Origin of the sequence: Synechococcus sp. LTW-R (assembly GCF_014217875.1) — a bacterium.
GTDB lineage: Bacteria > Cyanobacteriota > Cyanobacteriia > PCC-6307 > Cyanobiaceae > Vulcanococcus.
Genome location: NZ_CP059060.1, coordinates 1411716 through 1864519 on the forward strand (window position 1 = coordinate 1411716; position 452804 = coordinate 1864519).

At 59.5% G+C, this 452804-nt stretch carries 450 protein-coding genes, 11 tRNA genes, 1 other RNA gene, 3 pseudogenes and 1 riboswitch (2 of these 466 cut by a window edge); of the genes and pseudogenes, 199 read left to right on the top strand and 266 right to left on the bottom strand.

The window, feature by feature from the left end; translation table 11 throughout:
• The 13 genes from rplE to rplC all read right to left on the bottom strand — a co-directional run.
• Positions 1 to 424, bottom strand: partial view of a 50S ribosomal protein L5 gene (gene rplE / locus H0O22_RS08045; protein ID WP_010314952.1) — the 5' portion only. Its footprint begins 116 nt before the window's first position; 424 of the gene's 540 nt are visible here — the first part of the coding sequence; it begins with the start codon at positions 422 to 424; its stop codon lies off the left edge, out of view.
• Between the two features lie 64 nt (positions 425 to 488).
• Complete coding sequence (rplX, locus tag H0O22_RS08050; protein ID WP_185186181.1) at positions 489 to 845, bottom strand: 50S ribosomal protein L24; 357 nt, start codon at positions 843 to 845, stop codon at positions 489 to 491.
• Position 846: 1 nt separating this feature from the next.
• A complete protein-coding gene (gene rplN / locus H0O22_RS08055) occupies positions 847 to 1212 on the bottom strand; it encodes a 50S ribosomal protein L14 (RefSeq protein WP_010314948.1) in 366 nt (121 codons plus the stop codon).
• Positions 1213 to 1224: 12 nt separating this feature from the next.
• Positions 1225 to 1476, bottom strand: a complete 252-nt coding sequence (rpsQ, locus tag H0O22_RS08060) for a 30S ribosomal protein S17 (protein WP_185186182.1) — start codon at positions 1474 to 1476, stop codon at positions 1225 to 1227.
• A gap of 17 nt (positions 1477 to 1493) precedes the next feature.
• Complete coding sequence (gene rpmC, locus H0O22_RS08065) at positions 1494 to 1703, bottom strand: 50S ribosomal protein L29 (RefSeq protein WP_010314946.1); 210 nt, start codon at positions 1701 to 1703, stop codon at positions 1494 to 1496.
• A 2-nt stretch (positions 1704 to 1705) separates the two neighbouring features.
• Entirely contained in the window at positions 1706 to 2170 is a 465-nt protein-coding gene (gene rplP, locus H0O22_RS08070) for a 50S ribosomal protein L16 (protein WP_185186183.1), read from the bottom strand.
• Positions 2171 to 2186: 16 nt separating this feature from the next.
• Positions 2187 to 2915 carry a 30S ribosomal protein S3 gene (gene rpsC, locus H0O22_RS08075; RefSeq protein WP_185186184.1) on the bottom strand — a complete coding sequence of 243 codons (729 nt, stop codon included), beginning with the start codon at positions 2913 to 2915 and terminating at the stop codon, positions 2187 to 2189.
• 19 nt (positions 2916 to 2934) lie between these two features.
• Entirely contained in the window at positions 2935 to 3288 is a 354-nt protein-coding gene (gene rplV / locus H0O22_RS08080; protein ID WP_185186185.1) for a 50S ribosomal protein L22, read from the bottom strand.
• Between the two features lie 4 nt (positions 3289 to 3292).
• Positions 3293 to 3568 carry a 30S ribosomal protein S19 gene (gene rpsS / locus H0O22_RS08085; RefSeq protein WP_010311665.1) on the bottom strand — a complete coding sequence of 92 codons (276 nt, stop codon included), beginning with the start codon at positions 3566 to 3568 and terminating at the stop codon, positions 3293 to 3295.
• 35 nt (positions 3569 to 3603) lie between these two features.
• Positions 3604 to 4467: a 50S ribosomal protein L2 gene (rplB, locus tag H0O22_RS08090; protein ID WP_185186186.1), complete on the bottom strand. Its 864-nt coding sequence runs from the start codon at positions 4465 to 4467 to the stop codon at positions 3604 to 3606.
• 15 nt (positions 4468 to 4482) lie between these two features.
• Entirely contained in the window at positions 4483 to 4785 is a 303-nt protein-coding gene (locus tag H0O22_RS08095; RefSeq protein ID WP_185186187.1) for a 50S ribosomal protein L23, read from the bottom strand.
• Complete coding sequence (gene rplD, locus H0O22_RS08100; protein WP_185186188.1) at positions 4778 to 5413, bottom strand: 50S ribosomal protein L4; 636 nt, start codon at positions 5411 to 5413, stop codon at positions 4778 to 4780. The genes H0O22_RS08095 and rplD overlap by 8 nt, the downstream gene beginning before the upstream one ends.
• 11 nt (positions 5414 to 5424) lie before the next feature.
• Complete coding sequence (gene rplC / locus H0O22_RS08105) at positions 5425 to 6072, bottom strand: 50S ribosomal protein L3 (RefSeq protein ID WP_185186189.1); 648 nt, start codon at positions 6070 to 6072, stop codon at positions 5425 to 5427.
• 391 nt (positions 6073 to 6463) lie between these two features.
• On the opposite strand from rplC, the gene H0O22_RS08110 reads away from it, so the two are divergent.
• The 6 genes from H0O22_RS08110 (at position 6464) to recA (ending at position 11865) form a co-directional block, all read left to right on the top strand.
• Positions 6464 to 6931, top strand: a complete 468-nt coding sequence (locus H0O22_RS08110; RefSeq protein WP_185186190.1) for an NAD(P)H-quinone oxidoreductase subunit N — start codon at positions 6464 to 6466, stop codon at positions 6929 to 6931.
• Positions 6928 to 7944, top strand: coding sequence for an LdpA C-terminal domain-containing domain (locus tag H0O22_RS08115; protein ID WP_185186191.1), 1017 nt, complete (start codon positions 6928 to 6930; stop codon positions 7942 to 7944). The genes H0O22_RS08110 and H0O22_RS08115 overlap by 4 nt, the downstream gene beginning before the upstream one ends.
• Before the next feature lie 16 nt (positions 7945 to 7960).
• On the top strand, positions 7961 to 9631 hold the full coding sequence (locus tag H0O22_RS08120; protein ID WP_185186192.1) for an AAA family ATPase: 1671 nt from the start codon (positions 7961 to 7963) through the stop codon (positions 9629 to 9631).
• A 109-nt stretch (positions 9632 to 9740) separates the two neighbouring features.
• Positions 9741 to 9812: transfer RNA gene (locus tag H0O22_RS08125), tRNA-Gln, on the top strand.
• A gap of 39 nt (positions 9813 to 9851) precedes the next feature.
• A complete protein-coding gene (locus tag H0O22_RS08130; protein ID WP_185186193.1) occupies positions 9852 to 10601 on the top strand; it encodes an HAD family hydrolase in 750 nt (249 codons plus the stop codon).
• A gap of 151 nt (positions 10602 to 10752) precedes the next feature.
• Complete coding sequence (gene recA, locus H0O22_RS08135) at positions 10753 to 11865, top strand: recombinase RecA (protein WP_185186194.1); 1113 nt, start codon at positions 10753 to 10755, stop codon at positions 11863 to 11865.
• An 80-nt stretch (positions 11866 to 11945) separates the two neighbouring features.
• Here the strand turns inward: recA and H0O22_RS08140 are convergent, their stop codons facing one another.
• The 3 genes from H0O22_RS08140 to H0O22_RS08150 all read right to left on the bottom strand — a co-directional run bounded on the left by H0O22_RS08140 (position 11946) and on the right by H0O22_RS08150 (position 14095).
• Positions 11946 to 12290, bottom strand: a complete 345-nt coding sequence (locus H0O22_RS08140) for a DUF1815 family protein (RefSeq protein WP_185186195.1) — start codon at positions 12288 to 12290, stop codon at positions 11946 to 11948.
• A gap of 79 nt (positions 12291 to 12369) precedes the next feature.
• The gene (locus H0O22_RS08145; RefSeq protein WP_185186196.1) at positions 12370 to 12612 is read right to left on the bottom strand and encodes a DUF2839 domain-containing protein; all 243 of its coding nucleotides are present in this window, start codon (positions 12610 to 12612) and stop codon (positions 12370 to 12372) included.
• A gap of 46 nt (positions 12613 to 12658) precedes the next feature.
• Entirely contained in the window at positions 12659 to 14095 is a 1437-nt protein-coding gene (locus tag H0O22_RS08150; protein ID WP_185186197.1) for a helicase, read from the bottom strand.
• Positions 14096 to 14136: 41 nt separating this feature from the next.
• On the opposite strand from H0O22_RS08150, the gene H0O22_RS08155 reads away from it, so the two are divergent.
• Positions 14137 to 14997, top strand: coding sequence for a prephenate/arogenate dehydrogenase (locus H0O22_RS08155; protein WP_185186198.1), 861 nt, complete (start codon positions 14137 to 14139; stop codon positions 14995 to 14997).
• Here H0O22_RS08155 and crtD read toward each other — a convergent pair.
• Positions 14994 to 16496 (bottom strand): C-3',4' desaturase CrtD, encoded by a 1503-nt coding sequence (gene crtD, locus H0O22_RS08160; RefSeq protein WP_185186199.1) that lies wholly within the window; start codon positions 16494 to 16496, stop codon positions 14994 to 14996. The genes H0O22_RS08155 and crtD overlap by 4 nt on opposite strands.
• Positions 16497 to 16533: 37 nt before the next feature.
• On the opposite strand from crtD, the gene H0O22_RS08165 reads away from it, so the two are divergent.
• Positions 16534 to 17439 carry a fructosamine kinase family protein gene (locus H0O22_RS08165; protein WP_255439228.1) on the top strand — a complete coding sequence of 302 codons (906 nt, stop codon included), beginning with the start codon at positions 16534 to 16536 and terminating at the stop codon, positions 17437 to 17439.
• 31 nt (positions 17440 to 17470) lie between these two features.
• Here H0O22_RS08165 and H0O22_RS08170 read toward each other — a convergent pair whose 3' ends face one another.
• Positions 17471 to 17836, bottom strand: coding sequence for a CAAD domain-containing protein (locus H0O22_RS08170; RefSeq protein WP_185186201.1), 366 nt, complete (start codon positions 17834 to 17836; stop codon positions 17471 to 17473).
• 95 nt (positions 17837 to 17931) lie between these two features.
• Between H0O22_RS08170 and H0O22_RS08175 the strand changes: the two genes are divergently transcribed.
• Positions 17932 to 18354, top strand: a complete 423-nt coding sequence (locus tag H0O22_RS08175) for a M67 family metallopeptidase (protein ID WP_255439229.1) — start codon at positions 17932 to 17934, stop codon at positions 18352 to 18354.
• A 25-nt stretch (positions 18355 to 18379) separates the two neighbouring features.
• Positions 18380 to 19552, top strand: coding sequence for a molybdopterin-synthase adenylyltransferase MoeB (gene moeB / locus H0O22_RS08180; protein ID WP_185186203.1), 1173 nt, complete (start codon positions 18380 to 18382; stop codon positions 19550 to 19552).
• Positions 19553 to 19601: 49 nt separating this feature from the next.
• Here the strand turns inward: moeB and H0O22_RS08185 are convergent, their stop codons facing one another.
• Positions 19602 to 20801 carry a cob(I)yrinic acid a,c-diamide adenosyltransferase gene (locus H0O22_RS08185; RefSeq protein ID WP_185186204.1) on the bottom strand — a complete coding sequence of 400 codons (1200 nt, stop codon included), beginning with the start codon at positions 20799 to 20801 and terminating at the stop codon, positions 19602 to 19604.
• Between the two features lie 56 nt (positions 20802 to 20857).
• Between H0O22_RS08185 and larE the strand changes: the two genes are divergently transcribed.
• On the top strand, positions 20858 to 21697 hold the full coding sequence (gene larE, locus H0O22_RS08190) for an ATP-dependent sacrificial sulfur transferase LarE (RefSeq protein WP_370521514.1): 840 nt from the start codon (positions 20858 to 20860) through the stop codon (positions 21695 to 21697).
• Here larE and H0O22_RS08195 read toward each other — a convergent pair.
• From H0O22_RS08195 to recF, 3 genes are all read right to left on the bottom strand, one after another.
• Positions 21687 to 21956: a Rho termination factor N-terminal domain-containing protein gene (locus H0O22_RS08195; protein ID WP_185186205.1), complete on the bottom strand. Its 270-nt coding sequence runs from the start codon at positions 21954 to 21956 to the stop codon at positions 21687 to 21689. The two genes, larE and H0O22_RS08195, sit on opposite strands and share 11 nt — an antisense overlap.
• A gap of 112 nt (positions 21957 to 22068) precedes the next feature.
• Entirely contained in the window at positions 22069 to 22545 is a 477-nt protein-coding gene (gene speD, locus H0O22_RS08200) for an adenosylmethionine decarboxylase (protein WP_185186206.1), read from the bottom strand.
• A 26-nt stretch (positions 22546 to 22571) separates the two neighbouring features.
• Positions 22572 to 23660: a DNA replication/repair protein RecF gene (gene recF / locus H0O22_RS08205; protein ID WP_255439574.1), complete on the bottom strand. Its 1089-nt coding sequence runs from the start codon at positions 23658 to 23660 to the stop codon at positions 22572 to 22574.
• A gap of 119 nt (positions 23661 to 23779) precedes the next feature.
• On the opposite strand from recF, the gene H0O22_RS08210 reads away from it, so the two are divergent.
• Positions 23780 to 23853 (top strand) — tRNA-Arg (locus H0O22_RS08210).
• A gap of 58 nt (positions 23854 to 23911) precedes the next feature.
• Here H0O22_RS08210 and H0O22_RS08215 read toward each other — a convergent pair.
• From H0O22_RS08215 to H0O22_RS08250, 8 genes are all read right to left on the bottom strand, one after another.
• Positions 23912 to 24379: an N-acetyltransferase gene (locus tag H0O22_RS08215; RefSeq protein WP_185186207.1), complete on the bottom strand. Its 468-nt coding sequence runs from the start codon at positions 24377 to 24379 to the stop codon at positions 23912 to 23914.
• A gap of 12 nt (positions 24380 to 24391) precedes the next feature.
• Positions 24392 to 27418: a phosphoenolpyruvate carboxylase gene (ppc, locus tag H0O22_RS08220; protein ID WP_185186208.1), complete on the bottom strand. Its 3027-nt coding sequence runs from the start codon at positions 27416 to 27418 to the stop codon at positions 24392 to 24394.
• On the bottom strand, positions 27415 to 28572 hold the full coding sequence (gene gshA, locus H0O22_RS08225) for a glutamate--cysteine ligase (RefSeq protein ID WP_185186209.1): 1158 nt from the start codon (positions 28570 to 28572) through the stop codon (positions 27415 to 27417). Before gshA ends, ppc begins: the two co-directional genes overlap by 4 nt.
• Positions 28569 to 30089, bottom strand: a complete 1521-nt coding sequence (locus tag H0O22_RS08230) for an anthranilate synthase component I family protein (protein WP_185186210.1) — start codon at positions 30087 to 30089, stop codon at positions 28569 to 28571. Before H0O22_RS08230 ends, gshA begins: the two co-directional genes overlap by 4 nt.
• 97 nt (positions 30090 to 30186) lie before the next feature.
• Positions 30187 to 30609, bottom strand: a complete 423-nt coding sequence (locus tag H0O22_RS08235; protein ID WP_185186211.1) for a photosystem I reaction center subunit II PsaD — start codon at positions 30607 to 30609, stop codon at positions 30187 to 30189.
• A 119-nt stretch (positions 30610 to 30728) separates the two neighbouring features.
• Positions 30729 to 32081 (bottom strand): HAMP domain-containing histidine kinase, encoded by a 1353-nt coding sequence (locus H0O22_RS08240; protein ID WP_185186212.1) that lies wholly within the window; start codon positions 32079 to 32081, stop codon positions 30729 to 30731.
• Entirely contained in the window at positions 32081 to 33370 is a 1290-nt protein-coding gene (gene rodA, locus H0O22_RS08245; protein ID WP_185186213.1) for a rod shape-determining protein RodA, read from the bottom strand. Before rodA ends, H0O22_RS08240 begins: the two co-directional genes overlap by 1 nt.
• Positions 33370 to 34470, bottom strand: coding sequence for an Mrp/NBP35 family ATP-binding protein (locus tag H0O22_RS08250; protein ID WP_185186214.1), 1101 nt, complete (start codon positions 34468 to 34470; stop codon positions 33370 to 33372). Before H0O22_RS08250 ends, rodA begins: the two co-directional genes overlap by 1 nt.
• Before the next feature lie 284 nt (positions 34471 to 34754).
• Between H0O22_RS08250 and hemF the strand changes: the two genes are divergently transcribed.
• Entirely contained in the window at positions 34755 to 35732 is a 978-nt protein-coding gene (gene hemF, locus H0O22_RS08255) for an oxygen-dependent coproporphyrinogen oxidase (protein WP_370521515.1), read from the top strand.
• Here the strand turns inward: hemF and H0O22_RS08260 are convergent.
• The 3 genes from H0O22_RS08260 to H0O22_RS08270 are packed head-to-tail and all read right to left on the bottom strand — an operon-like array spanning position 35691 to position 37472.
• Positions 35691 to 36512: a dehydrogenase gene (locus H0O22_RS08260; protein WP_185186216.1), complete on the bottom strand. Its 822-nt coding sequence runs from the start codon at positions 36510 to 36512 to the stop codon at positions 35691 to 35693. The genes hemF and H0O22_RS08260 overlap by 42 nt on opposite strands.
• Before the next feature lie 14 nt (positions 36513 to 36526).
• A complete protein-coding gene (locus tag H0O22_RS08265) occupies positions 36527 to 37081 on the bottom strand; it encodes a cofactor assembly of complex C subunit B (protein WP_185186217.1) in 555 nt (184 codons plus the stop codon).
• A complete protein-coding gene (locus H0O22_RS08270; protein ID WP_185186218.1) occupies positions 36978 to 37472 on the bottom strand; it encodes a Pex protein in 495 nt (164 codons plus the stop codon). Before H0O22_RS08270 ends, H0O22_RS08265 begins: the two co-directional genes overlap by 104 nt.
• A 123-nt stretch (positions 37473 to 37595) precedes the next feature.
• Between H0O22_RS08270 and H0O22_RS08275 the strand changes: the two genes are divergently transcribed.
• The gene (locus H0O22_RS08275) at positions 37596 to 38273 is read left to right on the top strand and encodes a ribonuclease D (RefSeq protein ID WP_185186219.1); all 678 of its coding nucleotides are present in this window, start codon (positions 37596 to 37598) and stop codon (positions 38271 to 38273) included.
• Positions 38274 to 38282: 9 nt separating this feature from the next.
• Here the strand turns inward: H0O22_RS08275 and H0O22_RS08280 are convergent, their stop codons facing one another.
• Positions 38283 to 38540 (bottom strand): hypothetical protein, encoded by a 258-nt coding sequence (locus H0O22_RS08280; RefSeq protein ID WP_185186220.1) that lies wholly within the window; start codon positions 38538 to 38540, stop codon positions 38283 to 38285.
• Between the two features lie 35 nt (positions 38541 to 38575).
• Positions 38576 to 39826 (bottom strand): lipid-A-disaccharide synthase-related protein, encoded by a 1251-nt coding sequence (locus H0O22_RS08285; RefSeq protein ID WP_185186221.1) that lies wholly within the window; start codon positions 39824 to 39826, stop codon positions 38576 to 38578.
• Between the two features lie 43 nt (positions 39827 to 39869).
• Between H0O22_RS08285 and H0O22_RS08290 the strand changes: the two genes are divergently transcribed.
• Positions 39870 to 39940: transfer RNA gene (locus tag H0O22_RS08290), tRNA-Cys, on the top strand.
• Positions 39941 to 39970: 30 nt separating this feature from the next.
• On the opposite strand, the gene H0O22_RS08295 is transcribed toward H0O22_RS08290, so the two are convergent.
• The gene (locus H0O22_RS08295; RefSeq protein ID WP_185186222.1) at positions 39971 to 40468 is read right to left on the bottom strand and encodes a hypothetical protein; all 498 of its coding nucleotides are present in this window, start codon (positions 40466 to 40468) and stop codon (positions 39971 to 39973) included.
• Positions 40465 to 40638, bottom strand: a complete 174-nt coding sequence (locus tag H0O22_RS08300; protein WP_185186223.1) for a hypothetical protein — start codon at positions 40636 to 40638, stop codon at positions 40465 to 40467. The genes H0O22_RS08295 and H0O22_RS08300 overlap by 4 nt, the downstream gene beginning before the upstream one ends.
• 25 nt (positions 40639 to 40663) lie before the next feature.
• On the opposite strand from H0O22_RS08300, the gene H0O22_RS08305 reads away from it, so the two are divergent.
• The gene (locus H0O22_RS08305; protein WP_185186224.1) at positions 40664 to 41644 is read left to right on the top strand and encodes an aldo/keto reductase; all 981 of its coding nucleotides are present in this window, start codon (positions 40664 to 40666) and stop codon (positions 41642 to 41644) included.
• Between the two features lie 3 nt (positions 41645 to 41647).
• On the opposite strand, the gene H0O22_RS08310 is transcribed toward H0O22_RS08305, so the two are convergent.
• Together H0O22_RS08310 and purM are read right to left on the bottom strand one after the other, a co-directional pair.
• The gene (locus H0O22_RS08310; RefSeq protein ID WP_185186225.1) at positions 41648 to 42349 is read right to left on the bottom strand and encodes a 2-hydroxyacyl-CoA dehydratase; all 702 of its coding nucleotides are present in this window, start codon (positions 42347 to 42349) and stop codon (positions 41648 to 41650) included.
• Between the two features lie 175 nt (positions 42350 to 42524).
• A complete protein-coding gene (gene purM, locus H0O22_RS08315) occupies positions 42525 to 43559 on the bottom strand; it encodes a phosphoribosylformylglycinamidine cyclo-ligase (RefSeq protein ID WP_185186226.1) in 1035 nt (344 codons plus the stop codon).
• Between the two features lie 387 nt (positions 43560 to 43946).
• Here purM and H0O22_RS08320 point away from each other — a divergent pair, with 387 nt between their 5' ends.
• Both H0O22_RS08320 and H0O22_RS08325 read left to right on the top strand, forming a co-directional pair.
• Positions 43947 to 44465 carry a septal ring lytic transglycosylase RlpA family protein gene (locus H0O22_RS08320; protein ID WP_185186227.1) on the top strand — a complete coding sequence of 173 codons (519 nt, stop codon included), beginning with the start codon at positions 43947 to 43949 and terminating at the stop codon, positions 44463 to 44465.
• 16 nt (positions 44466 to 44481) lie between these two features.
• Positions 44482 to 46038 (top strand): bifunctional pantoate--beta-alanine ligase/(d)CMP kinase, encoded by a 1557-nt coding sequence (locus tag H0O22_RS08325; protein ID WP_185186228.1) that lies wholly within the window; start codon positions 44482 to 44484, stop codon positions 46036 to 46038.
• Here the strand turns inward: H0O22_RS08325 and H0O22_RS08330 are convergent.
• The 5 genes from H0O22_RS08330 to H0O22_RS08350 form a co-directional block, all read right to left on the bottom strand.
• Positions 46035 to 46514 carry a low molecular weight protein-tyrosine-phosphatase gene (locus H0O22_RS08330; RefSeq protein ID WP_185186229.1) on the bottom strand — a complete coding sequence of 160 codons (480 nt, stop codon included), beginning with the start codon at positions 46512 to 46514 and terminating at the stop codon, positions 46035 to 46037. The two genes, H0O22_RS08325 and H0O22_RS08330, sit on opposite strands and share 4 nt — an antisense overlap.
• Positions 46511 to 47071 carry a HEAT repeat domain-containing protein gene (locus tag H0O22_RS08335; RefSeq protein ID WP_185186230.1) on the bottom strand — a complete coding sequence of 187 codons (561 nt, stop codon included), beginning with the start codon at positions 47069 to 47071 and terminating at the stop codon, positions 46511 to 46513. The genes H0O22_RS08330 and H0O22_RS08335 overlap by 4 nt, the downstream gene beginning before the upstream one ends.
• 65 nt (positions 47072 to 47136) lie before the next feature.
• Entirely contained in the window at positions 47137 to 47991 is an 855-nt protein-coding gene (locus H0O22_RS08340; protein WP_185186231.1) for a HEAT repeat domain-containing protein, read from the bottom strand.
• Between the two features lie 13 nt (positions 47992 to 48004).
• On the bottom strand, positions 48005 to 48493 hold the full coding sequence (cpcA, locus tag H0O22_RS08345) for a phycocyanin subunit alpha (RefSeq protein ID WP_185186232.1): 489 nt from the start codon (positions 48491 to 48493) through the stop codon (positions 48005 to 48007).
• Positions 48494 to 48532: 39 nt separating this feature from the next.
• Positions 48533 to 49051, bottom strand: coding sequence for a phycocyanin subunit beta (locus tag H0O22_RS08350; protein ID WP_185186233.1), 519 nt, complete (start codon positions 49049 to 49051; stop codon positions 48533 to 48535).
• A 265-nt stretch (positions 49052 to 49316) separates the two neighbouring features.
• On the opposite strand from H0O22_RS08350, the gene hemH reads away from it, so the two are divergent.
• Positions 49317 to 50492 (top strand): ferrochelatase, encoded by a 1176-nt coding sequence (hemH, locus tag H0O22_RS08355; protein WP_185186234.1) that lies wholly within the window; start codon positions 49317 to 49319, stop codon positions 50490 to 50492.
• Here the strand turns inward: hemH and H0O22_RS08360 are convergent.
• The 4 genes from H0O22_RS08360 to H0O22_RS08375 are packed head-to-tail and all read right to left on the bottom strand — an operon-like array spanning position 50489 to position 52822.
• A complete protein-coding gene (locus H0O22_RS08360) occupies positions 50489 to 51286 on the bottom strand; it encodes a phycoerythrobilin:ferredoxin oxidoreductase (protein WP_185186235.1) in 798 nt (265 codons plus the stop codon). The genes hemH and H0O22_RS08360 overlap by 4 nt on opposite strands.
• A gap of 5 nt (positions 51287 to 51291) precedes the next feature.
• A complete protein-coding gene (locus H0O22_RS08365; protein ID WP_185186236.1) occupies positions 51292 to 51993 on the bottom strand; it encodes a 15,16-dihydrobiliverdin:ferredoxin oxidoreductase in 702 nt (233 codons plus the stop codon).
• Positions 51986 to 52603, bottom strand: a complete 618-nt coding sequence (locus H0O22_RS08370) for a phycobiliprotein lyase (RefSeq protein ID WP_255439233.1) — start codon at positions 52601 to 52603, stop codon at positions 51986 to 51988. Before H0O22_RS08370 ends, H0O22_RS08365 begins: the two co-directional genes overlap by 8 nt.
• Before the next feature lie 3 nt (positions 52604 to 52606).
• Positions 52607 to 52822, bottom strand: a complete 216-nt coding sequence (locus H0O22_RS08375; protein WP_185186237.1) for a hypothetical protein — start codon at positions 52820 to 52822, stop codon at positions 52607 to 52609.
• A gap of 369 nt (positions 52823 to 53191) precedes the next feature.
• On the opposite strand from H0O22_RS08375, the gene cpeB reads away from it, so the two are divergent.
• From cpeB to H0O22_RS08390, 3 genes are all read left to right on the top strand, one after another.
• Positions 53192 to 53746 carry a class 1 C-phycoerythrin subunit beta gene (cpeB, locus tag H0O22_RS08380; protein ID WP_185186238.1) on the top strand — a complete coding sequence of 185 codons (555 nt, stop codon included), beginning with the start codon at positions 53192 to 53194 and terminating at the stop codon, positions 53744 to 53746.
• Between the two features lie 56 nt (positions 53747 to 53802).
• Complete coding sequence (cpeA, locus tag H0O22_RS08385) at positions 53803 to 54297, top strand: class 1 C-phycoerythrin subunit alpha (protein WP_011932400.1); 495 nt, start codon at positions 53803 to 53805, stop codon at positions 54295 to 54297.
• 172 nt (positions 54298 to 54469) lie between these two features.
• A complete protein-coding gene (locus H0O22_RS08390) occupies positions 54470 to 55087 on the top strand; it encodes a HEAT repeat domain-containing protein (protein WP_185186239.1) in 618 nt (205 codons plus the stop codon).
• A 111-nt stretch (positions 55088 to 55198) separates the two neighbouring features.
• Here H0O22_RS08390 and H0O22_RS08395 read toward each other — a convergent pair whose 3' ends face one another.
• The gene (locus tag H0O22_RS08395) at positions 55199 to 56083 is read right to left on the bottom strand and encodes a HEAT repeat domain-containing protein (protein WP_255439235.1); all 885 of its coding nucleotides are present in this window, start codon (positions 56081 to 56083) and stop codon (positions 55199 to 55201) included.
• Between the two features lie 82 nt (positions 56084 to 56165).
• On the opposite strand from H0O22_RS08395, the gene H0O22_RS08400 reads away from it, so the two are divergent.
• Positions 56166 to 56600, top strand: coding sequence for a DUF2656 family protein (locus H0O22_RS08400; RefSeq protein WP_185186241.1), 435 nt, complete (start codon positions 56166 to 56168; stop codon positions 56598 to 56600).
• 424 nt (positions 56601 to 57024) lie between these two features.
• Entirely contained in the window at positions 57025 to 58323 is a 1299-nt protein-coding gene (locus H0O22_RS08405; protein ID WP_185186242.1) for a HEAT repeat domain-containing protein, read from the top strand.
• Between the two features lie 68 nt (positions 58324 to 58391).
• On the opposite strand, the gene mpeA is transcribed toward H0O22_RS08405, so the two are convergent.
• The 3 genes from mpeA to H0O22_RS08420 all read right to left on the bottom strand — a co-directional run bounded on the left by mpeA (position 58392) and on the right by H0O22_RS08420 (position 60774).
• The gene (gene mpeA / locus H0O22_RS08410; RefSeq protein WP_043695066.1) at positions 58392 to 58889 is read right to left on the bottom strand and encodes a class 2 C-phycoerythrin subunit alpha; all 498 of its coding nucleotides are present in this window, start codon (positions 58887 to 58889) and stop codon (positions 58392 to 58394) included.
• 39 nt (positions 58890 to 58928) lie between these two features.
• A complete protein-coding gene (locus H0O22_RS08415; protein ID WP_185186243.1) occupies positions 58929 to 59474 on the bottom strand; it encodes a bleomycin hydrolase in 546 nt (181 codons plus the stop codon).
• A 139-nt stretch (positions 59475 to 59613) separates the two neighbouring features.
• A complete protein-coding gene (locus H0O22_RS08420; RefSeq protein ID WP_370521421.1) occupies positions 59614 to 60774 on the bottom strand; it encodes a HEAT repeat domain-containing protein in 1161 nt (386 codons plus the stop codon).
• Positions 60775 to 60882: 108 nt separating this feature from the next.
• On the opposite strand from H0O22_RS08420, the gene H0O22_RS08425 reads away from it, so the two are divergent.
• Together H0O22_RS08425 and H0O22_RS08430 are read left to right on the top strand one after the other, a co-directional pair.
• Complete coding sequence (locus H0O22_RS08425) at positions 60883 to 61188, top strand: hypothetical protein (RefSeq protein ID WP_185186245.1); 306 nt, start codon at positions 60883 to 60885, stop codon at positions 61186 to 61188.
• A 2-nt stretch (positions 61189 to 61190) separates the two neighbouring features.
• The gene (locus H0O22_RS08430) at positions 61191 to 61778 is read left to right on the top strand and encodes a Nif11-like leader peptide family natural product precursor (RefSeq protein ID WP_185186246.1); all 588 of its coding nucleotides are present in this window, start codon (positions 61191 to 61193) and stop codon (positions 61776 to 61778) included.
• A 5-nt stretch (positions 61779 to 61783) separates the two neighbouring features.
• On the opposite strand, the gene H0O22_RS08435 is transcribed toward H0O22_RS08430, so the two are convergent.
• The 12 genes from H0O22_RS08435 to H0O22_RS08490 form a co-directional block, all read right to left on the bottom strand.
• Positions 61784 to 62092, bottom strand: coding sequence for a CpeR family transcriptional regulator (locus H0O22_RS08435; protein WP_185186247.1), 309 nt, complete (start codon positions 62090 to 62092; stop codon positions 61784 to 61786).
• A 28-nt stretch (positions 62093 to 62120) separates the two neighbouring features.
• Positions 62121 to 62735, bottom strand: coding sequence for a chromophore lyase CpcT/CpeT (locus H0O22_RS08440; protein WP_115132302.1), 615 nt, complete (start codon positions 62733 to 62735; stop codon positions 62121 to 62123).
• Positions 62736 to 62745: 10 nt separating this feature from the next.
• Positions 62746 to 63282, bottom strand: a complete 537-nt coding sequence (locus H0O22_RS08445; RefSeq protein ID WP_185186248.1) for a phycobiliprotein lyase — start codon at positions 63280 to 63282, stop codon at positions 62746 to 62748.
• Positions 63279 to 63449: a hypothetical protein gene (locus H0O22_RS08450; RefSeq protein ID WP_185186249.1), complete on the bottom strand. Its 171-nt coding sequence runs from the start codon at positions 63447 to 63449 to the stop codon at positions 63279 to 63281. Before H0O22_RS08450 ends, H0O22_RS08445 begins: the two co-directional genes overlap by 4 nt.
• 120 nt (positions 63450 to 63569) lie before the next feature.
• On the bottom strand, positions 63570 to 64301 hold the full coding sequence (locus H0O22_RS08455) for a phycobilisome rod-core linker polypeptide (RefSeq protein WP_185186250.1): 732 nt from the start codon (positions 64299 to 64301) through the stop codon (positions 63570 to 63572).
• A gap of 98 nt (positions 64302 to 64399) precedes the next feature.
• Positions 64400 to 66040 (bottom strand): phycobilisome rod-core linker polypeptide, encoded by a 1641-nt coding sequence (locus tag H0O22_RS08460; protein ID WP_185186251.1) that lies wholly within the window; start codon positions 66038 to 66040, stop codon positions 64400 to 64402.
• A 115-nt stretch (positions 66041 to 66155) separates the two neighbouring features.
• A complete protein-coding gene (locus H0O22_RS08465) occupies positions 66156 to 67040 on the bottom strand; it encodes a phycobilisome linker polypeptide (protein ID WP_185186252.1) in 885 nt (294 codons plus the stop codon).
• Between the two features lie 112 nt (positions 67041 to 67152).
• Positions 67153 to 67824, bottom strand: coding sequence for a pentapeptide repeat-containing protein (locus tag H0O22_RS08470; protein ID WP_185186253.1), 672 nt, complete (start codon positions 67822 to 67824; stop codon positions 67153 to 67155).
• A 45-nt stretch (positions 67825 to 67869) separates the two neighbouring features.
• On the bottom strand, positions 67870 to 68601 hold the full coding sequence (locus H0O22_RS08475; protein ID WP_185186254.1) for a phycobilisome rod-core linker polypeptide: 732 nt from the start codon (positions 68599 to 68601) through the stop codon (positions 67870 to 67872).
• Between the two features lie 61 nt (positions 68602 to 68662).
• Complete coding sequence (locus tag H0O22_RS08480) at positions 68663 to 69250, bottom strand: phycobilisome polypeptide (RefSeq protein WP_185186255.1); 588 nt, start codon at positions 69248 to 69250, stop codon at positions 68663 to 68665.
• Positions 69217 to 69636 (bottom strand): hypothetical protein, encoded by a 420-nt coding sequence (locus H0O22_RS08485; protein WP_185186256.1) that lies wholly within the window; start codon positions 69634 to 69636, stop codon positions 69217 to 69219. Before H0O22_RS08485 ends, H0O22_RS08480 begins: the two co-directional genes overlap by 34 nt.
• 28 nt (positions 69637 to 69664) lie before the next feature.
• Positions 69665 to 70255 (bottom strand): chromophore lyase CpcT/CpeT, encoded by a 591-nt coding sequence (locus tag H0O22_RS08490; RefSeq protein WP_255439237.1) that lies wholly within the window; start codon positions 70253 to 70255, stop codon positions 69665 to 69667.
• 153 nt (positions 70256 to 70408) lie between these two features.
• Here H0O22_RS08490 and H0O22_RS08495 point away from each other — a divergent pair, with 153 nt between their 5' ends.
• On the top strand, positions 70409 to 70801 hold the full coding sequence (locus tag H0O22_RS08495) for a hypothetical protein (protein WP_185186257.1): 393 nt from the start codon (positions 70409 to 70411) through the stop codon (positions 70799 to 70801).
• A 32-nt stretch (positions 70802 to 70833) separates the two neighbouring features.
• Here the strand turns inward: H0O22_RS08495 and H0O22_RS08500 are convergent, their stop codons facing one another.
• The 10 genes from H0O22_RS08500 to psbB form a co-directional block, all read right to left on the bottom strand.
• Positions 70834 to 71070 (bottom strand): hypothetical protein, encoded by a 237-nt coding sequence (locus H0O22_RS08500; RefSeq protein ID WP_185186258.1) that lies wholly within the window; start codon positions 71068 to 71070, stop codon positions 70834 to 70836.
• 39 nt (positions 71071 to 71109) lie between these two features.
• Positions 71110 to 71182, bottom strand: a tRNA-Phe gene (locus H0O22_RS08505).
• A gap of 69 nt (positions 71183 to 71251) precedes the next feature.
• A complete protein-coding gene (locus H0O22_RS08510; protein WP_185186259.1) occupies positions 71252 to 71521 on the bottom strand; it encodes a DUF2470 domain-containing protein in 270 nt (89 codons plus the stop codon).
• Positions 71522 to 71676: 155 nt separating this feature from the next.
• Positions 71677 to 72936: an FGGY-family carbohydrate kinase gene (locus H0O22_RS08515; RefSeq protein WP_185186260.1), complete on the bottom strand. Its 1260-nt coding sequence runs from the start codon at positions 72934 to 72936 to the stop codon at positions 71677 to 71679.
• Positions 72933 to 74168, bottom strand: coding sequence for a methionine adenosyltransferase (gene metK / locus H0O22_RS08520; protein ID WP_185186261.1), 1236 nt, complete (start codon positions 74166 to 74168; stop codon positions 72933 to 72935). Before metK ends, H0O22_RS08515 begins: the two co-directional genes overlap by 4 nt.
• A gap of 16 nt (positions 74169 to 74184) precedes the next feature.
• Positions 74185 to 74982 (bottom strand): HAD family hydrolase, encoded by a 798-nt coding sequence (locus tag H0O22_RS08525; RefSeq protein ID WP_185186262.1) that lies wholly within the window; start codon positions 74980 to 74982, stop codon positions 74185 to 74187.
• Positions 74983 to 74991: 9 nt separating this feature from the next.
• Entirely contained in the window at positions 74992 to 76056 is a 1065-nt protein-coding gene (locus H0O22_RS08530; protein ID WP_185186263.1) for a 30S ribosomal protein S1, read from the bottom strand.
• Positions 76057 to 76160: 104 nt separating this feature from the next.
• On the bottom strand, positions 76161 to 76652 hold the full coding sequence (gene nrdR, locus H0O22_RS08535) for a transcriptional regulator NrdR (RefSeq protein WP_185186264.1): 492 nt from the start codon (positions 76650 to 76652) through the stop codon (positions 76161 to 76163).
• A 250-nt stretch (positions 76653 to 76902) separates the two neighbouring features.
• Positions 76903 to 76998 carry a photosystem II reaction center protein T gene (locus H0O22_RS08540; protein ID WP_010314684.1) on the bottom strand — a complete coding sequence of 32 codons (96 nt, stop codon included), beginning with the start codon at positions 76996 to 76998 and terminating at the stop codon, positions 76903 to 76905.
• A gap of 18 nt (positions 76999 to 77016) precedes the next feature.
• Positions 77017 to 78576 (bottom strand): photosystem II chlorophyll-binding protein CP47, encoded by a 1560-nt coding sequence (psbB, locus tag H0O22_RS08545; protein ID WP_185186265.1) that lies wholly within the window; start codon positions 78574 to 78576, stop codon positions 77017 to 77019.
• Between the two features lie 277 nt (positions 78577 to 78853).
• Between psbB and H0O22_RS08550 the strand changes: the two genes are divergently transcribed.
• Both H0O22_RS08550 and psbM read left to right on the top strand, forming a co-directional pair.
• Complete coding sequence (locus H0O22_RS08550) at positions 78854 to 79312, top strand: 2Fe-2S iron-sulfur cluster-binding protein (protein ID WP_185186266.1); 459 nt, start codon at positions 78854 to 78856, stop codon at positions 79310 to 79312.
• A gap of 48 nt (positions 79313 to 79360) precedes the next feature.
• Entirely contained in the window at positions 79361 to 79465 is a 105-nt protein-coding gene (psbM, locus tag H0O22_RS08555) for a photosystem II reaction center protein PsbM (RefSeq protein WP_010314676.1), read from the top strand.
• Positions 79466 to 79635: 170 nt separating this feature from the next.
• On the opposite strand, the gene H0O22_RS08560 is transcribed toward psbM, so the two are convergent.
• Entirely contained in the window at positions 79636 to 80484 is an 849-nt protein-coding gene (locus H0O22_RS08560) for a universal stress protein (RefSeq protein WP_185186267.1), read from the bottom strand.
• A 66-nt stretch (positions 80485 to 80550) separates the two neighbouring features.
• Between H0O22_RS08560 and H0O22_RS08565 the strand changes: the two genes are divergently transcribed.
• Positions 80551 to 81021: an acyl-CoA thioesterase gene (locus tag H0O22_RS08565; protein WP_255439238.1), complete on the top strand. Its 471-nt coding sequence runs from the start codon at positions 80551 to 80553 to the stop codon at positions 81019 to 81021.
• Between the two features lie 100 nt (positions 81022 to 81121).
• Here H0O22_RS08565 and H0O22_RS08570 read toward each other — a convergent pair whose 3' ends face one another.
• The 4 genes from H0O22_RS08570 to H0O22_RS08585 all read right to left on the bottom strand — a co-directional run bounded on the left by H0O22_RS08570 (position 81122) and on the right by H0O22_RS08585 (position 83725).
• The gene (locus tag H0O22_RS08570; RefSeq protein ID WP_370521422.1) at positions 81122 to 81445 is read right to left on the bottom strand and encodes a DUF2656 family protein; all 324 of its coding nucleotides are present in this window, start codon (positions 81443 to 81445) and stop codon (positions 81122 to 81124) included.
• A gap of 402 nt (positions 81446 to 81847) precedes the next feature.
• On the bottom strand, positions 81848 to 82081 hold the full coding sequence (locus H0O22_RS08575) for a hypothetical protein (protein ID WP_185186269.1): 234 nt from the start codon (positions 82079 to 82081) through the stop codon (positions 81848 to 81850).
• Between the two features lie 17 nt (positions 82082 to 82098).
• On the bottom strand, positions 82099 to 82752 hold the full coding sequence (locus H0O22_RS08580; protein WP_255439239.1) for a TVP38/TMEM64 family protein: 654 nt from the start codon (positions 82750 to 82752) through the stop codon (positions 82099 to 82101).
• A gap of 745 nt (positions 82753 to 83497) precedes the next feature.
• Complete coding sequence (locus H0O22_RS08585; protein WP_185186270.1) at positions 83498 to 83725, bottom strand: hypothetical protein; 228 nt, start codon at positions 83723 to 83725, stop codon at positions 83498 to 83500.
• A gap of 616 nt (positions 83726 to 84341) precedes the next feature.
• Between H0O22_RS08585 and H0O22_RS08590 the strand changes: the two genes are divergently transcribed.
• The 5 genes from H0O22_RS08590 (at position 84342) to H0O22_RS08610 (ending at position 87842) form a co-directional block, all read left to right on the top strand.
• Positions 84342 to 84548 (top strand): hypothetical protein, encoded by a 207-nt coding sequence (locus H0O22_RS08590; RefSeq protein WP_255439240.1) that lies wholly within the window; start codon positions 84342 to 84344, stop codon positions 84546 to 84548.
• A gap of 249 nt (positions 84549 to 84797) precedes the next feature.
• The gene (locus H0O22_RS08595) at positions 84798 to 85733 is read left to right on the top strand and encodes an NAD-dependent epimerase/dehydratase family protein (RefSeq protein ID WP_255439241.1); all 936 of its coding nucleotides are present in this window, start codon (positions 84798 to 84800) and stop codon (positions 85731 to 85733) included.
• 451 nt (positions 85734 to 86184) lie between these two features.
• The gene (gene prmC, locus H0O22_RS08600) at positions 86185 to 87081 is read left to right on the top strand and encodes a peptide chain release factor N(5)-glutamine methyltransferase (RefSeq protein WP_185186271.1); all 897 of its coding nucleotides are present in this window, start codon (positions 86185 to 86187) and stop codon (positions 87079 to 87081) included.
• Between the two features lie 2 nt (positions 87082 to 87083).
• Entirely contained in the window at positions 87084 to 87671 is a 588-nt protein-coding gene (locus H0O22_RS08605; RefSeq protein WP_185186272.1) for an L-threonylcarbamoyladenylate synthase, read from the top strand.
• Positions 87672 to 87677: 6 nt separating this feature from the next.
• Complete coding sequence (locus tag H0O22_RS08610; RefSeq protein WP_185186273.1) at positions 87678 to 87842, top strand: hypothetical protein; 165 nt, start codon at positions 87678 to 87680, stop codon at positions 87840 to 87842.
• Between the two features lie 106 nt (positions 87843 to 87948).
• Here H0O22_RS08610 and psaB read toward each other — a convergent pair whose 3' ends face one another.
• Both psaB and psaA read right to left on the bottom strand, forming a co-directional pair.
• Positions 87949 to 90159 (bottom strand): photosystem I core protein PsaB, encoded by a 2211-nt coding sequence (psaB, locus tag H0O22_RS08615; protein ID WP_185186274.1) that lies wholly within the window; start codon positions 90157 to 90159, stop codon positions 87949 to 87951.
• A 19-nt stretch (positions 90160 to 90178) separates the two neighbouring features.
• Complete coding sequence (gene psaA / locus H0O22_RS08620; RefSeq protein WP_185186275.1) at positions 90179 to 92482, bottom strand: photosystem I core protein PsaA; 2304 nt, start codon at positions 92480 to 92482, stop codon at positions 90179 to 90181.
• Between the two features lie 657 nt (positions 92483 to 93139).
• Here psaA and H0O22_RS08625 point away from each other — a divergent pair.
• Both H0O22_RS08625 and cobJ read left to right on the top strand, forming a co-directional pair.
• A complete protein-coding gene (locus H0O22_RS08625; protein WP_185186276.1) occupies positions 93140 to 94279 on the top strand; it encodes a hypothetical protein in 1140 nt (379 codons plus the stop codon).
• Positions 94279 to 96060 carry a precorrin-3B C(17)-methyltransferase gene (gene cobJ, locus H0O22_RS08630; RefSeq protein ID WP_185186277.1) on the top strand — a complete coding sequence of 594 codons (1782 nt, stop codon included), beginning with the start codon at positions 94279 to 94281 and terminating at the stop codon, positions 96058 to 96060. The genes H0O22_RS08625 and cobJ overlap by 1 nt, the downstream gene beginning before the upstream one ends.
• A 3-nt stretch (positions 96061 to 96063) precedes the next feature.
• Here cobJ and H0O22_RS08635 read toward each other — a convergent pair.
• Positions 96064 to 96137 (bottom strand) — tRNA-Pro (locus tag H0O22_RS08635).
• A gap of 83 nt (positions 96138 to 96220) precedes the next feature.
• On the opposite strand from H0O22_RS08635, the gene lipA reads away from it, so the two are divergent.
• A complete protein-coding gene (gene lipA / locus H0O22_RS08640) occupies positions 96221 to 97090 on the top strand; it encodes a lipoyl synthase (RefSeq protein ID WP_185186278.1) in 870 nt (289 codons plus the stop codon).
• Here lipA and H0O22_RS08645 read toward each other — a convergent pair.
• Positions 97087 to 97272: a hypothetical protein gene (locus H0O22_RS08645; protein WP_185186279.1), complete on the bottom strand. Its 186-nt coding sequence runs from the start codon at positions 97270 to 97272 to the stop codon at positions 97087 to 97089. The genes lipA and H0O22_RS08645 overlap by 4 nt on opposite strands.
• A gap of 134 nt (positions 97273 to 97406) precedes the next feature.
• Complete coding sequence (gene gltB, locus H0O22_RS08650) at positions 97407 to 101990, bottom strand: glutamate synthase large subunit (RefSeq protein WP_185186280.1); 4584 nt, start codon at positions 101988 to 101990, stop codon at positions 97407 to 97409.
• 223 nt (positions 101991 to 102213) lie between these two features.
• Here gltB and H0O22_RS08655 point away from each other — a divergent pair, with 223 nt between their 5' ends.
• The 9 genes from H0O22_RS08655 (at position 102214) to H0O22_RS08695 (ending at position 111051) form a co-directional block, all read left to right on the top strand.
• Positions 102214 to 103968, top strand: a complete 1755-nt coding sequence (locus H0O22_RS08655) for a phosphodiester glycosidase family protein (RefSeq protein ID WP_185186281.1) — start codon at positions 102214 to 102216, stop codon at positions 103966 to 103968.
• Positions 103969 to 103999: 31 nt separating this feature from the next.
• On the top strand, positions 104000 to 104368 hold the full coding sequence (locus H0O22_RS08660) for an AIR synthase (RefSeq protein ID WP_185186282.1): 369 nt from the start codon (positions 104000 to 104002) through the stop codon (positions 104366 to 104368).
• 69 nt (positions 104369 to 104437) lie between these two features.
• Positions 104438 to 104812 (top strand): 30S ribosomal protein S12, encoded by a 375-nt coding sequence (gene rpsL / locus H0O22_RS08665; protein WP_010314630.1) that lies wholly within the window; start codon positions 104438 to 104440, stop codon positions 104810 to 104812.
• Between the two features lie 42 nt (positions 104813 to 104854).
• Positions 104855 to 105325 carry a 30S ribosomal protein S7 gene (rpsG, locus tag H0O22_RS08670; protein ID WP_010314628.1) on the top strand — a complete coding sequence of 157 codons (471 nt, stop codon included), beginning with the start codon at positions 104855 to 104857 and terminating at the stop codon, positions 105323 to 105325.
• A 110-nt stretch (positions 105326 to 105435) separates the two neighbouring features.
• Positions 105436 to 107511, top strand: a complete 2076-nt coding sequence (gene fusA, locus H0O22_RS08675) for an elongation factor G (protein WP_185186283.1) — start codon at positions 105436 to 105438, stop codon at positions 107509 to 107511.
• Positions 107512 to 107550: 39 nt separating this feature from the next.
• Positions 107551 to 108750 (top strand): elongation factor Tu, encoded by a 1200-nt coding sequence (gene tuf, locus H0O22_RS08680; RefSeq protein ID WP_185186284.1) that lies wholly within the window; start codon positions 107551 to 107553, stop codon positions 108748 to 108750.
• Positions 108751 to 108945: 195 nt separating this feature from the next.
• Positions 108946 to 109266, top strand: coding sequence for a 30S ribosomal protein S10 (gene rpsJ / locus H0O22_RS08685; protein WP_006910513.1), 321 nt, complete (start codon positions 108946 to 108948; stop codon positions 109264 to 109266).
• Positions 109267 to 109391: 125 nt separating this feature from the next.
• Complete coding sequence (locus tag H0O22_RS08690; RefSeq protein ID WP_185186285.1) at positions 109392 to 110063, top strand: LON peptidase substrate-binding domain-containing protein; 672 nt, start codon at positions 109392 to 109394, stop codon at positions 110061 to 110063.
• Between the two features lie 52 nt (positions 110064 to 110115).
• Entirely contained in the window at positions 110116 to 111051 is a 936-nt protein-coding gene (locus H0O22_RS08695) for a methyltransferase domain-containing protein (RefSeq protein WP_185188379.1), read from the top strand.
• Here H0O22_RS08695 and pheA read toward each other — a convergent pair.
• Positions 111048 to 111872, bottom strand: a complete 825-nt coding sequence (pheA, locus tag H0O22_RS08700) for a prephenate dehydratase (RefSeq protein ID WP_185186286.1) — start codon at positions 111870 to 111872, stop codon at positions 111048 to 111050. The genes H0O22_RS08695 and pheA overlap by 4 nt on opposite strands.
• Positions 111873 to 111924: 52 nt before the next feature.
• On the opposite strand from pheA, the gene H0O22_RS08705 reads away from it, so the two are divergent.
• A complete protein-coding gene (locus H0O22_RS08705; protein ID WP_185186287.1) occupies positions 111925 to 112464 on the top strand; it encodes a DUF1997 domain-containing protein in 540 nt (179 codons plus the stop codon).
• Here H0O22_RS08705 and H0O22_RS08710 read toward each other — a convergent pair.
• Positions 112461 to 113036 carry a ribonuclease HII gene (locus tag H0O22_RS08710; protein ID WP_185186288.1) on the bottom strand — a complete coding sequence of 192 codons (576 nt, stop codon included), beginning with the start codon at positions 113034 to 113036 and terminating at the stop codon, positions 112461 to 112463. The genes H0O22_RS08705 and H0O22_RS08710 overlap by 4 nt on opposite strands.
• A gap of 608 nt (positions 113037 to 113644) precedes the next feature.
• Here H0O22_RS08710 and H0O22_RS13445 point away from each other — a divergent pair.
• Complete coding sequence (locus H0O22_RS13445) at positions 113645 to 114028, top strand: hypothetical protein (RefSeq protein ID WP_370521516.1); 384 nt, start codon at positions 113645 to 113647, stop codon at positions 114026 to 114028.
• On the opposite strand, the pseudogene H0O22_RS13450 reads toward H0O22_RS13445, so the two are convergent.
• Positions 113957 to 115102, bottom strand: a pseudogene (locus H0O22_RS13450) (Rne/Rng family ribonuclease); the annotation flags it as partial. The gene H0O22_RS13445 and the pseudogene H0O22_RS13450 sit on opposite strands and share 72 nt — an antisense overlap.
• Positions 115103 to 115508: 406 nt before the next feature.
• A complete protein-coding gene (locus H0O22_RS08720) occupies positions 115509 to 118172 on the bottom strand; it encodes a TIGR03960 family B12-binding radical SAM protein (RefSeq protein WP_185186290.1) in 2664 nt (887 codons plus the stop codon).
• Positions 118173 to 118282: 110 nt separating this feature from the next.
• Between H0O22_RS08720 and H0O22_RS08725 the strand changes: the two genes are divergently transcribed.
• From H0O22_RS08725 to H0O22_RS08735, 3 genes are read left to right on the top strand one after another with little or no spacing between them, the layout of a single operon-like run.
• Positions 118283 to 119533: an LL-diaminopimelate aminotransferase gene (locus tag H0O22_RS08725; protein ID WP_185186291.1), complete on the top strand. Its 1251-nt coding sequence runs from the start codon at positions 118283 to 118285 to the stop codon at positions 119531 to 119533.
• A gap of 45 nt (positions 119534 to 119578) precedes the next feature.
• A complete protein-coding gene (gene clpS / locus H0O22_RS08730) occupies positions 119579 to 119899 on the top strand; it encodes an ATP-dependent Clp protease adapter ClpS (protein ID WP_185186292.1) in 321 nt (106 codons plus the stop codon).
• A complete protein-coding gene (locus H0O22_RS08735; protein WP_185186293.1) occupies positions 119899 to 120714 on the top strand; it encodes a CPBP family intramembrane glutamic endopeptidase in 816 nt (271 codons plus the stop codon). Before clpS ends, H0O22_RS08735 begins: the two co-directional genes overlap by 1 nt.
• 1 nt (position 120715) lies before the next feature.
• On the opposite strand, the gene H0O22_RS08740 is transcribed toward H0O22_RS08735, so the two are convergent.
• Positions 120716 to 122272: a photosystem II high light acclimation radical SAM protein gene (locus H0O22_RS08740; RefSeq protein ID WP_255439244.1), complete on the bottom strand. Its 1557-nt coding sequence runs from the start codon at positions 122270 to 122272 to the stop codon at positions 120716 to 120718.
• Positions 122273 to 122330: 58 nt separating this feature from the next.
• A complete protein-coding gene (cofG, locus tag H0O22_RS08745; protein WP_185186295.1) occupies positions 122331 to 123302 on the bottom strand; it encodes a 7,8-didemethyl-8-hydroxy-5-deazariboflavin synthase subunit CofG in 972 nt (323 codons plus the stop codon).
• 189 nt (positions 123303 to 123491) lie between these two features.
• Here cofG and psbA point away from each other — a divergent pair, with 189 nt between their 5' ends.
• The gene (psbA, locus tag H0O22_RS08750; RefSeq protein WP_185186296.1) at positions 123492 to 124571 is read left to right on the top strand and encodes a photosystem II q(b) protein; all 1080 of its coding nucleotides are present in this window, start codon (positions 123492 to 123494) and stop codon (positions 124569 to 124571) included.
• 116 nt (positions 124572 to 124687) lie between these two features.
• Complete coding sequence (locus H0O22_RS08755) at positions 124688 to 124915, top strand: hypothetical protein (RefSeq protein ID WP_185186297.1); 228 nt, start codon at positions 124688 to 124690, stop codon at positions 124913 to 124915.
• On the opposite strand, the gene nth is transcribed toward H0O22_RS08755, so the two are convergent.
• A complete protein-coding gene (nth, locus tag H0O22_RS08760) occupies positions 124912 to 125565 on the bottom strand; it encodes an endonuclease III (RefSeq protein ID WP_185188380.1) in 654 nt (217 codons plus the stop codon). The genes H0O22_RS08755 and nth overlap by 4 nt on opposite strands.
• Positions 125566 to 125624: 59 nt before the next feature.
• Here nth and aroC point away from each other — a divergent pair, with 59 nt between their 5' ends.
• Entirely contained in the window at positions 125625 to 126713 is a 1089-nt protein-coding gene (gene aroC / locus H0O22_RS08765) for a chorismate synthase (protein ID WP_185186298.1), read from the top strand.
• A 7-nt stretch (positions 126714 to 126720) separates the two neighbouring features.
• Here the strand turns inward: aroC and H0O22_RS08770 are convergent, their stop codons facing one another.
• From H0O22_RS08770 to psbO, 5 genes are all read right to left on the bottom strand, one after another.
• On the bottom strand, positions 126721 to 127359 hold the full coding sequence (locus H0O22_RS08770) for a hypothetical protein (protein WP_185186299.1): 639 nt from the start codon (positions 127357 to 127359) through the stop codon (positions 126721 to 126723).
• Positions 127360 to 127398: 39 nt separating this feature from the next.
• The gene (locus H0O22_RS08775) at positions 127399 to 128100 is read right to left on the bottom strand and encodes a bifunctional 4-hydroxy-2-oxoglutarate aldolase/2-dehydro-3-deoxy-phosphogluconate aldolase (protein ID WP_185186300.1); all 702 of its coding nucleotides are present in this window, start codon (positions 128098 to 128100) and stop codon (positions 127399 to 127401) included.
• A complete protein-coding gene (gene ftsH3 / locus H0O22_RS08780) occupies positions 128072 to 129916 on the bottom strand; it encodes an ATP-dependent zinc metalloprotease FtsH3 (protein WP_185186301.1) in 1845 nt (614 codons plus the stop codon). Before ftsH3 ends, H0O22_RS08775 begins: the two co-directional genes overlap by 29 nt.
• Positions 129917 to 129965: 49 nt before the next feature.
• Positions 129966 to 131135, bottom strand: a complete 1170-nt coding sequence (sat, locus tag H0O22_RS08785; protein WP_185186302.1) for a sulfate adenylyltransferase — start codon at positions 131133 to 131135, stop codon at positions 129966 to 129968.
• Positions 131136 to 131247: 112 nt separating this feature from the next.
• Positions 131248 to 132069, bottom strand: a complete 822-nt coding sequence (gene psbO, locus H0O22_RS08790) for a photosystem II manganese-stabilizing polypeptide (RefSeq protein ID WP_185186303.1) — start codon at positions 132067 to 132069, stop codon at positions 131248 to 131250.
• Between the two features lie 142 nt (positions 132070 to 132211).
• Here psbO and H0O22_RS08795 point away from each other — a divergent pair, with 142 nt between their 5' ends.
• On the top strand, positions 132212 to 132550 hold the full coding sequence (locus H0O22_RS08795) for a hypothetical protein (RefSeq protein WP_185186304.1): 339 nt from the start codon (positions 132212 to 132214) through the stop codon (positions 132548 to 132550).
• Here the strand turns inward: H0O22_RS08795 and coaBC are convergent.
• Positions 132533 to 133786 carry a bifunctional phosphopantothenoylcysteine decarboxylase/phosphopantothenate--cysteine ligase CoaBC gene (coaBC, locus tag H0O22_RS08800; protein WP_185186305.1) on the bottom strand — a complete coding sequence of 418 codons (1254 nt, stop codon included), beginning with the start codon at positions 133784 to 133786 and terminating at the stop codon, positions 132533 to 132535. The genes H0O22_RS08795 and coaBC overlap by 18 nt on opposite strands.
• Positions 133776 to 133991: a DUF2555 domain-containing protein gene (locus H0O22_RS08805; protein WP_185186306.1), complete on the bottom strand. Its 216-nt coding sequence runs from the start codon at positions 133989 to 133991 to the stop codon at positions 133776 to 133778. Before H0O22_RS08805 ends, coaBC begins: the two co-directional genes overlap by 11 nt.
• A gap of 54 nt (positions 133992 to 134045) precedes the next feature.
• Between H0O22_RS08805 and H0O22_RS08810 the strand changes: the two genes are divergently transcribed.
• From H0O22_RS08810 to H0O22_RS08825, 4 genes are all read left to right on the top strand, one after another.
• Positions 134046 to 134118, top strand: a tRNA-Ala gene (locus tag H0O22_RS08810).
• Between the two features lie 32 nt (positions 134119 to 134150).
• Positions 134151 to 134312, top strand: coding sequence for a PCP reductase family protein (locus tag H0O22_RS08815; protein WP_185186307.1), 162 nt, complete (start codon positions 134151 to 134153; stop codon positions 134310 to 134312).
• A gap of 103 nt (positions 134313 to 134415) precedes the next feature.
• Positions 134416 to 134616, top strand: coding sequence for a hypothetical protein (locus H0O22_RS08820; protein ID WP_185186308.1), 201 nt, complete (start codon positions 134416 to 134418; stop codon positions 134614 to 134616).
• Between the two features lie 193 nt (positions 134617 to 134809).
• Positions 134810 to 135052 carry a DUF565 domain-containing protein gene (locus H0O22_RS08825; protein WP_370521423.1) on the top strand — a complete coding sequence of 81 codons (243 nt, stop codon included), beginning with the start codon at positions 134810 to 134812 and terminating at the stop codon, positions 135050 to 135052.
• Between the two features lies 1 nt (position 135053).
• On the opposite strand, the gene H0O22_RS08830 is transcribed toward H0O22_RS08825, so the two are convergent.
• Complete coding sequence (locus H0O22_RS08830; RefSeq protein WP_185186309.1) at positions 135054 to 136055, bottom strand: aspartate carbamoyltransferase catalytic subunit; 1002 nt, start codon at positions 136053 to 136055, stop codon at positions 135054 to 135056.
• 26 nt (positions 136056 to 136081) lie between these two features.
• On the bottom strand, positions 136082 to 136708 hold the full coding sequence (locus tag H0O22_RS08835; protein ID WP_185186310.1) for a DNA-3-methyladenine glycosylase: 627 nt from the start codon (positions 136706 to 136708) through the stop codon (positions 136082 to 136084).
• A gap of 94 nt (positions 136709 to 136802) precedes the next feature.
• On the opposite strand from H0O22_RS08835, the gene H0O22_RS08840 reads away from it, so the two are divergent.
• Positions 136803 to 136940: a hypothetical protein gene (locus tag H0O22_RS08840; RefSeq protein ID WP_185186311.1), complete on the top strand. Its 138-nt coding sequence runs from the start codon at positions 136803 to 136805 to the stop codon at positions 136938 to 136940.
• A gap of 6 nt (positions 136941 to 136946) precedes the next feature.
• Here the strand turns inward: H0O22_RS08840 and H0O22_RS08845 are convergent, their stop codons facing one another.
• On the bottom strand, positions 136947 to 137246 hold the full coding sequence (locus tag H0O22_RS08845; protein ID WP_185186312.1) for a DUF6679 family protein: 300 nt from the start codon (positions 137244 to 137246) through the stop codon (positions 136947 to 136949).
• Positions 137247 to 137305: 59 nt separating this feature from the next.
• Between H0O22_RS08845 and H0O22_RS08850 the strand changes: the two genes are divergently transcribed.
• Together H0O22_RS08850 and gatC are read left to right on the top strand one after the other, a co-directional pair.
• The gene (locus H0O22_RS08850; protein WP_185186313.1) at positions 137306 to 138082 is read left to right on the top strand and encodes a creatininase family protein; all 777 of its coding nucleotides are present in this window, start codon (positions 137306 to 137308) and stop codon (positions 138080 to 138082) included.
• A gap of 9 nt (positions 138083 to 138091) precedes the next feature.
• The gene (gene gatC, locus H0O22_RS08855) at positions 138092 to 138385 is read left to right on the top strand and encodes an Asp-tRNA(Asn)/Glu-tRNA(Gln) amidotransferase subunit GatC (protein ID WP_185186314.1); all 294 of its coding nucleotides are present in this window, start codon (positions 138092 to 138094) and stop codon (positions 138383 to 138385) included.
• A gap of 43 nt (positions 138386 to 138428) precedes the next feature.
• Here the strand turns inward: gatC and crtR are convergent, their stop codons facing one another.
• Both crtR and H0O22_RS08865 read right to left on the bottom strand, forming a co-directional pair.
• Complete coding sequence (gene crtR, locus H0O22_RS08860; protein ID WP_185186315.1) at positions 138429 to 139454, bottom strand: beta-carotene hydroxylase; 1026 nt, start codon at positions 139452 to 139454, stop codon at positions 138429 to 138431.
• Positions 139455 to 139501: 47 nt separating this feature from the next.
• A tRNA-Leu gene (locus H0O22_RS08865) sits at positions 139502 to 139583 on the bottom strand.
• A 51-nt stretch (positions 139584 to 139634) separates the two neighbouring features.
• Here H0O22_RS08865 and H0O22_RS08870 point away from each other — a divergent pair.
• Positions 139635 to 140282 carry a Ycf66 family protein gene (locus tag H0O22_RS08870; protein WP_185186316.1) on the top strand — a complete coding sequence of 216 codons (648 nt, stop codon included), beginning with the start codon at positions 139635 to 139637 and terminating at the stop codon, positions 140280 to 140282.
• Positions 140283 to 140396: 114 nt separating this feature from the next.
• Complete coding sequence (gene ileS / locus H0O22_RS08875) at positions 140397 to 143261, top strand: isoleucine--tRNA ligase (RefSeq protein WP_255439575.1); 2865 nt, start codon at positions 140397 to 140399, stop codon at positions 143259 to 143261.
• Here the strand turns inward: ileS and H0O22_RS08880 are convergent.
• Complete coding sequence (locus H0O22_RS08880) at positions 143258 to 143572, bottom strand: hypothetical protein (protein WP_185186318.1); 315 nt, start codon at positions 143570 to 143572, stop codon at positions 143258 to 143260. The genes ileS and H0O22_RS08880 overlap by 4 nt on opposite strands.
• Positions 143573 to 143575: 3 nt before the next feature.
• Positions 143576 to 144193, bottom strand: a complete 618-nt coding sequence (locus H0O22_RS08885; RefSeq protein ID WP_185186319.1) for a DUF3177 family protein — start codon at positions 144191 to 144193, stop codon at positions 143576 to 143578.
• Positions 144194 to 144263: 70 nt separating this feature from the next.
• On the opposite strand from H0O22_RS08885, the gene H0O22_RS08890 reads away from it, so the two are divergent.
• Genes H0O22_RS08890 through H0O22_RS08905 form a run of 4 tightly spaced genes read left to right on the top strand, consistent with a single transcriptional unit; the run spans position 144264 to position 148526 of the window.
• Positions 144264 to 145538 (top strand): FIST N-terminal domain-containing protein, encoded by a 1275-nt coding sequence (locus H0O22_RS08890; protein WP_185186320.1) that lies wholly within the window; start codon positions 144264 to 144266, stop codon positions 145536 to 145538.
• Positions 145539 to 145547: 9 nt separating this feature from the next.
• On the top strand, positions 145548 to 146258 hold the full coding sequence (trmB, locus tag H0O22_RS08895) for a tRNA (guanosine(46)-N7)-methyltransferase TrmB (RefSeq protein ID WP_185188382.1): 711 nt from the start codon (positions 145548 to 145550) through the stop codon (positions 146256 to 146258).
• Positions 146255 to 147574, top strand: coding sequence for an IctB family putative bicarbonate transporter (locus H0O22_RS08900; protein ID WP_185186321.1), 1320 nt, complete (start codon positions 146255 to 146257; stop codon positions 147572 to 147574). Before trmB ends, H0O22_RS08900 begins: the two co-directional genes overlap by 4 nt.
• Entirely contained in the window at positions 147567 to 148526 is a 960-nt protein-coding gene (locus H0O22_RS08905) for an N-acetylglucosamine kinase (protein WP_185186322.1), read from the top strand. The genes H0O22_RS08900 and H0O22_RS08905 overlap by 8 nt, the downstream gene beginning before the upstream one ends.
• Here H0O22_RS08905 and glmM read toward each other — a convergent pair.
• Positions 148505 to 149896: a phosphoglucosamine mutase gene (gene glmM, locus H0O22_RS08910; protein ID WP_370521517.1), complete on the bottom strand. Its 1392-nt coding sequence runs from the start codon at positions 149894 to 149896 to the stop codon at positions 148505 to 148507. The two genes, H0O22_RS08905 and glmM, sit on opposite strands and share 22 nt — an antisense overlap.
• 82 nt (positions 149897 to 149978) lie before the next feature.
• Between glmM and H0O22_RS08915 the strand changes: the two genes are divergently transcribed.
• Entirely contained in the window at positions 149979 to 151994 is a 2016-nt protein-coding gene (locus H0O22_RS08915) for a lytic transglycosylase domain-containing protein (protein ID WP_185186324.1), read from the top strand.
• Positions 151995 to 152003: 9 nt separating this feature from the next.
• Here H0O22_RS08915 and H0O22_RS08920 read toward each other — a convergent pair whose 3' ends face one another.
• On the bottom strand, positions 152004 to 152531 hold the full coding sequence (locus tag H0O22_RS08920) for a hypothetical protein (protein WP_185186325.1): 528 nt from the start codon (positions 152529 to 152531) through the stop codon (positions 152004 to 152006).
• Complete coding sequence (locus H0O22_RS08925; RefSeq protein WP_185186326.1) at positions 152531 to 152959, bottom strand: NIL domain-containing protein; 429 nt, start codon at positions 152957 to 152959, stop codon at positions 152531 to 152533. The genes H0O22_RS08920 and H0O22_RS08925 overlap by 1 nt, the downstream gene beginning before the upstream one ends.
• A gap of 84 nt (positions 152960 to 153043) precedes the next feature.
• Between H0O22_RS08925 and H0O22_RS08930 the strand changes: the two genes are divergently transcribed.
• From H0O22_RS08930 to H0O22_RS08940, 3 genes are all read left to right on the top strand, one after another.
• The gene (locus H0O22_RS08930; protein ID WP_255439246.1) at positions 153044 to 153583 is read left to right on the top strand and encodes a thioredoxin domain-containing protein; all 540 of its coding nucleotides are present in this window, start codon (positions 153044 to 153046) and stop codon (positions 153581 to 153583) included.
• A gap of 54 nt (positions 153584 to 153637) precedes the next feature.
• Positions 153638 to 154360, top strand: a complete 723-nt coding sequence (gene thyX / locus H0O22_RS08935; RefSeq protein WP_185186328.1) for an FAD-dependent thymidylate synthase — start codon at positions 153638 to 153640, stop codon at positions 154358 to 154360.
• A 362-nt stretch (positions 154361 to 154722) separates the two neighbouring features.
• On the top strand, positions 154723 to 155475 hold the full coding sequence (locus tag H0O22_RS08940; RefSeq protein ID WP_185186329.1) for a hypothetical protein: 753 nt from the start codon (positions 154723 to 154725) through the stop codon (positions 155473 to 155475).
• Between the two features lie 611 nt (positions 155476 to 156086).
• Here H0O22_RS08940 and dcd read toward each other — a convergent pair.
• A complete protein-coding gene (dcd, locus tag H0O22_RS08945) occupies positions 156087 to 156680 on the bottom strand; it encodes a dCTP deaminase (RefSeq protein ID WP_185186330.1) in 594 nt (197 codons plus the stop codon).
• Positions 156680 to 157270 (bottom strand): cob(I)yrinic acid a,c-diamide adenosyltransferase, encoded by a 591-nt coding sequence (locus H0O22_RS08950; protein ID WP_255439248.1) that lies wholly within the window; start codon positions 157268 to 157270, stop codon positions 156680 to 156682. The genes dcd and H0O22_RS08950 overlap by 1 nt, the downstream gene beginning before the upstream one ends.
• A 102-nt stretch (positions 157271 to 157372) precedes the next feature.
• Here H0O22_RS08950 and rph point away from each other — a divergent pair, with 102 nt between their 5' ends.
• The 4 genes from rph to H0O22_RS08970 all read left to right on the top strand — a co-directional run bounded on the left by rph (position 157373) and on the right by H0O22_RS08970 (position 160613).
• Positions 157373 to 158107 (top strand): ribonuclease PH, encoded by a 735-nt coding sequence (gene rph / locus H0O22_RS08955; protein ID WP_185186332.1) that lies wholly within the window; start codon positions 157373 to 157375, stop codon positions 158105 to 158107.
• A gap of 65 nt (positions 158108 to 158172) precedes the next feature.
• On the top strand, positions 158173 to 158913 hold the full coding sequence (ntcA, locus tag H0O22_RS08960) for a global nitrogen regulator NtcA (RefSeq protein WP_185186333.1): 741 nt from the start codon (positions 158173 to 158175) through the stop codon (positions 158911 to 158913).
• 75 nt (positions 158914 to 158988) lie between these two features.
• On the top strand, positions 158989 to 160167 hold the full coding sequence (locus H0O22_RS08965) for a DUF3084 domain-containing protein (protein ID WP_185186334.1): 1179 nt from the start codon (positions 158989 to 158991) through the stop codon (positions 160165 to 160167).
• Positions 160164 to 160613, top strand: coding sequence for a resolvase (locus H0O22_RS08970; protein WP_185186335.1), 450 nt, complete (start codon positions 160164 to 160166; stop codon positions 160611 to 160613). Before H0O22_RS08965 ends, H0O22_RS08970 begins: the two co-directional genes overlap by 4 nt.
• Here the strand turns inward: H0O22_RS08970 and H0O22_RS08975 are convergent.
• The 4 genes from H0O22_RS08975 to psbH are packed head-to-tail and all read right to left on the bottom strand — an operon-like array spanning position 160591 to position 161942.
• Positions 160591 to 160848, bottom strand: a complete 258-nt coding sequence (locus H0O22_RS08975; protein ID WP_185186336.1) for a DUF3146 family protein — start codon at positions 160846 to 160848, stop codon at positions 160591 to 160593. The two genes, H0O22_RS08970 and H0O22_RS08975, sit on opposite strands and share 23 nt — an antisense overlap.
• Positions 160849 to 160854: 6 nt before the next feature.
• Positions 160855 to 161487, bottom strand: a complete 633-nt coding sequence (pth, locus tag H0O22_RS08980) for an aminoacyl-tRNA hydrolase (RefSeq protein WP_185186337.1) — start codon at positions 161485 to 161487, stop codon at positions 160855 to 160857.
• Positions 161488 to 161494: 7 nt separating this feature from the next.
• A complete protein-coding gene (locus H0O22_RS08985; protein WP_185186338.1) occupies positions 161495 to 161737 on the bottom strand; it encodes a TatA/E family twin arginine-targeting protein translocase in 243 nt (80 codons plus the stop codon).
• Positions 161738 to 161741: 4 nt separating this feature from the next.
• Positions 161742 to 161942, bottom strand: coding sequence for a photosystem II reaction center phosphoprotein PsbH (gene psbH, locus H0O22_RS08990; RefSeq protein ID WP_010314489.1), 201 nt, complete (start codon positions 161940 to 161942; stop codon positions 161742 to 161744).
• 86 nt (positions 161943 to 162028) lie between these two features.
• On the opposite strand from psbH, the gene psbN reads away from it, so the two are divergent.
• Complete coding sequence (psbN, locus tag H0O22_RS08995) at positions 162029 to 162169, top strand: photosystem II reaction center protein PsbN (protein ID WP_010314488.1); 141 nt, start codon at positions 162029 to 162031, stop codon at positions 162167 to 162169.
• Here the strand turns inward: psbN and H0O22_RS09000 are convergent.
• Positions 162166 to 165156: an alpha-mannosidase gene (locus H0O22_RS09000; RefSeq protein ID WP_185186339.1), complete on the bottom strand. Its 2991-nt coding sequence runs from the start codon at positions 165154 to 165156 to the stop codon at positions 162166 to 162168. The two genes, psbN and H0O22_RS09000, sit on opposite strands and share 4 nt — an antisense overlap.
• A 100-nt stretch (positions 165157 to 165256) precedes the next feature.
• Here H0O22_RS09000 and H0O22_RS09005 point away from each other — a divergent pair, with 100 nt between their 5' ends.
• Together H0O22_RS09005 and H0O22_RS09010 are read left to right on the top strand one after the other, a co-directional pair.
• The gene (locus tag H0O22_RS09005; RefSeq protein WP_010312075.1) at positions 165257 to 165376 is read left to right on the top strand and encodes a photosystem II reaction center protein I; all 120 of its coding nucleotides are present in this window, start codon (positions 165257 to 165259) and stop codon (positions 165374 to 165376) included.
• Positions 165377 to 165471: 95 nt separating this feature from the next.
• Positions 165472 to 168738, top strand: a complete 3267-nt coding sequence (locus H0O22_RS09010) for a DUF3769 domain-containing protein (protein ID WP_185186340.1) — start codon at positions 165472 to 165474, stop codon at positions 168736 to 168738.
• On the opposite strand, the gene H0O22_RS09015 is transcribed toward H0O22_RS09010, so the two are convergent.
• From H0O22_RS09015 to H0O22_RS09045, 7 genes are all read right to left on the bottom strand, one after another.
• Positions 168732 to 169235: a pentapeptide repeat-containing protein gene (locus tag H0O22_RS09015; RefSeq protein ID WP_185186341.1), complete on the bottom strand. Its 504-nt coding sequence runs from the start codon at positions 169233 to 169235 to the stop codon at positions 168732 to 168734. The two genes, H0O22_RS09010 and H0O22_RS09015, sit on opposite strands and share 7 nt — an antisense overlap.
• A gap of 54 nt (positions 169236 to 169289) precedes the next feature.
• Positions 169290 to 169913, bottom strand: coding sequence for a 3-isopropylmalate dehydratase small subunit (locus H0O22_RS09020; RefSeq protein WP_185186342.1), 624 nt, complete (start codon positions 169911 to 169913; stop codon positions 169290 to 169292).
• Positions 169914 to 169938: 25 nt separating this feature from the next.
• On the bottom strand, positions 169939 to 171348 hold the full coding sequence (gene leuC, locus H0O22_RS09025) for a 3-isopropylmalate dehydratase large subunit (RefSeq protein ID WP_185186343.1): 1410 nt from the start codon (positions 171346 to 171348) through the stop codon (positions 169939 to 169941).
• A gap of 32 nt (positions 171349 to 171380) precedes the next feature.
• Positions 171381 to 172622, bottom strand: a complete 1242-nt coding sequence (locus tag H0O22_RS09030; protein ID WP_185186344.1) for a competence/damage-inducible protein A — start codon at positions 172620 to 172622, stop codon at positions 171381 to 171383.
• A complete protein-coding gene (locus tag H0O22_RS09035; RefSeq protein WP_185186345.1) occupies positions 172612 to 173709 on the bottom strand; it encodes a glycosyltransferase family 4 protein in 1098 nt (365 codons plus the stop codon). Before H0O22_RS09035 ends, H0O22_RS09030 begins: the two co-directional genes overlap by 11 nt.
• Before the next feature lie 130 nt (positions 173710 to 173839).
• Entirely contained in the window at positions 173840 to 175129 is a 1290-nt protein-coding gene (gene glyA, locus H0O22_RS09040; RefSeq protein WP_221625481.1) for a serine hydroxymethyltransferase, read from the bottom strand.
• Between the two features lie 107 nt (positions 175130 to 175236).
• Positions 175237 to 175310, bottom strand: a tRNA-Arg gene (locus tag H0O22_RS09045).
• Positions 175311 to 175393: 83 nt separating this feature from the next.
• On the opposite strand from H0O22_RS09045, the gene H0O22_RS09050 reads away from it, so the two are divergent.
• From H0O22_RS09050 to H0O22_RS09060, 3 genes are read left to right on the top strand one after another with little or no spacing between them, the layout of a single operon-like run.
• Complete coding sequence (locus H0O22_RS09050; protein WP_185186346.1) at positions 175394 to 175633, top strand: hypothetical protein; 240 nt, start codon at positions 175394 to 175396, stop codon at positions 175631 to 175633.
• Between the two features lie 23 nt (positions 175634 to 175656).
• Positions 175657 to 175944, top strand: a complete 288-nt coding sequence (locus H0O22_RS09055) for a DUF3181 family protein (protein ID WP_185186347.1) — start codon at positions 175657 to 175659, stop codon at positions 175942 to 175944.
• Positions 175945 to 175969: 25 nt separating this feature from the next.
• Positions 175970 to 176224 (top strand): hypothetical protein, encoded by a 255-nt coding sequence (locus H0O22_RS09060; protein ID WP_010314477.1) that lies wholly within the window; start codon positions 175970 to 175972, stop codon positions 176222 to 176224.
• On the opposite strand, the gene murJ is transcribed toward H0O22_RS09060, so the two are convergent.
• The gene (gene murJ, locus H0O22_RS09065) at positions 176221 to 177843 is read right to left on the bottom strand and encodes a murein biosynthesis integral membrane protein MurJ (protein ID WP_185186348.1); all 1623 of its coding nucleotides are present in this window, start codon (positions 177841 to 177843) and stop codon (positions 176221 to 176223) included. The two genes, H0O22_RS09060 and murJ, sit on opposite strands and share 4 nt — an antisense overlap.
• A 45-nt stretch (positions 177844 to 177888) precedes the next feature.
• On the opposite strand from murJ, the gene sfsA reads away from it, so the two are divergent.
• From sfsA to H0O22_RS09080, 3 genes are all read left to right on the top strand, one after another.
• Positions 177889 to 178671, top strand: coding sequence for a DNA/RNA nuclease SfsA (sfsA, locus tag H0O22_RS09070; protein WP_185186349.1), 783 nt, complete (start codon positions 177889 to 177891; stop codon positions 178669 to 178671).
• 25 nt (positions 178672 to 178696) lie between these two features.
• Positions 178697 to 179917, top strand: coding sequence for a 4-hydroxy-3-methylbut-2-enyl diphosphate reductase (locus tag H0O22_RS09075; RefSeq protein WP_185186350.1), 1221 nt, complete (start codon positions 178697 to 178699; stop codon positions 179915 to 179917).
• Between the two features lie 95 nt (positions 179918 to 180012).
• Entirely contained in the window at positions 180013 to 180651 is a 639-nt protein-coding gene (locus H0O22_RS09080) for a DUF1997 domain-containing protein (protein ID WP_185186351.1), read from the top strand.
• Here H0O22_RS09080 and H0O22_RS09085 read toward each other — a convergent pair whose 3' ends face one another.
• Together H0O22_RS09085 and purH are read right to left on the bottom strand one after the other, a co-directional pair.
• Entirely contained in the window at positions 180652 to 181116 is a 465-nt protein-coding gene (locus H0O22_RS09085) for a DUF4079 domain-containing protein (RefSeq protein ID WP_185186352.1), read from the bottom strand.
• Between the two features lie 38 nt (positions 181117 to 181154).
• The gene (gene purH / locus H0O22_RS09090) at positions 181155 to 182714 is read right to left on the bottom strand and encodes a bifunctional phosphoribosylaminoimidazolecarboxamide formyltransferase/IMP cyclohydrolase (protein ID WP_185186353.1); all 1560 of its coding nucleotides are present in this window, start codon (positions 182712 to 182714) and stop codon (positions 181155 to 181157) included.
• 59 nt (positions 182715 to 182773) lie between these two features.
• Between purH and H0O22_RS09095 the strand changes: the two genes are divergently transcribed.
• Positions 182774 to 183376 carry an alpha/beta hydrolase gene (locus H0O22_RS09095; RefSeq protein WP_185186354.1) on the top strand — a complete coding sequence of 201 codons (603 nt, stop codon included), beginning with the start codon at positions 182774 to 182776 and terminating at the stop codon, positions 183374 to 183376.
• Positions 183377 to 183442: 66 nt separating this feature from the next.
• Here the strand turns inward: H0O22_RS09095 and H0O22_RS09100 are convergent, their stop codons facing one another.
• A complete protein-coding gene (locus tag H0O22_RS09100) occupies positions 183443 to 183814 on the bottom strand; it encodes a DUF3155 domain-containing protein (RefSeq protein WP_185186355.1) in 372 nt (123 codons plus the stop codon).
• Between the two features lie 316 nt (positions 183815 to 184130).
• Between H0O22_RS09100 and H0O22_RS09105 the strand changes: the two genes are divergently transcribed.
• Positions 184131 to 185267, top strand: coding sequence for a sensor histidine kinase KdpD (locus H0O22_RS09105; RefSeq protein WP_185186356.1), 1137 nt, complete (start codon positions 184131 to 184133; stop codon positions 185265 to 185267).
• Here the strand turns inward: H0O22_RS09105 and H0O22_RS09110 are convergent.
• Positions 185218 to 185964: an adenosylcobinamide-GDP ribazoletransferase gene (locus H0O22_RS09110; protein ID WP_185186357.1), complete on the bottom strand. Its 747-nt coding sequence runs from the start codon at positions 185962 to 185964 to the stop codon at positions 185218 to 185220. The two genes, H0O22_RS09105 and H0O22_RS09110, sit on opposite strands and share 50 nt — an antisense overlap.
• Before the next feature lie 44 nt (positions 185965 to 186008).
• Here H0O22_RS09110 and tgt point away from each other — a divergent pair, with 44 nt between their 5' ends.
• Positions 186009 to 187130: a tRNA guanosine(34) transglycosylase Tgt gene (gene tgt, locus H0O22_RS09115; RefSeq protein WP_255439252.1), complete on the top strand. Its 1122-nt coding sequence runs from the start codon at positions 186009 to 186011 to the stop codon at positions 187128 to 187130.
• A 30-nt stretch (positions 187131 to 187160) separates the two neighbouring features.
• Positions 187161 to 187304 carry a photosystem II reaction center protein K gene (locus H0O22_RS09120; protein ID WP_010314460.1) on the top strand — a complete coding sequence of 48 codons (144 nt, stop codon included), beginning with the start codon at positions 187161 to 187163 and terminating at the stop codon, positions 187302 to 187304.
• A 68-nt stretch (positions 187305 to 187372) separates the two neighbouring features.
• Here the strand turns inward: H0O22_RS09120 and H0O22_RS09125 are convergent, their stop codons facing one another.
• Positions 187373 to 188119, bottom strand: coding sequence for a WecB/TagA/CpsF family glycosyltransferase (locus tag H0O22_RS09125; RefSeq protein ID WP_185186359.1), 747 nt, complete (start codon positions 188117 to 188119; stop codon positions 187373 to 187375).
• A gap of 63 nt (positions 188120 to 188182) precedes the next feature.
• Here H0O22_RS09125 and H0O22_RS09130 point away from each other — a divergent pair, with 63 nt between their 5' ends.
• The 8 genes from H0O22_RS09130 (at position 188183) to rffA (ending at position 197959) form a co-directional block, all read left to right on the top strand.
• On the top strand, positions 188183 to 191380 hold the full coding sequence (locus H0O22_RS09130) for a glycoside hydrolase family 15 protein (RefSeq protein WP_185186360.1): 3198 nt from the start codon (positions 188183 to 188185) through the stop codon (positions 191378 to 191380).
• 2 nt (positions 191381 to 191382) lie between these two features.
• Entirely contained in the window at positions 191383 to 192396 is a 1014-nt protein-coding gene (locus tag H0O22_RS09135; RefSeq protein ID WP_185186361.1) for a glycosyltransferase, read from the top strand.
• Positions 192389 to 193177 carry a GNAT family N-acetyltransferase gene (locus tag H0O22_RS09140; protein ID WP_185186362.1) on the top strand — a complete coding sequence of 263 codons (789 nt, stop codon included), beginning with the start codon at positions 192389 to 192391 and terminating at the stop codon, positions 193175 to 193177. Before H0O22_RS09135 ends, H0O22_RS09140 begins: the two co-directional genes overlap by 8 nt.
• Before the next feature lie 48 nt (positions 193178 to 193225).
• Positions 193226 to 193639: an EamA family transporter gene (locus tag H0O22_RS09145; RefSeq protein WP_185186363.1), complete on the top strand. Its 414-nt coding sequence runs from the start codon at positions 193226 to 193228 to the stop codon at positions 193637 to 193639.
• A gap of 168 nt (positions 193640 to 193807) precedes the next feature.
• The gene (locus tag H0O22_RS13455) at positions 193808 to 194122 is read left to right on the top strand and encodes a hypothetical protein (RefSeq protein ID WP_370521518.1); all 315 of its coding nucleotides are present in this window, start codon (positions 193808 to 193810) and stop codon (positions 194120 to 194122) included.
• Position 194123: 1 nt separating this feature from the next.
• On the top strand, positions 194124 to 195569 hold the full coding sequence (locus tag H0O22_RS09155) for a GMC oxidoreductase (protein WP_185186365.1): 1446 nt from the start codon (positions 194124 to 194126) through the stop codon (positions 195567 to 195569).
• Between the two features lie 6 nt (positions 195570 to 195575).
• Complete coding sequence (locus H0O22_RS09160) at positions 195576 to 196823, top strand: DegT/DnrJ/EryC1/StrS family aminotransferase (protein WP_255439253.1); 1248 nt, start codon at positions 195576 to 195578, stop codon at positions 196821 to 196823.
• Positions 196823 to 197959 (top strand): dTDP-4-amino-4,6-dideoxygalactose transaminase, encoded by a 1137-nt coding sequence (gene rffA, locus H0O22_RS09165; RefSeq protein WP_185186367.1) that lies wholly within the window; start codon positions 196823 to 196825, stop codon positions 197957 to 197959. Before H0O22_RS09160 ends, rffA begins: the two co-directional genes overlap by 1 nt.
• Here the strand turns inward: rffA and H0O22_RS09170 are convergent.
• The 4 genes from H0O22_RS09170 to H0O22_RS09185 all read right to left on the bottom strand — a co-directional run bounded on the left by H0O22_RS09170 (position 197956) and on the right by H0O22_RS09185 (position 201955).
• Complete coding sequence (locus H0O22_RS09170) at positions 197956 to 199257, bottom strand: hypothetical protein (protein WP_185186368.1); 1302 nt, start codon at positions 199255 to 199257, stop codon at positions 197956 to 197958. The genes rffA and H0O22_RS09170 overlap by 4 nt on opposite strands.
• 304 nt (positions 199258 to 199561) lie before the next feature.
• Positions 199562 to 200554, bottom strand: coding sequence for a Gfo/Idh/MocA family protein (locus tag H0O22_RS09175; RefSeq protein ID WP_185186369.1), 993 nt, complete (start codon positions 200552 to 200554; stop codon positions 199562 to 199564).
• A 34-nt stretch (positions 200555 to 200588) separates the two neighbouring features.
• A complete protein-coding gene (locus tag H0O22_RS09180) occupies positions 200589 to 201872 on the bottom strand; it encodes a hemolysin family protein (RefSeq protein WP_185186370.1) in 1284 nt (427 codons plus the stop codon).
• 10 nt (positions 201873 to 201882) lie between these two features.
• Positions 201883 to 201955, bottom strand: a tRNA-Ile gene (locus tag H0O22_RS09185).
• A gap of 91 nt (positions 201956 to 202046) precedes the next feature.
• On the opposite strand from H0O22_RS09185, the gene H0O22_RS13460 reads away from it, so the two are divergent.
• The 3 genes from H0O22_RS13460 to H0O22_RS09200 all read left to right on the top strand — a co-directional run bounded on the left by H0O22_RS13460 (position 202047) and on the right by H0O22_RS09200 (position 203965).
• A complete protein-coding gene (locus H0O22_RS13460; RefSeq protein ID WP_185186371.1) occupies positions 202047 to 202448 on the top strand; it encodes a hypothetical protein in 402 nt (133 codons plus the stop codon).
• Positions 202449 to 202523: 75 nt separating this feature from the next.
• A complete protein-coding gene (pyrE, locus tag H0O22_RS09195; RefSeq protein ID WP_185186372.1) occupies positions 202524 to 203108 on the top strand; it encodes an orotate phosphoribosyltransferase in 585 nt (194 codons plus the stop codon).
• The gene (locus H0O22_RS09200; protein WP_185186373.1) at positions 203105 to 203965 is read left to right on the top strand and encodes a folate-binding protein YgfZ; all 861 of its coding nucleotides are present in this window, start codon (positions 203105 to 203107) and stop codon (positions 203963 to 203965) included. The genes pyrE and H0O22_RS09200 overlap by 4 nt, the downstream gene beginning before the upstream one ends.
• Here the strand turns inward: H0O22_RS09200 and H0O22_RS09205 are convergent.
• On the bottom strand, positions 203962 to 205419 hold the full coding sequence (locus tag H0O22_RS09205) for a TM0106 family RecB-like putative nuclease (protein ID WP_185186374.1): 1458 nt from the start codon (positions 205417 to 205419) through the stop codon (positions 203962 to 203964). The two genes, H0O22_RS09200 and H0O22_RS09205, sit on opposite strands and share 4 nt — an antisense overlap.
• A 100-nt stretch (positions 205420 to 205519) precedes the next feature.
• Here H0O22_RS09205 and H0O22_RS09210 point away from each other — a divergent pair, with 100 nt between their 5' ends.
• Both H0O22_RS09210 and rdgB read left to right on the top strand, forming a co-directional pair.
• Positions 205520 to 206986 carry a phosphoglucomutase/phosphomannomutase family protein gene (locus H0O22_RS09210; protein ID WP_185186375.1) on the top strand — a complete coding sequence of 489 codons (1467 nt, stop codon included), beginning with the start codon at positions 205520 to 205522 and terminating at the stop codon, positions 206984 to 206986.
• Entirely contained in the window at positions 206986 to 207573 is a 588-nt protein-coding gene (gene rdgB, locus H0O22_RS09215) for an RdgB/HAM1 family non-canonical purine NTP pyrophosphatase (RefSeq protein WP_185186376.1), read from the top strand. Before H0O22_RS09210 ends, rdgB begins: the two co-directional genes overlap by 1 nt.
• 9 nt (positions 207574 to 207582) lie before the next feature.
• Here rdgB and H0O22_RS09220 read toward each other — a convergent pair whose 3' ends face one another.
• From H0O22_RS09220 to H0O22_RS09235, 4 genes are read right to left on the bottom strand one after another with little or no spacing between them, the layout of a single operon-like run.
• A complete protein-coding gene (locus tag H0O22_RS09220) occupies positions 207583 to 208698 on the bottom strand; it encodes a 3-dehydroquinate synthase (protein WP_185186377.1) in 1116 nt (371 codons plus the stop codon).
• A 2-nt stretch (positions 208699 to 208700) separates the two neighbouring features.
• The gene (gene kdsB / locus H0O22_RS09225) at positions 208701 to 209447 is read right to left on the bottom strand and encodes a 3-deoxy-manno-octulosonate cytidylyltransferase (protein WP_185186378.1); all 747 of its coding nucleotides are present in this window, start codon (positions 209445 to 209447) and stop codon (positions 208701 to 208703) included.
• Positions 209447 to 210202 (bottom strand): SDR family NAD(P)-dependent oxidoreductase, encoded by a 756-nt coding sequence (locus H0O22_RS09230; protein ID WP_185186379.1) that lies wholly within the window; start codon positions 210200 to 210202, stop codon positions 209447 to 209449. Before H0O22_RS09230 ends, kdsB (H0O22_RS09225) begins: the two co-directional genes overlap by 1 nt.
• 42 nt (positions 210203 to 210244) lie before the next feature.
• Positions 210245 to 212206 carry a hypothetical protein gene (locus H0O22_RS09235; RefSeq protein WP_185186380.1) on the bottom strand — a complete coding sequence of 654 codons (1962 nt, stop codon included), beginning with the start codon at positions 212204 to 212206 and terminating at the stop codon, positions 210245 to 210247.
• Positions 212207 to 212384: 178 nt separating this feature from the next.
• Between H0O22_RS09235 and H0O22_RS09240 the strand changes: the two genes are divergently transcribed.
• Positions 212385 to 213071, top strand: coding sequence for an FkbM family methyltransferase (locus H0O22_RS09240; RefSeq protein WP_185186381.1), 687 nt, complete (start codon positions 212385 to 212387; stop codon positions 213069 to 213071).
• On the opposite strand, the gene H0O22_RS09245 is transcribed toward H0O22_RS09240, so the two are convergent.
• The 6 genes from H0O22_RS09245 to H0O22_RS09270 all read right to left on the bottom strand — a co-directional run bounded on the left by H0O22_RS09245 (position 213072) and on the right by H0O22_RS09270 (position 218815).
• Complete coding sequence (locus H0O22_RS09245; RefSeq protein WP_185186382.1) at positions 213072 to 213905, bottom strand: hypothetical protein; 834 nt, start codon at positions 213903 to 213905, stop codon at positions 213072 to 213074.
• Positions 213887 to 214777, bottom strand: a complete 891-nt coding sequence (locus H0O22_RS09250; RefSeq protein ID WP_185186383.1) for a hypothetical protein — start codon at positions 214775 to 214777, stop codon at positions 213887 to 213889. Before H0O22_RS09250 ends, H0O22_RS09245 begins: the two co-directional genes overlap by 19 nt.
• A 66-nt stretch (positions 214778 to 214843) precedes the next feature.
• Positions 214844 to 215545 (bottom strand): SIMPL domain-containing protein, encoded by a 702-nt coding sequence (locus H0O22_RS09255; protein WP_185186384.1) that lies wholly within the window; start codon positions 215543 to 215545, stop codon positions 214844 to 214846.
• A gap of 93 nt (positions 215546 to 215638) precedes the next feature.
• Positions 215639 to 215935, bottom strand: a complete 297-nt coding sequence (locus H0O22_RS09260; protein ID WP_185186385.1) for a YciI family protein — start codon at positions 215933 to 215935, stop codon at positions 215639 to 215641.
• Positions 215935 to 217377, bottom strand: coding sequence for a carotenoid oxygenase family protein (locus H0O22_RS09265; RefSeq protein ID WP_185186386.1), 1443 nt, complete (start codon positions 217375 to 217377; stop codon positions 215935 to 215937). The genes H0O22_RS09260 and H0O22_RS09265 overlap by 1 nt, the downstream gene beginning before the upstream one ends.
• 64 nt (positions 217378 to 217441) lie before the next feature.
• The gene (locus tag H0O22_RS09270) at positions 217442 to 218815 is read right to left on the bottom strand and encodes a hypothetical protein (RefSeq protein WP_185186387.1); all 1374 of its coding nucleotides are present in this window, start codon (positions 218813 to 218815) and stop codon (positions 217442 to 217444) included.
• Between the two features lie 70 nt (positions 218816 to 218885).
• On the opposite strand from H0O22_RS09270, the gene H0O22_RS09275 reads away from it, so the two are divergent.
• A complete protein-coding gene (locus tag H0O22_RS09275) occupies positions 218886 to 220205 on the top strand; it encodes a hypothetical protein (protein WP_185186388.1) in 1320 nt (439 codons plus the stop codon).
• On the opposite strand, the gene hisB is transcribed toward H0O22_RS09275, so the two are convergent.
• Positions 220195 to 220809, bottom strand: a complete 615-nt coding sequence (gene hisB, locus H0O22_RS09280) for an imidazoleglycerol-phosphate dehydratase HisB (protein ID WP_185186389.1) — start codon at positions 220807 to 220809, stop codon at positions 220195 to 220197. The two genes, H0O22_RS09275 and hisB, sit on opposite strands and share 11 nt — an antisense overlap.
• 24 nt (positions 220810 to 220833) lie before the next feature.
• Positions 220834 to 221613: an enoyl-ACP reductase FabI gene (fabI, locus tag H0O22_RS09285; protein ID WP_185186390.1), complete on the bottom strand. Its 780-nt coding sequence runs from the start codon at positions 221611 to 221613 to the stop codon at positions 220834 to 220836.
• An 89-nt stretch (positions 221614 to 221702) separates the two neighbouring features.
• Here fabI and H0O22_RS09290 point away from each other — a divergent pair, with 89 nt between their 5' ends.
• On the top strand, positions 221703 to 222635 hold the full coding sequence (locus H0O22_RS09290; protein ID WP_255439254.1) for an FAD-binding domain-containing protein: 933 nt from the start codon (positions 221703 to 221705) through the stop codon (positions 222633 to 222635).
• On the top strand, positions 222632 to 223105 hold the full coding sequence (locus H0O22_RS09295; protein WP_185186391.1) for a hypothetical protein: 474 nt from the start codon (positions 222632 to 222634) through the stop codon (positions 223103 to 223105). Before H0O22_RS09290 ends, H0O22_RS09295 begins: the two co-directional genes overlap by 4 nt.
• Here the strand turns inward: H0O22_RS09295 and H0O22_RS09300 are convergent.
• Positions 223102 to 223587: a hypothetical protein gene (locus tag H0O22_RS09300; RefSeq protein WP_185186392.1), complete on the bottom strand. Its 486-nt coding sequence runs from the start codon at positions 223585 to 223587 to the stop codon at positions 223102 to 223104. The genes H0O22_RS09295 and H0O22_RS09300 overlap by 4 nt on opposite strands.
• A gap of 42 nt (positions 223588 to 223629) precedes the next feature.
• Between H0O22_RS09300 and H0O22_RS09305 the strand changes: the two genes are divergently transcribed.
• Entirely contained in the window at positions 223630 to 224187 is a 558-nt protein-coding gene (locus H0O22_RS09305; protein ID WP_185186393.1) for a thioredoxin family protein, read from the top strand.
• A gap of 38 nt (positions 224188 to 224225) precedes the next feature.
• Complete coding sequence (locus H0O22_RS09310; protein WP_185186394.1) at positions 224226 to 225449, top strand: DegT/DnrJ/EryC1/StrS aminotransferase family protein; 1224 nt, start codon at positions 224226 to 224228, stop codon at positions 225447 to 225449.
• Between the two features lie 329 nt (positions 225450 to 225778).
• Here the strand turns inward: H0O22_RS09310 and H0O22_RS09315 are convergent, their stop codons facing one another.
• The 5 genes from H0O22_RS09315 to H0O22_RS09335 all read right to left on the bottom strand — a co-directional run bounded on the left by H0O22_RS09315 (position 225779) and on the right by H0O22_RS09335 (position 232450).
• Positions 225779 to 226549, bottom strand: coding sequence for a hypothetical protein (locus tag H0O22_RS09315; RefSeq protein ID WP_185186395.1), 771 nt, complete (start codon positions 226547 to 226549; stop codon positions 225779 to 225781).
• 908 nt (positions 226550 to 227457) lie between these two features.
• Positions 227458 to 228903, bottom strand: coding sequence for an FAD-binding domain-containing protein (locus tag H0O22_RS09320; protein WP_185186396.1), 1446 nt, complete (start codon positions 228901 to 228903; stop codon positions 227458 to 227460).
• A 44-nt stretch (positions 228904 to 228947) separates the two neighbouring features.
• The gene (locus tag H0O22_RS09325) at positions 228948 to 229541 is read right to left on the bottom strand and encodes an acylneuraminate cytidylyltransferase family protein (RefSeq protein WP_255439255.1); all 594 of its coding nucleotides are present in this window, start codon (positions 229539 to 229541) and stop codon (positions 228948 to 228950) included.
• Positions 229542 to 229634: 93 nt separating this feature from the next.
• Positions 229635 to 230564 carry an NAD-dependent epimerase/dehydratase family protein gene (locus H0O22_RS09330; protein ID WP_185186398.1) on the bottom strand — a complete coding sequence of 310 codons (930 nt, stop codon included), beginning with the start codon at positions 230562 to 230564 and terminating at the stop codon, positions 229635 to 229637.
• Complete coding sequence (locus tag H0O22_RS09335; protein WP_185186399.1) at positions 230564 to 232450, bottom strand: N-acetylneuraminate synthase family protein; 1887 nt, start codon at positions 232448 to 232450, stop codon at positions 230564 to 230566. Before H0O22_RS09335 ends, H0O22_RS09330 begins: the two co-directional genes overlap by 1 nt.
• 84 nt (positions 232451 to 232534) lie before the next feature.
• Between H0O22_RS09335 and H0O22_RS09340 the strand changes: the two genes are divergently transcribed.
• Positions 232535 to 233353, top strand: a complete 819-nt coding sequence (locus H0O22_RS09340; RefSeq protein WP_185186400.1) for a methyltransferase domain-containing protein — start codon at positions 232535 to 232537, stop codon at positions 233351 to 233353.
• On the opposite strand, the gene H0O22_RS09345 is transcribed toward H0O22_RS09340, so the two are convergent.
• The 3 genes from H0O22_RS09345 to folK are packed head-to-tail and all read right to left on the bottom strand — an operon-like array spanning position 233335 to position 235807.
• Positions 233335 to 234612 carry an LA_1612 family putative O-antigen biosynthesis protein gene (locus H0O22_RS09345; protein ID WP_185186401.1) on the bottom strand — a complete coding sequence of 426 codons (1278 nt, stop codon included), beginning with the start codon at positions 234610 to 234612 and terminating at the stop codon, positions 233335 to 233337. The genes H0O22_RS09340 and H0O22_RS09345 overlap by 19 nt on opposite strands.
• Positions 234613 to 234629: 17 nt before the next feature.
• Positions 234630 to 235193: an NUDIX domain-containing protein gene (locus tag H0O22_RS09350; RefSeq protein WP_185186402.1), complete on the bottom strand. Its 564-nt coding sequence runs from the start codon at positions 235191 to 235193 to the stop codon at positions 234630 to 234632.
• A 44-nt stretch (positions 235194 to 235237) separates the two neighbouring features.
• Positions 235238 to 235807 (bottom strand): 2-amino-4-hydroxy-6-hydroxymethyldihydropteridine diphosphokinase, encoded by a 570-nt coding sequence (gene folK / locus H0O22_RS09355; RefSeq protein ID WP_185186403.1) that lies wholly within the window; start codon positions 235805 to 235807, stop codon positions 235238 to 235240.
• Between folK and bchD the strand changes: the two genes are divergently transcribed.
• Positions 235806 to 237887, top strand: coding sequence for a magnesium chelatase ATPase subunit D (bchD, locus tag H0O22_RS09360; RefSeq protein ID WP_185186404.1), 2082 nt, complete (start codon positions 235806 to 235808; stop codon positions 237885 to 237887). The genes folK and bchD overlap by 2 nt on opposite strands.
• Here bchD and H0O22_RS09365 read toward each other — a convergent pair whose 3' ends face one another.
• Both H0O22_RS09365 and H0O22_RS09370 read right to left on the bottom strand, forming a co-directional pair.
• Entirely contained in the window at positions 237888 to 238775 is an 888-nt protein-coding gene (locus tag H0O22_RS09365; protein ID WP_185186405.1) for an MlaD family protein, read from the bottom strand.
• 5 nt (positions 238776 to 238780) lie between these two features.
• On the bottom strand, positions 238781 to 239590 hold the full coding sequence (locus H0O22_RS09370) for an ABC transporter ATP-binding protein (protein WP_185188385.1): 810 nt from the start codon (positions 239588 to 239590) through the stop codon (positions 238781 to 238783).
• A 28-nt stretch (positions 239591 to 239618) separates the two neighbouring features.
• On the opposite strand from H0O22_RS09370, the gene yvcK reads away from it, so the two are divergent.
• Positions 239619 to 241046 carry a gluconeogenesis factor YvcK family protein gene (gene yvcK / locus H0O22_RS09375; RefSeq protein ID WP_185186406.1) on the top strand — a complete coding sequence of 476 codons (1428 nt, stop codon included), beginning with the start codon at positions 239619 to 239621 and terminating at the stop codon, positions 241044 to 241046.
• On the opposite strand, the gene H0O22_RS09380 is transcribed toward yvcK, so the two are convergent.
• From H0O22_RS09380 to ndhC, 3 genes are read right to left on the bottom strand one after another with little or no spacing between them, the layout of a single operon-like run.
• Entirely contained in the window at positions 241040 to 241588 is a 549-nt protein-coding gene (locus tag H0O22_RS09380) for an NAD(P)H-quinone oxidoreductase subunit J (protein WP_185186407.1), read from the bottom strand. The two genes, yvcK and H0O22_RS09380, sit on opposite strands and share 7 nt — an antisense overlap.
• Positions 241589 to 241593: 5 nt before the next feature.
• Positions 241594 to 242316 carry an NADH-quinone oxidoreductase subunit NuoB gene (gene nuoB, locus H0O22_RS09385; RefSeq protein WP_185188386.1) on the bottom strand — a complete coding sequence of 241 codons (723 nt, stop codon included), beginning with the start codon at positions 242314 to 242316 and terminating at the stop codon, positions 241594 to 241596.
• A 33-nt stretch (positions 242317 to 242349) separates the two neighbouring features.
• Positions 242350 to 242712: a photosynthetic/respiratory NAD(P)H-quinone oxidoreductase subunit C gene (ndhC, locus tag H0O22_RS09390; RefSeq protein WP_185188387.1), complete on the bottom strand. Its 363-nt coding sequence runs from the start codon at positions 242710 to 242712 to the stop codon at positions 242350 to 242352.
• Between the two features lie 188 nt (positions 242713 to 242900).
• On the opposite strand from ndhC, the gene H0O22_RS09395 reads away from it, so the two are divergent.
• The 16 genes from H0O22_RS09395 to H0O22_RS09470 all read left to right on the top strand — a co-directional run bounded on the left by H0O22_RS09395 (position 242901) and on the right by H0O22_RS09470 (position 255866).
• Positions 242901 to 243302, top strand: coding sequence for a rubredoxin (locus H0O22_RS09395; RefSeq protein ID WP_185186408.1), 402 nt, complete (start codon positions 242901 to 242903; stop codon positions 243300 to 243302).
• A gap of 9 nt (positions 243303 to 243311) precedes the next feature.
• Complete coding sequence (locus H0O22_RS09400; protein ID WP_185186409.1) at positions 243312 to 244295, top strand: photosynthesis system II assembly factor Ycf48; 984 nt, start codon at positions 243312 to 243314, stop codon at positions 244293 to 244295.
• A gap of 88 nt (positions 244296 to 244383) precedes the next feature.
• Complete coding sequence (gene psbE, locus H0O22_RS09405; RefSeq protein WP_185186410.1) at positions 244384 to 244632, top strand: cytochrome b559 subunit alpha; 249 nt, start codon at positions 244384 to 244386, stop codon at positions 244630 to 244632.
• Positions 244633 to 244635: 3 nt separating this feature from the next.
• Positions 244636 to 244773, top strand: coding sequence for a cytochrome b559 subunit beta (gene psbF, locus H0O22_RS09410; protein WP_010314382.1), 138 nt, complete (start codon positions 244636 to 244638; stop codon positions 244771 to 244773).
• Between the two features lie 11 nt (positions 244774 to 244784).
• Entirely contained in the window at positions 244785 to 244904 is a 120-nt protein-coding gene (locus tag H0O22_RS09415) for a photosystem II reaction center protein L (RefSeq protein ID WP_185186411.1), read from the top strand.
• A gap of 15 nt (positions 244905 to 244919) precedes the next feature.
• Positions 244920 to 245120 carry a photosystem II reaction center protein J gene (locus H0O22_RS09420; protein ID WP_185186412.1) on the top strand — a complete coding sequence of 67 codons (201 nt, stop codon included), beginning with the start codon at positions 244920 to 244922 and terminating at the stop codon, positions 245118 to 245120.
• A 532-nt stretch (positions 245121 to 245652) separates the two neighbouring features.
• Positions 245653 to 246996 (top strand): sugar transferase, encoded by a 1344-nt coding sequence (locus H0O22_RS09425; RefSeq protein ID WP_185186413.1) that lies wholly within the window; start codon positions 245653 to 245655, stop codon positions 246994 to 246996.
• Positions 246997 to 247001: 5 nt separating this feature from the next.
• A complete protein-coding gene (locus tag H0O22_RS09430; RefSeq protein WP_185186414.1) occupies positions 247002 to 247934 on the top strand; it encodes a hypothetical protein in 933 nt (310 codons plus the stop codon).
• 33 nt (positions 247935 to 247967) lie between these two features.
• Positions 247968 to 249386, top strand: a complete 1419-nt coding sequence (locus tag H0O22_RS09435; protein WP_185186415.1) for a hypothetical protein — start codon at positions 247968 to 247970, stop codon at positions 249384 to 249386.
• A gap of 3 nt (positions 249387 to 249389) precedes the next feature.
• The gene (locus H0O22_RS09440; RefSeq protein ID WP_185186416.1) at positions 249390 to 250484 is read left to right on the top strand and encodes a glycosyltransferase; all 1095 of its coding nucleotides are present in this window, start codon (positions 249390 to 249392) and stop codon (positions 250482 to 250484) included.
• Positions 250484 to 251683, top strand: a complete 1200-nt coding sequence (locus H0O22_RS09445; RefSeq protein ID WP_185186417.1) for a glycosyltransferase family 4 protein — start codon at positions 250484 to 250486, stop codon at positions 251681 to 251683. The genes H0O22_RS09440 and H0O22_RS09445 overlap by 1 nt, the downstream gene beginning before the upstream one ends.
• Positions 251684 to 251730: 47 nt before the next feature.
• Positions 251731 to 252798 carry a CDP-glucose 4,6-dehydratase gene (rfbG, locus tag H0O22_RS09450; RefSeq protein ID WP_185186418.1) on the top strand — a complete coding sequence of 356 codons (1068 nt, stop codon included), beginning with the start codon at positions 251731 to 251733 and terminating at the stop codon, positions 252796 to 252798.
• 1 nt (position 252799) lies between these two features.
• Complete coding sequence (locus H0O22_RS09455) at positions 252800 to 253258, top strand: hypothetical protein (RefSeq protein WP_185186419.1); 459 nt, start codon at positions 252800 to 252802, stop codon at positions 253256 to 253258.
• Complete coding sequence (gene rfbF, locus H0O22_RS09460) at positions 253249 to 254019, top strand: glucose-1-phosphate cytidylyltransferase (protein ID WP_185186420.1); 771 nt, start codon at positions 253249 to 253251, stop codon at positions 254017 to 254019. Before H0O22_RS09455 ends, rfbF begins: the two co-directional genes overlap by 10 nt.
• Positions 254020 to 254026: 7 nt before the next feature.
• Positions 254027 to 254959 carry an NAD(P)-dependent oxidoreductase gene (locus H0O22_RS09465; RefSeq protein ID WP_185186421.1) on the top strand — a complete coding sequence of 311 codons (933 nt, stop codon included), beginning with the start codon at positions 254027 to 254029 and terminating at the stop codon, positions 254957 to 254959.
• A gap of 25 nt (positions 254960 to 254984) precedes the next feature.
• Positions 254985 to 255866, top strand: coding sequence for a glycosyltransferase (locus H0O22_RS09470; protein WP_255439578.1), 882 nt, complete (start codon positions 254985 to 254987; stop codon positions 255864 to 255866).
• Here the strand turns inward: H0O22_RS09470 and H0O22_RS09475 are convergent.
• From H0O22_RS09475 to H0O22_RS09585, 23 genes are all read right to left on the bottom strand, one after another.
• Positions 255859 to 257184, bottom strand: coding sequence for an MBL fold metallo-hydrolase (locus tag H0O22_RS09475; RefSeq protein ID WP_185186423.1), 1326 nt, complete (start codon positions 257182 to 257184; stop codon positions 255859 to 255861). The genes H0O22_RS09470 and H0O22_RS09475 overlap by 8 nt on opposite strands.
• A 55-nt stretch (positions 257185 to 257239) precedes the next feature.
• Positions 257240 to 258457: a glycosyltransferase family 4 protein gene (locus H0O22_RS09480; protein ID WP_185186424.1), complete on the bottom strand. Its 1218-nt coding sequence runs from the start codon at positions 258455 to 258457 to the stop codon at positions 257240 to 257242.
• The gene (locus H0O22_RS09485) at positions 258454 to 259281 is read right to left on the bottom strand and encodes a glycosyltransferase family 2 protein (RefSeq protein ID WP_185186425.1); all 828 of its coding nucleotides are present in this window, start codon (positions 259279 to 259281) and stop codon (positions 258454 to 258456) included. Before H0O22_RS09485 ends, H0O22_RS09480 begins: the two co-directional genes overlap by 4 nt.
• A complete protein-coding gene (locus H0O22_RS09490; RefSeq protein WP_185186426.1) occupies positions 259274 to 260434 on the bottom strand; it encodes a glycosyltransferase in 1161 nt (386 codons plus the stop codon). The genes H0O22_RS09485 and H0O22_RS09490 overlap by 8 nt, the downstream gene beginning before the upstream one ends.
• Entirely contained in the window at positions 260434 to 261138 is a 705-nt protein-coding gene (locus H0O22_RS09495; RefSeq protein WP_185186427.1) for a hypothetical protein, read from the bottom strand. The genes H0O22_RS09490 and H0O22_RS09495 overlap by 1 nt, the downstream gene beginning before the upstream one ends.
• 728 nt (positions 261139 to 261866) lie before the next feature.
• Positions 261867 to 262862, bottom strand: coding sequence for a glycosyltransferase family 1 protein (locus H0O22_RS09500; protein WP_185186428.1), 996 nt, complete (start codon positions 262860 to 262862; stop codon positions 261867 to 261869).
• Positions 262862 to 263824 carry a glycosyltransferase family A protein gene (locus H0O22_RS09505; RefSeq protein WP_185186429.1) on the bottom strand — a complete coding sequence of 321 codons (963 nt, stop codon included), beginning with the start codon at positions 263822 to 263824 and terminating at the stop codon, positions 262862 to 262864. The genes H0O22_RS09500 and H0O22_RS09505 overlap by 1 nt, the downstream gene beginning before the upstream one ends.
• 5 nt (positions 263825 to 263829) lie before the next feature.
• Positions 263830 to 264852, bottom strand: coding sequence for a DUF563 domain-containing protein (locus tag H0O22_RS09510; protein ID WP_185186430.1), 1023 nt, complete (start codon positions 264850 to 264852; stop codon positions 263830 to 263832).
• Between the two features lie 74 nt (positions 264853 to 264926).
• Entirely contained in the window at positions 264927 to 266420 is a 1494-nt protein-coding gene (locus tag H0O22_RS09515; RefSeq protein ID WP_185186431.1) for a hypothetical protein, read from the bottom strand.
• A gap of 35 nt (positions 266421 to 266455) precedes the next feature.
• A complete protein-coding gene (locus H0O22_RS09520) occupies positions 266456 to 268066 on the bottom strand; it encodes a hypothetical protein (protein WP_185186432.1) in 1611 nt (536 codons plus the stop codon).
• On the bottom strand, positions 268063 to 269019 hold the full coding sequence (locus H0O22_RS09525) for a UDP-glucuronic acid decarboxylase family protein (RefSeq protein ID WP_185186433.1): 957 nt from the start codon (positions 269017 to 269019) through the stop codon (positions 268063 to 268065). Before H0O22_RS09525 ends, H0O22_RS09520 begins: the two co-directional genes overlap by 4 nt.
• A gap of 18 nt (positions 269020 to 269037) precedes the next feature.
• Positions 269038 to 270036, bottom strand: a complete 999-nt coding sequence (locus H0O22_RS09530) for a GDP-L-fucose synthase (RefSeq protein ID WP_185186434.1) — start codon at positions 270034 to 270036, stop codon at positions 269038 to 269040.
• Positions 270036 to 271208 carry a GDP-mannose 4,6-dehydratase gene (gene gmd / locus H0O22_RS09535; RefSeq protein ID WP_185186435.1) on the bottom strand — a complete coding sequence of 391 codons (1173 nt, stop codon included), beginning with the start codon at positions 271206 to 271208 and terminating at the stop codon, positions 270036 to 270038. The genes H0O22_RS09530 and gmd overlap by 1 nt, the downstream gene beginning before the upstream one ends.
• Positions 271198 to 272466: a hypothetical protein gene (locus H0O22_RS09540; protein ID WP_185186436.1), complete on the bottom strand. Its 1269-nt coding sequence runs from the start codon at positions 272464 to 272466 to the stop codon at positions 271198 to 271200. The genes gmd and H0O22_RS09540 overlap by 11 nt, the downstream gene beginning before the upstream one ends.
• Positions 272463 to 273524: a glycosyltransferase 61 family protein gene (locus H0O22_RS09545; protein ID WP_185186437.1), complete on the bottom strand. Its 1062-nt coding sequence runs from the start codon at positions 273522 to 273524 to the stop codon at positions 272463 to 272465. The genes H0O22_RS09540 and H0O22_RS09545 overlap by 4 nt, the downstream gene beginning before the upstream one ends.
• Positions 273525 to 273592: 68 nt before the next feature.
• Positions 273593 to 274516: a hypothetical protein gene (locus tag H0O22_RS09550; RefSeq protein ID WP_185186438.1), complete on the bottom strand. Its 924-nt coding sequence runs from the start codon at positions 274514 to 274516 to the stop codon at positions 273593 to 273595.
• 8 nt (positions 274517 to 274524) lie between these two features.
• Positions 274525 to 276168, bottom strand: coding sequence for a hypothetical protein (locus tag H0O22_RS09555; protein WP_185186439.1), 1644 nt, complete (start codon positions 276166 to 276168; stop codon positions 274525 to 274527).
• Between the two features lie 4 nt (positions 276169 to 276172).
• Positions 276173 to 277435, bottom strand: a complete 1263-nt coding sequence (locus H0O22_RS09560; RefSeq protein WP_185186440.1) for a hypothetical protein — start codon at positions 277433 to 277435, stop codon at positions 276173 to 276175.
• Entirely contained in the window at positions 277432 to 278838 is a 1407-nt protein-coding gene (locus H0O22_RS09565; RefSeq protein ID WP_185186441.1) for a DUF2079 domain-containing protein, read from the bottom strand. Before H0O22_RS09565 ends, H0O22_RS09560 begins: the two co-directional genes overlap by 4 nt.
• Entirely contained in the window at positions 278835 to 279902 is a 1068-nt protein-coding gene (locus tag H0O22_RS09570) for a glycosyltransferase family 4 protein (protein ID WP_185186442.1), read from the bottom strand. Before H0O22_RS09570 ends, H0O22_RS09565 begins: the two co-directional genes overlap by 4 nt.
• A complete protein-coding gene (locus tag H0O22_RS09575; RefSeq protein ID WP_185186443.1) occupies positions 279899 to 281134 on the bottom strand; it encodes a glycosyltransferase in 1236 nt (411 codons plus the stop codon). The genes H0O22_RS09570 and H0O22_RS09575 overlap by 4 nt, the downstream gene beginning before the upstream one ends.
• Entirely contained in the window at positions 281134 to 282051 is a 918-nt protein-coding gene (locus H0O22_RS09580) for a glycosyltransferase family 2 protein (RefSeq protein ID WP_185186444.1), read from the bottom strand. Before H0O22_RS09580 ends, H0O22_RS09575 begins: the two co-directional genes overlap by 1 nt.
• Positions 282048 to 284450, bottom strand: coding sequence for a glycosyltransferase family 4 protein (locus H0O22_RS09585; RefSeq protein WP_185186445.1), 2403 nt, complete (start codon positions 284448 to 284450; stop codon positions 282048 to 282050). Before H0O22_RS09585 ends, H0O22_RS09580 begins: the two co-directional genes overlap by 4 nt.
• A 33-nt stretch (positions 284451 to 284483) precedes the next feature.
• Between H0O22_RS09585 and H0O22_RS09590 the strand changes: the two genes are divergently transcribed.
• Together H0O22_RS09590 and H0O22_RS09595 are read left to right on the top strand one after the other, a co-directional pair.
• Positions 284484 to 286163, top strand: coding sequence for a hypothetical protein (locus tag H0O22_RS09590; RefSeq protein ID WP_185186446.1), 1680 nt, complete (start codon positions 284484 to 284486; stop codon positions 286161 to 286163).
• Positions 286153 to 287118 (top strand): glycosyltransferase family 2 protein, encoded by a 966-nt coding sequence (locus H0O22_RS09595; protein WP_185186447.1) that lies wholly within the window; start codon positions 286153 to 286155, stop codon positions 287116 to 287118. Before H0O22_RS09590 ends, H0O22_RS09595 begins: the two co-directional genes overlap by 11 nt.
• 35 nt (positions 287119 to 287153) lie before the next feature.
• Here the strand turns inward: H0O22_RS09595 and H0O22_RS09600 are convergent, their stop codons facing one another.
• Positions 287154 to 288596, bottom strand: coding sequence for a DUF2079 domain-containing protein (locus H0O22_RS09600; protein ID WP_185186448.1), 1443 nt, complete (start codon positions 288594 to 288596; stop codon positions 287154 to 287156).
• 1221 nt (positions 288597 to 289817) lie between these two features.
• On the opposite strand from H0O22_RS09600, the gene H0O22_RS09605 reads away from it, so the two are divergent.
• Positions 289818 to 290426 (top strand): hypothetical protein, encoded by a 609-nt coding sequence (locus tag H0O22_RS09605; protein ID WP_185186449.1) that lies wholly within the window; start codon positions 289818 to 289820, stop codon positions 290424 to 290426.
• On the opposite strand, the gene H0O22_RS09610 is transcribed toward H0O22_RS09605, so the two are convergent.
• Genes H0O22_RS09610 through hisS form a run of 3 tightly spaced genes read right to left on the bottom strand, consistent with a single transcriptional unit; the run spans position 290395 to position 293508 of the window.
• A complete protein-coding gene (locus H0O22_RS09610; protein WP_185186450.1) occupies positions 290395 to 291459 on the bottom strand; it encodes a glycosyltransferase family 1 protein in 1065 nt (354 codons plus the stop codon). The two genes, H0O22_RS09605 and H0O22_RS09610, sit on opposite strands and share 32 nt — an antisense overlap.
• A 4-nt stretch (positions 291460 to 291463) precedes the next feature.
• Positions 291464 to 292234, bottom strand: coding sequence for a glycosyltransferase (locus tag H0O22_RS09615; RefSeq protein ID WP_255439259.1), 771 nt, complete (start codon positions 292232 to 292234; stop codon positions 291464 to 291466).
• 5 nt (positions 292235 to 292239) lie between these two features.
• A complete protein-coding gene (hisS, locus tag H0O22_RS09620; RefSeq protein ID WP_185186452.1) occupies positions 292240 to 293508 on the bottom strand; it encodes a histidine--tRNA ligase in 1269 nt (422 codons plus the stop codon).
• Between the two features lie 115 nt (positions 293509 to 293623).
• Between hisS and H0O22_RS09625 the strand changes: the two genes are divergently transcribed.
• Together H0O22_RS09625 and galE are read left to right on the top strand one after the other, a co-directional pair.
• On the top strand, positions 293624 to 294784 hold the full coding sequence (locus tag H0O22_RS09625) for an SGNH/GDSL hydrolase family protein (protein WP_185186453.1): 1161 nt from the start codon (positions 293624 to 293626) through the stop codon (positions 294782 to 294784).
• A gap of 30 nt (positions 294785 to 294814) precedes the next feature.
• On the top strand, positions 294815 to 295855 hold the full coding sequence (gene galE, locus H0O22_RS09630) for a UDP-glucose 4-epimerase GalE (protein ID WP_185186454.1): 1041 nt from the start codon (positions 294815 to 294817) through the stop codon (positions 295853 to 295855).
• Here the strand turns inward: galE and H0O22_RS09635 are convergent.
• The 6 genes from H0O22_RS09635 to H0O22_RS09660 form a co-directional block, all read right to left on the bottom strand.
• Positions 295840 to 297078 carry a CCA tRNA nucleotidyltransferase gene (locus H0O22_RS09635; RefSeq protein ID WP_185186455.1) on the bottom strand — a complete coding sequence of 413 codons (1239 nt, stop codon included), beginning with the start codon at positions 297076 to 297078 and terminating at the stop codon, positions 295840 to 295842. The two genes, galE and H0O22_RS09635, sit on opposite strands and share 16 nt — an antisense overlap.
• 11 nt (positions 297079 to 297089) lie before the next feature.
• Entirely contained in the window at positions 297090 to 299468 is a 2379-nt protein-coding gene (locus H0O22_RS09640; protein WP_185186456.1) for a UvrD-helicase domain-containing protein, read from the bottom strand.
• Positions 299465 to 301288 (bottom strand): ABC transporter ATP-binding protein, encoded by a 1824-nt coding sequence (locus H0O22_RS09645; protein ID WP_185186457.1) that lies wholly within the window; start codon positions 301286 to 301288, stop codon positions 299465 to 299467. The genes H0O22_RS09640 and H0O22_RS09645 overlap by 4 nt, the downstream gene beginning before the upstream one ends.
• Before the next feature lie 29 nt (positions 301289 to 301317).
• Positions 301318 to 302355 carry a glycosyltransferase gene (locus H0O22_RS09650; RefSeq protein ID WP_185186458.1) on the bottom strand — a complete coding sequence of 346 codons (1038 nt, stop codon included), beginning with the start codon at positions 302353 to 302355 and terminating at the stop codon, positions 301318 to 301320.
• A 10-nt stretch (positions 302356 to 302365) separates the two neighbouring features.
• Positions 302366 to 303079 carry a heme oxygenase (biliverdin-producing) gene (locus tag H0O22_RS09655; protein ID WP_185186459.1) on the bottom strand — a complete coding sequence of 238 codons (714 nt, stop codon included), beginning with the start codon at positions 303077 to 303079 and terminating at the stop codon, positions 302366 to 302368.
• 91 nt (positions 303080 to 303170) lie between these two features.
• On the bottom strand, positions 303171 to 303614 hold the full coding sequence (locus tag H0O22_RS09660) for a hypothetical protein (protein ID WP_185186460.1): 444 nt from the start codon (positions 303612 to 303614) through the stop codon (positions 303171 to 303173).
• A gap of 68 nt (positions 303615 to 303682) precedes the next feature.
• Here H0O22_RS09660 and H0O22_RS09665 point away from each other — a divergent pair, with 68 nt between their 5' ends.
• On the top strand, positions 303683 to 305113 hold the full coding sequence (locus tag H0O22_RS09665) for an NADP-dependent isocitrate dehydrogenase (protein WP_185186461.1): 1431 nt from the start codon (positions 303683 to 303685) through the stop codon (positions 305111 to 305113).
• A gap of 60 nt (positions 305114 to 305173) precedes the next feature.
• On the opposite strand, the gene H0O22_RS09670 is transcribed toward H0O22_RS09665, so the two are convergent.
• The 3 genes from H0O22_RS09670 to H0O22_RS09680 are packed head-to-tail and all read right to left on the bottom strand — an operon-like array spanning position 305174 to position 307579.
• Positions 305174 to 305335 (bottom strand): DUF5989 family protein, encoded by a 162-nt coding sequence (locus tag H0O22_RS09670; protein ID WP_185186462.1) that lies wholly within the window; start codon positions 305333 to 305335, stop codon positions 305174 to 305176.
• 7 nt (positions 305336 to 305342) lie between these two features.
• On the bottom strand, positions 305343 to 305741 hold the full coding sequence (locus tag H0O22_RS09675) for an SxtJ family membrane protein (protein WP_185186463.1): 399 nt from the start codon (positions 305739 to 305741) through the stop codon (positions 305343 to 305345).
• Positions 305742 to 305743: 2 nt separating this feature from the next.
• On the bottom strand, positions 305744 to 307579 hold the full coding sequence (locus tag H0O22_RS09680; RefSeq protein WP_185186464.1) for a carbamoyltransferase: 1836 nt from the start codon (positions 307577 to 307579) through the stop codon (positions 305744 to 305746).
• A gap of 78 nt (positions 307580 to 307657) precedes the next feature.
• Between H0O22_RS09680 and H0O22_RS09685 the strand changes: the two genes are divergently transcribed.
• Positions 307658 to 308956, top strand: a complete 1299-nt coding sequence (locus H0O22_RS09685; protein ID WP_185186465.1) for a (Fe-S)-binding protein — start codon at positions 307658 to 307660, stop codon at positions 308954 to 308956.
• Here H0O22_RS09685 and H0O22_RS09690 read toward each other — a convergent pair.
• Positions 308928 to 310124, bottom strand: coding sequence for a glycosyltransferase family 4 protein (locus tag H0O22_RS09690; RefSeq protein WP_185186466.1), 1197 nt, complete (start codon positions 310122 to 310124; stop codon positions 308928 to 308930). The two genes, H0O22_RS09685 and H0O22_RS09690, sit on opposite strands and share 29 nt — an antisense overlap.
• Positions 310115 to 311383 carry a sugar transferase gene (locus H0O22_RS09695; protein ID WP_185186467.1) on the bottom strand — a complete coding sequence of 423 codons (1269 nt, stop codon included), beginning with the start codon at positions 311381 to 311383 and terminating at the stop codon, positions 310115 to 310117. Before H0O22_RS09695 ends, H0O22_RS09690 begins: the two co-directional genes overlap by 10 nt.
• Before the next feature lie 110 nt (positions 311384 to 311493).
• On the opposite strand from H0O22_RS09695, the gene H0O22_RS09700 reads away from it, so the two are divergent.
• Positions 311494 to 312801: an APC family permease gene (locus H0O22_RS09700; protein WP_185186468.1), complete on the top strand. Its 1308-nt coding sequence runs from the start codon at positions 311494 to 311496 to the stop codon at positions 312799 to 312801.
• On the opposite strand, the gene H0O22_RS09705 is transcribed toward H0O22_RS09700, so the two are convergent.
• The gene (locus H0O22_RS09705; protein WP_185186469.1) at positions 312785 to 314128 is read right to left on the bottom strand and encodes a four-carbon acid sugar kinase family protein; all 1344 of its coding nucleotides are present in this window, start codon (positions 314126 to 314128) and stop codon (positions 312785 to 312787) included. The genes H0O22_RS09700 and H0O22_RS09705 overlap by 17 nt on opposite strands.
• A gap of 14 nt (positions 314129 to 314142) precedes the next feature.
• On the opposite strand from H0O22_RS09705, the gene H0O22_RS09710 reads away from it, so the two are divergent.
• On the top strand, positions 314143 to 315288 hold the full coding sequence (locus H0O22_RS09710; protein ID WP_185186470.1) for an FAD-binding oxidoreductase: 1146 nt from the start codon (positions 314143 to 314145) through the stop codon (positions 315286 to 315288).
• Here H0O22_RS09710 and H0O22_RS09715 read toward each other — a convergent pair.
• The 6 genes from H0O22_RS09715 to H0O22_RS09740 all read right to left on the bottom strand — a co-directional run bounded on the left by H0O22_RS09715 (position 315274) and on the right by H0O22_RS09740 (position 321014).
• The gene (locus H0O22_RS09715) at positions 315274 to 316104 is read right to left on the bottom strand and encodes a galactose mutarotase (RefSeq protein ID WP_185186471.1); all 831 of its coding nucleotides are present in this window, start codon (positions 316102 to 316104) and stop codon (positions 315274 to 315276) included. The genes H0O22_RS09710 and H0O22_RS09715 overlap by 15 nt on opposite strands.
• A gap of 65 nt (positions 316105 to 316169) precedes the next feature.
• Positions 316170 to 317315, bottom strand: a complete 1146-nt coding sequence (locus H0O22_RS09720) for a hypothetical protein (protein ID WP_185186472.1) — start codon at positions 317313 to 317315, stop codon at positions 316170 to 316172.
• A 2-nt stretch (positions 317316 to 317317) separates the two neighbouring features.
• Complete coding sequence (locus H0O22_RS09725; RefSeq protein WP_185186473.1) at positions 317318 to 318997, bottom strand: hypothetical protein; 1680 nt, start codon at positions 318995 to 318997, stop codon at positions 317318 to 317320.
• A gap of 4 nt (positions 318998 to 319001) precedes the next feature.
• Positions 319002 to 319745 (bottom strand): glycosyltransferase family 2 protein, encoded by a 744-nt coding sequence (locus tag H0O22_RS09730; protein ID WP_255439261.1) that lies wholly within the window; start codon positions 319743 to 319745, stop codon positions 319002 to 319004.
• Between the two features lie 12 nt (positions 319746 to 319757).
• Complete coding sequence (locus H0O22_RS09735) at positions 319758 to 320129, bottom strand: GtrA family protein (RefSeq protein WP_185186474.1); 372 nt, start codon at positions 320127 to 320129, stop codon at positions 319758 to 319760.
• Between the two features lie 9 nt (positions 320130 to 320138).
• Positions 320139 to 321014, bottom strand: coding sequence for an alpha/beta fold hydrolase (locus tag H0O22_RS09740; RefSeq protein WP_185186475.1), 876 nt, complete (start codon positions 321012 to 321014; stop codon positions 320139 to 320141).
• 57 nt (positions 321015 to 321071) lie between these two features.
• Here H0O22_RS09740 and H0O22_RS09745 point away from each other — a divergent pair, with 57 nt between their 5' ends.
• Positions 321072 to 321353, top strand: a complete 282-nt coding sequence (locus H0O22_RS09745) for a hypothetical protein (protein WP_255439263.1) — start codon at positions 321072 to 321074, stop codon at positions 321351 to 321353.
• Here H0O22_RS09745 and H0O22_RS09750 read toward each other — a convergent pair.
• From H0O22_RS09750 to H0O22_RS09780, 7 genes are all read right to left on the bottom strand, one after another.
• Complete coding sequence (locus H0O22_RS09750; protein WP_185186476.1) at positions 321350 to 321808, bottom strand: RNA-binding protein; 459 nt, start codon at positions 321806 to 321808, stop codon at positions 321350 to 321352. The two genes, H0O22_RS09745 and H0O22_RS09750, sit on opposite strands and share 4 nt — an antisense overlap.
• Positions 321809 to 321883: 75 nt before the next feature.
• Positions 321884 to 323278: an argininosuccinate lyase gene (gene argH, locus H0O22_RS09755; protein ID WP_185186477.1), complete on the bottom strand. Its 1395-nt coding sequence runs from the start codon at positions 323276 to 323278 to the stop codon at positions 321884 to 321886.
• A 24-nt stretch (positions 323279 to 323302) separates the two neighbouring features.
• Positions 323303 to 324703, bottom strand: coding sequence for a PP2C family protein-serine/threonine phosphatase (locus tag H0O22_RS09760; protein WP_370521441.1), 1401 nt, complete (start codon positions 324701 to 324703; stop codon positions 323303 to 323305).
• A 30-nt stretch (positions 324704 to 324733) separates the two neighbouring features.
• Positions 324734 to 326230 (bottom strand): signal recognition particle-docking protein FtsY, encoded by a 1497-nt coding sequence (ftsY, locus tag H0O22_RS09765; protein ID WP_185186479.1) that lies wholly within the window; start codon positions 326228 to 326230, stop codon positions 324734 to 324736.
• Between the two features lie 8 nt (positions 326231 to 326238).
• Positions 326239 to 326865 (bottom strand): transcription antitermination factor NusB, encoded by a 627-nt coding sequence (nusB, locus tag H0O22_RS09770; protein ID WP_185186480.1) that lies wholly within the window; start codon positions 326863 to 326865, stop codon positions 326239 to 326241.
• Positions 326865 to 327614, bottom strand: coding sequence for a DUF502 domain-containing protein (locus H0O22_RS09775; RefSeq protein WP_010314136.1), 750 nt, complete (start codon positions 327612 to 327614; stop codon positions 326865 to 326867). Before H0O22_RS09775 ends, nusB begins: the two co-directional genes overlap by 1 nt.
• A 68-nt stretch (positions 327615 to 327682) precedes the next feature.
• Positions 327683 to 328333 (bottom strand): HpsJ family protein, encoded by a 651-nt coding sequence (locus H0O22_RS09780; RefSeq protein WP_255439266.1) that lies wholly within the window; start codon positions 328331 to 328333, stop codon positions 327683 to 327685.
• Positions 328334 to 328350: 17 nt separating this feature from the next.
• On the opposite strand from H0O22_RS09780, the gene queG reads away from it, so the two are divergent.
• Genes queG through H0O22_RS09795 form a run of 3 tightly spaced genes read left to right on the top strand, consistent with a single transcriptional unit; the run spans position 328351 to position 332746 of the window.
• Positions 328351 to 329319: a tRNA epoxyqueuosine(34) reductase QueG gene (gene queG / locus H0O22_RS09785; protein WP_185186481.1), complete on the top strand. Its 969-nt coding sequence runs from the start codon at positions 328351 to 328353 to the stop codon at positions 329317 to 329319.
• 21 nt (positions 329320 to 329340) lie between these two features.
• Complete coding sequence (locus H0O22_RS09790) at positions 329341 to 330228, top strand: tetratricopeptide repeat protein (RefSeq protein ID WP_185186482.1); 888 nt, start codon at positions 329341 to 329343, stop codon at positions 330226 to 330228.
• Positions 330229 to 330253: 25 nt separating this feature from the next.
• Positions 330254 to 332746, top strand: a complete 2493-nt coding sequence (locus H0O22_RS09795; protein ID WP_185186483.1) for a DNA topoisomerase (ATP-hydrolyzing) subunit A — start codon at positions 330254 to 330256, stop codon at positions 332744 to 332746.
• Positions 332747 to 332788: 42 nt separating this feature from the next.
• On the opposite strand, the gene H0O22_RS09800 is transcribed toward H0O22_RS09795, so the two are convergent.
• From H0O22_RS09800 to recN, 15 genes are all read right to left on the bottom strand, one after another.
• Positions 332789 to 333760, bottom strand: coding sequence for a nucleotidyltransferase family protein (locus tag H0O22_RS09800; RefSeq protein WP_255439267.1), 972 nt, complete (start codon positions 333758 to 333760; stop codon positions 332789 to 332791).
• A 74-nt stretch (positions 333761 to 333834) separates the two neighbouring features.
• Positions 333835 to 335271, bottom strand: coding sequence for an imidazole glycerol phosphate synthase subunit HisH (hisH, locus tag H0O22_RS09805; RefSeq protein WP_185186485.1), 1437 nt, complete (start codon positions 335269 to 335271; stop codon positions 333835 to 333837).
• A gap of 1 nt (position 335272) precedes the next feature.
• Positions 335273 to 336637, bottom strand: coding sequence for an N-acetyl sugar amidotransferase (locus tag H0O22_RS09810; protein WP_185186486.1), 1365 nt, complete (start codon positions 336635 to 336637; stop codon positions 335273 to 335275).
• 27 nt (positions 336638 to 336664) lie between these two features.
• On the bottom strand, positions 336665 to 337816 hold the full coding sequence (neuC, locus tag H0O22_RS09815) for a UDP-N-acetylglucosamine 2-epimerase (protein ID WP_185186487.1): 1152 nt from the start codon (positions 337814 to 337816) through the stop codon (positions 336665 to 336667).
• Entirely contained in the window at positions 337797 to 338807 is a 1011-nt protein-coding gene (neuB, locus tag H0O22_RS09820; protein ID WP_185186488.1) for an N-acetylneuraminate synthase, read from the bottom strand. Before neuB ends, neuC begins: the two co-directional genes overlap by 20 nt.
• Positions 338792 to 339385, bottom strand: coding sequence for a NeuD/PglB/VioB family sugar acetyltransferase (locus H0O22_RS09825; protein WP_185186489.1), 594 nt, complete (start codon positions 339383 to 339385; stop codon positions 338792 to 338794). Before H0O22_RS09825 ends, neuB begins: the two co-directional genes overlap by 16 nt.
• Entirely contained in the window at positions 339382 to 340578 is a 1197-nt protein-coding gene (locus H0O22_RS09830) for a LegC family aminotransferase (protein ID WP_185186490.1), read from the bottom strand. Before H0O22_RS09830 ends, H0O22_RS09825 begins: the two co-directional genes overlap by 4 nt.
• Entirely contained in the window at positions 340575 to 341573 is a 999-nt protein-coding gene (locus H0O22_RS09835; RefSeq protein WP_185186491.1) for an NAD-dependent 4,6-dehydratase LegB, read from the bottom strand. Before H0O22_RS09835 ends, H0O22_RS09830 begins: the two co-directional genes overlap by 4 nt.
• The gene (locus tag H0O22_RS09840) at positions 341574 to 342275 is read right to left on the bottom strand and encodes an acylneuraminate cytidylyltransferase family protein (protein WP_185186492.1); all 702 of its coding nucleotides are present in this window, start codon (positions 342273 to 342275) and stop codon (positions 341574 to 341576) included. It lies immediately after the preceding gene.
• Entirely contained in the window at positions 342263 to 343261 is a 999-nt protein-coding gene (locus H0O22_RS09845; protein ID WP_185186493.1) for a Gfo/Idh/MocA family protein, read from the bottom strand. The genes H0O22_RS09840 and H0O22_RS09845 overlap by 13 nt, the downstream gene beginning before the upstream one ends.
• 23 nt (positions 343262 to 343284) lie before the next feature.
• Entirely contained in the window at positions 343285 to 343974 is a 690-nt protein-coding gene (locus H0O22_RS09850; RefSeq protein WP_255439268.1) for a HisA/HisF-related TIM barrel protein, read from the bottom strand.
• Between the two features lie 98 nt (positions 343975 to 344072).
• Positions 344073 to 344726, bottom strand: coding sequence for an imidazole glycerol phosphate synthase subunit HisH (gene hisH / locus H0O22_RS09855; protein WP_185186495.1), 654 nt, complete (start codon positions 344724 to 344726; stop codon positions 344073 to 344075).
• Positions 344727 to 344740: 14 nt separating this feature from the next.
• Positions 344741 to 345493 carry an SDR family oxidoreductase gene (locus tag H0O22_RS09860; RefSeq protein ID WP_255439269.1) on the bottom strand — a complete coding sequence of 251 codons (753 nt, stop codon included), beginning with the start codon at positions 345491 to 345493 and terminating at the stop codon, positions 344741 to 344743.
• Between the two features lie 68 nt (positions 345494 to 345561).
• On the bottom strand, positions 345562 to 348531 hold the full coding sequence (uvrA, locus tag H0O22_RS09865) for an excinuclease ABC subunit UvrA (protein WP_185186497.1): 2970 nt from the start codon (positions 348529 to 348531) through the stop codon (positions 345562 to 345564).
• A 26-nt stretch (positions 348532 to 348557) separates the two neighbouring features.
• The gene (recN, locus tag H0O22_RS09870) at positions 348558 to 350231 is read right to left on the bottom strand and encodes a DNA repair protein RecN (RefSeq protein WP_185186498.1); all 1674 of its coding nucleotides are present in this window, start codon (positions 350229 to 350231) and stop codon (positions 348558 to 348560) included.
• Between the two features lie 58 nt (positions 350232 to 350289).
• Between recN and H0O22_RS09875 the strand changes: the two genes are divergently transcribed.
• The 7 genes from H0O22_RS09875 (at position 350290) to purF (ending at position 360288) form a co-directional block, all read left to right on the top strand.
• Positions 350290 to 352272 carry an AarF/ABC1/UbiB kinase family protein gene (locus H0O22_RS09875; protein ID WP_255439271.1) on the top strand — a complete coding sequence of 661 codons (1983 nt, stop codon included), beginning with the start codon at positions 350290 to 350292 and terminating at the stop codon, positions 352270 to 352272.
• A 25-nt stretch (positions 352273 to 352297) separates the two neighbouring features.
• On the top strand, positions 352298 to 352870 hold the full coding sequence (locus H0O22_RS09880; protein ID WP_185186499.1) for an alpha/beta hydrolase: 573 nt from the start codon (positions 352298 to 352300) through the stop codon (positions 352868 to 352870).
• 79 nt (positions 352871 to 352949) lie between these two features.
• Positions 352950 to 354008, top strand: a complete 1059-nt coding sequence (thrC, locus tag H0O22_RS09885) for a threonine synthase (protein WP_185188392.1) — start codon at positions 352950 to 352952, stop codon at positions 354006 to 354008.
• Positions 354009 to 354445: 437 nt separating this feature from the next.
• The gene (gene dnaN, locus H0O22_RS09890) at positions 354446 to 355576 is read left to right on the top strand and encodes a DNA polymerase III subunit beta (protein ID WP_185186500.1); all 1131 of its coding nucleotides are present in this window, start codon (positions 354446 to 354448) and stop codon (positions 355574 to 355576) included.
• Positions 355573 to 356331 carry an RNA methyltransferase gene (locus H0O22_RS09895; RefSeq protein ID WP_185186501.1) on the top strand — a complete coding sequence of 253 codons (759 nt, stop codon included), beginning with the start codon at positions 355573 to 355575 and terminating at the stop codon, positions 356329 to 356331. Before dnaN ends, H0O22_RS09895 begins: the two co-directional genes overlap by 4 nt.
• A 49-nt stretch (positions 356332 to 356380) precedes the next feature.
• A complete protein-coding gene (gene purL / locus H0O22_RS09900) occupies positions 356381 to 358720 on the top strand; it encodes a phosphoribosylformylglycinamidine synthase subunit PurL (RefSeq protein ID WP_185186502.1) in 2340 nt (779 codons plus the stop codon).
• Positions 358721 to 358731: 11 nt separating this feature from the next.
• Positions 358732 to 360288: an amidophosphoribosyltransferase gene (gene purF / locus H0O22_RS09905; RefSeq protein WP_255439272.1), complete on the top strand. Its 1557-nt coding sequence runs from the start codon at positions 358732 to 358734 to the stop codon at positions 360286 to 360288.
• A gap of 312 nt (positions 360289 to 360600) precedes the next feature.
• Here the strand turns inward: purF and H0O22_RS09910 are convergent, their stop codons facing one another.
• The 3 genes from H0O22_RS09910 to H0O22_RS09920 all read right to left on the bottom strand — a co-directional run bounded on the left by H0O22_RS09910 (position 360601) and on the right by H0O22_RS09920 (position 364746).
• Positions 360601 to 361494: a hypothetical protein gene (locus H0O22_RS09910; protein WP_185186504.1), complete on the bottom strand. Its 894-nt coding sequence runs from the start codon at positions 361492 to 361494 to the stop codon at positions 360601 to 360603.
• A gap of 255 nt (positions 361495 to 361749) precedes the next feature.
• Positions 361750 to 362814: an N-acetyl sugar amidotransferase gene (locus H0O22_RS09915; protein WP_221625482.1), complete on the bottom strand. Its 1065-nt coding sequence runs from the start codon at positions 362812 to 362814 to the stop codon at positions 361750 to 361752.
• 105 nt (positions 362815 to 362919) lie between these two features.
• The gene (locus H0O22_RS09920; protein WP_185186505.1) at positions 362920 to 364746 is read right to left on the bottom strand and encodes an aspartate kinase; all 1827 of its coding nucleotides are present in this window, start codon (positions 364744 to 364746) and stop codon (positions 362920 to 362922) included.
• Between the two features lie 3502 nt (positions 364747 to 368248).
• Between H0O22_RS09920 and H0O22_RS09925 the strand changes: the two genes are divergently transcribed.
• The gene (locus H0O22_RS09925; protein WP_185186506.1) at positions 368249 to 369445 is read left to right on the top strand and encodes a hypothetical protein; all 1197 of its coding nucleotides are present in this window, start codon (positions 368249 to 368251) and stop codon (positions 369443 to 369445) included.
• 509 nt (positions 369446 to 369954) lie between these two features.
• Here the strand turns inward: H0O22_RS09925 and H0O22_RS09930 are convergent.
• The 3 genes from H0O22_RS09930 to H0O22_RS09940 are packed head-to-tail and all read right to left on the bottom strand — an operon-like array spanning position 369955 to position 371779.
• Positions 369955 to 370095, bottom strand: coding sequence for a hypothetical protein (locus tag H0O22_RS09930; protein ID WP_185188458.1), 141 nt, complete (start codon positions 370093 to 370095; stop codon positions 369955 to 369957).
• Positions 370096 to 370127: 32 nt separating this feature from the next.
• Positions 370128 to 371108: a DNA polymerase III subunit delta gene (gene holA / locus H0O22_RS09935; protein ID WP_185186507.1), complete on the bottom strand. Its 981-nt coding sequence runs from the start codon at positions 371106 to 371108 to the stop codon at positions 370128 to 370130.
• Positions 371093 to 371779 (bottom strand): PIN domain-containing protein, encoded by a 687-nt coding sequence (locus H0O22_RS09940; protein WP_255439273.1) that lies wholly within the window; start codon positions 371777 to 371779, stop codon positions 371093 to 371095. Before H0O22_RS09940 ends, holA begins: the two co-directional genes overlap by 16 nt.
• A gap of 67 nt (positions 371780 to 371846) precedes the next feature.
• Between H0O22_RS09940 and H0O22_RS09945 the strand changes: the two genes are divergently transcribed.
• The gene (locus H0O22_RS09945; RefSeq protein ID WP_255439274.1) at positions 371847 to 372482 is read left to right on the top strand and encodes a precorrin-8X methylmutase; all 636 of its coding nucleotides are present in this window, start codon (positions 371847 to 371849) and stop codon (positions 372480 to 372482) included.
• Here H0O22_RS09945 and mutS read toward each other — a convergent pair.
• A complete protein-coding gene (gene mutS / locus H0O22_RS09950) occupies positions 372464 to 375190 on the bottom strand; it encodes a DNA mismatch repair protein MutS (RefSeq protein ID WP_370521519.1) in 2727 nt (908 codons plus the stop codon). The genes H0O22_RS09945 and mutS overlap by 19 nt on opposite strands.
• Before the next feature lie 125 nt (positions 375191 to 375315).
• Between mutS and psbZ the strand changes: the two genes are divergently transcribed.
• On the top strand, positions 375316 to 375504 hold the full coding sequence (gene psbZ, locus H0O22_RS09955) for a photosystem II reaction center protein PsbZ (RefSeq protein WP_010314175.1): 189 nt from the start codon (positions 375316 to 375318) through the stop codon (positions 375502 to 375504).
• A gap of 43 nt (positions 375505 to 375547) precedes the next feature.
• Positions 375548 to 376030: a 6,7-dimethyl-8-ribityllumazine synthase gene (gene ribH / locus H0O22_RS09960; RefSeq protein WP_185186511.1), complete on the top strand. Its 483-nt coding sequence runs from the start codon at positions 375548 to 375550 to the stop codon at positions 376028 to 376030.
• Here ribH and H0O22_RS09965 read toward each other — a convergent pair.
• On the bottom strand, positions 376027 to 376482 hold the full coding sequence (locus H0O22_RS09965; RefSeq protein WP_185186512.1) for a GNAT family N-acetyltransferase: 456 nt from the start codon (positions 376480 to 376482) through the stop codon (positions 376027 to 376029). The two genes, ribH and H0O22_RS09965, sit on opposite strands and share 4 nt — an antisense overlap.
• Before the next feature lie 29 nt (positions 376483 to 376511).
• Between H0O22_RS09965 and rfbA the strand changes: the two genes are divergently transcribed.
• Genes rfbA through secA form a run of 5 tightly spaced genes read left to right on the top strand, consistent with a single transcriptional unit; the run spans position 376512 to position 382875 of the window.
• Positions 376512 to 377402, top strand: a complete 891-nt coding sequence (gene rfbA, locus H0O22_RS09970) for a glucose-1-phosphate thymidylyltransferase RfbA (RefSeq protein WP_185186513.1) — start codon at positions 376512 to 376514, stop codon at positions 377400 to 377402.
• Entirely contained in the window at positions 377392 to 377982 is a 591-nt protein-coding gene (rfbC, locus tag H0O22_RS09975) for a dTDP-4-dehydrorhamnose 3,5-epimerase (protein WP_185186514.1), read from the top strand. The genes rfbA and rfbC overlap by 11 nt, the downstream gene beginning before the upstream one ends.
• Positions 377979 to 378863, top strand: coding sequence for a dTDP-4-dehydrorhamnose reductase (gene rfbD / locus H0O22_RS09980; RefSeq protein ID WP_185186515.1), 885 nt, complete (start codon positions 377979 to 377981; stop codon positions 378861 to 378863). Before rfbC ends, rfbD begins: the two co-directional genes overlap by 4 nt.
• Entirely contained in the window at positions 378863 to 379969 is a 1107-nt protein-coding gene (gene rfbB, locus H0O22_RS09985; protein ID WP_185186516.1) for a dTDP-glucose 4,6-dehydratase, read from the top strand. Before rfbD ends, rfbB begins: the two co-directional genes overlap by 1 nt.
• Positions 379970 to 379998: 29 nt before the next feature.
• The gene (gene secA / locus H0O22_RS09990) at positions 379999 to 382875 is read left to right on the top strand and encodes a preprotein translocase subunit SecA (protein ID WP_185186517.1); all 2877 of its coding nucleotides are present in this window, start codon (positions 379999 to 380001) and stop codon (positions 382873 to 382875) included.
• Here secA and cysE read toward each other — a convergent pair whose 3' ends face one another.
• A complete protein-coding gene (gene cysE / locus H0O22_RS09995) occupies positions 382876 to 383625 on the bottom strand; it encodes a serine O-acetyltransferase (RefSeq protein ID WP_255439276.1) in 750 nt (249 codons plus the stop codon).
• 84 nt (positions 383626 to 383709) lie between these two features.
• Here cysE and H0O22_RS10000 point away from each other — a divergent pair.
• Positions 383710 to 383781 (top strand) — tRNA-Gly (locus H0O22_RS10000).
• A 62-nt stretch (positions 383782 to 383843) separates the two neighbouring features.
• On the opposite strand, the gene H0O22_RS10005 is transcribed toward H0O22_RS10000, so the two are convergent.
• Positions 383844 to 384833, bottom strand: coding sequence for a GntR family transcriptional regulator (locus tag H0O22_RS10005; RefSeq protein ID WP_185186519.1), 990 nt, complete (start codon positions 384831 to 384833; stop codon positions 383844 to 383846).
• Positions 384834 to 384912: 79 nt separating this feature from the next.
• Between H0O22_RS10005 and H0O22_RS10010 the strand changes: the two genes are divergently transcribed.
• Positions 384913 to 385689, top strand: coding sequence for a dienelactone hydrolase family protein (locus tag H0O22_RS10010; RefSeq protein ID WP_255439278.1), 777 nt, complete (start codon positions 384913 to 384915; stop codon positions 385687 to 385689).
• Here the strand turns inward: H0O22_RS10010 and infC are convergent.
• On the bottom strand, positions 385686 to 386327 hold the full coding sequence (gene infC, locus H0O22_RS10015; protein ID WP_185186520.1) for a translation initiation factor IF-3: 642 nt from the start codon (positions 386325 to 386327) through the stop codon (positions 385686 to 385688). The two genes, H0O22_RS10010 and infC, sit on opposite strands and share 4 nt — an antisense overlap.
• Positions 386328 to 386369: 42 nt before the next feature.
• Positions 386370 to 387284 (bottom strand): tRNA (adenosine(37)-N6)-dimethylallyltransferase MiaA, encoded by a 915-nt coding sequence (miaA, locus tag H0O22_RS10020; RefSeq protein WP_185186521.1) that lies wholly within the window; start codon positions 387282 to 387284, stop codon positions 386370 to 386372.
• Between the two features lie 184 nt (positions 387285 to 387468).
• Here miaA and gyrB point away from each other — a divergent pair, with 184 nt between their 5' ends.
• From gyrB to H0O22_RS10040, 4 genes are read left to right on the top strand one after another with little or no spacing between them, the layout of a single operon-like run.
• Positions 387469 to 389430, top strand: coding sequence for a DNA topoisomerase (ATP-hydrolyzing) subunit B (gyrB, locus tag H0O22_RS10025; RefSeq protein WP_185186522.1), 1962 nt, complete (start codon positions 387469 to 387471; stop codon positions 389428 to 389430).
• Positions 389430 to 389741: an SH3 domain-containing protein gene (locus H0O22_RS10030; RefSeq protein WP_185186523.1), complete on the top strand. Its 312-nt coding sequence runs from the start codon at positions 389430 to 389432 to the stop codon at positions 389739 to 389741. The genes gyrB and H0O22_RS10030 overlap by 1 nt, the downstream gene beginning before the upstream one ends.
• Before the next feature lie 5 nt (positions 389742 to 389746).
• Positions 389747 to 390109, top strand: a complete 363-nt coding sequence (crcB, locus tag H0O22_RS10035; RefSeq protein WP_185186524.1) for a fluoride efflux transporter CrcB — start codon at positions 389747 to 389749, stop codon at positions 390107 to 390109.
• A complete protein-coding gene (locus H0O22_RS10040) occupies positions 390102 to 390497 on the top strand; it encodes a CrcB family protein (protein WP_185186525.1) in 396 nt (131 codons plus the stop codon). Before crcB ends, H0O22_RS10040 begins: the two co-directional genes overlap by 8 nt.
• Here H0O22_RS10040 and H0O22_RS10045 read toward each other — a convergent pair.
• Complete coding sequence (locus H0O22_RS10045) at positions 390494 to 390961, bottom strand: glutathione peroxidase (protein ID WP_185186526.1); 468 nt, start codon at positions 390959 to 390961, stop codon at positions 390494 to 390496. The two genes, H0O22_RS10040 and H0O22_RS10045, sit on opposite strands and share 4 nt — an antisense overlap.
• Before the next feature lie 72 nt (positions 390962 to 391033).
• Between H0O22_RS10045 and mgtE the strand changes: the two genes are divergently transcribed.
• From mgtE to H0O22_RS10070, 5 genes are all read left to right on the top strand, one after another.
• Positions 391034 to 392419, top strand: a complete 1386-nt coding sequence (gene mgtE, locus H0O22_RS10050) for a magnesium transporter (protein WP_185186527.1) — start codon at positions 391034 to 391036, stop codon at positions 392417 to 392419.
• A gap of 83 nt (positions 392420 to 392502) precedes the next feature.
• Positions 392503 to 393513 carry an RpoD/SigA family RNA polymerase sigma factor gene (locus H0O22_RS10055; protein ID WP_304623030.1) on the top strand — a complete coding sequence of 337 codons (1011 nt, stop codon included), beginning with the start codon at positions 392503 to 392505 and terminating at the stop codon, positions 393511 to 393513.
• A 34-nt stretch (positions 393514 to 393547) separates the two neighbouring features.
• Positions 393548 to 395317: an ABC transporter ATP-binding protein gene (locus H0O22_RS10060; protein ID WP_221625483.1), complete on the top strand. Its 1770-nt coding sequence runs from the start codon at positions 393548 to 393550 to the stop codon at positions 395315 to 395317.
• Between the two features lie 14 nt (positions 395318 to 395331).
• Positions 395332 to 396468 carry an A/G-specific adenine glycosylase gene (gene mutY, locus H0O22_RS10065; RefSeq protein WP_185186529.1) on the top strand — a complete coding sequence of 379 codons (1137 nt, stop codon included), beginning with the start codon at positions 395332 to 395334 and terminating at the stop codon, positions 396466 to 396468.
• A 3-nt stretch (positions 396469 to 396471) separates the two neighbouring features.
• Complete coding sequence (locus H0O22_RS10070; RefSeq protein ID WP_185186530.1) at positions 396472 to 397461, top strand: carbohydrate kinase; 990 nt, start codon at positions 396472 to 396474, stop codon at positions 397459 to 397461.
• Here H0O22_RS10070 and tsaE read toward each other — a convergent pair.
• The gene (tsaE, locus tag H0O22_RS10075; RefSeq protein ID WP_185186531.1) at positions 397458 to 397910 is read right to left on the bottom strand and encodes a tRNA (adenosine(37)-N6)-threonylcarbamoyltransferase complex ATPase subunit type 1 TsaE; all 453 of its coding nucleotides are present in this window, start codon (positions 397908 to 397910) and stop codon (positions 397458 to 397460) included. The two genes, H0O22_RS10070 and tsaE, sit on opposite strands and share 4 nt — an antisense overlap.
• 124 nt (positions 397911 to 398034) lie before the next feature.
• Between tsaE and ahcY the strand changes: the two genes are divergently transcribed.
• Entirely contained in the window at positions 398035 to 399462 is a 1428-nt protein-coding gene (gene ahcY / locus H0O22_RS10080; RefSeq protein WP_185186532.1) for an adenosylhomocysteinase, read from the top strand.
• A gap of 89 nt (positions 399463 to 399551) precedes the next feature.
• Here the strand turns inward: ahcY and H0O22_RS10085 are convergent, their stop codons facing one another.
• Positions 399552 to 399941: a single-stranded DNA-binding protein gene (locus tag H0O22_RS10085; protein ID WP_185186533.1), complete on the bottom strand. Its 390-nt coding sequence runs from the start codon at positions 399939 to 399941 to the stop codon at positions 399552 to 399554.
• A gap of 182 nt (positions 399942 to 400123) precedes the next feature.
• Here H0O22_RS10085 and H0O22_RS10090 point away from each other — a divergent pair, with 182 nt between their 5' ends.
• The 7 genes from H0O22_RS10090 (at position 400124) to H0O22_RS10120 (ending at position 406499) form a co-directional block, all read left to right on the top strand.
• Positions 400124 to 401170: a rod shape-determining protein gene (locus H0O22_RS10090; protein ID WP_185186534.1), complete on the top strand. Its 1047-nt coding sequence runs from the start codon at positions 400124 to 400126 to the stop codon at positions 401168 to 401170.
• 5 nt (positions 401171 to 401175) lie between these two features.
• Positions 401176 to 401913, top strand: coding sequence for a rod shape-determining protein MreC (gene mreC, locus H0O22_RS10095; protein ID WP_185186535.1), 738 nt, complete (start codon positions 401176 to 401178; stop codon positions 401911 to 401913).
• Between the two features lie 2 nt (positions 401914 to 401915).
• Positions 401916 to 402413 (top strand): rod shape-determining protein MreD, encoded by a 498-nt coding sequence (gene mreD, locus H0O22_RS10100; protein ID WP_185186536.1) that lies wholly within the window; start codon positions 401916 to 401918, stop codon positions 402411 to 402413.
• Complete coding sequence (locus H0O22_RS10105) at positions 402410 to 403732, top strand: sugar ABC transporter substrate-binding protein (protein ID WP_185186537.1); 1323 nt, start codon at positions 402410 to 402412, stop codon at positions 403730 to 403732. The genes mreD and H0O22_RS10105 overlap by 4 nt, the downstream gene beginning before the upstream one ends.
• Before the next feature lie 114 nt (positions 403733 to 403846).
• Complete coding sequence (gene rpaB / locus H0O22_RS10110; RefSeq protein WP_370521442.1) at positions 403847 to 404653, top strand: response regulator transcription factor RpaB; 807 nt, start codon at positions 403847 to 403849, stop codon at positions 404651 to 404653.
• Between the two features lie 37 nt (positions 404654 to 404690).
• The gene (gene lysS / locus H0O22_RS10115) at positions 404691 to 406190 is read left to right on the top strand and encodes a lysine--tRNA ligase (protein ID WP_185186538.1); all 1500 of its coding nucleotides are present in this window, start codon (positions 404691 to 404693) and stop codon (positions 406188 to 406190) included.
• Between the two features lie 45 nt (positions 406191 to 406235).
• Positions 406236 to 406499, top strand: a complete 264-nt coding sequence (locus H0O22_RS10120) for a hypothetical protein (protein WP_010314125.1) — start codon at positions 406236 to 406238, stop codon at positions 406497 to 406499.
• Positions 406500 to 406528: 29 nt separating this feature from the next.
• Here the strand turns inward: H0O22_RS10120 and H0O22_RS10125 are convergent, their stop codons facing one another.
• Genes H0O22_RS10125 through egtB form a run of 5 tightly spaced genes read right to left on the bottom strand, consistent with a single transcriptional unit; the run spans position 406529 to position 410129 of the window.
• Positions 406529 to 407329, bottom strand: a complete 801-nt coding sequence (locus tag H0O22_RS10125; RefSeq protein WP_185186539.1) for a YdcF family protein — start codon at positions 407327 to 407329, stop codon at positions 406529 to 406531.
• The gene (locus tag H0O22_RS10130) at positions 407329 to 407730 is read right to left on the bottom strand and encodes a hypothetical protein (protein WP_185186540.1); all 402 of its coding nucleotides are present in this window, start codon (positions 407728 to 407730) and stop codon (positions 407329 to 407331) included. The genes H0O22_RS10125 and H0O22_RS10130 overlap by 1 nt, the downstream gene beginning before the upstream one ends.
• Positions 407727 to 407954, bottom strand: a complete 228-nt coding sequence (locus tag H0O22_RS10135; RefSeq protein WP_185186541.1) for a hercynine metabolism small protein — start codon at positions 407952 to 407954, stop codon at positions 407727 to 407729. Before H0O22_RS10135 ends, H0O22_RS10130 begins: the two co-directional genes overlap by 4 nt.
• Before the next feature lie 19 nt (positions 407955 to 407973).
• A complete protein-coding gene (gene egtD / locus H0O22_RS10140) occupies positions 407974 to 408951 on the bottom strand; it encodes an L-histidine N(alpha)-methyltransferase (RefSeq protein ID WP_185186542.1) in 978 nt (325 codons plus the stop codon).
• Positions 408948 to 410129, bottom strand: coding sequence for an ergothioneine biosynthesis protein EgtB (gene egtB, locus H0O22_RS10145; protein ID WP_185186543.1), 1182 nt, complete (start codon positions 410127 to 410129; stop codon positions 408948 to 408950). The genes egtD and egtB overlap by 4 nt, the downstream gene beginning before the upstream one ends.
• 84 nt (positions 410130 to 410213) lie before the next feature.
• On the opposite strand from egtB, the gene H0O22_RS10150 reads away from it, so the two are divergent.
• Together H0O22_RS10150 and H0O22_RS10155 are read left to right on the top strand one after the other, a co-directional pair.
• Entirely contained in the window at positions 410214 to 411215 is a 1002-nt protein-coding gene (locus H0O22_RS10150; RefSeq protein WP_185186544.1) for a cysteine synthase A, read from the top strand.
• A gap of 9 nt (positions 411216 to 411224) precedes the next feature.
• The gene (locus tag H0O22_RS10155) at positions 411225 to 412823 is read left to right on the top strand and encodes a serine/threonine protein kinase (protein WP_255439283.1); all 1599 of its coding nucleotides are present in this window, start codon (positions 411225 to 411227) and stop codon (positions 412821 to 412823) included.
• Here the strand turns inward: H0O22_RS10155 and smpB are convergent.
• A complete protein-coding gene (gene smpB / locus H0O22_RS10160; protein WP_185186546.1) occupies positions 412817 to 413314 on the bottom strand; it encodes an SsrA-binding protein SmpB in 498 nt (165 codons plus the stop codon). The genes H0O22_RS10155 and smpB overlap by 7 nt on opposite strands.
• A 78-nt stretch (positions 413315 to 413392) precedes the next feature.
• Between smpB and ruvB the strand changes: the two genes are divergently transcribed.
• Genes ruvB through H0O22_RS10195 form a run of 7 tightly spaced genes read left to right on the top strand, consistent with a single transcriptional unit; the run spans position 413393 to position 418709 of the window.
• Complete coding sequence (gene ruvB / locus H0O22_RS10165; protein WP_185186547.1) at positions 413393 to 414433, top strand: Holliday junction branch migration DNA helicase RuvB; 1041 nt, start codon at positions 413393 to 413395, stop codon at positions 414431 to 414433.
• The gene (locus tag H0O22_RS10170; RefSeq protein ID WP_185186548.1) at positions 414430 to 415167 is read left to right on the top strand and encodes a tetratricopeptide repeat protein; all 738 of its coding nucleotides are present in this window, start codon (positions 414430 to 414432) and stop codon (positions 415165 to 415167) included. Before ruvB ends, H0O22_RS10170 begins: the two co-directional genes overlap by 4 nt.
• Positions 415167 to 416357, top strand: coding sequence for an amidohydrolase (locus H0O22_RS10175; protein WP_185186549.1), 1191 nt, complete (start codon positions 415167 to 415169; stop codon positions 416355 to 416357). The genes H0O22_RS10170 and H0O22_RS10175 overlap by 1 nt, the downstream gene beginning before the upstream one ends.
• A complete protein-coding gene (locus H0O22_RS10180) occupies positions 416354 to 416569 on the top strand; it encodes a DUF3188 domain-containing protein (protein ID WP_185186550.1) in 216 nt (71 codons plus the stop codon). Before H0O22_RS10175 ends, H0O22_RS10180 begins: the two co-directional genes overlap by 4 nt.
• Positions 416570 to 416584: 15 nt before the next feature.
• Positions 416585 to 417157, top strand: a complete 573-nt coding sequence (locus H0O22_RS10185) for a HEAT repeat domain-containing protein (RefSeq protein WP_185186551.1) — start codon at positions 416585 to 416587, stop codon at positions 417155 to 417157.
• Positions 417158 to 417168: 11 nt separating this feature from the next.
• Positions 417169 to 418155, top strand: coding sequence for an SIS domain-containing protein (locus H0O22_RS10190; RefSeq protein WP_185186552.1), 987 nt, complete (start codon positions 417169 to 417171; stop codon positions 418153 to 418155).
• Positions 418155 to 418709, top strand: a complete 555-nt coding sequence (locus H0O22_RS10195) for an HAD family hydrolase (RefSeq protein WP_185186553.1) — start codon at positions 418155 to 418157, stop codon at positions 418707 to 418709. Before H0O22_RS10190 ends, H0O22_RS10195 begins: the two co-directional genes overlap by 1 nt.
• A gap of 6 nt (positions 418710 to 418715) precedes the next feature.
• Here H0O22_RS10195 and kdsB (H0O22_RS10200) read toward each other — a convergent pair whose 3' ends face one another.
• From kdsB (H0O22_RS10200) to H0O22_RS10210, 3 genes are read right to left on the bottom strand one after another with little or no spacing between them, the layout of a single operon-like run.
• Positions 418716 to 419486: a 3-deoxy-manno-octulosonate cytidylyltransferase gene (kdsB, locus tag H0O22_RS10200; protein ID WP_185186554.1), complete on the bottom strand. Its 771-nt coding sequence runs from the start codon at positions 419484 to 419486 to the stop codon at positions 418716 to 418718.
• Positions 419486 to 420184: a hypothetical protein gene (locus tag H0O22_RS10205; RefSeq protein WP_185186555.1), complete on the bottom strand. Its 699-nt coding sequence runs from the start codon at positions 420182 to 420184 to the stop codon at positions 419486 to 419488. The genes kdsB (H0O22_RS10200) and H0O22_RS10205 overlap by 1 nt, the downstream gene beginning before the upstream one ends.
• A 9-nt stretch (positions 420185 to 420193) precedes the next feature.
• The gene (locus tag H0O22_RS10210; RefSeq protein ID WP_185186556.1) at positions 420194 to 420673 is read right to left on the bottom strand and encodes an HIT family protein; all 480 of its coding nucleotides are present in this window, start codon (positions 420671 to 420673) and stop codon (positions 420194 to 420196) included.
• A 17-nt stretch (positions 420674 to 420690) separates the two neighbouring features.
• Between H0O22_RS10210 and kdsA the strand changes: the two genes are divergently transcribed.
• Positions 420691 to 421500: a 3-deoxy-8-phosphooctulonate synthase gene (kdsA, locus tag H0O22_RS10215; protein ID WP_185186557.1), complete on the top strand. Its 810-nt coding sequence runs from the start codon at positions 420691 to 420693 to the stop codon at positions 421498 to 421500.
• A gap of 31 nt (positions 421501 to 421531) precedes the next feature.
• Positions 421532 to 421629, top strand: a riboswitch (TPP riboswitch).
• Positions 421630 to 421661: 32 nt separating this feature from the next.
• Positions 421662 to 423047: a phosphomethylpyrimidine synthase ThiC gene (gene thiC / locus H0O22_RS10220; RefSeq protein ID WP_185186558.1), complete on the top strand. Its 1386-nt coding sequence runs from the start codon at positions 421662 to 421664 to the stop codon at positions 423045 to 423047.
• Between the two features lie 376 nt (positions 423048 to 423423).
• On the opposite strand, the gene H0O22_RS10225 is transcribed toward thiC, so the two are convergent.
• The 3 genes and pseudogenes from H0O22_RS10225 to H0O22_RS13465 form a co-directional block, all read right to left on the bottom strand.
• Positions 423424 to 424551 (bottom strand): DegT/DnrJ/EryC1/StrS aminotransferase family protein, encoded by a 1128-nt coding sequence (locus tag H0O22_RS10225; RefSeq protein WP_221625484.1) that lies wholly within the window; start codon positions 424549 to 424551, stop codon positions 423424 to 423426.
• Complete coding sequence (locus H0O22_RS10230; protein WP_185186559.1) at positions 424541 to 425728, bottom strand: class I SAM-dependent methyltransferase; 1188 nt, start codon at positions 425726 to 425728, stop codon at positions 424541 to 424543. The genes H0O22_RS10225 and H0O22_RS10230 overlap by 11 nt, the downstream gene beginning before the upstream one ends.
• Positions 425729 to 425987: 259 nt before the next feature.
• Positions 425988 to 426095, bottom strand: a pseudogene (locus H0O22_RS13465) (hypothetical protein); the annotation flags it as partial.
• 397 nt (positions 426096 to 426492) lie between these two features.
• Between H0O22_RS13465 and H0O22_RS10240 the strand changes: the two are divergent.
• The 3 genes from H0O22_RS10240 (at position 426493) to H0O22_RS10250 (ending at position 429477) form a co-directional block, all read left to right on the top strand.
• Entirely contained in the window at positions 426493 to 427812 is a 1320-nt protein-coding gene (locus H0O22_RS10240) for a hypothetical protein (RefSeq protein WP_185186561.1), read from the top strand.
• Positions 427812 to 428582 (top strand): hypothetical protein, encoded by a 771-nt coding sequence (locus H0O22_RS10245; protein WP_185186562.1) that lies wholly within the window; start codon positions 427812 to 427814, stop codon positions 428580 to 428582. The genes H0O22_RS10240 and H0O22_RS10245 overlap by 1 nt, the downstream gene beginning before the upstream one ends.
• Positions 428583 to 428853: 271 nt before the next feature.
• Positions 428854 to 429477 (top strand): hypothetical protein, encoded by a 624-nt coding sequence (locus H0O22_RS10250; protein WP_185186563.1) that lies wholly within the window; start codon positions 428854 to 428856, stop codon positions 429475 to 429477.
• A 752-nt stretch (positions 429478 to 430229) separates the two neighbouring features.
• Here H0O22_RS10250 and tkt read toward each other — a convergent pair.
• From tkt to acpP, 3 genes are read right to left on the bottom strand one after another with little or no spacing between them, the layout of a single operon-like run.
• On the bottom strand, positions 430230 to 432233 hold the full coding sequence (tkt, locus tag H0O22_RS10255) for a transketolase (RefSeq protein WP_185186564.1): 2004 nt from the start codon (positions 432231 to 432233) through the stop codon (positions 430230 to 430232).
• A 44-nt stretch (positions 432234 to 432277) separates the two neighbouring features.
• The gene (fabF, locus tag H0O22_RS10260; RefSeq protein ID WP_185186565.1) at positions 432278 to 433525 is read right to left on the bottom strand and encodes a beta-ketoacyl-ACP synthase II; all 1248 of its coding nucleotides are present in this window, start codon (positions 433523 to 433525) and stop codon (positions 432278 to 432280) included.
• 11 nt (positions 433526 to 433536) lie between these two features.
• On the bottom strand, positions 433537 to 433779 hold the full coding sequence (acpP, locus tag H0O22_RS10265; protein ID WP_010312348.1) for an acyl carrier protein: 243 nt from the start codon (positions 433777 to 433779) through the stop codon (positions 433537 to 433539).
• 136 nt (positions 433780 to 433915) lie between these two features.
• Here acpP and psaC point away from each other — a divergent pair, with 136 nt between their 5' ends.
• Complete coding sequence (gene psaC / locus H0O22_RS10270; RefSeq protein WP_006850103.1) at positions 433916 to 434161, top strand: photosystem I iron-sulfur center protein PsaC; 246 nt, start codon at positions 433916 to 433918, stop codon at positions 434159 to 434161.
• A gap of 60 nt (positions 434162 to 434221) precedes the next feature.
• Positions 434222 to 436114 (top strand): glutamine--fructose-6-phosphate transaminase (isomerizing), encoded by a 1893-nt coding sequence (glmS, locus tag H0O22_RS10275; protein ID WP_185188398.1) that lies wholly within the window; start codon positions 434222 to 434224, stop codon positions 436112 to 436114.
• Positions 436115 to 436119: 5 nt separating this feature from the next.
• On the opposite strand, the gene H0O22_RS10280 is transcribed toward glmS, so the two are convergent.
• Both H0O22_RS10280 and rimM read right to left on the bottom strand, forming a co-directional pair.
• On the bottom strand, positions 436120 to 437550 hold the full coding sequence (locus tag H0O22_RS10280) for a mannose-1-phosphate guanylyltransferase/mannose-6-phosphate isomerase (protein ID WP_185186566.1): 1431 nt from the start codon (positions 437548 to 437550) through the stop codon (positions 436120 to 436122).
• Positions 437551 to 437619: 69 nt separating this feature from the next.
• On the bottom strand, positions 437620 to 438201 hold the full coding sequence (gene rimM / locus H0O22_RS10285; protein WP_185186567.1) for a ribosome maturation factor RimM: 582 nt from the start codon (positions 438199 to 438201) through the stop codon (positions 437620 to 437622).
• A gap of 54 nt (positions 438202 to 438255) precedes the next feature.
• Here rimM and H0O22_RS10290 point away from each other — a divergent pair, with 54 nt between their 5' ends.
• The gene (locus H0O22_RS10290; protein ID WP_185186568.1) at positions 438256 to 438438 is read left to right on the top strand and encodes an NAD(P)H dehydrogenase subunit NdhS; all 183 of its coding nucleotides are present in this window, start codon (positions 438256 to 438258) and stop codon (positions 438436 to 438438) included.
• On the opposite strand, the gene rnc is transcribed toward H0O22_RS10290, so the two are convergent.
• Both rnc and rnpB read right to left on the bottom strand, forming a co-directional pair.
• A complete protein-coding gene (rnc, locus tag H0O22_RS10295; RefSeq protein ID WP_185186569.1) occupies positions 438416 to 439126 on the bottom strand; it encodes a ribonuclease III in 711 nt (236 codons plus the stop codon). The genes H0O22_RS10290 and rnc overlap by 23 nt on opposite strands.
• A 2-nt stretch (positions 439127 to 439128) precedes the next feature.
• Positions 439129 to 439526, bottom strand: an RNA gene (gene rnpB, locus H0O22_RS10300) — RNase P RNA component class A.
• 22 nt (positions 439527 to 439548) lie between these two features.
• Here rnpB and H0O22_RS10305 point away from each other — a divergent pair.
• The 3 genes from H0O22_RS10305 to H0O22_RS10315 all read left to right on the top strand — a co-directional run bounded on the left by H0O22_RS10305 (position 439549) and on the right by H0O22_RS10315 (position 440564).
• Positions 439549 to 439622, top strand: a tRNA-Arg gene (locus tag H0O22_RS10305).
• Between the two features lie 92 nt (positions 439623 to 439714).
• Positions 439715 to 440029: a hypothetical protein gene (locus H0O22_RS10310; RefSeq protein ID WP_185186570.1), complete on the top strand. Its 315-nt coding sequence runs from the start codon at positions 439715 to 439717 to the stop codon at positions 440027 to 440029.
• 76 nt (positions 440030 to 440105) lie between these two features.
• Positions 440106 to 440564, top strand: a complete 459-nt coding sequence (locus tag H0O22_RS10315) for a hypothetical protein (protein WP_185186571.1) — start codon at positions 440106 to 440108, stop codon at positions 440562 to 440564.
• On the opposite strand, the gene H0O22_RS10320 is transcribed toward H0O22_RS10315, so the two are convergent.
• From H0O22_RS10320 to H0O22_RS10330, 3 genes and pseudogenes are all read right to left on the bottom strand, one after another.
• A complete protein-coding gene (locus tag H0O22_RS10320; RefSeq protein WP_185186572.1) occupies positions 440521 to 441543 on the bottom strand; it encodes an acetate/propionate family kinase in 1023 nt (340 codons plus the stop codon). The two genes, H0O22_RS10315 and H0O22_RS10320, sit on opposite strands and share 44 nt — an antisense overlap.
• Positions 441544 to 441558: 15 nt before the next feature.
• Positions 441559 to 444084: a glycogen/starch/alpha-glucan phosphorylase gene (locus H0O22_RS10325; protein ID WP_185186573.1), complete on the bottom strand. Its 2526-nt coding sequence runs from the start codon at positions 444082 to 444084 to the stop codon at positions 441559 to 441561.
• Positions 444084 to 446503, bottom strand: a pseudogene (locus H0O22_RS10330) (phosphoketolase). The gene H0O22_RS10325 and the pseudogene H0O22_RS10330 overlap by 1 nt, the downstream one beginning before the upstream one ends.
• Before the next feature lie 95 nt (positions 446504 to 446598).
• On the opposite strand from H0O22_RS10330, the gene H0O22_RS10335 reads away from it, so the two are divergent.
• Positions 446599 to 447936 (top strand): cation:proton antiporter, encoded by a 1338-nt coding sequence (locus tag H0O22_RS10335; RefSeq protein WP_185186574.1) that lies wholly within the window; start codon positions 446599 to 446601, stop codon positions 447934 to 447936.
• The gene (locus tag H0O22_RS10340) at positions 447896 to 448447 is read left to right on the top strand and encodes an isoprenylcysteine carboxylmethyltransferase family protein (RefSeq protein WP_185186575.1); all 552 of its coding nucleotides are present in this window, start codon (positions 447896 to 447898) and stop codon (positions 448445 to 448447) included. The genes H0O22_RS10335 and H0O22_RS10340 overlap by 41 nt, the downstream gene beginning before the upstream one ends.
• Before the next feature lies 1 nt (position 448448).
• Here H0O22_RS10340 and dusA read toward each other — a convergent pair whose 3' ends face one another.
• Positions 448449 to 449447: a tRNA dihydrouridine(20/20a) synthase DusA gene (gene dusA, locus H0O22_RS10345; protein WP_185186576.1), complete on the bottom strand. Its 999-nt coding sequence runs from the start codon at positions 449445 to 449447 to the stop codon at positions 448449 to 448451.
• Between the two features lie 25 nt (positions 449448 to 449472).
• Between dusA and H0O22_RS10350 the strand changes: the two genes are divergently transcribed.
• Positions 449473 to 450720, top strand: a complete 1248-nt coding sequence (locus H0O22_RS10350) for an NAD(P)/FAD-dependent oxidoreductase (protein WP_185186577.1) — start codon at positions 449473 to 449475, stop codon at positions 450718 to 450720.
• On the opposite strand, the gene H0O22_RS10355 is transcribed toward H0O22_RS10350, so the two are convergent.
• Positions 450713 to 451948, bottom strand: coding sequence for a type II secretion system F family protein (locus H0O22_RS10355; RefSeq protein WP_185186578.1), 1236 nt, complete (start codon positions 451946 to 451948; stop codon positions 450713 to 450715). The genes H0O22_RS10350 and H0O22_RS10355 overlap by 8 nt on opposite strands.
• Positions 451948 to 452804 carry the 3' portion of a type IV pilus twitching motility protein PilT gene (locus H0O22_RS10360; RefSeq protein ID WP_185186579.1) on the bottom strand. It continues 205 nt past the right edge of the window, so 857 of the gene's 1062 nt are visible here — the last part of the coding sequence; its start codon lies off the right edge, out of view; its stop codon occupies positions 451948 to 451950. Before H0O22_RS10360 ends, H0O22_RS10355 begins: the two co-directional genes overlap by 1 nt.

Below are 452804 nucleotides of genomic sequence, written 5' to 3' on the forward strand. Positions count from 1 at the left end.
ACGAGATCTCGGGAAAAATGATCTGCTCCTTCACCCCGAGGGTGTAGTTGCCACGACCGTCAAAGCTCTTCTCGCTCACACCGCGGAAGTCGCGGATGCGGGGCAGAGCCAGGTTGATGAGACGCTCGAGGAACGCATACATGCGGTCACCACGGAGGGTGACGGCCACGCCAATCGGCATGCCCTGACGGATCTTGAAGCCAGCGATGGCCTTCTTGGCGCGGGTCACAACCACCTTTTGACCGGTGATGGTGGCCAGCTCCTCAATGGAGGCCTCGAGGGCCTTGGCATTGGCGGCGGCTTCGCCGAGGCCCCGGTTGACGGTGACTTTCACCACCTTGGGGACTTCGTGGATGTTCGAGAGACTGAGATCCTTAAGCAACTTGGGCTGGATCTTCTCCCGATAGTTCTGTTTAAGGGACATGACGGGGAAAGGAGATGCGCTTCTGGTCTTGGTCAGAAGGCGGACAAGGTCGATGTAAGTGAGATCAGTCGAGGATCTCGCCGGTTTTCTTGAGGCGGCGCTTCTTGGTGCCGTCCTTCTCCACCACGGTCTCCACGCGGCTGGCCACCTTTTTGTCGGTGGAATACAGCATCACGTTGGAGGCGTGCAGGGAGGCTTCTTCGGTGACGATGCGACCGGTTTCGCCTTCCTGGGTGGGCTTCATGTGGCGGGTGCGGAGGTTAATACCCTGCACGACCACACGGTTCTCATAGGGAAAGGTGCGCAGGACCTCACCGGTCTTGCCCTTGTCCTTACCGCTGATCACCTGAACGGTGTCGCCCTTCTTGATGCGCATCTTGGTGCGCACCTGAACTTGGGCTTTAGGGGTGGCAGTCGCCATCTCAGATCACCTCCGGAGCGAGGGACACGATCTTGGTGAAATTGCGGTCACGCAGTTCGCGAGCCACAGGACCGAAGACGCGGGTGCCCTTGGGGTTGTTGTCAGTGCCGAGGATCACGGCAGCGTTGTCGTCAAAACGGATCGAGTTGCCGTTGACGCGACGCATGGTGGCTTTGGTGCGAACCACCACAGCCTTGACCACGTCGGACTTTTTCACGCCCATGTTGGGCATGGCGTCCTTGACGGCGGCCACGATCACGTCGCCCACGTGGGCGTAGCGACGGTTGGTGCCCAGCACGCGGATGCACTGGATGCGCTTGGCGCCGCTGTTGTCAGCGACGTTGAGGAAGGTTTCCTGTTGGATCATCGGGAGCTCTCCTCAGCTGGCGCTGCTGTTGTTCAGCACCTCGGCCACGGACCAACGCTTGGTGCGGCTGAGGGGGCGGGTTTCGGTGATGCGGACGCGGTCACCCACCTTGCAGGTGTTGGCCTCATCGTGCGCCTTGTAGCGCTTGGTGCGGCTCACCGTCTTTTGATAGATGGGGTGGGGGAAGCGGTTTTCCACCGCCACCACCACGGTTTTATCCATCTTGTCGCTGACGACGGTGCCGACCCTTTCCTTGGTTGCCATAACGGTTACTTAGGGGATCAGGAAGCGGCGGAGCTCTTGCGCTCCGTTTGCACCGTCAGCAGCTGGGCCAGCTTGATGCGGGCGGCCTTGAAGCGGTGCGGGTTCTCGAGACGGCGGGTGGCCTGCTCGAAACGAAGGGTGAACAGTTCGCGACGGGTGTCGTCGATCTGCGTGGTGATGTCGCCGTCGGAAAGCTTGCGCACCTCGGCGATGTCGGGACGTGCCATGGTCAGGACTCCACGGTGGTGGCGGCCGCGGCGGCAGCCTGGGCAGCTTCCTGATCCGCCAGGGTCAGGAACTTGGTCTTCACGGGCAGCTTGTACTGCGCCAGGCGCATGGCCTCTTTGGCGATCTCGGGGGTGATGTCGGCACCGCCCATCTCAAAGAGGATGCGGCCGGGCTTGATCACAGCCACCCAGAACTCCGGATTGCCCTTACCGGAACCCATACGGGTTTCAGCGGGGCGCATGGTCACCGGCTTGTCGGGGAAGATCCGGATCCAGATCTTTCCGCCCCGCTTGACGTAGCGGGTCATGGCACGGCGGCTGGCCTCAATCTGACGGGAGGTGATCCACCCGCACTCTTGGGCCTGCAGAGCGAACTCACCGAAGGCGATGGTGTTGCCACGGGTGGCGACACCGCGCATGCGGCCGCGCTGCTGCTTACGGAATTTGACGCGTCTTGGACTCAGCATGGTTCAGGCCTCCTGATCACTCTTCGTTCGAACGGTCTTCGAACTGTTGGGGCCGACGGCTAGCGCGGCGCTTCGGACTTGCACCCACGGGCACTTTGTCCTGGCTGCCGGGAAGCACTTCGCCTTTGAAGACCCAAACCTTGATGCCCAGCACCCCGTAGGTAGTGGTGGCCACTTTGGTTGCGTAGTCGATGTCGGCGCGGAGGGTGTGCAGGGGCACCCGACCTTCACGGCTCCACTCGGTACGGGCAATTTCTGCACCGTTGAGGCGGCCGCTGACCTGAAGCTTCATGCCCAGGACACCGGCGCGCTGAGCGCGCTGGATGGCCATACGCATGACGCGACGGAAAGCAACGCGCTTCTCGAGCTGTTGAGCGATGTACTCAGCCAGCAGGAAAGCGTCCGCGTCAACGCGCTCTACTTCAACCACGTTGATCCGCACCTGACGGGCGGAGTCACCGATGGTCTTCTGGATGCCGCTGCGCAGCTCTTCGATACCGCTGCCCTGGCGGCCGACGAGAACGCCGGGGCGGGCAGTTTTGAGTTCAACCTCGAGCTGATCGGCCTTACGGGCGATCACAACGTCGCTGATGCCAGCGGCGCCGTACTTCTTGTGGATGAACTTACGGATCTGATCGTCTTCCTTCAGGAGAGACGGATAGGTCTTGCTGGGGGCGTACCAGCGGGACCGGTGTTCCTGGGTGATCCCCAGGCGCAAGCCGGTTGGATGGATCTTGTGTCCCATCGATCGGTGTCCTCGGGGGTCAGGCGGCAGGAGCCACAGCAATGCTGATGTGGCAGGTCTTTTTCTGGATCGCGTAGGCGCGACCCTGGGCACGGGGGCGATAGCGCTTCATCACCGGACCCATGTCCGCCGTGGCGGAGGAGATCACGAGGGAAGCGGGATCGAGACCCAGGTTGTGCTCGGCGTTGGCTACGGCGCTGCGCAGGACCTTGGTGATCGGACCCGTGGAGCGGTAGGGCATGAACTCGAGCATGATCAGCGCGTCGCGATAGCTGCGACCGCGGATCTGATCGAGAACCCGGCGAACCTTGGACACGGAGCCGCGGATGTAGCGGCCGTGTGCCTGAGCTGTCGTGGATGAGGTGTTTGCCATGTCCTCAGCGGCCTCCTTTCTTGTCCTTGATGTGGCCGCGGAAGTTGCGCGTCGGCGCAAATTCCCCCAGCTTGTGGCCCACCATCTGCTCAGTCACATAGACGGGCACATGGGCCTTGCCGTTGTGAACGGCAATGGTGTGGCCGATCATCATCGGCAGGATCGTGGAAGCACGTGACCAGGTCTTGATCACGGACTTGTCGTCGGCGGCGTTCTGCTTCTCAACCTTGCGCAGAAGGCTGTCGGCAATGAACGGACCTTTTTTGAGTGAACGTCCCATAGCGGTTTAAACGAACAGCAAAGCGGTGAGGTTGATCAGGAATCGCGTCCGCCACGGCTCCGCTTGGAGGTGCGGCGACGTTTCCGGAGCACAAACCGATTGCTGGGTTTGTTCCGCTTGCGGGTCTTGAGGCCCAGAGCAGGCTTGCCCCAAGGGGTGACAGGGCCAGAACGGCCGATCGGAGCGCGGCCCTCGCCACCACCGTGGGGGTGATCGCAGGGGTTCATCACGCTGCCTCGGACCTGAGGGCGACGACCCAGCCAGCGGCGACGGCCGGCCTTACCGAGGCTGGTGTTACGAACCTCGGAGTTGCCCACTTCGCCGATGGTGGCGTAGCACTCACGGCGCACCAGGCGCACCTCGGTGGAGGGCAGCTTGAGGGCGACGTAGTCACCTTCTTTGGCCATCACCTGGGCGCTGGCACCAGCGGTACGAACCATCTGGCCGCCGCGACCGGCGTAGAGCTCAACGCAGTGAACGCTGGAGCCCAGGGGGATCGCCGAGAGGGGCAGGGCGTTGCCGGTCTCGATCGGGGCATCGGGTCCGGAAACCACGGTGGAGCCCACGGTCACGCCAGCCGGAGCCAGGATGTAGCGCTTCTCGCCATCGGCGTAGAAGAGCAAGGCCAGGCGGGCGTTGCGGTGGGGGTCGTAGTGGATCGCTGCCACCTTCGCGACCACGCCGTGCTTGTTGCGGCGGAAGTCAACGAGGCGATAGAGGCGCTTGTGGCCACCGCCGCGATGGCGGCAGGTGATCACACCACGGTTGTTGCGACCTTTGCGTTGGTGCTTGGCCACCACCAGGCCCCGTTCACGACCGCGACCGGTGACTTCAGCGAAATCGCTGGCGACACGGGTACGGGTGCCGGGGGTGATGGGGCGGTACTTACGGATTCCCATAGTTCTTCAGACCCCTCAGGCTTCAGGGAACAGCTGGATGGCATTGCCATCGGCAAGGCGAACCACAGCCTTCTTCACCTGGGCACGCTTGCCGGCGAATCGGCCCACGCGGCGGGCGCGGCGAGGGGGGTTCATGGTGCTCACACCAACGACTTTGACGTCGAACAGTTGCTCAACGGCAGCCTTGATGTCGGGCTTAGCGGCCCGATGGTCCACCTCGAAGGTGTACTGATTGAGCTCGATGGCGCGGGTGGCCTTCTCAGTAATCAGGGGCCGACGGATCACATCCGCCAGGCGACCTTGAAAGCGTTCAGTCATCGCCGTAGACCTCCTGAATCTTCGCGAGTGCTTCCTCGCTCACCACCAAGGAATTGGCGTGGAGCAGGTCGAACACGTTGAGCTGATCAGCGGCGATCAGCTTCACCTTTTCGAGGTTGCGCACGGAGCGGCGCACCACCTCGCTGGGGGCATCCAGCACCACCAGCACCTTGGAGCCATCGGCGATACCGAAGCGGCTCAGGGCAGCGGTGATTTCTTTGGTCTTCGGGGTTTCGAGACCCGAAGCAAAGCCCTTCACCACGGTGATATCAGCGGCGCGGCTCATCAGCGCAGTGCGCAGAGCCAGACGACGCTCCTTGCGGTTCATCGCAATGGTGTAGCTGCGGGGCTTGGGCCCGAACACCACACCACCACCGGGACGCAGGGGAGTCCGGATCGAACCCTGACGGGCGCGACCGGTGCCCTTCTGCTTGTAGGGCTTGCGGCCACCGCCGGCCACCTCAGCGCGGGTGAGGGTGCTGGCCGTGCCCTGACGGACATTGGCGAGCTGACGCACCACAGCGCGGTGCACCAGATCGTTAGCGGAGCTTTCCTTAGCGACTTTCAGGTCAAGGCTGGCCTTGCCGGCCTCTTTGCCTTGCCAGTCGCGAACAACACAGTTAGCCATCTCTGTCCTCCTCAGTTCGCGGCTTTGGCGCCCACCCGCTTAGCGGGGAGGATGTTCAGCAGGGCACCGGGCTTGCCGGGAACCGAGCCTTTCACCACGAGCAGGTTGCGCTCAGCATCCACTTTGAGGATGGTGAGACCGCGGGTGGTGATCTGCTTGCCGCCGTAGCGACCAGCCATGCGCTTGCCGGGGTACACGCGGCCGGGGGTCGTACCGGCGCCGGTGGAACCAGGCTCGCGGTGGTTCTTCGAACCGTGGGTCATGGGGCCGCGGCTGAAGCCGTGGCGCTTCTGGTAACCAGCGAAACCACGACCAATGGTGTCGCCGCTCACATCGACCTTCTGGCCCGCCTCAAAGGCGGCCACGGTGACGGCACCACCAAGTTCCAGACCGTCGACGGTATCGACGCGGTATTCCTTGAGGTGGCGCAGCAGCTCGTCGCCCGACTTAGCCAGGTGGCCCTTGGCGGGCTTGCTGACGAGCTTGTCGCGGATATCACCGAAGCCCAGCTGAACGGCGGTGTAGCCGTCGGTGCTGTCGGTTTTGAGTTGGGTAATGCGGCAAGGACCTGCCTCGATCACGGTGACCGGGATGGCCCTGCCTTCGTCGTCGAAGAACTGGGACATGCCCAGTTTCTTCCCAAGAATGCCGATGGACATAAGGAGGGAGATACGCCAGCTGGACCACCACTCGCGGGGAGCGGCGTTACTGAATCGAGTGACGCAAGTAACCGATTGAGCTGAAATTTCCGGCTAAACCGGAACTGCAGTGGACCAATGCGGCGGAGCTAGCGACTCGAATCAGTGGGGGCTGGGACTTGCTCAGAAGAAGGAGCCAGAGGCGACTTCGAGGTTGAGCAGTATCCCGGCGACTCATAAGAGCCACACGGGCCCGGGAAGGCCGCCACCACTGGCGACCTTGTGCATTGCCCTGGAGGCCCGGCTAGCGGACGGGCACAGTTGCAATTGCACAAGCGAACACCATACCTCAGCGCTTAACACCCTTCCCCTGCGATCAGCTGCCAGACTTCCCGAAGCGCTGATCCGCCCCATGCCCCTCCTGCTCACCGGCCGCGGTTTCCGCCAGGAGCTGGAGCGGGCGGGTGCCCTCGCGTTGTATGCCCCGTTAGAAGGTGGCGCCGAAACCCGCTTGCTCCGCCGGATGCGGGCCGCCGGCTACCGCGCCCAGCTGACCTCCGCCCGTGGCCTCGGAGATCCCGAAGCCTTCCTGCTCCAGTCCCACGGCGTCCGTCCGCCCCACCTTGGACACCAAAGCGTCGGTCGCGGCGCAGCCGTTGGCGAGGTGCAGATGGCGACCCCGCAGCTGGGTCACCTCTTTGAGGGAACGGTCCCGGTCCTGCTCTGGCTCCTGGAGGGCCAGGTCCTCTCCACCGGCGAACTCCAGGCCCTGATCAACCTGACCGAACGGGAACCCCGGCTGAAGATCGTGGTCGAGATGGGCGGCGCCCGTGCCCTGCGCTGGCAGCCCCTGAGCTCTGTTCTGACCGCAGCCGCTTGAGCCCAAACGCGGCCCTTCAAAGCGGCCGCTGGGTCAAGTTGATTTGCGGAGCTGGCAACCAGGACCTGGTGTCCATTGAAGACCTCTGCGCGCTCTACACCGCGGCAGGGGTCCACTGCATTGACATTGCCGCCGACACCGGCGTGGCGGAGGCCGCAAGGCGCGGGATGAACTGGGCCCTCGCCCGGGGAGCCCAGCGGCCCTGGCTGATGGTCAGCCTTAGCGACGGGGCAGACCCCCACTTCCGCAAGGCGAGCTTTGACCCCAGCCGTTGTCCCAGCGATTGCCCCAGGCCCTGTCAAAAGGTCTGCCCGGCCTTAGCCATTGAGGACCACGGTGGCGTCCTGACCGAGCGCTGCTACGGCTGTGGCCGCTGCCTGCCCGCTTGCCCCTTGGGACTGATTGAGGACCACCAACAGTGGCTCGATGCCGAAGCGGTCCCGGAACTGCTGCGGACCATCGCCCCTGATGCGGTGGAGCTCCACACCCAAGCGGGCCGGCAAACGGCCTTTGAAGCGCGGCTTAACCAGCTCAAGACCAGCGGCATTCCGCTGCAGCGCGTTGCGGTCAGCTGCGGGCTCGAGCGGGGCGCCGGCAGCGAGCAGGCCCCAGCCCTCAGCCCGCAGGAGCTCGCCGCAGAACTCTGGCTTCGCTTTTACGCCCTGCGCCGGGCGGGCTACCGGCCGCTCTGGCAGATCGATGGCCGGCCCATGAGCGGTGATGTCGGAGCGGGAACGGCTCGCTCCGCCGTGAAGTTGCTGGAGGCGATCACCCCCTGGGCGCCGCCAGGCCCGCTGCAACTGGCGGGAGGAACCAACGCCAAAACCATTGCGCTGCTGCCGCCCCACGCCCGAGCCGCTGGGGTGGCGTTTGGCGGCATGGCCCGCAGCCTGCTGCAACCCTGGCTGCAGGACGCGGAGGAGCGCGGCCAACCGCTCCGGGAGATCCCGGCCCTCGAAGCGGTCGCCAGCCGGAGCGTGAGGGCTTTAATCCAACCCTGGCTCGAGCGCTAATCGCTAGAACGCCCCCATGGCTTCAAGCCCGCAACGCATCACCGACGACCTCGATCGACTGCTCGAGGTCCTTCCCGAGGCGGTCCGAGGGGCCCTGGCTCCGGCGGAGGCCCGCGACCAGCTGCTCGAGGTCGTGCTGGATCTGGGCCGGATCCCCGAGGCCCGCTACCCGGGACGCGCCGTCGCCCTCGGGGAAGCCCCCATGGAACGCAGTGACCTGGCCGCCGTTGTCGCCCAACTCAGCTCCTTTGGAGGCGACAACCGCGCTGGGATTGAGCGGACCCTGCACCGCATCAGCGCCATTCGCAACCGCAGCGGCGATGTCGTTGGACTGACCTGCCGGGTCGGGCGGGCGGTCTTCGGCACCGTGGCCATGGTGCGCGACCTGATGGATTGCGGTCAGTCCCTCCTGCTGATGGGACGCCCAGGGGTCGGCAAGACGACCGCCCTGCGCGAAATCGCCCGTGTTCTCGCGGATGAGCTGGAGAAACGGGTCGTGGTGATCGACACCAGCAACGAGATCGCTGGGGATGGGGACATCCCGCACCCCGCGATCGGACGGGCGCGACGGATGCAGGTGACCCGGCCTGAGCTGCAGCACCAGGTGATGATCGAGGCCGTCGAAAACCACATGCCCGAGGTCATCGTCATCGATGAGATCGGGACCGAACTGGAGGCCCAGGCAGCGCGCACCATTGCCGAGCGGGGCGTGATGTTGGTGGCGACCGCCCACGGCAATGAGCTAGCCAATCTGGTCAAGAACCCTACCCTCAGCGACCTGGTGGGCGGCATCGAGTCGGTCACCCTGGGCGATGAGGAAGCCCGCCGCCGCCGCACCCAAAAGACCGTTCTTGAACGGGCCGCGGAACCGACCTTCCCCCTGGCCGTGGAAATGCACAGCCGCGACCGCTGGCTGGTGCACCGCGATGTCGCCCGCACGGTGGATCTACTGCTGCGGGGTCAACTGCCGCGTCCCCAGGTCCGGCAACTCGATGCCGAGGGGCGACTGCAGCTCAGCGAACCGGTGGCGCACGCCAGCAGCAGCCCCAAACCACCACCACTGCGGCGCCTGCAGGACGCCTCAGTGGTTTCCAGTGGGGTCTCCAGCCAGCCGCCCCTCGCCCGGCGCCCCCTGCCGGACCCGGAGGCAAGCAAAACACCCAAGGCAGCGGTCCCAGAACAACCCCTGCATCTCTTCAACGCGGGGCTCAGCGAGCCCTTGATCGAGCAGGCGATCCGCGGCCGACGCCTGCCTGTGCAACTCGTGGAGGAAGTCGAGGAAGCCGATGTGGTTCTGGCCGCTAGGCAACAGCTGGGGCACCGCCCTGAGCTGCGCCGGCGCGCCCAGGACGCGGGCCTGCCAATCCTCGTGATCAAAGCCGACACCCTTCCGCAGATTCAGCGCGGACTGGAGCGCTTGCTGCAGCGCCGTGACGATCGCCCGGGGGGCGGCGCCGCAACGGAACCCGCACCCGGGAGTAGCCACAGGGACGACGCCTTCGAAGCCCTCGAAGAATGCCGGCTGGCCGTTGAACAGGTCGTCCTCCCCCAGGGGCAACCGGTGGAATTGCTGCCCCGAACGGAAGCCATCCGAAAGATGCAAGCGGAACTGGCGGCCCGCTACCAACTGACTTCAGCGGAGTTCGGCAGCGGCAGCCAGCAGCGCCTCAGGCTGTTCCCGCGCTGAGCCAGAGGGCCGAGATGGCCCAGCGAGATTGACGAAGGTCGACCCGTTGTGGGTAACTATCTGAGTGCTCCTGACACCACCAGTTCCTGGGGGTTCTCAAGCAGCGCGTTGGGCCGTCGCCAAGTGGTAAGGCAGCGGGTTTTGGTCCCGCCATTCCTAGGTTCGAATCCTAGCGGCCCAGTTTTAAAGATCCAAGCCACTGCAAGGGCTTTGGAGCGTCATGAGCCTCCAACCACTGCTGGTTTTTGATTTTGACGGCGTCCTCGTGGACGGGATGCGCGAGTACTGGTGTTGCGCTCGCCGGGCCGCGCTCTTCCTGGCCCCCAGCTGTCAGCTGCCGGAGCTGGCCCCGGACGCGTTTGCCGCGCTGCGGCCGCTGATTCACAAGGGTTGGGAGATGGTCCTCGTGGCCCTCGAACTCTCCCGAAGCGACCTGGATGTCGCGCACTACCTCAGCAACTACGACGGCCACACGCAAGCCGCGCGCGAGCGCTGGGGCTTTTCCCCAGACCAACTGCAAAGCGCCCTCGAGGACCTGCGCAGCGACGCCATCCAAGCGGACCCCGCGGCTTGGCGAGCCCTGCACAGCCCCTATCCAGGCATCCCCGAGCGCCTGCGCGCCCTCGAGGCCGAAGGCAGCCCCTGGCTGGTGCTGACCACCAAAGGCGGAGCCTTTGCCCGTGAGCTCCTCAGCGGCTACGGCCTACAGCCCCAGGCGGTCTACGGCCACGAGCACGGCAGCAAGCCAGAGGTCCTACTGCGGCTCAAGGAACAAGGACGCCCCCTCTGGTTCGTCGAAGACCGCAGGATCACCCTGGAAACCGTTCGCCTGACCCCGGGCCTGGACGCGGTGCGCTGCTTCCTCGTCTCCTGGGGCTACCTGGGCCCCCAAGACCGGCAGGAGCTGCCGAACGGCATCCAACTGCTGGAGCCGACGCAGTTCCAGCAGCCCTTGGCGGACTGGCCCTGACCCGCTAGGGTACGCCTGTACTACCAGTCAGGGTTCGCTCCGGTGAAACACCTGGCGCCTGGGGTGGCACTTCTTTCTTAGAGGTCGCCCAGGATGGCTCCACCGAACTGGCCCACCCGCTGCGCGGCCGCTCCTTCAACCCTTTCGCAATATGCCTGCCGACGACAAGAGCACCAGCGCCTCCAGCCCTGAGCGGGACAAGGCCCTTGGCCTGGTGCTGAACCAAATCGAGCGCAACTTTGGCAAGGGCTCGATCATGCGCCTGGGGGATGCCTCGCGCATGCGGATCGAGACCACCCCCACCGGCGCCCTCACCCTCGACCTCGCCCTCGGCGGCGGCTATCCCAAAGGACGGGTCGTTGAGGTCTACGGCCCGGAGAGCTCGGGCAAAACAACCCTCACCCTGCACGCCATTGCCGAAGTGCAGCGCCGCGGCGGCGTGGCGGCCTTCGTCGACGCTGAGCACGCCCTGGACCCGGTCTATGCCGCGGCCCTTGGGGTCGACATCGAAAACCTGCTGGTCTCCCAGCCGGACACCGGCGAGATGGCCCTGGAAATCGTCGACCAACTGGTGCGCTCCGCCGCCGTTGACATCGTCGTGGTGGACTCCGTGGCCGCCCTCACCCCTCGCTCAGAAATCGAGGGCGAAATGGGCGACCTCGCCGTCGGCAGCCAGGCCCGCCTGATGAGCCAGGCAATGCGCAAGATCACCGGCAACATCGGCAAGTCCGGTTGCACCGTGATCTTCTTGAACCAGTTGCGTCAAAAGATTGGCGTGACCTACGGCAACCCCGAAACCACCACCGGTGGTAACGCCCTGAAGTTCTACGCCTCCGTGCGCCTGGACATCCGACGCATTCAGACCCTCAAGCGCGGCACCGAAGAATTCGGCATTCGCGCGAAGGTGAAGGTGGCCAAGAACAAGGTGGCTCCGCCCTTCCGCATTGCCGAATTCGACATCCTGTTTGGCCGCGGAATCAGCACAGTTGGCTGCCTTCTGGACCTCGCCGAAGAACACGGCGTCGTCGTACGCAAAGGCGCTTGGTACAGCTACGAGGGCGACAACATCGGCCAAGGCCGCGACAACACGATCACCTGGCTCGAGCAAAACAGCACCGAAAAAGAAGCGATCGAGGTGAAGGTGCGCCAGAAACTCAGCGAGACCACCGACTCGCTGAAGCCCGTCGCCACTGCAGCCGCCAAGTTGGCCGCCTCCGGCAGCGCCAGCAGCAGCAAAGAGCAGGCCCTGCCTGCCGCCAGCTGAGCCGCTGCAGGCACAAGAAAGCCCCAGGGTGGATCACCCGGGGGCTTTTTGCTGGAAACGCTTCGAGATCCTGAGCGGAATCAGGAGACCTGAACTTCGGCTGCCGCTGCAGGCTGGGCCAGAGCGCGGAGATTCGCACTCAGGCGCTCGAGCTCTTGGATGGCTTCGGCTCCCTCCAACTTGACCAGCTCGTGGCCATTGCGGGACTCGACCCAGCTGATCCCGAAGTCCGAGACCAAAAAGCGGACCATGTGCTGATCGCCAAGGCTGGCGACAAACGAAGCGCCCTGACCGTCTTGGCCGTCACCGCAGACATAACAAGTGGCGGCGATTCCTTGGCGCTGCAGGCCATCGGCAAGAGCGCGCAGGCTCATCACCAGGTCTTCAACAACCGATCGGTACTGCTCAGCCAGACGAGCGAACATGACCGCTCCAATTAACGATTTGAACGATCCTAATCTTTTCTTCAGATTTGCGCGAACGAAAGAGTTCGCCTCCTGACAATTAGCCGTCGGCCAGCGTCCACCAGCCCAGGGCAGGACCCAAAAAGCGCACGGTCAACCAAAACACCACCAAGGCACCGATACCAATCCAGGCACCGCGCGTGGTGACCGAGACGAATTGCTCACCTTGACGCTGGGTCAGGGGCAGCCAAGGGGCAATGCGGGGCGAGGTGTCCTTGGCCTTTTGGGCCTTCTTCTCCCGGGGGGGCAGGCCCTGTTCCGAGCGACGCTTGGCCTCTCCCATTGCTGCTGTGCTGCGCGGCGGGGCCAGGCTACGGGCACTGGGCCCATTAGGGGTTGGGCAACAAACGGGTGAGCGCCACCCAGGGCTCCAGGGCCTCGAGCACCTGACGGCCCCAACCGCGCCGCTTCAAGCGCCCATCCAGCACCGCCAAGCGACCGCCGTTGCGGCGCAGACCCGCGATCGAGCGCTGCAGACGTCCAAGGGCTTCCGGCAACAGCAGTTCCCGGAACCAATCGCGGCCCTCCAGCCTGAGCGCCGCAACCCGCGCCGCCGTGAGTGGATCCTCCAGGCTGGAGATGGGCAGGGTGGCCGCCACCAACTGACAGGGCAGGGGCAGCCGCTGTTGATGCTCCAGCCACCAGCTCCAGCTGCAGCAGATCACGCCATTGGCCTCAGGCGCGGTGAGCTCATGGCCCACCCGACTACCGAATTCAGCCGCCAAGGCGCTGGTCAGCCCCAGCCTCAGGCCCTCGTCATCCAGCAACACCACGGTGAGGCCGGCCTGGCCCAAGACCAAGCGGCGGCACTGATCCAGCAGGTGACTGGGGTAGTGGGGGGCGTTCGGCAGCGCCTGCCCCTGGGGCGCAAAGAGGGGCAGGGGATCCAGCAGGGGCGGATCCGCCAGGCTCACCTCCACCTGGGGCGTGAAGCCAAGCCCAGGGGAGGCGGGCTGCGGCCAAGGGCCCACCACCACCACGCCGCGACCACTCAAGAGCCCTGTCATCACCGCGCAGGGATCCAGGGGCTGGCGATGCAGGGTCCACTGCAGCAGCGTTGGGTTGACCGACGCCCAACTCGTCCAGTCCGCTCCTGCGGTCTTCAGCCAGTCGGGCCAGGGCTCGGGGAGTGGGGCTAACACCCCCAGCAGCTGCCGCAGGGGCGCCTCGTCCTCTGGGGTGATGGGCACCCGTTGCTGGGGGCCGCACGGACGCGCCAGCACCCGGCGACTGAGTCGCTCATGCAGCTGCAACAAACTGGAGGCGGCCGCGGGGAGGCTTCGGCGCAATTGCTCCCAGTGGCCGGTGTCGATCACCACCTCCAGGGCCTGGCGCAGCAGCGGTTGCAGCAGCTCCCCCTCCGGGACGACTAACTGGCGGCCCTCCAAGTGCCCGCTCTGCCAGGCCGCCACCAAGGCGTCATGTTGCAGCAACCACAGGGGCGCGGCCCCGGGAGCCGTGGCCCCTTCCCAGCAGGGCAGGTTCAAGCCGACGGCCTGCAGCCGCGGCAATTCCACCGTCAACAAGCGCTGGCGCAGGGCGGGGCTGACGACCAGCGCCACGGGGCTGTTGTGCAAGGCCAAGGGCACCAAAAGGCCCAGCAGCCAGCTGGGGTCACTGCCGGGGGCCAGACGCACCAAGGTCTGGTCCGAGCGGCGCAAGCTGCGGGCCACCAGCCGGCTCAGGGTCAGGTGGTGGGGCCAGCGGGTTTCCCCCTCCTGACGGAGGAGCGCCTTGAGCTGTTGGTGGGCCTTGGCTTCCAACATCCGCGAATCGTAGGAAGCTGGGACGAGACACCTGTTCAGCGATGACAACCCACTGGCGCGAGCGACCCATCGGGATCGTGGGCCTGGGGTTGATCGGCGGATCCCTGGGGCTTGATCTGCAGGCCGAGGGCCTCGAGGTGCGAGCCCTGGTACATCGCGCCCGCACGGCCGAACGGGCGCGGGAACGGGGGCTGGCCCAGCGGATCGAGACCGACCCGGCCGTGCTCGAGGACTGCGGCCTCGTGATCCTGGCCCTGCCCCTCGATCGCCTGCTGGATCCGGACCCCGCCCTGGTGGCGGCCTTGCCTGCGAACGCCGTGATCACCGATGTGGGCTCGGTCAAACAGCCCATCCAGGAGCGCTGGGACAAGCTCCACCGGCGTTTCCTGCCCAGCCATCCGATGGCAGGCACCGCCCAAGCCGGCGTCGAAGCCGGGCTCAGCGGCCTCTTTCAGGGCCGCCCTTGGGTCGCCACCCCCACGGCGGGGACCGATTCAGACGCCCTGGCCTCGGTCCGGGCCTTAGCTGAAGCCGTCGGCGCCCACTGGCTGGAATGCCCAGCCGCGGCCCATGACCAGGCCGTCGCCCTGATCTCCCACATGCCCGTTCTCGTCAGTGCTGCCCTGCTGAAAAGCGCCGATCAGGGGGGCAGCGCGGTTCAGGCCGAGAGCCTCGTGCGGGCCCTGGCCTCCAGTGGCTTTGCCGACACGAGCCGCATCGGCGGCGGCAACCCGGAACTGGGCACCTTGATGGCCCGCACCAACCGCAGCGCCGTCCTCGCGGCCCTGGAGCAGTACCAACGGCAACTGGGAGCGCTGCAAGGCCTGGTGGTGGAGGAGCAGTGGGAGGCCCTGCATCAGCAACTGAGCCGCTGCCAAGCCCTGCGGCCTGAATTCCTCTAGGCCTTCAGATCCAAGGAGCGCCCATGGCTTTGCAGGAGCTGCCGGCAGGCCATGAGGGCCGAGAGGCTCACCCCCGCGGTGCCCTCACCCGGATAGATCGCATCACCACAGAGCCAGAGTCCGCTGAGGGGGCTGCGGCTGGCCAACCCAAAGGGACCAAAGCGGCTGGGGTGCTGCCCCAAACCACCCACAAAACCAAAGGGCCGCCCCGTCCAACCGGCAAAACCGCGCGGCGTCGCCAATTCGGCGTGGCGGTAGTGCTCGGGCTTCAGTCCCAAGAACGCCTCGAGCGCCGCCTGAATCCCAGCCAGCGCCTGCTGCTTGCGCTGCTGGTACTCCGGCTCCGGCAAGCCGAACCAGGGCTTGGCAGGGGTAAAGACACTGGCGATCACGGTCGCCTGACCGGCCGGGGCCCGTCCATCGCCCTCGGCGCTGAAGGAGAGGAAGACGCTGCCGGGGTCCTGCCAATCCAACTGGGCATGCAGGCCGAGGGCCGGCGACAGCCGCTCGCGATTCACCGCGGCATAGAGCACCAACGCCCCGGAGGGGTCCGGGAAGCTGGCGATGCGCCGGCCATAGGCCGCCGGCAGCGCCTCTCCCAGGAGCTCGGGCAGGGTCTGGGGCGGCAGCGCACAGACGACATCGTTCGCCTGGAGGGCAAAAGACTTCTGGGCCGGCCCCTCGCCGCTGAGCTGCCAGCCGCTGGCCCCTGGACGCATCGCACTGACGCGGTGGCGCAGACGCAAACGACCGCCCTTGGCCGCGAGCACCTGCTCGAGGGCCGTGCAGAGCTGCTGCATCGACCCGTGGAGATGCCAAAGCCCCAGCGGTTCCTGGGCCATGGCCAACACCGTGGCCCCGTAGAGCGCCGCCGTGCGATCAGCCGGCTCTTGGGAATAGAGGCGCAGCTGGAGATCAAGAAAGCGACGCAGGCGCTGGTCCGCGCCGCAACCGGTCAGGACCAGCAGGTCCGCCACCGTTGCGGTCGTGAACAGGCCACTGGCCAAGGTGCCGGCCCCCATCGCCCCCAGCAGCTGGCGCAGATCCCAGAGGGTGCGCGGCGGCAGCACCGGATCCTTGGCCGCAAAGGTCCAATTGCTGCGGTGCAGCAGAGCGCAGAGGGCCCAGAAGCGTTCGCTTCCGGGGAATTGGCGTTGGCGCTCCAGACGCCAAGACTCGGGATCCCGCCAGAGCTGAACCGGGGCTTCAGCGGCGCGGAGCTGGACGCTGCAGCCGGGATCAAGGGGTGTGGCCGCGGGGAGCGGGGCACCGAAATGGGCCATCAGGCGCTGATGAATGCCCCCCGGTTCAAAGCCCGCGACCTGGGTCGCCCCGACATCAAAGGTGTAGGGACCGCGGCGAAAGGTTCCCGCGCAGCCCCCGGTCTGGCTGTGGGCTTCCAGCAAGTCCACCTGCAGACCCTCAGCGGCCAACAGGGCGCCTGCGGTCAGGCCCGCGATGCCTCCCCCAACCACTGCGACATCACAGGATTTGACCATCGCGGCATGCTGGCAGCGCCCCTGCCTCCACCGCGTCGTGTCCAGCCCGCAGGCCTTCTCCGACTGGATCGAGGCCACCACGGGAGCGCGCCTGCTCAGCCGCTCGGCGGTCGGCGGTGGCTGCATCCACAGCGCCTGGCGATTGACCCTGGCCAATGGCCAAACGCTCTTCGCCAAAACCAACCGCGCTGCACTCCTGCCGGTGCTCGAGGCCGAAGCCCAGGGTCTCGAGGCCCTGGCGCAGGCCGTTGAGCTGGGCGGTTCAAGGCTTGCCATTCCGCAGCCCTCCGGCCTGGGCCTCGCGGGGCCCGAGGCCGTTCTGCTGCTGAATTGGCTGGAACTCGGGACCCCGACCGATTCAGCCCAAGCCTGGGGGGCCCTTGGAGCGGGACTGGCCCGGATGCACCGCGGCAGCCTGCAGGGCCATGACGGACGCTTCGGCTGGGAGCGCGACAACTTCATCGGCTCCGGTCCCCAGACCAACCGCTGGGGGGAGAGCTGGGGACACTTTTTTGCCGAAGAACGCCTTGGAGCTCAACTGCGCTGGGCGGCAGCGTCGGGCAAGACGCTCGATGGAGCCGAAGAGCTGCTGGAGCGGGTCCCGCTTTGGCTGGCGGAGCACCACGCTGAGCCGGCCCTGGTCCACGGCGACCTGTGGAGCGGCAATGCCGCCCTGCTACAGGCCGGCGGGGGCAGCATCTTTGACCCCGCCGTCTACCGCGGAGACAGGGAGGTGGATCTCGCGATGGCGCAGCTCTTTGGCGGATTCCCCCGCAGCTTCTTCGCCGGCTACGAGCAGGAATGGCCCTTAGAGGCAGGCCACCGGCGGCGGGTCGAGCTCTACAACCTGTATCACCTGCTCAACCACGCCAACCTCTTTGGCGGGGGCTACTGGCAGCAAAGTGCCGCCAGCATCACCGCGCTGCTGCGCGAGTGGCACTGACGGCACCGAGAAGAGCTGAACCCAACTGAATTCAGCCGAGGTATTCCTTGCGCAGACCCTGGACCTTGTTGATCACGGCGGTGCGCTTGTCGCTGGTGGTCAGGTTCTTCCAGCTCCACTGACCGACCACAACCAAACCCAGCAGTTCCAGCAGACCAGGAACAACCGGCAGCAGGTTGATGGTGTCCAGAACGCCCTTGATCAGCACCTGGGCCACGATGACGATCACCAGGACACCGACGCCCTTGCCGATGCGGCCCATCTGGTTCCAGTCCACCTTGTCGAGGGTCTCGTTGACCTTGCCCAGGACTTCGGTGTAGCGCTCGGTGAAGTTGGCGGCGGCCTCTTCTGCAGTGGGTGTCACCGATTCCTTCAGATCGTTGCTCTCGTCGGTCATCAGGATGGGCTTGGATTAAAACCTCGACACAAGGTATCCGGGTGACTACCCAAGCGCCAGACCAGTTGCGCGTTGATGGTCATTGCCTGATCGTTTTGGAGCGCACTCTGCAGGCGGCGTTTCCAGAGGAGGGATGCGCGCTGTTGCTGGGGCAAACCAGGGGTACAACCTTGGAGCTGCATCGGGTTTGGCCCTGCTGCAACAGCTGGGAGCCCGCCCAGGAACGGGATCACCGCTTCCAGCTCGACCCAAGGGAGCAACTGCTGGCGCAACGCTGGGCCAGGGAGAAAGAACTGCAGGTGATCGGCGCCGCCCATGGCCACCCCAGCAGCCCCGCCATCCCGTCGGCCACTGACCTGGAGCTCTGTTTCGGACCCACGTTGATGCTCATTCGCTCCGGCCTGGAGCAGAACCCTTGGCGGGCCTGGTGGATCGAAGGCGAGGAGGGTCCGAGCGAACCCCGCGAATTGCCTTTGCGGCAGGGGCTGGCCGCAGGGGACCAGCGTTTGGGAAAGTAGGGAGCTGGAAAGCGATCAGCACTCCATGCTTCCCCTTGACACCACCGGCATCGAGCTGAGCCCCGATGAGGTGGCCCGTTTTGCGCGCCACCTGATCCTGCCGGAAGTGGGCATGGAGGGCCAAAAGCGGCTCAAAGCCTCTTCCGTGCTCTGCGTTGGCACCGGCGGCCTGGGTTCTCCTCTGCTGCTGTACCTGGCCGCAGCCGGCGTTGGCCGCATCGGCATCGTCGACTTCGACGTGGTCGATCACTCCAACCTGCAGCGCCAGGTGATCCACGGCACCAGCTGGGTCGGCAAACCCAAGATCGAATCGGCCAAGGCGCGGATTCTCGAGATCAACCCCCACTGCCAGGTGGATCTCTACGAGACGGCGCTCAGCAGCGAGAACGCCCTCGACATTGTTCGGCCCTATGACATCGTCTGCGACGGGACCGACAACTTCCCCACCCGCTACCTGGTGAACGACGCCTGCGTGCTGCTGGGCAAACCGAACGTCTACGGCTCGATCTTCCGCTTTGAAGGCCAGGCCACGGTCTTCAACCTGGATGCCGAGAGCCCCAACTACCGCGACCTCTTCCCCGAGCCCCCGCCGCCGGGCATGGTCCCCTCCTGCGCCGAAGGCGGCGTGGTGGGCGTTCTGCCCGGAATCATCGGCGTGATCCAAGCCACCGAAGCGGTGAAGATCATCACCGGCATCGGCACCACCCTCAGCGGCCGACTGCTGCTGTTTGATGCCCTTGGCATGAAGTTCCGGGAGCTCAAGCTGCGCCCCAACCCCGAGCGCCCGGTGATCGAGAAGCTGATCGACTACCAGGAGTTCTGTGGTGTGGGCGGCACCGCCCCGGGCCAAGAGGAAGCCGGCTCCGTCGAGAGCATCAGCGTCAGCGAACTGAAGACCCTGCTGGATGGGGACACCTCCGGCCTGGTGCTGATCGACGTTCGCAACCCCCCCGAAGCCGAGATCGCTGTCATCCCCGGCGCCGAGTTGATTCCCCTCGATCAAATCGAGAACGGCACCGCCGTGGACCGCGTCAAGGAACTGGCCAAGGGCAAGCAGCTCTACGTCCACTGCAAACTGGGCGGCCGCAGCGCGAAGGCCCTGATCGCCCTGAAGCGCCATGGCGTCGAGGGCATCAACGTGGCCGGCGGCATTGATGCCTGGAGCCAAGAGGTGGACAGCTCCGTCCCCCGCTACTGATCCCAAGGCCTGAGCCCGGGGCAACCCGGGCTTTTTTCATGGCTAGCGCTCAGTAATCGACGCCGCGCTTGAGGTCCACGCCCCGCTCGGCGTAGTGCTTGTGGCAGACCATCTCGGAGTGGACGCTGGCCAAATCAAAGTACGCCGGGGGGTGCTTGCAGCGCCCGGTCAGGATCACCTCGGTTTCGGCCGGCTTGCGCAGCAAGGTCTGCACGATCGGCTCTACCGGAATCAGCTCGAGATCCACGGTGGGGTTGATCTCATCGAGGATCACCGTTTTGTAGAGGCCGCTGGAGATCGCCGCGCGGGCAATTTCCCAGGCCCGCTCCGCTTCGACGTAATCAATCGGCTGCTGCTGGCCGCGCCAGACGATCGCATCACGGCCGGAGCGCAGGTGATCGACCAGATGCGGATAGCTCTCACGCAGGGCCGCAATGGCGGCGTCCTCCGTGTAGCCATTACCCCCCTTCAGCCACTGCAGGATCAAGACCCGATGACTCTTGTCCTGGGAGATGCCGCGGCCAATGGCCTGTAGGGCCTTGCCCAGGGCACTGGTGGATTTGCCTTTGCCTTCACCGGTGTAGACCTCGACTCCCTCGAGGCCCGCCAAGACGGGCTCACCGGTTTGCTCCTCGAGCTCCGGGGTGTCGGGGCGGCGGTGGGCGCGCATCTCCGAATGGAGATCCGCGATCTGGACCAGCGGGCGCGGGGCGCCGCGGCCGGTGACGATCACCTCCATGCCCGCGGGCTTGGAGGAGAGGGTGCGGACCACTTCCTCGGTGTCCAGCAGGCCGAGGTCGAGCACGGGGTTGAGCTCGTCGAGCACCACCACCGAATAGAGCTCGCTGGCGATCGCCCCCTTGGCGATGGTCCAGCCCCGCTGGGCCTCCTGGACATCGACGCGGGTGACCTCATCGACACCGAAAAATTCGCCGCGCCCGGTGCGCACCTGATCGATCAGGTGGGGGAAACCCTGCTGCAGGGCTTCGATCGCGGCGTCTTCGTCATAGGCGCGGCCGGGACCCTTTAAAAAGCGCAGCAACAGGACACGGGTTTGCTTCTGCTCGCAGATCCCCAGACCGATCGTGCGCAGGACGACACCCAGGGCCGCCTGACTTTTGCCCTTGCCTTCGCCGTCATAGACGTGCACTTGGCCGCGGCTGCGCTCACTTCCATCGGCGGCAGTCCGGATCCCAATGCCGCGCCCGGTGCTGCGGGTGGAGCTGGCAGAGGTTGCCTGCGGAGCCATCGACGCGCCTCTTACCGTTGGATCCTAACGAGAGTGATTTGAAGCCAGGGCACCCGATCGTGGAACGACTGGAGCCTCCCTTGGCGGAGGCCCTGGAGGCCCTGCGGCAGCGCATCGGATCGCTCCCGGCGGCCATCGTGGCCTACTCCGGCGGAGTCGACAGCGCCCTGGTGGCCGCCATCGCAGCTGAACAACTGGGGGATCGGGCCCTGGCGGTCACCGGGATCTCACCGGCCCTGGCTCACCATCTGCGCGCAGAAGCCCAGCAACAGGCGGCCTGGATGGGAATCGAGCAACAGGAGCTGGCCACCGCGGAACTGAACGATCCGGCCTACAGCAGCAACCCCGACAACCGATGCTACGCCTGCAAGCGCGAACTCCACAGCGTGATCGCGGAGCTGGTGGAACAACTCAGCGAACCCTGGCGCTCCGCCACCGTCCTCGATGGCGTCAACCGCGATGACCTCGGCGACCATCGCCCCGGCATCGACGCGGCCCGGGAACGGGGGGTCTGCTCACCGCTCGCGGAACTCCAGATCGACAAGGCGGGGGTGCGGGCGCTCTCGCGGGCCCTGGGCTTCCCCTGGTGGGACAAGCCCGCCCAACCCTGCCTGGCCTCGCGCTTTCCCTACGGCGAGGGGATCAACGCGGAGCGACTCCAGCGGGTCGGCGCCGCCGAGGCCTGGCTGCGGCAGCGGGGATTTCAAGAGCTGCGGGTGCGCAGCCAAGGGGAAACGGCCCGCATCGAGGTGCCCCCGTCGGCCCTGCACCGCCTGGTGGAAGAACCCACCCGCAGCGCCGTCGTCGAGGCTCTGCTGGCCCTGGGCTTCAGTGCCGTCAGCCTGGATCTCGAGGGGTTGGTGAGCGGAAAGCTCAACCGGGCCCTCAAGCGCTGAGCAACTGATCGATCAGCTCCGCCTTACGCAGGCGGCTGACGCCAGAGAGCCCGCGGGCACGGGCAAGTTGCTGCAATTGCACCACGGTTTGCCCCTCCAAATCCATCCGGGGAGACGGGGGGCGATGGGCCCGGATCGGCTCCGCGGGAGCGGCGATGGCCTGATCAGCCGCCGCCGGAACCCGGGAGGCCAGGGCCAACAGCGCCAAGCTGCCGCCGGTGAGCAGAGCCGCCTCAACGGCGAAGGTGATCTCCTGCATGGGGGAGAGCTCAAGATTGGCGGCATTACAGCCAATCCACCCCGGGCGCGCCAGCAACGCCTTGCCATCTAAAAAGCCCTCCACCAGGGGAGGGCTGAAGATCCTGTGGCGATCAGGCCGCGACCAGGTCCGGTTCGCGCTCGGTATCGGCCACGGCGGCAGGGGTTTCGCGGCGGAAGCTCTTGAGCTTGTAGTTGCCGGCATTGAGCTCTTCGCTGAGCACGATGCAGGCCCGCTCGGGCATGGTGTGGTCACCGCAGGTGAACACGTCCACGGCGGCGTAGCCGGATTCCGGCCACGTGTGGATGGAGATATGGGATTCGGCCAGAAGGGCCAGCCCCGTCACACCCTGGGGTTGGAAGTGGTGGGTGATCAGATTGAGCAGGGTCGCGCCAGCACGCTTCGCAGCGGTGGTGAGGGCGTTCCTGATGAAAGCTTCGTCGTCGAGCTTGTCAGCGTCGCAGTTGTAGAGCTCGAGAATGCAGTGTTTACCCACCATGTCGGTGGCACTGGGTGCTTGGGGGCTAGCGGAGAAGGTCTCAGCTCCAGTCCATCCCGGGTTGGGGTGGAGACAGGCTGCTTGGCTCATCAACGTGAGGCAAAGAGTTCAAGACTTTACCGGCCAGAGAGCACCGCTCCGGCCTCAACGGTGACCACCTGAGAACCCTGATGCCAGCCGCCGTTGAAGGCGCCCAGATGGGTTGCACTCACCAGGCACTGATGGCCTTCGCCCACCGCCTCCAGCAGGAGCTGCTGCCGGCCTGGATCCAGCTCCGCCAGCACGTCATCGAGCAGTAGCAAGGGGGGCTCGCCCCAGAGCTGCTGCACCAGCTCGAGCTCAGCCATCTTCAGCGCCAGCACCAACGTGCGCTGCTGTCCCGCTGATCCGTAGCGCCGGGCGGGCTGCCCCCCGAGCTCCATCGCCACCTCATCCCGATGGGGACCGACGCTGCACTGCCCCAGGCGCAACTCCTGGGGACGCTGCTGGAGCAACTGCTCAGCCAAGGCATCCCGCCACGGCGCCTCCGCCTCCTCCCCCTCCAGTTGACTGCCCGGGCAATAGCGCAGGCCAAGGAGCTCCCGGCCATCGCTGAGGCGGTGCTGCCAGGCCTGGGCCAGGGGTTCCAGGCGCCGCAGGGCCCGCAGCCGCCGGCGGTGCAAGCGGGTTCCAATCAGGGCCATCTGCTGATCAAACGCATCCAGCAGTCCCTCGAGCTGAGCCTGGGGGAAGCGCCGCCGCAGCAGTTGGGAGCGCTGACGCAGCAGCCGGCCGTAGCGGCTGAGCAGCTCGGCATAGACCGGCTCGAGTTGCAAAACAACCCGATCGAGCCATTGCCGGCGCAGGGCCGGCTCACCGCGCACCAACTCCAGGTCCAATGCACTGAAGCCGACGCAGCGCAGGGGGCCGATTAACTCGTGCTGACGCTCCAGCACCTTGCCGTTGCGGCGGGCCTGCCGTCCCCCTTGACGGCGCAATTCCAGCTCCAAGCGATCACCGCCGCTGCATTCGGCGGCAATCAAGCCCTGACGCTCCCCCTGGCGAATCAGATCTCGGTCGCTGCTGCAGCGATGGGAGCGCAGACTGCCCAGCAGCTCCACCGCCTCCAGCAGGTTGGATTTTCCCTCCCCATTGCGCCCAATCACGAGCAGCCGCGGAGCCTCCAGGGTCAGGCTCAGCGCTCCGTAATTACGGAACTGACGCAGCTCCAGGCGATGCAGCCGAATGGGTCTCTGGGGCCGTCTGACCAGTAAGGTAAGGCGGTGACGGTGGTCTGCTGCCTGCACACGCCCCATCTGAGCAACTGAACTTGCTCAGACCCCAGGGGCATGTAGCTCAGTTGGATAGAGCATCAGATTCCGGTTCTGAGGGTCGGGGGTTCGAGTCCCTCCATGCTCGTGATCAGGTCAAAGGCCCGTCACTGAATCACCCCGCCGCGGCGGGGTTTTTTGTTGCCCTACAGGCGGAGACCCATGGCGCGAATGCCGCCGGGGTCGACGACGAATCCGTTTTGCTTGAGGGCGTCGAGGGCCACGCTCGGGGCCGCCACCGAAATGCTGCAACCAGGCAATTCCCGGCGCAGGCGTCCCATAGCGGCATGGACGATCACCAGCAAAACCTTGGCCTGGGCTGGATCCGCCGGGTCCGCTGAGAGGTCCCAGAGATTGGCGTTCAAGGCGAGGTCACTGGTGGCCCGCACAAACCCGACCAACACTCCATTGGGGTTGCGCACGCTGAACTGCCAGTTGCTGCAGGCCAAGGCTTGCTCGAGCCGCGCCTCCAAACGCTGGGGGTCGCCGCACTGCACGAGCAGTCGGTTGAGCTCCGCCCCACTGGGGGATTGCAACCCATCAAGGCTGTAGCCCTCCGGCAAGGCCGGAGGCTGGGGCTGCGAGCGGAATGGAACCAGAAGCGAGTCGAGCACGGCAGCCGTGCCTCAACCGGTGTTGCGCATGCCGGCGGCAATGCCGTTGATGGTCAGCAGGGCCCCGCGCAGCAGCTCACTGCGGCTGTAGGTCCGGCCGTCGCCGCGGGCCGCCTCTTCACTCATGGGTGGCTGGCGGTTCTGGTCCCGCAGGCGACGCAGCAAGGCCACCTGGAGGAAGCCCAGCGGAATGATCGTGCGGTTGCGCAGCTCCACCGAGAGCTGCAGGGCCGGGTCACCATCCAGCAGGCGCTCGTGGCCGGTGATGGCCAGCACCAGGTCTCGGGTCAGCACGAACTCGCGGGCAATCACCGCAAAGATCTCTTCAAACGCCTCCCGGGATTCCGGGCGGCCCAGGGACTGGACGTAGTGGTGCGCCAGATCCAGGTCCACCTTGGAGAGGGTCATCTCCACCTTGGAGATCAGCATCCGGAAGAAGGGCCAGCGCTGATAGAGCTGCTGGAACAACTCCATCTGATCGGGGTCTTCGCTGAGCTCCTCCTGCAGAGCCGTGCCCACCCCGAACCAACTGGGGAGCAGGAAGCGGCTCTGGGTCCAGCCGAACACCCATGGGATGGCCCTCAGGCTGGAGAGATCCTTCGCACCGCTCTTGCGGCGGGCCGGACGGCTGGAGATCTGCAATTTGCTGATCTCTTCAATCGGCGTGCACTGTTGGAAGAAGCCGACCAGGTCGGGGTTCTCGTGCACCAGCGAGCGGTAGTGGGTGCGGGAGCGTGCCGCCAGACGCACCATCAGCTCGTTCCAGTCCGGCGTGTCATCCACATGGCTGGTGACCAGGCTGTTCTGGATCACCGCCGTGGTGACCGTCTCCAGGTTGTAGAGCGCCAGCTCCGGCAGGGAATACTTGGAGGCCAAGACCTCCCCTTGCTCGGTGATCTTGATGCGGCCGTTCAAGGTGCCGCTGGGTTGGGCCAGGATCGCCTGATAGGCCGGGCCGCCGCCCCGTCCCACGGAACCGCCGCGGCCGTGGAAGAGGCGCAAGCAGACGTCATGGCGGCTGGCCAGCTGCTGCAGGGCGATTTGGGCCTGGTGGATCTCCCAGTTGCTCGAAAGGAAGCCGGAGTCCTTGTTGCTGTCGGAGTAGCCGAGCATCAACTCCTGCAGGGGCCGGCCGTTGGGGCTGGAGCTCGACAGGAGCTGGCGGTAGAAGTCTTCACTGAACAGCCGCTCCATCACGGCCGGAGCGGCCTTGAGATCCTCCACCGTCTCGAATAGGGGGATCACCAACAGGTCGGAGCGCTGGGCGGTGGGGTCCACCAGGCCGGCCTCCTTGGCCAGCAGCAGCACCTCCAGAAGGTCCGACACCGTGTGACTCATCGAGATCACGTAGGTGCGGCAAATGCGGGAACCGAATTCCTGCTGCAGCCGTTTGACGACGCGGAGCACGTCGAAGGTTTCCGCCGTCAGCGGACTCCAACTCACAGCCGCCGGGATCAGCGGCCGGCGGGTCTGGAGCTCGGACATCAACCAGCTGATCCGCTGCTCCTCATCCATCTCCCCGTAGGGGGTCGGCATTTGGAGATAGCGGGTCAGCTCATCGAGGGCATCGCTATGGCGTGTGCTCTCTTGGCGAATGTCGAGGCTGGCCAGGCAGAACGCGAAGGTGTGCACCTGGGCGATCAAGTTGTCCAGCGGCTCACAGCTCAGGCCGGTGCCCTGGAGGCTCTCGTTGATCAGCTCGAGATCGGTGCGGAACTCGTCCACGGTTCCGTAGTGCAGCTCCGGAGCCGGGGGAGCCGGCATGGCGCCCTGGTTCCCGAAGTCGGGCTGGGCCGGGCGCGGTTCATGGGGGGCATCCCATCCGGCAGCTGCCTGCTGCTCGTTGCGGGCCAACGTCAGCCGCAGCCGCTCAATGACGTAGCTGATCTTGAGGCGATAGGGCTCGAGCCGGTAGCGGGCCGCCCGCTCTTCGTAGACCTCCGGGAAGCGGAGGCGGTCCATCTCGAGGGATTCGAGCAAGGGAGCACTGACCTGGCTCCACTGCATCGAAATGCTCAGCTGATCGCGGAGGTCTTCCACCGCCGCCAGGTAGCGATCCAGCATCAGCTGGCGCTGGTAGGAGGCCGTCCGCCAAGTGATATCAGGAGTGACCGAGGGGTTGCCGTCCCGGTCGGATCCCACCCAGGAGCCGAAGGTGCAGAAGGCGTCGCTCGGGGGCAGGACATCGGGGTAGTTAGAGCCCAGGGCCGTGCGAATCCTCTGGCGCAGCTGGGGCATCGCCTCAAACAACACCTGCTGGAAGTAGTGCAGGGCGTAATCCACCTCGTCGAGGACCGACGGCTTGAACTGGTGCAGTTCGTCCGTGCGCCACCAGAGGCGGATTTCTTCCTCGAGTTGCTGGCGCAGGTTGTCGCGCTCCTCCGGGTGCAGCAGCTGACTCTTCTGCAGCTGCTGAATCAGCGAGGCCACCCGCCGTTGCTTGTGGCGGACAGTGTGGCGAACAATCTCCGTGGGGTGGGCCGTGAACACCAGACGGATGTCGAGCTCCTGCAGGAGCTGCTCGATTTGAGCCGGCGGCACCCCGAGGCCGCGCAGGCGGGTGAACAGCTCCCGGAAGGTCGCGGGTGCGGTCTGGCTCGCCAGGGGCGGCACAAAGGGATCGCTGAGCTCTTCAGCGTGGTGGGCCCGCAGGCTGGCCAGATAGCTGTCTTCCTCGATGTGCTGCTCGAGGATGTTGACCAGCTGGAAATAGAGGGAGAAGGAGCGGGCAGCGGCAATCGCCTCCGAGAGATCCATGTCTCGGATCAGCTGGACGATCCCCTCGGTCGCCGCCTCAGATGCCTGATCAGGAGCCCCGCCGTCGATGCGGTTGCTCAGTTCTTTCATCCGCAGCAAGCGTTCCGCCTGGGGGGCGGGACATTCACTGCGCAGCACCGTCTGCCAGAGGTCTTCAACCAGCTCCAATCGATCGCCCAGCAGGCGCGTGACCCGAGGCTCAGCCGCAGGAGCAGAGGCTTCAGTTGCGGCGAGGGTGGGCCCCATAGAGGCGGTTTCGGCAGCGGTGCGGTCCATGATCATCCCAAAGTGCCTGTTTGGGGGCTAGTGCTGAGGGCAGCAAGACGGCCTTCCAGCTGCTCCAGATCCGCCGCGGCCGAGGCAATCAGCTCCGCCACGGACGCACCTTGCCCATGGGCCGCGAGCCATTGCATCGCCTGGTTGCCCTGGGCCAGGACCGGCTGCAGCGGCGCCAGCAGGTCCACGAGCTCCAGCTCACGGGCGAGGGGCTGCATGGCCTCGAGCTCGGCCGCGATCCAAGCGCGAGCTGTGATCGGCGCACCATCGCGCCAATGGCGCAATTCAGCGCCCAAGCTGCTGCGGGCCGCGGCCTGGTCATTGGCATCCGCCAACGCGGCCAACGCCTCAGGATCCAGTCGACTGGCCAGGAGTGGATCCAGCGCAGAGGGATCCCGCAGGAGCTGGTGAATGCGCAGCTCCACGAAGGCCGTCAGGGCCAGCAGCAACTGGGGATCCGCCACCAAGTCACAGATGCGGATCTCAAGGCGGTTGAGGTCATAGGGGCGCCGCTCACCGTTGGGGCGCACCGACGTCCAGAGATGACGCACGTTTTGCATCGTGCCCAGCTCGAGCTGCTGCTCCACCCACTGGATGTAGTGCTCGTGGTTGAGGAACAGGGGCACCTGCTCCGGGGTGAGCGGGAATTGGAGCCAACGCTGGGAGTGGGCACCGGTGACTTGCCCATCCACAAAGGGAGAACAGGCGCTCAAGGCCAAGAGCAAGGCCGCCTCACAGCGCACCAGGCGACAGGCCGCAAACAGCTGATCCGGATCCGTGAGCCCCAAATTGATATGCACACTCGCCGTGACGACCCGGGTGCCGTAGGTGGACTCGATATAGGCGTGGTACGGGTTCTCAGGGTTCGAGCGCTCGAAGCGCTGGCTATCCCCCGTGCTCAAGGTGCTGCCCGGCAGCAGGGTGAGGCCGCGCTGGGCCAACCAGGGCCTGAGGCGACGGCGGGGCTCCAGGAGCAAGTCCAACTGGGTGGCGTAGCTGGCCGCCGGTGGGGTGATGTATTCGAGATTGCGGCAATCCGGCTCGGTGACGAAGCCCTCGAGGGCCGCGGCCACCTCAGCGGAACAGCCCACAACGGTTCCGTCGGGACGGCCCGTATAGAGCTCCACCTCAAAGCCCTTGAGCAACAGGGGGGCGCTCATGCCAGGCAGGCCAGGGCCTTCAGCATGCCCCGGGCCTTGTTGAGGGTCTCTTGAAACTCCGAGGCCGGCACCGAATCGGCCACCAGGCCCGCACCGGCCTGGACCTGAACGCGCCAGCGACCATCCCCATCGGGCAGGACCACCATCGTTCGGATCGTGATCGCCGTATTCAAGGCACCGCTGAGATCCATCGCGCCATAGACCCCCGAGTAGGGGCCCCGGGCATCGGGCTCCAAGGCATGGATCAGCTGCATCGCCCGGATCTTCGGTGCGCCACTGACCGTGCCCGCCGGGAAGGAGGCCATCAACAGGTCCCAGACATCCCGTTCTGGATCGAGCAAGCCATCCACTTCACTAACGATGTGCATGACGTGGGAGTAGCGCTCAATGACCATCAGCTCGCTGACGCTGACGCTGCCCGGAACGCAAACGCGGCCCAGGTCATTCCGACCGAGGTCCACCAGCATCACGTGCTCGGCCCGCTCCTTCGGGTCCGCCAACAGGTCCTTCTCCAAGGCCAGGTCTTCGGCTTCGTTGCTGCCCCGGGGCCGGGTGCCCGCAATCGGCCGCAGGGAAGCCTTGACCCGGCCGCTGCCATCGGCCATGGGCTCGGCCTTGACCATCACCTCGGGACTCGAGCCAATCAGGTACCAGCCTCCGAAGTTGAAGAAGGCCATGTACGGAGAGGGATTGACCATCCGCAGGCTCCGGTAGAGCTCAAACGGCTCGCGCTCGACCGGCGTCTCGAGGCGTTGGCTGATGACCAACTGGAAGACATCACCGGCGGCGATGTGCTCCTTGGCCGTGAGCACGGCCGCTTCAAATTCATCGCGGCTGCGGTTGCTGGTGGTGGGGAGATCCACCGCCGCGTCATCCCGCCAATCCAGGGGGGTCACCCCAGCGGGCAGGGGCTGATGCATGCGCTGCTCCAGCGCGTCCAGGCGAGCGACCGCGGCGTCGTAGGCAGCGGTGGCATCGGGCTCATCCTGGAGATTGACGTAGGCCACCGCCGTGAGCTGGCGCTTGACCTGATCGAAGGCCAAGAGGCTGTCGGCGAGCATCCAGCAGCCGTCCGGAGGCCCGTCTGGATCCGTCGGGTGAATCGGAACGCTGGGCTCAATCCAGCGGATCAGCTCGTAGCCCCAGAAACCAAACAGTTGCCCCAAGGGGGGAAGCCCGGGCACCGGGGGGGCGTCGTAGGCCGCCAGGGTGTCCCGCAGCAGATCAAAGGGATTGCCACTGAGGGCGCTGCTGCGCCCATCACGCCAGCGCTGCTCCGCGGACTCACCGCGCACGCTCAGGGTCCAGAGCGGATCGCTGACCACAAAACTCCAGCGGCCAATTCGCTCGCCGCCTTCCACCGACTCGAGCAGAACGCCATGGTCGCTGCCGGCGCCCACCTTCAGCCAGGTGGTCAGGGGCGTCTCGAGATCCGCCGGCCAAGTGCGCCAGATCGGGATGTAGTTGCTGCCCGCCTTGGCCTGGGCCAGAACAGTCGCGCGATCAGGGGAGGGCATCACTACGACGACGGGCGAGCAAAAAAAACGGGGCCTTCGCCCCGCCTTTATAGAGGTTGAAGCACCGCCCGATGACTGGAGCAGTGCAGGTCCTAAATCAGGAATCGAAGGTGTTCTTGCCGGTGAACTTGATGCTGGCGGGGTTGCCGTTCTGGCCGATGCGGCGGGCGTTGTGGCCCACCATCTGACGACCCTCGTTCACTTTCTCGGGGAACACACCATCTTTGGGGTGCAGGAACTCGGTGTCGCCACCGGGGAAGATCCGGTAGATCTTGTAGTCCTCGATCCGGGGCTTGAACTTGGTGCGCAGCTGAGTACCGAGGGCCAGGCACTGCTCCTTGCGAGCGAAGTACATGAGGTTCTCGCCCTCGTTCATGTGAGCAGCACCACCGGTGGGCAGCTCAAAGACCTGCTCTTTGGCGCTGGTCCAGGTGATGGCGTACTTCTCTTCGGTCTCAGCGGCGTTGAGCAGACCGCCGGTGCTGCCGATGTACTTCGGGAGTTGACCGCTCAATGTCATGGCTGTTCCGGAGGGGGTGTCGGCAGACCGCAGACCGTTTCAAGCGGAAGCTAGCACCGTGTTTTGGGGGTAACTGGAGCTGCAGCTCCTCTCTTCACACCCGTCAACATTGGCCCCGATCAGGCGACGGGGAAAAACACCGTGAGGTCATTGCCCGAGCGTTCCGCCAGGCGTCCTCCGAGGCTGTGGAACAGGCGCTGGGTGGCCTGCCGGCTCAGCTGCAGGCTGCCGGTTCCTGGGTTCCAACTGAGCACCGGGCCCACCCGCTCCTGCAGCTCGGGCCCCTCCTCACTGGACGCCAAGGCGGCCGCACTTAGACGCAGCTTCAGGCGGGCACCGGCGGGCTGAAGGCTGAGCTGGACGACCGCTCCGGCGGGCAGGCCGCGGCTGAAGCGATCCATGAGTCCCCCCAACACGGTCTCCAGGCGCGCCGGGTCAGAGAGTACCGGCGGGAGGTCGGGCGTCAGCTGGAGCTCCAAGGTCAGGCTGCGGCGCTGGAGCTGCTGCTGCCAGCCGGCTTCTAACTGACCGAGCAGCTGGCTGAGGTCGGTGCGGGCCAAGGCGTGGCCGGGGGCGTCCCTGGCCGGCTCCCGTTGCAACTCCGCCGCCAGGAAAATCAAGCCAAAGCGATCGATCTGCTCGCTGCATTCCCCATCGATTTGGTGCAGCCGTTTGCGCACCAGATCCGTGAGGTCACTGCGCCGCAACAGGGAGCGAATCAGGGTGCGAATCGTGGCGAGGGGGGTGCGGACCTCATGGGTCAAGGCCTCCAGCAGCGCCAACTCACTACTCGGGCTCGGACTGCTCTCGCTGGCACTGCTGCGATGCACCAACGGCTGCAGGGTCAGGCTGGGGGCCATCGCCGCGACCCGTTCGGCCAAGCGGGGCCAAAAGAGCTGCGCCAGTTGCTCATCGTTCTGCAGCCCCCCCAGGGCCTGGATCGCCGCTCGTAGGGCCTGGCCCTGCTGGGGATCGCTGTGTTGCAGGCGTTCATCCAGCAGCGTGAGTGCCGCCGAGAGGGTGGGGGGATCAAAGCGAACCACCAACTGCCGCTGCTTGGGGGAGCCCACCAAGGCCATCGCCATTTGCAGCTTCGGGGTAATCAGCACCAACAGGGGATCGGTGCCGTCGCTGTCCTCAAGGGCCAAGCGCTGAAAGCCACCACTGACGGAGGGCGGGGCCGCCGCGGCCGGCAAAAGGGGGGAACTGTTCTGGAGCAGGTCCTTGAGTTCGGGGGGAGCCCAGACCCAACCTTGAAACTGCTGCAGCAGCGAGGGTTCATAAAGGGCCGGCAGGGGAGAGGCCAACCAGACACCCGGCTGCGTCCCAAGGGGCAACAGAAAGTCCTCCTGCAAGGTGGCCAAGGCCGCCCACCACTGCCGCCGCACGCTGTCTTCATCGCAGCGACCGGTTGGCATCTGATGGGCCAACTGGCGCCGCAGCGCTTCAAAACTGCAGCCCAGCGCCCCCATCAGCGGCGTGGTTTAGCCGGTTGCTTGATGCCCCGAGCTACCGAGGCACAGAGGCCGAGGCCAATGAAATTCACCAACATCGCCGAGCGGCCGTAACTCAACCAGGGCAAGGGGATCCCCGTGATCGGCCCCAAGCCGATGGTCATGTTGATATTGACCACCACCTGGAACATCACCATCGCCCCCACGCCGATCACGACCAGGGACTCCACATCCGTGCGCGCCTGGCCGGCGATCTTCAGCAACCGCCAGATCCAGGCGACAAAGCCGAGCACCACCAGAGCGGAGCCGAGGAATCCGGTCTCTTCCCCCAGGGCACTGAAGATGAAGTCGGTGTGCTGCTCAGGGATGAAGCGCAACAGGGTCAGATGGCCCTGCAGCAAACCCGTGCCGAACCAACCGCCTGAGCCAATGCCGACGGTGCTCTGCAGCAGGTGATAGCCACCCCCCAGGGGGTCCTTATTGGGATCCAGGAAGAGGGTCAGACGGTCCCGCTGGTGGGGCTGGAGAAAGTTGTTCCACAGCCAGGGGGTGCCCACCGCAAACAGACCCTGGATGGCCAGCACCGCGAGGGGAGCCAGGCGCTTCCAGGGCAGCGAGCGCGCCGCGATCACGGCCATGGCCGGTATCCAAAGCAGCAGCAGCCAAGGGAAGACCCCAGCCAAAACCGACGTCACCACCGGAGAGATCAACAGGACCACCCAGGCCCCGGGCATCCCCGACCAGAACATCATCACGAGCAGGACCGCGCCAAACACCAAAGAGGTGCCCAGGTCGGGCTGGATCAAGACCAGGAACCAGGGAATGCTGATGGTCGCGACCGGACGCACCAGATCCACAGGGCGCTCCACGGGATGGCGGGCGAGAACCTGCGCCAACAGCAAGATCGCGGCGATCTTGGCGAATTCAGAGGGCTGGACATTGAAGCCAGCGATGTTGATCCAGCTCTGGGCGCCCAAGGCACTCACACCAATCAGGCGCACCGCGATCAAGCTGGCGACCATGGCCCCATAGATCGGCCAGGTCCAGCGGGTGATGCGCTCCACCGGAACCTTGGCGAGCAGCAGGGCGATGACCAAACCAACGGCGGCCGTCACCCAGTGCTGGTACCAATCGGCGTAACCGGCCTGGCGCTGGGTACTGGCAATCAGAAAGCCCGCGACGAAAATCATCGCCAGGGGGATCCACCAGAGGATCTTGTCGACGCCTGCAAACAAGCGGCGACGGCGTCCATCCCGTTTGAAGAGCAGGCCTCCGCGGCGGCGATCCCAGAAGCCCGAGAGCGCCATCAGCGAGCGGTGACCGGGAGACGGGACGCCAGTGCGGCAAAGGCGGCGGCCGTGGCCGACTCCGGTGCACTCACGGTCACCGGACGTCCCCCATCTCCGCCTTGCACCACCGCCAATTCCATCGGGAGCTGAGCCAACAGGGGCACGCCGCTCTCGTCAGCAAGGCAATGGCCACCACCGGAGCCAAAGAGCTCGTAGCGCTTCTCGGGTGCATCCGGCGGGATGAAGGCCGTCATGTTCTCCACGACACCCAGCACGGGCACACCGAGCTGCTGGAACATCGCCAAGCCGCGCCGCGCGTCCTGCAGGGAGACCATCTGGGGCGTCGTCACGATGATCACGCCAGCCATGGGGACCGCCTGGGCCAGGCTGAGCTGGGCATCGCCGGTGCCAGGCGGCAGGTCAACCACGAGCACATCCCGCTCGCCCCACTCCACTTGGTAGAGGAACTGGCGAATGATGCCGTTGAGCATCGGGCCGCGCCAGATCACGGGCTGATGGGCATCGATCAGCAAGCCCATCGAGACCATGGCGATGCCGCAGCTCTCGATCGGGGTCAAGACCTGGTCATTGCCGCTGCCCCGCACCTGGGGGGTCTGGTCGGCCACCCCCAACATCGTCGGGGCATTGGGGCCGTAGATATCCGCATCGAGCAGGCCGACCTTGAGGCCGCTTTTGGCCAAGGCGCAGGCCAGGTTCACGGCCACGGTGCTCTTGCCCACGCCCCCTTTGCCGCTGCTCACGGCGATGACCTGTTTGACGCCGGGGATGGCCTGGCGCTCGGGGCCACCACCGCCATGGCCTGCGGCCCCAATCGGTGCGCCGGCATGGGATGAGGCCTGCGGCTGTGCCTGGGTCAACTCGATCTGCACGTCTTCAATGCCGCCCAGTTGCAGCAGGGCACCGCGGGCGTCCGCGGCAATACGTTCGCGCTGGGATGCGGCATAGCCCGGCAGGGCCAGCTGAAACACCACGCGGTTGTTCTGAACCCGCACCTGCTGAATCCACTGCAGCTCCAGCAAGCTGCGGCCGGTGCCGGCGTCTTTGAGGGGCTCGAGGGCGGCGAGGGCCTCTGTCAGGGCCTGGTCTGCGCTGGCCATCGGGCAATTCCACGGTGCCCCGGATCCTAAAAGCGTTGCCCAGCGCAGGCATCCCCAGGCCGGTCACGGGGTGGGATCACGAACCCTCTCGAAAACTTGTGCAGCGGTGGGTCGGACTGAAAAGGTGGTCCGATTCCCCATGCCTCACGGCGCGAGCATCGATGTTGAAGGGTCTGCTGTCCCGTGCCAAGGCCAAGCTGACGAGTGAGACCTCGGCGACCTCCAGCCCCGTCGCACTTGAGGCGCCCCCCGCGAACTCCCGAGAGCGGGCCCGCGCCCTGGTGATGGGCCTGCAGGACTCCATCTGCACCGGCCTCGAGCAATTCGACGGTGGCGCCCGTTTTGAAGAAGAAAGCTGGGTCCGCCCCGAGGGCGGTGGCGGCCGCTCCCGCGTGATCAAGGGCGGTCGGGTCTTCGAACAGGGCGGGGTGAACTTCTCCGAGGTGGAGGGCACCGAGCTGCCCCCCTCGATCCTGAGCCAACGGCCTGAGGCCAAAGGCCATCGCTGGTATGCCACCGGCACCTCGATGGTGTTGCACCCCCGCAATCCCTATATCCCCACCGTTCACCTCAACTACCGCTACTTCGAAGCCGGTCCGGTGTGGTGGTTTGGCGGTGGCGCCGACCTAACCCCTTACTACCCCTTCCTGGAGGACGCCCAGCACTTCCACAGGACCCTCAAGAACGCCTGCGACAGCGTCAACCCGGCCTACTACCAGGTCTTCAAGCCCTGGTGCGACGAGTACTTCTATTTGAAGCACCGGGATGAAACCCGCGGTGTCGGCGGGATCTTCTACGACTACCAGGATCCCCGGGGCGTCCTCTACAAGGGCCAAGCCCCCAACGGCCCCGCGGCGGCGGCCGGTCAAGGCGTCGGCCCCATTCCGCAGAGCTGGGAGCAGCTCTTCAATCTGGCCAGCGCCTGCGGCAACGCGTTCCTGCCCAGCTACCTGCCGATCGCTGAGAAGCGGCAGAACAACTCCTATGGCGAGCGGGAACGCCAATTCCAGCTCTACCGCCGCGGCCGCTACGTGGAGTTCAACCTGGTCTTCGACCGGGGCACGATCTTCGGCCTGCAAACCAATGGCCGCACCGAGTCGATCCTGATGTCCCTGCCGCCGCTGGTGCGCTGGGAGTACGGGTACAAGGCCGAAGCGGGCAGCCGTGAAGCCCTGCTGACGGATCTGTTTACCAAGCCCCAGAACTGGCTCGGAGACGACTCACTGGTGGGTCGGTGCCAACCCCACGGCGCCGTGGGCTGAAACCGGTTGTGGAGCCGCCACCAGTCGGTGGCGGCCCAAACCAGCTTCGAGGGCCGCGACAACCCGTTCCGTGATCACCGCCAGGGATCGCTCACGGCTGCGGGGATTACGCAGGGCCGTCTCAAGCGGGGCTTCAAGCTTGCCGATCTCCAGCAGGGTGATGCCGCGTTTCGGACCACCCAGACCGCCACGGAACTGCAAGGGATAGCCGCCAAAGGCAACGGCCAAGCTTTCATCCAGAGAGCTCAGCGGTCGATGCAGAGCCGGAATCACCCCTGAACCGATCCCATCGGGGCCGTAGGCATCGAAATGAATCTCCAGGGCGTAGCCCCCTGCTTCCGCATGGGCCTTGCCCACGCTCCAATTCGTGCGGGGATCATCCCCGTTGACGATCGTGCGGGCCGGTGGGTCGTAGAAGCGGATGTTTAAGCCGCGCCGTTGGCCGAGGGCAACGACGCGCCTGGCCACCTCAAGGTTCCAGTACAGCTCGTCGCGGATGCCGGGCTGCATCGGCTTCGCCCCGCGGATGTCCACGGCATAGCCCGAAGTTCCCGAACCAGGAATGTTCTGGGAATCCGCGTGGCCAGCCATCACCAGGATCGGGACCGTGTTGGCCACTTGGCGCACGCCGATCCAGTCCCGCCCCAAACGACCACGGGCACCGGTCAAGGTGTCGGCGGTACCGGGCGCTGGAGCCGGAGCTTGGGCGTCGGCGGCCAGGGCCAGGCTTGCAGCGGCCAGGCTGGCGAGCAGCAGCGTGCGGCGCCGGGGGAACCTCATCGGCCCATCCTGGCTCAGATCGGCGAATGCAACAGGTCGCCCACACCAAAGAGCCCGAGTTGCGGCCCCATTTCCTGCTCCAGGGCAATCAACTCATCGCGGTGGGCTCGCATCTGCAGGGCGCTGCCGGTGGCCTCGTCATGGCTGATCAGACGCAGTTCGACGGTCTCCGCGCGGGCCGCACGGCGGCGATAGACCACCCCCGCCAAGGGCCCCAGCAGGGTCAGCAAGAGCGGCCACCATGCCAGGGCCGGCAACAACTGACAAAGCACGAGGCCCAGGCAGCCGGCACCCACGCCACCCAGGGCGGAGAGCAGCACGGCCAACGCACCACTGGCCTCCACCTGACCGGAGAACGTCAGCAGGCGACGCTCGGGATTGGTCTCTTCCGCCACCCAGCCGCGCCCCTGCAACCACTCCGCCAGGGCCGGAAGCACCTCAAGCGGAGGCTTGGAGGAGCGGATTTCAACAACGGTCGTGCGGTCTTTGCTGGCGGCCCGCAGAAAGAACACCAGACCGATGACCAGCAGCAGCGTGAGGGGCAGGGTGGATCCCAGGGCCTGGGTCATGGCTGCTGGCGTGAAGATTTCGCTCATTCTCGTCGAGCCAGTGGTGCCATGGCGGCATTAACTGCTCGGCATCGCTGCGGCGCGTCGCGAGGAGGTGCAACATCCGCCGCGGACGGCCGCGACTGGGGCAGCGCTGGGCGTAGCTATCGATTGCTCCGTCCTGATCCAGAAAACCAAGGGCCTGCTGCAGGACGGTCTCCGACAGCCGCAACTTGGGATGGGAGACCGAGAGGTCCTGCATCAGAGCCGTCGGATAGGTATCGGCCTCCAGCAGACGCTCCAAAATCCAGCAGACCGCAAGCTCCAAACTCAGGTGCTGAACAGGGGGACGCTCAAAAAAGGTCCGAATCGACTCCAGACCAGGCCGTAGGGGCAAGGGACGAGAACGCATTGAAAAGGAGGGCCACGCGCTACCCACCTGCTAGCGCGATCTCACTTTGATACGCAAAAGCGACAGATGATCTTGGGATTTGCCCTTGGTCCGCGACGATGGATCGCAGTTGAGCACCACCCCTTGAGCAGCGCTTCCTCCGCCGTCTCCGCCCCTGCAGCGGGGTCCAGCCCTGCTCGCTTCGCCGTCCTGGACCGCGATCTCAGCCCGGAATGGCATCAACTGCTTGGGGCCTCGAGCGCCCTGGCGGTGGACACCGAAGCCATGGGCTTGATCCACGGCCGCGACCGCCTCTGCCTGGTGCAGATCAGCGACGAACACGACAACGTCTGCTGCATCCGCATCCACCGCGGCCAAAGCGAGGCGCCGCTGCTCAAACAGCTGATGGAGGCCGCCGGGATCGAGAAGGTCTTCCACTTCGCCCGCTTTGACGTGGCTGCCCTCGCCGAGGGTCTGGACATCCACGTCAATCCGATCTTCTGCACCAAGATCGGCAGCCGCCTGGCCCGCACCTACACCAACCGCCACGGCCTCAAGGACCTGGTCAACGAGCTCTGTCACGTGGAACTCGACAAAGGCGCCCAGAGCAGTGACTGGGGCCGGGTGGAGGAGCTCAGCGAGGCCCAGCTGGCCTATGCCGCCAATGATGTGCGCTACCTCCTGGCCGCCCGTGCGCGACTGATCGAGATGCTCGTGCGTGAAGAGCGGCTGGACCTCGCCCAGCGCTGCTTTGCCTGCATCCCCGTGATCTCGGATCTGGATCGCGGCCGCTTCGGCGCGATCTTTGAGCACCGCTCCTAGGGAAGGGGCTCAGTCATCCCCGAGGTACATCTCCTCCTCTTTGACCGCCTCCAGCAGCACATCCAAGAGCTGACGGGATTCTTCGCCCACGCCCTGGGCTTCCAGCAACAGGCGCTGGGCGATCAGCAGGCGCCCCTCGTTGTCACGCACCCCCTCCTTGGCTGCCACAAGATCCACCTTGCGGCGGGCCGAGGCGATGCTGATGCTCAAGGCACTGGCGAGCTGTCCGCAGGCTTTTGCGTAGTCCTTGTCCTGGGGAGCAGCCATGGGGCGAAGCAACGCGGCGGTTGATCAAGCCACCATCATCCCGTTGCGCCGTCCGCGCCCCCCAGGAGGCGCTCCTCGATGGCCCGCGACAGGGCGACGCTGCCCCCCGCCGTCCCCATCCGCTGGATCCCGATGGCACCCAGCTGACGGGCGAAGTCCGGCTGGCTGAGCAAGATCTCCGCCCGCTCGGCCAGAGCGGCCTGAGAGCGGCAAACCCGCACCGAACCGCCCAGCAGACGACTCTGGCGTTCCGCAAAACCCCGCTTGAACTGCGGGCCCGGCCCGGGCAGCGAGAGCGCCGGGATCCCAAGCCCCACCAACTGCTCGGTGGCCGTTCCCGCGGAGGCCAGGCCCAGCTCAGCCCAGCCCGCCCAACGGGAGAAACAACCGGGCCCCACCAAGAGCAGGCGCGCTCCACGGGCCCAGACCGCAGCGGCCCCCAAATCCGCGAGGGCCTCCGGAGGGGCGATGGGCTCAAAACCCAGACCCTGCAGCAGCGGCTCCCATTCATGGGGAGCAGGACGGGAACCGGTCGGAGCGAGCACCAACAGGGGCTCCTCGCAGCGCACCTCAGCCAGGGCCTCCAGCAGGCGCCTGAGGTTGCCGGTCGCCTCCGGCATGCGGCTGCCACCCAGGAGGAGCAGCCGCCGCCACTGCCGCAGCGCCAGCGGCAGGGTGCCCACATCGATGCCATCCATCATCGGATTGCCGGGGGCGCTGGCGGCCACGCCGTGGCGCCGCAGGCCGCGGGCCGTGAGCCGATCCCGCATCGCCACCAGGCGGCAGCGCCCGCCGCGCATCAGCGCCCACTCCCAGGGGTCCCACTCGCTGCCCTTGAGGCGGTGGCAGAGGGCCGCGATCCCAGGCGCGCCGGCCCAGGTGTAGTCGCTCTTGGGGGTGCCGATGAAGCCGTAGGAGCCGCCCCCCGACCAGGCCAGCAGCAGGGGCAGCAGATCCCCCACCGCAAGGACGGGATCACCCCCCTCGCCCCAGCGGCGCACAAAGCGCCACTGGCGCAGGGTCAAACCGAGCACCCCCGCCCAAAGATCCGCCAGCAGGCCCCGCAGGCTCTGGTTGCTAAAGCCACCGCTGGGCAGCTGGCGGCGAGGGCCCACCCGGCGCAGCACCCCTTGCTCTTCAGCCCCGCGATAGGCCGCACCGTCTCCCACCATCGGCAATACCGCGACTTCGATGTCGGGGCGGCGCTGCTTCAAGGCCTGGATCACCCTCAGGGCAATCAGGTCTTCCCCATGGCCGTTGCTCAAGACCAGCAGGCGGCCAGGCATCCCGTGACTGATACGATCCGTCCCTGGGAGTTTGCTCCCAAGCGGCGGCATGGCCAAGTGGTAAGGCAGAGGATTGCAAATCCTTTACCCCCAGTTCGAATCTGGGTGCCGCCTTTCAATTCCGTTGCGCGTTGATCGCGGAGCTCAACGCAATTGCGCGTCGGCCGACCAGCGCTCGCCGTAGTGGGTCTTGGCGTCGCAGTGGGCCTGCTCGCCATCGATGCTGCAGGTCCCCGCCACCGGAAGGGTTTTCGGGAGGCCCACCACCAGTCCCCGGGGGTTGAACTGCGCCAAACGCAACAGCCGCACGCGCAGCACAACGGAGCCGTCGAGCTCGCAGACCCCATCACGGCAGCGCAGGGGAGCCCCGGCGCTGGCCCGCTCCCCCACAAAACTCACCTCCTGCAGGAGCTCTTGATCAGGGACCGGCGTCAGCAAGCTCACGCGCAGCACGGAGGCATTGCGCTGGTCGACCCGCAAGCTGCGGCAGGGGCTGGGGGCCTGGCCAAAGAGGGCCAGCTCACACCGCCGGGGATCCACCTGCCAACGCCCAAATCCCTGCTGCCGCTCCTGGGCGGCCGCTGCAGGGCCAAGGGTGCCCAGGAGCGGCAGCAGGACCAGCAGCGCTCGAGGGGTCCTCAATAGCCGGAATCCGCCACGCACATCCCGATGCAGACCAGACCGTTGTTGGCCGTGCGGCCGCAGTGACCGCAGAGCACGGGGTCCTCCTCCTTTCGCTCCGAGGTGGTCTCCGCTGCCTGGGGTGGCAGCGCGCTGGTCTCAGCAGCCGAGCTGGGCAGAGAATTCAGCACAGTGCAAGTCCGCGACGGCTCGATCATGACAAGAGAGGCGGACCAACCGGGCATCGGGGTGGGCACCTGGGCCTGGGGAAACCAGTTCCTCTGGGGCTACGACCCCAAGCGGGACGACGCCCTGCTGGAGCGAACCTTCCGGCGCTGCCTTGAGCTGGACTTCCGCTTCTTCGACACCGCGGACTCCTATGGGACCGGGCACCTGAACGGCCGTAGCGAAGAGCTGTTGGGGCGATTCGCCATGCAGGCCAGCCCCAGCCAGCGGGAGCAGCTCTGCCTGGCCACCAAGTTGGCCCCCTTCCCCTGGCGCCTCGGCCGGAGGGGCTATGCGAAAGCCTTTGCCGCCTCCCAGCGGCGGCTGCAGGGGCAGATGAAACGGGTGCAGCTCCACTGGAGCACCGCGCGCTACGCCCCCTGGCAGGAGCCAGCACTGATTGATGGCCTGGCGGATCTCGTGGAAAGCGGAGCGGTGGCCAGCCTGGGGCTCTCGAACATGGGCCCCAAGCGCCTGCGCAGCGTCCACCGGCAGCTCCAGGGGCGCGGTATCCCCATCAGCAGCCTGCAGGTGCAGTTCTCCCTGCTGGCCCCGCAACCCCTCGAAGACGAAGGCATCGTCTCCACCTGCCGAGAGCTGGGGATTGAGCTGATTGCCTACAGCCCCTTGGCCCTTGGGCTTCTGGGCCGCAGCGCGCAGGACCCCAGGCCGATGCCGAAAGGGACCCGCGGCAACCTCTTCCGCCGCCTGGAGACCTCCCTGGCTCCCCTCCGCCAAACCATGGCTGAGATTGCCGCCGGGCGCCCCGGAGGCCTGGGGGCGGTCGCCCTGAATTGGTGCCGGGCCCACGGAGCCATGCCGATCCCAGGCATGCGCAGCCCAGAGCAGGTTGAGCAAGCGGCGGCGGCCCGTCGCTGGAGCCTCACGGAAGGTGAACGGGACGCCCTCGATCAGCTGGCCCGTCAGGACGGCGCGGCGCGGATGCCGGCCAATCCCTTCCAGAGCGCCTAGCGCTCAGTCGCCGCCCATCTCGGGAGAAGGATCGGGAGTCAAGACCACGGTCATCTGTTCCCGCTCAGGCGGCTGGGGGGTCTCGATGCGGCGGACCATCGGCACGACCCGGGCCCGGGGGGGCTCAGGGGCAACGGGCTCAGGCGGCTGGGGTTGGACCTCCTCGGCCGGCTCACTCGGGCCTTCGTCACAGGCGGAGAGGGCCTCCTGCAACAGCGAGTCGAAGGTGGCACCGGGAAGACGGTGCCGGGCGATCTCCAGGAAGGCGCGGGCCAAGGATTCACCGGCGGCCGCCTTCAAGGCGGGATTGGTCCGGCGCTGCTCCTGCTCCTCTTCCACCGCACGGATAAAGCGCTCGGTGACGTCGCGCTTGGTGGCCGCGCGGATGCGCGTTTCCTGCTCCTGGGGGTTGAGGCTGAGCTGTTGCTCGAGCTCCTCAAGGCGCCGGCAGAGGCTCTCCATCACCTCTTTTGCTTCCTTGCCCACATGGGCGAGCTGGCCATCGGAGAGACGCGGCAGGTCGGCCACGAACACCTTGCCGTGGTCCCTCAGGGTCAAGAAAGTAGGACGAACATTGCTACGGCCCGGGTAGGGCTCGCGGCGCAGGGGACGATTGGGAGCAACGGGGCCCGCGGAGCTGCGGCGTCGAGTGATGCGCCCGGAATTACCTACGAAAGCAGACGAAGATTGCACGTTGAAAGACATCTCAAACAACCCTATAAACAACAGAACCTTGAACAGAGAGAAATCTGAACAACGGCCAATAGAACTGAATTACGGAACAACCACAAAACAGCTTGCGCGGAACCTAGACAACAACAAGAGGCTGTAGCCGGGATCTTGCATGACTGAAGCAATCTGGCAGGTCTAGACCGCCGCTTCAGTACGGCAAACCCGCCAACGGCTCAGCGCCGGCCTCGCCGGCCTCCACGCTGCCCAGCAACCAGGCACGGTGCCCGGCCTCCTGACAGACGGCGATGGCGCGCTCCGCCTCGGCCTCCGGCAGCACCAGAGCCAAGCCCACTCCGAGGTTGAAGGTGTTCCAGAGATCGCGCTCCGGCACTTCACCCTTCTCCTGCAACCAACGGAAGAGAGCGGGACGCTCCCAGCTGCTTGGGTCAATGCGGCCATGGACACCGGCGGGCAGCGTCCGCGGCAGGTTCTCCGGCAGACCGCCACCGGTGATGTGGGCCATTCCATGCAGGTCCAGCCCGTCCTGCAGCAGGCGCTGCACCAAGGACGGATAGAGCACCGTGGGCTCCAGCAGGGCATCCAGCACAGGCAGCCCCTCCCCCTCGAGCGGCGTGGAGGCGGTCACCCCGTGGGCCTCCAGGATCCGGCGCACCAAGCTGAAGCCATTGCTGTGAACACCGCTACTGGCCACAGCCACGATGCGATCACCGGCTTGCACGCGGCGGCCATCAATGAGCGCGTCCTCATCGACCACCGCCACGCAAAAACCAGCCAGGTCGTAGCGGCCCGGGCCGTAGAACCCCGGCATTTCGGCGGTCTCTCCGCCGAGGAGCGCGCAGCCGCTCTGGCGGCAGCCGTCGGCGATGCCCTCCACCACTTCAGCCATGGCCTCGGGCGTGAGCTTCCCGGTGGCGATGTAATCCAGGAAAAACAGCGGCTGAGCCCCGCTTGTCACCACGTCGTTGACGCACATCGCGACGAGGTCAATGCCAACCCCGTGGTGGCGGCCATGGGCCTGGGCCAACTCCAACTTGGTCCCAACCCCATCGGTTCCTGAAACCAACAGGGGCTTCTTGATCCCCTCAGGAATGCGGCAGAGCCCACCAAATCCCCCCAGGCCACCGACCACCTCCGGCCGACGGGTGGACTCAACACTGGAGCGGATGCGCTCGACAAACGCACGCCCAGCCACCACATCAACACCAGCAGTGCGGTAGTCCATGCCCTAGACGGCCCATCTCTTCTTCTGATCCTGCCCCCTCAGCCACCCCAAGACGCCAAAAACAAGTGGACAATCCCCAGATTGCACCACGCTTCAATCAGCTGAACTGATCAAAGCGATTGCCACCGCCAATGCCGGACTGGCAATTCATGAGCCCGAAGCCCTGCCGAGGAAAGAGTTTCCCGGCGTGATTGCCAATCCTGATGAATGCCAGCCGGTCAATGTGTCAGGAGACGTTGATGCAACTCCGACTAACTTTCAGCTGACCTTTTACGTCTTGAGGAACACCTCCGCGCATTCGCTACAGAAACAACGCGTTTTTGTCGCCTTTGCCATCGAGTTGAAATCCAGCCAGTCGCGTCCCCGTGACTAGGTGTTCCGGTTGTTATGCGTCGTCTCCTTTTCCTCGGCGGATTTGCGCTCCTGCTCTCTGGAAGCAGCAATGCCAATCCGGTGCTGGCCACCAAGAGCCCAGCGATCCCCGAGATCCCCGCGGCGAAGACCGTTGCCCTGAGCAACGTTGAAACCCCAGGAACCGAGTCCGATGCCCTGAAGAAGCCCGCAGCCCCGGCTCTTCCCATTGCGACTCCCTCCGCACCCCGTGTTCGCTCCGTGAGCACCGGCGAAGCCAGCTGGTATGGCCCTGGCTTCTACGGCAACCGCACCGCCAGCGGTGAAGTCTTCCGCCCCGGAACCCTGACGGCGGCCCACCGGACCCTTCCGTTTGGCACCAAGGTGCGTGTCACCAACCTCTGGAACGGCCGCAGCGCCGTTGTCCGCATCAATGACCGGGGCCCCTTCCACGGCCGCCGGGTGATTGACCTGGCCCACGGAGCCGCCAGCCAGCTCGGCCTGATCTCCAGCGGAATCGCCCAGGTGAAGCTCGAAGTGCTGCAAGCTCAGTAGGGATTCGCCCCTCGCTGTGCAGCTGCTGCAAACGCGCGCCGAGCTCGAGGCCTGGCGCAACGGCTCCGCTGAACGCCCCCTGCACTGCGTTCCCACCATGGGGGCCTTGCATGGGGGCCACGGCAGCCTGATCCAACGCGCCGGCAGAGCGGCCCCTGGGGACGCCAAGCCCCTGGTGCTCACCAGCGTGTTCGTGAACCCGCTGCAGTTTGGGCCCAACGAAGACTTCACCCGCTATCCGCGCTGCCTGGAGGCCGATCTCCAACTCGCTGAAGCGGCCGGCGCCGATGCGCTCTTCGCCCCCAGTGTCGAGGAGATCTATCCGGGGGGCGAGCACGAGCTCACCCGAATCCAACCGCCACCGTCCCTACAGGAGGGGCTCTGCGGCCGGCACAGGCCGGGCCATTTCGACGGGGTGGCCACGGTGGTCGTCCGTCTCTTGGCCCTCATCCGTCCCCAGGTCCTGCTGCTCGGGGAGAAGGACTGGCAGCAACTGGTCATCCTCAGACGGGTCATCCGCGACTTGGCTCTCCCGGTCCAGGTCTGGGGGTGCCCCACCCTGCGGGAGAGCGATGGTCTGGCCATGAGCTCCCGCAATCGCTACCTGTCAAGCGACGAGCGACGGCAGGCTGCCGTCCTGCCTCATGCCCTGCTGCAAGCAGCCACCCGCTGCCTGCAGCAGCCGGGCCTCGACCTCGCCCCCGTGCAAGCCGACGTCCATCAGGCCCTGGAGGGCGCGGGCATGGTGGTGGACTATGTGGAGGCCGTGAAGCCTCTGTGCCTCCAGGCCCAACCCCGTCTCAGCGGACTCACCGTGCTGGCGGTGGCGGCCCACTGCGGCCCCAGCCGACTGATTGACCACGTCTTTCTCATGAGCCGAGCCCCAATCGTTGCCATCGATGGCCCTGCCGGTGCCGGCAAAAGCACGGTGACCCGCGCCTTTGCCGAACGGCTCGGCTTGATCTATCTCGACACCGGAGCGATGTATCGCGCCGTGACCTGGCTTGTGCAAGAGCGCGGCGTCGAGCCCAGCAATGCCGAAGCGGTCGCCCCCCTGCTGGCGGGCCTCGACCTGCAGCTCAGCAGCGGCGGCGGCGGCCAACGGGTCAGCGTCAACGGGGTCGATGTCACCGAGGCCATCCGCTCACCGGAGGTCACCGCCCAGGTCTCCGTGGTCGCCGCCCATGGCTGCGTCCGCGAGGCCCTGACCCAGCAGCAACAGGCGATGGGCGCCCGCGGTGGCCTGGTGGCGGAAGGACGGGACATCGGCACGGCTGTCTTCCCCGACGCCGAGCTGAAGGTGTTTCTGACCGCCACCGTGAGCGAGCGGGCCCGCCGGCGGGCCCTCGATCTCGAACAGCGTGGTTTTGAGGTGCCGGAGCGGGCCGATCTCGAAGCGCAGATTGCCGAGCGGGACCACCTGGATTCCACCCGGGCCGTAGCCCCCCTGACCCAGGCGGAGGATGCCCTCGAGCTGATCACCGATGGCATGCCCATCGACGCCGTGATTCAGCGGCTCGTGGATCTCTTCCGCGAGCGCGTCCCCCACGACGCCTGGCCGGATCCCAACTAATCGCGCGTCAGGGTCTCGAGCAAACCTGAACAGGCGTCTTCGAGCAGATCGAGGACGTGCTCAAACCCCTGCTCACCGCCGTAGTAGGGGTCAGGGACCTCCTTGTCGCCAAAACGTCGGCAATGGCTGGTCATCGACTCCACCAGCGCGAGGTCAGAGCGGGCTCCGAGTTCTCCGGCCAAGGAGCGGACCGCCCGCAAATTGTCCTCATCCATGGTGAGGATGCGATCGAAGTTGCTGAAGTCCGCCAGCTCGATCTGACGGGCACGGCTGGGGAGATGAATGCCGCGGCGCTCAGCGGCGGCGCGCATGCGCAGGTCCGCCGGGTTGCCGACATGCCAGCCGCCCGTGCCGGCGGAATCAACAAGGAACTGATTACTAAGACCACGTTCCTCAAGCAAATGCAAGAAAACACCTTCGGCTGCTGGTGAGCGGCAGATGTTGCCAAGGCAGACAAACAACAGTTTTTGGGTCATCCGGCATTGAGGCGTTGGAGGGCTTTCGAAGCCCGAAGGCGCACAACCTTGACACGTTCAGTCATTCCCGTTCGTTCCCGCAGGCTCTGGATGGCCTGATCCTCGAATGCTCCAGTTGACAAAAGGCGCTCCAAGCTTGCACAGCAGGAATATCGAACAACCCATTCGCTGTCCTGGGTGCCGTGGTTCAGCGCATGAACGCAACGTTGTCGCTGACTGCTGATCTCCATTGCTGTACCCCTCAACCTCAGGTTGCCGAGCCCCTTGGCGGCTGCTCTTCTGACGCTCGGGCCGATGTCGTTGCAGAGGGCCTCAATCAGGGCGTCCAAAGCACAACTATCCGCAATCTCGGCGAGGGCTCGAACAGACCATGCTCTTGCTCCGTAATTTTGCGGGTCGAGGCGGTCCAGGATTTGTGGAGCGGCTTCAGGCCCTAAGGCCACAAGGCCGCTAAAGGCGATACCCGCCAAGGCGGGGTTGTTGAACCCAATGACCTCAAGCAGCTTTGGAATCGCACCCATGTGCTTACAACGAACGAGTGCAGCGGTTGCCTGCATGAGCTCAGCACTTGTCGTGGCCGCATCCACGGAAGCAATTGCTTGTGCCAGCTCGGAACCAGATGTCATAGGAGCTGGTCCATCGCTTGGAGCACCATTTGGCAGGCCTGCTCGTCGGTCATACCTAAGGGCTCATGGCCGCGGGGGTGTTCGGCAAGTCCACGTAAAGCAATCAATTTGATGCTGTTCTCAGTTGGGCTTTGACTGATCCAATCAAGGGCAGGAATCCAGCCGACCGCACCAAGGTCGAGCAGGACTCCACGTCGAACCAGCGTGGAAGAGCTTTGAAGAAGCGAGGGAAAATCAGTCGCCCACTTGGCATCAGCGGTGAGCAAAAGCATTGCTCTCAGCGATGCGGAGCGAATCAATGGCCTTAAGTCGCCGGTGAATCGAACCAGGGTCTCGATCACAGCTGCACTGGCATCCCCAAGATCTCCCAGTGCTTCGATCTGCGCCTCGATCAAGCGGTCGTTGGTGAGATCATCTGCATTCAGCTGGGAACAGATCACAGCAACAGATTCAAGCAACCCCTCTGAGGCGGCAGTACGCGTGGCTTCCTCGCGGATATTGCTGTCGTGGTGAATCAAGCAGCTGAGGATTTCCTCTCGGGCTGAGCTGGAATCGAGATGGACCATGGCCCGCAGCACATTCAAGCCAAGGGTCCTGGAGTCCTCGTCTGGTTCTTCACCTGCGCTCAAGAGCTCCTGAAGAGCCTTCCGAAGCAGAGGGAGCGTGCGTGGGTGCAGGCTCCGTTCATGGCCAAGCCACCACGCGGCGTAATAGCGATCGGCAGCATCATCTCGTTGCTCAAGCCGCCTGAGCGCCTCCTCCTCGTCAATGGGCATTCCTTCCGAAGCAAAGGACTCCTGGGTCATTGCCATGGCAACAAAAAAGGCTCCCCGAGGGGAGCCTTGCAGCATCGCAGGCTTTGAATCAGACCAGTGCGTTGATGGCGTAGTCGATGTAGGTGTTGGCTTCGCCAGCAGCGTCGCCACTCAGACCGTGGTTGGACTTGATGTACTTCAGAGCCTCCACGTACCAGGAGGGGGAAAGCTCGAAGGTGCGGTTGATCTCATCAAGACCTGCCAGGAGGTAGTCATCCATGGGACCGGTGCCACCTGCCACGAGGCAGTAGGTGACCATGCGCAGGTAGTAACCGATGTCACGGGAGCACTTGGCCTTACCTTCCGCAGTAGCCGAATAATTCGAGCCCTGCATCTGGGTGGTGTAGGGGAACTTGCTGTACACGGCCTGTGCAGCACCGTTCACCAGGGTGTCGGCCTTAGCGGTGAGAGCTTTAGCAGCTTCGAGGCTGGCCTTAGCGCGATTGAAACGACCGAAAGCGCCTTGGATTTCGGTGTTGCCCAGGAAACGACCCTGGGAATCAGCAGCTGCAACAGCTTCGGTGAGAGGCGTCTTCATGACGGAGGAAGAAAAGGGTGGACGTGAACTGGTGCCGGATCAGGCAACAGCGGCAGCAGCACGGTCGAAGTAGGTGCCGATCTCGCTCATGAGGGCGGTGCAATCACCTTGGGTGATGCCGGACTTGTCATTGGCGATCGAGATGGCGGCTTCCTTCATCAGGTTCACGCCAGCGGCGACGGAAGCGCCGGGGGTGCCGAGGGCCAGGTAGGTCTCACGCAGACCATTCAGGCAGCGGTCTTCCATCACGGAAGCGTCGCCAGTGAAGATCGAGTAGGAGACGTAGCGAAGGATGATCTCCATATCGCGCAGGCAAGCAGCCATGCGGCGGGAGGTGTAAGCGTTGCCGCCAGGAGCGATCAGAGCGGGCTGCTGAGCGAACAGCTGGCGAGCAGCGGCCGACACGATGGTGGAGGCGTTGCTGGTGATGCGGTTGACGGCATCCAGACGCTTGTTGCTGTCGGAAACCATGGCGGCCAGAGCGTCAAGCTCGCCGGCGCCGATGAATTGGCCCCGGGCGTCGGCCTGGGCGACAACCTTGGTGAAGGCGTCGAACATGAGTTAACTCCTTTGGGCTTCGTCTGAGGGAGGGGACTGCAGACGCTATGGATGGGTCTGCCGGGAGGCATACCGCATCCCGTCGGTGTGATTGTCGCCACTGCCCAGTGCACACCTGCGAAGGCGTTCATAATGTTTAACCACCCCCTGGACGACTGAGCAGTGGTGGCGAGGGATGACAAGTTCTTGAGGTCCACGCGGTTTTCCGCCTGCCCCCCTTCAGGCCCTTTACGGTCGCTTTCATCGTTTGTCAGGGGATCCGGGCATGGCCAAGGTCGGCGTGGTGTTGCTGAACCTCGGCGGCCCTGAGCGCATTCAGGACGTCGGCCCCTTCCTCTACAACCTCTTCGCTGACCCGGAGATCATCCGGCTCCCCAACCCGGCACTCCAAAAACCCCTCGCCTGGCTCATCAGCAGCCTGCGCGCCGGCAAATCACAGGCCGCCTATCGCTCCATCGGCGGTGGTTCACCCCTGCGCCGCATCACCGAGCAGCAGGCACGGGAACTGCAGAGCACCCTGCGCCAACGCGGCATTGAGGCCACCAGCTACGTGGCCATGCGCTACTGGCACCCCTTCACTGAATCCGCCGTCGCCGACATCAAGGCCGACGGCATCGATGAGGTGGTGGTCCTCCCGCTCTATCCCCACTTCTCCATCAGCACCAGCGGCTCCAGCTTCCGCGAACTGCAACGCCTCCGCCAGGGCGATCCCTCCTTCTCCAAGCTCCCCATCCGCTGCATCCGCAGCTACTACAACGACCCCGGCTACATCGGGGCCATGGCCGAACTGATCGGCAAAGAAATCCAGGCTTGCCCCAACCCCGCTGACGCCCACGTCTTCTTCTCCGCCCACGGCGTCCCCAAGAGCTACGTCGAGGAAGCCGGTGATCCCTATCAAAAGGAGATCGAAACCTGCGCCCAGCTGATCATGGACAAGCTGGCCAGCGATCTCGGCCACTCCAATCCCTTCACCCTGGCCTACCAGAGCCGTGTGGGTCCGGTGGAATGGCTCAAGCCCTACACCGATGACGCCCTCAATGAGCTCGGTGAATCCGGCGTCAAAGACCTCGTCGTCGTCCCCATCAGCTTCGTCAGCGAGCACATCGAAACCCTCGAGGAAATCGATATCGAGTACCGCGAGATCGCAACGGAAGCCGGCATCACCAACTTCCGACGCGTACCCGCACTCGACACCACTCCCTCCTTTATCAATGGCCTCGCCAACCTCGTCCAACACGCCCTAGAAGGACCCGAGGTCAACCTCGATCAAGCCGCCGCTCTACCCACCAAGGTCAAGCTCTATCCCCAGGACAAGTGGGCCTGGGGCTGGAACAACAGCTCTGAGGTCTGGAACGGTCGCTTGGCCATGCTCGGCTTCTCCGCTTTCCTCCTTGAAATCCTCAGCGGACGCGGCCCGCTTCATGCCATCGGGCTGCTCTAGGCGGACTGGGACTGGAGATCGAAGAGAACATCGTGGATGTAAGCCTCGGTCCACTCCGAGCCATAGAAACGGCTGAGCATGCCTCGGGCCGGATCCTTCTCGGCGCGGTAGCGCGTGTAGCGCTTTTGGCCAGCCAGCAGCAGCTCTGATCGTTCCGCCGCCACTGGACTCGCGGCAGCCTCGAGCTTGAGATAAAGCTGCAAATACTCCTGAAAGGCCGGGCGGATCACGGCCTGAATCAGGTCATCACCCTCATCGCCAAGGGGAATCCGCGTCCAAAGAAATCCCGGGGAGAAGTAGGGCTGGGCCTCATCGGGTATGGGACCTCCGTCAGGCAAGGCCTGCTTCCACCGCTCAAAGATCGGCAGGAGCTCCGTCCAAACCGCTTCGGTGTGAAGGCGATCTCCCCGATCAACCGGCTGAAGATCCAAGGCCAGCAAGTGGCCATTGGGGAGGGTCACCAAATCAGCGCCAAAAAAGGGCAGGTCGTAGCGCGTCCTTGGGTTGATAACGAAGTTGAGCACCGAGGCCGCGCTCCCGGCAGACACGCAGGCGGCACGGACCTGGCGAAATTTCTCGGTCTGGCAAGCCCAGGTTGCTGTGGCCACAGGCAGCGGCTTGGCCTTGGATCCCGTCACCCCCTCACGGCTGAGGAACTGAGGATCAATGGGATAGGGCTCTGGCTCCAGCGGTTGCAGGGCGGCAACCGCTTCATCGAGAAACCCCTGCCAACGCCAACCGGGAAGTTGAACCGGGTCGAGGCTGGTCGCCCGTGGTGCCGCAGGACTAGACATCGGATTCAAAGGCGGGCGGGGAAAAGAAAGTCACTCAAAAAGGCATCGGCCCATGGCTTGCCGAAGTGGCTTGAGAAGAGTCCGTGGGCGGGGTCCCGCTCGGCGCTGTAGCGGTCGTATTCCAGTTGCAAGTCAGCGACCTCCCCGGCCTTGAGCTGGCCTTCTTCGCTGCAGGCGCGGTCGTGCATCTGCCAGTAGGCCGCCATGAACCCCTCAAACGCAGGAGGGAGTGAGGTCTGCGCTTCCTCGGCACCGCCGCGACAGAAAAGCAGCCAAGGGGAGAAGTACTGATTCGGGTCAAAGGAGCGCATGGTCTCCTCGCCACTGAGATCGGGGTACCGCTCATGCAGGGCGGTCAATTCCTTGTAATGGCGCTGGAGATAGGCCTCTCCTTGCTGCAGAGGCTGGAAGTCCAAGACGGCCACCAGCTTTTGACGGGCGCCAAACCACAGCAGATCCACGCCAAGAATCGGATGGTCCAGGCTGCAGTCGGGGTAGGCGACTGAGTTCAGGACCTGCAGGGTGTCGCCGGCATCCAGGCGTGTGACGCGCCAGCGGCGAAAGCCAGGAACAGCCCAGAGCCAGCTGCGAATGGTGCTGCTCTGCTTTTCTGACTGCTTGAACGCGAATTGAGCGTCGACCTCTTGCGCCTTGGCGCCACGCTCCTGGAGACCAGCGTGCAAATGCTCCAGAAATGGATCAAACATCACTCCCTCCTGCGGTCGAGTAGCGCGCAGCGAGTGCCTTGGCCTGGCGACGGGTCTCAGTCAAGTCATCGGCTGACGGACAGCGGAACTCGGTGCAATACGTCGTCATGGAGACCCCATCCAGGAATTGGACGGAACTCACGCGCATGCGCACCTGATCGGTGACAAACCAGCAGCGTTCAATTCCCACGTTGGTGTCGTAACGCGTCGTGATGGTGAGAACGCCGTCGTCGGCAAAGGCGTAAGTGCTCACCACCGATTTCTTCTCGACGTAACCGACGTCTCGAAGCAAAAAGCCCTTGCGGGGGTTGCCCTGTTCAGGCACATCGACGATGACGGCGGCGTAGTCGTCGTTTCGAACCGCTTTTTTGAGGTTGCTTTCCCACCAGAAGCGGCCTCCACCGGCGGCGCGGTCTATCGCCAGCTGGAGTGCGTCACAGACCCGCTGCACAACGGGGTCTGAGGCATCGAATGGCTCGATCACTAGATTGGAATCGGCCGCTTGATCGTCCTGATGGTCCAGGTGATGTATTGAGCGGCGGTTCAACCAGGTGCCGCGGCTGGCTTTGAGGAAGTCCGCCATGGTCATTGGCGGCACAAACGACGTCATCGCTCAGGCGTTGGTCATGATCTTTTGCTGCTTGAGCAGTTGCTCCAGCACCTCTTCGAGGCGTTGCAGTTCCGCATGCTCAGCAACAGTGGCGTCGATTCGCTTCTGCGGCAGCTTCAGCTTTTTCCCCATGGCGATCACGCCATCGCGCAGGCGGTTGCGGTACGCCTCGAGTTCTGCAATCGAGTCGTTCAGTTCTTGCAGCGTGGGTTCGGCCATCGGTGCTCAACGGTCGCACGATGGTAAGCCGCATCAGGGATCTGCTTGAGATGCCTTTCTGGTGTCCTACTAATTAACAGGTTTGGGTTGAAAAACCTGAATGCAAGCCGGAAAAGCGCTCTGCTTGCTCGCCAGATGCCCTTATCGCCGCTGCTGACATCTGCATCAACTCGCAATAAATGTCATCTAAGTGACGAAGCATTGCGTGAACACCCCCCTTTCGCAGGGGCAGCCCTTTGACCAAGTTACTTTTTCAGGGCGCTTCGCAGGCCAAGCCTGGTTCGTTGTATTCCCCCCTCAGCTCGAGGTGGGTGCTTCATTCCAAACCTGGCTTTCGAGAAGCAGTCCCTCCCCTTGTCTGGCTTTCCAATGCTCGACGCATTCTCCCGTTCCGTCGTCAGCGCTGACTCCAAAACTGCGGCTGTCGGTGCCGGCGATATCTCCGCTCTTCGTCAGTACGTTGCTGAAGGCAACAAGCGTCTCGACGCTGTCAACGCCATCACCTCCAATGCCTCCTGCATCGTGTCCGATGCAGTCACCGGCATGATCTGCGAGAACACTGGCCTGATCCAGGCTGGTGGTAACTGCTACCCCAACCGCCGCATGGCTGCTTGCCTGCGTGACGGCGAAATCGTTCTCCGCTACATCTCCTACGCCCTGCTGGCTGGCGATGCTTCCGTGCTGGATGACCGCTGCCTGAACGGCCTCAAGGAGACCTACATCGCTCTGGGCGTTCCCACCCAGTCCGCTGCCCGCGCTGTGGCCATCATGAAGGCCTCGGCCACCGCTCACATCGGTGAGACCAACACCCCTGCACTGGGTGGCACCAAGTTCCGCAAGATGGAGACCGCCCAAGGCGATTGCTCCGCTCTTGTTGCTGAGGCTGCCTCTTACTTCGATCGCGTGATCAGCGCCGTCGCCTGAGTCAACCGGGTTTTCCCATTTCCTCAACACCAACCTCCATCTAAAGGATCTCCACGATGAAATCCGTCGTCACCACCGTTGTGACCGCTGCTGACGCAGCCGGTCGCTTCCCCTCCCAGAACGACCTTGAGGCCGTCCAGGGCAACATCCAGCGTGCCGCCGCTCGTCTGGAAGCCGCTGAAAAGCTGGCTGCTGGCCTCGACGCCGTGACCAAGGAAGCTGGCGATGCCTGCTTCAATAAGTATCCCTATCTCAAGCAGCCCGGTGAAGCTGGTGAGAACCAGACCAAGGTGGACAAGTGCTACCGCGATCTGGGCCACTACCTGCGCCTGATCAACTACTGCCTCGTGGTTGGCGGCACCGGCCCTCTGGACGAGTGGGGCATCGCCGGAGCCCGTGAGGTGTACCGCACCCTGGGTCTTCCCACCGGTCCTTACGTCGAAGCTCTGACCTACACCCGCGATCGTGCTTGCGCACCTCGCGACATGAGCCCCCAGGCTCTGAACGAGTTCAAGTCCTACCTCGACTACGTGATCAACGCTCTCTCCTGAGCGCCTGTTTCGCGTCACTCATTCATAGAAATCAGGAGGCCGAAAGGCCTCCTTTTTTCATGCTTATGTCGACGGATGTCGTTCAACTTGGATGATGTTCATTGGCAGCAGTGCTCCACCTAGGCTGCAAGGAACCCTGATGTTCAGGGGGCTTTGCAGTTTTTGAGTTCTGATGACTTCGCAGTCGCAGGTTGAACGTCCTGATCTGGATGCGTTGTTTGCGGATCTGGCCCATCCCAACCCCCATCTGCAGACCCAGGCTTATTTGGCGATGGTTGACCATTGGCCAAACGAGTCGATGCCACGCCTCATCTCGCTGTTGGATCAACCCGATGTGTCCTTGCGTCGCGCTGCTGTGCGCGGTCTCGGAGCCTTTGGTGCGACAGCATTGCAACCCCTTGCGGAGCTGTTTGAAAACAGCACGGACGGCACGGTGCGCGCCAGCTGCGTGAAGGCCTACGCCCAGATTGCATCCAACTACCCGGATCAGACCTTCTCACCTGCCGCGATGGCTGTGCTGGAGAAGGCGCTGTCGGACGACTCCCCCGTGGTGTCGCAGTCGGCAGTGATGGCCCTTGGCCAGGTGGGTGTTCAAGCGCTTCCCTTGTTGATTCAGATCTGCAAGGGAGACAACATCGCCCATGTGCAGTCAGCTGCCATGGCGTTGGCTGAAATTCCTGATCCCAGTGCAGAAGCCTGTCTCAGAGAGGTGCTGGCTGATCCCTCCACCGATCCGCTGTGCCGGCAGATGGTGGAAGCCTCCCTCGGCCGACTTGAGAGCAGCCGATAAGCAAAAAATACGGGACAAAGGCCCCTCAGCCTTCGTCCCGTAGTTGCGCATGCAGTGCTCGACGCGAACACCACGGATGTGACATTACGTGAATGAGGCAAGCGCTTCTGTTCACTCGTCGCGGCTGAGCTGATTCACAGCGAGTTTGAGCACCACAGCGACTGACGGGTCGCTCTCCGTCTCCATGCACTGCTGGAGTTGCCCGATCACGGAAGGGTTCTCCAGTTTCATCAGCGACAAGGCAGCATTTTTGCGCACGAGTGCCGCTTCGTCCTGCAGGTTTGGCAGCAGAAGTGGGATGGCCCATTCGCTTTCGTTGAGCTTGCCCATCAGGGTTGTCGCTTCAGCGCGCACGTCTTCATCTGCATCCCTCAGGGCATTGGTGAGCAGCTGACGCGCATCCTCATCCCCAAGGTTCTGGATTTGATCCCCGAGGGCGGCGATGGCTGCCGTGCGGATCTGGGCATGGGTTGATTGGGCAGCCTTGCGCAAGGCCTCCGGAGCCCGTGCGCCCACGAAGGCCAGGCCCCAGCTAGCCAGGCCCGTCTGCATGGGGGTGCTGCCGGGATCCACCAGGATGTCGAGCAATCCATCAACGGCAGCGGGGCCAATGGCGGCCATGGCGCCAACGGCCGATCCCTGGACAACGGGATCGGCATCGTTGAGCAGAGCCTTCAGCAGGAATGGAAGGGCGCGTTGATCGGAAATCAACGTCAGCGTTTTGGCGGCCGCGCGGCGCACCGTCACGTTCTCGTGGTCGCACATCGCGGTGCACAGGGCTGGAACGGCAGCACCGCCAACGGTGCCGAGGCTTTCGGCGAAGGTGAGGCGCAGCAGTCCACGCCGGTCTCCCAGGCCGGCCACCATGCGCTCGATCGCCTGGGTGTCACCAACGAGACGCTCGCCCTGCCGCAGTTGTTGCTTCAGCTCCTCAGCCAGTTGCTCGGCTTCCTCTTCGCTCAGCTGAAGCGTTTCAGGGCTGCTTACGGGAGACATCGATTCGGTCACGGCAAGGCTGAAGCAGCCGTTCATTATCCGTTTCTCCCATCGCTAAGGTCACCGGATTGCACTGTTTGTTGTGACCCGATTCGTCCTTTCCCACAACCTGCAGATCCAAGATTCCGCGGTGCCTCCGCTGGCGTTTGAGGCCCTGGCCCAAGCGTTGGCCGAGCAGTGCGACTCTGTGACATTGGCGGAAGCGCTCAGCCACCCGCATTGGAAGATCAGCCTCGAGTCCACGGCAACTCCAGGCCAGTTGGCTGAAGAGATCGGTCAGGCCTGGCGAAAGATTCGCGCTGATCAGGGGCATTCCACTGACCATGCCGTGATGGCTCTTGGTGGTCGTAAGGATTCCGAGGGAACTCCCGGCGCCCCGCTTCAGCAGGGCGGCTGGGGTGTGGATGTGGTGGAAACCCGCGATCCAGACGGGTTTCTGCAGGCGATCAATTGGAGTGGACTCACGGCCGGCCGGCCGGCCGATGGCATCTTCCAGGTGATTGATCGCCCGGCTTGACTTCAGCCGCGTGTGCGACGTCCGGCGCGTCTGGCTGGCTTCTTGGCCGCAGCTTTGGGAGAGTCCTCTGAAACGGCCACTGGTGCTGCTGCCGGGGCCGGTGCGCTGGCTTCACCGGAGCCGTAGGAGAACGCCACCGAATCAATTGCAAGGCCACGGTTGTGCATGGACTGCATGCTGCGGCAGAGCTGTGCAAACGGCACCCGTACCGAGCGTGCCGTCCAAGGGCGCGAACCGGGCTCAATCCCTGTTCGTACAGCAATGGATGTGGCAAGGGTGGGTCCCATGGCAGGCGATGTGACTGGGCTGAAGATGCCGCAGCTGCAGGGATTTTCGAGCCTTTCGCAATCTTCCTTACGAGAGCAGATCCACGCCTTCCGGGCTGTGGGGTCCTGCAGAATTAACCTTCCAAGAGCGTGCTGCCTTGACCGGAGCTTTTGACAACATCCATCCGGGGCTGTCCCAAGGCGATGCGATCCGCCTGCTGAGCACTCCGCTGGAGGAGCTGGAGTCACAGAGTGATCCCTACATGGCGGCGGCCCATCTGATCAACTTTCCGGGCCGCGAAACGGAAACGGCGTTGATCGCCTTGGTGATGGATCCGGAGCAAGCGCAACCACGCAAATTGGCGCGGCGGAAGGCTGTGGAAGTGCTGGGACGGCTGGGCTGTCAGGAGGCAATGGCTGCCATCGCCAACTGCCTGAACAGCGACGACCCCTATCTGGTTGAAAACTCTGCTTTTGCGCTTCAACAGCTGAACTGCCAAGACGCCGCCGTTCATAAGGGGTTGCAGCAGCTGTTGTCTGACCCAGCCCAGAACCGACGGGTGTTGATTCAGAGCCTTGCCGCGCTGAATGTCGCCGAAGCTGAGCCGTTGATTGCGAGCTTTCAGACGTCGGACCAGCCGGGGGTCCGCGGTGCGGCCATCAGTGCCAGCATCCGTCTGGGAGGCAGCCGTGATCACGTCTCCGTTCTTGGCGAGCAAACGCTGTTGCCCAATCAGATGGATCGCCAGTCGGCGATTCAGGATGCGATCAATGCCGGGGCAACCGAGCTTCTGCCTCAGATTCTGCGCGCACCGGTTTCGCCGGTGTTTCGGATGCGGGCGTTGCGTGCGCTCTGGCCTGAGGGTCGGCTGCAGAACGATGGTCTTGATCTGATCGAGCTGCTTGATGGGTTGATCGTCGATCGACCGGAAGCCTTGGAACTGGTGCACGCCTACGACCAGCCGCCCTCAGCCGATTTCCTGATTCAGGAATTTTTCGGCACGGATTTCAGTCGCAGTTACCTCGCACTGCAGACTTTGCAGGACCATTCGGCCGAGCAGCTCTGGCCAGCTCTGGAGCAGCGGTGGCATGCCGAGGCCCACAACGACTATGGGGCGCATTACTTTTTCATCCGCCTGTTTTCCAGGATCGGGCCCTGGCCTGATGAGGCCCTCGGTCTGATCGACTCCATCCTTTCGGAAGCCATCACCACGCGCCGGCCGCAATTCATGAAATCCAAGCCCGCTGCTGTGTTGGCCATGGCCGGTTTGAAGCTTGTGAAGGATCCAGACACAACGTTGGCGTCATGGCTTGATCCGCAAGTCACGCCGTTCTGGGAAGCCCGTTATGCCGCTGCGATGGTGGCGTCTCCCGCGCAGTTGGCCTCGGCCCTGGATGACCCTGACCCCTTCGTGGCGATGCGTGCCCAAGCCGCCTGCAAGGCCACCGCTGGTTGAGCATGAAAAAAGGGGGCGGATGAACCGCCCCCTGCAATGGAGTTCGAATCGAATCTCTCGGCTAAGAATCAGGCGAGGGAGTTGATCACGTAGTCGAGAGCAGCGTTGTACTCGGTCAGAGCCTGGGGGCTCAGGTCGCGAGGAGCGCAGCCGTCGTTACGCATTTGGGTGAAACCAGCAACGTAGGTGCCGGGGTCGATGCTGAGGGCCTTGTAGACCTCACGCTGACCGTTGATGGCGAGTTCGTCCAGAGGGCCGGTGCCGCCAACAACCAGGGAGTAGTTGATCAGACGCAGGTAGTGGACGAAGTCGCGCTTGCACTTCTCCTTGCCTTCGGTGGCGCACTGGCGGGGCTGACGGCCGGTGGCACCGTTGGGGTACTGGGTGTAGACGGCGTCGACAGCGCGCTGAGCGATGGCGTCATAGTTCTGAGCGATTTTCTCAGCAGCCTCGAGACGGGCGGCTGCACGCTGCAGGGAACCCTGCACAGACTCCAGATCGGAGCTGGTGGGGAAACGGGAGCCGCTGTCTGCGGCGCCGATGACGGTGGTGAGAACGGACTTCATTGATTTAAAAGAAGGTTGTGCTTGAAAATCTCAGGCGGTTCAGCTGATAGCGCTGATCACCATGTCGAAGTAGGAAGCAGCCTCAGCGGAGAGTGCGTTGCAGTCGCCGTCGGTCACAGGCATCTTGCGCTTCTCACCAGTGGTGTTGTTGGTGTTGGTGATGTGCGCACAGGCGGAGGCCTTCATGATGGCCACAGCGCGGGAAGCGGAACCGGAAGGAACGCCCAGAGCTGCATAGGTCTCGCGCAGACCGTTCAGGCAGCGGTCCTGCAGCACGGAAGCGTCACCAGCCAGCAGGGCGTAGGAGACGTAGCGCATGATGATCTCAGCATCACGCAGGCAAGCAGCCATCTTGCGGTTGGTGTACACACCACCGTTGGGGGCGGTCAGGCCGGTGTTTTCGCAGCAGATGCCTGCAACGGAGTCGGAAACCACGCAGGAAGCGTTGGCGGTGATGGCGTTCACAGCGTCCAGACGCTTGTTGCCCTCGGCAATGAATGCCTTCAGGTCGTTCAGCTGAGCGCCGCCGATGAAGCTGCCGCTGGAATCAGCGGAAACAGCCTGCCTAGAGAATGCGTCGAGCATAATCAATGCTTAAGGGAGGGGTCAGATGCGATGCATCACCCAGGGACCGTACGCCGCCCGCCGGTCATGGGGGGAATTGCTTCAGGCTTCTCAATACATGAAAAAAGAAAGAAGAATGAAAATACGAAGTAGCTTCGATTTAAGAGAGAAGAAGCGCCACTTCACGGCAGCTCCACTGCAGCGGCTGCCAGGGATGGCTGCGGCCAACCTCCTCCAGCAGTGATGTTTGATCCCGCAGCCTTAGTCGCAGGCAGCTCCAGGCGCCCGCGATTCGGGACTTCGCATATTGCGGTGCTGTTTCCGCCAGTGCCTCGCGCACCAGGTCGCTGCGTTCATGCAGCTCCAGCAGTCCGGTGCAGCTCGCCAGCAGGTAGTGAACTCCGTAGTCGCTGCCGAGGCTGGAGCGCAACGCATCGATCTGATCCAGTTGGGCTGATCTGGGCAAAGCCATCAAGGCTTTGGCGGCGGCGTACTGGCGGGCTTCGTCCCGATGCTGCAGTCCCTCCTTAATCGCTTCGGGTTCGGCAGCGGTTTCCGGAATGCCGTCCAGGTTCAACTGTCTTGGATCATCCTGAAGCAGCTTCTTCAATAGATCTGCCGCATCAGGATCAATGGCGCCCGCTTGGCTGGTGGCCATCTGAAACGCACTCTTGGCGCGCAGGGGCATCGACACTGGGCAACGGATCAACGCCGCCAGTGCTTCGATCCGGCCCGCATCTCCCAGATCGATCACGGCGGCCCGTCTTCGACCGGGGTTGTCATCCTCGAGCTGCTCCACGAGTGGTGGAAGGCCTTGCTGGTCGCCCATCACCCGAACGGCATAGGCATGGGCCGCTCCCGCCACCAGGGGATTGCTGTCGTTGCGGCAACGATCGATCTGGCCGCTGGCATCGTTCATGCCCAGGCGGCAGAAGGCTTGAAGAACCGCCCGGCGTTGGTTGTCGGGGCCACGAAGCGCTTGCAGCAGTGCCGTTTGCCCTTCCTTATTCAGCGGTGTGCCCAGCCGGGCGATGGCATCAGCCGCATTGACGACGGTGGGTTCGTCATCGGCTCGCAAGGCGTCAAGAAGAACGGGAAGAGCCGAGCGGTCTTTGCGTCGGCCCAGGGCTTCGAGCGCCTTGCGCCGGGTGATGCGTTCGTAGAGGTCGTCGGAGTCGTTGGCGCCGGCTGCCAGGAGTTTCTGAAGGGACTCGGGGGATTGGCAGGCCCCTAGACGGGTCGCGGCGAGATATTTAAGGCCGGGATTCTTCAGCTCGGCAGGCGGCTTGAGCAACGTTTCCATCGCCGTCTCTTCACTCATTACAGCGAAAAGAGTGTCGAAGCGTTCGCTCATTGCCGATCAAGAATTTGAAAAATCTGAGGATGGTACATTTGGATTATGATTCCGTCCAGCAAAAGCTTAAGCCGAATGGCCGTTGCCGAAAGCGCAGCTCAAGAGATCCGTCGATTTGTTGAATTGCATCAATCCGGATCGGCACTGAATCAAATCGCCTCGCTTGATGATCTCAATGCATTGTTGAAGCAGGCTGAGAGCCCTTTGGCTGCCTCGCTTATCCCGCTTGAGCAGGCGACGCGTCCCCCCAAGATTCTGGTGGACTCGGGCGTCACAGAATCAAAGGTGCCCTGGCGAATTCTTCAGTGCCCGGGCGGTCCTTTGGTGCTGCAGATGATCTGTGAAAAGGTTAATTTTGCCCTCTGGATTCAGGAGTGCTGATGATGGCTAACTCTGAACTTGAGCGTTTCGTCCAGGCAATTGCTGATGATCACGGGCTAGCCACGGGAATCAAGACGCTTGGCTCCCATTACGACATCGTTGCCTACGCCAACATCCGTGGCTACTCGATCACCTTGGCGGAATGGGGGAGATATCTGGCTATGGATTGGTTGCAGAGCTCCGATGCCGATCTGGCCTCTGTTCACCGAGCCGATCCAGCCCATTGGAGCTGGGCGTTCCGTCAATTGTCCCGCTGGCGTGCGCTGTTGATGGATGGTGCTGAATCCGAGGGAATGCTTGGCCCCGCAGATTTTGCAGTGACCCGGGATCAGTCCGCTGCCCCGCCGGCCAGCGTCCCGGCACCCACCCTGACGGATGCAGAGAAAGATGCGGCTTTGGTGTCGTTCATCCAGCTGGTGAAAACACGGCCTGATCTCAAGGACCAGGTGAAATCAGCACGGAACCAAGATGAGGTGATTGGCTTGGCCCAAACCCAGGGTTTTGCCATTGATTCGCTCACACTGTTGCGCAGTTGGAGTCAGGTGTCTGACTTCAGCAAACCCACCTGGTTTGGCTGGTTTGATGATTGATCGCTTCAGCTGATCTCCGCATAGCGGGTGCGTGTGGTGCCACGTTTGGCCCAATAGGTCACCAGTGATTCACCACCGGGCCTGGGAACTGATGCTGTGGCGCGAAGGATCTTGAAGGTGCGCCTTGGCCCCATCGGCCAGTTGCCGGCAGCTGCAATTTTTCGCACGCGTCCACCGATGGCTTCAATGCAACGCTCGAATTTTTCGAGGTGGGTTTGATCCACCGTTTCAAAGATGAAATCGGTTCCTTCGCAAATCAGATGCTGCGACCGGATCCAGGTTTTCAGTTGTTTCTCGGCCTCAATTGCAGACATCGTCTAGCCGCTCAGACGAGGAGGACGCTCACCACTGGAGCCAGTTCTGGTCCAGCTCGTTCCCGAGGTGAGCCACACGTTTGAACCGCAGCGGCCCGTGTTCGGAGCCCCAGCGCTGCTCATCTGTGTCGGGGTCAAAGCCTCGATCGCGACTGATCCAGTCTGTGGCGTTGACATCCACTTCGCTGACCAAATAGGTCAGCCGGCCATCCCTGGGAACCATGCAGTTCTTGCCGGGTTCCACTTCACCCAGGTATCGACCGGATTCAACCTCGCGAAAGTGCATCCCACAGCCACAACGTGGTTTCAGAGACTCAGGCTTGAGGCTGTTGAGGAGTTCAGGGCGTTGGCCTGCACCCGCCAACCGGATGGGATCGGCGAATCCGTAGTTCTCAACGATGAACGTCTCACCCTCGGCCGGGAGCAATCGATGAATGCCTTGGCGATAGGGCCTCCAGGGATCATGGTCATAACTTTGCTCTGAATAAAACCCAGGTGCTTTCAGAACATCCCAGGGAAGCGGGCGAAAAAAGATATTGATGTGAGCGAAATCCTTGGGATTCTCCTGAGACTGTTGGAGATTGCTGTAGTGCCCTGCGAGCGTCTTGGCGAAGAGGAGAAGAGCCTCGTTGTTGTCTGACATTGGCGTGGGATCAGCTGCTCAGGCGCCGCACTTCAGAAGCGAAGGACGTTTGCAACACACCTGATCCAGCCGATGTGCGGAGCACGGAGGAGCGGCAGCGAACATGCTCCGAGACAAACCAGATGCGTTCCTCGGCAATGGATTGCTCGTATTGCGTGGTGAGCAGAAATGTTCCGTCGCTGAGAAAGCTGTAGCTGGATTCTGCTGGCGCTGCTTCTGCATAGCCAACACTCCGAAGCAGAACGCCTTTGCTGCCATCGCTTGGAATGGGCACAATCAGACATGAACCGGATGAAACCTCATTTGGATCATCAGGTTCCCAATCGCTTTCGGCGGCCCAGGTCATTCGAAAGGGTGCCGAGACCTCTGATTCTTGACTGAGGCTCGACGATTGAATCAAGTCCTTGATCTCTTTATCGGAAGCTTCAATCCGTGATATTTGAACTTCACTGAGGACTTCTTCAAATTGCTGAAAAGCGAGGGAGTGGCCAGATCGCATTGATCGCCACGTTCCCTCGCTTTGAGCAACAAATTGCTCGATGTTCATTTGGTGCTGGAGTCGGTCTCAGCCTTCAGATCAGGACGGCTGTGCTGCACCATGTTCACCATGGAGTCGATCATCATCGACATGGCTACAGGAACGGAGGACACAGAAGACTGGAAGCCCTGATTCGATCCCGGCTGGCTGTTGGTGGGTTGACGAAGGATGGGCATGATTCAAAAGCTGGCGTTTCAGGGGACGAAATCTCCCTGGATTCACCGATTGGGTCCAGACGATTTAGGCGTCAATCATGACGGACTGATCCGGCCGTGAGGGCCGGATCAGTACAAGCTTTAAGCGTTCGCAATAAAAAGAATGCGGCCACCCTGGGCTTGGATGCTTTGGATGGTTTTCGATAAGGAGCCGTAGCTCACAACCGAACGCTGCGCAGAGCGACGCACGCTTCCCAGCTGCAGCCGGGAGGTCCAGGAAATGGTGAAGCGTTCACCACCACCCACGACCTTGCGGGCACCGGCTGCGGTGGGGTTGGTCGAAGAAGCGACGCTCGTTTGCAAGACGGAAGCGCCATTGGTATCAAACCCGGCGTATCCCGGATCCATGGCTTGGGTGCGCTGGTATGCCAAAGTGCTTTCTCCCACAACGCTTGTCGCTGTACGAGCAAAGGGAACACCGTCGATACCGAAATTGTTCAGGTATTCATCGCTGTAGATGTAGCTCGCGATCTCCGCTTCAAAACCCTGGTCGGCGAGGCGACGAACGTGCTCGCTGACTTCGGCTTGATCGCGAGGTGGACGGCCCAGCAAGTGCTTGAAATTCAGCTCGACGAATCGGTAGGGGCTGTTGGTTTCCAAATAGAGGCGGCGGTACGTCTCCGACTGGGCAAGAGCTGTGACCAAACCCTGCACGGTCAGGTCGCCATTCATGAACAGCGCCTCGATCGAGGGCTGAACGTCAAGCTCCATCAGGTAGCGGTTGCCGAAAACTTGGCGGTAGGCGGCACGGAGAACGTCGTCGGCTTGGCTGCGGTCTTGATTGGCTGGGCAGGTGAGTGTGGCGGTTGTCATGGGTTGAGGGAAATGCGAAAGAGGAGGTCTCCATCTCCATTGACAGGGATGGAGACCCTCTTGTCAGAACATGGCTAGGGGATAGAGACGAGCAGCGATCACATCACTTCGGTGATGGTGACGATCCGGCCGCCGCGGGCGTGGATGTACTTCATCTGACTGCTCATGTCTTTGCCCGACACCAGGTAGCTGGCATTCGGAGTGCGCTGGCGGCCGCCGCGGGGCTGAGCCTGCACCACGATGCGGAAGCGCTTGGTCGTTGCGGAGGAAGATCCTGCGACGGCGCTGTTGCGGTTGGTGCGGGTGGTGGTGGTGCGCCAGCCACTGGGGACGCTGTTGGTGGCCACTGAGGTCACCAGCGCTGAGCTGTTCAGGACCGAATCGCTGGCTGCGAAGCCCTCGGCGAGAGAGAGATGACGGTTGAAGGCAAGCTGCGAGCGACCTTGCTCACTGAGGATCCGCATGAAGGGAACCGTGTCTTCACCGAAGGTCGACTGGTATTCGGCGCTATCGAGGTAGCTGTTGATCTCAGCTTCGTAGCCGTCATTGGCCAGGATCTGGATGTGCTCACTGAGCTCGGCTTGAGAGACCGGGGCACGGCCCAGCAGGTGCTTGAAATTCAGCTCGACGAAGCGGTAGGGCGCATTAGTTTCGAAGAAGCGGCGGCTGTATTCCGGGGAGAGGGCAATGGAGCGCACGAATTCTCTGGTGCTGAGGTAGCCCTCAGCGAACTTGCTTTCGGCGGACATGACCCGTTCCGACTCCATCAGGTGGGGGTTGCCCATCACTTGGCGGTAGGTGACCCGGATCAGTCCATTGATGGTGTCTGCGGTGTCCCCAGTGCAGCGCTGGAAGACTTCCTGCTCCCGCTGGCCGAGTCCAAAGCCCACATAGGCGTCGTTGCGGATCGGCGTGAAGTCGCCACCATCGCTGTAGGCCCGCTTTTTCGGCGTGAAGGACACGGCACCAGAACCCGAGCTGACACCACCTCCGCTTCGAACGCCGGAAGGAATCTGGATGTAAGGGGTCGTGCCGCGTGCAAGAGCGTTGCTCAATTGACTGCGGCCGCCGATAGCGCTGTCGCTGATCGCAAATCCCCGCTCGAGGGCTGCCATGTTGGCGAAGCTGCTATTGGGTGTTCCAGCAGCTGAAGTGAAGGAACGGGTGTAGGGCACCACATCGTTGCCGAACACTTCTGCGTATTCCGCTCCATCGACAATGAAATCAATGACGGCATCGTGCCCGCCACTCGCCAGCAGCGTGATGTGGGCTGACATTTCCGCCTGGTTTGCTGGAGGTCGCCCCAGCAGGTGCTTCAGGTTCAGTTCGATCCCGCGCTGAGGGGCAACCCCTTCGAAGAAACGGGCGCGGTAGAAGCTGCTCTTGGCAAGGCCACGCACGAAGTCGCGCACGTCCAGTTCGCCATTGCAGAACTGAGCCTCCAGTTCAACAGAGCGCTCGTTGTCCATGACGTGGGCGTTGCCATAAACCTGGCGATAAGCCGCGTTGATCGCCGTTTCCAGTGCGGCCGCATCGCCAGGGGCATAGCGTTGAGCGGTGACGCCATGGGGGCAATCCTCGTGATTGCGGGGCCCGATGGCGATCTTCATCGTCGAGCAGGACTGGCGCAGAAACTCACCGTTGCTCAGGGCAGGTTTGGCGGCTGCGTTGCGGTTACGGCTGAAGGAAACGGGGCCGTCGTTAAGGGAAGCGGCACCAAAGCCTTGGGAGGCGGACATGTGTTCAGGGGGGTGAGGGGAGGGTTGTGGTGTCAGGCGGGGGAAGTTCAGGCGGGCCGACCTGATGCGCAATGGTCGTTAAGCCCGCCTGGAGCGGAGGATCACGCTGGAGACGTCAGTTCACAGGCGTGATGCTGGCGATCTTGCCGCCCTCGCGGTGAATGCGCTTGAACTGCTCGGAGAGCTTGTCGAAGGGCACGAAGTACACCCGGTTGGAGCGGGTGTAGCGGGAGATCCGGCGGACGTTGTTGGCGCTGTAGCCGGTGACTTCCACCCGGTAGGTCTTGCCTTGTTCGCCGGCACCCACGCCGTGGCGAGTGGGGGCGTCCTGCAGGTTCTTGGACGGACGGAAGCTCCAGCCGGTGGCTTTGGTGGAGGAGGGGGGCACCACCGCCATCGGGCGGTTCTGGTAGGCGTTGCCGCCGAGTTTGCTGCTGATGCCAGAAAGATCGCCTTTCAAGCTGCTGCTGCTGTTGCCACGCAGCAGCTGGAAGCTCCAGGTGAACTCCTGCAAGGTGGTGCAGGATTCGGTCTTCCAGCCCCGCTGGAAGGGAACGGTCCACTCGCCGTAAGTGTCCTGGTAGTCGGCGCTGTCGATGAAGCTGTCGATGTCGGCTTCGTAGCCGTGGCTGTCGAGCCGCTCGGCGTGAGCACGCATCTCATCGAAGTCCACGGGGGCGCGTCCCAGCAGGTGGCGGAAGGCCAGCTCGATGTAGCGGTAGCGGGAGCAGGCGTCGAAGAAGCGATCGCGGTACAGCTCGCTCTTGGCGATGCGGCGCACCAATTCACGCACGCTGATTTCGCCGAGCTTGAACTGGGATTCGGCGACGAGCTGACGCTCGCTCTCCATCACGTAGGCATTGCCCAGGACCTGCTTGTAGACAGCCGTGATGATCTGTTCTTTCTTGGCATCGTCATCACCGGGGATGAGCTCAAGGGGGGCTTCGCTCTCTTGGGCGAAGCGCTCAACCCCAAGGAGAGAGGCAGGACCGAAGGGCATGGGCTGCGGACAGAATCAGCTGACTCATCCTCAGGGCAAAGGAAACTCGGGGCCCGCCGCCTTCATAAAGCTCAACCAATTGTTTCTCAATGTTGCGTGACTCAACGAAGCCTTAGGTCTCGAGGCTGGTCCGCGTCGTCTCGCGGGTCAAGGGGTTCCAGGTGTCCAACTCCTTATATGGCCTCGACAGCAGTGCAGAGCGCTCGGCGTCGAGTCCCACGCAACCGCAAAAATCAGCACCGGCGAGGGTCTCAGCGCCCTCAAGCCGGGCGGAGCTCAGATCAGCGGCCCTGAAATCGGCAAAATCCAGCTGACACCCCGAGAAGCTGGCGCCCACACAGGACGCTCCCCGCAAAACAGCGAATCGCAGGTCAGCGCCGACCAGGCGAACACCATCCAAGAGCGACCCACTGAGGTCCGCACCGCTGAGATAAGCCCCCATCAGATTGCAGCCACGCAGATCCAAGCCGCGAAGGTCCGCACTGTTGAGGAAGGCACCGTTCAGCTTGGCGCCAGGACCAACAGCCCCAGACGAGCGGTGGTCAAACCCCTCAGGGAAGCGCGTGAACACATCAAAACGCGCCAAGCGCAGGTCAGCACCATCGAGGTCACAAGCGCTGAGATCAGCCCCGCGCAAATCGACCCGACAGAGGACCGCTCCCCGAAGATCAACGCCAGCGAGGTCCCGCCCACTCCAATCAGCACCGCGACCATCCAGGGGTGCAGCACAACCAACCGTTGGCAGCAGGTCTTCAGGAGGCTGCCACTGCAGAAGGTCGAGCACTGGATTCAGTGAGATGAAGGCGGAACGCTAAGGACTCCGACGAGATCAGGAGTGGCGCAGGGCCGCCAAAGCGACAGTCAGCAACACACGGGTGATCTCGACCCCGCCAACGATGGCGACAGCAAGCCACACCTTCAGCGCCCAAGCGGGAGGCTGACCATTAACCCAAGCCTCTGAAACCTGCCCAGACAACACATTGGAAGTCGCATTCGGCGACGGGGCCCGCTTGGCCATCACATCGCGCCAGTCCGCGCCGTAGCGGGGGAATTGCTGATAGATCGGCAGCTCGCCAGTGGCACGACCAGGCAAGACCCTGGAGCGCTGGGAGGGGACCAGATCCAGGCCAAAGTTCGAGAGGTATTCGTCGCTATCCAGCACCTGATCCACAAAAGCGGGGAAGCCCTGCTCCGCAATCACAATCGACCAGCGCAGACGCTCTGCGTTGGAATAAACCTGACGGCCAAGGACACGCCCAATGACCTGGTCGATCATCCGGTAATTCGAGTTGCACTGGTAGTAGTCGCTAACAAAGCGATCAGACAGAAGCAACCCGCGAATAAAATCCTTCGCAGTAATCGAACCGTTGAGATATTGCGACTCTAAATATGGCTCTCGATCAACCTTTAGGGCATGAAAGAAGATCTGCTTGTACGATTTCTCGATGACAGCTTTACGCTCGTCCTGATCAAAAGCAGCAGGATTACCCTGCAGGGAGGCCTTCAGAGAGACCCGGGAGTTTTGCGTGGAACAGGGGGCTTCCAGGAGGGGAAGAGCCATCAACCATCAATGTGCTGCGGCCATACTGCAATGGGCCTAAGCAGGTTCCAGAAAAAGCTTCTTAGCTCTTTACAGAGCCCCCAAATAGCAGTTCACGTAAATTATCAAAAGAGTCTTGAAGCAAGGTTGTGACTGGGGAGTGGTCGTAGAGCGATTCGAAGGCTGCCCTTGAGTTCGCACTCAACTGGCTCAAGGCATACGCGAGCCCTTGAGTTGGAACGCCCATGCGTCCGTAGAGCTCGTTCAAGGCATCGATGGATGGCTGATCACTAAACCGAGGTCGCGCTGCGGCAACGGCATAAATCACCACCCGAAAAAAGTTCTCACAATCACGCCAACACGCCTCGGCACGCTCAGGGCTCGCCAAGGCCCCACCGGCAATGAACAACTCCGGATGCTGCGAAGCCAACGCAGAACGGGCCTCGCGAACACAGGGCTCGACCAAACTCCTGAGCGCCAACAACTGCTCAGGAGGGAGGCTGGAATGCGCTGAGAATTGAATGAGCTCAGCATCATTGAGCTGACGCTTGCTGCAATTCGCCTCAACAAGAACTTGATACAGCTCAGCTGGGAGATCGTTGAACAGGTCAGGGTTAAAAACCTTGGCCCGCCGAATCAGAGATTGCAGATCGGAGTTGCCGTCAACCATCCGTGCCTCTCGAAATACAGGGCCCAGGCGATCGTGCCAATCAAACCGGGACAATGCTCGAGAGCCAAGGAGGCAAGGTTCCGAGAGACTCCAAGGTTCAACAGGATCTCAGTGAACTCTTCCTTGGTTTGAACGGTCTCAGGACGAATCGCGGAGCCGACCACCCAGGTCAACTTTGTCGACTCCAGGTTGCCACCGGAATTCTCACAAGCCAAGAAGAGATTGGCCGCATTTCCTTTAACAGTGGCCTCATCTTGCCACATTTGAATATAGTCTTCGCGCAAATCAATCCGCAGGACTTCACCGTCCCGATCAAACCGCAACTCTCGTTCGCCACCAGACAGGAGACGAAGCCGATCGATCTCGGAATCAAGCAGGCGCTTCATGGCTCAACCGAGAGTCCGCCTGACGAATTTAATTCCAACCCGCTGGCACCTCTTGACTCCAGTCGCAAAGCTTTTCAAAACGGAATGGTCCAGCGATTGATCCCCAAAGGTGCTCATGGGTCACCGGGTCGTAACCACGGTCAATCGTTTGCATCGTTTGAGGGGTCAACTCAAACTCACTCAACAGATAGGAATCACGCCCCTTACGAAAGACCTTGCAATTACAACCCGGTTCAACCTTTCCACTAAACCCTCCATTGGTCTGATCCACCCAATAGGTGCAGCCAGACAAAAGCCTTAAATCAGCCTCGGCAAGCTCAGCAAGCCTTGCTGGGTCCTCGACAGCGCCATAAAAACGCTCAGGAGACTCGATCGCGAAATTTAAAATGGAAAGCGTCCCATCCTCGAGATAACCGGGCCGCAGAACCCTGACCCGATAAGGCTCATTTGGGGCTATCGCATAGGCCTGCTCAAGCAAAAGGCTATAGGCCTGAAGATGAATAATCGGACGAATCCGGACAAGGATATTTCCGTAGAGCGGTGGGTTCTCAAATGCCTGAGCTTGATTACTAAAGCTGCCCGAAAGCATTCGCGTTAGCGCGCCGGCAAGGTTTGTCACTTGACTGAAATCAATAAAACCAGGATAACACTCTATTGATCTAACAAAGCCCCAATGCGAAACAATCGAAGACCGACGTGCACTCCTTTGATTCCAGACGCTTGCGTCTTTCCCTGAAGCCGATACCATCCAGCCAATTCCAGATCTCCTCACATGTCGGCAGGATCGTCAGCCAACCCTGAGGCCCGCTCGCAATCCGCCGTGCTTGCATCGTTGAGCCAAAGCCTGGAAGCACTGAGCGTGATCGGCGAATCCCTGACCTTTCGCGTGCTTGAGCTGGAAGAACGGCTCGGAGCTCTCGAAAACAAAACCAGTGAACTGGCCGAAGTCCAGCCAACGGAAGGCCTCAACCAAGACACCGCCGCAACGCTGGAGTGCACCGAGCGCCGCATTGTCCGGCTCGAAGAGTTACTGACCAACCCGAATCGAATCCAAGCGACACACGCCGTAGCTCTCGAAGCCATTGAGAGCGAAGAGGAATTCATCGAAGACAATCCATTCCCCGATGAGGTTGAACAACCCTTTATGGATGAGTTCGCGGCTTGAGCTAGGCGACCAGGGACCCTGGTCAAACCCAACTAGTGACCGAACAAACGAAGCCTGAAGTCAGCGACTTGGGCTGCCACTTTTGGGTTGCTCAAAAAGAAAGGATGATCGGAACAGGCCTGAATCGCCAGGTCTTTTTTCTCTTGCAGGCTCAGGTTGTCATGCGCTCCAGTGCTCGCATGACGCTTGAACGCAGCATCAAAGACCATGCCGAAACTGTCGGCGTTATCAAAGAGTTCGCCTGGCTTATCGGGAATGCTGATTGGCATACGTACCGTTCGACCGAGCGAAAATATTGAATTGATGAATGCCAGGACCCAGATTTGAACTGGGGACACGGCGATTTTCAATCGCCTGCTCTACCAACTGAGCTATCCCGGCCCGTCGCTCGCGCGACCCGTCGATCTTAGATCACAGCCGCCCTCTCCCAGGGCCTTTGGCGCAGGGGACTCAGGCCTGAGGCATGGCCCGCAACATGGACACCAGTGTCCGGTGGGCGTCCTCACTGTCGGTCAGGGTGTGGTCAAAGCGGACTTCAACGCAGGCGCCATCAACCTCAAGTTCCATCAGCTCAGGACGCACGGCCAGCATCCGAGCTGCAACCGGAGCCTCGACACCGCCGTAGTGACGCGCATAGGCGAGAACCGCCTCAGCGTGGTCGTCGTTCATGTGCTTGCAAATCCGATCGCTGACGGCGGGAGTGAGGGGGTCAGCAGACATCGGTGCACAGCTCAAGACTCGCCGATTCTGCCCCCTTCCCTAGGCCCCTGCGAAGCGCTGCCACAGCAGAAGACCCAAGCGGACACCGGAGAAGCCGACGTACCCCGCAAGAACCACGAACAACGCAATGGAGAGCCAGGAGGCGAGGCGTTCCTTCACGGGGGGCAAGCGGCAGTGAGCGCCAGTCTGGCCATGCCCGCGGCCCCCGTGCAGTGGGGGCGGTTCAACACCGGGACCCCCAAGATGCGTTGACGGATCAGCCGCCACTGGGGATTGCGGGCTCCGCCCCCCAGGCTGATCACCCGCTGGATCGGCTCAGCCCCCAGGCGCTGCAGCGTCGCCCAGCCCTGGGCCTCGATCTGCGCCAGGCCCTCGAGCAGCCCCTGCAGATAGAGGGCATCGCTGATGGGCCGGGGCTCCAGGATCGGCGCCAGGTTCGGGTCGTCCACAGGGAAGCGCTCCCCCGGGCGGGGCAGAGGCCGCAGGGTCAGGCCGCTGCTGCTGCGCGGATCGATCTGGCGGCTCAGTTCAACGAGCAGGGCATCGGAGAAGAACTGGCGCAGAACACCGGCCCCGGCGTTGGAGGCACCACCGACAAGCCAGCGCCCCGCGACGCGATGGGAACTGATGCCAGGCCCCGCCAGCGGGGTCTTGGACCATTGCTTGAGCACCAGGGTGGTGCCCAGCACCGTCACCCCATCGCCGGGCTGGGGATCAGCGGCCAACACCGCCGCGTTGGCATCGGTGCTGCCCGCTACCACCTGGCAGTGGGCCGGCAATCCCAGGGCGTTGCTGGCGGCCGGCGACAACGGACCGAGCAGCGCACCGGAAGCGACGACCTCCGGCAGGGCCCCACTCCAGGGCTGCTCGGCAATGGCGCCCTGCCAACGCCTCTGGCCCAGGTCCCAGCCCAGGCGGAGATTGTTCCCTTCCTCGCCGAAGCGCCAATCCCCCAGCAACCATCCGCTCAGCCAATCGGCCTGATGACGCACGACAAACCGTTCGCCGCTGGAGCTGGCGAACAAACGCAGGACCCGGGCCAAGCTGCCGCTGGCACTGGCCGCGGGCGACGCGGTGCTGCCCGCCAACTCAGTCGCCGCTTGCGCCTGCTCCGGGCAGGCCAAGAAATAGGGGAGGGCACTGCCGCAGGGGTCCCCGTTGGCTGAGCACGCCAGGACGGTGCCGGAGGTGCCATCAACGGCCACAGCCGCCACCCGATCGCGCAGGTCGTCGGGTAGTGCGGCGCAGAGGGTGATGACCCCCTGACGCCAGCCGAGGGGGTCTTCAAAGGAGCCGGGGTAATCGCTCGATCGCTCCGCCAGCACCGTGCCGGAACGATCGAGGACCGCCAAACGCAAGCCACTGGTGCCCAGGTCGATCCCCAGGCCCAGTGGCTCACGGCCGGTATCGATCAAGCCGCTTGGGCTGCCTTCAAGGTCGCGGCAACGGCGTCGACGTTCTCCCAGGGGAGGTTCAGGTCGCTGCGGCCGAAGTGGCCGTAAGCAGCCACGTCTTGGTAGAAGGTGCCGCCGCGCTGCTGGGGCAGATTGCGCAGGCTGAAGGTGTCGATGATCGCGCCGGGGCGCAGATCAAAGTGCTCCTGCACCAGGGCGGTCAGCGCGTCGTTGCTCACGACACCCGTACCAAAGGTCTCCACCAGGATGCTGACGGGCTTGGCGACACCGATGGCGTAGCTCAGCTGCACTTCAGCCTTGCGGGCCAGACCAGCGGCCACAAGGGCCTTCGCCACATAACGGGCGGCGTAGGCGGCAGAGCGGTCCACCTTGGTGGGATCTTTGCCGGAGAAGGCGCCACCGCCGTGGCGGGCATAGCCGCCGTAGGTGTCCACGATGATCTTGCGGCCCGTCAGGCCGGCATCCCCTTGGGGGCCGCCGACCACGAATTTGCCGGTGGGGTTCACCAGGAAACGGGTGCCGTCCTTGGAGGGCTTGAGGGTCAGATCCGCGGTGGCCGGCTCGACCACATGGGCCCAGAGGTCAGCAGAGATGCGCTCGCGGATGGCCTTCTCTTCGCTCACCCCGTCGATCTCGGAGATGTGCTGGGTGGAGATCAAGATCGTGTCGATCGCCACGGGCTGGTCGTTCTCGTAGACGACGCTGACCTGGGTTTTGCCGTCCGGCAGCAGGTAGGGGAGGGTCCCGTTGTGGCGCACTTCGGCCAGGCGACGGGAGAGACGGTGGGCCAGGCTGATGGGCAGCGGCATCAGCTCCGGCGTCTCGTTGCAGGCGTAGCCGAACATGATGCCCTGGTCGCCAGCACCCACCAGGTCCAGGGGATCACCGGCGTGGTCGTCGGCCTCATTCACCCCTTGGGCGATGTCCGGCGACTGCTGATCGAGGGCCACCAGAACGGCGCAGCTGTTGGCATCGAAGCCACCTGCGCGGGCACCGGAGTAGCCGATCTTCTCGATCACACCGCGCACCAGACCGATGTAATCGACCTTGGCGGTCGTCGTCACTTCGCCGGTGATCAGGCAAAGACCGGTGTTGACGACGGTCTCGCAAGCCACTCGAGAGGCGGGGTCCTGGGCGAGCAGGGCGTCTAGCACCGCATCGCTCACCTGGTCGCAGATCTTGTCGGGGTGACCTTCGGTCACCGACTCCGAGGTGAAGACGTAGCGGCTCATGCCTGGACTGGTCTCTTTAGTTGAGAGCCAACCTAGGGGACGGTCCCACGCTCAATTCGCTCCAGGCATGCACCAGGGGATGTGGTTCCGCCAGGGGGGGTGGGGTGCGCCAAGCCGCGGTGTAGCCCAGGGCCAAGGGGTGGGGAATTCCCGCAGCAACGGCCATGTGTAGGTCGCTGTTGGCATCGCCGATCAGGGCACAGCGATGCGGCTGAACGCCCAGCTCGGCGCAGAGGCCATGGACGGCTGCAGGGTCGGGTTTGCGGGGACGGTGCTCGGCGCTCCAAAGCCCCGAAAAGAACGAGCGCAGACCGTGGGCGGCCAAAAAGTGCTCAATGCCGGCCATGTCGTCGTTGCTGATCACGGCGCAACGCACACCGGCCGCCTGCAATTGCTCGAGCCATGGCACCAGCCCCTCGGTGGTGGAGCTCGTCGGGGTCGTGGACGCGGCTGAGCGGCGGGCATCCACGGCATCGGCCTGGGCAAACACCTGCTCGCCGATGGCCAGCGCCTCAGGCCAGCCCAGACCCACTTGAACCAGAGCCGTCGCCGTAGCGATCAGGTTGTGATCGCGGGTCGCCACCGCCGTGATCCCAGCCGGGCAGACGCCATCGGCCCGCAGGCCGTAGGCCCGTTGCAGCAAATCCTTGAGCGTCTCGCGCCGCTCAGAGCTGACCTGCTCCAGACAGAGAAAAACCCTGGCTTCCGCCAGGGTGAACAGCTGGGGCTCACTAATGCTGAGGGTGCCGTCCTTGTCGAACAGCACCGCATCAATGGCTCCAAGCTCCGTGCCACGCAACAGGAGCTCAGCCATGGCTCAGCTTCACTCGTAAGCCATTTCGCCGTCTTCAGCCTGCTCAAGCAGCATTTGCTTGTAGCGGGCGGCCATTTCCTCAGCCTTCTCGAACACCTTCTGGGGATCGGTGAGCATGTCACCGGGCTCGGGCTCGAGGGCTTTGGTGGAGAGGGAGATCCGACCGCGCTCGGCGTCGAGGTCGATGATCATCACCTTCATCTGGTCGTTGACATTGAGCACCGTGTGGGGGGTCTCAATGTGCTCGTGGCTGATCTCGGAGATGTGCAGCAGGCCGCTGACACCGCCGATGTCGATGAAGGCGCCGTAGGGCTTGATGCCACGGACGGTACCGATCACCACTTCGCCCACCTCGAGGCGGTTCATCTTGCGCTCAACCAGAGCGCGGCGATGGCTGAGGACGAGGCGGTTGCGCTCTTCGTCCACCTCAAGGAACTTCAGAGGCAGGAATTCAGCAACCAGCTCTTCCTTGGGCTTGCGGGTGCTGATGTGGCTACCGGGGATGAAGCCGCGCAGACCTTCCACCCGCACCAGTGCACCACCACGGTTGGTGGCAAACACTTCGCTGTAGATGGTGGCGTCTTCCTTCTGAAGCTGACGCACGCGCTCCCAAGCGCGTTGGTACTCAATCCGACGGATCGAGAGGGTGAGCTGACCGTCTTCGTTCTCTTCGCTGAGGATGAAGAACTCGCGCTCTTCGCCGGGCTCGAGCACGTCGCTGAGGTGCTCAACGCGGTTGATCGACACCTCTGCCATAGGCATGAAGGCGGCGGTCTTCGCGCCGATGTCGATCATGGAGCCCTTGGACTCGATCGCGAACACGGTGCCCTTCACCACGTCGCCAGGCTTGAAGTTGTAGTCGTACTTGCTCAGCAGCGACGCGAACTCATCCAGGGTGAAGCCAACGCCATCGAGGTCGCGAGCCACAGCACGGCTGCTGGGGTCGTCGGCGCTGGGCACCTCTTCCGGAATATCCAGATCGAGCTCAGCAGCAGCATCAACGACGTCTTGATCGACAGCCTCTACGGCCACGTCGGTCTCGCTGGTGTTGAGATCGGAAGGGGTCACGGTCATGGAGAGTTGGCGGACTGCCCAAGGCAGCGCGAAGGAACCAATGCGTCGGCCGCCACCGTCGCAGAGGAATCTAAAACTATAGAGGTCGGCTGCCGCAGCCCCTTTCAGCTAGGGGCTGCGGCAGCCGCGAGGGATTTGCCCTTGGGCTTGCGATTCAGGCCATCCAGGGTCGCCACAAAATCAGCAACGCTCTGGAACTGGCGATAGACCGACGCGAAGCGGATGTAGGCGACGTCACTCATCCCTGCGAGGTGCTGCAGGGCCAATTCACCGATGTCCTTACTGGAGACTTCTCGACCGCTGCGGCTCTGGAGCTCCAGCTCCAGCTCGTCGACCACCAGTTCCAAGCGGCTGGGCTCCAGGCCCGTCTTGTCGCAGGCCCGCAGCAGACCGTGGAGGAGCTTGCCGCGATTGAACGCTTCCCGATTGCCGTTGCGCTTGAGAACCGTGATCGGCACCGTCTCCACCCGTTCATAGGTGGTGAAGCGAAACTCGCAATTCAGACACTCCCGACGACGACGCACACTGCGACCGGTGTCCGCGGAACGCGATTCAAGAACGCGGCTATCGGTGTGCTGACAGGAGGGGCACTGCATGCCCGAAGTTCCGCCGGAGAAGTTGCTCAAGTTTAGACAGAACAATTCCCTTTGAGAAGGGCTGCTGCAACTTGGGTCTTGCACAGCAACAGTTCAACTCCCCGCATAAACCAATGAGACTCAGCGCTCAAACAAGGGGCAGAAAAGTCGAAATGAGATTGCCTAAGAGCCGCAGCTCCGTTGACTGGGATCCCCAGCCATGAAAAAACCCCCGCCGGTGGCGGGGGCCTGTGGACTCAGGAGAGTCGAATCACTTGCCGATCTTCGGGGGATCGCGGAAGGCGATCGCGAAGAACAGGGTGGAGATGGCTAACGCCAGGATCAGGATGTAAGCAAAGCTTTCCATGAGTTACCTCCGAGGCGCTCAGCTGAGGGTGGTGCCTGCGGGGGGCACGTAGCCCTCCGGCAGACGACGGGTGGAACGGTCGCCCAGTTTCTGGAACAGACCGAACTCAACCTGCTCACCGAGATCGGGATCGATACCGGCGAACACATCGCGGTACAGGGTGCGAGCACCGTGCCAGATGTGACCGAAGAAGAAGAGCAGCGCGAAGCAGGCGTGGCCGAAGGTGAACCAGCCGCGGGGGGAGCTGCGGAAGGTGCCGTCGGAGTGATAGGTCTCGCGATCGAATTCGAACGCTTCACCCAGCTGGGCCTTGCGAGCCAAGCGCTTCACGTCCGCGGGGTCGGTGAAGGTCTGACCGTTCAGGGCACCCCCGTAGACGGTGGCGGTCACGCCGGTCTGCTCGAAGGAGTACTTCGCTTCAGCGCGGCGGAAAGGAATGTCAGCGCGGACGATGCCTTGGCTGTCTTCCAGAACCACAGGGAAGTTCTCGAAGAAGTTGGGCAGACGACGCACCTCGAGATCGCGACCCTGGTTGTCGGTGAAGGCAATGTGACCCAGCCAGCCGGTGGGCAGGCCATCACCGTTGACCATCGGACCGACGCGGAAGAGACCGCCCTTGGCAGGGCTGTTACCGACGTAGTCGTAGAAGGCCAGCTTTTCAGGAATCTGGGCGTAGGCCTGTTCCTTAGTGGCACCGTTGTCCAGAGCGGTCTGAACGCGGCGGTTGATCTCGGTCTTGAAGTAGCCCTGATCCCACTGGTAGCGGGTCGGACCGAAGAGCTCGATGGGGGTTGCAGCGGCGCCGTACCACATGGTTCCAGCCACGATGAAGGCGGCGAAGAACACAGCGGCGATGGCACTCGAGAGCACCGTCTCGATGTTGCCCATGCGGAGAGCCTTGTAGAGGCGCTCGGGCGGACGAGTGGTGATGTGGAAAACGCCGGCAATGATGCCGACAATGCCTGCTGCGATGTGGTGGGCAACGATGCCACCAGGGTTGAAGGGGTTGAACCCTTCAGGACCCCAAGAGGGCTGTACAGCCTCAAGGTGTCCGGTCACGCCGTAGGGATCAGAGACCCACATGCCGGGGCCAAAGACGCCGGTGAGGTGGAAGGCACCAAAGCTGAAGCAGCCGAGGCCAGCGAGCAGCAGGTGGATGCCGAAGATTTTGGGGAGGTCAAGGGCAGGCTCGCCAGTGCGAGGGTCCTGCCAGATCTCCAGATCCCAGTAGGTCCAGTGCCAAATGGCGGCCAGCATCAGCAGGCCACTGAAAACGATGTGAGCAGCTGCCACACCTTCAAAACTCCAGAAGCCGGGGTCGACACCGGTGGCACCGGTGATACTCCAGCCGCCCCAGCTATCCGTCACACCCAGGCGAGCCATGAACGGCATGACAAACATGCCCTGGCGCCACATGGGGTTGAGCACCGGGTCGGAGGGATCGAAGATAGCCAGCTCATAGAGCGCCATGGAACCGGCCCAGCCGGCAACCAAGGCAGTGTGCATGAGGTGCACGGCGAGCAAACGGCCCGGGTCGTTAATCACGACCGTGTGCACCCGATACCAGGGCAATCCCATGGGGGTCAGGTCCGAGGAAACATCGAGGCTTCCGCTTCAGAAAACCGAAACCGGAAGTCAGCGCGATCAGGCTTTGCCAGCGAAAGCCAGCAAATCGTTGATCCGTGCTCGCGATCGTAAGGGTTTCAGCTGACGGAACGTTTTGAAGGGTCGCGAGCTGAAACGTGCCGTGACGGGAAAACGGCTCTGCAGCCCCAGGGAGCGCTCCTCACAGCAAAGCCGCGGTTACAAATCGCAATCCATTCCCTCAGAATGCGGAGATTCCGTTTCCGCCGCCATGCCCGTCATTCGCTTCGTTCGTGAGGGCCGGGATGTGGAGTGCTACCCCGGCGAGAACCTCCGCGAGGTCGCCCTGCGTGAAGGCCTTGAGCTCTATGGCCTCAAAGGGCAGCTCGGAAACTGCGGCGGCTGCGGCCAGTGCATCACCTGTTTCGTCGATGTGGTGGGCGAAAGCAGTCCCGGAAGCCTGAGCGGCAGGACCGCCGTTGAAGAGCAGAAGCTGCGCCGCCGGCCCCAGACCTGGCGCCTGGCCTGCCAGACCCTCGTCCAACAATCGGTCCTGGTGTTGACCCGACCCCAGGTGCGCTTTGGGGACGCCGAGCAACGCATTGCCACCGCCAAAGCCAACCCGCTGCCAGCCGGGCCCACAGCCTGGCCGGAACCTGAGCCCCAGGAGGAGGACGCCGCAGAAACCGCTGCCGAGGCCGAAACCACAACGAGGGATGAAGAGGCCTGATGAAGCCCCTTTGGCGGTGATACGGTCACCTGGCTCAAGACTTTTGCGATGGAAACCAACGATCTCGGCTTCGTCGCCAGCCTGATGTTCGTGCTGGTGCCGACGGTGTTTCTGATTGTTCTGTACATCCAGACCAGCAGCCGCCAGAGCTGAGCCGGCTCCATTGGTTTCGCCAACCCTGGACGCCTCTCCTTGATGCGTTCAGGGTTTTCTTTGTGCCTGCACCTCGCCCTTGAAGGCGCAGCACAAACCCCCAGGGCCTAGCGGTCCTGGGGGTTTCTTGTCTCGAGCCGCAATCAAAAAGGAGTGTGCCGCCTGGATCCTCAGCCGCGACCTTCGGGCTCGCGCACCAGAAGAACCGGAGCCGGAGCATGCACCCGGATGTAGTCGCTCACCGAGGAGCCCAACAGGCGATCGATATCGACAAGACCGCGGGCCACCAGCGGGCGTCGGTCCTGGGAGGCGATCACGACAAGATCAGCGTTGTGCTCTTCAGCGGCCTGACAGAAACCGCGGCCAACGTCACCCGTGCCGTGGATCGCTTTCATCTCAACGCCAAAACCACGGGCCCGTTGCACGGCCTTCTCCAGCAATTCATCGGCAGGGGTTTGACCACCACGGGTGGGGGTGATGTCCTGGCGGCTGATGTGAACGCCGGTCAACGTGCTGCCGGGCACATCACGCACGAGCTCACAGGCCAGCTTTAACGCGTCATCACCGACCCCGGTGCCGTCAATCGCCACCATCACGCGATTGATATGACGGACATAAAGGTCATCGCGCACCAGCAACATCGGCCGGGTCGAGAGCTGGAAGACGTACTGACTCGCGCTGTTGCTCAGGATCGACTGCAGCCGGCCCAGGCCCCGAGAGCCCATCACGATCAGATCAGCGTCCAATTCATCGGCCACCTTCAACACCGTTTGCTTGGTGTCGCCTTGGCGAATGATCGTGTTGACCTCAGAAGGATTCAGTCCCAGTCGCTGAACGGCCTCAGCGACGATGCCTGCAGCCTTCTGGGAATGCTCGGCGTAGTCCTGACCGGCCTGCTCGGAGACCACATGCAGGAGGTTGATGCGGGCCTGCCGCACGGTTGGGATGTCGCGCAGCATGCGCACCATTTCCTCGACGTGGCCTTTGCCTGAATCGGCGATCAGAAGATTGGAGAACACATCCCAGGGGCGCGTTGGGGCAGCCTATGGCTGATTGGCCAGCAACCTCGACTTGTGCCCGAGACCGTGACGGAGCAGCAACATCAGCGCCCTTGGCAGATCGAGCGAGCGGTGCTGCCCCAACACACCGACCATGCCGGAGTGATGTGGCATGGCAGTTATCTGGCCTGGCTGGAGGAAGCCCGCGTGGAAGCCCTCCGCCGGGCGGGCCTGGCCTACAGCGACCTCTCCGAACGCGGCCTGGAACTGCCCGTCATTTCCCTAAAGATCGACTACCGGCAAGCCCTGCTGCACGGAGAGACCGTCCGGGTCGAGAGCTGGGTGCTGCCCCAAAAGGGGGTCAAGCTCCCTTGGCGCAGCGCCTTCCTCAAGGCCAATGGAAGCGTGGCCGCCGAAGCGCACGTGGAGCTGGTGCTCGTGGACCTAAGCCAAGGCCCCGGGCAAAGGCGACTGCTACGCAAAGCACCTGAGGACCTGCTGCAAGCGCTTGAGCACCTAAAGAAAGGTCCAAGGCAAGACTCAAAGGCCGCGCAGTAGTGCGGATGCATTAAGTCATCGAACGTGCGCAGGACCAATGTGCCAAACCAAATAGCTCAGACAAAAGCCCACCCCCTACCACCGGAGGATACAAATAGAGCTAACCCCAAACTTCAAAAACCCCATCAACGGGTCGTCCTTGCTTGAGGCCGTCCCAACTAATGGTCTTGAGGAAAGCGCCTGCGTCATAAGTTTCGACCACGTCGACGCCCCAGTAGCCCTCTTGGAGAGGTGATCCCGGCATGCATGGGTTGTCTTTGCGACCTCCCAATGCCAGAAGCTCATGGTCCGCACCATGTCCCAACATCCTTCGCATGGCACGCCATGCGCGGGGCAATTCCACGGCTAGAGCAATGGCATCAAGCTCCGAATCAATACGCACGAGCCAATGGGGTGATCTAGTGGTTCTGCTGTTTTGATGCACTGGCTGCTCGCTTGCAATGTCTCAGCAAACACTGCTGGAGCGAGACTTGGTACGGCCTGGGCATGAACCTGCAAATTGTGGGAGATAACAAAGCAGGTCGTGACATGGGTGAGGCTTTAAGGACCTTAAAGCTTGATGCGGGCGTTCGCGATGTAAGGACATTTTCATAGACATCAATTACCGACCAACCCTTATCTAGAAATATTTTCCAAGATCTCCCAGCCATACCTTGGTTTCTGCAACAATCCAAACGCACACAAGAATTGCGGGCAAGACGCCATGAACACATCGCACGGATTCTGTTAGTCATCTCCCTTGACTGAAGCAAGATTGCAACTTCGCATTGCAGGCAGGGCGCCGACGCGTTATAGTCTTATGGACTATTCTACTCCAGAAGACCCCTCATTCAGAGCGTCGAATCAGCTCGGCAAGCATCTCGAGTTTCGAATTTTCAGATTGAGAGGCACGAGTTGCCATCCACGCTCGCGCAGCCTTCTGCTGTGCCAACTGCTGAACAAGCAAAAGCGCTATCTCACGCAACTCATCGAAATCTCTACAATCATTAATTAGGCGAACGAACTTCTCAGTCTCAAAAGACATTTCTAGGGACTGTTTGATAGGATCCATCGAAGCCATGATCAAGTGTTCGGGTTCTATTTTCGGTTCAGCAACGAAAAACGGCGTCGAACCGTGGACTGGATCAACGCTAAGACAAACACACCTACAACCGCGGCGACCAAGGTCGACTTTCCACTGTCGAAAATGCCAGCGCCAAGAGCCACAATCGGCAGGTCACTCATGAAGACACTCAAAAATAAAGCCGGCAGGAAACGCTTTAGCGGCGTACCTGCGATACCCAAGCCATAACTCACGAAATCAAAAAAACCGGTCATCAAAAGACCGGTCATCAAAAAGAAATTGGACTCAACCTTGGAGCCACTGAAACGCTCCACAACAGACATAGCTTTGCCACCAACTAGCCGACGCACGGGGCCCCTTCCAAACTGACGAGCCAAACAGAATGCTAGGGAGCAGGCAAGTATGTCAGTGAATACAATCGTCAAAAAGCCGGTCTTAAAACCCAGTAGAGCACCGGCGGCAAGAGAATAAGCGGTGCTCGGCAAAGCTGGCAGAACAATGCTGACTCCGCGCAACAGCATGATCCCGATAGGAGCCCAAACGCCCATAGCACCAAGTGACTGCCGAATTTGAGGCATGACATGGGCCTGGGCCAAAAGAGTCAAGCCAATAAACCCGAGGAGCCCCAATAAGACCAGAAGCACTCTGCGAAAGAACGGGGAAACCAAGACTCCACTGGGCAACAGAAGCTATCATCCTTCCACAACAGCTCCGTCAAAACAAAACAGATACACTAAATTTATCCAAAAGACAGAAAACAGCTCAAGCAAGAGAGGCAGCCAGTGGCAACACAAGAACATCAAAACAGCAAAGATGCGCAACGTAAAACAAGATTAATAAATGCAAACTGCGGAAAATGGGAGAGCATCTTCATTCGCATCGGATCCAGTCGAGAGGAATGCGAACGCTTTCCATGCAACCTCAGCGTTAGCGAAGACAATGGCTTGATCGAAGCTCAACTGACATACCAGCAGTCTGGAAAGATTGCACGCTCCGCTTTTCGTGAAATTCCAGAATCGATGCAAATTGAAGCCGCTGGTCATTGGTCCCTCGGCCCCCAGTTTCTCACGCAAGAGTTCTGGACCACAGAGTTTTGCATCTGCAGACCACATGAGCGCCGAAGGGCAATAGTCCGACAACGCAGGAACTGGCTTGAATCAATGGTTGTGATCGTGGAATGGAGAGCAGGGCATGATCATGCAGCCTTTTCGGGTGATCTTCCACGCCCCATTTACCTCAGCGAATCCAGAGGCGAAACGACGTCTACCTTTGAAGTCATGGCTGACGGCGTATCACTTGGCTTAGAGCTCACGCTATTCAATACTCATAAACAGCAAGCAACTACCTGGACCTGGGACTCAGCATCTATCACACGGCTATACGGCATCGACAATCAACTCATACAGGAACAGGCTAGGACTCACCCTTCCTGAAGTTCCGCAAGATTTCAACGTCCTGCTCGGGGTCAATGCTTAGGTCCGTCAAAACCAACGCCTTACCAATCGTGTTGATGGCGTACTCAATGGCGGACAGGGACTTCGCCCCGGCAGGACTCCTTCGTCCAGCACGAATGACTTCTGGGGTCACGAATGCGGCAGCCTCATTGAACTGAGCCGCAATCTGGGCCAATTGCTCATCCATCATGCAGTAGGCAAGAGATCAACTCTGAGCATCTCATTCGCCGCACCGGTGCAGCAGTGTGCCAGGATGAGACTTGCGAGTCCAGCCCAAAGTCGTCGCGCATGAAATCGAGGCGGTTCAGGCTTGGAAGTGACGCAAGGAACGGAGCGCATCCGGCGATCACAGCACGGGCAATCGCGAGACTTCACCGCGTCGAGCGGAGTGAAATGATCACGACCTTCCTTCTGACGGGCGCCTGGTCATCAAGAGCCCAAGTCGGGCGGATGCCGTTGAAGCTAAACCGCTGGCAACAATTCAGCAATGACGGCAGAAGGATACTCATCAAAACTCTTCAAGACCAGGTGCCAAAGCCAGCCGGCGGAATGACGACGGACCCCATAAAACAGGAAACCGCCACCTTGGGCTCGATTATTAGGCGACTGAGAGGGCGAACAAAGAAGGATCCACTAACAGGCAAAAAAAGAGCCCCTGCTGGGGCTCGACGCATTTCTCTTGAAGGAACCTAAAGAAAACAATGCGGGCGATCAAGCGAGATTAAGCAATTCGACCGATCGCATAAGCTCAACTTATAGCCCAGAGGGGCAAGCCCTCTCGAGAAGATGTGATTATAAGGCAAGTGAAGACCGCCAAGAAAGTGGACCAAGCCTGGAAGGAGAGCGAGCAAATACGGCTCGAGAAGGTTCTGGCAATCGCCATAACTAGTCAGAACAAAGACATGGAAGCAAACATCAAACGCGAAATAGGAGCCCTCCAGCGAGAAGAACCATCGCCACTCATCGAGGAATACCTCAACGAATACGGTGAAGTTAGGGACGATCTGTAGCGGGAATGCAGTAAAGACGAATTAAGGCAGGAACTCATCCAACTCTGCCAATGGATCCGGCTGCCCCTCAGCAATTGCTCTAGCTCGGGCGTAAAACCAGCCACCCGAGGAAGTAGATCGTTCCAAACAAGCAGCGATCTTGAGCCAGTTCTCACGCGATGCGGAATCCATCAAAAAACCCAACCCTCCAAAAGATCGCTGGCCCAATGCTGCAGTGCGAGCTCCGCAAGGTTCGGATCCCCACATCTGATGACAGCGCCACAGCACGAGCGGTCGGTCTGTATAGTTTTATTAAGCTGCGCTGTTGTGGTGCTCAAGCGCTTTGGTGTTATTGGCTGCGGCTACGTGGGTTCGGCAGTATCCAGGCGGCTCCACAGGGCCGGATACGACGTCGTAGCGACAGTCCGAGATCAGTTGCGTTTCCCGCTCGTTGAGGCCCTGGGTGCAACGCCAGCGCTACTGGATCTTGCCTCCGAACAAGCAGATTTCCGCTTCCTTGAAAAGCTAGATGGCTTACTGATCAGCGTTGCCCCCACCCGGCAAGACGACAACTACGAAGATGTCTATGCCAAAGGAATCGGCAACCTTGTTCAAGCTTTAAAGATATCCTCTAATACCCGGCCTCTTCACATCACTTACATCAGCACTGTCGGAGTCTTCGGGGACCAAGGCGGGAACAGGGTGCACGAAGGATCACCACTTGACCTCAGCCATCCAATAAACCGTCTACTTATCAATGCTGAGCAGGAGATACTTGGGCTGCAGGGAGACAACAGAGATGTCTGCGTACTGCGCTTGGGAGGCATTTATGGACCTGGCCGGGACATGGTTGCCCTAGTCCAACAAGCCGCTGGGCGCAACATCTCTCGAGATGGTGACCATATTCCCGCCTGGACTCACCTCGAGGACATTACTCGAGGCGTAGAATTTGCCAGGAGGGACAACCTAAAAGGGACTTTCAACCTTGTCGACGATATGAGCCTAAGCCGCAGGCAATTGGCCAACATAATTTGTGAGCGCAGGGGACTTCCCCCAGTGATATGGCGCGGTGCACCCAATGGGGCCCGTGTAGTAAACGCGTCGGTTTCAAATACCAAGATCAAGCACCACGGGTTCACATTTCACTCCCCATCCATGCTGGGTTTATCAACACTCAGCAGCGAGAGAGTCAACAGCCAAGCCTGATCTGAGTTCAACTCAACAAAAAGAAATCAGTTTGTCAATAATATACCATTGCAACATTACAACAGTTACATCAATTAAATTCTCTCAAAGCGTTGATTGCGCGCCTGCGCACAACCGATAAGGATGCCGAAAGAATCGCTGAATTTAGCGATTTTCTATTAGCGCAGAACTTGAGGTCTTAAATATTGCTTAGCACAGTTAGCAATGAATCCTCCACTCCTTCTTAAGTCACATGAATCCATTAAAGAGTAGTAGTTTTCTCTCAATAGAAGGACGTTTTAGATCGTGAAGTCTGAGTCGGGTTTGAGCTACTCGAGCTGGTTGGTCAAATCCGTGGGACAACGCGCTAGTTACCTAAATCAACGGCTGCTGGAGCTGGCGAGACTGGTGCGCAGCACTCGAGGTCTGTGGTGGCATCCCAGCTGTGTGAAGAGTTCATAGGCTAAGGAACATGAAGGAGTCGGTCACAGCCAAAACCCTGCTGAGCTGGCGCCAGACCATGCTTAACGAGGGCGGAGGGGCCAACGAGCTGGACTGGTTACTGGACCTCAAAGGGGGGGTGCGCCGGCAGCAGTTGCAGGCCTTGCGGCTCCATCCCGAATCGACGCTGACGCTCGAGCACGGGCTCGAAACGCTTGAGGAGCTCTGGCGGCGCCATCTGCGCCAGCAGATTCCACTGCAATACCTGGTCGGCCTCTGCCCCTGGCGCGATCTCGAACTCAAGGTGGCCCCGGGGGTCTTGATTCCCCGCCAAGAAACCGAACTGCTCGTTGATCTCGCCGTGGGGTGCTTCAGCGGCGAAGACCGCCAAGGCGATCTGCACTGGGCCGACCTGGGAACGGGATCCGGGTGCATTGCGATCGGATTGGCCAAGGCGCTGCCGGGTAGCCAGGGCGTGGCCGTGGACCAATCCCGCGAGGCCCTGACTCAGGCGAAGGCGAACGCTGAAGCGCTCCTGGGGAAAGGAGTTCTGGCCTTCGCGCAAGGGGACTGGTGGGAGGCGATCCCAGACCGGTGGGGAAAACTCGATCTGGTGGTCAGCAACCCGCCCTACATCCCAGCTGCAATCTGGGCGGATCTTGAACCGGTGGTGCGCGATCACGAACCGGAACTCGCCCTCAATGGGGGTGGCGATGGCTTGGATGCCATTCGAGCCATTGCCGGCGGAGCCTGCGCAGCCCTAAAGCCAGGCGGTTGGCTAGTGCTGGAGCACCACTATGACCAGAGCAAGACGGTGCTTGAACTGTTGGACCGTGCCGGCCTCGTCAATGAACAAGCCCACACCGACCTGGAGGGTGTCCAACGGTTCGCCATTGCACAGCGGCCCAAGAAAACGGAGAAGGACTAGCCGTGGGCCAGAGCCTCGAGGCGACAGCATTTGCGGCGGCACTCCAACAGGGCCAGGCCGGCGTCTTCCCCACCGACACCCTGCCGGCGCTGGCGACAACACCGGAGCATGCCGCTCTGCTCTGGCAGATCAAACAACGCCCGCAGAACAAGCCCGTGATCCTGATGGGCGCGGACGGCGAGCAGCTCTTCAGCAGCTTGAAGCTGCAACCCGAGCCAAGCTGGCTGGAGCTGATGGAGCGGCACTGGCCCGGTGCTTTGACCCTGGTCGTTCCGGCCGCAGGCCCGCAGCTCGAGCTGCTTAACCCCGGTGGGTCAGCGTTGGGCCTGCGGGTACCGGCCTGCGAGCAAGCGCGGGCACTTCTGCGGATCAGCGGCCCCTTGGCCACCACCAGCGCCAATCGCTCCGGGGAGGAACCCTGCAAGAACGCAAAAGACGTGGAGCGGACGTTCCCTGAACTCAACCGACTGGCCCCCGAACCATGGCCAAGGCCCTCCGGTCAGGCCAGCACCGTGATTGCCCTAGAGCCGGGGGGCGGATGGCGCCTGCTCCGCGCTGGTGCTGTGATGCCGAAAGAGCGCTTGAACTAACCGGCGATGGCTTGGTTGCCCCTGCTCCTGGTGATCCTGCTGAGCCTGCACGAATGGTTGTTCCAGCCCCTGCTGGTCATCAGCGCGACGCTGTTTGAGCTGCGGCCGCTGCCCTGGCTGCTGCTCGCTGGTCTGGCCTGGTTGATGGCGGGGAAACCGGGGAAGCGTTAGGCCCGGACTTCTCGCACTCTGATCCGGCATAAAAAAAGCCCCCGGCTGAGCCGGGGGCGCTTGGTCGTCCCTCAAGGGGAGCAAGTCAGGAGCTGATCAAGAGAGATCAGCCGAACTTGCCAGAGGTGGAGGCGATCAAGAAGGCGGCGTAGGTCACGAAGTAGCCCACGGTGAAGTGAGCCAGACCAACCACACGGGCCTGAACGATCGAGAGAGCGACGGGCTTGTCGCGCCAGCCCACCAGGTTGGCGAGCGGGGTGCGCTGGTGAGCCCAGACGATGGTCTCGATCAGTTCCTGCCAGTAACCGCGCCAGGAGATCAGGAACATGAAGCCGGTGGCCCAGATCAGGTGACCGAACAGGAACATCCAAGCCCAGACGGCGAGGTTGTTGCTGCCGAACGGGTTGTAACCGTTGATCAGCTGAGAGGAGTTGAGCCACAGGTAGTCGCGGAACCAGCCCATCAGATAGGTGCTGGATTCGTTGAACTGAGCCACGTTGCCCTGCCAGATGGCGAGGTGCTTCCAGTGCCAGTAGAAGGTGAGCCAGCCCACGGTGTTCAGGGCCCAGAAGACAGCCAGATAGAAGGCGTCCCAGGCACTGATGTCGCAGGTACCGCCACGACCGGGGCCGTCGCAGGGGAAGGAGTAGCCGAAGTCCTTCTTGTCGGGCATCAGCTTGGAACCACGGGCATCCAGAGCACCCTTGACCAGGATCAGGGTGGTGGTGTGCAGACCCAGGGCGATGGCGTGGTGCACCAGGAAGTCGCCAGGGCCGATCTGCAGGAACAGATCGTTGCCACCGTCGTTGATGGCGTTCATCCAACCACCCATGTAGGCGGCGCTGGCGCTGCTAGCGGCGCTACCGGCGTTGGAGAGGAGCACGTCGAAGCCGTACATGGCCTTACCAGAGGCGGCCTGCACGAACTGTGCGAAGACGGGCTCAACCAGGATCTGCTTCTCAGGGGTACCGAAGGCCACAACCACGTCGTTGTGGACGTAGAGGCCGAGGGTGTGGAAACCGAGGAACAGGGAGACCCAGCTCAGGTGGCTGATGATCGCTTCTTTGTGCTCGAGCATCCGAGCAAGAACGTTGTTCTTGTTGGCCTCGGGGTCGTAGTCACGGATGAAGAAGATCGCACCGTGAGCGAAGGCACCGCACATCAGGAAGATGGCGATGTACTGGTGGTGGGTGTAGAGGGCAGCCTGAGTCGTGTAGTCCTTCGCGATGAACGCGTAGGACGGCATCGAATACATGTGCTGCGCCACCAGGCTGGTCACAACGCCCAGGGAAGCCAGGGCCAGACCGAGCTGGAAGTGGAGCGAGTTGTTGATGGTGTCGTAAAGACCCTTGTGGCCAGCGCCCAGGTCACCGGGGGTGCCGTTGGGCGGGTTGTGGGCTTCGAGGATCTCGCGGATCGAGTGACCGATACCGAAGTTGGTCCGGTACATGTGACCGGCGATCACGAACAGACAGCCAATCGCCAGGTGGTGATGGGCAATGTCAGTCAGCCAGAGGGCCTCACTTTGGGGGTGGAAACCACCCAGGAAGGTGAGGATCGCGGTGCCAGCGCCTTCTGAGGTACCAAACACCTGGTAGGCGGTGTCGGGGTTCTGGGCGTAAACGCCCCAGTTACCAGTGAAGAAGGGAGCCAGGCCTGCCGGGTGAGGCAGCACGTTCAGGAAGTTGTCCCAACCCACGTGTTGACCACGGGATTCGGGAATGGCCACGTGAACCAGGTGACCGGCCCAAGCGATGGAGCTGAAGCCGAACAGCACCGCGAGGTGGTGGTTCAGGCGGGACTCAGCGTTCTTGAACCAGGCCAGGGAAGGCCGGAACTTGGGTTGGAGGTGCAGCCAGCCAGCGAACAGGGCCCAAGCCGACAGGATCATCATGAAGATGGAACCCTGGTACAGCTCGGCGTTGGTGCGCATGCCGATGGTGTACCACCAGTGGTACACGCCGGAGTACGCAATGTTCACCGGGGAGGAGGCACCTGCCTGGGTGAAGGCAGTGATGGCGCCTTGGCCGAAGTGGGGATCCCAGATCGCGTGAGCGATGGGACGGACATGCAGAGGATCGGCGACCCACTGCTCGAAGTTGCCCTGCCAGGCGACGTGGAACAGGTTGCCCGAAACCCAGAGGCCGATGATCGCGAGGTGACCGAAATGGGTGGAGAAAAGCTTTTGGTAAAGCTTTTCCTCCGTCATTCCGTCATGGCTCTCGAAGTCGTGAGCCGTGGCGATCCCGTACCAAATACGACGGGTTGTCGGGTCCTGTGCCAGACCCTGGCTGAACGAAGGAAATTTCGTTGCCATTGGGAAAGGTCAGGAGAGGTCAGCCGACCGCAATGATGCGGGCCAGGAAGAACGACCAGGTGGTCGCGATGCCGCCCAGCAGATAGTGGGCAACACCAACGGCACGGCCCTGGGTGATGGAGAGCGCCCGCGGCTGAATGGCGGGAGCAACCTTCAGCTTGTTGTGAGCCCAGACGATGGACTCAATCAGCTCTTGCCAGTAGCCGCGGCCACTGAACAGGAACATCAAGCTGAACGCCCAAACGAAATGGGCACCCAGGAACATCAGGCCATAGGCACTGGTGGCAGAGCCATAGCTGTTGATCACCTGTGCGGCCTGAGCCCACAGGAAGTCACGCAGCCAGCCATTGATGGTCAGTGCGCTATTGGCAAAGTTGCCATTAGTGATGTGGGAGACAGAGCCGTCAGCGTTGACGGTGCCCCACACGTCGCTCTGCATCTTCCAGGAGAAGTGGAAGATGACGATCGACAGGGAGTTGTACATCCAGAACAGGCCCAGGAACACGTGGTCCCAAGCCGACACCTGGCAGGTACCGCCACGGCCGGGGCCGTCGCAGGGGAAGCGGAAACCGAGGTTCGCCTTGTCGGGAACCAGGCGGCTGCTGCGGGCATAAAGCACACCCTTCAGCAGGATCAGCACCGTCACGTGAATCGTGAAGGCGTGGATGTGGTGGACCATGAAGTCGGCCGTTCCCAGGGGAATCGGACCGGCGGCCACCTTGCCGCCCACGGCAACCACAGAACCGTTGAACACTTCGCTCACGCCGGCGAGGGCGTTGGGAGCGGTGCTACCGGCTGCAGCAGCGTGCAGACCCTGGATCCACTGCGCGAAGACGGGCTTCAGAGCAATGGCGGAGTCGCTGAACATGTCCTGGGGACGGCCCAGGGCACGCATGGTGTCGTTGTGGATGTAGAGGCCGAAGCTGTGGAAGCCGAGCCAAATGCACACCCAGTTCAGGTGGCTGATCAGGGCATCGCGAGCCTTGAGCACCCGGTCGAGCACGTTGTCCACATGCTTGGCGGGGTCATAGTCGCGAATCATGGCGATGGCGGCGTGGGCGCCAGCACCAACGATCAGGAAGCCACCAATCCAGGTGTGGTGGGTGAAGATCGACAGCTGCGTGGGGTAGTCGATGCCGATGTAGGGGTACGCGGGCATCGCATACATGTGCTGAGCAACGATGATGCTCAGCGAGCCCAGCAGAGCCAGGTTCACGGCCAGCTGGGCGTGCCAGCTGGTGGTCATGAACTCATAGAGGCCGTCGTGACCTTTGGTCGCGGGGAACAGCAGGGGGTCGCCCTTCTGGCCCTCGAGGATCTCCTTGATGCTGTGGCCGATGCCCCAGTTGGTCCGGTACATGTGACCGGCAACGATGAAGAGCACGGCGATCGCCAGGTGGTGGTGAGCGATGTCGCTCATCCACATGCTGCCGGTCACAGGATTCAGTCCACCTTTAAAGGTGAGGAAATCGCTGTAAGCAGCCCAGTTGCCGGTGAAGAAGGCGTTGATACCAGCACCGAAACCGGGGAACAGCTGAGCCAGCAGGTCCTGGTTGAAGAACTCGTGGGGCAGGGGGATGTCCGCCACGGTGGCGATGGTCTTGCCATTGAGCGACAGGGGGCTGCCGGCATCGATGGCGTCCATCAGCGCGGTGGTGGGCAGAGACACATGGATCAGGTGACCCGCCCAGGACAGGGAACCCAGACCAAGCAGACCGGCCAGATGGTGGTTGAGCATCGACTCAACGTTCTGGAACCACTCGAGCTTGGGAGCTGCCTTGTGGTAGTGGAAGACGCCCGCATTGAGCATCAAACCGGCCATCACCAGAGCACCGATGGCCAGGGCCATGAGCTGGGTTTCAGTGGTGATGCCCCAGGCCCGCCACACATGGAAGAGGCCTGAAGTGATCTGGATGCCGTGGAAACCGGCACCCACATCGCCGTTAAGGATTTCTTGGCCGAAGACAGGCCAGACCACCTGCGCACTGGGTTTGACGTGCGTGGGGTCAGCGAGCCAGCCGGAGTAGTTGGAGAAGCGAGCACCGTGGAAGAAGGCGCCGCTCAGCCAAACAAAAATGACAGCCAGGTGACCGAAGTGGGCCGAAAAGATCTTCCGGCTGACCTCTTCGAGATCGCTGGTGTGGCTATCGAAGTCGTGAGCGTTGGCGTGGAGGTTCCAAACCCAGGTTGTGGTTTTGGGACCTTTGGCAAGGCTGCGATCGAAATGGCCGGGCTTACCGAACAGTTCGAAGGTGGCCGGGTTGTTCACCCGGTCGACCTGGGCCTTCGCCGTTTTCCCACGCTCTGGTGGGCTGATGGTCATCGAGAGGTTCCTCGAGGGACGGGGTCGAGGTGGAGGTCCACCCTTCTGGTCAAGCACATCGACGAATCGAGGAGCCGCCAGTGGAGCCACGGACGCAAACCAAGGGCTCGCGCCATGGGCGCCGGGCCAAGAAAACCCGCTCCGACCGAGGTCGAAACCGCTTTTCCTGTCTGGCGCGTTGGGCCCCAATAAGGGGACCGCTGGGGGAAGTATAAAAGCGGAATCCAAGCCTCTTGGGTGAGCAGTTACAAAGGTTCAACCCGGAACTGAGCCAGTCAGGGACTGAGTTCTCACGGGAGCAAAGAATCATCAACTTTTCTCAGATTGAACCCTTCTTGTTAAGCAAATCGGGGCATTTCAACCCTTCTATTTATCGAATTTGCTCTAGTCCTTCCAGTCAAATAGTCCGCAAACCTGCAGAATGTGTTCAGTCATTCGCCCAAACGAGTGGGGAGAGCCAAGCGCATGCGCCAATCGGCACTGAAGGCCATCTCGGCCCTGGTGCTTGGGGTCTTACTCATGGTCACCAGTGGCTGTACATCCAGCGCCAGTGCACGAGGGAGCCGAAACGAGGCCTCCCCAGTAGCCAGCTCAAAACCAAGTGGACAGCTGCAGGAAGTTGCCCCGCCAGGAGCAGTCCAGGAACTCAAGGAAAGGTTGAACGACCGGGCCCCACAGATCGACGTCTTGGCACCCGCAAATGACAGCACCCTCCCGGCCGGGCCCTGGACGCTGAAGCTCAAGGTTCAGGACTGGCCCCTCTATGCCGACGAGAGCAATGGGATCGGCCCCCACCTCGTCCTCCAGCTGGATGATCAGCCGCCCCGACGCATCAGCAGCAGCGCCGAGGCGGAATCCATCGCCATGCCCGAGCTCAGTCCTGGCAGCCATCGCCTGACGGTCTTCGCCGCCCGGCCTTGGGGAGAGGTCGTGAAAGCACCCGGTGCCAGCCAGCAATTGCGCTTGCACCGGGTCGCCCGCAACCCCTCTGAACTCCCAAGCTCCGGTTCACCGCAACTGATTGCGGCCAGTCCCTCGGACCTCCAGCACAGCGAACCCGTCCTGATCGACTGGCTCCTGATCGACGCACCGCTCCAGCACCTGCGGGATGACGACGCCCGTTGGCGTCTGCGGGTCAGCGTCAATGGGGACAGCTTCCTCGTGGATCGGCAGACCCCCCTCTGGCTCAAGGGCCTCAAGCGAGGCAGCAATGCCGTTCAGCTGGAGCTGCTGGATGGCCGGGGAGACCCCTTAAATCTTCCCTTTAACAGCGTTGTTCGCGAGGTCGTCATCGACACCAGCCCCAGGCCCAGCTGGCAGCAGAGCCATCTGAACGCCGAGAGCCTGGCCGCCCTCAGTGGCACCCCAATCCCTGAGCCCGAACACGAGCCGGCAGTGCTCGACGAGGAGGTCGTCCCGGAGCCGGCCCCGCCGGAGCCAGTGGAACCACAAGCGAGCGAACCCGAACCTCAAACCGCACCGATGGCTCCAGCCCTTGAGGTCCCATCCGAGGCCGCCCAGCCAGCACCCAGCCCGGAGAAGAGCGAAGAGCCTCAACCCGCCGCCGCAGTGCCGGTTGCTGAGCCTGAGCCCGTCCCCGCGCCCACTCCAGAACCCGCACCACAGCCAGCCCCCGTGGCGGTGCCAGCTCCGGCGGCCAGTGCCAGCCCGGACGAGCGCCTGGCTCCCAGCAGTCGCCTGGGGGGATCGGCCCGTGACTTGGTCAGCAGCGATGGCTCCTTGATCGAAGCCCAGCCCAAGGGCCCCTTCGCCGGCCTGAAGGCGAAGCTGGGTTGATGAACGAGAACCTGATTTGGGGTTTCAGCCTCAGCGTCAGCGGCCTCCCGCTGCTGCGACGCCTCTTGCAATCAGGTGACATCGACCGTCTGGCTAGCCCGGCCGAAGGAAGTCATTGGGGCCGGGGAGAGCTGCAGACCCTGCTGGAGGCCAACTGGAGCGCGAGTCGTGCCTTTGTGGCCGTCGGGGCCTGCGGGGCCATCACCCGACTGATCAGCCCTCAGCTCAAGGACAAAGCCAATGACCCAGCCGTCGTTGTCCTCGATCCCCACGGGCGCTTTGCGATTCCCCTCCTGGGGGGCCACGGAGCCGGTGGTGAGGCCCTCGCCCAAAGCCTGGCGGCCCGCTGCGAGGGTGAGGCAGTGATCACGGGAGCCGCCCACGGCGAAGGCCGGGTCGCCCTGGACAGCTTTGGTCAGGCCTGGGGCTGGAGACGCAACGGAGGCCCCTGGGACAGCCTGATGAAGGCAGCGGCCCGCGGCGAAGCGCTGACCAGCCGACACCTGGAGGGCAATCCCCATTGGCGAGAGCTGCCGGGCCTCGCCCCAGGGCAAGAGGACTCCGATCCAGGACTCTCGGTGGGCATTCGCGCGGATCAGGGCTGCCGCTGGCACCCCCCCAGCGTCTGGCTGGGCATGGGCTGCGAGCGCAACACCAGCTTGAGCCTGCTCGAGCGCTGCTGCGACAGCCTGATCGCACGACACCAGATCGCACCGGAGGCGATCGCCGGCTTGGCCAGTGCCGATCGCAAGGCCGATGAACCAGCGCTGCTGGAGCTGGCTGAACATCGCGGCTGGCCCCTGCGCTGCTTCAGCGCGGAACGCCTGGCACCGGTCGCGGTGCCCAATCCATCGGCGGTGGTTGCCGCGGAACTGGGGACGGCCAGCGTGGCGGAAGCCTCAGCCCTGCTCGCGGCCGGCCCCGAGGCGACGCTGCTGGCCGAGAAACAGATCACCCGCGCCGAAGCCGGGGAACAAGGGGCCGCGACCGCCGCTCTGGCCCTGGCCGCCAGCCAGTGGGCACCCCATCGCGGCCATCTCCATCTGATTGGCAGTGGTCCTGGACGACTGGACCTCCTCACTCCAGACGCCAAAGCAGCCCTTAGCCAAAGCTGCATCTGGGTTGGTTATGGCCTCTATCTCGATTTGCTGGAACCGCTGCGCCGGCCGGATCAACTGCGCAGTGATGGTCAACTCACGCAGGAACGCGAGCGCTGCAAGGAAGCGCTGCGACTGGCCTGCGAAGGCCAGACCGTGTCCCTGATCTCCTCCGGTGACAGCGGCATCTACGGCATGGCAGGCCTGGCCCTGGAGCTGTGGCTCGAACTGGATCCAGGCGATCGCCCCAGCTTCGACGTGCACCCCGGCCTCTCCGCCCTCCAGGTCGCCGCGGCCCGGGCAGGGGCACCCTTGATGCACGACTTCTGCACCATCAGCCTGAGCGACCGGCTGACGCCCTGGGAGGTCATCGAAAAGCGCCTCGAGGCCGCGGCCGCAGGGGACTTTGTCGTGGCCCTCTACAACCCCCGCTCCAAGGGACGAGATTGGCAGCTGGAGCGGGCTCAACAGCTCCTTCTCAGCGGCAGACCCGAGAACACCCCAGTCGTTCTGGCTCGCCAACTGGGCCGCCCCGAGGAGCAGGTCAGCCTGCACGTGCTGGGCAGCCTCCCCATCGAGGATGTGGACATGCTCACCCTCGTGCTGGTGGGCAACAGCAGCAGCCGCGCGGAATCTGGCCGGATGGTCACCCCGCGGGGGTATCCAGGCGCTGAGCTGCAATAAGAATCGGGATGACAGGATTCGAACCTGCGGCCCCTTCGTCCCGAACGAAGTGCGCTACCAAGCTGCGCTACATCCCGATGGCCGGAGTGTAGGAGATGGCCGCCCAGTCGCTACCTAGAGTCGACGGGCTCTCTGGTGCCTTCGGCGCGCTCACGATCCCTTGCTGAAACCCGACTGGCTGCGCGTTAAAGCTCCCCAGCGGGAACGCATCGGCGAAGTCGCCGATCTGCTGCTGGATCTCAAGCTCAACACCGTTTGCCAGGAAGCCAGCTGCCCCAACATCGGCGAGTGCTTCGCGGGCGGCACGGCGACCTTTTTGATCATGGGCCCCGGCTGCACCCGGGCCTGCCCCTACTGCGACATCGACTTCGACAAGAGCGTTCGCAGCCTCGATCCCACCGAACCGGACAGGCTGGGGGAGGCCACGGCGCGGCTGGGCCTCAAGCATGTCGTGATCACCTCGGTGAATCGCGATGACCTCAGCGATGGCGGGGCCAGCCAATTTGTGGCCTGCATCGAGGCGGTGCGTCAGCGCTCTCCTCAAACAACGATCGAGCTGCTCATCCCCGATTTCTGCGGGGACTGGAACGCCCTGGCCACGGTCATGGCCGCCGGCCCCGATGTGCTGAACCACAACATCGAGACCGTGCCGAGGCTCTACAAGAAAGCGCGGCCCCAGGGGATCTATGAGCGCTCCCTGGAACTGCTCTTGCAGGTGCGGGAGCGGTGGCCCAAGGCCTACAGCAAATCGGGCCTGATGGTCGGCCTGGGGGAAACCGACGAGGAGGTCATGGAGACCCTGATGGATCTGCGCGAGCACCGGGTCGACATCGTCACCATCGGCCAGTACCTCTCTCCAGGTCCAAAGCACCTGCCGGTGGATCGCTTTGTCACCCCCGAGCAGTTCGAGAGGTTCCGCACCCACGGCGAGCAGGAGTTGGGCTTCCTGCAGGTCGTCAGCACGCCCCTCACCCGCAGCAGCTATCACGCCGGTGAGGTGCAGCGCCTGATGCAGCTTCACCCGCGTTAGGGCTGGGGCTCGAGCAGAAATTCAGCTTCCATGGCTTGGGCTTCAGGGCCGTCGCCGAGGGCATCCAAGCGCTGATTAACCAGGCTCACCGGAGCATCCAAGCGAACGCAGTGTTCGAGCAATGCCAGGGTCATCTGGCGAGCGAAGAGCTGCTGGAAGGGTTGGGCGAACTCAGGAGGCATGGCTCCGTTGCGGGTGCCCGAACGCTATTGAGACTCTCCCGTTCGGGCGGTCGGGCGAGCCGAACCAGGGGGTGGGGTGAGCCGACCCCCTGGTGCAACAACCGAACGGAACGGGCGGTGAACCGGCAGCTGCCTTAGGCGGCCACCGCCTCCCGCTTAGCCAAGCCGACATTGGCCTTCTCGCTGGGGGGGACCAGCACCTTGAAGCGGGGCTTCCAGCTCGACCAATCCGCAAGGATCGCCGCGCCCTTGGTGCTGCCCGTGGCGGCGACATGAGCCTCCAGCAAGGGCTTGAGTAGGGCCTCCTGCTCGGGGGTGCTCAGGGCACAGATCTCGACGATCTCGGGATTGACCCGATCGCGCAGACCACCGGTCTCATCCAGAACGAAGGTGACCCCTCCGGTCATGCCGGCACCCACATTGCGGCCGGTGCTGCCCAGCACCACGACCACACCGCCCGTCATGTACTCGCAGCAGTGATCGCCGGCACCTTCCACGACGGTCTTGGCACCACTGTTGCGAACAGCGAAGCGTTCGCCGGCGCGGCCGAGGGCGAAGAGCTCGCCGCCGGTGGCGCCATAGAGGCACGTGTTCCCGAGGATCACCTGCGAACCGGGGTCATTGCCGCCCGCCGGGGGAACGACGGTGAGGCGACCACCGTTAATGCCCTTGCCGACGTAGTCGTTGGCTTCGCCCACCAGGCGCACATTCATGCCTTGAACGGTGAAGGCGCCGAAGCTTTGACCAGCGGCGCCCTCATAGGTGAGGTCGAGCTGGCCCTTGAAGCCGGTGTTGCCATGGCGGGCCGCAATCTCACCGCCGAGACGGGCGCAGACACTGCGATCGGTGTTGATGATCGGCAGGGTGCGGGCCAGCTGGCCGTGGTTCTCGATGGACGCCATCAGTTCGGCGTCCGCCAGCAGCTGGTCCTCCAGGATCACGCCGTTGCCGTGGGCGACCTCGGCGTGGCGCAACCAGGCGCGGTCAGCCGCCTGAGGGATGGGATCCAGCAGGCAAGAGAGGTCGAGGGCGTTCGTTTTGGCCAACTGCACAGCGCGGGGCTTGAGCAGATCCGTGCGGCCGATCAGGTCGTCCAGGCGAGCTACGCCGAGGACACTCATCAGCTGACGCACCTCCTCCGCGACGAACAGGAAGAAGTTGACCACCTGCTCCGGCAGACCGGTGAAGCGCTTGCGCAGGGCTTCTTTCTGGGTGGCCACCCCGACCGGGCAGTTATTGGTGTGGCAAACGCGGGCCATGATGCAGCCCTCGGCGATCATCGCGATCGAACCGAAGCCGTATTCCTCGGCACCCAGCAGAGCCGCAATCACGACGTCCCAACCGGTCTTGAGGCCGCCGTCGGCCCGCAGCAGGACGCGATCGCGAAGGCCGTTCTCGAGCAGGGCCCGGTGCACCTCGGTCAGGCCGAGTTCCCAGGGGCCGCCGGCGTGCTTGATCGAGCTCAGGGGCGAAGCGCCGGTGCCGCCGTCATGGCCAGAGATCTGGATGACGTCCGCGTTGGCCTTGGCCACACCAGCCGCGATCGTGCCGATGCCGATCTCGGCCACCAGCTTCACGCTCACCTTGGCGGCGGGGTGCACCTGGTGCAGGTCATGGATGAGCTGCGCGAGGTCCTCGATCGAATAGATGTCGTGGTGGGGCGGAGGTGAGATCAACGCCACCCCAGGCTTGCTGTTGCGCAACCAAGCGATGTAGGGGTCGACCTTTGGACCCGGGAGCTGGCCACCTTCACCGGGCTTGGCGCCCTGGGCGACCTTGATCTCGAGCTGCTTGCCACTGCGCAGGTATTCCGGGGTGACCCCGAAGCGACCCGAGGCGATCTGCTTAATCGCCGAGCAGGCCGTGTCGCCATTGCGGAGGCCCTTGATCGAGGGCAGGGTGGCCGAGAGGCCCTCCGCATTCACATCGCCCAGAACGTTGAAGCGGGCCGGATCCTCACCGCCCTCACCGCTGTTGCTCTTGCCGCCGATGCGGTTCATGGCCACCGCGAGCACCTCGTGGGCTTCGCGGGAGAGGGCACCCAGGCTCATGCCGCCGGTGCAGAAGCGCTCACAGATGCTCTCAATGCTCTCGACCTGGTCGAGGGGCAAGGGCGTCGCGGCAGGCTGCAGTTCGAGCAAGTCCCGCAGGGCCGTCACCGGACGGTTCTCCACCAGGGTCTTGTAGGTGGAGAAATGGTCGTAACCAGGGCCCTGCTTGATCGCGGCGTGGAGCGCCTTGGTCATCTCCGGGCTGTTGAGGTGGTACTCACCACCCGTGCGGTACTGCACGAAGCCCATGAACTCGAGCTTGGTGCGGTTCAGCTCTGGGAAAGCCTTGGCATGGAAGGTAAGAGTCTCACTCGCCAATTCCTCCAGGCTCAGGCCGGCCACCCGACTGGTGGTGCCCTTGAAGGCGCGCTCAATCAGATCCGCACCAACACCGATCGCCTCAAAGATTTGGGCGCCGTGATAGCTGGCGAGCAGGGAAATGCCTATCTTGGAGAGAATCTTGCGCAGACCGTCCTCCAGGGCCTTGCGCACATTGGCTTGGACCTGATCCGGAGTGAGGGCCGGCAACTTGCCGCGCTCGATCAGTTTCTGGGTCTTGGGATGGGCCAGCCAATGGCGGGTGGTCTCCCAGGTCAGCCAGGGGCAGACCGCGCTGGCGCCGTAGCCAATCAGACAGGCCAGATGGTGGGTGCTCCAGCACTGGGCGGTCTCGGCCACCAGGGAGGTCTGCAGCCGCAGCCCCTGCTTCAAGAGGTGGTGGTGAACCGCGCCAACCGCCAGCAACGGCGGGATGTAGGAGGTGGTGGCCGTGATGCCGCGGTCGGAGAGAACCAGGATCTCACTGCCGTTGCGCACGGCGGCTTCCGCGTCGCTGCAGAGCTGGGACAGGGCCGCCTCCAGACCCGCCGGTCCACCGCTGATCGGCATCAGGGTCGAGAGGGTGCGGCTGGCAATGCCCTGTTGGGTGGCAGCCGCCAGCTCGGCCTCATTGAGGATCGGGCTCTTGAGGTGCAGGACCGCTGCCGCTGAGGCATCCGGCTTGAGCGGAGAACCCCGCTTGCCCAGATGCATCTCCAGGCTCATCACCAACTTCTCCCTCAGGGGATCAATCGGCGGGTTCGTGACCTGGGCGAAGCGCTGCTTGAAGTAGTCGTAGAGCAGGTGGGGCTTATCGGAGAGCACCGCCAAGGGGATGTCATCACCCATGCAGTACGTGGGCTCCTTGGCTGCACCCGCCATGTCCTCGATCACCAGATCGAAGTCCTCGGCGGTGAAGCCGAAGGCGGTTTGCTGCTGCAGCAGCTCAAGATCCGCCAGCTGACGCTCCTGGGTCCAGGGCAAGTCGCCCAAGCTGCGGCGATGCTCCGCGAGCCACTGGCTGTAGGGGTGACGGGATGCCACCTCCTGCTTCACATCCCAGTTGTGGAGCAGACGGCCCTTCTCAAGGTCGACCGCCAACATCTGGCCAGGGCCGAGGCGCCCCTTCTCGATGATCCGGCTCTCCTCGAGCTCCACCACGCCGGTTTCGGAGCCCATCACCACGAAACCGTCGCTGGTGATGCAGTAGCGGGCAGGGCGCAGACCGTTGCGGTCCAGGGTGGCGCCAACGCTGCGGCCATCGGCAAAAACCAGCAGGGCTGGTCCATCCCAGGGTTCCTGGGTGCAGGCCGAATACTCGTAGAAGGCGGTGACCTCGGGCTTATCGGCCAGGGCCGGCTGATCGCGGAAGGCCTCCGGCACCAGGGTGAGCAGGCTCTCGGTGATCGGGCGGCCGCTGCGGACCAGCAACTCCAGGGTGGCGTCGAGGTTGGCGGAGTCGCTGAAGGCGGAATTCACCACCGGCTTGAGATCAGCGGCGTCATCGCCCCAGACCGCATCAAGATCCGCTTCGGCCGCACGGGCCCAGTTGAGGTTCCCGAGCAGGGTGTTGATCTCGCCGTTGTGGCCGAGCAGCCGCATCGGCTGGGCCAGCGGCCAGCGGGGCAGGGTGTTCGTGCTGAAGCGGCGGTGGTAGACCGCGAAGCTCACCGCGAAACGCTCATCGCGGAGGTCGCCATAGAAGGCGGAGAGGACCTCCGAGCGGACCATGCCCTTGTAGACAACGGTCCGCCCACTCAGGGAGGCGAAGTAGAGGTCGCTTGGGGCCTGGCCCCAGACACTGCGAGCACGGTCACCACAACGGCGGCGCAGACGGAACAGCAGCGCCTCGAGGGCATCGCCATCGCAGTCGGCGCTGAGCAACCACTGCTCAATCACCGGAGCGGTTCCGCGGGCCAGAGGGCCTAAAACGCTGGAATCGACGGGAACGGCGCGCCAACCCAGGCTGCGTAGCCCCAGGGCCTGGGCTTCCTCATCGCAAAAGGCTTTGGCCTGATCGCGCTTGCCGGCCTCGGCGGGCAAAAACACCATGCCCAAGCCACGGGTGGCCGTGGATGCAGCGGCGGCCTCTGGCCAGACCGCCTCGAGATACGACCAAGGGATGCCGCACAGCACGCCGGCACCATCGCCGGAGTCACCATCGCCGCCGCAGCCACCGCGGTGCTCCATGCAGTCCAGGCCGCGCAGGGCCTGCTTCAACACCCAATGGCTGGTTGCACCCTTGAGGTTCGCCAGAAAGCCGACGCCACAGGCGTCCTTCTCGCCAGCCACCTCGAGCGGAGCGGGGCTGTCGCAATGGGGCCAAACAGGACGAGAAGACAGCGGCATAGCCCAGCGACAACAGGTCTATCGGTAGTAACGAAGCAGCCGGGTCGACGGCCTGGTCTGAAGGCCTTCAGTCCCACCGAACCGAACGGAAGGCGACGAATCGCCCTAAACCTCGGTCCCGCTGCCAACTTCTTAATCTAAAAGCTGGACCACCTGCAACTCAAGGAAGTGCTGGCGGACGGGCGCAAGCTCGCTAGCGTTTCTGGACTCAGCGGGCTGCTTCATGGCTTTCGCGCCCGTTCTGGCAGCCCTCCATCCAGGGATCCCCCTGCTCCCGCCGCCGCCGCTTCCCGCCGAGGAACGGCCGATTCGCCAGGCGGAAGGATCCCTGATTCGATCCAACGGGCTGAGCCAACCGGCCCGTTGGCGCATCGAGCGGGGCGAGCTCTGGCTCACCCTCGAATTCCTCGAGCAGCAACTCGGGGTCCAGCGCTCCAGAGGCGAGAGAGGGGGCCTGCAGCTGGAGTGGTTTGGCAGCGAAATCAACCTGTCCTCGAGGCGGCAACAGTCCCTCGGGGATGAGGTCGCCGTTCCGGTCTCAGACCTGATGCGCCGGATTGGTGTCCGCTTCGCGCCCTTTGGGAAAAACGAACTGAGCCTGGAGCTACCCGCCGGACCGCTTCAGGCGGTCCGCGCCCGGGACAACGGCATCAGCGGCAAACGGGTGGTGCTGGACCTCGGCGCCCCAGCCCTGGTGCGCAGCGACGATGGCGAACTGGCCATCAGCACTGAGACCAGCCGTGAGCAGCGGCAGCAACTGTCGCGGCTGGGTCTGAATCCCCGCCAAGACCAGGGCTGGTTGCGACTGAAAGCAGAAGGGGAACGCCTCACCCTGGGACGCCCCTGGCGCCTGGTGCTCGATCTGCCCAGCGACACCGCCCTCAAAAGCCTCAATCGGCCGAGCAGCAACAGCCCAAACGCCGCGCTGGCGGCGCTGCAACGCCAGGGATTGGTGCTCAATCGCAGGGTGGGGCGCATCGGCAACCGCCAGGTCCTGATCAACAGCGTCCAACTCGATCCCCGCCGGGTCCCCGTCGATCTCCGCCCCCTGAACCGCGCCAGCGGGATGAAGGGCCTGAGCAGCCTCAGTCAGCTGGCCCGCAACAAATCCGCCCTGATCGCGATTAATGGAGGGTTCTTCAACCGCGTCAACCGGCTTCCCTTAGGGGCGCTCAAGGACAACGGACAGTGGCTCTCGGGGCCAATCCTCAACCGGGGGGCCGTGGGCTGGGGCGATGGCGAGCTACCGCAATTCGATCGCCTACGGCTTCAGGAAATCGTGGTCGATCAACGCCAACAACGCTGGGCGCTCTCGAGCCTCAACAGCGGCTATGTCCAGAAGGGCGTGGCGCGTTACACCGAAGCCTGGGGACCGCGCTACCAACCCTTGACCGGAAAAGAGCAGGGCTTCGTGGTCCGCGATGGCGTCGTCCAACAGCGCATCGAGGCCATTCCCCAGCCCGGTGTGCCGCTGCGCGCCGGGGACATGCTCCTGGTCACCCGGGGCGGCATCAAGGCCGACTGGCAGCCAGGGGAACGTCTGGTGATCAGCAGCCGCTCAACGTCCGTGGTCGGCGACAAGCCCTATGTGGTGGGCGGCGGGCCGCTGCTGCTGCGCTCGGGACTGGTGGCCCTCAATGGCCAGGCGGAAGGCTTCAGCCCGGGATTCATCCGCCAGGGGGCGCCGCGCACCGTGATCGCGAGCGATGGACGGCAGCTCTGGCTGATCACCCTGCAAGGGGTCAACAACGCCGGGCCGACCTTGATGGAGACCGCCTTATTGCTGAAGCAACAGGGTCTCAAGGAGGCCTTGAACCTCGACGGAGGCAGCTCAACGGGCCTGGTCCTTGCGGACGTGCAGACCGTGAAAGGTCGCGGGATTGCCGGATCAGTCCACAACGGCATTGGTCTGATTCCCCGCGTCCCGATGCCGATGCCGAACCGCCCACCCGCACGGCTGGCCTCAAGCCCGCCCTGACACACTGGACCGACCCAGCCATTCATTTGCCATGCCCAAGGGCCAAGGCATGCAACTCACCGCAGCGGCTGCCGCAGAGCTCGGCCGCCAAGCGGCCGTCGCCGGCACCCCGGGGATGATGCACCTTGACCTGGTGGATGGCACCTGCGAGCGCTGGGTGATTCGCATCCGTCCCGGCCGTCTGGCAGGCGTTCCCGTGGCCCGTGCCGACGGGATCACGCTGTTCGCCCCCGGCGACCAGGGGGAGCGACTCAACACCCTCGAGCTCGACTATCGCGGTGATCTCAGCGGGGGCGGATTCCTGATCCGCACCGGCCGTGACCACCGTGTCTGCGCTTGTGGTGCGGCCTTTGGCCCCGCTGACGAACCCTCTCCGGGTGGCAGCACCTCGACAAAGTAATGTGGCGGATTGTCGAAACGGTCGGCTCTCCGACCTCGCTTCCGGCCCCTCGAAAACTCCCGGCCCTCGATGCCCACGATTCAGCAGCTGATCCGCAGTGAGCGGACGCGCCTTACCCGCAAGACCAAGTCGCCCGCACTGCGCTCCTGCCCTGAGCGCCGTGGTGTCTGCACCCGCGTGTACACCTCAACCCCCAAGAAGCCGAACTCGGCTCTGCGGAAGGTGGCTCGTGTGCGCCTGACCTCCGGCTTCGAGGTGACCGCCTATATCCCCGGTATTGGCCACAACCTCCAGGAACACTCCGTGGTGATGATCCGCGGCGGTCGTGTGAAAGACCTGCCCGGTGTCCGCTACCACATCATTCGCGGCACCCTGGATACCGCTGGCGTGAAGGACCGTCGTCAGTCCCGCTCCAAGTACGGCGCCAAAACCCCCAAGGATTGATCTCCTTTCGTCGCTCGTTTCTGACTTCCTCCCCTTAGCTCTATGTCACGCCGCAACGCCGCTGAGAAGCGCCCGGTTCTCCCCGATCCTCAGTTCAACAGCCGCCTGGCAACCATGATGGTTGCTCGGCTGATGAAGCACGGCAAGAAGTCCACCGCCCAGCGGATTCTTTCCGACGCCTTCACGCTGATCAACGAGCGGACCGGCAGTGACGCCCTCGAGCTGTTCGAGACCGCAGTGAAGAACGCCACTCCCCTCGTGGAAGTGCGCGCTCGTCGCGTCGGTGGCGCCACCTACCAGGTGCCCATGGAAGTGCGTCAAGAGCGCGGCACCGCCATGGCCCTGCGCTGGCTGGTGAACTTCTCCCGCGCCCGCAACGGCCGCAGCATGGCTCAGAAGCTGGCCGGCGAACTGATGGATGCCGCCAACGAAGCTGGCAGCGCCGTCCGCAAGCGCGAAGAGACCCACAAGATGGCCGAAGCCAACAAGGCCTTCGCCCACTACCGCTACTAAGCCTCACTGGCAGGGCCGCGAGCGGTCCTGCTGCATCTCGGGTCGGGTGAGACCGACTTGTAGAGTGACGCCCGCTTTTTTGTCGATCCCACCCTCCGGAGACCTGCCCCGTGGCTCGCGCTATTCCCCTGGAACGCGTCAGGAATATTGGTATTGCGGCACACATTGATGCCGGTAAAACCACCACCACCGAACGAATCCTGTTCTATTCAGGTGTGGTGCACAAGATCGGTGAGGTGCACGATGGCGCCGCCGTGACCGACTGGATGGCCCAGGAGCGCGAGCGGGGCATCACCATCACCGCTGCTGCGATTTCCACCAGCTGGAAAGACCACCGGATCAACATCATTGATACCCCTGGTCACGTGGACTTCACCATCGAGGTGGAGCGTTCCATGCGGGTGCTGGACGGCGTAATCGCTGTGTTCTGCGCCGTGGGTGGTGTTCAGCCCCAGTCGGAAACCGTCTGGCGCCAAGCGGATCGCTACAGCGTTCCCCGCATGGTGTTCGTCAACAAGATGGACCGCACCGGCGCTGACTTCCTGAAGGTGCACGGTCAGATCAAGGACCGCCTGAAGGCCAACGCCGTTCCCATCCAGCTGCCCATCGGCGCTGAGGGTGAACTGAGCGGCATCATCGACCTCGTCAAGAACCGCGCGTTCATCTACAAAGACGACCTGGGTCAGGACATCGAAGAGACCGATGTGCCCGCCGACATGAAGGATCTCGTCGACGAGTGGCGCGCCACTCTGATGGAGACCATCGCTGAAACCGATGAAGCACTGATCGAGAAGTTCCTCGAAGAGGGTGAACTCTCTGAAGCTGAACTGGTCAAAGGCATCCGTGATGGCGTGCTGAAGCACGGCCTGGTGCCGGTTCTGTGCGGCTCGGCCTTCAAGAACAAGGGTGTGCAGCTGCTGCTCGACGCCGTCGTCGACTACCTGCCCGCTCCCGTGGACGTGCCCCCGATTCAGGGCGTCCTCCCCAACGGCGACGAAGCTGTTCGCCCCTCCGACGACAACGCTCCCTTCAGCGCCCTGGCGTTCAAGGTGATGGCCGATCCCTTCGGCAAGCTGACCTTCATCCGGATGTACTCCGGTGTGCTCCAGAAGGGCAGCTACATTCTGAACTCCACCAAGGACAAGAAGGAACGCATTTCCCGCCTGATCGTGCTCAAGGCCGACGACCGCGAGGAAGTCGACGAGCTGCGCGCGGGTGACCTCGGTGCTGTTCTGGGCCTCAAGAACACCACCACCGGCGACACCCTCTGCGTCGATTCCGATCCGATCATTCTGGAATCGCTCTACATCCCCGAGCCTGTGATCTCGGTGGCCGTGGAACCCAAGACCAAGGGCGACATGGAGAAACTCTCCAAGGCCCTGCAGTCCCTGTCGGAGGAAGACCCCACCTTCCGGGTCTCCACCGATCCGGAGACCAGCCAGACCGTGATCGCCGGCATGGGCGAACTCCACCTGGAAATCCTGGTGGACCGCATGCTGCGCGAATTCAAGGTCGAAGCCAACATCGGTGCGCCTCAGGTGTCCTACCGCGAAACCATTCGCGCAAGTGCCAAGGGCGAGGGCAAATTTGCCCGTCAAACCGGTGGAAAGGGCCAGTACGGCCACGTGGTGATCGAAATGGAGCCCGGCGAGCCGGGCACCGGATTCGAGTTCGTCAACAAGATTGTTGGCGGTGTCGTTCCCAAGGAGTACATCGGTCCGGCCGAGGCCGGCATGAAGGAAACCTGCCAGTCCGGCGTGATTGCCGGTTTCCCCCTGATCGATGTCAAGGTCACCATGGTCGACGGGTCGTACCATGACGTCGACTCGTCGGAGATGGCGTTCAAAATCGCCGGCTCCATGGCCTTCAAAGACGGCGTCAAGAAGTGCAATCCTGTACTTCTTGAGCCCATGATGAAGGTCGAAGTTGAGGTTCCCGACGACTTCCTCGGAAGCGTCATCGGTGACCTCTCATCGCGCCGCGGTCAGGTTGAAGGACAGTCCATCGATGATGGTCAGTCCAAGGTCCAGTCCAAGGTGCCCCTGGCCGAGATGTTCGGCTACGCCACCCAGCTCCGATCCATGACCCAGGGTCGGGGTATCTTCTCGATGGAATTCAGCCATTACGAGGAAGTTCCTCGCAATGTGGCAGAAGCCATCATCTCCAAGAATCAGGGCAATTCCTGATCTTTTTCCTACCCATTCACCCCCCGATTCTTTTTAATCATGGCTCGCGAGAAGTTCGAAAGGAATAAGCCCCACGTCAACATCGGCACCATCGGCCACGTTGACCACGGCAAGACCACCCTCACCGCCGCCATCACCAACGTGCTGGCCAAGAAGGGTCAGGCGGAAGTGCAGAACTACGCCGACATCGACGGTGCTCCCGAAGAGCGTGAGCGCGGTATCACCATCAACACCGCTCACGTTGAGTACGAGACCGCCGGTCGTCACTACGCCCACGTGGACTGCCCCGGCCACGCGGACTACGTTAAGAATATGATCACCGGTGCCGCCCAGATGGACGGCGCCATCCTGGTCTGCGCCGCCACCGACGGCCCCATGGCCCAAACCAAGGAGCACATCCTCCTGGCCAAGCAGGTGGGCGTTCCCGCTCTGGTGGTTGCACTGAACAAGTGCGACATGGTCGACGACGAGGAAATCCTCGAGCTCGTCGAAATGGAAATCCGTGAGCTCCTGAGCAGCTACGACTTCCCCGGCGACGACATCCCCGTCATCAAAGTCTCCGGCCTGAAGGCCATCGAAGGCGACGCTGAGTGGGAAGCCAAGATCGACGAGCTGATGGATGCGGTTGACTCCGCCATCCCCGAGCCCGAGCGTGAAGTCGACAAGCCCTTCCTGATGGCTGTCGAAGACGTCTTCTCCATCACCGGTCGCGGCACCGTCGCCACCGGCCGCATCGAGCGCGGTGTGGTCAAGGTCGGCGAAGAAATCGAGATTGTGGGTATCAAGGACACCCGCAAGACCACCGTCACCGGTGTGGAGATGTTCCGCAAGCTGCTCGACGAGGGCATGGCCGGCGACAACGTGGGTCTGCTGCTCCGCGGCATCCAGAAGGAAGACATCGAGCGCGGCATGGTGCTCGTGAAGCCCGGCTCCATCACCCCTCACACCAAGTTCGAGGGTGAGGTCTACGTGCTGAAGAAGGAAGAAGGCGGCCGCCACACCCCCTTCTTTGCTGGCTACCGCCCGCAGTTCTACATCCGTACGACCGACGTGACCGGTCAAATCACCGCTTTCACCTCCGACGACGGCTCCAACGTGGAAATGGTGATGCCCGGTGACCGCATCAAGATGACCGGCGAGCTGATCTGCCCCGTCGCCATCGAGCAAGGCATGCGCTTCGCTATCCGCGAAGGCGGCCGCACCATCGGTGCTGGCGTGGTCTCCAAGATCATCGCCTGATCCTGCTGATCCGGCCTCGGCCGTGATCTAGGGTTGAGGGGTGGAGCGCGTCTCCACCCCTCTCTCATGCACCTCGACAATCCAGCTGCTTTGGGTTTGTTCCGGTTCCCCGGCACCCAGCGCTTCCCTTCCTGCGCCTTCATCCATCAAGGATCAAGCCAGAACCGTTGAACGCTTAACGACGTCAGACACTCCATGTCCACCGCTATTGCCCAGCAGAAGATCCGCATCCGCCTGAAGGCGTTTGATCGCCGCATGCTGGATCTGTCCTGCGAAAAAATCATCGAAACGGCTGATCACACCGCTGCAACTGCGATCGGTCCAATTCCCCTGCCCACCAAGCGCAAGATCTACTGCGTGCTGCGCTCGCCCCACGTGGACAAGGACTCCCGTGAGCACTTCGAGACCCGCACCCACCGCCGGATCATCGATATCTACAGCCCCTCAGCCAAGACCATCGACGCGCTGATGAAGCTGGACCTGCCCAGCGGCGTTGACATCGAAGTCAAGCTCTGATTCCTAGCCACCGCAGCTGGATCTCCAAAACCCGCCCCAGGGCGGGTTTTTTTGTGTGTTCGAACCACACGAAGCCGAAACACCGCTGCCTAGGATTCGCCCTCGCAAGGCACAGGTGCAACAACGTGACGCAACTGGCCGTGAGAGAACTGCCGCTGTTCCCGCTGCCGGATGTGGTGCTCTTCCCCCAGGAAGTGCTGCCGTTGCACATCTTTGAGCCGAGGTACCGGATGATGCTGCGCACGGTCCTCGAAAGCGACCGGCGCTTTGGTGTGGTCCGCTGGGACCCCCAAGAAGGAACGATGGCCAGCGTGGGCTGTTGTGCGGAAATCCTTCAGTGCCAGACCCAAGACGACGACCGCAGCTACATCGTCACCATGGGCCAGCAGCGCTTCAGGCTGCTGGAAGTGGTACGCGAAGCCCCCTTCAAAGTCGGTCTAGTCAGTTGGATTGAAGACGAGCAACCCGAAGACCACAACCAACTGCAGGAGCTCTCAGGCGAAGTCAGTGGTGCTCTTAAAGACGTGGTGGAGCTCACCGGAAAGCTGATGGGCAAGCCCACGAGCCTCCCCAGCGACCTGCCCGATCTCCCGCGGGAACTCTCCTATTGGATTGGTTCACATCTGGGGGGCCCCGTTGCCGATCAGCAGCAGGCCCTGCTGGAGATTACGAACACCGAAGAACGGCTGCGACAAGAGTTCGAGCTGCTGGATGAGACCCGCCGCCAGCTGGCCGCCCGCACCGTCCTGGAGTCGACCCTGCGGGACCTGAAGACCGGCGAGAGCGAGGACGACTGAGATGACCACCACCGCCGTTTTGGCGCTGCTCTCCCCTTGGGCGAGCGGCCTGATGCTGACCGTCGCGATTGCGGCTGTCCTGCTCTTGATTGGCCTCGCGATTTGGTCCTCCCGAGACCGCGCCTTCGAGAGCACCGACAGCGTGGCGGAGGCCTACGACCGCTGGACCGATGACCAGCTGCTGGAGCGGCTTTGGGGCGATCACGTGCACCTCGGCCACTACGGCTCCCCACCGCAATCCCGGGATTTCCGAGCCGCCAAGGCGGACTTCGTCCATGAGCTAGTGCGCTGGAGTGGACTGGATCAACTTCCCCCGGGCAGCACCGTTCTGGATGTGGGCTGCGGCATCGGTGGCAGTGCCCGGATCCTGGCCCGCGACTACGGCCTGAATGTGCTCGGCATCAGCATCAGTCCAGGACAAATCCAGCGAGCCCAGCAGCTCACACCCGAGGGCCTGAGTTGCCGCTTCGCCGTGATGAATGCCCTGGATCTGCAACTGGAGGACGCCAGTTTTGACGCGGTCTGGAGCGTGGAAGCAGGCCCCCACATGCCCGACAAGCAGCGCTACGCAGATGAATTGCTGCGGGTGCTCAAACCCGGTGGCCTCCTGGCCGTAGCCGACTGGAACCGCCGCGATCCCGAGGTCAAACCCCTGAACCGCAAGGAGCGCTGGGTGATGCACCAGCTGCTCGTGCAGTGGGCCCACCCGGAATTCGCCAGCATCCCGGGGTTTCGCCGCAACCTCGAGCAGAGCCGCTGGAGCCATGGCGCCCTGGTGGAGACCGCGGATTGGAGCCGCGAGACGCTGCCCTCCTGGATCGAATCGATCCTTGAAGGCGTCCGCCGACCCGGTGCGGTGCTGGGCCTCGGTCCCAAAGCGGTCTTGATGGGCCTGCGGGAGTCGCCGACCCTGCTGCTGATGCACTGGGGCTTCGCTACTGGAATGATGCAGTTCGGCGTCTTCCGAACCCGCAAACCGGCGGCCTAGAGCAGGGTCATCGGGTAGGCGCCAAAGACCGCCAGGTGCTCGCAGAGGGGCTTGAGTTCCTCCATGGCCTGGTGCAGGGGCTCCGCTCCTTCGGGAAGCTCCAGGTCCACAAAAAAGATGTATTCGCCCATTTCCCGCTTGGAGGGGCGGGACTCGATCCGGCTCATGTTCAAGCCGCGGTGGGCAAAACAAGCCAGGGCCTTAAGCAGGGCACCGGGCTGGTTGGCCTGAAGCGAGAAGGCCAAGCTGGCCAGCTCCCCTTGCCAATTGCGCTCCCCTTGGCGGAGCAGCAAAAAGCGGGTGCAGTTGCCCGGCACATCATTGATCGGATAGGCCAGGTCCTCGAGCCCGTGCTCCTTCGCAGCCTGCTGGGAGGCGATGGCGGCGCGGAAATGACTCCCGGCCACCATCCGGGCCGCCTCGGCGGTGGAGCTGGTGGGCAGCTGCAGGGCATTGGGCAGGTTGTTGCTCAGCCAGAGGCTGCACTGCGCCAGAGCTTGGGGGTGGGAGAGCACTTCACTGACCCCCCCGACACTGCCGCTCCCCACTAGGGCATGGCGAATCGGCAGGACCACCGCCCGGGCAATCTCCAGCTCCGGGTGCTCCCAGAGAGCATCCAGGCAAGCGGTGACCCCGCCTTCCACGGAGTTCTCGACGGGGACGACAGCCGCTTCCACCCGGCCGGCCGCCAGGGCCTGGATCACCGCGCGGATGCCCGTCTGGGGCAGCAATTCAGGCGCCTCCCACTGCTCGAGCTTCGCGAAGGCCTGGGCCGCCTGCTCCCCATAGGTGCCCACCGGGCCAAGAAAAGCAATGCGCATTGGGCTGATCGGGCCGTGCTCGATAGGATCATGGCGCCCCGGCCGCCCTTTGATGCCCCTGGCCTTCAGTGCCAGTCAAGCGTTGCAGTTGCCGGTGCAGCAAAACGCCGACCGTCTGGGTGCCTACCTGGACGACGAAGAGCAGGTCATTGAGGCCCTGCTCGAAGCCCAGCAGCTCAGCAAGATCGCGCCTGGGCGCTACCGTTACACGGTGACCAAACTGCAGGTCTTTCAGCTGCAGATCCAACCCGTGGTGGACCTCGTCGCCCGCCGCAGCCCCAACCGCATCGAACTCGAAGCCATCGACTGCCAGCTCGAGGGCCTTGGGGTCGTCGATGATTTCCAGCTCAGCCTGGGCTCCTGGCTGGAGGCCCGAGACGGTGCCTTGGTGGGTGAGGCCAGCCTGGCGGTGAGCGTCAGTCAACCCAGCCTGCTGAAACTGATTCCGGCCAAGGTGCTCGAGGCCACCGGCCGCTCCCTACTCGCCGGCATCCTGTTAGGCATCAAGACCCGGGTCGGTCAGCAATTGATCAGCGATTTCCAGCGCTGGTGTGCCCAGCACGCGATCAACCCGGCCGGCGCCAAGACCTAGGCCGCCAGGACCTTCCGCAGAAAACTGCGGCGATGCAAGACGGTCGGCCCCAGCTCGAGCACAGCCGCCCGGTGCTGGGCGGTCCCATAGCCCGCGTGACGCTCAAAGCCATAGCCGGGGAAGCGCTGGGCTAGACGCACCAAGAGGGCATCGCGGGCATACTTGGCCAACACACTGGCCGCCGCAATCTCCAGGTGCTCGCTGTCGCCGCGCACCACCGTCTCCTGCGAGCCCGCCCAAAGACGCAGGGGCAGGTTCCCGTCCACCAGGACATGGTCTGGGGCCGGGGAACCCAGGCGCTGCAACGCCCGCAGCATCGCCCGTTCGGTGGCGCTGCGAATGCCAAAGCGGTCGATCTCGAGGGCTGAAGCCTGCCCAAGGGCCCAGGCCTCCGCCTGCTTAAGGATCAAGGGCACCAGCTGGGCCCGGCGCTTGGCCGAGAGGGCCTTGCTGTCGGTCAAGCCAGCCGCGGCCAGGGACTCGCGGGCGGAGTCGCTCAAGATCACGGCCCCAGCAAAGACAGGGCCAAACCAGCAGCCCCGTCCGACTTCATCGACGCCAGCGATCCGCATCGCCGCCGCGGGCCTCAGTCGCTGGCCGACGAACGGCGGCGGCGGCGGCGGGGCTCACCGTTGTCCTCAGCCTCCTCTGCAGGCGGCGCCGAGACCACGGCGACCGTCGCCGCGGGCGCTTCGGTTACGGCCACGCTGGCTGCGGCTGCACTGCTGCGGCTCCGGGTGCGGGTGCGGCCCGTGCGGGCAGGCGCAGCTTCGTCCTGGGACGCCGTCGTGGCCGTTGAATCGGGGATCGACACCGTGGTCACTGAAGAATCCGTGAGCGCCACTTCCGTGATCGAGACGGTGGGCAGGGGGGTGATCGCCACGCCCATGGGCTCGGTCTGCGCGACGGCGACCGGGGCCGGAGCAGCGCTGTGTCCATTGCCGATGTTGCCACCGCGACCACGGCGGCGACGGCGGGGACCGGCGGCCGCCAGCTGCTGGCGGGCCTCATCGAGGACCGCTTCAGCGTCTTGCCCCGGACGCACGACCCGCACCATGAGGTTGTCGGGATTTGGAGCCGGATCAAGCAGCAGCGCTGGGTTCAGGCCCAGCCAGCCATAGACCAATTCCTGGTCAGGCTCCATCGGAACAGCCATCAGTTCCGGCTCAGGCCGGCGGTTGTGGCCCTCCGAGCCGCTGCTGGCCTGAGGCGCAGCATCGACTTGGGCCGACACCACCACAGCGCCGTCGTCATAGGCGGTGGTGCTGTCGCCATCGGAACTGCGTCCACCGCGACCGCGGCCGCGGCGACGGCCACCACTGCCGCCCTCCAGAGCTGCAGGGGTCGAGGCTTCAGCGCGGGCCGAGGCGGCGGAGCGCACCAAACCCGAGACGCTCGCCAGGGGCTGAAGCGTGTCTTGACCAGGCAGAACCACCACGTGACCCAGGCCACCGCAACTGGGGCAGGCCCGGCCGAAGAGCTCATAAATGTTCTGGCCCTGGCGCTTGCGGGTGAGCTCCACCAAGCCCAGTTCGCTGATCTGAGCAATCTGTGGGCGGGCTGAATCGGAGCGCACTTCAGAGGTGAAGTGCTCGAGCAGTTGCAGCTGATCGCGGCGGGACTCCATGTCGATGAAGTCGATGATCACCACGCCACCGATGTTGCGCAGTTTCAGCTGACGGGCGATCTCGGTGGCTGCCTCGTAGTTGGTCCACAGCACCGTCTCGCGGGCATTGGCCGAGCGGGTGAAAGAGCCCGAGTTGACGTCAATCACCGTCAGGGCCTCGGTGGGCTCGATGATCACGTAACCGCCCGAAGGCAGATCCACCCGAGGCTTGAGGGCATCGCGAATGGCCGCGTTGACCTTGTAGTGCTCCAGGATCTCGGTGGGCTCACTGTGGTGCTCCACCAGCACGGGGTGGGGATCGTTGCCCAGGAACGTGTTGACCCGGGAGACCGCATCCGGAGCGTCCACCACAATCCGCGCCACCTCAGGGGTGTAGTGGTCGCGCAGGATCCGGTGGATGAAATCGTCGTCGCGGTTCAGCAGAACCGGCGGGTTCGCGGATTCAGCGGCCGTCTGGATGGCTTCCCACTGGCGCAGGAGCGCCTCGAGGTCGTCGATCAGCAGCTCTTCGCTGATCCCTTCGGCCTCGGTGCGGATCAGCAAGCCTGCACCGGGGGGCTTGATCAAGACACCGAGGGCACGCAGGCGGTTGCGCTCGCTCTCAGCAGTGATCCGGCGCGAGATATTCACCCCCTGACCATGGGGTTGAAGCACCAGGAACCGGCCAGGCAGAGTGAGATTTCCCGTCAGCCGAGGCCCCTTCGTTCCGGTGGGCTCCTTCATCACCTGAACGAGCACCTTCTGCCGGGGCTCCAGCAGCTCGGTGATGCCGACGGTGCCTTTCTTCAGGCGAAGTGGACCGAGGTCCGTGACATGAATAAAGCCGTTCTTCTCACCCTCACCGATGTTGACGAAGGCGGCATCAATGCCAGGGAGGACGTTCTCGATCGTCCCGAGATACACGTCACCGATTTGATAGCGACCCTGTGCGACGACGAGTTCGTCGACACGCTCATCGGTGAGAACAGCGGCAATCCGCAGTTGCTCGGCGATGACGATCTGCTGGGGCATGGAAGGTCAGGAAATGACCTGCACGGGGCAGGAAGGGATAAGAAATGACGCGCCGAACGCAGTGCGTTGGCCTGAGACAGAGATCTGATCGCGGCATCGCCGATGCCGGGTGACTCCTGCCAGTGGGATGTGAGAAAAGCTCAGAACACGACGCCGAGGCTGAAGCTGCGGCGAAAGAGGGGGGCGTTGAACCAGCGAGGTTGAACGCGAAAGAGTTGCGGGTGCCAATTGGTGCCCGTCTGAACAGCGCCGCCTTAAGCGACTTTCAGGAAGGGAAACTCGTGAAAGCTGCTGAGGAAGTTCCACTCGCTCGCCATCAACATCGGTTGACGGGGCGAAGGAGAGATCAACGAACCGACTTCGGTCAAGGATCTGCTGTCCTGATCGCAAGCTAGCACGGTTGATTTCAAGAGTCAGAAGGGCTTTGGAGCAGTAACGATTGGCGCCGCAGGCCCACCAGCGCCAAGGGCCGAGCCAAGCGTCCCGCGAACCATTGCTGCAGCTGTTCCGGCTTCAAACTGCGGCCGGCAGGATCCACCACTGCGCTGTAGCGAAGCCCCTGAAGATCGGGATCGTCGGCCGAACGGGGAAGCAGCTCCAGCGCGCTCAGGTAAGGCCTGAGGTCCCGTTGCCGAGGCCGCCCCTTCTTATCGGTGTCCTCCCAAATCCAGCTCTCCTGGGCCAACAGACCCGCCGCCGCCGCCGCCCATTCCTCGGACGTCGCCTTGGCCTGGCCGTGCTCCACCCGCCACTGGGCGACCCAGATCGCACCAGAGAGCTCCTGCGAGAGGCTGGAACCAAAGACCTCCACGGGCTGGACCTCGAGCAGCGCGAAGCCGGGGGGCAGTTGGCGCTGGAGCTGCTGGCGAGCCGGCTCCGGATCCAACGGAGCCGTGAACTCGACATCCATCCATTCCCCATCCGCTTCGGCGCCCAGGGGCAAAGCCAAAGCGAACTGCACCCGCGGCAAGGGGTGGAAGCCTCCGGTAAAGCTCACGGGCAGCCCCGAGCGGCGCAGGGCGCGCTCCATCAGGCGCACCAGATCCAGGTGGCTGAGCAAAGCCAAGGACCCCGTCTTGGCAAAGCGGAAGCGGAGGCGTTGGATCCGCTCGCTGGCGGGAGGACGCTGGGGAAGGGGCTCCGGAATCGCAGGCGGGGCGACCACCACGTTGTGGCCCAACTCGGGGCCGCAAACCCCGCAGCTGCTGCAGCCCTCAAAGGAGCAGTCCGGCACCACGGCCGCCGCCAGGGCGTTGCGCAGGTCCTCAGCCAGCCAGCGTTTCTCCACCCCTGAATCGATGTGATCCCAGGGCAGGGGCTGGGCGCAGAAGGCCGCTAGGTCGCTTGGGTCCATGCCCTCGGCGGAACTCCACTCCCCCATCTCGTGCTCGCGGTAACGCCCGCCCAACTCCGCCGCCTCGATGGCATCGGTCCAGGCCTGATAGGTGCGGTGGGCGGCTTCGAACCAGGCATCCAGCCCCGCACCAGCCCGCCAAGCCGCCTCGATCACAGGCGCGAGACGGCGATCTCCCCGCCCAACAAAGTCCTCCATCGCCGAAAGGCGCACATCGGTGAAATTCGTCTTCAGGCCACGCAACTGGCGCAGAGCGTCGCGCAGCAGCTGCTGACGGCGCACGAATTCAGCCGTGCTGACGCTGTGCCACTGGAACGGGGTGTGAGGCTTGGGCGTGAAGTTGCTGATGGTCAGGTTGAGCTCCAACCGTCCCAGGTCCCGGCACTGCTGCTGCAACGACCGGCAGGTCTCGGCGATGCCCAGAACGTCGGCATCCGTTTCACCGGGCAGGCCGATCATGAAATAGAGCTTGATCTTGCGGTAGCCGCTCTCCATGGCGGTGCGAATGCCCCGCAGCAGCTCAGCATCCGTGAGCCCCTTATTGACGATGTCCCGCAAACGCTGGGTGCCGGCCTCGGGCGCGAAGGTCAGACCAGCCCGTCGGGTGCCGCCCAGGATGTGGGCAATATTGCTGTCGAAGCGATCAACCCGCTGACTCGGCAGGGTCAAGGTGACGTTCTTGTCCGCCAGGCGGTTGCGCAACTCCACCCCCACCGCGGGCAGCGCCAAATAGTCCGAGCAGCTCAGCGAGAGCAGGGAGAAGTCGGAATACCCCGTACGCTCCATGCCTGTCTCAATGGCCTCCACCACGGCCTGCGGTTCCGCGTCCCGGGCCGGACGGGTGAGCATCCCCGGCTGGCAGAAGCGACAACCGCGGGTGCAGCCGCGGCGGATTTCGACGGTGAGACGGTCGTGCACCGTCTCGATGTGGGGGACCAGACCCATCGCGTAGTGGGGCATGGGCGTCGCGGTGCGGCGCATGACCCGCTTGGGCACCCCCGGATGCAGCGGCTGCTGGCTCACCCCATCGGGACCCGGCCCGTAGAGGGATGGGACATAGACCCCCGGCACCTGGACCAGGTCCCGCAACAAGGCACTGCGGCTCAGCCCCGCAGCCTTGGCCTCGGCCACCACCAGACCCAGCTCTGGCAACACCTCTTCGCCATCGCCCAGCACGATGAAATCGAAGAACGCCGCGAAGGGCTCCGGGTTGCTGGTGGCGGTGGGACCGCCGGCAAAGATCAGGGGAGGGGCGGCTGGATCCGCAAGGGGCAGATCGCCGCGATCGGCGGCCCGAATCGGCACATGGGCCAACTCCAACATCGCCAGGATGTTGGTGGCTCCCAACTCGTAACTGAGGGAGAAGCCGAGGATGTCGAAGGCAGGCAGCGGCCGGCGACTTTCCACGGCAAAGAGGGGCGCTCCCCGCTCGCGCAAGCGGTCCGCGAGATCCGGACCGGGCAGATAACTGCGGTCACAGATCTGCCCAGGGACGCTGTTGAGAATGGAATAGAGAATGATGTGGCCGGTGTTGCTGGAGCCGACCTCGTAGATCTCGGGGTAGGTGAGGGCCCAGCGCACGGCAGCGGCGGGCCAGACCTGATCCCAGTCCCGCTCCTCCACCCCCAGTTCATTGCCGAGATAGCGGCCCGGCTTGGCAATGCTGCGATCCACCAGGGCGTCGAAATCCACCGGTGCATCGAAAACGGTGGTCACAGCAGCAGGCCTGGCACTGTCTTGATCGTATGCAGAGGCACCCCCAGGGGGCCCCCTCCGCATAGGACAATCCGGCCAGTACAACCGGGCCCGCGCGGCCCCTCGGTGAGATGGCCCAGGTCAACGGCAACTACCTCAAGCTCAAAGCGGGCTACCTCTTCCCGGAGATCGCTCGTCGCGTCAAGGCCTTCAGCGAAGCCAATCCCACCGCTCCGATCATTCGCCTGGGCATTGGCGATGTCACCGAGCCGCTACCGGAGGCCTGCCGCAACGCCATGAAGTCGGCCATCGACGAGATGGGGACCCGTGAAGGCTTCCACGGGTACGGCCCCGAGCAGGGCTACGCCTGGCTACGCGAGAAGATCGCCAGCCACGATTTCCAAGCCCGCGGCTGCACCATCAGCGCCGAGGAGATCTTCGTCTCCGACGGCTCCAAGTGCGATAGCTCGAACATCCTCGACATCCTTGGCACCGGCAACCGCATCGCCGTCACGGATCCCGTCTACCCGGTGTACGTCGACAGCAACGTCATGGCAGGCCGCACGGGTGATGCCGATGACGCCGGCCAGTACGGCGGTCTGACCTACCTACCCATCAGCGCCGACAACGGCTTCACGGCCCAGATCCCCAGCGAGAAGGTGGATCTGATCTACCTGTGCTTCCCCAACAACCCCACCGGTGCGGTGGCCTCCAAGGAGCAGCTCAAGGCCTGGGTTGACTACGCCCGAGCCAACGACGCCTTGATCCTGTTTGACGCGGCCTATGAGGCCTTCATTCAGGACCCCTCGCTGCCCCACTCCATCTATGAGATCGAGGGCGCCCGCGAATGCGCCATTGAGTTCCGCTCCTTCTCCAAGAACGCCGGCTTCACCGGCACCCGCTGCGCCCTGACCGTGGTGCCCCGCGGCCTGATGGGCACGGCGGCCAACGGCGAAAAGGTGGAACTCTGGGGCCTCTGGAACCGCCGCCAGTGCACCAAGTTCAACGGTGTCAGCTACATCGTTCAGCGGGGCGCCGAAGCGGTCTACTCCGCTGAAGGTCAGGCCCAGGTGAAGGGGCTGATCAGCTTCTACATGGAGAACGCCGCCATCATTCGCCGCGAACTCAGCGCTGCAGGCCTGACGGTCTACGGCGGCGAGCAGGCCCCCTACGTCTGGATCAAAACCCCCGCAGGCGTTGATTCCTGGGGCTTCTTCGATCTGCTCCTCAACAAGGCCAACGTGGTCGGCACCCCCGGCAGTGGTTTTGGTGCCGCCGGCGAGGGCTACTTCCGTCTTTCGGCCTTCAACAGCCGCGAGAACGTCAATGAAGCCATGCGCCGGATCAAGGAAGCCCTGACCCCCACCGCAGCTGCGGCCTAAGGAGCTGCCTAAAGTCCCTACCTCGTCATGCCGGAGCTGATCAGGATGATCCGATCAACTCAGGCGCCTGGCCGCGAAAGCGGTGGCGCCGCTGTGATGGAGAAAGCGCCGGAGCGGGTGCGCAAACCCTCGCCCCGCTACAAGGTGCTGCTCCACAACGACCCGGTGAACACCATGGAATACGTGGTGTCCACCCTGCGGCAGGTGGTGCCCTCCCTCAGTGAGCAGGACGCCATCGCCGTGATGATGGAGGCCCACAACACCGGTGTGGGCCTCGTGATCGTTTGCGATATCGAGCCGGCGGAGTTTTACAGCGAAACCCTCAAGGCCAAGGGCCTCACGAGCACGATCGAGCCCGAAGAGTGATGGAGGCCCCCACCAGATCGACGTTGCACTGGTGGGGAACGCTCCTCTATGTGCCCGTGCTCTACGGGCTGGGTTGGTTGAGTGCCAGGCCTCTGGCGTTGCTCTTTCCCCAATGGCGCCCCGACCAGGTGGACCTGGCTGGGGTTGCCTTCGCGCTGGTGCTGCTGCTGCTCACCCTCCCTTGGCGCCTACGCCAGGGCTGGGGCGTTGAGCATCCCTGGCGGACGCTGGGGGTTGTCCTGCCTGCGGCGGCCGGCCTGCGCGCTTTCCTGCGGGGCTTGCTGAAAGCGGCCGGACTGCTCTTTGGCGTGGTGGTCGTCCTTCTGCTCAGTGGTCAAAGCCACTGGCAAGGCCAGATCACCTCAGGAGAACTCCTGAATGCCATCGCCCTGCTGCTGGGGGTGGGCTTTGCCGAGGAATTGCTCTTCCGGGGTTGGCTCTGGGGTGAGCTGGAGCTGCTCGGGGGGCGGCAGCGGGCGATCGGGCTGCAGGCCGCCTTCTTTGCCCTGGTGCATCCCTGGTATCAGCTTCCCGGCTTCGAAGCCATCGGCTTGCTGGTGGGGCTGGTGCTCCTAGGACTTGCCTTGGCCCTGCAACGACGCGCCGATCACGGTGCGCTGTGGGGCTCGGTGGGACTCCACGGCGGACTGGTCGGCGGCTGGTTTGCCCTCCAAGCCGGCCTGATCAGCGTGCCGGAGGCCGGTCCGGCCTGGCTGCTCGGTCCGGGAGGCGTCAGCCCCAACCCCATCGGCGGCTTGCTCGGCTGGGCAGGCCTGGCGGGCTTAATCCTGGTACGTCGCCGCTGGTGGCGCTGAGTTAGCGGGTCGCCGTCGCCAAGGCCTTTCGGCCTTCAACGGGAGCGCGCAGCGCTTCTTCGAGGGGAGCGGTGCCGTAGTCGCGCTCGAGCAAATCCATCACGGTGCGACCGAAATCTGCGGGATTGCGCTCAAAGGCTTCCAAACAGATGCGGCCAAAGGTGCTGCCCATCGGTTCAGGATTCCAAAGGAGTTGCCGCGCCGTCCAGGGCAGCATGCTCATCGGGTTGTAGCCGGGCTTAATCAGCCCCTGATCGAAGCCGTACTGCTCGAGATGGGTGTGGGGCTGCAGGCCGATGAAAAAGATCGCTGGCTCCACCTTGTCGGCGCCAAAAATCCGCTCCAGCTCGCGGTGGTAGGCGACGGTTTGGCGGATCGTCTCGGGCCGTTCGTCGATGACGTTGAACGAGTAGTTGACCGAGACGTGTTCCCGGAACCCGGCCTCGGCGAGCAGGCGGCAGTTCTCGAGGACGGTACGCAGGTTGTAGCCCATCCGCATCTTGCGCACGAGCTCCTGGGATCCCGAGGTGATGCCGATCTCGAAGTAGTCCATGCCGGTCTCGACCATCAGCTGGGCGAGCTCGGCGTCGAGGTTGTCGGCTCGGATGTAGGCCGCCCAGCGAATATCGCTCCAGCCCTGGGCCTTCACCGCCCGCAGCAGCTCCTTGGCGTCGTCGATGTAGCGACGGGCCGGGATGAATTGGGCATCGGTGAACCAGAAACCGCGAACCCCGCGCCGATAGAGCTGATGCATCTCAGCGATCACCTCATCGACGGGATTAACCCGGACCGCCTTGCCCTCAACGACCGTGTAGACGCAGTAGCAGCAGTTGTGGGGGCAGCCCCGCTTGGTCTGAACACCGACGTAGAAGTCGCCGCCGTCGAGGTACCAATCGAGCTGCGGCCAGATCGAGGCGATGTAGTCGTAGTCGCAGGCCGTCTTCTCCATGCCGGAGGGCTGCTCGTGAATCAGACCCGGCCGTGGCGCGTCTCCCGCCAGGAAACAGCGCTCGTTCGCGAGGGACTCCCCGCGCAGGAGCTTCTCCAACAGCGGCTCACCCTCACCGACGGAGACGACGGTGCCGCGGGGGAGACGTTTGCCGAGCTGTTCGTAGAAGACACTGACGGCGCCGCCGCCCAGAACCGCCTGGGCCCCGGGGTGATGGCGCCGCGCCCGCTTCAAGCCACGGCGCACCAGGCGCAGATTGCGCCAGAGCTCTCCATAGAACGAAGCCATCAGGCGTAAGCCGCCGAAGGCACCGCGCAGCCGGCGGACCGGATTCAGGGCGTAGAAGACCTCGAAGGAGTTCTGGAGCGGATTGCCACCGCGGCCATCCACCGGGGCATAGATCTGAATGTCCCGCCACGAGAACACCAGAACCGTGGGCCGGAAGCTCTCGATGCGCTCCAGCAGGACAGCCTCGACATCCAAGAGTGGGACGGCCGCCAGATCAAGGATCTGCTGCGGCAAATCCGGGAACTGCTTGTGCAGGTGATCGGCCAGGTAGACCGGCCCGATCGGAAAGATTGGATTGCAGGGGAGCCGCACGAGCAACACCCGCTGATCAGCTGGCGGTAGTGGTCTCAAGCTGCGACGCCCGTGGCGAAGTTGGACGCTAACAAGCAGCTGTTGCCCAACGTTGCTGGAGGGTTTGATCAACCCGCGCGACCGTTCTCCTCAGGCCATGGGGCAAGCGCGGCCACCACTGGCGGTGGACACAGGTCCGGGGTGCGAGTTGCCGGCCGGACGCCTCCACCACCGCCCGCAGGGCTTCAACCCTTGGCTGCGGATAGGCCGGATTGATCACATCGGCCAGATCGATTCCGCCGAGGTCATCAATACCAGCGGCCAGCGCAGCCGGAAGCCCTTCCAGGGGCCAAAGGTTCGGGGGCGTCTGGAGATGGACCTCCGGCGGCAGCAACGCACGGGCCGCCGCAATCAGCTCCAACAGATCTCCCTGCTCCTGGGCAGTGAGGGCAACGGCGGAGGTGCCATCGGGGCGCCATGGCTGAAGGATCACCTCCTGAAGATGTCCCCACCGCAGCTGCAGATCGCGAAGGACTACAAGGGCATCCAAACGATCGGCACGGGTTTCACCCACCCCCAGCAAGAGTCCCGTCGTGAAGGGAATGCCCAAGCGGCCGGCCTGCTCGAGCTGGGCCAAGCGAACCTCCAGCCGTTTACTGGGGGCGTGGGCATGCAACGGGGCGTAGGCCGGCCCAAGGCCTTCGAGCATCAAGCCAAGCGAGGGGTTGGAGCGGCCAAGGCACGCCATCTCTCTGGCACTCAGGGGACCGGCATTGGTGTGGGGCAACCGTCCTTGAGCCAGGGCGAGCTGGCTGAACTGCAGTAGGCGGTCGAACCAGGCACCGCGACGCGGCGAACCCGGGGCCTCCTCACCACTGAGGAGCAACACCTCGGCGGCATCCGGCCGCTGAGCAAGCTGGCGCTGAGCAACCTCAAGCGATAGAGGAACGGCTGAATCCGGATCAACGCGAAAGCTGCAGTAGCCGCAACGGTTGAAACAGCCGTGGGTGGGCACCAGCGTGACGCTGGGGCTCCAGGTGACGACCGGAACAGATACCACCGGAGAAGCACTGAAAAGGGGAGCTGATGTCACCGATTAGGAGCGCTGAGGGAGCCCGGAGCCTGAGAACGCGTTAACGCGTCGCAATGTGGCGCAAACATCCGTTACATTGGCGCTGGCAGGGCGGGTTACCGACCTGTCCTTCCCTAACCGCCAAGCGTTCGCGCAAGGCCTTTCTTTCCCGTACTCATGACGACCACCATCCAGCAGCGCCAAGGCGCTTCTGCGTGGAACCAGTTCTGCGAGTGGGTCACCAGCACCGACAACCGCCTCTATGTGGGTTGGTTCGGCGTTCTGATGATTCCCTGCCTGCTGGCCGCCACCATCTGCTTCATCGTTGCGTTCATCGCAGCACCCCCCGTCGACATCGACGGCATCCGTGAGCCTGTTGCTGGCTCCCTGATCTACGGAAACAACATCATCTCTGGTGCTGTTATCCCCTCCAGCAACGCCATCGGCCTGCACTTCTATCCCATCTGGGAAGCCGCCAGCCTCGACGAGTGGCTGTACAACGGCGGTCCTTTCCAGCTGGTTGTTTTCCACTTCCTCATCGGCATCTACGCCTACATGGGTCGTGAGTGGGAACTCTCCTACCGCCTCGGCATGCGCCCCTGGATCTGCGTTGCTTACAGCGCACCCGTGGCTGCTGCTTCCGCAGTGTTCCTGGTGTATCCCTTCGGTCAGGGCTCCTTCTCGGACGCCATGCCCCTGGGCATCTCCGGCACCTTCAACTACATGCTGGTGTTCCAGGCTGAGCACAACATCCTGATGCACCCCTTCCACATGCTTGGTGTGGCTGGTGTGTTCGGTGGTTCCCTGTTCTCCGCCATGCACGGCTCCCTGGTGACCTCCTCCCTGGTGCGTGAAACCACCGAGAGCGAGTCCCAGAACTACGGCTACAAGTTCGGCCAAGAGGAAGAGACCTACAACATCGTGGCTGCCCACGGTTACTTCGGTCGCCTGATCTTCCAATACGCCTCCTTCAACAACAGCCGCAGCCTGCACTTCTTCCTGGCTGCCTGGCCTGTGGTTGGTATCTGGTTCACCGCCCTGGGCGTTAGCACCATGGCGTTCAACCTGAACGGCTTCAACTTCAACCAGTCGATCCTGGATTCCCAGGGTCGTGTGCTGAACACCTGGGCTGACGTGCTGAACCGCGCCAACCTCGGTATGGAAGTGATGCACGAGCGCAACGCTCACAACTTCCCCCTCGACCTGGCTGCTGCTGAGTCCACCCCCGTGGCTCTGACTGCTCCCGCCATCGGCTGAGGCTGAACCCCAAGATTCAGCTTCTTCTCGAACTTCGAGGAGTGTTGAATCAAAAGCCCCCGCTTTCGCGGGGGCTTTTTGTTGTTTGGGCTTGCAGAGACCGACAGACTGCAGCGATGAAGCGCAGCCTTCAACTCCTCCTCATCGCGGCTCTTGTGTTGGGAGGTTGGCGCCAACGGGGCAACTACCTAAGCGGCGGCTGCAGCTGGCTCGCAGACGCTCTCCCCAGCGCCTTTATCGACGCGCTCGCTGAATTGGCGAGCATCAGCAGTTACCCGCGCCAGAGCGTGAGCAGCAGCAAGCTCATCCGCGACTGGTGCGAGCCATTGCGGCAAGGGCCCTAGGCCTTCTGCCAAAGGACGGGCTTGCGTCGCTTGGGATAGAGCTCTTGGCAGAGGGGACAAACCCGTCCATCACAACCGCGGGCCGTGCAGAACTCACGCCCGTAAAAGATGATCTGCAGGTGGAGCTTGTTCCAAGCGTCCTTGGGGAAGAGGCGCTTGAGATCCGTCTCGGTACGCGCGACGTTCTCGCCACTGCTCAAGCCCCAACGTTGGGCCAGGCGATGAATGTGGGTGTCAACGGGAAAAGCGGGCACACCAAAGGCCTGAGCCATCACCACGCTGGCGGTCTTATGGCCCACTCCGGGGAGCGCCTCCAGTGCGGCAAAACTGGCGGGGACTGCACCCCCGTGGCGCTCAAGCAACAACTCCGCAAGACGCTTGACGTTGCGCGCTTTGGTTTTCGCGAGACCCAGCTGACGGATGTAGCCCAGGATCTCGGCCTCCGGTAAAGCAGCCATGGCCTGGGGCGTTGGTCCAGCGGCGAACAACGCCGGGGTGACCTCATTGACCTTTTTGTCCGTGCATTGGGCGCTAAGGAGCACCGCAATCAACAAGGTGAAGGGATCGCTGTGGTCCAGAGGAACCGGCGTCTCGGGGTAGTGCTCTTCAAGGCGGCGCATGATCAACGCCGCTCGCTCCTGCTTCCTCAAGACGGGACGCTGCTGCAACCAAAGCCCAGTTTGTAGGCTCGCTTCAGCGCACTCAGCCCATGGGAAGCAGCTTCGGCGATCTCTTCCGCATCAGCACCTTCGGCGAATCGCACGGCGGCGGTGTTGGCGTGATCGTGGAGGGCTGTCCGCCGCGATTGGACCTCGACCTGGACGCGATCCAGAACGACCTGGATCGGCGCAAACCGGGCCAGAGCAAGATCACCACCCCGCGCAAGGAAGACGACCGGGTCGAAATCCTAAGCGGCCTGCTCGACGGGGTCACCCTGGGCACCCCGATTGCGATGGTGGTCCGCAACAAGGACCAGCGTCCGCAGGACTACAAGGAAATGGAGGTGGCCTTCCGCCCCTCCCATGCCGACGCCACCTACCAGGCCAAGTACGGCATTCAGGCCCGCAGCGGCGGCGGACGGGCTTCAGCCCGGGAAACAATCGGCCGCGTGGCCGCCGGTGCGATTGCCAAACAGCTGCTGAACAAAGCCAACGGCACCGAAGTCGTGGCCTGGGTCAAGCGCATTCACGACATCGAGGCGCCGATCGATCCAGCGGCCGTGACCCTCGATGCCGTTGAAAGCAACATCGTGCGCTGTCCCGATGGTGCCGTTGCCGAAAGGATGATCGAGCGCATCGAAGCGATTGGCCGCGAAGGCGACTCCTGCGGTGGCGTCATCGAATGTGTCGTCCGCGGCGTCCCCGCCGGATTGGGCATGCCCGTCTTCGACAAGCTCGAAGCGGATCTGGCCAAGGCGGTGATGTCGCTGCCCGCCACCAAGGGCTTTGAGATTGGATCGGGCTTTGCCGGGACCTTGCTCAAGGGCAGTGAGCACAACGACGCCTTCCTCCCCACCGCCGACGGGAGCCTGCACACCGCCACCAACAATTCCGGCGGGATTCAGGGGGGCATCAGCAACGGCGAATCAATCGTGATTCGCGTGGCCTTCAAGCCGACGGCGACGATCCGCAAGGCGCAGCAGACGATTAATGCGCGCGGTGAGGCGACGACCCTGGAAGCAAAAGGTCGGCACGACCCCTGCGTATTGCCCAGGGCCGTGCCGATGGTGGAAGCGATGGTCGCCCTTGTTCTGGCGGACCACCTGCTGAGGCAGCAGGGTCAGTGCAGCCTCTGGTGACGAGGGCTCAACGCACGCTGGTCAGCTGACCGGCGCCATTGGTGGAGGGGGCCCCACCCAAGCGGCCGACGGCCTTTGCCATCCGCTTCGCCACTGAACCACCGCGGGTCGCACCGGTCTTCTTCACCGGGTTACGGGCGGCTTTTTTGGCGACGGGCTTGGCCTTCGGAGCCACCTTGGATTTCGCCGCTGCAGCGGGCTTGGCCTTCGCTGCGGTGCTAGCCGCTTTCTTGGGGGCGGCCTTCTTCACAGCTGCGGGCTTCGCTTTGGCGGCGGGCCGCTTGGTGGTGGTTGCCGATGCCTTTTTGGCCGACGCCTTTTTGGGGGCTGCTTTCTTTGGAGCGGCCTTGCTGATCGTGGTGCGACTGCGGTGGCTCAGGATCAGCGCCCATTCCGCATCCGAGAGATTGGCCGGCTTGGCGCCATGGGCGTTAGCCAATTTGGCTGCTTTCTCGATGTCGGAAATGAGGTTTTTCCAGGAGGTCGCGAAGCGCTTGTCGGATTGCGACTTGGCACCGCTTTCAACCAGGGTTTCGACAACCCCAGCGGCGGTGACTTTTTTGCGCCTGCGGTTGAAGATCTCCTTTTGGAGCTGAGCGATCAGAGCATCAGCTTTATCGCTCAACTTGATGGTGAGTTGAGACATGCATCGAAAGACGTCTATCTCATGAGTAACACTCTGGTCTCAATCTGACAACAAAGCGTCATTGGCGCGCTGCTCGAGCCATGCCAAAAGGGTGGTCAACCCCGGCCGCAGTTTCACGGACTCGCCGGGAGCCGTAGACGTCTCAAAGAGGCTGCCCCCCAAGGCGACTGCGTCGACGCCCGACTCCAGCCAGAGCCGTGCATCCAGGGCCGACAACCCTCCAGCTGCAATGCAATAGGGCAATGGCGAGAGGGGGCCCGCCAGCGAGCTCCAATAGCTCGGGCCAACACTGCTGGCGGGGAACAGCTTCACCGCTGGCGCCCCGAGCGCTTGGGCCTGGGCCACTTCCGATGGGGTGTATACGCCAGGAATCAGGGTGATGCCGTCCTGACGGGCTTGCGCCAAGAGTTGCGGCTCAAGAATCGGAGAGACGACATAGTCCAGACCGGCGGCTTGCGCGGCGACCAGGCCCTGGAAACAGCGGACCGACGCCGCGCCAAGCCGAAGTGCGGGAAAGCGTTCACGCAGGTCGATCGCCAGATCGACCCAGGCTGGGGTCAGGGCGACAGCGAGCTCGACATGCTGCAGACCAGCATCCATCAGTTGGCTGAGCTGGGCTTCAGCCAGACGACGCTCAGACACACGAAGCACCGCCAGCACAGGCTGGCGGTGCAGTCCCCTCAGGAGGCCCGAGGGATCTGAGGCCCAGGCCTCAGACGTATTCGGCAACGCGGACGTCACTGCGGATCAGCAGCTCTTGCAGATCCTCAGCATCGACGGTCTCGCGCTCCACCAGCATCTCGGCGAGCTCATCGAGCACGCTGCGGTTGCCGTTGAGCACTGCGATCGCCCGCTTGTAGGCCTCAGCCACCAGCAGGCTGACCTCTTCGTCGATGGCGGCAGCGGTGTCCTCGGAGAAATCACGCTCGGAAGCGATGTCACGCCCCAGGAACATGCCGCCCTGGCTGCGGCCGAGGGCCACGGGACCAAGGCGATCACTCATACCGAAGCGGGTGACCATCTGACGAGCAACACGGGCGACCTGCTGGAGGTCGTTGGAGGCACCCGTGGTGACCTCGTCTTCTCCGTAGACGATCTCCTCGGCAACGCGACCGCCGAGGGCAACGGCCATCTGGTTCTGCAGGTAGGCACGGGAATAGAGACCCGATTCCATCCGCTCTTCACTCGGGGTGAAGAAGGTCAGACCACCCGCGTTACCGCGGGGAATGATCGAAATCTTCTGCACCGGGTCGTAGTCCGGCATCAAGGCACCCACTAGAGCGTGGCCGGCCTCGTGATAGGCCACGAGACGCTTGCGCTTCTCGCTCATCACCCTGTCCTTCTTCTCAGGGCCGGCCATGACCCGTTCAATCGCGTCGTTCACCTCATCCATGGAGACTTCGGTGAGCTGACGGCGAGCCGCGAGGATGGCGGCCTCGTTCAGAAGGTTGGCGAGATCAGCACCGGTGTAACCGGGAGTGCGGCGCGCAATCTTGTCGAGATCGACGTCCTTGGAGAGGGTCTTGCCGCGGGCATGGACACCAAGGATCTGCAGACGGCCGGCGTAGTCGGGACGATCCACAACCACCTGACGGTCGAAGCGACCGGGGCGCATCAGCGCCGCATCCAACACGTCGGGGCGGTTGGTGGCCGCAACGATGATGATGCCGGTGTTGCCCTCAAAGCCGTCCATCTCCGTGAGGAGCTGGTTGAGGGTCTGTTCCCGCTCGTCGTTGCCGCCGCCGAGGCCAGCGCCACGCTGACGACCCACGGCGTCGATCTCGTCAATGAAGACGATGCAAGGGGCGTTCTTCTTGGCCTGCTCGAACAGGTCGCGCACCCGGCTGGCACCGACACCCACGAACATCTCGACGAACTCCGAACCGGAGATCGAGAAAAAAGGCACACCGGCCTCGCCAGCGACGGCCTTGGCCAACAGGGTCTTACCGGTACCCGGAGGGCCCACCAGCAGGACACCCTTGGGAATCTTGGCGCCGACGGCGGTGAAGCGATCGGGGTTCTTGAGGAAGTCGACGACCTCGGTCAGCTCGAGCTTGGCGCCTTCAATGCCGGCCACATCACCAAAGGTGACCTGGGTTTCGGGCTCCATCTGAACCCGGGCCTTGCTCTTGCCGAAGTTCATGGCGGGGTTCCCGCCACCGCCCTGGGCACGACGCAAGAGGAAGAAGAGACCACCCAGCAGGAGCAGGGGGAAGATCAGGGAACCAAGAGCCTGCTGCCATGCCTGGGGCTGACGGGAAGGTTCGACAGCGATGTCGACCTTGTGCCCCTCAAGGAGCTTCAGCAGATCCTTGTCGGGGGCGAGGTTGACCACGGCGCGCTGGCCGTCGTTCTCGACCACTTGGGCCGTGCCGCGATCGGGAGCGATCAGAACCCGTGACACCTCATTGGCTTCAACGGCTTCCACGAAGTCGCTGTAGCGCAGTGTGCGCGGCGCATTGGCGGGATCAGGACGATCCAGGAACGCCGTACCCACGGCGATCACTACTACGGCTAAGAGGACATAAAGCCCCGCATTGCGCCAGCGCTTCTTCACTTGGTTCTCCGCTTGATCGAGGACAGTGATTAAGGAATGTTAACCGGACTCAGGCAGCTGAGCGCAGAACCTCGACGACGCTCTTGAAGGCGAACCACTCGGGGATTTCTTCGCCGCCGCGCAGCATCTGGCGGAACTGGGTGCCGCTGAGCTTGCGGACGTGCAGGCCACGGGCATCGGCGTGTTCGGCGGTCACGTAGCCCTCTTCCTCGGTGTACACCAGGTTCAAGGACGGGACCGTCTCCATTCCCAGCTCCGGAGCATTCTCGCGGGCGAAGTCCTGGGCCTGGTAGGGGCCATAGAAGTCCTCACCGCTGATGGAGGACTTACAGCCGGCCATGTCGCGGCCAATGATGAAGTGGGTACAGCCGTAGTTCTTGCGGATGATCATGTGCTGCAGCGCCTCACGGGGCCCAGCCATGTGCATCGAATAGGGCAGGTAAGCCCAGCGGATGCGGGGGTTGTTCACCTCAGCGGCCAGACGCTCGTAGGTCTGGAAGCGAACGGCACCGGGGATGTCGTCGTCTTGGGTGGGGCCGCAGGTGGGGTGCACCAGGACCACGCCCTGCTCACTCACATTGGTGGCATCGAGGGCCCGGGTGAAGAGCTCGTAGTGCGCACGGTGGATGGGGTTCCGGCACTGGAAGGCCACCACGTCCTGACCCTCGGGCAGGTTCGCGCGCACCTCAGCGGGGGTCTTGCAAGGGAAGACGCGCTCGGGCAGCTCCAGGCCTTGAATCGAACCACCCAGATAGAAGCGACCGCGCTCGGTGGCGATCATCTTCACCGCGGGATGCTCCAGGGAGGAGGTGCCGTAGCAGCCAACCGCCTCACGGGCCTTATCGGGCTCCCACTTGCTCTCCACCGTCATCACGGCGAGCTCTTGACCGCGGTAGGTCAGCAGCAGCTTCTGACCAACGGCGATGTCGTCGCGATCGGTGTCCATCACGATCGGCAGACCAAAGAGAAGGCCGCTGGTGGTGCGGTTCTTCTCGACCACCGACAGGTAGTCGTCCTGGTGCATGAAGCCGCGCAGGGGTGAGAAACCACCCACCATCAGCAGCTCGATGTCGCAGGCGTTGCGATCGGAGCACTCGACCACGTGATCCACGCCAGCCTTCGCCGCTTCCCGCTGGGCTTCAGGCACCCGCAGGTCCACAAGCGTGCCGCCGTGGGGAGCGATCAAACCCTGACGGGGTGCAGCGGCTGCGGTGGTCATGGCAACGGGGAGTGGATCCAATGCCGGCGATTCTCCCAGAGCACTCGAAACGCCATAAAAAAAGGGGCTCCGAAGAGCCCCCTGATCAAGCGTTCTGAGTCCGAAAAGACGATCAGGCCTTCTCGAGCCGGCCGTAGAGCTGGCCAACGATCTTGACGTCGACGGGGTCATGGCTGCCCATGTCGGTGTCAGAGGGCTGGACAGCGGTGAAGACGCCGGCGAACTCACCGGTGGAGGCATCCACCTTGGTGATGGAGAGATTCATCTCACCGGTGCCGTCGATGTAGCGCTTGCTGTTCTCGCGGGCCAGTTCGTCGTCCTGACCGTTCAGAGCGACCAGACCCTGGGCGTACTGAACGCCGGTGGTCAGCGCGCGGCCCTTGGGATCCAGGAAGTTGGAGGTGCGGTAGCTGGGGACGCGATAGGCACCGTTGAGGTCGGTGCTGGTGCTGATGGCAGCGCCTTCAGCGGTGGCGTCGAGCTCCTTCGAGGAGAAGGTGAAGGGGACTTCCTCACCACCGGGCAGCAGCACGGTGACGATCTGGAAGTCGATACCGCCCATCTCCTTGAAGTTGACGCCGTTACCGGTGACGGACAGGTCGCCATAGACCTGGTCAAGGCTCGTGGTGAAGCGGGTCAGGATTTTGGTGGCCACAAACTGGGCCTCCTGACGCTTGTTGGCGGGCTCGCCCTTCACATACACCTCAGCGGGGTGCATGCAGACCTCGCGCAACTCGTACTTGGTGTTGCTGTCGAGGGCGATAGAGCCGCGGGCGGAGTCGGGAAGGGTCGGGCAATCGTTGGCCAGACCGGTGTTGTGGATGTCGTCGTAGGTCAGATCGGCCCGATCAACAGCCTTCGCACCGCCACTGCAAGCGGTCACGAGGGTCAGGCAAAGGGCCAGCACGACGGCCAGCAAAGGACGGAAACGCATGGGGGAGAAACCGGTCTGGCGGGGAAAACCTCAGGGATGGGGTAGGCCCGATCGGGATACTACCGGTGCAAAACGCCCATTCCGCGTACCATGTCGCGGCTCTCAACAACCTGTATGCGAGAGCGGCTGAATTAATCCCTGTATGAGCGACGCCAGCAACACCTCTCAGATCGACGACAGCCTGGTCCGAGGCGACTGGGAGGCCCGGCTGAGTTCCGAGCTGGAGAGCCTGGAAGAACTGGCCGCCGAGGTGGATGGCGAAGCCCAAGCCCTGCTGCTCCTGCTTCGGCGCCTGGAGGAACTACACCGCACCATCCAAGACGGTGCGTTCCGCTCGAGCCTTCCCTCCGATCGCGGCGAGCTCTTCAACCTGCTGAAGGGCATGGAGAAGAGCGGCGGATGGCCCTACATCCCCCGGCTGCAGCTGCGGACCTTTATGGACCTGCTGCAGAACGACGACGACTCAGCCCTGGCCGCCTGAAGCCGTAGCAAGAGCACTCAAGAGCCGGTGGGCCAAGGCGAGCTTGCCCATCGGTTCAACGCGCTCCACCGCCGCTCCTGGGCCCAGGATCCAGCCTTCGTTGGAGAGGCTGCCGAAACCCGCCCCCGCTGCGTCAATGGGGTTGGCGAACAACAGATCACAGCCCTTGCGCGCAAACTTGGCCTGGGCCTGCGGCAGGACATCACCGGTGTGGGCCGCAAAGCCAAGGATCGCCTGACCAGCAAGGCGACGATCCACCAGGGCGCGCAGCACGTCAGGCACGGACTCCCAGCCCGCCCCCATGGCATCCGCCAAGGCCTGTTTGTCGGGCTTCTCGCTAAAGCGCTGCTTCGGGCGGTGGTCCGCCACGGCCGCAGCCATGGCAATGGCACTGGCCTGGGGCTGGAGCTCCTCTAAGGAACGCTGAAGCTCCGCTCCAGTCTCCACCGGATGGCAGCGCAAGCCCTCGAGCCAAGCCGGCTCGACCTGCAGAGGGCCATGGACCAGATCCACCTCGGCGCCACGTAGACGGGCCGCCTGGGCCAACAACACCCCCATTCGTCCGGTGCTGGGATTGCTGATGCAGCGGGCTGGATCCAGCCACTCCCGCGTGGGCCCCGCGCTCACGAGCAGGCGACGTCCCTGCCAATCGCGCTGCCAGCCCCAGAGCGCCAGGGACTCCAGGGCGAGCAGCAGGGAGGCCGGCTCCGCCATGCGTCCAGCCCCCTCCCGATCACAGGCCAGCAGACCGTCAGCGGGGCCCAACGGCAACACCCGCTCAAAGTCCTGGAGGGCCTGCCAATTGCGATGCACCCCAGGGGAACTCCACATGGCGGTGTTCATGGCCGCTGCCGCCAACACCGGCGCTTCCGTGGCCAGCAACAGCGACGCCAAGAGGGTGTCCCCGAGTCCATAGACCCAACGCCCGAGGCTGGTCGCGGAGAGCGGAGCCAGGAGCACCAGTTCAGCCCACTCCGCCAGCTCCACATGCAGGGGACGCGCGGCGGTGTGACTCCACTGATCGGCGTCGAGGTAGCAGCGCTGACGGCTCAGGCTGGCGAGCGCGCCGGGGCTGACCAGCTGCGCCGCACTGGGAGTGAGAACACAACGGACCTCAGCGCCACGCTTCGCCAGGGCGCTGACCACCAGTGGAAGCTTGACCGCGGCGATGCTGCCGCTGATCCCCACCAGAACACGCCGCCCCTTGAGGGGATCAACCGGGATCTCAGTCCTCATCAAAGGGTTCTTGATCGACCAAGTGCACGTAGGGGCGAGCCAGCTCTGGACGGTGAATGGCGACAGCCCGCAGCAGGTGCCAATCGTTCAACGCGGCAAACGGGGAGGGGTAGTCGTCCTCATCGAGACGCCGCCCCAAGTCCTGCATGGAGGCCTCGGTCTGCGCCGCGATCAACTCGGGGGTGATGGAGGGGGAATCGGTCATGGCCGTTGAAGACTGATAAGTTCTGGCCAGGACAAGGATTCTTCCTGGTCTTGAGGGGAATTAGCTCAGCTGGTAGAGCGCTGCGATCGCACCGCAGAGGTCAGGGGTTCGAGTCCCCTATTCTCCATCCACCCTTGAAATCCCTCTGCGGATCTGGCCATGAACTGGAAACTAGAGGCCGAGGCCAAGCTCAAGGAGATCCCCTTTTTTGTGCGCCCTGCCGCCCGTAAGCGCATCGAAGCCATGGCCAGCGAAGCCGGCCTGGATCTGATCGACGAAACTTTTTTTGAAAGCGCGAAGGCGAAATTCGGCCAGAAGTAAAAAGCCCGGTCACCCCTGTGGGGTTTGGCGCGCTGGCCGTAGCCCGGTCTCTGCTAAAAGGCGATGGGGTAGAAGGGTTTAGCTTTCAAACCCTTTCCTGCTCATGTCGCAGTCGAAGCGCGAGCAAGTGGTGAGCCACCTGCGTTACATCCGCCAAGAGCTGCGCGAGATGCACCAAGGCGTCATGGAAGACGGCCTGCTGCCTGAAGCCGGCGAAGTGCGCGGCGTGATGGCCCAGATGGAAGCGCTGCTGGAACTCCTTGAAGGAAAAGGCAGCCGCAAAGCCAAAGATGGCGACAAGTGAGCTGAGCTCATCCGTCAAGCCCGGGGAAACCCGGGCTTTTTTAGTGCCCCTGCGGTAAACCTCAGTCCATCTGCCGGCGACGCCTCCCCTGACCCTGCTGCCCCCACCCCAACGCACCCGGCTGCAGCGCAACCTCGGCGGTGCCTGGCCGCGCCTGGAGCGCTGGGCGAGCAACCCCTGGCGGCGGCTCTCGGTGCTGCTGATCGTGCTGCTCAGCACCTTTTTCCTGGGGAACGCCATCGCCACCCTGACCGGTGCGCGCTCGTTTCTGGACCCCCCTGCGGCGCTCCTCTGCGTCTTGGCCATCGAAGCGGCGATCCGCCTGCGTGGTCCACTGCTGCGCAAGACCAGCAATCGATTGGGGCTGCAGCTCCTGGACATGAGCCGCATGGGCTTTTGCTACGGCCTACTGCTGGAGGGCTTCAAGCTGCTCTGAGCTAGCCGGCGGCCAGGAGATAGAGCAGTGCCATCCGAATCGGGATGCCATTGGTGACCTGCTCCTCCACCAGGGATAGGGACGGATCATCGACCAGCGCGCCGCTCATCTCGACCCCACGGTTCACCGGGCCGGGGTGAAGGACGGGAATCTTGCCTGGCAAGCGCTCATGGGTGAGACCAAACCGGCGGTGATAGCTCTCCAAGCTGGTGAGCAGGTTTTGGTTCATCCGCTCCTTCTGCAGGCGCAGGGTCATCACGGCATCGGCGCCAGCCAAGGCCTGGTCGAGATTGCGCTCAATGCTGATGCGACCGCGCTGGGCCACGGGATCGCTGGCCTGCCCGGGCGGGGGAGCATCGACGAACTGCTCAAACGCCTGCGGCAGCAAGGTGGCGGGCGCGCAGAGCACCACATCGGCACCGCACCCGGTTAGCGCCCAAAGGTTGGAGCGGGCTACTCGGGAATGCAGGATGTCGCCGACGATCACGATCCGCCGGCCCCGCAGGGCCTCCGGGGTGGGGTTGTCCGGGTTGAACTGACGCGCAAGCGAAAAGAGATCCAGCAGACCCTGACTGGGATGGCTGTGCAAGCCGTCGCCGCCATTGAGGACCGCGACGCGATCGCCGCTGAGATCCAGGTCGTTCGCCAAGGACGCCGGAATCCCCGTGCAGCGGTGACGCACGACGAGCAAGTCGGCGCCCATGGCCACGTAGGTGCGCACCGTGTCGAGCAAGCTCTCGCCTTTGCTCAGGGAACTGGACGAAGGAGAGAAGCTCTGAACATCCGCGGACAATCGCTTGGCGGCCAGCTCAAAGCTGCTGCGGGTGCGGGTGCTGGGCTCAAAAAAAAGGGTGGTGACGAGCTTGCCCTGCAGGGCCGGCAACTTGCGGGCACCACTGGTGGGCATCGCCCGAAAGCGCTGGGCCAGCTCTAAAACAGTGGTGTAGTCCTCAAGCGAGAAGGCCGCCAGATCCAGCACATGGCGATGGGTCCAGTCGCTCAAGGTCTGCGGCAAGCGTCACCTGCAGGCTAGAAGCCCGTGGAGCAAGAGGCCACGTCCCAGGCTTCCGCGACAGCAGGGGTGAGGTCCCCCTTGGCACGGCGACTAATGCTGCGGCTGCTGCGCAGGTACCAGCGCCAAGGCAGGTCCTGGCCCTGGCTGATGCCGATGCGACTGGTTTGAACCAGGTCATCGGCTCGAAAGGCGACGGGTGCTGGAGCAAACCAAAGCCCCTGCTCCGGGCTGCTCGGGCAGCGGTCGTGGCTGCGGTCGAGGCCAAAGCGACGGGCCAGCAGAGCCGGACCCGCGGCGACCCGCTCGGGCTCCCCCGGGATAGCCAAGGCCCGAAGCAAGACCCCATTGGCCCAGTCCGCCCGGTCGGTCACGACGTTCACGCAGTGGTGGATGCCGTAGCTCACATAGACGTAAAAACGTCCTGGCTCACCAAAGAGCGTTTCGTTGCTAGGGGAGCGGCGGTGGTAGCCGTGGCAGGCGGGGTCGTCCTGGGAATACGCCTCCGTTTCCACCACCACACCCCAGAGCAGGCTGCCGTCTGCTTGGCGTTTCACCAACCTGCAGCCAATCAGCGCAGGGGCAACGACCTGCGCTGGACGGCAGAAGAAGGCGTGGGGCAGGGCTGGGACGTGACGCTCCATCCATCCGCGCAACCTTCTGATCACAGTTAACCGAGCCGTTGCTGCGGGCCGCCGAAACGGACGCCAGAATCAAGCCATCGGCTCGGCCCCTGCGATGCACTCCGACGGCTTCACCCTTGCCACGGTCCTGATTGGCGGCAGCGGCCTCTTCGTCCTGGCCACCCTCTTCTTCGGGACCAAGGGCGGCTACTACGACACCGACAAGTACGACGGCAACGGCACCGCCCACTAAGGCCGCCTAGCTCTCGCTGGAGAGACGCTCTGACTGAGGGCAGTCCGAGGTGGTCTCAAGGTCCTCGGGCAAGGCGGAGCGACTGAAGTAGGCCAGGCGGGTGCTGACCGCGCCGATGGAATCCAGGCGGACGGTCTCCTCCCAGCTGTGGAGCTCGTCGTCATCCTCAGCGTCGTAGCGCAGGGTCACCAGGTCCCCCTCCAGCTCAACAACCAGCGCCTCTTCAATCCAACGCTGCTGGTCGCGCAAGAACACCCATATGGGCCGTTTCTCGCATTGATAGCGGTAAAGGCGTCGCTGAAGCATGGACGGCCGCCGGACGCCCAAATCCTAGGGATACTGAACCGATCTCACGCCCCAGCTCCGTGGTTGCTCACAGCACCGAAGACATCCGACTGCAGCTGCGGAGCTGGCCGGAAGTGGAGGCCTATCTCCAGCAGAACAAAGGGGTGATCATTCCCCTGGGGTCCACCGAGCAGCACGGTCCCACTGGAGCGATCGGCACCGATGCCTTAACAGCTGAAGCCGTGGCCCTGGAAGTCGGCCGGCGCCTGGGGGTGCTGGTGACCCCCGCCCAGGCCTTTGGCATGGCCGAACACCATCTCGGCTTTGCCGGGACCATGAGCCTGCAGCCCTCGACCCTGTTGGCGGTCCTGCACGACCTGATTCTGTCCTTGGCCCGCCATGGGTTTGAGCGGATCTATGTGATCAATGGCCATGGCGGAAACATCGCCACCTGCAAAGCCGCCTTTGCCCAGGCCTATGGCACCGCCGCGGCCCGCGGCCTCCCCAATGCCCCTCAGCTGCGCTGCAAGCTCGCCAACTGGTTCATGACCTCCGAGGCGATGGGCCTAGCCCGGGAGCTCTACGGGGATAAGGAGGGGCACCATGCGACCCCCAGCGAAATCGCCATCACCCTGGCGCTGGAGCCCAGCCTGGAGAGCAAGCAGAAACCCCTGCCCGACCCAGCCCCAGCGGGCCCCATTCACAGCCCCGAGGACTTCCGCCGCCGCCACCCCGATGGTCGGATGGGCTCCCATCCCTCCTTGGCCACCGCCGAGGACGGCCGCCGCTTTTTGGATGTGGCCGCAACGGGTCTGGTCACTGATCTGGAGCGCTTTTTAAGCGAGTCGGCCAGCTAGGTTCACCCCATGAGCAACATCAGCGCCGACGACGTCCGCAAGGTGGCCAAGCTGGCTCGCCTGGATCTGCCCGATGAGAAAATCGCGACCTACACCGGTCAACTCGAGCGAATCCTCGACTACGTCGACCAGCTGCAAGCGGTCGATACCGATGGGGTGCCCGCCACCACCCGCGCCGTTGAGGTGGTCAACGTGACCCGCGAAGACACCGTCGTGCCCACCGATGTGCGCGAGCAGCTTCTGGATGAGGCGCCCCTGCGGGAAGGCGATTTCTTCCGCGTTCCCAAAATCCTGGCGGACTGATCCGACGCGAGCCGACTGCAAGCTCGAGTTCGGCTTTCGGCCCTCAGCGACGCGGGGAAACGGCCGTGCGGTGCAGCAGCGCGACCACATGGCGACGGGCCCTGAACGAGGGCAGTAAACCAGCAATCGGACGAAGCTTGCTGCGGCGGCGACGATGGCTGCGCACGCCCAGGACGATGTCGTAGAGGAAATTCGTGAGATCACTCTTGGTCTCGAACAATCCGAGGCGCTGGGGAGATCCCTTGGCATCCAGGATTGGCTTGGTTGCGTGATACGCAGGCCGGTATTCAAACCAGGGAATCGACGGCCAGAGGTGATGAACCAAGTGATAGTTCTGACCCATGATCAGCCAGTTCATCAAACGCCCGGGATAGACCCTGGCGTTGTGCCACCGATTCCGGGACGAGAAGGGGCGGTGAGGCAGGTAATCGAAGAACAACCCAAGCGTCACTCCAACCATCAAGGCTGGGGCGAACCAGACATTGAAGATGAAATCAATGAAGCCATATTTAATTCCAGCGAGCACAATCGCGAAGAAGATTCCCCGCCCTAATCCCCATTCCAGGAGCTCATGGCCGCGCCAAAGCTTGCGCTGGAAGAAGAAGTACTCGTGATAGAAGAATCGGGGCGCAATTAACCAGAGCGGACCGAAGGTACTGACGATGTGATCGGGATCGTTCTTCGGATCGTTCACATGGGCGTGGTGCTGTAGGTGCACGCGCGTGAAGACCGGGAAGCTGAAGCCCAGCAACAACGCGGCTCCGTGCCCCATAAAGGCATTCCAGAACCGGCTGGGATGCGCCGCGTTATGGCAGGCGTCATGAATGACCGTGCCCTCCAGATGCAGTGCCAGAAAGCCCGTGGCCAGCAAGACAGGCAGGGGCCAGCCCCACAGAAACCAGCCGGCAATGCTCAGAGCAGCCAGGGCGTAACCGCCCAAGAAGAGCCCCACCGTTGGGTTCCAGGGGGCAGGGGGATCGAGGTATTCACGCGGTACAGCGCTCACCGAAGCACGCACCTCTTGGCGTCCAAGCTCTCTCGACTCAGCTGGGGCCAAGATTTGCGTCATACCTACTGAATAAGGACCAGCTTAGAAAAGCTGACGTCTCGAGCGGATGCCCACCGGGGGACTTGAACCCCCACGACCGAAGCCACTGGTACCTAAAACCAGCGCGTCTACCAATTCCGCCAGGTGGGCAGGCGACGACTGTAGAGAGCGGCCCAGAATGGGGTCAACGCCTCAATTCCGATGCTGGCCACCCTTGGCGGAACCCTTGCCCTGCTGGTGGGCCTGACGGTGATGCTGTTGCCACTGCTCGCCACCGAGCTCAGCCGCCCCCGCGACGCCGCCTGGGGGGCCGTGGTGTTGCTGCTGGGTCTGACCCTGGTCACCAGCGCAGACCGACTGACCGGCTCCCCGATGCTGGCCGTGCTTTGCGGAGGCCTCCTCATTGCTCGGCTGGGTAGCGAGGTCCTGCAAAGCCGCTGGCGCATGCTCACCCCAGAGGAGCAGCAGCGAATCGCCTCCGTGGAACGCTGGCAGACCAGCCTGGGCGAACTGTTCAGCAGCAGCTCCAAGGCCGCTGCCGTCTTGAACGAAACGGGTGGCTCCCTGCTGAGCGCCTTCAAAGGGGGGCCAAAACCAGGCAAGACCAGCAAACGTTGGGTTCGCTCTGAAACCGAGTCAGCCAGCACTGACTCAGCCAGTACTGACGCAAAAACCACGGCGGAAGTTCCCAGCACAACGCCAGAGGAGCCAGCTCCCGAGGCGCCGGCGCTAAGCGACGTCGATCTCACCGTTGAGACCAGCACCGAGCCGATCACGGAGCCCACCGTGGTGGCGTCCTTCGACGAGGTGGAAGAGCTGCTCGAGGCCTCCAGCCCCCAAGCGGGATAATCGACCCTTGCTGCCCCGAGCGCTGTGACCGCCAGCACTGCTTCCGAGTCCTCCGCCAACGCCGGGCAGATTTCCTACAAGGACACCCTGAACCTGCTGAAGACGCCCTTCAACATGAGGGCCAATTCACAGGTGCGTGAGCCTGAGATCCAAGCGTTCTGGGCGGAACAGCGGCTCTATGAGCGCCTGAGCGAGGAGAACCCTGGACCTTGCTTCACCCTCCACGACGGGCCGCCCTACGCGAACGGCGCCCTGCACGTGGGGCACGCGCTGAACAAGATCCTCAAGGACATCATTAATAAGACGGCTCTGCTTCAGGGCAAACGGGCGCGCTTCATCCCGGGCTGGGACTGCCATGGTCTGCCGATCGAGCTCAAGGTGCTCCAGGGGCTGAAGAGCAGTGAGCGGGCCGAGCTGACCCCGGTCAGCCTGCGCAAGAAAGCCCACGCCTATGCGCTCGAGCAGGTGGAAGGCCAAAAGGCCGGCTTCCGCCGCTGGGGCATCTGGGCGGACTGGGAACAGCCCTACCTGACCCTGCAGAAGGACTACGAGGCAGCCCAGATCGGAGTGTTCGGCGCCATGGTGCTGGCCGGCCACATCTACCGGGGCCTCAAGCCGGTCCACTGGAGCCCCAGCTCCCGCACGGCCCTTGCCGAAGCCGAACTCGAGTATCCCGACGGCCACAGCTCACCGAGTGTCTTTGCCGCCTTCCCCGCGGTGGAACTCCCCAGCGGCCTGGCGAGCACCCTCGAGCAGGCGGGCCTCCCCCCCGCACAAGCCACGGCTGACGGCGGCCTGGCTGTGGCCATCTGGACCACGACCCCCTGGACGCTGCCCGCGAACCTGGCGGTCTCCGTCAATGAACGGCTCGAGTACGCCATCTGCGCCATTGAGGCCCAGGGCGACAACCCCGCCCCAGCCGCCAGCCACCTGGTGGTGGCCGCCGAACTGCGCGAAAGCCTCGAAACCAGCCTGGGCCTGACCCTCAAACCCCTGGTCAGCGTCAAAGGAGCCGCCCTCGAAGGCGTCCAATACCGCCATCCGCTCCTGGAGCGCACCAGCCCGGTCGTGATCGGCGGGGACTACATCACCACTGAAGCGGGCACGGGCCTGGTCCACACCGCTCCGGGCCATGGCGTCGATGACTTCAACACCGGGCGCAAGTACAAGCTGCCCGTGCTTTGCCCGGTCGATGAAGCGGGAAACCTGACGGCCGAAGCCGGACCCTTCGCCGGGACGAACGTGCTGAAGGATGCCAACCCCACGATCATCAGCGCCCTGGAAGAAACCGGGCTGCTGCTGAAGCAGGAGCGCTACGAGCACCGCTACCCCTACGACTGGCGCACCAAAAAACCGACGATCTTCCGGGCCACGGAGCAGTGGTTCGCCTCCGTCGAGGGGTTCCGCCAAGCCGCCCTGGAGGCCATCGCCCAGGTGGAGTGGCTACCCGCCAGCGGCCGCAACCGCATCGAGGCGATGGTCAGCGAGCGGGGGGACTGGTGCATCAGCCGCCAGCGCACCTGGGGGGTGCCGATCCCGGTCTTCTATCACCGCGAAACGGGTGAGGTGCTGCTCAATGAAGCCACCCTCAGCCACATCCAAGGCCTGATTGCCGAGCACGGCGCCGATGTCTGGTGGGAGCGCGACGAGGCCGGGCTGCTGCCTGAGGCCTATGCCGCTGAAGCCAGCCAATGGCGCAAGGGCACCGACACGATGGACGTCTGGTTTGACTCCGGCTCCTCCTGGGCCGGCGTGCTCGGTGGAATCGAGGGCGCCAGCAGCCGCGCACCCCAATTGCAGTACCCCGCTGACCTCTACCTAGAAGGCAGCGATCAACACCGCGGCTGGTTCCAAAGCAGCCTGCTCACCTCCGTGGCGGTGAACGGACAGGCCCCCTACAAACGGGTGCTCACCCACGGCTTCACCCTCGATGAGAAGGGCCGCAAGATGAGCAAATCCCTGGGGAATGTCGTCGATCCAGCGGTGCTGGTCTCAGGCGGCAAGAACCAAAAGCAGGAGCCTCCCTACGGCGCCGATGTCCTCCGCCTCTGGGTGAGTTCGGTGGACTACTCCGCCGATGTCCCCCTGGGTCCTGGGATCGTCAAACAGTTGGCGGACGTCTACCGCAAGGTGCGCAACACCGCGCGCTATCTGCTGGGCAACCTCCACGACTTTGATCCCAGCCAAGACGCCGTTGCCCACGAAGAACTGCCGCTCTTGGATCAGTGGATGCTGCAACGCACCGCCTCCTTGATTGACAGCGTCAGCGGTGATTTCGAGCGGTTCGAGTTCTACCGCTTCTTCCAGGCCCTGCAGAACTTCTGCGTGGTGGACCTCTCCAACGTCTACCTCGACATCGCCAAGGACCGCCTCTACGTCAGCGGTGCCAATGACTTCCGCCGCCGCAGCTGCCAAACGGTCTTGGCGCTGGTCGTGGAGCGGCTCGCCGGCCTCATCGCCCCAGTCCTCTGCCACATGGCCGAAGACATCTGGCAGAACTTGCCCTACTCCGTCGCCGAGACCTCGGTCTTCGAACGCGGTTGGCCGAGCGCACCGGAGCAGTGGCGTCAAAGCGCCCTCGAGCAACCGATGAACCAGATCCTGGAGCTCCGCGCCCTGGTCAACCGGCAACTGGAAAGCTGCCGCAGCGCGGCCCAGCTCGGGGCCTCCTTGGAGGCGCAGGTTCAGCTGAGCCTGGGCGAAGGCAGCGAGGCGACCCAGGCCGCCCTCAGCTGGCTCGAGAACAGCGCCCACCCCAAGGTCGACAACCTGGCGGATTGGCTCCTGGTCTCAGCATTAGAGATCGGCGGGTCAAGCTCCGAAGCCGTGCTGGCCGAAGCCAGTGAGAACGGCATCACCGTCCAGATCCGCAAAGCGGCCGGTCAGAAGTGCGAGCGCTGCTGGCACTACGAGAGCGACATCGGCGAGCACGCTGCGCACCCGACCCTCTGCGGCCGCTGCGTGGAGGTTCTCGCCTAAAGCCAAGCGCCTGGGTCGAGGAAGGTCTCGGCCCCGGACGCCTGGGCGAGGCACTGCTCAGCCTGCGGGTTGAGCGGACCCTGCAGCAGCTCGGCCTGCTCGATTTGAGCCGCGTCGGGCAGCAGCGGTTGATCGGGATCAAAGCCCGTGGGGTGCGAGACGCTGCTGGAAAACCCGCGAAAGATCAGCAGCTCAAACGGCTCGACGCCAGTGGGAACAGGCAATGCCCCCCGCAAACGCAGGACACGGTCCGCTCGGCCTCGGCTGATCTCTTCGAGCTGAACCAGCAGCTCGGCCACGCGCAACGCCATGCCTTAAAAACCGCCGGCGACCCGGCCCTGCTTGGGCAACCGGACGACCAGCCACTGCAGCAGGCCAACGCCGTAGGCGACCAGGGACACATAACCGACAAAGGCGGCAATGGCCGCTGTCCAGCTGCCGCCAAAGACGAAATCAAAGACCCTGGCCACACCGCCGTGCAAGTCATCGGGGGCCTCTAGCCAGACCCGGCAGATCGGCCGGGTCAGCCCACCGCCGACGCAGCTGAGGGCCACGGCGCTCAAGGCGGCGCCGAGCACGCCGAACACCGTCAGACCCCAGCGCCAGGCTCGGACAACGAACGGCAAGGGGCGCCAAGGCGGCAGGTCCGCCAACTCCTCGTTGAGGTCCACCCAGAACCAGACGCTGATCACCACTAGCAGCTGGGAGAGGACCGCGAGCAGATAGCCCAGGGGCCGGTTATCGGTCAGCAGCAGCACCGTGATCAGCAGCAGGCTGGCCACCTTCCAGTAGATGCCCATCAAGCGGGTCAAGGCCTGCTCACGCTTGAGTGCAGACCACACCAGCAGCACCAGGGGCAACCCCAGGGCAAACACCGCCGCCAAGCGGTAGTCCAGCCAAACCAGGGTGCGATAGAGCAGCAGATCTGGCACGCAGCAACACGCAGTCAGTGGCCATTATCTGCAGCCCTGCGGCGAAAGGAAGCGGCAGTAAGGTCCGCCGATGGCCTGGACCGCCCGCCTCTCTCCGTTTTTGCCCTGGCGCCACACGCCGCAGCAGGCGCAGTGCACGACAGCACTGAGCTCTGAGCCGGCCCTGGAGGCCGCCATCGCGGATCTGGGCCAGCAGCTCAAGCAAGCCGGCCAGCGGCATCCGGCTGATCTCGGGCTGGTGTTTTGCTCAAGCGCCTACGCCAGCGACCTCCAACGCTTGATGCCGCTGCTCCAGCCAGTGCTTGGCGCCAAGCACTGGCTGGGCTGCTGTGGCGGCGGAGTCGTCGGCACGAACGCCGAAGGAGCCCCCCAGGAGCTCGAACACCAGCCCGCCATCAGCGTCACCCTGCTCACCCTCCCCGAGACGGAGATCGAACTCTTCTCTCTCAAAAGCGAGGCCTTGCCCGATCTCGACGGCTCACGGCAGAGCTGGATCGACTGGGCCGGTGTCGCCCCGGACGGCTGCCATTCCATGCTCCTGTTCCTTGATCCAACCTGCACCGCGATCAATGACGTGATCAGCGGCTTGGACTTCGCCTACCCCGAAGCCCAGAAGATCGGGGGGATCGCCGGGCAACACAGCGCGCAACATGGCTCCCTCTTGCTCGGGGACGGCGTCATGGACGGCGCCATCGGCTGCCTGATCAAGGGGGCTTGGCGCATTGATCCGGTCGTCGCCCAGGGCTGCAAGCCGATCGGCCCGGTCTTTGAGATTGAGAAAGCCGAGCGCAATGTGCTGCTGCGCCTCAGCCATGACGGCGAAGCGGACACTCCCGTGGCCTGCCTGCAAACGATCCTGCAGGACCTCTCCCCGGAGGAGAAGGAGCTGGTGCGGCATTCCCTGTTCTTAGGGGTGGCCAAAACCAACTTCCAAATGCCCAGCGATGGATCCCCCGCCCCTGGACCGGCGGTTCTGGTGCGCAACCTGATCGGAGTTGACCCCCGCAACGGCTCCGTCGCGGTGGCCGAGCGGCTGCGGGTGGGGCAACAGGTGCAGTTTCAACTGCGGGATGCCGAGACGTCACGGCAGGAACAACAACAGTTGCTGGCTCAACAGCACGGCCGCAACGCCGAGCCGCTGGCGGCCCTCCTCTTTGCCTGCCTTGGCCGCGGGGAGGGGCTCTACGGCAGCGCCAATGGCGATGTCGGTGGATGCCGTCAACACTTCCCTGCGGTGCCCATCAGCGGTGCCTTCTGCAACGGCGAAATCGGCCCGGTCGCCGGTGCGACCCACCTGCATGGCTACACCGCGAGCTGGGGCTTTCTGGTGCCGAACACTCCCTGATTTCCGATGGTGCGCCAACACGTCAACCCACTGAGCCGCTTCTTCCAGTTGCCGCTGGAGCTGCCCCCGGCCCAGGACCTGTTCAGTGATCCAGGCCTGCCGGTGCACCTGGATATCGGCTGCGCGCGAGGTGGCTTTCTGCTGACGCTCGCCCAGCAACAACCCCAGGTCAACCACCTCGGCATTGAGATCCGGCGCGCCCTGGTCAGCGCCGCGGAAGCCGACCGTCAGCAACTCGGCCTGGGCAACCTCCACTACCTCTTCTGCAACGCCAACATCAGCACGAGTGCCTGGCTGCAGGCCTTGGAGCCCGGACAGCTGGATCTGGTCTCGATCCAATTCCCCGATCCATGGTTCAAGAAGAAGCACCACAAGCGCCGGGTCCTGCAACCCGCCCTGCTGCTCGCGATCGCCGCGGCCCTGCAACCGGGCAAGCGCTTCTTTATCCAGAGCGACATCCTGGACGTCATCGAACCGATGGTCGCCGTCACTGAAGCCAGCGGCTGCTTCAGCCGACCGGCCGGCGACGCCAGACCCTGGCGCGAAACCAACCCCCTCCCGGTGCCCACCGAACGGGAGACCTATGTCCTCGGACAGGGGCTCCCGGTCTATCGCGTGCTCTACGAACGCAACGAAACGCCGTTGCCGAGCCTGGAGGCCCTGGAGCAACGGCTGGAAGCCGCCGATAATCCCGAGACATCAACCCACCCCTCGGCATGAGCGCAGGATCGGCGCCATCCACCCCCTGGCTGCTGCGTTGGCAGGGGATCTTGGGCCAAGCCAGCGAGGGGCCGCTGGGATCTCAGTTGACCTGGATCGCCGGAGGCGTGCTCTGCGTGCTGCTGGCGGCCATGCCCTTCGTCACCCGGGCGGGCCTCAGCCTGCTGATCCTCGCGTCGGGGTTGCTCTGGCTGGTGTGGTCGCTCGCTCTCCCCGCCGGTCGCATCGGCCGCATCAGCGGTTGGCTCCTCTTGATGCTCGGCATCGCCGTGTTGGCGACCGGGTTTTCACCGGTCACACCTGCCGCCTTCAAGGGGCTGCTCAAGCTGATCAGCTATCTCGGGGTCTACGCGCTGATGCGGCAACTGCTGGATCAGGCACCCCGCTGGTGGGATCGGCTGGTGGCCGCGCTGTTGGCTGGCGAATTGCTCAGCAGCGTCCTCGCCATCCGGCAGCTCTACGGCGACACCAGTGAACTGGCCCGCTGGGCCGATCCCAACTCCGTCGCGGACGGCACGATTCGGGTCTACGGGCCCTTGGAGAACCCGAATCTGCTAGCGGGTTATCTGATCCCGATCCTGCCGATTGCCTTGATCGCGCTCTTGCGCTGGCGCTCCTGGCCCCAACGCCTGTTTGCCGCGAGTGCCCTGATCCTCGGGAGCAGTGCCCTCTTCCTCAGCTACAGCCGGGGGGGCTGGCTGGGAATGGTCGCGGCCCTCGGGGCCGCAGTCCTGCTGCTGGTGCTGCGGCAGACGCGCCACTGGCCGCCCCTCTGGCGCCGCCTCTTCCCCCTGCTGCTGATCGCCGGAGCGGTCTGCGTCCTGGTCATTGCCGTGACCCAAATCGAACCACTCCGGATCCGGGTGATGAGCCTGGCTGCCGGGCGCGGCGATAGCTCCAACAACTTCCGCATCAACGTCTGGCTCGCCGCCATCGAGATGATCCAGGAGCGGCCCTGGCTGGGCATCGGCCCCGGCAACAGCGCCTTCAACCTGATTTACCCCCTCTATCAGCAACCCAAATTCAACGCGCTGAGTGCGTACTCCGTACCGCTCGAGCTGCTGGTCGAAGGGGGCATCCCCAACCTGCTGGCTGGACTGGGGTTGCTCGTCGCCAGCCTGCAGGCCGGCCTGAGGCAACTCAAAGGTGAATCGCCTTGGGCCCTGCCCGCCCTCGCGGCGATTGCGGCCATCGCTGGACTCTGCGTTCAGGGCGCCACCGACACGATCTTTTTCCGGCCGGAAGTCCAACTCTCAGGCTGGTTCTGCCTGGCCACCTTGAGCGCCAGCCAAAACACCAGCAGTAGCGATGGCTGAGGGTCAGCTGTTGGCGGGCTTTGATGCCGGCCAAACCCACACCAACTGCAAGCTCGCCTGGCTCAAACCCAATGGAGAGCTGAGCCCGATCGCCCAGGGCCAAGGACCGGGGGTTCGCCATCTGGCCGCCCCAGGCGGTGAAGCCTGTTTCCGCGACGCCCTGCAGCAGAGCCTCAGCGATGCGCGCCAGGTGGCCGGACTGCCGGACGATCAGCCCCTGGCCGCAGCCGGCGTGGGGGCCAGCGGCATTGAGCGGGGCAACACGATCCAGAGCCAAGGGGAAGCCTTGGCCGCTGCCGCACTCAAGCTGCCGCTGGCCTCGGTGCAGGTCAGCGGCGATGAACACACCGCCCTACTCGGGGCCCTGGGCGATGAGCCCGGTGTTCTGGTGATTAGCGGCACCGGCTGCATCGCCCTCGGCCAAACAGGCTGCGGGCGCTGGCACCGCACTGGCGGCTGGGGCTGGCTCCTCGATGGAGCGGGCTCAGCGATGGATCTCGGCCGGGATGGCCTAGCGGTCAGCGTCCAAATGGCCGACGGTCGGCTCAGGGAAACCGCACTGAAAAACCAGCTCTGGCAAGCCCTTGGAGTGCGTACTCCCCAGGAGCTGAAGGCCGCCGTGGTCGCCGAGGGATTTGGAGCCGCAGGCTTTGCCCGGCTCGCTCCGGTCGTGGACGCGAGTGCCCGCAGCGGCGATCCCCATGCCCGGGTCATCGTCGAGCGCTCCGCCCAGGCCCTCGCCCAAATGGTCAGCAGCATCGCCGCCACCCTGGAGCTACCAACACCGCGGGTGTGTTGCAGCGGCGGCGCGATCACGCACCTGCTGACGCTGCGTCAGGCCTTTGCCGCGGATCTGGCGCAACGCTGCTCCGGCGCAAGCTTGGCGGCGTCCAAGGGCGATGCCTGTGATGGAGCCCTGCGGCTCGCCGTTCAGGCGGCGTTGAGGTGCTGATCGGCGAGCTCCGCCAGATGGCGACTCCAATGGTCGACATCCGCCTGTTCCGCTGCCTCCACCATCACCCGCAACAACGGCTCGGTGCCACTGGCCCGCACCAAGACACGCCCGCTGCCAGCCATCGCCGCTTCGGCGGCCTGAACCTCCTGCAGCAGGGGCAAGCAGGTCTCCCAGCGGGTGCGCTTGCTGCGATCGGGAACGGTGACGTTCACCAATTTCTGGGGATAGGGCTGGAAGCTGCCATCCAGCCAGTCACTCAGCGATCCCCCCTGGGCCTGGATCAAACTCGCCACCTGCAAGGCCGTCAGCAGGCCGTCACCGCTCATGCCGTAGCGGGCCGAGAGGATGTGGCCGGACTGTTCGCCGCCCAAGGACGCCCCCAGCTCCTCCATGGCGGCATGCACGTATTGATCGCCGACGGCGGTGCGCTCGAGCACCCCCCCGCGGGCTTGCCAGGCGCGCTCGAAGCCAAGGTTGCTCATCACCGTGGCGACGATCCGGTTCTCCGGTAGCGCGCCCTCGGCCATCAGCGCCTGGCCCCAGAGGTAGAGGATCTGGTCGCCATCGACAACTCGGCCGCGGCCATCGACAGCCAGCATTCGATCGGCATCGCCATCAAAGGCAAAGCCCATGGCAGCGCCTTGGGCCGTCACCGCGGCCTGAAGCGCTTCGAGGTGGGTGCTGCCGCAGCCCTGGTTAATCCGGGTGCCATCGGGCTCGCCATGGATCACCGTCAGATCAGCGCCCAACTCACGGAAGACGCTTTCACCGCAGCTCGTCGCCGAACCCCAGCAGAGATCGAGCACCACCTTGGCACCATCCAGCCGAGCGGAACCCACGCTCTCCAGCAGGCGCTGGCGGTAATCGCTCAGCAGATCCGGTCGCTGCTCGAGCCGTCCGTTGGCACTGAAGCCGCTGAGGACATCACCGCCGCCATGCAGGCCGGCTTCGATCTCCGCCTGCTGTTGCTTGGCCAGCTTGGCGCCGCACGCACCAAAGACCTTGATCCCGTTGTCGTGGGGTGGGTTATGGCTGGCTGAAACCATCAGACCGCCACTGGCACCGAGCTGGCGAATGGCCCCAGGCACGGCGGGGGTGGGACACAGACCGATATCCAGCACCTCTCGCCCCGCAGCCGTGAGGCCCGCAGCCAGGGCAGCCACCAACATCGGACTGCTACTGCGGGAGTCCATCCCCAAGACGATGGGACCGCCGGCGGGCAGGACTCGACCGCACCAGTAGCCAACCTGCAGCGCCAAGGCCGGTGTGATCACCTGACCGACGCGGCCACGGATGCCATCGGTGCCAAAACTCGCCGTACCAGAAGGGAATGGCGCCCCAAGTGGAGACATGACGGGCGAGTGAATCAATGCTGGCGGCAGGTTACGCCTGGTCTGCAGTGCAGGCGGAGCCCATCTCACCAAGAATGCGCGCAGTGATCACACCGCTTTGGCCCAGCGCCCGCTTTCGGCTGAACGACGCCAAAGTCTGGTCGGCACGGCCCTCATTGGCCTGTGCTGCCTGGGAACCGGCGTCGCCCTAGCGGCCGGGCGCGCGTGGTTGGTGCACCTCGCCCCGCCCCTCACCCCAAACAGCAGCGCCGCCGAGCTCAGCCGCAACCGGCGCCGGAGCCTGGATCCCGATCGGCGCCGCGATGCCGCCCTGCTGCTCAGTGCCCAAGCGGGCAGCACGCCCGAGCGGCGCCGCGCTTGGCTGCAGAGCCAGGGCTGGGGCAACCACGCCAGCAGCCGGGTCCTCGCGGCGATCAGCCTCAAACGAGCCGCCCTCGCGGCCCAAGCCAGTGGCCGGCCCCAGGAAGGCCAAGCCCTCTGGAGGGAGTTGCTGCGGCGCTTCCCGCAGGCGCCCGCTAGTGCCGATGCCCTCTATGCCCTCGGCCGGCAGCAACCCCAACTGCGGCGCACCCTGCTGGAGCGCTTTGCGGCCCACCCAGCGGCCCTCGCGGCGGCGCTGGAGGCCGGCGATGCCCTGCATCTCGCCCGCTGGGGAGCCCGCTGGCCCGGCGCCGAAGCACTCCTCCTGCGAACTTGCGACGAACAACCAGCCACGCTCCGCGCTGACGACCAACAGTTGCTGGCTGCAGGCTTAGTGCAACTGGGGCGCAGCGAGCAGGCATTGAGCTGCTTGGGGGAGACCACCCCGACGGCCGAACTGCAGCTGCGCCTGGCCCAAGGGATGTTGCGGGGGAGCCGCGCCCAACAAACCCAAGCCGAAGCACGGCTGCTGAGCCTCGCCAAAAGCGGAGGCCCCGAAGGATTGGAGGCCGCCCGGCTCTTGGCGCAATCTCCGGCCGCCGGAGCCGTGGCCGTTCTGCACCAGCTGCCACCGTCGCTCCAGGACAGTGCCCCCGTTCAGGCGCGCCTTGCGGAAGCCGGTCAACGCGATCCAGCGTCCGTGCTCGCGCGCTGGCCGAACGATCCCGCCAGTTGGGAGCTGCAGTGGCGCGAGGCCCGCAAAGCGTTGCTCCAGCGGGACTGGAGCCAAGCGCAGCGCTGGCTGGATGCGCTCAAGAGCGCAACCCTGCCCGCCCCCTTGGCGGCACGCCAGCTGTTCTGGCGCGGTTGGACCGCCCAGCAGCAAGGGGACCAGGCGAGCGCGGAGCAGTTCTGGCGCGCAACCCAGCGAACCCAACCGCTCGGCTACTACAGCTGGAGGGCCAGCGAACGGCTGGGTGACAGCCGCAACGACGACGCCAAGGGAGAGCCGCATCAGGCATGGCAGCCATTAAATAGCGGGGATGCCCGAATCGACGCGCTCTGGCAACGGGGCCAGGCCCTCGAAGCCTGGGAGAGCTGGCGCACCAAGCAAGGCGGCCAGGCCCCGAGCAGCCCTGAGGAGTTCTTGATCGAGGGCCGGCTGCGCACGGCGATCGGGGATGACTGGACCGGCCTGGGACAACTCGAGCGAGCCAGCTTTCGCCTCCCGCAAATCGGCTGCAGGGAACAACTGGAACGGGAGCGCCAACTCCACCCGCTGCGCTTCTCCAAGGAGCTCACAGACGCCAGCGAAGACAGCGGTGTCGATCTCGCCCTCTTGCTGGCAGTCGCCAAGCAGGAATCACGCTTCAGCCCCAGCGTGCGCTCAGGGGCCGGAGCCAGCGGGCTGCTGCAACTGATGCCGGCGACCGCCGGCGAATTGGCCGGGGAATCCCTCGACCATCAAGCGCTGAGCGATCCCGGACGCAACGGCGCCCTCGGAGCGGCGTATCTCAAGCAACTCCTCAGCGGCGCCGGAGGGAACCTGTTCCAGGCGATCGCCAGCTACAACGCGGGGCCCGGTGCGGTCGGCGGCTGGCTGACCCGTGGAGGCTTTGATCTCCAGCGCGAACCCGAGCTCTGGACCGAAGCCATCCCCTATCCCGAAACCAGGCTCTACACGAAAAAAGTGCTGGGCAATGCCTGGAGCTACCGGCAGCAGGGCCGCAGCGCCGAAGAGCTCTGCCGCTGAGCCCAGCCGTCAACCAAAGACAAAACCCAGATGGGCGTAGAGGGAGCGGCCCACCAGGATCCCGGCCAGGACCCAACTGCAGAGGACAAACGCCCCCAGCAGCGGAGCCGGGGCTATTCGGAGGCGGGTGAGATCCAACCGAGCAAGCAAAACGGCTGAGGCCAAGACGAGCACTTCCGAGAGGACCGCCAGATGCAGCAGATACAGGCCGCCGGTGATGACCACGAGCAGGGTGACCACCAAGGTCAGGGCCTTACTGGCCGCCATCAGCTGCGAGAGCTCCCGCAGCAGCAGGTCGGGCATGGTGCAGAGCACCACCACCAGCAGCGCCTGCATGCACTGCAACGGCCAGAACCAGGGCCCCGCGAATTCTTGCTGCAAGGGGGTGCTGGCCTGGGTGACCAACTGCGGTGCCACATCGGCCCAGTGCAACCCCATGAAGGCGCTGACCGCAAACAGCACCAGCAACATCGGTGCCCGCAGCGGCAGGACCAAGAAACCAAGCACGGCAGTCACAGGGCGCATAGATAGGCGCATCACTGGGCAGCGCCCACAGCTTGATCCAACACCAGAGCGATCGCCTCAAACGGACATGAGGGGATGCATTGCTCGCAGACCAGGCAACGCTGGGCGTTGAACGTCAGCCGCCACGCAGGAGCCGTGCAACTCAGGGCTCCGCTCGGGCAAACGCTGGTGCAGATCCCGCAGTCCACACAACGCTGCGGATCAATCGCAATCTCGCCGGAGGCCCGGTTCAGGCCCAGACCCTGACCCTCCAGCCACTGCTCGGCCGCGTCCAGATCGTCGATATCGCCCGAGAGCTCCACGACCATCGTTCCGCTCTGGTTGGGCGCGATCTGAGCCCGCAGGATCTTGGCGGCGATGTCGAATTCCACCGCGAGGCGGTAGGTGATCGGCTGATGCACCGCTTCCCGGGGGAAGTGAAGGGTGATGCGGCGTTTCACGGGCGCAACTCAGCCATCGTCAGGGTATCGACGCGGACTGCGAACAGTCCTGGCAGATTGGCGCCAAGCACAAGGAGACCGCCTGTGGAGAGCAACACAGCAACCCTGGGACGGCGCGAACGCATACTGCTGGCCGCCGTGGCGGCCCTGCTCGCCCTCGGGCTCTTCCTGCTTCGGGGGGGGCTCTCACCGGCCGCACCTCTCGACAAACTGGCGCGCCAATCGCTTGAACCCGCCGTCGCCCTCAGCAACGGACGTCCAAGCGTGATCGAGTTCTACGCCGACTGGTGCGAAGCCTGCCAAGCCATGGCCCCAGCGATGGAGCGGGTGGAGGGCGAACACCACGGCCAACTCGATGTGGTGCTGCTCAATGTCGACAACCCCCGCTGGCAACCGGAGGTGGATCGCTACGACGTCAACGGGATCCCTCAGCTGGAGTTCTTCGCTGCCGATGGCACTCCCGTTGGCCGCGCCATTGGGGCCCGCACGCAGGACGAATTGGAAGCCCTGACCACCGCTCTGATCAGCGGGTCGCCCCTGCCCGCCATGGCTGGCGTCGCTGAGACGAGCGTGTTGAAGCCTGCCGAGTCCACCGCGATGGCAGGCCCTCGCAGCCACAGCTGAGTCCCGCAAAGCCCGTTACCCTGCAGCACCAGCTCCCCACGCCATCGCCCGCCCATGAAACGCTTTCGGGTTGAGCTGATTGCAGCGACCCCCAACCCCCAGCAGTGCGTCTATGCGGGGATGCACCAGGACTACAGCGAAGGGTTTGTGGCGGCTGACCGGGCGGAGTGGCCGGACGAGACCCGCGCCGGCGAGATCTGTGTCAAGCGTCTCCTCGCCGGAGAGCGCGGTCACTACGGGCCGCTCGAGCACGCCCAGATCGTGCTCAACGTGGGCTGGTTTCCCCACTCCGTCATGCAACAGGCCCGCACCCACCGGGTGGGGGTGAGCTTTGACGTCCAATCGATGCGCTACACGGGCGATCGGATCTGCCGTGCGGCCAACGGCGAATTGGAACTGGAAGAGGTCTTTTACCTGCGCCCTGAAGGCCAGTACAGCGATCGCCAAGGCAAGAAGTACACCTACACGGCGGACGAGCGGCAAAAGGATCTCGCCCTCTGCCAAGTGGCTGCGGAGCGCTACCGCGACATGCTCGCGGCTGGCTTCGCGGAGGAGCATGCCCGCGGGATCCTGCCCTTCGATTACCGCCAGCACTTCGTCGTCAGCTTCTCGTTACGGGCCTTCCTGCACTTCATGGACCTGCGGGCCAAGCTCGACGCCCAGGAAGAGATCCGGGTGCTCTGCGATCTGATGTGGCCGCACCTCCAGGCCTGGGCACCGGAAATTGCCGCTTGGTACGAGAAGAGCCGGCTGCACAAAGCACGCCTGGCGCCGTAGAGCCCTCACCGCCAAAACACCAAGAATCACAAATACGGTTCACCCGAGGTTCTCTGAAGCGGGGGTATAAGCCTGAGATCAACGGCAAGACCGTTCTTGATTAACGATCTCTCGAGCCGAAGCCGTGCCTTGATCCCGATTGGAGGCAAGCCACTCTCGTCAGCCTTCTGGTTCACAGCCTGCATTGCCCTCGGATCTGGGCTACTGATCGCAACCCTCGGATTGGATCGGCCCTACGACGCCATCCCAGACCAAGATCTTCTGTGGCTCCGTGAAGCACTCCTGATGCATCAAGGGAAAGCACCGGGGTACCCAGATCATCCCGGAATCTTCTGGCAGGTGCTCTACACCCTCAAGCTGAAGTGGCTGTCACTCAGCAATCCTTTGCGCTATGGGCTGGCATTCCGATCGCACCAGACGACTCCAACCTAATAATTCGCTGGGCAAGGCTGGAAAATGGAATCCTTGCTGGTCTCACGAGCCTTTTACTTTGGCCAACCCTGCGCCAACTCGGCATTCAACGCTGGCTCACAACTATCAGCGTCATCACATGCTGCCTGTGCCTCGGGAATCTAGAATCAGCCGTTCAAATCAGAAATGAGCTGACCAGCACCTTTTTCCTGCTGGCCTATCTCAACATTGCTCTACTACTACCTAATCTGAAATCAGGACCGTATTGCAGGGCAGCCAGCGCTGCTGCCATGGCCTGTTTCTTAGTCGCCGCTTATTGCAAGGTTCAAATCCTCATCATCACCCCATTTTTATTCGTACTGATTCTCGGACATCAATGCCTCAATACGGACGAAGAGAATATTTCGCACCGCGGAGGTTCCCTCAACCTTCAAAACCTAAAAGCCATCGCCATATCCCTGATCTTGGGCTCAGGGATATGGCTGATTGCTGTCTCTGGCCCAGTCTTCGCATCGCTGAATCGATTTCAACATGTCAGAACCGAGCTTGATCTGCCGTTCTGGGCAGCAACGAATGTCCTCCTCATTTTGACAACACGGGCAAGCTCATCTGAACGGAATGCAGTCAAAGCAACCTGGCGGGTCGGCTTGCTGTATGGAGCGATAACCCTCCTGATCTCCAGGGTGCTCGCCTACCCGGTCTGAACAGTACAGGTCTTCAGCTTTCCAAGCAACGCACTGGGCTTCTCTGGCGGCGAGAATCGGCTTATTCTTCTTCAAGAAGGAATCGATAAATACCTCTCAGATCTTTTCATCTCAAGCCCCTGCATCACACTACTAGTCATAGCCGGCCTGGCCATTTCTCTGCTGACCCAAACAATACGGAGCCAACACAAGCCGAGTGCTTCCAAGGCCACTTGGCTGCTCTGCCTACTGGGCCTGTGCTGCAGCATTTGGATCGCCAATGCCATGCGGCCTCGCGGCTTCTACGAGCTCTACCTCATCATTCCTGCACTGATTCTCCTCACCCTTTGCATATCGACATGGCACACCTCTTCAAGAGGGTCCATTACGCCATTTCTCGCCATCACCCTGATCAGCTTGTCTCTGATCCAATCGGTCGCAAACATGTGGCTTGTTCCACAGATCGCGCAAATGACTCAACCCAGGCAGTATTTATGTTTTGAACAGGACTTCGATCAAGCGCTCAGCAGAACAAGCATCGCGACTTGCCCCAACTTTGGCGACTACCTGGAAAGACACTCCTAGTTAAAAGAAAGCCTCACCAACGGACCAGAGACTCTCAATCGAGAAAGTCAAACGCGCGCCAAGGTGACCCGCTCGGGCTGGTGCTGGTACTTCCCGGCCCGGTCCTTGTAGGTGGTCTCGCAGGGGTCGCCCTCAAAGAAGAGCAACTGACAGATGCCCTCGTTGGCGTAGATCCGGCAGTCCGCTCCGGAGGAGTTGCTGAACTCCAGAGTCAAATGGCCCTCCCAGCTGGCCTCGGCCGGGGTCGTATTGACGATGATCCCAAGACGGGCATAGGTGCTCTTGCCCAGGCAGATCACGGTGATGTTGGGGGGCACCCGCATGTTCTCCAGCGCCACACCCAATCCATAGGAATGGGCCGGGAGGATGAAGTAGGACCCGTCCTCGTCCTCATGCAGCGGAACCGGCTCGAGGTTCGCCGGATTGAAGCGCTTGGGATTCATGATCGTGCCGGGCACATGCCGGAAGATCAGGAACTCCTGGGGCGACAGGCGCAGGTCGTAGCCGTAGGAGGAGCAGCCAAAGCTCAAGACCGGCTTTTGACTGTTCTCCGGATCGAGATGACGGACTAGCTGCGGCTGAAAGGGCTCGAGCATGCCCTGGGCGGCCTGCTCGTTAATCCAACGGTCGTTCTTGAGCATTAGAAACCTCGGCGCAGCTGGGTGACCTGATCGGCCATGGCCAACAAAGCCGTGGGCATGGACGGCCCCGTCAGGATCACATCCAGGTTGGACGGCCGCTGCTCCAGGGCCGAGACCACCTCCGCTTCCGCCAAATAACCCAGCTCAACAGCCAAGCCCAGCTCATCGAGGACCAGCTGATCCAGCTGCCCGCCCAAGAGCTGCTCGCGGGTGTACTCCCAAACCTCCCGCACAGCCGCGGCATCCGCCTGGGATGCCGGCATGGGCTCGGCGAGGCAACCCGCCACGGCAGGCCGAAGCCACTGCAGACGGCCGCAGAGCCAAACGCTGCGATCCAGACCTTGATCAACACCGCCCTTGAGGAACTGGCTGACGAGCACGCGGCTCCCCAATCCAGCACTGCGCAACGCCTGACTGAACACGCCGCTGAAGCTGCCGCGAAAGGGCGCCGTATGCACCTGGAGCTGCCCCTCCTGCTGGGCCGCCAGGCGCACGCTGCGGGCGGGGGCCGACGCTGGAATCGAGGCCAGCGGACGCAGGTGTCCAGCACGGGGAGTTGCACTGGGAGTGGCTGCAATGCTGGCCGTCATCGAGTGCATGGCTGCCGCTTGGGATCCTGAATGTAGCGGCGTTAGGCCGTCCGGCAAGCAACAAGCACTACCTGTAGTGCAAACACCCGTACCATCGAGGCCATGACCAGCACCCAACCCCGGCGGGATGGCCGCAGCACCTCGGATCTACGCAGCACGCGTTTCGGCTGGGATCCGATGGGCTTCGCCCTGAGCTCCGTCACCGTTCACACGGGTCGCACCGCAGTGATCTGCAGCGTCTGCCTCGAGGAGGGTGTCCCGAAGTGGCGCAAGGGCTCTGGCAAGGGCTGGCTGAGTGCCGACTACAGGCTGCTGCCCGCCAGCACCCCCAGCCGCCAGCCGCGGGAGCTGATGAAGCTCAGCGGCCGAACCCAGGAAATTCAACGTTTGATTGCCCGCAGCCTTCGGGCCTGCCTCGATCTCGAGCTGCTGGGGGAGAGGACGCTGCAGATCGATTGCGATGTGCTGCAGGCCGATGCCGGGACCCGCACCGCTTCGATCACGGGAGCCTGGGCGGCCCTAGCCCTTGGACTGCGACGGCTCGAACAACGCGGAGTGCTGGAGGGCTCACCCTTGATCGGCCAGGTGGCGGCGGTGTCGGTGGGCCTCGTGGATGGAGCCGCCCTGCTGGATCTCGACTACAGCGAAGACAGCCGCGCCGAGGTGGATTTGAACGTGGTGATGAATCAAGAGCTGCATTTGCTCGAAATTCAGGGCACCGCCGAAGGCGCACCCTTCAGCCGCCAACAGCTGTCTTCCCTGGTGGACCTCGCCGAAGCTGGCATCCAGCAACTCCAAGCGGCTCAGACCAAGGCTTTGGAAGAAGCCCCGAATTAGTTTCAATGGCTACACGGCCGCCCTGGACTGATCCGTAGGTTCCAGCAGACTTCAGTCGCGCTGAAATGGTCGTGGCAACGCAAGGATTCAGCCGCTACTCCCCTAGCCCTACTACCGGTACTTCTGTGATCGCACCGATCGCGGGAAGTCCGCTGCCACCCAATGCAACGCTCCTGGATGTCATCCGGGGGCTGAGCGGCAGCACGACCGAAATTGTCGAGCGCGGCAAGACGATCTTTTTCCCCGGAGATCCAGCCGAAAAGGTCTACCTGCTGAAACGCGGAGCCGTTCGCCTCTCCCGGGTCTACGAATCGGGCGAAGAGATCACGGTCGCACTCCTGCGGGAAAACAGCCTGTTCGGGGTGCTCTCCCTGCTGACCGGCCAACGCTCGGATCGCTTTTATCACTCCATCGCCTTCACCCGTGTCGAGCTGGTGACGGCCCCCGCCACCTCGGTGCGCAAGGCGATTGAACAGGACCCTGCGGTGGGACTGCTCCTGCTGCAAGGTCTGTCCTCTCGGATCCTGCAAACCGAGACCATGATCGAAACCCTCACCCACCGCGACATGTCCTCGCGCCTGGTGAGTTTCCTGTTGGTGCTCTGCCGCGATTTTGGGGTTCCCAGCAGCGACGGCATCACGATCGACCTGCGTCTTTCCCACCAAGCCATCGCGGAGGCCATCGGCTCCACGCGGGTCACCATCACCCGGCTTCTGGGGGACCTCCGCAACGACGGCCTGGTGCAGATCGACCGCAAAAAGATCACCGTGTTCGACCCGCTTGCCCTGGCGAAGCGCTTCAGCTAAACGGCTGACCGGGTGGCTGATCCCCGCTGATTTCCCACCGCCTGCAACCGATACTGACCGTCGTCGCCCAACGTCGTGTCCGGCTGGATCCTGATCCTGGCGCTGCTGATCCTCGGGGGAGTGCTCTCCACCCTGGGGGATCGCTTGGGATCCAAGGTCGGCAAGGCGCGGCTCAGCTTGTTTCGGCTGCGGCCCAAGAAAACGGCCGTGGTCATCACGGTCCTGACCGGCAGCTTGATCAGTGCGATTTCACTGGGCTTGATGCTGCTCGTCAGTGATCGCCTGCGCACCGGGCTGTTCGAACTCGATCAGATCGAACAACGTCTGCGGGATAGCCGTGATGCCCTGGCCAGCAGCCGCAAGGACTTAGCCCAAAGCCGCAGTGCCCTGCGCAGTGCCGAACAGGAGCGCAGCCAAGCCCAGAGCCAACTGAAGGTGGTCGAACAGCAGGCCAACCGACTCCAAAAGGAACTGGCCCCGCTGATGGAGCAGCGCCGGCAATTGGAAGTTGAACGCGATCGCCTCAGCCGCGACATCGCGGCCAAGGATTCCGACCTGCAGCGGAACCGCGCTGAGCTCGCCAAGCTCAACATCAAGATCAAGACCAGCAGCCAAGAACTGGAGCGCCTGGAACGCAACCTCATTGCCCTGCGGCAAGGCGATGTGGTGATCAGCAGCGGGCAACCCCTCGAGGTCGCCAAGGTCCGGATCGAGAACGCCAGTCAGGCCAGGGAAGTCATCCACGCCCTGCTGCAACGCACAAATTTGAACGTCTACCAACGGGTGCTGCCCGGGGAGACACCGAACCGTCAGATCCTGCTGGTGCCGCGGAGCGACATCAGCAAGCTGGAGACCACCCTGAGCAAGCGCGGCGAGTGGGTGGTCAGTCTGATCTCAGCTGCCAACGTGCTCAAGGGCGAGCGTCAGGTGGTCGCATTCCCAGATGTCAGGCCCAACAAGCGGGTCGTTCGCAGCGGCGAACAACTGGCCACCACCGTGCTGGAGGCCGATGAACGCTCCCAAGACCAGGTGCGCAGCCGCCTCAACCTGCTCCTAGCCGCAGCCTTAACCCGCGCCCAACGCCAAGGGGCCCTGGCCAATGGTTTGCAATTCGATCCGACGCGGGTCAGCCAACTGGCCGAGGCCCTGGTGAACCGTCCTCCCGGCGAGACCGCAAAACTCGAGGCCGTCTCCAGGGCGAACAGCGATCTGGCCGATCCGGTTGCCGTGGACATCCGCTGGCAGCGCCCATGAGCGCCTGGCTCGGCCTGGATCCAGGCCTTAGCAAATGCGGCTTGGTCTTGTCTGATGAGGGCTCAGGCACGGTCCTGGCCGCAGGCGTGCTCTCCCCCGACGGTTGCCTCGCTCAAATTCAAAGCTGGCAGAACGGCGCTGGGATAGAGGCGGTGGTGCTCGGCAATGGCACTGGCAGCAAACACTGGCAACAGCAACTCAGCGCCCTGGGGCTCAGGGTCCAGGTGATCCCTGAAGCCGGAACCACCCTGGCCGCCCGCGCGCGCTACTGGCAGCTGGAGCCCCCCAGGGGATGGCGGCGATTGTTGCCGGAGGGCCTACGCCTGCCGCCCCGGGACTACGACGATGTGGTCGCGCAACTCCTGCTCGAGCGCCACTGGGGAACGACGCTTAAGCGCGAGCCTGGCTTGACCGTGCTGGGCCTTAAAACTTCGCCCGGACGTTGAAGGCGTAGTCCCCCCCCGCCTCCAGCTGGTAATCGGTTTTCAGCAGAAAACGCAGCAGGGCGTCCTGGATCAAAGCCCGGCCCAGGGACGGTTCCACCTGCAACTCCCCGCGGTCAAAGAACCAGGCGAACGTCCACTCAAATCCGCCAGCACTGACCTCGCCCTCGAGCACCCGCTGGCTAAAGCTCTGGCGGAGCACCCGCAATTGCGCCGTTGTGGTGGGGAGGCGACTCACGCGGACTCAGGCGGTGGGTTGCTCGACCAGCTTGGCGGCAGAGGGAGCCACAAAACCGTTGAGCCTGTTACCGGCCCGCTCAAAACCCAGGCGCTGGATCAGATCAAGGCCCGATAAGACCTCATCGATCACCTCATCGAGCACCGGTTGCTCGGCTGCGGCGAAGCGGCCCAGCACGTGACCAACGGTGCGCTGCTTGCGCTCCACCGGATTCAAGGCCGGGGCACCAATGCCGATACGCAGCCGGGGAAACTCTTGTCCGCCGAGGTGGGCAATGCTGCTGCGCAAGCCGTTGTGGCCACCCGCACCGCCCGAGAGCCTCAAGCGCAACCGACCCAGGGGAAGATCCATGTCGTCCACCAGGATCAGCATCTGGGCAGGCTCAAAGCCAAACCAATCGAGGGCAGCCCGAATCGAGCGACCGCTCTCATTCATGTAGGTCTGGGGCATGAGCAGCCGCAAGCGTTCTGCCCCGTGCCCCACTTCGGCAAGGAGACCATGCAACTTGGACTGCTGCTTGAAGCTGCTGGCTTGACGCTTCGCCAACTGCTCAAGCGCCATAAAACCAACGTTGTGGCGGGTGCCGGCGTACTTCTCGCCGGGATTCCCCAAACCAACAACAAGACTCAACGGAGCCATGGCGCTCTCAACCGGCCGCTTGCTCGTCTTCGGCCTTGAGTTGAGGCTGAGGGTCGGACTTCACCTCCGCTTCCACCGTGTCGACGGCTTTGCGGAATTCGTTCTCGAATTCCTTGGACGCGGACTGGAAGCCCTTCAGGGTTTTGCCCAGGGTGCGACCCAGCTCGGGCAAACGCTTGGGACCGAACACCAAGAGACCGACAGCGGCAATGACCGCCATCTCTGGCAGTCCGATCCCAAACACGTTCATCGAATCAGCCGATGCCGTTCCAGTTCACGGTGATGCCGTCGAGGATCAACGATTTGTTGTACAGCTGGAGGATCACCAGCAGGAACACCAGGAAAAGGGCCATGAACACGCCCATCACGGGCGTGGTGCCCCAGCCGGGCACAACCTTGCCGTACTCGGAGTTCAGGGGACGCAGCAGATCTCCCAGGCGGGTGCGTTGAGCCATGTCGGGCTGTGCTCTCTGGCAAGGAGTTGGTCTCGTTACTGTAAGGGGCCTGGCTGCCTGAGCGGCCGGCCCTGTCGAGAGTTGTGATGGAAACCACCTCCCCAGCCATGTCAGTGGCTCTGGCCGTCCTGGCCGTGCTGCTCGGTCTGACCGGCTTCGGGATCTACACGGCCTTTGGTCCTCCCTCGAAGCAGCTCAGCGACCCCTTCGACGACCACGACGACTAAGCCCGCTCCAACTCCAGAGCCAGCAGCTGCCAAGGCTTCAGCGCCACAGCACCGCTCTGCCAGCCCTGGTCTTCGTCCTGGCGCCAACGCCAGCTCGAGCCCAACCCCCAGGACTGCCGCTGGGGGCTGAGGTTCTGCAACCGCAACGCCAGTTGCCGCGGGCCTGGGCCAGGCCTGCAGCTGAGCAGCCGGATTTGAGCATTGACCCAGTCGATCCCCTCCATCAGGTCAATGGGACCGGTCACTTCAGGGGCGCCTGCGATGTTCTTGGCGCGGCGTTGCGCCGGCCGCAGCCAGAGCGGTTCTCGAAAACGCTGGGCCAAACGTGGCGCACCAGCGGACCTCCAACCGTTCTGACAGGGGGCCAACGCCAGCCGAAGACGCTGGACGCCGTTGTCGGCGGAGGGATCCGGCCAGGTGGGCGCCCGCAACAGCGAGACGCCGAGACGCTCCGGGCTGGCAGACACCCCCTGAGGGCCATCCAGCAGAACAGCCAGACCACTCCCGCCGGCTTGGGGCTGGGTTGCGGCCCAGCTGATCGCGGTCACTTCCCAGCGCGCCTCTTCCCTCGGCGTCATGGGCTGAGCGGGGCGTTCCAGGACCCCAGCGGAGGTGTCCGCGGCGTAGCGCAGGGCCGCTTGCCCCAAGGGCAACTCGAGCCGCAGCAGCTCATGGCGCTGGCACCAATCGACCATCAAGGTCAACTCGAGGTAGGGGGAGGCGGCCCGCAGCTGAATATCCAGGCGCAGCGGGCTTTGGCCGCAGCGGCCGCGGACGACGAAGCGGCAACAGAGCGGTCCCTGCTCCACCAGCTCCGGAGTCCCCTCCCAGGTCAGGGGCAAGGGGTGCTTGCGGTAGTCCGCGGCGATATCCCAGGCATCCCAGAACTCCCCCCGATCCCGCCAACGCCGCCATTCCATCGGCCCGGAGAGCTGCGGCGAACCATCAGCCCCCCAGAGCTGCTGCACACCCTCAGCCCCGATCTCAACCGCAACCAAGCCGTTGGCCAAACGCCAGTTCGAGGCGTTGGCCTCCAGGACTACCGGGTTCGTGATGGCTGCAGCGGAGCCAGGCAGACCGTCATCCCGCTCGAGGGGGAGCGCCTGAAGGCCCGCGGGCAGAGGAAGCTGCACCCAGGTTCCGCCGCTGGATCGGGCCTGACTCGGGAGCGGTGCCCCGTCGACGCGCCAAGACCCGGCGGGCAGGCGAACGGTCAGCAGTTCGGCGGGCTGGGGCTGCAACTGCACCAGCCACCAGGGCTGAGCGCTGCTGCGGGCCGGCAGCAACGCCTGCAAACAGCGATCGCGTTGCAGCGCGGCCTGGCGGCGGGCCTGGCGCCACTGGGGCTCGGCCTGCTCGAACACCTCGGGGATCGAGGTGCCCGGAAGGATGTCGTGAAACTGCTGAAAGAGCAGCGGCCGCCAATCCGCCCCAAGCCGCTCCACTCCGGAGAGGTGCTGCAGGGCTGAAACCCAGTCGAGCTCGCGGAGCAAACGCTCCAAAGTCCGGTTGTGACGCTTCTGATCCGGGCGGGTCGTCGCGCAACCCCGATGCAGCTCGAGATAGAGCTCATCGCGCCAGACCGGCAGCCTGCTCGCCAGGGGCTCGAGTCCCTCGAGGTAGCTGCGCAGCGTGCCGTGCTGCTGCGGGCAGGCCACGGGCTGGTGCTGCCAAAGGGCCAACTGCTCGAGCATCTCGGCGGTCGGACCACCGCCGTGGTCGCCCACCCCCGGAAGCCAGAGGGCCTCGTCAACTCCCGTCGCCGCCCGCCATTGCTGCCGGTAGGTCTCCATGGCTTGGGGATCGCCCCCGGTTCCGATGGGTGCGGTCGCCAGGGACAACAGCTCCGATCCATCGGCACTGCGCCAGCGGAACAGGCGATGGGGAAAGGCATTGCTGCTGTTCCAGGCCAACTTGTGGGTGCAGAACCAGCGCACCCCGCTGAGTTGCACCACGGCCGGCAAACCGGCGGCAAAGCCAAAACTGTCGGGCAACCAGCAGAGCTCGTGGGTCCATTGGGGGAAACGGCTGCGGCTGTAGGCCTGGCCCTCCTCGAACTGCCGCAGCAGCGATGGGATCCCCAACAAGACGCAATCGCTTTCCACCCAGGGGCCATTGATCGGCTCAAAGCGGCCCTGCTCCATGGCCGCCACAAGGCGGGCAAACAGAACCGGATGGTGCTGCTCAATCCAGGCGTAGAGCGCCGGGGTGGAGTGGGCGAAGTGCAGCGCTGGATCCCGCTCCATCAGGGCCAGCGCCGACTCGAAGGTGCGCAATGCCACCTGCCAGGTGTCCGCCACCGGCCAGAGCCAGGCCAAATCCAAATGGGCATGACCCAACACATGGAACCGCCCCGAGGGCCTGAGCGCAGCGCATTGCTCCAGAGCGCTAGAGACAGCCCCCTGCTCCAACTGAGACAAGAGGGCTGCAGAGGCCTCCGTCGCCAAACGGGAGACCCCAAGGGCCAAGGCATCGGCCGCGAGCACGCCAGTGGGGTCCTCGAGCGCCGTGGGCTCCTGATCGACCCGGCTGTGGATCAAGGCGCCGTCGTCGTGCAGCGGGGAGCGCAGGCGCAGCTCCAGCTGCAAGGGCTCCCCCTCCCACCAGGAAGCCGGCAAGGGCCAGCGGCAGGCACTGTCAAATAAATCCCCCTGGTGAACGAGGGCACCACCGGCCCAAAGCTCGGCGGCATCCGCCCACCAACAGAGGGCCAAACGGGCACGCCGATCCCCCCGCTGAGCCGCCTGCCAGGGCTTCGGGCAAACCAACTCCAGGCGCAGATTCAGCCAGCGCCCGCCGCGGGGCCAGCTCAGCAATCCACGTTGATGCCAGTCAGGCCGGTGGCACGCGCCCCAGGGGTCATCGACGGCCGAAACGCTGTCGCCACAGGGACTTTGGACGCACCAGAGGGGCAGCAGGTCCCAACGGGTTTGTGCCTGAAACGTTTCAATCCAGGAGCGAACCGCGCCCTCTGTGCCCTCAGACATCGGTCAACGCGTTCACGACCCATAGGATGATGTGGCTGCCTCAGGCTCGTTACGGGCCCATTTGGCGCTTGTCACTCCCTGTCACCCGCCGGACAGACCCATGCTTGCCCTCAAGATCTCGGTTTACTCGGTCGTTTTCTTCTTTATCGGGATCTTCGTGTTCGGCTTCCTGGCCAGCGATCCCAGCCGCACCCCGAGCCGCAAAGACCTGGAGGAGTGATCTCCAGACCCTTTGAGGTGGGCTGAGTAACCGGCACCGCCTCACCCTTTTGAACAGATGGCCGTGGCAAGATCGCGGCCTTACGCGACCCCTTGGTGACTCAGCTCCGGAAGAGACTGATCCAAGGGGTTTCTGCATGCTCTGTTGCAGCCCTTCAGCTCGCACCGCTCAGCTCGGCCTGGGCGGCGCAACCAGCTCCCACCCCCACAGCGTCGGTCCTCTCAGAGGCCAGCCCCGAGCAGTCTCCCCCGGTCGTCATCAACCTGCTCGCCAACGAGCAGGGGTTCGATCAACGCCTCAATCGCTTTGTCGCCAAGGGCGACGTTCAACTTGATCTGGCCGGCGGGCGCGTCCTAGCTGATCGCCTGGAATACGAAACCGCGACACGCACACTGCTGCTGAGCGGGCGGGTCCGTTTCCAGCGGGGTGAGCAGTATTTCCAGGCCAACAGCCTCCGCTACAGCCTGATCGAGAACAGCGGTGATGCGGATGCGGTCTATGGGGTGATCGACTTCGACACCAGCGAAGTCGACTTCGACCTCAAGGCCTATCCCTCCGTTGCGCTGCCATCTCTGAGCTACTGGCCAACATGGAGCGCCTACGAAAAAGCGAGTTTTTCGACCAACCCGCCCCGCTTGCTTCGCAAAGATCTCAAGGGCAATGTCCTTGTTGATGTCAGCTGGGCCAAGCCGGCCAATGCCGCCGAATTGGCGCTGGCCGCGCATCCACTCGAGGCGCACACAGGTCAGGTCGAGCTCAAAGGTCTTGCACTCCAAGGCCTAAGCAGCAGCAAGCAAGCCTTAGGTCTGCCGGACAAGCTCAGCCTGGCCGACTGGAGAGTGCCTCCCATGGCCGTGGCACCGGCCGCGCAATCGATGGCATGCACGCCACTGATTCCGCCTGTCCCGGATTGGCACCCACATCCCTCAGCCGTGACGGCGTGGGCATTCGGACAAGCGATTGACGCCAACTTCGGTAACTCGTTCACCTTCAACGGACGCTGGCGCCCCGAAAACGTCTGGGGCCTGAACTACAACCAGCGCCTCGTCGATGCCGGCCCCCTGGCACTGGAATTTGACTCCAATGCCCTCCTCCACAAAACCAGCTGGCAGCCCGGTGGTGAGTTCAATAACAGCGAGCCTTTTGCACCGCTGCCGCCCAAAACCTTCGGCGAGTTCACCGCGGCCTTCGGCCTGCGGGCTTGGCTGCAGCCCTGGCTGAGCCTGGGCTTCTTCGAAGGCGTGAGTTTGCTGACCAGCAACAGCCTTTACGAGCAGACCTTCCGGCAGAACTACCAAACCTTCCTCAACTACCTGGGCTTTGAAGTCGAAGCCCTGGTGAAACCCCAGTGGTCTGTGGTCGGCCGCCTGCATCACCGCTCCGGCGCCTACGGCACCTACGGCGGTGTCAGCGAAGGCAGTAATGCCTATCTGGTGGGGGTCCGCTACCGCTATGGCCGCTCCAAACCGCCTCGGATTGCGCCATTGATGCCCCCTGCGGCCAGCTGCCCTGGCGCACCCAGCACCGGCGAAGAGCAGCAACAAAAGCCCCTTGCTGATCAGCTGAATGCTGTTGCGGAGGCGAAGCCTCAGCAGGCAACCGGCACCAGCCAACCACCAGCGCTTCCCCCACTCCCCACGACCCCAGCGGCACAGCTCGAAGCCGAGCGTCACAAGGCCATCGAAGCGATTGCGGATCAACGCATCAGCGACCTCTATTACATCCGCAGCCTGAAACTAGAGCGACGTCAGGGTGGCGGCTTCTTGACGCGTTCCAGCGAAGAAGATGCCTTTGGATCGGTCAAGCCAAACCAACTTGACGCTTTTAGCGGTGACCAAAAACTGATTGAGGGCTTCATCAGCCGCTGGAGGTTCCAGGCGGCCCGAATTCAGATCACACCGGACGGTTGGACCGCAACGCGGGCTGCCTTCAGCAACGACCCCTTCACACCCGCACAATCCTGGATCGACCTCGAGGATGTTGTTGCCGTCCAAGAAACGGAGGAGCGCACCAAGATCAGCGCTAAGCGCAGCCGCCTTGTCTTAGAGAACCGACTTCCGATCCCGATGCGGAAAAACATTGTCCTGGAGCAGGACCAACCCGCAGATAGCCCATGGGTGATCGCTGACGATGGCATTGACCGAAGCGGCATCTACTTCGGATACGACATGAAGGAAATCGAGCTGAAGAAAGCTCGATCATTCACTAACAAAAAAGGCGTTCAGGTTGACGAACAGCCCCTCAAGCTCAAGATTCAGCCCCAATTCATGGTGGCCCGAGCTCTCAACGGGAACGTCAACAGCTTTGTTCTGCCTGGCGATCCGATTGGAGGCCCGACCGGGTCTCAGCCAGCGCAGATCGGGGATCTCTTTGGTGCCTTGATCAAGCTCGAAGGCTCTGTCTTCGGCTACTCCACCAGTGACTTCACCCTCAGCCTGCCAACGCTGAACCCCCAGAACATGGCGAATGGCACCCGCAGCTGGGGTGACTTCTCAAGACAAATTTTCATTCCCAAGCTGGGGATCATTCCAGCCGGCACTTACACCACAAGGCTGTTCGGCGCCTATCGATACAAGACCTACAACGGCTCCTTAGGCCAGCAGGACGTCTACTCCGCCCTCGGCGCTTCGATCGAACGCCAAGGCGATCTCAATCCCTGGTGGCAGGTCAAGCACAACTATTACTGGAGGGCAGCCTTCGGCAACTTCCAAGGCAATAGTTTTGGCGAATCCAATCTGATCGACAGCACCCGCGGCAGTTTCTTTGGCGCCGTGAACAGTTCACTGCAGATTTGGCAAGCCAAATACGGTGATCGCAACAATCCCAAAACAACACAAAACACACCCAACCCGATTACGCCTGGGCTGCGTTTTAACACCAACGTCAGCACCCGCCTTGACTTCTACGGCGATGGCACTCGACAACTGGACCTCAGCCTCTCAGGTGGTCCGACATTGACGTTGGGGCGTTTCGAGAAAAACTTCTTCGACTACACCGAACTCACCATTTCTGGCGGGGGCACCCTGCAGCAAGGTGAAAGTCCGTTCAGCTTTGACAGAAACGTCGACCTCGCCACGTTGGGCATTGGTTTGCGCCAACAGCTTGTCGGTCCGCTCTTGATCAGCGGCGGCCTGGGTGTGAACGTCGATCCCAGCTCCCCCTACTACGGCGACTTCACCAATGCCTATGGCGAATTGGTGTGGTCCCGCCGCGGCTACGAATTCGCGATCTACTACAGCCCCTACGAGCAGGTCGGCGGCGTCCGCGTGAAGCTCAACGACTTCAACTACCGGGGCACGGGCCTGCCCTTCGTGCCGTACACCCCGACGGATTTCACCAAGAAGCGCCAGGGTCTCTACTGAGGGGGCAGCACCGGCAACGAGCTGGGTCCATCCAGGACATCACCGCCCACCATCAGCTGGCTGCCGGTGAAATCCACCCCCACCAAGACCGTCTGATCGAGATTGAGCCCAGGTGTCAGCGCCTGAATCATCACGGCCCCGCTCAAATTCGCGCTGCTGAGATCGGCACCAGAGAGGTCCGCATTGCTCAGCCGGGTGCCCTGCAGCTGCGCCCCCTCCAGGTTGGCGCCACTGAGATCCGCCCCTTCCAAATTGCTGCCACGCAGATCGGCTCCGCGCAGATCCGCCTCCCGCAGGTCGATGCCATTCAGCATCAAGCCACTCAGGTCAGCGCCGCGCAGGTCACAGCCAGGGCAGGCCGGCCAAGCCGGGGCAGCCAGCCCCGCTTTCTCTGGGTAAGGCTCAACCTGCAGAGGAGCGGCTTGAACCGATCCCGGGCCGCAGACCAGAGCGAGTGCGACGGCCGCCGATCCCTTCCCAAGCCAGCCGATCGCCATCGCCGTTGCGCCGCTATCTCATTCATAGACAGTGGCGCAACTGGCCGCCACGATTCAGGCGGCTTGGAACTGACGCAGATAGGGAAGGCGTTGGGCGGTGGCCTTCAGCGCCCCGTCATTGGCCAGCAACTGGCCCGTGGCATCCCACTGCCCGCTGAGCAGCATCTGCTTGGGACCCTCCGCCAAGGTCAACCCCCACTGCTGATCACCGCAGGAGAGCGTCAAGGCATCGACATCCACCACGAAAGCCGCGGTCGCATCGGCCTCGGCCGCCGCCTGAATCGCCAGCATCGTCTCGTGATCGGCGCTGAGGCAGGGAATGCCAAGGGCTAGGCAGTTCCCATAGAAAATCTCGGCGAAGCTCTCGCCGACCACAACCCGGATGCCCCAACGCATCAGGGCCTGCGGGGCATGCTCGCGGCTTGAACCGCAGCCGAAGTTGCGGTTCACCAGCAGGACGGACGCCTCTTGATGCTCCGGGCGATCGAAGGGATGCGCCCCGGCCAACTCCGCGCGGTCATCGGCGAAGGCCGCAGGTCCGAGGGCATCAAAGGTGACGCACTTCAGGAAACGAGCCGGAATAATCCGGTCGGTGTCGATGTCATCGCCGCGCATCACAACGCTGGTGCCGGAGACCTGAGTGATCGAGCCAGAGGGGAAAGGAGTGGAGCTAGCCATCGGTTGAAAAGAAAAACGCGATCAATCAGGCGTTGAGCAATGCGCGCACATCACTGACGCGGCCCTCAATTGCGGCGGCCGCCACCATCGCTGGGCTCATCAGCAGGGTGCGGCCGCTGGCGGAACCCTGGCGCCCCTTGAAGTTGCGGTTGCTGGAGCTCGCGCTGATCTGGCGATCTTCCAGGCGGTCGGGATTCATCGCCAGGCACATCGAGCAGCCCGGCTCCCGCCACTCAAAGCCCGCCGCTTCAAAGACCTTGTCGAGGCCTTCCGCCTCCGCGGCGGCGGCCACCTGCTCACTGCCGGGAACGACAAAGGCCTTGATGCCTGCAGCCACGTGGCGTCCCTTGGCCACCGCGGCCGCAGCCTGAAGGTCACTCAAGCGGCCATTGGTGCAGCTGCCGATGAAGCAGACATCGACCGGCAAGCCAGCAATGGGAGCCCCGGGTTGCAAATCCATATAGCGATAAGCCTCCTCCGCCAGGGGACGCTCGTCAGGTTCGGTTTGCTCCAGGGTGGGCACGGCCTCATCCACGCCGATGCCTTGGCCGGGGGTGATGCCCCAGGTGACCGTGGGCGCGATGGAAGCCGCGTCAAAGCGCACTTCATCGTCGAAGACAGCGTCGGTGCCGCTGGCCAAGCCACTCCACCAGCGCACCGCCTCAGACCAGGCCTCACCACTGGGAGCGAAGGGGCGCCCCTCGAGGTAGTCAAAGGTGACCTGATCGGGGTTGACGTAACCGCAGCGGGCGCCGCCCTCAATCGCCATGTTGCAGAGGGTCATCCGCTCCTCCATCGAGAGCGCCTCAATCGCTGGCCCGGCGAATTCGTAGGCGTAGCCCACGCCGCCCTTGACCCCCAAGGTGCGAATCACGTGCAGGACCAGGTCCTTGGCGTAAACGCCGGGCTGGAGCTGACCATCCACCCAGATCCGGCGGACCTTGAGCTTGCCCATCGCCAGGCTCTGGCTGGCGAGCACATCCCGCACCTGACTGGTGCCAATGCCAAAGGCGATCGCACCGAAAGCCCCATGGGTGGAGGTGTGGGAGTCGCCGCAGGCCACGGTCATGCCCGGCTGGGTCAAACCCAGTTCAGGGGCAATCACGTGGACGATCCCTTGGCGACCGCTGCCGATGCCATGCAGGGTGATGCCGTGCTCCGCGCAGTTGGCCTCCAAGGTGGCGAGCATTTCCTCCGCCAGGGGATCCGCGAAGGGGCGCGCCTGGGAGGTCGTCGGAACGATGTGATCCACCGTGGCGACCGTGCGCTCGGGGTGCCGCACCGTCAAACCCAGGTCCTTCAAGCCGGCAAAGGCTTGGGGACTGGTGACCTCGTGGATCAGATGCAGGCCGATGAATAGCTGGGTGGCCCCACCCGGCAGCTGGGAGACCTGGTGAAGATCCCAAACCTTGTCGTAGAGGGTGCCGGAGCTCACGCCGATGCCTGCAGCGGAATCGACGAGCCTACTCAGGCCAACTGCAGCCTCAATCGGTTCAAGGCCTCACCAGCGCTCAGGGTCTGGATCCAGGCGCGGCCGCGACTCGTGCCAAAGCGAAGGCCCTCACTTCTGCAGCCCTGAGGACCCGCCACCGCGATATGCACCAGGCCCACGGGCTTCTGCTCGCTCCCGCCACCTGGTCCGGCAACCCCCGTAATCGCCAAGCCCCAATCCGCGCCCGTCAGCCGGCGCGCCCCCTCAGCCATCGCCTCGGCCACCGGATCGCTCACGGCCCCGTGGGTCTCAAGCAGCGCCTCGGGGACCCCGAGAACCTGCTGCTTAACGCGATTGGCATAGGCAATCACCCCACCCAGAAACACGTCGGACGCCCCAGGAACGGCCGCCAAGGCAGCACCTAATCCACCACCGGTGCAGCTCTCCGCAACGGCGACGCTCTGCCCGCGCTGCCGTAGCCGATCGAGCACCACCGCGGCCAGGTCCTGATCATCAACGCCGAAACAGCTCAGGCCTGTTCGACGGCGGATCTCACTCTCCACCGGCTCAAGCAGGGCTTCAGCTTCGGCGAGGTGCTCGGCTCGGGCCGTGATCCGCAGCTTGACCTCCCCCGCACCCGCGTAGGGCGCCACGGTGGGGTTGACCTGCTCAAGCAGATCCGCCATCTCCTCGGCCAACGCCGATTCAGAGACACCCCAGAAGCGCAGCATCCGGCTCGCGAACACACCAGCAGCCAAGCCGGACTGGCGCAACCAAGGGGCAGCGGTCTGCTGCCACATCGCTTTCATCTCACTGGGAACCCCCGGGAAGGTCAGGACCGTGAAGCCCGGCACCGGGCTCCAGATCATTCCGGGGGCTGTCCCGGTGGGATTCGGCAGCAGCGCAGCCCCTTGCGGCAAAAACGCCTGGCGACGATTGCTCGGCGAGCAGGTCCGGCCGCGGGCGGACAGGCGCGCCTGGATCTCCGCCCACACCTCAGGGTGCTCGACCAGGGGCGTCTCAAACGCAGCCGCGATCGCCTTGGTAGTCAAGTCATCGGGGGTCGGTCCAAGGCCGCCCGTGGTGATCAAGACGCGGCAGCGGCCGGCAGCCTGGCGGACCTCAGCCATCAGACGCTCGCGGTTATCGCCGACGACCATCTGGCGTTGATGCGGAACGCCGAGGGACGCCAATTGCTCAGCAATCCAGCGGGCATTGCCGTTGGTGATGTTGCCCAGCAGCAATTCGCTGCCGACGCAGAGGATTTCAGCCGTCAACGTCCTGGTCCTGGCGAGCGCGCTCGCGGCTCAAACTGCGGCGACAAACCGTCACCGCCGCAATCAAGACCGCGGTGGCCAAGGTCAGCCATAGGAAACGCAACTCGGCTCCTGCGAAGACCAACGCCAAAGCAGCCAGCCACTGGGTGAAGGCGTAGATCAAGAGCACCGTGCGGCGATGGCTAAACCCAGCCCGCAGCAGGCGGTGATGCAAATGCCGCCGGTCCGGATAGAAGGGGGAATGACCCTCGCTGACCCGGCCCATGATCACGGCGGACATGTCCGCCAAGGGCAAGGCCAGGATCAAGAGCGGGATGAGCAAGCTGACGCTGGTTAAGCCCTTGGCCGGGCCAACGATGCTGATGGCGGCCAAGGCAAAGCCCAGGAAGTAAGAGCCGCCATCTCCCATAAAAATCTGGGCCGGATTGAAGTTGTGGCGCAGGAAGCCCAAACAACTGCCCGCGAGCGCCGCGGCCAGCAGGCCGGGGGCCGGCTGAGACAGGCTGTAGCTGACCGAGAGCAGAGCTACCGCAGCGATTCCGCTGACACCAGCGGCAAGGCCATCGAGACCATCGAGCCAATTGATGGCATTGGTAATCCCAACCAGCCAGATCATGGTGAAGAGCAGGCTCAGTGGCTCGGACAAGGGAATGACCCCTGAACCACCACCGAAGGGCAGATCAATCGCACCAATACGGACACCCTGGCTCCAAACCGCCATCGCCACCGCCACCTGACCGCCCAGACGCGGCAGAGGGGGCAGGGCAAAGAGGTCATCGGCAAGACCGATGACGAAATAGCAAAGCGAGCCCGCGAGGGTGGTCCAAATCAGGGCATCACGCTGGGGCGGCAGCTCCACAAAGCCACCCAGGCGCCAGATCAAGAGCAGGCCGAGCACGAAGCCCGCCACGATCCCGATGCCACCCAGGCGCACCATGGGCGTGGTGTGCTGCTTCCTGGGGTCGGGCTGGTCAATCAGACCCCAATGCAACCCCAACTGGCGCACGAGGGGGACGATCAAGGCGGTCAGCACCGCGGCGCTTGCGAAAGCCAGGACAGCGGCAAGATCCGGCCGGCTGGAAATCATCGAAGGCGGTGCTCAATGCAGTGCGCAGTGACCCGCGCGAATCGGCGCCAGGCAAAAGGCCCTGCCAGCCAAAGCTTAAGCAGGGCCTATGAGTTCGGCGACAGCCAAGGCCCCATCAGGGGCCAGTCGCTCAAGCGGGCTGCAGCTCGCGCTGATGGGCGTAGAGGGGGAAGCGCTCACAGAGGGCAGCCACCCGCTCACGGCAGCGCTCTTCGATGGCGGAGTCCTCCGGATTGAGCAGGCGATCAGCGATCACATCGGCCACCTCACGGAAGGCGTCTTCATCGAAGCCGCGGGTCGTGCAAGCGGCCGTCCCCAGACGTAGACCACTGGTCACGAAGGGGGACTGGGGATCGAAGGGCACGGTGTTCTTGTTGGCCGTGATGTGCACGTCACTGACCAGGAGATCAGCCACCTTGCCGGTCATGCCAATGCCGCGCAGGTCCAGCAGCACGATGTGGTTATCGGTGCCGGCGCTGACCACATCAATGCCGCGCTCTTTGATGCGAGCCGCCAGGGCCTGGGCGTTGGCCACCACCTGCTTGGCGTAGGCCTTGAAGCTGGGCTGCAGCGCTTCGCCAAAGGCCACGGCTTTCGCCGCAATGACGTGCTCCAGGGGACCCCCTTGGCTTCCGGGGAAGACCGCCTTATCGAACTGCTTGGCGAACTCCGCATCACGGCAGAGGATCAGGCCACCGCGGGGGCCACGCAGGGTCTTGTGGGTTGTGGTGGTGACCACGTCACACACGGGAACCGGGTTGGGGTGCACACCGGCGGCCACCAGGCCAGCGATGTGAGCCATGTCGGCCAGCAGGTAGGCGCCCACTTCATCAGCGATGGCGCGGAAGGCCTGGAAGTCGATCGTGCGGGGGTAAGCCGAGTAGCCGCAAACGATCAGCTTGGGCTTGTGCTCGAGGGCCAGCTTGCGGATCGCCTCGAAGTTCAGCTGCTGGGTGGTTTCATCCACGCCGTACTGAACGACGTTGAACCACTTACCGCTCACGTTGACCGGCGAACCATGGGTCAGGTGACCGCCATGGCTCAGGTCCATGCCCATGATCGTGTCGCCGGGCTTCAGCAGCGCGAGGAACACCGCGAAGTTGGCCTGGGCGCCGCTATGGGGCTGGACGTTGGCCCAGGCTGCACCGAAGAGCTCTTTGGCGCGCTCGATCGCCAGCTCCTCGATCGCATCGACGTGCTCACAGCCGCCGTAGTAGCGCTTAGAGGGAAGACCCTCGGCGTATTTGTTGGTCAGAACAGAGCCCTGGGCCTCCATCACGGCCTGGGAGGCGAAGTTCTCCGAGGCGATCAGCTCGAGGTGGGTCTGCTGACGCTGCAGCTCGTTGCCGATCAGGGCAGCGATGGCGGGATCGCTGGCAGCCAGAGGGCGATTGGTGGCTGCTGCGGTGGACTCCGCCATGACAAATCAGGGCTCATGTTGACCTGAATCGTAAGAAACCGCAGCACTGCACGCTGAGCGGCACGCAAGCAACAAAAAAGTCGCCCCGAAGGACGACTCTTGAAAGGCGCGCCTGGAGAGATTCGAACTCCCGACCCTCTGATCCGTAGTCAGATGCTCTAATCCGCTGAGCTACAAGCGCCTGGGCTTGCCCGGACATTCTGCCCACATCGAGGGCCCACACGTCAACCAACCAAACTGGAGCCAACGAGGAGCCGCTCAGACATGCCGATCCGTTGGTACGGCCCTGCCAACCCTGAGGACCCCACCTACCGGCACTTCAACCGGATCGTGAATCTGGTGCTGCACGGCATGGTGTTTGCGGCCCTCAACAGCGGGCTCTGGTTTGTCCAGGAAATGCGCCACCCCTGGAGCCATCTCAACTGGCTGACCAGCGCCTGGGCGGTCCTGCTGGCTGCCCACCTGGTCAGCGTGGCCGCTCAACGCCCGAAGGCGTCATCCTGAGCACAGCTCTGAAGGCGGTTGGCATGGCCCTCTCCCCTAGCGAGATCCGCGACCTGCAACTCGAGATCGCCGATCGCCTGTACATCCAAATCGGCGGCTGGCACCTCTATCTGGGCGACGCCGGCCTCGCTGAGGCCCTCGCCATCGAATGCGCCGCCCGGCTCGAGCAAGGGGCTGGGGTCTGTGCCCGGCAGTCCCTAGAGGCCGTGCAGGTTCCGATTGGCGGTGGCAGCAGCAAGCTGCCCCTGGCTCGACTGGTCCCGGCGGGACAACTGCAGGACCTGGAGGATCTCCTGGACAACCGCAGTTAGGGTTGCCCCCACCTGCCAGGGCCCAGTGCTGGTCATCGAGGTCACCAACGCTCGCGAGGTGGTGCGACAACGCATCGGTCGCTTGGGGAGCCGCTTGATCGGCAAAGTCGTCGATGCGGAGGCCCAGGTGGAAAAGGCCCTAATCCAGGAAATGGAGACCGCCTTCCGCGATTTCGGCATCGAAGCGCGGATCTATTCCGTTGACGGCCCAGCGATGGTGGGCAAAAGCCACCTGGAGCTGCCGATCCAGGTCCGCGAAGAGCGGGTCGTCGAGCTTTAACCGCGCCCGGGAAGACGCGCCCGCAGCTGCCTGCCGATGTCTTGGGCCTCTGGCACCTTGGCGGCCGCCGCAATCAGGCCGTAAACAAACAGACCCACGCCTCCGCTGAAGCTGCACTGCAGAAGCAGGCCCAGCAGATCTTGGGGCCAGGCAATCCAGGAGGACGTGGCCCAAGCGCTCAGACCAGCGGCCAGGGCTGCCGCCGCCAACAGCGCGCTGTCCCGAGCCCAATCCGCCAAGGGCATCCCGGAGACCCGGCGCTGCAGGGCGAGGAGCAGGCCAAAGCAGGTGATCAGATTCACCCCAACCGTGGCCAGCACCAACCCCGGCGCACCAAAGTTCAAGGCGGGCAGCTGCAGTCCCCAGGGCGTCGGGCCGCCCACCAAGACCCAATCAAAGAGCGCGTTCAACGCGATCCCTGCCATCGAGAAGCGGAACGGGGTCGTGCCGTCACCCAAGGCGTAAAACACCCGCACCAGCACATCCCGCCCCAGGTAGGCCGGCATGCCCACGCCGTAGGCCATCAGTAGGCCGCCCACCAGCGCCGCAGCACCCGCATTAAAGGCACCGCGTTCATAAACCAAGGCGACGATCGGGCCCGCCAAAGCGACCATCAGTGCCCCCAGGGGAAGCATGGATGCGTTGGAGAGCATCAAGCCCTGGCGAATCCGGGCAATCAGTTCAGGGCGGTCCGCCGGAGCGGTGAGCCGGGCGAAAACCGGCAGCAGGGGCACCAGCAAGGCATTGGAAAGCAAGCCCAGCGGGGTCTGCACCAGCAGGTTCGCGTAGCCCAAACCGGCAGCTGCACCAACGATGCCCGAGGCAAAAAAGAGGTCGGTGAAGACGTTGATCTGGAGCATCCCGGAGGAGAGGGTTGCCGGGCCCATTACCTGCAACACCTCCTGGACACCGGGGTGCTTCCAATCCCAGACCAGCTGAAACTTGTGCAGCCCCTGCTTCGCCAGCGCCGGCAGCTGAATCAGCCACTGGAAGACGGCTCCTAGCAGGGTTGTTCCGGCCAAAACCGCACCCCCCAAGAAGGCGTACTGGGGCAGGGCAATGTCGGAGCCCAGATGCAGCCACAAAATCCCCAGACCGGCGATCACCGCCACGCTGGAGAGCAGGGGGCTAAACGAGGGAAGCCAGAACTCATCGGCGGCATTCAGGGCACCAAAGCCCAGGCCAATCAAGCCGGCGAAGAGCGCCATCGGCGCCATCCAGCGCAGCTCCAGCACGGCGATCGCATGGCGTTCGGCATCCAGCCCAGGACCCACCAGATCGATCAGGGGATCCGCGGCCAAAAACAGCAGCACCGTGACGCCGATCAGGGCCGCTCCGACCAGGGTATTGATCGCAGCGAGCACATGGGCGCCCTCCTCACGGGGACGGCGGGCCAAGGCGCTGACCATGGCGCTGTGGAACGGTCCGTTGATCCCCCCCAGGAGGATCAGCAGAAAGCCCGGCAGCACGTAGGCGTAGTTGTAGGCGTCGTAGGCCGCACCAACCCCGAAGGCAGCCGCAATGGCCTGCTGACGGACCAGGCCAGCCAGCTTGCTGAGGGCGGTCGCCACCGCAACGATCAAGGCGATTCGCCGCAGCGAGCGGTTGGCTTGGCTCATCGAGGCGCCTGCGGGCCCAAACTCGGGCGATTCTTGCCGCTTTGCATGCCCGCTGCCGCATCCCCCACAGAACGTCGTCCGGTTCTGGCCCTCGAGGACCTGCATGAAGGGGTGCTGCTGAAGCGCTACAAGCGCTTCCTGGCGGATGTGGAGCTCGGCAACGGCGAGGTGGTCACAGCCCACTGCGCCAATACCGGACCAATGACCGGGGTGCTGCACGTCGGAGGGCGCGTCCGGCTGCGCTACGCCCCCTCACCCACGCGCAAGCTCGCCTGGACCTGGGAGCAGGCCGAGGTGCCCGGCGCCGATGGTCGGCCGGTTTGGGTGGGCATCAACACGGCCCTCCCCAACCGACTCGTGCGCGCCACCATCGAGGCGGGTTGCCTCGAGCCTTGGCTCGGTCCGATCGCGGGAATCCGCGCGGAGGTGGCCTATGGCCTGAATCGCCGAAGCCGCATTGACTTGCTGCTCACCCCCGCGGAGGGGGCGGCAGACCAGCGCCCGATCTACCTCGAGGTCAAAAACACGACCTGGTGCGACGGCGATCTCGCCCTCTTCCCCGACACGGTGACCGAGCGAGGGCAGAAGCATCTGGAGGAGCTCATGGGCGTCCTACCCGAGGCCCGGGCTGTCCTGGTTCCTTGCCTGAGCCGCTCGGACCTGCAACGCTTCGCCCCCGGCGATCAAGCCGACCCCCGCTACGGGGAGCTCTTCCGCGAGGCCCTCGCCGCTGGTGTGGAGGTGGTGCCCTGCCGCTACAGCTTCAGCGACAGCAGCATCGACTGGCTTGGGGTGGCCAGCGTCCAAGCCCAGAGCGGAGGCTCATAGAGTTAGGGACCTCGAGCCAGCCGCTGTGGATACCCGCGCGTTTAAGCGATCGCTGCATCACTCCGATCGCTACAACCGCCGCGGCTTTGGCCTGGGGGAAGAGGTGGCCGGCAGCTTGGAGCAGGCCTACCAAAGCAATCTGATCGCCAGCATCCGTGAAAACGGCTATCAGCTGGAACACGGCCGGCTGAAGGTGAAGTTGGCGGAAGCCTTCGGGTTCTGCTGGGGCGTCGAGCGGGCCGTGGCCATGGCCTACGAGACCCGGAAGCACTACCCCACCGAGCGGATCTGGATCACCAACGAGATCATCCACAACCCCTCGGTGAACGACCACCTGCGGGAGATGGACGTGCTGTTCATCGACGTCGAGAACGGGGTCAAGGACTTCTCCAAAGTCGCCAGTGGCGATGTGGTGATCCTTCCGGCGTTTGGCGCCACCGTTCAGGAGATGCAGCTGCTCAACGAGCGGGGCTGCCACATCGTCGACACCACCTGCCCCTGGGTCTCCAAGGTGTGGAACACCGTGGAGAAGCACAAGAAACACGACATCACCTCAATCATTCACGGCAAGGTCAAGCACGAGGAAACCCTGGCCACGAGCTCCTTTGCCGGGACCTACCTGGTCGTCCTCGATCTGGCCGAAGCACAGCTGGTCTGCGACTACATCCTCGCCAGTGCGGGCGGGCAAAGCCCCAGTGCTGAGCAGCGCCAAGCCTTCATGGATCGCTTTTCCAACGCCTGTTCACCAGGCTTTGATCCCGATCGGGATCTGGTGAAGGTGGGCGTGGCCAACCAGACCACCATGCTCAAGAGTGAAACCGAGGAAATCGGCCGCCTGTTCGAGCGCACGATGCTTCAGCGCTTCGGCCCCGCGGAACTCAACGATCACTTCGTGGCCTTCAACACGATCTGCGATGCCACCCAAGAGCGGCAGGACGCGATGTTTGCGCTGGTGGATGAGCCCCTCGATCTGATGGTCGTGATTGGCGGCTACAACTCCTCCAACACCACCCACCTGCAGGAGATCGCCATCACCCGCGGAATTCGCTCCTTCCACATCGATACCCCTGAGCGGATTGGCCCGAGCAACCGAATTGAGCACAAGCCCCTCGGCGCCGATCTCGAGGTGGTTGAGCCCTTCCTCCCCGGCGGTCCCTTGCGGGTTGGCATTACCTCTGGCGCCTCCACACCCGATCGCGTTGTGGAAGACGTCATTGGCCGTTTGATCGCCTTGGCCGACGCCTAATTCAGCTGTCACAGACGCTGCAGAGCCCGGCACCGAGCGGGCTTTACATTGATTCATCTGACCCACAACCAGGCCCTTCAACCGGGCCTTCTGCGTTGATCTCATCGGTGACCACACCTGGACCTGAGGTCGACGCCAGCGACCTGCCCCTGCGGCGTTCTCACGACACGCGCGTGCGCTGCTACAGCAGCCAGTTCGCGGATGTGATGGAGATGCGGGCGCCCGCCAAAACCGTGGCGGCCTACCTGGATCGCCACGAAGGCTGGTTCCGCCGCTGCGCGGCTCCCATGGAGGTGGCAAGCCTGGGGCAAAACGGCTACCGGCTGACCCTGGGCCGGTTCGGCAACTTTGGCTTTGAAGTCGAGCCCACGATCGGCCTGGAGCTCCTGCCCCAAAGCCAAGGCGTCTATCGGATTTGCACGGTGCCACCCGAGCAGTTCCAGCCCGGGCTACGGGACCTCTATGACGTGGAGTTCAACGCTGCCCTGCGGCTGGAAGAACAAAACGCCGAGAGCCCCCAGACCGACGTGCGCTGGGAACTGGATCTGAGCGTCTGGATCAAGCTCCCGGCGGTGATTGGACTGTTGCCCGAGAGCCTGGTGCAGAGCAGCGGCGATCATCTGCTGCGCCAGATCGTGCGCCAGATCTCAAGGCGCCTGACCTGGAAAGTCCAGGAAGACTTCCACGCCACCCACGGATTGGAGTGCCCGCCAAGGCGGCGGGCCCAGTTCTGATCAGGCGGGGCGGTTTTCCCAGATCTTGTTGAGGATCTGCATGCCGCTCACGGCTTGCCAGAGGAACAGGGTGAAGACGCCCATGTTCATCATCACGTGCAGCTTGCGGGCGATCAGGTTGCCCTGCTGCATCAGCGGGGAGAGGGCCGCCGCCAGGGCCAGGCCACAGGTCATCGCGATGCCGACCAGCAGGTGCGGACCGACGAAGAGCTTGCCGTTGTTCAGGTAGGTCACCGCCATCCCGCCAAAGGTGCCCAGCACCATCACCGCCAAGACGGCACTGCCATAGAGGTAATGGCGTTTGGCGAATTGGCCCTTGATCAGAGTTTTGCGGGTCTCCGCGTCGGCGGTGCGGGTTTTCTTGGCCTTGATGCCAAGGAACATCGCGTAACCGCTCAGGGCGAGCAGACCCCACATCGCCAGCGGGTGCAGGAAGTTGAGATTGAAGGCAAGAGCTTCCGGCATGGAGCGCTGGCTAAGGGAACGGACCGGTCGACGCTAGGTCAGTGCAGGAAATGGCGGCGGCCCGTGACGACCATCGCCAAGCCGAGCTCATCGCAAGCGGCGATGGAGTCGGCGTCCCGGACGCTGCCACCGGGCTGAATCACCGCGGTGATGCCGTACTGCGCCGCCAAGCGCACGGTGTCATCGAAGGGGAAGAAGCCATCGCTGGCCAAGACTGCACCGCGGGCCTTCTCCCCAGCAGTCTCCAGGGCAATTTTCGCCGAGCCCACCCGGTTCATCTGACCGGCACCGATCCCGAGGCTCTGCCCGCCGCGGGCCACGGTGATGGCGTTGGAGCGCACGTGGCGCACCAGACGCCAGCAGAAGGCCAGGTCAGCCAGTTCTTCGGGACTGGGCTGTCGCTTGCTCACCACCTGCCAAGCGGTTTCATCCACGGGCTGGTCGTCCAGGTCCTGCACCAAGAGACCGCCGAGAACGCTGCGCAGCTGTTGACGGCTGGCGCGCTCAATCGCCTCCGGCGCCAGCTCCAGCAAGCGCAGGTTGGCCTTGGCCGAGAGCAGCTCGCGGGCTTCCGCGTCAAATGAGGGGGCCACCACGGACTCCAAAAAGAGGCTGGTCAAATGCCCGGCCGTCGCCCCATCAACGGGGCCATTGATCGCGACGATGCCACCAAAGGCCGAGAGGCGATCGGCATCGAGCGCCCGCTCGAGCGCGTTGGCGCTACCGGACCCTGTCGCCACACCACAGGGGTTGGTGTGCTTCACGACAACCGCCGCTGGCTTGAAGGCATTGCCGCCAGCGGGCTGGCCTCCGTAACCGAACTCGCGCACCGTGGCGAGGGCTGCCTCGAGGTCAAGGATGTTGTTGTAGCTGAGCTCCTTGCCCTGGAGCTGCTCACCAGCGCCCAGACCCGCACCAGGCTGGGCGTACCAAGTGGCGCTTTGGTGGGGGTTCTCGCCGTAGCGCAGGCTCTGGCGGGCCGGCAGCTCAAGGCTGAAGCGGCCCGCGCGCTCGGCCTGCAGTTGGGTGGTCAACCACTGGCTGATGGCAGCGTCGTACTCCGCGGTATGGCTAAAGGCCTCCAGGGCCAGCTGACGCCGCAGCTCGGAGCTGATCGCCCCAGCGCCCAGGGCCTCCAGGAAGGCGGGGTATTGGGCGGGACTCGTCAGAACGGCCACATCGGCATGGTTCTTGGCCGCCGCGCGCACCATCGCCGGACCGCCGATGTCGATGTTTTCGATCGCCGCGTCCCAGCTGACGTCGGGGCGAGCAATCGTCTCGCGGAAGGGATAGAGGTTGACCACGACCACATCGATCGGGGCAATGCCCTGGTCCGCCAGATCGCTTTGGTGGGAGGACTCGGAGCGCTTGGCCAGAATCCCGCCGTGAATACGGGGGTGCAGGGTTTTGACGCGACCCCCAAGGATTTCTGGTGCACCGGTGTGCTCGGCGACCTTGGTGACCGGGACCCCCGCCGCTGCCAACGCTGCTGCGGTGCCGCCGCTGGAGATCAGTTGATAACCGGCTGCCAACAGCCCCTGGGCCAAGGGCACCAGCCCTTCCTTGTTGGACACGCTGAGCAGGGCCGTGGGCGCCATGGCGATGCAGAGGTCGGCAGAAGGTCCAACCTACGCAGGAGCAGCTCCCGGATCCGCCCATGACCAGCCATCCCGACCAGCTCCAACTAGGGCCTGAGCACGCCCAACAACGGCTCGTTCTGCTGCATGGCTGGGGGGCTGATGCGGATGACCTCCTCGATCTCGGGGCCCTACTCGTTAGCCCCCAGACCAGCGTTGTCGCCCTCCGCGCCCCCGAACCCCATCCCTATGGGACAGGCCGGCAGTGGTACGACCTGCAGCCGATCGACTGGGAGGCCCTGCCAGCGGCCCGCTCCAACCTCCAGGCGCGGCTCCTCTCCCTCGCTAAGAGCGTGCCCCTGGAGAAGACCGTCCTGTTGGGCTTCTCCCAGGGGGCGGCGATGGCGCTCGATGTCGGTTCCGCCCTCCCTTTGGCGGGGATTGCGGCCTGCAGCGGATACCCCCATCAGGGCTGGCAACCGCCGTCGCCCTGTCCAGCGGTGCTCCTGACCCACGGCCGCCAGGACCCCGTAGTCCCCTTCATGGCCAGTGAGGAGCTGCAGAAGCAACTGCAAGCCAGTGGCCAAACAGCACGACTGGTGCCCTTTGAGGGCGGCCACGGCATTGATGAATCAGTCCTGCCCGAGCTCAAACGCTTCATCGCGGAGCAGATTGAGGGGTGAAGCGCAACAAAAAAACCGGCCTCACACGGAGGCCGGTCCATTGCCCTTCAGGAGAAGTTTTGGGAATCAGACGAAGGCGTATTCGTACTCTTCCATCTCTTCCCAATCGTCGGACGCCAGAGCCTCGAGACCAGCAAAGAGGTTCTCTTCACCAATGCGGTCGACGATTTCACGCAGGGAGGGGAACAGGAAGTGGTTCTCCTCGGCGTATTGAGCACTGAAGAGACCCTTTTCGCCCCAGAAGAAGCGGTCGGTGGTGTGCTCGTTGCGACGCACATTCACCAGAGCGGGGGGAACAATGCCCGACTCGGCGATGTAGCGGCGAGCAGCCGTGACGGGCTTGTACTCACCGGTTTCGATGTTGTGAACGCCGACATGGGCCAGAACTCGCTGACCGGCAAGCCGGCGGCGGCTTACGCGCTTACGCTTTTTGGACATGAGAAGAAACCCCGAAGGGCGGAGGGGACGAAGAGAGGAAGACGGGAAGCCTTCAGCAACGCCCAAACCTCTGACAGCCCAAGGTGACAGCAAAGCGAGCGTTGGCGTTCTATCCAGCGAAGAGACGCATCTCTACTGCTGTAGCCTCGGCACAACAAAGTTGCAACCAGAGGCAGAAGCCATCGCCGTGCTGCCTGCGTCAGGCCGCTCGGTATTGGTCGATACTCAAAATCTTAAGACTTTTTCTCGGATTTGAACCAAGTCTCCGAGAAAGATCTTTTTGAAGGCCGTGGATCAACCCCAAACCGCCGCATAGATGCAAGTCTCCAAGCGGTTTCTCGCGCTGCTGAAACAGCAACTGGCCCAATTCGCAGATCGTCCAGACCTGCGAATGCTGGTGGTGTATGCAGCGCTCCCCAGTGCCGACGGAGAGCCCTCACTGCTCTCGATTGGTGAATGGCCGCAACCCGGCCTGGCCCTCCAAGGCGGCATGAGCGAACCAGCACCGGAGCCAGGCAGCACCCGCCGCTGGCTCGCCCTACGGGATGGCCCCCTTCTGCTCGGAGCCCTGCGGATTGATACGGACTGCTGGCCCTGGCCGACGCCCCTCAGCGATCGACTCGAAGCCACCGCGCTCTGCCTCACAGAAGCGCTCAAGCTCGATCTGGAGCAACAACGGCTCGGGCGGCAACTGGCCCTCAGGGATGACCAGCTGAAGCTGCTGGTCCACCAACTGCGCAATCCCCTGGCCGCCCTGCGCACCTTTGGGCAACTGCTCAGGCGACGCCTTGAGGGCGACAGCGCCAACCAGGCGCTGGTGGACAACCTGCTGAGCGAGCAACACCAGATCAATCGCTATCTCGAGGCGATTGACCAGCTGACCCAAACGCCGCTGCTCCCCCCCGCCGAAGGCGGACTGCAACCCCTGCTGTTGCCGCCGGCCTTCAGCCGCGAGGACCTTCGCTCCCTGAACCAGGTGCTGGAGCCCTTGATCGAACGCGCGGCTGGGACCGCCGCCCTGCAGGGCCGGCGTTGGGCGCCGCCGGGTGAGCTCCCCACCCTGCCGTGCAACGCCGCGGCCGTTTCCGAGATCGTGGCCAATCTGCTGGAGAACGCCTTCCGCTACAGCCGGGCCGGCGGCTGCGTGGGCCTGAGCTGCCACGAGCAAGACGACACTCTGAGGTTGGCGGTTTGGGACGAAGGTCCCGAAATTCCAGACGCAGAGCGGGAGCAGATCTTCCGCAAAGGGGAGCGGGGCAGCACCGGCAAGGCCCTCGCGGGAAGCGGTTTAGGGCTGGCGCTGGCTCGAGACCTGGCTGAGCGCAGTGGTGGCGCACTGGAGTTACTGACTCCACCGTCCCGCCTTGATCCACAACTGCCCCCGGCGGGGAATGTCTTTCAGCTCAGCCTGCCCAAGACGCCAGTGCCGCCAAAAGAAGCAGCGTCCAACTGAGGCCCCACTCCACGCACGCCCCATAGCTATCGCCGCTGTGGCCGCCCAGACGCCGGCCCAAAGACCACGGGATGAGCAGGGCCGGCAGCACTCCGAACCAGCCCAGGAGCGCCCACTGACTCAAGCCAAGAGCGAGCAGCAGGCCGCTAAGGGCAAACACCAGCAGTAGGGAGGGCACCAATTCGGCGAGCAGCCCCTGCCAATGGCGACGGTGAAAGGCGGCCGTGCCCTCGCTCTGGCGCAGGTAGGGAAAGGCTTCCATCGCAAACAGCGGTGCAACCCGGGCCCAGATGGAGGTCCAGAGCAAGGCGATCGGCGCAGCAGCACCCAGCCAGGCCAAGGCCGCGACCCGCAGCAACAGCGCCACCACCAGGGCCTGAACACCACTGGCACCCACCCGGCTGTCATCCATCGCCTCCAGCCGGCGGTCAGCAGGAGCCGCCAAGCCATCGGCCGTATCCATCAGCCCGTCGAGATGCAGACCGCCGCTGAGGCTGATGCCCAGGGCCAGCACCAAAGGGATCTGAACCAGGAGCCCGGCGGGTGCCAGCACCTGCCACAGCCCGGCTTCCAAGAGGCCAATGGCGATGCCGACCCAGGGCGCAAAGCGAGCGATGCGCTCAAAGCGCGGGGTCAGCCCCGGCGGCAGCGGCAGGACGCTGTAGAAGATCCAAGCTCCAGCCCAATCCCTGAGCATGCGGGCGGCCAGCAACGATGGGTCTAGATGATCCTGCCGCCTCGATGAGCTTCCACTTCGAGATCACGGCCCGCTGCACACGCACCGGAGCGCGCTGCGGCTGCTTTCACACCCCCCACGGCGTCGTCACGACACCGCGCTTCATGCCCGTGGGAACGCTGGCAACGGTGAAGGGGGTCACCCCAGCGCAACTGAAGGCCACCGGCGCGGAGATGGTGCTCTCCAACACCTTCCACCTGCACCTGCAACCCGGTGAGCAGATCGTCGCCGATGGAGGTGGCTTGCATCGCTTCATGGCCTGGGACGGGCCGATGCTTACTGACTCAGGCGGCTTTCAGGTCTTCAGCCTGGGCGACATCAACACGATTAATGACCGCGGGGTGGTCTTTCGCTCCCCCCGGGACGGGGCGCGGATCGATCTCACCCCAGAGCGCTCGATGGCCATTCAGATGGCCTTGGGCGCGGATGTGGCGATGGCCTTTGACCAGTGTCCGCCCTACCCAGCCAGCGAAAGCGACGTGGAGGCCGCTTGCCGGCGCACCCATGCCTGGCTCGAGCGCTGCATCAGCAGCCACACCAAAAGCGATCAAGCCCTCTTCGGCATCGTCCAGGGGGGCTGCTTCCCGCGCCTGCGCGAGGAATCCGCGCGCGTCGTCAGCTCGATGGGCCTGCCCGGCATCGCCGTGGGCGGCGTCAGCGTGGGCGAACCCGCCGAGGAGATGCACCGAATCGTGCGCCAGGTCGGCCCCCTACTGCCCGATGACAAGCCCCACTACCTGATGGGCGTGGGCACCTTGCCAGAGATGGCGATTGCCGTGGCCAATGGCTTCGATCTCTTTGATTGCGTCCTGCCCACCCGCCTGGGGCGCCACGGTGCAGCCCTGGTGGGCGGTGAACGCTGGAACCTGAAAAACGCCCGCTTCCGCCACGACCACACTCCCCTCGACCCCAGCTGCAGCTGCCCGGCCTGCACGGTCCACAGCCGCGCCTACCTGCATCACCTGATCAAGACCGACGAACTGCTCGGGAAGATCCTGCTGAGCCTGCACAACATCACCCAACTGGTCCGCTTCAGCAGTGCCATGGGACGGGCGATTCGGGACGGCTGTTTTTCAGAGGATTTCGCTCCGTGGGAACCGAACTCTCCGGCCGCCCACACGTGGTAGCTTCCGTCCCTAGCCAACGACGATTCCGGGATGGCCGCTTACGCCCTGCAGACCCTGGCACAGCTGCCCGAGGCCTACCAAGCCTTCGGTCCTCTGATTGACATCCTGCCCATCATTCCCCTGTTCTTCCTGCTGCTGGCCTTTGTTTGGCAAGCCTCCGTCGGCTTCCGCTGAACCGCAGACCAACAGTTTTTTCGCTGAAGCGGTGGAGGCCTGAAGGCTTCCACCGCTTTTTGCTGGCTTCAGCCCCGCCGAAGAACCGCCCAGGCAAATTCCGGCAGCGCCAACATCCGCCGCCAACGGCTGGGCTCTTGCACGAGGCGATAGAGCCATTCGATCTGAAGCCTGCACATCCACTGCGGGGCGCGCTGCTTGGCGCCCGACCAGACGTCAAAGCTGCCGCCCACGCCCATCCAGAGCCCCGGCTGATGGACATGCATCCGCTGGATCCAGGTTTCTTGACGCGGCACGCCCAAGGCCACCAGCACCAGATCCGGACGGGCCTCAAGCAGTTGCTGCTCAATCCCAGGCCATTGCTCCGGGCTTTGATAGCCGTGAACGCTGAACTGCAGGGTCAGACCAGGAATCTCCTTCTTCAGCCGAGCTGAGACCAGCGCCATCACCTCAGGACTCGCCCCCACCAGGGCCACCCGCCAACTGCGAGAGGCTGCCTCAACCAACAGCTGACGGGCGAGCTCAATGCCAGGACTACGCCGCACCCGGTAACCCTTGCGCTTCAGGGCCCAGACCACACCAGCGCCATCTGGGATCACGAGATCGGCCGCCGCGATCGCTCCGCCCAGGGCGGGATCGGCGAGGGCCGCCATCGTCATTTCGGCGTTCAAGGTGACGATCTGGCCGCCGCCCTGCTCTTTCAACGCCAGAGCCGCCTCGAGGACATCGGCGGCCACGGCCACCTGCACACCCAGGACCTGGGCGACCTGCCAGGCGGGCTGTTCAAACGCGTTGGGGCTGGCGGGAGTCGCCATTGATGCCGTCGGGGATAGGCCGCACGAGAGAATCTATGGCTGGCCTTCAGGCAGTGCTCGCCCATGACCCTCAGCAGCGCCCCGGTTGCGAACAGCGCCGCACCGCTGCAGCTGAGTGCCGCTGAAGCCTGGCAGCACCTAAAGGAACTGGACCGCCAAATCGATCAGGTGGTGCTGCAGCGCCAACACCCGATCACCGGCCTACTCCCCGCCAGCACCGCCAACAACGTCCACGGCAACTACGGCGATGCCTGGGTGCGGGACTGCGTCTATTCGATCCAATGCGTATGGGGTCTCGCCCTGGCCCACCGGCGCCTGAGTGGCGCCACCTCCCGCGTCTATGAGCTGGAGCAACGGGTGCTGCAACTGATGCGGGGCCTGCTCAACGCGATGTTGCGCCAAGCCCACAAGGTCGAGCGCTTCAAGCAGACCCTCTCACCGCTCGATTGCCTGCACGCCAAGTACGACACCGGCAGCGGCGATCCCGTGGTCCCAGACGACGGTTGGGGCCATCTGCAGCTCGATGCGACGGCCCTCTTTCTGCTGCAGCTCGCCCAGCTGACCCGCTCGGGACTCGTGGTGGTGCAAACCAGCCATGAGCGGGACTTCCTGCAAAACCTCGTCTATTACGTCGCCCGCGCCTATCGCGTGCGCGACTACGGCATTTGGGAACGGGGCGACAAGGGCAACCACGGCCTACCGGAGCGCAACGCCAGCTCCATCGGCCTCGTGAAAGCAGCCCTCGAAGCCCTGGTGGGCCTCGATCTCTATGGCCCCCACGGAAGCGGGCAGTGCCATCTGTACATCCCCCACGACGCCATCGTGCGGCTGCGGCGCGCCTTGAGCGGCCTGCTGCCGCGCGAGTCGGCCAGTAAAGAAGTGGATGCGGCCTGCCTCTCGGTGATTGGCTACCCGGCCTGGGCCGTGGAAGACCGCGCCCTGGTGGAGCGCACCCGGGACAAAATCCGCACCGAACTGGGCGGCCCCTACGGCTACAAGCGCTTCCGCCGCGATGGCCACCAAACCGTGGTCGAGGACCACAACCGGCTGCATTACGAACGCGAGGAACTGGCCCAGTTCGAGCACATCGAATGCGAGTGGCCCTTGTTCTTGGCCTACGAGCTGATCACGGCCTGCTGCGAAGAGCGCTGGAGTGAGGCCTGGAGCTGGCGGGAGCGCCTGCGCAAGGTGGCCGTGGAGGTGGATGGGGTCGCGCTGCTCCCTGAGGTGTACGTGGTTCCCGAAGAACGGGTTGAGGCGGAGCGCCAGCAACCGGGCAGCCAGGAGCGGATCGCGAACGACAACGTGCCATTGCTCTGGACGCAGAGCCTGACCTGGCTGGGCGATCTGATGCTGCTGGGCCTACTGGAGCCGCAGCAACTCGACCCCAGCGAACGGCGCCGCAGCCGCAGCCTGGGCGCGACGGAGGTGCTGGTCAGTTTTGTTCCCGCACGCGAGAGCATCGCGGCGGCACTCGAGCAGGCCGGCCTCGCCGTGAGCAGGCCAACCGGTCCCACCAGCATTGCCAGCTCCAAGGAGCTGGGCCGGCGGATGGCGCAGGTGGGAGCCAATGCCCGTCTGGGCCTGAGCGGCCACCCGCGCTTGCGGATGGAGACCATGGCCACCGCCCGGCTCTACCGCCAAGACGGCCAAACCCTGGCCTTTCTGCCGGCGGTCCTCGAGGAGAGCACCTTCTACCTCTCCGATGACCCCGAGCAACTCGTCGATGCGGTCGCCAACGAAATCAGCCAGTTGGAGCGCCACTGGCGCGGCAGCGGTCTACCGCTGTTACTGATCCCCGTCGAAGAAGGTCCCTTCCAGCGCAGCCCCGAGACGTTCCTGCGGCTGGGGGAAACCCTGCGCAGCGGCGTGCTGGGTGGCACCGCTGTTCAACTGGGCAGCCTGGATGACCTCGCCAGCCAGGCCTGCTGGGCCGACCTGCCCAGCCACCGACCCGAAGCGGCCGCCAGCGCCCCAGCGGAGCCGACCCAGGGGCTGCAGAGCAGCAACCTCGACAAACCCCTGACCGCAGCAGACGAGCAGGAGCTGGAGGAATCCAGCCTCGATGCTCTGCTGGAGCGGCTCTGGCAAAGCGGATCCCTGCAGGAGCAAGCCGAGCTGCTCGAACTGCTGGTGCGCCGGCTGGGGCTCTCCACGGTTCTAACGGGGCCCAGCGGCAACGCCACGCCGAAGGCCCTGCTAGAGGAGGCCTACCGACGGGGCCTCAAAGAAGGCGACTGGAACGTGGTCCGGCGTTGCGCTGGAGTCCTCGGCTTGGTGCATCCCCAACTGGAAGATGCCCTGACCGACCTATTGGTGCGCCAGAAGCAAGTCGTGGTGGGGCGCAACTACACCAATGACTCCCTGATCACCCAACCCCTGAGCAGCAAAGCGATTGCGGCGAGAATCCGCCGCTACAGCGGCGAGGACAGCCGCGAATGGGTGCTGCAACAGGAGCTCCTGCTCGCCCTCGATGGCCTCGCCCGGCGTGATCCAGCCCTGCTCAGCGGCAGCCTGACCCTGCAGCTCGGCCAGCTGTTGCTGCTGCTCACCAGTGAAGTGGCCGGGGAGCAGAACCTCTCACCGAGCGACGCCTTCGAGGCCCTCTGCGACACCCCTCCCCACACGATCGGGCGCCGGCTCAAGCAGGTGCTCAGCGATGTGGAACACGCCAAAGCTGCCCTCCAACGCAAGGAGCAACTGCACCTCAGCGGCCGGGTGAGCTGGGAAGCACCAGCACCCCTCGAGGAACTCGAAAAAGGCGAGAACTGGCTCAAACACCGCGAGCGCATGGGGGCGCTGCAAAACGTCCCGCGGGACTTCCACCCGGGGATCTGGAGCCTGCTGCACCACTGCCGCGGCCTGGTCATCGGCGACAAACTCGAACGCCGCAACCGGCTCGAGAGCGCGCCGCTGCTCAAGGAGAAAACCCCCGGCGAACGCAACTTCGCCGTGCACGTGGAGCACCTGCTCAGCAAGATCGAAGCTCCGGAGTACCGGCGCCTCTGCATCGAGACCCTGGTGACCCTGATTGCCTTTGTCGATGCCAACCCAGAGGTCAGCGTCGCTGACGACCTGGTGCTGGATGTGGTGATTGGCCACGCCGTTCGGGTTGGCTGGCAACAGCGCCACCCACAGGCTGATCCTGCTGACTACGGGAGCCACAAAAGCGATGCCTGGGGAGAGTTCTACCGCTCGTCACCGGCCGACTGTCGCCGCTGGCAACTGCGGGCCCTCAAGGAACTCGCCGAGATGGAATGAGGATGAAAGTTAAGTATATTGCTGAAGAACAAGATCACACAACCAAAGAAGAAAGACTTCCAATTGTCATGAGATCGATGAAAGAAAAGCTTGTCACTGTGGTAATTCCGACATTCCGCTCAAACGGAAGAGTCATTGAAACTGCAGATGACGTCAGGAAGCGCCTAAGAGAATTGGACATCCAAAACGAAGTTATAGTTGTCGAGGACTGCGGAAGGGACAACACATGGGATGCACTGGTGAACTATGCGGAAAACGAGAGAGGTTTCAAGGCAATTCAACTTAGACGAAACTATGGCCAACACAATGCAATCCTGTGCGGGATAGTCAATGCCAAAGGTGATCTCATCATCACAATGGACGATGACGGCCAGCATGACCCAGAAGAGATAGAGAAACTAATTGTCAAACTCGATGAGGGGTGGGACGTTGTTTATGGAACGCCACTAAGAGAAGCACATAGCCGGAGAAGAACGCTAGCCTCAAGATTAACAAAGATGGCCCTCCAGCTGTCAGCAAACGGGAGCAAGACAGTGAACATATCGGCGTTCAGGGCCATAAGAGCCGAAATATGCGAGCCTTTCAAGAATTACCAAAGCAGATCCGTCAACCTTGACGCTTTGCTGCACTGGCAAACAGACAGAATAAGCGCTATTAAGGTAAACCACCGAGGGAGACTGCACGGCGATAGCACTTATTCGCTCAGAAAGCTTGTGAAGCACACTACAAATATGGTCATAGGATTTTCATCGCTCCCACTACGCGCCGCAAGCTATACGGGCATAGCAATAGCCGCAGGTGGCATCTGTGCACTTTTGTTTGTATTGTCAGGATGGATAGCAAACGGAAGCGTAGTGCCTGGATTTGCATTTTTGGCTTGCCTGATGTGCATATTTGCTGGCACACAGTTAGTAGCACTCGGCCTAATCGGTGAGTACATATCACGAATATACGGAAGGTCACTTAATCAGCCCGTATTTACGGTGGCCAAGGTGGTGGAAGGCCGAAATGATTGACTCAGACCTGAACTACTACGAATGGAGCGACTCCGGAGTCAGCGTTGTTGGACACCTGTGCGAGCATGACTCACTAGCACTGGGAGAAAAGATTTTTCAAATCGATGAGATCGGCATGCCGGACTACACCTGCAGCCCAAAGTCAGCAGAAAGCTTCAGAAGGTTTCTGCTGAATGAAGGCTTCACAGGCGCAACGGCTAGGGTGAAGATAGGAAGCCAAGAGGCGATCACCTTTCTGCAATCCTGCGAGTTTATTTTTATTGAAACAATAATCGAACCCTTTGTACAAACAAAGACATTTGACGGAGAATACGACTGGAGCACAAGAATTAGACCTGCCGAAATAGAGGACATTCAGCATTTAAAGGAGATGGCTTTTGAGGCATTTTCACTAGAAAGATATCATTCAGACAATAGGTATGACAGCAGACTTGCCAGCAAGAGATACTCAGACTGGATAGAAAAGGCAGTCCTAGAAAGAGGAGAACAAGTTGTCGACGTCGTTATCCAAGAAGGACTGCAGGTTGGCTTCTTTATAAGTAAATTTAACGAGAATGGGGAAGAATGCATGTGGCTTCTGAATTGCATTGCCCCAAGCCATCAAGGGAAGGGAATTGGGAAGCGCGCTTGGACTGCAATGATTTATAAACTAAAGCAAGAAGGAGTCAAGACAATTAAAACATCAGTGACTGCAACCAATACAAGGGTTCTTGGTCTTTATAGCACCTTGCAATTTAGATATCTAGCCCCTCTGGCAACTTTTCACTGGAAAGAAGTCTAATAAGACACCTAATAAACAGGAATAGCTGGAGAATAGGTGAGGCCTTCAATGGCTGGCAATGGTGTTAAAGTTGCTCTATCAGATGGAATGACGATGAGGGAGCTCTTGCTAGCCGCGCCATCAATTATTCTGATCGGAAGCGCGAATGCAGTGATGAAGTGGAGATTGACAAGCACAAATAACGAAAGCGTCGCTGGAGATTTGGCACAAAAGATAATCCGACTAGTTTCAGATCCATTTTTGTTTGCAGCGGTCATTGGAACGATCGCTTCTATCCTATGGTGGCTATACATCATATCCAGGGTTCGAGTTTCTGTAGTCTACCCAATGATTCAAGCTGGAGCCATTGTATTCACTTCGGCTCTGGCAGCGGTATTTCTCCAAGAAAAGATCAATGGTGAACAGCTGACGGGGATGCTTCTCGTAATATCAGGTATATTTTTCCTAGCTGCGAGTCGCTAAATAGTGCCTAAGAACCCTAGGGACGGGATCTTCTTGGTCAAAGCGGCCGCAAGAAGATACCTACAGCTTGTATTGATGAATACCCTACCATTCTCGACTTGGAGAGTATTTGTACTCCGTCTGTGTGGAGTGCACATTGGCAAAGACTGTTACGTCGGATTTGGCGTTATGGTTGATACAAATTATCCAGAGCTAATTACTATTGGCAACTCTGTAACCATATCCCACTCATGCTATATATTTACTCATACTCAGACACCGGCGCTATCAAGACTTGGGAAAACTTTTGATTCTGTAAAGGGTGTGAAGCTTTTTAGCGGTGCCTGGATAGGAGCTTCATCCTTGATTTTACCAGGAGCGGTAGTAGAGGAAGACTGTATGGTGGGGGCTGGCTCTACGGTACGAGGAACATTGAGAAAGGGTTGCCTTTACATGGGTAATCCTGCGAAGCTGGTGAGAGAGATTTTTAGAGACTCGTACTAAGGTGAAAATTCTTGTTGTCGGTACTGGGTTGGCAGCATATGGTTGTTGCAAGGCTCTTATAGAGAATATGGTTGATAACATACATGTATATGATATTGGCCTAACTCACAGGGGTGAGTTCTGTGTTGCCAAGGAAGTACTGAATGCATCGAGTGGTGACGGGTCATTCTTTGAATACGGTATAAATGATTTGAACCTAAGACCTCGTCTTAAGTCAAAGCGCTTATGCTCAAGCCACGCAGCCGGTGGATTCTCTAGAGTATATAGTGGGTCAATATTGAGACCTCAAAATGAGGATCTCATTGACTGGCCTGAAGATTCGATTCCTGAAGATAACGACTTTAAAGCGATTATTTCTTCGTTAGATATTTGCCAGTTTAAAGATGACTTGGCTACTCTTGCTCCACTAGATGGTACTTCACCACGAATCTCTCCCGAGCTCAGCTGTTATTTAGGCAGGTCTCGAATAGCACTAAGCCAAGACAAAGAGATTGACGGATGTGTTAACTCGTCAAAAAGTACATTCTGCAGCAGTGCAGCTTTTGATGCTTGGTCTAGTCTTGGGGTAATAAGATATTTTTCAGGTGTTTACGTGGAGTCAGTTAAGCAAGGCAGAAACAAAGTAGATGTTTACTGCAGACGTGGCAGTAAATCGTTTATAGAAGCGTTCGACAAGATTTATCTTGCAGCGGGATGTGTTAACACAACGAGCATTATCGGCCACAGCATGGGAGAGAGCAAGGAGCTATATATCAAGTCTGCACCGATACACCTCGGTGCTTACATTAGGTGGAAGTTTCGCAGAGACAAGAGCGAAGCGAGATGTAATTCTATCGTGGAAGGCACCATTCCCGATAGATGCCAATACTTCCATGAGTTCAAGTCAGCGAATACTGGATATCGTTGGTCACATACACAGCTAGGTCCAATGAATACAGATGTGCGAGAGAAGGTGTCAGGATTAGTACCTCTCTGTCTTACAAGGTATATGAATATGTTATTGAAGAATGTCTGGTTTTCGATTAGCACACTTAACTCTACGACAGGGGAAGATATACCCATTGTAGTTGATTCAGTTGGACCTACTATTATGGATAGATTAACTAAGATTAACGAAAGACCTCTCAGGAGAAGGTTGCGATACAGCCTAGAGTTAAAACTGAGAATCCTTAGCAAGTTCAAGACTCTGAAACTGTTGCCTATCCCTTTTGGATCGATTATTGGGGATGTATTAAGAAAAAACCGACTTGGGGGGTGGCACATCGGTGGATCACTACCAATGAGTGCTCGGTCGGAATCCCCATACACCTGTAAGCCGACTGGAGAACTTAGAGGAATCAAAGGCGTTTATGTGGTTGACTCAGCGGGTTTTCCATCCGTACCGGGAAGTTCAATAGCATTGCTAAGCATGGCTAACGCTTATCATATAGCTAGGAATTCACTTTAATAGCCGATGCGAATCTCTAGGGGCAGCATTCATCACGAGATTCACGAAGACATCTTAAGTCTCATTCACTCATGCGTAGATCCTGGATTGTCTAAAGCTGCGAGCGCAAAGCAGAAGACAGAGGTTGAAGACGCTATAACACTCTACTTTAGAACTAAGGATTCGAAGCTTTATACGCTCGCAAGGACAGCTTTGCTTGAGATCTTGCTATCACTTGACCTCGAGAAAGGATCTAAAGTCTTAATGACGCCGATCAATATATATCCCATGAAAGAAGTTATTGAGCACGTTGGATGTACGCCTATATTTGTGGATATTGATCCAGGGCATGCTTTCCTCCCTAGCCTCGATGATTTAGAAAAGCAGTTAAGGATGAAGCCTGCATGCTTTTTGATAACACACCTATTTGGGATGGCTGGAAATATAGAAGAGATCGCAGAGCTTTGCCGAAGATATGATGTTATCCTGATCGAGGATATATCACAATCGATTGGAGCAAGATACAACGGTAAGCATTTAGGGACTTTTGGTGATTTCGCTATCTGTAGCTGCTCGATTACAAAGTATCTAGATGCTTACGGCGGCGGTTTTGCGTTGATAAATGACAATCATTCGAACTTCGCAAGTTCTAGCCTTAATGCCTTAGAGATGAGGCCACCATCAAGACGTAGATTGACTTCAAGTATTTTTACAACCTTAGCGTGGAATATTGCGTTAAGTTTGTCTTTTTTCTCGGTTTTTACTTATCCGGTTCTTAGAATAGTCTTGCGCCTAGATAAGAAGCTATATGGCAGACTCTTAGGGGCCAAGATCAAAGAGATGGGCTCAGATACGCTGCCTAGTTTTTACACAGAAGACATTAGTGTATTGCAGGCGAGGATGATTGCGAGGGGACTTGAGCGCCTAGACTATATTATTAGACAGAGGCGAGAATGTTTTGATAAGTTTTCGGAGGCTTATGAAGCCGTACATGGATGTCGATATATAATTGGGACAGATATTGAATTAGAGGATATTAGTTCCTATCATGTTTATTGGCAGGTTCTCTTGCCAGTCGGTAAGCAAGACAATGCGCGTTATCAGCTGCTAAAACTCGGGATCGAAACGGGTGGTACAAATCTACCCGTCCTTGGCTCTGAATCTGTATCTGAAAGTTGGAGGATCAAGAACAATATGCTGTTTGTTCCTCTTCACAAAGGGCTAGGTGTCAATGACTATGCTTCAATAATCAGTGCTTACAAACTTCTCGGTTAATGTCAGCCAAAGAAGTCCCATTCAATAAGCCGTACCTAACTGGTGATGAGATTCGGTTTATTCAAGATGCTCATCATAGGGGGCAGCTGTCTGGAGATGGTTACTATACTGGTCTATGTAGTCAATGGATAAAAAATAATCTAAACTGTGGAAAAGTCTTGTTGACTCATTCGTGCACGGCTGCACTAGAGATGTCTGCGCTCTTAGGGAATCTCAGCGAAGGCGACGAGGTCATAATGCCTTCATACACATTTGTATCAACTGCCAATGCATTTGTACTTAGGGGTATCAGACCTATATTTGTAGATATTCGACCGGACACTCTCAATATAGATGAAACAAAGATTGAAGCAGCTATCACTAGCAAAACAAAAGCTATAGTCGTAGTTCATTATGCTGGCGTTGCCTGTGAATTAGACGCAATCATCGCTATTGCCCAAAGGCATGAACTACTTCTAGTAGAAGATGCTGCACAGGCATTTCTTTCAAAGTATAAAGACGAATACCTCGGAACGTTTGGCAATCTTGCAACTTTTTCTTTCCATGAAACAAAGAATATAATTTCAGGAGAGGGTGGAGCGCTAATCATTAATGAAAAAGAACTCTTTGTAAGATCAGAGATTATTAGAGAGAAAGGTACAAACCGTAGTCAGTTTTTCAGGGGAGAGATTGACAAGTACAACTGGGTAGACCTCGGTTCATCCTTCTTGCCAGGCGAAATAGTGTCTGCTTTCTTATGGGGACAATTGAAGTCTGCATTTAAGATAACATCAACACGTATAGAGTACTGGAACGAGTATCACTTAGCGTTTTCGAGTTATGAGGCTAAAGGGATTCTTACTAGACCTTGGGTTCCCAGTCACTGCACCCACAATGCTCACATGTACTATTTGATTTTCGAGAAGCCAGATGTTAGGAGTTTTTTTATTAAAGAAATGAAGGATCGGGGTATTCATTGTGTCTTTCACTATGTCCCGCTTCATAACTCCCCGTTCGTGAAGGGGAAGTTCCCCGAAGTGCAATCCTTACCAGTGACTGAGAGGGTTAGCGATTGCTTAGTACGTTTGCCCATGTGGATCGGAATGGATCAGAGCCTTATCCTCAAACACGCGAAAGAAGTATTAAATTGCATTTAGGGATCAGCTAAATAGTCCGAGGGACTATTATCTCCAATAATTGCTTGAGCTGATGCAGCTAAATATGCAATAGCGCAACCTACCGAAAATGGCATGGAGATATAGTCGCAATAATCAACTGCGAGGAATTGCAGCTCAGGGAAGTAGGGGCGGTAATTATAGAATAGAATGTACAAGCTCGAGGCTCCAAAAGTTAATATGGATAGCATATTACTCTTTGTATATCTTATATTTTGAGTCTCGCTTCGCGCACTCATTAATCCTGCTAGTGAAAGGAAGAGTAGTCCCAGAGATACAAGTTTATAGTTTGCTGAGCTTGTAAAGAAATACATTATAATAAACGAAGAGGCCCCCAATGCGGCTGTCATAATTGGGGTAAGAGAATCGCCCTTATAGTGACGTATAGCTTGCTTTAGAATTTTGTTAGCTACGCTTGCAAATGTGAGAAATCCAATAGTTGCGATTACAATCTTGAGATAATTTAATAAGTTCAAGCTGTTGTGTGCATTCGGTACTTGAAATCCAAAAACAATTCCTGGGTCAACATGTAGATTACTTGCGAATGAACCAGGCGCTGTACCTGAGATTGTGAGAAGCAATAACGAAATTGGAATTAACGCATAAAGAAACACCTTTAGGTATCGATTAGAAACTAGAATAGAGTTTACGAGCACTGAATAGATGAAGAGATACGGAAGAGTGAATCCCTTAATCAATACACTAAGAAAAATAAGTAGGCCTGCAGACAATATATTTTTGTTAGATCTTCTCTGATATGTCTTTGACAGGAAGAGTGGAAAAGCCAGTAAGGCAAGAATCCAGGCAATCTGATCGAGCTGGCCCCTCTCGATCACATAACGAAATGGGAAAGAATATATGAGTAGTGAATATGCAATGAGACAGCAGAGATTGGAAATGCGTAAATTCTTCTCAATTTTTGTTGCGGTCACAAGGCATGACATCAAAAAGAATGTCCCCAGAAGAAAGCCGCTTAGATTTGGATGCTTAACTAACCAGCCAGGAATGAGATTATATATATAGAAGGCCGCAGTTGGATAGTCGAATTCCCCTCGTATAACTCCATAAAAGCTATCGCTGCAAGAACCAAGTATTTTAAACTGATGAATTGGTATGTGACATTGATAGTTAAGTATCAGAATATATAAGTCTCTGAATTGGGGTGTAGCCTTAGGGACTCCGTTAAACAGAGACTTGCCGAGGCCGAAAATATCCAGATCTGATGAATAAAGAAATAGTTCAACTACAAGAGGTACGGAAACAAAGAAATACTTAAACATTAATTAGAGAGCGGACAATATAAGAAGACATTATAAGCAGAATAGAGGTAAATATATAGCTATTGGCAAATAGACCTATGCTAGAGACAAAGCTTGAACTTCTACTTGCGAAGGCGACTCCAACGACGGCTTGGATCATGGTGGTGACGACGACCGTCAATTTCAAGTCAATTGAGAACACGGCCGTTATTGAGCGGGCAGGAGAAATTAGTAGCTGCAGAAGCTGGCTATCAATGATAGAGGATACGGTCACAAGAGTCATTCTTTAAGATCAAGCCAAGACAGTGTGATGCATAGACTATGATCATATGGGGCTTGGCAAGCTTATGCATATATTAGAGTTGTCGACTGACTGTTCAATTAGATCGGCAAGTAGCAAAGCGCGCGATGCCTGTGGGCCGTCTACAGCAGGCTTTTCTTGTCCGCGAACGCACTGCAAGAAATGCTCTAATTCGGCCACTAGCGGATCTACCGGAGATGTGCTTACTTCTTCGATAAAACCATCGTTCCGATAAAGCAACTCACCATGGTCGGCACTGAAGGACTGATGGGTACGCCGATGGATCTGCAAGCTGCGATTGAGAAAATCTGTTTCCACAAGAGCACCACGGCAGTGGGCCGAAAGACTCCGGATCTTGCGATGGGCCATCTTGCTAGAGGTCAGACTAGCTACGATGCCGTTAGAAAATCCTAAGGTGGCATTGACGTAATCAATCGGGCCATCGGCGCTGCGGCCGCCTGCGGCGGCGAGACGCACAACCGGCGCCTGGGCCAGCTCGAGCACCAAATCGATGTCGTGAATCATCAGATCCAGGACCACTGATACATCGTTGGCGCGATCGGGATTGGGGCTATGTCGACGCGCCTCCAGCACCACAACCTCTTCTCCAGCCACCACCTTGATCAGCTCACGGAAGGCTGGATTGAAGCGCTCGATGTGACCGACCTGCAGCAATCGACCGGCTGCCTTGGCGGCTCGAATCAGATCGGAGGCCTCGTCTTGGGTTGCCGCGATCGGCTTCTCGATCAGGACGTGGACCCCGGCGTCAAAGCAGGCCATACCGACCCTGTGATGCAGCAGCGTCGGCACCGCGATGCACACGGCTTCGACCTCTTTGAGGAGATCGGCGTAGTCAGCGAACCAGCGGCAACTGAACTGCTCCACCGCCAGCTGGCCGCGATCGGGGTCCGGGTCAGCGACACCAACGAGCTCGGCATCCTTGAGCAAGCTGAGCACCCGGGCGTGGTGCCAGCCCATATTTCCAATTCCGATCACTCCAACGCGGACTGGCTTCATGGCGTTGGAGTTCCGGCCCAGCCATTATCAGGGATCAGAGGTCGTGTTCGCTGCTGGATTCAGCCAAACGGCGACTGATCTCTACACGTTCAATCCGAGGGCCATCCATCGCCAGGACCTCGAACTGATGCCCCTTCCAAAACACACTTTCCCCCGGTGAGGGGATGTGCTGAAGGCGCTCCAGAAGAAAACCGGCCAAGGTGTGGTGCTCATCGGATTCCGGCAGTTGGAGGTTGAGCTCCCGGTTGAGCTCATAAATCTCGAGATCGCCGGCCACCAGCCAGCTGTGGTCCTGTAGCTGCTGCAGATCCTCCTCAGGGTTTTCGGGATCCTCTTCCTCGCCGACGATCTCGCTGGTGAAGTCAGAAATGGTGACCAAACCCTCCGTACCGCCGTGCTCGTCCACCACCAACAGCAGCGGCTGACCACTGCGAATTAAGGGCAGCAAATCCGCCACCGGGGTGGTTTCTTGCACCTTGGTCACCGGGGTGACGTAGGGAGCCAGAGGCGTATCGCGCTGCAGCAGGCCCTTGGCAATCGGCTCAGCCAGACGGCGCAGGTCCAGCACCCCACGCACGTCATCAAGGGAACTGCCAAGGACGGGGAAACGGGCGTGATGGGTCGTGTGGACCGCTTCCATCAATTCGCCAAACCGCACCTCAAGCGGCAGGGTGACCATTCCGGAACGGGGCACCATCACCTCCCTGACCTGGGTGTCGCGCAGGGAGAAGAGCCCTTCCAACATGTCCCGTTCATCAGGCATCAAGCCGGTGACGCTGTCGGACTCAATCAGCGTTTCCAGCTCACCGGCGGAGAGGGCAGGCACCAACTGGTCCCAGTTGCGGGGCAAACCCAGCAGACGCAACACTCCATCGCCGAGGCGCTCCACTACGGCCAAAAATGGAGCCAGGGTTCGAATCAAGTTCTCCAGAACCGGAGCCAGGCGCAGGGCGGTGGCCTCCGGCCTGTGCAGAACCCAAGCTTTCGGCACCAACCCACCCACCAGGGTGGCCAGCAGCACCAACACGGCAAACACGCCAAAGTCCCACCAGACCTGCTGGCTGGAAGCGGTCGAGAGGCGCTCCGCCAGTGCACGGCCGCTCCAGCCCAGAGCCAACAGCGCCATGGCCATACCGAGCTGGGTCGCCACTAAGGCCCGGCGCAAACGACGCTGCAGGCGGGCAACGGCGGAGGCTCCAGCGTGACCGTCCTCCTGCAGCAACTGAACCCGGGTCGGGCGCAGGCGGATCAGCGCAAACTCGGACGCCGCGAAGAAGGCCAGCAGGATCAGCAGGGCCGCCGGAGCCAGGAATCGCATCGCCAAAGAGTGGGGGTCGCGAGGATCGAACTCGCCTAAGGCGGATTATGAGTCCGCTGCATTCACCAGATTGCTAGACCCCCAGCGGGTGTGATCTACCACAGGCCACGCAAGGGGGGGTTCTGAAGGAGCAATCGGCGTGCTGGAGAGGCTGCAGCCACCCTGGGCCAACCCTTGGCAGAAGCCATTGGACAGATCGGCGGTCCGCCATGGCAGGGGAGTGCTCTGGTGATCGAGCAACACTTGATAGGTGTTCTCGACGGCCGAACCGTCCCAAACAATCGTCTGATCGGGGAAGCCAAGGCCCATCACCCGGTTGCCCTCGCGGCCGCCCATGGCAATACCCAGGACATCGGTGATCTGATTCACCACGCTCACCCCGCGGGCGTAGGGGGCGGTGTAACTGAAGAAGCGCTGCTCCATCAACACCGGCGTAGTCGTCACAGGAGCGCAGCGACTCACTTCCACCAACGGCGAGCCGTCCAGAGGGGCCTCGATGCTGGTGCGGCAAACCACGGGCCCCGCCGAAACCGCCGGGATGGTCAAAACCGCCAAACCAGCAGGGAGAACAAGTGAGCGGAGCAACTGCATCCCCTTGGGCCGTGAGCTTTAGGCGCAAACTAGACAGACCGAGAGTCCGACGCCAGCGGAGTGACGACAACCATTTCCCTGCCTGCCACCAGCACCGAACAGCGGCAGCTGCTGCTGGAGCTGCTCGCCACGCGGGCCTACCGCCACGGCAACTTCACCCTGGCCTCCGGGCGCACCAGCAGTCACTACGTCAACTGCAAGCCCGTCAGCCTCAGTGGACTGGGCCTAGCGCTGCTGTCCGCACAAATGCTGGACCTGGTGGAGCCTGGTGCGGTGGCCGTCGCTGGCCTCACCCTCGGCGCCGACCCCCTGGTCAGTGGCGTCGCCCAAGCCGCGGCCTTGGCCGGGCAGGCGCTGGATGCACTGATCGTCCGCAAGGAGGCCAAGGGTCACGGCACCGGCGCCTGGCTGGAGGGCCCCCTGCCCGAACCCGGCAGCCACATCACCGTGCTGGAGGACGTCGTCACCACCGGCGGGTCCTCACTGAAAGCCGTCAAGCAATTGCGGGAAGCGGGTTACGTGGTCGAGCGCGTCGTGACGATCGTCGACCGCCAGGAGGGCGGCCTGGCCGCCATGCAGGAGGCCGGCCTCGAGCTGCGCAGCCTGTTCCAACTCGATGAAGTCGCAGCGGCACATCAGGCATGAGCGCAGCCAGCCGCTGGGGCACCCCCGTCAGCTTGATTCGCCTAGAGGGCAGCGACACCCGTCGCTTCCTGCACGGCCAAAGCAGCCAAGCGATTGAGCTGGCCCAGCCCGGCACCTGCCTCGCCACCTGCTTGATCAGTCCCACGGCCCGCATGCGCGGCCTGGCCCTGGTGGCCGTGGATGACACCGGCGCCGATCTGATCGTGATCGCCGGCGACGGCGAGACCATCCGCAGCGGCTTGGATCGCGTGCTCTTCCCGGCCGACAACGTGCGCCTGGGGGCAGTGGAACCCGCCACCCTCTGGCAATGGCAAAGCGATATCGAAGTCGAGGGCGCCGAGCTGTTGCGACCTGGCGTCGACCTCGGCAGCGGTCGCGCTGCAGCAGCCCTGCTGCAGCGATCTGGATCCGAACTGCCGTCTTGGCTGGGAGCCCTGCCGCAATGGTCCAGTGAACAGGTGGAATCGAACCGGCTCCACCACGGAATGCCCGCAGTACCCGGTGAACTCAACGACGACACCAATCCGTTTGAGCTCGGCCTGGCGGACTGGGTGAGCCTGAACAAAGGCTGCTACGTGGGCCAAGAGACCCTCGCGAAACTCGCCACCTACGACGGGGTCAAGCAGCAGCTGCGCTCTTGGCAAAGCACTGAAGCCGTTGAGCCAGGTACCACCCTGATCAACGCTGCAGGTGAACGCGCTGGTGTGGTGACCTCGGCACAAGGCAACCGGGGCCTGGCGTTGATCCGGCGGTCTTGCCTGGATGCGACCTCACTCCAAGCCGGGACGGTCTCGCTGAGCCTGAGCAAGCCGTTGGGCTTCATCGATCCGCCGGTGGGAGCGGGCGGTCAGGGCTAATTCCCGTTCTCCTCAAACAGCCAGCGCGCCACGACCCAAGTGGCCAGGGCGTCGTCGTGGTTGTAGCGGAAGATCCGGCGCAGGTTTTGGCGGGAGCCGCGGCCATCGGCGCCGGCTCCCCCCAGGCGCCAGCGCCGCCACCAGAGCAGCGCCCGAGCACCATCAACCCCCGGCTGACTCCAGCGGAAACCGAGCCAGCTGGCCACGGCTTTGAGGCCATAGCTGTTGGTGGGCATCCACCAGTGCTGGCGCAGACGCTGATGCACATCCAGCATCCGGGCCCGCAACGCCTTGAGCTCCCGCTCGCGCACCCCGAGGCGCTGGCCCATCTTCACCAGGGCCAAGACCTCCGTCTCACCGAAGTGCAACACCGGCCAATCGGGATAGGCCTCGAGCAGACGCATCAGACGCTCCCACAGCCGCTCTTCGCCGTGCTCGAGCAAGGCCAGTATTGGGTGATAGGGCGCTTCTGACGCCTGAGCCAGATCCGGCCAGCTGCCATCGGGATTGCGGGGCAGGCGCACAAAGCCGTGCAAGAAATCGTCCCGGGCATCGGGATCAGATTCGATGTCGTAGATCAGCACCCCAGGGGCATCCGCCAATTCCGGCAAAGCCACCAGGGGATCACGCCGCAGCGGTTCGGCCTTCGCCTGCACCTGGGCCTGGGTCACCAGCTGCGGGGCAATTTCGGCGTGCTGCTCGCCGTAGGTCATCAGCCGATCGGCCAGATCGCTTGGATCAGCCTGAGCCAGGGCCGTCAGGCGATCAATCCCCAGCTCAAGCAACATGTCGCGCCGCTTCGCGCCAATGCCGCTGACCTCGCTGAGGTGCCCTTCCGCCGCCGCCACTTGATCGCAGCTGGACTTCCAGCTGCAGAGCACGCACTTCTTGCGATCCGCCACCAACGGCGGCGGGGTGGGCCGGCGCAGGTCAGCGGCAAGGCGCTCCAGCGCCTCATCCAATTGACGCGGGAGGCTGCCGGCCAGGGGAACGGTCTCTTGCTGCAAGCCGCGCCCGGAGCCCGAAAGGACCAAGGCCGTTCGCACTGGTGCCTCTTGCACCTCCGCCAACAATCGACCCCAGAGGGCCAAGACATAGCGGTGCTCACGGGTGGTGCGCCGGCCGGGCCGGAACAGAACCGGCCGGTAGCTGTGGGCTCCCCATCGACTGGAGCCTTTGACCCGTTGCAGGAGAGGGGGGTGCGCTTCAACACCATCACCCTTCAGACGCAAGCCCACCAGTGCCGGAGCTCCCGCGCGGGCCGCCGCCTCGCCGTGGCCCGGGCGCTCTGGAAACAAGGTGGCAAAACTGCGGCGCTGCTCATCCAGCTGCAACTCCCGGTGGGAGGTCCAATGGCGCTGGCTGCTGTCGCCGTGGCAATCCAGCCAGGCGCGGCGCTTGCAGCGCAGCCAACTGCGCAACAGCCGGTCGGTCAGCAGGATTTGGCCAGGCACCCGTTGACGCTAGGTGGCCGTCTTCGGGTCCGGCACCTGGATCAACGCAGGCGGTGAGGCGGGCTGCTAGCACCATGAATAACGCCCGTGCCCTGCTCCGATGGCTTCAGCGCCCCTGCCCTTGGAGGCCAGCCCAATCGCCTTCGGCACCGATGGCTGGCGCGGCATCCTCGGCGTGGACATCACTGTCGAGAGGTTGCTGCCGGTGGCGGCGGCTTCGGCTCGGGAACTGGAGGCTTCGGCCCCGGCCGGCCTGACCAGCCGCGAAGTCGTGATCGGCTACGACCGCCGTTTCCTCGCGCCCGAACTCGCCGAAGCGATCTGCAGCGCCGTCCGCGGAGCTGACCTGGTACCGGTGCTGGCGGAGGCGCCCATCCCCACCCCAGCCGCGAGCTGGGCCGTGGTGGAGCGGCAAGCCATTGGCGCACTGGTGATCACCGCGAGCCACAACCCGCCGGAGTGGCTGGGCCTCAAGATCAAAGGTCCATTCGGGGGATCGGTAGAAGGGGACTTCACCCAGCGCGTCGAGCGGCGCCTACAAGCCGGCGGCATCTCCGTTCCGATCCAGGGGGAGACCCTGCGCTTTGACGCCATGGGGACCTACCTGGCCGGCCTCAAAGCCAAGGTCAACACCCAGGCCCTGAGCGACCGTCTCGAGCGCCTCGGCCTGCAGGTGATCGTCGATCCCATGCACGGCTCCGCGGCCGGCGGCCTCAGCCGCCTGCTGGAGGGCGCCGCCCAAAGCGATCACCTGCGCGAAATCCGCTCGAACCGCGACCCCCTCTTCGGCGGCAATCCACCGGAACCCCTCGCCCACTATCTGCAGGAGCTGATCGCGGAGGTGCGCGCTTCGACCCTGGCCGGCCGGCCAGCGGTGGGCATCGTGTTTGACGGCGATGGCGATCGCATTGCTGCGGTGGATGAGCAGGGACGCTTCTGCAGCACCCAGCTGCTGATGCCGCTGTTCATCGATCACCTGGCCCGCGCCAAGGGGCTGAGCGGTTCGGTCGTCAAAACCGTCAGCGGCTCGGACCTGATGCAACTGGTGGCTGAGGACCTGGGCTGCACGGTGCTGGAGAAGGCGGTGGGCTTCAAATACATCGCCGCCGAAATGCTCAGCAGTGACGTACTGGTGGGCGGCGAAGAATCGGGCGGTGTGGGCTTCGGCAGCCACCTGCCGGAGCGCGATGCCCTCTACGCCGCGCTGCTGTTGATTGAAGCTCTCGTGGAGGGAGGCAAGCCCCTCGGCGTCCGGGTTAGCGAACTCCAGGAGCGCTGCGGTGGTGCCGCGGCCTACGACCGCTTGGACCTGCGCCTACGCGACATGGCCACCCGGCAACGGCTCGAGCAGTACCTGGCCAGCACGCCACCGACGGAAGTCGCCGGAGCCGCAGTGCAAGAGGTCATCACCACCGATGGCGTGAAACTGCGGCTGGGCCCAAGCCACTGGTTGATGCTGCGCTTTTCCGGCACCGAGCCCCTGCTGCGCCTCTACTGCGAGGCCCCAAGCGAGGTACGGGTGGCTGAAGTACTCAGCTGGGCCCGCCAGCTTGCCGAGGGAATCTGATGACCACCCTGGTGATCGCCAGCGGTAATGCCGGCAAAGTGCGTGAGTTCGGCCAGCTGCTGGAGGGCCTGGGCCTCAACACCCAACCCCAGCCCGAAGGGATCGAGGTCGAGGAGACCGGTGCCACTTTTGCCGCCAACGCACGCCTGAAAGCTGAAGCCGTTGCAAAGGCAACGGGGCAGTGGGCCCTGGCCGACGACTCGGGACTGAGCGTGGATGCTTTAGGTGGCGCGCCTGGAGTGCACTCGGCCCGCTACGCCGCCACCGACGCCGCACGCATTGAGCGGCTGCTCCAGGAGCTCAACGCAGCCGGTGCGGACGCCCCAAGCTCGCGGTCAGCATGCTTTACCGCGGCTCTGGCTCTCGCTGACCCCAGCGGGCGCGTGGTTCTGGAAGTGGAAGGACATTGTCCCGGAGAAATCCTGAGAGAACGGCGCGGTGATGGAGGGTTTGGTTATGACCCCGTCTTTTACGTTGCAGAAGCTGGACTCTGCTTTGCAGAAATGTCCAAAGAGCTGAAGGCGGAATTGGGCCATCGTGGAAAAGCAGTCCAACGACTGAAAGCCGGGATCAGGAAGCTCCTCTGACCACGAAGTCTAAGCAATAGCCTTAAATGAATTCAAAAGAAGCTGCGGATCAGTTACCGTCAAAACAGACGCATCACCAACAGCATTCAGGACAACAAATCTAGAACCAGATGCAACACGCTTTTTGTCATTAACAAGACCCTCAACCAATTCGTTGGGAGTGGGATATTGATCCAGTCCAAGGTCGCAAAGAGCCCGTGGCAAACCAAAACTTTTAAGAACCGACTTTGTAACTTGCAGCAATGAAGATCGAGACAAACGAAGAGGCTCTTTTGCGGACCTTAATTGATCAGAAAGGGAAGCGGCAACGACCATGCCTAGAGAAACCGCTTCACCGTGACGCAGCGAGGAATGAGACAAGCCATAAAAGGACTCGATCGACTGTCCGAAGGTATGGCCATAATTAAGCAGAAGGCGTATAGATTTTTCTTTCAGATCTTCAGAAACATGACGAAGCTTTGTCGAAACAGACCAGTATACGACCTCTGCCAAATCCTGAAGATCTCGCGACATAATAGAAGTGGAATTAGCTTCAAATGAAGCTACCATTCTCGAATCAGACGTCAGTGCCATTTTGAGAGCTTCGCAAAGGCCTGCCTTGTAGTCCCTTTCATCAAGAGAAGTCAAAAAAGCAAGCTCCATAAAAGTTGCCACAGGATTATAATAAGAGCCCAAGAGATTGACCTGATTCCGATAGTTAATACCCGTCTTTCCCCCAACGGAGCTGTCAATCATCGCCGTCGTTGTTGTCGGAACGTGAACCAACGACACGCCACGCATGTAGGCACTGGCAACGAAGCCAACAAGATCGCCGATAACACCTCCACCGATGGCCACAAGCAGACCATCTCTAGGAAATGAAAGACTAAAGAGCCAATCAACAATGGCCTGGACAGCCACTAATCCCTTGGCATCGATACCGCCATCAAGATAGAAAACAGGATAGTCAGCGAGTATCGAGGTAGAAGCAATCGGAGAACTTAAAGACGACTCAAAGTATTTGTCGCATACGATTGCCACGCACTGAGCAGAAGCGAGATAATCGCTGAGCTCCTCTAGAACACCGCATCCGATCAGGATTGGATAACTATCACTACCAACAAATGCATTGATATACTTTTTCATGATTAGAGATTATAGCCAGCTGCGAACAGTGGATCACTCTCCATCGCGACCCTCGCGCGCACAAGGTCATCTTGTACATCGACAGAAAACGAATCCCCATCCAAGGGAAGCGCTTGTAACCTCATATCATTTTCCAACGCCCTGAGGAGCTCAATACTTTCCACCTCCTCATTTGGCGAAGGACTAAGTGTTGAATAAACACGTAAAGCTTGCTTCGTAAAGCCTATAATGGACAAGTGCTTGTCAATAAAGTAACTAGGTGACGCATAAGGGCAAGGCAGTGATGCACGCGTCAGGGTCATTATTCTTCCTGACAAAGACGACTGGACTCGCACGATAGTCCTAGGAGAAGAAGAAGATACCTTTAACGTTGGAATAACGATATCGACAGTCAATGAAGACTTTATAGCCTCGGAAACAGCATCAATATGATCTGGGTTAATCAGAGGCTCATCACCTTGTATATCGACAATGTAGTCAGCATCGATCGACTCAGCAACTGATGCAATACGTTCTGTACCGTTAAGAAAAGAAGAATCTGTTAAAACTGATTCAATGTCATAGTATTTGCAGACATCAGCAATCTTTTGGCTATCAGTACAAACGATCACTCGATCCAAGCAAGAAGCCATTTTTGAGCGAATGGCAACATGCGCTATAACAGGCATACCATGGATGTCTGCCAGAGCCTTTCCAGGAAGTCGCGTGGAGGCAAGCCTGGAGGGTATCAAGCCAACAACTTTAGACATTACTTAGACATCCATCCTCCATCACAGGGTATCACGGCTCCAGTCATATATGTGTTGTCAGGACCAATAAGAAAGCAAGAAAGCTTTGCTACTTCTTCACATGAACCCCAGCGCGCCATGGGTGTTTGCTGCAGTGTCCACTGGTATAGATCTGGTCGATTATCTTTGAAAGAGTCTGCATAGCTACTAGATACAAAACCAGGCGCAATGGCATTTATCTGGACATTTTTGGTGGCATATTCAACCGCTACAGAACGAACAAATCCTTCTAGCGCAGATTTAGAGGTTGCATAGGTTGACAGGTCCGCAAAACCTCGCGTTCCCACAATAGAACTTACCACGAGAATATTAAGTGAGTGATTAAGTTGAGCGGCTCGCTTTATCAAAAACTTGGTCCACTCAATAACTGAGAGACAATTAACACTAAGGACTTTAGAGAATGTGTCCAAGCTGGCCTCTTCATAAGGCAAGCGTGAACGCATTCCAGCATTGAGAATAGCTCGTTGGATCTGCATGCCGTCATCAAGACAGTGGAAGAATCGGGAAGTGGCGGAGGAGTCGACAACATCAAGATACGATACTAATGAGTTACTGGAGTTCACTTCAGCTAGTTCCTGAATAGAACTATTCTTCGATCTTGTGACTCCTATAGTGAGATCATTCCATGGACTGTGCAAGAGTTCTCTAAAACAAGCCAAACCAATTCCTTGGCCACATCCAGTAATTAGTGTTGAAGATATTGGATCGTCAGTCATGTTCTCAGAGCAAATTTGCACGTGACTCAAGTCGATACAGATCTAGCTCGATAGTAGCGTAAGCCAATTGTTGTACTGTTGTGAGAAGAAGAATATTTCGGGTTTAGGGCTGTGATTGGTCCGGTAGTAAAGACGGCGGATACAACTTGCCAAAGTCGTGATGTCGGAAGCAGATTCAACGGACGCAAGACTAGAAGAGGGACTTAAGTCAACCAGACGTCCTGACAGATAGTTGACTGATGGCAATTGGGAATAAAGGGTATCCACAACTGCACTAGTATTTGAATCGAGTACGGCCAAGTCATAGCTTTGAGCAATGGATGAAATCGATTTGGTTTCGATCTTCATGGGCAAACCAGGATACTGATTAGGATCAAGAATAAGTCTGCATTGGGGATGTAGTTTGACACCGATATCAAATTGATGCTTTGGATAACTTCTTTGAAGTATAGATACAGCTGTTATAGTTGCCTTCAAAAGCTCAGATGTAGCCAATGGTTGTGGACCAGAGACGAGCAGTATGGAACACAATTGCTGACGAAAGCGATCGGTTGCTTTGTCTTCATCAGTACGCGGGTGACCTAGGGCCTCGTAGCGAGTAGCTTCAACATTGGAGAAAAGAAGTGAATATTTATAAAAAGAAGTGAGCTGTTGTCGGTTAACTGATCCATTTGTAAGAATTCTATCCGGAAGATAACGTGCGTGGCAGATAGAATGGTTTGAAAAACACTCCGAAGGGAGGTGGAAGAAACGCAAATCCCAAAACCTGACAATGCTATGCGGATAACCCAATGCCTCTATATTGTTATGCTTACGTAGTACTGCCAGCAGGCAGTATTCGAGGTCAAGATTTTCTTGAAGGAAAACAACCTTTACGCTGCCACGATCCAAATAGAAGCGATTAAAGATATTAGTATATAGATAGTAATAGAGTAAGGACTTTAAGCAACCAGTACCAGCATGCCACTGTATGTAGGATTTAAACGCAAGATGTGCTGCTGGTTGACTGGAACGTAAAAGTGCAACTGCGACCTGAGGAAGCTTTAGGAGGCTCTTTGACCAAGCGCATAAAGCCTGAAGAAGTACAAGTGGGGATAGGATGCTTTCAAAAAATAGTTGTCTCGAGCAGGAAGGAAGAGACTCTATAAGTTGCTGTGCTGATGCTGAACAAGCCTCTACGGAAGGGCTCACATAAGGAACATAGTGATGCAAGAGCTCAAAAGAGACTGCTTGCCGATTGAGATAGTGGAGTAGTTGGCCCCAATATACTGGACAAGCTGTTTCAGCATCCACACGCTGTAGGTAGCAATAGTAGTCTATGAATACGATTTTCTCCTCCTTTCGAGAAGTGGGTCTATCGGTGACCTGATGGGAATTCTCATTTCTCAGCCCTAAAGTAGAATAATAGAATCGTAGAGCCCATATGATTGCGGCAAACGGGCGCACCACGAGCTGTAAACAGACTCCACCTGCTTTTAAAGACAAAGCGCAGAGGCTCACAAGAAAGCTATTCGGAAGCTTTTGATTGACTTGCCAGTGAGAAGTGCAAACAAGATCTCTATGAAAGAGTTGATTTATTAATGCCCTATTGTGCAAGGATGCATTCAGTGTTGCGACTTCTTTGATGCATTCTTGGTGAGCAATAGTGTATATCGTAGACAGCAAGATTAACTGGTCTAGCCATGGTGACTTTTCGATATTGCACTTCTCGCCCACTGGACAAGGCCAAAATAACGAGAAGTAATCGTCAATAGCAAGATAGTCAACAAGTGAAGATGTGCCGACCTCAATGGTTGCAACATCATTTAGAAGCTGCAATGTTTTTTCTCGGATTACGGTCTTATTGGCTTGGATATAAGATCCAAGGGAGTCCTTAAATCGAAAGTCTTGATTGAGGGAATACATATAGATTGAACGCTCTTTCCAGCTCAGGAGAAGGTCGCCTGATACGAACCTGTCTAACTGCTCCTCTGCCTTGCCGTCAAAAGAGATGTAGAGCTTCATTCATGCCCATGTGCCTGGTGCTGTGACAATGTCCGAGCTCGGAAGCTCTTGGGGTCATCTTAGTATAAACTGAATTTACTGCGGTAGTTTCATGCTGAGAAATATATTACGGTCTGGCTGGGATCTCAGATTTAAAAAGTATTTAAATGTCTATCGGGAAGGAGCTGCACTGTTTAAAGTGGCAGATTTTGGACCTACGTGCAGAATGCGAGCAAAAACTTTTGAGCTAAAAGAGCCGGAAACTCTTGAATGGATTGATAGTATGTGCGAAACAGACATATTAATCGACATAGGTTCAAATATTGGCTTGTATTCAATCTATGCGGGCATGCGCGGTATAACGACGTATGCAGTTGAACCAGATGCATTAAACTTCGCCCTATTAAATCTGAATATAAATAAAAACAAATCCGGAGAACGGGTATTGGGTTTTTGTGTGGCGCTCCACGATCACACATGCATATCGACTTTAGCTAAGCAAGATTTAGAATGGGGTGGAGCACTTAGCTGCTTCGAGGGCAACACTGACCAACACGGCAATTCATTCAGATCAGTTCATCAACAAGGTGCTTTTGGGTTGTCACTAGATAGTTTTTGCAAGTTAGGCAAGATTCATCCAACTCATATCAAGTTAGATGTTGACGGGAATGAGCTATTAGTTCTTAGCGGGGCAAAAGAGTGTCTTTCAAACACTTCACTGCGCAGCGTCTTAATTGAGTTAGATGAGAGCAATCCCAACCATGCTGCTTGCGTAGATATGCTGAAGCAATCAGGTCTTAAGTTGCAAATGAAATGCCAGTCAGAGCCTGTGGCCCGCGGGGCATACAATACTAGCTTTAATTATATATATAGGCGTGAAGATTGATCAAGGATGAAATACGTCAAAACCAGTGCTTCTCGCTGGATTCTTAAATACAATTGGCCGACACAGTGGCATTGAGGATTTGACTACTAGATTTCCTTTGTAACCTGTAAAGGCTATGAATTCAGTGCCACGCGGAGGCAATGTTAGTTCGCACGTATCAAATTCGTTTTCCTTGCAACTTTTAACTCTTAGACTCATTTTTTTGACTGTCGGGTTGTTAAAGACTAGGTGATATTGGTCATCTTGAGAAAACGAGTATGCCGAAGTGAAGTCATAGGTTTGATTTCTCTTTACTGCAGCATAAGTATATTTATTTTCGCTTAAAGCTATTCCACCAAAGTTGCCGTGCACAACGGAACCAATTGATAATCTTCTGACTTTATATATTAAATAGCCTCTATGCTGCAGCCCTCTAGATTGCATAAGTCTAGCGATTAGATCATTATGGGCATCTTCTAGGTGCTGCTGTACCGGTTTCACATGATGGGTGAATGATATATATTGATCACTGGTAGGTGGGCAGGGGAGGTTGACACGCAAAAAAGGATCCGAGGTTGCAGATATGTGCTTAGAGATTTCACAACCTTTGGTATCGTAAAATTTGAAGATATGATGAACTGCAAGTGGTTCATCAAGCATCATTGAGTAAATATTCTCTGCAATAAATGTATTTGACTGAAATGCTGTTCCGTATATAAAAAAGTCACTATAGGACTTGCCTTGATCAAGCTTTGAGCGCAAAGTGAATGGGGAATATGATCTGTTTTTGATGTGCTCGCCGACGATAATAGCTTTACGAAAGTTTTTTCTGTTCATCAGTTGATTTGAAGCCATTTAGACTTCAGCTCAGATGTAAGCTTCATGTCATCACCCATCCAAAAATGCTCGGAAGGAGGGTGGGTATGTTCAACATTAATCTCCGGACCGGCTGATGAGCGGCTGCAATTAATGTAAATTGGTATAAAAGCACATGTTGTACATGTATAGGCATTAACAAGCAACTCATCCTTCTTGGTAATTTCATGCCAAGTGAAATGATTTTCAAGTGCGTTGAAACTTCCGACGGGCTTCCTCGATTTTGAATCAATTATATTAATTTTGTGCATTGCTTGACTCTCCGCAGATCTTTTAAGATTCATCAGGAGCAGATAAGCTTTTTGGTGCTCATTTGTGCTGCAAGAAAGATAGTCAAAGGAAAGCATGGACCCCTTAATCCTCGACATCGATGCTGGATACTCACCCTGATAAGAAGAGACGACTTCTCCGAGGAAAAATGAATATGTTGATCGCGGTGCGATGGGAACTCTATCAACTTTTAGTGCGGTGGGTTCTGGAAGCTCTTTCAAGCTTGCTTCGACTATTCTCTCGGATAGTGGGACTATCACTATCGTATTACTCCTATACTCAGGGTATAAAGACCTTGCAAAAGACGTCGATTCTCCACCTTCACATTTTCGAATCTCGATAAGCCTCCACTCCTGACCCATCAATGCGAAAACATGGAGCCACAGGTCGATCTCACCTCTGCCCTTACGAAGAGGGTTCAACAAATTGGTCGAGAGTCGATTCGTGACGATATTGGTAAAGCCAAGATTGGTCTCGATTTTAATCTGGCTATTGCCTGAATGGAAGGTGTATTCAGTCGGCAGTGGATAGTAATTGCTCATTGCACACAAGATGAAATCATCAACAGGGCCGACCTTCAACGACTCAGAATGTTCCGCTGAAATGTCCTGATAGTTCAGGACATTCTGCCTACTGAGGCTAAACCCTCATAAAATACAATAATCAAGCGCCAGGCTCACGGAGTTGCGCGGTGCAGGCGCCTCATCCGGATTGAAGCTGGCCGAAAGCGCGCGGTTGTAGGCCATCGGCCGGGGCACATAGCCACCACGCTGATTGATCCTCAGCAACTGCACCCGCCGCAGTCCGAGGGCATCGGCCGTGGCCTGAGCTTGGCGCTTGCCATCTGCCAGGGCCTGGCGCATCAATTGGGCTTGCAAGGTCTCCGCACTGCCGCTCTCAGCCAAAGAGGTGAAGCCGTTGAGGTTCACTCCGGGCAGCTTGCCGGCAGCCTGAATCACGGGGTCGTAATTCGCCTTGCTGACCTCGCCGGAGACATTGGTCGTCGCCCGCTGACGCCGCGGTCCGGCGCTGCCCCCACCAATCGCATAGGTCCTAGGCGCGGGAATCGTCATCCGCCCACTCACCAGGGGCGTCAAAGCGGAGCGCAACCGCTCCAGCCGAGCGTTGATCTGCTGCATGGCGTCGGCCTTAGTCGCCGCCTCCGCCGAGAGGCTCAGGTTGAAGCGGAAGGGATCGAAAGCGGTCGTGCCGCTTTGGCTGACCTGCAGCTGGTAAAGGGTGCCGCCGCATCGATCACCACCACCCGCCTGGGCGGGTTGAACCATGGCCAAGGGCATCAAGGCTGGCAACAAAGCGAAGCTGAAGGCGGCAGAACGCAAACGGAACATGGCTCAAACGGCTGATGATTCCGGTCTAGGGGCGATCGAAGGTGCAGTCACAACCGGACCCAGCCGCAGCTGCGACTAAATCCAACTGGCCCCTCAGATCACCCCGAGATCACCCACCGCAGGGCACCACTGCTGCAGCGTCCACTCCACTCCGCCACTGATGAGCATCGGATCCTGCTTGATCAGCGCTTCGGCTTCGCGGTAATCCGCGGCCTGCAGCACCAGCAATCCCCCCCCACCCGGCTGACCCTCGCCGTCAACGAGGTAGCCGCTGCTAAGCACCAGACCGTCAGCGCGCCGTTGCTCGACCCAGCAGCGATGGGCATCGAGATGGGGCTTCATCTGGGCGTAGGGCCTTAGAAAGCGCTCGGTTTTGATGAACCAGGGCATCAGGCCTGGGCCCAGCTCCCATGCAGACCATGGGGCACCGCCAAGGGGAGCTCCAGCACGGCCACTTCAGCCAGGCTGGCCGCATCCAGGATCACCAGATCGCTGGCGCAGCGGGCGCCGTTCCAAACCAGGCAAAGAACCCAGCCGTCATCCTCTGCCGTGGCACCGGGGCGGGGCACCATCACGGGCTCACTGACAAAGCCACGGGGGGCCGCACTCCAAACCTTGCCCACACCTGTGGTCAGATCCAACTTCTTGATCGCCTGCAGCGGGTCGTTCCCGCGCTCCCGCTCGGCCACAGCCATCCAGCTGTGGCGGGCGTCCAAACCCTGCCGCTCAGGGTTGACCATCGCGAACTCACAGGTGCGGGCCTCCAGCACCTCCGTGCTGACCGCACCGCTGGTCAGGTGAATGCGGCAGCGCACCAGCTGACCTTCCGGGATCGATTCGAAATCGACCTGGCGGAAGTCCACATCCGGACCGATCGAGGGGAAATCGTCGTAGTAGATCGAATCCACCACCAGTTCCTCACCCTCTTCAAAGGCGTTGAGGTGGTGGAACACAAAGCCCTCAGGGGCCGGGATTTGCAGCGGCTTCCCTTCACCGCTGCGGGGGATCAACCAGAACTGTCCTTTCTCTCCTGGCTTTGAAGCCAGGCACTGGGCCGCACCCTTTTGGCCCAGGACAAAGCCGGTCGGGTTGAACGCCACCGCGTTCTGCAGGAATACCGCCCAGTGCGGGGTGATCGCAAAATCATGCAGGAAGGCAAAGCCCTTGAAGCTGTGACGGCTGTCGGCCAACAGCGCTCCGCTGCTGGAGAACTCCATCAGCCGGATCGTGCTGCGGGGGCCGGTCTTCACCCCGAAGGTCACCATGCGCGGCTCGCCGTGGTGGCCCGGGTCAAAGCGCGGGTGCGCACTGAATGCCTCCCCCGGCTTGAGCAACCCATCCAGCCGACTCAAGCCCCGGGTTTCCAGGGTCTCTGGGTCCAGGGCATGGGGCTCGGCGGCTTCCCAGAGCGCCAGCAACTGATCCCCGAGCCGCACCACATGGGTGTTGGCGATGTTCTTCAGACGCAGGTCAAAGGCATTCGCGGCCAGACCGCCGGGCTTCTGGGTGCCAAAGACACCCCGAAAGAGGAATTTGTCCGCCCGCTCTTCGGCGTCAAAGCCCTCGGTCCGCACAAAGCGATTGCGCAGCTTGGCTTCGCCTCCCTCAAACGTCAGGGCCGTGATCATTCCGTCCCCATCGAAGGGATGATGCACCCACTTCCCGCCACGCTCGAGCCGGCCAGGACCGTTGCGATACAGCGTGCCCTGCAGCTCAGATGGGATCGCACCGCGAGAGGTAGTCAGCACCACCCCATCGAGCTCCACGCCAACGTTGCGGAAGGCACTGGCCCAATCCGAGCGGTCGTAGCCGAGTGCGGGGGCGACGGTCATGGGCGAAGACGCTGTACAACCCCGACATCATCGCGTAACGGAGTGTTAAGCGGGCCCTGGGCGCTCAGCGCAGTCGAGTGTTTCGCAGCAAGAACGCTGAAGGCAGTGCGTAGAGAGCCAACATGAACGGTAGAACCTTCGCGAAGGCCATGAACTCACCCACACCACCAGTCACAACACCCAAGTAGAAAACAGGGACCAACAGAAAACCCGCAACATCTAGAGAGAGGACCCTGATCAAGAACCAGAGCAGTACACAAATTCCTAGTCGGGAAACGGCGAGCCAGATGGCATATGACCAGACCGCTAAAGAACTCCTGAATTGAAGAAAGAATGGCAATGCCTGGGTCTCAACTAAATCAACTTGATTTTTCCCGTAGCATTGACCAATCAAATATTCAGGGAGACGGGACGGCTCATAGCCGAGAAGCTTCCTAACTAAAAGAGGCTGAGAACCTACAAATTCTGAAGCCAAAGGCCCTTTGAACAAGCTCAACTCGGGTACAAATGGGCACTTATCCTCTAAAATCAGATTTCGCGCATGAAGTGCCGTAGAGGAAGATCCCACTCCACTTAATCGATAGCCAAAATCAAGAGACAGACGCCGGTGCAAGGAAAACAGATGCTGCTCGATCTGGGCGAAATTTGGGGAAAAACCTGTCGGGCCAAACTGACCCTTAAGCACCGTCGGGAACGAGTACCCAACGATTAATAATGCAAATAAGAGCACAAAAAGCGCGAGAAGCTTACGCAAACCATGCTGAAGCCAAACCCCAAAGAGTGACGCAAGCGAGAGCGCAAACGCAACAGAGGAGATCAAACAGCATAGACGCTGGCGAAAAACAACAAACGCAATTATATTCAAAAGACATGCAGCCGACACAAAATAGAGAGATGATCGCTTCCTGATAGAAGCCCCTAGAACACCAAGGGCGATTGCAGGCCCAGCAGGAATAGAGAAGTAGGTCGAAACAATTACCTTGTCAACGAGATTAAGCGAGCCGAAGTCAAAATATTCAGTACCAATGATTGGCCCAAAGCGGAAAGCAACGATCGCGAGAAGCAAAGTCCCAGCGAAGGCATAGATACGCAGGGAAAATGATTTAAGGATATACAATAACTTCAGCTCAAGTGAAGCAAGACGCTTAAGGCGATTATAAACCTGCGGCAAAGCAATCAGCAACAGGAGTGAAAGAACCGAAGAAGCCCCAACCATCAAAGCGGCTTTCTGAAATAAGGGAGGGTAAATATTCCAGTTGAGACCTAATGAAGGATTTTCAATGAGATCTGGCCTCAACGCTCCAACGATGTTCGTCAGAGGACCAAAAAACCAAAACCAATATAACGAAATCAGCAGAGACGCAGCAAAGAGCAAAGAGCTTCTGCCATACAGCTGTCGGGAGACAAGACATGCCCCAAGCATTGTCAAGGCGACCAAGAGCTCAAGAATTAAAAACACACTGCCTTCCCTGGCCTAGTATGGGGAAACTCCACTTGGGCTCAAAAAGATGTTGGGCTCAATTGTAGCCTTCGCGCTTGGCCTCAACCTTCCCAGGTCAGTACTGCTATCCGGGATCGCCTTAGCTGGACATTCCGCATATCTACTGCTGCGTGAAAAAACAAGGGATAAAAAGTTTTCACCATTAAGAAGGGTCAGATCTAGTTTTCAAGGACCATATCTCGAAACTAGGGGCAATCAATGGCCACTGGTCCTTGTACTACTTCTAATTTTTGGTCTTCTTGTCACTTACTCTAGCCTGATTAACGGTCAAGGAAACATTTCTTTGACAATGGAATACTTGATATTAATCCCCATCTGCATCTCTCTTGCCGCAAGCAGGCTGAATCACACAACCCTTAGAGAACTCACGCACCTAGCCATCTTCTACTCAGCAGGGAGCCTCGTCTACGTTTTAGCATGCCTAATTCATACAAGATCACAGGGAAATTTCAATCTTTTTGCTCTGTTCTTTAAGCAATCACACAATGAACTTATTGCTCCCTGGGGACACTTCAACAACGCTGTAAATCTAAGAACCATTGAACAGTCGCTGCTCTTCCCAATATCCTTGCTTCCCGTTTCGATAGTCGCTTTCGCAAGAGGTAAAAACAAAGGCACAGTCTGGCTTTTTGCTTTGATCAGTGGAACGCTTTCGCTTTCCCTTTCACGCGCATTCAATTCACACTTTCCTCTTGTTGCTCTGTGCGTGAGCAGCGCATTGGCACTAACCTCGCTTAACTCTAAATATATTCAAGCAAAACATTTTCTACTCAAACAGAAAAAGCTCATCACAATTTCCGCGGCGACCTTAATTGCAACAATCGCAGGCTCTTATCTAACAGCAAAAAGCTGCATCATGATTGATGAGCGCTTCTCTAGGGCGGCTGAAGCAATCCGCCATTTGCCTTTATTACCACAACAAGGAACAGGCTTCTTGTTCTCATACCAAGAAGCATGCACGAATAAGACAGTCACCTTTGCCTCGACAGCAGGGGACTCCCTTCACAATATTTTTCTCGACTTCTCTTTGCAGGCTGGGCTCATTGCTGGAGTATCTCTTTTCACATGCACTGCACTCTTGACCAGAAGAGTCTTTTCGAAGTTGTTTAAGTCTCTCAACAATAACAATCAGGATGACATCGGATCGACTCTCGAGATGAGCGCTGCCATTTCGATGATTGGTATATCCTGGGTTCTTTGGCTATTTCAACCAGTATCGAGTTCGAACTTCTCTATGTTTATTTGTTCTCTTTACTTTCTAGCACTGTGCTCAAGTGCAGTCCTAACCCATCCAGAAGAAAAGCCACCAAGCCGGCTCACGAATTAGAGCCAGCCCGCTCCAACACACCCTTGCTGCTGGGCACCGCTCCAGCCCGGCGTGGATCCACCTCGGTGGCCAAGCGCAGCGCCCGAGCGAAGGCCTTGAAGCAGGCTTCCACGATGTGGTGAGAGTTCACCCCATCGAGCTGGCGGATGTGCAGGGTGAGGCCGGAGTTGTTCACCACTGCCACAAAGAACTCTTTGACGAGCTCGGTGTCGTAGGTGCCGATCTTCTGAGCGGGAATCTGCAATCCAAAGCTCAGGTGCGGGCGGCCACTGCAGTCGAGGGCCACCTGCACCAAGGCCTCATCCAAGGGCGCCACGAAGTGACCGAAGCGGTGAATCCCGCGCCGGTCCCCCAAGGCCTGGGCCAAGGCTTGGCCCACGGCGATGCCCACGTCCTCATTGGTGTGGTGATCGTCAATGTGGGTATCACCCACAGCCTTGATCTCTAGATCCACCAGCCCGTGGCTGCTGATCTGGTGAAGCATGTGATCGAGGAAGGGCACGCCCGTGGTTGCAGTGCACTGGCCCGTGCCATCGAGATTCAGCTTGACTCGCACATCGGTTTCACCGGTGACGCGATGGATCTCGCCTGTGCGCATGGTCATGTCCTCCTCAGATCAGTCTGCCGCTCACATGCCGGTGATGCAGTAACCGGCGTCGACATAGATGGTCTGACCGGTGATGCCGGAGGCCAGGTTGCTGGCCAGGAAGGCGGCGGTGCCACCCACCTCGTCCTGGGTGACGGTGCGGTGCAGGGGAGCCTTCTCCTCGACGTTGTGGATCATGTCGAGGATGCCGCCAATGGCGGAGCTGGCCAGGGTGCGGATCGGACCGGCGCTGATGGCGTTCACACGCACCTGCTTCTCACCCAGCTCAGCGGCCAGGTAGCGGACGGAAGCCTCCAGAGCAGCCTTAGCCACGCCCATCACATTGTAGTTGGGAATCGCGCGCTCGGCGCCGAGATAGCTCAGGGTGATCACGCTGCCGCCATCGCTGAAGAGGGGCTTGGCGTGCTTGCAGAGCGGAGCCAGGGAGTAGGCACTCACCTCGAGGGCCCGGGCGAAGCCCTCGGGAGAGATGTTCGAGTAATCCCCGATCAGCTCATCCTTACCGGCGAAGGCCAGGCAGTGCACGAGGACATCGATCTGACCCCATTGCTCCTTGACCTTGGCAAACACCGCCTCGATTTGAGCAGGATCCTGCACGTTCAGTGGCTCAAACAGGGTGGGGGCCAGGGGGGCGGTCAGCTCACGCACCTTGCCTTCAAAGCGACCCTTGTCATCGGGAAGGTAGGTCACCCCAAGCTGGGCGCCGGCGGCGTGCAGCTGCTGGGCAATGCCCCAAGCGATCGACTTGTTGTTGGCGATGCCGGTGACGAGGGCCTTCTTACCGCGCAGATCGAGAAGCATGAATTGGGCACTTGCGATTGGGGGATTCTCACCCAGCCACGGTCGTGGACTCAACTAGCCAGGATCAACAGACCCCCAAGACGCCGCCGTTGGCCAGTCCCACCCTGCGCGGAGTGCCCCTGAATTGGGATGAGCACCCGGGCGATCTCCCCCGCCAGTTCTCAGACCGCAGCGAGCTCGAGCGCACACTGCAGCAGCTCTTTCCTGAGGCCAGTGGCGGCTTGAGCCCGATCCCAGGGGGCCGGCGCAAGGCGGAGGCCCTGCTGGGCAAGGTCCAACCGGAGCGCTATGCGAAAGCCCGCAACTTTCTCAGTGGCCCCGTTACCCGGCTCTCGCCCTACATCCGCCATGGAGCGATCAGCCTGGCGGAAGTGCGGGATGCGGTCTTTGCCCGCACCAAGCAACGGCAGACCAGCGAGAAGCTGATCAATGAGCTGGGCTGGCGGGACTACTGGCAGCGCCTCTGGGCTCAGCTCGGCGACGGGATCTGGAGCGATCAGGAATCCCTCAAGACCGGCCATCACCCCGGCGCTTACGCCGAATCGCTGCCGGCGGATCTAGCCGACGGTCAGACCGGCTTGGCCTGCATGGATGGATTCATCCAGGAGTTGCACCAAACCGGCTGGCTCCACAACCACGCCCGGATGTGGCTGGCGGCGTATGTCGTGCACTGGCGGCGGATCCGCTGGCAGGCCGGCGCCCAGTGGTTCCTGCGCCACCTGCTCGATGGGGACCCGGCCAGCAACAACCTCAGCTGGCAGTGGGTGGCCAGCAGCTTCAGCCACAAGCCCTACTTCTTCAACCGCGCAAACCTGGAGCGCTACAGCGATGGCCGCTACTGCCAGGACTGCGAAGTGAGCGCCAAGGGCTGCCCATTTGAGGCCAGCTACGAGCAGCTCGAGCAGCGCCTGTTCCAGCAGCAAGCCGCGATCCGAGAGACGAGCGATCGCCCCAACCGCCGCCAACGCCCCTCGAGCTCCAAAGCCTCCGCCTTCAGCCGTCCCGCCAAGCCGAACCGATGAACCATCCGATCCTTTGGCTGCACGGCGACGCCTTGGGCCCCAGCAACCCCGCCCTGTTGGCCCACCCCGGTCAGCCGGCCGTGTTCGTCTTCGATCGCGAACTCCTGCGGGGCAAGAGTCCGACCACCGCCGATCCCCAGGACGCCGCGCCGGAGGCCGTCAGTCTCAAGCGCATCGGCTTTCTCTACGAATGCCTGTTGGAGTTGCCGGTCAGCCTGCGCCACGGGGATGTGGCCGAGGAGGTCCTGCGCTTTGCCCAGGCCCATGGCGCGGACGGCATCGTCACGAGCTCCAGCGCCGATCCCCGGGTGGAGAGCATCTGCCGCCAACTCGAGCAAACCCTGCCGGTGCAGCAGTTGGATCCGACGCCGTTCGTTGAGCTTGACGAAGGAGTGAATTTGGGGCGCTTCAGCCGCTACTGGAGGCAAGCCGAACGCGAGGTCTGGGCCGACTGGGCGCCGCAGGCTTAGGAAGCTGCGTTCTCCTCAGGGGGACTGAGCAGGTCCCGCTCCTCCAGCATCGGGAAGGCGGGAGCCGTGACCTCAGAGGCGCTTCGGGGCGGCGCCACCCACTGCCAACGGGCCTTGGGTGCGCGGTGACGGCAGAGGGCTTGCAGCTCCTGCCGCAGGGCCCGCTCGACGTCCTTACGGTTAGCCGCCTCAAAAAACTCCTCACGCGAGGCCAAACCCGTGCTGAAGGGACGGCTGCCGTTGCCGTTAAAGAGCCGGGCCGGATCCACCAACCAGCGGGGCTTGCAGACTCCGGCCTCGCGGGTATCGGTGGCGAGCCAGATGTGCAGCCCATAGCCGTCGGGCTGGTTCAGAACCGCCAAACCGTCGTGGGGCTGGGAGCGCTGCAAGGGGTAGGTCGTCCAGGTGGCGCTGCGGTGGGCAGGCACGCACCCCAACAGAGCCAGGGCCAGGAGAGCTGCTGCGGGACGGGGCCAACCCAAGGCAGTTCAGGGCACAATCAGCCCCATTCTGGTGGCGTTGTCATGGTGCTCACCCCGTCTGAAATGTTGCCCCTGGGAACGCCCCTGCCGGAGTTCTCACTGGAGCGGGCCGCAGGGGGGCGCTGGGAGACCGCAGCACTGAAGGCCAAGCCCGTGCTGGTGCTCTTCATCTGTGCCCACTGCCCCTACGTGATCCACATCGAGCCTGAGCTGGGTCGGCTGGAGCGGGACTACGGCGAGCAGGTGCAAATCGTGGCGATCTCGAGCAACAGCACGATCACCCACCCCCAGGACGGCCCCGAAGGCTTACGAGCCCAGGCCGAACGCCAAGGCTGGAGCTTCCCCTACCTCTTCGACGCCAGCCAAGCAGTAGCCAAGGCCTTCCAGGCGGCCTGCACCCCTGACCTTTTCCTGTTCAACAGCCAGCACCAGCTCGTCTACCGCGGCCAACTGGATGGGAGCCGTCCCGGCAACGACGAAGCCCTCACCGGGACGGACCTACGGGCTGCGATCGATGGCCTGTTGGCGGGCCGAGCCGTAAACCCCGATCAGCGTCCCTCGATTGGCTGCAACATCAAGTGGCATCCGGAGGAGGCCTAAAAGGCCGAGAACCGAATCAGGGCCTTAAGGTTGCCGGCATGCAGGTGCCCCCTTTCAGCCTCACCGAACAGCTGGCGCAGCTCGGGCCTGAGCTGGATGCAGCGGTTTTAGAGGTTCTCCGTAGCGGTCAATACATCGGCGGAGGGGTCATCGCGGCATTCGAGAAGGCCTTCGCCGAAAGCGTCGGCACTCCCTTTGCTGTGGGCTGCAACAGCGGCACCGATGCCTTGATCCTGGCCCTGCGCGGCCTGGGCATTGGTCCTGGCGACGAGGTGATCACCGCCTCCTTCAGCTTTTTTGCCACGGCCGAGGCCATCAGCGCGGTGGGCGCGACACCAGTCTTCGTCGACGTTGAGGAGAGCTCTTATCTGATTGATCTGGATCAGGTCGAGGCCGCGATCACGCCGGCGACCAAAGCCCTGATCCCGGTCCATCTCTTCGGCCGGCCCGTCGACATGGAGAGGGTGAGTTCCATCGCTCAACGCCACAACCTGAAGGTGGTTGAGGACTGTGCCCAAGCCAGTGGTGCCAGCTGGGCAGGCCTCCCGGTGGGCAGCTGGGGTGATGTGGGCTGCTTCAGCTTCTTCCCAACCAAGAACCTCGGCGGCGCCGGGGACGGCGGCGCGGTGACCTGCAAAGACGAAGCCCTCGCCCAACGGATGCGGGAGCTAGCGGTGCACGGGATGCCCCGGCGCTATCTCCACAGCGAACTCGGCTACAACAGCCGCCTCGATTCCATCCAGGCCGCCGTCCTCAACGTCAAGCTGCCCCACCTGAGCAGCTGGGTCGAGAAGCGAACCGCCATTGCCCAGCGCTATCGCGCAGAGCTGAGCGGCAGCAACGGCTTCGCCCTGCCCGAGGCCGGCCCAAAGGGGCACAGCTGGAACCAGTTCGTGATGCGCGTCCCCGCCTGCAACCCCAGCCCCGCCTGCGGCTCGACTTGCACCCCATCCGCCGACAGCGCCAACTTCGGCCTGCCGGAAGCCTGCTGCCGCGACTGGCTCAAACAGCAGCTGCAGGACGCCGGGGTGACGACGATCATTTACTACCCAATCCCGATCCACCGCCAGCCGGCCTACGCCCACCTGAATTACCCGCCCGGCTCGCTGCCGATCACCGAGCGCCTCTGCTCCGAGGTCCTCAGCTTGCCGATCTTCCCGGAGCTCAGCGCCGAACAGCAATGTCGAGTTATTGAGACAGTACAGCAAATCACCACAGCAGAAAAATTAGCACAAACAAATAGCTTTCTTCACAACAAATAATCCTCGATTGCCAAGACTTATCGATTCACTCGATCACAAGAATACGTCACGCTAAAAATATGGCCATCCCAGAAAATACGACCCTCTCTCAGGATCAAGTTTCGTCGAACCTTAAGGACTAATTTCCAAAGAAGAATGAACCCGCCAACGGAATACGCCTCAGCACTCGAGTGAGCCTAGATCTGAGAATTTCAGCATCTCCTTTCAAGCATCCGTAACTTTCAGACTGCCAAGTCGACAAGAATACAGAGGTATTGTGTATCATTCTTTTTGAGTCAAACAGATATAGACATCCCTTTTTCTCAAAGCATCCTAATTTCTTTTCAGGGTCACCAAAGAAATTGGACCATACGGTCAAAGTCTTTAGGCGAAGCCAGCACCCATCCGGGAGCCTCTATATGCTCAGGCCATGGATTAACAGCATAAGCCCTAAATCGAGGATTAATAAATTGGAAACGCGAATGCGGGAAGATCCTCGGATTTCCGTTCGCTGAAATCGACAAAGCCTTCACCCGGCCAGACGAAAGAGCCTCAATACGCCTGCTCTCCCAAGGGGGATCTGCAACGTATCCAAGTTTGCCAGAAAGCCTATTTGCTTTCAGTAGCTTTTCTAGACAAGATACCTGATTGTAATAAGCAAAAGAAAAAGCCCTGTCGACCCTCCCCACAACCATGACAAACGTCATTAATATTGCCGCTAAAGCCGATAGCAAAAGCCCAAGGCCCAAAGCCCTTGGCCATCCCGAACAAGTCCTAGCTTTAAGGCTATCTAGACCAAGGCCAAGATTGAATTGCTCGGCGCCTTCAAGGCGACGCGAAAAACCTACGATGCAAGAAAGAATTATAGATATTCCAACCGGGAGAAAATAGGCAGGCACCAACAAGCATCGCCACAGGCTCCTATCAAAAAGGTTTTCAGGAAGAAACATATACAATGATGCATTGATTACCATTGAAGAGCCAATTAGAAACAGTGTGCAGTCATCGATTAGGCAAATCTGCACCAAGACCAAACGGTCTTGGCTTGAATGCAAGAACAGGCATCTGGAGGACAAAACACTAACCAATCCCACGATCGAAAAACAGAGACCTGCCGCCATGAGCAACACAAAAGGCTGAGCCAATAATTCCCCCCATTAATTTGAATAGGCCGAGAATATGCCATTAAAAGACAGAGCTGATGCGACGTCTTCGCACTGGTGAAAACTCAAGTAATATTGAGCATACCCGATCAGCGAACCTAAGAATACAGAGAGAGTGCCGCAAGATAATCTTGAACTTTTCTTTAAATAGTCAGACTTATATTCATAGGCAAAAGCTAGCAGGCAGGCAAGAAAAAGCAATGGGATACTGGCCTGCAAAAAATGCAACCTATTACTAAATGATTAGATCATTGATAAGTAGAAAAGAGCAGAGATGATGATGAGTGAATGCTTCTTTTTTCGGGCATGACATGAAAGTATAAATATCAAGATGAAGCATGAAAGAACATTTAAGAGATTTCCACCATGCCTTGCAGGCAGGCCAACGGCATAAAAGATTTCTCGATACCACGGAAAAGCCAATAAGAGAGATAAGGCGACCAAACTAAATACAGTAAGCGAGGCAGCTTGCCTGCGAGAAGAGATTAAAGCAACTAAGATAAGAGCCCCGACACACACAGGAGAACCTGAAAGGAATAGTACAGAGAGAAAGGATAAAGGGTTGATTCGCTACCCAGTCTTGAAATAAATGCACTCAAATAATCAGGCCAAACGCTCGGAATGCGAGCATGAGTAATCTCGGACCACGAAAGACGCCCAGCAGATAAATGGACTAAATAATCAAAAGGCGCTAAATGATCGTTGTTAAACCAAAAGCTTCTTCCAGCAAGCCAATCAGAAGAACCAAGAAGAGTGATTAATAAAAGGAAAACCGGAGGCAGAAACCGAAAATATGCTGAAAAGAATACTAGGGCTTTCTTGATCCGAAAAGACCAATCGCATGCTTTATTAAAGCTGACTACAGACTATCCAATTGTTGAGTATATCTCCTTGAATCGTCTCTGCTGGATTTTGTGATTAACTATCAATCTCGGATAGCCGCGACGCTCTATTGGGCTGATCTCACCGCTCAGCAAGTCCTTGGTGTTGACATGCTTGAGCTCCGGTAGCCAACTGCGGATATAAACGCCTTGTGGGTCGAACTTGCTGGCCTGAGTTGCTGGGTTGAAGATCCGCAAGGGCTTGGGATCCATCCCGCTGCTGGCACTCCACTGCCAACCACCATTGTTGGCCGCAAGATCCCCATCGACGAGGCGGGCCATGAAAGTGGTCTCGCCCAGGCGCCAATCGCAGATGAGGTCCTTCACCAAATAAGAGGCGACGATCATCCGGCAGCGGTTGTGCATCCAACCGCTCTCGTTGAGCTGTCGCATCGCGGCATCAATGATTGGCATACCCGTCAGCCCATCGCACCAAGCCTGATAGCGCTCAGGCGCGTTTTCCCAGGGGAACAACTTCCACTGGGGCCGGTACGGACCGTCGGCGAGCTCCGGGAAATGGAACAGCGCTTGTTGGTAGAACTCGCGCCACGCCAACTCCTGCTCCCACACCTGAATCGACTCGCGCTGCTCATCGCTGCGGACCAACGCCTTGGCTTGCTGAGCGGCATCCCAGGCCTGACGGGGACTGAGGGTCCCGAACTTCAAGGCTGCCGAGAGGCCTGACGTCCCAGCCTCTCCCGGCATGTTCCGGCCGGGCTCATAGGACAACAACGGGCCGCCATCACAGAAGGTTTGGAGTTGCTGAGCTGCCGCGACCTCACCCGGGCGACAGGGGCAGAGATCAACTCCGGGAAAGGTTTTGCCAAGGGACTCGAGAGACGGCAGGTCTCGGAGCAGTGGCAGTCGCTCTGGCAGCTCGGCCCCATGGGCTAACAGTCCCTGGGGAGCGGGCCGCAGCGCTAACTCTCCAGCCGCTGCCCTGCGCTCAACCTGGCCAAACCAATTGCGCTTGAACGGTCCGTACACCTTGTACGGATCTCCGCCGCCCGTCTTGAGGGCCTCCGGAGCAACCAGGAGCTGATCCCAGTCCACCAGGACCTTTTGCCCCTGCGCCTGAAGCGCCGCAGCCACCCGTCGATCGCGTTCACGCCCGTACGGCTCCACATCACGGTTCCAGGCGACGACACCAGCACCGATCGCCTCGGCCAACTGTGGCAATACCTCCGCAGGATCCCCTCGAAGCAGCAGCAACTCACTACCGGCCTTGCGCCAATTGGCCATGAGTTCATTCAGGCTCTCGAGCAGAAACCAGACCCGAGCTGGCGCCATATCGGCGGCCGAGAGGATCGCCGGATCCAGCACAAACACCCCGGTGACCGCAGGGGTGGCTGCAGCCGCTGCCGCCAAGCCGAGGTTGTCGGCCAGGCGCAAATCGCGGCGATGCCAAAACAGCCAACGCTCCGGTGCCATCAATCAAACAAAATGAGGACAGTTAGCCCGGAAACGATAGAGGGTCACGAAATTTGACCGAGACGCAAATGCAGCAAAGACTCGACAAGGTTCCAGTCGGTAAGATCATCAACCTCAATACCATGAATACTGGACATCTCGTAGAGAGTGACAGGAGGTGCACATCTACAACGATGAAGAAGATATGCTTCTCTTGAGAATATATAAAAAGCTCCGTTCTCAATCAAGCAACCATCCCAGTCCTGACGGCGCGGTCGCGCTTCTGGATTGTAATTAATAGGCCTACCATCCTCTCCCCACAAAAACTGATGCTTTCGAACGCATGAGACCAGCGGCCTTCGATTATTTTCCTTGAATAGTTTGATTGCTTCAGAAAGGTGCGCACCACGAGTCAACGGAGAAGTCGCCTGAATCAAGAGTATGTTTGAAGGACTTACAACACTAAAAAAGTGATCAATCACATCTTCGGTAGAAGAACTGTCCTGCGCCAATCGACTTGGCCGGTCAACAAACAATACACTTTGATAACTGTTTGCTATAGTTTCTTTAATCTCTGGGTCTTCTGTAGATATATAAACCGGTACCTCAAGCTCCAGAGCGGCTTCAATAGACCAGAAGCATAAGGGCTTGAGAGCCATAGGCTTAAGATTTTTCCTCGGTATTCCTTTGGATCCGCCACGCAAAGGTATGAGGACAGCAAATTCCAAGATGTTATGAATGCAGCTCTTATCTTAAGCACAAGATGAAAACAAGTCAATTGCATCGCTTATAAAAGAATGCTTTTCGTACAGAGGTAGCTTTATGCCCTGATCCAACAGAAGGCTCTGCTTCATTTCAACTCGAGGAGGGTCATGAGGCCTCAATTCAGCATTGGCCGAATGCAGAGAATACGTCTTGCCCAGTTGAGCAGAAGTCAATTCAAGAACTTCACAGACAGAAAGGTGTAGATTTGAACCAATAAAATACTCTGGTCGCCTCTGATCGTGATTCATCATGAGAATCTGCTTGACTGAGTTCATATAATCTATTGAAAAGCCCCAATTTCGGACTGGCAAAGCAGAATCGACGTTGATGTTGACATGCTCAAGTGGAGACTTCAGGAATGATCTAACAATTTTTGGGAAAAGAAAGCGTTGGTCAGAAAATTCAGAGATATGATTAAAGAGGTGCAATATAGAACATCTACCCGTCAGCGCATGCAGCTGTCGTATGTGAGAATAAATCTGAAGCTTAGACAGCGCATAAGGACTTACAGCCGATAGCTTTGAATTTGGCCCAATTGATGTCGAACAGTCAAAGATGTAGGCGGAAGATGCATGAAAGAAATACGATCCAGGAAAACGGAGCAAAGCCTCACAAATGTTTTTTGGAACTGTAAAGTTGGCAATGAAAGTTTCTTGCTTTGCAAAAAATGAACGACCGACAGAACTTTGCCCAATCAGATTAAAGACTACATCTGGAGCTTCACAGTCGAACAAACGAGTAATTCCCTCAACTGAGTAGTCAGCATGCTGAATGTAGCTTATATTTCGCTGCCGCCCGAATCCTCGCTGTGTAGCTGAACGTGAAACTGCAACAACTTCAAAGTTTGTATCCTGAGATAAGATTTCAACTAGAAGGCGTCCATCTTGCCCAGAAGCACCGAAGACTATGATCTTCATTAGCTATTCACAAGTGATGCGAGAAATAGCAAATCTTTCTTAAATCCAGCTCCTTGATCTAGATGACCCTGCCACGTCTCGACGATTGCAGAATTACCTGACAACTTATGCTTAAGAAGTGAAGACAGAAACGGATGCATTCTTTTGGTATGAACAAGGTTTAGGCCCTCGTCATCAATTCCACTAGCCCCAGCTAAATGATAATGGCCTGCATGGTCAGCGAGCAAATCTGAGTATGTTTCGAAAGAGACGCCGTAAAAGTTACATGCCATCATTAGGTGCGACAAATCAAGGCAAATCTTTTTATTATACTCTCGAGCAAACTCAAGAATTTCCTTCGGATGCGCAAAAGTATTCACGTAGCGCTGTCCCCCAAGGTACCAAGCTAACGCGGGAAGGGATTGAGGAAGTATGGAAATAGACGGATATTCTGATATGCATTTATCAATAAAATCATTTATTTGTGGATACAATTTAGCCTTAGATGCGTCGTGCGAGTATTCAGTGTAAGATGAAAAACTAACCACCAGATTGAGTGGGTAGGAAAGTCGATATTGCTGATGAAAGTTTTTCAAGTGATCTAGGAGTATTTTGAAGCTATCTGTCGAACGAAGGGCCAGGTCTTTATCGTGTGAAAATGGATCAAATATCAGATTATCTTCGTATATATCTGGAGCATGAAAACCAATCCGATTGTCCTGTATGATGGTTTCAATTTCTCGGGGTATATCAGCAAAGACGTCTCGATATGACATATGGATTTCAAGATATGAAGATGGTATAGACTTGGAGAGAGGGGTAATGTCTCGATATCTAACTGGGAAGCCAATCAGGCGACCACTCATCAGTTCTGATAGATCACTGGAATCTTCTTCCGGCACAAATATTGAACGTGTAATCAGCTGACCTGCACTTAGTGGCGAGACAGTTTTTTTATGCATATATTTTGAGAAGGATTCTGGAGACAAGCCTTCGCCTGAAGGATAAAAGTCAAGTAATGATGGAGTTAAGACTGAACCGGCTGGAATATCGGACTTGGCAATAATAGACTTAGTCAAAGAGATCTTATTAAACTTTTCACCAGGGCCAATCGTTCGAGGCTGTTCACTGCCAAGCATTTGAAAAGCTCTTTGGCACTCGGATACATATTGGATTAATTCGCTAGGTTCAAGGCTTACCGAGTGGTCGTTTCCATAAGAATTACGATCAAGTGTTATGTGCTTTTCCAGAATAGTTGCCCCTAGAGAAACTGCTACCAAGCTGGCTGTCGAACCAAGGTCATGACTTGAATAGCCAATAGGGCAGCGACATTTTGTTTTTAAACGATTAATGTATGAAAGGTTGAGATGATGGTCTGGTGCAGGATAAGCAGAGTGGCAGTGGAATATTCCGTATTCAGAATCCGTTTTACCAAGGCGATTGATCAGATCATCCACCTCATCTTCTGAAGACATTCCAGTCGATATAAGAAAAGGCTTTCTTGTTTTGAAAACTTCTTCAAGCAATAATGTATTTCTCATATCACCAGAACCTATTTTATAAGAGTCAACACCTAGAGATTCTGCAAATCTGAGTGAGTCCAGATCCCAGACTGAGAAAAATACATGAATATCCATCATAGTACATTCTCTCCAAATCTTTTCATATCCAGAAAAGTCTATGAATGTCTTTTTTATATATTCATCTACAATCTCGGATCCTATGTCTCTATGACCTTTGATATTCAAGAAAGTACTTGGTGATCTCAGCTGGAACTTGACTGAATCACAGCCCGCTTCTTTTGCAACTTCTGCCAACTCAATGGCGCTTGAGATAGAGCCATTGTGGTTAAGGCCAACTTCTGCAATAATGGTCAGCTTTTCGGGATTAAACCAGTCTTGACTCACTCTTAAAACTTGCGATGCTCAACATTAGCACAGCCGTCCTAGCGGGACGGTATAGTTTTTAAACTAAGACTAAAAGCGATCTGCATGAGCTTCCTCACAAGAAAATTCGCATCATTTCTTCGCCAAAAAGCCCATCAGAGATTTGCTGATAGAGTATTTAATCATCGTAGAGTTATTGAAGATGAGTCAGGTCTCTTTTTTAGACTCGATCCTCTTCCTAAAGCAGACGAACTCGATCAATATTACTCGAGCCTGTATTGGCAAGCTTTTAGGGGAGACAAAAAACCTGCTATGACCAATCGAGATTTATTGCACTTTAATTTGATTCGAGGTTATATTACATTATTCAATGAGAAGCTAACAAATCGCATATTTTTAAATTTTGGGGCTGGACATGCTGGGATCTCTAAGCTAATGCGTTTGACTGGCTTTGAGGTCATTAACATAGAGCCTTCAGGTGATGGTGATTGCTTATTCTCTGAAAAGTATTCTGCTTATAACTCTATTCGAGAATATATAGAGCGAGACGGGCGATCAGTAGATATTTTCTATGCCAGTCACTCCCTAGAGCATGTCCATGACATAGAAGAAACTCTTATTGATTTTAGAAAGGTCTCTTCTATGCAGACTTTATTTTTTATTGAGGTTCCGGATGGAATGTCCCCAATGAATGGGGCTCAACTTGGAAAGGTGGATGTGCCGCACACATATTATTTTAAAAAAGCCTTCTTCAAGTCTATATTCAACAATATTGATTTTCTAGCTTCTCTACCTTCGGGGTCTGAACTACTTGATAGACCAGCCTGTGGAGACATTAGTTACGAATCAACTGACAAGGGCATCATTCGATGTGTCGGATCTGGTATTAATCCTGAATTTAAGACTTATGGGCAAATCTCTTGATTTAAATATAAAATCAACTTGCTATTGCCATGATCCAGTTCGATTGCATTAGAGATTTCTGATTGGTTAAGCAATTCTTTCCAGTCGTGTAATGGCATGTTGTATATATGCTGAAGGATATTCAAGAATTCTTCTTTGTCTGATGAATTTGTCCAGAAGGCGCCAGAGTTTTCAGGTTGAACAGACGGCCAACCATAATTCCAATCAGGCCAACCCAGTAGACTCCCTCTGCAGTGATAAAATACTGTTTTGTATCCCATCCTGAGAGACTCTAAGCACAGCGTTGAATCAACCCCAACTATACAGCTATAATTAGCTAGTATATCGTATGGCGAGTCTGTATCTCTTAGTACTAAGAATTCATAGTTGAAATCTGGATGACAATGCTTATCGTAAAATTTTTGCTCATGATTAGCTCTCAATTTACACCTTTGAGAAGAGAGAGTGGTCAGCTGCACTCCATTACATGAACACCATTCGGTGAGATGCTCAAAGAGTAAAGCGTTTGCCTTAAAAAAGTCATCATGCGTGATCAAGGTCCCATCGCTCGAGCGGCAGAAATAAAGACTGCTTTTTTTCCTCCAATTCGATATGTAGAGAATACCTTTAGTAATGTCAGATAGTGGTAGTAGAGATCGCGAGCGTTGATTTAATCGATAGGAGCCAATAGATTCATAAGTACCGCTGACGTATGTTTTATATAAATCGCCAACAGGATTTGCAAAGACAAACATTCTGTCCAGCTCGTACCCTGATTCCCTTGTCGCATGAAGAGCGCTAAATATGTCATTGTTGAAGCTTCTTCTGCCATTCTGGACAAAGCAATATTTGGCCGCTGGATACATCCTCTTCAGGGCGTAGAACTCAGCATTGTTGTCTATAAGTGTGATGACAACAGATGGCTTGATCAGTGCAATGCAATGTCCATAGTAAGCCAATCTAAACTTTTCCCTCCCCCTTAAGGCGCTTAACAGCCCAAGAAAAACCGGAATTACATAATAGATCCCCCCCCTTGTGTCTAGCACAAATACTGAATAAGGCTTTAGTTCATTGAGGATAAGCTCTTCTGAGCATTCCTTATCAAAAATGACGACATCTGATCTCCGTAAAGGATGGAAAGAAAGCCTGGCTAAAAACAAGATTGCTTTATTGACTGCATTCAGCATGGAGAAGTAAAGACTAGGCAATAAAATACGCACGGATGGATTTCTTCCCTGAATTTCTGAAGTGTTCCTCTGCGGCAATCGTGAAACTTGCATGGTGAAGGCTTGCCCTTTCAGTTTCCCAATAAAAACTGTTTAGCTCTGAACCAAGCGGTAACGCTCTTGCCGTCGAGGTACTCGTTCCCGCTGGCAATCAGCCGGTCGAGTTCCGCCGGCTTCATAAAGACGACCTCCAGGTCCTCATCGTCATCTCCTGGTGGCCGCTCGCTCAGTTCCGTGAGTTCACGGGCTAAAAAAAGGTGAATGACCTCATCTGAGTAGCCCGGACAGGGCAACAGTGCCCCCAGTGCATCCCAACGGGTCGCGGAATAACCGGCTTCCTCTTGCAGCTCCCGCTGCATCGTGCTGAGTGGGGTCTCTCCTGGATCCAGGGTGCCGGCCGGGAACTCCAGCAGCCGTGTCGCCACCGCAAAGCGGTACTGGCGCAGAACCACGACCCGGCCATCAGCAAGCACCGGCACCGCAAGGGACGCACCAGGATGCTTCACCATCCCAAAAGTCCCAACAACACCCATAGGCAGCTCCATCCGATTGACCTCAAAACGCAGCTTGCGGACATCGAGGCTGGCCGTGGTCTCAAGCTGGCGAGCGGGCTCTGGAGCGGGCAATGGCGCCATGGGGCTAGGTCAACAACCGATGCAATCAAGCATTGCAGTTGCATCTACTCAGCCCATCCACCCCTAGGGGGCATCAGTAGCGGTGGCTGCTGCTCACCAGCCAAGACCTCGTCGAGCTGGGACTGAAAGCCTGCGTCGAGAGACGCCAACGGAGCAAGGACAAACGCCCTCTCGCTCCAACGGGGATGGGGCAGCTCCAACTCAGGGCTCTGGAGCTGCAAGGCGCCCCACCAGAGCAGATCGAGATCCAACGTCCGAGGACCCCAGCGCTCCTCTCGCACCCGATCAAAGTGCAGTTCCAAGGCCTGCAGCCGGCGCAATAGCCCAAGCGCCGCCACCGCGGTGGGTGCAGGTGGCTGATCCACGACCACTACCGCATTGATGAAATCAGGCTGGTTCAGTGGGCCACCGACGGGAGCCGTGCGGAACAGCGGCGACCAGCGCAGGCTCACTTCGCCCAAACAGGCCTGGATTTCGGCACTCAAGCGGGGACGCAACGCGATCAGGGTCTCAATCGGCCCACCCGCTGCGCTGGGCAAATTGGCCCCGAGCCCAATTGCCAGGCCTTGATCAGCGAGACTGGCGCCCACGACGAAGTCTTCCGGCGTCTCCATGGTTGCAAGTGGTACTGCCGCCAGGGCCTTTCCCCTGGCCGCCATCACCGGCCACGGCACCCTGAAGCTTGCCCTGCTGCTGGCCGCCGTTGACCCAGGCCTAGGCGGTGTGGTGATCGCCGGCGGACGCGGCACCGGCAAATCCGTCCTGGCGCGGGGCCTGCATGCACTGCTGCCGCCGATCGACGTACTTGATGTCGGCGGCCATGACCTCAACACCGATCCGCAGGCTCCCGAGGACTGGGATGCCCCCACACGGGCCCGACTGACGGAACTGGGCGCAGACCCCACCGGCGTGGATCGCCAGGCTCTGCTGCCCACCAAGGTCATCCCTGCACCGTTTGTTCAGGTGCCCCTGGGCATCACCGAAGACCGTCTGGTCGGCTCGGTGGATGTCACGGCCTCCCTGGCCAGTGGTGACGCGGTCTTCCAGCCGGGCCTGCTCGCGGAAGCGCACCGCGGCGTGCTCTACGTCGATGAGCTGAACTTGCTCGATGACAACGTCACCAACCTGCTCCTGGCTGCCGTCGGCAGCGGCGAAAACCGGGTCGAGCGCGAGGGCCTGAGCCTCTCACACCCCTGTCGCTGCCTGCTGATCGCGACCTACAACCCCGAAGAAGGGGCCATCCGCGATCACCTGCTGGATCGCTTTGCCATTGCCCTTTCAGCCAATCAGGTCCTGGAGCTCGATCAACGGGTCGAGATCACCCGCAGTGCCATCGGCCACGCCGAATCCAGCGAGGCTTTCCGCCAGCGCTGGCAAGAGGAGACCGACGCCCTCTCCACCCAGTTGCTGCTGGCCCGCCAATGGCTGCCGGATGTCCAGATCAGCCGAGAGCAAATCGCCTATCTGGTGAATGAGGCCCTACGCGGCGGCGTAGAAGGTCACCGCAGCGAGCTCTACGCCGTGCGCGTCGCCCGGGCCCACGCCGCCCTCAGCGGCCGAGACCAGGTCGAAGCCGAAGACCTTCAAGTGGCGGTGCGCCTAGTGATCGCGCCGCGGGCGATGCAGCTGCCGCCCCAGGATCCCGAGCAACAGATGGAGCCCCCACCGCCGCCGCCGCCGCAGGGCGAGGAGCCCCCGGAAAACAACAACGAGCAAGAGCCCGACGAACCCGAAGAGGACAACGAACAAGAAGACGAGCAGGAAGAAGAGGACACCCCGGAAGATCAGGCGCCGCCGTCGATTCCCGAGGAGTTCATGCTCGATCCCGAGGCGATCGCGATCGATCCGGACCTGCTGCTCTTCAACGGCGGCAAGGCCAAGACCGGCGGCAGCGGCAGCCGGGCGGTTGTCTTCAGTGACTCCCGGGGCCGCTATGTCAAGCCGATTCTCCCCCGCGGCCCGGTCAAACGGATCGCCGTGGACGCCACGCTGCGGGCCGCCGCGCCATACCAAAAGACCCGGCGCGAGCGGGAACCGCACCGCAAGGTCGTTGTGGAAGACGGGGACCTGCGGGCCAAGCAACTGCAACGCAAGGCCGGAGCCCTGGTGATCTTCCTGGTGGATGCCAGTGGATCGATGGCCCTCAACCGGATGCAAAGCGCCAAGGGCGCCGTCATTCGCCTACTCACCGAGGCCTACGAAAACCGGGATGAAGTCGCACTGATCCCTTTCCGCGGGGAAGCCGCTGAAGTGCTTCTGCCGCCAACCCGCTCGATCACCGCGGCGCGCCGACGGTTGGAGTCGATGCCTTGCGGCGGCGGATCGCCACTCGCCCATGGCCTCTCCCAGGCCGCCCGCGTTGGTGCCAATGCCATGGCCACCGGAGAGCTGGGCCAGGTGGTGGTTGTGGCGATCACCGACGGTCGAGGGAACGTTCCCCTGAGCCGCTCCCTCGGTCAGCCCCAGCTGGAGGGTGAAGAACCGGTGGATCTCAAGGAAGAGGTCAAACAGGTCGCCAGCAAGTACCGCTCCCTCGGGATCAAGCTGCTGGTGATCGACACCGAGCGCAAGTTCATTGGCAGCGGCATGGGCAAGGACCTCGCCGACTCCGCCGGCGGCAAATACGTCCAACTGCCCAAGGCCAGTGATCAAGCGATCGCCGCGATCGCCATGGAGGCCATCAGCGCGGTCTGATCAATGGCGTGCTTCAGTCTTCTCGGGATAGACCTCGTCAAAGAAGGCGCCGAGGCCAATCGCCACGCTTCGCAGGCCATCCATGAAGCGCTTGTCGGAGGTGAGCTTCTCGATGTCACCACCCACCCGATCCAGGGTGGTGGTGAGCTCCTCCAGGTTGGCGACCGTTCCCTTCAGTTCGCTGAGGGTCTTCGGGTTATCCAGGGCCCGCACAAAGTTGAGGATGTGGGCCGTGGACGCGTTGAGGTTGTTGATCGTCGGCTTGACGTCGCGAACGGTGGTCTGCAGGTCGTCGATCAAGCCCTGACCGTCCTTCATGAAGGCCGTTGCTTCGTTCGCCGTGGTATTGATGCTGCTGATCGTCGTGGAGAGTTTGGGAATCAGCTTCTCCTTCTCCGCCTGATCCAACAGCTGTTGCAATGTCGCTGTCACCTGACTCAAGGTCGCGGCACTCTTGCCCTGAATCACGGAGCCGTTGCACACCGTCAACGCACGGTTGCAGTTGATCGCCTTTGGGCCCGGCGTGCCCTTGGGGAGCGGCTTGATCGGTGCGGTAAGGGCAACCACCGCATCCCCACCGAGCAGGGAAGCCGCCTCGACGCGCGCATCCAAGGGTTGGGGCAGCTGCAGGTTGGGTTGATCAATATCGATCTGCACTTCCACCGCCGTGGCCGTCGGTGTGACCTCTTGAACGTGACCAACGGTCACACCGCGGTAGGTCACCGCCGAGCGGGGAGCCAAGCCAGCGGCATCCGCAAAGTTGGCTTGGAAGCGCCAGGTGCGGTTGCTAACCGAAACCCCTTTCAACCAGAGCCAGAACAACCCAGCCGAGCTCACTGCCGCGAGCAGGGTGAAGCCGACGATCGCTTCTTTAACACTGCGGCGCATGGGGTTTAGAGCTCCGCGGGTTGCATCGGTCCGCTGAGACTAGCCGTGCGGAACTGAAGCACATAGGGATTGGTTGTGGTCCGAAAGTCCTCCACACTTCCCTGCCAGCGGAAGAGACCGTCGTATAGCAAGACCACCCGATCGGAGGTGCGCTCGATCGTGCTCATCACGTGGCTGACCACCACCGAACTGCCTCCCGCGATGTGGGTGGTTTGAACAATCAGGTCTTCGATGCGGGTGCAGGCCACCGGATCGAGGCCGGCGGTGGGTTCATCGAAGAGCAGCAGGGGGACATTCCCCACGGGCTGGCTGGGGTCACTGATCACGGCGCGGGCAAAGCTGACCCGCTTCTGCATGCCGCCACTGAGCTCACCGGGATAGAGATCCTCCGTACCTGAGAGGCCAACCGCTTCAAGCGCTTCGGCCACGCGCTGCCGAATCTCCCGCTCGTTGAGGCGGCTGAAGCGATCAAGCAAAAAGCCGACGTTCTGGCGCACTGTCAAGGACGCCAGCAGGGCCGGGTTTTGGAAGACCGTGCGCACATCGGGCGGGTTGCGCTGATCCAGCCGCAGGTAGGTCTGGGGCACGCCGTGGATCTTCAGACGACCACTGCTGGGCAGGAGTAAACCCGAGAGCAGGCGCAGGATCGTGGATTTGCCCGCACCGGAGGGCCCCACCACCGCCAAACGCTCTCCCGCGTTCAAGGTCAAATCAACGTCGCTCAGCACCGTGTTGCGGCCCCAGCGCACGCTGACGTCATCCATCTGGACCACTGGGGTGGTGGATTGCACCGGATCCTTCACGAATAGGGGCATCTTGGCGGTTTCTCCGTAACCTGGCTCCATGCCGGCTCGAGGACACCGAAGAGGGAACCGTTCGAGACCGCGCCCAAGTTGGGTCGGCAACGGAGACCTTCGGCAAAAAGACCTCGTCAGCCGCTCCAAGCGCGCCGCCCGCTGGCTGCAGCCGGGGCTCGTGGTTAAGCGTTGGATGCTGACCTCAGGCGTTGGCCTATTTCTGCTTTTTCTTGGGGCCGCGGTCTGGGCTGACCTGCAGCCGATCTACTGGCTGCTGGAGTTCATCCGCTGGTCCCTGGCCAACATCACCACCGTGCTCCCCCGCGAGATCACCGGACCGCTGGTGCTAGTGGTAGGCGGCGGACTGATCTGGCTCGGGCAAAGCCGGAGCTTTGGGGCGATCCAACAGGCGCTAGCCCCTGATCGCGACACCCTGCTGGTGGATGCCCTGGCCGCCAAGAGCCGGCTGAACCGCGGCCCCTCGATCGTGGCCATCGGCGGTGGCACAGGGCTCTCCACCCTGCTGAGCGGGCTGAAGCGCTACAGCAGCAACCTCACGGCGATCGTCACCGTGGCCGATGACGGCGGCAGCTCAGGTGTGTTGCGCCGCGAGCTCGGGGTCCAGCCCCCTGGTGACATCCGCAACTGCCTGGCGGCCCTGGCCACAGAAGAACCGCTGCTGACCCGACTCTTTCAGTACCGCTTCCGCGCCGGCACCGGCCTCGAGGGCCACAGCTTCGGCAACCTCTTTCTCTCGGCCCTAACCGCCATCACCGGCAGCCTTGAGGGCGCGATTACCGCCAGCAGCCGGGTTCTGGCGGTGCAAGGCACGGTTGTCCCCGCGACCAACGCCGATGTGAAGCTCTGGGCGGAACTGGCCGATGGGCGCCGGATTGAAGGGGAATCCCAGATCGGGCATGCCACCAGTCCGATCGTGCGGGTGGGCTGCATCCCCGAGCGGCCGCCTGCTCTACCGAAAGCCCTCGAAGCCATCGCTAACGCCGATCTGATCGTGCTGGGACCTGGAAGCCTGTACACCTCGCTGCTGCCGAATCTGCTAGTTCCGGAGCTGGTGCAGGCGATCAGCCGAAGCAAAGCCCCGCGCCTGTACATCTGCAATCTGATGACCCAGCCCGGGGAAACCGACGGACTTGATGTCGAAGGGCACCTGCGGGCGATTGAGTCGCAGCTGGCCAGCCTGGGGATCCAACAGCGGCTGTTCTCCTCGGTGCTTGCCCAAGAGGATCTCGGCACATCGAGCCTGGTGGAGTACTACCGCCAACGCGGGGCCGATCCAGTGGAATGCGACAGCCGGAAACTGCGAAGTCAGGGCTACGACGTCACCATCGCTCCATTGCAGGGGGCTCGGCCCACTTCAACCCTGCGCCATGACCCCCGCAGTGTTGGCCTGGCGGTGATGCGCTTCTACAAGAAGCACCGCCGGGACAAGGAGAAAACCCAAACGCCTCAGTAGGCGTCCTGCATCTCGTAGAAGTCCGGCTGGACGTAGTCCTTGCGCAAGGGGAATCCCTTCCAGTCTTCGGGCATCAACAGACGCTTGGGTTGAGGGTGCCCCTCAAAACCAATGCCGAACATGTCGAAGGTCTCACGCTCGGGCCAGTCAGCGCCTCGATAGAGCGGGTAGAGGCTTGGAATCGTGAGATCACCATCACGGGACAAGAAGACCTTGAGGCGAACCTCCTCAGGCTTGACGTCTGCCGGAAGGTGCTGCGAGGCGGTGGACTGATCAGCCAGGCAAGCCAACTTGACCAGGTGGTAGAAGCTCACCAACTGGCCTCCAGGGCCCTCGTCGTAGCCACCCTGCACCTGCAGGTAATCGAAACCCGATGCTTTCAAGGCCGCAGCGATCACAGGAAGAAAGGGCGCCTCAACGCCAATCACTTCAACGCCGAGGTGATCGGGCTCGAGCAGCTGGTGATCAAAACCCTGGCTGGTGAGCCACTGGCTGACCAGGCCAGCCTGGGGTGCAGTAACGGCAGCGGTGTCCTCAGGCATCGATCTCAGGCTTGCTCAGCGGGAATGGAGGCTTTGGCGGAGGCGGCAACGGGCAGGCCAGCGGCAGCCTGAAGGGCCGCCTGCTGGGTTTCAGCACGGAGATAGCGACCATCCACGATTGGCTCGACCTGCTTCATCTCGTGAGCAACCGTGAAGTAGCGATGGGTCGGCATCAGGTTGCCGCGCTCGGAGAGGGCTTCGTTGCCGACCTTCTTACGCAGCTTGACCACCGCGTCAAAGATCGCCTCGGGACGGGGCGGGCAACCAGGCAGATACAGATCAACGGGGATCAGCTTGTCAACGCCGCGCACCGCTGTGGTGGAATCCGCCGAAAACATCCCTCCTGTGATCGTGCAAGCGCCCATGGCGATCACGTATTTGGGCTCAGGCATCTGCTCGTAGAGACGCACAAGGGCCGGAGCCATCTTCATGGTCACGGTGCCAGCCACAATCAACAGATCCGCTTGGCGCGGGCTGGAGCGAGGCACTAGGCCGAAGCGGTCAAAGTCGAATCGCGAGCCGATCAGGGCGGCGAACTCGATGAAGCAGCAGGCTGTTCCGTAGAGCAGCGGCCAGAGGCTGCTGAGGCGGGCCCAGTTGTGCAGGTCATCGAGGGTGGTCAGGATGACGTTCTCGGAGAGATCCGAGGTGACTGCTGGAGCCCCAACAGGGTTGCAGCTGGATTCGCGTTGATCGCGCAGAGCGGCAACCGAGAGGGCTTCGGCCATGCCGGATGTGACAGGGGAGGGGGTCATCTCAGATCAGCTCCACTCAAGGGCGCCCTTGCGCCAGGCGTAGGCCAAAGCCACCACCAGGATGGCGATGAAGACCAAGGCTTCAATGAAGGCAAGCAGCCCCAAGCGGTGAAAGGCCACTGCCCAGGGATAGAGGAAGACGGTCTCCACATCGAAAATCACGAAGACCAGCGCAAACATGTAGTAGCGGATGTTGAACTGAATCCAGGCACCGCCGATGGGCTCCATGCCCGATTCGTAGGTGAGATCCCGTTCACCCACCCGTGACTTTGGGGAGACGAGCTTGTTGGTGACGAGCGCCAGCACGGGCACCGCCGCTGCGATCAGCAGGAAGCCGAGGAAGGCGTCGTAACCGGAGAGAACGAACACAGGGCGAAAGCGGCCCAACCTGGAGGGCAGTCTGGCATCCACCTCTCAGGACTGGGAACGGGCTGGAAGCTCAGAGAATCGATGTCTCAGTAGGGAGAACGTCTGAGAAGAAGCACCCTCGGCCTTGAAGAGGCTGCCTCACCGGTCTCGACCTTCTTAAAGTCCACGTCACCGATCAGTGGCTGCCGATGAGCGAGGACACCCTCCCGGAGGAACTCAATTCGCCAGAACCAACAGCAGAGAGCACCGAGATCGCTGTTGAGGCCACTGACGACCCTGACACGCACCGATTCGAGTGCCGCGCTTGCGGCTTCGTCTACGACCCCGATGAGGGCGTCAAAAAACTCGCCATCGAGGCCGGGACACCATTCAGCGCTCTCGACCCGGACACTTTTCGCTGCCCGGTCTGCCGCAGCAAAACGCTCGCCTTCAAGGACATTGGGCCCCGGAACAAGCCCAGCGGCTTTGAGGAGAACCTGGGCTACGGGCTTGGCGTGAACACGCTGACGCCTGGACAGAAGAATGTCCTGATCTTTGGCGGCTTTGCCTTGGCGATCGCCTTTTTCCTTTCCCTCTATTCCCTTCGCTGAGCTCAGTTGATGAAACGCCTGCTCTCGTCGTTGACCGCACTCCTGGTGGCGATTGTGCTGACTGGTTGCGTCAGCACCTCACTGCCGACGGCACAAGCCAGTCCGTGGGAAGCCGTCGACATCCACACAAAGTCGAACCCGCTGGACCTGGCCTTCACGAACGGCCAGCACGGGTTCCTCGTCGGCAGCAACCGCTTGATTCTCGAGACCAACGACGCCGGGGCGTCTTGGACCGAAATGGCCCTGGATCTGCCGGAGGAAGAAAACTTCCGCCTGATCAGCGTTGACTTCTCGGGAGACGAAGGGTGGATCGTCGGTCAACCGGGCCTGCTGCTCCACAGCGAAGACGCTGGGCAAAATTGGAGCCGATTGTTCCTCGACACGAAGCTGCCGGGCGAGCCGTACATGGTCACGGCCCTCGGTCGAAACAGCGCGGAACTGGCAACCAATGTCGGCGCGGTGTACCGCACCACTGATGCGGGCAGCTCTTGGCAGGCCCAAGTGGAAGACGCCGCAGGAGCAATCCGCGATCTACGTCGCAGCCCGGAAGGCAACTACATCAGTGTGAGCAGCCTGGGCAACTTCTTCGCGACCTGGAACAAAGGCGAGGCGCGATGGACACCCCACCAACGGGAAAGCAGCCAGCGCCTGCAGGCAATGGGATTCCAACCCAATGGAAATCTCTGGATGGTGGCCAGGGGCGCGCAGCTGCGCTTCAACGACGACGCCCGGCAACCCGACGAATGGGGCAAGCCCGTGGTGCCCATCACCAATGGCTATGGCTACCTCGATATTGCCTGGGATCCGAGCGGTGCGATCTGGGCCGGGGGAGGCAGCGGAACCCTACTGGTGAGCCAAGACGAGGGCAAAACCTGGCAGAGGGATCCGGTGGGTGAAGAGCAGCCGACCAACTTCAGCCACATTGCCTTCTTCCATGATGGCAAGGGCTTTGTCCTCGGCGAGCGAGGCTCGCTGCTGCGCTGGATCGGTTGAGCAACAACGCTCTGTAACCAAGCGGCCGGGCTCATCTCGCTGGCCGCTGGCTTGCCTTTAAGATCGCCAAGCTGAACGCTTCCAGACCATGGCCGCCGGCTCTACGGGTGAACGCCCGTTCTTCGAAATCATTACGAGCATCCGCTACTGGGTGATCCACGCAGTGACCCTGCCGTCGATCTTCCTGGCTGGCTTCCTGTTCGTGTCAACCGGCCTCGCCTACGACGCCTTCGGCACCCCACGTCCGGATGCTTACTTCCAGGCTCAAGACGCCAAGGCACCTGTGGTGAGTCAGCGCTATGACGCCAAGTCCTCGCTCGACCAGCGCCTGAAATAAGCCATGACTCAAGTCCCTGCAAGCACCACCCCGCGCAACTACCCGATCTTCACGGTCCGGTGGCTTGCCGTTCACGCCCTTGGCATCCCCACGGTGTTCTTCCTGGGAGCCCTAGCGGCAATGCAATTCGTCCGCCGCTGAGGTCCCGATCAATGGAACGCAACCCCAACCCGAACAATCTCCCGGTTGAACTGAACCGCACCAGCCTCTACTTGGGCCTGCTGTTCGTCTTCACCTGCGGGATTCTTTTCTCCAGCTACTTCTTCAACTGATCAGGAGGATCTGAGATGAGCGGCAAGAAATCCGGACTTCCCGACGGAAGAATTCCCGATCGCCTTCCTGACGGTCGTCCAGCTGTTGCTTGGAAGTCGCGGTGGACTGAAGGCGTGCTGCCTCTGTGGCTAGTAGCAACGGCCGGCGGGATGGCTGTAATTTTCGTTGTTGGCCTGTTCTTCTATGGTGCCTATACAGGCGTGGGTTCAGCTTGAACCAGAGGAAAACACGTAAATCACCCCTCCACAAGAGGGGCTTTTTAATGTTGGTCAGTTTGCTAGCCGAAGGACCCGATACGGGACACAGATAAACGGTTGAGCAGCAAAAGAATCAACATGCTTTTGGAGACATCACAATAAGACATGCGCCTAACAGTCAGATGTTTTTGATGCCGCAGTTTTAGAGTGGTAGATACGGTGTGTTAATTACCTGGTTGCATTTTACGAAGCTGCAGCTTTTAATGACATTGAAGCGCCGTAGGAAGTGAAATTGGCAGTGCTGTTCAGAAGAGGTGCTGCCAGCTTCGTAGACCAAATGCGTGGAAACAGCTGCATGATTCCAAGAATCATGTGTGATTGGTTGAGGTTAACACGGTACCGGTGCTGAAGGACAGGACCCTGTGATCGAGGCCGTGGTTCGAGCACCGGGATATTCAGCACCGGAGAAGCAGATATTGCTGATCATTGAAGATCAGGACAGGGAAGAGAGCGATATAGAGTGTGCCTTAGAGGATCGATTGAGAAAAGGATGAATTGGAGAGCACCTTGGCTTAGGGATAGGGCGTTGCCTCTTTTATTGGCGACTCTAGACGTGGGAATGATTCTGGCTACATATGGCACTGTTGCGAGGGTACGCACAGGGATGTGGTCGATACCTGGCAATGGAGCGGCTTTCGCTACATGCTGCTGGCTGATGACTAGTTATATTCTGGGAAGGTATTCAAATAAAGCAAGAGGCACGTCGCCAAGATTATTCAGGGAAACAGTACTACAGGTGGGGATTGCATCATCTATTATCTGGATGGGATTTATCGTTCACTCTTGGAGCTATCAGGTAGTTGACGCTCAAACAAGATTCCGTGGGTTTGTAGTTCCGGTTGCAACGATTATTGCTGTCCTTGGGGTGTGCTCGCGCTTATTATTAATGAATATGAGCAAGAATGCACGAAAGCAAAGGTGGCTGATCATTTGCTCTGAGAGAGAAAAAGATGTACTCAGAATGGAACTGGGGCCATCAGAACTAGAGCAATTAACATTTTGCGGCCTAGAACAAATAAAAGATACGTGGTATGCAGGAACGAATATTGCAATAGGCGAGGACGTAGAACCAATAAGTATTGACTACTTCTTCTTGGCCAACTTGAAAGCGGGGGGAACAAAAGTATTACGTCTGAATGACTGGTGCGAGAACACTTTGAACAGGATACCGTCAGAGTTGATTGACGAAAGATGGTTTTTGCTAGAGGATGGATTTGCAGTACAGCCAGGTCGAATATGGTGGAGGGTCAAAAGAATTGGAGATGTGTTGACTGGCCTGATTGTAGGAATAGCGACAATTCCGATAGTGGCACTAGCAGCCTGTGCAATTAAACTGGAAGACAAAGGACCAGTGCTATACGGGCAAGAAAGAACTGGTATATATGGAACGCGGATAAAGATATGGAAACTTCGAAGCATGAGGGTTAACGCGGAAAAAAACGGGCCAGTATGGTCAAAGAAAGGAGATGTAAGGGTTACTAGTGTCGGTAAAATAATTAGAAAGACAAGGATCGACGAACTCCCGCAACTTTGGAACGTAGTATGTGGGGACCTGAGCCTGATAGGGCCTAGACCTGAAAGACCACAGATAGAAGAGGAGCTTGAAAAGCATATAGCGAACTACAGAACAAGGGAATGGATACGACCAGGATTGAGCGGATGGGCTCAAGTGTCATATCCATATGGTGCGAGTCTTGAAGACTCAAGGGCGAAGCTGGCTTATGATTTATATTATCTCAAGAATGCGGGGTTCTTAATGGATATAATGATACTTCTAAAGACCATTAGGTTAGTAATAAGGGCCGAAGGAAGTGTTCCCGAAAGCGAGAGATAGTTAATATGCTGATATGGGTCGATAGCGAAGATGGGTCGAGAGGAGGATCAGTCTATTTGAAGAGATGTCATCAGTCGGCATTAGATAGTGGTAAGACTAGCAAATACATAGACATAAGCAGTACACGCAAAAAGATCAAGGTCATTTTAAGTTCATGGTGGTCCGGAAACGAGATAAGGGGAACTGTTCCTCGAGAGATACCTACACTTATATGGTGTAAGAATAAAAGGGGTTATATACAGAGTCCACCGGAAGAGTGGTCAATATGCTCAAGAATAGCAATGAGATTGTTTTTGAGCACCAATGGCTGTACAGCTGCATGTGTATCACGTACAACGAGAGACTCCGCGAAAGAGGAAGGGTTTGGAGTACTAGATATTGAATATGCAAGAATACAGGAGGTTGCGGATACAAGAGATTTAGAGGTAAAAGACAACGAGGGGAGGAAGATCGTCTTTATAGTTATGGATAATGGCTTGATAGACAAAGGTTATTTACGGCACTTGTCAATAATAGATGCAGTTTCTAGTAGTCGTGAAGTGGTGGTTGAGGTTTATGGAGCAGGAGGAAACATTAGATACGGCGCTGGGGCTGTGGTAAGACATCATGGATACAAAAGCAATCCTTTTGATCATGCAGCAAAAATAAATGTTAGTAACTACATATTCTACTTAGGTTGTTCTCGTTTCGAAGGTCTGCATATGGCCGTCGTGGAGGCAGCGATAGTCGGCATTCCAAGTATATTAAGTGATATACAAGCCCACAGAGAGCTTCAGTCAATTGCTGGTGAGAAGTTACTGATAGGGAGCTGTGTTTCGAACGACATTGAGATATTGAGGAACCACCTTGATGACAAGAGCTACAGACAAGCAATGGACAGGTGCGGTAAACTGGCTAAAAGGTTTAAAGATGCAGGCAACGAACGCAGAGAAGGATAGGTAGAGAGAGTGCCGGCAGCGATAGTAGCAAGCTTGTCATTGGTTGCAATATGCATTGCACAGATAGCTTGGGTAGTAGGTAAGAGGAGGAAAGAAGCAAAGGGTTTAGCAGTAATTGCACCAAGCGCGATATTTATTATAGGAATACTGGCAAGGTTTGCCATGGGTTCCCTTATAGTAAGCTTAACACCTGAAAAGCTAGTTCTAGATGGTGAATATAGGCAGTATCTGGTGTCTTGGCTATACAGTAGCGATACAGTAATGATCTGGACGGGGTATCTGCTTGCTGGTAGCACAGTGTTTGGATTGCTAGAGAGATATAAGGTAAAAAGACAGGAGGTAAGAACGAGAGATGTAAAAGAGATGGGATGGTTTGAATTGATCAACAAAAGCAAGAAAAGAGTTTATGGGTACGGGCAGATAAGATGCGTAACAACAAGTATTCTCTGCTTGTATTTTATAAGTTCATGTATTTCTGCCTGGACGGGCTCAATGGACAGAGGTGCCAGTTATAGCTATTGGGCAGAGATGATATTTAGACCGGAGGCTGTATTTATAGCGTTTGCGAGGTTGAGGCAGATAGGTTATTTCCTGCTTCCACTAGCATGGAAAGATTCGAGCAAGATGCTAAAGGTCTTCTTTGTAGTAGTTGCGACAATTCCACTCGTTATGGAATCGATCGCTGGCGGAAGAGGATCGGTGCTATATCCACTGATTATGATCTTTTTTGGAATTATATGTAATAGGTTAGAGAAGAGGAAATTGATAATTTATAGCGCTTTGTTAATATTATTGCTTGGGTTTGCTGTTCCTTACATGGCCGCCTATAGAGATGGGGCATCAATGGGAAAAACAAGTCATAGAGACATACAAGGTAGATTGGGCGCATTGCTTACGGGTGTCAAGGCTGAAAGGATCGTTTATAGGTACATGGCGCTAGGAAGAGAGATGTATGCCTGTAGCGATGGTTTTATTATTGAGGCAGCGAGAAGAAAGGATGAAAAGAAATATGGAGTAAGTGACCTAAGCTTAGAAGATTTAGGGAAGATATGGATACCACGCTGGATTGCAAGCGATCAAGAGTATGAAAAGGGTGACGGTGCATCGATTGCCAAAGGATTGATGGGAGTTGAAAACAAGACATGGTTTCCCTGTATAACTACACCTGCTGATCTATTTCGCAGGGAGAGATGGCTTGGTGTACTAGCCGGTGGGGGAATAATGGGGATGATCATATGGTTCTTGGATAGACTCTGGCTAGAAGCAGGAAGAAAGAGAAGATCCATAGACACACTATTGTTAACACTGCTTCCAGTTACATATGTACAGGCGGGCATGTACGGAACATTGAGGGAGTTGATTTGGCAGCTAGCGTGGGAATTGCCTAAGTACGTAATATTGTTCTGGGTACTGAGTAAAGGTCTAAGATGTATTCAAGCACTTAGAGAATAAGGCATGGAAATACACAGAAAGGACCGGCTAGTTGTTTGCTCTTCACCAAATGGCAGGGGAATTGCGAAGTATGCGGAGTACTTGATGGAAATGGTAGAAGGTACTTTAATAACATGCGATAAGAGGACTCGTTGGTTTGTGCTTTGGGAGCTCTTTGGAATTCTAGGTTATACGAGAGAATTAGTAAGTTCAAAAGAGATATATTTTTCAAATTCAAGAGTATCGCCGCTGTTGTGGATGGTCCTTGATTGGGGGAAGGTTACTATCGTCGTCCATGATGTAATGGATACGAATGCGGAAAGGAGGTGCGGAACCGAACATTTAGGAGCAAGAATGAAGCTAAGAAGAGAAGTAAACTCTTGGATATTGAGACGTTCAATTGAGAAAGCGAGCAGGATAATATTCAATAGTCAGTACACTGAGCGTGAAGTAAGGCGATGGATAGGCATGGATTATGGGAGGACCTGTGTCATATATCCACCTCCATCTTTTGAAAAGCTGGTGACAAAAGAAAGGGTTAAGGCAAGAAGAGAGAGGGGGGGCAAAGAGATATTAAAGCTGCTAACAGTAACAGGAACAACAAAAAACAAGGCGCATGAGGCATACAAAGAATTTCACGAGACTCTAGAAGCTAGGGTAGGAATGAGAATAGAGCTTGTAATTTATGGGATAGAACTAATAAAGGCAAGAGGCGAGTTCACGAGATGGGCGATGGACAGGCGAGACAGAGTAACAGTAAAGTACGGGCGAAGTGAGGAAGAACTGATGGAGGACTATTTAGATTGCGATATTGTCGTCTCATTGTCAACTGAAGAAGGATATGGGATGCCAGTTGCTGATGCATTGGGTTTCGGCATTCCAGTAGTTGCAAGGTCTATCGGGTCATATCGTGAAATAAAGGAAAACTTAGATGATTGCGAAATCATACATCTGGCAGATGATCTAGGTCAGTGTGTTGAGAGAGCTGCCAGGCTGATTTCGGAATCAGACGGAAAGCGGGGAAGGGAGGAAAGGTATGAACGATACAGGAGGTTTTGCAGAAGAAATAGGGATGTAGCCAACTCTCTGCTGGAAGAGATGGCTGGGAGATACTCATAATGAGGGTATTAATGGTATGTATATCTGACCCAGGAGATGGCAAGAAAGGTGATACAAAGCTAGTAAGAAATAGACAGATAACGCTTGAGCGAATGGGCTGTACGATAGATATATTGTATTTTGAGTGGGGGTTGTTCAAGAGTTCAATAAAGATCAAGAATGGTGTGGGCCGGGAAGGCGTTGACATCGTTGCACAGATAGGAGCGAGAAGAATAGTTGTATGGCTACTATCGAAAGGCCGCGAGCTGAAAGGGAAGCCTATTCAGACTTGGCTGTCATTTGCGCTAGCTGGGTCATGGGGTGGGCGTCTGGGAACAATATTCTCGTCTTATACGACTATTCACTTTTTTCATATAAGGAGCGTTGGACTGTGGAAGTTGGCTCCAGAAAAGACACGAGTTATAGCCGACCTAATAGACTCCTACACACTAAACATCGGGAACTGGATTAAGATAGAGAAAAGGTGGTGGGCAAAGTTGCTTCTGCGGGAAGAATACAAGAAAATGTACAGCATGGAGTTGGGTATAGAAGATTACGTTCGCAATACGTTTAAGAGTACAGTGGCTACAGTCGCAACTCCGGATTTAGAGCATATAGGGGGAAGCACTATACGAAAGGTAGTGATACCTGTTGGCATCGAGATTAAGTCACTAGCGAGAAGAACTGAAGAATGCAGTGGAATCGAGTGCATATTTTTTGGGAATCTAGACTATAGGCCCAATATAGATGCATGTCATGTAATTATCGATGTAGCAAGAGAGCTAAGGGTAAGGAGGCGAGATAGTTCAATAAGAATAACCGTGGCCGGGAGGAATATCAGTCGAGGCCTAAAGAGTATGTTGTCGAGGCAAGGGGTAACTGTGATATCACCTGTAGAGAATATGTATGATTTGGTAAAAAGCAAAGATGTGGCAATTCTACCGATGGTCAGTGGAAGCGGTATGCAATCAAAGATCTTAGAGGCAATTTCCTGGGGGGTGCTTGTTATGGCGACACACAGAACAGCAACTCCACTAAAGCTGATACGAGATGAAGATTATATCGAGGTAGAAACTGCAGGAGATATAGTTGAGAGACTTCTAGATGTTGCGAACGGCAGGTTTGAGATGGATACAATTAGAAGGAAAGCGCACAAACGGATAGGGGTTTTTGGATGGGAAAAGACATGCGAGAGGTTGATAGAAGAATATGCTCGATAGTTGAAACCCAACTGTGTAGTACTATCATAGGAGAGTGTGGTTGATCGGTGAATTATTTAGACCATTACAGGGAGAAGAAGGTCTTGCTGACCGGCCATACGGGCTTCAAAGGGTCATGGCTGGCCATATGGCTACGTATGTTGGGTGCACAGGTGTATGGTTACGCTCTCCCAGCCAGCGAGCGATCTCTGTATAGAGATGCGTCAGTTGCAGAGCTCATGAAGGAAGAGAGGCTAAGCGATATCGGTGAGGATGGTGGATTAGAGGCTTTTATTAAAAACATAAAGCCAGATATTGTGTTTCATTTGGCGGCAGAGGCGATTGTAGGAAATGCGCATAAAAATCCGATAGATGCCTGGCAGACTAATGTCATGGGTACATTAAGATTGTTGAATGCCCTAAAGAATGACAATAGAGAGTGTAGCTTAGTGGTCATAACAAGTGACAAGTGTTATGAGAACAATGAGTGGGTGTGGGGATACAGAGAGAAAGATGAGCTCGGTGGGAAAGATATGTATAGCGCTTCAAAAGCAGCGGTTGAGATCCTTGTTCGTGGATTCGTTTACTCATATCTGATGGAAGAAGGAAATAAGCTGATGTTGGCGACTGCACGCGCTGGGAATGTCATTGGTGGGGGTGACTGGTCAGATTACAGACTGGTCCCGGATTGCATCCGGAGCTGGGAGAGAGGTAGAACGGTTGAATTAAGAAACCCTCGGTCAACTCGTCCTTGGCAACATGTGCTTGAGCCATTGAGGGGTTACTTGCAGTTGGGTTACTCTCTTTCTATCGATCGGTCGTTTCATGGTGAAGCATTTAACTTTGGTCCAGATGCAGCAAACTCGAGAGGGGTAGGGGATTTAGTGAGGGAGCTCAGCCTAAAGTGGGAAGGAGTGGATTGGGCGGAAACGGACGGGAAGACAGAGTTTGGCGAAAGTTCACTGCTTGCACTAAATTGCGACAAAGCCGCTGCAAGACTGAAATGGAGACCAGTTCTTAGCTTTACGCAGACTGCAAGTATGACATCAGAGTGGTATTTTTTGCATAACGAGGGATCGGAAGCGGAAGAACTTTGTAAAGAGCAGATTTGTACGTACGTAGACATGCTCAAGTGACATGGTATTAGTATCAAATGTAGAGATGGTAAAGGGTACTGAGACGTCGATTATAAAGTTCATGCAGAATTCTGATGAAGTATACAAAGGTTTTGGGGAGGCCTACTTTTCTTTGGTTCCGTGTGGAGTAGAGAGATATTGGAAGATTCACAAGAAGGCCACTTGCAACATCTTGGTGCCCTGTGGAAGAGTGGTATTTGTTATTGCTGAGTATGATTTTTCCAGCTGGAGGTTTGTTGAGTTGGGGGGGGAACCTCAGAAGAGGTTAACTATACCGCCAATGAATTGGTACGGGTTTCAGGGTTTAGGAGATGCGGGGTCGATCATTGCAAATATCATTGATATAAGGCATCAAGATGAGGAAGTGGATGCGGAACAAAAAGAGCTAATGCTCAACGTGCCAAAGGCTAAGGTATTATGGCTCAAGAGGACAATTAAGGATCCAGTCTTATGGAAGTAGTGATATTAGCCGGAGGTCTTGGCACGCGATTATCGGAATACACAGACAAGATTCCGAAGCCGATGGTCCCTATTGGAGGGAAACCGATTCTTTGGCACATTATGCAGCGCTTCGCGGAATATGGACATAAGGATTTCATAATTGCACTTGGCTACAAGAGTGAGCTTATCAAAGATTACTTTCTAAGATTCGCACAGCTCAACTCAGATTTCAGGATTGACCTGGAGAAAGGCACGATAGAATTGATAAACTCATCCAACACTGATTGGAAGGTAACATTAGTAGATACAGGAGAAAAGACGGCAACTGGTGGAAGGCTTAAAAGACTTGATGACTATATTCATGGAAGTACATTTATGATGACGTACGGTGATGGTGTATCAGACATAGACATCGATGAGTTAATTAGATTTCACGAAGAGTATGGGGGATTGGCAACTGTGACGGCCGTGCGTCCGCCGACGCGTTTCGGTGAACTTACTATTACCAAGAATAAGGTGACAAGGTTTGCGGAGAAACCTCAGATGGATGATGGATGGATCAGTGGAGGGTATTTCGTATTGAACAAGAGAGTACTAGAGTTAATAGAAGACGAAGAGGAGATGTTTGAGCGGAACGCTCTCGAGACTTTGGCGGAAAGAAATCAGCTAAATGCCTACAGACATCATGGATTCTGGCAATGCATGGACACTAAAAGAGACTTGGATACTCTTGAGGAGATCTGGGTATCTGAAAGGAAAACCCCGTGGATAGGCAAATAGGATTGATATGGCAGTAGCACTTGTCGGGCCTACAAGTTATATAGCTGAGCGTCTGGCTAGTGCGTTAGATGAAGCTGGAAAGAACTACCATCTGATCAGCCTCAGGAATAAGGGTGAAGCAGAATATAAGACAAGGAGGAGTGTCACCTCTAAGGATGAGTTAACTGTAGATATGATAAAGGATTTGGGTATAGATTCTGCTATTCTTTGTGCGTCAATGAGTGCCGGAGAGTGTGAGCAGAATCCAGATAAGGCACATTACATAAATACAGAACAAGTGGTAGCGACGGTAGATGCTCTTGCTAGAGGAGGAACGAAGAGATTCATGTATCTATCGACAATAAAGGTTTATGGCGAAGGTTTAGAAGGGAGAATCACAGAAAGAACAAATGCAGCTCCTACTACTATTTATGGAAAGACACATTATAATACAGAAGTTACCTTGAGAAGGCTTGCATCACAGCGGGGTATAGAAGTGCTGATGGTAAGAATGTCAAATGTATTTGGTCCGCCAGTCACTAACAAAGATTCAGTCTGGTCATTGGCAGCGAATTGCTTTGCGCGACAGATGGCATCCAAGGGGTTGATCGATGTGAGAAGTCCGAAGGTGATGCGGAATATACTTCCAATGGAAAAGCTGATTAACTTCATAACAGCATGGTTAGAAAGAGGTATTAATGCACACAGAGTTGAAGTAGTCAACTTAGGAAGTAGTACGACGCTATCAATGAAAAGCCTGGCTGAACTGATCCAAGAGTGCTATTGCGGACGGCTTGGAGTGGATGACATACGTTCAGTTGCTAATACAGAAAAGGCTGCATTTCAATTCTCGACAGACCATTCATCAGGCTTAATGAGTATTGCAAGGGCGGACGATGAGGAGGTAGTCTTATTTGAGATGAAGAGGTTGTGCGACACTAGCAGAAAGCTATTTGGATAGACCTGTGAAAAGAGTATCTATTGTAATGCCAACATACAATCGTGGCTACTGCTTAGGAGACACGATTCAGTCGGTTTTGAGTCAGACATACAGAGAGTGGGAATTATTGGTCGTAGACAATATGTCGAAGGACAATACAAAGGATGTGATAGAGTCCTTTGAAGATGCAAGAGTAAAGATGATACAGATACAGAATCATGGTGTAATCGCGATTTCGAGAAATTGTGGAGTAGCCGCAGCAACTGGAGAGTTAGTTTCGTTTATGGATTCAGATGACCCATGGCTACCAGAAAAACTAGAAGTTTCTGTTAGACTAATAGAGTCGGGAATGGACTTTGTATACCATGACTTATACTTGACTGACGGCAAGGATAGAAGCAGAGATAGGACTACGAAGGTCTCCAGAAGGCTCAGAAGGCATGTGCTTGAAGACCTCATAACAAACGGGAATGGAATCAACACATCAAGTGTCGTAACGAAGACAGAGCTAGTGAGAAGAGTCAATGGATTCTCTGAGTCTCGTGAGTTGATAGGAATCGAAGATTACGACCTGTGGGTAAGATTGGCTGAAGTAACTGATAAGTTTGGGTTAATATCATCACCCATGGGGTACTACACGATGGACGGTAGTGGCACCCTAAATAGAGAGCTGGTTGAGAGGAGCCTTTTGAGTATTGCAAGGCTTCATAACGAGCTACATATGCGCATTTGCGGATCTACTCCCGGATGGATCAATATTGCTCTGGCAAGGATTTGCTTAAGGAAGAATCCAGCTGATGCGATGAGAATAGCAACAAAGGTTTTGACCGGGGAGAATCGATTAGGAGTGAGGATGAAAGCATTAGTAATAGTTTTTTTGGCAATACAAGGGAGAGTTGGAAAGGTGTTTCGTGAGAAGATTAGATAAATAGCCGCTTAAGCTTTCGCATCTGCGAGATAGACCAGTCCAGGGGTGGTTGTTGAGATTCGTAGTGTGAGAACATAGCCTTAAGTTCAGCATGTGTTCGGATCCCCCCGTTGTCTGCATACTTTGTCACAAGATAATTAAAATTAGGTTTATAGAGGGAATTGCAGTTATCAAGATAGACACGCATAAAGTTGGCAATCAGCAGGTCGTCAAATATATTGGTCCTAATTGCTCTCATGAGAGAGGCTGAGGGTGCGTGAAATCTTATAGAAGACCTTCCTGAGCCGCGGAAGACAGTGTGAGTGAAGTTTCCAACACATAGTTGAATCTCGTGGAAAAGCTTCCTTAATGGCTGAATCGAGGAGAAATAGTCATAAGCCATGGCAAGCTGTGCTGGAGTGAGTTGGGTTGACCAGTCATCCCCAAATACAGTCTCTGGTATGGGTACAGACACTTGATTGGGTTGGGGATTAATAGATTCATACTGGTAGGTTTCTCCCTTCAGATAGACTTTGATGAAAGGTGGCAGGATGGATTGATACATAGATGGTTGAAAGCCGACGTAGTAAGAGTCAATGGGTGTTGTATATTGATTGGCCCAAATTGAGTCTCGTCGTTGATATTGATGAAAAGAACTGAAAGGAATGGCAACCTTGAGATGAAAACGATTCAGGTATGACTGAATTTCGCGACCAATTTGCCGACCAGCAGTCCTAACAGGGTTGAGACGGGAACCAGTTATATCAAATAGATTGATCATGTCAGCATCACCATAACCATGCAACCCAAGATAAAAAGAGTTGGAATACTGCCGTGCGATTTTACGTAGGGAGGTCTCGAATCCTATTCCACCACTATCGTTGAGGTTGGCCACAAGAGTTTTACGACGAAGTGGATCTGTGAGTTCTACAAGGATGGCGGAGTCATGTAGACTATTGTTGAACAACATGATTCTGGTGTTGTTTCCGATAGAGTGCCATTTTTTGGATGGGAGAGCGATTACGCGAAAACCAGCACCTCTAAGTTCTTTCTCTACTCTGCTACCCCAATGCTGAGCTATTAGTAAGACGGCGTGCTTGAAATTGCGCAGCGACGCCAGATTAAGGTGGTCAGGGTGAAAGTGTGAGATGAATATGTATGGACACTTTTTAATGTTTTGACGCTGCTCATCAGGGACCTTGAAAGGTAAGGACCATGATCCGAAATAACAAGGATGTTCATCAAGCCATACGTCTGTCGCCAAGAGAGGCTGGCCTGCATCGTGGATGATAAGCGTGGCATTGCCAATTGTCTCAAAACCAGTATGTATGTTGCTCATTAGATAGATCCCCAAGGATGCCGAAATGAATAGGTTACAAAGGATGTAGTAGTGATTATTCGGATGTTTGGAAGAGCTCCGAAATCAATGTATTGTATGCTTGCAAGGATTTGTCAATTCCAAAGTGTTGGCTATATGTTTTTCTTGCATTGGCCGAAAGGCGCTGGAGTATCAAGGGATTGCGATTTAGATACCGAAGAGAGTTGGCTACGCCTACAGGATCACCTGGATCAAGAACAATGCCACACTCATTGGCCATAATAAGCTTTGCTATCTCGGTACTATGGCGGGCCAGGAGTAACACAGGTTTGCCACTTGAGATAATGCCATAGAATTTTGAGGGGGCAACAGTATCTTCACTACCTGGTATCAGGCCAATGGCGGCCACATCGCATGCACCAAGAGAATAAGGTAAACGAGATCTATCTTGATAAGGGTGCAATGAGACATTAGTCAATCCATAGTACTGAGTATATTCACGGATCTGTCGTCTCTTAGCCCCACCTCCTACAAAGAGAAAATGGAAGTTCTCTGCCTCTAGAATACGAGCAGTCTCAAGGAGGGTGATAATCTCATGCAATCGGCCAAAGTTACCAGAATACTGAATGGTGAATGTATTGTGAACGTTCCATTCACGAGCAATTGGGTTTTGTTTTTTCTCTATAGGCAGTGCCTGCTCGACCGCCCAGTTATGGATAACGGTTACCTGATCAGACGGCAGCTGGAACTGACTCAGGCAACGAGAACGCATAGAATGACTTAGAACTATTGTCTTGTAGCTGAATTTGCAGACTTGCTGAATGACAAATACCCAGGCATTAGAGACAGGTCCTCTGGCGGGCAAAACACCGGTCAGCTGAGCGGACCTAGGGAAAAGATCTTGAAGAACAAATATGTACTTAACTCCAAGTAGTAAGCGCACTATCAGGCCAACGATAGCAATAAATGGAGGATTGGAAACAACTAGAATAACTTCATTATTGCGGCGACGCGTAATGGTTTCAAATAGAGACCAGATAACAAATGTAAGGCCGTTTAACGACTTTGAAAGTATATTGATGTTTCCTGAGCCTGAAAAGGGACTCCTTGTAATGAATAGGTCGGGTAGTTCTTCACCACTGTGAGAAGTTTCGGTTAAGACCTGAACCTGATGACCTTTAGATGCAAGGCCAGATGCTAAATCTGTAATCAATTGGGCGGTGGCAGCAGTACTGGGGTGAAAATGCTGGCTGATAATAGTCAGATTGCCAGTGCCCTGAAGACAGTCACTCATAACGGAAGCCCCGACCTATGTCGTCTAAGTTGAATAAGCTTAGTGATGGTCATCAGATCATAAAAGCTTATAAGCAAACAATAGAGCAGTGCTTGCCAGCCCTCAAGAAAACCAAATTGAAAGAGATATTTCTGGATAAATCTAAGTAATGGCCTCAATAGCCAGAGAGAGGAAGTGAGGGCTCGAAGGCGACGCTTTCTAGAAGAACGGAGTGTCTTGGTGGAAAGATACTGGTCAATTTCAATGGCATCCCAAGATGAATAACGTTGGTGGCGTTCGAGCCAGTCATCAATTCCTTTGCTAAAAGCAAAGTGCTCGTAAGGGATGTGAATCCTGGAAATCAAAGCAGTATCAGAAAAAGATTCCCAAACACCACCTTGAAAGCGCACCGCTTCTCGCTGAAGAAGACGTGGGTGCCAGTTGGGAAACCCTTGCGTACGTTTTAACCACTTTCCAAGAAACCAATACCTGGGTGTTAGTTCATACGCGTTGAATCTACTAGTTGCTGTGATAAGTTTTCGAATCTCTTCAGCAAGGACGGGACTAACTTCTTCATCAGCATCAATGAAAAGAACCCATTTGCTGCGGAGACCACATCGATCAAGAGCCCAGTTTCGTTGCTCTGTAATTTGAAACGGCCTTGCTTGCTTGTGTACTATGAATCTTGCATTGTTTTGCCTTGCAACGGCCTCTGTAGAGTCGACGCTTCCACTATCAAGCACAAGTAGCTCATCGCACCATGCAAGAGAGCTCAATGCACGAGGTAGGTTATGCTCTTCATTAAGGGTTAGCACAACTGCAGCTATTGATGAGAGCTTATCCATGTGACAGAATACGCTGATAGATGTGGTAAGCTTTTTGTGAGATCAGGGATTGAGAGAAATTAGATTTAACGAAAGACTCAGATAGTTTTCCGGGACGTGTGGATGATAAAGCCGTGAGAAGCATTTGGGTCCACTTGTCTGGATCGCGAACATCCATATAGACACCGGGAGTTCCTACAAGCATGTGCCCAACTCCCACCTTGTCGCTCACTAAAGCACCACACCCACAAGCTAGTGCCTCGATAACTACATTACCAAAGTTTTCATGGCGGCTCGGCAGCAGAAGCCAATCTGCAGCGTTATAGGGCGCAATTAAATCCGCAGCGGGCAATGAAGGAAGCCAGGTTGACCGGTCAATCAAACCATTCTGCTCAAATGCACGACGAAGACGAAGAGTCGTTCCATCTGAGTCTTGTCCAATAAACAAGATATGCCAAGGTATGTGTGTTATTGCCTTGAGCGCATGTGGAAGGAGGTCAAGACCCTTCTTGTGGTGCATTCTTCCTGAGACGAGAAAGAGTCGTTGATCCCAAGGAATTCCAGTGCTGTTACGCCAGTCTTTTCCAATTGCAGGCTGGCACGACAGTTGAGAAAGATCTACAGGATTAGGCAAAGTGAAAGTTGGGGTATTAGGAGAAAGCCAATCAAGCTCAGTAACCTCCTGGGTGGTGGTGCAATGCAACGCCGCTGCACGCTGAAGCAATGGACGCTCCTTGAGCAAAAAATAAGGAACTTTCTTCCAAAGACCACGTCGCCATGAATAGGGCCCTAGGGCTCCGCGAGTTGTTTGTATAACGGGTACTCCAGCGGCATGAGCTGCCTTTTGAATCGGAACACCGAGTGGCTGCCAAATCGAGCTTAGGTGAAGAAGTTCGGCCCAGGACATATGAAAAGGCAAAGCTTTGACTAATGCCTTTGAGCGGATAACTCTAACGTTATGATCGACTGGGTAATAAATCACCTCAACGCCGTTTACGTTCTGCGGAAGACCTAATTGATCAAGAGGAAAGTTAGGGAGACCAGCATTCGTCGTAATGACGCGAATATCAACACCCTGACGAACAAGGCCCTCACAAAGACGAGAAACGCTAAGAATGGGTCCACCATATTGCCAGGCAGGCACATATACCGGCAGAAAGTGGAGAACACGCATTAACTTCTACTTCTCAGAGTTGTATACAAAAAGGAGAGGTCATGACGTTGAAACAAGACGACCATAAGAAACACAAAGGCATATACGTAAGGTATAGAGACTATGGAATATGATTCAATACTTTGAATCAGCAACAATACAGCCAAAGCAGAGCTAGTCAGTAAGAGTGGAAGCATTCTCAGTGGCTTCTGCAAGTGCTTTGCCACAGGAAGACCAAATACTAATAGGGGTATAGTGACATACATTAAACGAACTATCAAGTAGGCGGCAATCCCAGCCGTAGGAATCCAGAGCCAGCCCAACACAGCAGCAATAATAGCTGAAACATTCTGCCAAATCCCATAGTCCCGGGCTTTGCCTGAAGCTAGCAGTGGCTGAACTACTAATTGAGAAAGAGATTCGAACAGTGCGGTGATTAACAACAAACGCGTCGGTAGAATTGCTGAGGTAAAGTCGGTCCCAAATAGCCATGAGATAATGAATTGATCGAAAATGGAATAAGCCAGAAGAACCTCCAGAAGCACGAACCAGATAATACGTAAAGGTTTTTCCAATTGTTGTACTTGATGTGCAAAGGTTGATTCACCTCGCAACCTAAGAAACAAGACTGGTACAAGTGTCGCGGGAAGGAAAGCGAACAACTGTTGGAGAATCTGGCCAACTCGCAAGTAGCCAATATCAGCTAACCCCGATCCATTAGCCACTCTGATTAGCAAGGGATAGAAGATCATTGAGGCTAGCAAGTTCGCTGCGTAGAAAGGGAAACCGCGTTTTAAGAGTTGATCCAGACTGGGACGTAGTAGCGGCCAGATGCTTAGCGGTGTCCAGAGGTGGCCCAAAAGCCTCTTCAGCCACAAGCACTGTGCAAAAGCGATTAGGGTCCATCCAGCCATTGCCCCAAAGACACCAGCATATAAGGATAAGAATGCGGCAGATAGTAAACGTAGGGGATAGAATAGGCCTTGTCTCAGTGCCAGTGGGGATGTGCGGTGACTAACCAACAGGACTTCCCAAGCTGATGCAGAGATACACTCACAGAAGATCATCAAAAGGAGTAAGCACGTTATACCAATTCGGTATTCTCGCAACAATGAAGCAGGAAATAACCCCTGTCCAAACCAGATCCAAATGGATATTCCAATACAGACTAATATGGTTGATACGCTGCATAATTGGGCTAAAGCACGCGAGAACTGAACACCACGTTCTGTCTCTAGAGCTTGAGTCTGGCCTCCCAATTCAAAGTTAAGTGCATAATCGCCACCACATCGCACAAGAGTGTCACTAGTCTGCACCGTTGTGGTCACCAAATTAAAGAGACCAAGATCAGTAGGGCCAAGCCAACGACTTAGTAGCAAATTGCTAGCAAATCCGATTACACGCCCGACGGCCGCTCCGCTTGCCAGGTGAAACCAGCCTCGACGCATAATTGTCATAGCTTCAAAACGGCATCTAACAGACGTAGTGCCGAGTTACGGGTTGTGTGGTGACGTACCCAACGCTGTGAAGCATGAAGTAAACGGTGAAAGACTTCTGGATGAGCTTCTAAGGCTGACATTTGCTCTTGAAGATCAGGCCAATGTTGGTAACTAAGACAGTTCAAGCCAGCTTGCAACCCATGAGGGGCGCAAGTAACCGGTTTAGTTTCTAACTGTCTGACACAGGGCAATGCACCCGCTGCTGCGATCTCATAGTGCCTTAGGCAATCCCAGCCGCCCCTCTTAGTAGTTACGGCAAAGCGAGAGAGCGCAAGATCGTCGTAGTATGCATTCTCAGAGTCAAAGGCATAGGAAGTGTGCAAACCGCAAGCTTTTGCGACCTCAGGATCGACACAATGGCTAGCGATACGCTGCTTTTTAATCGCAAAGTCAAGGGGTCGGATCTTATCGGCGGGAATGGAGAAACTCGTAGGAAAGACACGACACCAGCGACCTTGATTAGCTGCCCCCTGCAACTCACGCTTGAAGTAGAAACAGCGGCCAGATCGAATAGGGAAAGGCTGCCAACCAAACCGGCGAAGACGTGTTCCACTTCGATGGAAAAGACGGGTGTCGTCGTCCCCATCGAGCAAAACAACCGGCACAGTCTGTAGCAGTGGTGCAAGATCGAGGAGTTGCCCCCACTGGCGCCAGATTTGGCCGACGATAACAAGATCAAATGATTGCCGCTCTAGTCGTTGAATAATGAATGATCGATCAACTGTTCGGTCATTGAGGTTTCCATATAACGTAAACCCCCCTCCGCGCACGGCGCTCCCTGAGCCAGTAGGAATAGAATAGGACTCGCGATAGAGTATATACTTCTGCGGATAATCAGTGACTTCATGCCCCAAAGAAATGAGACCCTGCAAGATTGAGTCAGCTAAATAGTCTTCACGAGATTCCGTTAGAAAGAGAATTCGCAAAGGCGTTTCTGGATATGTAGCCATTAGATGGGTGGCAGCAGTGGCTTTTCTGTTCCACGTAAACGCAAACGGGCTGGAAATGAGCGAATGAGTGCGTAAGTGGTCCGCCGCAATCCAATGGTGCGGTGAATAGCTAGCAGTTGACTCAACGTCTGGCGAATGCCAATACGGGGACTTGCCTTAAGTGTGTTCCAGAGCTGAAATTGCCCATGATGAGACGCCCATCGAAATCGCTCGGAAAATTGTGTAAGGAGAGGATGGTTGAGGAGAACCCTAAGGATTTCAAGTGTTTCTAGGAGTTCCCGCTGGGATTTTTGATTGCTAACAGAAAGCTGCCCTTGGTGAACACGTACCCTAGCAACGGGGTCACGGCTGATCAATGATGGTGTTTGGAGACAGGCTCTTATTAGCCATTCCCAATCAGCTGCCTGGGTCCACTCTGAGCGCCATGGACCAGCATCAGCAAAAAGTGTCTGGTGTATCAAGAGCCCGGTGATGTTCCCGTTAATGCTGCCGTAACGCAACAGTGGTTCTAAAAGATCACCAGGAAGAAAACATTTAGTCTCCGGCACGAAGCGATCATAGAACTTGCTATTGACGTCATAACGCAAATGGCCATTGACATCAATTGACTCGTAAGAAGACAAAATCAGTCTTGTGTCAGGATAATCATGAATCTTCCTCTTAAGCGTTCTGATTGCATCAGGAGTGAGCTCGTCATCACTACAGAGTATGAGCTGCCAAGGTGTCTTTACCTCAAGAGTTGCCTGATTCAGGTTGGCAAAAAGCCCGATATTGTGCTCACGGCGCGCGCAGGAAACGCGCTTGTCATGTAACTGTTCCGCGATTAGTGCTGCGGTCTCAAGATCCGAACCGTCGTCTGCGATGTGTAAACGCCAGTCAGGATCAGTTTGAGCATAGACGCTGGAAAGAGCTGCCTTGAGTAGCGCGGAGCGACCATACACAGGAAGAATGATCGTGATCAAGCAGTTCATATCAGCTCCATCAGACTCAATAGGGAAATGAGTTGATCGGGGTCAATCGAAAAGTTATCTGTCTTTGGATCGCAATGAGTCGCAAGAAGATGGCCATGCTTGAGATCAAGCTGATCAGCCATCGCGTAGTAGTGAGAATAATTGCCAGGCCTAGGAAGAAGTTCGATAATGGCAGAAGAAGGAGCACAAGCAATCATGTTGGCGAAGCCAGCACCATGAGGTCCGATAACGACAGCGCTTTCAGAAAATAGGTGCAACTGTGCTTCGACAGGAAGAGACTCAAGACAATAACTCTGAAAACCATATGGACTGAGAGCCGTCATGAGTTTTTGCTCATTGAGGCAACGCCTGGTGCGTGCGTTGGTTCTTGATAGATAGATCCGACGCCATGGGCAGATCGCTAATCGAAGTTGGGAGTGACATAGGTTCGTGAGCCACTTAAGCTGGGCAGGGCTAATAAAGACATCAGAATCGTGCTGCTGCAATGCAAATCGACAGGATGTCGTTGAAGTGATTGACAAAGAGATAAACTTCGAAGCCCTAGGAGCTACGAATGAGAGCAGCGGCTCAACGAACTGGGGAAGCAACTGGCTTGGTCTATGACTAACAGCAATGGCTGAATCTTGGTGATCGTGCAGATTAAAGTGACTTTGCAGAAATAGTGGGGCAAGTCCTGGTTGTGTTAACCAGTGAAAGTAGTTAGGATTGTTGTGAGTTGAGAGAAGCGTTAACGGTTCAGGTCGACGCTCAGGCCGTCGATATCTGTGCCACCAACCAGGAGGCCGATTCCCGGACTTGGGATAGAAGTGACTTCTCGATTCATGGTTGAATGGATTTGATTCATATAGTAAGGCTTTCTTCCAGCGCAAAAGACCACAGCTCAACGTAAACGATGCTGAAAAGTCAGTAACTTCGTAAAGCCATTGTCTGCCTGATACAGAGAGATCCGTAGTCAAGCTCGCAACAGGCTCATGAATGGAAATAGAATTACGGCGTGGATTGAACGATTCTTGCAGCATCCAAGACGAAACTCCGTGCAGTGCAGACAGAGCTTGGGCCTGGGGTGAACCAGCAAAGATCGGAAGATTATTAATCACGATGAGCCCGCAGATATTCGGCGCAGAGGCAAGCGACTGAGTACTTTTAACAACACAATAAGTTCAAGCCAAGACTTGGGCAAGTCCCAGAAGAGATACCAAGTCATTGTGAGGATCGTATTATTAATCCACGTGCAAATAAGAGTAACAACTAAAAACTGGGCCAGGAGACCAACAACCAATTTATTTCCTATCATCCAGGAAAGAAATGATTGATATGCCGCCAACAAAGCACCGATAGTTGCAGGCCCGAACACAAGACCAGACCAACCCCAGCGCCACCATGAATCAGCAAATAAGCTAATAGTCGCGTATGAGATTTCTCCAGGTTTTAGGTCTAGGGTACTTGACAGCTTCTCAGATAACTCCTGGCCATCAAAGAGGTTTGGAGAGTCTTTATAGAAAGTTGAGGGAAGAAGACCTAGAGGTAGTTTGTGGAAGCCGTCAAAGTTTCTAAGGCTGAGTGTGCGGTTCAAACAGTTATCGTATAGTCCAACGACATTCCACCGAGCCAGAGAGTTATCGGGAAAAGACTTGACGCCTTTGTCATAGATTATTGCCGCACTCAAATCTTCCGACAATTTTTTAGTTAAGTCCGCGCTGCAGTGAGTTGGAGATAATGCCAAGTAGAATTCGTGACTAGTACCCATCAGTTGCTTGCCAATCTGAAATGTTTGGAATGCCCTTTTTAGCTCTGGTACTGATTGATCGCCTTCACGAGAAATGCGTAAATGCTCAGCGAGTGGCAAGAAGAGAAGTGCACCAGCAAACAAGCTGATTAACAACAATCTAAGGGGGATCTTTTGCCAGCACAACGCACCAATTATAAGATATACAGGAAGACTAATAAGAAGGCCTCGACTTCCACTGGAAATCGCAATCACTTGCCATACAGACAAGAGAGTCGTGATTAGAAAACGTAGAGAGAAAGACCACTGCTTCCACACAAAGGGAATCAGAAAGAAGCCGACAGGTGCTAAACGCGAAATAATTGAGGAGCCTATAATGATTTTTGCGATGGTTGAGCTCTGAAGAATTTGAGCTTGTATTGCTGGAGAGCGAGCAAAGAGACCGAGGAAACTCATTACACTGATTGCAAGAACAGACAATGTTATGAGCAGAAAAGATAGGCTTGAAAGGTTTTCTATATGAGGCCAAGACAGCTCAGCAAGAGACTTCTGTGGCAGAATCTTTCGAAAGCGAGTTAAAAAGACTCGGCAAATACCGTAGGAAGCAGAAAGGGATAATATGCCAATTGAGAAATAGTTAAGCAGGGCATCTAATGCACCTCTTGTAGATAGGGATCCATACCCAAATAAAGAGCTTGGGTCAGAGCGCCAAAGCATTAGTCCAAGTCCATAAGTAACTCCATACATCAAAACAAAGATGAAGCCCAACGAAGGAATATAGCGGCGCAAAAGGGAATGGTCAGCAGTCGCAACTATTATGATTGCGACAAAGTAAATAGCTGCAGAAAAGAATATTGTCATCTCAGGTCCTCAATGGTTTTGCAAGATTTGGGGCCTTAGTCTTCGCAGAGGTAGAGTTTAGACATTGTCAAAGGTTTGACGAAGAGTAGGGATCTTTTAACTTCGGCATCAAACACGCAAGGTCGTGTCTGGTGACTAGTAAAAGAGGTGACATCTCGAAGTTGGAAGAGAGGGGAAGGTAGTGAATCATCAGCAAGTGCCATTCCATCCAACTGTCTAAAACCTATCCAAAACGGTGAAATCCATACACCCTGCTTCAGGGCGGGTGATGGCGGAAGGCTGCCGTAGATTTGCGAGTTTCGAATTAGCTCTTTCGAGGAGACACCCCAATAGTCAAGTGAAGTTGTAGTATGGGTGTGACTGAACCGGGACGTTTCGTTGAGGTAAGCTGACTGATATGGGTTAAGGCTTAACACATCAACAAAGAGTATTAGGCTTAAGAGTGAGATGAAAGAAAAAGATGCCAGTCTAAGTCTTTCAGAAAGGCCTAAATTCCAGATAGTTTGCAATCCTCTTGCGGCAACGATGGCTAATGAAGGGTAAATAAAAAGCAGGTGACGATCTGCATCGTAGAGGTTGGAATTTCTGACGACGGCCATTACTGGAATGAGTGCTGATTGAGAAATCACAAGTGGCCATGGACTATTTAAGACAGTTGCAAGGCTCTTGAAGTGGTTTAGCCAAACGAAAGCTTGTAGACTTATCAGGATCAGCCAGAGCAGCGGGACTTTTATGATTAACCAATTCCAGATATACAAAAGAGTGAACCAGTCAGGGTGATTCACCCCGATACAAGTGCCTGAATATGACATACAACCTCCCCATTCATGGTTGGCAAATGTATGGAAAGCCTCGCTGAGGTAAGTAAAAGGATTAAGTCCCCACGATGCTGGCTGAAGCACTAAAGCGAACATTAATGCAAGAACTGGTAGAAAGATAGATCTTCTTAGGTCTCTTACAACAGGTCTTTGAATAACCAGTAGAAGAATCTCAGAGACCACTACCGCGGCAACAGCTACAAATTTCTGGTTAATCAAAAGAGCAGCCGAAAGCAAACTCAGAAAGAAGTAATAATAGCGCCCAGAAGACCAGCGCTTAACAAGAGTGTATGTGTAACCAGTATAAAAGAGAGCAAATGGTATGTCTTTGGGGTTAATAAAAGAATGACCGATAAGAGAAGGGTGGAACAAGACAAGGCAGCCTGGAATCCATGCACGTCGTAGTCCAATGCACCGTGCGATCTTGACAGCCAACCAACTAAGAAATACAAACTCACCGGCGAGCAAAAGATGAGAGGTTGCAAAGAAGCCAGTAAGCTGATGTTCTGCGGATGGATCAAAAAGAGCTTTGGAGAGGGAGAGTCGCCCGATCAGAAGGCTCTGTTGCAAAAACCAGAAGAGCCATGCAGGAAAAAGACTTGCTGCTCCGTAATATTCGAGATTAGAATGAATATCCTTATAATTTGCATCATGGCCACGTATCAACTCAACAGCATGCGCGAGCTGCGTTCTAATCCCTAGGTAATCAGTTTCTTCGTCCCACGAGGTAATGCCCGAGAAGATTGATGCAATGGCAAGAACTGCATAAACACCAACCAGCAGGAGATAAAGCGTTTTATCCCAAGTTTCCCCTCTGAGCCTAATCATGCTCTACGACTTGGAGTTAAACGCTCGCGAAAGTCTGCAATCGTACGGTCTAAGCCCTGGCTCAAAGCGACCGTAGGTTGCCAACCAAGATATTGTTGAGCCAGTGTAATTACAGGCTGACGTTGCAGTGGGTCATCCTGGGGCAATGGTTTACAGATTAAATCCAGTGAGGGGTTGATCTTCTCACGTACAAGTTCGGCTAACTGCCGAATCGTGAACTCGCCTGGATTACCGATATTGATCGGCCCCGGTTGGGAGCCATTCATCAAACGAATAATTCCCTCAACCAGATCATCAACAAAGCAGAAAGAACGCGTCTGTGAACCATCGCCATAGAGCGTCAGGGGCTCGCCACGCAAAGCCTGGACGATGAAATTGCTCACCACCCGACCATCATCGGGAAGCATGCGCGGTCCGTAGGTGTTGAAGATGCGCACCACGCGGATCTCCGTACCATGCATCCGCTGGTAGTCGAAACACAGGGTCTCCGCGATGCGCTTGCCCTCGTCGTAACAGCTGCGGATTCCGATCGTGTTCACGCAGCCGCGATAGCTCTCCGGCTGAGGGTGCACCTCTGGATCGCCGTACACCTCAGACGTACTGGCCAAGAGCAGCCGAGCTCCGACACGCCTGGCCAAGCCAAGCATGTTGTAGGTGCCGAGGAAGCTGGTCTTGGCTGTTTTGATCGGATTGTGTTGGTAGTGAACCGGTGACGCCGGGCAAGCCAAGTGCCAGATGCGATCGACCTCCAGGCGGATCGGCTCGGTGACGTCATGACGGATCAACTCAAAGCGTGGATGCCCCAACCAGCGCTCAATATTTTGCTTGCGACCAGTGAAGTAGTTATCCAGGCAAAGCACTTCCTCTCCGGCTTCCATCAAACGGTCGACGAGGTGGGAGCCGACAAAACCGGCTCCACCGGTGACCAGATTGCGCATGATCGAAGAAGGCATGGAACCAGCGGAGCGGAGTTAAAGGCGAACGAGCTGTTGTTTGAGCTGCTCGCGGAAGAGAGCCACGGTGCTGACCAAGCCTTCTTCCAAGGGGATTCGGGCGGTCCAACCCAAGGAGGCTAAGCGGCAGACATCGAGTTGCTTCTTGGGCGTTCCATCGGGCTTCGACGCATCCCAAATGATCTCGCCCGAGAATCCAGTGGCGCGGGCGACCGCCTCTGCCAACTGACGGATGGTGAGGTCCAAACCAGTGCCGACGTTGAGGAAGGGCAAGGGCTGGCCCACGTCGTCCAAGGGGGCCGACGCCGAGCTGGGGTCCCAATGCTCTAAGGCAAAAACACAGGCCTCACCAAGGTCATCAACATGCAAGAACTCCCGCAGGGGGGAGCCCGTACCCCAGCAGGTCACCGTGGCATCACCGCGCTCGGCCGCTTCATGGAAACGGCGGATCAAGGCCGGCAACACATGGCTATTGGTGGGGTGATAGTTGTCGCCCGGCCCGTAGAGATTGGTGGGCATCAGGCTGATGGCATCAAAACCATGCTGTTGCCTGAGGGCCTGACCAAGCCTGATCCCAGCGATCTTGGCAATCGCGTACCACTCATTGGTGGGCTCCAGAGGCCCCGTCAGCAGGGCTTCCTCACGAATGGGCTGCTCCGCAAATTTGGGGTAAATGCAGCTGCTACCCAGAAACAAGAGACGACGCACACCGGCTTGCCAGGCCGCTTCGATGACATGGTTCTGAATCTTTAGGTTAGACAGCAGGAAATCGGCTGGATAGTTGCTATTCGCCTGAATGCCACCGACCTTGGCTGCAGCCAACACGACCACATCCGGACGTTCAGCCTGGAACCAAGCTTTCACCGCCGAGGGATCCTCGAGGTCCAGGGCCGCCCGATCCAACAGCAACTGCTGGTCATACCCCGAACGCTGTAAAGCCCGGGAGATGGCGCCTCCCGCCATGCCGCGATGCCCCGCGATAAAGATGCGGTCCTTGCTGGAAATCAACGTGCCCATCAGGCCTTCGGTCCCTTGCTGGCGGCCACGGTGGATGGATTGGTGGGGGGATTTTCCATGGAGCCCACCACTTGATAGCCCTGCTGCCGCAGGAGCGCTTCTTTCGCAGCCTCCTCTTTATCCGTTGCCACCATCTCAGCCACAAGTTCTTCCAGGGTGGTGGTGGGGGTCCAGCCAAGCTTCTCCCGGGCCTTGGTGGGATCTCCGAGCAGGGTCTCCACTTCAGCTGGCCTGAAGTAGCGCGGGTCGATCCGGACAACAACGCTGCCGGTGTCCGAGCGCCTGCCAACTTCATCGACACCACTGCCGTCCCACTGGATGGCCCCCCAACCCAGCTGCTCAGCCGTGAGCTCAATGAAGCGGCGAACGCTTTCTTGACGACCGGTGGCGATCACGAAGTCTTCCGGGGTCTGCTGCTGAAGCATCCGCCACTGCATCTCGACGTAGTCGCGCGCGTGGCCCCAATCCCGCAGGGAATCAATGTTGCCCATGAAAAGACACTGATCCAGGCCTGCATCAATGCGAGCGAGGCCCCTGGTGATCTTCCGGGTGACAAAGGTTTCGCCCCGGCGCGGCGATTCGTGGTTAAAGAGCACGCCATTGCAGGCGTACATGCCATAACTCTCGCGGTAATTAACCGTGATCCAGTAGCCGTACAACTTGGCTACGGCGTAGGGGCTGCGGGGGTAGAAGGGCGTGGTTTCCTTCTGGGGAATCTCCTGAACCAGGCCGTACAACTCGCTGGTGCTGGCCTGATAGATCTTGGTTTTCTCCGTGAGGCCCAGCATTCGAACCGCCTCAAGAATCCGCAACGTGCCCAACGCGTCACTGTTAGCGGTGTATTCGGGAGCCTCAAAACTCACCGCAACATGGCTCTGAGCACCGAGGTTGTAGATCTCGTCGGGCTGAACCTGCTGAATGATGCGGATCAGGTTGGTGCTGTCCGTCAGGTCCCCGTAGTGCAGGACCAAACGAGGATCAGCCTCATGGGGGTCCTGATAGAGGTGGTCGATCCGGCTGGTGTTAAAGCTGCTGGCGCGGCGCTTGATGCCGTGAACGACGTACCCCTTCTCGAGAAGCAGCTCTGCCAGATAACTGCCGTCTTGGCCTGTAATCCCGGTAATCAGAGCCTTGCGCCCGGTGCAATCAATCGAGGCTGGGTCAAAGCTCATCACTCTCTATCCAAAGGGGCATGACCGCTGGCGAAAAAGCCAGGGCTCCTAAGCCGAAGAACCCAAAATAAAAGAGCAACCCATCGGCATAGATCAAAGGCTGGAACAGCCATTGCACTGTCAACACAATCAAGAAGCCGGCGGCAATGAGTGCATACCCGCGAGATGACAAGTCACTGAGCAAATGACCCAGCTGCCGGAACGCACAACAGAGAAGTGGAACCACGGCCACCAAGATGGCCACAGCGGGGATCAGGCCAGCTCTCACGACCAGGTCAAACGGGACGCTGTGGAGCATGTCTCCGGCAGAGGCATCGAACCCGATCCACAACTGACGTTGTTGCTCGAAGTACTGAAAACTCAAGCGTTGGCCGCCCCAAAGCGTGTCTGGGATGTGAATAAAAAACGCAAGGACACGATCGAGACGCTCGTCGTAAATGCGGGCCAAGAGCCGGGATGTGATGTCGCCACGACCCCACAGCAGCGAGAACACCGACAACAGTAGAAAACCAACAAGACCCAAGAAAGCCCAGGCGGTGAACTGGAGTGGTTGCCGCGCTGCCTGTCGCTCCGAAGCTGACGCCCAGGCCAGAGGCACCAATGACAGCAGGGCCACCAAGAGCCCAATCCGGCCATGGAAGGCCAATACAGCTAGAAGACCAAGTAGTCCCGCTGCCAACATCAACCAGGCAAGTCTCGATTGCTCCTTGCGCAGTAGCAACCAGAGGCCAGGAAACATCCAAGCGACCGCAAAAGAAGCGTTCTGCTCGACCGAGCGCACATTCATCACCTCTTGCTGCCCCCAGGGCACGGCAATGCTCAAATCCCTGTGCTGACGCCAGATTTCTAGAGGTGAGCTGGATAACGCATCCCGACCCAGGAGCAGAACCGCCCAGACGTAAGCCAACGCACCAAGGCCATAGGCCAGCCAGATCCAGCTGAGTTGACGTGGCGTCCAGTAATGGGCCAAACGGGCTCCCAACCAAACGCCGACACAGGGAAGCGCGAGCATCGAGATCAGATCGAGAAGATCACGGCCCTGCAGCGTCCACAGTCCATAGTGAAGAGACGCCCATGCGTAACCAACACTGAAGACAGCAAGCGCTAGGAGCGGCCATAACCGACGGGGAGCCACCGCGGGAGCATTACGGGTCTGCCAGAACAGGACCGCATAAAGCAGGTACAGCAGTGTGAAGGCTTTCGGCAGGTGTAGACCCACCAAAAAAACAAGCGCTAAAGGGATCCATCGCGAATTCATTGGGCACTCCTACCTTCTCGATCCAGTTCCTGTCGCAAAGCAGCCAAGTCAACAACGAGCTGCCGTTGATAGGGGTGCAATTGACGGTCCAAGCGCGCTGAATCCACAGCCGGCTGGCAATAAAAAGGCTTGATCAAGCCGAGATGAAAGCTGTTGTAGACACCACCGCCCAACATCTGCAATTCACTGGGATAGCGACAAGAGTTCAACGGGCTCAGCTCCATGACACGGTAAGGACGATCACGCGAAAGCAAGGCATTCATCACCATCGAACCTTGCTCACACCAGAGACTGGATGCCTGTCGAATCCAACACAGAAGCTGGTACGGCGAATGGGCGGTTGGATTCAAGACGGAATAGCAATGGTCTCGAAAGAGGTCTTCAACAGCTTCAAGATTCGCGATTCGCTCCTGACGTTTGGAGCAGAGAAAGATGCGGCAAGGACCGGAAGACGCTGGGAGGGGCGCCTCAGAACGAAGCAAGGACGGGGACAGGCAGTCACGAAGAAGCGATAGGTTCTGCCAGGGACTCATGCGCGGAAGCACCATGGCGCGCTGCAAAACCCAGTTCGCATTCAGGAACTCCTGCGGAGTCATCACCCAAAGAGACTCCGGCGGACAAAGCTCGATCAAAAAATCGGCCCAGCTCTTAGAGGGCGCAATGGCAATCAGTCGGGGTGGGTCAGGTAGTGCCCGCAACTGATGCGCATGCCAAAGAAAGGCACCCAACTGATCACCAACCCAATGGCCAAAGTGACTGGTGAGATGAGGGAACACCGCATAGGAACCCTCAAGCGTTTGGATGGGTTTATTGAGCTGCTTGCGAATGGTGTGGAATTGGATCCGTCGGTACGGAGCTGCTTGACCTCTGCTGACGCCCTTTTTAATGGCCCACGTTTCAATGCACGGGTAGTCGGAAATCGATGAGCTGCGGTAGCCGTGACTCACCAGACGCACATCATCCGCATATGAAGGAAGCTCCGACGGATTCGCGAGAATCGATTGCGGATAGGACCCTGAAGACCCTGTTGAGCCATCAAGAACATGGCGATAGCCCAAGAGACCTGTATCAGCTAGGCGCAGCCATAGTTCTCGCACACACTCGCCAGACAAGTCCCTGAGGCCTTTCACCAGTAACAACCTCCGTCCACTATTTCAGCGAGTGGAGGTGTCTCAGTAGACGATGGACGGACCCAAGCATCATTCATCAGTGAGAGATATTGCGGCATAGCCTCCCAACGACGTCCTCGAATACCAAATAAAAGCTGCAAAGCACCACCAAGATGCACAGCCGGCTTACCCATCTGCTTAATTGCGGCACCGAGTGGCAACCCATAAGCACCACATCCGATCAATGCTACGTCGAAAGGGACCATGGATACACGCTCGATGAGCTGACTCAGAGCATCATTCCAAGATCGAAAACCTTCTCGATCATGGCCGAGGGTTTGAGGCGGACGAATACAAATCAAATCGAATCGGGGTAGTAGCGATGGAAAACCAGGATGAATATGGTTAGACCATGAATGTTGGCTTTCGATAGTCTCGACGAAAGGGTGAACGACCAAGACACGCTTACCACTAAGCACTCGCGACCAAGGCTCTACAGACCACCAAGGCTCTAAAGCAGCTAAATCACAGATCTTGGGATGGCTAGAGAGGCGGCTAACCATTTTGAACTGATAAGGGCTGTCCCAGATGCCCAAGAGATCTACGAATTGCAGGGATGAATAAAGCCTATTCGCGACTTCGTCAAGAGACTCCTTACCCAAGGGGAAGATACCTGCATTGCAGTGGGCTTGATTGAGAGTCAATCGCGAATAGGAGGATCTCCTAAATAAATACTCACCTACTAACCTGGACTCAACGGAACCTAAACGACCGGCCAAATAAGGTTTTCCCTCTGAGATAGCTGTCTCTATCAGAACAGCTGCCGACTCAGTTGTCAGCTGGTCTAGCAAAAGCTTCTTGAAGCGATAACTCCTTAAAGCAGCAGGCAGGCATTGCAGAGTGCGCTTCAGTTCATGCTTAAGACGCCATGTGGTGGTCATGTCAGTGCTCAACGCCTCTTAGTCTCATCGGCCAGGCTTTTATCTAGGTCAAAAATGACGTGTCCTGCTTTATCAGCAGTAGCTCGAATACCACAAAGGATATCATCAGAGGAGATGGCATCAGGGCGCTTATAGTTTCTTTTCCCAAGATTCGAAAAAGCCCAGTTGAATGCGTCCCGGGAATGCATGCCCGGCCGCCAACCATTACGGGGCTGCCAGCCGGAATACCCTGAAACGCTCTTCAAGCCTGGGACATGAAGCAATGCATGCATGGCGAAGACATCTCCATGCCACGGAAATGTTTCATTGACCTCGAGATGCATGAGATCACAACCCTGGTCAAGCAACTCGGTACGGAAAGTATTTTGGTCTTTCTGCCACGCAACAACATCAAGGGCAAGAACAGATTTAGGAAGAAGCGAAATCCACAACAGTGGAACAGAGCAAATAAACAGAAAGAGTGGACCTTGCCTCCAACGTCTTTCCAATGTTTGTTCAAAACCAACAATCAGTCCGGACAGGGGGAATGCCGAAAGGAACCAGAGCACTGATGCAATCCTTCCAGCCGCGTTGACGGCTCGAACCGATGGAACGAAAAGCATGGGCCACCACCACAGGACGATGAAGCCAAACGAGGTGACCGATAGACCCAGAAAAAGCAGGGACTTTGCTAGCAACTGATCTGTCTGAGAGATTTTTCTCCATAAGAAGAGACTTACAAGAGAGAAAGAAAACAGCAAGATGCCTGGGAACAGAAAGGGTTCGCTTCCGGAGGCGTGGGGATGAAGAGGTAAACCTAGATGCTGACGAGCAGAACCGCTTAACCAAGCCCATATGTTAGGTAGGTTTTTTGTAATTTCATCCGTACCCCGGGCACCCATCACTAGAGATGTATTCAGATAAGGGAGGATCAGAACAACATTGAGTACGAGCAAAGCGGCAAGGATTATCCTTTGGGTCTTCGTCAAGGAGTAAAACCAAGACAGCCAGAATCTTTTACGCCTGAAGCGATACAGACCACGCCCCGACAGGAGATAGGTTGAGACGACGATCAGCAGAGAAAAAACACCGATATAGGGTCCAACAAGCCAGTTCAAGAGTAGAAAGATGAAAGCCCAGGTTTTTTGTCTATGCAACAACGCAAATGCAAGTGGCGGCAAAAACCAAAGAGTCAATAACTGGAGATGATTCAGCTGCGCGAGAACAACGTGATTAAAAGCAGCTAAAATACAAACAGCTGATACAAGCAAACTTTTTCGATCTAACCTCCAAAGACAGTTTCGAAGACTGGCGTAGTTAAAGGTCAGGGTTAAGGTGAACCAAAGCAGTAGCGCCTGGGTCGGCTGAAAGCCAAGGAGCTTCAAGAAGCCGTATAAGATACTGGGAAGAAATAGATGATCACTCCAGCCACGAACACCATCGACGGGAAAATAAAAGTCAGGAGAAGACCAGCCTTGATTAGAGAAAAGATCTGAAGAAGAAAACGGAAGGCTTGCAAGGTTATGTTCAAAAAACCAAAGATTCAGTAGCGTGTCACCACTATCCCCAGGGAGAAGCTCTCCGAAATCATGAAGGTATGGCCACAACGCAATGACCGCTGAAACAGCTCCTATAACAATGACATGGAAGATCTTGGAGAGTCGCTGCTTCATGAGGCTAGGAAAGTAAGATATGCTTCCATATACTCAGACCTGCATAGGAGACGGAAGCAAAGATGTGGCTGGATTGATATGTACAGCAGTGCGAGGGAATAACAACTAAAGCAGCAACAGCCAGAATAACTAGTGGCCAGTGATTAGCCATGCCGAACTTTTCGAGATCTGCCAAAGAAATCTGCTGAGCAGACGCCACCTCATTCTTTGGTATAGAGAGTAATGAGAGCATACCTGCACAGGCCAACATTGCGAACCATCGGCCATAGTCAATCGTGGCCATAAACAAAGGCAGAGCAATCAGAATCTGAGAGAATAAGAAAGATCCAGCTTTCCTACTTGGCAAAACACGGTGACTGATTTGCCTGAGAATCAAGACGTAACACGCCCAAGTAATGCACACAGCAAGGAAGCCATGGAGGAGCGACCAGCCCAACTGGCCTAGGCTCAAATCCCATGTAAAGAAGCTCGGCTTCGTGAGGGCGAGTTCGGTTATAGAAGAGCCAGGACGTGCATTTAAAGGCAGTAACTGAACGGAGCGAAGGCTTGCTTGGAGGCAGTTCACATCCTCTAATCGACCTTTGTTTAAGACTGCAAGCAAAAACGCAGCCACACTGGGCATTACTAGAAGAAAGGATTTCAGATAGCCCTTGCGAGACAGCAATCTTGCAAGAAACAGTGCAGGGGTGATCAGAAGTGCAAATGGCTCATGATTGAACACAGCAGCGACCTGAACAACAGCAGCAAGCCCATACAAGAAAGTTTTCCTCCGAGCCGAAGAAGCCACATCAAAGTGGTGGACTAGGAAAAGTATTAGTGCAAACAAGCAAAGCTGAAATGCGTCTTTACGAAATAATGACCCTGCATGCGTAAGCATGACAGGCATTGCTGTTGGGGCGGAGAGAATAAGAAGAGAAGGAAGTAAGGCTAATTTAATTCTCAAAGACCGATAAAAGATGAAGCCTAGAACGAGTACAGATGCAGCCATCAAAGCCGCAAGGGCCGCAACGTACGCGGACTGCTGATCCACTAATTGAGTTAACAACCAACTCGTCTGGCCCAGAAGGCCACGCCTAACAAATCCTGCGCAATAGCGAATCGCGAGCTCAGATCCCCACCATTCAGAAACGCCAACATTGTAGGGATAGGCGAGAATATTTTGAACATACAGGCCAAAGTCATAGATCGCTGCTCCAGCTATCGATAGCCAAGCAAGACCAATCAGTCCAAGACGAGCTATGGGGGGAGCTGGCCGCGAAGAAGTCATTTAATTACGCATTCCTGGATTGCAAGATGACCTAGGTTTAAAGAATCGCATGTCCAACCTGATTTCTTAGCTGCTTGTATCAATAGATCCGTCTTGTGAGGTGATGAGCCAAACCCAGGATCTGTTTGGTTGAGAATCAGCATATCAAACCCTTCCGGAAACAACTGAGCTGCGGGTCTGGCAACAAAGTCAGCCTCACGGCGATTAGCAATATGAGCAGAGAGGCCGTTAGATGTTAGTACGCGTTTTTCAGCTGGGATTCTGGATAGACGCTCGTAATATTGCAAAAATGGGAATGGGTTGCGCCAGAAAAGAATCCAACCAGGGTTTAGATTCAGATTAACCATGAAATTAATAACTGAAATCAGACCAAAGGTAAAAAGCATTTGCTTCAGTTGAGCATGGGAGAGGCTCAGAAAGGAATCAGTACGGGCGGATTCAAGTGCTGCCAGGGCGAAGAACGGAGCAATCATCATTCCATAATGGTAAAGAATAGAAACCTGATTGGGATTGGTAGAAAGAGCGAGCGGAGTCAAAACAACCAACGATCCAGCAATCCACGCCGTTGAACTCTTATCCAAAAAGATCAGCCACGGAACTATTAATGCCAGGAAAAAGACGGGAGCCTTCGAGAGGCTGGCAGCATGAAATGCCTGAATCAAATGGTGAAAAGCTAGAGGTTCCCGATAAACATCAAGAGCCGCGTCAAACAGATGCGCATAGTTGCCAGAGTTGTGGTGACCATCTGGGAAGAAGAGTGGATACCAGAAACCTGATAAAAAGAAGGTCCACGCAATGGCAAAGCAAGCCAACAGCACAGAAAGCTTTCGTTTTCCCTGAAGAAAGCAAGTCAGCGACAAGCCCACCACAACAAGAACACTCGTCTCCCGGATCGAGAGGATGAAGATTAAAGAAATGATGATCCAGATGAGTTTTCTATGACGGACTTGGAGCCACAAGAAAAACACTGCCAGAGGAAAAAGCGAGTCAGGATGAAAGTCAAACCAGCTAACATTCCAAAGAACTGGCTGAAAGAAATAGGCCAATAATAGTAGAGTTTGCACTTTTGGCGACACTCTTGAACTCTTTGCAAGCCAAAGGAGGACAAGTGACGCTCCTGTCAAGGCAAAGACCTGAAAGGTCAGCAAGTAGGCTGGACTACTCCAAATTCGATACAAGAAGGAAATGGGAACAAGAACAAACGAGGCATGATCGGCGAGAACAGGCCAACCAGTTAACGACGCTGGTTCCAAGAAATATCCACGACTCAGCATCCATGAGAATTGGGTGAAGATACCCAAATCCCAAGCGTTCGAGGCCAAGCTCAACCAACGCCCTAAAGCGATGACGAGCATCAATGACGCCGCCAAGGCAATCAGGAGATAATTCAGTCGTTTCGTCATTGCTCGGCCAACAACACCGCAAGTTGTGCACCTTGCTGCCCTCGGGTAAACCTGGTCCGACCTCTTAAGTACGCAGCTTCCCCTCGCTCAGCAACCAGACTCGGTTTCGCAGAGAGTGGAGCCAATAAGTCGGCCAATGCGTGTGCTGATGAGGAGACAAGCCAACCCGTCTCGCCATCAATGATCAGATCCTGCTGACCACCCAAAAGCGCACCAATTGAAGCGCGTCCAGCCATTGCGGCCTCCAAATAGGCAATCCCAAAGCCTTCACCAGTGGCTTGACCTGCAGCATCAATAGAAAACCCGCTGGGCATCACAAACACACTGCAACGACCAAACTCCTCAATCAACTGCTGGTCGCTTAAGCGACCTCGCCAATCAATCTGTGCGGCTACACCCAAGCGGAGAGCTTTCTCCTGCAGCCTTGTGCGGTCATTGCCGTCACCGACCACGATCCAGCGCAATGCGGGGTCCAAATCGCCTTGCTGCTTGAGCAGATGCAAAGCCTCCAGGATCTGGTCATGTCCTTTGTATCGCTCGCCCGCATCAAGCCTCGCCACCGTCAACAGTCGAAGGGGCAGCCCTGGCGACGGGATCTGTTCTGGGAACTTCAGATCCGAACACGGATGCACGACGGTGATCGGTGGGCAAGCAGGAAACCCATCCCGGACCTGCTGGGCCGTAAAAGTGCTGCTTGCAGCCAAAGCCGTGCAGGCGCGTAGATCCCGGCGTGCCGCGGCCAACGCCTGGCCCCACACCTCAATCCCATGCAGCCAGCAATAGAGGGGCCTAGCAGCCAGAGCTGGGAAAAGCGCACGGAGCTTCAGCGGCTTCAAGAGCAGCACATGCATGCTGAACACACTTTTGGCCTGGGGAAGCCACCAGAGGAGCTGCAGCAAGAACCAAAGCCGGCCAAGCCAACGCCCCAGCACTCCAGGCCCGAGGTGACGTGTTGCCAGGAGCCGCGGTTGCAGTCCCAGCTGCTGGAGCTGCTCCAAAACCTGCAAGCTCAGGCGCTCGATGCCGCCAGGTCGACGAACGTCGTAGGTCACCAGCAAGATCACCGGCTCAACACCTCGGCATAGAGATCCATGTGGGTTTGGGCCACTGCGTCAGAACGCCACCGGTCGAGATTCTCAGAGAGCACTGGTTGGTCCTGAGGACGCTGCAAGGCCCAACGGATTCCTTGAGCCAACGTTTCTGGATCGAAGGACTCAGCCAACCAACCGGTTTGGCGATGGGCAATGACATCAGCCATTCCCCCCTGGTCAAAGGCCACAACAGGTGTGCCACAAGCAATCGCTTCGGTGGCGGACTGGGGGAGGTTGTCCATGCGAGAGGGCACAACAACGACATCCGCTGCGGCATAGGCCAAAGCAAGGCTGACGTCGTCATGGAGACGACCGCTGTAGAGAACCGGAATCGGCCAATCCTGGGTCTGCCTGGGCTGGGATTGCCCAAGGATCACTGCCATCAGCTGGCCGGAGTTTTGATGCACCAAGCACCGGAGCGCCGCCTGCAACAAATCAGCCCCCTTACGGGGATCCGTTGCATCGATCGCTCCGAACAAAATCAGGCGCTTGTCTTGAGGCCAACCGAGGGCAGCTCGCGCTTGCGACGGTTCACTGGGTCGAAAAACCTGGGGAATGGCGTTGGGCAGGACCTGGCACGGCACCCCATGCAACAAGGCAGAACGCGAAGCCTGCTCAGCCATCCAGCGGGACGGAGCGATCAATTGCAGCCGTGGCAACAACGATCGCCAAGCCTTGCCTTTGCGCAGCCAAGTCCATCGATCCAGATCCAACCCGCGATCCAACTCCGAGCGACTGCCACGGCTGTAGCCCAAAGCAAAGCGCTGATCCTGCGCATCAAGGGGATAGTGCTCACTGCCGCAAAACGGCCAGGTGTCATGCAGGGTCCAAACCACCGGCCCCCTCAGACGACCAATGGCCTCTACTGACAGGAATTCATCTTGGAGCCAATGCAAATGCAGCAGATCGGCCCCTTTGGCATTGAGCTCACGGTCGAGCCCTGAGGGCAGAGACGCCACCGAATGGGTGACCGGGTTAGCGCTGCGCTGCGGTTTGCTGAGCCACCAACTGGCGGTGCTTCGCAACAACGCCATGGCCTGACGGGGCTTCGAGCGTGGAGCCTGCACCCAGGCGTCACCGCTGATGGCGTGGGCCACGCGCATGGAGCTGTCGATGCCCTGATCCCGTAGGGCGCGATGCAAGCGGAAGGCTGCCCTCGCTGCACCTTGCCCGCCGTCGTAGGTGGAGACCTGAACAACGCGCATCAGGACCTCCAGCCCAGCAAGCGCAACGCTTTCCGGCCCTTACGCAACCAGTCAGCTCGGCGGCTGCGCTGGAAGAGTCGCCGAAACGTGTCTTGGTCGCGGAGACGATCGGCCTGCATCACCGTTGGATGACGCAAGGGGAAACTGAGCGATCCAGGCGTCCCAAGGGGAGAGCGCTCATCGAGGGTGTGGGTGGCATCGACGCCAAAACCAATGTTCTCAACGAGCTCGACCGCAGGGATCACGGTCAAGAACCCCTGCTGCCAGCAGCTGAATTGCCAGACCATGTCCCAGGTGTCGATCTGCCCAGCCGCGAGCTGCTCCAACCATTGGCCCCAGCGCCGCGCCAAGGGCTCTCCCCCCAGTTGCTTGAGCCATTGACCATCGCGAAAAGCCGGCCAACCCTTTAGGGCAGGGTCGTTGCAACGCCAAGCCCGACGCCAGCTGGCCCAACCCCAGCAATGGCAATAGATCGAGAACCGGTAACTGCTGCCATCGCTGGGGGGCAGGCGCTGATGGTTATTGGCCGCAATCACGCCAACGCGCTCGTCATGGCGATAGCGCTCGAGCAACTCCTGACAGAAGGGGAAAAAGCTCGGGTCGGCAACGATGTCGTCCTCCAGAACAATGCCCTCCTCCTCCTGCTCAAAAAACCAATCCAGCGCGGCGGTGACCCCAACGCGGCAGCCCAGGTTGATGGGCTGAAACAAGGTCCGCAACTGGCAGGGCCAATTGATTTGAGACACCAAAGCACGAACGGCATCACAGCGCCGGACTTCATCTAGGCGCTCAGGTCTTGGACCATCGCAAGCCACGTAGAGCTTTGGAGGTCTGATCTCCGCCAAGGACCGCAACACCTGGGCTGTGCTCTCCGGGCGATTGAACGCAATCAAGAGAACGGGAGTGCTGAAACTCATGGCGCTAACCAGCAGTAGCCCGCCCAGTAGCCCAGGCTGATACAGCCGCAGGCCGCCAGCCAAGGTTTCAACCAACGGCTGCGAAGTTGCAGCAAGCCCAAGAGGGCCAGACTCGCCAAATCAATCCACACCCGGGTGTAGTCCGGGAAACGGGCCAGGATTTGGGTGCTCGTGCACAGCGCCGGAAGGAGATAGACCGCGGAGGTGAGCCGCAACCAACGGGAGGCCCGAGTGCTCAGGGCAACCGCGGCCAGCACCAGCAACGTGGCAGCCCAAAGGGCGAGGCTCGCGGCATCAAACAGGCGCTCGAGAAGCGACGGCTCCGGGCCCGGCAAAGTGTAAAAACCAAGCAACTGCCAAAGTTTCTTGAGCAGCCCAACGCCAGGCCAGCCGAAATGAACTGTGGCCAGCAGACCGTCTCGGGTTTGAGCAAAGCGGCTGTTCAAGACCTGGGTCCACAGCAACAAAGGGAGTGGGACGCAGGCCAACGGGAGAAGCCACGTCCAACGGCGCTGCCATAGGGCGGTCAAGCCCGTTGAGGCCCAAGCCAACAGGGAGGTCTCTCGACTGAGCAACGCAGTGGCGAGAGCGAACGCGGACCAGCCCCGTCGCTGGGCAGACCACGTCACCGCAACGGCCAGCAATCCAACCGTGGCCAAGAGATCGGCGGTATCCAGGCTGAGGGTGACCCAGTAACCCGGCAGAAGCAGCACAGCGAAACCCCATTGAGGCGTGCGTTGATGCTGCTGCGCCCAAAGTGCCACCAGCGCCGCTGCACTTCCAATCGCCAGGACATTGAGGACGGCCAAGGACCAAGCGATCAACCCGGGCTGACCCAAACCCAAGACCCACGCCAGCAGGGGATAGAGGACACGCTTACCGCGATAGATCGGGTTATCGAGGGCCTGACTCGTTCCCGGGTCCGCTTGCCAGGGATCCATAGCCATGGCGAGGTACTGCTGGCCGTCATTGCCCCGCTTGCCCGCCAAGACGACCAATTCCTGCTGCGCGACCCGCGGAGACAGGGGGAATTGGTCCCCCACCCTGGCCAAACCGGTCGGATTGCCGCCGTACTTGCCAAAGACCACCAGCAGCATCACGATCAATACCGCCAAGGTCGAAAGCAGACCAACGCCAAGAGGGGTGATGGCCCGGCTACTCCCTTGCACCAGCTGCTTCACCCCGGACTTGAGCACGGGCCAACTGGGCCAGAGCGGAAACGCAAAGGGCAGGCCCCAAAGCTGCCGGAGCCAACGTCCTTCATGCCACCAGGGCGTCGATGGCGGTGTTGGGACGGCCTGCAGGTCAGCTTTGAGTTCAGCGGCCAAGAGTGTCCACAGACTGGTCAATTGGCTCGAGCCATAGGCCAGCTGTATGTGACTTCGGGCCGCTTGACCAAGAGACGCCCGGCGCGCAGGGTCTTGCAGCAGGGCGATGCAGTGCTTCGCAAACTCTTCATCACTTCCCGCAAGCAAACCGGTGGTGCGATCCAGCACGGTTTGCACGAGGGCATGGCGCCGGGGAGCCACCACGGGGATCCCGCAGGCGCTGAATTCGGCGGCACTCAAACAGAACGTTTCATCCCGACCCGAGGGATTCACCGCTCCAACCGCGACATCCGCAAAAGCGGCGTAACGCTCCAAACCAAGGCTGCCTTCAAAGACCACCCGATCGCCATAGCCACCCCGGTCCAAGAGATCCCGGCAGTAGCGCTCATAGGGGGTCAGTGCAGATACTCCGCCTCCGGCATAGAGATCAGCACCTCCGAAAACCCGCAACTGCGCCTCAGGACAGAAACGGGCGATTTCAGGCCAGATCCGTGCGAGGCGATCAAAGGCTTTGAAAGGCGTGATCGCACCGACATACGCAAGATCCGTTGGAGCTGGACCTGGCTGCGCATCTCCAGGCACCAGGACCGGGTTGGGAATGACGCAGGCCAGCTGAACCAAGCGGCTGTGACGGAAGGCGTCCAACTGCGCGCCACTGACCATGACCCAGCGCTTCAGGGAAGGGAGTCCCTCAAAAAAGCCCTGTTGATCGCAACCCAGGTTGTGGCACCAGGCCACAAGCGGCAAATTATTTTGCATTAACGCCTGCTGATCAACCGGCGACAGGCAACCGGGGCGAAACACCAAGGCAACAGCCCCGAGAGTCCTGGCAGTCACGAGCGCGTCCGCTAACCCAGCGACCTGATGGGTGGTTTGCTCCAAACCATCGACGGGCTGCAGAGCGGTCAGCAACAGCAGGGGCGTGCAAGCGTCGGGATCCGCAGCCAGGAGTGCAATCGACGCCAAAAAGGCGAATTCCGTGCCGCCAATGCCGGGGTTCCCAAGGCGGGGATCCTCCAGCGGGCCCTTGGCGGCAAAACCTCGGTTGTCGAGAAAGAACGCGAGGCGCATCGCCCCAGAATGCCAGGAGCTTTTTGAGGGGCTATGGGGCGACGGGCACTGTTGCTGGCGGCAGTGGGCCTGGCGATCATCAGCTGGCTGCCCCTAGGGATCGCCGGGGTTCCCCTGGATACGCCCGATGGCTTCCTGCATCTGGGCTGGGCTGTGGCTTGGGCCAAAGCCGTCCAAGGTGGCTGGCTCTGGCCGACGTGGAGTGATCTGCCCTGGGCCGGGGCGGGCAGTCATGCCCTCTTGATCTACCCGCCCCTATTCAGGCTTTTGGTGGGCATTCCCCTGGTTGCCGGCATGCCGCCAGACCATGCCCTCGCCAGTGGCTTGCTGGTGGTGACGCTGGTCAACGCGGTGGGAGCCGCAGTGCTCGCCAAACACTGGTTGCACCAAGGGATGTGGCGCTGGGCCCTGCTGTGGGGGGCAGTCCTTAACCCGTACTTCCTTGTGAACCTCTATGTACGGGGCGCCTGGCCCGAAGCCTTGGCGCAAGGATTGCTGTGGTGGCTCACCCTGGGCCTGGTGGGGCTGAAGCAAGGGAAGCGTTTGGGGTTCCCTCTAAGCAGCGCAGCCTTGGCGGGAGTGATCCTCAGCAACTGGAACGCCAGCCTGCTCACTGCTCTGATCTGGCTGATGGCAGCAGGAGTGGTCCTGCGAGGACCCAGGCAATGGCTGCGTTGGCTATTGAGTGGACTCCTGGCCCTGGCCGTGACCTCACCGTTCTGGATACCAGCACTCTTGGCATTACCGACCGTTAGGCCTCCAATTCCAGAAGGTCTACTGGCAGGGGAGTTCTTTGGTTCAGGACAGGCCGGTCAGTTCAGCTTCGGACGCTTGATTTGGATTCAAGCCGTGGTGATCGGCTCGATCCTCATCAGCAGGTGGCTGGGGTGGGGCCGCTCCGTTGATCCCATTGGACGCTGGGGGATGGTGCTCGCCGCAAGCGGTCTGGTCCTCATGCTCCCTGTGAGTACGCCTGCTTATGAACTCGTGAGTCCGCTACAGCGGATTCAATTCCCGTGGCGCTGGCTCAGTCCGACCTGGATGGGCGCCTTGCTGTGGTGGGCCTCGGTAGGGGTTCAACCCAACGCGAGGCTGAGCCCGTCCACTTGGAGACGCGTTGCCTTGCTAGTGACTGCGCTGGCTGCAGTTGGAGCATGGTTCGACTCGCTCTGGAGGTTTCGCACCAACCTCATCGGACACGCACCAAGCCGTAAGGAAATCCAGGCGAATCGGACACTGCTGGCCTGTGACCCCCTGGTTCCTTGTCCAAAAGGAGTGGAGGCACTGCCAAGCACTGGAGAGCTCAGCAAACGATTTACGGCGACAGGTGATGGACGAATCGCCCTCTCTGGTGTCCCCGACTACAGCCCCTCCGGGATTCCGGAGAGTTCGTGGAACAAGAGGCTGGCCATTTTTTGGCTGCCCAACTGGCCTCAGAACAACTGGTCCACATTCTCAGGCTCAGGAACTGTCGAGGTGGCATTCAAGTCACCGACGGAGCGGCGGTTGCTGGTGAAAGCAAAGACCCCAGGGAACTTGAGGCTGATGCAGTGGTCGGATCCAAGCTGGCAAGTGCTGGTCAAACCAGCGAATGGTGCAGGGGATTGGAAGCGAAGGCCTTTCGATGCCGCACAAGATCGACAAGGATGGACCATGATCACTTTGCAAGCAGGCACTTGGGACGTGGCTTTGCGCTACAGCTATGCACGCTGATCAACGCCAAAAACAGCCTCTTCTGAGCGCAGTCATCCCATTCCTTAATGAGGAGGAGTGCATCCCTGCATTGATTGCAGAACTTGATGAAAGCCTGAGCAAGCTCAGCATCCAATTCGAGCTCGTTTTTGTGGATGACGGAAGCAAAGATCGTTCTGTTGCGGTGGCCAAAGAAGAGGTAAGGAAGCGGCCTCAGTTCACGGCAACAATCATCAGCCTCTCACGGAATTTCGGCAAAGAAGCAGCACTAACAGCTGGCTTGGAGGCCGCCAATGGTGATGTTGTCGTTCCCCTCGATGCAGACCTGCAAGATCCGCCCTCGGTCATCGAAGGAATGCTGGCCCGCTGGCGAGAGGGCTACGACGTTGTCTATGCCGTGAGACGGCAGCGGGCAGGAGAAAGCAAGACGAAGCGTTTCACCGCCTATGGCTTCTACCGGCTCATGGGCCGGTTGAGCAAAACAGGAATCCCTGCCGATACAGGGGACTTCAGGCTGATGGATCGCTGTGTTGTTGATGCACTACTCCAGCTGCCCGAACGCAGTCGCTTTATGAAGGGCCTCTTCGGCTGGGTTGGATTTCGACAAACCGCGATTTATTACGACCGAGATCCACGAAAACTTGGTCAAACAAACTGGAACTATTGGAAACTCTGGAACTTTGCCATTGACGGAGTCACCTCCTTCAGTCGGATGCCGTTACAGGTTTGGAGCTATGCAGGTCTCGCGATTGCACTACTTGCCTTAGGCTACGGAGGATGGATGGTTCTACGAACACTGTTGTTCGGGATTGACTTACCTGGCTATGCATCCCTCATGACGGCAGTCTTATTCCTGGGCGGGATTCAGCTGATAGGAATGGGAGTGCTCGGTGAATACCTCGGGCGAATCTTCGAAGAGGTCAAGCAGAGGCCCTTATACCTAGTCAGGGAAAAGTGGAGATCAAATAGAGACTAGATCCGAAAGGGTCAACGAGAAAATACATGTAGCTACTAATACTTTTTACAAACCACAATGCGAAGGCCATGACACTTATAGCCTCTAGACCGAGCCACTTTGAGAATATTTTCTGATTCCATAAATTCGTCAGCGTCTCCGTATGAGAAGACGAAGTTCCTCAACTTCTCCAATAAGTTTGAGGGAGCAGCGGCTGGCTGAATAGCAGGTGTTATAAGAATATCAAAGTCTTTATCTAAGAGGTCTTTTTCTCGATAAAAGATTTGGCGCCGACCAGAGAAATGAGAGGCTATGCGTTCATGTGCCCAGACACTAATACGCGGAGAGCTATATTCTCTTCCATACTCAAACAGAGATGGGGCAAGCCTCCAATGCTGCAGATACCGAGTAGGAAAGAAAGACCATTGCGTCAACATAGAGAATGAGATAACCGAAAGTACTAGATACAGTCGTATTCTCGCAAGCGAGAACGTGCTCGAATAGGGAGAAATCGTACACTTGGCAGAATCCAAGGCAGCGACCATTAGAAAGATTAGAACTGGAATCTGATACTGATAAATAGGACTCCGCATCACATCCGATTCTGACAGTATATTTGCGAATACAAGCGGGATTACAGCAACGACTGCTGGAATAACTTGAGGCCAGCGATATAGCGCAACAAAAGGAGTCAATAAACCCAACAGGTACAGAAAGGAATCGCGATTAACAAAAGCACTCCAAAAGTGAGCAGGCCTGATGAAGGGCGAGGCCAGTATGTCCACATATCCATCTCCTAAGTGGCCATAGCGAGTGCTTGCGTAACTCTGGTAAGCATCAACGATGCTGGAGGAAAATGCAAAGTAATACAAGGCGAAGCCCATGACGGCTGCAGAAAGCCAAACGTGACGACGCAATAATGAATAAAGGGAATAACCAATTGCAAAGAAGGCCATTGCCTCCTTTGAAGCCACGAACATCATCAAAAAGACAACTGAGACAAGATATTTTTTTCTGCGGAGATAGATTAAAGCGGCCAAGCCCAGAAAAGCAAACGCAACTTCAGGATGAAAGTCGTTTAATGAGGAATTCATAAGGAACGGATTTAGTAAAAGACCGATTGTAATCATTCTTCGAGAATGACGAGACGAAAAGGATTGAAATAGCTCTCGGAGAAAGAGAGTCGCCAGCAAAGCTAAACCGGCTGATTGAAGAAAAAGGAGCGTATACGCTGAGGGCAAAAGTCGAAACAGCTGTCCAATAGGAATTAAAAGCAATGAAAAGTGATCGCCGAGTGCAGGTTTAATAAATTCCGTAAGAGAAGAGGGAGTCCAGAATTCACCAATTCCTGATAAGTAAGACCATTGAGTAAAGAGTCCAAGGTCATAGACTCCTGACTGAAGGCTAAAGTGCCTGAAGAATGACAGTAGCGAATAGCAAGATAAAAACAATAAATAGGTACGAAGAAGATATTTGTGTTTTTGGAAAGCATCTCGCATATACAACCCTGGCTTAATGACAATTCGAGTATACAAAAGAAGGGCCTGGCGAGCTGTGAACCTTATGCGGCATATTTTGGCATGGCCGGCGCCTCGAATATGATAGACAGGTAACCTCAAGGACAAACCAAGAGCTCGACATCGTGCATGTGAAGATAGTTCTGAAAATCATACTTTACAGTTTTATCGTTTTCTTGTGTGCAGTTTTCGTCTTTCGGTCTATCTATAGTGCGGGGCTAGTACAAGAGCCAAAGAAGTCAGGAACGGATGCCGCAGGATACGCGATTTTATCCAAGCAAATCCGTAAAGATAGGTTTGTGAATAAGTTAACGGCTTCGCCCAAACCAAGCAAGCTTGAGGCTATTGCTATTCAAGTTGCACAAGATAGCAATGAGAGCCATAAGAGGTGGGAAACAGGATTACCGCCAAATTCATTCCGATACAATCCGAGTCTTTCTAGGAATATTTCCAAATATCCCTTCGGGACTTCATACTTAATGTCTTTTTCCCACATCAGTTAGAAGCCCGAGCTCTACTCATTGCCTGCTCAGCTGGGACAACCCTAGTATTTTCTCACTTAGTCGTAAATGCGTGGAAATCCCCTTTGGGGCTGCGGGCGTTAATAGTATTCAGCTGGATTATATGTCTTTGGCTATGCCGAGGATATTTAAGTCATAGCTTTTCGATGTTTCCAACGGTTGTTTTGTCTTTGCTATGCGGGCTAGTCTCGATGAAGGCAAGTTATTTCGACAAGCTGAGTCCTACAGTTAAAGGTGCAAATACAAGAATTACGGGTCGAAATATGGTTGCTGGTCTTGGCTTGATGCTAGGACTGTCATTGTGGTTTAGAACGAGCAACATTCTCTTGGGTCCTCCTATAGTGGCTAGTCTACTATTTCCCCCCGTTACTCTAATTCAGAAGCACAGACAAGTGGGCGACCTGCAATCCTGGAGCGATTAAAGACTTTCTGGCATGAAAAAAGACTTTTGTCACGAAAGTTCTTGTCTCTAGCCAGCGGTTTCATTGCAGGCTTAATGCCATTGCTAACGAGCAATTTTATACTCAGTGGGAATATTTTATTCTCTAATTATCCCTCTTATGACAGGGCTCCAGTCAGTTCTATATGGTCTATTTACGGTAATCTTGAGACATTGTTTCTGCGGAGTGGGCCTGATTCACTCCTTCTCTTGCTTGCAGTTGTTGTACTCACAATATGTGAGATGCGGAGCCGTTCAATAGGGTTAAGGGATGCTTCTAACTATTGGAAGCTTACCGTTATTATCCTTGTCTGCAGCGCACTCCTGATTTCGCTTAAAACTGTAATTGCATCTTATTATGTAGCCTCTGTGGCTTTTTTCTACCTGGCACATGGCCTCACCTGGCTCACTGATTCGCTCGCTTATCGGAAGAAGGATGGGCCTCGTTCGGGCGTAATATGCGGAATTGTATTAGCAGTGAGCGTTATCACCATCGTTCCATATATTCCCTCGCTATCTCATGTTGTAGATAACACAATTACTCAAGAGGAAATCCCTTTTCTAGAAAGCCTTAGATCTGAAGATATCGTGGTGTGGTCAGACGAAGAGTCTGGTTATCTGTATTACAGATTCGGGATTCTGGGCTTATGGCATACACGCATGAGTAGTGAGTTATCACAATCGATCATGTGTATTTTGAATCGTAATGGCTATAAACAATATCTTGAAGGCCCAATTGGTCAAAGGAAGCTTCCAGGCAATAACAAGCTTTATGCTTTAGGCGAGCCAATTGATAATAGTGCGATAGAAGTGCGTGAAATCATATCAAAGGGTGGCCTTTGTCCGGGATAGCAGTCTTCTCAGAAATGACTTCGGATAATTTTTTCGAGGTGCTACTCCAATTGAAGCTACGTGAATGTTTAGCACCTCTAAGACGCAGATTAGATTGCTCATATTCTGACAATAGGATTTTAGTTATTGAGTCAACTAAGTCGGATACTGAATACGGATCAATCAATATTGCGGCGTTGTTAGCTACTTCTTGAGTTCCTGATCCATAGCTGGTAATAACAGGACAACCACAAGCCATTGCTTCAAGGATCGGGAGGCCAAAGCCCTCCCAAAGGCTCGGATAAACAAAAGCACAGGCTCCTCTATACCAGTTGGGAAGATCTGCATAAGGTACATAGCTCTTGAAAATTACTCTATCCGACAGATTTAAATCGGCAACCAAATTTCGAAGTCGGATGGTCTGAGCTGGATGAGGCTTACCCAACAAAAGCAAATCAACATCTGGAAATTGATGCGCAATTGAATTAAAGGCTTGTATTAGACGCTTTAGGTTTTTATGGGGATAGGCCTGCCCAATATGGAGCAGATAGGGGCGATGATGAAGACGCTTAAAGGACTCCGAAAAATAGAAATGCTCAGGATCATAACCAAGAGGTGTCACAGTAATCTTGTCTTGTGATACACCTATGCATCGGCTTATTTCAGCAGCAGTAAACTCAGAATTCGTGAAGATATGGGTACATTGTCTGAGGAGCGGTGGAACCCAGCTTCTGAAATAAAGTGTCTGCATTGAGCACTCCGGGTGAATTAAAGGTCTTAAGTCATGGACCATTAGGATCTGAGGAACAGCCTGATCACCGAGATAACCCTCGGGAGCAGGGGTAAATATGAGATCGGCCTGATATTTCTTAGCCAGCTTTGGTAGCTGCGTCTGAGTCCAGGCCAGCCGCTTCAAACGATCTTTACTGCCTCCAGAGCCACCACCAGGAATCAAGATATGCTCAAAATTCTGAAGTGCCGGTAAAACAGCATTGGCATAAATTCCAATTCCTGTTGGCTGAAACAGAACGGGCTTGTAATTCAGAAGCAGCATGGTATCAAGTCAGGCCAATCAAACGACGGCGGCTATATTTCAGCCAATTAAGAATCCAACATACAGCGCTCCAAAAGAAGTTGAGATGACGAGTCTGTGCGCGAAATGTTTCAGCATACACAGCACCAATCCTGGTGTGACTCACCCCCGCCTGAACAATCTTTAAAACAGAAGTTGGAGCGTGAATAGATCGTACTTCTGGTGTCAGACGCAAAAACCATTCATAGTCACCACAGATTTTAAAGCTAGAATCAAACAAACCAAATCGCTCAAACAAGACACGACGTACAAGCATTCCCGGATGCGCAATATTCATCGACTCCCGCATCCGTCTCCAATTCCAGGCGGAACCCCAGTCCCTTAAAAAATGACCATCTGAAGAATAGTAGGCGTTCCGGCAGGTAATCAATTCTGCAGACGAGCGCGTCAGATCAAGCAGCTGCTGCAAGCTCTCAGGGCTAACAAAGATGTCATCGGCACCGATAAAACAAAGATAATCCCCTTCCGCCAACTTGATTCCTCGGTTCCAGGCGTCATAGATCCCTGCATCAGTCTGAGAGCTAAAGCGAATCAATTGATCTGGGTGAGCTGCTTGGTATTGCCGCACCAGTTGAGGCAGGCCGTCGAAGGAACAATTATCGAGAATCAACAACTCCCAATCCCCCGTGCTTTGCTCCTCGAGACTCCTGAAGAAAGTCGCCAATAAGGAGGAACAATTCCAGGTCGCCATCAAGATTGAAATCTTGGGTGCGGCAACACGCTCCTGGGTCCCCAACATGCTCAAGCGGAGAGGATGCTGACCAGCTGATCAAGATCAGTCAACTTCAGGATCTGCTCGTTCTGCAATGCCGTTTCCTGACGAAGCGCCTTCAAGGTCAGGATTCCCTGCTCCACCTCTCCATCGCCCAGAACAGCGGCCCAGGCTGAACCGCTGCGATCGGCTCGCTTGAACTGCTTACCAAAGGCTGAACCCGAGGAATCCAACTCGACACTGAATCCACGTTGCCTGAGCTCCCTCGCCAGAACAAGCGCAGACCATTGAGCCTGTTTACCGCGATTCACCAGATACAAATCGGGAGCATCAGTCGTCACTGGGGCCTGCTGCGAAAGCAGAAGCACCAAACGCTCTAAGCCAATCGCCCAGCCAATGGCGGGCGTCGATGCCCCACCGAGCTGCTCAACAAGACCGTCGTAGCGGCCGCCGCCACACACGGTGGCCTGAGCCCCGAGCTGATCACTGGTGATTTCAAAAGCAGTGTGGCTGTAGTAATCCAAACCACGTACCAGCCGAGGATTCAAGGCAAAAGGAATTCCAAGAGCTGTCAAGCCGGAGCACACCTGAGCAAAACGCTGCTGACTCTCTGGGGACAAGGCATCGGCAAGCGTCGGGGCATCCGCCAATAAGGCTTGGGTGTCCTTGTTCTTGCTGTCAAGAATGCGCAGTGGATTTGTACGCAAGCGCACCTGAGAATCCTCGTCCAATTGAGTCTCGCGAGCTGAGAGCCAAGCCACGAGTTCTTCGCGGTAGCGAGCGCGATCTAACGCACTGCCAAGAGAGTTCAGCTCCAGCACCAAACCCTGGACACCCAAGTCCTTGAGCAGATCCCAAGCTGTCGCAATCGCCTCAACGTCGGAACGCGCTGAGTCAAAGCCAAGCATTTCGAGGCCAATCTGGTGAAACTGGCGCTGCCGACCTGCTTGGGGGCGCTCATAGCGGAACATCGGCCCCCCATACCAAAGCCGTTGCGGGCCCTGGCTCAACAACCCGTGCTGAATCGCTGCTCGGACCACGGAGGCGGTGCCCTCCGGCCTCAATGTGCAGCTGCGATCCCCACGATCGCTGAAGGTGTACATCTCCTTGCCGACCACATCGGTGGCTTCGCCGATGCCGCGGGCAAAGAGTTCAGTGGTTTCCAGAACCGGTGTTCGAATCTCGGCGACACCCGCTCTTGCGAAGTGGTCACGGGCCGTAGCTTCCACCCGCTGCCAGAGGGCGATCTGCTCAGGCAACAGATCGACCATGCCCCGCAGACTCTGCAGCTTCGCCACCACCACTCCTGAACTGAGGCCAGTTTGGAGGATCAGCGGAAACGGCGACAATGCTGGGGTGACTGGACAACCCCACACCTCGCGGCGGCAAGCTGCAGCACTTTTACTGGGCTCAGTGGCCTTCTCAGTGGCGGCCTTGGAGTTGGGCTGCCGTTTCATTGGCATTGAGGCCCCCAGGCTTTACCGAACTGATTCCGATCGCGGCTGGACCCTCAAATCCAACGTACGCACCCACTGGAGTCAGGAGGGATCCGCTCCAGTGCGCACCAATTCCCAGGGCTATCGAGACAGCGAATGGGCATTGGCGAAGGAGCCGGGCGTTTTGCGCATTGCCGTCCTTGGCGATTCCTTCACCGAAGCCCTGCAGGTGCCACTGGAGCAAACCTGGGTGAATCAACTGCCCACGGCGATGGCGGCGGTGCCGGGATGTCGTCTGCTGCAAGGGTTTCCCAAAGGCGCTGAAACCCTGAATTTTGGAGTCGGCGGATACGGAACGGGGCAGAGCTGGCTGACCTGGCAAAAGGACGCCCAGCGGTTTCAACCTCAAGTGGTCCTTCACGCTGTCTACTTCGAAAACGACCTCAGGGACAACATTGAGAGCGAACGGGGGAGTGGCTCCAGCCCGACGTTTTCACTCCATCAAGGCACCCTGAGCCGCAGCGATGCCTTCCGTAGCAGCCCGGACTATCGCTTCAGACAGTCCTGGGCGGGACAACTCAGCGATTGGGTCCTGGGCTGGAGCCGTCTCGCCCAATTGATCAACCAACTGAAAAATCTGCGCAACGCTCGAGCTGGAGAAGAGTGCGATACAGATGGCTGCACTTTTTTCCCTCTGGGTCCTGATGGGACCAAGCTCTATGGGCCCGATCCCGAAGATCTCCCAGAAAGCTGGGAGATCTTGAGGTCAATCCTTCGGCAATGGAACAAAGAATCCAAGAACAGGGGAAGTCGACTGGTTGTCACCAGCGTGACCACACCTCCGCAACTCTGGCCGAATCGCCAAGAACGTGACCAAAAAGTCAAAGACCAGCAGCTGGACTGGTTCAAACCGGAGACCCAGCTCGCAGGCCTCCTGAAAGCCGATGGCATCCCTTACCTGCCACTTGCACAGGAGCTGCAGCAACAGGCGGATGAACAAGGCTTAATTGCCCATGGTTTTGCCGGACAAAAACCTGGACCTGGCTATGGCCATTGGAACCGAGAGGGGCACAAAGCAGCCGCCACCGTTCTTGCCCGAAAGCTCTGCTCCCTGGACCTACCCCTGATCAATGGTTGAATCCAACACAACGCGGAGCACCAGAGCCCCTTGGCACAACTGCTGATCACAGGCGGAGCAGGCTTTATCGGCAGCCACACCTGTCTGGTGTTGCTGGACGCCGGTCACGATCTCGTGGTGCTGGATGACTTCAGCAACAGCTCCCCTGAATCGCTCAAGCGGGTCCGCCAACTCGCGAATGTTGGGAGCGACTCCTTGCGACTCCAAGTTGTGGAAGGAGACATCAGGAGCAAGAGCGACCTGCGGAAAGGCTTCCAGGCAGGGCAATCAGTCGACGCAGTCATCCATTTCGCCGGCCTCAAGGCCGTTGGCGAGTCCGTGCGTGAGCCCCTGCGCTACTGGGATGTGAATGTGGCCGGAAGTCAGTCCCTGCTGTCCGTCATGCGGGAGGCGAAATGCCGGACCCTCGCCTTCAGCAGCAGCGCCACCCTCTACGGCCTGCCCGAGCGTGTCCCCGTCACTGAAGACGATCCAGTCCAACCCATCAACCCTTACGGCTTCACCAAGGCCGCTGTGGAACAAATGCTGAAAGACCTCAGCAGCAGCGAACCGGGTTGGCGGATCGGGCGGTTGCGCTACTTCAACCCCGTCGGAGCCCATCCCAGCGGACAGATCGGCGAAGACCCCAACGGCATTCCCAACAACCTCTTCCCCTTCGTCTCACAAGTGGCAGTTGGACGGCGCCAAGAGCTCCAAGTCTTTGGAAGCGACTGGCCCACCCCGGATGGCACAGGCGTCCGCGACTACATCCACGTCATGGACCTGGCCGAGGGACACCTCGCCGCCATTCAGCACCTGATGGAGCAGGGACCCCAATTGCTCACCGTCAATCTGGGGAGCGGGCAAGGTCATTCTGTCTTGGAGGTGGTCCAAGCCTTTGAGAAGGCCTCAAGCAGACCAGTGGCTTACCAACTGGTCGAGCGACGCCCGGGAGATGCCGCAACCACCGTGGCTGATCCGTCCTTGGCGAATCGCGTGCTGGGGTGGCGGACGAAGCGATCGCTGGCAGAGATCTGCCGCGATGGCTGGTCCTGGCAGTCTCAAAACCCGGAGGGCTACCCGGACAGCTGATCAAGCGCGGCAAGACGCAACGCCTTAAGACGAACACCAAGTTCAGCCCCAGGTCTCAGCCCCTCCTCCTGCATCAAGGACGCCGCTGAGATCGGTGAACGCACATGCCGCCATCGGCCCCACCAACGCAGCAGTGAATGCCAATGGGGGCCACCAAACGAGATGGCCAACGCCACAGCCTCAGGACTAAGCCCAGGCGCTTCCAAAAACTCAGCCCACCACGAGGGCAGTAGTGCATCGGTCGGGACTGCGTTGAGTCGGTTCTTCAATTCCTGGAGTTGCACCAAGAGCTTGTGCTGACGGTGCGGCAACTGAAGCCGTTCCGCTAAACCCAAAGGATCAGCAGCCCCTGCGACCAGAGCCGGCAACAAAGGCACTGTCAAGCGCTGAGCCCACTGGAGACGACGGGCCCATGAAGCGTCCTGCTGCAACTGGGTGTCGAGCAGAGCCAATCCGCCTATCTGCTGAAGTTCCTGGAGTGCCTCCGGCCAAGGCTCACGCTGAAACAGCAGTTCCAGCTCCATTCGTAGACGCGTCCCCAATGCCGGTGGGGCCTGGCCAGGATCATCACCAGGCCGCCAACGCCAGGGCCACTGATCCAGGGTGCTCAGGGCCTGCTGCTGAGCCGCTGTCGAGAACTGAAAACCGAGCCGAGCCGCGTAGCGAGCGCCACGCACCCAACGCGTGGGGTCATCCCTGAGGCTGGCGGGATGCAGAAAATTGAGTTGACGTGCTGAGAGGTCGGCTTGACCGTGGTGTACATCGAGTACCTCCCCACTGGCGAGCTCCAAGGCCATGGCGTTGACCGTGAAATCACGGCGAGCCAGGTCATCCTTCAGGCTTCCAAGACGAACGGTGGGGTTCTCTCCTGGTTCGGGATACGTCTCCTCGCGGGCAGAGGCGACATCCAAGAGCCAGGTGCCACCGAATTCAGCGGGAAGCTGCAGCTCCAACTCGAAGGTGCCAAACGCTCCGTGCTCTTGAAGGCTGAGGGGGATCGAGCATGCGAACTGGCTCTCCAGCACTTCGGGGAGACGCTGAACTAACTCGGCCGCGCGCCCCTCAACGACGATGTCCAGATCGGGTAGACCGCGCCAGGGATCTTCGTGGTGGCGGTGCAGCAGGAGATCACGCACCACACCTCCAACAAGGGCACAGCGCTCGCCAGCGGCCGCCTGAGTCAACGCCTCCAGTAGGAGCTTGGGGACGTCAGGAATCTCCATCGCCCGCCTACCTACAAGGGCTCGATCGGAGCGAGGCGCGGATCAAGGATCTTCGGCCCCATGCCCTCGAACTTGACCGCCAACGAGATCTTTTCGCCGCTCCCAAACAAGTGCGTGACCTGACCTTCCCCAAAGGAGCTATGCCGCACGCGGTCGCCAACGGACCAGGTCCGAGCAGGGGCACGCCGACGGACGGCGTTCGCGGGCTGGGAGGAGGCAGAACCTGAACCCGGACGGTCTACACGGGTGAGGCGATCCAGCCGCTGTTCGCGGCGGATGGCTGCGCCACCGCTCCGGGGAATGTCCCCTTGCACCAAAGCCTCCGGCAGCTCAGAGAGGAAGACAGACGGGACCGCCGGTTCCCGCATGCCGCCCCAGAGTCGGCGCTCGCTGGCGTGGGACAAGAACAACCTCTCTTTTGCCCGCGTGATGCCCACGTAACAGAGGCGGCGCTCCTCCTCCATCGCCGCGGGGTCCTCCAAGGACCGGTAGCTAGGGAAGAGGCCCTGCTCCATGCCCACCAAAAAGACCACCGGGAACTCCAAGCCTTTGCTGGCATGCAACGTCATCAAGGTGACCCGGTCCTGGTCGGTGTCCTTGCTGTCCGCGTCACTGGCCAGGGCAGCGGACGCCAAGAACTCCTCAAGAGAGCCCTCTTCGTTTTCCTCTTGGTACTGGAGCGCCGCGTTGACCAATTCGTTCAGGTTGCGGCGCCGGTCTTCGGCCTCATCGGTCCCGGCAGCGATCAGCTCAGCGACATAACCGCTCTTTTCCATCGCCAGCTGAACCAACTCGGAAGGAGCCGCATCTTCAGCGCGATTCTTGAGGTTGTTGATCAACTCACAGAACTGAAGCAGTCCTTTTGCGGAACGTCCACCCAAAGAACGAACCGCTTCCGGGTCGCTGACCACATCCCAGAGCGGAATGCCGAGTTGATTCGCGGCATCAGTCAGCCGTTCAATCGTGGTCTTACCGATCCCGCGTTTCGGCGTATTGAGGACCCGCAGCAAGCTCACCGTGTCGGCGGGATTCACCAACAATTTGAGATACGCCAGCATGTCTTTGATCTCACGCCGGTCGTAGAAGCGCAGGCCGCCCACCACCACATAGGGAATGCCCCAACGCACTAGGGATTCCTCCATCGCACGGGACTGGGCGTTGGTTCGGTACAGCACCGCCATATCGCCCCAGCTCAAATCGGGATGGGCCGCGTCGAGCATCCGCATGCGGTGAACCACCGCTTCTGCCTCGGCAATCTCGTCATCACAGCGGGTCAAGGTGAGCAGCTCACCCTCACCACGGGTGGGCCGTAAAACCTTGTCGATGCGCTCGCTGTTGTTCGCAATCAGAACATTCGCGGCCTCAAGAATGGTGGCCGTCGAGCGATAGTTTTCCTCCAACTTGACCATGGTCTGGGTGGCTTCATCGGGGGCACCGTCGCCGAAGTCATCCTGAAAACCCATCAGGATCGTGAAGTCAGCGGCCCGGAAGCTGTAGATGCTCTGATCGGCATCACCCACCACAAACACCGAGCGACCAGCCCAGTCGTCAAAGGCTTCAGGATCCCGGCCATCGGTCACCAGAAGCTTGATCAGTTCGTATTGCGTGCGGTTGGTGTCTTGGTACTCGTCCACCAGCACATGGCGAAAACGCCGGTGCCAGTAGTTGCGAACCTGCTCGTTCTGGCGGAGCAATTGCACGGGCAGAAGAAGCAGGTCGTCGAAATCCAACGCGTTGTTCGCGGCTAACGCACGCCGATAGCGCCGGTAGGTGTCCGCCATCAACTTGCCGCGCTGCCCGCCCGCGTCAGCTTCAAGCTGCTCTGGCATCCAACCCTGGTTTTTGGCGTTGCTGATCGCCCAGCGCACCTTCTTGGGCTCAAACCGCTTGGGGTCCAGCCCCAGCTCCTGGGTGACGATCTCCTTGACGAGGCTCTGGGTGTCCCCCTCGTCGTAGATCGAGAACTGACGCGTCCAGGTCAGCCCCTCTGGATCGCGGAACTTGTCGATGTCAAAGCGAAGCAACCGCGCGAAGAGTGCGTGGAAGGTGCCGATCCAGAGGTCTTTGATGACCTCGCGATAGATCCGCGAGCGCAACTGCCGCTGATCAACGGCGGCCAAGGTGCTCCAAGGCTGTCCAAACTGACTCTGCGCAAGCTTCTGAGCCAGAAGCAGCTCAAGCCGCTCCTTCATCTCGCGAGCCGCCTTATTCGTGAAGGTGACCGCCAGCAACTCCGCTGGATTAACGCCGTGCTGCCCAATCATGTGGGCAATGCGGTGGGTCAGAGCTCGGGTCTTACCGCTGCCCGCACCAGCCACCACCAGCAGTGGACCTTCATGGTGATCCACTGCCTTGCGCTGGGCGTCATTCAGGCCGGCCAGAAAACTCATGAAGCCGCCTGTTGCTGCTCCAGCATCGCCAGCTCTCGGAAGCTCTCAGAGCGCTCCTTCAACTCGGTGTAGCTGCCGTACGCCTTCACGCTGCCGTTATGGAACTCATAAATGCGATCGCAACGTTGAACCGTACTGAGCCTGTGGGCAATGACGACCGTGGTGCAACGGCGTCCGATCACCTCGAGGGCTTCGATCACCTCCGACTCCGTGCGGTTATCCAAGGCACTTGTGGCCTCATCGAGGACAAGGAAGCTGGCCTGCCGGTAGAAGGCCCTCGCCAAAGCCAAACGTTGCCGCTGGCCCCCGGAAAGGCGCAAACCGTTCTCACCCACCTGGGTATGAAGTCCGTAGGGGAGTTCAGCCACAAAGTCCTGGAGCTGGGCCGCTTCTAAGGCCTCCCAAACCCGATCGGATTTGACCTGATCGATGGGCTCACCAAAGGCGACGTTCTCAAGAACACTGCCGTTCAGCAAGTTGATCGACTGAGGAACTTGGGCGCAATTGGCCTGCCAAGCAGGAACATCCAGGCCCTCGACGGGAATCCCGTCGAGATCCAGGGCTCCTCGACTGGGATGTAGCAAGCCCAAGAGAATGTTCGCAGTTGTCGTTTTACCGCTACCCGTACTGCCGACGAGGGCAATGCGCGAGCCAACCGGAATCGAAAGGTTGACCCCCTTCAGCACCCAGTCATCGGAGTGGGGGTAGCGGTACCAAACGTCGTGAAGACGAATGGTGTTGCGCGGAAACACACCTGCAGCAGAGGGAACACCTGGGGTGCGCTGGGTGGGCCGATCAGCTGGCAAATCCAGCAAGGCCAGAGCCCCATCCAGAAGAGGCAGTCCTCCCCTGAGTTGGGTCAAGGAGCGAAACGCATCCTGCAGCGGTGGCGTCAGGCGCAGGGCAGCGACCGCGATGGTGGCCAGAAACGGAAGGATCGCCCTGACTTCGTTCTGGTTGCCACTCAAGAGAGCCGGCAGGGCTCCGACCGCAAAAATCATCGTGATCCCGAAGGGCTCGATCAGGCCTCGGGGCAGATCCGGAAGCCACTCGGTCAACCAGGCGTAGCGACGCGCCTTCTCTCCAGACACCTGAAATTGACGCTCGAAATAAGGCTCCGATCCACTGAGCTGGATGTCGCGAATCGAGCCCAATGACTCAAACAAAATGTTTGTCGATTCAGCCTCCAGACGCATCTTCTGGCGGAAACCATGGCGAAGCCGAGGGGTCACACTGCCTGAGATGACGCTGTATGCCAAAACCAAACTGACGACGAGGACGACAGCGAGCCAGCGTCCGACAAACAAGATCCCGATCGACAAGAGCACGATCGACACAGATGCACTCAGAATCTGCAGAATCGGCGTGACAACATTGATCGCCACACGATTCAAGTTGCTCAATAACTGAGAACTCAGATCAGCGGTGCTCTTACCAAGGTGATATTCAAAAGGCTGCTGAAGAAGTCTGGAGTGGACCTCATTCGAGATATCTCGCCAGATGCCAGCTGAAAGACGTTGCTGAAAAAACTTCAGCGAAATCTTTGAGAGTGAAGCACCCCAAGCCAACATGATGAAAACCAGAATCATCCAGACGCTCTGGTTGATACTGTCCCCACCAAAGACATGAATCCCTGGCAACCGATCCTCAAGATCGGAATCCACCAAGGACCCCGTCAGACGGGCGATCACCGCGACGGAGGCCAAATCGATCACCCCGGGCACCACCGACAGGGGCACCAACATCCACAACGCCGAACGCCGCCGCCGCGGCAGGTGATTCAGCAGGTGGCGTAGCTGATCGAGGGTTCGGCTGCGCATGGCCACAAACTATGGCTCCAAGCCAAGCGCTACGGCCTCAAACGGCCAGCCAGCGAACCGATTGGCCTGAGTTTTGTTTTCAGCTGAAGCCACCACCGTGGTGGAGCCTTCAGCGCAGGTTCCCCGGCAACAATCCGGTCCCAGTGCTGATTGACCACCTCGAGCGCCTGCCGCCAACGCGTCAGGAGGTCCGCCTCGCTGGCTGACGCCAGAAGAGCTGTCAGAGCTGCTTGATCGGGTCTCCATGCAGCGGGATCTCGAGCAGCAGCGCTGATGGCTTCGAGATCTGCCGGCAACGAGCCCGATCCCAACTGATGCCCGATCCGACCTGGATCCAAAGTGTCAGCCAACGCATGGTTGAAGCTGCTGAACACCACGCAACCGCAGGCGAGGGCCTCCAAGGGGGGCAGACCAAAGCCCTCGGTCACGCCGCGACCGCGCCAATAGTCCGCCGAGTCGTAGAGGACCACCTTGGCGCTGTTAAAGAGATCCACCAAGTCATCGACCCATCCGGACTGAACCTCAACACGCAAACCCCGGGCCTGAAGAGCGGGAACCAACTGCTTCAGGACATAGGCACTGTTCTTACGCCGCTGGACGAGAACATCAATGCTGCGCTCGCCCGCTCCTGTGCGCTGTCCCCGCTCAAGCCACTCGGGGCTGAGGGCATTGGGGACCAGCCAAAGCGGGTTTCGCGGTGCCCGATCGCCCCAGTACCCCAGGGTATTGCGACTCACCGCCAGCACTGGCACACCGGCAGGCAACGAAAAGCCATATCCACTGCTGTGGGCGTGATAGGCGCAGGCACGGCCTTTGAGTTGCCGCAACAACCAAGGAACGTCAAATCCCCAGCTCACGATCCAAAGCGCAGCACCAGCTCCGCCTGGAAGGGACTCCTCGCGCAACAGATCCGCCAGAAAAGGACGACCGTCCTCTCGCTGGCGATACGTGACGACTTCAACAGGACCCAGAGCAGACAACATCCGGGCGGTTTGAAGCTCAACGAGGAGCCCCCCGCAGCGAAAGCGACCGGTTGTTCCGGGAACTAAAAAGCGAAGGGGGCGCAAGGGAGTGTGACTAAGCAGCCACAGTCTCAGTGCTGCCGGTGCGCTGGCGGCGGGTCAGGAAGCCAAAGAGCACCTTTCCAATGGCAGCGACGAGGTTGCCCTCCAGCTCCTTGAACATGTTCATATTCAGGTGGAACGCCTCATTGGCCTCCTCCACGATCCGATCGGCCATCGGCTGATCGATCGGCAGGGTGTCCATGGCGGAGCGATAGGTGCCCTTGAAGGCCTTCTCGTCGGCGATGGCGTCGAACTCATAGAAGTGGAGACCGTCGTCTCCACCCAGGTTCATGGCCTTCTGGGCGATGTTCTTCAGAATCTGACCACCGGAGAGGTCGCCGAGATAGCGGGTGTAGTGGTGACCCACCAGCAACTCGGGCGACTCCTTGGCCACCTGATGGATGCGCTCGACGTAGACGCTGGCGGAAGGTGACGGCTGAATGTTCTGCTTCCAATCTGAGCCGAAGTAGTAGGCGAGGTCCTTCTCAAGGGCCTCACGGCGGTTCAGCTGTTCAAAAGCAATCGGGGCAAGGACCGGGTTGTCTTTCAAGCGGGCGAACTCGTCCTCCATCGCCCCGTAGACGAAGTAGAGGTCGGCCACCAGCTTGCGGTAGCTCGCCTTGTCCACGACGCCCTTGAGGAAGCAGCTCACGAAGCCAGTGTTCTCGGCCATGGTGTGGGACTTCTTGGTCCCTTCACGCAACTGGGCAGCAAGAGCGACAGACATGTCTTTGAAATCGTGGTCGTGCCGTGGAGCACGGTCAGGAGAATCAAAGTAAGAGGAACGTTGTCGTGGGTGAGCCCAAGGTTGCGAAGGGTTACGCCACGTCGGCTTCGCTCGCTCCTGCCTCAAAAAGATCGAAGAGCTCGGCGCAGAACTGCTTGAGCTTGAGGGTCACAGACTCAACCGGCGGATGGGTCCCGGCGGGGAGCCACTCCCCCAGGGTGGTGAGCCTCCAGCGCTCACTCTCGTAGGTCAAACCTCGAATGGTGACCCCCAGCAGCCTGGGCCTGGCCTGCGTCACGCCCTCGGACAGGCTCAGCTGGACCAAGAACGAGCGGCACTGACTGCGGGGGCTCCAGCCAGGGAGATGAAACGACAGGTCAAGGGTCTGCCGATCCTCAAAGGCGCGGGTTTGGGGATCATCCCGCCAAGGCCGCAGATTCGGCCGTGCATCAGGGAAGTGCTGACGAAACAGCGCGGCCACGGAAGCGATCAGCTGGGCGAGCTCAAGCGATCGAGCCTGGTCGCCTGCATTCATGCGTGCCTCCGGCTGCAGAACCCTGGTTGGCTGAAACCTAGGCTCACCTTCAGTGTTTTGCCGCAGCCATGGCGACCTTCGAGAAGCTCACCGCCCCCACGCAAGGAACGGCCATTCGCTTCGAGAACGGTCAGCCCATCGTTCCCAACGACCCCATCATTCCCTTCATTCGTGGTGATGGCACGGGCGTTGACATCTGGCCGGCCACCCAGAAGGTGCTGGATGCGGCCATCGCCAAGGCCTACGGGGGCGAGCGCCGGATCGAGTGGTTCAAGGTCTATGCCGGCGATGAGGCCTGCGACCTCTACGGCACCTATCAGTACCTGCCCGAAGACACCCTGGAAGCCGTGCGTCAGTACGGCGTCGCCATCAAGGGCCCTCTGACCACCCCAGTGGGAGGTGGAATCCGGTCGCTGAACGTCGCCCTGCGGCAGATCTTTGACCTCTATTCCTGCGTGCGTCCTTGCCGCTACTACGAAGGGACGCCCAGCCCGCACAAACGGCCCCAGGACCTCGATGTGATCGTCTACCGCGAGAACACTGAAGACATCTATATGGGTGTCGAGTGGGAAGCGAACGATCCCGTCGGCCAGGAGCTGCGCAAACACCTCAATGAAGTGGTCATTCCGGCCAACGGGAAGCTCGGTAAGCGGCAGATTCCTGAGGGTTCAGGCATCGGCATCAAGCCCGTCAGCAAAGACGGCAGCCAGCGCCATATCCGTAAAGCGATCCAGCACGCGTTGCGGATGGAAGGCAAAAAGCGCCACGTGACCCTGGTGCACAAGGGGAACATCATGAAATTCACGGAGGGCGCCTTCCGCGATTGGGGTTATGAGCTGGCGACGACGGAATTCCGTGCTGACTGCGTCACGGAGCGAGAGAGCTGGATCCTGGACAACGCCGATCAGAACCCTGGGTTGAGCATTGAGGCCAACGCCAAGATGATCGACCCGGGCTACGACAGCCTGACACCCGAGAAAAAAGAAGCGATCTGCGCTGAGGTGCAGGGGGTGGTCGATGCCATCGGAGCCAGCCATGGCGGCGGCAAGTGGAAGCAGATGGTGATGGTTGATGACCGCATCGCCGACAGCATCTTCCAGCAGATCCAAACGCGCCCTGCGGACTACTCGATCCTGGCCACCTTGAACCTGAACGGTGACTACATCTCAGACGCAGCAGCAGCCGTAGTCGGCGGCTTGGGCATGGCCCCTGGCGCCAACATCGGCGACACCGCGGCCATTTTTGAAGCAACCCACGGCACAGCCCCCAAACATGCGGGACTCGATCGCATTAACCCGGGCTCGGTAATTCTGAGCGGCGTGATGATGCTCGAGTACATGGGCTGGCAGGAAGCCGCTGATTTGGTCACCAAAGGGATCAGTGATGCGATTGCCAATCAGGAGGTCACTTATGACCTGGCCCGCTTGATGGAGCCCCCTGTTGAGCCGGTGAGCTGCAGTGGATTTGCCGACGCTGTGATTAAGCACTTCGAGCTCTAGACATTAAAAAGCCCGGCCTATCTGGACCGGGCTTTTATAGTGGAGCAGATGATGTAGTTGCTAGAAGATTGAGTATATAAATGGTGCCACAACCGATCCCTGGGTGAACACCAGAAGCGATCCCATCAGAACAATCGTGATGATCAGGGGGGCTAGCCAGTACTTCTTCCGTACCTTGAGGAAGTCCCAGACATCCTTGAGCAGATCAATAAAAGCTTCCATTGTGAAATCAGAAGATTCGGGTTAGATCGACAGACTTGTGCTTGGCCTGCTCACGGTAGGACTCAAGCCCAGCACGCTTGCGCTTCAAGGGATCGTAACCGGTCAAACGCATGACGTAGGCAATGGGCTGAAGCACAAAAACAAAGACGGCTCCAAGGATCAAGTGACTGTTGATCCAGCCCAAGATGTGACCCAGCTTCATCCAACCTTGGTAAGGCCATTGAAGTCCTCGCGGAGCGAGTAAAGCCAATGTCAGACTTGGCACTCCAATCAGAAAGGGCCAAAGAGGTTGGTGATGGCCTTTGAGAGTCGGAATCAACCAACCAAAGACGACCGGAAAAACGATTCCAAGCAGGATTCCAAACTCGCGGAGCTGTTTCTTGGATGGATGCGATGACTGGGACATGATCAATCGAGCTCGAACTCTTGTTTCCAACTTTCGTCAGCCTCATCTTGCGGCTGCTCGTCCTTCAACAACAACTGGTTCTGAAGCACAAGCACATCCATCTCCGTCCGCATAAAACAGCGGTAAGCATCCTGAGGCGTGCACACAATAGGCTCCCCGCGAACGTTGAAGGATGTATTCACCAAAGTCGGACAACCCGTTCTGTGCTGGAAGGACTTGATCAGATTGAAGTAGCGGGGGTTGGTTTGATCCGACACAGTCTGGACGCGCGCTGAGTAATCGACATGCGTAATTGCTGGCAGAGATGAGCGCGGAACATTAAGCTTTTCAATTCCAAAAAGCTTCTCTTGTTCTACTGTCATCGGCTGGCACAACTCTTTCTTGACCGGCGCCACCAGGAGCATGTAAGGGCTCTTGGCATTGAGCTCAAACTGATTTGAGACTTCCTGTTCGAGAACAGATGGAGCAAAGGGGCGGAAGCTTTCGCGGTACTTGATTTTCAAGTTCATCACGCTCTGCATCTGCTGATTGCGCGGATCGCCGATGATTGAACGTGCACCTAGAGCGCGGGGACCGAATTCCATCCTGCCGTTGAACCAGCCCACCACTTTTCCTTGATCCAAAAGCTCGGCCAACCGATCAAACAGGAGCGGGTCTTCAAGGGCATGGAATGGAGCCTTGATGCTGGTGAGATAGTCGCGGATTTCAGAGTTCGAAAAGGCGGGACCGAGGTAGGTGCCCTTCATGGCATCGCCAGATACCGGTTGGCGGCTGGCTTTGAAGTGCTGGTGCCAAGCCACCAGAGCAGCACCAAGGGCTGAACCCGCATCGCCACTGGCGGGCTGGATCCAGATCTGATCAAAGATGCCCTCTTGGAGCAATTTCCCATTCGCCACGCAATTGAGTGCGACACCTCCTGACAAACAAAGTGCTTTCGCGCCCGTTTCCTTCCGCAGGGTCTGAGCCAACTTGAGAACAACCTCTTCGGTGACCACCTGAATGGAGGCAGCCAAATCCATATGGAATTGACTGAGCTCTGTTTCTCCTTTGCGCGGGGGCCGGCCAAACAACTTGTGGAACTTTCGGCCCGTCATACGGAAGCCACGATGAAACTTGAAGTAACTCAGATCGAGGCGGAATGTTCCATCTGGCTTGATGTCAATCAAATGTGACTTGATTTGATCGACATAACTCGGCTCGCCATAGGGAGCCAAGCCCATCAACTTATACTCACCTGAATTGACCTTAAAACCGCAGTAGTAGGTGAACGCCGAGTAGAGCAACCCCAGCGAGTGAGGAAAATTGATCTCCCAGAGAGGACTGAGCTCGGAACCATCACCCAACCATGCCGAGGTGGTCGCCCATTCACCGACACCATCCATGCAGAGGACTGCCGCCTTCTCGAACGGACTGGGATAAAAAGCTGCTCCAGCATGGGAAAGGTGATGCTCACTGAAGAGCAGCTCAGGCTGCTTGGCATCAGGCTCAGCGAGGGCCGCCACTTGTTTTTTCAGCTCAGTCTTGAGAAAGAGCTTTTCTTTTAACCAGACTTGCATCGCGGCCACAAATGAGCGCCCGCCGCGGGGAGCAGCACCTAGATAGGTCTCGAGGAGACGCTCAAAGGTCAGCAGTGGCTTTTCGTAGTAGACGACTGCATCGATATCGCTCAGCTTCAGACCCTGAGACTCCAGGCAATAACGAGCTGCTGAAGCAGGGAAGGACGAATCATGTTTCTTCCGCGTGAAGCGCTCTTCTTGGGCAGCTGCCACAACCTCGCCATCAACCAGCAGGGCAGCGGCACTGTCGTGGTAATAGGCGGAAATTCCCAGGATGCGCATGGGTTGGTGAAAACTCCGCACACCAAAGCCTGTCATGAAGCAGCCACCTTTAGGCAGTTGGAGGGCAAAGTACCTGACATGGCCGAGCCCCTGATCAACAGCACCGATCCCTGCGTGCACTGTGGTTTTTGCTTACCAACCTGCGCGAGTTACCGCGTCTTTGGCACAGAGATGGATTCCCCACGGGGACGGATCCATGCGCTCAAAGCCATTGGCAATGGAGAACTCGCGCTCGATCAACAGGTCGCAGCCCATTTCGACACCTGCCTGGGCTGCCTCGCCTGCGTCAGCGCCTGTCCATCGGGTGTGCGCTACGACGAACTGCTCGAAGCAACCCGGCCCAAGCTGAACGCTCCGGAACTCAGAAGCCCCTGGCAGCGGAGTTTCCGCAAGCTGTTGTTCTCCTTGCTGCCGTACCCCAACCGCCTGCGGCCACTGCTCTCGCTGCTGCGGAGCTACAGCGGCTCGGGTCTTCAAAGCTGGGTGAGGCGCAACCGCCTGCTGCGGGTGCTGGGGCCAGAACTGGAAGCGATGGACAGGTTGCTGCCCGAGCTGCCCAAGACCTCAGAAGCGGCGCCTTTCCCCAGCGTCGTGGCCGCCCAAGGACCCAAACGCGGACGGGTGGCCTTGGTCCTTGGCTGCGTTCAACGGGTGTTTGACCCTGATGTGAACCAATCCACCGTTGCTGTTCTCAGCGCCAATGGTTTTGAAGTCGTCATCCCTGAGCAACAGGGCTGCTGTGGAGCTGCCACCCATCACCAAGGAGAACTCGAGCAGACCAAAACCTTCGCGCGCGATCTGATTCAGGCGTTCAAGACCAGCGAACCGGTGGACGCGGTCCTGATCGCCGCCTCAGGCTGCGGCCACACCCTGAAGCAGTACGGCCAAATCCTCGCTGGAGAAGCTCAGGCCTCCTTTGATGCACCCGTCAAAGACGTCCACGAATTCCTCAGCGAAGTGGGCCTGGCGCCCTCGTTTAAAAAGCAACTCACGCCCCTTGCCCATGCCGATGGCTCACCCGCCAGTGCCGAGCGACCGTTGGCGGTGGCCTTCCATGACGCCTGCCACATGATCCACGGGCAAGGGATCAAGGCTCAACCCAGACAGCTCCTGAGGGCCATCCCCCATCTCGCCCTCAAAGAAGCCTTGGATGCAGGGGTCTGCTGCGGCAGTGCCGGGATCTACAACCTGGTGCAACCCGAAGCGGCCGCCGAGTTGGGTCGAATGAAAGTGACGGATTTGGCGGGAACCGGGGCGAGCCTGGCCGCCAGCTCGAACATCGGCTGCACCCTTCAACTGCGTCAGCACGCCCCAGCCACGCTTGAAGTCCTGCACCCGATGCAGCTGCTCAGCCGCAGTTTTCGGGCAAGTCCTTGAGCTGGTTCAGCACCTGCCCCACCAATTGCTGAGGATGGGGCAAATGCTCCATGCCCGGGCTCGCCAGCGCCGAAGACGCGGAGAGCTCAGCAATGGCCCTTGCAAAATCGGCTGCATCACCGCTGCGATGGACCCTCCCCCGCTCAGAGGGTTCCACGAGATCAACCGACGATCCCACCTTGTCGCTGCAAATCACATTCAGTCCAAATTGCTGAGCCTCATTGACCACCAATCCCCAGGTCTCCCCTTGGATCGAGGGCAGCACCAAGGTGTCCGCTAGCGCATAAAAACGGCCCAGTTGCTGCTGATTTTGGAAGCCCATCCCGCGCCAACGACCAGGAATCACGGCTTCCAGTTCAGTCTCCAGGGCCACTCTCAACTCACCATCGCCAACCACGACCACCACGATTGAATTCAATCGTGGGTCGGCTTTTAAGTGCGCCAGGGCCTGGGGCAGCAGCAAAGGATTTTTGACCGGGCTGATCTTGCCGACGTACAGCAACACGTGGTCGCCGGGCTGAATCTGCAACCCGCGCCGCAGTTGCTGACGCTGCGGCGTCCATTGGGCCACCTGCGCGGCGAAGAAATCCACATCAACCGCATAGCGAGCCAGGCTCTGTTTCTCAAAGGGAATGCCCAAGCGCACGTAGTGCTGCTGTGAGCGGGTGCCGATCGGGAAGACGTGACTAAAAAGCCCATACCAACGCTTCAAGACCCGATCACGCAGAAAGCGCTTCACCCCCGAGCGCTCGAGGGCGTGGTCGGTCGTTTCAGCCCGCAGCCAAAGCTTCTGTCCTGCCTGGGCTAACAGGAGGGTGGTGAACTGAATGAACCGCGGGGAGTAGCTGAAGACCAACACCGCATCGGGCTCAAACGCCTGGATCTGCGCGGCCGCCTGGCGGGCAATGGGCCAAGCACCTTTGGTGGAACTCAAGGCCTGCAGGGGTGCCTTGCTGGCAAAGCTTGAGGGAAAACCTTCGATCGGATTGCTATCCCAGGCAAACGTCACCCCGAAATCAGGATCAGCGCTGGCCTCTAAGCCGTGGTCACAGCCGTAAACCACCAGCAACTCGACCTGAGGGTCAGCCGCCAAGCCTTGAAAGATCGGCTTAAAGTACTGAATGGGATGGGTGACCAGCGCCGCCAGTCGACGCTTCGTTACGGCCATTGGATCAAGCCCAGCGAAGATTTCACCAGCAAACTGCAACCCGCTCGCAGCAGGATCCAGAGATCGAGGGGCGCCGATCCGCGGGCCAGGTAATAGAGATCGCGGCCCAATTCCCAACGCAAGGCATCAACCTCCTGGGGTGCTGGTCCCGAGATTCGACCCCAACCGGTCATCCCAGGCTTGATCAAGAGTCGGAGCTCAAAACTCTCATCCAAATCACGCAGATGGTTCTGCTGCTCGGGACTCACCGGCCTCGGGCCCACAAGACTCATCTCACCCCGCAGCACGTTGAGAACTTGAGGCAGAGCCGCCAGGCCTGTGCGCTCCAACCAGCGGGACCCACCAAAGCGCCACTGACCGAAGACCTGGCCATCAATGCCAGCGCACGGCGACTGAACCATCGCGACCTTGGAACTCAGACGGGTGAGCACCAGCAGCGTGGCGAGCGCGGGCAAGGCTGCGCTCGCTAGAAGAAGGTCCACCAAACGCTTGAGCCGAAAGCGCTGGGGTGAACGCGGACCGGACAAGCGCTCCAGCTGTTCCGTCCAATCCAACTGTTGAAGCAGGCCAGGCGGGTAGCGCTTCAAGTGATGTAGGGCCCAATCCGCAAGGGGACGAATGACCACGCCCTGGCGTTGCCAGCGCAAAAGCACCTCCTGGTCCTCAGCGATCACCGAGCCACGGCCCACGGCGACGCCTTGGAGCTTGAGCAGCTCAGGCAGGAAATCCGGAATCGGGGCGGCACCAGACAGGGGCCGCCATTCCACGGCTGCAGGCACATCGCAGCCCCCCTGCTCCAGCTCCTGGGACAACACCCGTCGTTCTTGTTTCTCGGCCAACACCAACCAGCGCTGCTGGGGCTGCCAGAAATGACTACTGCCTTGCAGGCCATGCAGAAGCAAAAGACTGCAGCCACCGCTCAACAGCACTGGAATCAGGAAGCCGCGGCCAATGGATGCATCCAAGCTGAGGCCCGACACCACGTAGCTGACCACCAGCATCAAAACCACCGCGATGCAGGCGGAGAGGTACCGGTTGAAGTGGTCTTGAACCGTCAGGGTGCGGCGGGCAAGGCCGGCATAGGCGCCCAGCAACCACTGCAGAAAAACCAAGAGGGGAATGACAATCAGCGGCCCCTTGCTGATCTCAGGCTCCACGCCAAAGCGAAGCTGGTGAAAACCCACCCACAGAGCGACGATCAAGCCGGCATCCAGACCAGCCCACGCCAGCGGTTTCGGCAGCTGCACTCTGCTTGGCATCGCCGGATCCTAGGTACATGCCAAGCCAGGTTTTCTTGACGGTTGCGGGATCTGGTCCACATTGAAAGCAGGGCGTTGGTCAGCCTGGTCCGTGCCATCGGTATTGAGGTTTGAACGATTCCGGCCGCCTGCTCAAAGTGCTTGGCGTGGGCTTTGGGCTTGCGGGCTCCATTGGCGGAACCATTGGGGCTGGCATCCTGCGGATCCCGGGGTTGGTGGCCGATCAACTGCCTTCCCAGCCGCTGATCCTCTGGATCTGGATACTGGGAGCGTCATACGCGCTGCTGGGCGCCGTCTGTGTGGCTGAGCTGGCGGCAGCCATGCCGAGAGCAGGGGGCTGGTACGTCTACGCCGAAGAAGCGTTTGGGCGTCGGGCAGGGTTCTTGGTCGGCTGGAGCGACTGGATCGCCCACTGCATCGGCCTGGCCTGGGTGGTCACGACCCTGGGGGACTACCTCGCTCCCCTTCTGCCGATTGGCAGCGCTTGGATCGCTGTTGGGATCTTGGCGCTCTTCACCCTGATCCAATGGCCCGGCGTGCGCTCGGGCGGCGCCAGCCAAGAGTTCCTGAGCCTGATCAAGGCACTGATCTTTGCGGCCTTGGTGGTGGCTTGCTTCGCGCTGCCGCTCCCAAATCGCGTGGAAGCTCCCGCGAGCTTCATCCCACCGGATGTGAACTTGTTCGTGCCCGTGGTGCTGGCCCTACAAGCCGTGATCACAACCTACGACGGCTGGGCCTGCCCGATCTACTTCGCTGAAGAATTCAGCACACCCAGCCGGGACTTGCCGCGCTCACTGATCGGAGGTGTGCTCGCCGTCGCAGGGCTCTATCTCCTGATCAATGCCGCACTGCTGCATGTGCTGCCGATCCCCGTCCTCGCGGAATCAAGCTTGCCCGCCGCCACCGCCGCCGAACGCCTCGTGGGGCCATTGGGCAGGACAGTGATCACCGCCGTGGCCTTGATCTCCCTGTTGGGGGTGACCAACACGGTGGCCATGGCCGCACCACGGATCCTGTTTGGCCTCGGTCGCGATGGGCTGATGCCCTCCTTCACCGCCGAAGTGAATGCTGGCGGGACCCCCATTAATGCCCTGCTGATCACCTCCCTCTGCAGCGCCCTGCTGGTGGTCAGTGGTTCCTTTGAAAGTCTGCTGGGGATGGGGGCCTTCCTCTACGTGGGATTGCCCCTCTGTGGATTCATCACCTTGATGGTGTTGCGGCAAAGTCAGCCCGAGCTGGATCGGCCTTTTCGGTGCTGGGCCTACCCGCTGACGCCGATCGTTGTGGCAACCGTCTCGCTAGCGTTTTTGCTCGCAGCCCTCTGGAGCGATTCCGTGAACAGCCTCTGGGCGCTCGCACTGGTCGCCGCCGGTGGCCTGGCCTCAGAAGCCAGCCAACGGCTCAGGGCTGCTGCATGAGCTCCCAGGCCTGACGCAAGCTCAGCGCATCACCCAAATTGCCGGGGAAGGTGATGACCGGAAGGCCGCAAGGGGTCAACACCAGCGAGAGTCCGGCGAAGAGCTGACCCTGAAGCTCCACCCAAGGGGCCTGCAAACCCGACTCCAGCAGCGTGTGGGTCGTGATTCCGCCTTTGCTGATCAGATAGCCCAGTTGAGGGGCCAAGGCTGCTGCAAGCCGGGCCATGAGCTCAGCCAGCGCCATCCCAAGCTCCCGACGTTCCGCAGCGCTCGAGCAATGGAGCTCGCCGCGGCTGGTGAAGACAACGGGAGTCAGGCCCTCACTGAGCACCGTTTCGATCTGTTGCCGCCAGGACTGCTCCAAGCTGGATAACAATCGAACCGGTTCAGGCCCGCTGATAACGCGGGCCACCTTGCTGACATCAAGCTCGATGCCAGCACAGGCCGGCTCTGCCAACAGGGTGGTCAGTTGTGCATCAGCTAGGGGGACGTGGGAACCCACCAGCACCAAGCCAGGGAGCCAATCACCACTGGGCTCTCGCCGCCGGAGACGGGCTAACCCAGACACATCGAGCGGCTGCGGAGGCAGCGGCACGAGCCCATTAATCAAGCTGGCGGCTGACTGCAGGGCGAAACGCTGCCCCTGACGCGCACGCGCCCAGATCGCCTCGCCGATGGCTGTCAGCTGCTCAGGCTGCTCGGCATCAACACAGGCGATCGCTGCCGGAGGTAGAGCAGCCAGCTGTGCTTGCAAACCATCAGGGCCGGCCTCCAAGTCAACAAGACCGATCCGCTCGACCACCGCAGCTGAGATCTGGCCGGAGGTTTTCTCCTCGACCCAATCCGGCAGGTAACTGCTGGAAAAGCCGAAGAGACGATCCTGAGCAAAGGCTGTGGCATGAACAGGTTCCCCATGCAGCAAGTGCATGCCGTCCTTGGTGGTGCGTCCCCCAGGCAAAAACGCAGGGGCAAGCAAGGTGGCGGCGAAGGGACCCAGCTCCTGCTCGATCACCTGAAGCTCCAGCGGAAAGTGACCGCGCAGGGTGGAGTCCCCGCGGCTGAGGACCAACCAGCGATCAATCGTTCCCGCCGCCTGAGCTTCAGCCAAGGCGGGTTTAAGGGCCTGACAAATACTCCGAACGCGTTCCTCAGCCGCCCTGGGATCCAAGGCCCGCGTGTTGGCCAGCAGAAAGATCAGGGGTGAGGGATGCGCCAATCCATGACGCAGGCTGTCTGCGTCCCAACGCAGCAATAAGGGGCAGCTGTGCACCGTCTGCGATCCCGTTGGATCGTCATCGAGGACCAGGACCTTGATCCGCTCAGCCATGGCACCATCGTGCCGTGATCAGCCCTGAACGCAGCGAACTCCAAGATCTGGTGCGTCAGTGGCATCAGCAGGCCCTGCCGTGGACTCCGGCGGGCACAGGCACCAGGCTGCATTGGGGTGCGCCGCTCGAGCAGCCGCAGCTCTTAAGCACCACCAAGCTGAACCGGCTGCTGCATCACTCCAGCGGCGACTTCACCGTGACCGTTGAAGCTGGTCTTCCCCTCATCGACCTGCAGGCCGCCCTGGCAGACAGCAAACAGTGGCTCGCCGTCGATTGGCCCTGGGGGAGCGGGACCGATGGAGGCCAGAGCGGAACGGTCGGTGGGCTAGTCGCCCGTGGCATGGCCGGTGGCTTTCGTCAGCGCTACCTGGGGATCCGCGATCAAGTGATCGGTCTGGAGGTGATGCGGGCGGACACCACCGAGGCCAAAGCAGGTGGCCAGGTGGTGAAAAACGTGGCCGGCTACGACTTGATGCGGCTGTTTTGCGGCAGTTGGGGCAGCCTTGGACTGATCACCCAGGTCACCCTGCGGACCTTCCCTCAACAGCCCCACCGCGCTGGCTTGCTCTTCCAGGGAGAGCTCAAAGCATTGGAATCGATGCGACAGGCCTGCCTCCGGGCCGATCTGATGCCGCAAAGGCTGGATTGGAGGACGACCGAAGGAGACCCCAGCCTCCTGTTGGGGCTGGTCAGCATCAGCCTCGAGGCTGTGACTGCACAACTGGAGGGGCTCCGCAGCCACGCGATGACCCTCGGGCTGGAAGCGATCAGCCTTGATGCCGATTCACTGCAGGAGCTCGAGGGCACAGGCCGTGAAGCCGGGGCATCACTCAAGAAGGAACGCTGGCTGATACGTATTGGCCTGCCACCAGCGCAAGCCCATGCCTTGCTGGGTGAGGCCGATATTCGTCTCAACCTGGCCGCAGGGATCGGCCAAGGCATGGGCTGGGCGGAACCCGAAGACCTTCCGTCCCAGCAAGTCACCAGCCTCAGCGAGCGCTGCCAATCCTTGGGTGGTCAGCTGACACTCCTGCAGCAACCAACCGCAAATGGCCTCAAACCCTGGCCCACAGGCGCCAACCACGACTTGGTCGCAGCGGTGAAGCGGGAGTTTGACCCCCTGCAACAGCTCGCCCGAGGGCGACTACCCGGGGTCTGAGCAGACGTAACGGCAACGCAATTGCATCGCCTGTCCAGGGTCGAGCTGCAGACAGCGATCACCCGTCGCGAGGGAACCGCGCGGAGCTGTCCAAGGCTCGAGGCAAACCATCGGTCGAGGTGGTTCCGTCCAGACCACCGCCAAATCCAGGGGAGCGGTGAGTTCAAGGGTGATGGTCTGGCCCGAACCCGCATCGACCAGGCGAACCGCATCGCCCGTGGGATTTGCGAGGAGGTCCACTCCCTCCGAGAGCTTGGCCAACTGATCGGCCGTTGAAGCAGGAGCCATCTGGAGGTGGTCCAAACAGCTCTCCTGCAAACCCTCCAAGCTGGCGGCCGACAGCGAACTCACAGCGAAATAGGGATGCAAGCCTAGCGAGAACGGCATGGGGCCTTCGCTGCCGGCGGTGTGTTCAACCGTGGCCAGAATCTCGAGGGCCGAGGGTTCCAGCCGGTAATCCAGGCTCAAACGAAACGCGAAGGGAAACGCCGCAAGCGTTTGGGGATTGGACTCCAACACCAAACGAATCCCTGAGCCATCGCTCAAGGGCTGCAGTTGCCAAGGCAAGTCCCTGGCAAAACCGTGTTGCGCAAGGGTGTAGCTGCCTTGCGGGAGATCGAGACGGTTCCCTGGGAGATTCCCGCAGATCGGGAACAGCACGGGAATGCCGCCCCGGACACTTTTGGCGGGGTCGGCAAAGCGCTCCGAATCGAAATAAAGACGCTCTTGAGCATTGCAAATCCAGCTCGTCAACAAACCACCACGTTCGGGAACCACTTGAAGGCGATCACCGTGAGGAGCTTCAAAGACGTGCATGAACAGGTGCAAAGCAAGAAGCCAAGGCTAGGCAGCACCAACGAAGATGTACAGAAAAAGCAGAGCTAGACCAATTCGCCAACAAAAAACAATCTAGTCATCACAATGAACATGGCAATTAGAGGAACAGACACAAAAACCACAAGCCTGCGCGGCAAATAGCTGCCCGCAAAAACAAAGAACGGCGCGAGCAGAGCTTCTTGCCGATAAATAGAAATGCTGTCGCCAATAAAATGCGGGAGAATCCAGCACGACCACCCCATCAACAAGAAACAGAGACTCAATAGCGCATTTGTATATGAAAGATGGCGCAATACAAGAGCCGTCGCAACAATCATGAAAACAAAGACTGTAGCTGTCTGAAGATAAACCGGATTCTTCCAGAAGTAGCGAACTGAAGAGCGAAGGACCGAAAACGCGACACTCCAGGCATGGCCATATCTTGCTTGCGTCAAGGAGTAAGCCGAGACAATGCCAGAGGCATGATCAATCCAGGCTCTAGACGCAAAGTAGCCAAACACTGGAGCAGCTACAGGAAGAATGCGAAAAAAAGTTGTTTGCACTCTTTTCGAAACTGTTGTCTCAAACAGGAAAGGGCTCAATGCAATCGAAAGAATCACGGAACTTGGGTATGCCAATGCCGCTAAGAAGGCGCTAACTGCCGATGCGCCCAAGTAAGAATGCAAAAACAACCAAATCGCTGAGAGATCTAAAGCCGTCGTCAGGGAAACAGGAAAAGCTGCCACGTGATAGATACCGCCAGGTAGCAGTAGAAATGCAGCGGCAACGGAGACTGGAGACCAACGCCTCTGTATCAAACGAGAGAGGATTTCAGACGATATCAATAACGATAAGAGCGTGACGAACAACGCGGCACTGGATATTGATAGACCCAAGGTCGCAAATGCATTAATCACCCACGGAAACAACGGGAACCAACCTGTATTCCCACAAACAAATTCCCCACAAGGTTGAGCCGAATATCCTTGTTGCGCAATGGATAAATAGTGAAATGAATCCCACCTGAGCCAAGCGGCAGGTTCGATATTCAGGCCAGAAGGTAGCGGATACTCATTTGCACCCAACCAAGGTGAAGCCACAAAGAACAATAAGAGCGGAAGGATTAAAATCGGAATGACAACACGAAAGATATAACGAGCTAGTGATTGCAAGAGCTCTTTAATCCGAACGACTGACTTCTTTCGTTCCACAACTAGCTCGGCAAACTCGAATCAGCTGGAGGACAAAGGTATAGCCTAGAGAGAAGAAGTGGAGCAAAAAGCAACTGACGACGATGAACCTCATGAACTACGTCACATGACCGGCTTTGGCCTGTTTGCGGTGGAAATCTCAGATCACCTGGATTACGATATTTGAAATACACTCCAGGGAGGCCTTTGTCGTCTGTTACCGAAGCACCCATCGCCCTTAATGCATAGTTGAAGGGAGGAGGCTCTACAAAGTCAACAGCACTAAAGAGTCTTGGCTGCAGAGGAAGTTGACCGTACAAAATTGATTGCTGCACGGCTTCTCGTGCAGAAACAGCCCAGTAGTCAAGAGATGTATTTCGGTGGCTAGCAAAAAGTCGACCAACCTCATTGAAGTAAATATATTGATAAGGAGAAAGCATTAGGTTGTTAATCATCAATATGATGATTAAGCTCGCTAATATTAAGCGAAAGATTCTGAAGATGCGGTCGGACAATGTTGATGCCAAATTGAAGATGCCATTTGCAGCAACAATACATATCGGAGGATAGATAAATAAGTAATGCCTGTCTGCGTCATATAGATTACTGCCGGCGAAGACAGCCAAAGAAGGCACTATTAATATTTGAAGCCATAGAAGCAGCTGAACCCTAGACGAGTAATCAGTTCGGCTTGGCATGCTCTTCAATGAAAAACGTCTCCAAAGAGAAAATGCATACGCTGCTACTCCTAAAATTAGGATCAATGGCAGGTGGACAAGCGGCCAACCCAAAAGATATAAAAGAGTTAGCAGCCTGTTATTTCCTAAACAAAACTGATGCCCAAGTAGGTCTGTGCATCCTCCACCCTGGTGAAAGTTACTAAAAAGCTGGAAAGCATTAAGGATATATTCAATTGGGTTGAGCCAGGCCGGGGGAGTGAGAACAAGCCAGAAAAATGCTGTTAATGTTACTTGGATTGCGATTGACTTAACTAGATTCAGTTTCCAACAAGGATCAAGCTCATGGCGAGAAAAAAAACTAATCAGCGCAATCGTAAGAAGTACTGGCAGAAAGAATAGAACTTTGATATTGCACAAGGCACCCGCGGTGAGCCCTATTAATAAGTAGTTAAAACGTGACTGCAAACAAGCAAAGCGAAGTGCCGACGCTGTAAAGCAAGTATAGACAACAGCCGCAGGTACATCCTTCGTGCTAAACAAAGAATGGCCAACTAAAACTGGAAGAGTGAGATAAAATAAGAGCGATAGCCAGGATTCAGCCGAACCAAAGCGCTTTGCAATGGAATAGACGGCATATCCACCGATCAAAAAAATAAGGATGTTGGCAAGGTGTGAAAAAAATATATAACCAGTCAGATTCCAATCAACTAGGCTAGTGTTGACGACTTGCTCAAAGGATCCTCGGCCAAACAGAAAGAATCGATGAGCGAAGAAAAAGAACCACCCAAGCAGTCGTCCGTACTGCCCGTAGAACTCCGTATTCGAGATAATGTCTGTATAGTCTGGGGCCTTCAGGCGAACCGCTTGAAATGCATGCCATACATGACCCGTAACTGCATGGTAATCAATCGGTTCGTCATATGAAATGAGATCGGGTGAAAGCGATGAAATCGCCGAGACGAGATAAACACCAAAAGCGATCCAGACAAATACGGATAGATGTCGAGAATAGGTTTTATTCAAGTATTTACTTAGAAGCGAGGTTGTATTTCAAGATGCACCAAACTGCGCGCACTCCGTCCTTCCAGCCAATCTTTTTCCCCTCGTCATAGGTTCGGCCATAGTAAGAGATACCGACTTCGTATATCCTGCAACGACGCTTTGCGACTTTCGCAGTAATCTCAGGCTCAAAGCCGAAACGTCTTTCACGTATCGGTATCGACTGAATGATCTCTGTTCTGAACGCTTTATAGCAAGTTTCCATATCAGTCAGATTGAGGTCGGTAAACATATTACTCATCAGTGTTAGAAATCCATTTCCCATACGGTGCCAGAAATAAACAACGCGATGGGGAGCTGCGCCTTGAAAGCGACTACCAAAAACGACATCTGCTTTCCCTTCAACAATCGGTCCGATGACTAGGGGGAATTCATTTGGGTCATATTCCAGATCGGCATCTTGAACGATGCAAATTTCACCCTCTGCTGCTGCAAACCCCGTCGCCAAAGCAGCTCCTTTACCCTGATTCCTCTCATGCATGAGGATTGTTAGGTCCGGTGCATCGAGACGGCTCAACAAGTCTCTGGTCCCATCCGTCGACCCGTCATCTACAACGATGAGCTGCTTTGAGGGCACAGGCGCCTGACGGACACGCTCAATGAGATCAAGAATCGTTGCGGCTTCGTTGAAGCAGGGGATGATCACCGAAAGGAGTGGGCGGCTTCCTGCCGAGACCATGGGACGCGTACTTAACTGGGAGTAGTCCAGCACACTCTCCAAGGCTTACTGACGGAAAACCACCAGCTTTTGAACCGCGTAGGAAAGAGCTGCCAACACAGGGATCAAAATCAGAGCAGCCAAGTTTCTAGTGAGGCCCAACCCGGCTAACCAATCAATCCCAGCCCAGTTGCACCACCACAGGCAGAGCGCCATCAGGGCATACGAAAGCGCCGAGCGTTTCTGCAAACGCTCCACCCGAAAGACCCGCTTGCCGTACAAAACAAACCCCAGCCCCACGTTCAGCAGCTGACTGAGAAACGTGGCCAAACCCGTGCCCATTACCAACAGCAGGCCCTGGAGCACCACGTTCGTCGCCAAGAGGTTCAGGGCGCCGTAGCCCAAAAAACGCCGCTTCCGTCCCGAACCCTTGAGCATCGCCGAAGACTAAGGGAGCTGCGCCAACCACTCCAACAAGGACCTGTTCACTTGGTCGGGGACTTCGTCATGCGGACAGTGGCCGGCCTGCAGCACCACCTCCTGGGTGCCCTGCGGAGCATGGCGCTCGAACGCCCCCCGACGACCGGCCGCGTTGATCCAGGGGTCACGGATGCCCCAAAGCAGCAGCAGCGGCGACTGGAGCTCGGCAAAAAGCTCATCGAGGGGCTGGCCCCGAGGAATATCAAAGACCGTTCGAAAAACCCCAAAGGCGCCAGGATCCCGGGACGGGGCCAGAATTGATTCCACTAACTCGTCATCGACGTTGGTCCGATCGATATAGACCTGGTTCAAGGTGCGGCGCACGTTCCCGGGGCGACGCATGTTTTCAAACAACAGGCGCTGGAGGATGGGGCTCTTCAGCAGGGCTGAACCGACGGTTCGGCGGGTAATCGCCCCCCAACCCTTCGGCTCCCCCTGCTCATCGGAGAAAGGGCCGGCCGCGTTCAGCAGCACGACCCCCGCGCTGTCCTGCCCCAAAGCCGCCCCTGCCGCCAGGGCTGCGTAGCCGCCCAATGAATTGCCGACGGTCACCGTCGGACGACCAATGCGCTCCCGGACGTAGCTCACCAACTGATCGCGCCAGAGAGCACCGCCGTACTTGGGACCGGCTGGCTTGGCGCTGCGCCCAAATCCCAAGAGATCGAGGGCATGGACCTCGTAGTGCTCCTGGAGGGCAGGGATGTTGAAGCGCCAATGATCCGTCGAGGCCCCAAAGCCATGGACCAACAGCAGCGCCGGCCTCTCAGTGGCAGTGGCCTGCAACGGACCCTTTTGCAGGCAATGGATGGGGTACCCCTGAAAGTGCCAGGTCGAAGCAATCACGGGGGTCAGCTTGAGAAGGGCGATGCTAAGGAGATCCCCTGCTCCGGTTGCGCCCTCGTGATCTCCGACTGGCTACTCACGAGTTGGAGCCTGTGGCTTCCAGGAACGGCCCTCTGGGCCATCAGTGCCTACATCCCCCTCAGTGGACGGCTCCTGGATGAGGAAGACGCGACCGGAGTCGCGAGCCTCAAGCTGAGCGGTTGCATTGCCCTGGCCTTGGTGATGGGCTTTGGCATCAACCTGGGCCTTGGCTTCAGTCTGGGCCCCAGCTGGGGCACCAGCCTTGGTGTGGTCACCGCGCTCTACGCCCTGTTTTGGGGCGTCATCGCCCAGGACTAGTCGCCCTGATAGCTGCTGCGGCGACGGCGGGTCCTGCCTTCGCCAAAGGAGTCGTTCTGACTGCCGTAGCTGCGGTCTTCCCACCCTTGGGCACCGGAGGGGCGATCGACCCGAGGCGCGGGTGCCGGGTTGCTCTCATAACCGCCGCCATAACCAGAGCCGCCACCGCCATAGCCACCGACCCGGCGTGGGGCACCGCCACCACCGCCGCCCGAACGGGGTTCGGCTTTGTTGATGCGAAGGGGGCGGCCCATCAGCTCAGCGCCTTGAAGGGCTTCGATCGCGCGATCTTCGCTATCAGGATCGGCGAGTTCGATAAAGGCGAATCCGCGCTTACGACCGGTGTCCCGCTCTAAGGGAAGGGCGCAATTGGCGACCTCGCCAAAGGGGGCAAACAACTCGGCGACGTCCTCTTGCTCTGCGCGAAAAGGGAGGTTGCCAACAAAGATGCTCACAGGCCGTCTGGGCCGATTCGGCGTGAATTCATTCCTTGAACCCTAGACCGGCTGAAGCGATTTGAACCGGTTGGCTCACTGTGGGAGCCGCGCTTTGGCTCGCTCCAGTTGAAGCCGAACCTGATCAAAAGCTGTTCCGCCTTCACTGCGGCGGGCCGCCACCACCTGACGGGGGTGAATGGCTTCAAAGATGTCAGCTTCGAAGGCGGCATGAAGCTCCTGCCAACGCTCCAGCGGCAACTCACGCAAGAGAATCCCCTCATGCAGACAGGTTTTGACCAGGCCCCCCACCAATTGATAGGCCTCGCGGAAGGGGACGCCCTTACCGACCAAGTAGTCCGCCACATCCGTGGCGTTGGAGAAGTCACTCTCCACCGCCTGCTCGAGACGCTGCGAACGAAATTCCAACCCCTCCTCGAACAAGATCGCCATCGCCTCCAGGCAAGCAAGGGTCGTAGCCACTGCATCAAAGAGGGCCTCTTTGTCCTCCTGGAAATCCTTGTTGTAGGCCAGGGGCAAGCCCTTGATCATCACCAGCAGTCCCTGCAGGTGACCGAAAACGCGCCCGCACTTGCCCCGCACCAACTCGGGAACATCAGGATTTTTCTTCTGGGGCATCAGGCTGCTGCCGGTGGCGCAGCGATCCGTGAGGCTGACGAAGCGAAACTCCTCGCTGGCCCAAAGGATCACCTCCTCACTGAGGCGGCTCAGATGAACCATCACCAGGCTGGCCGCCGCGGTGAACTCCACCGCGAAGTCGCGGTCACTCACCGCATCGAGGCTGTTGGCATAGACCTCGTCGAAGCCCAGGGCCGCCGCCGTCTGACGGCGATCGATCGGCACCGGGGTCCCCGCCAGGGCTGCGGCGCCTAGAGGGCAAATGTTGACCCGTTTGCGCAGGTCCTGCAGGCGAGCTCGATCCCGCTCCGCCATCTCCACATAAGCGAGCAGGTGGTGGGCCAAACAAATCGGCTGGGCCCGCTGCAGGTGGGTGTAACCCGGGATCATCACGTCTGCATGGGCATCGGCCTGGGCCAGCAGCGCCCGCTCGAAGCGCACCAAGGCGCCATCGATCGAGTCGATCTGCCCCCGAAGCCAGAGCCGCAAATCCGTGCCCACCTGGTCATTGCGGGAGCGACCGGTATGGAGCTTTTTGCCCAAGGGCCCCAAGATCGCGATCAGCCTTCGCTCCACGGCGAAGTGCACGTCCTCGTCTTCGAGACCAGGGTTGAACTGACCCGCGGCGGCCTCTGCTCGGACCTGCTCGAGGCCGCCGACCAGCTGCTCAGCCTCCTCGGCCGTGATCACCCCGGTACTGCCCAACATCCGGGCATGGGCGATCGATCCATCCAGGTCCTGCTGCAGCAGGGTGATGTCAAAACCGATTGAGGCGTTGAAACGCTCAATCGCTGGATGCAGACCTTGCTCAAAGCGCTGACTCCAGGTGGAGGAAGAGGAATCAACGGCCATCGGGCCCGGTATCGCTGCTGAATCTCAGCTTGGCAGGCGACTACTCACGCTCGGCAGGGCCACCTCCTCACGCACCTTCAAGACCACCATCGAGGCGTCGTCATCGAGGGGGCGATCGGGCCCAACGAACCGATCGAGGCGGGCAAACAACTGATCCAAAATCCCCTGGGCACCACCACCAGAGCGGCAGGCCGTTTGCAGGGCCTGAACCAAGCGCTCCTCGTCAAAGCGCTCGCCGTTGAGCCCAGAGGCTTCCGTGACGCCGTCGGTGTAGCAGAGCAACACATCACCCGGCTCGAGCACGATCTGCTTGCAGCCGTACTGGGCCTCGCTCTGCAGGCCAATCAGGAGCCCTGGGGCATCCAGGCGCTCCACCGCATGGTGAATCCGCCGCCAAATCAGGGGCGGATTGTGGGCGGCGTTCGCGTAACGCAGCAGGCGGGTGCGGGGGTCGAAGTCGGAGTAGAAGAGCGTGACAAAGCGGTGGGACTGGGCCAGGTCCTCCTGGGCCAGTTGGTTCAGGTCATGGAGGATCTGATCAGGAGGCAAGCCGCTGGAGACCTCGGCCCGGAGCATGCCCCGCAACAGGGTCATCAACAATCCCGCCGGGACCCCCTTGCCCATCACATCGCCAATGACCAGGGCCCAACGCCCCTGCTCCCGTTGCCGGCCAATCAGCTGGGGCCGAGTCGGAATGAAGTCGAAGTAATCCCCACCAACTTCAAAGGCAGGCCGGCAGCGGGCGGCCAATTCGACCCCCTCGATCACGGGGCAGTGATCCGGCAGCAACTGGGCCTGGATTTCTCCGCCGGTGGAGAGCTGGCGATCGAGGCGCTCATGGCGCCGGGCCTCCTGGAGCAGCTGATCGCCTTCCACCGCGACGCCGGCCAGATCCGCCACCAGTTGGACGTGGCGGCGATGGCTCTCGCTCCAGCTCAGGCCCGCCTTGGAGCCAAACACGTACAAGCGCCCACGAACGCGGCTGCGGGCTGACAGAGAAGTGGCGACCAAGGGCCGATCCGCCAAGTGCCGTCGCACCAGCCCATCCAGCAGCTGGGCCACCGCCTCGTCTCCTGAGGCCTGCTGCAGCTGCTCATCAGACAGCGTTGCCAGCTGGCGCAGCAGTTCGGGGTGGCTGCCATGGAGCTGCTCCCGCCACAGGCGCCCATCGGGGTGGAAGACCACCAGCGCCGCCCCTTCGGCCTCAATGAGACGGGTGGCCACCAGGGGCACCAACTCCAGGAAACGCTCGAGGTTGGTGAAGCTGCGCAGCGCAAAAGCCAGCGAGGCCAAGAGCTCCTGGTTGCGGCGCTGCTCCTTCCCAAGGCTGTCGAGCAGTTGACGCAGCGAAGCGACGGCGGATGCCGGCTTCAGGGAGCCCACTCCACCGGGATGCGAATGATGGGCAGGCGGCAAGGTGCTCACTTGCGCGCAAGATAGCCGCGATTGTTTGGCTTATTTGGCGAGGAGTGCTTCGACGAACTCGAAGCTGTTGAAGGGCCGCAAATCGCGAATCCCTTCGCCCGCACCGATGAAGCGAATCGGCAGCCCGGCTTCCGAGGAAACCGCCAAGGCAACGCCGCCGCGGGAGCTGCCGTCGAGCTTGGTCAGGACCACCCCGGTCAGACCGGCGGCCTGGGCAAAAGCCATGGCCTGCTTCAGGCCGTTCTGGCCCTGGCTGGCGTCCAGCACCAACAGCGACTGCACCTGGGCATCCGGGGCAAGCTTGTCCACGATCCGTCGCACCTTGGAGAGCTCCTCCATCAGGTTGTGCTTCGTCTGCAGCCGACCAGCGGTGTCCACCAGCACCAGGTCCGTGCCCTTGGCCTGGGCCGCACCGATCGCGTCGTAGACCACCGCCGCAGGGTCCGCATTGGCGGAGGGGTTCGAGACCACGGTGACGCCACTGCGCTCGCCCCAAACCTGAACCTGTTGCACCGCCGCGGCCCGGAAGGTGTCGGCAGCAGCAATCAGGCAGCTGTAGCCACTGCGGATCGCCAGGTTGGCTAGCTTGCCCAGGGTCGTGGTTTTACCCACGCCGTTCACACCGACCATCAGCCAGACGTTGAGGCGACCGCGCTCTGGAGCGAGCAATGCCGTGCCACTGGCCTGGATGGGCTGATCGAGCAGACCCTTGAGCTGATCTTTGAGGAAGCGGATGCCCTCCTCGGGCTCGACGACTTCCTCGTTAAGGCGCTTACGCAGGGCCTCAAGGACTTGGTCGGTGGCTTGCACCCCGACATCCGCACGCAGCAACAGCGATTCGAGGTCGTCGAGAACCTCAGGGGTCAGCGGGTCATCGCCCAGGGTGTCGAGCAGCTGGGTGACGAAGCCCTGGCGGGTCTTCTCCATGCCCCGGCGCAGGCGCCCGAGCCAGTCGATTTCCTCGAGGGAAATATCGGAGAGCTGGCGGCCCTGGGCGGCCAACACCTCGGCCGACCAGGTGAAGTCCTCATCGAAGTCACCGAGACTCGGAGCCGCCTCATCGGTCGCCGCAGGAGTCGGTTCAACCGGCGCGACCGGAGTCTCGATGGCCCGCTCCAGCTGCTCTTGTTGGCGCTGGGCCCGCTGGGCTGCGGCCTGCTCCAGCAAGGACAAGCCAGCCGCCGGTTCGGAGGCCTGAACAGCTTGTACGGGATCCGGAGCCGGAGCAGATAGAGGCTCGGGCTCGGGAGTGGCCTCCGCTGGGGGCGCTGGTTCCGGTTCTGGCTCAGCAGCCGCGGCCGCTTCCTGCTTTTGCGCCTCTTGCTGGGCCTTCAGGCGGGCGTAGGCCTGGCGTGCCCAATCGAGCGCGTCCTGATCGATGTCTGGGGACCCCTGAGCGGGCTCAGCAGCGGCAGGGGTGGGGACTGCCGGAGCCTCTTGTTGGGCAGGGGGCTCAGCAGGCTGTTCCGGCTGGGGATCCTGGGGGTTCTGAGGGGCCGCGCTGCGATTGAACCAGTCGTAAACCATGCCGTCTCTCAGCTCTTGGCGGGGGCGTTCGTGAAACGACGCAGCACGCCGTTGATCATGCGGCGGCCCTGCTCATCGCTGTAGCGGTTGGCCAGCTCGACGGCCTCGTTGCAAGCCACCGGCGCGGGAGTGTTGAACTGCTCGATGTCCACGGCGGCGAGACGGAGGATGTCGCGATCGATCCGGGGGAGCCGCGTCAGGCGCCAACCCTCCATCACCGCATCCAAACGCTGATCCAAATCGGCACGACCAGTCAGCACGGCACGGGCTCGGTCGATGGCGCCGCGTCTGATCTCCTCTTGATCCGAAAGCATCAACAGCCGGGGCAGCTCCAGGCTCGCGGAGAGGCGATTCAGACCGTTCTCGGCGTGCTCGAGGCCGTCCTGCAGGTGCTGACGAATCCGGGGCAACTGCCCCACCGCGCCTTGATCCTGCAGCTCGCTGTCCAACAGCTGCTGTTGGGCGGCCTGCAGTTCAGTCGCAGCCTGATCCAGGGCCTCCCGGACGTGCTGGCTCAGGGAAGCCAGGGCCTGCTGCAGCAGGGTGTCGAGGGAGGTGTCGGCGCTGGGCTGACGGTCACTGACCTGACCCAGCATCAGCAGGGCCAGTTCGCGGGCTACGGAGCGGCTCTGCATCAGGCCTTGTTGGAGGGAAGGGGGGAGTAGGCGGGGGCTCGCAACTGGGCGAGCAGGCTCGAGAAACTGCGGCTGGCCGGGGTCTCTCGCTCATCGGGATTGACGATGCCGGCCGAGATGATCGTGCGGAAGGCATCTTCCACGGAGAGATCCAGGTCCTGAACCGAAGACTCCGGCACCACCGCATACCAACCGGTCGTGGGGTTCGGGGCCGTCGGGATGAAGACGCTCAGCATCGGCTTTTCAAAGCCAGCCGACAACGTCGCCCCGAGAACACCGGTGACAAAGCCCAAGGCGTAGAGCCCCTCACGGGGATATTCCACCAGGACCACGCGGCGGAACCGACTGGAGTTATCCCGCAGGAAGGTCTCCAGCAATTGCTTGAGGGTCTTGTAGACGGAGCCCGCCACGGGAATCCGCTGCAGGGTGCCCTCTCCAAACTCCAGCAACCAACGGCCGACGATGTTGCGGGCCATCAGGCCGATCAACAGGATCCCCAGCAGGGGAACCAGCAGACCCAGACCCAAGTTGATCAACTCCTGAAGCACCGGGTTCAGGGTGTTGAACGGGTTCAGCTGCTTCGGAATCGACGTCAGGAACGCCAGAACGAAACGGCTCACCGTCGTTGCGAGCCAGATGGTGGTGGCGAGGGGAATCACCACCAACAGGCCTGCAATCAGGTCGTTCTTGAGGTCCTGCTGGAGGCGATCGCCCAGCGGTTGCTCAGGTCTGGGGCTGGATTGCACCACTGAATTGCGTCGCTCGACTGGCCGGAATTCCGGTCACAAAGTGCCAACCTGCAACTTAGCCAGTCGCCCTACAGAACAGCCGCCAGGGCAAGCAGCGCAAAGGCGATCACCAAGACGACAGCGGTGCCCGTCCCACCAATCCGGCGTTGGTTCAACGCCAGATCGCGGCGGGTCTCAGCCTGTTTGATCTGGTTTTCGGCCTGCTGCAGCTGGCTTTCCATGAAGGCACGGGCCGCCTTCTTCTTCTCCTCGTCGCTGGCCGCCTCGGGGATTTGACCGTTCTGCACCCCCTGCTCGATCACCTGCTCCAGCACCTTGGGGTTGTCGAGCTGGGCCTTGGCGAGCTCCAGCTGACCGCGCTGGGCTTGCAGGGACTGGTTGGTCTGATCGCTCAGGCTCTGGTCGCCGCTGATGGTGGCGGGAACCGTGAACAGCAGGGCCAAGGCCAGAACACCGCTGATCACGCAAACCGTCCAACGCAGGGGCGTCGGACCGGACTGGGGATCCTCGAGACGCGCACCGAGCAGCATCAACAGCATCCCCACCAGGGCCATCGGCGACTGGGTGATCAGGGTGGAGCTGAGCAGCTGACGGAAGCTCTGCTCGCCCCAACCATTGACCGAGAGCACCGCCAGGAGCTGCAGCGCTAGCAGCACCACCAGGGTGATCCCCAGCCAGCGCAACAGACTGGGGAAACGTCCTGCAACAGCTGAACTCACCGGGAGGGCCTTGGAAGTTGGGCAAGCGTAGGGGCGATCAACCCAAGCCACAGCCCCTTCCGGCTGAGGATCTGGCCGTGGCGCTCAAGGCCCAAGCCCTGGAGTTGGGCTTCAACCTCGTGGGGATTGCCTCAGCGGGCGGCAGTGAGCGACTACGCCTGCGCACCGCCGCCCTGCAGCGCTGGCTGAACGCAGGACATCACGGGGAGATGGCCTGGATGCAGGACCCCAGACGCCAAGCCATTGAGGCGCTGTTGCCAGGGGTCCGCAGTGTTGTCGCGGTCGGCCTCAACTATTACGTCGATGCCCAGCCGGCGCCTGGCAGCTTGAAAGTGGCCCGCTACGGCTGGGGCCGGGACTACCACCGGCTCATCGATGGGCGCTTGCGGGCCCTGGGACGTTGGCTCCAGGAGCAGCAGCCGCAGGCCCAATGGCGCGCCTGCGTCGACAGCTCGCCGCTGTTGGACAAAGCCTGGGCAGAGGAAGCCGGCCTGGGCTGGATCGGCAAACACAGCAACCTGATCAACCGCGACTGGGGGTCCTGGTTGCTGATCGGGCACCTGCTCACCGACGTGGACCTCCCAGCGGACGCACCCGCCACACCCCATTGCGGAGCGTGCCGCGCCTGCCTCGACGCCTGCCCCACGGACGCCATCCGCGAACCGTTTGTCGTCGATGCCCGCCGTTGCCTGGCCTTTCACACGATCGAGAACCGCGCGGAGCAGCTACCGCCCGAGATCGCCAGCGGCTTAAACGGTTGGGTGGCCGGCTGCGACATCTGCCAGGACGTTTGCCCCTGGAACCAGGGGGAACGGGTCTCCAGCAGCGATCCCGATCTGCAACCCCGTCCCTGGTGGCTGGACCTCCAAGGACCTGAAGCCCTGGGCTGGAGCGATGCGGACTGGGACGACAAACTGCGGGCCTCAGCCCTGCGGCGGATCAAACCCGCGATGTGGAGGCGAAACATTGCAGCGGCCCTAGGCTGAGCCCTCGATCGCCCTCCATCGATGGCTGCGCGCTGGTTGAAGGTTCTCGCCGCAGCGCCCTTGATGCTGGCCAGCCTCACTGGGGGCCCCGCTAAGGCTCTGGTGCCCTACGTGGTGCTGCCCAGCGAGCGCAACCTGGAGGCCGCAGGTCTGGGCATTGCCCAAGCCGCCAGCCGACTGTTGAAGCTCGGCCAGGCCGAGGAAGCCGCCAGCCTGGCGGCCCTGACTGTTCAACTCATCCCGACGGATTCCCGGGGCTGGCTGCTGCTGGCGGAAGCGCAGTTGCGGAGCGGCGAGGACGCCGAAGCCTCCGCCTCCCTCGAGCAAGCGCGGAACCTCGATCCCCGCAACGCCGGGATCCTGTTTGCCCAGGGCTCTCTGGCCCTGAAGGCCAACCAACCGGCGCGCGCGATTGAGCTGATCCGCGAGGGGCAGCGCATCGACGACAAGAACGCCGTCTCCTACTTCGATCTCGGCAATGGCTACATCCTGCTGGGGGAATCCAAAGCCGCGCTCTCAGCCTTTGAGCGGGCCTCGAAGCTGCGCAGCGATTTCTGGGAAGCGATCAACAACCAATCCCTGGTGCTCTATGAGCAACGCAAGGACGCCGAAGCCATCCAACGCTGGCGATCCGTGCTGACGATTCGGCCCACGGCGGCCGAGCCGATGTTGGCCTTGGCAGCAGCCCTCAATGCCCAGGACCCCGGCAATGGCGAAAGCCTCGACCTGGCCAAGCGGGCCCTGGCCGGCGATCCCAACTACGTCCTCAGCAGCTACCAGCAAGAGCAGCTCTGGGGCAGTCGCCTGCGCCAGGCCACAAGCGTTCTGCTGGCGAACGCCAACTTGAAGGGCGATGTGGAGCGAGCCCAGGCCAATGCCGATGCTGAGCCTGTGGAAGAACCTCGGTAGGCTGAGCCGCACTTTCTGACCTCGGATGCCCAAGGCGCGCCCCGAACAGCCGCTGCCCGACCCATCCGACGAGCGTCGTATCCAGCCGATTGAGCTGCATCAGGAGATGCAGCGCTCCTACCTGGAATACGCCATGAGCGTGATCGTGGGACGGGCCTTGCCCGATGCCCGCGATGGCCTCAAACCGGTTCAACGGCGCATCCTATTTGCGATGCATGAGCTGGGGCTGACCCCAGATCGCCCCTACCGCAAATGCGCCCGCGTCGTCGGCGACGTGCTGGGCAAGTACCACCCCCACGGCGATCAGGCGGTCTACGACGCCCTGGTCCGCCTGGTGCAGACCTTCGCCAGCCGCAATCCACTGCTGGACGGTCACGGCAACTTTGGCTCGGTGGATGACGATCCACCGGCGGCCATGCGATACACCGAAACGCGTCTGGCACCGATCGCCAATGAGGCGATGCTCGATGAAATCGGCAGCGACACGGTCGATTTCGCGAACAACTTCGATGGCTCCCAGCAGGAGCCGACCGTGCTCCCGGCCCAGCTGCCCTTCCTGCTATTGAACGGCTGCACCGGCATCGCCGTCGGGATGGCCACCAACATTCCTCCCCACAACCTGGGGGAAGTGGTGGATGCCCTGATCGCCCTAGTGCGCAAGACGGAGCTCAGCGACGAGAAGCTCCTGGAGCTCGTGCCAGGCCCGGACTTCCCCACCGGCGGTGAAGTGCTCACCGGCAGCGGCCTGCGGGACACCTATCTCTACGGCCGCGGCAGCATCCCGATGCGGGGCGTCGCCCACATCGAGGAGATTCAGCCGGGCAAGGGGCGCCACAAGCGCGGAGCCGTCGTGATCACAGAGCTGCCATATCAGTTGAGCAAAGCCGGCTGGATCGAGAAGCTGGCTGAGCAGGTCAACGACGGCAAGATCAATGGCATCGCCGACATTCGCGACGAATCCGACCGCGAAGGCATGCGGGTCGTCGTCGAGCTACGCCGGGACGCCAACCCGGAGAAGGTCTTAGCGGACCTGCAGCGGCGTACGGCGCTCCAGAGCAATTACGGCGCGATCCTGCTAGCCCTGGTCCACGGCAAGCCAATCCAACTGAGCCTGCGCCAGCTCCTCCAGGAGTTCCTGGACTACCGGGAGCTAACGATCATTCGCCGGACGAAGCACGCCCTCAAGCGTGCGGAAGATCGCCTCGAAGTGGTCGAAGGCCTGATCACCGCCCTCAATGCCCTTCAACGGGTGATCGCAATGATCACCGCGGCCCCCGATGCCTCCAGCGCTAAGGCCAGCCTGCAGGTGCACCTCGACATCAATGAACGCCAAGCCGATGCCGTCTTGGCGATGCCCCTACGCCGGCTGACCGGGCTTGAGCAAGAAAGCCTGCGCAAGGAAGCGGACGACCTCCGCCAGGAGCGGGCCCGCCTGCGTCACCTGCTGGATGAACGGCCAGCGCTGCTGGACGCGATGGTCTCCGAGTTCAAAGCGCTGAAGAAGCGCTTTGCCACGCCCAGGCGTACACGGCTTGTGGAGGGCGGCGATGAGCTGGTGGCCCAGCGCACCGCGGCCCAACGGCCCAACACGGAGCTGTTGCGGCAACGGGCCTTCGAGGGTCTCCCGAACGACGGTCGCTTGGTGATCCAAGCCGATGGACAAGTGAAGGTTGTGGGCCCCCAACTGCTGGGGCGGCTTCACCTGGATGAGCCAGCACCCCTGGGCGACAACCCCTCACCCGCCCGCCTGATCCTGCCGATCAGCAGCCGTCCTGCCCTGTTGGCCTTCACGGACGCAGGCCGTGTGGCCGTACTGCGCTGGGAGTTTGCCGGGCAAAACCCGGGAACCCTGGAAAAGTTCCTACCCGAGGGCATGAGTGGTGAGCGTGTCGTTCAGCTGTTGCCGCTGCCAAAAGAGGCTGAAGGAAGGAGCGTTGGCCTCCTCAGCAGTGACGGTCGCTTCAAGCGCCTTCCCCTCGCTGAGTTCCAGGATCTGTCGGGGCGGGCCACCTCCGTTCTGAAACTCAAGGAAGGGGTCAACCTCAAGCAGGTTGTTGTTTGCCAGGACGGTAAAGATTTGCTAGTTTTTACAAGCACAGGACGTTGTTTGCGCCTGCAAATGAACGACGGGAACGTGCCGTTGATGGGTCGCAATGCACAGGGAGTATCAATTGTCCGGTTGCTACCCGGAGAAGAGGCAATTGGATCGCAGTCTGTAGACAGCAACGGCTACATATGGCTTGCGACTCGATACGGAACGGTTAGCAAAGTCGAGATAAAAAATTTACGACCTATCCAAAGAGGTGGAATAGGAAGGACTGGAATAACATTTACCTCCAGAGATGATCGCGTGATAGGTGCGATCAGTCAAGACTCAAAGGTATTTTCGTTAGTTATAACGAACGGACAGACACTCCGACTCTGTCAACCAGATGCCACGACCAAAGAGGTCATCGACAAAAAAGAATCAGCCAACGAAGTTACAGAGGTCATAGAACTCATCAGCGAGGAAAGCTAGATGATTAAATCCTGCAACGGGAAGCTACAGAAGCCAACCAACCTAAACCTCCTGTGCAGTCTCATAATCGGAATGCCTGCCCACATCAAGCCACAGCTCATGTAGCGGAAAGACATGCAGGTTCATCTGCTGGTCGAGGCCACGCAGGAACAGTTCTGTCATGTCGCAAGAACATCCCGGCTGGAGTAATGAAAGAAGACGGGGTGTTGCAACATAGATACCAGCATTAACCTGAGCCCTAACGATAGGCTTCTCTTCAAGGCCGGTGAATTGGGTTCCTATACTGCGCACCACACCAAACGGATTTTGCCACTCTTGCGGTCTCACAGCCATTAGGGCATCAGCAGAGTCACGAATACACTGGTCAATCATGTCAGCAAAGCAGACGTCAGTCAGTACGTCGCAATTGACAACAAGAAGATGCTGGGTCAGTAGTGAAGGATCAAGGAGGGACAGAGAGCCGGCAGTGCCAAGGGGTGCTGATTCATGCAAATAGGAGATATGAGCACCAAAACGAGAACCGTCACCAAAATGGTCAAGGATTACTGCTGATAGATAGTTGACAGAGATCACGATATTCTGGAAGCCTTCACCGGACAACTTCTCAATAAGGTGTTCAAGCATGGGCTTGCCCTTTACGGGAAGCATGGGCTTAGGTATTTCGGCCGTAAGGGGCATAAGTCTTTGACCACGACCGCCAGCCATGATTACAACGGTTTCAACTCGTTCTGGCGTACTAAGAAGGTGCTCAGCGACGTGTAGACCTATCAACTGACCTGCATGGTTTACGACAGGTAAGTGGAAGAAGTGATTGATACGCATAAGATTATGAGCTTCAGACTCTCCCATACAGGGAGAAACAACTATCGGAACAGGATTCATAACAGAATCAACCTCCTGTTCAAGAGAAAGACCATTCAACAGTGCTTTTCTAATGTCGCTATCTGCAATCATTCCAAGAAGCTTGCAAGAATCATCGACAACAAGGGCAAGCTGATAGCCGGCATCACTCATAACCCTCAAAGCGTCAGTGAGGGTGCTTCCAGATTTAACGGTTGTGTTGAGCCAGTCTTTTACAAGAGTGTTCTTCATGATGGGATAACAGATAGAACGGCCTGCGCAAGAATTTCAAGTCCTTTTGGACCACTACGCTCGGGGTGAAACTGGAACCCAATGATGTTGCGATAGCGAACAGACGCAGCAAAGGTTTTTCCTCCGTAACGGGAGACACAGTTCACATACTCAGGAGAGATATTGATGGCGGCATAGCTATGGACAAAATATTGGTAGATATGCTGAGCCTCAGATAAAGACGAAGGAACGACTGGTATGAGCTTGTTCCAACCAACATGCGGCAGCAAAACTCTTTGGCCGAAGGAATCGTTGGAGGGAAGACAGGATACATTCCCTGGGATAAAGTTAAGGCCTGGAGTAACAGAATATTCGTCGCTTTGTGAGAAGAGCATCTGCATACCAAGACAGATGCCGAGCAGGGCCTTTCCTTGAGAGACCCACTCATTGAGGAATGGGGTAAGGCAGAGCCGATCTAGGGCAGCCATCCCTGCTGGGAATGAACCAACACCAGGTAAGGCTAGAAGATCACAAGAATCTAGATTATGAGATTCGCTCGAGATAGCTACAGTGGCGCCTAATGAGCGGAAGGCATTTAGCAGGCTATGGGTATTACCCATACCATAGTCGATGATACCTATTTTTTTTCCAGAAAGAGGAGTGCTAGAGGAAAAGGGAGAATTGCATAAAGGGCTTAGTAGGTTAGTCTGTTCAGATATGAAGTCATTCGCCTTGTAACGGGCAAAGTCAAGTAATTTTGAGTGAAGTGCAGCTCCCACGCTGACACCTGAGACGCAAGGATTAGTAAGCATCGAGGTGATTTGATCGTCAGTAGAAATCCCTCCACCAAAGATTAAGGGTACTGTGACTAAATCTTTCACTGCATCCAGTAACTCAGTATCCGGTGAAGTGCAGGTTCCGTCCCTGTCAACGGAAGTAAGCAAGATCTCACCAGCACCTGCTTCTTGAGCCTTCTGAATCCAAGTCAGAACATCTAAACCAGACTTTTCTCTACCCGCTTCGGTCATCGCTTCCCAATACCCTCTGGAACTCTGACGAGCTTGCACCGATACGACGACACACTGCTTGCCAAACGCTTGTGCAAGTTCTGTGATCAGCTCAGGACGTTGGATAGCTGCTGTGTTGATCGCAATTTTGTCAGCTCCAGATGCCAAAAGGGCCTTGGCATCTGCGACGGATCGAACTCCGCCTCCGGCTGTTATGGGAATAAAGACACGCTCGCAGTTTTTGCGAAGCAAATCAAAAAGGCTATTTCGGCCGTAGAGGCTCGCGACGGCGTCAACATATAGAAGCTCGTCAGCGCCGGACTGGTAATACTTAATGGCCGCTTCACTGGGGTCCCCAACGACGCGGAGCCCTTCGAACCGAACACCCTTGATGAGACGACTACCTTTGATATCGAGACGAGCTATTAGTCGCTTGGTTAAGCCCATACTAATTCGGGGAATTACCGATCCATTCGGACGCGGTGAACTGTTGATGAGATGCTACATCATCAAAAACCGTACGACGTAGCTTCCAATCGTTATCACTAGTGAAAGCCCATAAATGTGGAGATCTAAATTTTTCTGCTAGAAGATCGTAATAACTACGATTGAATTCAGGACTTTCAAAGGAATTAGATGCGACGGGGAACTGATCTGGCGGAAGAGAAAGGTAGTCAAAGATCTCTTGGGCCCATCGCTCCGGGAATTCTCCATCATATTTTTGGACTAGAGCTACACCTTCTTCTCGGGTGATATCACCCGAGCGAATCTCTTGAGCTGCATCATATGTAGACCTTCCAATGCCGAATTTAATCCATGTTGTGTGATAGTGGAAATCATCAATACGATCATCAATTGAATTATAGGTGCTATACGTACCAGCAGTGCGTTCTGGAGCACTCTCAAAGCCTCCATGCTTGATAGAATAATAGTAAGCACTTTGGGGATGCCATTTTTCGTAGTAGCCCAGATAATGAACTTCTATTTTTTTATCGGCGATTCTTTGCGGATCAATCGGCATATATGGCTCCCAGTCAACTGGCTGCAAACCCAACTCCCTAAGATCAGAAAGCGAAGTGCCTCCTAGGTAAATCTCATCTTCCGATGATGAGGAAAAGTATTCCCAACTGCGCACAGCTGAATTCATATCAACTTGAGGATTGCCGTACTCGGCTTCGTTTTCGCCGTAGAAAATAAGAGGAATATCGTAAAGCGCTGCTATCTTGGGTGCAAGGTTTTTTTGACCAAGGATAAAAGGTTGAAAAGGGTGAAAAAGATTTTCAACAGCCAGGCGAGTAATAAGCCTGTGAACTTTGCCATTAGGAGTAAAAAGAATATTATCAAATCCTGCGTGAATCCAAGCCTGATGGTTTCTCCATCCCCAGTCTGTATAGATATGAGGGGCCCAGGTACAAGTTAAAGGATGCATCCCATACTTATACTTTAGTAAGTGGGCTTGCATGAAACTGTCTTTGCCCCCGCTTCCTGGCACTAAGCAGTCGTAAGAACCATCAGTCCGACGATAACGATCACAAAGCTCACGGAGTTCAAGTTCTCGTGCTTTCCAATCAATACTATTTTTTTTCTCTTTTACGCGGCATGCATCGCAGATACCTGATTCGTCAAAGTGAATCACTTGCTTGGGTTTTGTGCCGTCGTTCTTAAACTCAGCAGTGCTAGAAGGACGCTGATTGCTAATAACGCAGGAACGGCAGAACTTGATTTCAGGAGGAAGACCATAAAAGGTTTCTTCTGGATGGGAAGACCTGAAGGCTGTCTTGTCGATTGGCTGTGGGAAAGGGAAAAAGACCATGCCGGCGCTTCGACTCTGACTATGATCCTATCGCCACTGCTGGTTTCGCAGCCATTCCATGATCGCAGATGTGGGTGTCAAAGCGGGCTCGGGGCACTTTCGAGGCCAAACCACGCGCTGACCAGCTAAGAGAGCTTGTTGCAATGCTGAGCTGACGGAGTCAGTTTCAGGAGGAGCATCAAAAACATTGGGTCCAAATCGGAAACGTCCTTGCTGCCGATCACCGATATTCAAAACCGGCATACCGACAATTGGTGCTTCGATAATTCCACTAGAAGAATTTCCACCCATGGCTTCAAACAAATGAAGCGCGGCAAGATATCGCTCATGACCCAAAGACGGGATACACCATGCTCGATCTGAGTGTCTTTCGACAAAATGGTGCAAGAGCTTCAAAAGATCCTCACTACCATCGTCTGCATTCGGATATGTAAAGAGTACATGTGTATCGAGCTGCCCTAAGACATTGAGGAGCGCTTGAAACCCCTCAAGCCCTCTATCTTCTCTAAGAGTTTCTGGGTGATAGGTGACGAGCAAGTTTGTATCGCCGAAACGATATCCGGTCAGGCGCTCAAAGTCGGGACGGTTCAATTCGGTGGCGCGTAGAATTCCATCCAGGACTAAAGGTCCGACTGTAAAGACGTTTTTAGCGGATTTCCCCATCGATATTACTCGTTTACCATATAGATCTGCAGCCGTAAAGTGCCAAGTACTTAATTGAGTAATCGCGTGCCTAAGGTTATCATCCAAGGCACCTTCTGTTGTTTCACCACCATGCAGATGAACAATTGGTATGCCCGTAAGATGGCTTGCAGCTGCACATGCAAATGCCTCATAACGGTCACCAAGGATAATGATAAGTTCAGGTTGGGAACTGAGTAAGCAAGCAGCTACACCTGACAAAGCAATGGAAGTGAGCTCGGCCATAGACGGACGGGGGATACGCTCTAGACCAAGAGGTACAAAATGAGTTGGCTTGAGACCATCTGATTCGATCTCATTAACTGTCAACCCAAAACTTGAACTAAGATGGCTACCACTGACAATCAGTTGGAGCTCGAAACGAGAGTCAGCATTTATCTCTTTCAAAAGGTAGCTCAAGAGACCATATTCTGCTCGACTGCCTGTAAATGCTGCGATTTTTATCGGAGATTTATGCTCAGCCATCAATAGCTTCACCAGCGGCGTAATTACGACGGGCAATTTTACCGATTACCTGAAAGTAGGACATAGGACTGAGGCCATCTGCGGGACGTTGGCAAATTAAATCATCAGGCGTTAGAAGTTGTCCATTTGAGATTGGACGCGCAGCCCTCAAACTACGTCGTGCAACGCTGAGAGTATTCAGTTCTGAGGGCTGTGGACGCTTGAAGCCATCACCAACAATCTTCTCGCAACTGCGTATGGCGAAAACCATTTGTTCAAATGAAGAAGGCTCAAGACTTGCTTTATGGTCGGGGCCTGGCAAAGAAGTATCCAGTGTTAGATGCTTTTCAAGAACGACAGCACCTAAAGCAACTGCTGCTACTGGAGCCACTATGCCCGTGGTGTGGTCTGAGTAACCAACAGGACAGCCAAAGGCTAAATGCATAGAAGTGAGAGCAGAAAGATTGACCTCGTCCTCGGGAGCTGGGTATGCACTAAGACAGTGAAGAAGAGTGACCCTATCTCTCGAGAGTCCAGCATCAAGAAAGACTTGAAGGGCTGCTTCTACCTCACCTAGGCGACTCATGCCTGTAGAAAGGTAAACAGGTAGGTTATGAGTGAGTGCCGCTTGAGCCATCGCCTGAAGCAATGGGAGGTGAGTTATCTCTCCAGATGGAACCTTTATCGCATTAATCCCAACCTGAAGGAGCATCTGTAGTTCTGGGACACCAAATGCAGTGGATAGGAAAGAAATACCTATATCTCGACAGTAATCAGCCAACTCGAAATGTTGCTCAGCGCTTAGTTCGAGATTATTAAGCATCTGAAGTTGGCTGCCAGCGCCATCATTTAGAGTCTGGTAGTCAGCCTTGGGTGCATTGGTAGTGACAAGCGAAGAAGAGGTGAATGTCTGGAATTTGACTGCATCGGCGCCTGCATCTGCAGCGGCCCTGACCAACTGCTTAGCCATAGCGAAGTCACCGTTGTGGTTGACACCAGCCTCCGCGATTACAAAAGTGGCCATCCCATCACCCGTTTGCCGGCACTAATTACAGTACGTGCTGGCAGCTCTAGTCCCTCCCTAAGGACACTGCCGCTGCCAATAAAACATTCTGGGCCTAGCTTAACGCCTCCATTGATAACGGCTCCGGTGCTGACATGGCAATGATCACCAATTTGGACGTCATGCTCTATGAGGCATCTAGTATTGAGGGTGCAGTGTGAGCCGATTACAGCACCCGCATTGACAACCGAACCATGGCCGACCGTCGTACCTCTTCGTAATATCGCGTGTCGACTAACAACAGCGTGTGGGGAAACGACAAAAGGTATTTCAAAACCAAGTCGATCCAGTAATGAAGCCAGACGAATACGCAAACGAGCATCTGGAAGCTGCCCAACCGCCAGAACTGCGGCTTTACAAGTCAATGAAAGCTGCGGAAGATCAGAGTCAGAAGATATAACAGTGTACCCAAGCACTTTTGTCCCTACCTGCTCAGGAAGACCAACCAGACCTTCAATCTTCCAATGTCCCTCCTCCTCAATGATATCGATCAATGAACGTGCGTGCCCGCCACACCCGATAAGGAGCAAAGAAGTCATTTTGCCAGACTCTCCAACAACTGTGGACTACTCGGTAAATTCAAGAGCCGACAAACTTGATCTTCAGCGATTGGGAGAGGTCCGTGTGGAGAGTCAGAATACATAGGCTGTTGATTTAGTAGTTGCCAAACAGGACGCAACATAATACCCTCAGCATGAGCAGACTCAATAATATTTAGACGAGCTGCTGCAGCTTCACTAGGATCATCAGCAAGAAGTCTCAAGGAAACAAGCCAGTGATTGCTGGTAGATCCCGGCTGCTCTGAAAGGATCTCTACCCCCGAAATAGAAGCAAAGCGGTTTACGTATTTATCAAAGAGTTTCTTTTTTCGCAGAAGGCGACGATCAAGATCCTCGATCTGAGCAACTCCCAGTGCTGCATTGAGATTTGGTAAGCGATCATTCCACCCAACTAAATCATGCTTGAAATCCCAGGGGTGTGGAATCTTTGCTGTTGTGGATAGATGCCGTGCGCGATTGGCGAGTTCGACATTATTGGTGATAACTGCACCACCCCCTCCAGTGGTAATTATCTTATTTCCATTGAAGCTAAGGATTCCTAAAGATCCAATTAAACCGCAGTGCTCGTCAGCAACCCAACTTCCGAGCGCTTCTGCGGCATCTTCAATTAACGGCAAACCCCATTCATTGGACACAGCTTGTAGCTCATTGATTAGGGCTGGCCGACCAAAGACATGAACTGGGAGTACTGCAGACAACTTGCGTCCTGATTCGCGATTGTAGATCTGACCGTCACGTCGCTCACCAATTACGTCTAGACGTTCTGCCAAAGAGCTAGGGCTCATTGCCAAAGAACAAGCATCAATATCAACGAAGTGAGGTACTGCACCCAGATGTGTAACTGCATTAGCAGTGGCAATAAAACTCAAAGGCGGCAAAAGAACTTCATCCCCAGGACGAACTCCCGCAACGTGGAGACTTAGACGTAGAGCAACGGTGCCATTGCTCACAGCTATTGCTTGTTTGGCTCCAGTGAAGCGACATAAAGACTGTTCAAACTGACTGACCCACTGCCCTGCTGTACTTACCCACCCAGTATCCAGACAGTCCTTTACGTACTGCCATGCATTGGTACCCCTAAAATCTGGCTCGTGAAGTGCAATAGGATATGACTTAGAACTCTGTCCACAAACATCCCGCAATACAGCCAATATGTCCGAGGTTTGAGTCATACTGAATATATTCCTGGTCTATACATAGCCAAGTTATGAGGGTCTAGGAACCAATCCACCGTCTCTTTCAAGCCTCGCCTAAATCCTTCAATCCCTGCATAGCGAGGCTGCCAATCCGTCAGTTGTTTGAGACGCGTGTTATCACCGTAAAGGCGATTAACTTCTGACTTTGTCGGCCGAAGACGGTCTTGATCTGTCATGATTTCGACTTCCCTACCCATCACCTCAGCAATAAGCTGGACAGTAGATCCGATTGAAATCTCAAAGTTGCTGGCTGCATTCACGACCTGACCAAGAGCCGAGTCACATTGAGAAACTGAAAGAAAAGCTGCCGCTGTATCCAAAACAAAGTTGAAGTCTCGCGTTGGAGTAAGCGCGCCAAGTGAGATCGCACTGCGACCAGAAGCGATTTGAGTAATTACTGTAGGGATAATAGCCCTAGCACTTTGGCGTGGACCGTAGGTATTGAATGGGCGCAATACCGTGATGGGAGTTTCGAAGCTTCTCCAGTAACTCAAAGCTATTTGATCTGCACCTATTTTGGTAGCAGCGTAAGGTGACTGACCAACAAGCGGATGATCCTCCGTGATGGGTACAAACTGAGCAGTCCCATAGGTTTCAGAGGTAGATGTATGCACAACTCTCTGAACGCCAAGATCTCGAGCTGCTTGTACAACGTTCAAAGTTCCATGGATATTTGTATCTACATAACTAGAGGGGGCAACATAACTGTACGGGATAGCGATAAGTGCTGCCAGATGAAATACCTGGTCACAGCCACGCATGGCTTCGCGTACGCAAATAGGATCACGAATATCACCTAGCACTACATCGATGTCTTCCTTAGTCGAGTCTGGGAGTGAATCAAGCCAACCCCAACTACCAATGGAGTTGTATTGACAAAAAGCTCTTACGCTATAGCCAGAATTGAGCAGTGTCTCGGTAAGATGAGATCCTATAAATCCATCAGCACCTGTTACGAGAGCTACGGTCATTCAACCACTGATCCTCTCTGACATCATAAGCTCGACGAGGCGGAAGTCGATGATATCGTCAATGTCTATGGAACGCTCTCTAGGCATTTCGTGAAGTCGAAGACCATCCTGCCAAATACCTTTGGCCAAGGACTTCAGCGTCCAGCAATAGATAGATGCATTCATCGCATAAACAGGGGGAGCTTGCTGACGAGAAACAGGTGAGTCAGAAGAGGATAAAGTCTTTGAAAGACAAACAGATTTATCACTTTTCTTCTCGACCATATTGAAGTAAGGATTCTTATCTGATTTATAGGCCGTTATCACGGCAGGCGCACCCTGATCAAGTAAGTTCAAGCAATCACTAATATCACTAGCGTTCCTAAGAGGTGAAGTCGGGTCAAGATCTACGATCCGATCAACTAATCCATCATTATTTATAACCCAGTCGACAAGGTGGCGTACTACTGGAAGTTTAGCGGCGTCATCCGTGGCCAAACTTTGAGGTCGGATAAAAGGAACACGTGCCCCTGAACTTTTTGCAATATCTGCAATCGAGTCGCAGTCAGTAGAAACATAGACCTCGTCAATCGCTGGATGAGACAATGCTTGTTCAATAGTCCAGCAAATAAGCGGTTTTCCGTGAATCTCACGAATATTTTTTCCTGGGACGCCCTTTGAACCTCCGCGAGCACAAATTGTCGCAATGGTTAGATCTGACATGCCATCTCCTTTAGCTGGATCGCTAGAGCGCTTGTTTCTAGACCTTCAGTCAGCGGCTGAACACACACTAAGTCATTACACAAGGAATCGAGAAAGGTTGTCCAGGCTGTCCGGTACGTACCCAATATATCAAAATCGTTGGGTCCGCATGACAGTACATATCTGTTAGTGACCGTTTGAAGTGTAAGCTCTTTGAGTGAGAGATCCCAAACAATAGTTCCTTTATCCCCAACCACTTGATAGCGACGAACAGGTTTTCTCGCAATATAGTCTAAGTTAATATTGACAATTGCATTATTTGGGGTTGTTAGCGTAGCTGATGCGACGGATTCAGAAAGGATCTCAAGGCTGGGCACGTAAGATTTGATGCATGAGATCGGTTTCATCGTACCAAAAATCCATCTAGCAATATCAATTTCATGAATGAGGTCTAGTAAAACTCCACCTCCTTGGTCTGGGTTCGCGCTGTAGCTGTCTATATAATTAGTCGCAGGACGCCAGTCAGGTAGCCATTGTCCAACTTCAAAAGAAGCCCTAGCAATATGACCAATCAAGCCTTCGTCTATGACTTCCTTAAATCTCCTAATAGATGGGAGAAACCTTAGGTTACATCCAACCTGCGTACAAGGAAGCGGGTGGAAAACTTTGATTGCATTAGATAGAGCCGAGATCTGCTCGTGATTAATAGCAACAGGCTTTTCTACATAGAAAGGAATGGATGCTTGCAAGGCCTGTTGAATAATCTCAGCATGAAGAAAGGATGGATTAGAGATGATCAGAAAATGAGGTTTTGTAATCAGTGCTTGACGGACAGACGAAACAAGGGACGCTTGTTTTTCTAGTGAGAATTGATCATGAGTTTTATTCTCACGCACAAATGTCCAATTGACACGACTCGTCAGCTTTTCTATTTCAGAGATATGGCGCTTACCAATAGATCCTGTACCTGCTACTGCGATGTTGAGCCCAGTGAATGACGCGACCATTCTGCTTTACAATCCAGTTCGAATCAGAGATTGGAAGGTGTTTTGGCCCAATTGCTGAGATTAATGCCTTTGGCAATGAGATGTTTTCTTGCCTCAGGGAGAGCTTCTCCAATGAAGTTGAATAGATTCGCGGTTGAAGCACCGTCTATAGATTGTGACTCCAGAGCATTAAGAAAATGGTTCTTATTGCCAGCCCCTCCGGCTATGATGACAGGAATGCTAGAAATCTTGCTAACAGTTTGAATAATATCTAGACAATATCCTTGCCCTGTTCCATCAAGGTCAATAGAATTAAGATACAATTCTCCAACACCAAGTGAAATCACGTGCTGCAAATATTCAACTATCGGCATGTCAACTTCTGTCGCCCCTTGATCGACAAAGGCTTTCCATGTACCGTCAACTGACTTGAAGTCAATTGATGCGACAACAGCCTGGCTTCCGTATTTTGAAACCAAATTCTTGATTAGTGTTGGATTTCTATATATGGACGAATTGATAATTAGCTTGTCTGCTCCGTTGCTAATTAGTACCTCGGCATCTTGAAGGGACTTTATGTGACCTCCAAGGCCAAGAGGTATGAAACAGTTAAGGCTTACTTCTTCTACGGCGGCAATAAAGTTTAGTGTATTTGCGACGCTGCGATCTACATTTAGGATTATCAGTTCGTCAAGAGACTGTGCGACATACTCGAAGTTATAGTTAGAACGCAACCAAGAAGTGTCTCCTACCCGCTGGAGGCGAAAATTCCGACTCAACCAAAAGTATCCTTCTTGATAGAGAAGCGTGAAGACTAGTCGTTTTCTTGCCATTAGTACTGGGTGAGAAAGTTTTTAAGGACAGCAAGACCATTAGACTGACTTTTTTCAGGATGAAACTGGGTTCCCAGGACGCATCCATGTTCAACAGCTGAAGTAAAGTGATAACCATATGAAGTCGTTCCAATTATATGTGATTCATCGAGGCAGTTAAAATGATAGCTGTGGATGAAGTAAAAGTCATGAGGGTTATTCCCTGAAGAAACAAATCCGCCAAATAATTTAGAGCTTACACTTGGGGAAACATGGTTAAAACCAATATGTGGTATTTTGTAGCCGTGGTTAATTAGATCATCCTTAAAGCGATTAACAGTTCCTGGAATCAGACCAAGACCTTTACTATGACCATCTTCATCTCCACTATCTGCTAGGAGCTGCATCCCCAAGCAAATTCCTAAAATCGGAATACCATCTGAAACCTTTTGATAAATAGCTAGATCAATGCTTTTTTGCCGAATTGATTGCATAGACAACTTAAAAGATCCAACACCAGGCAACACATAGTGAGAACAGCCACACATTTGTTCTGGATCTGACACGATTATGGTGTTTGCTCCTAAATATCTTAAAGCTGATACAACAGAGCGCAGGTTGCCAGCACCGTAGTCAATAATTCCGACCTTAACGGTTCTCAAATGGGTCTTCACAATAGGACCTTGTATCACCAGGTGCTCCAGCCTCCATCAACAATGATATTTTGACCTGTGACCCATCCTGACATATCTGTAGCCAAGTAAACAATTGCTCCAATGAGATCTTCTTCTTTACCCATTCTCTTCATAGGAGTCTTTTCAATATATCTATTTACAAAAGATGATGGTTGATTTCGATATATCCCCCCTGGCGAGATTGCATTAACGCGGATTGTTGGGGCAAGAGTGGTAGACATCCATCTTGTAAGTTGCAATAAGCCTCCTTTGCTAGCTGCATATGCGGCTGGGTTATTCATGCTTGTATCTTCATATAAGGATAGATCAGGTCCACATATGCCGTAAATAGATGAGATATTAATAACGCTTGAGTTGTTAGAGTGTAAGAGCTTTAAGCAAGCTTGAGTCAGCGCGAATGGAGCCCTGAGGTTAACATCCATTGCACGTTGCCAAGCGTTTAGGGTTTGCTGCGGGAAAGGCACTGACCAACCTGACAAATTCGAAGTTCCAACGAACGCAGCATTATTGACAAGAACATCAAGTCTACCGGTTTCTTCTTCAATAAGGTTAGAGATATATTTGAAATCATCGCGTTTCTCGAGGTCGAAATCTACGGTTAAAACAGGCCGATTAAATTTTTCTTCTAATGATTTTTTGACGCTTAGCAGGTTGTCAGCGTTTATATCAACTAGAACGATTCTGGCGCCAAGCTCGGATAATGCTGAAGATATAACACTGCCAATTTTACCAGCACCGCCGGTCACCAAAGCAACCCTGCCCTCGAGAGAGATTAGATCGGAAACTGATCTGGAAAATAAATCTGAAGACATGACTAGTTGCCTACCGTCTTTTGCAGGTTCAGACTTGATGGATGCTGCTTCAGCACCTGCTTGAGATAGCGGCCCGTATGGGAGACGGGATGCTCCGCAACCTCCTCCGGCGTTCCCATCACGACGATCTCGCCACCCTTGTCACCACCCTCGGGACCAAGATCAATAATCCAGTCAGAACAGCGAATCACGTCGAGGTTGTGCTCGATCACCAAGATCGAATTCCCCTTATCCACAAGCCGCTGCATCACATCCATCAACTTGTGGACGTCGTAGAAGCTCAGGCCGGTTGTGGGCTCATCGATTAGATAGAGGGTCTTGCCGGTGGCCCGTTTGGACAGTTCGGTGGCAAGCTTGACCCGCTGGGCCTCACCACCGGAGAGGGTTGGCGCGGGTTGGCCGAGCTTGACGTAACCCAAGCCCACATCCACCAAGGTGCGCAGCCGGTCGGCGGCCTGAGGAATCGCTGAAAACACCTCGCAGGCCTGCTCCACCGTCATCTGCAGCACATCGGCGATGGTGTGGCCCTTGTATTTGACCTGCAACGTCTCGCGGTTGTAGCGAGCGCCCTTGCAGACGTCGCACTGGACGTAGACGTCGGGCAGGAAGTTCATCTCAATGACATTCACGCCCTGGCCGCTGCAGGCTTCGCAGCGACCACCCTTGACGTTGAAGCTGAACTGTCCGACCGCGTAACCGCGGGCCTTGGCCTCTACCGTGGCCGCAAAGACCTGACGGATTGGATCAAAGGCGCCGGTGTAGGTCGCTGGGTTGGAGCGAGGCGTCCGGCCGATCGGCGATTGGTCGATCACGATCACCTTGTCGATCGCCTTGATGCCTTTAAGGTCCTCAACCCCAGCCGGGAAAGGGACTTTCATCCCCAGCTTGTGCTCCAGCGCAGGGTGCAGGAGCTCGTTGACCATGGTGCTCTTACCGCTACCACTCACCCCGGTCACACAGACCAAGCGGCCCAAGGGGAACTCCACGTCGAAGCCGCTGAGGTTGTTGCGCGCGCAACCCACGAGCGTGAGCTTGCGGGAACCGTTGGCACGGCGTTCAGCAGGAGTGGGAATGGCCCTGCGGCCACTCAGATAGGCACCGGTCAACGACTCCTCGGCCGCCAACAGCGTCTCGAAGTCGCCCTCGGCGACGATCTTGCCGCCATGGACCCCGGCACCAGGGCCAATATCGACGATGTAGTCGGCGGCGCGAATCGTGTCCTCGTCGTGCTCCACCACGATCAAGGTGTTGCCCAGATCCCTGAGCTTCACGAGGGTGTTCAGCAGCCGGTCGTTGTCGCGCTGGTGCAAACCGATGCTCGGCTCGTCGAGCACGTAGAGCACCCCCGTCAGACCCGCACCGATCTGGGTGGCGAGACGGATCCGCTGAGCCTCACCACCCGAGAGGGTCATCGCTGGGCGATCCAGGCTCAAGTAATCCAGGCCCACGTCCAGCAGGAACTTCAGGCGCATGCGGATCTCACGCAGCACCAGATCACCAATTTGGATTTGACGAGCATTGAGCAAGGCAGGGCCATCGATGCCCATCAGCTCTTCGATCCGGCGCAGGCTCTCGCCAACACTGCTGTTGGTCAGCTCGTGGATCCGGTAGGGGCCCACCCGCACAGCCAGGGCTTCGGGCTTCAGGCGGAAACCATGGCAGCTGGCGCAAGGCACCAACTCCAGATATTTTTCAAGCTTCTGGCGAATGGACTCACCGCTGGCGTCGCGCAGCTGGCGCTCGAGGATCGGCAGGATTCCTTCGAACGGCCGCAGATAGGTCTGGTTTTTCTTGTAGCGGCTGTCGGCGTGGATGGGGATCGGTTCCCTTGAGCCATGCAGCAGGAGGTCCTGCTGCTCCGCCGTCAGCTCATGCCAAGGCGTCTTGATCTCAAAGCCAAAGGCTTCTCCCACCGAATAGAGCAGGGAGAAGTAATAGGAGTTGTCCTTTTCAGCCCAGGGAGCGACAGCCGCATACACCGGCAAGGAAGGATCAGGAATGACCCGCTCTTTGGTGAATTGGCGCAGATGGCCAATGCCATGGCAATCCGCGCAGGCGCCATAGGGACTGTTGAAGGAGAAGAGTCGCGGCGAGAGCTCCTCCATCACCGCGCCGTGGACGGGGCAGGCGAAGTTCTCGGAATAGAGGCGCTCCTTCTCGACCTCCGGCGGCAACTCCTCGCCTGACTTGGGCACCACTTCGACGAGGGCCAAACCATCACCGCGCTTGAGCGCCGTACGCAGGGAATCGGTCAGGCGCTCCTGAATGCCCTCACGGGCCACCAGGCGATCCACCACCACCTCGATGTTGTGGGAGTGGTTCTTGTCGAGCTCAATATTGTCGGCGAGTTCACGCACCTCGCCATTGATCCGAACCCGGGCAAAGCCCTCGGCCACCAAGCCGGACAGCAACTTGACGTGGGTGCCCTTCTTGCCGCGAACCACAGGGGCGAGGAGCTGGTAACGGGTCCCCTCCGGCAGGGTGAGGATCTGGTCCACCATCTCGTCGATGGACTGGGGCCGAATCGAGCGATCGCACTCAGGGCAGTGGGGCTCGCCGGCTCGACCAAACAAGAGACGCAGATAGTCCTGGATCTCCGTGACCGTTCCCACCGTGGAACGGGGGTTATGGCTCGTGGATTTCTGGTCAATCGAGATCGCGGGCGAAAGGCCCTCGATCGCATCCACATCGGGCTTATCGACTTGGCCGAGGAACTGCCGGGCGTATGCAGAAAGACTCTCGACGTAGCGGCGCTGGCCTTCCGCAAAAATCGTGTCGAAGGCCAGGGAGCTCTTACCGCTGCCGCTGACCCCGGTGAAGACCACCAGCTGGTTGCGGGGAACCGTGACGTCGACGTTCTTGAGGTTGTGTTGGCGGGCGCCCCGCACCCGGATCACATCCTCCAAAGAGCCGCCGTTGAGGGCCTGAAACGCAGCCTTCTCGTTCACGCTTTTGGCGAGGGCGCGGGGCATCCAGGCGGCTCTAAGAGTGGTGGAGTCTAGGCAGCGCGTTTGAGCAGGCTGGCCGCGTAGCTCCTGGTCTCGCCGAAATCGCCACCCGCCAATTCCGCCAGCTCCGCCTGGCGGGCCTGAGTGTCCCGCAGTTGGGACACTCGTGTGTGGGTTGCGCCGTCCCGCACCTCCTTCGCGACCCGAAAGTGGTGGTCAGCGGCGGCGGCCACCAAGGGCTGGTGAGTCACGCAAAAGACCTGTCGCTGCTGAGCCAGGCGCTGCAGCAACTCCGCCATGGCACCAGTGACGCGGCCACTGACGCCGGTGTCGATTTCGTCGAACAGCAGGGTGACGTGCTGATCCGCCGTGGCCAAACAGGTTTTCAACGCCAAAAGGAAACGGGACATCTCACCGCCCGAGGCCACCTCAGCAAGGGGAGCGAGCGGCTGTCCCGGGTTCGCGGAGAACAGGAACTGCACGGCATCTGCCCCCTCTTCCCCCGGATCCATGGGCTCAATCGCCACCTCAAAACGCACATTGGCCAGACCCATGGGCCGCAGGGCCTGCATCAGGTCCTGCTCCAGAGCCGCAGCGGCAAGGCGACGGGCCTGGGTGAGTTGGCCATTGCAGCGATCCCGGCGCTGGCGGGTCTGGAGCTCGCTCTGCTCCAAGGCCTCCAGGCTGGCTTGAGCACCGCCAGGCACCAGTTGTTCGCGCAGCTGATCACGCCAAACAATCAGCTCAGAGAGCTCCTTGCTATGACGCCTCTCCAGCGCCTTCAGCAAGGCGATCCTTTCTTGCAGCTGCCCCAGGCTGTCTGGATCGCTCTCCAGGCCCGAGCCATAGCGATCGAGCTCACGAATGAAGTCCTGGAGCTCCGCGAAACCGTCGCCAAAGCGAGAGTTCAGCTCCGAGACGCTGCCATCGAGCTGCTGCATCTGGGACAACTCCGCCTCGCAAGCAGCCAAGTGGTCCAAAACAGATGGGGCTTCCTCTGCGCCATCCACGAGCCGTCCCATCAGGGTCATCACCCCTTCCTGGAGACGCACCCCATGGGCAAGCCGGTTCTCTTCGTTTTCCAGACGGCTGCGCTCCGCTGGGTCCTCCAGCTGGGCCGCCTCCAGGTCATCCAGCAGTTGCTGCTGCCGCTCCAAGTCGGCCTGCAGCGTGAGCCAGTCGGCCTTGGCCTGCTCGAGGGCCGCGGACGCTTGCCGCCAAGAGCGATAACTCTCTTGAACGGGGGGAAGATGTTGCTGCAGTTCAGCAGCGCCAAAGCGATCCAACCAGCGCCGCTGTTGACCTGGACGGGCCAGCTGCTGGGTTTGCCCCTGAACCGTGAGATCCAAGAGCAAAGGCCGGAGCGATTGGATCTGCTGACGGTTGACCGCAACGCCATTGAGTCGATGGCGGCTCGTCAGTCGATCCTCCTTCTGGCGCCATTCGCGGCTCAGCAGCACCTCCTCCTCGTCGCACTCCAACTCCTGCTCGCTCAACCACTCCTTCAAAGGAGGGCTGAGGGAAAAGCTGGCCTCAATCACCCCTTGATGACTGCCTTGGCGCAAGAGCCGCGGCCCCTGCCCCCCCAAGAGGGCGTCGAGGGCATCCAAAAGAATGGACTTACCGGCTCCGGTCTCACCGGTGAGCACCGTAAAGCCCTGACCAAACTCCAGCTGCAGCTCTTCGATCAGAGCAATGTTTTGGAGACGCAGACCGGTAAGCACAAGCAGCCTGGTGTTGGGCCCGACCGTAGCGGCTGTCTCTTTCGTTTAGAAGGGGGTCATGTCAGACACCGGCCTCACCCCTGCCGAAGCAGCGGCGGCTGCCATGCAACGCAGTGTGTTCGGGGACGACGCCGAACCGAACGCTCCTTCTGAACCGACGAAAACAGTGGAGCCCCAGCGCGAGGAGCTCTCCGACTTCATCGAAGCCGCTGGCCTGCTCGAGTACGACCCGGCAGCGATCAGTCGGATCTACGCCGGTGCCCCTCAACGCTTGATCCGCCGGCTCTGGCAAACGCTGGTTCCGATCGGCCTCTATCTCTTCGGTATCGGCTTCGACTGGCTCACCCGCCGTCTCAAGGATCCCGACTACGCCCGAGCCAGGGCAAAAGAAGCCGCTGATCTGGTGGCATCCCTCGGTCCAGCCTTCATCAAGGCCGGCCAAGCCCTCTCCACCCGTCCCGACATCGTTCCACCGCTACTACTGGAGGAGCTCGCCGGACTACAAGACCAACTGCCCGGCTTTGATTCAGGCCTGGCCATGGCCTGCATTGAGGAGGACCTCGGTGCACCGATTTCAGCCATTTACGCCGAACTCGAGCGCGAGCCGATCTCCGCCGCGTCCCTCGGCCAGGTCCACCGGGGTGTCTTGCTGAGCGGCGAAAAGGTCGCCGTCAAAGTCCAGCGTCCAGGACTGAGGGAGCAGATCACCCTCGACCTCTACATCGTCCGCAACATTGCGGCCTGGTTGAACACCAACATCGGCCTGATCCGCTCGGACCTTGTTGCCCTGATCGATGAGCTGGGCAAGCGGGTCTTCGAAGAGATGGACTACTGCAACGAGGCAACCAACGCCGAGACGTTCGCAGCGCTCCACGCCCACAACCCCCGCATTGCGGTCCCCCGAATCTTCCGCGACGCCACCGCACGGCGCGTGCTGACGATGGAGTGGATCGATGGGGTCAAACTCACCAACCTCGAAGCCGTTCGCGAGCTGGGGATCGACCCCGACGACATGGTCACGGTCGGGGTGAACTGCTCCCTGCAGCAACTGCTGGAGCATGGCTTCTTCCACGCCGACCCCCATCCCGGAAACCTGCTGGCGTTGCCCGATGGCCGCCTGGCCTACCTGGACTTCGGGATGATGAGCGAGGTCAGCCGTGAGAGCCGCACGGGGCTAATCCAAGCGGTTGTTCACCTGGTGAACCGCAACTTCGGAAAGCTCAGCAACGACTTCGTCAGCCTGGGCTTCCTGGCGGAAGACGTGAATCTCGAGCCCATCGTTCCGGCCTTTGAACAGGTCTTTGGCCAAGCCCTGGAGATGGGTGTGAGCCGGATGGACTTCAAGGCCGTCACCGACGACCTCAGCGGGGTGATGTATCGCTTCCCCTTCCGTGTCCCGCCCTATTACGCCCTGATCATTCGCTCCCTGGTGACGCTGGAGGGCATCGCCTTGAGCGTCGACCCCGACTTCAAGATCCTGGGTGCGGCCTATCCCTACTTCGCCCGCCGGCTGATGGAGGACCCCGATCCGCAGTTGCGCAACAGCCTCAAGGAAATGCTGTTCGACGGGGAAATCTTCCGTTGGCAGCGGCTCGACAACCTGATCAGCAGCGCCGCCAGCGGCAACCAGTTGGACCTTGAGGGACTGCTGGATCAAGTCCTCGATTTCCTCTTCTCCCCCAAGGCCGGACTGCTGCGCAATCAGCTGGTCGAAGCCACTGTTGACCAACTTGATGCCCTGGGCTGGCAAACCGCCGTCAGGCTCAGCCAACGCCTCCCAAAAGCCCTCAGGCCTCCAGGGTTGCGCAATCAAGCCACAATCACACCGAGCGACGTGGAGTTGCTCTCGCTTGAACCGATCCAACGGCTCGTGGCGATCCTGAGCCAACTACCGGGCTTTGATCCGCAACTGTTGCTGAAACGCATCCCCCGGCTGCTCCAGGAAGTCGAGCTGCGCCGGATGGGATCAGAGATGGCCAGGGGATTGGCGGAGCGTAGTCTTGTCAGGCTCGTGCGGGACGTCATGGTCAGTCCGGCTTAAGGTCTGCACACTGTTTCAAGCCCCAATGCCGTCCAGCAAACGCCAGCGACTCCTTGCTGCAGCGCTGGGCTTGGGCTTACTCGGTGGCACACCCACCCTTGCCGCGGAAAACGTGGTGTTTGTCACCGGAGCGTTCCGGCGCTCGATCCCGGTGGCGGACTTCGAATACCTGGCCGAGAACGATCAGGCTCGGGGGCTGCTCTCGGATCTCCTCAGCTTCACGAACATGGAGCCCAAGGAAGTGTCCAAGCTGCTCCAGGCTGAACTGGCGATCCCCTTAGTTTTGACCAGCCGGCTTCTGAACACCCGCCTTGGCGAAGCAATCCTGGCCCGGGTGGCCAAGATCATTTACCCGCTGAAGGCGCCTGGTGCTGGGATTCCCGCCCTACGGGCTGGGGTGATCAATGCGCTTGTGGCGGGCGACGACAAGATCAACGCGATCGGCTTCATGCAGGCCTACCCGGTCGATGAGCTGGAAGTGAGCATTCCGGCGCTGATGAACGTGCTCGCGAAAGCGCAATCCATCAGCCAACTGATCTCCTTCTTTTCCGATTCACCCCTGGACGGGCTGAGGGGTGACAACGAGGCTGCCCCGTAGATTCGGGTCCAGAGCATCCCAGCCGACCGTGCCCCTGCTGACTTCCATCCGCCGGCGACTGGGATCCAAGCAAGCCACGATGCAGGACTGGCCGGGCCTGATTGAGGGCTACCGCCGTTGGTTGCCGGTCAGCGACAAAACCCCCGTCATCACCCTGCGGGAGGGGGCGACCCCCTTGATCCCAGCGCCGTCCATTGCTGAACGGATCGGCAAAGGAGTCAAGGTCTATCTGAAATACGACGGTCTCAACCCCACCGGATCCTTTAAGGACCGTGGCATGACCATGGCCATCTCCAAGGCCAAGGAAGCAGGCTCCGAAGCAGTGATCTGCGCCAGCACCGGCAACACGTCCGCTGCCGCAGCGGCCTATGCCCGCCGCGGCGGCATGCGCGCCTTTGTCTTGATCCCCGACGGCTACGTGGCCCAAGGCAAGCTCGCCCAAGCCCTGCTCTATGGCGCAGAGGTCCTAGCGGTGAAGGGCAACTTTGACCGGGCCCTGGCCATCGTTCGCGAAGTGGCGGATCAGTACCCCGTCACCCTGGTGAACTCCCTCAATCCCTACCGGCTCCAGGGGCAGAAAACGGCCGCCTTTGAGGTGGTGGATGCCCTGGGTGAAGCACCGGATTGGCTCTGCATCCCCGTGGGCAACGCCGGCAACATCAGCGCCTACTGGATGGGTTTCAACGAGTACAAGGCCGCAGGCCACAGCCGCAAGCTGCCCCGAATGATGGGCTTCCAAGCGGCAGGCTCAGCGCCCCTCGTCCTCGGCCACACGGTGGAGCAACCCGACACCATTGCGACGGCGATCCGGATCGGTAACCCGGTCAACAAGGAGAACGCGCTGAAAGCCCGCGCTGAAAGCAACGGTGATTTCATGGCCGTCACCGATGCCGAAATCATCGAGGCCTACAAGCTGCTCGGCAGTGGCGAAGGCGTGTTCTGCGAACCAGCCAGCGCCGCCTCCGTTGCCGGTCTGATCAAGCGCCGCGACGAAGTGCCTGCAGGGGCCACGGTGGTCTGCGTCCTAACGGGCAATGGCTTGAAGGACCCGACAACGGCGATCGAGCACAACGACTCGAAGTTCCATACGGGTCTCGATGCCGACACCGCCAAGGTCGCTCAAGTGATGGGCTTCTGAGCCCCCTCAGCACCCGCAAACAGCTTTGCCCGGCCTTGAGCCGGGCTTTTTTGCGGCCAAACCTGCAAACCAATCCCGAAAGCGACTGTCCACAACCTGAGGAAAACAGCCGACAGGAGCCTGGAAAAAGGACAAGCCGGCAACCGCGCTCAACGCCTTTCTTTTCCCCAAGTACTGGAAACAGTGGAAATCGCCCGGATTGCTTGAGGTCCAAATCCTGGTTCAGCAGGCCTGAGGAAATCGAAACCCCTGGTATCGCTTGGGTTTGACTGGTTTCCCAAGGTTTCCGCAGGATCTACTACTACGGGTTTGGTTTTGTTTCTTTCTGATCCTTTGATCCATTAACGGTCGTCTGGGGATTGCCGGGAAACCCGATCGATTGACCCGTTGCGCTTCCGCTTGGGTTGTGGAAGCGTGGAGGCCCCTTCAGTCCTGCCATGAAGCTGGTCTGCTCCCAGGCCGAACTGAGTTCCAGTCTTCAACTGGTGAGCAGGGCAGTAGCAGCGCGTCCCACCCACCCGGTGCTGGCCAACGTGTTGCTGACTGCAGATGCCGGAACCGGCCGGCTGAGCTTGACCGGGTTTGATCTCAGCCTCGGCATCCAAACGAGCCTGAGTGCGTCCGTCGCCACTAGCGGTGCGATCACCCTGCCGGCCCGTCTGTTCGGCGAGATCGTCTCCCGAATGCCCTCGGACAGTCCAATCACCCTCAGCTGCGAAGACGGCAGTGAGCAGGTCGAGCTCACCAGCGTCTCCGGCAGCTATCAGATGCGGGGCATGCCCGCTGATGACTTTCCAGAGCTGCCCTTGGCCCAGGCGGGTACGCCGATCAAGTTGGATCCGGAAGTCTTAATTAAGGGGTTGCGTGCCACCCTGTTCGCCAGCAGCGGCGACGAGGCCAAACAGCTCCTGACCGGTGTGCATCTCGGTCTCGATCAGAACGGCCTCGAATGCGCCGCCACCGATGGTCACCGTCTGGCCGTCCTGCGTCTTCAGAACGCCTCGAGCAGTGAAGCCGAACTGGATGTCACCGTTCCCGCCCGTTCCCTGCGCGAACTGGAGCGTCTGCTCTCCAGCCGCGGTGGCAGCGATGCCGTCAGCCTCTTCTGCGACCGCGGTCAGGTCGTCTTCCAATGGGCTGATCAGGTGCTCACCAGCCGGAGCCTGGATGGCACCTACCCGAATTACCGGCAGCTGATTCCCGAGAGCTTTGGTCGCCAGTTGCAGGTCGATCGCAAAGGCCTGCTGAGCGCCCTGGAGCGTGTCGCGGTCTTGGCCGACCAGCACAACAACGTGGTCAAGCTGACCAGCGACCCCGCCGCCGGTCAGCTCTCCATCAGCGCAGACGCCCAAGACGTGGGCAGCGGCTCTGAGGCGATTGGTGCTCAGGTCAGCGGCGACTCCATTCAGATTGCCTTCAACGTCCGCTACGTCCTTGAAGGTCTCAAGGCGATGGGATCCGAGCAGGTTCAGCTGCAGTGCAATGCCCCCACGACGCCCGTGGTGCTGGCTCCCCAAGATGACTCCAGCTTCACCTACTTGGTGATGCCCGTTCAGATTCGCCAGTGAGCCTCCCCGAACAGCTGCTGCTCAGCGAGTTGCTGCGCCGCCGGGTTCGTTGTGATCAGGGCCTCGATCATGGGGTTGGGGTCGCTGCCTGGATGCATCCTCCGGTGCATCGCCTTCTGGGCTGGTTCTCGAAACCCTCAGCGTTGGGGGATCGTCGCGAGGTTTGGCGCCTCAACCAGTTATGCGGTCTGGCCGAACTGGAGCTCTTTGTCCGTGGTGATGCCGCGCCCAGTGAAATCGCCACGATGGATCGCTTGCCCACCTTGATCGAGGCGACCGTCCTCGGCCAAGACGGCGAGCCCTTGGGGCAGATAGCCGATGCCGCCGTCGATCTCAGCAGCGGCCAGATCCTGCACTACCTGGTCTCCCGCAGCGATCCCAGGCTCCCAGGTACGAGCCGCTGGCGCCTTGCGCCGGCCCGCATTGATGACCAACAGCCGGGGACGGTGTTCACCGCGCTGGCGGGTCTGGATGATCTCCCCTTGGCGAAAGCGAGTGTCCGTCAGGAATTCCTGCGCCGCTCGAAGCGTTGGCGCGAGCAAATGCAGGAGGAGACCTCCCGCTGGCGGGACCAGGTGCAGAACGCTGGCGAGCGCTTTGAAGAACGCTTGGAGGGATGGCTGGAAGAACCCCCTTGGGACGGCCAGGAGCCAGACGTCGACCGTCCCTCGCCAGGGCAGGAGACCTGGGATGACTGGAATGATTCCGACCTGCCACCGCCCCGTCGCCGCCAGCAGGACGATCCCTGGATCTGAGAGGGGGTGAGTCGCTCAGCGAGACTGGTGTGATCTCGCTCCCTGGTCCGTGGTCGCAGCCCCTGACTACTCCGTTGCTGACGCGCTGAAGAAGGAGAACCTCAGCCAAGCTGACTACGACGAGATTTGCCGCCGTCTAGGCCGGGCCCCGAATCGGGCCGAGCTCGGCATGTTCGGTGTGATGTGGTCCGAGCACTGTTGTTACCGCAACTCCAGACCGCTGCTCCAGGGCTTCCCCACGACGGGGCCGCGCATCCTGGTGGGTCCCGGTGAGAACGCGGGTGTTGTGGACCTTGGTGAAGGCCAACGCCTGGCCTTCAAGATCGAAAGCCACAACCACCCCTCAGCGGTGGAGCCGTTCCAGGGCGCGGCCACCGGCGTAGGCGGCATTCTGCGGGACATCTTCACCATGGGTGCCCGTCCGATTGCCCTGCTGAACGCCCTCCGGTTTGGCCCGCTCGAGGACGAGCGCAACGTGGGCCTGATGGAAGGCGTGGTGGCCGGCATTGCCCATTACGGCAACTGCGTCGGGGTGCCCACCGTCGGTGGAGAGGTGGCCTTCGACGCCAGCTATTCCGGCAACCCCCTGGTCAACGCGATGGCCCTGGGTCTGATGGAGACCGAGACGATCGTGTGCTCGGGGGCGGAGGGCGTTGGCTTCCCGGTGGTCTACGTCGGTAGTACGACCGGTCGGGACGGCATGGGTGGTGCCAGCTTTGCCTCGGCGGAGTTGACCGAAGCGTCCTTGGATGATCGCCCCGCGGTGCAGGTGGGGGATCCCTTCCTTGAAAAGGGGCTGATTGAGGCCTGCCTGGATGCCTTCCAAAGCGGTGATGTGGTCGCGGCCCAGGACATGGGAGCGGCGGGACTGACCTGCAGCTGTTCGGAGATGGCCGCCAAGGGTGGCCTGGGCATCGAGTTGGATCTCGACCGCGTCCCGGCCCGCGAAGCCGGCATGACCCCCTACGAGTTCCTACTCAGCGAATCCCAAGAGCGGATGCTCTTTGTGGTGAAGCCCGGCCGCGAAGCGGCACTGATGGAGCGCTTTACCCGTTGGGGCCTGCAGGCGGCCGTCGTCGGCCGTGTCCTGGAGGACAACATTGTTCGGGTCTTGCAGAACGGTGCGGTCGCTGCTGAGGTGCCCGCCAGTGCACTGGCGGATGACACGCCGATCAACCGCCACGACCTGCTCAGCGAGCCCCCGGCACCCATTCAGGAGCACTGGCGCTGGTCCGAGGCGCAGCTGCCGCTGGCCTCCGCGTCTGGCGTTAACGGTCAAAGCTGGAGCGAGACGCTCCTGGCCCTGCTGGATGACCCCACCATCGCTTCCAAGCGCTGGGTCTACCGCCAGTACGACCATCAGGTGCAGGCCAACACGGTGGTGCCCCCGGGCGGTGCGGATGCGGCTGTGGTCCGTCTGCGTCCCCAGGCTGAAACCCAGGCGGCGACCCGTGGCGTGGCTGCTGTTGTCGATTGCCCCAACCGCTGGGTGGCTCTCGATCCAGAGCGGGGCGGCATGGCGGCCGTCGCCGAGGCCGCTCGCAACCTCAGCTGCGTGGGTGCTGAGCCCCTGGCGGTGACCGACAACCTCAACTTCCCCTCCCCGGAGACTCCCACGGGCTACTGGCAATTGGCCTCCGCTTGCCGCGGTCTCTCAACCGCGTGCTCGGCCCTGGATACCCCCGTGACCGGCGGCAATGTCTCCCTCTACAACGAGACCCGGATGCCCGATGGCTCCATGCTGCCGATCCATCCGACCCCGGTGGTGGGGATGGTCGGTTTGGTCCATGACCTCAGCCATGTCCGCGGTCAGGCCTGGCAGGACGCTGGTGATGTGATTTGGATGTTGGGTGTTCCTCTGGAAGCGGGGGAGACTCCAGCGGATGGCCGCTTGGCCCTGGCCGGCACGAGCTATCTCGAGCGGATCCATGGAGCCGTCACAGGGCGTCCGCCGCAGATCGATCTGGAGCTGGAGCGTTCAGTTCAGGCGTTCCTGCGCCAGGCCATCACCCAAGGGCTGGTGAAGTCGGCCCATGACCTCAGCGATGGCGGACTCGCCGTGGCTGCCGCGGAGTGCTGCATGGCCTCAGGTTTGGGAGCCCATCTGGAGCTTCCCTCCAGTGCCGCGCGTCTGGATCGCCTGCTGTTTGCTGAAGGCGGCGCCCGCATCCTGGTGAGCGTTTCACCCGCTCAAACGGTGGCTTGGCAGGAGGCCCTCGATGCAAGTGGCATTCCGGCCCAGTGCCTGGGTGTGGTGGAGGACGACAGTGAGCTGTCGATCACCCAGGCGGACACCAACGTGCTCACCACTCCGATTGCTCAGATGCGTGAACGCTTTGAGCAAGCGATTCCCCGGCGCATTGGCGTCGATCTCCCCCCGACGGCTTGAGGAGAACCCTGATGCACAATGTTGAAGGAAATCTGAAGCTGGGATGCGCCGTGACTGACCCCACCCCCAGCCTCGATGTCGTGGTGGATCGGCCCGACAAGCCCGAAGAGGCCTGTGGCGTGTTTGCGGTCCTGGCCAGCGATCAGCCGGTGGCCAACCTCACTTACTTCGGTCTCTATGCTCTTCAACACCGCGGTCAGGAATCGGCGGGGATCGCCGTCTTTGACGCGGAACCCGGCAGCGCCCCGAAGGTGCGCCTGCACAAGGACATGGGTTTGGTGAGCAAGGTGTTCACCCCCGAGGTCCTCGAGCGCCTTCCCGGTCAGCTCGCGATCGGCCACAACCGCTATTCCACGACGGGTTCGAGCAAGGCCTGCAACGCCCAGCCGGTCTTGCTCAACACCCGACTGGGCCCAATGGCCTTTGCCCACAACGGCAACCTGGTCAACGCCGGGGAATTGCGGACGGCCCTGGCCAGCGATCTCCCCGAAGCAGAATTCACCTCGACGACCGATTCAGAGCTGATCGCCTTTGCGATCCAGCAGGCCGTGAATGCCGGCAGTGATTGGGACAGCGCCATTCGTGCGGCAGCCGGACGCTGCCGCGGCGCCTTCAGCCTCGTGATCGGCACCCCGGAAGGTCTGTTTGCCCTGCGGGATGGCCATGGCATTCGCCCCTTGGTCTTTGGCCACATGGGTGAGCTCAGTGAAGCCCGCTGGGTGGTGAGCAGCGAGACCTGTGGCCTCGACATCATTGGCTCGAGCTTCGATGGGGACATCGAGCCGGGCGAAATCGTCCACTTCCGGCTGGGTGAGTCCGAGCCGGTGCGGAGCCGTTGGGCGGAAGAGCCGTCCAAGCTCTGCGTCTTCGAAATGATCTATTTCGCCAGGCCCGATAGCCGTTTCTTCGGCGAATCCCTGTACAGCTACCGCGTGCGTATTGGTGAGGTGCTGGCTCGCGAAACCCCGATCGAAGCCGACATCGTGATCGGTGTGCCCGACTCCGGGATCCCTGCCGCGATTGGCTACTCGCAATACAGCGGCATCCCCTTCGGTGACGGCCTGATCAAGAACCGCTACGTCGGTCGCACCTTCATTCAGCCCACCCAGGCGATGCGCGAAGCGGGGATTCGCGTGAAGCTCAATCCCCTACCGGACGTCTTGGCCGGAAAGCGCGTGGTGGTGATCGATGACTCGATCGTCCGGGGCACCACCAGCCGCAAATTGGTGGCGGCGATCCGCGATGCCGGTGCGACGGAGGTGCACATGCGCATCAGCTCTCCGCCAGTGACTCACCCCTGCTTCTACGGCATCGACACCGACACCCAAGATCAGCTCATCGCAGCCCGGTTGACCCTCGAGGAGATTTCCGCCCATCTGGGTGTGGATTCCCTGGCTTACCTCAGCAAAGAGGGCATGGTTGATGCGGCCCACGCCAACGCTGAGCACTTCTGCACTGCCTGCTTTGACGGGGCCTATCCGATTGAGATGGACTCCTCCGTCAGCGGCAGTAAGCTGATGCTTGAGCCTAGTGGCTTAGCAGCCAAAACAATTAGCCAGAAGAAATAGGTTTAAACTTATCCATGGCATTTTATTGGAATATTTGCAACTTTATTTTTTGTGAAAACCGAATTTAATTAGGCAAAATTGTAAATAATCATTCAAGATAATAGTACTAAAAACCGTATCGTTTAACTGACTGAATCATTGAAGTCATGCAGTTTTTGAAAAACTTAAGCAAGATAAAGCTAAGTTGCTTGAAAAAGCAGATAATATTCTCTTTCGGACAGAGATCTAGATGAATTTTTTATTGTTGTATTAATCATATTAAACTTACTGAATAGGATACTTCTTGTGGAATTGGTTATCATATCCCATGAACTATGATGGAAGTATTCTACCGACCGGGTGTCCAAGTGGCTTTTTCTTCATGTATAGATCAAACTCTTGATTTTCTTGACATGAAACAATCCTGTAGATTTCTTTGTTTTCAGATAGTCTTGCGTCGTTCCATGATCCTGCAAAATGTAGAAATGAAACTGATAGAAGACAGCTTGCTATACAGTGAGCCTCTATGTGCGAGTTGAATCGATCTGAGTCAAAAAGAAAGCTGTACTTGTTAGCCATTTCCATGCTCCAAAGTGCCTGGAACTCATAACCAAGATTATGGACATCAAGATTTTTTCTAATAACATAATTAAATATAGGTTCATCGCCTCCATCAGTAATTGTCTCCACATCCTTATGGTATGAATAAAATCCATCCTTCAGTACAGTAGCGTCCTTCACGCTCTCACAAACAAATAAACCTGCACAAGCATAATCTTGAAATGGCTCAAGCCCATGATATTTATAAATCTGCTCGGGACTCATAAAAATTGCTGAATCCAGCGGATATTTATTGCTATAATATTTATTCCTTTTAAAGCTAAGAACCTTTTTTGTAAAAAAATCATTATATGGAAGTCCGTTGACTTCGCTTACAATCGAAAATTTCCCGTCTACATGATAATTAAAAATATTTTTTCCAAATGGGTTTATCATTACATCAGAATCAAAATAGCAAACGGAAATGTTGCCACCTTCTTCATTCATTAAATAACTAGGTATAAGAAATTTTTGCCAGGTCTTCTTTTTTCCACCAGCTTCGGTGGCCGTGTCTGTAATATCATCCACAATTGTGCATAAATTCAGATGATTTCTTTTGGCATAATCCAAAGCAAATGGCAGGTAGAAAGCTTCAAATTTAGCTAAGTATTTTTCGCCAATGGTCAAAGTGCACAGCCACTGGTTAGAAGAAGAGCGATGGTATACTTTTTTCATTCTTTGAATGGATTTCCTTAACATCATATCATACTTGAATATTGATGTACTTATTATGCATCACAACCTCTCTAACTCTCGTATTATTGCCTGGTTTCTAAATTTCTCTTGGTTGTATGGAATGAGTGGATGAATAATCGAGTAAAATCAATATTACCAATGTGAATGCTCTTTAAAGAGTTGGCAGCAAGTTTTTGAACTAATTCACTATATTACAGTGAACTTGGCTTTAACTGTTTCACCATTGACTTCGAACAGTTCTTTGTTAGTCCAAGACTTAAGCACTTCAAAAAATTCTGACCTTGACATCTCAAAATAATCAAGGTATAGATCTATGAATTCTTGAGGTAAAATTCCGTCATAGAGATTGACAAGGCTAATGGCTTGGGACCTATCCATTGCACCTCTACGGATCTCGATACACGCGTCCTGGTTAGCTCTCCCAAATCCAAACTTAAGATACATTATGTATGTATGAAGAGCGTACAAGGCCTGGTCATTCTGAGCAAAATTAGTGAAGGTCCCTGAATTCGTTCCAGTTGCTTCTTGCAACCCGCACTTTTCTTTTGCTACAAGGTAGTTACGATAAGGATCCCAGTCTTCAAAGTAAGACCAATGGATAATAGAAATTTCATCTGTAGAATCGGGAAAGTCAAAGAAGAATCGCTCTTTAGCGGAGATACCTGCAGATTTAATTACCTCATCATGCCCACCTTCAAGATATACTCTCTTTTGGTACTCAGAGTTGTAAATCGGAGATTGCTCCGTTTCTGTGGATCCACCATACTCAATCTCTCCATCTTCACTATATATGACGAGCCCTATACCTAGTTGATGGGCTAGACGGGTTGGGACTGCCTCGATTGCTGTAAGCCAACCAAAATATGGCAAGCCTTTATGAATTAGACCGGCTTTATTTATTCGTTGCATTACCGTTGGGTTTGGGCTAATGCTGATATGATTGTAGCCAGAATTAATGAAATTAACAAGATTATCTTCTCCAATCTTAAGGGGAAGCGGTGGCTTGACTGTTACGCACAGTGGGTTTAGACCGAATTCTTCTTTGACCTTGTACGAGATATAAGAGCCATCCTTGCCTCCACTTACGGGTATTAAGCAGTCAAAATCAAAACTCTTAGACCGGGCTTGATTGAGGATTGACGCCAATTGCGATTTTCTCTCGTCCCAGTTAATATTCTTTTTCCTTTCTCGCCAGACGCATGCATTGCACTGACCCAATTCATTAAACGAGATCCTTGGCCTGGTGCTCATTGCCAGGCATGTTTTGCACCACTTTAGCTCCACCCAGGTTTTTATGCAGGATCTTTCATTATATGTCTTAGGTGGCTATATTGCGTTTTTGTTTGCAGTTGCAGATCATTCTGCAGGAGATTCAGTCCCCTGGGCTTCGTGCCTTGCCTCGCCTCCAAGCCCAAAGGCCTCGTGGACAACCTGCAGGGCTTTAATGCCTTCACTCTCAGGTACCACGCAGCTGGTTCTGATTTCGCTAGTGGCGATCATCTCGATGTTGATTTGAGCGTCAGCTAGCGCGCGGAACATTCGACCCGCAGTACCAGCAGTGCAGGGCATGCCGGCACCGACGGCACTGATCCGAGCGATTGCCATCCCTTGTTCAAACCTGGTGCCTGACCATTGGTTCAGCAGCGGTTGCAGCGCGGATTTGGCCCTTTCGAGGTCCTCGCGCTTGAGACAGAAGCCCATGTCGCGGCTGATTTGTTCTCCAGATCCGTGGGTCCGCTCGGACTGCACGATTGTGTCCAGGCTGACGCCGGCATCGGCCAGGGCCCGGCAGACCGCCGCTGCTGTTCCCGGCTTATCAGGGATGCGGCGCACGGCCACTTGGGCTTGATCTCGATCGAGGGCGACACCTCGCACCTCTGGCTGACCGGCACCGGAGGGGGCTGGATTTAGTCGAAGCTGGCGCTCGCTGAGCTCAAAGCAGTGGGCTGCCGCTTGTAGGGCTTTGTTTCCTTGATTTCCGGCGACCAGGCAGCTCACCTTCACTTCGCTGGTAGCGATCATGCGAAGGTTGATGCCGCCTTTCGCCAAGGTGTCGAACAGACGTGCGGCTACACCGGGCCGACCCATGATTCCTGCCCCAGCAATGCTGAGCTTGGCCATCCCGGCCTGGGCCCTCAGGGTGGCTCCGGCCGCCTTGGCATCCATGAAGTCAAGGAAGCTCTGGCACACCGCTTTCGCGTCCTGCAGTTGCTCTTCCGCCACGGTGAAGGCGATGTCGTTGCTGCTCCCTTCGTGGGTGGATTGCACGATCAGATCCACGCTCAAGCTTGCAGTGGAGAGGGCTTCAAACAATTGAGCAGCGACACCTGGTCGATCGGGTACGTGCGACAGGGCGAGGACGGCCTGGTCCGTTTCGAGCTCGGCTCCATCAACGGGCTTGCCCAGCTCTAGTCCTTCGCCGCTGCCCCGATGGTTGGTGTTGTCACTTGTGAGCAGCGTGCCTGGGGCATCGCTCCAGCTTGAACGCACCACCAAGGGGATGCCGTAGTTCCGCGCGATCTCAACAGCTCGGGGGTGCAAGACAGCTGCGCCGAGACTCGCCAGCTCGAGCATCTCGTCGCAGGTCACCGTCTCCATCAACTGAGCGTCCGCCACCTTACGAGGATCAGTGGTAAGGACGCCTGGGACATCGGTGTAGATCTCGCAGGCATCTGCCCTGATGGCTGCTGCCAAGGCCACGGCCGAAGTGTCGGAGCCTCCGCGGCCCAAGGTGGTGATCTCTGGAACCCCCGAGAGGCTGTTGCTAGTGCCTTGGAATCCGGCGACTACAACCACGTTGCCGTCATCAAGTAGCCGCCGCACCCTCTCGGTTTTGATCTCCAGAATCCGAGCTCGGCCGTGGGCCGATTCTGTGAGGATCCCGACCTGGGGACCAGTCATCGAGACCGCAGGGATGCCCTCGGCGTGCAGGGCCATGGAGAGCAGGGCAATCGAGACCTGCTCTCCAGTGGCTAGCAACATGTCCATCTCCCGTTGGGGCGGGTTGTTGCAGATCGCCTGGGCCAGCCCGGTGAGTTCATCGGTGGTGTGCCCCATGGCCGACACCACGATCACCAGATCGTTCCCGTTTTCCTTGCTCGCAGCAATCCGCTTCGCCACAGCCTGGATACGCTCCACATCGGCCACGGAGGTGCCGCCGAATTTTTGGACCAGCAGGGCCATGGGTTGGCGCGAGCGCGGAATTCAAGATTCTCCTATGGCGTGAGCAGGGCCAGTTCATTGGCTGCCTGTAGGGCATGCATCAGGACCACCGCTTGGGCGGGAGCACGCGCTACGCGCGAACCTCCCACCCGTACCTATTGGTGGCTTGGCTCCCAATCAGGGCTTCCACCGCTTGGATCTTGAAGGCATCCTCAGCCCCGACACAAAAGGAGGTACCACCAGTTCGGTGGCCAGCGACCAGCCAGTGTTCAACCTCCTTGACTTCGCTCTTTAGGGCCTACAGCACCGCGTTCAGTAATCGGTACGAATCGCCGGACTTGATGCGCAACCTGGTACCGCTTCCAAGCGGAGGTTGCACCAGAACATGCGCCTCGTTAAGAAAGTTTTTAACTTTGGGACTTGAGCGGTCGTCCTGTCAGCTGGCAATCGGCAACGCTGCTTCCCATAGCAGTTTCCAGAAAGGCCTGTAACCTCTAGCTGGTGATGGTCAACAGCTGTTTGGGCCCAATGGCCTTTGCCTACAACAGCAACATGGTCAATGCAGCCGAACTACGGCCAACCTATCAAGTGATCTGCGCCAAGCGGAATTCACCTTTATGAACAACTCAGCGCTGATTCGCGATGCGAACAGCAGCCCCTGAACCCTGGAAATGATTGGGACTCCGCTATCCGGTCTGCAGCGCCTTATGCCGAGGAGCCTTCAGAGTCTTGATCAGCATTTCCGAGGTCTGTTTGCCTTGCTCGAAGGCAATGTCATTTCTTTCTGATGTTCGACTACATGGTTTGGCTCCGCGAAACCCTCTTTGTCGATAGCAGCGAGACCTGCGGCTTCAACATCATTCGTTCGATTTCAACAGGGTCGTCTAGTCGGGAGAAATCTTTCACCTCCTCTTGGATTGGTCGGAGTTGGTTTGCTTTATAATCATGTATTAGCCAATCCCTTGCCATTATCTTTGTTTACACAAGAAAATAAATCCAGGTCTAGACATGAATGACCATCTCGATTTACTTTTAAAGTGACAAGAGGTTAATACTGTCTGGAAATATCTAATCAAAGATACAGTTTTAGTCGAAGAACTTTTTTCGGTGCACATGATCTAGGCCTGTCTACTATTCCCAGCTGCCATATCGCCTGTTAAAATGAGGATAAGTAACACCTCGCACATCGTCCTTTGGCCTCAAAGTTGCAATAAATCTCCTCACCGGCATCCCCAATGGATTTATGATTAACTACCTCCATGCGCAATGTTCTCGCCTGGGTATATAGCCTACCCCTAAAGCATCCGTTAACGACTAATAGACCTAGGATGAACTTGGTCTACTATTTCTGAATTCTACACAAAACAAGATGTCAAAAATGGCTAATTCCGTCAAACCCTTTACGGTTAAGCTTTAAACATTACTTCAGTGTGCAACTTTCAATAATGTTTTTGCTCTACTAATATTCAGATTGGACGTAATACTCGCAGTATACACAAGGAACTAGTGTGCCACTGAGGAATTCGTTTTTAATCTTGCCGTGCTCAATAATGCTATCGTAGTTACTCTCATTTAAATCGCCCACCTTGCAAGAGAGTCTATAATCATGACAGCACAGCTGAAGGCTTCCATCAGGAATAAGCACCGGTTGGTTTAATCTCTTGTATGAACAAAACCAGGGAGCTTTACTTGTTGAAGGCTTTGGTTTGGTTTCCTCCTTAACAGGTGTGCTTGTAAGGTCAGTCGTGTCTACTAGGTTTGTTCTCGAATGTGCATGTAACCTTCTGTCTATAATAACAGTAGAGGGGATATTTAGTGAAGAGATTAAATCCTCGATGTCGGGGTGAAAGTGGCTACCAAATGTAAGAAGGTCTAGATTCTGATTATTGTCAATTAGAGAAGGAATAGCACCCTTTAATATATCCAGATACTCTCGATTGACATCCAATCCTCTCATTCTTCCCTGGTCATCAGGTAAATGCAAGGTGAAAGATGTAAAATACTTGAATTGTGTTACAAACTTGATTGATGCATTATGACCGCTCAGAGTAGTTGAGATCAACTGACTGTGACCTCTATCATGACAGTAGCTAATCATTTGATCGAGATCCCTGACAAGGCAGGGTTCGGAGTAACCTGTCCAGTGAATTGCAACATCCGAGGGAACATTATCAAGATATTGCTTAAACTTGTCGAACTTGAGTACCTTTTTTGACCGTGACGTTGCTGCTTCGATCAGCGTATCTTGCGGGCAATAACTACACTTAACGTTGCAACCTAGTACAGTAGTTATTTCGAGAGACTTGCGTGAACGCCTCGACTTATCAAGTAAGCTTTCCATATTCAAATAGCAACTTCTCCATTATATCATCAGATTAGTAACTTTTGCGTCATTGAGCTCTCCAGGCTGAGCTGCGTCGTCAAATCCTAGGTCATCTGCCCTCACCTTCTCGGTGCGTTCTCAAGGCCTCTAGCCACGAACGACTCAAGAACTTTCTCCAGCTGATCCGGATGCTGTTATCAGCAGCAAACGACTGGCGGCATTGTTAATCTATATACCAAATAGGCGAGTTCCTTGGAGCGGATCGGTCAACGGATATAGATCGATCACCACTAGGGCTTTTTCCGCATTGCATTCTAATAAAAGGTACCTATGAGGGATGACTGATCCTCGTCTTTTTACGTGCTCGGATTGTACGGTTAAGCATATCCCACTTAAAACTATCAAACCTTCCCCATTCTGATATCCACACAGTGCTACCTTAATTGACCGAATATATCCTTCATCACTAGATAAGTAATGCTATTAACGTAGCCTTTCTGAAACTTGTCCAGGAATCTATTTAGTCATCAAACAAAAGTTGCCTAGCCCTTTCTTTCCTCTACTTGCTATTCTTAATAACGTCAATGCAGTAAACAGAGAACCGCAGGGGCCTAACGTTCTCCTTTAATCTCTTGCGCGCTCACTACCACAACTATGACTCATAATCCAATGCCGTCTTCGTCATATATTTCAACCTTGCTACCTCTTCTAGGTTGAAAAACCTTGCAGCCGTCTAACTTCGTAGAGCCGTAGAAAAAACTTCCTGAAGCACCCTCAACTCATCTAATTACTTGTTACGCGCTTAAAAGTCGACTATCTCTAGTTCTCTGATTTTTTTGCCACATATAAAAAATCAAACATAAAATCAATAAATATCCAAATATATTCCTAACTTGCTAACCGCCTTGGAGGCATACTCGGCACTTCTTGTATGACATATATCCCACCTCCTCTGGATAATCCCAATCTAAAAGAACCCTGTCTTATCACTCAATAATCTAAACGCTCAGCCCCATATCCGAGTATTAAAACATCTGCTTAATCAATATCCATACTGAATGCAATAAGCACACTCGATGTCTCCAATAAACTAGCTAGTAGCGCCCTCGTGCCCGGGTATCGACTCTATCCAGCACCTTGTAGTACTCTCCACACGAATCATCCAAGACAATGATACAATACATTAAATGTAGTAGACCAATGAAAAGCCTTCTTATAATTGTTGAGTCACCCTTCAGCTATAGAGACTTTGAGCGCTTTGCCGTTGGCGAGTATCAAGAACTTGGTTACGATGTCTATTTAATCGATCTTTCTAGACTAATAAACCCAGGCCTGTATCAGTCAAGGCGGCATGTACAACTCTCAAAAGAAAAATACAAAATCCTGTCCCCCAAAAACTTTATTTCTGCATTTCGGCTAATACGCCACACAAATCCAGATTTTACGATTGACTACTCGCTCACGTCTTATCAAATTGGTCAACCATTCCTCACCAAAATAGGACTACTCATTACAGTCGCTTGCTTTAGCAAGCAAATTGTCATTGAAACAGGAAAGTTCCCCGACAAAAGAATTGCCACAAGCTCTACGACCAAAGCCAAAACCGCAAACTTTGCTCGATTCGTTATTTATAAGCTGATCAGCCTCATCTATGTTGCCTTTCCACCCTATGCCTTCTTTAAGTCTGGTTCTATTTCAACTACTACGATCGAAAAATACTCTAAGAATATTGTGTATGCCCATAACTACGACTTTGATATCTATCTGCGCACAATTGAAAGCCCACCACAGACACCACTAAGGCCATATCTGTTATTTCTAGATCAAAACCATGTAGGGAGTGATGACCACAAAATCTCCTGCCATCGCTCCAGTAATATTCGAATAATAGACAGTTCAACTTACTATCATGAAGTCAATCTAGCCCTACGTTCACTCTCTAATCATTTTGGTCTAGAAGTGTTCGTTGCGGCGCATCCACGTTCTGATCTTAGAGCGTTACGACTTGGGTATGAGTTCATGGTTGTGTCCGGCTCTACTTCCGACTTGATCTACAACTGTGAATTCGTTATGTGCCATGATTCTACTTCGATTCAATTAGCAGTTCTTCATCGAAAGCCGATTTTGTTTTTGAAGACATCCGATTATCTTAATCCCGACTATAATACCTTTTATGAGAATTCTTTCAACATCGATTACCTCGCGAAATCCCTGGGATCTCCAATCTTAAGCTCCACTCAAATCCAGAGTCTCTCTAAAATCGATCTTTTAATCAATCCAAGTCTTTACAAGAGTTTTGAGGCGGAATATATCAAGATTCCTGGATCTCCGCTAAGCAAATCATGGCAGATTGTCAATCAATTCTGCGACTCTCATTACCGCCTCTTTGATGTCTAATGCTGTTATTCTGATATTAGCCAATGATTACTTGTGCTGATCAATTTCATCTTGCAATCAGCATCAGTTAACGCTTTCGCATACTGCGAGGAGTTCCACTGCTTAAGTTATTGCAGCATCAACATTACTCATGTGATCGATGGTCAGACTTTCTTGTAGGTGGCTCCTTTGAGTTAGTCCAGTTACGGTTTTAGGGCGGCTTAGCCCATTGCGAAATTCATTCTCTTTGCGCACAAGCTCATGTGGTGGCTTAGTCGCTTGCCTCCACAGCCGGTCCCCTCGGATGGAATGACTGTTCTATGGCTGATGCATGCTCGTGTCACAGTCGGCATGCTGCGACTCCTGTATCGGTCTTTCTCGACTCGAGTTTCTTCATTAGAACTGACTTGTCGCTATGCCCGCTCGCTTCTCGATTAGTCCCGTCAAGTAGGTGGCGGTTTCGACATGTGGGTGATCCTTTTTCAGCTCAAAGCAGCGGGGTGCTGCCTGTATCTGGGTCCTTGTTGCCTTTATTGCTTTGCAACCACGTCGCCCACGCTGTCTCCGTTCATTGCGATCAGACTCAGGCTGACGCAGTACTTGGCCACAGCCTGGATGCGCTCCACATCGGCCACGGAGGTGCCGCCGAATTTCTGGACCAGCAGGGCCACGGGTGGGCGCGAGCGCGGAATCGACGATTGTCCTATGGCGCCAGTAGGAACCCGTCTCGGAAGGCATCACCGGGATCGGCTCCCCGCTTGAGGCTGGCTTCCACCTGCAGCAGTTGACGCAGCAAGGCGAGAAAGCGGTCCGGTTTGTGGCCTCGGATTTGTTTGCGCATCACGTAGATCCGTTTGGGATTGCCGATCCCGGCGGCCTTGGCGATCGCGTTGACATCGTTTTCACCTTGCTGATCTAGCAAACTCACCCAGAGCCAACCCCGGATCTGCCCGCAGAGGGTGGCCACGATCCGCAGGGCCGGTTCATTGGCCGCCAGCAGGACATCCACCAGGGCTACCGCTTGGGCGGAAGCACCCGCCAGGAGCGCATCGCCCACCTGCAGCGCATTGGTGGCCTGGCTGCCAATCAGGGCTTCGACCGCTTGAGCGGTGATGGCCTGCCCGGCTCCGACATAGAGGGAGAGTTTCTCCATTTCGCTGGCCAGCCGGGCGCTATTGCTGCCGATGGCAACGCTCAGGGCTTGGGCGGCGTCGGCTTGAAGCTTGAGTCCCAGCTCTTGGGCCGTGCGTTGCACCAAGTCCACCTGTCCGGATCCATCCCAGATCGCCGGCAGTTGAAAGCTGCGCTCCTTGGCCTCGCCGCTTTTGACCAGTTTTTGCAGGACTTTGGTGGTTTTGAGCCGCCCATCCGGTTTGGCGGCGTTGACCAGGACCAGATGGCATTGCTGCGCCACCAGGTTCAGTGTGGCCTCCAGTTGCTCCGCCAGATCAGCAGGGCACTGGTTGCAGAAGGGGCTGCGTTGCAACACGATCACGCGATCCCCTGCGCCAAAGGGGGCCGTTCGCGCTTCCTCCAAGGCTTGGACGGCCTGGTTTGCATCGTTGCCGTCCAGACGGCTGAGGTTGATGCTTTGCCAGGAGGGATCCACCTGGCTGTTAACCAGCGTTTCGACGGCCCGGCTGCGCGCGGCTTCGTCGTCGCCCCAGATCAGATGGATCGGCATGGCAGCACCGGGTGCAGTGCAGTTTGCGCCAGATCTCGATCGGCTGTGACCAAGACGGCCACTTCGTTCTGAATGGCTGTTGCCAGTTCGATGGCGTGGTTGAGGTCCAGCTCCGGGTCCTGTTGTTGGAGACGGCTGGCGGCCAGAGCCAGGTCCCCATCGAGCGGCACCTGAAGCCAGTGTCTTGGGTTGGCAAAGGCGGCGCTGTAGCGTAAGGAAAGGGCTTCATTCCCTTGGCTCAGGGCAGCGTCCATGACCGTCATCAGGCTGATGCTGCTGATGACCCCTTGCCAGCTCCCCTGGGCGATGCCTTGAAGGACGGGCTCCAGCACCCGGCTGGTGTGTGGGTCGTCCTGCAAAAAGGCCACAAGCGCACTGCCGTCGAGTCCGATGCGGCTGCCGGGTCCCAGCTGTCTGGCTTGGAAGCGGGTTTTTGCAGGGGCTCCCCCCGGCAACCGTTGTGGTGCGCTGCGCTTCTGGGCACTGCCCTTGAGGCTCAGCAGGTTCTCCATCGCCTCCTGGCTGCTGGTGCCACCCGCCGCGTCCTCCAGGGGAACGATGGCCGCCAGATCCTGGCGGTGGCGTTGGATCACCAGCCGCTCACCCTTTGAGGCGCGCACCAGCAGTTCAGGGAAGCGCTGACGGGCCTCTTGCACTCCAAACCGCTCCACCCCACTAACCTCCGCCATTGCTCTGCACAGTCTGTACAGAGTCTGTCAGCCGGGCATGCTTGTCCCCATGGGATTCGACCATCCGATCTTCAGCGAGAGCCTGCGCTTGATCGAAGACGCCCTGCCTGAAGGGGCCTTGCAGGGCTTGTCGGTTCCCGAACGGGATGTGCTGCTGCGTTTGATTCACAGCAGCGGTGATCTGAGCTTGGTGTCCGGGGTGTCCTTCTCCCCTGAGGCCTGTGAGCGGGGTCTGCGGGCCCTCAGTGCCCAGGTGCCGATCCTGACGGACACTGCGATGGCGGCAGCGGCCGTAGCTCCGATGGCCCGCCGGACCTTCGGGAATGTGGTGCGCAGCGTCTTGGATTGGGCTCCCGAGCAGGCCCCCCAGGGCGGGACCCGAGCGGCGCTGGGCATGCAGGACGCCTTGCGTTCCCACCCTGGAGCCATCGTCTTGATTGGCAGTGCGCCAACGGCTCTGGAGCTCTTGCTCGAGCAGGTCCGCAGTAGCCAGGTGGCGCCTCCTGCGTTGGTGATCGGGATGCCCGTCGGTTTTGTCGGTGTCGCCGAGAGCAAGGCCCATCTCGCGGCCAGTGCGTTGCCTCAAATCCGACTGGATGGCAGCCGCGGTGGTGCTGGCTTGGTCGGTGCTGCCGTCAATGCGCTGTTGCGCCGGGCTTGGTTGGATCAGGCGGCGTCGGCTTGAACGCTGACGTGGCTGTTGGCTTCAATCCGGCTCAAGACCTGACGGGCACGCAGCACCACCGGGGCCGGCACGCCGGCGAGCCGAGCGGCTTCGATGCCGTAACTCCGGTTGGCGCCGCCGTTCACGACCCGATGCAGGAAGCGCAGGGTTGAGCCGGTGTCTTCCACCAGCACCTGGGCGTTTTCGACGTTGCTCCGTTGCTCGGCCAGTTCGTTGAGCTCGTGGTAGTGGGTCGCAAAGATGCTGCGGGCGCCGATGTCGCCGGAGAGGTACTCCGCCACAGCCCAGGCAATTGACAGGCCATCGAAGGTGGCTGTCCCCCGCCCGATTTCATCGAGCAGCACCAGGGACTGGCTGCTGGCGTGGTGAAGGATGTTGGCTGTCTCGGCCATCTCGACCATGAAGGTGGATTGGCCCGCCGCCAGGTCATCGCCCGCCCCGACCCGGGTAAAGATGCGATCGGCGATCCCCAGCTGCGCCGAGTCAGCCGGGATCCAGCTGCCGATCTGAGCCATCAGCTGCAGGAGGCCGGTCTGGCGCAAGTAGCAGCTCTTGCCGCTGGCGTTGGGCCCCGTGAGCACCACCAGGTCACAGCCCTCGCCGAGGCCCACGTCATTGGGGGTGAAGGCTTCGTCCACCAGCAGCTGCTCCACCACGGGGTGGCGTCCCCCTTGGATCTCGAGGCAGCGACTGCCAGCAACCAGTTCCGGTTTGCAGTAGCCGCAGGTGGCGGCCACCTCCGCCAGTGAGGCCAAGCCATCGAGTTCAGCGACGAGCCGTGCGGCGAAGCGAATGGGACCGGCCTGCTCGCCCACCTGCTGACGGAGCTGGCAGAACAGCTCGTATTCCCGCTGTGCTGCCCGGGCTTTCAGCTGGAAGATCCGACCTTCGCGGTTCTTGAGTTCTGGAGTAACGAAGCGCTCCTCGTTCGCCAGGGTCTGCCGTCGAATCCAGTGGTCTGGCACGTCCTTGGCTTTGGACTTACTCACGGCGAGGAAGTAGCCAAAGGTGCGGTGGTACTGGAGTTTCAGGGTGCTGATCCCGCTGTTCCGCCGTTCCGCCTGCTCCTGCTCAGCCAGCCAGGCGTCCTGGTCATCCAACTGGTTGCGCAGACCATCGAGTTGTGGGTCCACGCCGTCGTGGATCAGTCCTCCCTCCGTCAGGGTCAACGGTGGGGTCTCCAGCAACTGGTGCCGCAGTTCAGCGGCGAGCGCATCGAGTTCGTCCCACGGTCTCGCCAGGGCCACCAGCGGAGCACTGGTAACTTCGCCCAACAGGCCAGCCAGGGCCGGGAGTCGCTCCAGACCATCGGCAAGGGCCACGAGATCCCTGGCCGATGCGGTTCCCGCGCCGGCCCGTCCGGCGAGCCGCTCCAGATCCCCCATGGGCCTAAGCAGGCGGCGCACCCCCAGGCGCAAGATGCGGGCCTGACTGCCGCTTACCAGTTCCCCAATCGCGTCTTGGCGCGAGCAGATCAGCGCGAGATCCACCAGGGGAGCCTCGATCCAGCGCCGCAGGCAACGGCCCCCCATGGCCGTCATCGTCCGGTCCAGGGCCCATAGCAGTGACCCCTGCAGTCCACCCCCCAATTGGGTCTTGGTGAGTTCGAGATTGCGCCGAGTCGCTGCGTCGAGCACCAGCTGATCGCCAGCGCTCCAGCTGGTGGGCAACTCCAGGGGGATCTCGCAGCCTGGCTGGGTGTCGCTCAGGTAGCGGAGTAGCCCTCCAGCAGCCCGCAGGGCCAAGGGGGTTTCGCCCAGCCCCAAGCCATCAACGCTGGCCAGTCCAAAGCGCTCCAGCACAGCGGCTTTCGACTCATTGAGTGCAAAAGGCGTGCGGCTTAGGGGCGTCAGTTGCAGGGGGGCTGGACACCAAGCCGGCCGTTCGCTTCCGCTTTCGGGGTTCGGCCAGAGCACCTCAGCGGCCTCGACCTGCAGCAGCTCCTGGTGGAGTTGGTCGCTGCCCTCCCGCTCAGTCACCCGGAATTCGCCGGTGCTCACGTCGGCGATGGCGAGGCCCCAACGCTCTTGCTCGCACACCACCGCACAGAGCCAGTTGTTGCGGCGGGCGCTCAGCATCCCCTCCTCCAGCACCGTGCCTGGGGTCAGCACTCGGGTGATCTCCCGTTTCAGCAGGGCCGGCTTTCCAGTGCTTTGGCTGCGTTCAGCCGCCTCTTCCACTTGGTCGCAGAGGGCCACGCTGAAGCCGCGGCCCACCAGTTCGGCGCAGTAGCGCTCGGCCGCGTGGTGGGGAATGCCCGCCATTGGCACCCGCCCGATCGCTTTGCCCCCTTCTTTTCCCGTCAGGGTCAATTCCAGCAGTCGCGAGAGGGCAATCGCGTCCTCGAAAAAGCACTCGAAGAAGTCACCGAGCCTGTAGAGCAGAACCCGCTCGGGATGCTCCGCTTTCAGTTCGACGTAGTGGCGCAGCATCGGTGTGAGCTGCTCCCGGTCCACAAGGCTGTGGTGGTGCCAGGGGGGTAGGTCGTCGTTGCTGCTGACCTCCTCCTGGGTGTCTTCGGGTTCTTGGGTGGTGGTGTTGCGTCGGCGAGCACGGGGCCTGGACTGGGCATCCCGCTCCAGGGCCTCCTGATCCAGCTCTGAAGCGACTTCTGTGCGCTGTGTCGATGACTTGGACTCTGGTGGCTCTGGTTCAAGCCCGAACAGCGAGCCCTGCAGCGCCAACTCGGTTTGGTCGGCCACAGGCAGGCTGTCTTCAACGCGGCCAGATCGTAGGCGCGCCACAACTTGTGAAGGAACCCCAGACGGCTTCGCTGGCACCAGGAACCAGCGTGGGAGGATTCATCAACTGACAGGACGCCACCCCCAGTTCCATGACGATCCTCAACACCCTTTCAGTCCTGGCCCTGGTGGTGATGTCCTTCGCTCTGATCGTGGCCGTCCCCGTTCTCTACGCGAGCGATGACACCAGTGGTCGCTCCAACCGCCTGATCCTTCTGGGCAGCATCGCTTGGGTCGCCTTGGTGCTGGTCAACTGGGGCATGAGCTTCTTTGTGGCCTGATCAGGCCTCTGCTTAGGCTGAGCGGACCGCGAGCTCAGCTGACGTGACCGTTTTCGAAGGGCAATTTTCCAGCGCGTCCGGATTGCGGGTCGCCGTCGTCGTTGCCCGTTTCAATGATTTGGTGACGGCAAAGTTGCTGAGCGGCTGCCTCGACTGCCTGTCGCGGCACGGCATTGACGTTTCTGATAGCAGCGCCCAGCTGGACGTCGCCTGGGTTCCGGGCAGCTTTGAAATTCCCTTGGTGGCTCAGCGCCTGGCGCAATCCGGTCGCTACCAAGTCGTGATCACCTTGGGAGCGGTGATCCGTGGTGACACCCCCCACTTCGATGTGGTGGTCTCTGAGGTCAGCAAAGGTGTGGCGGCAGTCAGCCGTGATTCCGGCGTGCCCGTGATCTTTGGCGTCCTCACCACCGACACGATGCAGCAGGCCCTGGAGCGCGCTGGCATCAAGAGCAACCTGGGTTGGAGCTATGGCCTGCAGGCCATCGAGATGGGCAGCCTGATGGCCGCTTTGCCCAAGGCCTAGTTGTCTCGACGCATCAGCCGCTGTCCGGCGACCTCCTCAAAGCCCAGCTGCCGGTAAAAGCCGGCGCTGTTGGTGGTCATCAGATAGACCCTCTCCACCCCTTTGAGTTGGCGGGAGTTGGCGAGCGCTTCCACGAGCTGCCGGCCCAGGCCCTTTCCCTGCAGGTCCTCGGGGATGACCACATCCCAGAGCACCGCCCGATAGATCCCATCGCTGGTGGCGCGGCCAAAGCCCACGAGGCGCTTGCCCCGCCACAAGCTGGCGACCGCAGCGCTGCCCTTGAGCATGCGCCGCAGCTCCTCAATCGAGCGGTTCTCGGCCCAGCAGGCGTGCTGGTTGAACAGTCGCTGGAGTTTGAAGAGGCCACGGGTGGGTCTCCAACCCGGCCCCATGCCGAGCCAGCGCAGTCCTGGAGCACCCGGGGCATGCAGGATCAGCCTGGTCCCTTCCATGCCAACATCCTCCCAGCGGGCGGACAACCTTGGCTCAGGAGCGCAAGGGCATCATTCTTGCCGGCGGTTCGGGAACGCGGCTGCATCCGATCACCCAGGCGGTGAGCAAACAACTGCTGCCCGTCTACGACAAGCCGATGATCTATTACCCCCTCAGCACGTTGATGCTGGCGGGGATTCGTGAGGTCTTGGTGATCATCACCCCCCACGATCAAGCCGGGTTCCAGCGGTTGCTGGGGGACGGATCGGCTTGGGGTATGCAGATCAGCTACGCGGTGCAGCCGAGCCCCGACGGTTTGGCTCAGGCGTTCTTGATTGGTGAGGCGTTTCTAGCGGGGGCTCCCGCGGCCCTTGTGCTCGGGGACAACCTCTTCCACGGCCACGACCTGCTCTTCCAGCTGCGCAGCACGAACGCTTCGCACCAGGGCGCCACGGTCTTCGCTTATCCGGTCCGTGACCCGGAGCGCTACGGCGTCGTTGAATTTGCCACCGACGGCCAGGTCCTCAGCATTGAGGAAAAACCAGCCAAGCCCAAGTCCCGTTATGCGGTGACCGGCCTCTATTTCTATGACGACTCCGTTGTGGAGCGGGCGAAGCGGGTGGTGCCTTCAGCGCGGGGTGAGTTGGAGATCACGGATCTTAATGGCCAGTACCTGAGGGACGGTCAGTTGCAGGTGGAGCTCATGGGCCGGGGCATGGCCTGGTTGGACACCGGCACCTGTGACTCGCTCCACGAGGCCGGGAGTTACATCCGCACCCTTGAGCATCGGCAGGGCCTGAAGGTGGGTTGCCCAGAGGAGGTGGCCTGGCGCATGGGCTGGATCAGCGCCGATGAGTTAGATGCCTTGGCCCAGCCTCTGCGCAAGAGCGGCTACGGCGACTACCTAGTGCAGCTTCTGGAGTACAGCGATGCAGGCTGAGCCTCTCGCCACGGCGGCTGGATTCCAGCTTGTAGGGCCTCTCCTGATCACCCCCAGGGTCTTTGGCGATGCCCGCGGCTTCTTCTACGAGAGCTGGAACCAACGCAACTTCAATAGCGCCCTTGAGGCGAACGGACAGTCCCCCGTTGCGTTCGTCCAGGACAACCATTCCCGCTCCAGCCAGGGGGTTCTGCGCGGTCTGCACTTTCAAAAGGATCCCCATGCACAGGGGAAGTTGGTGCGTTGCATCCAGGGGGAAATCTTTGATGTGGTGGTGGATTGCCGCCAGTCCTCGTCCACGTTTGGACAGTGGGCCAGTGCCCGCTTGAGCAGTGAAAACCACCAGCAGCTCTGGGTGCCCGCCGGTTTTGCCCATGGTTTTTTGACCCTGAGTGCCCAGGCGGAGGTCCTCTACAAGACCACTGAATTCTGGGACCGAGACTGTGAGCGCTCGCTGCTCTGGAGCGATTCCGATTTAGCCATTGCGTGGCCACAGGCCACAGAGCCGCTGTTGGCCGACAAGGACGTGGCCGCTCCCACCTGGCAGACGCTGATCGCCGCAGGGGATGGTTTCCAGTGAAGGTCCTCTTGACCGGTGCGGCGGGTCAGCTGGGCCAAGCCTTGATCGCTGCCTGCCCTGAGGGAGTCGAACTGCTCCCGTGCCGGCGCCAGGAGTTGGATTTGTCGGATCAGGATGCTTGCCGCCGCCTCGTTCGAGAGCATCAACCGGACTGGGTGCTCAACGCCGGGGCCTACACAGCGGTGGACCGCGCTGAGTCCGAAGCGGAGTTGGCCCATGCCGTGAACGCCCTGGCCCCAGCCGCCCTGGCCGAAGCCCAGGCCGATCACGGCGGCCGGCTGCTTCAGCTGAGTACCGACTTTGTCTTCAACGGCCAGCAGGGTTGCCCCTATCGCCCTGAGCAAGTGGCCGATCCCCTCGGGGTCTACGGCAGCACCAAGGCGGCTGGTGAAGACGCTGCTCTTGGCTACGGCGGCACACGGGTCCTGCGCACCAGCTGGGTCTATGGCCCGGACGGGAGCAACTTCTGCCTCACGATGCTGCGCCTGTTGGCTGAACGGGAGCAGTTGGGTGTGGTGGCTGATCAGGTGGGGTGTCCGACGTCCACCCATGGGCTTGCCCAAGCCTGCTGGCGCTCGCTTGTTCTCGAGCAGAGCGCTCCACGGATCCTGCACTGGAGCGACGCCGGTGCCGCCAGTTGGTACGACTTCGCCGTGGCCATTGCTGAGCTCGGACAGCAGCTCGGGGTGCTCACCCGCGCTGCCCAAGTGAATCCCATTGGGACCGCTGACTACCCCACGCCGGCCCAGCGTCCTGCCTATTCCCTCCTGGATTGCAGCGAGACGCGCCAGGCTTTAGGCCTCGAGCCGCAGCATTGGCGAGCGGCTTTATCTGAGGTGCTGCTGCGCATAGCCTCCAGTCCAGCCTGCGCCTCCGCTTGATGACGGTTTCGCTTCCCAGCTCGATCCAACGCGTGTTGGTGACCGGTGGGGCCGGATTCATTGGTGGGGCTGTGGTCCGGCGCCTGTTGGCGGAGACCAACGTCCAGGTCTTCAATCTCGATAAGTGCGGCTACGCCAGTGACCTCACGGGCATTGAGCAGTTCGGTGAGGCTGCCGCGCAGCGCCACCAGTTGCTGCAGGTGGACCTCAGCGACGCTGAAGCCACCGCCGCTGCGGTGAGGCAAGCCGATCCCGATCTGGTGATGCACTTGGCTGCCGAGAGCCATGTCGATCGATCGATTGATGGTCCTGGCGTGTTTGTCAGCAGCAACGTGCTCGGCACCTTCAACCTGCTCCAGGCAGCCCGGGCCCACTACGAGAAGCTGCCAGCGGAGCGGGCTCAGGGCTTTCGCTTACACCACATCAGCACCGATGAGGTCTTCGGTTCCCTGGGTGAGCAGGGTCGTTTTTCAGAGACCACGCCCTATGACCCCCGTTCGCCCTACTCCGCCAGCAAGGCGGCCAGTGATCACCTGGTGAGTGCTTGGCACCACACCTATGGCTTGCCCGTGGTGCTGACCAATTGCTCCAACAACTTCGGTCCCTGGCAGTTCCCTGAGAAGTTGATCCCGGTGGTGATCCTCAAGGCGGTGGCCGGGGAGCCGATTCCCCTGTACGGCGACGGCGGCAATGTGCGCGACTGGTTGTACGTCGAGGATCACGTCGATGCGCTCTTGCTGGCGGCCACTCGGGGTGAGCCCGGCCGCAGCTACTGCGTGGGCGGCTACGGCGAGCGCACCAACAAGCAAGTGGTTGAGGCCATCTGCAGCATCTTGGATCAACGCTTGCCCCAGGGGGCTCCACACGCCCGCTTGATTACCCCGGTGACGGATCGTCCGGGCCATGACCGCCGCTACGCGATTGATCCCCGCCGCATTGAGCAGGAATTGGGCTGGAGCCCGCGTCACCCCTTTGATACCGGGTTGGCGGCCACGGTGGATTGGTACCTCGATCATCTGGGCTGGTGTCAGGCGATGCGGCAGCGCTCCGGCTGGACGGGTGAGCGCCAAGGGCTCTCCGCTGGGCAGGGCCGTCACTCTCAGTAGGCTGCCCGGAGCTCAAATCGGCTCTCTCCATGCTCAAGCTGCTGCTGGGTGACCCCAATGCCCGCAAGCTGAAGCGCTACCAGCCGATTGTTTCCGACATCAATCTGCTCGAGGAGGAGGTCGCACCCCTCTCGGACGATGACCTGCGCGGTCTGACGGCGGAATTCCGTCAGAAGCTCAGCAGCCTGCAGGACGACTGCCTGAAGCGCGGCTTCAGCCGCGAGGCCACCCTCGATCGCGAGCGAAAGCTGCTGGATGAGCTGCTGCCCCAGGCCTTTGCAGTCGTCCGCGAAGCCGGCAAACGCGTGCTCGGCATGCGCCACTTCGACGTGCAGCTGCTGGGCGGGATGATCCTGCACGACGGCCAGATCGCCGAGATGAAAACCGGCGAGGGCAAGACCCTCGTTTCCACGCTGCCCAGCTATCTCAACGCGCTCACGGGCCGCGGCGTTCATGTGGTCACGGTCAACGATTACCTGGCCCGCCGGGATGCCGAGTGGATGGGTCAGGTCCATCGCTTCCTGGGGCTGTCGGTGGGTTTGATCCAGCAGGACATGGATCCCTCCAGCCGCCGCTTGAACTACGGCTGCGACATCACCTACGCCACGAACTCAGAGCTGGGTTTCGACTACCTGCGCGACAACATGGCGAACGACATCGCCGAGGTGGTGCAGCGAGATTTCCACTACTGCGTCATCGACGAGGTGGATTCGATCCTGATCGATGAAGCCCGAACCCCTTTGATCATCTCGGGCCAGGTGGAGCGTCCCCAGGAGAAGTACCAGAAGGCTTCAGAGGTGGCGGCCCAGTTGGTGCGCGCTGCAGAGATGGGCAAGGACGGCATCGACCCTGAAGGGGATTACGAGGTCGATGAGAAACAGCGCAGCTGCACGTTGACCGACGAGGGCTATGCCAAGGCGGAGCAACTGCTTGGCGTGGCGGATCTGTTTGATCCCCAGGACCCCTGGGCGCACTACATCAACAACGCCCTCAAGGCCAAGGAGATGTTCGTCAAGGACGTCAACTACATCGTCCGCGGCGATGACGCCGTGATCGTCGATGAGTTCACCGGCCGCGTTATGCCTGGTCGTCGCTGGAGCGATGGACAACACCAGGCGATTGAGGCCAAGGAAGGTCTGCCGATTCAGCCGGAGACCCAGACCCTCGCGTCGATCACCTATCAGAACTTCTTCCTGCTCTATCCCCGCTTGGCGGGCATGACCGGTACTGCGAAGACCGAGGAGGTGGAATTCGAGAAGACTTACAAGCTTGAGGTCACGATCGTTCCCACCAACCGCATCCGGGCACGGCAGGACTGGACGGACCAGGTTTATAAGAACGAAACCGCCAAATGGCGTGCGGTGGCGCTGGAGACCGCCGAGGTCCACAAGCAGGGCCGCCCGGTCCTGGTGGGCACCACCAGTGTCGAGAAGTCTGAGCTCCTCAGCACCCTGCTGGCCGAGCAGCAGATCCCACACAACCTGCTGAACGCCAAGCCGGAGAACGTTGAGCGCGAAGCTGAAATCGTGGCCCAGGCCGGTCGCACTGGGGCCGTCACGATCGCCACCAACATGGCGGGCCGGGGCACCGACATCATCCTCGGCGGCAATTCCGACTACATGGCTCGCCTGAAGCTGCGCGAGGTCCTGTTGCCCCGTTTGGTGCGTCCAGAAGACGGCCATAAGCCGCCGGTTCCCCTGCAGCGTGCTCCCGAGGCGGCCCCTGGCTTTGGCGCGGCTGCGGCGGCTGAATCAGCCAAGGCGCCCTCGGAAGCGAAGGCGATTGGCACCCTCTATCCCTGCACCCTCACCGAAGGCACCGATCAGGCCCTCTCCGGCTTGGCCCACGATCTCGTCAAAGCGTGGGGCGATCGTCAGCTCAGCGTCCTTGAGCTGGAAGACCGGATTGCCCAGGCTGCCGAAAAGGCCCCAACCGATGACGCCCAAATCCTGCAGCTGCGGGAGGCGATCAAGCGGGTTCGGACCGAATTCGAGGTCGTGACCAAGTCTGAAGATGCGGTTGTCCGTGAAGCCGGTGGTTTGCATGTCATCGGCACCGAACGGCATGAATCCCGGCGTGTGGATAACCAGCTGCGGGGCCGCGCGGGGCGCCAGGGGGACCCCGGTAGCACCCGCTTCTTCCTGTCCCTGGAAGACAACCTGCTGCGCATCTTTGGCGGTGATCGCGTCGCTGGTCTGATGAATGCCTTCCGCGTCGAGGAGGACATGCCGATCGAATCCGGCATGCTCACCCGCTCGCTGGAAGGGGCCCAGAAAAAGGTCGAGACCTACTACTACGACATTCGTAAGCAGGTCTTTGAATACGACGAGGTGATGAACAACCAGCGCAAGGCCGTGTATGCCGAGCGCCGTCGTGTGTTGGAGGGCAGGGAGCTCAAGGCGCAGGTCGTGGGCTATGGCGAGCGCACCATGCAGGACATCGTTGATGCCTATGTGAATCCCGATCTCCCCCCCGAGGAGTGGGATTTGGATCGTCTGGTGGCGAAGGTCAAGGAGTTCGTCTACTTGCTTGAAGACCTCAAGCCTGAGCAACTCAGCGGCCTTTCGGTAGATGAGCTCAAGGCGTTCCTGCAGGAGCAGCTCCGCAATGCCTACGACATCAAAGAAGGCCAGGTGGAGCAGCAGCGGCCCGGCTTGATGCGTGAGGCCGAGCGCTTCTTCATCCTCCAGCAGATTGACACCCTCTGGCGCGAACATCTGCAGGCGATGGATGCCCTACGCGAGTCGGTGGGCCTGCGGGCCATCGGTCAGAAGGACCCGCTGATTGAGTACAAGAACGAGGGCTACGACATGTTCCTCGAGATGATGACGGGCATGCGCCGCAACGTCATCTACTCGATGTTCATGTTCCAGCCAGCGCCCTCTGGCGCCGAGGCCTCCGCCTAATTAGTTGGTTGTTCCTGGGTTATCCCCCAGGAACTCCAGGATTTCGCGGTCCTTGAGGCTTTGCGCCGCGGCAGCTGTGCAGGGCTCGTCCAGGGGCTGACCGGCGGCAAGGTTCCGCAGGCAGTCTTGCGCGCGGGTGAGTTCCGTTTCAAGGGCGTCAATGCGCTCCATCAGGTTGCGGATCACCCGAGCCTCCGCGTCGGGCAGGGCGGAGTGCGCAAGAGGGTTCACGCGAACGCCGCTCTGGTGAACGACGCGGCCGGGGACGCCCACCACGGTGCTGTCCGGGGCGACATCGCGCAGGACGACCGAGCCTGCGCCAATGCGGGTGTTGGCCCCCACTTCAATGGCACCGAGAACCTTGGCTCCAGCACCGACGACAACGTTCTCCGCGAGGGTCGGGTGACGCTTCCCGTGGGCTTTGCCCGTTCCTCCGAGGGTGACGCCTTGGTAGAGCAGGCAGTTGTTGCCCACCACGGCCGTTTCGCCGATCACGACACCCATGCCATGGTCGATGAACACCCCTTGGCCGATCCGGGCTCCTGGGTGAATTTCGATGCCGGTGAGCCAGCGTCCCAGTTGGCTGAGCAGGCGGGCCGGTAGCGGCGCAACACGCCAGAGGCGGTGACTGAGGCGGTGCAACGTCAGGGCATGTAGCCCCGGGTAGCAGCACAGCATTTCCAACGTGCCGCGTGCTGCCGGGTCCCGTTCCTTGATGATCGCCAGGTCGGCTCGCAGCGCGTTCAGCATCGTTCCATCTTGCTGAGCAAGAGTTTGACCGAGGGGCCCTCGGTCATGCATGATCTCTAAGCCGGCGGTTGAGCCGCGGCGACTGCGGATGTAGCTCAGTGGTAGAGCATCTCCTTGCCAAGGAGAGGGTCGAGAGTTCGAATCTCTTCATCCGCTTGTGAATCAATAGAAGGCTGTGATTACAGCCCTCGTTGAAGTCTTTTCTCTAGAAGCGGCGATCAGCTGGTGAGCAGGCCGATTTCCTTGCGGAGCTGATCGATCGTTGCTGTGCCGAGATAACTCTGGGCGCAGTGCACCTGGGGCATGCGCATCAGCTGAGCGCGGTTCTGGCGCAGGCTCTGCTCCACCAAGGGCAGGCTGGGGCGATCGCAGAGCACATGGCTGGAGGCCCGTAGCAGGGCGAGCAGTCGGCTGCTGACATCCGGGGTGGCGGTCATCAGCAGCAGTTCGTTGCCGCGCATGCTGTGGAGGATCACTTCAGCGGCCCGCAAGATGCCTGGGCTGATGCTGACGAGTCCCACGCAGCTGCCGGCGCGCAGGTCCTTCAGTAGGTCGAGCTCGTGGCGGAAGTCATTGAGGTCAACGGGGACGGCACGCACGCCGTGGCGCTTGGCGATCTCCTCAACGGGCTGCAGGAAGTAGCGACTGGTGACGACAGTGCCGTTGCTGGAGTTCTCGAGCACCGCCTCCAGTTCCTCCATCGGAACCACCTCGACGGGGGCGTCCAGGTGTGGGGTGAGCTCCTCGGAGATCAGCATGGAGGCGCCGATGTCCTCCCGCGGGGTGCTGACCAGCACCCGGGCGCCGCAGCGCAGCCGCCAGTCGATCTCGCGGGTCAAGAGCTCGCGGGCCTGCTGCAGGGTGCAGCCGGCGTTGAGGAGGCCATCCACGCTCTGGCGGACCTCGCGGTCGATGTCAGGCAGGTGCCGCCCGCGGGGTCCCGGGGGTGGCTTGATTTCCCGGGGGTTTTGTTGATCCCGTACGTAGATGCCAGAACCGGCCATGGCTTCCACCACGCCGTCGTTCTCCAGTTGGCGGTAGACCTTGCTGATCGTGTTGCGATGCAGGCCGGTCTGCATCGCCAGCTGGCGGGTACTGGGTAGGCGATGGCCGGGCGGGAAGTGCCGTGCTGCAATCGCAAAGCAAATCTGGTTGTACAGCTGGCTCGAGGCCGGGATATCGCTGTCCTGCTGAATGTGGAACCGCACGCCCGAGTGGCACAAGCTGTTCGGGCCACCTTACGGATCTTTGTTCCCGGTGACAATTGCGTTGTTGGCATAAAACGGTGTGCCGGTTCCCAACTCCTCCAACGCGATGACCATCCAGGCCGACTGGGTTCAGCTCTCCGTTCCCTCTGAAGCCGGTGTGACAGCGACCACCATGCCGGCCTGGTGGGTGCAGCCAGAGCGGCCTCGCGGGGCTGTTCTGGTTCTGCCTGAGGTGTTTGGAGTGAACAGCTGGGTGCGCAGCGTGGCGGAACGGTTGGCTCAGGAGGGTTACGCAGCCTTAGCGCTGAGCACCTTCTCGCGCACGGCTCCTGATTTGGAGGTGGGCTACGACGAAGCCGGCTTGGCCACGGGCCGGAAGCATCGGGATCAGGTGACGGCTCCGCAGCTCTTCGCGGATGTTCAAGTTGCCGTCGATTGGCTCCAGCAGGCCCATCCGTCCCTGCGGTTGGGGTGCGTGGGCTTCTGCTTTGGCGGCCACCTGGCGATGCTGGCGGCGACGAACCCAGCGATTGAGGCCACGTGCGATTTCTATGGCGCCCGGGTGTCCTGCTTCAAGCCCGGGTCAGCTGACTCAGCGACCCTGTCGGTTGTTCCACAGATCCCAGGTCGACTCTGGTGTTTCTGCGGCGACCAAGATCCGTTGATGCCCGCTGAAGAAGTGCAAGCGATTGATCGAGCCCTGCACACAGCGGATTCCAGCTGGGCGCGCCATCGCCTGGTTGTGGCGACTGGAGCCGGTCACGGATACATGTGTGAGGCCAGGACAGACTTCCACCCTGAGGCTGCGGCCTCGGGATGGAGCCTGATGCTGGAGCTCTTCGCTGAGGCGCTTTAGCCCTCGGCCTTCGCGGCGGCTTGGCGAGGCGTCTCGATCGTGCGCACCGCTTTGCTGGCTGCGGCTTCGGCCTCTTTCTCCTTGGCCAGCGGGGTTTTACGGGGGCTCAGGAACATGATCATGTTCCGGCCCTCGCGCTTGGGATCCTGCTGAATTTCAGCTTTCTCCTCGAGGTCCTTCGCCATGCGGCGAAGAAGCTGCTCAGCCAAGGCGGTGTGCTGGATTTCGCGGCCGCGGAAGATCACGGTGCACTTGACCTTGTCGCCGGCTTTCAGGAAGCGAGAGGCCTGACCGAGCCGCACGTCGTAGTCGTGCTGGTCGATCTTGTAGCGCATCTTGACCTCTTTGACTTCGGTCTGGTGCGACTTTTTCTTGGCTTCCTTGGCCTTCTTTTCCTGTTCGAACTTGAACTTGCCGTAGTCCATGATCCGGCAGACCGGTGGGTCAGCCTTTTCACTCACGAGCACCAGGTCCAGCTCGCGGTCCTTGGCGACGTCGAGTGCCTCTTCCCTTGAGATCACTCCCAGCTGACTGCCGTCGGCATCGACCACCCGGAGCTGGGGGTAATTGATGCGGTCGTTGATGTTGGGGAGCTCCCGGACAGGAGCACGGCGGTCAAAACGAGGACGGGGTGGCATTCAGATGGGCGAGAGGACGGAAAAACAGTTGCTGTTCACCGTTCACCCTAGGACGTGCTCGATCGCCGACAAGGCCCGTTCCAGTGGATCGCCGTCTTGGCCCGGTGCATCCAGCCAAAGGGGTTGATGCTGGCGGCGAAACCACGTTCGCTGGCGCTTGGCGAATTGCTGGGTGCGTTTGGTGGTCTGCGCGATGGCCTGCTGCTCGTTCAACTGACCCCGCAGCAGGGCGGCTGCTTCTGCGTAGCCGATGGTGTCCAGCAGTGGGCAGTCCGCTCCGTAGCGCTGTTGGAGCGTTTGCGTTTCAGCCACCAAGCCATCGCTGTACAGCGCATGGCTGCGTTGGGCAATGCGTTGTTTGAGGTTGCTCGGGTTGAGCCCCAGCTCAAGGACACGCCAGGGCGGTGGATTGGAGCCCTGTTGCTGGCTGAGGGGACGACCCGTGGCATAGAGCACCTCCAGGGCGCGCTGGGTTCGCACGGCGTCGTTGGCCATGATCCGCTCAGCGGCGCTTGGATCCGCTTGGCGCAGCAGGGCGTAGCACTGGTTCTGGCCCAGGGCCTCGAGCTCCCCCCGTAGTTGTGGTTGCGGCGGCACCGCCGGTGGCGTCATCCCCTGGGTGATGGCCTTGATGTAGAGACCGCTGCCGCCCACGAGAAAGGCCACCCCGCGCCTCTGGTGTTCCGCGGCGATAGCTCGGTCGGCTTCCTGGCGGAACTCCTGCAAATTGATGGGTTGATCGGGAGCCCGCAGGTCCAGCAGCTCATGGCGAACGGCGGCCCGTTGCTCGGCCGTCGGTTTGGCCGTGCCGATCGTCATGTCCTTGTAAAGCTGCCTGGAATCGACGGACAGCACAGCGAGGTCAAGGGCCTTGGCGATCTCAATGCCAAGTGCGGTTTTGCCGCTGGCCGTTGGCCCCAGCAAGGCGATGACGAGGGGCTGACTGGATGGACTCATCACCGCACTTTGCCGGGTGACCTGCAAACCGAGGGGTGCCCCCCTTGCCGAAATTGCCCCTCAGCGGCCCCTACAAGCGCCTCTATTGCATCGGTGGTAGATTGACCCCTAAAGGCTGGTCTCTGCTCGGCTTTTTGCCCTTGTTGAGCCTCCTGCGGGAGAGATTCAGCCCCTGCCGGATTCCATGAGCGAAGCCACGAAAGTTCAGGCTGCCTACGGCGCCGAGCAGATCCAGGTCTTGGAGGGCTTGGAGCCGGTCCGTAAGCGCCCTGGGATGTACATCGGCTCCACCGGGCCGAGGGGCTTGCACCACCTGGTCTATGAGGTGGTCGATAACTCTGTTGACGAAGCCCTCGCTGGGCATTGCAACGAGATCCGGGTTGCGATTGAAGAGGACGGCAGCTGTTCCGTCAGCGACAACGGCCGCGGCATCCCGACGGATGTCCACCCCAAAACCGGCAAAAGCGCCCTGGAGACTGTTCTGACGGTTCTCCACGCCGGCGGCAAGTTCGGAGCCGGCGGCTACAAGGTCTCGGGTGGTCTCCACGGGGTTGGTGTCTCCGTGGTCAACGCCCTGTCCGAGTGGGTTGAGGTTCTTGTTTACCGCCAGGGCAAAGAGCACCGTCAGCGCTTTGAACGGGGTGCTCCGATTGGCAGCTTGGGCATTGAGCCGGGAGCCGATCCCAGCCGCACTGGAACCACGGTGCGCTTCAAGCCGGATCTAGAGATCTTCACCGGCGGGATTGACTTTGACTACAACACGCTCTCGGCTCGTTTAAGGGAGCTTGCTTACCTCAATGGTGGGGTCAAAATCGTTTTCCGCGACGAGCGCCCCGCGGCACGCGATGCCGAGGGTGAAGCTCATGAGGAGATTTATCACTACGAAGGCGGCATTAAGGAATACGTCGCCTACATGAATGCGGAGAAGGATGCTCTACATCCCGATATCATTTATGTGAACTCCGAGAAAGATGGGGTTCAGATTGAAGCCGCACTGCAGTGGTGCGTTGATGCCTACTCCGACAACATCTTTGGTTTCGCGAACAACATCCGTACGGTGGATGGTGGTACCCACATTGAGGGCCTGAAGACTGTTCTGACCCGGACCCTCAATAACTTCGCCAAAAAGCGCGGCAAGCGCAAAGAGTCTGACTCCAACCTCGCGGGTGAAAACATCCGTGAGGGCCTCACGGCGGTTCTCTCGGTCAAGGTTCCCGAGCCTGAATTTGAGGGTCAGACCAAGACGAAGCTCGGGAACACCGAGGTGCGCGGCATCGTTGATTCGCTCGTCGGTGAAGCCCTCGGCGAATACCTCGAGTTCAATCCGTCCGTGATTGACCTGATCCTTGAGAAAGCGATTCAGGCCTTCAATGCCGCAGAGGCGGCCCGCCGGGCCCGTGAATTGGTGCGTCGCAAGAGCGTCCTCGAAAGCTCAACGCTGCCGGGCAAGCTGGCCGACTGCTCCTCCCGGGACCCCGGTGAATCCGAGATTTACATCGTGGAGGGTGATTCCGCAGGTGGCTCAGCCAAGCAAGGGCGAGATCGTCGTTTTCAGGCCATCCTTCCTCTGCGGGGCAAGATTCTCAATATTGAAAAGACTGACGACGCCAAGATCTACAAGAACACCGAGATTCAGGCGCTGATTACAGCCCTTGGTTTGGGGATCAAAGGCGAAGAGTTTGACGAGAAAAACCTGCGCTACCACCGCATCGTCATCATGACCGACGCAGACGTGGACGGAGCCCACATTCGGACGTTGCTGCTCACCTTCTTCTATCGCTATCAAAAGGCTCTTCTTGAGGGCGGCTACATCTACATCGCCTGCCCTCCCCTCTACAAAGTGGAGCGCGGTAAAAACCACACCTATTGCTACAACGAAAACGACCTCACGACCACCGTTAAAGGGTTCGGAGAGAAGGCGAACTACACGATCCAGCGCTTTAAGGGCTTGGGCGAGATGATGCCCGCCCAGTTGTGGGAAACCACGATGGATCCAACGACGCGAATGATGAAGCGCGTGGAGATTGAAGACGCTGCGGAGGCCGATCGCATTTTCACGATCCTGATGGGCGACAAGGTGGCTCCCCGCCGCGAGTTCATCGAGACCCACAGCGCGGAACTGGATCTGGCTCAGCTCGATATCTGATGCCGGCCCAGCCGTACGCCAGCTTGCGCTGGGGCGCTCTCTTGGCCTTCGCGTTATTTGCACCCATTGGCCTTCCGGCGGGTGGTGCGGAGCGTCGTCAGGCGGAGGTTCGCCGGCGTTGCTCCAGCGAGCCCCTGCTGAGTACTTCCAGAGGCTGTCTGCAAGCAGCTCCGGAGCGCCAGGCTCCCGTGCTTGCCCAGGTGCCTGTGGATTCTTCGATTGAGGTTCTGCGCAGCTGGAGTAACCAGCGCGGTGAGCGCTGGCTCCAGGTGAAAGTGGCCTCCCGCCGGGGCTGGATGGTGGCTGCTTAACGCCGATGCGTGATGCCCTTCTGCTAGCGATTGGCGCTGTGCCAGGGGCTTGGTTGCGTTTTCGGGTGGTGAATCACCTGGAGCCGATGCTGCCTCGCAAGCACTGGGGCACCTTCATGGTGAATGTCATCGCCTGTTTTGCCCTGGGCTTGGTCGCGGCCCTGGCCAATCACTGCGGGCCTGACCAGCGGTTGGGTTTGCTGCTTGGCACCGGCTTCTTGGGGAGCCTCAGCACGTTTTCGACCTTCAGCGTTGAATTGCTGCAGACCTTGCGGTCTGGCCTCTTCCGTGAGACAGCGCTGTTGGCCGTTGGCTCTGTCTTAGTGGGAGTTGTTGCCGTACTAGCGGGGATGGCCACCGTTGGCTGATCGGAACCTGCGTTTTGCCCTGAAGGAGCTCGGCTTGGTCGCCTGCGGGGCGGTGCCTGGTGCCTGGTTGCGCTGGCAGAGCGGGATCCATCTCGGTCCGCTGCTGGGCGGGGCTGCGATCTCCAACCTGTTGGTGAACGTGATCGGGTCCCTGATCCTGGGATTACTGGCCGGACCGATTCCGCGTCGGCCAAGCCTCCTCTTGCTATTGGGGATTGGTTTTTGCGGCTGTCTGACCACCTTCAGCAGCTGGATGCTGGACGTCGTCAAGCTCATCAACGCTGGCCAGCCCGTGTTGGGTCTGCTGATGATTGTTGTCAGCCTGATCTTGGGAGTGGCGAGCGCGGCGGCTGGTTATCAGCTCAGCCGCCACGTCTTTGACGCCTAGGCCAGAGCTGCCTCGATGGCGCCCTTGAGCTCAGCGGAGTCGGGCTCCACATTGCTCTTGAAGCGCTTGAGCACAGTGCCGTCCTTGCCGATGAGGAACTTCTCGAAGTTCCAGGCCACAGCACCGGCCGGCTCGGCCTGGGTCAGGGTGCTGAAGGGGGCATCGCCGATGGCGACCTTGGCGTAGACGGGGAAGGTCACGCCGTAGGTGGTTGAGCAGAACTGCTTGATCTCCTCGAGGCTGCTGGGCTCCTGGGCGCCGAAGTCATTGCATGGGAAGGCGATCACGCTGAAACCCTGGCTGCCGTAGGCCTCTTGCAGGGCTTGCAGGCCGGCGTACTGGCGGGTGAAACCGCAACGGCTGGCCACGTTCACGGCCAGCACCACCTGACCGTTCAGGTCGCCGAGGCGTTGCTGCTCGCCACTGCCGTTGGTCACCACAACATCGTTGACGCTGATGGCCATGGAATTGGTATGGGGGAAGCGGGACCCTAGCGGCCCTTCCCCATAAAATCGGCCTGGTGCAGCTGAGGGGCCATGAGCGAGGCGTCCGCTGCGGCGACGAATCCTGAGGTGTTTGTCCAGGAGCTGCGCGGGCTGCTGGAGGCCGGCAACTACGACGCGGTGAAGCTGCTGCTGCAGCCCGTCCAAGAAGTGGATATCGCTGAAGCGATTGGCGGGTTGCCGCGCACGCTGCAGGCTTTGGCGTTCCGGCTGCTGCCGAAAGACGAAGCGATCGCGGTTTACGAGTACCTCGAGCCCACCGTTCAGCAGACCCTGCTGGAGCGCCTGCGCTCAAGCGAAGTGCTCGAGCTCGTGGAGGAGATGTCCCCCGACGACCGGGTTGACCTCTTTGATGAGCTGCCCGCCAAGGTTGTCCGTCGTCTCCTCGCGGAACTCAGCCCGGCGGAACGCCGGGTGACGGCTCAGCTGCTCGGCTACGAACCCGAGACGGCGGGCCGGTTGATGACGACCGAGTTCATCGATCTCAAGGAGTTCCACAGCGTGGCCCAGGCGCTGACGATCGTGCGGCGCCGCGCCCGGGACACCGAGACGATCTATGCGCTTTATGTGACGGACGCCTCACGCCATCTGACGGGGATCCTGTCGCTGCGGGACCTGGTGGTGGCCGATCCGGAGCAGCGGGTGGGGGACGTGATGACCAGAGAGGTGGTCAGCGTTGGCACGGACACCGACCAGGAAGAGGTGGCCCGGGTGATCCAGCGCTACGACTTTTTGGCGGTCCCCGTTGTGGATCGCGAGGAGCGCCTTGTGGGGATCGTCACCGTCGATGACGTGATCGACGTGATCCAGCAGGAGGCCACCCGCGATCTTTACGCCGCCGGTGCGGTGCAGGCCGGCGACGAGGACGACTACTTCCAGAGCAATCTCTTCAGCGTGGCCCGGCGCCGGGTGGTGTGGCTGTTGGTCCTCTTGATCGCCAACAGCGGCACGGCGGCGGTCATTGCCTCGATGGACGGCGTGCTGAAACAGGTGGTGGTCCTGGCGGCGTTCATTCCCCTGTTGATTGGCACGGGGGGCAACGTCGGCGCTCAAAGCTCCACGGTGGTGATTCGCGGTTTAAGCACCCAGCGCATCCAGGGCCTCGGTCCAGCCCTGGCCATTGGCCGGGAAGCAATCGCTGGGGCCCTGCTGGGACTGTTGATGGTCCTGGTGGTGGTGCCCTGGACGGCCTACGTCAGTGGAGGCAACTGGTTGGTGGCTTCGGCGGCGGGGATCAGCCTGGTGGCGATCACGACCTTGGCGGCCACGGCTGGAGCCGCTCTGCCGCTGCTCTTCAACAGCCTGGGCTTGGATCCGGCTCTCATGTCGGCCCCCTTCATTGCCACCGCAACGGATGTGGCGGGGGTCTTCATCTACCTGCAGACCGCGAGCTGGCTGTTGACTCGCGCCTCGGGCTAAGTGATTTGGCTTCCTGAGAGTCTCTTTACACTTCTTTAGGGTAGGCTTTACACCAGTTCACGTTTCGAGCCGTGGTCGTTGCAATCGCTTCGAGCCGACCCGCTGCCGCTGACCGCGAGACCGCGCTGGCCGGCGGAACGGATTTGGTGCGCTCGTACCTGCGGGACATCGGCCGGGTGCCGCTGCTGACCCACGAGCAGGAGATCACCCTTGGCCGTCAGGTTCAAGAGCTTGTGGCGCTTGAGGTGCTGGAGCAGGAACTGGCGAGCCGTGAGGGCGTCGAGAAGCCTTCGCCTGCGGTGCTGGCTAAGGAAGCGGGTCTGACCCAGGTTCAACTCAAGAAGCGGCTGCGCAGTGGCCAGCGGGCGAAGGAGCGGATGGTGGCCGCCAACTTGAGGTTGGTGGTGAGCGTGGCCAAGAAGTACACCAAGCGGAATATGGAGCTCCTGGACCTGATCCAGGAGGGAACCATCGGCCTGGTGCGGGGCGTGGAGAAGTTCGACCCGACCCGGGGCTACAAGTTCAGTACCTATGCGTATTGGTGGATCCGCCAGGGGATCACACGGGCCATTGCAGAGAAGAGCCGCACGATCCGCCTACCGATCCACATCACGGAGACCCTGAACAAGCTCAAGAAAGGCCAGCGGGAACTGAGCCAAGAGCTTGGCCGGACCCCAACCGTGACGGAGCTGGCTGAGTTTGTTGACCTGCCGGAGGAGGAGGTGAAGGACCTGCTCTGCCGCGCGCGTCAGCCCGTGAGCCTGGAGACCAAGGTGGGCGACGGGGATGACACGGAGCTGCTGGACCTACTGGCGGCCGATGGCACCCAGCCGTCTGAGCTGGTGGATGGGGAGTGCTTGCGGATGGATATGCGGGGACTGCTGGACCAACTGCCGGACCTGCAGGGACGTGTCCTGAAGATGCGCTACGCGATTCCCTGCCGCGATGTGCCCGATCCGGACGAGCCGATGAGCCTGACTGGTATTGGTCGGGTCCTGGGTATTAGCCGTGATCGCGTTCGCAACCTTGAGCGTGATGGTTTGGCGGGTTTGCGTCGCTTGAGCCAGAACGTTCAGGCCTACGTGGCTGTTTAAGACTTACCGTCAGCCAGCGCATTCAGGTCCGGGTTTGAGTTCGACCAAGGAGCTTCTTCTCGGCATCGCTGGCCACCTCACAGCTAGACGGAAGCGACAGCTCATTGTTCTGAGCCTGGTCACTCTGGCTTCCGCTGTTGCCGAGCTTGTCTCTTTGGGATCGGCGCTGCCCTTTTTGGCTGTGTTGACCGAGCCAGAGCAGCTTTGGAAGGCTCCTTGGATTCAGCAGTGGGCCCCGAAGCTTGGCTGGAGTTCTCCTTCTGAACTCCTTGGGCCTGCAGCTGGGGTGTTTGCTTTTGCTGCAGTTACAGCTGCCTTGGTCCGTTTGGCCAATCTTTGGTTGAGTGGGCAACTTGCTGCTGCCATTGGCTCAGATCTCAGTTGTGAAGCCTATCGAAAGACGCTTTATCAGCCCTATTCCGTCCATGTAAGGCGCAATAGCAGTGCCGTCATCAATTCAGTGACCGGTCAGATTGGTACAACGGTTTCGGCAATTAATCTTGTTCTTCAGACCAGCACTTCAACGCTGGTTGCGATCTCTTTATTGTTAGGCTTGTTTTGCATTGACTGGGCAGTTGCGTTGAGTGCGGCTGGCTTGTTTGGAGGTTCATACGTCTTGATCGGCTTCTTTAGTCGTCGAGCCCTTCTTGCCAATGGTCGAATCATTAATGATTCGAGGAAAGATGTAGTTAAGTCTCTTCAAGAGGGGATTGGTGCGATACGTGATGTGATCTTAGATGGAACTCAAAACCTCTACTTGGATATTTACAGAAGATCAGACCGTCCTCAGCGTCAGTTTCAAGCGAGAAACCAGTTTCTTTCTTTGTTTCCTCGGTTTTCCCTCGAGGCATTGGGTTTGATTGCGATTTCAGTTTTGGCAACGGCTCTGGCTGCGCAGAAAGGCGGAGGTGCAGCTGCGATGCCTGTGCTTGGCGCTTTTGCTTTGGGAGCTCAGAGGCTTTTGCCTGCAATGCAGCAAACCTACTCGGGTTGGTCGAACCTCAAGGGCTTTTCGGCAGACCTCGGGGGAGTTTTGGAGATGCTGCAGCAACCACTTCCGGACGTTTTAGAGGTCAATAAGAAACTAGTTTTGAAGTCGGAGGTTCGTTTTTGTGAGGTTTGCTTCTCTTACGGACAAGGACATGCAGGCGTCTTGAATGACCTCAGCTTGAAAATTGAGCGTGGTCAACGCGTTGGATTTATTGGTTCGACTGGCAGTGGTAAGAGCACTACTGTTGATGTCTTGATGGGTTTGCTGTCCCCAACGAAAGGTCAAATCCTTGTCGATGAACTTAATCTGCATGACCACGCTTACCCCGAACGACTTTTGGCGTGGCGTTCAGCGATAGCTCATGTTCCTCAAAGTATCTATCTGGCGGACAGCTCCATTGCTGGAAATATTGCTTTTGGGGTTCCGACAGATCAAATCGACTTCGATCGCGTCCGATTGGCTGCGCAGCAAGCGCAGATTGCATCGTTTATTGAAGCGAGCCCTGATGGCTACGACAGTTTTGTTGGTGAGCGGGGGATTCGTCTCAGCGGTGGTCAGCGTCAGCGTCTTGGGATCGCTCGGGCCCTCTACAAACAGGCTCAAGTCTTGATCTTGGACGAGGCCACCAGCGCCTTGGATAACGACACCGAGCAGGCGGTGATGGATGCGATCAATCAACTTGACCGCAATCTCACGGTCGTGATGATTGCCCACCGGCTGAGCACCGTCGCGAAGTGTGATCGCGTCATCCGTTTGGACCACGGGCGTGTCGTCGCTGATGGACCGCCATCTGAGGTCTTGGCTCAGGCTTGAGGGTTCCAGCCTCTTTGAGTACAGAACAGGCATCTGTCCTGCGGCACAAGCTTTTGCGCTGGTGGCAGGTCCATGGCCGCCATGGAATTCCTTGGAAGCGCGCCGCTCAGGGTGTCTTGCCCAAGGGCGGTGAGGAGCTGAATCCCTACCCCACATGGGTTGCGGAGGTCATGCTTCAGCAAACCCAGCTCCAAGTTGTCTTGCCCTATTGGCAGCGTTGGATGGTGCGGTTCCCAACGCTGCAATCTTTGGCCGGCGCGGATGAACAGGAGGTCCTTTTGCTTTGGCAGGGCCTTGGGTACTACTCACGTGCTCGCCGGCTGCATCAAGGGGCGCAGCAGTTGGTTGAGCGTGAAGACTCCGTTTGGCCCCGTGACCTTGAGGGTTGGTTGGCGTTGCCGGGAATTGGCCCCAGCACCGCCGGCAGCATTCTCTCTTCGGCGTTTGATCTGCCGTTTCCGATCCTGGACGGCAACGTCAAAAGGGTGCTCTCCCGCTTGATCGCCAGTCCACAGCCGCCGGTCCGCAACAGCAAAGCGCTCTGGCAGTTGAGTGCTGAACTCCTGGATCCCGAGCAGCCCCGCTCCTTCAACCAAGCCCTGATGGATCTGGGGGCCACGGTTTGCACCCCCAAGACCCCCAGCTGCCAGCACTGCCCTTGGAGCGACCAGTGCGCTGCCTACGCTTCCGGCGATCCAGCCGCCTATCCCGTGAAGGAAGCCCCGCGAGAACTGCCCTTTCAGGTCATCGGCGTTGGCGTGGTGCTCAACGACGCCGGCGAGGTGTTGATTGATCAGCGCCTGAATGAGGGTCTGCTCGGCGGGCTCTGGGAATTCCCTGGGGGGAAGCAGGAATCCGGAGAGGCCATTGAGGCCACCATCTGCCGCGAGTTGCAGGAGGAGCTGGCGATTGAGGTGGAAGTGGGCGAGGAGTTGATCAGCCTGGATCACGCCTACAGCCACAAGCGACTGCGGTTTGTTGTCCACCTCTGCCAGTGGCGCGCCGGTGAGCCGCAGCCCTTGGCTTCACAGCAGGTGCGCTGGGTGAAGCCCCAGCAGCTCAGCGACTATCCCTTCCCAGCCGCCAATGCGCGGATCATTGCCGCATTGCTGGCGCGTCTCCACCCTGAGGAGGGAACCGACGCGGCCTGATCGATGAACCCAGCCCCCAAGGTGATTTGTCTGGGCGAGGCCCTGGTGGATCGATTGGGGCCTCTGGGGGGAGATCCGGTCACGGCATCACTGGATCAGTGCGATGACCGATTGGGCGGCGCCCCGGCCAATGTCGCCTGTGCCCTGGCACGTCTAGGAACGCCTTCGGCGTTCGTGGGCCGCTTGGGACAGGACGCGATTGGGGAGTCCTTTGAGCGGTTAATGGCTGACCGGGGCGTGGAGCTTGCCGGGTTGCAACGGGATGCCACGCGACCCAGTCGCGTGGTGCTCGTACGCCGCCACGCAGACGGTGAAAGGGTTTTCCAGGGATTTGCCGGCGATCAGGGCCAGGGGTTTGCCGATCAGGCTCTGGATTGCTCCGAGCTGCGAGCCGTCTGGCTCGCCTTGGCGGCTCAAGCCCAGTGGTTGCTGGTGGGCACGATTCCGCTGGCCACAGCGGCATCAGCGGAGAGCCTCCGCTGGGCCGTGGATCAGGCCAAGGGCGCAGGTGTGCGGATTGCCTTGGATGTGAATTGGCGACCCACCTTCTGGGATGAACACCGCGATCCCGCTGCGGGTCCGGACTCGGCAGCCTTGAGCGCCATGCAACCCCTAGTGGCTGCGGCATCGCTGTTGAAGCTGGCCAAGGAAGAGGCCCTCTGGCTCTTTGGCAGTGCCGACCCCAGCACGATTTCGGCTGGTCTTCCGCAGGCCCCCGATGTGGTGGTCACCGATGGCGGCAACCCCGTGCGGTGGCATTTGGCCGGTGAGTCCGGGGTGCTTGAAGCCTTGGCACCGCCCCAGGTGGTGGACACAACGGGAGCGGGCGATGCCTTTAGTTCCGGTCTGCTGCACCAGCTCGTGCAGGGTTCGGTGTCCCCAGAGACGATGCTGCGTTTTGCCGCGGCCTGCGGGGCTTTGGTCTGTGGGGGCGCTGGGGCGATTGACCCCCAACCCGATGCGGCTGCGGTGCAGCGATTTCTGCAGCGCTAGTGCTCTAGCCGGGCCAGCCTTCCAGCATCCGGATCGTCAGGATCCAGCAGGTCTAAGTGCAGGATCCAGGCCTCCTCGGGCCGAAAGCTCAGGCGTCCGGGCCACTCCACGGCCATCAGGGCACTAAGGGCTTGGGCTTCCTCCTCTTCTTGGCAGAAGAGCTCATCGGCTGAGGCGCTGTGTTCCAGGCGGTAGAGGTCCAGATGGACAAGGGCCCCTGCCTGTCCTTGGTAGTGCTGCGCCAGAGCAAAGGTGGGGCTGGTGATTGGCTCATCAATGCCAAGACCTTGTGCAATCCCTTGCACTAGCGAGGTTTTGCCGGCCCCGAGATCCCCCTCCAACAGCAGGATCGGCTTGGGCTGTGGAAACGCCAGCCAGTCCAAGGCCAGCTGTCGGCCCAGATCTTGGGTGGCCGCCGTATCCCCTAGCTGCACGCTCTGTTGTTGCATACCGATAGATTGGATCTAAGCGAGCCCGAAGCCTCGGCGTCTCTGCAGATATTCCAACCCTCTTGCCTTCCCCGCCGGGATCTCCCTCGGATGGCGAGACGCATTCACCTCAAGACAACAAACCATGGTGGCTTCCCCCACGGCGCCTGCTCTGCAGAGCACCAGTACCTATGTGATCGCTGATCTGGGTCTGGCTGATTTCGGCCGTAAGGAGATCGAAATCGCCGAGACCGAGATGCCCGGTCTGGTGGCCCTGCGCAGCAAGTACGGCGCCGAGCAGCCCCTCAAGGGCGCCCGCATCGCGGGTTCCCTGCATATGACGATTCAGACCGCCGTTCTGATCGAAACCCTGGTGGCTCTCGGCGCTGAAGTGCGCTGGGCCAGCTGCAACATCTTCTCCACCCAGGACCACGCCGCTGCAGCGATCGCTGCTGCTGGCATCCCTGTGTTCGCTTACAAGGGCGAGACCCTCGACGAGTACTGGGCCTTCACCCACCGCATCCTCGAGTGGGGCGACGGCGGCACCCCCAACATGATTCTCGATGACGGCGGCGATGCCACCGGCCTCGTGATCCTGGGCACCAAGGCTGAAAGCGATCCCTCCGTTCTGGACAACCCCAGCAACGAAGAGGAGACCGCGCTCTTCAACAGCATCCGCCAGAAGCTGGCGGCCCAGCCTGGCTTCTATTCCCGAATCAAGGCCCAGATCCAGGGCGTGACGGAAGAGACCACCACCGGTGTGGCCCGTCTCTATCAACTGCAGAAGAGCGGTGAGCTGCCCTTCCCCGCCATCAACGTCAACGACTCGGTCACCAAGAGCAAGTTCGACAACCTCTATGGCTGCCGCGAGTCCCTGGTGGACAGCATCAAGCGCGCTACCGACGTGATGGTGGCCGGCAAGGTCGCCCTGGTGCTTGGCTACGGCGATGTGGGCAAGGGTTCCGCCCAGTCCCTGCGTGGTCTTGGCGCCACCGTGATGATCGCTGAGATCGATCCGATCTGCGCCCTGCAGGCCGCCATGGAGGGCTATCGCGTCGTCCGTCTCGAGGACGTGGTTGCTGACGTGGACATCTTTGTCACCGCCACCGGCAACTTCCAGGTGATCCGCCATGAGCACCTGATCCAGATGAAGGATCAGGCGATCGTCTGCAACATCGGCCACTTCGACAACGAAATCGATGTTGCCTCGCTGAAGCAGTACACCTGGGAGAACATCAAGCCCCAGGTCGATCACATCACCCTGCCCAGCGGCAACAAGATCCTGCTCCTGGCCGAGGGCCGTCTCGTGAACCTGGGTTGCGCCACCGGCCACCCCAGCTTCGTGATGAGCAACTCCTTCACCAACCAGGTGCTGGCTCAGATCGAGCTCTTCACTAAGGGTGACCAGTACGCCAAAGAGGTCTACGTGCTGCCCAAGCACCTCGACGAAATGGTGGCTCGCCTGCACCTCGAGAAGATCGGCGCCAAGCTCACCGAGCTCTCCCCCGAGCAGGCGGCCTACATCAACGTGCCTGTGGAAGGTCCCTACAAGCTCGAGCACTACCGCTACTGAGCCCAGAGACAACAAAGCCCCTCATCAAGAGGGGCTTCCCATCACGAGGCCCGGTCTGACATGGACCGGGCTTTTTTGTGCTTCTGATCTCAGAACGGCACTTCTTCTTCGCTCGGGGCGCCGCCACCGAAGCCGCCGCCGCCATAGCCGTTGGACTCGGCGTCACGCTTGGAGCCCAGCAGCTCGAGGCGATCGACGCGGACCACGGGCTTGCTGCGCTCTTCACCGCTGTTGCGGTCCGTCCAGCGGTCGAGCTTGAAGCTGCCGACGATCCCGAGCAGGGACCCTTTGCGGACGTAATCGGCGGCCACCTGGGCTTGCTTGCCCCAGATCTCAAGGTTGAACCAGTCCGGCTCGTCGTTGTTGCTGCGGCGGTTCACCGCGATGGTCAGGTTGGCCACCATGCTGCCGGATTCGAAGTAGCGCACTTCGGGGTCACGGCCAGCTCGGCCAACCAGGGTGACGGAATTGACGCCCATGGCGTTCTCCTGCGTTTGCGTTGGATCAATGATGCAGTCCCCGGGCGGGGAGCTTCGAGGTGAGAGTTCCACCCTTTGCCCCGGATGCGTCACCGCTGCCGCAAAACCCAGGTCGCTGCTTGGGTCTTGCAGGATGTCAGATCGCAGGATCTACCTATGCTTTGACGGAATGGGGGGCGTCTGTGTTCTTCAAACGTTTCCAGCTCTCCCGCGACATCGGCATTGATCTCGGGACGGCGAACACCCTGATGTACGTCAGCGGCAAGGGGATCGTCCTGCAGGAACCCTCCGTGGTGGCGATCGACCTGGAGCGGGGTGTACCCCTCGCGGTGGGTGATGAGGCCAAGCTGATGCTGGGCCGCACCCCTGGAAACATCCGCGCGGTGCGCCCGCTGCGCGATGGCGTTATCGCTGATTTCGACGCCGCCGAGCAGATGATCAAGACCTTCATTCAGAAAGGGAATGAGGGCCGCGGCATCGTGGCGCCCCGCTTGGTCATCGGCATCCCCAGTGGTGTCACCGGTGTCGAGCGCCGCGCGGTGCGCGAAGCCGGCTTGGCGGGGGCCCGCAATGTTCATTTGATTGAGGAGCCCGTCGCGGCCGCGATTGGAGCGGGTCTACCGGTCACCGAGCCGGTGGGCACGATGATTGTCGACATCGGCGGCGGCACCACCGAGGTGGCCGTGCTGTCCCTGGGCGGAACAGTGCTCAGTGAGTCGGTGCGGGTTGCCGGCGATGAGCTCAGCGATTCGATCAGCACCTATCTCAAAAAGGTGCACAACCTGGTGGTTGGTGAGCGGACCGCTGAGGAGATCAAGATCCGGATTGGCTCCGCGTTCCCCGACGACGCCCACGACGAGTCGACGATGGATGTCCGGGGTTTGCACCTGCTCTCGGGCTTGCCCCGCACGATTCCCGTGCGCGCCGGCGACATCCGCGAGGCGATGGCGGAACCCCTCAACGTGATCGTAGAGGCGGTTAAACGGACCCTGGAGCGCACGCCTCCGGAGTTGGCGGCCGACATCGTCGATCGGGGCATCGTGCTGGCGGGCGGCGGTGCTTTGGTCCGCCGCATCACCGACCTGATCAGCCACGAGACCGGGATCTTGGTGCACATCGCCGACGACCCCTTGCTCTGTGTGGTCAACGGTTGCGGCCGCGTGATCGAGGACTACCAGCGCCTTGAGCGGGTGCTCGACACCCCTGACTTCAGCAGGCTGAGCGCGTGAAACCGATGGCTGGCCGCATTCTTCGTGTCCCCCTGCTGCAGAAGCTGCTGCAGGCCTGGCCCTGGTGGCTCCTGCTCGCGGTGTTGGCGGGGGTACGCCTGACCAAGGGGGCCGGCGTCCTCGATGCCTACGCTCTCCTCACCCGTCCGTTTTGGCCGGGCCCAGCCCAGTCGGAATGGCTGCGCTCCGCCCAGCAGTTGGACCAGCAAACCCGGCTGCAACAGCTCGAGAGCGACAACGCCCGTCTGCGCGGTTTGATTGCTCTGGATCAAGCCAGGGGTGCGCGCGTCTCGGCTCCGGTGATCTCTCGTCAGGCCTCCGGTTGGTGGCAGCAGTTGGAGTTGGGTCAGGGCAGCCTGCAGGGGTTGCGTGCTGGCTCGGCTGTACTGGCTCCAGGCGGGCTGATTGGTCGCGTAGCCAGCGTCACCCCAACCACCGCCCGTGTCGCCCTGTTGACCAACAGCACCAGTCGCCTGGGGGTCTGGGTCCCGCGGGTGAAGCGCCATGGATTGTTGATTGGCGGCGATACGCCGCGGCCGCGGCTGCAGTTCCTCGATAAAGACACGGGGGTGCGTCCTGGGGATGTGGTCACCACGTCACCGGCCAGCACCTTGTTGCCTCCCAACCTCACCATCGGCGTTGTGCAGAGCGTCGATGAAGAGTTGGTCCCGGCCCCGGATGCCGTCGTTCAGCTGAGTGCCCCGATCGACGCCGTCGATTGGGTGCAGTTGGTGTCCCGTTAGCGATGGCTGGTTTGCATCGCCATGGCCTCAGCGTGGGCTCTGCCTTGGTTGTCCCGGCGTTGACCTTGCTGTCCCCGGGCTGGTTGAGCCTGAATGGCGTCTCCCCCAGTTGGGCCGTGCTTTGGCTGTTGCCCTGGGCCTTGGCGGATGGTCCCTTGTCCGGGGCGTTTGCGGGTTTGGCCTTGGGGCTGCTGCTCGATGGCTTGCACGTCGGACATGTCACCCAGCTGCCGGCTCTGGTGCTGTTGGGCTGGTGGTGGGGCCGTTTGGGCCGGCGGGGCAGTCCGATTGAGCGCAGCTTCAATTTGGGACTGCTGGCGGCCCTGGGCAGCCTGCTCTTGGGGGGCAGCTTTCTGTTGCAGTGGCAGTTCCTCGGCGTTTTGCCGGAGGGTGGCTTGCAGCTGCTGGCGGCTCAGGCTTTGATCACGGCCTTGCTGGCTCCCCTGATTTGTTCGCTGTTGCTGCTGCGTTGGCGAAAACTGCTCTCCGCCCGGGGATGAGGAGACCACAGCGTCTGGCGGGCGCCTTGCTGGCGGCCATGGCCATGGCCGGCGTGCTTTCGGCCTGTGCCCCGGCGCGTCGCCAGGCCACCGACCGCCAATCGATCCAGTTTTGGACCTTGGATTTGGCCCCCAAATTCAATGGCTACCTCAACGACGTCATTGCCCGCTGGGAGCACCAGAACCCCGGCTATGACGTGGTTTGGACCGATGTTCCCTGGGGCTCGGTCGAGCGGAAATTGCTGGCGGCGGTGTTCGCGCGGACAGCCCCCGATGTGGTGAACCTGAATCCGCTCTTCGCCGCCAATTTGGCCAGCAAAGGTGGCCTCCAGCCCCTGGAGCCGTTGTTGCCCGAGGGCTCTTCAACGACCTATCTGCCGCGGATCTGGCAAGCCGGCCAAAGTGCCGCGCCCGACGGGCAGCCGCAGCAGTTCGCCATTCCTTGGTATCTGACGGCCCGCATCACCCTGGCCAACACGCAGATCCTGAGTGAGGCCGGCTACAGCGAGCCTCCGCGCACCTGGGCCGAGGTGCCCGCCTACGCCGAAGCCGTGAAACGCCGGACGGGTCGCTACGCACTCTTTGTCACGGTCGTTCCCGAGGACTCCGCGGAACTGCTGGAGTCGCTGGTGCAGATGGGGGTGACGCTCCTGGACGGGCGTCAGCGGGCTGCGTTCAACACGCCGGCGGGGCGACAGGCGTTTGCCTTCTGGAGCGATCTCTATCGCCGCGGCTTGCTGCCCCGCGAGGTGGTCAGCCAGGGCTACCGGCGGGCGATTGAGCTCTACCAAAGCGGCGAACTGGCCCAGGTAGGCAGCGGCGCGGAATTCCTGCGCAGCATCCAAACCAATGCGCCCCAGGTGGCCGCGGCCACTCGTCCCTATCCGCCCCTTACCGGGGCCAATGGTGCCGCCAATGTGGCGGTGATGACCCTGGCCATTCCCCGCCAAAGCAAGGTGGCGGAGCCGGCGACTCGCTTCGCCCTGTTCCTGACGGATGCCAGCAATCAGGCTCGCTTTGCGGAGCAGGCGCGGGTCCTTCCCTCCTCCATCGGTGCGCTGCAGAACGTCAAGGCGGTCTTGGAGGCGGAGCAACCGGCGACGCAACCGGAGCAGTTGGTGCGGCAGGCCCGCCTGCTCTCGGCTCAAACCTTGTCCTCAGCCCGGGTGTTGGTGCCGGCTAGCCCTGGCGTGAAACGGCTTCAGGCCATCGTCTACACCCAGCTCCAGCGGGCGATGTTGGGCCAGGCCAGCAGCGATGCGGCCTTGGCGGAGGCTGAGCGTCAGTGGAACGCCTACGCGGCGGGTCGCTGGCCCTAGTCCGGCCTTGAGAAATCCTTAAGACTGAGGCCGCTTAGCTCAGGTCGCCTGCAAATGGCTATCGCCAGAAGGGGTCTGAGAGTTAACGTTGCGCTTCTTCACGCTGTGTAGTGCATGCCGCTCGACGAGCAGCAACGACAGAGTGATGCCTCATCTGTCGAGGCTTCGTCAGAGCAGCGCGCCACCGTGATGGTGGTGGATGACGAGCCGGCCGTGCGTCGCGTACTGGTCATGCGTCTCCAGCTGGCCGGTTACAAGGTGGTCTGCGCCGAGGACGGCGAAGAGGCGCTGACCCTGTTCCACAAAGAGCAGCCCGACCTGGTGGTGCTCGATGTGATGCTCCCGAAGCTCGATGGCTTCGCGGTTTGCCGGCGCCTGCGGGCCGAGTCCTGCGTGCCGATCATTTTTCTTTCGGCCCTGGATGCCATTGCCGAGCGGGTGGCGGGCTTGGATCTGGGGGCTGACGACTATTTGCCCAAGCCCTTCAGCCCCAAAGAGCTGGAGGCACGGATCGCCACGATCCTGCGCCGTGTGGGCCGCGGTTCGGCCACCAACGAGCCCCGTGACGTCCCCGCCGGTCAGGGGGTGCTTCGGGTTGGCGATCTGGTGGTGGACACCAACCGCCGTCAGGTCACCCGCGATGGTGAGCGCATTGGTCTGACCTACACCGAGTTCAGCCTGCTCGAGCTGCTGTTCCGGGAGCCCGGACGGGTGGTTCCCCGGGCCGAGATTCTCGAACAGCTCTGGGGTTATCCGCCACGCCGCGCCGCTGACCTGCGGGTTGTGGACGTCTATGTGGCCCGTCTGCGGGGCAAGCTCGAGCCCGATCCTCGCAATCCCGAGTTGATCCTCACCGTGCGCGGTACGGGTTACGCCTCCCAGCGCATGGGCGAGAACGCCCCGATGGCCGCCGCCAGCTGATCCTGCAGGATGGCCGAACGCTGATTGATTCGGTCCTTTGTCTGAGCTGCGCGAGACCCGCCTCGAGAAAGGCAAGGCCCTAGCGGAGTTGGGCCAGGGTCCCTACGCCCTGCGCTTTGAGCCCAGTCACCGCACCGCTGAGCTGCAGCAGGCCCATGCGGACTTGCCCAATGGTGAAGAACGGGACGTGGCCGTTGCCGTGGCCGGCAGGGTGATGACCCGCCGCGTGATGGGCAAGCTCGCCTTTTTCACCCTGGCCGATGAGACCGGTCCGATCCAGCTCTTCATCGAGAAGGCGACCCTCGGAGACGACTTTGGTCACCTCACATCCTTGGTGGATGCCGGCGACCTGATTGGGGTCAGCGGCAGCTTGCGCCGCACCGATCGCGGTGAGCTGTCCGTGAAGGTCCAGAGCTGGCAGATGCTCAGCAAGAGCTTGCAGCCCCTGCCGGACAAGTGGCATGGCTTGGCCGATGTGGAGAAGCGCTATCGCCAGCGCTACCTCGACCTGATCGTGTCGCCGGACACCCGCGAAACCTTCCGTCGCCGGGCCGTGGCGGTCAGTTCGATCCGCCGCTGGCTGGATGAGCGTGGTTTCCTTGAGATTGAAACTCCGGTGCTGCAAAGCGTGCCGGGTGGCGCCGACGCGCGTCCCTTCGAGACCCATCACAACGCTCTGGACCTGCCGCTGACCCTGCGGATCGCCACCGAATTGCACCTCAAACGCCTGGTGGTGGGCGGCTTTGAGCGGGTCTATGAGCTGGGCCGGATCTTCCGCAACGAAGGCATCAGCACCCGGCACAACCCTGAGTTCACCTCGATCGAGGTGTATCAGGCCTATGCCGACTACAACGACATGATGGATCTCACGGAGCAACTGATTGCTCACGTGTGCCAGCAGGTCTGCGGGACGACCCGCATCAACTACCAGGGCACGGAGATCGACCTGACGCCCCCTTGGCGCCGGGCAACCATGCACGAGCTGGTGCTCGATGCGACCGGCTTGGACTTCAGCGCCTTCAGCAGCCGGGCTGAGGCGGCCGCGGCGATGCAGGCCCAGGGCTTGGCCGTTCCGGAACTGGCGGACTCGGTGGGACGTCTGTTGGTGGAAGCCTTCGATCAGAAGGTGGAGAGCACCCTGATCCAACCCACCTTTGTGATCGATTACCCGGTTGAGAACTCACCGTTGGCGCGGGCCCACCGCAGCAAGCCTGGTCTGGTGGAGCGCTTTGAGTTGTTCATCGTCGGCCGCGAAACGGCCAATGCCTTCAGCGAATTGATTGATCCTGTCGATCAGCGCCAGCGGCTCGAAGCGCAGATGGCTCGCAAAGCCGCCGGTGATGACGAGGCCCAGGAGGTGGACGAGGACTTCATCAATGCCCTCGAGGTGGGCATGCCCCCGACGGGCGGTTTGGGCATCGGCATTGACCGTCTTGTGATGTTGCTGACCGACAGCCCGTCCATCCGCGACGTGATCGCCTTCCCCTTGCTGCGTCCTGAGGCGCGATCGGGCGCAGTGCCGCCTGCAATGGGATAATCGAACCTAGTAGGCAATCTCCCCCATTCGGGGGCTCGAGATTCGATGAGTGGCGAACGCGTCGGCTTCCGCTTTAAGCACGCAGATGCTGTGGTGAAGCGCAATCCCCAGGGCCGCTCCCGCCGGGGTTGGGTGATGGAGCCGGTGGAGCAAACCACCAGCCGTGGCACCAAGATGCCCGCTTATCGGATTCGCTGGCGCGATAGCGAGCGCCCCGAGATCGTGCTGCAGCACATGCTGATCGCCGATCCCGATCCCACCCCTCCGCCCGAGGGCGTGAGCCTGGTTCCCCCCGAACCCAAGAAGTGATTTGTAAGGGCCCCGCTTAGGGGCCTTTTTCATGCCCAGCCCTTAAGGCGATAGAGCGCTAGCCCCAGGTGTTCCTTGAGGGCCACGCTGCTCAGGTACAGCGCTCCTGCATCGGGCAGGAGGTCTTGAATGAAGGAGCTCGCCGTGGGGCGTCCCAATCGTTGTCGCTCCGGCAATAGGAAATCGCAGGCGACTGGAATCACCGTGAGGCCGCTGCGCTTCTCAAATGTGGCGAGCGAGCGCGGCAGGTGAAATGCGCTTGTGACCAGCAGCACCGTTCTCCAGCCCCGCGCTTGGGCGAGTTGGCCGATGTCGCGGGCTTCTTCGGCGGTGGTTTTCGAGAGGGGGTTGGGCAGGATCCGCTGGCTTGGTACTCCGAGTTCCTCGGCCAGGACCTTGGCGGAGAAGGCTTCGGCGGGGGCGGGATCCGCCGCGGTGAAGCTGATCTGGGCACCGCTGGTCACCAGGGTGCCCGCCTTCTTCTGGCGCATCAGCCGCACCCCTGTCAGTAGGCGATCTCCCCCTTCGCTCACTTCAACCCCCCGCCTCGGTGGCAAGGCCGGCTTGAGGCCGCCGCCGAGCACGACGATGGCGTCGGCGTTGGGGATCGCCTGTGGCGTGAGCGCCGCCGCCCGCTCCTCCAGGCCCCAGATCAACTGTCGGCTGGTGACTGGCATGGCAAACAGCCAGACCATGGCGATGCCTGAGGCCCCTAGGGCGCGGCTGAGTTTGGCTCTGCGGTCACTGGTGAGTCCGGCGAGTTGCAGCAGCAACCCCAGGCCTAGGGGATAGACCAGCAACGGCAGCAGTTTGGAGAGCAGAAAGCCCATCAGAGCCCCTGCCGCCGGCGCAGCTCTTCAAGGGCCTGCTCCGTTTCAAAGCGGGCCCAGGCCGAATCCAGGTCTTCGCTGCGTGGGGCTGGCTGGTGCAGGTCTTGGCCGATGGCTTCCAGCTGTTGCCAGAGCTCACGACCCTGTTGCATCAGCTGCTCCAGGTGCTGCTGGGCCCGTTGGGCCAGGTCCTGGGCACCGGCGGCCTGGGCCTTTTGCGTCCGTTCTTGCCACTGCTTGATCTCCGCAGCCAGCTCGAGAAGCTGGCGCCGCAGCTGGGCGGCCTCATTCAGCTGCTCTTGCCGGAGCCGCTCGCTCTGTTCGGGATGGGACTTGAGGAAGGCCTCGAGCTGTTGCTCGAGTTTTTGCTCCAGCTCATCCCACCAGGACCAGGAACTCATGCCGAGGGGGGTCGGGTGATCAGGGGCGCTTCGATCTCCTCCTGCAGGGGAGTGATCGCCGCCTCCCGCGAGCGCAGCAACAACTGGGTGAGCCGGGCGATGGCGCCCTCCCCGAGGTTCTGCGTGGTCAGCTGTTCGAAGGCTTCGCCGTAGAGCTCCTCGAGCCGCTCAATCAGGCCTTCCCGCAGTTCCCGGGAGGCTCGCCGCTGATCTTCCCTCGCCATCGCACGTCCTTGAGGGCGTTCAGTCTGCCTGCTTCAGCAGGTGCAGCGATAGGTCATTGCGGGGATCACTCCAACGGGCCTCGCTGGTCCAGCCCGCCCGCGCGGCCAGGTTCAGAAAGGCCTCGGGGCTGTACTTGTGGCTCGTTTCGGTGATTAAGGACTCTCCTTCAGCGAAGTGCCAGCTGCGGCCACAGGCCTGCACGGTTTGATCCCGCTGGCTGATTAGGGCCATTTCGATGTGGCTGGCTGCGGCGACCCAGCGGGCTTGGTAGCGGAACTGATCGAGGTCGAAATCACAGCCGAGGTCGCGGTTCAACCGCTCCAGCAGGTTCAGGGCGAAGCGGGCGGAGATACCGGCTGCATCGTCGTAGGCCGCCTCGAGCCGCTCCGTTGCCTTGGGCTGGTCGATCCCGATCAGCAGTGTTCCATCAGGACCAAGCAGACGCCGAAATTGCCGCAGCAGGGTCTCGGCGGCTGTGGTGGTGAAGTTCCCCAGGGAGCTGCCGGGGAAGAAACCCAGGCGCCGCTGCTGCAGCAAGGGGTGGCTGGGGAGCTGCTCCAGTTGGCTGTAGTCGCAGCAGATACCCACCATCGGCACGTCTGGATGGTCCTTTTGGAGCCGCGCGCAGGCCTGGGCGAGATGGTCCGCGCTGATGTCGAGGGCGACGTAGGCCGGCCGCTGCAGCGCCTCGAGCAGCGGTCCAACCTTGCGGGCGCTGCCGGCGCCGAATTCCACCAGGGTGCCGTCCCCAAGGGCCGCGGCCATGGCCTGGGCCTGGTCCTCAAGCAGCGCGGTTTCGGTCTTGGTCAGGCTGTATTCGGGCTGCTGGCAAATCAGGTCGAAGAGGCGCGAGCCCTCGGCGTCATAGAGAAACCAGGCGGGCAATTGTTTGGGGGTTTGGCTGAGGCCCTCAATCACCAGCTGGCGCATGTCTGCGGCGGCGGGATGCAGATCGAGCAGTTCGGGGGTGCCGCTGCGATGCAGGGTGCTGGTCATGGCTGGCCCCCCATAGCCAGTCGAATCCCGCTGGCCATCCAACGGCTGTGGGGCGGGTAGAAGTTGCGGTAGGTGAGGCGTTCGTGGCCGGCTGGGGTCAAGAAGCAGCTGCCCCGCAGCACGAACTGCGAGCTCATGAATTTGCCGTTGTATTCACCAATGGCCCCTGCGGCGGGCGTAAAACCCGGATAGGGCCGGTAGGGGCTGCCGGTCCATTGCCACAGGCAGCCAAACACCTTCTCGAGCTGCCCGCTGCCGGCCGCCAGTTCCCATTCGCCTTCTTCGGGGAGGCGGGCCCCAGCCCAGCGGGCGTAGGCATCGGCTTCAAACCAACTGATGTGTCTGACGGGAGCGTCGGGATGGCGTGCCCTCCGGCCCGCGAGGCTGAACTCCCAGTCACCGCGCCAGTAGCGCGGCGCCTGCCAGCCCCGTTCTTGCACCAGGGCCCAGCCCTCACTCATCCAGAGGTCGGCGCGCTGGTAGCCCCCATCGGCGATGAAGGCGGCGTACTCGCCATTGGTCACCAGCCCATGGCTGATCGCGAAGGGGTCCAACCAGATCCGGTGCCGGGGCGCCTCGTTGTCGAAGTGGAAGACCTCCGAGTCAGGCTCCAAGCCGATCTCCACGAGGCCCCCCTCGAAGCGGTGCCAGCCCTGGGGACTCGGACTGCTCCAGCTGGCGTCGTAGGGCGCGTCGTGGAGTGGGTTGGCGGCTGGTTCGAGCGGATTGCGGCTGAAGCCGTCCAGGAGATCCATCAACAGCAGCTCTTGGTGCTGCTGCTCGTGCTGCAGTCCGAGTTCCACCAGGGCTGCGGGAAGGTGATCCAGTTCGGCCATCAGGGCCTCACTGACCCGCTGGCGCCAGGCCAGCACCTCGGTGATCGAGGGTCTGCTCAAGAGGCCCCGCTCCGGCCTGGGGTGCCGTTCGCCGACGGCCTCGTAATAGCTGTTGAAGAGGTAGCACCAGCGGCTGTCGGCGCAGGCGTAGCCCTCCCTCTGGCTCAGCAGGAACTCCTCGAAAAACCAGGTGGTGTGGGCCAGATGCCATTTCGCGGGACTGGCGTCCGGCATCCCCTGGAGGCAGAGGTCCTCGGCTTCCAGGCCTTCGATCAGGGCCTCCGTGGCACGGCGGATCTCCTGCAGCCGCGGCAAGACGGCGGCAGCTGAGGTCGACACCATCCCAACGGCTCCTGCTGAGCGGACCCTAGAAGCCCAACCCTGTTGCATCAACGCTTCTACGATCACTGCAACGCAGGGACGGGCATGGGCGCCAGCACTCCGGGGATTGCATCCGGCTTTGTCGGTGCGGTGGGCCAGACCCCGCTGATTCGTCTGAACGCCCTGAGTGCCCTGACCGGCTGCGAGATCCTCGGCAAGGCTGAGTTCATGAACCCGGGCGGGTCGGTCAAGGACCGGGCGGCCCTCGGGATTCTGTTGGAGGCCGAAGAGCAGGGCGTCCTCAAACCTGGCGGCACCGTGGTCGAGGGCACGGCGGGTAACACCGGGATTGGCCTGACGCACCTCTGCAATGCCCGTGGTTACCGGGCGGTGATCGTGATCCCGGAGACCCAATCCGCGGAGAAGATCGGTCTGCTGCGTAGCCTGGGGGCCGAGGTGCGCACCGTTCCCGCCGTTCCCTACAAGGACCCCAATAATTACGTCCGCCTCTCGGGCCGCATCGCGGAAGAGATCCCGGGGGCGGTCTGGGCCAATCAGTTCGACAACCTCGCCAACCGCCGCGCCCACTACCGGACCACGGGTCCGGAGATCTGGGAGCAAACCGGCGGCCAGGTGGATGCCTGGGTGGCTGCCACGGGCACTGGCGGCACCTATGCCGGTGTGGCGCTCTATTTGAAGGAGCAAAAGCCACAGCTGCGCTGTGTCCTGGCGGATCCCCATGGCAGCGCCCTGTACAGCTGGGCCACCAGCGGCGAACTCAGCAGCGAGGGCAACTCGATCACGGAGGGCATTGGCAATAGCCGCGTGACCGCGAACCTGGAGGGAGCTCCGGTGGACGACGCGGTCCGGATCCACGATCAGGATGCGCTCCAGACGATTTACGACCTGCTTTGGCAGGAGGGTCTGTTCCTGGGCGGATCCGTCGGCATCAATGTGGCCGCAGCCGTCGAGACAGCCCGTCGCATGGGGCCGGGCCACACCATCGTCACGGTCCTCTGCGACAGCGGAGATCGCTATCGGTCACGGCTTTATGACGCTGAGTGGCTGAAGGGCAAAGGTCTGCAGCAACCTGAGCGCGCGGCCTGATCCACGTTGGTGGAAGACGATCCGAGTTTGGAGCCGGGAGCGCTTATCGGCGGTCGCTACCGCTTGGAGCGTTCCCTGTCGGATGACCGCTGGTTGGCCTTGGATCAGGCGGCTGCCGATGCGCCGACCCATCTCACTGTCCTGAGTGAACTGACGGAGGAGCAAGGGGAGGAACTGAGCAAGCGCTGGCTTCAGCTCCAGAGGGTCTTGCATCCCCAGCTGCCTCGTTTTGGGGATCTGATCAACACCGGTGAGGCCCTCTGGCTGCCTCGCCCCTGGCAGGAGGGAGAGACCCTGCAGGCCCTGCTGGATGCCGGCGAGACCTTCTCGCTGGAGGACGTCTTGGTGTTGCTGCGTCAGCTGTTGCCGGTTCTGGCCCAGCTGCATAGCCAGCGTCTGTCCTGCGCGGATTGGTCACCGGCTCACATTCTGCGGCGATCGCCGGATGGTCTGACGGTTCCCTTGGCGCTGGAGCAGCCAGCCCCTTGGGATCCCCAGCGCGATCTGCTGGCCATCGCTGAGTTGGCCCAAACCTTGCTGGCGGACCAGGCCCCATCCGCCTTGGCCTCGATTGGGCCGCTCCAGGCCTTGAGCAGCGATCAGCCGGCGTTGCGTTTCCCCTCTGCCGCCGCTGCCCTCGCCGCCTTTCAACAGTTCACGCCTGTTGCCACTGCGCCAGCGGTGGTGCGCCATTCGACCCCGTCCCGAAGACGGAAGCGTCAACAGGAGCAGGACGCGGAAGGTCGGCTCTGGCCAGTGGTCGTTGCCCTGGTCCTGGCCGCGCTGGTGGGGACGGCGGTGGGTTGGTTGCTGTTGAGCCGAGGCAAGGTCACGGGCCCGACGGCGCTCCCGAGTTTTCGGCTGCGTTCGAGCTTGCCGGCGGCGGAGATCAACCAGCGCGAGCAGCTACTGAATCGCCTCCGGGCCCTGCAGGTCGATCGGCGTTGGTTCCTCAAGTTGGTGGACGCGAGCTTCCTGGAGCGCGGCGGCCGGCTGCCCTCCGATAGCCAAGCGGATGCTCCCCTGCGCAAGGTCTGGAGCGAACTGGCCGAAGACTGGCTAAGCCGTGTGGAGCAGCTACCCCTGCCGCTACGCCCCCGCTTGGGCAACCTGACGGCCACCGATTGGAACCGGCGCCAACAGGGCCTTGTGGCCCAGGGGCTGAGTCCGGAGGTGGTGCAGAAGCTCGTCTCGGGCAGTGCCTTGAACCTGCTGAACGGACCCCAGGCCGCTGAGATCCCCGCGGAGCCCTTTCGCCAGCTCTGGTACGCCGCCGCCGAGCAGGCCCTTGGCAACCTGCAGATCGAGTTGATCAAAGGGCAGCGCAACAGCACCAAAACCATCTCCGCCAGGGTCCCGGCGGGTGGTGCCCGGGTCTTCCCGATTCAGGTGCCGTCGGGCAGTCGCCTGGTCCTGGGGGTCAAGGGCTCCCCGTTGATGCAGATGAGTGTGTTCGCGGCGGATGGTCAGCTGCTGGAAGCCCGTGGTCCGCTGCGGGTGGTGAGCCTGGGGGAGGTCAAACGCTCCCCAGTTCAGGTCTTGATCAGCAACGACGGTCTGTCGTCGGCGAGCCTGACCCTCTCCCTGCGTGTGGATCCAACTCAGTAGCGGGAGATGGCTTTTTTGGCGTCCTTGATGTCCTGCTTGCGCCGCTCCTCTTGACGCTTGTCATGGAGCTTGCGGCCCTTGCCCACGCCAATGGTCGCCTTGATCCAGGACCCCTTCAGGTGGATGTTCAGGGGAATCAAGGTGAGGCCCTTCTGGTCCACGGCGATCCGCAGCTTGTCGATCTCCTTGCGGTGGGCGAGCAGGCGACGGGTTCGGAGGGGTTCGTGGTTGAAGTAGGCGCCGGCGTGGGTGTGGGGTGAGATGTGGACGTTGTGCAGTTGCAGCTGCCCTTTGCGGATCAGGCAGAAGCCATCGCGCAGGTTCACTTGGCCCGCTCGGATGGACTTGACTTCGGTGCCCATCAGCTCAACGCCGCACTCCAGCGTTTCCAGAATTTCGTACTGATGCCGTGCGAAGCGGTTGTCCGCCAGCAGTTTGTTGGCGGCTTCCCGAAGGGCCTTGGCGTTCTTTTTGCCCCCGCCCTTGGCCATGGCGCTGTGATCCAGGTCCACCGACCCTAGGGATGGACCCGCTGGCCGGCGGCCGTCCCCTGCCGATACCCTCGGGCGATGGCCATCGTCTCTTCGGGATCAACAGCGCCGCGCGAGCCGGCCCCGAGGTTGGTCGATCCCGCTGTGAGCGAGCAAGAGAAGCCGCTGCAGCGGGAAGATTCGCTCCGGCCTAAGCAGTTGGCGGATTACATCGGCCAGAGCGAGCTCAAACAGGTTCTTGGGATTGCGATTGAGGCCACCCAAGCGCGGGATGAAGCCCTCGATCACGTCTTGCTCTATGGCCCCCCCGGGTTGGGCAAGACCACGATGGCGATGGTCTTGGCCGAGGAGTTGGGGGTGCGTTGCCGCATCACCAGTGCCCCGGCGTTGGAGCGCCCCCGTGACATCGTTGGATTGCTCGTGAATCTGCAGCCCCGGGAGCTGCTGTTCATCGACGAAATTCACCGCCTGACCCGGGTGGCCGAAGAGTTGCTCTACCCGGCGATGGAGGACTTTCGCCTCGATCTCACCGTCGGCAAGGGCACGACGGCCCGCACCCGAACGATTCCCTTGGCTCCTTTCACCTTGGTGGGGGCGACGACGCGGGCGGGTTCGTTGAGTTCTCCGCTGCGGGATCGCTTTGGTCTGATCCAGCGGCTGGAGTTCTACGGACTGGAAGACCTTCAGGCGATCGTGCAGCGGGCCGCCGGTTTGCTTCAACTCGACTTGGCGGAAGAGGCGGCCCTCGAGGTGGCCCGCCGTTGCCGGGGCACCCCCCGGATCGCGAATCGCCTGCTGCGTCGGGTGCGCGATGTCGCCTCTGTTGGTGGCCATGCGCGGGTGAGTGCCGAGTTGGTGCAGCAGGCCTTGAGCCTGCATCGGGTGGATGGCCGCGGCTTGGATGCCAGCGACCGGCGTCTGTTGGACCTGCTCCACAGCGGCTATGGCGGTGGACCGGTGGGCCTCGACACCCTCGCGGCTGGCTTGGGGGAAGACCCCGTCACCCTGGAATCGGTGGTGGAGCCGTTCCTGTTGCAGCAGGGCCTGTTGCAGCGCACCCCCCGCGGGCGCGTCATTACCCAGGCCGGCATTGATCACCTGCAGGATCAGGCGGCATGACGGCACTGTTCGCGCTTCTGCTGGCGGTGCAGCTGAGCCTGCCTCAACTCTTTGATCAGGCCCTGACGGCCAGTCGCGAGGGGGCCTTCCCCCAGGCGCTCGACCTTTGGAATCAGGTGCTGGAGCTGGCTCCGGAGGACGCGGCGGCTTGGAGTAATCGCGGCAACATCCAGCTGGCCCTCGGGGATCCCGAGGCGGCCATTGCCGATCAGACCAAGGCGATGGAGCTGGATTCCAGCAACGCTGATCCCCATCTGAACCGCGGTACTGCCGAAGAAGCCCTGAAGCAGTGGGACGCCGCTGAAGCCGATTACCGCTGGATCCTCGAGCGTGGCCCCGATGCCTCGGCTCTCTACAACCTGGGCAATGTCCAGGGTTCCAAAGGCGATTGGCAGCAGGCCCGGGACAGTTTTGAGCAGGCCTCCCAGGAACGTCCCGGCTTTGCGATGGCCCGCTCCAGTGCGGCCTTGGCGGACTTTCAGTTGGGCGATCTGGACCTGGCGGAGAAGGAGTTGCGCAACATCATTCGCCGCTATCCCCTCTTTGCCGATGCCAGGGCCGCATTGACCGCCTTGTTGTGGCGCAAGGGTGAATCCGGGGAAGCCGAGAGCCATTGGGCCTCGGCTGCGGGCTTGGATCCCCGTTATCGCCAGCCAGAATGGCTCTTAGAGATCCGGCGCTGGCCGCCGGTTCCGACCCAAGCGCTGTCTGACTTTTTGGCCCTGAGCAGCTGATGCCCGATCTGCTCTCCTGCGATCAGCTCAAGGCGGATGTCCAAGCCGCCCAGCAGGAGCTGCTGGCCATCCGGCGGCATTTGCATGCCCATCCGGAACTCAGCGGCAACGAGCACCAGACCGCCGCGTTGGTGGCCGGTGAGCTGCGCAAGTTGGGCTGGAGGGTCCAGGAAGGCGTTGGCCGCACCGGGGTGGTGGCTGAACTGGGTTCAGGCAGTGGTCCCGTGGTGGCCCTGCGGGTGGACATGGACGCGCTGCCGGTTGAGGAGCGCACGGGCCTGCCCTATGCCTCGTTGAATCAGGGCTTGATGCATGCCTGCGGCCACGACATCCACACCACGGTGGGGTTGGGGGTGGCTCGGATTCTTGGGCCCTTGGCCGAGCGGCTGGGCGGCAAGGTGCGGTTGCTGTTTCAACCGGCGGAGGAGACCGCCCAAGGGGCAGCCTGGATGGTGGCCGATGGGGCGATGCAGGGGGTGGACGCTCTGTTTGGGGTGCACGTTTTCCCGAGCCTGCCGGTGGGGACGATTGGGGTGCGCAGTGGCAGCTTGACGGCGGCGGCGGGCGAGTTGGAGGTGGAGGTCTTGGGCGAGGGAGGCCATGGGGCCCGTCCCCACCAGAGCACCGATGCCATCTGGATTGCGGCACGGGTGGTGAGTGGCTTGCAGGAGGCGATCAGCCGCAGGCTGGATGCCCTGCATCCTGTGGTGGTCAGCTTTGGCCGGATTGAAGGGGGGAAAGCCTTCAACGTGATCGCCGATCACGTGCGCCTGCTGGGAACGGTCCGTTGCCTGGATCTAGACCTCCATGCCCAGTTGCCGGGATGGATTGAGGAGACCGTCCAGGCCATCTGTAAGGGCTATGGCGGCGAGGCCCGGGTGCGCTACCGCTGCATCTCGCCACCGGTTCACAACGACGCTGAGCTCACCCAGCTTCTGGCGGATGAAGCGGTGGCCCTGCTGGGACGTCCCCAGGTGGAGTGGCTTGAGCAGCCATCGCTTGGGGCTGAGGATTTTGCGGAGTTGCAGCGGGAGACCCCGAGCACGATGTTCCGTTTGGGTGTGGCGGGACCCAATGGCTGCACACCGCTGCACAGCAACACCTTTGCTGCCGATGAGGCCTCAGTGGCCGTTGGCGTCGAGGTCCTGAGCGCAAGTCTGTTGCGCTGGTTGGAGCGGGCCGCGGCATGACCCCCATAAGTCGACTCGGACGAGATCTGCTGGCGTGCTCCACCCTGCTTTTGGTGGTGCTGGGGCTGCTCGGCGTCTTACTGCGTCAAGGTCCGGATCGCCTGCAGGCCCTGCCGGCCCTGTTGATCGGCTTGGCTCTCTTGCTCCAGAGCGCCTGGAGTTGGCGTCGCCGGCGCCGCTCGATTCTCGGCATCCTCAGGGACGAGCAGTAGAGGCAAACTGGGCCGATGAACGTCGACGAACTGCGCGAGGCGATTGCCTCGGACAACCCCGGCAAGGCGCGTCCTGCGCTGGCAAGCCTGGTTCATGCCAGTGCCGAAGAGGCGGAACCGCTGCTGCTGTTGGGGCTGGAGCAGAGCGACATGATCTTGCGCCAACTCAGCTGCTCAGGCTTGGGTCACAAGCCCACGGCCGCCGGTTGGGAGCCGCTGGTACGGACCTTGAAGCACGACTCCGAGGTGGCCGTGCGTGCGGAAGCGGCGAACGCCTTGGTCAGTCACGGTCTGGATCGGGCTTGGCCCTTGCTGCTGGAGTCGTTTCAGTCCGAGACCGAATGGCTGATTCACTGCAGCATCCTCTCGGCGGTGGCCGAGCACCCTGAGATTGCTCCGGAACAGTTGCTTGAGTTAGCGCGGCTCGCCGTGGCCGAAGCCGATGGGACGGTGCGCGTCGGCGGCACGGAAATCCTGGGTCGCCTGGTGCGGGAAGGCAGCAGCGAGGCGCGAGAGGTGCTCCAGGGTCTGCAGCAGGACAGCGATCACCGCGTTGTCGCGGCAGCCTTGAATGGGTTGCAGGGTTAATGACAGAAATCATGTCTGCCTTGACGCGCTGCCTACAGCAGGAGGCCGCTGCCATCGCCGATACGGCGTCTCGCTTGAGTGTTGAACAAGTCGAGGCAGCGCTCAAGCTGCTGCAGCATTGCAGTGATCAGGGCCGCAAGCTGGTGATCAGTGGGGTCGGGAAGAGCGGCATCGTGGCCAGGAAAATTGCCGCGACCTTCTCATCGATTGGCTTAACTGCGATCTATCTCAATCCCTTGGATGCGCTCCATGGCGACTTAGGGGTTGTCGTTCAAGACGATGTTGTTTTGCTGCTCTCGAACAGCGGTGAAACCGAGGAATTGGTGCAACTGCTTCCTCACCTGAAACGCCGGGGTGCGCCGACGATTGCTTTGGTGGGTCGTCTTCAATCCAGCTTGGCTCGTGTCAGTGACGTGGTGCTGGATGGCTCCGTTGATCGCGAGGTCTGTCCGCTCAATCTGGCACCGACGGCGAGCACCGCTGTGGCTATGGCCATTGGTGATGCCTTGGCAGCGGTCTGGATGGAGCGCTCGGGGGTGTCGCCTCAGGATTTTGCCCTCAATCACCCGGCTGGCGCGTTGGGTAAGAAGCTCACGCTGACCGCGGCAGATTTGATGGTTCCCGTGGCCCGCGTGCGGTCATTGGCACCAGCGGCTCCTTTACAAGAGGTCATTGCCGCTTTGACGGATGCCGGTGTGGGCGCCTCATGGGTTGCTAGCCCGCAGGACGCCACTCAGCTTGTCGGTTTAATTACGGACGGCGACCTGCGCCGGGCGCTGCAAGAGGCTGGATCTGGGGGTTGGGCCCACTTGCAGGCGTCCGATCTGATGACCGTTGATCCGATCACCGTTCCAGCCGCCACTTTGGCTGTTGATGCGATGGAGCTGATGGAGCGCAATCGCCGTAAGGCGATCGCGGTGCTGCCGGTGGTGGCGGAATCGGGCGAGTTAGAAGGGTTACTGCGATTGCACGATCTCGTTCAAGCTGGGTTGCGTTGATGTGGGCTCGATGGCGCTGGAGAGGGCTTACGAAGCGCTTGGCAACGATCCAGCTCGTGCTCCTCGATGTGGATGGTGTGCTGACAGATGGTTCCCTCTTCTATGGACCGGAAGGTGAGCTGAGTAAATGCTTCAATGTGCGAGATGGACTAGGGATCCGCCTGCTTCAGAACGCCGGTATCGAGGTGGCTTTTCTGAGCGGCGGCCGCGGCGGCGCCACAGAAGTGAGGGCCCAACACCTAGGGATCCGTCACTGCCTTGTTGGTGCAATGGATAAGCCCCATGCTCTGACTGAGCTGTGTCAACGCGTGGGTGTGGGTCCTGAGCAGATTGTCTATGTCGGAGACGATCTCAATGATCTGGCCTTACGGGGCAGAGTGGGTTTGTTGATTGCTCCGGCGGATGCCGTACCAGCCTTGCGTCGTCGCGCTGATGCGGTGCTCATTCGCAAAGGTGGCCATGGAGCGGTGCGAGAGCTCGCTGAACGCTTGTTGAAATCCCGGGGTGAGTGGGAACAGCTCTGCCGGCAGGGCTGGCGTGATCGCAATGACTGATTGCGATTAGAGCTCTGCCGAAGCGATTACCCTAGCTTGTTCGAGTTGCTCAGCGGTATCAACAGACAGCGATTCGTCTTCTACTTGAAAGGTGCCGATCTCAATGCCGGCTTCGATCAACCTGAGCTGCTCCAATTTCTCAATCTGCTCAAGCGGTGAATTAGGTAGATCGTTCCACTGCTGAAGGACATCTGCCCGGTAGCCGTAGATCCCGACGTGTCCCCAGTAGCTGGCATATTCTCCCCAGTGCTTGGGATCGACCCCGCGCACATGCGGAATCGCCGAGCGCGAGAAATAGAGGGCCCGACCATCTGCTGCTAACAGGGTCTTCACCACATTGGGATTGTGAATGTTCTTGGCAGACATTCGATACACCGGTGTTAATACCTCGGGTGTGGGATTCCGATTGATGAAGGCATCAGCCATCGCATCAATCACGCGTGGATCGATGAATGGTTGATCGCCCTGGACGTTGATGATCAAGCTCGATTTTGCTGATCCACCCCATTGGCTGATCAATTGCTCGCTTACCGAGGCGATGCGCTCACTGCCTGAGGCGCAGCTGGGGCTTGTGAGAAGTGCCTCAAAGCCCCAAATTTTGGCTTTTTGTAGCAGTTGGTCGCTGTCGGTGCAGAGCACGACTGCAGAGGGTCTGTTGGCTTTGGCGCAGCGTTCGAGCACTCGCTGCAGCATCGGCTTGCCGCCAACGTCGGCCAGCACCTTGTTGGGAAGGCGGCTTGATTCCAGGCGAGCTGGAACGGCGACTAGACAATTCATTATTCAAACAAGCGGAAGGCTTCATCACGGGCAACAAACCACTCAGCAGCGAGCGTCCCACCCATGGTCCGCTGGGCCTGAAACCAGGGACCTCCGAGGGTCCAGTGCAGCAGTGATGCTGATTCAGCCTTCGCTGGCTCCTGAACGGCAACCAGGTGGTTCCAGCCATCGGGAAGTGCCCCGATCTCGTGATCCCCGGCTAGCCAGTGGAAGCGGTGTAACTCGAGGCCGCTGGCGCTGTTGACGTACTCGGGCGTGAGAGCGGCGCAGCGGCTGCAGTTAAGCAGCATCAGAGAGCTCCAATTTTTTTTCGGGTAGACGCTCTGAACTTCACCGAGAAACTTCGTGGTTTCGCCGGGCACATGCTCGTGCTGAACGCACTGCACGCTGAACTGCTCATCGCGCAATGCCCAAAGCTCGGCAATGTCGCCGCGGGCGAGCATGTCGCAGTCCATGAAAATGGCCCAGCCCCGATAGCCCATCAGATGGGGGACCAGAAAGCGCGTGAAGGAGAAGGCGGTGCTCTGTTTGGGATCACGGGGACGCCAGTAGAGCTGCTGCGCTTCGAGCTGCGGGGTCACGAGCGGCGTGATCGCTAGGGGCACACTGCTGTGCTGGCTCAGGCTGTCAATCAAGACGTTGGTCGCGGCTCGCTCACGCGGGTCAACGCCAATGAAGATGGGGATAGGCCTGCTCATTTCTGGAGATTAAAGCGACTCTCCCAAGGTCTTGATCACTTCTCGTCCCTTGGTGACAAAGGTCTTGATTGCCTCGGGATTTGCGGGCGGGTGTTGCTTCTGGGCGATTTGCCTGTAGAGATCCGCCACGCACCAGGCTTCTGTTTCAGGGTCATGGCCAAAGCGTGGGATCAGATGGAGGTGGAGATGCCTGGCGCCTTCTCCAAATGCGATGGCATACACCCGATCACAGCCGGTTATTGACTGGACAAGCCTGGAGGCTTGCTGCACGGCTAGACCCCATTGGGATGCCTCGAGATCGCTGAAATCCACTGGCCCACTGACATGCCTGGATGTGTCGAGGAGCAACCAGCCAATGCGTGGAGCTGGGTTTGGGTGGTGTCTCAGCACCCAGAGCTCATTACGGCTGATCTCAAAACGCTCTTGGCTAGCTGAGTCATTGTGCTGAAGGCACACGCCGCAGCACTTTTCAGGCAGAGTGAGTTGCATTGGTTTCCTCAGCTCTGATGAGTTTTACCTTGATCGCTGGCCCCTGTGTGATCGAGAGCCGTGAACTGGTGCTCCAGGTGGCGGAGCACGTGAAGGAGATTACGGATCGCTTAGGCATCGATTACATCTTTAAGGCCAGTTTTGATAAGGCCAATCGCAGCTCGGGGGGGGCATTCCGCGGACCAGGCATGCAGGAAGGTTTAAAGATTCTTGCCGAGGTTAAAGAGCGGTTTGGCTTACCGGTGTTGACGGATATTCACGAGAGCATCCAGGCCCCACCTGTAGCGGAAGTGGTCGATGTATTGCAGATTCCTGCATTCCTCTGCAGGCAGACCGATTTACTGCTGGCCGCTGCTGATGCTGTCAAAGGAACAGAGAAAACAATCAACATTAAAAAGGGGCAATTCCTGGCCCCCTGGGATATGACCCAGGTTGTGAACAAGCTTCGGGATGGCGGAGTAAAGAATCTCTGGCTGACCGAAAGAGGAAGCTCTTTTGGTTACAACACATTGGTAGTTGATTATCGCAGCCTGCCGCAACTAAAAGCAATGGGATGTCCTGTGATCTTTGATGCAACCCACTCGGTCCAGCAACCCGGAGGACAAGGAACTAGCAGCGGCGGGCAGAGAGAGTTTGTGGCACCGCTTGCCCGTGCGGCGGTTGCGGTGGGTGTCGATGGGTTGTTCATGGAGGTTCACCCCACTCCGGATCAGGCCTTGAGCGATGGACCAAACATGGTTCCACTCGCCCGACTGGAGCCGCTGTTGAAACAGCTGATGGCTGTCAGGGAAGCGATTGGTTCCGAGAGTGCTGTCAGCACCCTATGAGGCATTGAGCTAACTGGCCTTGCTAGGTTGAAGGGGTCACTAGGGGTGCCTCCCGTTGAGGGGGCTGAGATCAGACCCTCCGAACCTGATCCGGGTCATGCCGGCGCAGGGAAGTGAGAAGAGACACTCAGGTTGCGCCCCCGCCCAACGCGATAGCGGTTATGCGTAGCGCCTGGATCGAACAGCGCAAAGGTCAACCCAACGTCTCCCAGATGCACTATGCCCGCCAAGGGGTGGTGACTGAAGAGATGGCCTATGTGGCGAAGCGGGAGAATCTTCCCGAGTCGTTGGTCATGGAAGAGGTGGCCCGCGGCCGCATGATCATCCCGGCCAACATCAACCACACCAACTTGGAGCCGATGGCCATCGGCATTGCATCCAAGTGCAAGGTGAACGCCAATATTGGCGCTTCACCCAATGCTTCTGATGCCTCCGAAGAGGTGAAGAAGCTTCAGCTGGCCGTGAAGTACGGCGCCGACACCGTGATGGATCTCTCCACGGGTGGCGTGAACCTCGACGAGGTGCGAACAGCGATCATCAACGCCTCGCCAGTCCCCATCGGAACGGTGCCTGTGTATCAGGCTCTCGAGAGCGTCCATGGCTCGATTGAGCGCCTCTCGGAAGATGACTTCCTGCACATTATTGAAAAGCACTGCCAGCAGGGCGTTGACTACCAGACCATCCATGCCGGTCTGCTGATTGAGCACCTGCCCAAGGTCAAGGGCCGCCTGACCGGGATCGTCAGCCGCGGCGGCGGGATCCTGGCCCAGTGGATGCTGTATCACCACAAGCAGAACCCCCTCTACACGCGCTTCGACGACATCTGTGAAATCTTCAAGCGCTACGACTGCACCTTCTCCCTAGGCGATTCGCTACGTCCGGGTTGCCAGCACGACGCCTCTGACGCCGCTCAGCTGGCTGAGCTGAAGACCCTCGGCGAGCTGACCCGCCGCGCTTGGAAGCATGACGTTCAGGTCATGGTTGAAGGCCCCGGTCACGTGCCTTTGGACCAGATCGAGTTCAACGTCAAAAAGCAGATGGAGGAGTGCAACGAGGCCCCCTTCTATGTACTCGGTCCTCTGGTTACCGACATCGCGCCCGGTTACGACCACATCACTTCAGCGATCGGTGCAGCGATGGCCGGCTGGCACGGCACGGCCATGCTCTGCTATGTCACCCCGAAGGAGCACCTCGGTCTCCCCAATGCAGAGGACGTGCGCGAAGGCCTGATCGCTTACAAGATCGCTGCCCACGCTGCTGACATCGCTCGTCACCGTCCCGGTGCCCGCGATCGCGATGACGAGTTGAGTCGCGCTCGTTATGCCTTCGACTGGAACAAGCAGTTCGAACTCTCCCTTGATCCCGAGCGGGCCAAGGAGTATCACGACGAAACCCTACCTGCTGATATTTACAAGCAGGCCGAGTTCTGCTCGATGTGTGGCCCCAAGCATTGCCCGATGCAGACCAAGATTACCGAAGAAGATCTTGAGGGTCTAGAGAAAGTCCTGGCGGAGCAACAGAGCAATAGCGAAGTCGCAGCCATCTAACTCCAGCTCCCTGTTCGAAGCAATCAGCCCGGTCGCTAGCCCGGGCTTTATGGCCAGATCACTGATGTTGCGCACCCTCCATGATGCGGTTAATTATTAAACAAACGTCACGGTGGGGTTGGGTCAATTATTGCGTTGAGACCGACTGCAGAGAGCTTTCGCTTAGGCCGCAACGTTCTTGACAGGGAAGACTCATCTGTCTATTAGGACAAGGCTGAGGACGGAAATTCTGAAGCGGTCGACGAATACCGTGTCGCCCTCGAGGGCTGTTTGCTCGTGTCAGCGGAAGCCACTTCAGCTGGGGCATTCATGTGTCCGGATCACTGTTTAGTGAGAAATTGCCCAGTGAGGTTTCCTCAGCAAATACCGTGTAAAGCTAACAGATCTGCGATGAGAATTCGTTAATGCAAGCACACACGTACAGCGCTTGCTCAGACGTAACTGTTGGCCCAATGGGCAAGCTCAGGCAGTTGTCATGGATAAAGTTAGAGACAGGGTACATCTCTGGATCTATGTGTAGTCCGGCATAGGCCTTTTGTTTGTAAGGAGGCAATGGATAGTGCTTCATTGTCTGTATATTCATTCCACGCAGGTAATCTGAAAGCTGGTCACTAAATGGGCAAAGAATGACAAACAAATGCCAGGCATGGTAATATTCACTAATTGGTTTACCGGGCAATCGAATATTGACGCCCTCCTTGATGTTTTGCATATAAACAGATGCAATCATGTTGCGATGATTGTTGTCAGCATTTAAATAAGGTAATTTGCAATTCAGAAAAGATGCCTGCAACTCGTCAAGCCTTGAGTTTCTTCCAGGTATATCATTATAATACTTTAATTCGGAACCATAATTTCTTGTAAGTCTAGCTTTCCTTGCCAAGATGTCGTCATTTGTGCTGATGGCTCCTCCATCACCTAAGCATCCTAGATTCTTTCCGGGATAGAAGCTGAAAGCCGCCGCATCTCCAAGGTTTCCACATCTAACTCCATTTGCTGATGCGCCATGAGCTTGAGCTGCGTCTTCTAAGATCTTGAGAGAATATTTATTCGCAATCTGTTTAATCTTGTTCATCTCACAAGGCAGCCCATACAAATGGACAACCAAAATTGCTTTTGTCTTATCAGTAACTCTTTCCTCAATTCGTTCTGGATCTATATTAAATGTAGATATATCAGGTTCGACGGGAATTGGTACAGCACCAACTCGCGTAATTGCAAGCCACGTAGCAATGTAAGTGTTGGCAGGCACAATTACTTCATCTCCAGCGCCAATATTCCAGCACTCTAAGACAATCTCCAGTGCATCTAATCCATTGCCAACACCAATACAGTGCTTAACGCCTAAATAGTTCGCAAAGTTATGCTCAAAACTCTTTAACTCGTCAGATAAAACTATCCATGATTGTTTTAGGAACTTATCAAATGAATCCTTGAAATGGCGGTCGAACCGGCGATTGATTGATTCAAGATCTAAGAACTTGATCATGGATTTATCGTACATCTAAAACCTCTCCGAAATAACCATTGCTTTTTAAGTTCTGGCGAACTTCAGAGGGTAAGTGCCATGCTAAGTTCAGAATCTTGCGCTGAGGTGTTTTAAGTTCATATAAATCCTTCTCCGGATAGATTGGAATCCTTGTCCCTGGAACATAGTAGCCAGTCTTGATCGAACCTTTAATTTCATAGACTGCCGAGATCTTTGATTCATCAAGACCAAGCATCTTTACCAGAATGGCGGCTCTTCCAGGAAATGCCTTTGCAGGCATTGGGCCGCCCTTAGACACTTCTTCGTCAATCATTTGACTGGTCTTTTTAATCCAATGATCAATATCTGAGTTCATGCTCTTTAAGCCATCGAAGAAATGATCTTCTTGGATATGTTTGTTATGCTTTGGCATTTGACTTATGTGAACCCTTATGTTTCCGCCATACCTACTAACAAACTCAACATCTGATATGTTCATGCCAAGAGACTTGGCGATAAACTCGAATGACTTGTGGCTATATGTTCTAGGATGCTCATGATAAAAGGTGTCAAACTGCCCCCTTGATATGATATCCCCAAGATAATGATTCTCGATTATAACTATCGTCTTTTCGTTAGAAACGAGCCTCAGATTTGCAATTAATGCTGGCAAGTCTTCTATGTGCGCAAAAACGTTGGTGAATGTTATAAAGTCAAAGTCGCCAACTGTTCTTTTTAGTTCTGAGGCGACAGAGTCATCAAAATATCTGTTGACTAAATTGTGGTGGTCCGATGCATCTCGAATTGCGCCAGTTGGGTCTACTCCATAGGTGATGCATCCTTTCTCCCTGAAAATATCTAGCAGGCTTCCATCGTTGCAGCCAATATCCAGGACTTTCTTGTTTGCTAAGCTTCCGTACCTTTGCTCTGCGCCGTCTACAAGGCCTCGCATACCATCTGTCACGCTCTTAGTTACTCTTGCGCGATAATGATATTCCTGATTGAACAACGTCTTTTTGTTTACTTGATACCTTTGATGGGCTGTATTGCATTCGCTGCAATATATTATGTCAATTGGATATTCGATGCATCTTCTCTGTTCTCCAATCTTGACTAGATCATCGCATAAAGGATGCAGTCCCAAATTTAAGGCATCAAAAAGTTGGTCATTTCCGCACACTTCGCATGAAGTAACGAAAGCCAGCTTTTCCAATTGGTTAGGTTGATATCCTGTTGACATTAGCACGCCAAGCAGATTGATGCTCTAATCCACTATAGAACACACTGTCATGCGCAGACTAGTATGAAAAAATAATAAACTCTGATTGAACAAGAGTGCAAAGAACAAGCGCTAAATGTTTCTGAGGCCATACTCTCGATTCAGATGAGTCAGGCGCATACGAAGAAAGATTGATTACGTGATCTATGCTCTATGCCAATTTGAATCATAACGTTCATTGATCTAATAATCGGATTACTCTCGCCGGATTCCCTGCAACAACTGTATGCGGAGCGACTGACTTTGTTACAACGCTTCCTGCCCCAACGATAGAGCCCTTTCCAATCTTTATACTTGGCAAGATAACAGCTCCCGCACCAATACTGCAACCTTCTTCAACTATTGTCATCTCAGGCTCTTTATATTTTCGGCTTCTCGGGTAAGAGTCGTTGCAGAATGATACCCCAGGTCCTATGAAAACATCATCCATAATCACAACTCCTAGCCAAAGAGACACTCCTGTCTTGATAGTAACTCGGTTGCCTACAATCGCTCCACTCTCAACAAAACACCTATCACATATGTTGCAGTCAGCACCAATTATTGCTCCCGACATGATGTTGACGTAAGACCATATGCGCGACCTTTCGCCGATTTGCAAAGTCTTAATCACAGAGTGACGACCTTTGTAAATACCTTTAAGCCGCAACCGCAAACCTATGAGCATGATATTATGAGATTCATAGATAATAACCCGAATGGATCAGGCCAATGCAATAAAGCTGCTGTCAGAAGGCAAAATGAGCACGCTCTGCTTGGAGTTGATGGACTATGACTATGATCTTTATGCTCAGGTAAAAGAGAACGAAGGACAATATAGCTATCTTAAATACCAAGCCACGATAGAGTCGACTGTTGAAAACTATCTATACACTAGACTTGGTGGGTCAGCAGAACCTGCGGCTACTTCGTTAGCAAATAATCGTCTAAATACACAAGCTTCTGACAAATCAAAGTATTTCGGAAAAACAATAATCCTCTTGCATAACCCAAGTATAGACGCGCATGTCACGGTGCTTGTGTCTATGCAGAAGGCTTTTTTTGATGTGTTCAATCCGGACGACCTATATATAGCCGTCTTGTATAAATACACTGACTATACTCCATGGAAGGATCTGATTGAACTTCGAGGATTTACTTGCATTCCTCAACATGATGGTAATGCAGTTGAAATGCTGGCAGAATTACGTGACGTCTACCGACCTAAGCAATACATATGGTGGGGGCCTCCCGTCTACCAATGGCTTGGCCCTTTAATTGATCCAGGCGCCATTCATCGGAGCGTGAGCTTTAAATATGATATCCCTCAGTCGCCGCGCTTCAATTCACACCATATTGGCTATGGAAAAAACTATGCATGCAAAATCAGTTCGGAAGTTCCAATTTATGGCTTCCACCAGCCAATTACTCGTTCATCGATTCCAGATATTTCACCTTTCCAGCTTCAAGAAGCAGCATTTCAGTCTGAAATGTCTTTGAGAAACAATCCGCTGAAAACACGATCCAGAATAAATATTGGTGTAATTGGACGAGCCGAAAAAATCGCTCAGCCAAGCTATCTAGATTCAATTGTGCAAATACTTCGTCAAGATAATAGGCTTATCTTTCACTGGACAGGACAGCACGAACGCGAAATATCGACCTATTTTGAAAATCATGGCCTGGGACATAGACATCAGTTTCATGGTTGGGTCTGTTCCTACGACTTTCTTTGTGAACTCGATATCTATCTAGATACTTTTCCTTTTGGCACTGGTCAAAGCCTTGCGCTGGCTGGGTATATGGGAAAGCCGATCATTTCCATGGTCTCACCTTATGAAGCTAGCTTCACTAATCTCTTCAACTCCTTTCTGGTGGAGCTGCTTACAGTGAAGTCAGCCAAAGACTATGTAGCTCGCGTTCTTGACATATGCGCCCAAAAGCATGAAGTGCCCAATGGTCTTGAATTGCACGATCAATTTAGCTTATGCTTCGATGATCAATCCCTGATTGATCTCCCGGCTCAACTTGCTCTGTAATGGCCTTTAACGGACACTTCTTGACCATTGTTAAAACATATATTGACTTGATCAACAGTAGAAATGAACCAATGCATCCAACGCGTGCGCTTTTTAGCGTAGGCTTTCCTGACATCATTTCCAAACAAGGTTCCCTCGATTGTCACCTCGAACAGAACTTAAAACCCTTTGAGACTCATAGCCCAGAAACTCTTAGGTGGCATGGTCTTCCTGATGATAATCTATATACCACTTTCAGCATGCCAAAATTTTGTGCCAGTGAAGGATGGGATTTTCAATACCTAGACATTGCCCCGGGCACCGGTGACAACTCTTCATCATTTCATCAGCTCGATCTTAATCATGACCTAGATCCGTCTTTGTACTCATCTTGTGACATACTAATTGATAGCGGCACTGCTGAGCACTGCTTTAATATAGGGAAGGTATTCGAAAACTACTTCCATATACTTCGACCTGGAGGCTTTGTGTTGCAATATATTCCCTTCTTGTCGCCGAATCATGGATTCTGGAGCGCCAATCCAACTGTTTTTTATGACTTAGCAAGCTGTAATCCAATCAAGGTCTTCTTGTGTGAAATGCAGTCATTTGCCAGCTATAGAGACTATTTCTCGGGCAACTATCACCGCATCTCGTTTTCCCCTGTCAATAGGTTTGTATTGCCTTCTGATCTAAGCCTTGATCTGACAGTGCTCATATTTGCTGTATATAAAAAGTACAAAAAAAGTCCTTTTAAGTATCCTATGCAGGCCAAATATCGCTCACAGTAAGCCGGTTGGCCGCCTCGCTTGTGCAAAGAATGCTCCATCTCATTTTCAGAGCCTAATTCCTTTGCTGATATGTCTAGCCTTTGCGTTAAGCAAGCCTTGGCTTTTCTCTGGCTAGCCACTTGGAAGGACGCGAGTCGATCAACTAATTAGACCCTGACTCGCTGCTTACCCCTTAATTGCTAACGATTCTTTGGTTGCCTGATGGCATTACGTTCTTAGCCTTCTCACAGAAATGCTCCCTTAGCACGGAAGTGAATGATAGCTACTACGTATGTCTGCTATGATTTGCTTACTCTCTGGTTTTGTTGGCATGAGTGTTATTACAGATGCATACCGCATAGAGCAGAAAGCATTACATGAAAATCCCTTCTATGGAGTTGCCTCCAAGCATTACGCCCCACTTGTAAGTGAGATAATAAAAAAGCTAGGTATATCGTCACTGACTGATTATGGTGCCGGGAAGAAAAGGCTTTTTCAGTCCTTAGTTGATATCGGTATTGACCTTAAAGAATACAATCCATATGATCCAGCTTTTCCTGAGTACGGCAAACCAATGCCCGCGCAGCTGGTCTGTTGTATAGATGTGCTTGAACACGTTGAACTGGACTGCTTGGACGACGTGTTATCTGAAATTCATGCAAATATGCAAAACTACTGCTTCTTGACTGTTCACACGGGGCCAGCAATGAAGCATCTCTCTGATGGCCGCAATGCTCATATCACTCAGGCACCATCATCATGGTGGCTTAAAAAGCTTACAGACTATTTCGAAGTTCTACAGCTTCAAACCACTACTAAGTTTGGAAAAGGTTTTTGGATAATAGGGAGCAAGAAGAATGGAGCGCTGAAGGTAAACTCGCATGAAAAGTTCAACGCCCCAGCTGCCACGAAATAACTCCTACAAAGCAATTGTGCCTTTCTGGTATTGATTGATGGTCTTCATGCTTACTGTTCAAACTGTGTGGAGATTACCCGTATAACATATCGGAAAGTGTTTCTTTGGGTTTGGATTTGTGCGTTCTCTTGAGGCGGCTTTTATCGGCCTTTGCGTTTTAGTATGACTGGAGATTTCAGTCCTTTCGAGATCTACGCGGGTTCATCCGCTGTCGCGGTTGTAGCTTTCTTGTGCTACAGATAAACATGCTGAATTCACCTCTCTAGAATTAATTTCCTTGTAGCCCATAGGAAGCTTGTAGGAGGTCAGTCTCGGCGTCTCGCTTGACGAATATAGCGTAAAGACTGACCATGAAAAGTTCGGCAAATATGTTTTCAGGAGGTAGATGCAACTTGTATGCTTGCTTTATTGGGGGCTGATACTTTCTACGATTAGCCCTAGACCTTCGCGGAGATTGTACTCTGGCTCTATTTATGCTGGTGATCGACGTCTTTTAGGCATGAAACGTAGCATTCCCTCTTTGTCGTGAGAGTGTTCTGTGGGCCTTTTGGCAATATAGCGTGCAAGGTCTGGCTGAAATATAGAATCACCTCCGCATATCATAAGTACCTCTTTGAAAGAGTGTGCCGGGCATTGCTCCGGGGCTTTTATTCCGGACCATCGATGTCTTGCAGCACAGGTGCGGTTGAATTTCCCAAAAAAAGCCCCGCCAATAGCGGGGCTTGAGGGCATCAACGTGTTGATCTAGTTGATCATCCCAGAGCTTTCGCTTTGGCCACCACGTTCTCGACGGTGAAGCCGAACTTCTCCATGAGCAGAGGGCCAGGTGCGGAAGCACCGAAGCGGTCGATGGAGACGGTATCGCCTTCGAAGCCGGTGTACTTGTGCCAGCCGAAGCTGCTGGAGGCTTCGACCACTAGGCGCTTGCGGCAAGCGGCGGGAAGCACGCTCTCGCGGTAGGCGGCGTCCTGTTCTTCGAATAGGTCCACGCAGGGCATGGAGACGACGCGGACGTTCTTGCCTTCAGCGCGCAGCTGGGCGGCGGCCTTGACGCAGAGGTCGAGCTCGGTGCCGGTGCCGATCAGGATCAGGTCAGGGGTGCCGTTGCTGTCCTCAAGGATGTAGCCACCCTTGGCCACGTGGTCAGCGTTGGAGTTGCCCTGGTTGGCCATCGCCTGACGGCTGAGGAACAGCACGGTGGGGCGGTGGCGGTTCGCCACAGCCACCTTGTAGGCACCGCTGGTTTCGTTGCCATCTCCAGGGCGGATCACCAGCATGTTCGGGATCGAACGCAGGCTGGCCAGGGTCTCGATCGGCTGGTGGGTGGGGCCGTCTTCACCCAGACCGATGGAGTCGTGGGTCAGGACGTAGATCACACCCAGTTCGCTCAGGGCGGATAGGCGCATGGCGCCCACCATGTAGCCAGCAAACACGCAGAAGGTGCCGCCGTAGGGAACCAGGCCGCTGCCGTGATAGGCGAGGCCGTTCAGGATCGCGCCCATGGCGTGCTCGCGCACACCGAAGTGCAGGTAGCGGTTGCCCTCGGCACCTTTCTGGAAACCGGACTCACCCTTGATGTCCGTCAGGTTGGAGTGGGTCAGGTCGGCGGAGCCACCGATCAGCTCGGGCAGGTTGGGGCCGATGGCATTCAGGCAGTTGTAGGAATGCATCCGGGTGGCCACGCCCTTGTCGTCAGGGGTGTAGCTGGGCAGGTTCGCGTCCCATCCCTGGGGCAGCTCACCGCGCAGTTGACGCTCGAACTGAGCGGCTTCGGTGGGGTACTTGCTGCGGTAGTCAGCCAGGGTGGCGTTCCAGGCGGCTTCGGCGGCGGCGCCACGCTCGATGGCCTTGCGCCACTGGTCGTAGGACTCCTGGGGAACTTCGAATTCGCCGTAGTTCCAACCCAGGTTCTGGCGGGTCGCGGCGGCTTCGTCAGCACCCAGAGCAGCGCCGTGCACACCGGCGGTGTTGGCCTTGTTAGGGGAGCCGTAACCGATGGTGGTGGTCACCTTGATCATCGAAGGACGATCGGTGACGGCCTTGGCCTCTTCAATCGCCTTGGCAATCGCGCCAAGGTCGGTGTTGCCGTCGGCGACGTGGATCGTGTGCCAGCCGTAGGCCTCGTAGCGCTTCAGCACATCTTCGGTGAAGGAAACGTTGGTGTTTCCGTCGATCGTGATGTGGTTGTCGTCGTAGAGCGCGATCAGCTTGCCCAGGCCCAGGTGACCGGCCAGGGAAGCGGCCTCACCGCTGACACCCTCCTGGTGGCAGCCGTCGCCCATGATCACGTAGGTGGTGTGATCAACGAGCTTGCAATCAGGCTTGTTGAACTTGGCCGCGAGGTGTGCCTCGGCCATGGCCAGGCCGACGGCGTTGGCGATGCCCTGACCCAGAGGACCGGTTGTGACTTCGACGCCGGCGGTCTCGAAGGTTTCGGGGTGACCAGGGGTCTTGGAGCCCCACTGGCGGAATTGCTTGATGTCCTCGATCGTGACCGAGTCGTAGCCGCTCAGGTGCAGCAGCGCGTACAGCAGCATGCAGCCGTGGCCGGCGGACAGCACGAAGCGGTCACGGTTGAACCACTTCGGGTTCTTCGGGTTGTGCTGGAGGAACTTGTCCCACAGGGTGTAGGCCATGGGAGCGCAACCCATGGGCAGGCCGGGGTGACCGGAGTTGCTCTTGTTGATCGCGTCGACGGCCAGGAAGCGAATGCTGTTGACGCAAAGCGTGTCGACGGAAGCGGGAGCGACGACCATGGGTTACGGGTAGGGGAAGGGTGTACGGGCGGGGAGACCGCGGGTTAGTTGAACCGGCGGAACGCCAGGCAAACGTTGTGGCCGCCGAACCCAAAGGAATTCGAGAGCACCACGTTCAGTTTGTGTTCCCGGGCCTGATTGGGAACGACATCCAGATCACAGGCAGGATCCGGATTTTGGTAATTGATCGTAGGCGGGACCAGGTTGTGGCCAATCGCCAGGACCCCAGCAACGGCTTCAATGCCGCCGCTGCCGCCCAACAGGTGCCCGGTCATCGACTTCGTCGAGCTCACAGGAATCTGTTTCGCCCGCTCCCCCAGGGAGGACTTGATGGCGGAGGACTCGTTGGAGTCGTTCGCCGGGGTGCTGGTGCCGTGGGCGTTGACGTAATCGACTGCGTCCGCCTCGATGCGTGCGTCTTGCAGGGCAAGGCGCATTGCTTCAGCACCACCCACGCCGCCGGGGGTGGGGGAGGTGATGTGGTGGGCGTCGCAGGTCATGCCGTAGCCCACAACCTCAGCCAGGATCGTGGCGCCGCGGGCCTTCGCGTGCTCCAGGCTTTCGAGGACGAGCACACCGGCGCCCTCGCCGATGACGAAGCCGTCCCGTTCCGCGTCGAACGGGCGACTCGCCGTCGCTGGATCGTCGTTGCGGAAGGAGAGGGCCTTGGCGCTGGCGAAGCCAGCAACGCCCAGGGGGGTGATGGCGGATTCCGCACCACCGCAAACCATGGCGTCGGCTTGACCCAGCTGGATCAGGCGAAAGGCATCACCGATGGCGTTGGAGCCTGCGGCACAGGCCGTGGCCACCGCGGTGCTGGGGCCCTTCGCGCCGATGGCGATCGCCGTCAGGCCCGTGGCCATGTTCGGGATCATCATCGGCACCGTGAACGGGCTGACCCGTGACGGGCCTTTGCCTTCGAGCACGTGGGCCTGGGTCTCCATCATCAGCAGGCCGCCCACACCCGAACCGATGGCGGTTCCGATGCGGTGTGCATTGCTGTCATCAATGGTCAACCCGGCTTGGGCAACGGCCTGCTTGGCGGCGACAACGCCGAACTGACAGAACCGATCCCAGCGCTTGCTTTCCTTGGGCTCGATGTAGGCGGAGGGATCGAAATCCTTCACCTCAGCCGCAAAACGGCAGGCATGGGCAGATGCATCGAACAGGGTGATCGGTGCCACCCCGTTGCGACCACTGCTCAGTCCTTCCCAATAGGAAGTGACGTCATTCCCAATCGGTGTGACCGCGCCAAGGCCGGTGACGACGACGCGGCGGAGACCCTCCACCATCAATCCCTTCCTCAGGCCTGCTTGTCCTGGATGTACTTGACGGCGTCGCCAACGGTGGCGATGCCCTCAGCGGCTTCGTCGGGGATCTCGATATCGAAGGCCTCTTCCAGGGCCATCACGAGTTCAACGGTGTCGAGGGAGTCAGCGCCCAGATCGTTCTGGAAGTTGGATTCAGGCTTGACCTCGCCGGCATCAACGCTCAGCTGCTCAACAACGATCGAGCGGACTTTCTCGAAGATCGCTTCCTGGGACATGGCCGGAGTGTCGGACGCCGCATCCTACGGGTATGTGCGCCAGCGGCCCCCGTATGAACAAGGGTGACGGCCGCCGGGGTCCGTGGCTTGGAACCCCATCGGCATGAGTACCTTGAGCGTCGCGTCCAGAGACGACATGTCCCACGCCGTCAAGATTTACGACACCTGCATCGGCTGCACCCAGTGCGTTCGGGCATGCCCCCTCGATGTGCTCGAGATGGTGCCCTGGGACGGCTGCAAGGCCGGTCAGATTGCTTCATCCCCCCGCACCGAAGATTGCGTTGGTTGCAAGCGTTGTGAGACCGCTTGCCCCACCGACTTCCTCTCCATCCGCGTCTACCTGGGCGACGAAACCACCCGCTCCATGGGCCTGGCTTACTAAGCCCGCCTCCCATAAGCTCAAGCCCGGCCCAGCCGGGCTTTTTTATTGGTTCCAGGCGCTATGTGCGGCATCGTTGCGGTGATTGGTTCGCGCGAAGCGGCACCGCTCCTGTTGGAGGGTCTGCGTCAGCTCGAATACCGGGGCTACGACTCAGCCGGCATTGCCACAGTTGCTGCTGATGCAGGGCTGACCTGTCTGCGTGCAGAGGGCAAGCTCGCGAACCTCACTGCCCGTTTTGAGGCCCAAGGGGCGCAAGGGCACTGCGGCATCGGTCACACGCGCTGGGCGACCCACGGCAAGCCGGAGGAGCGCAACGCTCACCCGCACCTCGACGGTCCATGCCGCCTCGCGGTGGTGCAGAACGGGATCATCGAGAACTACCGGAGCTTGCGCGAGGAGCTCCAGGCCACCGGTGTGGTCTTCCGCTCGGACACCGACACCGAGGTCATTCCTCACCTTTTGAGCCAGGAGCTCGATCGCCTGGAGGCATCGGGCCAGACCCCGTCTCCGCAGCTGTTGCTCGCGGCGGTTCAAGCCGTTTTGCCTCGCCTGCATGGGGCCTATGCCCTTGCCGTGGTTTGGGCGGCCCTCCCTGGAGCGTTGGTGGTGGCCCGCAAGGCTGCGCCCCTGTTGATTGGTCTTGGGGAAGGGGAATTCCTCTGCGCTAGCGACACCCCGGCCCTGGCGGGATTTACCCGCACCATCCTGCCGATGGAAGACGGGGAGGTGGCCTTGCTGACCCCATTGGGCATTGAGCTCTACGACGAGGCCGGAGCGCGGGTTCAGCGTGCGCCGACGCTCCTGAGTGGGAGCGACCACGTGGCGGACAAGCGCAGCTTCCGCCACTTCATGCTCAAGGAAATCCACGAGCAGCCTGAGACCGCGGCGCTGTGGGTTGCGCGCCATCTTCCGGACGCTTCAGCGCGGGTCGCTCTGCCCCTCGATGAGAGCGTCTTTGAAGGCATCGAGCGCATCCAGGTGCTCGCCTGTGGCACCAGTCGCCACGCCGCCCTGGTGGGGACCTATCTCCTGGAGCAGCTGGCCGGGATCCCCACCAGCGTCTTCTATGCCAGCGAATTCCGCTACGCCCCGCCCCCGCTCGCCCCGAACACCCTCACCATCGGTGTGACCCAGTCGGGCGAAACCGCCGACACCCTGGCGGCCCTGGCGATGGAGCAGGAGCGTCGCCGCGGTGTTGCCGATCCTGCCTATGCACCCCGCCTGCTCGGGATCACCAACCGCCCCGAAAGCTCCCTGGGCCGGATGGTCGATCAAATTCTCGACATCGGCGCCGGCATTGAGGTGGGTGTGGCCGCCACCAAGACTTTCCTCGGCCAACTATTGGCCTTCTACGGCTTAGCCATTGCCTTTGCCGAGCGTCGCTCCGGCCGGCCTGGGGTTCTGGGTGCGGAGGCTGTGCAGCAGCTGATCGCTGGTCTGCGGGCGCTGCCCCAGCAGCTGCGCAGCTTGGTGGACGACCACGACAGCCGCTGCGAGCAGATGGCCCATCTGTTCGCGGATACCCAGGACGTGATCTTCCTGGGACGGGGAATCAACTATCCGATTGCCCTCGAGGGGGCGCTGAAGCTCAAGGAAATCAGCTACATCCATGCCGAGGGTTACCCAGCCGGCGAGATGAAGCACGGACCGATTGCCCTGTTGGATGTTCGGGTGCCCGTCGTTTCGATCGCCGTGCCGGGGACCGTCTTCGACAAGGTGCTCAGCAATGCCCAGGAGGCCAAGGCCCGGGATGCCCAGTTGGTGGGTGTTGCCCCGAACTGTCCAGATGCGGAGCTCTTCGACACCCTGTTGCCGGTGCCGGAAGTCGACGAGCTGCTCAGCCCGCTGTTGACGGTCGTGCCGATGCAGCTGCTCAGCTATCACATCGCAGCCCACCGGGGGCTGGATGTCGATCAGCCCCGCAACCTCGCCAAGAGCGTGACGGTGGAATAGCGCCCTTAGGCGCTGCGTCCGTAGAGGTCCTCGAAGCGGACGATGTCGTCCTCGCCGAGGTAGGGGCCGCTCTGGACCTCAATCATCTCGACGGGGATCTTGCCGGGGTTGGACAGGCGGTGTTTGCAGCCCAGGGGGATGTAGGTGCTCTGGTTCTCGCCCACCAACTCCTCCACGCCGTCCTTCTCGACGACGGCGGTGCCTTGCACCACGATCCAGTGTTCCGCCCTGTGGTGGTGCATCTGCAATGACAGAGAGGCGCCGGGGTTCACGCTGATGCGCTTCACCTGCCAGCGGTCGCCTTCGGTGATGCCGTCATAGGCGCCCCAGGGCCGGTAGATCTTGCGGTGGGCCTTGCTCTCCGGTGCGCCGCTTTGCTCGAGCAGCCCGACAATGCTTTTGACGTTCTGGGCCTGATCCCGCTTCGCCACGAGCACCACGTCATTGGTTTCCACCACCACGAGGTCCTCGACGCCCAGGCCCACCACCAAACGGTGTTCACTGCGCAGGTAGCAGTTGCGGCTGTTCTCGCTGATGACCCGGCCCCGCAGCACGTTGCCCTGCTCGTCCTGGTCGGCGGTTTCCCAGAGGGCGCTCCAGCTGCCCACATCGCTCCAGCCGGCCTGCAGCGGCAGCACGGCGCCCCGGTCGGTTCGCTCCATCACGGCCACGTCGATGGCGACGTTCGGGCACTGGGCAAAGGCGTCCTTCTCGAGGCGTTGGAAGTTCAGGTCTGAGCCGCCTTGGGCGAGGGCACTGCGGCAGGCCTGGACCACCTCGGGAGCGAGTCGTTCCAGTTCCGCCAGGATCACGCTGGCCTTGAACAGGAACATGCCGCTGTTCCAGGTGAAGCGGCCGGTGGCCAGGAAGCCTTCTGCGGTGGCACGGTCGGGCTTCTCCACGAACCGAGCGATCGGCACCGGGGTGCCCGCATCCCCCAGGGGTTGGGCGGCTTCGATGTAGCCGTAGCCGGTCTCGGGGGCGGTGGGGACGATCCCGAAGGTCACCAGTTGGCCCGACTCCGCGGCCTGGACTCCCGCTTGGACCGTCTGCCGGAAGGCCGCGCCATCGCGGATGACATGGTCGGCAGCGAGCACCAGCAGCAGCGGGTCATCGCCCGCGGCCATGGCCTGGAGTGCGGCAATGGCCACGGCCGGTGCGGTGTTGCGGCCCACGGGCTCCAGCAGGATCGCCGAGGGATCCACGCCGATCTGGCGCATCTGCTCGGCCACGATGAAGCGGTGGTCTTCGTTGCAGATCAGCAGCGGCGGCTGGAGATCTGCAATTCCCTCCAGCCGTTGCTGGGTTTGCTGAAGCAGGGTCTCTTCGCCTTGGCCCGCGAGGGCCCAGTACTGCTTGGGGTAACTAGCCCTGGATAGGGGCCAGAGGCGGGTTCCAGTCCCACCGCAAAGAATGACTGGAACCAGGGCCGCCATGGAGTGCACTCCTCTTGCACACCATTTCAAACCAAGCCCGGTCGCTTTGCCTGCGGTCTTGGTGCTGGTTTAGCTCTGTCCGTCCTCGGCCTTGGTTTCGGCGAGCTCCAGCAAGCCCGGCGGCGGGGTGATGCCGATCCAGCCCTCCTGGAGCTCCACCCGCGGAACAATCGATTCGACAAAGGGGATCCAGAGGGGCTGCTTTTTCCCGTCGAGTTGCACCTCCAGGAGGTCGTTGCCGGCATGGAGCAGGTCTTGCACGCGGCCGATGGGGGTGCCGCTCTCAAGCAGCCTGACCTCCAGGCCCACCAGATCCAGGAGGTGGAACTCGCCCTTCGCCAGTTTGGGCCGTTCGTCGCTGGGGACCAAGACTTCCTGGCCGACGCAGGCTTCAGCGCTGCTGCGGTCGTTGATGCCCTCGAGCCGAATCACAAACAGCTCTTTCCCGGGCAGTTTCCGGCCGGAGAGCAGCTGAACGGCTTGGGGCTCCGCTGCGGGTCCTCGCTTTTGGGCTGGCGGCCGCAGCCAGCGGGGCCCGGCCTTGGTGAAGCGTTCGGGGAAATCGCTGAGGGGATTGACACGCAGTTCGCCGCGCAGGCCTTGGGCGGCAACGATCTTTCCGACCACCAGCAGCTCGGGTTGTTGCTCCATCAGCCCAAGGGCCACACCTCAGCCTCGATAATGATTGGACGACTGGGCCTTCCTATGGCTGATTCCCTGCCGATCCTGCCTGGCTCCACCGTGGTGGTGCGCGATAGCCGCTCCATCTACAACGGCTACCAGGGCTTCGTGCAGCGCATCAGCGGCAGCAATGCGGCCGTGCTCTTTGAAGGCGGCAACTGGGACAAGCTCGTCACCATGCCCCTCAAGATTCTCGAGCAGGCCTGATCCGCGCGAGGGCCGCGCGGGCGGCCTCCTGTTCGGCCTGCCTGCGGGACCTGCCCCAGCCTTCGCCGAGGACCTGCTCCCCCAGATTCACCTGGCAGTGGAAGCGCCGGGGATCGGCGTGGATCTGACTGATTTCCTGGCAGCGGTAATTGGGAAGGCCGCGTTTTTGCCCCTGGCTCCATTCCTGCAGGGCTGATTTCCAATTGTGCAGATGGGGGTCGGCTTCAAAGGCCTTGGCGGTGGTTTGCCAGTGGGGGGTTAGCCAGCGCAGCACGGGCGTCAGATCCCCCCAGAGCCGGTAGAGCGCCCCAATGCAGGCTTCACAGGCTTCGGCCCTGAGGGTGGCTCGGGCGCTGGAATCTCCCGCGGCCGTTGGTCCAATGCGTAAGACGGACTCGATGCCGATTGCTTGGCCGAGTTCGCCGAGCCAGCGGTCACTGACCAGTTGGGCCCGCAGCGCGGAGCTCTGCCCCACGCTCAAGTTGGGGTAGTGCTGCTCCAGGAATTCCGAAGCCGCGAGGCGCAGCACGGCATCCCCCAGAAATTCCAGTTTTTCGTGGTTCAGGCTGAGCCCCGCGGAGGTGTGGGTTAGGGCCTCATCCAGCCGCTCTAGGTCCATGCCGGCTAGGGGCTTCAGCCCCAGGCTGTCCAGGAACTGCAGCAGTTGGGCGTGGCGCTCAGCGTTCATTGGGGTGAAAGCAGGACGTAAGCCGGGTTCTGTTCTCCTCTCCGAAGAAAGGGGGCGATCATCTGTCTGGGACCACCGTTACCGGTGGCCTCAAGCGGCGCAAGAAAAACGGAACGGGTGTCATGGCCAACCCTTGTTCCTAGGCCTTGCTCCCAGCCGGGGTTTACCGAGCCAGCACCTCTCGATGCTGCTGGTGCGCTCTTACCGCACCTTTGCACCCTTGCCTGATCCCCGAGGGGCCATCGGCGGTGTGTTTCTGTGGCACTCTCCTCACGGTCACCCGCACTGGGCGTTACCCAGCAAGCCTGGCCATTGGGGAGCCCGGACTTTCCTCAACCGGTCCGTTCCACCAGCCAGAGGGCTTGGGCGTCTCCCGGTCGCGATCACCTCGCCTGCTTTCAAACCCCATAATGGCGACCTGGGGGGCTGTAGCTCAGCCGGATAGAGCGACGGTTTCCTAAACCGTAGGTCGTGGGTTCGAGTCCCGCCAGCCCCGTTCTCGATTCGTTCAGGGGTATCCACCGCTACCGGTAGTGGCGTGCTGGACCTTGCCACTGCCGCTAGCGTGTAGGCAATCGCCACATGGCCATGGCACAGCTGCATGATCTCAGGCTGCGGCTACTGGTGCAACAGGAGAGTGAGCGCATCGTCGACAGCCTTCCCGACGGCCTCGACCTCTCGGTGATCCAGGCCCGCTGCCTGTGCTGGCTGGCCCTCTTGGCCGAGGCCCATGAGGACAGCGCCAACGAAGCCGTCCACGAAGGTGACACCGATCAGGCCATGGCCTGGTTCGCCGATTCGATGCGTCTGCGTGACGTGATTCAGGTGGTCAGCTCGATCGAGATCCCCATCCCGGGAGCCATCGACGACGCCAGTGACTCCGGCGACTCACTGGCCGCTTGAGCCAACAGATTCAGAATCTCTTTATTTCTGAGTCGTCCTGGTGTCATGATGGGATTTGACCCACGAAGGGACTGCGGTGCCGGAAGAGCCCTGCCAATGCCCTGACTGCCAGCGGTTCTACAGGGAACACGACCGACTGATTCGTGAGAACCCCACGCTGCGTCAGCAACAGGAGCTGAGCTGGGCTGCCCTGCAGTCATTCCGGACCTTGGCCGGACGGGTTCTCGAAGATCTACAGAAATCCACCCCAGAGCCTGGCGCCCAGCCTCCAGCTGCCGCCGCCGCTGGTGCTGCTCCCCAGGAAGCCTCGGCGCAAGAGGCTCTACAGCAGGCCGTCAGCGACCTCGAGAACATCAACGCCCATCTTTTCTCGATCGAAGCGCTGATGGAGCGCATCTTTGATGTGCGCGTTCCCGAGCCCGTGGAACACAAGTTCCGGGAGATTGCCGGTGAGCTGGCTCCCGATCCGCTGAATGCTGATCGCCTGCGTCTTAACCGACTGCTGCACCAAACCCCCGATCTGCCTGATCGCTGATCAGCCGGGCGATCATCCCCTCCTCGTCGGCGGGGATCTGCAGCCACTGGACTGATCCCAGCCAGCGCATTTCCGCCTGTAGCTGCTCAAGAAGCTGGTTGTCATTGGCGCCGATACCTCCAGTGAGTGCGATCTGATCGACGCCCCCCAGGCTGGCTGCCATTGCTGCGATCCCCGCTTTGAGCCGGTGCACAAAGACCTCAACTGCTAACTGGGCACCGTTGTGGCCTTGAGCCGCCGCGGCCCGCAGCTCGGTCCAATCACCGCTCAGACCGGACAGACCGGCGAGGCCGCTCTGGTGGTTCAGAGTCTCGCCGAGGTCGCTGGCGTCCCGGCCCGTTTGCAGTAAGGCCAGCAGGAGTCCAGGGTCGATCGAGCCGCAGCGGGTGGCCATCACCAGCCCTTCCATCGGTGTGAAACCCATTGAGGTGTCGATGCACTGGCCGCCTGCGATGGCGGCCACGGAGCAGCCGGCACCGAGGTGAACGCTGATCAGTCGCGGCCCCGGCGCCTGCTCGGCCACGTGTTGGTGGTTGATTCCATGGAAGCCAAAGCGGCGGTAGCCCTGCCGCCGCAGCGCCTGGGGGATGGCGTAGCTGTAGGCCGCCTCCGGCAGGGTGGCGTGGAAAGCGGTGTCAAAGCAGGCCCATTGCGGTAGGTCTGGCCGCCGCTGCTGCAGCCAACCGATCGCGGCGAGGGCCGGTGGATTGTGGAGCGGAGCGAGGGGGCTCAAGGCCTCCAGCTCAGGCAGGGTCGAAGCGTTGATCGGCGTCGGCGCCCGGAACCGTTCACCGCCATGGACCACCCGGTGGCCGGCCCGCGAGAGCCGGTCCCACCAGGGCGCCAGCGCGGGTTCGAGCCAGGCCCCGACATCGCTGAGACCCGAATGGGAGTTACTCCAGAGTCGCTGGGTTCCGGATGCGTCAAAGACAGCGGCCTTGAGGCTGGAGCTGCCGAGGTTGAGCACCAGGATCGCCACGGCGACGCCGGCTCCTTACTCGTCCAGGTTGCAGGTGATCGTCACGGGGAAGGCCTCGGCCTTCCAGATCCGGTCCGCGTACTCCTTGATCGATCGATCCGAGGAGAAGAAGCCGGTGCGGGCCGTGTTCAGCAGCGACATCCGGTTCCAGGCATGGCGGTCCGCCCAGGCCTGGCTGACCTGTTGCTGCACCCGCAGGTAGTCGTTGAAGTCGGCCAGGACGCAGAAGGGATCGCGGCCGGTGAGGTTCTCCAGCAGGGGACGGAAGAGATCACCATCGCCGCCACTGAAGTGGCCCTGCTCCACCAGCTTCAGCACCTGCTGCAGTTCGGGGAGCTTGGCGATGTGCTCCCAGGGGCGGTAGCCCTCCGTGTGCAGCTGGGCCACATCGGTCTCGGTCATGCCGAAGAGGAAGAAGTTTTCAGGACCGACCTGCTCGCGGATTTCGACGTTGGCGCCATCCAGGGTGCCGATGGTCAGGGCCCCATTCATGGCGAACTTCATGTTGCCGGTGCCCGAGGCCTCCAGGCCGGCGGTGGAGATTTGCTCGGAGAGGTCGGAGGCCGGGTAGACCCGCTCGCCCAGCTTTACGTTGTAGTCCGGCAGGAAGACCACCCGCAGGCGGCCATCCATGTCGGGGTCGGCGTTGACCGTCTCGGCAATCCCGTTCAGGAAGCGGATGATTAGCTTGGCCATGTAGTAGCCCGGGGCCGCCTTGCCACCGAAGATCACGGTGCGGGGGGCCATGTCGTTGGCCTGACCGTTCTTGATTCGCAGGTACTGGGCGATCACCTGCAGGGCGTTGAGGTGCTGGCGCTTGTACTCGTGGATGCGTTTGACCTGGACGTCAAACATTGAGGACGGATCCACCAGCAGTCCGCTTTGGCGGTGGATGTAGTTGGCCAGTTGGCGCTTGCTGGCGAGCTTGGTCTGCTCCCAGCGCTCCAGGAAGCTGCTGTCGTGTTGGCACTGCTCGAGCTGCTTCAGCTGATCGAGATCGGAGACCCAACCCTCGCCGATGCTTTCGGCCAGGAGTTTGCGCAGGGGGGGGTTGGAGAGGGCCACCCAGCGGCGGGGGGTGACGCCGTTGGTGACGTTGGTGAATTTCTCCGGCCAGAGCTCCGCGAATTCGGGGAACAACTTGGTCCGCACCAGTTCGCTATGCAGGGCCGCCACACCGTTGACGTGGTGGGAGGCCACGGTGGCGAGGTTCGCCATGCGAACGGCCTTTTGGCCGTCCTCATCAATGATCGAGAGCTTGCGCAGCAGCACCTCATTGCCGGGGTAGCGCAGGCGCACGCTCTGCAGGAAGCGGCGGTTGATCTCGTAGATCAGCTCAAGGTGCCGCGGCAGCAGGGAGCCGAACAGCGGCAGGCCCCATTTCTCCAGGGCCTCCGGCAGCAGGGTGTGGTTGGTGTAGGCGACCGAGCGGCAGGTGATGTCCCAGGCCTGCTCCCAGGTGAGGTGCTTGTCGTCAATCAGCAGACGCATCAGCTCGGCCACGGCGATGGCCGGGTGGGTGTCGTTCAGCTGGACAGCCCAGTGGTCGGGGAACTCCTCGACCGGGATGCCCCGTTGGTCGAGGCTGCGCAGCATGTCCTGCAGGGAGCAGCTCACGAAGAAGTGCTGCTGCTTCAGTCGCAGCCGCCGGCCCTCATCGGTGCCGTCATTGGGATAGAGGACCTTCGAGAGGGTCTCGCTTCCCACCTTCTCTTCGACGGCGCCGTAGTAATCGCCGATGTTGAAGGCGTAGAAGTCGAAGCTCTCGCTGGCGTCGGCTCGCCAGAGGCGCAGGCGATCGCAGGTGTTGACCCGGTAGCCGAGGACCGGGACGTCATGGGGCACACCGATGGCGTGTTCGTTGGGGATCCAGCGCACCCGGTAATTGCCGCGCTCATCGCGGTAGCTCTCGGTCCGTCCGCCAAAGCCGACGAAGCAGGCCTGGTCGGGGTGGGGGATCTCCCAGGGCCAGCCGCCCTTGAGCCATTTGTCGGTGATCTCCACCTGCCAGCCGTCGCGGATCAGCTGGTCGAAGATCCCGAACTCGTAGCGAATGCCGTAGCCGGTCGCCGGGATCTCCAGGCTGGCGAGGGACTCCATGTAGCAAGCCGCCAGGCGCCCGAGGCCGCCATTGCCCAGTCCGGGCTCCTCTTCCACCTCGAGGATCTCGTCGAGGCTGTCGATGCCGAAGCGGCGTAGGGCTTCCGCGGCGGCCTCCTGGATGCCGAGCATCAAGAGGTTGTTGCCCAGCTGGGGGCCGATCAGGAATTCCGCCGACAGGTAGGCGACAACCCGGGTGGGGGTGGCGCGCATGGCCTCATTGCCCGCCAGATAGCGGGTCATCAGCCGGTCGCGGACCGCGTGGCTCAGGGCCAGGTAGAGGTCGTGGCGGCTGGCTGTGGGAGCCAGCTTTCCCAGTGTGTAGAAGAGGTGTTCGGCCATGCCGTCGAACACGTCGTCCGCCGTCAAGCCGCTGCGGTCCGGATCGGCGTAGCAACCGGGCGTGGGCAGTTGCAGGTGACGCGGCGATTGCTCTTTCATCAGGCCAGCTCGGTTTGGACTGCAGTGCTCCACTGCCAGTTGCTGATCTCCGGGGCATCCATCCCGTGCTCATGCGCGTAGGCGCGATTCGCGAGGATCGATTCCTTCATCTGCTCCTTGATGTGAGCAGCGCGGGACCTTAACCCTGGAACTCTGTCGATCACATCAATCACCAAGCTGAACCGGTCGATCTGGTTGTTCATCGCCAGCTCAAGCGGGGTGTTGATGTTGCCTTTTTCCTTGTATCCGCGGACATGGAAATTGGCATGGTTGCGGCGCCGGTAGGTCAACCGGTGGATCAACCAGGGGTAGCCGTGGAAGTTGAACAGAACCGGGCGATCTGTGGTGAAGAGTGTGTCGAAATCCCGATCGCTTAAGTCGTGGGGATGTTCGCTCGGTTGCGTCAGGGCAAAGAGTTTGACCACATTCAGGACCCGGACCCGCAGCTCGGGCAGTTTCTGGCGCAGGATCTCCACCGCGGCCAGGGTCTCCTGGGTGGGGATGTCTCCGGCGCAGGCCATCACCACATCGGGCTCATCCGGCTGGCCGCTGCTGTGATCATTGCTGGCCCAGCTCCAGAGGCCAATGCCCTTGGCGACATGGCTTCGGGCCTGCTCCAGGCTGAGGTATTGCAGGTGCTCCTGCTTGTCGCTGACGATCAGGTTGCAGACATTGGGCTCCACTAGCGCCTCCTCGGCCACGGCCAACAGGCAGTTGGCATCGGCCGGCAGGTAGACCCGCACCACATCACCGCTTTTGTTGCCCGTCAGGTCGATGAATCCCAGGTCCTGGTGGGTGAACCCGTTGTGGTCCTGGCGCCAGACCGTGGAGGAGATCAGGCAGGTCCACGGGGCGATTGAGGCGCGCCATGGGGCGTGGTGACGGCAGCTCTCCAGCCATTTGGCGTGCTGGTTGAACATCGAGGCGATCACGTGGGCGAAGGCCTCTTAGGCGTGGAATAGGCCATAGCGGCCCGTCAGGAGATAGCCCTCGAGCATCCCCACCAGGGTGTGTTCGCTGAGCATCTCCACGACGCGCCCCTGCCGGGCCAGCTCTCCGCCGTCGCCGTCCTCGGGCCGCAGCTCCTCCATCCAGACCTTCTTGCTGCGCTCGTAGATGGCCTGGAGCCGGTTGGAGGCGGTTTCGTCGGGGCCAAAGACCCGCAGATTGTTCGGGTTGGCGGCGATCGCGTCCCGCAGCAGCTCCCCGAGGGCCGCGGTGTTGCCGTGGCGACGCACCCCGGGGGCTGAAACCGGCACCGCGTAGCTCTCCCGATCGGGGAGGGTGAGGGAGTGGCGCAGCAGCCCTCCGTTCGCGTGGGGGTTGGAACCCATTCGCTGGGCGCCGCTGGGGGAGAGCGCCTGCAGTTCGGGCCGGAGCTTGCCCCATCGTCAAAGAGTTCGCCGGGGCTATAGCTCTTGAGCCAGGCCTCCAATTGCTGGAGTTGCGCCGGATCCTGCTTGGGGTTCGGCAGGGGCACTTGATGGGAGCGCCAGAACCCTTCAATCTGCTTGCCGTTGAGGGCGTCAGGTCCGGTCCAGCCCTTGGGGGAGCTCAGGACGATCATCGGCCAGATCGGCCGGCTGGCCTGGTCGGCTCCGCCTTCCTCCTGGGCGCCTTGGCGGATCTCCTGGAGCCGGCGGACGACCTGATCCATGGCGGCCGCCATCGCTTGGTGCATCGCCTGCGGTTCGCTGCCTTCCACAAACAGCGGCTCCCAGCCGTAGCCCCGCAGCAGGCTGCTGAGCTCTGTTTTGGGGATGCGGGCCAGCAGGGTTGGGTTGGCGATCTTGTAGCCGTTGAGGTGCAGTACGGGCAGCACCACCCCATCGCTGAGTGGGTTCAGGAACTTGTTGATGTGCCAGCTGGTGGCTAGGGGCCCCGTCTCCGCCTCCCCATCGCCGACACAGGCAATGGCGATCAGCTCCGGGTTGTCGAAGACCGCACCGCAGGCATGGGAGAGGACGTAGCCCAGTTCGCCGCCTTCATGGATGGACCCCGGGGTCTCGGGGGTGCAGTGACTGCCGATATGGCCGGGGAAGGAGAACTGCTTGAAGAAGCGCTTGAGCCCTTCTGTGTCTTGGGATTTGTCCGGATAGATCTCTGAATAGGAGCCATCCAGGTAGGTGGGGCCAAGTACCCCCGGGGCTCCATGGCCAGGACCCGAGAGGTAGATGGCATTCAGACCGTGGCGTTGGATCACCCGATTGGCATGGGCCCAGATGAAGGCCTGACCGGGGCTCGAGCCCCAGTGTCCGAGCAGGCGGTTTTTGATGTGCTCGGGCTTCAGTGGTTCCCGCAGCAGCGGGTTGTCCTGGAGATAGATCATTCCAACCGCCAGGTAGTTGGCGGCCCGCCACCAGGCGTCGAGCCGCTCAAACTCACCGGCTACCAAGGGATGGGCGGCATCGCTGGCCATGGCTTCCGCTGCTTGTGCCTGCGCGGAAAGTAGCCGTTGTCACAGGAGATGACTCCGTCGGGCGAGACTCTCGTTCGGAATCACTCACGACTGCTATGCCGGAGATCGGCGCCCACCAGCTCGAAGTGGTCGAAACCCTGATCGGGGTCGGTCGCTTCCTGGTGATTTTTGTGGCGGCTCGCCTGCTGGCGGAACTGTTGGTGCGCTGGCAGTTGCCCACAATCCTGGGTGAGCTGATCGCCGGCGTGATCGTCGGCGCCTCGGGTCTGCACCTGATCGTGCCGCCGGAGACCCAGGCGGCAGTTGCGAACTGGGCGCTCCAGCTGATGGGTTCGCTCGCGGATGTTCCTCCCCAGCTGGTGGGCGAGGTCTACAACGAAAGTTTCCCTAGCCTGCAGGCGGTGGCCACCTTGGGCCTCTTTGCCCTGCTCTTCCTCACGGGCCTGGAAAGCGACCTCGATGAGCTGGTCGCCGTCGGCGCCCAAGCGATCACCGTGGCCGTGGCCGGCGTTGCCGTGCCCTTCGCCCTCGGCACCGCCGGCTTGATGGCGATCTTCCATGTGGAGGTGATCCCCGCCGTCTTTGCGGGTGCAGCGATGACGGCCACGAGCATCGGCATCACCGCCAGCGTCTTTGGCGAGCTCAAGATGCTGCGCTCCCGGGAGGGGCAGATCGTGATCGGCGCCGCTGTCCTGGACGACATCCTGGGCATCGTCATCCTCGCGGTGGTGGTGAGCATTGCCGGCGGCGGCAGCCTCGAGCTGGGTCCGATCCTCAAGTTGCTGGCCGCCGCCGTGGTCTTTGTGGTCGCGGCCATTGGTCTGAGCCGAACCGCGGCTCCCGGATTTGATTGGGTGATCGATCGCCTCAAGGCTCCCGGTGATGTGGTGGTGGCCTCGTTTGTGGTGTTGACGCTCTGCTGCTTCGCGGCCACAGCGATCGGCCTGGAGGCGGCCTTGGGGGCCTTCGCTGCCGGTCTGATTTTGAGCAAGTCCAACCACACCCACGCCATCGAGGCGGCGGTGAAGCCGGTGGTGGCGCTTTTCGCCACGATCTTCTTTGTGCTGATTGGCACCGGCATGGATCTGTCGGTGCTCAATCCTCTGGACCCCGACAACCGTGCGGGTCTGGTGATCGCTGCCTTCCTGCTCGTGGTGGCGATCCTGGGCAAGGTGGTGTCCGGTTGGACCTTCCTCTCCAAGGAGCCCACGAACCGTCTGGTGGTGGGCCTCGGGATGATGCCCCGCGGGGAAGTCGGCCTGATCTTCCTGGGTCTCGGTACCCAGGCGAAGCTACTCAGCCCGGCCCTAGAGGCGGCGATCCTGTTGATGGTGATCGGCACCACCTTCTTGGCCCCGATCCTGCTCAGACTGGTCTTGGCTGGAAAGAGTGATGGACCCGACCTCGACCCCCTCGCCGAAATCCCCACTTAAGGGTTGGCAGTTCAGTTGGGGCGGTTGGCTCGACAACCGCCACGGGGAGTGGTGGCTGCTGGCGCAGCTGTTGCTGATCGCGGCCACCCTGTTTCCCGCTTGGCCAGCCCCCGGGAGTTGGGGCTATGCCTGGCCCCTGCCCTTCGCCCTCGCTGGTGCGCTGCTGTTCCTGGTCGGCTTGCTCATGGCCGCCCAAGCCTTCTGGCGTTTGGGCTCCAGCCTGACGCCCCTGCCCGATCCCAAGCCTGGTGCGGCCTTGGTCACGAGCGGGGCCTACGGGCGCTGCCGCCATCCGCTCTATCAGGCCGTTTTGCTCTGTGAGCTCGGGGTAGCTTTCGCCCTCGGCAGCCTGTTCCACCTGGGACTCTTCCTCGCCTTGGCCGCGGTCTTGGGCGGCAAAGCGCGCCGGGAGGAGCGCTTGCTCGTCCCGCTCCATCCCGAGTACGTCAGCTATCGCCGGACGACCCCGGCGATCCTGCCGGGTTTGCCTGGGTTGGACTGGCGGAGCTGAGTCAGAGCCCGCGCTCTTCCAATTGCTGGGCGGCCCGCTCGAGGACCTCCGGGCCGGCGTCCCGTTGGCCAGCGGCTTGACCCAAATTCCGCCGCCAATGGCGGGCGCCGCTTACCCCTTCCACCACCTGCACCAGGTGTCGGGCGATGGACCACAGCCGCCCACCATTGCTGCACCAGCCTTCCGCATAGGGAATCAGGCCCCGCACCACCGTGGAGGCCTTCGCCACCGCCTGGCTGTCGTCTCTGAAGAGATCGCGGTCCACCGTGGCCCAGCGCAAGGGGTGGTCGTAGGCGGCGCGGCCCACCATCACCCCGTCCACCGCCTCCAGTTGCTCGAGGCAGCTGCTGAGCTCCAGCAGGCCGCCGTTGAGTTCGATGGTCAGCTGGGGCCGGTCGGCCTTGAGCTGATGCACCAGCTCGTAGCGCAGGGGGGGAATCGTGCGGTTTTGCTTGGGGTCTAAGCCGTCGAGCCAGGCTTTGCGGGCATGGACGCTGAAGCGCTGGGCACCAGCCGCGGCCACGGTGTCGACAAAGGCCAGCAGCTCCCCATAGGAATCGCGCTCATCGATGCCGATGCGGTGCTTCACCGTGACCGGCAGCGGCGAGGCCTCGGCCATGGCGCTGATGCAACGGGCCACCTGTTCGGGCTCGGCCATTAGGCAGGCCCCAAAGCGCCCCTTCTGGACCTTCTCGCTGGGACAGCCGACGTTGAGGTTGATCTCGTCGTAGCCGCGGTCGGCGGCGATGCGCGCGGCTTCAGCCAGCAGAACGGGATCGTCCCCCCCCACCTGCAGGGCAATCGGGTGCTCGATCGGGTCGAAGTCGATCAGCCGGTCGCGCCGCTCGCTGTGGTGGAGCGCCTGGGCCACCACCATTTCGGTGTACAGCAGGCTGCGACGGCTGATCTGCCGCATCAGCACCCGGAAGTGCCGATCGGTGTAGTCCATCATCGGAGCCACACTGAAGCGGTAGGCCCCGTTCAGCAGCGAATCGGGCATCACCCCATGCTCGCCTTTCACGCTGATGCCCCCCCGTTCTGAGCACTGGTCCCTGGTGGTGGCGGGCGGCGGCCCCGCCGGCTTTATGGCGGCCATCGCCGCCGCCGAGGCGGGTCAGCGCCGCGTTCTCGTGTTGGAGAGCACCCCGGAGCCCCTGGGCAAGGTCTTGATTAGCGGCGGTGGCCGCTGCAATGTCACCCACGCCTGCTGGGATCCGCGTGAATTGGTGGGCTTCTATCCCCGTGGGGGCAAGGCCCTACGGGGACCCTTCAGCCGCTTTGCCGCCGGCGATGCCGTCTCCTGGTTTGACGACCACGGCCTGACCCTGGTGGAGGAGGCCGATGGCCGCATGTTTCCCCAGGCCAACCGCTCCACCGCCGTCATCCAGTGCCTGCGGCAGGCCGCGGAACGGGCGGGGGTGACCCTGCGCAGCAGTGAGGCGCTGCAGCAGGCAGGCCAGGGACCTACGGGCGGGTTTGAGCTCACGCTCCGCAGTGGCACCCAGCTCAGCGCTGATCGCCTGGTGCTGGCCACCGGTAGCCATCCCAGCGGCCGGCGTTTGGTCTCAGGGTTGGGCCATGACTTGGTGGCGCCGGTGCCCTCGCTGTTCACCCTCGCTTTGAAGCCCAATCCCCTGGTGGGCCTAGCGGGTGTGGTGATGGATCCGGTGGACCTGGAGCTGGAGGCGGGGGGGCAGCGCTTCCGCCAGAGCGGCCCGGTGCTGATCACCCATTGGGGCCTGAGCGGTCCGGCGACCCTGCGGCTGACCGCCTTTGCCGCCCGGGCCCTCCATGGCGCGGGTTACCGGGCCAACCTTCAGGTGGATTGGAGCGGCGGCCGCTCCCTGCAGCAGCTGGAAGAGCTCTTTGCGGACTGCCGCAGAGATCAGGCCAAGCGCCAACTCAGCAACGCCCGCCCCTGGCCGGGGCTCAGTCGCCGCCTCTGGCAGCACCTCTTGAGCCAGCAGGGGGTCGAGCCTGATCGCCGTTGGGCGGATTTGGCAAAGCGTCAGCAGCTTGGTTTGCTGGAGTCCCTGCGCCGCAGTCATTTCCCGGTGGCGGGCCGCGGTCCCTTCGGCGAAGAGTTTGTGACTGCCGGTGGCGTGCCGCTTGGGGAGGTCAACCTGGCCACCATGGAGAGCCGCAAGGTGGTGGGGCTTTATCTGGTGGGTGAGCTCCTGGATGTGGACGGCGTCACCGGCGGTTTCAACTTCCAGCACTGCTGGAGTTCCGGTTGGCTGGCGGGTCAGGCGATTGCGGCCGGCGCTAGTTGATCTGATCGAAGATCGAGAACATTTGCAGGTACATCGCCAGCAGGATTGAGCCGACGATGCCGCCCACAACCACGATCATCGCTGGCTCCAGCATGGAGGTCAGGGCCTTGACGGCAGCCTCCACCTCGTCTTCGTAGAAGTCGGCCACCTTCGAGAGCATCGCGTCCATCTGGCCGGTTTCTTCGCCGATGGCGAGCATGCTCAAGGCCAGTTCCGGAAAGACCCGTTTGCGGTCCAGGGCGACGCTCAAGGGGATGCCCTCCTGCACGTCCTGACGGGAGACGACGATCGCATCGGCAATGACGGCGTTGCCGGCTGTTTCCTGCACGATCTCCAGCGACAGCAGGATCGGCACCCCCGCTCGGGTCAGGGAGCTGAAGGTGCGGCAGAACTTGGCCGTGGCGGTTTTCTGAATCAGATCGCCAAAGAGCGGCAGTTTCAGCAGGAGCCCATCCACCCGCCTGCGGCCGCTGGCCGTTGCGTAGTAGCGGCCAAACATCCAGACCCCCACGGCGATGGCCAGGGCCAGAAACAGGGAAAACGAGGACCGCAGCAACTGGCTGAGGTCGACCATCATTTGGGTGAACAGGGGGAGCTCAGCCCCGAGGTCTTCGAAGATTCCGGCGAAGGTGGGGATCAGGAAGATTGTCATCCCCAGGAAGACCAGGATCGCGATGGCCAGCACGGCCACGGGGTAGCCCATGGCGCTTTTGATCTGGTTCTGCAGCCGGGCATTGCCCTCGAGCAATTTGGCGAGCCGGCGCAGGCTCTCGTCCAGGACGCCCCCCGCTTCGCCGGCCTCCACCATGGCGATGGTGAGCTTGTCGAAGACCCGCGGCCAGGAGCGCAGTGCCGCCCCCAGGCTTCCCCCCTGGTTCACGTCCGTGCTGACGGCGGTCAGGGCCCGTTTGAACAGCGGCATGCGCTGCTGGCGGGCCATCAGATCGAGGCTGCGCACGATTGGGACCCCCGCATCCACGAGGGCCGCCAGCTTGTTGGCAAAGAGGGCTTTCTCGCGGATGCCGGGCTTGGCCTCGAGCAGGCTCGAGAGATCCATCCCAAAGACCGTGCTGGCGGCGGCTGGTTTGCCCGTCACCGGCTCCAGGCTGCTGGGCAGGATGCCCCGGCGCCGCAGCTCCCGCCGGGCACGGGTTGGATCGCTGGCCTGCAGCTGCAGCGTCCGGGTTTGACCGGAGCGGTTGGTGTAAGTGGCGCTGAAGTTGGGCACTAGCCCTCCAGGAGCCGCATCAGCTCGTCGGGCTTGCTCGCCTTGGCGAGGGCTTCACTGCGGTCCACGGCGCCGGCCTGCACCAGGTTGGCGAGGGCGCGCTCCAGGGTTTGCATGCCCTGCTGGCCGCCGGTTTGGATCTGGGAATAGAGCTGCGCGGTTTTGCCCTCCCGGATCAAGTTGGCGATGGCCGGGGTGTTGATCAAGATTTCCTGGGCCATCACCCGCCCGAATTGCCCGGGTTTGGGGTTCTGGCGTTTGCAGAGGGTCTGGGAAAACACCCCCACCAGGGAGCCACTCAGCTGCACGCGGATTTGGGTTTGCTGCTCGGGTGGGAAGACGTCGACCATGCGATCCACGGTTTGCGCGGCTGAGCTGGTGTGGAGGGTGCCGAAGACCAGATGCCCGGTCTCTGAGGCGGTGATCGCCAGCTGAATCGTCTCCAGATCCCGCATTTCGCCGACGAGGATCACGTCCGGGTCCTCCCGGAGGGCCGCGGCAAAGCTGCGGGTGTCATCCCCGAGCTGGCGCTGGTGGATGACGCTTTTTTCGTTGCGGTAGGTGAATTCGATCGGGTCTTCGATCGTGAGGATGTGCTCGGCGCGGCTGCGGTTGATGTGATCCAGCAGGGCCGCCAGGGTGGTGGTTTTGCCGGAACCCGTCGGTCCGGTCACCAGCACCAGCCCCCTGGGCCGTCGGCTGGTTTCCTCGACGATCGGGGGTAGCCCCAGGCTCTCCAGGCTCGGAATCGTGCTGCCCAGGGCCCGCAGGCAGGCGGCGTAGCTGCCCCGTTGGCGGTAGACATTCACCCGGAAGCGCGAGACGCCTTTGAGGCCATAGGCGCAGTCCAGCTCCC

Bases quoted from the DNA above. Each gene is read 5' to 3' on its own strand.
- rplX (WP_185186181.1), bottom strand. From the start codon at position 845: ATGGCGACTGCCACCCCTAAAGCCCAAGTTCAGGTGCGCACCAAGATG.
- rplN (WP_010314948.1), bottom strand. From the start codon at position 1,212: ATGATCCAACAGGAAACCTTCCTCAACGTCGCTGACAACAGCGGCGCC.
- rpsQ (WP_185186182.1), bottom strand. From the start codon at position 1,476: ATGGCAACCAAGGAAAGGGTCGGCACCGTCGTCAGCGACAAGATGGAT.
- rpmC (WP_010314946.1), bottom strand. From the start codon at position 1,703: ATGGCACGTCCCGACATCGCCGAGGTGCGCAAGCTTTCCGACGGCGAC.
- rplP (WP_185186183.1), bottom strand. From the start codon at position 2,170: ATGCTGAGTCCAAGACGCGTCAAATTCCGTAAGCAGCAGCGCGGCCGC.
- rpsC (WP_185186184.1), bottom strand. From the start codon at position 2,915: ATGGGACACAAGATCCATCCAACCGGCTTGCGCCTGGGGATCACCCAG.
- rplV (WP_185186185.1), bottom strand. From the start codon at position 3,288: ATGGCAAACACCTCATCCACGACAGCTCAGGCACACGGCCGCTACATC.
- rpsS (WP_010311665.1), bottom strand. From the start codon at position 3,568: ATGGGACGTTCACTCAAAAAAGGTCCGTTCATTGCCGACAGCCTTCTG.
- rplB (WP_185186186.1), bottom strand. From the start codon at position 4,467: ATGGGAATCCGTAAGTACCGCCCCATCACCCCCGGCACCCGTACCCGT.
- H0O22_RS08095 (WP_185186187.1), bottom strand. From the start codon at position 4,785: ATGACTGAACGCTTTCAAGGTCGCCTGGCGGATGTGATCCGTCGGCCC.
- rplD (WP_185186188.1), bottom strand. From the start codon at position 5,413: ATGGCTAACTGTGTTGTTCGCGACTGGCAAGGCAAAGAGGCCGGCAAG.
- rplC (WP_185186189.1), bottom strand. From the start codon at position 6,072: ATGTCCATCGGCATTCTTGGGAAGAAACTGGGCATGTCCCAGTTCTTC.
- H0O22_RS08110 (WP_185186190.1), top strand. From the start codon at position 6,464: ATGCCCCTCCTGCTCACCGGCCGCGGTTTCCGCCAGGAGCTGGAGCGG.
- H0O22_RS08120 (WP_185186192.1), top strand. From the start codon at position 7,961: ATGGCTTCAAGCCCGCAACGCATCACCGACGACCTCGATCGACTGCTC.
- H0O22_RS08130 (WP_185186193.1), top strand. From the start codon at position 9,852: ATGAGCCTCCAACCACTGCTGGTTTTTGATTTTGACGGCGTCCTCGTG.
- recA (WP_185186194.1), top strand. From the start codon at position 10,753: ATGCCTGCCGACGACAAGAGCACCAGCGCCTCCAGCCCTGAGCGGGAC.
- H0O22_RS08140 (WP_185186195.1), bottom strand. From the start codon at position 12,290: ATGTTCGCTCGTCTGGCTGAGCAGTACCGATCGGTTGTTGAAGACCTG.
- H0O22_RS08145 (WP_185186196.1), bottom strand. From the start codon at position 12,612: ATGGGAGAGGCCAAGCGTCGCTCGGAACAGGGCCTGCCCCCCCGGGAG.
- H0O22_RS08150 (WP_185186197.1), bottom strand. From the start codon at position 14,095: ATGTTGGAAGCCAAGGCCCACCAACAGCTCAAGGCGCTCCTCCGTCAG.
- H0O22_RS08155 (WP_185186198.1), top strand. From the start codon at position 14,137: ATGACAACCCACTGGCGCGAGCGACCCATCGGGATCGTGGGCCTGGGG.
- crtD (WP_185186199.1), bottom strand. From the start codon at position 16,496: ATGGTCAAATCCTGTGATGTCGCAGTGGTTGGGGGAGGCATCGCGGGC.
- H0O22_RS08170 (WP_185186201.1), bottom strand. From the start codon at position 17,836: ATGACCGACGAGAGCAACGATCTGAAGGAATCGGTGACACCCACTGCA.
- moeB (WP_185186203.1), top strand. From the start codon at position 18,380: ATGCTTCCCCTTGACACCACCGGCATCGAGCTGAGCCCCGATGAGGTG.
- H0O22_RS08185 (WP_185186204.1), bottom strand. From the start codon at position 20,801: ATGGCTCCGCAGGCAACCTCTGCCAGCTCCACCCGCAGCACCGGGCGC.
- H0O22_RS08195 (WP_185186205.1), bottom strand. From the start codon at position 21,956: ATGCAGGAGATCACCTTCGCCGTTGAGGCGGCTCTGCTCACCGGCGGC.
- speD (WP_185186206.1), bottom strand. From the start codon at position 22,545: ATGAGCCAAGCAGCCTGTCTCCACCCCAACCCGGGATGGACTGGAGCT.
- ppc (WP_185186208.1), bottom strand. From the start codon at position 27,418: ATGATCATGGACCGCACCGCTGCCGAAACCGCCTCTATGGGGCCCACC.
- gshA (WP_185186209.1), bottom strand. From the start codon at position 28,572: ATGAGCGCCCCCCTGTTGCTCAAGGGCTTTGAGGTGGAGCTCTATACG.
- H0O22_RS08230 (WP_185186210.1), bottom strand. From the start codon at position 30,089: ATGCCCTCCCCTGATCGCGCGACTGTTCTGGCCCAGGCCAAGGCGGGC.
- H0O22_RS08235 (WP_185186211.1), bottom strand. From the start codon at position 30,609: ATGACATTGAGCGGTCAACTCCCGAAGTACATCGGCAGCACCGGCGGT.
- H0O22_RS08240 (WP_185186212.1), bottom strand. From the start codon at position 32,081: ATGGGGGCGCTGGGCTGCAGTTTTGAAGCGCTGCGGCGCCAGTTGGCC.
- rodA (WP_185186213.1), bottom strand. From the start codon at position 33,370: ATGGCGCTCTCGGGCTTCTGGGATCGCCGCCGCGGAGGCCTGCTCTTC.
- H0O22_RS08250 (WP_185186214.1), bottom strand. From the start codon at position 34,470: ATGGCCAGCGCAGACCAGGCCCTGACAGAGGCCCTCGCCGCCCTCGAG.
- hemF (WP_370521515.1), top strand. From the start codon at position 34,755: ATGGGCCTGCAGGACTCCATCTGCACCGGCCTCGAGCAATTCGACGGT.
- H0O22_RS08260 (WP_185186216.1), bottom strand. From the start codon at position 36,512: ATGAGGTTCCCCCGGCGCCGCACGCTGCTGCTCGCCAGCCTGGCCGCT.
- H0O22_RS08265 (WP_185186217.1), bottom strand. From the start codon at position 37,081: ATGACCCAGGCCCTGGGATCCACCCTGCCCCTCACGCTGCTGCTGGTC.
- H0O22_RS08270 (WP_185186218.1), bottom strand. From the start codon at position 37,472: ATGCGTTCTCGTCCCTTGCCCCTACGGCCTGGTCTGGAGTCGATTCGG.
- H0O22_RS08280 (WP_185186220.1), bottom strand. From the start codon at position 38,540: ATGGCTGCTCCCCAGGACAAGGACTACGCAAAAGCCTGCGGACAGCTC.
- H0O22_RS08285 (WP_185186221.1), bottom strand. From the start codon at position 39,826: ATGCCTGGCCGCCTGCTGGTCTTGAGCAACGGCCATGGGGAAGACCTG.
- H0O22_RS08305 (WP_185186224.1), top strand. From the start codon at position 40,664: ATGACAAGAGAGGCGGACCAACCGGGCATCGGGGTGGGCACCTGGGCC.
- H0O22_RS08310 (WP_185186225.1), bottom strand. From the start codon at position 42,349: ATGTCTTTCAACGTGCAATCTTCGTCTGCTTTCGTAGGTAATTCCGGG.
- purM (WP_185186226.1), bottom strand. From the start codon at position 43,559: ATGGACTACCGCACTGCTGGTGTTGATGTGGTGGCTGGGCGTGCGTTT.
- H0O22_RS08320 (WP_185186227.1), top strand. From the start codon at position 43,947: ATGCGTCGTCTCCTTTTCCTCGGCGGATTTGCGCTCCTGCTCTCTGGA.
- H0O22_RS08330 (WP_185186229.1), bottom strand. From the start codon at position 46,514: ATGACCCAAAAACTGTTGTTTGTCTGCCTTGGCAACATCTGCCGCTCA.
- H0O22_RS08335 (WP_185186230.1), bottom strand. From the start codon at position 47,071: ATGCAGGCAACCGCTGCACTCGTTCGTTGTAAGCACATGGGTGCGATT.
- H0O22_RS08340 (WP_185186231.1), bottom strand. From the start codon at position 47,991: ATGCTGCAAGGCTCCCCTCGGGGAGCCTTTTTTGTTGCCATGGCAATG.
- cpcA (WP_185186232.1), bottom strand. From the start codon at position 48,493: ATGAAGACGCCTCTCACCGAAGCTGTTGCAGCTGCTGATTCCCAGGGT.
- H0O22_RS08350 (WP_185186233.1), bottom strand. From the start codon at position 49,051: ATGTTCGACGCCTTCACCAAGGTTGTCGCCCAGGCCGACGCCCGGGGC.
- hemH (WP_185186234.1), top strand. From the start codon at position 49,317: ATGGCCAAGGTCGGCGTGGTGTTGCTGAACCTCGGCGGCCCTGAGCGC.
- H0O22_RS08360 (WP_185186235.1), bottom strand. From the start codon at position 51,286: ATGTCTAGTCCTGCGGCACCACGGGCGACCAGCCTCGACCCGGTTCAA.
- H0O22_RS08365 (WP_185186236.1), bottom strand. From the start codon at position 51,993: ATGTTTGATCCATTTCTGGAGCATTTGCACGCTGGTCTCCAGGAGCGT.
- H0O22_RS08370 (WP_255439233.1), bottom strand. From the start codon at position 52,603: ATGACGTCGTTTGTGCCGCCAATGACCATGGCGGACTTCCTCAAAGCC.
- H0O22_RS08375 (WP_185186237.1), bottom strand. From the start codon at position 52,822: ATGGCCGAACCCACGCTGCAAGAACTGAACGACTCGATTGCAGAACTC.
- cpeB (WP_185186238.1), top strand. From the start codon at position 53,192: ATGCTCGACGCATTCTCCCGTTCCGTCGTCAGCGCTGACTCCAAAACT.
- cpeA (WP_011932400.1), top strand. From the start codon at position 53,803: ATGAAATCCGTCGTCACCACCGTTGTGACCGCTGCTGACGCAGCCGGT.
- H0O22_RS08390 (WP_185186239.1), top strand. From the start codon at position 54,470: ATGACTTCGCAGTCGCAGGTTGAACGTCCTGATCTGGATGCGTTGTTT.
- H0O22_RS08395 (WP_255439235.1), bottom strand. From the start codon at position 56,083: ATGTCTCCCGTAAGCAGCCCTGAAACGCTTCAGCTGAGCGAAGAGGAA.
- mpeA (WP_043695066.1), bottom strand. From the start codon at position 58,889: ATGAAGTCCGTTCTCACCACCGTCATCGGCGCCGCAGACAGCGGCTCC.
- H0O22_RS08415 (WP_185186243.1), bottom strand. From the start codon at position 59,474: ATGCTCGACGCATTCTCTAGGCAGGCTGTTTCCGCTGATTCCAGCGGC.
- H0O22_RS08420 (WP_370521421.1), bottom strand. From the start codon at position 60,774: ATGAGTGAAGAGACGGCGATGGAAACGTTGCTCAAGCCGCCTGCCGAG.
- H0O22_RS08425 (WP_185186245.1), top strand. From the start codon at position 60,883: ATGGCCGTTGCCGAAAGCGCAGCTCAAGAGATCCGTCGATTTGTTGAA.
- H0O22_RS08430 (WP_185186246.1), top strand. From the start codon at position 61,191: ATGGCTAACTCTGAACTTGAGCGTTTCGTCCAGGCAATTGCTGATGAT.
- H0O22_RS08435 (WP_185186247.1), bottom strand. From the start codon at position 62,092: ATGTCTGCAATTGAGGCCGAGAAACAACTGAAAACCTGGATCCGGTCG.
- H0O22_RS08440 (WP_115132302.1), bottom strand. From the start codon at position 62,735: ATGTCAGACAACAACGAGGCTCTTCTCCTCTTCGCCAAGACGCTCGCA.
- H0O22_RS08445 (WP_185186248.1), bottom strand. From the start codon at position 63,282: ATGAACATCGAGCAATTTGTTGCTCAAAGCGAGGGAACGTGGCGATCA.
- H0O22_RS08450 (WP_185186249.1), bottom strand. From the start codon at position 63,449: ATGCCCATCCTTCGTCAACCCACCAACAGCCAGCCGGGATCGAATCAG.
- H0O22_RS08455 (WP_185186250.1), bottom strand. From the start codon at position 64,301: ATGACAACCGCCACACTCACCTGCCCAGCCAATCAAGACCGCAGCCAA.
- H0O22_RS08460 (WP_185186251.1), bottom strand. From the start codon at position 66,040: ATGTCCGCCTCCCAAGGCTTTGGTGCCGCTTCCCTTAACGACGGCCCC.
- H0O22_RS08465 (WP_185186252.1), bottom strand. From the start codon at position 67,040: ATGCCCTTCGGTCCTGCCTCTCTCCTTGGGGTTGAGCGCTTCGCCCAA.
- H0O22_RS08475 (WP_185186254.1), bottom strand. From the start codon at position 68,601: ATGGCTCTTCCCCTCCTGGAAGCCCCCTGTTCCACGCAAAACTCCCGG.
- H0O22_RS08480 (WP_185186255.1), bottom strand. From the start codon at position 69,250: ATGGTTGACGGCAACTCCGATCTGCAATCTCTGATTCGGCGGGCCAAG.
- H0O22_RS08485 (WP_185186256.1), bottom strand. From the start codon at position 69,636: ATGAAGCGCCTGCTTGATTCCGAGATCGATCGGCTTCGTCTCCTGTCT.
- H0O22_RS08495 (WP_185186257.1), top strand. From the start codon at position 70,409: ATGTCGGCAGGATCGTCAGCCAACCCTGAGGCCCGCTCGCAATCCGCC.
- H0O22_RS08500 (WP_185186258.1), bottom strand. From the start codon at position 71,070: ATGCCAATCAGCATTCCCGATAAGCCAGGCGAACTCTTTGATAACGCC.
- H0O22_RS08510 (WP_185186259.1), bottom strand. From the start codon at position 71,521: ATGTCTGCTGACCCCCTCACTCCCGCCGTCAGCGATCGGATTTGCAAG.
- metK (WP_185186261.1), bottom strand. From the start codon at position 74,168: ATGAGCCGCTACGTCTTCACCTCGGAGTCGGTGACCGAAGGTCACCCC.
- H0O22_RS08525 (WP_185186262.1), bottom strand. From the start codon at position 74,982: ATGGCTGAGCTCCTGTTGCGTGGCACGGAGCTTGGAGCCATTGATGCG.
- H0O22_RS08530 (WP_185186263.1), bottom strand. From the start codon at position 76,056: ATGACCGTGACCCCTTCCGATCTCAACACCAGCGAGACCGACGTGGCC.
- nrdR (WP_185186264.1), bottom strand. From the start codon at position 76,652: ATGCAGTGCCCCTCCTGTCAGCACACCGATAGCCGCGTTCTTGAATCG.
- H0O22_RS08540 (WP_010314684.1), bottom strand. From the start codon at position 76,998: ATGGAAAGCTTTGCTTACATCCTGATCCTGGCGTTAGCCATCTCCACC.
- psbB (WP_185186265.1), bottom strand. From the start codon at position 78,576: ATGGGATTGCCCTGGTATCGGGTGCACACGGTCGTGATTAACGACCCG.
- H0O22_RS08550 (WP_185186266.1), top strand. From the start codon at position 78,854: ATGCCCGTCATTCGCTTCGTTCGTGAGGGCCGGGATGTGGAGTGCTAC.
- psbM (WP_010314676.1), top strand. From the start codon at position 79,361: ATGGAAACCAACGATCTCGGCTTCGTCGCCAGCCTGATGTTCGTGCTG.
- H0O22_RS08575 (WP_185186269.1), bottom strand. From the start codon at position 82,081: ATGGCTTCGATGGATCCTATCAAACAGTCCCTAGAAATGTCTTTTGAG.
- H0O22_RS08585 (WP_185186270.1), bottom strand. From the start codon at position 83,725: ATGGATGAGCAATTGGCCCAGATTGCGGCTCAGTTCAATGAGGCTGCC.
- H0O22_RS08595 (WP_255439241.1), top strand. From the start codon at position 84,798: ATGACAGCGCCACAGCACGAGCGGTCGGTCTGTATAGTTTTATTAAGC.
- prmC (WP_185186271.1), top strand. From the start codon at position 86,185: ATGAAGGAGTCGGTCACAGCCAAAACCCTGCTGAGCTGGCGCCAGACC.
- H0O22_RS08610 (WP_185186273.1), top strand. From the start codon at position 87,678: ATGGCTTGGTTGCCCCTGCTCCTGGTGATCCTGCTGAGCCTGCACGAA.
- psaB (WP_185186274.1), bottom strand. From the start codon at position 90,159: ATGGCAACGAAATTTCCTTCGTTCAGCCAGGGTCTGGCACAGGACCCG.
- psaA (WP_185186275.1), bottom strand. From the start codon at position 92,482: ATGACCATCAGCCCACCAGAGCGTGGGAAAACGGCGAAGGCCCAGGTC.
- cobJ (WP_185186277.1), top strand. From the start codon at position 94,279: ATGAACGAGAACCTGATTTGGGGTTTCAGCCTCAGCGTCAGCGGCCTC.
- H0O22_RS08645 (WP_185186279.1), bottom strand. From the start codon at position 97,272: ATGCCTCCTGAGTTCGCCCAACCCTTCCAGCAGCTCTTCGCTCGCCAG.
- gltB (WP_185186280.1), bottom strand. From the start codon at position 101,990: ATGCCGCTGTCTTCTCGTCCTGTTTGGCCCCATTGCGACAGCCCCGCT.
- H0O22_RS08655 (WP_185186281.1), top strand. From the start codon at position 102,214: ATGGCTTTCGCGCCCGTTCTGGCAGCCCTCCATCCAGGGATCCCCCTG.
- H0O22_RS08660 (WP_185186282.1), top strand. From the start codon at position 104,000: ATGCCCAAGGGCCAAGGCATGCAACTCACCGCAGCGGCTGCCGCAGAG.
- rpsL (WP_010314630.1), top strand. From the start codon at position 104,438: ATGCCCACGATTCAGCAGCTGATCCGCAGTGAGCGGACGCGCCTTACC.
- rpsG (WP_010314628.1), top strand. From the start codon at position 104,855: ATGTCACGCCGCAACGCCGCTGAGAAGCGCCCGGTTCTCCCCGATCCT.
- tuf (WP_185186284.1), top strand. From the start codon at position 107,551: ATGGCTCGCGAGAAGTTCGAAAGGAATAAGCCCCACGTCAACATCGGC.
- rpsJ (WP_006910513.1), top strand. From the start codon at position 108,946: ATGTCCACCGCTATTGCCCAGCAGAAGATCCGCATCCGCCTGAAGGCG.
- H0O22_RS08695 (WP_185188379.1), top strand. From the start codon at position 110,116: ATGCTGACCGTCGCGATTGCGGCTGTCCTGCTCTTGATTGGCCTCGCG.
- pheA (WP_185186286.1), bottom strand. From the start codon at position 111,872: ATGCGCATTGCTTTTCTTGGCCCGGTGGGCACCTATGGGGAGCAGGCG.
- H0O22_RS08705 (WP_185186287.1), top strand. From the start codon at position 111,925: ATGCCCCTGGCCTTCAGTGCCAGTCAAGCGTTGCAGTTGCCGGTGCAG.
- H0O22_RS08710 (WP_185186288.1), bottom strand. From the start codon at position 113,036: ATGCGGATCGCTGGCGTCGATGAAGTCGGACGGGGCTGCTGGTTTGGC.
- H0O22_RS08725 (WP_185186291.1), top strand. From the start codon at position 118,283: ATGGCCCAGGTCAACGGCAACTACCTCAAGCTCAAAGCGGGCTACCTC.
- clpS (WP_185186292.1), top strand. From the start codon at position 119,579: ATGATCCGATCAACTCAGGCGCCTGGCCGCGAAAGCGGTGGCGCCGCT.
- H0O22_RS08735 (WP_185186293.1), top strand. From the start codon at position 119,899: ATGGAGGCCCCCACCAGATCGACGTTGCACTGGTGGGGAACGCTCCTC.
- psbA (WP_185186296.1), top strand. From the start codon at position 123,492: ATGACGACCACCATCCAGCAGCGCCAAGGCGCTTCTGCGTGGAACCAG.
- H0O22_RS08755 (WP_185186297.1), top strand. From the start codon at position 124,688: ATGAAGCGCAGCCTTCAACTCCTCCTCATCGCGGCTCTTGTGTTGGGA.
- aroC (WP_185186298.1), top strand. From the start codon at position 125,625: ATGGGAAGCAGCTTCGGCGATCTCTTCCGCATCAGCACCTTCGGCGAA.
- H0O22_RS08770 (WP_185186299.1), bottom strand. From the start codon at position 127,359: ATGTCTCAACTCACCATCAAGTTGAGCGATAAAGCTGATGCTCTGATC.
- sat (WP_185186302.1), bottom strand. From the start codon at position 131,135: ATGACCACCGCAGCCGCTGCACCCCGTCAGGGTTTGATCGCTCCCCAC.
- psbO (WP_185186303.1), bottom strand. From the start codon at position 132,069: ATGCGTTTCCGTCCTTTGCTGGCCGTCGTGCTGGCCCTTTGCCTGACC.
- H0O22_RS08795 (WP_185186304.1), top strand. From the start codon at position 132,212: ATGAGCGACGCCAGCAACACCTCTCAGATCGACGACAGCCTGGTCCGA.
- coaBC (WP_185186305.1), bottom strand. From the start codon at position 133,786: ATGAGGACTGAGATCCCGGTTGATCCCCTCAAGGGGCGGCGTGTTCTG.
- H0O22_RS08805 (WP_185186306.1), bottom strand. From the start codon at position 133,991: ATGACCGATTCCCCCTCCATCACCCCCGAGTTGATCGCGGCGCAGACC.
- H0O22_RS08815 (WP_185186307.1), top strand. From the start codon at position 134,151: ATGAACTGGAAACTAGAGGCCGAGGCCAAGCTCAAGGAGATCCCCTTT.
- H0O22_RS08820 (WP_185186308.1), top strand. From the start codon at position 134,416: ATGTCGCAGTCGAAGCGCGAGCAAGTGGTGAGCCACCTGCGTTACATC.
- H0O22_RS08835 (WP_185186310.1), bottom strand. From the start codon at position 136,708: ATGGAGCGTCACGTCCCAGCCCTGCCCCACGCCTTCTTCTGCCGTCCA.
- H0O22_RS08840 (WP_185186311.1), top strand. From the start codon at position 136,803: ATGCACTCCGACGGCTTCACCCTTGCCACGGTCCTGATTGGCGGCAGC.
- H0O22_RS08845 (WP_185186312.1), bottom strand. From the start codon at position 137,246: ATGCTTCAGCGACGCCTTTACCGCTATCAATGCGAGAAACGGCCCATA.
- gatC (WP_185186314.1), top strand. From the start codon at position 138,092: ATGAGCAACATCAGCGCCGACGACGTCCGCAAGGTGGCCAAGCTGGCT.
- crtR (WP_185186315.1), bottom strand. From the start codon at position 139,454: ATGACGCAAATCTTGGCCCCAGCTGAGTCGAGAGAGCTTGGACGCCAA.
- H0O22_RS08870 (WP_185186316.1), top strand. From the start codon at position 139,635: ATGCTGGCCACCCTTGGCGGAACCCTTGCCCTGCTGGTGGGCCTGACG.
- ileS (WP_255439575.1), top strand. From the start codon at position 140,397: ATGAGGGCCAATTCACAGGTGCGTGAGCCTGAGATCCAAGCGTTCTGG.
- H0O22_RS08880 (WP_185186318.1), bottom strand. From the start codon at position 143,572: ATGGCGTTGCGCGTGGCCGAGCTGCTGGTTCAGCTCGAAGAGATCAGC.
- H0O22_RS08890 (WP_185186320.1), top strand. From the start codon at position 144,264: ATGGCCTGGACCGCCCGCCTCTCTCCGTTTTTGCCCTGGCGCCACACG.
- H0O22_RS08900 (WP_185186321.1), top strand. From the start codon at position 146,255: ATGAGCGCAGGATCGGCGCCATCCACCCCCTGGCTGCTGCGTTGGCAG.
- H0O22_RS08905 (WP_185186322.1), top strand. From the start codon at position 147,567: ATGGCTGAGGGTCAGCTGTTGGCGGGCTTTGATGCCGGCCAAACCCAC.
- H0O22_RS08920 (WP_185186325.1), bottom strand. From the start codon at position 152,531: ATGCGCCTATCTATGCGCCCTGTGACTGCCGTGCTTGGTTTCTTGGTC.
- thyX (WP_185186328.1), top strand. From the start codon at position 153,638: ATGAAACGCTTTCGGGTTGAGCTGATTGCAGCGACCCCCAACCCCCAG.
- dcd (WP_185186330.1), bottom strand. From the start codon at position 156,680: ATGCTCAAGAACGACCGTTGGATTAACGAGCAGGCCGCCCAGGGCATG.
- H0O22_RS08950 (WP_255439248.1), bottom strand. From the start codon at position 157,270: ATGACGGCCAGCATTGCAGCCACTCCCAGTGCAACTCCCCGTGCTGGA.
- rph (WP_185186332.1), top strand. From the start codon at position 157,373: ATGACCAGCACCCAACCCCGGCGGGATGGCCGCAGCACCTCGGATCTA.
- ntcA (WP_185186333.1), top strand. From the start codon at position 158,173: ATGGTCGTGGCAACGCAAGGATTCAGCCGCTACTCCCCTAGCCCTACT.
- H0O22_RS08970 (WP_185186335.1), top strand. From the start codon at position 160,164: ATGAGCGCCTGGCTCGGCCTGGATCCAGGCCTTAGCAAATGCGGCTTG.
- pth (WP_185186337.1), bottom strand. From the start codon at position 161,487: ATGGCTCCGTTGAGTCTTGTTGTTGGTTTGGGGAATCCCGGCGAGAAG.
- H0O22_RS08985 (WP_185186338.1), bottom strand. From the start codon at position 161,737: ATGAACGTGTTTGGGATCGGACTGCCAGAGATGGCGGTCATTGCCGCT.
- psbH (WP_010314489.1), bottom strand. From the start codon at position 161,942: ATGGCTCAACGCACCCGCCTGGGAGATCTGCTGCGTCCCCTGAACTCC.
- psbN (WP_010314488.1), top strand. From the start codon at position 162,029: ATGGAAACCACCTCCCCAGCCATGTCAGTGGCTCTGGCCGTCCTGGCC.
- H0O22_RS09000 (WP_185186339.1), bottom strand. From the start codon at position 165,156: ATGTCTGAGGGCACAGAGGGCGCGGTTCGCTCCTGGATTGAAACGTTT.
- H0O22_RS09005 (WP_010312075.1), top strand. From the start codon at position 165,257: ATGCTTGCCCTCAAGATCTCGGTTTACTCGGTCGTTTTCTTCTTTATC.
- H0O22_RS09015 (WP_185186341.1), bottom strand. From the start codon at position 169,235: ATGGCGATCGGCTGGCTTGGGAAGGGATCGGCGGCCGTCGCACTCGCT.
- H0O22_RS09020 (WP_185186342.1), bottom strand. From the start codon at position 169,913: ATGGCTAGCTCCACTCCTTTCCCCTCTGGCTCGATCACTCAGGTCTCC.
- H0O22_RS09035 (WP_185186345.1), bottom strand. From the start codon at position 173,709: ATGATTTCCAGCCGGCCGGATCTTGCCGCTGTCCTGGCTTTCGCAAGC.
- glyA (WP_221625481.1), bottom strand. From the start codon at position 175,129: ATGGCGGAGTCCACCGCAGCAGCCACCAATCGCCCTCTGGCTGCCAGC.
- H0O22_RS09050 (WP_185186346.1), top strand. From the start codon at position 175,394: ATGCCGATCCGTTGGTACGGCCCTGCCAACCCTGAGGACCCCACCTAC.
- H0O22_RS09055 (WP_185186347.1), top strand. From the start codon at position 175,657: ATGGCCCTCTCCCCTAGCGAGATCCGCGACCTGCAACTCGAGATCGCC.
- murJ (WP_185186348.1), bottom strand. From the start codon at position 177,843: ATGAGCCAAGCCAACCGCTCGCTGCGGCGAATCGCCTTGATCGTTGCG.
- sfsA (WP_185186349.1), top strand. From the start codon at position 177,889: ATGCCCGCTGCCGCATCCCCCACAGAACGTCGTCCGGTTCTGGCCCTC.
- H0O22_RS09085 (WP_185186352.1), bottom strand. From the start codon at position 181,116: ATGCCGGAAGCTCTTGCCTTCAATCTCAACTTCCTGCACCCGCTGGCG.
- purH (WP_185186353.1), bottom strand. From the start codon at position 182,714: ATGGCGCCCACGGCCCTGCTCAGCGTGTCCAACAAGGAAGGGCTGGTG.
- H0O22_RS09095 (WP_185186354.1), top strand. From the start codon at position 182,774: ATGACCAGCCATCCCGACCAGCTCCAACTAGGGCCTGAGCACGCCCAA.
- H0O22_RS09100 (WP_185186355.1), bottom strand. From the start codon at position 183,814: ATGTCCAAAAAGCGTAAGCGCGTAAGCCGCCGCCGGCTTGCCGGTCAG.
- H0O22_RS09105 (WP_185186356.1), top strand. From the start codon at position 184,131: ATGCAAGTCTCCAAGCGGTTTCTCGCGCTGCTGAAACAGCAACTGGCC.
- H0O22_RS09110 (WP_185186357.1), bottom strand. From the start codon at position 185,964: ATGCTCAGGGATTGGGCTGGAGCTTGGATCTTCTACAGCGTCCTGCCG.
- tgt (WP_255439252.1), top strand. From the start codon at position 186,009: ATGAGCTTCCACTTCGAGATCACGGCCCGCTGCACACGCACCGGAGCG.
- H0O22_RS09120 (WP_010314460.1), top strand. From the start codon at position 187,161: ATGGCCGCTTACGCCCTGCAGACCCTGGCACAGCTGCCCGAGGCCTAC.
- H0O22_RS09125 (WP_185186359.1), bottom strand. From the start codon at position 188,119: ATGGCGACTCCCGCCAGCCCCAACGCGTTTGAACAGCCCGCCTGGCAG.
- H0O22_RS09130 (WP_185186360.1), top strand. From the start codon at position 188,183: ATGACCCTCAGCAGCGCCCCGGTTGCGAACAGCGCCGCACCGCTGCAG.
- H0O22_RS09135 (WP_185186361.1), top strand. From the start codon at position 191,383: ATGAAAGTTAAGTATATTGCTGAAGAACAAGATCACACAACCAAAGAA.
- H0O22_RS09140 (WP_185186362.1), top strand. From the start codon at position 192,389: ATGATTGACTCAGACCTGAACTACTACGAATGGAGCGACTCCGGAGTC.
- H0O22_RS09145 (WP_185186363.1), top strand. From the start codon at position 193,226: ATGGCTGGCAATGGTGTTAAAGTTGCTCTATCAGATGGAATGACGATG.
- H0O22_RS13455 (WP_370521518.1), top strand. From the start codon at position 193,808: ATGGTTGATACAAATTATCCAGAGCTAATTACTATTGGCAACTCTGTA.
- H0O22_RS09160 (WP_255439253.1), top strand. From the start codon at position 195,576: ATGCGAATCTCTAGGGGCAGCATTCATCACGAGATTCACGAAGACATC.
- rffA (WP_185186367.1), top strand. From the start codon at position 196,823: ATGTCAGCCAAAGAAGTCCCATTCAATAAGCCGTACCTAACTGGTGAT.
- H0O22_RS09170 (WP_185186368.1), bottom strand. From the start codon at position 199,257: ATGTTTAAGTATTTCTTTGTTTCCGTACCTCTTGTAGTTGAACTATTT.
- H0O22_RS09175 (WP_185186369.1), bottom strand. From the start codon at position 200,554: ATGAAGCCAGTCCGCGTTGGAGTGATCGGAATTGGAAATATGGGCTGG.
- H0O22_RS09180 (WP_185186370.1), bottom strand. From the start codon at position 201,872: ATGCGATTCCTGGCTCCGGCGGCCCTGCTGATCCTGCTGGCCTTCTTC.
- H0O22_RS09200 (WP_185186373.1), top strand. From the start codon at position 203,105: ATGAGCGCAGCCAGCCGCTGGGGCACCCCCGTCAGCTTGATTCGCCTA.
- H0O22_RS09210 (WP_185186375.1), top strand. From the start codon at position 205,520: ATGGCTTCAGCGCCCCTGCCCTTGGAGGCCAGCCCAATCGCCTTCGGC.
- rdgB (WP_185186376.1), top strand. From the start codon at position 206,986: ATGACCACCCTGGTGATCGCCAGCGGTAATGCCGGCAAAGTGCGTGAG.
- H0O22_RS09220 (WP_185186377.1), bottom strand. From the start codon at position 208,698: ATGAAAAAGTATATCAATGCATTTGTTGGTAGTGATAGTTATCCAATC.
- kdsB (WP_185186378.1), bottom strand. From the start codon at position 209,447: ATGTCTAAAGTTGTTGGCTTGATACCCTCCAGGCTTGCCTCCACGCGA.
- H0O22_RS09230 (WP_185186379.1), bottom strand. From the start codon at position 210,202: ATGACTGACGATCCAATATCTTCAACACTAATTACTGGATGTGGCCAA.
- H0O22_RS09235 (WP_185186380.1), bottom strand. From the start codon at position 212,206: ATGAAGCTCTACATCTCTTTTGACGGCAAGGCAGAGGAGCAGTTAGAC.
- H0O22_RS09245 (WP_185186382.1), bottom strand. From the start codon at position 213,905: ATGGCTTCAAATCAACTGATGAACAGAAAAAACTTTCGTAAAGCTATT.
- H0O22_RS09255 (WP_185186384.1), bottom strand. From the start codon at position 215,545: ATGTTCCGTTTGCGTTCTGCCGCCTTCAGCTTCGCTTTGTTGCCAGCC.
- H0O22_RS09260 (WP_185186385.1), bottom strand. From the start codon at position 215,935: ATGCCCTGGTTCATCAAAACCGAGCGCTTTCTAAGGCCCTACGCCCAG.
- H0O22_RS09265 (WP_185186386.1), bottom strand. From the start codon at position 217,377: ATGACCGTCGCCCCCGCACTCGGCTACGACCGCTCGGATTGGGCCAGT.
- H0O22_RS09275 (WP_185186388.1), top strand. From the start codon at position 218,886: ATGTTGGGCTCAATTGTAGCCTTCGCGCTTGGCCTCAACCTTCCCAGG.
- hisB (WP_185186389.1), bottom strand. From the start codon at position 220,809: ATGACCATGCGCACAGGCGAGATCCATCGCGTCACCGGTGAAACCGAT.
- fabI (WP_185186390.1), bottom strand. From the start codon at position 221,613: ATGCTTCTCGATCTGCGCGGTAAGAAGGCCCTCGTCACCGGCATCGCC.
- H0O22_RS09295 (WP_185186391.1), top strand. From the start codon at position 222,632: ATGAACCATCCGATCCTTTGGCTGCACGGCGACGCCTTGGGCCCCAGC.
- H0O22_RS09305 (WP_185186393.1), top strand. From the start codon at position 223,630: ATGGTGCTCACCCCGTCTGAAATGTTGCCCCTGGGAACGCCCCTGCCG.
- H0O22_RS09310 (WP_185186394.1), top strand. From the start codon at position 224,226: ATGCAGGTGCCCCCTTTCAGCCTCACCGAACAGCTGGCGCAGCTCGGG.
- H0O22_RS09315 (WP_185186395.1), bottom strand. From the start codon at position 226,549: ATGGCGGCAGGTCTCTGTTTTTCGATCGTGGGATTGGTTAGTGTTTTG.
- H0O22_RS09320 (WP_185186396.1), bottom strand. From the start codon at position 228,903: ATGGCACCGGAGCGTTGGCTGTTTTGGCATCGCCGCGATTTGCGCCTG.
- H0O22_RS09325 (WP_255439255.1), bottom strand. From the start codon at position 229,541: ATGGCTCTCAAGCCCTTATGCTTCTGGTCTATTGAAGCCGCTCTGGAG.
- H0O22_RS09330 (WP_185186398.1), bottom strand. From the start codon at position 230,564: ATGAAGATCATAGTCTTCGGTGCTTCTGGGCAAGATGGACGCCTTCTA.
- H0O22_RS09340 (WP_185186400.1), top strand. From the start codon at position 232,535: ATGAGCTTCCTCACAAGAAAATTCGCATCATTTCTTCGCCAAAAAGCC.
- H0O22_RS09345 (WP_185186401.1), bottom strand. From the start codon at position 234,612: ATGCAAGTTTCACGATTGCCGCAGAGGAACACTTCAGAAATTCAGGGA.
- H0O22_RS09350 (WP_185186402.1), bottom strand. From the start codon at position 235,193: ATGGCGCCATTGCCCGCTCCAGAGCCCGCTCGCCAGCTTGAGACCACG.
- bchD (WP_185186404.1), top strand. From the start codon at position 235,806: ATGGTTGCAAGTGGTACTGCCGCCAGGGCCTTTCCCCTGGCCGCCATC.
- folK (WP_185186403.1), bottom strand. From the start codon at position 235,807: ATGGAGACGCCGGAAGACTTCGTCGTGGGCGCCAGTCTCGCTGATCAA.
- H0O22_RS09365 (WP_185186405.1), bottom strand. From the start codon at position 238,775: ATGCGCCGCAGTGTTAAAGAAGCGATCGTCGGCTTCACCCTGCTCGCG.
- H0O22_RS09370 (WP_185188385.1), bottom strand. From the start codon at position 239,590: ATGCCCCTATTCGTGAAGGATCCGGTGCAATCCACCACCCCAGTGGTC.
- yvcK (WP_185186406.1), top strand. From the start codon at position 239,619: ATGCCGGCTCGAGGACACCGAAGAGGGAACCGTTCGAGACCGCGCCCA.
- H0O22_RS09380 (WP_185186407.1), bottom strand. From the start codon at position 241,588: ATGCCTGAGGACACCGCTGCCGTTACTGCACCCCAGGCTGGCCTGGTC.
- nuoB (WP_185188386.1), bottom strand. From the start codon at position 242,316: ATGGCCGAAGCCCTCTCGGTTGCCGCTCTGCGCGATCAACGCGAATCC.
- H0O22_RS09395 (WP_185186408.1), top strand. From the start codon at position 242,901: ATGAGCGAGGACACCCTCCCGGAGGAACTCAATTCGCCAGAACCAACA.
- H0O22_RS09400 (WP_185186409.1), top strand. From the start codon at position 243,312: ATGAAACGCCTGCTCTCGTCGTTGACCGCACTCCTGGTGGCGATTGTG.
- psbE (WP_185186410.1), top strand. From the start codon at position 244,384: ATGGCCGCCGGCTCTACGGGTGAACGCCCGTTCTTCGAAATCATTACG.
- psbF (WP_010314382.1), top strand. From the start codon at position 244,636: ATGACTCAAGTCCCTGCAAGCACCACCCCGCGCAACTACCCGATCTTC.
- H0O22_RS09415 (WP_185186411.1), top strand. From the start codon at position 244,785: ATGGAACGCAACCCCAACCCGAACAATCTCCCGGTTGAACTGAACCGC.
- H0O22_RS09420 (WP_185186412.1), top strand. From the start codon at position 244,920: ATGAGCGGCAAGAAATCCGGACTTCCCGACGGAAGAATTCCCGATCGC.
- H0O22_RS09425 (WP_185186413.1), top strand. From the start codon at position 245,653: ATGAATTGGAGAGCACCTTGGCTTAGGGATAGGGCGTTGCCTCTTTTA.
- H0O22_RS09430 (WP_185186414.1), top strand. From the start codon at position 247,002: ATGCTGATATGGGTCGATAGCGAAGATGGGTCGAGAGGAGGATCAGTC.
- H0O22_RS09440 (WP_185186416.1), top strand. From the start codon at position 249,390: ATGGAAATACACAGAAAGGACCGGCTAGTTGTTTGCTCTTCACCAAAT.
- H0O22_RS09445 (WP_185186417.1), top strand. From the start codon at position 250,484: ATGAGGGTATTAATGGTATGTATATCTGACCCAGGAGATGGCAAGAAA.
- H0O22_RS09455 (WP_185186419.1), top strand. From the start codon at position 252,800: ATGGTATTAGTATCAAATGTAGAGATGGTAAAGGGTACTGAGACGTCG.
- rfbF (WP_185186420.1), top strand. From the start codon at position 253,249: ATGGAAGTAGTGATATTAGCCGGAGGTCTTGGCACGCGATTATCGGAA.
- H0O22_RS09465 (WP_185186421.1), top strand. From the start codon at position 254,027: ATGGCAGTAGCACTTGTCGGGCCTACAAGTTATATAGCTGAGCGTCTG.
- H0O22_RS09470 (WP_255439578.1), top strand. From the start codon at position 254,985: ATGCCAACATACAATCGTGGCTACTGCTTAGGAGACACGATTCAGTCG.
- H0O22_RS09475 (WP_185186423.1), bottom strand. From the start codon at position 257,184: ATGAGCAACATACATACTGGTTTTGAGACAATTGGCAATGCCACGCTT.
- H0O22_RS09480 (WP_185186424.1), bottom strand. From the start codon at position 258,457: ATGAGTGACTGTCTTCAGGGCACTGGCAATCTGACTATTATCAGCCAG.
- H0O22_RS09485 (WP_185186425.1), bottom strand. From the start codon at position 259,281: ATGGATAAGCTCTCATCAATAGCTGCAGTTGTGCTAACCCTTAATGAA.
- H0O22_RS09490 (WP_185186426.1), bottom strand. From the start codon at position 260,434: ATGCGTGTTCTCCACTTTCTGCCGGTATATGTGCCTGCCTGGCAATAT.
- H0O22_RS09500 (WP_185186428.1), bottom strand. From the start codon at position 262,862: ATGGCTACATATCCAGAAACGCCTTTGCGAATTCTCTTTCTAACGGAA.
- H0O22_RS09510 (WP_185186430.1), bottom strand. From the start codon at position 264,852: ATGCTGCAAGAATCGTTCAATCCACGCCGTAATTCTATTTCCATTCAT.
- H0O22_RS09515 (WP_185186431.1), bottom strand. From the start codon at position 266,420: ATGACAATATTCTTTTCTGCAGCTATTTACTTTGTCGCAATCATAATA.
- H0O22_RS09520 (WP_185186432.1), bottom strand. From the start codon at position 268,066: ATGATTAGGCTCAGAGGGGAAACTTGGGATAAAACGCTTTATCTCCTG.
- H0O22_RS09525 (WP_185186433.1), bottom strand. From the start codon at position 269,019: ATGCCTTCTTCGATCATGCGCAATCTGGTCACCGGTGGAGCCGGTTTT.
- H0O22_RS09530 (WP_185186434.1), bottom strand. From the start codon at position 270,036: ATGGGCACGTTGATTTCCAGCAAGGACCGCATCTTTATCGCGGGGCAT.
- gmd (WP_185186435.1), bottom strand. From the start codon at position 271,208: ATGAGCTTTGACCCAGCCTCGATTGATTGCACCGGGCGCAAGGCTCTG.
- H0O22_RS09540 (WP_185186436.1), bottom strand. From the start codon at position 272,466: ATGAATTCGCGATGGATCCCTTTAGCGCTTGTTTTTTTGGTGGGTCTA.
- H0O22_RS09550 (WP_185186438.1), bottom strand. From the start codon at position 274,516: ATGACCACCACATGGCGTCTTAAGCATGAACTGAAGCGCACTCTGCAA.
- H0O22_RS09555 (WP_185186439.1), bottom strand. From the start codon at position 276,168: ATGAAGCAGCGACTCTCCAAGATCTTCCATGTCATTGTTATAGGAGCT.
- H0O22_RS09560 (WP_185186440.1), bottom strand. From the start codon at position 277,435: ATGACTTCTTCGCGGCCAGCTCCCCCCATAGCTCGTCTTGGACTGATT.
- H0O22_RS09565 (WP_185186441.1), bottom strand. From the start codon at position 278,838: ATGACGAAACGACTGAATTATCTCCTGATTGCCTTGGCGGCGTCATTG.
- H0O22_RS09575 (WP_185186443.1), bottom strand. From the start codon at position 281,134: ATGCGCGTTGTTCAGGTCTCCACCTACGACGGCGGGCAAGGTGCAGCG.
- H0O22_RS09580 (WP_185186444.1), bottom strand. From the start codon at position 282,051: ATGAGTTTCAGCACTCCCGTTCTCTTGATTGCGTTCAATCGCCCGGAG.
- H0O22_RS09585 (WP_185186445.1), bottom strand. From the start codon at position 284,450: ATGCGCCTCGCGTTCTTTCTCGACAACCGAGGTTTTGCCGCCAAGGGC.
- H0O22_RS09590 (WP_185186446.1), top strand. From the start codon at position 284,484: ATGGGGCGACGGGCACTGTTGCTGGCGGCAGTGGGCCTGGCGATCATC.
- H0O22_RS09595 (WP_185186447.1), top strand. From the start codon at position 286,153: ATGCACGCTGATCAACGCCAAAAACAGCCTCTTCTGAGCGCAGTCATC.
- H0O22_RS09600 (WP_185186448.1), bottom strand. From the start codon at position 288,596: ATGCGAGATGCTTTCCAAAAACACAAATATCTTCTTCGTACCTATTTA.
- H0O22_RS09605 (WP_185186449.1), top strand. From the start codon at position 289,818: ATGCGGAGCCGTTCAATAGGGTTAAGGGATGCTTCTAACTATTGGAAG.
- H0O22_RS09610 (WP_185186450.1), bottom strand. From the start codon at position 291,459: ATGCTGCTTCTGAATTACAAGCCCGTTCTGTTTCAGCCAACAGGAATT.
- H0O22_RS09635 (WP_185186455.1), bottom strand. From the start codon at position 297,078: ATGGAGATTCCTGACGTCCCCAAGCTCCTACTGGAGGCGTTGACTCAG.
- H0O22_RS09640 (WP_185186456.1), bottom strand. From the start codon at position 299,468: ATGAGTTTTCTGGCCGGCCTGAATGACGCCCAGCGCAAGGCAGTGGAT.
- H0O22_RS09645 (WP_185186457.1), bottom strand. From the start codon at position 301,288: ATGCGCAGCCGAACCCTCGATCAGCTACGCCACCTGCTGAATCACCTG.
- H0O22_RS09655 (WP_185186459.1), bottom strand. From the start codon at position 303,079: ATGTCTGTCGCTCTTGCTGCCCAGTTGCGTGAAGGGACCAAGAAGTCC.
- H0O22_RS09660 (WP_185186460.1), bottom strand. From the start codon at position 303,614: ATGAATGCAGGCGACCAGGCTCGATCGCTTGAGCTCGCCCAGCTGATC.
- H0O22_RS09665 (WP_185186461.1), top strand. From the start codon at position 303,683: ATGGCGACCTTCGAGAAGCTCACCGCCCCCACGCAAGGAACGGCCATT.
- H0O22_RS09670 (WP_185186462.1), bottom strand. From the start codon at position 305,335: ATGGAAGCTTTTATTGATCTGCTCAAGGATGTCTGGGACTTCCTCAAG.
- H0O22_RS09675 (WP_185186463.1), bottom strand. From the start codon at position 305,741: ATGTCCCAGTCATCGCATCCATCCAAGAAACAGCTCCGCGAGTTTGGA.
- H0O22_RS09680 (WP_185186464.1), bottom strand. From the start codon at position 307,579: ATGCGCATCCTGGGAATTTCCGCCTATTACCACGACAGTGCCGCTGCC.
- H0O22_RS09685 (WP_185186465.1), top strand. From the start codon at position 307,658: ATGGCCGAGCCCCTGATCAACAGCACCGATCCCTGCGTGCACTGTGGT.
- H0O22_RS09690 (WP_185186466.1), bottom strand. From the start codon at position 310,124: ATGGCCGTAACGAAGCGTCGACTGGCGGCGCTGGTCACCCATCCCATT.
- H0O22_RS09695 (WP_185186467.1), bottom strand. From the start codon at position 311,383: ATGCCAAGCAGAGTGCAGCTGCCGAAACCGCTGGCGTGGGCTGGTCTG.
- H0O22_RS09705 (WP_185186469.1), bottom strand. From the start codon at position 314,128: ATGGCTGAGCGGATCAAGGTCCTGGTCCTCGATGACGATCCAACGGGA.
- H0O22_RS09715 (WP_185186471.1), bottom strand. From the start codon at position 316,104: ATGCACGTCTTTGAAGCTCCTCACGGTGATCGCCTTCAAGTGGTTCCC.
- H0O22_RS09735 (WP_185186474.1), bottom strand. From the start codon at position 320,129: ATGCTCAAGGGTTCGGGACGGAAGCGGCGTTTTTTGGGCTACGGCGCC.
- argH (WP_185186477.1), bottom strand. From the start codon at position 323,278: ATGGCCGTTGATTCCTCTTCCTCCACCTGGAGTCAGCGCTTTGAGCAA.
- ftsY (WP_185186479.1), bottom strand. From the start codon at position 326,230: ATGGTTTACGACTGGTTCAATCGCAGCGCGGCCCCTCAGAACCCCCAG.
- nusB (WP_185186480.1), bottom strand. From the start codon at position 326,865: ATGCAGAGCCGCTCCGTAGCCCGCGAACTGGCCCTGCTGATGCTGGGT.
- H0O22_RS09790 (WP_185186482.1), top strand. From the start codon at position 329,341: ATGGCTGCGCGCTGGTTGAAGGTTCTCGCCGCAGCGCCCTTGATGCTG.
- H0O22_RS09795 (WP_185186483.1), top strand. From the start codon at position 330,254: ATGCCCAAGGCGCGCCCCGAACAGCCGCTGCCCGACCCATCCGACGAG.
- H0O22_RS09800 (WP_255439267.1), bottom strand. From the start codon at position 333,760: ATGAGTGATGCCGGCTATCAGCTTGCCCTTGTTGTCGATGATTCTTGC.
- hisH (WP_185186485.1), bottom strand. From the start codon at position 335,271: ATGGGCTTAACCAAGCGACTAATAGCTCGTCTCGATATCAAAGGTAGT.
- H0O22_RS09810 (WP_185186486.1), bottom strand. From the start codon at position 336,637: ATGGTCTTTTTCCCTTTCCCACAGCCAATCGACAAGACAGCCTTCAGG.
- neuB (WP_185186488.1), bottom strand. From the start codon at position 338,807: ATGGCCACTTTTGTAATCGCGGAGGCTGGTGTCAACCACAACGGTGAC.
- H0O22_RS09825 (WP_185186489.1), bottom strand. From the start codon at position 339,385: ATGACTTCTTTGCTCCTTATCGGGTGTGGCGGGCACGCACGTTCATTG.
- H0O22_RS09830 (WP_185186490.1), bottom strand. From the start codon at position 340,578: ATGACTCAAACCTCGGACATATTGGCTGTATTGCGGGATGTTTGTGGA.
- H0O22_RS09835 (WP_185186491.1), bottom strand. From the start codon at position 341,573: ATGACCGTAGCTCTCGTAACAGGTGCTGATGGATTTATAGGATCTCAT.
- H0O22_RS09840 (WP_185186492.1), bottom strand. From the start codon at position 342,275: ATGTCAGATCTAACCATTGCGACAATTTGTGCTCGCGGAGGTTCAAAG.
- H0O22_RS09845 (WP_185186493.1), bottom strand. From the start codon at position 343,261: ATGGTCGCGTCATTCACTGGGCTCAACATCGCAGTAGCAGGTACAGGA.
- uvrA (WP_185186497.1), bottom strand. From the start codon at position 348,531: ATGCCCCGCGCCCTCGCCAAAAGCGTGAACGAGAAGGCTGCGTTTCAG.
- H0O22_RS09875 (WP_255439271.1), top strand. From the start codon at position 350,290: ATGTCAGACACCGGCCTCACCCCTGCCGAAGCAGCGGCGGCTGCCATG.
- H0O22_RS09880 (WP_185186499.1), top strand. From the start codon at position 352,298: ATGCCGTCCAGCAAACGCCAGCGACTCCTTGCTGCAGCGCTGGGCTTG.
- thrC (WP_185188392.1), top strand. From the start codon at position 352,950: ATGCAGGACTGGCCGGGCCTGATTGAGGGCTACCGCCGTTGGTTGCCG.
- dnaN (WP_185186500.1), top strand. From the start codon at position 354,446: ATGAAGCTGGTCTGCTCCCAGGCCGAACTGAGTTCCAGTCTTCAACTG.
- purF (WP_255439272.1), top strand. From the start codon at position 358,732: ATGCACAATGTTGAAGGAAATCTGAAGCTGGGATGCGCCGTGACTGAC.
- H0O22_RS09915 (WP_221625482.1), bottom strand. From the start codon at position 362,814: ATGAGCACCAGGCCAAGGATCTCGTTTAATGAATTGGGTCAGTGCAAT.
- H0O22_RS09920 (WP_185186505.1), bottom strand. From the start codon at position 364,746: ATGGCCCTGCTGGTCCAAAAATTCGGCGGCACCTCCGTGGCCGATGTG.
- H0O22_RS09925 (WP_185186506.1), top strand. From the start codon at position 368,249: ATGAAAAGCCTTCTTATAATTGTTGAGTCACCCTTCAGCTATAGAGAC.
- holA (WP_185186507.1), bottom strand. From the start codon at position 371,108: ATGCCGATCCATCTGATCTGGGGCGACGACGAAGCCGCGCGCAGCCGG.
- H0O22_RS09945 (WP_255439274.1), top strand. From the start codon at position 371,847: ATGGGATTCGACCATCCGATCTTCAGCGAGAGCCTGCGCTTGATCGAA.
- psbZ (WP_010314175.1), top strand. From the start codon at position 375,316: ATGACGATCCTCAACACCCTTTCAGTCCTGGCCCTGGTGGTGATGTCC.
- H0O22_RS09965 (WP_185186512.1), bottom strand. From the start codon at position 376,482: ATGGAAGGGACCAGGCTGATCCTGCATGCCCCGGGTGCTCCAGGACTG.
- rfbC (WP_185186514.1), top strand. From the start codon at position 377,392: ATGCAGGCTGAGCCTCTCGCCACGGCGGCTGGATTCCAGCTTGTAGGG.
- rfbB (WP_185186516.1), top strand. From the start codon at position 378,863: ATGACGGTTTCGCTTCCCAGCTCGATCCAACGCGTGTTGGTGACCGGT.
- secA (WP_185186517.1), top strand. From the start codon at position 379,999: ATGCTCAAGCTGCTGCTGGGTGACCCCAATGCCCGCAAGCTGAAGCGC.
- cysE (WP_255439276.1), bottom strand. From the start codon at position 383,625: ATGCTGAACGCGCTGCGAGCCGACCTGGCGATCATCAAGGAACGGGAC.
- infC (WP_185186520.1), bottom strand. From the start codon at position 386,327: ATGCCACCCCGTCCTCGTTTTGACCGCCGTGCTCCTGTCCGGGAGCTC.
- miaA (WP_185186521.1), bottom strand. From the start codon at position 387,284: ATGAGTCCATCCAGTCAGCCCCTCGTCATCGCCTTGCTGGGGCCAACG.
- gyrB (WP_185186522.1), top strand. From the start codon at position 387,469: ATGAGCGAAGCCACGAAAGTTCAGGCTGCCTACGGCGCCGAGCAGATC.
- H0O22_RS10030 (WP_185186523.1), top strand. From the start codon at position 389,430: ATGCCGGCCCAGCCGTACGCCAGCTTGCGCTGGGGCGCTCTCTTGGCC.
- crcB (WP_185186524.1), top strand. From the start codon at position 389,747: ATGCGTGATGCCCTTCTGCTAGCGATTGGCGCTGTGCCAGGGGCTTGG.
- H0O22_RS10045 (WP_185186526.1), bottom strand. From the start codon at position 390,961: ATGGCCATCAGCGTCAACGATGTTGTGGTGACCAACGGCAGTGGCGAG.
- mgtE (WP_185186527.1), top strand. From the start codon at position 391,034: ATGAGCGAGGCGTCCGCTGCGGCGACGAATCCTGAGGTGTTTGTCCAG.
- H0O22_RS10070 (WP_185186530.1), top strand. From the start codon at position 396,472: ATGAACCCAGCCCCCAAGGTGATTTGTCTGGGCGAGGCCCTGGTGGAT.
- tsaE (WP_185186531.1), bottom strand. From the start codon at position 397,910: ATGCAACAACAGAGCGTGCAGCTAGGGGATACGGCGGCCACCCAAGAT.
- ahcY (WP_185186532.1), top strand. From the start codon at position 398,035: ATGGTGGCTTCCCCCACGGCGCCTGCTCTGCAGAGCACCAGTACCTAT.
- H0O22_RS10085 (WP_185186533.1), bottom strand. From the start codon at position 399,941: ATGGGCGTCAATTCCGTCACCCTGGTTGGCCGAGCTGGCCGTGACCCC.
- mreC (WP_185186535.1), top strand. From the start codon at position 401,176: ATGGCTGGCCGCATTCTTCGTGTCCCCCTGCTGCAGAAGCTGCTGCAG.
- mreD (WP_185186536.1), top strand. From the start codon at position 401,916: ATGGCTGGTTTGCATCGCCATGGCCTCAGCGTGGGCTCTGCCTTGGTT.
- H0O22_RS10105 (WP_185186537.1), top strand. From the start codon at position 402,410: ATGAGGAGACCACAGCGTCTGGCGGGCGCCTTGCTGGCGGCCATGGCC.
- rpaB (WP_370521442.1), top strand. From the start codon at position 403,847: ATGCCGCTCGACGAGCAGCAACGACAGAGTGATGCCTCATCTGTCGAG.
- H0O22_RS10120 (WP_010314125.1), top strand. From the start codon at position 406,236: ATGAGTGGCGAACGCGTCGGCTTCCGCTTTAAGCACGCAGATGCTGTG.
- H0O22_RS10125 (WP_185186539.1), bottom strand. From the start codon at position 407,329: ATGGGCTTTCTGCTCTCCAAACTGCTGCCGTTGCTGGTCTATCCCCTA.
- H0O22_RS10130 (WP_185186540.1), bottom strand. From the start codon at position 407,730: ATGAGTTCCTGGTCCTGGTGGGATGAGCTGGAGCAAAAACTCGAGCAA.
- H0O22_RS10135 (WP_185186541.1), bottom strand. From the start codon at position 407,954: ATGGCGAGGGAAGATCAGCGGCGAGCCTCCCGGGAACTGCGGGAAGGC.
- egtD (WP_185186542.1), bottom strand. From the start codon at position 408,951: ATGACCAGCACCCTGCATCGCAGCGGCACCCCCGAACTGCTCGATCTG.
- egtB (WP_185186543.1), bottom strand. From the start codon at position 410,129: ATGGTGTCGACCTCAGCTGCCGCCGTCTTGCCGCGGCTGCAGGAGATC.
- H0O22_RS10150 (WP_185186544.1), top strand. From the start codon at position 410,214: ATGGGCGCCAGCACTCCGGGGATTGCATCCGGCTTTGTCGGTGCGGTG.
- smpB (WP_185186546.1), bottom strand. From the start codon at position 413,314: ATGGCCAAGGGCGGGGGCAAAAAGAACGCCAAGGCCCTTCGGGAAGCC.
- ruvB (WP_185186547.1), top strand. From the start codon at position 413,393: ATGGCCATCGTCTCTTCGGGATCAACAGCGCCGCGCGAGCCGGCCCCG.
- H0O22_RS10170 (WP_185186548.1), top strand. From the start codon at position 414,430: ATGACGGCACTGTTCGCGCTTCTGCTGGCGGTGCAGCTGAGCCTGCCT.
- H0O22_RS10175 (WP_185186549.1), top strand. From the start codon at position 415,167: ATGCCCGATCTGCTCTCCTGCGATCAGCTCAAGGCGGATGTCCAAGCC.
- H0O22_RS10180 (WP_185186550.1), top strand. From the start codon at position 416,354: ATGACCCCCATAAGTCGACTCGGACGAGATCTGCTGGCGTGCTCCACC.
- H0O22_RS10185 (WP_185186551.1), top strand. From the start codon at position 416,585: ATGAACGTCGACGAACTGCGCGAGGCGATTGCCTCGGACAACCCCGGC.
- H0O22_RS10190 (WP_185186552.1), top strand. From the start codon at position 417,169: ATGTCTGCCTTGACGCGCTGCCTACAGCAGGAGGCCGCTGCCATCGCC.
- H0O22_RS10195 (WP_185186553.1), top strand. From the start codon at position 418,155: ATGTGGGCTCGATGGCGCTGGAGAGGGCTTACGAAGCGCTTGGCAACG.
- kdsB (WP_185186554.1), bottom strand. From the start codon at position 419,486: ATGAATTGTCTAGTCGCCGTTCCAGCTCGCCTGGAATCAAGCCGCCTT.
- H0O22_RS10205 (WP_185186555.1), bottom strand. From the start codon at position 420,184: ATGAGCAGGCCTATCCCCATCTTCATTGGCGTTGACCCGCGTGAGCGA.
- H0O22_RS10210 (WP_185186556.1), bottom strand. From the start codon at position 420,673: ATGCAACTCACTCTGCCTGAAAAGTGCTGCGGCGTGTGCCTTCAGCAC.
- kdsA (WP_185186557.1), top strand. From the start codon at position 420,691: ATGAGTTTTACCTTGATCGCTGGCCCCTGTGTGATCGAGAGCCGTGAA.
- thiC (WP_185186558.1), top strand. From the start codon at position 421,662: ATGCGTAGCGCCTGGATCGAACAGCGCAAAGGTCAACCCAACGTCTCC.
- H0O22_RS10225 (WP_221625484.1), bottom strand. From the start codon at position 424,551: ATGTACGATAAATCCATGATCAAGTTCTTAGATCTTGAATCAATCAAT.
- H0O22_RS10240 (WP_185186561.1), top strand. From the start codon at position 426,493: ATGGATCAGGCCAATGCAATAAAGCTGCTGTCAGAAGGCAAAATGAGC.
- H0O22_RS10245 (WP_185186562.1), top strand. From the start codon at position 427,812: ATGGCCTTTAACGGACACTTCTTGACCATTGTTAAAACATATATTGAC.
- H0O22_RS10250 (WP_185186563.1), top strand. From the start codon at position 428,854: ATGTCTGCTATGATTTGCTTACTCTCTGGTTTTGTTGGCATGAGTGTT.
- tkt (WP_185186564.1), bottom strand. From the start codon at position 432,233: ATGGTCGTCGCTCCCGCTTCCGTCGACACGCTTTGCGTCAACAGCATT.
- fabF (WP_185186565.1), bottom strand. From the start codon at position 433,525: ATGGTGGAGGGTCTCCGCCGCGTCGTCGTCACCGGCCTTGGCGCGGTC.
- acpP (WP_010312348.1), bottom strand. From the start codon at position 433,779: ATGTCCCAGGAAGCGATCTTCGAGAAAGTCCGCTCGATCGTTGTTGAG.
- psaC (WP_006850103.1), top strand. From the start codon at position 433,916: ATGTCCCACGCCGTCAAGATTTACGACACCTGCATCGGCTGCACCCAG.
- glmS (WP_185188398.1), top strand. From the start codon at position 434,222: ATGTGCGGCATCGTTGCGGTGATTGGTTCGCGCGAAGCGGCACCGCTC.
- H0O22_RS10280 (WP_185186566.1), bottom strand. From the start codon at position 437,550: ATGGCGGCCCTGGTTCCAGTCATTCTTTGCGGTGGGACTGGAACCCGC.
- rimM (WP_185186567.1), bottom strand. From the start codon at position 438,201: ATGGAGCAACAACCCGAGCTGCTGGTGGTCGGAAAGATCGTTGCCGCC.
- H0O22_RS10290 (WP_185186568.1), top strand. From the start codon at position 438,256: ATGGCTGATTCCCTGCCGATCCTGCCTGGCTCCACCGTGGTGGTGCGC.
- rnc (WP_185186569.1), bottom strand. From the start codon at position 439,126: ATGAACGCTGAGCGCCACGCCCAACTGCTGCAGTTCCTGGACAGCCTG.
- H0O22_RS10310 (WP_185186570.1), top strand. From the start codon at position 439,715: ATGGCACAGCTGCATGATCTCAGGCTGCGGCTACTGGTGCAACAGGAG.
- H0O22_RS10325 (WP_185186573.1), bottom strand. From the start codon at position 444,084: ATGAAAGAGCAATCGCCGCGTCACCTGCAACTGCCCACGCCCGGTTGC.
- H0O22_RS10335 (WP_185186574.1), top strand. From the start codon at position 446,599: ATGCCGGAGATCGGCGCCCACCAGCTCGAAGTGGTCGAAACCCTGATC.
- H0O22_RS10340 (WP_185186575.1), top strand. From the start codon at position 447,896: ATGGACCCGACCTCGACCCCCTCGCCGAAATCCCCACTTAAGGGTTGG.
- dusA (WP_185186576.1), bottom strand. From the start codon at position 449,447: ATGCCCGATTCGCTGCTGAACGGGGCCTACCGCTTCAGTGTGGCTCCG.
- H0O22_RS10350 (WP_185186577.1), top strand. From the start codon at position 449,473: ATGCCCCCCCGTTCTGAGCACTGGTCCCTGGTGGTGGCGGGCGGCGGC.